Annotated in this window: 398 protein-coding genes, 2 tRNA genes, 1 other RNA gene, 8 pseudogenes and 1 riboswitch (2 of these 410 only partly in view); of the genes and pseudogenes, 207 read left to right on the top strand and 202 right to left on the bottom strand. The window is 61.7% G+C overall.

Going from position 1 to position 453,091, the window contains the following annotated elements:
• Positions 1-702: the 5' portion of a YicC/YloC family endoribonuclease gene (locus PFEN_RS30020; protein WP_191490178.1), read on the bottom strand. 162 nt of this gene lie to the left of the window's left edge; 702 of the gene's 864 nt are visible here — the first part of the coding sequence; it begins with the start codon at positions 700-702; its stop codon lies beyond the left edge, outside the window.
• A 336-nt stretch (positions 703-1,038) separates the two neighbouring features.
• Between PFEN_RS30020 and rph the strand changes: the two genes are divergently transcribed.
• Both rph and PFEN_RS30010 read left to right on the top strand, forming a co-directional pair.
• Positions 1,039-1,761, top strand: coding sequence for a ribonuclease PH (gene rph, locus PFEN_RS30015; protein WP_191490177.1), 723 nt, complete (start codon positions 1,039-1,041; stop codon positions 1,759-1,761).
• 34 nt (positions 1,762-1,795) lie between these two features.
• Positions 1,796-2,164, top strand: a complete 369-nt coding sequence (locus tag PFEN_RS30010; RefSeq protein ID WP_191490176.1) for a DUF4870 domain-containing protein — start codon at positions 1,796-1,798, stop codon at positions 2,162-2,164.
• 65 nt (positions 2,165-2,229) lie between these two features.
• Here PFEN_RS30010 and PFEN_RS30005 read toward each other — a convergent pair whose 3' ends face one another.
• Complete coding sequence (locus PFEN_RS30005) at positions 2,230-3,009, bottom strand: exodeoxyribonuclease III (protein WP_003176915.1); 780 nt, start codon at positions 3,007-3,009, stop codon at positions 2,230-2,232.
• An 83-nt stretch (positions 3,010-3,092) separates the two neighbouring features.
• Here PFEN_RS30005 and pyrE point away from each other — a divergent pair, with 83 nt between their 5' ends.
• Complete coding sequence (gene pyrE, locus PFEN_RS30000; RefSeq protein ID WP_191490175.1) at positions 3,093-3,734, top strand: orotate phosphoribosyltransferase; 642 nt, start codon at positions 3,093-3,095, stop codon at positions 3,732-3,734.
• A 6-nt stretch (positions 3,735-3,740) separates the two neighbouring features.
• Positions 3,741-4,328, top strand: a complete 588-nt coding sequence (locus tag PFEN_RS29995) for a DUF4124 domain-containing protein (protein ID WP_191490174.1) — start codon at positions 3,741-3,743, stop codon at positions 4,326-4,328.
• A 206-nt stretch (positions 4,329-4,534) separates the two neighbouring features.
• On the opposite strand, the gene argB is transcribed toward PFEN_RS29995, so the two are convergent.
• From argB to coaBC, 4 genes are all read right to left on the bottom strand, one after another.
• Entirely contained in the window at positions 4,535-5,440 is a 906-nt protein-coding gene (gene argB / locus PFEN_RS29990; protein ID WP_191490173.1) for an acetylglutamate kinase, read from the bottom strand.
• A gap of 64 nt (positions 5,441-5,504) precedes the next feature.
• The gene (locus tag PFEN_RS30930; RefSeq protein WP_224771097.1) at positions 5,505-6,902 is read right to left on the bottom strand and encodes a phosphomannomutase/phosphoglucomutase; all 1,398 of its coding nucleotides are present in this window, start codon (positions 6,900-6,902) and stop codon (positions 5,505-5,507) included.
• Positions 6,903-8,172: 1,270 nt separating this feature from the next.
• The gene (gene dut / locus PFEN_RS29980) at positions 8,173-8,628 is read right to left on the bottom strand and encodes a dUTP diphosphatase (protein WP_191490171.1); all 456 of its coding nucleotides are present in this window, start codon (positions 8,626-8,628) and stop codon (positions 8,173-8,175) included.
• Between the two features lie 5 nt (positions 8,629-8,633).
• On the bottom strand, positions 8,634-9,842 hold the full coding sequence (coaBC, locus tag PFEN_RS29975) for a bifunctional phosphopantothenoylcysteine decarboxylase/phosphopantothenate--cysteine ligase CoaBC (RefSeq protein ID WP_191490170.1): 1,209 nt from the start codon (positions 9,840-9,842) through the stop codon (positions 8,634-8,636).
• Between the two features lie 133 nt (positions 9,843-9,975).
• Between coaBC and radC the strand changes: the two genes are divergently transcribed.
• Complete coding sequence (gene radC, locus PFEN_RS29970) at positions 9,976-10,650, top strand: RadC family protein (RefSeq protein ID WP_191490169.1); 675 nt, start codon at positions 9,976-9,978, stop codon at positions 10,648-10,650.
• A 224-nt stretch (positions 10,651-10,874) separates the two neighbouring features.
• On the opposite strand, the gene PFEN_RS29965 is transcribed toward radC, so the two are convergent.
• Positions 10,875-12,464, bottom strand: a complete 1,590-nt coding sequence (locus PFEN_RS29965) for an ABC transporter substrate-binding protein (protein WP_191490168.1) — start codon at positions 12,462-12,464, stop codon at positions 10,875-10,877.
• A 449-nt stretch (positions 12,465-12,913) separates the two neighbouring features.
• Here PFEN_RS29965 and rpmB point away from each other — a divergent pair, with 449 nt between their 5' ends.
• From rpmB to PFEN_RS29950, 3 genes are all read left to right on the top strand, one after another.
• Positions 12,914-13,147 carry a 50S ribosomal protein L28 gene (rpmB, locus tag PFEN_RS29960; protein WP_007921114.1) on the top strand — a complete coding sequence of 78 codons (234 nt, stop codon included), beginning with the start codon at positions 12,914-12,916 and terminating at the stop codon, positions 13,145-13,147.
• Between the two features lie 12 nt (positions 13,148-13,159).
• A complete protein-coding gene (gene rpmG, locus PFEN_RS29955) occupies positions 13,160-13,315 on the top strand; it encodes a 50S ribosomal protein L33 (protein WP_003177274.1) in 156 nt (51 codons plus the stop codon).
• Positions 13,316-13,490: 175 nt separating this feature from the next.
• Positions 13,491-14,855 (top strand): hypothetical protein, encoded by a 1,365-nt coding sequence (locus PFEN_RS29950; protein ID WP_224771089.1) that lies wholly within the window; start codon positions 13,491-13,493, stop codon positions 14,853-14,855.
• Here PFEN_RS29950 and PFEN_RS29945 read toward each other — a convergent pair whose 3' ends face one another.
• Positions 14,856-15,218, bottom strand: a complete 363-nt coding sequence (locus PFEN_RS29945) for a cupin domain-containing protein (RefSeq protein ID WP_191490166.1) — start codon at positions 15,216-15,218, stop codon at positions 14,856-14,858.
• Between the two features lie 237 nt (positions 15,219-15,455).
• Between PFEN_RS29945 and PFEN_RS29940 the strand changes: the two genes are divergently transcribed.
• Together PFEN_RS29940 and PFEN_RS29935 are read left to right on the top strand one after the other, a co-directional pair.
• The gene (locus tag PFEN_RS29940) at positions 15,456-16,949 is read left to right on the top strand and encodes an aldehyde dehydrogenase (protein ID WP_191490165.1); all 1,494 of its coding nucleotides are present in this window, start codon (positions 15,456-15,458) and stop codon (positions 16,947-16,949) included.
• Positions 16,950-17,186: 237 nt separating this feature from the next.
• A complete protein-coding gene (locus tag PFEN_RS29935; protein ID WP_191490164.1) occupies positions 17,187-18,338 on the top strand; it encodes an MFS transporter in 1,152 nt (383 codons plus the stop codon).
• Between the two features lie 126 nt (positions 18,339-18,464).
• On the opposite strand, the gene PFEN_RS29930 is transcribed toward PFEN_RS29935, so the two are convergent.
• Together PFEN_RS29930 and PFEN_RS29925 are read right to left on the bottom strand one after the other, a co-directional pair.
• On the bottom strand, positions 18,465-20,018 hold the full coding sequence (locus PFEN_RS29930) for a phospholipase D family protein (protein WP_191490163.1): 1,554 nt from the start codon (positions 20,016-20,018) through the stop codon (positions 18,465-18,467).
• Between the two features lie 60 nt (positions 20,019-20,078).
• The gene (locus PFEN_RS29925) at positions 20,079-21,512 is read right to left on the bottom strand and encodes a PLP-dependent aminotransferase family protein (RefSeq protein WP_191490162.1); all 1,434 of its coding nucleotides are present in this window, start codon (positions 21,510-21,512) and stop codon (positions 20,079-20,081) included.
• A 182-nt stretch (positions 21,513-21,694) separates the two neighbouring features.
• Between PFEN_RS29925 and PFEN_RS29920 the strand changes: the two genes are divergently transcribed.
• Positions 21,695-21,940, top strand: a complete 246-nt coding sequence (locus tag PFEN_RS29920) for a DUF1127 domain-containing protein (protein ID WP_191490161.1) — start codon at positions 21,695-21,697, stop codon at positions 21,938-21,940.
• A gap of 220 nt (positions 21,941-22,160) precedes the next feature.
• A complete protein-coding gene (locus PFEN_RS29915; protein ID WP_191490160.1) occupies positions 22,161-22,514 on the top strand; it encodes a YkgJ family cysteine cluster protein in 354 nt (117 codons plus the stop codon).
• Between the two features lie 19 nt (positions 22,515-22,533).
• Here the strand turns inward: PFEN_RS29915 and PFEN_RS29910 are convergent, their stop codons facing one another.
• The gene (locus tag PFEN_RS29910) at positions 22,534-23,022 is read right to left on the bottom strand and encodes an Lrp/AsnC ligand binding domain-containing protein (RefSeq protein ID WP_191490159.1); all 489 of its coding nucleotides are present in this window, start codon (positions 23,020-23,022) and stop codon (positions 22,534-22,536) included.
• 159 nt (positions 23,023-23,181) lie between these two features.
• Between PFEN_RS29910 and dadA the strand changes: the two genes are divergently transcribed.
• The 6 genes from dadA (at position 23,182) to PFEN_RS29880 (ending at position 29,427) form a co-directional block, all read left to right on the top strand.
• Positions 23,182-24,486 (top strand): D-amino acid dehydrogenase, encoded by a 1,305-nt coding sequence (dadA, locus tag PFEN_RS29905; protein ID WP_191490158.1) that lies wholly within the window; start codon positions 23,182-23,184, stop codon positions 24,484-24,486.
• Entirely contained in the window at positions 24,458-24,811 is a 354-nt protein-coding gene (locus PFEN_RS29900) for a RidA family protein (RefSeq protein ID WP_191490157.1), read from the top strand. The genes dadA and PFEN_RS29900 overlap by 29 nt, the downstream gene beginning before the upstream one ends.
• Positions 24,812-24,898: 87 nt before the next feature.
• Positions 24,899-25,972, top strand: a complete 1,074-nt coding sequence (gene alr, locus PFEN_RS29895; RefSeq protein WP_191490156.1) for an alanine racemase — start codon at positions 24,899-24,901, stop codon at positions 25,970-25,972.
• Positions 25,973-26,101: 129 nt separating this feature from the next.
• Positions 26,102-26,650, top strand: a complete 549-nt coding sequence (locus PFEN_RS29890) for a cupin domain-containing protein (RefSeq protein ID WP_191490155.1) — start codon at positions 26,102-26,104, stop codon at positions 26,648-26,650.
• Positions 26,651-26,837: 187 nt separating this feature from the next.
• Entirely contained in the window at positions 26,838-27,257 is a 420-nt protein-coding gene (locus tag PFEN_RS29885) for a c-type cytochrome (RefSeq protein WP_191490154.1), read from the top strand.
• Positions 27,258-27,501: 244 nt separating this feature from the next.
• Positions 27,502-29,427 (top strand): acetyl-CoA hydrolase/transferase family protein, encoded by a 1,926-nt coding sequence (locus tag PFEN_RS29880; RefSeq protein WP_191490153.1) that lies wholly within the window; start codon positions 27,502-27,504, stop codon positions 29,425-29,427.
• Positions 29,428-29,576: 149 nt separating this feature from the next.
• On the opposite strand, the gene PFEN_RS29875 is transcribed toward PFEN_RS29880, so the two are convergent.
• Positions 29,577-30,149: a xanthine phosphoribosyltransferase gene (locus tag PFEN_RS29875; protein WP_191490152.1), complete on the bottom strand. Its 573-nt coding sequence runs from the start codon at positions 30,147-30,149 to the stop codon at positions 29,577-29,579.
• Positions 30,150-30,205: 56 nt separating this feature from the next.
• Positions 30,206-32,215 carry a DNA helicase Rep gene (gene rep, locus PFEN_RS29870; RefSeq protein ID WP_191490151.1) on the bottom strand — a complete coding sequence of 670 codons (2,010 nt, stop codon included), beginning with the start codon at positions 32,213-32,215 and terminating at the stop codon, positions 30,206-30,208.
• 263 nt (positions 32,216-32,478) lie between these two features.
• Between rep and PFEN_RS29865 the strand changes: the two genes are divergently transcribed.
• Positions 32,479-34,149, top strand: coding sequence for a putative bifunctional diguanylate cyclase/phosphodiesterase (locus tag PFEN_RS29865; RefSeq protein ID WP_191490150.1), 1,671 nt, complete (start codon positions 32,479-32,481; stop codon positions 34,147-34,149).
• A gap of 24 nt (positions 34,150-34,173) precedes the next feature.
• On the opposite strand, the gene PFEN_RS29860 is transcribed toward PFEN_RS29865, so the two are convergent.
• From PFEN_RS29860 to PFEN_RS29850, 3 genes are all read right to left on the bottom strand, one after another.
• Positions 34,174-35,577 (bottom strand): NorM family multidrug efflux MATE transporter, encoded by a 1,404-nt coding sequence (locus PFEN_RS29860; RefSeq protein ID WP_191490149.1) that lies wholly within the window; start codon positions 35,575-35,577, stop codon positions 34,174-34,176.
• A 65-nt stretch (positions 35,578-35,642) separates the two neighbouring features.
• Positions 35,643-36,311 carry a response regulator gene (locus PFEN_RS29855; protein WP_191490148.1) on the bottom strand — a complete coding sequence of 223 codons (669 nt, stop codon included), beginning with the start codon at positions 36,309-36,311 and terminating at the stop codon, positions 35,643-35,645.
• Positions 36,311-37,708 carry an ATP-binding protein gene (locus tag PFEN_RS29850; RefSeq protein WP_191490147.1) on the bottom strand — a complete coding sequence of 466 codons (1,398 nt, stop codon included), beginning with the start codon at positions 37,706-37,708 and terminating at the stop codon, positions 36,311-36,313. Before PFEN_RS29850 ends, PFEN_RS29855 begins: the two co-directional genes overlap by 1 nt.
• A gap of 156 nt (positions 37,709-37,864) precedes the next feature.
• On the opposite strand from PFEN_RS29850, the gene PFEN_RS29845 reads away from it, so the two are divergent.
• The 7 genes from PFEN_RS29845 (at position 37,865) to PFEN_RS29815 (ending at position 48,931) form a co-directional block, all read left to right on the top strand.
• A complete protein-coding gene (locus PFEN_RS29845; RefSeq protein ID WP_191490146.1) occupies positions 37,865-39,091 on the top strand; it encodes an efflux RND transporter periplasmic adaptor subunit in 1,227 nt (408 codons plus the stop codon).
• A gap of 9 nt (positions 39,092-39,100) precedes the next feature.
• Positions 39,101-42,223, top strand: coding sequence for an efflux RND transporter permease subunit (locus tag PFEN_RS29840; RefSeq protein WP_191490145.1), 3,123 nt, complete (start codon positions 39,101-39,103; stop codon positions 42,221-42,223).
• Complete coding sequence (locus PFEN_RS29835; RefSeq protein ID WP_191490144.1) at positions 42,223-43,611, top strand: efflux transporter outer membrane subunit; 1,389 nt, start codon at positions 42,223-42,225, stop codon at positions 43,609-43,611. The genes PFEN_RS29840 and PFEN_RS29835 overlap by 1 nt, the downstream gene beginning before the upstream one ends.
• Before the next feature lie 129 nt (positions 43,612-43,740).
• Positions 43,741-44,067 (top strand): BRO family protein, encoded by a 327-nt coding sequence (locus PFEN_RS29830; protein WP_191490143.1) that lies wholly within the window; start codon positions 43,741-43,743, stop codon positions 44,065-44,067.
• A gap of 123 nt (positions 44,068-44,190) precedes the next feature.
• Positions 44,191-44,892 (top strand): VacJ family lipoprotein, encoded by a 702-nt coding sequence (locus PFEN_RS29825; RefSeq protein ID WP_191490142.1) that lies wholly within the window; start codon positions 44,191-44,193, stop codon positions 44,890-44,892.
• Positions 44,893-45,616: 724 nt separating this feature from the next.
• Positions 45,617-47,593 (top strand): methyl-accepting chemotaxis protein, encoded by a 1,977-nt coding sequence (locus PFEN_RS29820; protein WP_191490141.1) that lies wholly within the window; start codon positions 45,617-45,619, stop codon positions 47,591-47,593.
• 123 nt (positions 47,594-47,716) lie between these two features.
• Entirely contained in the window at positions 47,717-48,931 is a 1,215-nt protein-coding gene (locus PFEN_RS29815) for an aldose 1-epimerase family protein (RefSeq protein ID WP_191490140.1), read from the top strand.
• A 66-nt stretch (positions 48,932-48,997) separates the two neighbouring features.
• Here the strand turns inward: PFEN_RS29815 and PFEN_RS29810 are convergent, their stop codons facing one another.
• Entirely contained in the window at positions 48,998-50,491 is a 1,494-nt protein-coding gene (locus PFEN_RS29810) for a YifB family Mg chelatase-like AAA ATPase (RefSeq protein WP_191490139.1), read from the bottom strand.
• Positions 50,492-50,801: 310 nt separating this feature from the next.
• Between PFEN_RS29810 and PFEN_RS29805 the strand changes: the two genes are divergently transcribed.
• Positions 50,802-51,308 (top strand): helix-turn-helix domain-containing protein, encoded by a 507-nt coding sequence (locus PFEN_RS29805; RefSeq protein WP_191490138.1) that lies wholly within the window; start codon positions 50,802-50,804, stop codon positions 51,306-51,308.
• Positions 51,308-52,582, top strand: a complete 1,275-nt coding sequence (locus PFEN_RS29800) for a type II toxin-antitoxin system HipA family toxin (RefSeq protein ID WP_191490137.1) — start codon at positions 51,308-51,310, stop codon at positions 52,580-52,582. The genes PFEN_RS29805 and PFEN_RS29800 overlap by 1 nt, the downstream gene beginning before the upstream one ends.
• 241 nt (positions 52,583-52,823) lie before the next feature.
• Here the strand turns inward: PFEN_RS29800 and PFEN_RS29795 are convergent, their stop codons facing one another.
• Genes PFEN_RS29795 through PFEN_RS29785 form a run of 3 tightly spaced genes read right to left on the bottom strand, consistent with a single transcriptional unit; the run spans position 52,824 to position 56,380 of the window.
• On the bottom strand, positions 52,824-54,458 hold the full coding sequence (locus PFEN_RS29795; RefSeq protein WP_191490136.1) for a GMC family oxidoreductase: 1,635 nt from the start codon (positions 54,456-54,458) through the stop codon (positions 52,824-52,826).
• A complete protein-coding gene (locus tag PFEN_RS29790) occupies positions 54,455-54,994 on the bottom strand; it encodes a sorbitol dehydrogenase family protein (RefSeq protein WP_224771088.1) in 540 nt (179 codons plus the stop codon). The genes PFEN_RS29795 and PFEN_RS29790 overlap by 4 nt, the downstream gene beginning before the upstream one ends.
• Before the next feature lie 15 nt (positions 54,995-55,009).
• On the bottom strand, positions 55,010-56,380 hold the full coding sequence (locus PFEN_RS29785) for a cytochrome c (RefSeq protein WP_191490134.1): 1,371 nt from the start codon (positions 56,378-56,380) through the stop codon (positions 55,010-55,012).
• A gap of 438 nt (positions 56,381-56,818) precedes the next feature.
• On the opposite strand from PFEN_RS29785, the pseudogene PFEN_RS31725 reads away from it, so the two are divergent.
• Positions 56,819-57,700: pseudogene (locus tag PFEN_RS31725) on the top strand (MCP four helix bundle domain-containing protein); the annotation flags it as partial.
• The gene (locus PFEN_RS31720; RefSeq protein WP_412071498.1) at positions 57,695-58,558 is read left to right on the top strand and encodes a methyl-accepting chemotaxis protein; all 864 of its coding nucleotides are present in this window, start codon (positions 57,695-57,697) and stop codon (positions 58,556-58,558) included. The pseudogene PFEN_RS31725 and the gene PFEN_RS31720, both read left to right, overlap by 6 nt.
• A gap of 96 nt (positions 58,559-58,654) precedes the next feature.
• Here the strand turns inward: PFEN_RS31720 and PFEN_RS29775 are convergent, their stop codons facing one another.
• A complete protein-coding gene (locus PFEN_RS29775) occupies positions 58,655-58,915 on the bottom strand; it encodes an accessory factor UbiK family protein (RefSeq protein WP_103499025.1) in 261 nt (86 codons plus the stop codon).
• A 416-nt stretch (positions 58,916-59,331) separates the two neighbouring features.
• Here PFEN_RS29775 and glnK point away from each other — a divergent pair, with 416 nt between their 5' ends.
• From glnK to sutA, 4 genes are all read left to right on the top strand, one after another.
• Complete coding sequence (glnK, locus tag PFEN_RS29770; RefSeq protein WP_002555808.1) at positions 59,332-59,670, top strand: P-II family nitrogen regulator; 339 nt, start codon at positions 59,332-59,334, stop codon at positions 59,668-59,670.
• A 33-nt stretch (positions 59,671-59,703) separates the two neighbouring features.
• Entirely contained in the window at positions 59,704-61,044 is a 1,341-nt protein-coding gene (locus PFEN_RS29765) for an ammonium transporter (RefSeq protein ID WP_191490132.1), read from the top strand.
• A gap of 212 nt (positions 61,045-61,256) precedes the next feature.
• Entirely contained in the window at positions 61,257-61,682 is a 426-nt protein-coding gene (locus PFEN_RS29760; RefSeq protein WP_191490131.1) for a secondary thiamine-phosphate synthase enzyme YjbQ, read from the top strand.
• A 103-nt stretch (positions 61,683-61,785) separates the two neighbouring features.
• Positions 61,786-62,115, top strand: coding sequence for a transcriptional regulator SutA (gene sutA / locus PFEN_RS29755; RefSeq protein ID WP_040071667.1), 330 nt, complete (start codon positions 61,786-61,788; stop codon positions 62,113-62,115).
• Between the two features lie 235 nt (positions 62,116-62,350).
• On the opposite strand, the gene PFEN_RS29750 is transcribed toward sutA, so the two are convergent.
• The 6 genes from PFEN_RS29750 to lptM are packed head-to-tail and all read right to left on the bottom strand — an operon-like array spanning position 62,351 to position 66,949.
• Positions 62,351-63,058 carry an HAD family hydrolase gene (locus PFEN_RS29750; protein WP_191490130.1) on the bottom strand — a complete coding sequence of 236 codons (708 nt, stop codon included), beginning with the start codon at positions 63,056-63,058 and terminating at the stop codon, positions 62,351-62,353.
• Entirely contained in the window at positions 63,058-63,954 is an 897-nt protein-coding gene (gene xerC, locus PFEN_RS29745; RefSeq protein WP_191490129.1) for a tyrosine recombinase XerC, read from the bottom strand. Before xerC ends, PFEN_RS29750 begins: the two co-directional genes overlap by 1 nt.
• A 2-nt stretch (positions 63,955-63,956) precedes the next feature.
• Positions 63,957-64,682: a DUF484 family protein gene (locus tag PFEN_RS29740; protein ID WP_191490128.1), complete on the bottom strand. Its 726-nt coding sequence runs from the start codon at positions 64,680-64,682 to the stop codon at positions 63,957-63,959.
• A 13-nt stretch (positions 64,683-64,695) separates the two neighbouring features.
• Complete coding sequence (gene dapF / locus PFEN_RS29735; protein WP_191490127.1) at positions 64,696-65,526, bottom strand: diaminopimelate epimerase; 831 nt, start codon at positions 65,524-65,526, stop codon at positions 64,696-64,698.
• Between the two features lie 4 nt (positions 65,527-65,530).
• Complete coding sequence (gene lysA / locus PFEN_RS29730) at positions 65,531-66,778, bottom strand: diaminopimelate decarboxylase (RefSeq protein WP_191490126.1); 1,248 nt, start codon at positions 66,776-66,778, stop codon at positions 65,531-65,533.
• Positions 66,779-66,787: 9 nt separating this feature from the next.
• Positions 66,788-66,949 carry an LPS translocon maturation chaperone LptM gene (gene lptM / locus PFEN_RS29725; protein WP_191490125.1) on the bottom strand — a complete coding sequence of 54 codons (162 nt, stop codon included), beginning with the start codon at positions 66,947-66,949 and terminating at the stop codon, positions 66,788-66,790.
• 215 nt (positions 66,950-67,164) lie between these two features.
• Between lptM and cyaY the strand changes: the two genes are divergently transcribed.
• From cyaY to rnk, 3 genes are all read left to right on the top strand, one after another.
• Positions 67,165-67,521, top strand: a complete 357-nt coding sequence (gene cyaY, locus PFEN_RS29720) for an iron donor protein CyaY (protein ID WP_191490124.1) — start codon at positions 67,165-67,167, stop codon at positions 67,519-67,521.
• The gene (locus PFEN_RS29715) at positions 67,521-67,745 is read left to right on the top strand and encodes a DUF1289 domain-containing protein (RefSeq protein WP_191490123.1); all 225 of its coding nucleotides are present in this window, start codon (positions 67,521-67,523) and stop codon (positions 67,743-67,745) included. Before cyaY ends, PFEN_RS29715 begins: the two co-directional genes overlap by 1 nt.
• 327 nt (positions 67,746-68,072) lie before the next feature.
• Positions 68,073-68,486, top strand: a complete 414-nt coding sequence (gene rnk, locus PFEN_RS29710) for a nucleoside diphosphate kinase regulator (RefSeq protein WP_191490122.1) — start codon at positions 68,073-68,075, stop codon at positions 68,484-68,486.
• A gap of 59 nt (positions 68,487-68,545) precedes the next feature.
• On the opposite strand, the gene PFEN_RS29705 is transcribed toward rnk, so the two are convergent.
• From PFEN_RS29705 to PFEN_RS29695, 3 genes are all read right to left on the bottom strand, one after another.
• On the bottom strand, positions 68,546-71,395 hold the full coding sequence (locus PFEN_RS29705; RefSeq protein ID WP_191490121.1) for a class I adenylate cyclase: 2,850 nt from the start codon (positions 71,393-71,395) through the stop codon (positions 68,546-68,548).
• Between the two features lie 174 nt (positions 71,396-71,569).
• A complete protein-coding gene (locus PFEN_RS29700; protein WP_191490120.1) occupies positions 71,570-71,815 on the bottom strand; it encodes a TIGR02647 family protein in 246 nt (81 codons plus the stop codon).
• Positions 71,816-71,991: 176 nt separating this feature from the next.
• Entirely contained in the window at positions 71,992-72,276 is a 285-nt protein-coding gene (locus PFEN_RS29695) for a hypothetical protein (RefSeq protein WP_191490119.1), read from the bottom strand.
• A gap of 124 nt (positions 72,277-72,400) precedes the next feature.
• On the opposite strand from PFEN_RS29695, the gene PFEN_RS29690 reads away from it, so the two are divergent.
• Positions 72,401-73,060 carry a glutathione S-transferase family protein gene (locus PFEN_RS29690; protein ID WP_191490118.1) on the top strand — a complete coding sequence of 220 codons (660 nt, stop codon included), beginning with the start codon at positions 72,401-72,403 and terminating at the stop codon, positions 73,058-73,060.
• A gap of 243 nt (positions 73,061-73,303) precedes the next feature.
• On the opposite strand, the gene argH is transcribed toward PFEN_RS29690, so the two are convergent.
• Positions 73,304-74,698 (bottom strand): argininosuccinate lyase, encoded by a 1,395-nt coding sequence (gene argH, locus PFEN_RS29685; RefSeq protein WP_191490117.1) that lies wholly within the window; start codon positions 74,696-74,698, stop codon positions 73,304-73,306.
• A gap of 186 nt (positions 74,699-74,884) precedes the next feature.
• On the opposite strand from argH, the gene PFEN_RS29680 reads away from it, so the two are divergent.
• The 8 genes from PFEN_RS29680 (at position 74,885) to rsd (ending at position 82,311) form a co-directional block, all read left to right on the top strand.
• Complete coding sequence (locus PFEN_RS29680; RefSeq protein ID WP_191490285.1) at positions 74,885-75,967, top strand: sensor histidine kinase; 1,083 nt, start codon at positions 74,885-74,887, stop codon at positions 75,965-75,967.
• Complete coding sequence (locus PFEN_RS29675) at positions 75,964-76,710, top strand: LytR/AlgR family response regulator transcription factor (protein ID WP_191490116.1); 747 nt, start codon at positions 75,964-75,966, stop codon at positions 76,708-76,710. Before PFEN_RS29680 ends, PFEN_RS29675 begins: the two co-directional genes overlap by 4 nt.
• 139 nt (positions 76,711-76,849) lie before the next feature.
• A complete protein-coding gene (hemC, locus tag PFEN_RS29670; RefSeq protein WP_191490115.1) occupies positions 76,850-77,791 on the top strand; it encodes a hydroxymethylbilane synthase in 942 nt (313 codons plus the stop codon).
• Positions 77,788-78,555: a uroporphyrinogen-III synthase gene (locus PFEN_RS30925; protein WP_224771087.1), complete on the top strand. Its 768-nt coding sequence runs from the start codon at positions 77,788-77,790 to the stop codon at positions 78,553-78,555. The genes hemC and PFEN_RS30925 overlap by 4 nt, the downstream gene beginning before the upstream one ends.
• A gap of 18 nt (positions 78,556-78,573) precedes the next feature.
• On the top strand, positions 78,574-79,701 hold the full coding sequence (locus PFEN_RS30920) for a uroporphyrinogen-III C-methyltransferase (protein ID WP_224771086.1): 1,128 nt from the start codon (positions 78,574-78,576) through the stop codon (positions 79,699-79,701).
• Positions 79,698-80,921 carry a heme biosynthesis protein HemY gene (locus tag PFEN_RS29660; RefSeq protein WP_191490114.1) on the top strand — a complete coding sequence of 408 codons (1,224 nt, stop codon included), beginning with the start codon at positions 79,698-79,700 and terminating at the stop codon, positions 80,919-80,921. The genes PFEN_RS30920 and PFEN_RS29660 overlap by 4 nt, the downstream gene beginning before the upstream one ends.
• A gap of 225 nt (positions 80,922-81,146) precedes the next feature.
• Complete coding sequence (locus PFEN_RS29655) at positions 81,147-81,662, top strand: disulfide bond formation protein B (RefSeq protein ID WP_191490113.1); 516 nt, start codon at positions 81,147-81,149, stop codon at positions 81,660-81,662.
• Positions 81,663-81,852: 190 nt separating this feature from the next.
• Positions 81,853-82,311: a sigma D regulator gene (gene rsd, locus PFEN_RS29650; protein WP_191490112.1), complete on the top strand. Its 459-nt coding sequence runs from the start codon at positions 81,853-81,855 to the stop codon at positions 82,309-82,311.
• 65 nt (positions 82,312-82,376) lie between these two features.
• Here rsd and PFEN_RS29645 read toward each other — a convergent pair whose 3' ends face one another.
• A complete protein-coding gene (locus PFEN_RS29645; RefSeq protein ID WP_191490111.1) occupies positions 82,377-83,042 on the bottom strand; it encodes an FKBP-type peptidyl-prolyl cis-trans isomerase in 666 nt (221 codons plus the stop codon).
• Between the two features lie 173 nt (positions 83,043-83,215).
• Here PFEN_RS29645 and PFEN_RS29640 point away from each other — a divergent pair, with 173 nt between their 5' ends.
• Positions 83,216-84,241 carry an AlgP family protein gene (locus tag PFEN_RS29640; protein ID WP_191490110.1) on the top strand — a complete coding sequence of 342 codons (1,026 nt, stop codon included), beginning with the start codon at positions 83,216-83,218 and terminating at the stop codon, positions 84,239-84,241.
• On the opposite strand, the gene PFEN_RS29635 is transcribed toward PFEN_RS29640, so the two are convergent.
• Positions 84,238-84,702, bottom strand: a complete 465-nt coding sequence (locus tag PFEN_RS29635) for a TIGR02444 family protein (protein ID WP_191490109.1) — start codon at positions 84,700-84,702, stop codon at positions 84,238-84,240. The genes PFEN_RS29640 and PFEN_RS29635 overlap by 4 nt on opposite strands.
• A gap of 50 nt (positions 84,703-84,752) precedes the next feature.
• Between PFEN_RS29635 and PFEN_RS29630 the strand changes: the two genes are divergently transcribed.
• Both PFEN_RS29630 and PFEN_RS29625 read left to right on the top strand, forming a co-directional pair.
• Positions 84,753-86,663 carry an ATP-binding cassette domain-containing protein gene (locus PFEN_RS29630; protein WP_191490108.1) on the top strand — a complete coding sequence of 637 codons (1,911 nt, stop codon included), beginning with the start codon at positions 84,753-84,755 and terminating at the stop codon, positions 86,661-86,663.
• A gap of 289 nt (positions 86,664-86,952) precedes the next feature.
• Positions 86,953-87,585 (top strand): LysE family transporter, encoded by a 633-nt coding sequence (locus tag PFEN_RS29625; protein ID WP_191490107.1) that lies wholly within the window; start codon positions 86,953-86,955, stop codon positions 87,583-87,585.
• Positions 87,586-87,728: 143 nt separating this feature from the next.
• Here PFEN_RS29625 and PFEN_RS29620 read toward each other — a convergent pair whose 3' ends face one another.
• From PFEN_RS29620 to PFEN_RS29600, 5 genes are all read right to left on the bottom strand, one after another.
• Complete coding sequence (locus tag PFEN_RS29620; protein WP_191490106.1) at positions 87,729-88,472, bottom strand: penicillin-binding protein activator LpoB; 744 nt, start codon at positions 88,470-88,472, stop codon at positions 87,729-87,731.
• A 3-nt stretch (positions 88,473-88,475) separates the two neighbouring features.
• Positions 88,476-89,066 carry a penicillin-binding protein activator LpoB gene (lpoB, locus tag PFEN_RS29615; protein WP_191490105.1) on the bottom strand — a complete coding sequence of 197 codons (591 nt, stop codon included), beginning with the start codon at positions 89,064-89,066 and terminating at the stop codon, positions 88,476-88,478.
• Between the two features lie 42 nt (positions 89,067-89,108).
• Positions 89,109-89,483 (bottom strand): YcfL family protein, encoded by a 375-nt coding sequence (locus PFEN_RS29610; RefSeq protein ID WP_191490104.1) that lies wholly within the window; start codon positions 89,481-89,483, stop codon positions 89,109-89,111.
• Positions 89,484-89,500: 17 nt separating this feature from the next.
• Complete coding sequence (locus PFEN_RS29605) at positions 89,501-90,898, bottom strand: COG3014 family protein (protein WP_191490103.1); 1,398 nt, start codon at positions 90,896-90,898, stop codon at positions 89,501-89,503.
• 256 nt (positions 90,899-91,154) lie between these two features.
• A complete protein-coding gene (locus tag PFEN_RS29600; protein WP_224771085.1) occupies positions 91,155-92,423 on the bottom strand; it encodes a COG3014 family protein in 1,269 nt (422 codons plus the stop codon).
• Between the two features lie 231 nt (positions 92,424-92,654).
• Between PFEN_RS29600 and PFEN_RS29595 the strand changes: the two genes are divergently transcribed.
• Entirely contained in the window at positions 92,655-94,553 is a 1,899-nt protein-coding gene (locus PFEN_RS29595; RefSeq protein WP_191490102.1) for a cytochrome c/FTR1 family iron permease, read from the top strand.
• Positions 94,554-94,786: 233 nt separating this feature from the next.
• A complete protein-coding gene (locus PFEN_RS29590) occupies positions 94,787-96,025 on the top strand; it encodes a sterol desaturase family protein (RefSeq protein WP_191490101.1) in 1,239 nt (412 codons plus the stop codon).
• Here PFEN_RS29590 and PFEN_RS29585 read toward each other — a convergent pair.
• The gene (locus PFEN_RS29585; protein WP_191490100.1) at positions 96,003-96,605 is read right to left on the bottom strand and encodes a DedA family protein; all 603 of its coding nucleotides are present in this window, start codon (positions 96,603-96,605) and stop codon (positions 96,003-96,005) included. The genes PFEN_RS29590 and PFEN_RS29585 overlap by 23 nt on opposite strands.
• Positions 96,606-96,812: 207 nt before the next feature.
• Here PFEN_RS29585 and hemB point away from each other — a divergent pair, with 207 nt between their 5' ends.
• Both hemB and ppk1 read left to right on the top strand, forming a co-directional pair.
• Complete coding sequence (gene hemB / locus PFEN_RS29580; RefSeq protein ID WP_191490099.1) at positions 96,813-97,826, top strand: porphobilinogen synthase; 1,014 nt, start codon at positions 96,813-96,815, stop codon at positions 97,824-97,826.
• An 18-nt stretch (positions 97,827-97,844) separates the two neighbouring features.
• Complete coding sequence (ppk1, locus tag PFEN_RS29575) at positions 97,845-100,064, top strand: polyphosphate kinase 1 (protein ID WP_191490098.1); 2,220 nt, start codon at positions 97,845-97,847, stop codon at positions 100,062-100,064.
• Here ppk1 and ppx read toward each other — a convergent pair.
• Positions 100,051-101,553: an exopolyphosphatase gene (gene ppx / locus PFEN_RS29570; protein ID WP_191490097.1), complete on the bottom strand. Its 1,503-nt coding sequence runs from the start codon at positions 101,551-101,553 to the stop codon at positions 100,051-100,053. The genes ppk1 and ppx overlap by 14 nt on opposite strands.
• A gap of 424 nt (positions 101,554-101,977) precedes the next feature.
• Between ppx and PFEN_RS29565 the strand changes: the two genes are divergently transcribed.
• The 4 genes from PFEN_RS29565 to PFEN_RS29550 all read left to right on the top strand — a co-directional run bounded on the left by PFEN_RS29565 (position 101,978) and on the right by PFEN_RS29550 (position 106,537).
• Positions 101,978-102,631 carry a DUF1120 domain-containing protein gene (locus tag PFEN_RS29565; protein ID WP_191490096.1) on the top strand — a complete coding sequence of 218 codons (654 nt, stop codon included), beginning with the start codon at positions 101,978-101,980 and terminating at the stop codon, positions 102,629-102,631.
• Positions 102,632-102,760: 129 nt separating this feature from the next.
• Positions 102,761-103,465, top strand: a complete 705-nt coding sequence (locus PFEN_RS29560; RefSeq protein ID WP_191490284.1) for a fimbria/pilus chaperone family protein — start codon at positions 102,761-102,763, stop codon at positions 103,463-103,465.
• Positions 103,466-103,472: 7 nt separating this feature from the next.
• Complete coding sequence (locus PFEN_RS29555) at positions 103,473-105,965, top strand: fimbria/pilus outer membrane usher protein (RefSeq protein WP_224771084.1); 2,493 nt, start codon at positions 103,473-103,475, stop codon at positions 105,963-105,965.
• A 17-nt stretch (positions 105,966-105,982) separates the two neighbouring features.
• Positions 105,983-106,537, top strand: a complete 555-nt coding sequence (locus PFEN_RS29550; protein WP_191490095.1) for a hypothetical protein — start codon at positions 105,983-105,985, stop codon at positions 106,535-106,537.
• A gap of 7 nt (positions 106,538-106,544) precedes the next feature.
• On the opposite strand, the gene PFEN_RS29545 is transcribed toward PFEN_RS29550, so the two are convergent.
• The 4 genes from PFEN_RS29545 to PFEN_RS29530 are packed head-to-tail and all read right to left on the bottom strand — an operon-like array spanning position 106,545 to position 109,391.
• On the bottom strand, positions 106,545-107,282 hold the full coding sequence (locus PFEN_RS29545) for an amino acid ABC transporter ATP-binding protein (protein ID WP_191490094.1): 738 nt from the start codon (positions 107,280-107,282) through the stop codon (positions 106,545-106,547).
• Complete coding sequence (locus tag PFEN_RS29540) at positions 107,269-107,919, bottom strand: amino acid ABC transporter permease (RefSeq protein ID WP_191490282.1); 651 nt, start codon at positions 107,917-107,919, stop codon at positions 107,269-107,271. Before PFEN_RS29540 ends, PFEN_RS29545 begins: the two co-directional genes overlap by 14 nt.
• Entirely contained in the window at positions 107,916-108,581 is a 666-nt protein-coding gene (locus tag PFEN_RS29535) for an amino acid ABC transporter permease (protein ID WP_100942099.1), read from the bottom strand. Before PFEN_RS29535 ends, PFEN_RS29540 begins: the two co-directional genes overlap by 4 nt.
• Before the next feature lie 24 nt (positions 108,582-108,605).
• Positions 108,606-109,391, bottom strand: a complete 786-nt coding sequence (locus PFEN_RS29530) for a transporter substrate-binding domain-containing protein (RefSeq protein ID WP_191490093.1) — start codon at positions 109,389-109,391, stop codon at positions 108,606-108,608.
• A 252-nt stretch (positions 109,392-109,643) separates the two neighbouring features.
• On the opposite strand from PFEN_RS29530, the gene PFEN_RS29525 reads away from it, so the two are divergent.
• The 5 genes from PFEN_RS29525 (at position 109,644) to PFEN_RS29505 (ending at position 114,941) form a co-directional block, all read left to right on the top strand.
• Positions 109,644-110,342 (top strand): FadR/GntR family transcriptional regulator, encoded by a 699-nt coding sequence (locus PFEN_RS29525; protein ID WP_191490092.1) that lies wholly within the window; start codon positions 109,644-109,646, stop codon positions 110,340-110,342.
• 205 nt (positions 110,343-110,547) lie between these two features.
• Positions 110,548-110,874, top strand: coding sequence for a thioredoxin TrxA (gene trxA, locus PFEN_RS29520; protein WP_191490091.1), 327 nt, complete (start codon positions 110,548-110,550; stop codon positions 110,872-110,874).
• A 244-nt stretch (positions 110,875-111,118) separates the two neighbouring features.
• Positions 111,119-112,378 carry a transcription termination factor Rho gene (gene rho / locus PFEN_RS29515; protein ID WP_100942095.1) on the top strand — a complete coding sequence of 420 codons (1,260 nt, stop codon included), beginning with the start codon at positions 111,119-111,121 and terminating at the stop codon, positions 112,376-112,378.
• A gap of 128 nt (positions 112,379-112,506) precedes the next feature.
• Complete coding sequence (gene ubiD, locus PFEN_RS29510) at positions 112,507-113,973, top strand: 4-hydroxy-3-polyprenylbenzoate decarboxylase (RefSeq protein WP_191490090.1); 1,467 nt, start codon at positions 112,507-112,509, stop codon at positions 113,971-113,973.
• The gene (locus PFEN_RS29505) at positions 113,973-114,941 is read left to right on the top strand and encodes a CDP-6-deoxy-delta-3,4-glucoseen reductase (protein ID WP_191490089.1); all 969 of its coding nucleotides are present in this window, start codon (positions 113,973-113,975) and stop codon (positions 114,939-114,941) included. Before ubiD ends, PFEN_RS29505 begins: the two co-directional genes overlap by 1 nt.
• Positions 114,942-115,124: 183 nt before the next feature.
• Here PFEN_RS29505 and PFEN_RS29500 read toward each other — a convergent pair whose 3' ends face one another.
• Complete coding sequence (locus PFEN_RS29500) at positions 115,125-115,613, bottom strand: sn-glycerol-3-phosphate transporter (protein ID WP_191490088.1); 489 nt, start codon at positions 115,611-115,613, stop codon at positions 115,125-115,127.
• A gap of 283 nt (positions 115,614-115,896) precedes the next feature.
• On the opposite strand from PFEN_RS29500, the gene PFEN_RS29495 reads away from it, so the two are divergent.
• Positions 115,897-116,544: a gamma-glutamylcyclotransferase gene (locus PFEN_RS29495; protein WP_191490087.1), complete on the top strand. Its 648-nt coding sequence runs from the start codon at positions 115,897-115,899 to the stop codon at positions 116,542-116,544.
• A 220-nt stretch (positions 116,545-116,764) separates the two neighbouring features.
• Entirely contained in the window at positions 116,765-117,850 is a 1,086-nt protein-coding gene (locus tag PFEN_RS29490; protein ID WP_191490086.1) for an anthrax toxin-like adenylyl cyclase domain-containing protein, read from the top strand.
• Positions 117,851-117,890: 40 nt separating this feature from the next.
• On the opposite strand, the gene PFEN_RS29485 is transcribed toward PFEN_RS29490, so the two are convergent.
• On the bottom strand, positions 117,891-118,868 hold the full coding sequence (locus PFEN_RS29485; RefSeq protein WP_191490085.1) for an NADPH:quinone oxidoreductase family protein: 978 nt from the start codon (positions 118,866-118,868) through the stop codon (positions 117,891-117,893).
• Between the two features lie 157 nt (positions 118,869-119,025).
• Here PFEN_RS29485 and PFEN_RS29480 point away from each other — a divergent pair, with 157 nt between their 5' ends.
• Positions 119,026-119,442: a flagellar basal body-associated protein FliL gene (locus tag PFEN_RS29480; protein WP_191490084.1), complete on the top strand. Its 417-nt coding sequence runs from the start codon at positions 119,026-119,028 to the stop codon at positions 119,440-119,442.
• Between the two features lie 162 nt (positions 119,443-119,604).
• Here PFEN_RS29480 and PFEN_RS29475 read toward each other — a convergent pair.
• The 6 genes and pseudogenes from PFEN_RS29475 to PFEN_RS29450 all read right to left on the bottom strand — a co-directional run.
• Positions 119,605-119,742: pseudogene (locus PFEN_RS29475) on the bottom strand (ABC transporter permease); the annotation flags it as partial.
• A 219-nt stretch (positions 119,743-119,961) separates the two neighbouring features.
• A pseudogene (locus PFEN_RS29470) lies at positions 119,962-120,099 on the bottom strand (ABC transporter permease); the annotation flags it as partial.
• A gap of 219 nt (positions 120,100-120,318) precedes the next feature.
• Positions 120,319-121,437, bottom strand: a complete 1,119-nt coding sequence (locus PFEN_RS29465; RefSeq protein ID WP_191490083.1) for an ABC transporter permease — start codon at positions 121,435-121,437, stop codon at positions 120,319-120,321.
• Complete coding sequence (gene rbbA, locus PFEN_RS29460; protein WP_191490082.1) at positions 121,437-124,160, bottom strand: ribosome-associated ATPase/putative transporter RbbA; 2,724 nt, start codon at positions 124,158-124,160, stop codon at positions 121,437-121,439. The genes PFEN_RS29465 and rbbA overlap by 1 nt, the downstream gene beginning before the upstream one ends.
• The gene (locus tag PFEN_RS29455; RefSeq protein ID WP_191490081.1) at positions 124,157-125,122 is read right to left on the bottom strand and encodes an HlyD family secretion protein; all 966 of its coding nucleotides are present in this window, start codon (positions 125,120-125,122) and stop codon (positions 124,157-124,159) included. The genes rbbA and PFEN_RS29455 overlap by 4 nt, the downstream gene beginning before the upstream one ends.
• A gap of 263 nt (positions 125,123-125,385) precedes the next feature.
• Complete coding sequence (locus PFEN_RS29450) at positions 125,386-125,835, bottom strand: EVE domain-containing protein (RefSeq protein WP_191490080.1); 450 nt, start codon at positions 125,833-125,835, stop codon at positions 125,386-125,388.
• Positions 125,836-126,019: 184 nt separating this feature from the next.
• Here PFEN_RS29450 and PFEN_RS29445 point away from each other — a divergent pair, with 184 nt between their 5' ends.
• Positions 126,020-126,178: a hypothetical protein gene (locus PFEN_RS29445; RefSeq protein WP_191490079.1), complete on the top strand. Its 159-nt coding sequence runs from the start codon at positions 126,020-126,022 to the stop codon at positions 126,176-126,178.
• 41 nt (positions 126,179-126,219) lie between these two features.
• Here the strand turns inward: PFEN_RS29445 and PFEN_RS29440 are convergent, their stop codons facing one another.
• The 4 genes from PFEN_RS29440 to PFEN_RS29425 form a co-directional block, all read right to left on the bottom strand.
• Positions 126,220-126,825 (bottom strand): 5-formyltetrahydrofolate cyclo-ligase, encoded by a 606-nt coding sequence (locus tag PFEN_RS29440; protein ID WP_191490078.1) that lies wholly within the window; start codon positions 126,823-126,825, stop codon positions 126,220-126,222.
• A gap of 86 nt (positions 126,826-126,911) precedes the next feature.
• A non-coding RNA gene (ssrS, locus tag PFEN_RS29435) (6S RNA) lies at positions 126,912-127,090 on the bottom strand.
• A 31-nt stretch (positions 127,091-127,121) separates the two neighbouring features.
• Positions 127,122-127,439: a cell division protein ZapA gene (locus PFEN_RS29430; RefSeq protein WP_191490077.1), complete on the bottom strand. Its 318-nt coding sequence runs from the start codon at positions 127,437-127,439 to the stop codon at positions 127,122-127,124.
• Positions 127,436-127,645: a TIGR02449 family protein gene (locus PFEN_RS29425; protein ID WP_100942079.1), complete on the bottom strand. Its 210-nt coding sequence runs from the start codon at positions 127,643-127,645 to the stop codon at positions 127,436-127,438. Before PFEN_RS29425 ends, PFEN_RS29430 begins: the two co-directional genes overlap by 4 nt.
• Positions 127,646-127,790: 145 nt before the next feature.
• On the opposite strand from PFEN_RS29425, the gene PFEN_RS29420 reads away from it, so the two are divergent.
• From PFEN_RS29420 to PFEN_RS29405, 4 genes are all read left to right on the top strand, one after another.
• Positions 127,791-128,345 (top strand): YecA family protein, encoded by a 555-nt coding sequence (locus PFEN_RS29420; protein ID WP_191490076.1) that lies wholly within the window; start codon positions 127,791-127,793, stop codon positions 128,343-128,345.
• A 28-nt stretch (positions 128,346-128,373) separates the two neighbouring features.
• A complete protein-coding gene (gene pepP / locus PFEN_RS29415; protein WP_191490075.1) occupies positions 128,374-129,708 on the top strand; it encodes a Xaa-Pro aminopeptidase in 1,335 nt (444 codons plus the stop codon).
• A complete protein-coding gene (gene ubiH, locus PFEN_RS29410; protein ID WP_191490074.1) occupies positions 129,705-130,892 on the top strand; it encodes a 2-octaprenyl-6-methoxyphenyl hydroxylase in 1,188 nt (395 codons plus the stop codon). The genes pepP and ubiH overlap by 4 nt, the downstream gene beginning before the upstream one ends.
• Before the next feature lie 244 nt (positions 130,893-131,136).
• Positions 131,137-132,354, top strand: a complete 1,218-nt coding sequence (locus PFEN_RS29405) for a 2-octaprenyl-3-methyl-6-methoxy-1,4-benzoquinol hydroxylase (protein WP_191490281.1) — start codon at positions 131,137-131,139, stop codon at positions 132,352-132,354.
• 75 nt (positions 132,355-132,429) lie between these two features.
• Here PFEN_RS29405 and PFEN_RS29400 read toward each other — a convergent pair whose 3' ends face one another.
• The 8 genes from PFEN_RS29400 to PFEN_RS29365 all read right to left on the bottom strand — a co-directional run bounded on the left by PFEN_RS29400 (position 132,430) and on the right by PFEN_RS29365 (position 139,641).
• A complete protein-coding gene (locus tag PFEN_RS29400; protein WP_191490073.1) occupies positions 132,430-132,645 on the bottom strand; it encodes a TOBE domain-containing protein in 216 nt (71 codons plus the stop codon).
• A gap of 41 nt (positions 132,646-132,686) precedes the next feature.
• Positions 132,687-133,493 carry an aliphatic sulfonates ABC transporter ATP-binding protein gene (gene ssuB, locus PFEN_RS29395; protein ID WP_191490072.1) on the bottom strand — a complete coding sequence of 269 codons (807 nt, stop codon included), beginning with the start codon at positions 133,491-133,493 and terminating at the stop codon, positions 132,687-132,689.
• Positions 133,490-134,281 carry an aliphatic sulfonate ABC transporter permease SsuC gene (ssuC, locus tag PFEN_RS29390; protein ID WP_191490071.1) on the bottom strand — a complete coding sequence of 264 codons (792 nt, stop codon included), beginning with the start codon at positions 134,279-134,281 and terminating at the stop codon, positions 133,490-133,492. The genes ssuB and ssuC overlap by 4 nt, the downstream gene beginning before the upstream one ends.
• A gap of 8 nt (positions 134,282-134,289) precedes the next feature.
• Positions 134,290-135,438, bottom strand: a complete 1,149-nt coding sequence (gene ssuD, locus PFEN_RS29385) for an FMNH2-dependent alkanesulfonate monooxygenase (protein ID WP_191490070.1) — start codon at positions 135,436-135,438, stop codon at positions 134,290-134,292.
• 25 nt (positions 135,439-135,463) lie between these two features.
• Complete coding sequence (locus tag PFEN_RS29380; protein WP_191490069.1) at positions 135,464-136,429, bottom strand: sulfonate ABC transporter substrate-binding protein; 966 nt, start codon at positions 136,427-136,429, stop codon at positions 135,464-135,466.
• 92 nt (positions 136,430-136,521) lie between these two features.
• On the bottom strand, positions 136,522-137,115 hold the full coding sequence (gene ssuE / locus PFEN_RS29375) for an NADPH-dependent FMN reductase (protein ID WP_191490068.1): 594 nt from the start codon (positions 137,113-137,115) through the stop codon (positions 136,522-136,524).
• Positions 137,116-137,326: 211 nt separating this feature from the next.
• Positions 137,327-137,965, bottom strand: coding sequence for a peroxiredoxin (locus PFEN_RS29370; RefSeq protein WP_191490067.1), 639 nt, complete (start codon positions 137,963-137,965; stop codon positions 137,327-137,329).
• Between the two features lie 314 nt (positions 137,966-138,279).
• Complete coding sequence (locus tag PFEN_RS29365; protein ID WP_191490066.1) at positions 138,280-139,641, bottom strand: OprD family porin; 1,362 nt, start codon at positions 139,639-139,641, stop codon at positions 138,280-138,282.
• 709 nt (positions 139,642-140,350) lie between these two features.
• On the opposite strand from PFEN_RS29365, the gene tauA reads away from it, so the two are divergent.
• From tauA to tauD, 4 genes and pseudogenes are all read left to right on the top strand, one after another.
• Positions 140,351-141,328, top strand: a complete 978-nt coding sequence (gene tauA / locus PFEN_RS29360) for a taurine ABC transporter substrate-binding protein (RefSeq protein ID WP_191490065.1) — start codon at positions 140,351-140,353, stop codon at positions 141,326-141,328.
• Between the two features lie 21 nt (positions 141,329-141,349).
• Positions 141,350-142,143: pseudogene (tauB, locus tag PFEN_RS31715) on the top strand (taurine ABC transporter ATP-binding subunit).
• Complete coding sequence (tauC, locus tag PFEN_RS29350; RefSeq protein WP_191490064.1) at positions 142,140-142,970, top strand: taurine ABC transporter permease TauC; 831 nt, start codon at positions 142,140-142,142, stop codon at positions 142,968-142,970. Before tauB ends, tauC begins: the two are co-directional and overlap by 4 nt.
• Before the next feature lie 57 nt (positions 142,971-143,027).
• A complete protein-coding gene (gene tauD / locus PFEN_RS29345) occupies positions 143,028-143,861 on the top strand; it encodes a taurine dioxygenase (protein WP_191490063.1) in 834 nt (277 codons plus the stop codon).
• A 183-nt stretch (positions 143,862-144,044) separates the two neighbouring features.
• Here the strand turns inward: tauD and PFEN_RS29340 are convergent, their stop codons facing one another.
• Positions 144,045-144,683, bottom strand: coding sequence for a TetR/AcrR family transcriptional regulator (locus tag PFEN_RS29340; RefSeq protein ID WP_191490062.1), 639 nt, complete (start codon positions 144,681-144,683; stop codon positions 144,045-144,047).
• A 342-nt stretch (positions 144,684-145,025) separates the two neighbouring features.
• Positions 145,026-146,402 (bottom strand): glutamine synthetase family protein, encoded by a 1,377-nt coding sequence (locus PFEN_RS29335; RefSeq protein WP_191490061.1) that lies wholly within the window; start codon positions 146,400-146,402, stop codon positions 145,026-145,028.
• A gap of 278 nt (positions 146,403-146,680) precedes the next feature.
• On the opposite strand from PFEN_RS29335, the gene PFEN_RS29330 reads away from it, so the two are divergent.
• The 8 genes from PFEN_RS29330 (at position 146,681) to PFEN_RS29295 (ending at position 155,861) form a co-directional block, all read left to right on the top strand.
• Entirely contained in the window at positions 146,681-147,457 is a 777-nt protein-coding gene (locus PFEN_RS29330; protein WP_191490060.1) for a gamma-glutamyl-gamma-aminobutyrate hydrolase family protein, read from the top strand.
• Between the two features lie 39 nt (positions 147,458-147,496).
• Positions 147,497-148,855 (top strand): glutamine synthetase family protein, encoded by a 1,359-nt coding sequence (locus PFEN_RS29325; RefSeq protein WP_191490059.1) that lies wholly within the window; start codon positions 147,497-147,499, stop codon positions 148,853-148,855.
• Between the two features lie 55 nt (positions 148,856-148,910).
• Positions 148,911-150,275 carry an aspartate aminotransferase family protein gene (locus PFEN_RS29320; protein ID WP_191490058.1) on the top strand — a complete coding sequence of 455 codons (1,365 nt, stop codon included), beginning with the start codon at positions 148,911-148,913 and terminating at the stop codon, positions 150,273-150,275.
• A gap of 175 nt (positions 150,276-150,450) precedes the next feature.
• Positions 150,451-151,560: a polyamine ABC transporter substrate-binding protein gene (locus tag PFEN_RS29315; RefSeq protein WP_191490057.1), complete on the top strand. Its 1,110-nt coding sequence runs from the start codon at positions 150,451-150,453 to the stop codon at positions 151,558-151,560.
• 196 nt (positions 151,561-151,756) lie between these two features.
• On the top strand, positions 151,757-152,851 hold the full coding sequence (locus tag PFEN_RS29310) for a polyamine ABC transporter substrate-binding protein (RefSeq protein WP_191490056.1): 1,095 nt from the start codon (positions 151,757-151,759) through the stop codon (positions 152,849-152,851).
• A 72-nt stretch (positions 152,852-152,923) separates the two neighbouring features.
• Positions 152,924-154,066, top strand: a complete 1,143-nt coding sequence (locus tag PFEN_RS29305; RefSeq protein ID WP_191490055.1) for an ABC transporter ATP-binding protein — start codon at positions 152,924-152,926, stop codon at positions 154,064-154,066.
• Positions 154,067-154,080: 14 nt separating this feature from the next.
• On the top strand, positions 154,081-154,974 hold the full coding sequence (locus PFEN_RS29300; protein ID WP_412071497.1) for an ABC transporter permease subunit: 894 nt from the start codon (positions 154,081-154,083) through the stop codon (positions 154,972-154,974).
• Positions 154,971-155,861, top strand: a complete 891-nt coding sequence (locus PFEN_RS29295; protein WP_191490053.1) for an ABC transporter permease subunit — start codon at positions 154,971-154,973, stop codon at positions 155,859-155,861. Before PFEN_RS29300 ends, PFEN_RS29295 begins: the two co-directional genes overlap by 4 nt.
• A gap of 191 nt (positions 155,862-156,052) precedes the next feature.
• Here the strand turns inward: PFEN_RS29295 and PFEN_RS29290 are convergent, their stop codons facing one another.
• Positions 156,053-156,694, bottom strand: a complete 642-nt coding sequence (locus tag PFEN_RS29290; RefSeq protein WP_191490052.1) for an HD domain-containing protein — start codon at positions 156,692-156,694, stop codon at positions 156,053-156,055.
• Positions 156,695-157,001: 307 nt separating this feature from the next.
• On the opposite strand from PFEN_RS29290, the gene PFEN_RS29285 reads away from it, so the two are divergent.
• Entirely contained in the window at positions 157,002-157,967 is a 966-nt protein-coding gene (locus PFEN_RS29285; RefSeq protein ID WP_191490051.1) for a GlxA family transcriptional regulator, read from the top strand.
• Positions 157,968-158,006: 39 nt separating this feature from the next.
• Here PFEN_RS29285 and PFEN_RS29280 read toward each other — a convergent pair whose 3' ends face one another.
• Positions 158,007-160,373 (bottom strand): penicillin acylase family protein, encoded by a 2,367-nt coding sequence (locus tag PFEN_RS29280; protein ID WP_191490050.1) that lies wholly within the window; start codon positions 160,371-160,373, stop codon positions 158,007-158,009.
• Between the two features lie 206 nt (positions 160,374-160,579).
• The gene (locus PFEN_RS29275; RefSeq protein WP_224771083.1) at positions 160,580-161,167 is read right to left on the bottom strand and encodes a DUF6436 domain-containing protein; all 588 of its coding nucleotides are present in this window, start codon (positions 161,165-161,167) and stop codon (positions 160,580-160,582) included.
• A gap of 110 nt (positions 161,168-161,277) precedes the next feature.
• Between PFEN_RS29275 and PFEN_RS29270 the strand changes: the two genes are divergently transcribed.
• Positions 161,278-162,222: an alpha/beta hydrolase gene (locus tag PFEN_RS29270; RefSeq protein WP_191490048.1), complete on the top strand. Its 945-nt coding sequence runs from the start codon at positions 161,278-161,280 to the stop codon at positions 162,220-162,222.
• A 14-nt stretch (positions 162,223-162,236) separates the two neighbouring features.
• On the top strand, positions 162,237-162,665 hold the full coding sequence (locus PFEN_RS29265; protein ID WP_191488869.1) for an acyl-CoA thioesterase: 429 nt from the start codon (positions 162,237-162,239) through the stop codon (positions 162,663-162,665).
• Here PFEN_RS29265 and PFEN_RS29260 read toward each other — a convergent pair.
• The 10 genes from PFEN_RS29260 to yrfG all read right to left on the bottom strand — a co-directional run bounded on the left by PFEN_RS29260 (position 162,650) and on the right by yrfG (position 174,476).
• Positions 162,650-163,306, bottom strand: coding sequence for a response regulator transcription factor (locus PFEN_RS29260; RefSeq protein ID WP_191488868.1), 657 nt, complete (start codon positions 163,304-163,306; stop codon positions 162,650-162,652). The genes PFEN_RS29265 and PFEN_RS29260 overlap by 16 nt on opposite strands.
• 270 nt (positions 163,307-163,576) lie before the next feature.
• The gene (locus tag PFEN_RS29255) at positions 163,577-164,389 is read right to left on the bottom strand and encodes a CheR family methyltransferase (protein WP_191488870.1); all 813 of its coding nucleotides are present in this window, start codon (positions 164,387-164,389) and stop codon (positions 163,577-163,579) included.
• An 88-nt stretch (positions 164,390-164,477) separates the two neighbouring features.
• Positions 164,478-164,795 (bottom strand): STAS domain-containing protein, encoded by a 318-nt coding sequence (locus tag PFEN_RS29250; RefSeq protein ID WP_191488871.1) that lies wholly within the window; start codon positions 164,793-164,795, stop codon positions 164,478-164,480.
• Positions 164,796-165,444: 649 nt separating this feature from the next.
• On the bottom strand, positions 165,445-165,909 hold the full coding sequence (locus tag PFEN_RS29245) for a glycine zipper domain-containing protein (RefSeq protein WP_191488866.1): 465 nt from the start codon (positions 165,907-165,909) through the stop codon (positions 165,445-165,447).
• A gap of 206 nt (positions 165,910-166,115) precedes the next feature.
• Positions 166,116-167,195: an NAD(P)/FAD-dependent oxidoreductase gene (locus PFEN_RS29240; RefSeq protein ID WP_191490047.1), complete on the bottom strand. Its 1,080-nt coding sequence runs from the start codon at positions 167,193-167,195 to the stop codon at positions 166,116-166,118.
• A 3-nt stretch (positions 167,196-167,198) separates the two neighbouring features.
• The gene (locus PFEN_RS29235; protein ID WP_191488874.1) at positions 167,199-169,202 is read right to left on the bottom strand and encodes a LodA/GoxA family CTQ-dependent oxidase; all 2,004 of its coding nucleotides are present in this window, start codon (positions 169,200-169,202) and stop codon (positions 167,199-167,201) included.
• A 205-nt stretch (positions 169,203-169,407) separates the two neighbouring features.
• Complete coding sequence (locus PFEN_RS29230; protein ID WP_191490046.1) at positions 169,408-171,756, bottom strand: FdhF/YdeP family oxidoreductase; 2,349 nt, start codon at positions 171,754-171,756, stop codon at positions 169,408-169,410.
• Positions 171,753-172,592, bottom strand: a complete 840-nt coding sequence (gene fdhD, locus PFEN_RS29225) for a formate dehydrogenase accessory sulfurtransferase FdhD (protein WP_191490045.1) — start codon at positions 172,590-172,592, stop codon at positions 171,753-171,755. The genes PFEN_RS29230 and fdhD overlap by 4 nt, the downstream gene beginning before the upstream one ends.
• 111 nt (positions 172,593-172,703) lie before the next feature.
• A complete protein-coding gene (locus tag PFEN_RS29220) occupies positions 172,704-173,576 on the bottom strand; it encodes a LysR family transcriptional regulator (protein WP_191490044.1) in 873 nt (290 codons plus the stop codon).
• Positions 173,577-173,810: 234 nt separating this feature from the next.
• Positions 173,811-174,476: a GMP/IMP nucleotidase gene (gene yrfG / locus PFEN_RS29215; protein ID WP_191490043.1), complete on the bottom strand. Its 666-nt coding sequence runs from the start codon at positions 174,474-174,476 to the stop codon at positions 173,811-173,813.
• Positions 174,477-174,565: 89 nt separating this feature from the next.
• Between yrfG and nudE the strand changes: the two genes are divergently transcribed.
• Positions 174,566-175,132, top strand: coding sequence for an ADP compounds hydrolase NudE (gene nudE / locus PFEN_RS29210; RefSeq protein ID WP_191490042.1), 567 nt, complete (start codon positions 174,566-174,568; stop codon positions 175,130-175,132).
• Entirely contained in the window at positions 175,129-175,974 is an 846-nt protein-coding gene (gene cysQ, locus PFEN_RS29205; protein ID WP_191490041.1) for a 3'(2'),5'-bisphosphate nucleotidase CysQ, read from the top strand. The genes nudE and cysQ overlap by 4 nt, the downstream gene beginning before the upstream one ends.
• A gap of 171 nt (positions 175,975-176,145) precedes the next feature.
• On the opposite strand, the gene PFEN_RS29200 is transcribed toward cysQ, so the two are convergent.
• The 7 genes from PFEN_RS29200 to rfbB all read right to left on the bottom strand — a co-directional run bounded on the left by PFEN_RS29200 (position 176,146) and on the right by rfbB (position 183,286).
• The gene (locus PFEN_RS29200) at positions 176,146-176,601 is read right to left on the bottom strand and encodes a YiiD C-terminal domain-containing protein (RefSeq protein WP_191490040.1); all 456 of its coding nucleotides are present in this window, start codon (positions 176,599-176,601) and stop codon (positions 176,146-176,148) included.
• 22 nt (positions 176,602-176,623) lie between these two features.
• Complete coding sequence (locus tag PFEN_RS29195) at positions 176,624-178,012, bottom strand: sigma-54-dependent transcriptional regulator (protein ID WP_191490039.1); 1,389 nt, start codon at positions 178,010-178,012, stop codon at positions 176,624-176,626.
• The gene (locus tag PFEN_RS29190) at positions 178,009-179,823 is read right to left on the bottom strand and encodes a sensor histidine kinase (RefSeq protein ID WP_191490038.1); all 1,815 of its coding nucleotides are present in this window, start codon (positions 179,821-179,823) and stop codon (positions 178,009-178,011) included. Before PFEN_RS29190 ends, PFEN_RS29195 begins: the two co-directional genes overlap by 4 nt.
• Positions 179,824-179,908: 85 nt before the next feature.
• Positions 179,909-180,793, bottom strand: coding sequence for a dTDP-4-dehydrorhamnose reductase (gene rfbD, locus PFEN_RS29185; RefSeq protein ID WP_191490037.1), 885 nt, complete (start codon positions 180,791-180,793; stop codon positions 179,909-179,911).
• Positions 180,790-181,335 (bottom strand): dTDP-4-dehydrorhamnose 3,5-epimerase, encoded by a 546-nt coding sequence (gene rfbC, locus PFEN_RS29180; RefSeq protein WP_191490036.1) that lies wholly within the window; start codon positions 181,333-181,335, stop codon positions 180,790-180,792. Before rfbC ends, rfbD begins: the two co-directional genes overlap by 4 nt.
• Positions 181,335-182,207, bottom strand: a complete 873-nt coding sequence (rfbA, locus tag PFEN_RS29175; RefSeq protein WP_191490035.1) for a glucose-1-phosphate thymidylyltransferase RfbA — start codon at positions 182,205-182,207, stop codon at positions 181,335-181,337. Before rfbA ends, rfbC begins: the two co-directional genes overlap by 1 nt.
• Positions 182,204-183,286, bottom strand: a complete 1,083-nt coding sequence (gene rfbB / locus PFEN_RS29170) for a dTDP-glucose 4,6-dehydratase (RefSeq protein ID WP_191490034.1) — start codon at positions 183,284-183,286, stop codon at positions 182,204-182,206. Before rfbB ends, rfbA begins: the two co-directional genes overlap by 4 nt.
• 186 nt (positions 183,287-183,472) lie before the next feature.
• On the opposite strand from rfbB, the gene PFEN_RS29165 reads away from it, so the two are divergent.
• The 9 genes from PFEN_RS29165 (at position 183,473) to PFEN_RS29125 (ending at position 196,212) form a co-directional block, all read left to right on the top strand.
• Complete coding sequence (locus PFEN_RS29165; protein WP_191490033.1) at positions 183,473-186,385, top strand: aminotransferase; 2,913 nt, start codon at positions 183,473-183,475, stop codon at positions 186,383-186,385.
• A 322-nt stretch (positions 186,386-186,707) separates the two neighbouring features.
• Entirely contained in the window at positions 186,708-187,586 is an 879-nt protein-coding gene (gene aguB / locus PFEN_RS29160; RefSeq protein WP_191490032.1) for an N-carbamoylputrescine amidase, read from the top strand.
• Between the two features lie 4 nt (positions 187,587-187,590).
• A complete protein-coding gene (aguA, locus tag PFEN_RS29155) occupies positions 187,591-188,700 on the top strand; it encodes an agmatine deiminase (RefSeq protein ID WP_191490031.1) in 1,110 nt (369 codons plus the stop codon).
• A 242-nt stretch (positions 188,701-188,942) separates the two neighbouring features.
• Entirely contained in the window at positions 188,943-189,143 is a 201-nt protein-coding gene (locus PFEN_RS29150; protein ID WP_412071485.1) for a hypothetical protein, read from the top strand.
• 209 nt (positions 189,144-189,352) lie between these two features.
• On the top strand, positions 189,353-190,045 hold the full coding sequence (locus tag PFEN_RS29145; protein WP_191490029.1) for a DsbA family protein: 693 nt from the start codon (positions 189,353-189,355) through the stop codon (positions 190,043-190,045).
• A gap of 305 nt (positions 190,046-190,350) precedes the next feature.
• Positions 190,351-191,637: an OprD family porin gene (locus PFEN_RS29140; RefSeq protein ID WP_191490028.1), complete on the top strand. Its 1,287-nt coding sequence runs from the start codon at positions 190,351-190,353 to the stop codon at positions 191,635-191,637.
• A gap of 145 nt (positions 191,638-191,782) precedes the next feature.
• The gene (locus PFEN_RS29135) at positions 191,783-192,685 is read left to right on the top strand and encodes an alpha/beta hydrolase (RefSeq protein WP_191490027.1); all 903 of its coding nucleotides are present in this window, start codon (positions 191,783-191,785) and stop codon (positions 192,683-192,685) included.
• A gap of 177 nt (positions 192,686-192,862) precedes the next feature.
• Positions 192,863-194,929, top strand: a complete 2,067-nt coding sequence (locus tag PFEN_RS29130; protein WP_191490026.1) for a multicopper oxidase family protein — start codon at positions 192,863-192,865, stop codon at positions 194,927-194,929.
• A gap of 164 nt (positions 194,930-195,093) precedes the next feature.
• Positions 195,094-196,212 carry a hypothetical protein gene (locus PFEN_RS29125; protein ID WP_191490025.1) on the top strand — a complete coding sequence of 373 codons (1,119 nt, stop codon included), beginning with the start codon at positions 195,094-195,096 and terminating at the stop codon, positions 196,210-196,212.
• A gap of 63 nt (positions 196,213-196,275) precedes the next feature.
• On the opposite strand, the gene phzG is transcribed toward PFEN_RS29125, so the two are convergent.
• The 7 genes from phzG to PFEN_RS29090 are packed head-to-tail and all read right to left on the bottom strand — an operon-like array spanning position 196,276 to position 202,544.
• Entirely contained in the window at positions 196,276-196,917 is a 642-nt protein-coding gene (gene phzG, locus PFEN_RS29120) for a phenazine biosynthesis FMN-dependent oxidase PhzG (RefSeq protein ID WP_191490024.1), read from the bottom strand.
• A 25-nt stretch (positions 196,918-196,942) separates the two neighbouring features.
• Positions 196,943-197,779, bottom strand: a complete 837-nt coding sequence (locus PFEN_RS29115; protein ID WP_191490023.1) for a PhzF family phenazine biosynthesis protein — start codon at positions 197,777-197,779, stop codon at positions 196,943-196,945.
• A 36-nt stretch (positions 197,780-197,815) separates the two neighbouring features.
• Positions 197,816-199,693, bottom strand: a complete 1,878-nt coding sequence (locus PFEN_RS29110; protein ID WP_191490022.1) for an anthranilate synthase family protein — start codon at positions 199,691-199,693, stop codon at positions 197,816-197,818.
• The gene (locus tag PFEN_RS29105) at positions 199,690-200,313 is read right to left on the bottom strand and encodes an isochorismatase family protein (RefSeq protein ID WP_191490021.1); all 624 of its coding nucleotides are present in this window, start codon (positions 200,311-200,313) and stop codon (positions 199,690-199,692) included. Before PFEN_RS29105 ends, PFEN_RS29110 begins: the two co-directional genes overlap by 4 nt.
• Positions 200,314-200,328: 15 nt before the next feature.
• Positions 200,329-201,522 carry a 3-deoxy-7-phosphoheptulonate synthase gene (locus PFEN_RS29100; protein ID WP_191490020.1) on the bottom strand — a complete coding sequence of 398 codons (1,194 nt, stop codon included), beginning with the start codon at positions 201,520-201,522 and terminating at the stop codon, positions 200,329-200,331.
• Between the two features lie 24 nt (positions 201,523-201,546).
• Complete coding sequence (locus PFEN_RS29095) at positions 201,547-202,035, bottom strand: PhzA/PhzB family protein (protein WP_191490019.1); 489 nt, start codon at positions 202,033-202,035, stop codon at positions 201,547-201,549.
• A gap of 20 nt (positions 202,036-202,055) precedes the next feature.
• Entirely contained in the window at positions 202,056-202,544 is a 489-nt protein-coding gene (locus PFEN_RS29090) for a PhzA/PhzB family protein (protein ID WP_191490018.1), read from the bottom strand.
• A 506-nt stretch (positions 202,545-203,050) separates the two neighbouring features.
• On the opposite strand from PFEN_RS29090, the gene PFEN_RS29085 reads away from it, so the two are divergent.
• Entirely contained in the window at positions 203,051-203,773 is a 723-nt protein-coding gene (locus tag PFEN_RS29085) for an autoinducer binding domain-containing protein (RefSeq protein ID WP_191490017.1), read from the top strand.
• A 66-nt stretch (positions 203,774-203,839) separates the two neighbouring features.
• Here PFEN_RS29085 and PFEN_RS29080 read toward each other — a convergent pair whose 3' ends face one another.
• The gene (locus tag PFEN_RS29080) at positions 203,840-204,427 is read right to left on the bottom strand and encodes an acyl-homoserine-lactone synthase (RefSeq protein ID WP_191490016.1); all 588 of its coding nucleotides are present in this window, start codon (positions 204,425-204,427) and stop codon (positions 203,840-203,842) included.
• A 255-nt stretch (positions 204,428-204,682) separates the two neighbouring features.
• Positions 204,683-205,405 carry a hypothetical protein gene (locus PFEN_RS29075; protein ID WP_191485980.1) on the bottom strand — a complete coding sequence of 241 codons (723 nt, stop codon included), beginning with the start codon at positions 205,403-205,405 and terminating at the stop codon, positions 204,683-204,685.
• A gap of 492 nt (positions 205,406-205,897) precedes the next feature.
• On the opposite strand from PFEN_RS29075, the gene PFEN_RS29070 reads away from it, so the two are divergent.
• On the top strand, positions 205,898-206,239 hold the full coding sequence (locus PFEN_RS29070) for a hypothetical protein (RefSeq protein WP_412071496.1): 342 nt from the start codon (positions 205,898-205,900) through the stop codon (positions 206,237-206,239).
• Between the two features lie 473 nt (positions 206,240-206,712).
• Here PFEN_RS29070 and PFEN_RS29065 read toward each other — a convergent pair.
• The 4 genes and pseudogenes from PFEN_RS29065 to PFEN_RS29050 form a co-directional block, all read right to left on the bottom strand.
• Positions 206,713-207,021 (bottom strand): annotated as a pseudogene (locus PFEN_RS29065) (transposase); the annotation flags it as partial.
• Between the two features lie 1,096 nt (positions 207,022-208,117).
• Positions 208,118-208,636, bottom strand: coding sequence for a hypothetical protein (locus PFEN_RS29060; RefSeq protein ID WP_191490014.1), 519 nt, complete (start codon positions 208,634-208,636; stop codon positions 208,118-208,120).
• 196 nt (positions 208,637-208,832) lie between these two features.
• Positions 208,833-209,603 carry a nuclease-related domain-containing protein gene (locus PFEN_RS29055; protein WP_191490013.1) on the bottom strand — a complete coding sequence of 257 codons (771 nt, stop codon included), beginning with the start codon at positions 209,601-209,603 and terminating at the stop codon, positions 208,833-208,835.
• Between the two features lie 5 nt (positions 209,604-209,608).
• Entirely contained in the window at positions 209,609-210,178 is a 570-nt protein-coding gene (locus tag PFEN_RS29050) for a hypothetical protein (protein WP_191490012.1), read from the bottom strand.
• Between the two features lie 414 nt (positions 210,179-210,592).
• Here PFEN_RS29050 and PFEN_RS29045 point away from each other — a divergent pair, with 414 nt between their 5' ends.
• Together PFEN_RS29045 and PFEN_RS29040 are read left to right on the top strand one after the other, a co-directional pair.
• On the top strand, positions 210,593-210,991 hold the full coding sequence (locus tag PFEN_RS29045; RefSeq protein WP_191490011.1) for a carboxymuconolactone decarboxylase family protein: 399 nt from the start codon (positions 210,593-210,595) through the stop codon (positions 210,989-210,991).
• 43 nt (positions 210,992-211,034) lie between these two features.
• Positions 211,035-211,322, top strand: coding sequence for a hypothetical protein (locus tag PFEN_RS29040; RefSeq protein ID WP_224771082.1), 288 nt, complete (start codon positions 211,035-211,037; stop codon positions 211,320-211,322).
• Positions 211,323-211,397: 75 nt separating this feature from the next.
• On the opposite strand, the gene PFEN_RS29035 is transcribed toward PFEN_RS29040, so the two are convergent.
• Both PFEN_RS29035 and PFEN_RS29030 read right to left on the bottom strand, forming a co-directional pair.
• On the bottom strand, positions 211,398-212,021 hold the full coding sequence (locus PFEN_RS29035) for a Fic/DOC family protein (RefSeq protein WP_191490010.1): 624 nt from the start codon (positions 212,019-212,021) through the stop codon (positions 211,398-211,400).
• Positions 212,018-212,185, bottom strand: a complete 168-nt coding sequence (locus PFEN_RS29030) for a YhfG family protein (RefSeq protein ID WP_090234743.1) — start codon at positions 212,183-212,185, stop codon at positions 212,018-212,020. The genes PFEN_RS29035 and PFEN_RS29030 overlap by 4 nt, the downstream gene beginning before the upstream one ends.
• 402 nt (positions 212,186-212,587) lie before the next feature.
• Here PFEN_RS29030 and PFEN_RS29025 point away from each other — a divergent pair, with 402 nt between their 5' ends.
• From PFEN_RS29025 to PFEN_RS29000, 6 genes are all read left to right on the top strand, one after another.
• Entirely contained in the window at positions 212,588-214,024 is a 1,437-nt protein-coding gene (locus PFEN_RS29025) for a tyrosine-type recombinase/integrase (protein ID WP_191490009.1), read from the top strand.
• 34 nt (positions 214,025-214,058) lie between these two features.
• Positions 214,059-214,742 carry a hypothetical protein gene (locus PFEN_RS29020; RefSeq protein ID WP_191490008.1) on the top strand — a complete coding sequence of 228 codons (684 nt, stop codon included), beginning with the start codon at positions 214,059-214,061 and terminating at the stop codon, positions 214,740-214,742.
• A 184-nt stretch (positions 214,743-214,926) separates the two neighbouring features.
• Entirely contained in the window at positions 214,927-215,724 is a 798-nt protein-coding gene (locus PFEN_RS29015) for a hypothetical protein (protein WP_191490007.1), read from the top strand.
• Between the two features lie 250 nt (positions 215,725-215,974).
• Positions 215,975-216,172, top strand: a complete 198-nt coding sequence (locus tag PFEN_RS29010; protein ID WP_191490006.1) for a helix-turn-helix transcriptional regulator — start codon at positions 215,975-215,977, stop codon at positions 216,170-216,172.
• Positions 216,173-216,174: 2 nt separating this feature from the next.
• Positions 216,175-216,468 carry a helix-turn-helix domain-containing protein gene (locus PFEN_RS29005; protein ID WP_191490005.1) on the top strand — a complete coding sequence of 98 codons (294 nt, stop codon included), beginning with the start codon at positions 216,175-216,177 and terminating at the stop codon, positions 216,466-216,468.
• Positions 216,469-216,471: 3 nt separating this feature from the next.
• Entirely contained in the window at positions 216,472-218,274 is a 1,803-nt protein-coding gene (locus tag PFEN_RS29000) for a DUF3987 domain-containing protein (RefSeq protein WP_318193402.1), read from the top strand.
• A 545-nt stretch (positions 218,275-218,819) separates the two neighbouring features.
• Here the strand turns inward: PFEN_RS29000 and PFEN_RS28995 are convergent.
• Positions 218,820-218,895, bottom strand: a tRNA-Thr gene (locus PFEN_RS28995).
• 92 nt (positions 218,896-218,987) lie between these two features.
• Positions 218,988-220,418, bottom strand: a complete 1,431-nt coding sequence (locus PFEN_RS28990; RefSeq protein ID WP_191490004.1) for a PLP-dependent aminotransferase family protein — start codon at positions 220,416-220,418, stop codon at positions 218,988-218,990.
• 166 nt (positions 220,419-220,584) lie between these two features.
• Here PFEN_RS28990 and PFEN_RS28985 point away from each other — a divergent pair, with 166 nt between their 5' ends.
• Genes PFEN_RS28985 through PFEN_RS28975 form a run of 3 tightly spaced genes read left to right on the top strand, consistent with a single transcriptional unit; the run spans position 220,585 to position 222,150 of the window.
• Positions 220,585-221,061, top strand: coding sequence for a carboxymuconolactone decarboxylase family protein (locus PFEN_RS28985; protein WP_191490003.1), 477 nt, complete (start codon positions 220,585-220,587; stop codon positions 221,059-221,061).
• The gene (locus tag PFEN_RS28980; protein WP_191490002.1) at positions 221,051-221,503 is read left to right on the top strand and encodes a GNAT family N-acetyltransferase; all 453 of its coding nucleotides are present in this window, start codon (positions 221,051-221,053) and stop codon (positions 221,501-221,503) included. The genes PFEN_RS28985 and PFEN_RS28980 overlap by 11 nt, the downstream gene beginning before the upstream one ends.
• Positions 221,500-222,150, top strand: a complete 651-nt coding sequence (locus PFEN_RS28975) for an FMN-dependent NADH-azoreductase (protein WP_191490001.1) — start codon at positions 221,500-221,502, stop codon at positions 222,148-222,150. Before PFEN_RS28980 ends, PFEN_RS28975 begins: the two co-directional genes overlap by 4 nt.
• 313 nt (positions 222,151-222,463) lie before the next feature.
• Here the strand turns inward: PFEN_RS28975 and PFEN_RS28970 are convergent, their stop codons facing one another.
• Positions 222,464-223,675 carry a methyltransferase gene (locus PFEN_RS28970; RefSeq protein ID WP_191490000.1) on the bottom strand — a complete coding sequence of 404 codons (1,212 nt, stop codon included), beginning with the start codon at positions 223,673-223,675 and terminating at the stop codon, positions 222,464-222,466.
• 259 nt (positions 223,676-223,934) lie between these two features.
• Positions 223,935-224,789, bottom strand: a complete 855-nt coding sequence (locus PFEN_RS28965; protein ID WP_191490278.1) for an SDR family oxidoreductase — start codon at positions 224,787-224,789, stop codon at positions 223,935-223,937.
• Positions 224,790-224,875: 86 nt separating this feature from the next.
• Between PFEN_RS28965 and PFEN_RS28960 the strand changes: the two genes are divergently transcribed.
• Positions 224,876-225,289: a winged helix-turn-helix transcriptional regulator gene (locus tag PFEN_RS28960; RefSeq protein ID WP_191489999.1), complete on the top strand. Its 414-nt coding sequence runs from the start codon at positions 224,876-224,878 to the stop codon at positions 225,287-225,289.
• Between the two features lie 49 nt (positions 225,290-225,338).
• On the opposite strand, the gene PFEN_RS28955 is transcribed toward PFEN_RS28960, so the two are convergent.
• The 4 genes from PFEN_RS28955 to PFEN_RS28940 form a co-directional block, all read right to left on the bottom strand.
• Complete coding sequence (locus PFEN_RS28955) at positions 225,339-226,028, bottom strand: ABC transporter permease (RefSeq protein ID WP_191489998.1); 690 nt, start codon at positions 226,026-226,028, stop codon at positions 225,339-225,341.
• Positions 226,028-226,720 (bottom strand): ABC transporter permease, encoded by a 693-nt coding sequence (locus PFEN_RS28950; protein WP_191489997.1) that lies wholly within the window; start codon positions 226,718-226,720, stop codon positions 226,028-226,030. Before PFEN_RS28950 ends, PFEN_RS28955 begins: the two co-directional genes overlap by 1 nt.
• A gap of 66 nt (positions 226,721-226,786) precedes the next feature.
• Positions 226,787-227,542 carry an ABC transporter substrate-binding protein gene (locus PFEN_RS28945; RefSeq protein ID WP_191489996.1) on the bottom strand — a complete coding sequence of 252 codons (756 nt, stop codon included), beginning with the start codon at positions 227,540-227,542 and terminating at the stop codon, positions 226,787-226,789.
• 13 nt (positions 227,543-227,555) lie between these two features.
• A complete protein-coding gene (locus PFEN_RS28940; RefSeq protein WP_191489995.1) occupies positions 227,556-228,329 on the bottom strand; it encodes an ABC transporter ATP-binding protein in 774 nt (257 codons plus the stop codon).
• A gap of 527 nt (positions 228,330-228,856) precedes the next feature.
• Here PFEN_RS28940 and gabP point away from each other — a divergent pair.
• Positions 228,857-230,248, top strand: coding sequence for a GABA permease (gene gabP / locus PFEN_RS28935; protein ID WP_191489994.1), 1,392 nt, complete (start codon positions 228,857-228,859; stop codon positions 230,246-230,248).
• A gap of 13 nt (positions 230,249-230,261) precedes the next feature.
• Here gabP and PFEN_RS28930 read toward each other — a convergent pair whose 3' ends face one another.
• On the bottom strand, positions 230,262-230,669 hold the full coding sequence (locus PFEN_RS28930) for a hypothetical protein (protein ID WP_191489993.1): 408 nt from the start codon (positions 230,667-230,669) through the stop codon (positions 230,262-230,264).
• 215 nt (positions 230,670-230,884) lie between these two features.
• Here PFEN_RS28930 and PFEN_RS28925 point away from each other — a divergent pair, with 215 nt between their 5' ends.
• Entirely contained in the window at positions 230,885-232,315 is a 1,431-nt protein-coding gene (locus tag PFEN_RS28925; protein WP_191489992.1) for a PLP-dependent aminotransferase family protein, read from the top strand.
• Between the two features lie 70 nt (positions 232,316-232,385).
• Here the strand turns inward: PFEN_RS28925 and PFEN_RS28920 are convergent, their stop codons facing one another.
• The 3 genes from PFEN_RS28920 to PFEN_RS28910 all read right to left on the bottom strand — a co-directional run bounded on the left by PFEN_RS28920 (position 232,386) and on the right by PFEN_RS28910 (position 235,190).
• Entirely contained in the window at positions 232,386-233,165 is a 780-nt protein-coding gene (locus tag PFEN_RS28920) for a class I SAM-dependent methyltransferase (protein WP_191489991.1), read from the bottom strand.
• 50 nt (positions 233,166-233,215) lie between these two features.
• The gene (locus PFEN_RS28915) at positions 233,216-234,115 is read right to left on the bottom strand and encodes a DMT family transporter (protein ID WP_191489990.1); all 900 of its coding nucleotides are present in this window, start codon (positions 234,113-234,115) and stop codon (positions 233,216-233,218) included.
• Between the two features lie 229 nt (positions 234,116-234,344).
• The gene (locus PFEN_RS28910; protein WP_191489989.1) at positions 234,345-235,190 is read right to left on the bottom strand and encodes an AraC family transcriptional regulator; all 846 of its coding nucleotides are present in this window, start codon (positions 235,188-235,190) and stop codon (positions 234,345-234,347) included.
• A gap of 84 nt (positions 235,191-235,274) precedes the next feature.
• On the opposite strand from PFEN_RS28910, the gene PFEN_RS28905 reads away from it, so the two are divergent.
• Entirely contained in the window at positions 235,275-235,898 is a 624-nt protein-coding gene (locus PFEN_RS28905; RefSeq protein WP_191489988.1) for a glutathione S-transferase family protein, read from the top strand.
• Positions 235,899-236,046: 148 nt separating this feature from the next.
• Positions 236,047-236,952 carry a DMT family transporter gene (locus PFEN_RS28900; RefSeq protein WP_191489987.1) on the top strand — a complete coding sequence of 302 codons (906 nt, stop codon included), beginning with the start codon at positions 236,047-236,049 and terminating at the stop codon, positions 236,950-236,952.
• 439 nt (positions 236,953-237,391) lie between these two features.
• Here the strand turns inward: PFEN_RS28900 and PFEN_RS28895 are convergent, their stop codons facing one another.
• The 8 genes from PFEN_RS28895 to PFEN_RS28860 form a co-directional block, all read right to left on the bottom strand.
• On the bottom strand, positions 237,392-238,108 hold the full coding sequence (locus PFEN_RS28895; RefSeq protein WP_191489986.1) for a Fis family transcriptional regulator: 717 nt from the start codon (positions 238,106-238,108) through the stop codon (positions 237,392-237,394).
• The gene (locus PFEN_RS28890) at positions 238,105-241,038 is read right to left on the bottom strand and encodes a class I SAM-dependent DNA methyltransferase (protein ID WP_191489985.1); all 2,934 of its coding nucleotides are present in this window, start codon (positions 241,036-241,038) and stop codon (positions 238,105-238,107) included. The genes PFEN_RS28895 and PFEN_RS28890 overlap by 4 nt, the downstream gene beginning before the upstream one ends.
• Positions 241,039-241,159: 121 nt before the next feature.
• Positions 241,160-241,705, bottom strand: coding sequence for a hypothetical protein (locus tag PFEN_RS28885; RefSeq protein ID WP_191489984.1), 546 nt, complete (start codon positions 241,703-241,705; stop codon positions 241,160-241,162).
• Positions 241,706-242,093: 388 nt separating this feature from the next.
• A tRNA-Phe gene (locus tag PFEN_RS28880) sits at positions 242,094-242,169 on the bottom strand.
• A 103-nt stretch (positions 242,170-242,272) separates the two neighbouring features.
• Complete coding sequence (locus PFEN_RS28875; RefSeq protein ID WP_191489983.1) at positions 242,273-242,545, bottom strand: oxidative damage protection protein; 273 nt, start codon at positions 242,543-242,545, stop codon at positions 242,273-242,275.
• The gene (mutY, locus tag PFEN_RS28870) at positions 242,542-243,609 is read right to left on the bottom strand and encodes an A/G-specific adenine glycosylase (protein WP_191489982.1); all 1,068 of its coding nucleotides are present in this window, start codon (positions 243,607-243,609) and stop codon (positions 242,542-242,544) included. The genes PFEN_RS28875 and mutY overlap by 4 nt, the downstream gene beginning before the upstream one ends.
• A complete protein-coding gene (locus PFEN_RS28865; RefSeq protein WP_191489981.1) occupies positions 243,606-245,819 on the bottom strand; it encodes an AsmA family protein in 2,214 nt (737 codons plus the stop codon). Before PFEN_RS28865 ends, mutY begins: the two co-directional genes overlap by 4 nt.
• Positions 245,820-245,903: 84 nt before the next feature.
• Positions 245,904-246,302, bottom strand: a complete 399-nt coding sequence (locus tag PFEN_RS28860; RefSeq protein ID WP_191489980.1) for an acetyl-CoA sensor PanZ family protein — start codon at positions 246,300-246,302, stop codon at positions 245,904-245,906.
• A 350-nt stretch (positions 246,303-246,652) separates the two neighbouring features.
• On the opposite strand from PFEN_RS28860, the gene PFEN_RS28855 reads away from it, so the two are divergent.
• The 7 genes from PFEN_RS28855 (at position 246,653) to PFEN_RS28825 (ending at position 252,430) form a co-directional block, all read left to right on the top strand.
• The gene (locus PFEN_RS28855; RefSeq protein ID WP_191489979.1) at positions 246,653-248,314 is read left to right on the top strand and encodes an OFA family MFS transporter; all 1,662 of its coding nucleotides are present in this window, start codon (positions 246,653-246,655) and stop codon (positions 248,312-248,314) included.
• A gap of 235 nt (positions 248,315-248,549) precedes the next feature.
• On the top strand, positions 248,550-249,143 hold the full coding sequence (gene hisB / locus PFEN_RS28850; RefSeq protein ID WP_017132500.1) for an imidazoleglycerol-phosphate dehydratase HisB: 594 nt from the start codon (positions 248,550-248,552) through the stop codon (positions 249,141-249,143).
• A complete protein-coding gene (gene hisH / locus PFEN_RS28845) occupies positions 249,143-249,781 on the top strand; it encodes an imidazole glycerol phosphate synthase subunit HisH (protein WP_191489978.1) in 639 nt (212 codons plus the stop codon). Before hisB ends, hisH begins: the two co-directional genes overlap by 1 nt.
• Positions 249,782-250,042: a DUF2164 domain-containing protein gene (locus PFEN_RS28840; RefSeq protein ID WP_191489977.1), complete on the top strand. Its 261-nt coding sequence runs from the start codon at positions 249,782-249,784 to the stop codon at positions 250,040-250,042. It begins immediately after the preceding gene.
• Positions 250,043-250,083: 41 nt separating this feature from the next.
• Positions 250,084-250,821, top strand: a complete 738-nt coding sequence (hisA, locus tag PFEN_RS28835; RefSeq protein ID WP_191489976.1) for a 1-(5-phosphoribosyl)-5-[(5-phosphoribosylamino)methylideneamino]imidazole-4-carboxamide isomerase — start codon at positions 250,084-250,086, stop codon at positions 250,819-250,821.
• Between the two features lie 9 nt (positions 250,822-250,830).
• Positions 250,831-251,601: an imidazole glycerol phosphate synthase subunit HisF gene (gene hisF / locus PFEN_RS28830; RefSeq protein WP_191489975.1), complete on the top strand. Its 771-nt coding sequence runs from the start codon at positions 250,831-250,833 to the stop codon at positions 251,599-251,601.
• Between the two features lie 73 nt (positions 251,602-251,674).
• Positions 251,675-252,430 carry a substrate-binding periplasmic protein gene (locus PFEN_RS28825; protein WP_191489974.1) on the top strand — a complete coding sequence of 252 codons (756 nt, stop codon included), beginning with the start codon at positions 251,675-251,677 and terminating at the stop codon, positions 252,428-252,430.
• Positions 252,431-252,532: 102 nt separating this feature from the next.
• On the opposite strand, the gene PFEN_RS28820 is transcribed toward PFEN_RS28825, so the two are convergent.
• The 4 genes from PFEN_RS28820 to gpmI all read right to left on the bottom strand — a co-directional run bounded on the left by PFEN_RS28820 (position 252,533) and on the right by gpmI (position 257,637).
• Entirely contained in the window at positions 252,533-253,324 is a 792-nt protein-coding gene (locus tag PFEN_RS28820; protein WP_191489973.1) for a divergent polysaccharide deacetylase family protein, read from the bottom strand.
• A gap of 1 nt (position 253,325) precedes the next feature.
• On the bottom strand, positions 253,326-254,645 hold the full coding sequence (locus PFEN_RS28815) for a S41 family peptidase (RefSeq protein WP_191489972.1): 1,320 nt from the start codon (positions 254,643-254,645) through the stop codon (positions 253,326-253,328).
• 30 nt (positions 254,646-254,675) lie between these two features.
• Complete coding sequence (locus PFEN_RS28810) at positions 254,676-255,962, bottom strand: murein hydrolase activator EnvC family protein (protein WP_191489971.1); 1,287 nt, start codon at positions 255,960-255,962, stop codon at positions 254,676-254,678.
• Between the two features lie 139 nt (positions 255,963-256,101).
• Positions 256,102-257,637 carry a 2,3-bisphosphoglycerate-independent phosphoglycerate mutase gene (gene gpmI / locus PFEN_RS28805; protein ID WP_191489970.1) on the bottom strand — a complete coding sequence of 512 codons (1,536 nt, stop codon included), beginning with the start codon at positions 257,635-257,637 and terminating at the stop codon, positions 256,102-256,104.
• Positions 257,638-257,785: 148 nt separating this feature from the next.
• Between gpmI and PFEN_RS28800 the strand changes: the two genes are divergently transcribed.
• Genes PFEN_RS28800 through secB form a run of 3 tightly spaced genes read left to right on the top strand, consistent with a single transcriptional unit; the run spans position 257,786 to position 258,985 of the window.
• The gene (locus PFEN_RS28800) at positions 257,786-258,199 is read left to right on the top strand and encodes a rhodanese-like domain-containing protein (protein ID WP_191489969.1); all 414 of its coding nucleotides are present in this window, start codon (positions 257,786-257,788) and stop codon (positions 258,197-258,199) included.
• 1 nt (position 258,200) lies between these two features.
• The gene (gene grxC / locus PFEN_RS28795; RefSeq protein WP_191489968.1) at positions 258,201-258,455 is read left to right on the top strand and encodes a glutaredoxin 3; all 255 of its coding nucleotides are present in this window, start codon (positions 258,201-258,203) and stop codon (positions 258,453-258,455) included.
• 47 nt (positions 258,456-258,502) lie between these two features.
• Positions 258,503-258,985, top strand: coding sequence for a protein-export chaperone SecB (secB, locus tag PFEN_RS28790; protein WP_191489967.1), 483 nt, complete (start codon positions 258,503-258,505; stop codon positions 258,983-258,985).
• A 169-nt stretch (positions 258,986-259,154) separates the two neighbouring features.
• Here the strand turns inward: secB and PFEN_RS28785 are convergent, their stop codons facing one another.
• Complete coding sequence (locus PFEN_RS28785; protein WP_191489966.1) at positions 259,155-259,610, bottom strand: tRNA (cytidine(34)-2'-O)-methyltransferase; 456 nt, start codon at positions 259,608-259,610, stop codon at positions 259,155-259,157.
• Here PFEN_RS28785 and PFEN_RS28780 point away from each other — a divergent pair.
• Positions 259,609-260,049, top strand: coding sequence for a hypothetical protein (locus tag PFEN_RS28780; protein ID WP_191489965.1), 441 nt, complete (start codon positions 259,609-259,611; stop codon positions 260,047-260,049). The two genes, PFEN_RS28785 and PFEN_RS28780, sit on opposite strands and share 2 nt — an antisense overlap.
• A 930-nt stretch (positions 260,050-260,979) precedes the next feature.
• Here the strand turns inward: PFEN_RS28780 and ntrC are convergent.
• The 7 genes from ntrC to glnA form a co-directional block, all read right to left on the bottom strand.
• Positions 260,980-262,416, bottom strand: a complete 1,437-nt coding sequence (ntrC, locus tag PFEN_RS28775; RefSeq protein WP_040063505.1) for a nitrogen regulation protein NR(I) — start codon at positions 262,414-262,416, stop codon at positions 260,980-260,982.
• A complete protein-coding gene (gene glnL / locus PFEN_RS28770; protein WP_191489964.1) occupies positions 262,413-263,498 on the bottom strand; it encodes a nitrogen regulation protein NR(II) in 1,086 nt (361 codons plus the stop codon). Before glnL ends, ntrC begins: the two co-directional genes overlap by 4 nt.
• Before the next feature lie 251 nt (positions 263,499-263,749).
• Positions 263,750-264,385, bottom strand: a complete 636-nt coding sequence (locus tag PFEN_RS28765; RefSeq protein WP_191489963.1) for a DUF4124 domain-containing protein — start codon at positions 264,383-264,385, stop codon at positions 263,750-263,752.
• A 7-nt stretch (positions 264,386-264,392) separates the two neighbouring features.
• Complete coding sequence (locus tag PFEN_RS28760) at positions 264,393-264,926, bottom strand: DUF4124 domain-containing protein (protein WP_191489962.1); 534 nt, start codon at positions 264,924-264,926, stop codon at positions 264,393-264,395.
• Positions 264,927-265,009: 83 nt separating this feature from the next.
• Positions 265,010-265,579, bottom strand: coding sequence for a chorismate mutase (locus PFEN_RS28755; protein WP_191489961.1), 570 nt, complete (start codon positions 265,577-265,579; stop codon positions 265,010-265,012).
• A 324-nt stretch (positions 265,580-265,903) separates the two neighbouring features.
• Positions 265,904-266,290: a cupin domain-containing protein gene (locus tag PFEN_RS28750; RefSeq protein WP_191489960.1), complete on the bottom strand. Its 387-nt coding sequence runs from the start codon at positions 266,288-266,290 to the stop codon at positions 265,904-265,906.
• Between the two features lie 204 nt (positions 266,291-266,494).
• Positions 266,495-267,901 carry a type I glutamate--ammonia ligase gene (glnA, locus tag PFEN_RS28745; protein WP_191489959.1) on the bottom strand — a complete coding sequence of 469 codons (1,407 nt, stop codon included), beginning with the start codon at positions 267,899-267,901 and terminating at the stop codon, positions 266,495-266,497.
• 330 nt (positions 267,902-268,231) lie between these two features.
• Between glnA and thiI the strand changes: the two genes are divergently transcribed.
• Both thiI and typA read left to right on the top strand, forming a co-directional pair.
• Entirely contained in the window at positions 268,232-269,686 is a 1,455-nt protein-coding gene (thiI, locus tag PFEN_RS28740; RefSeq protein WP_191489958.1) for a tRNA uracil 4-sulfurtransferase ThiI, read from the top strand.
• 138 nt (positions 269,687-269,824) lie between these two features.
• Positions 269,825-271,645, top strand: coding sequence for a translational GTPase TypA (gene typA, locus PFEN_RS28735; RefSeq protein ID WP_191489957.1), 1,821 nt, complete (start codon positions 269,825-269,827; stop codon positions 271,643-271,645).
• 165 nt (positions 271,646-271,810) lie between these two features.
• Here the strand turns inward: typA and PFEN_RS28730 are convergent, their stop codons facing one another.
• Complete coding sequence (locus tag PFEN_RS28730; protein ID WP_191489956.1) at positions 271,811-272,245, bottom strand: YkgJ family cysteine cluster protein; 435 nt, start codon at positions 272,243-272,245, stop codon at positions 271,811-271,813.
• A gap of 265 nt (positions 272,246-272,510) precedes the next feature.
• Between PFEN_RS28730 and PFEN_RS28725 the strand changes: the two genes are divergently transcribed.
• The 5 genes from PFEN_RS28725 (at position 272,511) to PFEN_RS28705 (ending at position 281,834) form a co-directional block, all read left to right on the top strand.
• Entirely contained in the window at positions 272,511-274,961 is a 2,451-nt protein-coding gene (locus PFEN_RS28725; protein WP_191489955.1) for a glycogen/starch/alpha-glucan phosphorylase, read from the top strand.
• 96 nt (positions 274,962-275,057) lie between these two features.
• Positions 275,058-278,699, top strand: a complete 3,642-nt coding sequence (locus tag PFEN_RS28720; protein ID WP_191489954.1) for a DUF2339 domain-containing protein — start codon at positions 275,058-275,060, stop codon at positions 278,697-278,699.
• 32 nt (positions 278,700-278,731) lie between these two features.
• The gene (locus PFEN_RS28715; protein WP_191490277.1) at positions 278,732-280,063 is read left to right on the top strand and encodes a DUF3999 domain-containing protein; all 1,332 of its coding nucleotides are present in this window, start codon (positions 278,732-278,734) and stop codon (positions 280,061-280,063) included.
• A 153-nt stretch (positions 280,064-280,216) separates the two neighbouring features.
• On the top strand, positions 280,217-281,227 hold the full coding sequence (locus tag PFEN_RS28710) for a class 1 fructose-bisphosphatase (protein ID WP_191489953.1): 1,011 nt from the start codon (positions 280,217-280,219) through the stop codon (positions 281,225-281,227).
• A 4-nt stretch (positions 281,228-281,231) separates the two neighbouring features.
• The gene (locus tag PFEN_RS28705; protein ID WP_191489952.1) at positions 281,232-281,834 is read left to right on the top strand and encodes a DUF924 family protein; all 603 of its coding nucleotides are present in this window, start codon (positions 281,232-281,234) and stop codon (positions 281,832-281,834) included.
• Positions 281,835-281,983: 149 nt separating this feature from the next.
• Here PFEN_RS28705 and PFEN_RS31710 read toward each other — a convergent pair whose 3' ends face one another.
• Both PFEN_RS31710 and PFEN_RS31705 read right to left on the bottom strand, forming a co-directional pair.
• Positions 281,984-282,748 carry a methyl-accepting chemotaxis protein gene (locus PFEN_RS31710; RefSeq protein ID WP_412071495.1) on the bottom strand — a complete coding sequence of 255 codons (765 nt, stop codon included), beginning with the start codon at positions 282,746-282,748 and terminating at the stop codon, positions 281,984-281,986.
• Positions 282,749-282,841: 93 nt separating this feature from the next.
• Positions 282,842-283,876, bottom strand: a pseudogene (locus PFEN_RS31705) (cache domain-containing protein); the annotation flags it as partial.
• Between the two features lie 421 nt (positions 283,877-284,297).
• Here PFEN_RS31705 and PFEN_RS28695 point away from each other — a divergent pair.
• A complete protein-coding gene (locus PFEN_RS28695) occupies positions 284,298-284,552 on the top strand; it encodes a hypothetical protein (protein ID WP_191489950.1) in 255 nt (84 codons plus the stop codon).
• A gap of 30 nt (positions 284,553-284,582) precedes the next feature.
• Positions 284,583-285,140 (top strand): lipocalin family protein, encoded by a 558-nt coding sequence (locus PFEN_RS28690; RefSeq protein ID WP_191489949.1) that lies wholly within the window; start codon positions 284,583-284,585, stop codon positions 285,138-285,140.
• 209 nt (positions 285,141-285,349) lie between these two features.
• On the opposite strand, the gene PFEN_RS28685 is transcribed toward PFEN_RS28690, so the two are convergent.
• A complete protein-coding gene (locus PFEN_RS28685; protein WP_191489948.1) occupies positions 285,350-286,714 on the bottom strand; it encodes a formimidoylglutamate deiminase in 1,365 nt (454 codons plus the stop codon).
• A gap of 144 nt (positions 286,715-286,858) precedes the next feature.
• Between PFEN_RS28685 and hutC the strand changes: the two genes are divergently transcribed.
• The 12 genes from hutC to hutG all read left to right on the top strand — a co-directional run bounded on the left by hutC (position 286,859) and on the right by hutG (position 302,103).
• A complete protein-coding gene (gene hutC / locus PFEN_RS28680; protein ID WP_191490276.1) occupies positions 286,859-287,569 on the top strand; it encodes a histidine utilization repressor in 711 nt (236 codons plus the stop codon).
• On the top strand, positions 287,566-288,144 hold the full coding sequence (locus PFEN_RS28675) for a HutD family protein (protein ID WP_191489947.1): 579 nt from the start codon (positions 287,566-287,568) through the stop codon (positions 288,142-288,144). The genes hutC and PFEN_RS28675 overlap by 4 nt, the downstream gene beginning before the upstream one ends.
• A gap of 580 nt (positions 288,145-288,724) precedes the next feature.
• Entirely contained in the window at positions 288,725-290,413 is a 1,689-nt protein-coding gene (hutU, locus tag PFEN_RS28670) for a urocanate hydratase (protein WP_191489946.1), read from the top strand.
• 193 nt (positions 290,414-290,606) lie between these two features.
• On the top strand, positions 290,607-292,076 hold the full coding sequence (locus tag PFEN_RS28665) for a purine-cytosine permease family protein (protein WP_191489945.1): 1,470 nt from the start codon (positions 290,607-290,609) through the stop codon (positions 292,074-292,076).
• Between the two features lie 118 nt (positions 292,077-292,194).
• Positions 292,195-293,163 carry an ABC transporter substrate-binding protein gene (locus PFEN_RS28660; protein WP_191489944.1) on the top strand — a complete coding sequence of 323 codons (969 nt, stop codon included), beginning with the start codon at positions 292,195-292,197 and terminating at the stop codon, positions 293,161-293,163.
• 70 nt (positions 293,164-293,233) lie between these two features.
• The gene (locus tag PFEN_RS28655; protein WP_191489943.1) at positions 293,234-294,085 is read left to right on the top strand and encodes an ABC transporter permease; all 852 of its coding nucleotides are present in this window, start codon (positions 293,234-293,236) and stop codon (positions 294,083-294,085) included.
• Positions 294,082-294,912, top strand: coding sequence for a quaternary amine ABC transporter ATP-binding protein (locus PFEN_RS28650; RefSeq protein ID WP_191489942.1), 831 nt, complete (start codon positions 294,082-294,084; stop codon positions 294,910-294,912). Before PFEN_RS28655 ends, PFEN_RS28650 begins: the two co-directional genes overlap by 4 nt.
• A gap of 192 nt (positions 294,913-295,104) precedes the next feature.
• The gene (gene hutH, locus PFEN_RS28645; protein WP_191489941.1) at positions 295,105-296,628 is read left to right on the top strand and encodes a histidine ammonia-lyase; all 1,524 of its coding nucleotides are present in this window, start codon (positions 295,105-295,107) and stop codon (positions 296,626-296,628) included.
• Positions 296,629-296,739: 111 nt separating this feature from the next.
• Complete coding sequence (gene hutH, locus PFEN_RS28640) at positions 296,740-298,278, top strand: histidine ammonia-lyase (RefSeq protein ID WP_191489940.1); 1,539 nt, start codon at positions 296,740-296,742, stop codon at positions 298,276-298,278.
• Positions 298,279-298,655: 377 nt separating this feature from the next.
• Positions 298,656-300,065 (top strand): amino acid permease, encoded by a 1,410-nt coding sequence (locus tag PFEN_RS28635; RefSeq protein ID WP_191489939.1) that lies wholly within the window; start codon positions 298,656-298,658, stop codon positions 300,063-300,065.
• A 17-nt stretch (positions 300,066-300,082) separates the two neighbouring features.
• A complete protein-coding gene (gene hutI / locus PFEN_RS28630; protein WP_191489938.1) occupies positions 300,083-301,288 on the top strand; it encodes an imidazolonepropionase in 1,206 nt (401 codons plus the stop codon).
• Positions 301,289-301,299: 11 nt separating this feature from the next.
• A complete protein-coding gene (gene hutG / locus PFEN_RS28625; RefSeq protein WP_191489937.1) occupies positions 301,300-302,103 on the top strand; it encodes an N-formylglutamate deformylase in 804 nt (267 codons plus the stop codon).
• Between the two features lie 167 nt (positions 302,104-302,270).
• Here the strand turns inward: hutG and PFEN_RS28620 are convergent, their stop codons facing one another.
• A complete protein-coding gene (locus PFEN_RS28620) occupies positions 302,271-303,191 on the bottom strand; it encodes a hypothetical protein (protein WP_191489936.1) in 921 nt (306 codons plus the stop codon).
• 272 nt (positions 303,192-303,463) lie between these two features.
• Here PFEN_RS28620 and pip point away from each other — a divergent pair, with 272 nt between their 5' ends.
• The 5 genes and pseudogenes from pip (at position 303,464) to PFEN_RS28595 (ending at position 310,574) form a co-directional block, all read left to right on the top strand.
• Entirely contained in the window at positions 303,464-304,435 is a 972-nt protein-coding gene (gene pip, locus PFEN_RS28615) for a prolyl aminopeptidase (protein ID WP_191489935.1), read from the top strand.
• Positions 304,432-304,869 carry a D-aminoacyl-tRNA deacylase gene (dtd, locus tag PFEN_RS28610; protein WP_191489934.1) on the top strand — a complete coding sequence of 146 codons (438 nt, stop codon included), beginning with the start codon at positions 304,432-304,434 and terminating at the stop codon, positions 304,867-304,869. The genes pip and dtd overlap by 4 nt, the downstream gene beginning before the upstream one ends.
• A gap of 265 nt (positions 304,870-305,134) precedes the next feature.
• Positions 305,135-306,907 (top strand): glucan biosynthesis protein G, encoded by a 1,773-nt coding sequence (locus PFEN_RS28605; protein WP_318193370.1) that lies wholly within the window; start codon positions 305,135-305,137, stop codon positions 306,905-306,907.
• Positions 306,900-309,487 (top strand): annotated as a pseudogene (gene mdoH, locus PFEN_RS28600) (glucans biosynthesis glucosyltransferase MdoH); the annotation flags it as partial. The gene PFEN_RS28605 and the pseudogene mdoH, both read left to right, overlap by 8 nt.
• Positions 309,488-309,773: 286 nt before the next feature.
• Positions 309,774-310,574 (top strand): transporter substrate-binding domain-containing protein, encoded by an 801-nt coding sequence (locus tag PFEN_RS28595; RefSeq protein ID WP_191489931.1) that lies wholly within the window; start codon positions 309,774-309,776, stop codon positions 310,572-310,574.
• A gap of 133 nt (positions 310,575-310,707) precedes the next feature.
• On the opposite strand, the gene PFEN_RS28590 is transcribed toward PFEN_RS28595, so the two are convergent.
• From PFEN_RS28590 to ubiE, 10 genes are all read right to left on the bottom strand, one after another.
• Entirely contained in the window at positions 310,708-312,651 is a 1,944-nt protein-coding gene (locus PFEN_RS28590; RefSeq protein ID WP_191489930.1) for a methyl-accepting chemotaxis protein, read from the bottom strand.
• Positions 312,652-312,985: 334 nt separating this feature from the next.
• Positions 312,986-313,693 carry a 16S rRNA (uracil(1498)-N(3))-methyltransferase gene (locus PFEN_RS28585; RefSeq protein ID WP_191489929.1) on the bottom strand — a complete coding sequence of 236 codons (708 nt, stop codon included), beginning with the start codon at positions 313,691-313,693 and terminating at the stop codon, positions 312,986-312,988.
• Positions 313,690-314,472: a twin-arginine translocase subunit TatC gene (gene tatC, locus PFEN_RS28580; protein WP_191489928.1), complete on the bottom strand. Its 783-nt coding sequence runs from the start codon at positions 314,470-314,472 to the stop codon at positions 313,690-313,692. The genes PFEN_RS28585 and tatC overlap by 4 nt, the downstream gene beginning before the upstream one ends.
• A complete protein-coding gene (tatB, locus tag PFEN_RS28575) occupies positions 314,469-314,930 on the bottom strand; it encodes a Sec-independent protein translocase protein TatB (protein WP_191489927.1) in 462 nt (153 codons plus the stop codon). Before tatB ends, tatC begins: the two co-directional genes overlap by 4 nt.
• 10 nt (positions 314,931-314,940) lie before the next feature.
• The gene (locus PFEN_RS28570) at positions 314,941-315,219 is read right to left on the bottom strand and encodes a twin-arginine translocase TatA/TatE family subunit (protein ID WP_191489926.1); all 279 of its coding nucleotides are present in this window, start codon (positions 315,217-315,219) and stop codon (positions 314,941-314,943) included.
• 23 nt (positions 315,220-315,242) lie between these two features.
• Positions 315,243-315,575 carry a phosphoribosyl-ATP diphosphatase gene (locus tag PFEN_RS28565; protein ID WP_191489925.1) on the bottom strand — a complete coding sequence of 111 codons (333 nt, stop codon included), beginning with the start codon at positions 315,573-315,575 and terminating at the stop codon, positions 315,243-315,245.
• A gap of 2 nt (positions 315,576-315,577) precedes the next feature.
• Complete coding sequence (hisI, locus tag PFEN_RS28560; protein ID WP_191489924.1) at positions 315,578-315,970, bottom strand: phosphoribosyl-AMP cyclohydrolase; 393 nt, start codon at positions 315,968-315,970, stop codon at positions 315,578-315,580.
• Between the two features lie 80 nt (positions 315,971-316,050).
• A complete protein-coding gene (gene ubiB, locus PFEN_RS28555; RefSeq protein ID WP_191489923.1) occupies positions 316,051-317,652 on the bottom strand; it encodes a ubiquinone biosynthesis regulatory protein kinase UbiB in 1,602 nt (533 codons plus the stop codon).
• Positions 317,649-318,272: an SCP2 domain-containing protein gene (locus PFEN_RS28550; protein WP_191489922.1), complete on the bottom strand. Its 624-nt coding sequence runs from the start codon at positions 318,270-318,272 to the stop codon at positions 317,649-317,651. Before PFEN_RS28550 ends, ubiB begins: the two co-directional genes overlap by 4 nt.
• Positions 318,272-319,042 carry a bifunctional demethylmenaquinone methyltransferase/2-methoxy-6-polyprenyl-1,4-benzoquinol methylase UbiE gene (ubiE, locus tag PFEN_RS28545; RefSeq protein ID WP_191489921.1) on the bottom strand — a complete coding sequence of 257 codons (771 nt, stop codon included), beginning with the start codon at positions 319,040-319,042 and terminating at the stop codon, positions 318,272-318,274. Before ubiE ends, PFEN_RS28550 begins: the two co-directional genes overlap by 1 nt.
• Before the next feature lie 153 nt (positions 319,043-319,195).
• On the opposite strand from ubiE, the gene PFEN_RS28540 reads away from it, so the two are divergent.
• From PFEN_RS28540 to PFEN_RS28530, 3 genes are all read left to right on the top strand, one after another.
• Positions 319,196-319,471: a polyhydroxyalkanoic acid system family protein gene (locus PFEN_RS28540; RefSeq protein WP_191489920.1), complete on the top strand. Its 276-nt coding sequence runs from the start codon at positions 319,196-319,198 to the stop codon at positions 319,469-319,471.
• Positions 319,472-319,713: 242 nt separating this feature from the next.
• Entirely contained in the window at positions 319,714-320,136 is a 423-nt protein-coding gene (locus tag PFEN_RS28535) for a phasin family protein (protein ID WP_191489919.1), read from the top strand.
• Between the two features lie 10 nt (positions 320,137-320,146).
• Positions 320,147-320,968: a phasin family protein gene (locus PFEN_RS28530; protein ID WP_191490275.1), complete on the top strand. Its 822-nt coding sequence runs from the start codon at positions 320,147-320,149 to the stop codon at positions 320,966-320,968.
• A gap of 227 nt (positions 320,969-321,195) precedes the next feature.
• Here the strand turns inward: PFEN_RS28530 and PFEN_RS28525 are convergent, their stop codons facing one another.
• From PFEN_RS28525 to PFEN_RS28480, 10 genes are all read right to left on the bottom strand, one after another.
• On the bottom strand, positions 321,196-321,816 hold the full coding sequence (locus PFEN_RS28525; protein ID WP_191489918.1) for a TetR/AcrR family transcriptional regulator: 621 nt from the start codon (positions 321,814-321,816) through the stop codon (positions 321,196-321,198).
• Positions 321,817-321,879: 63 nt separating this feature from the next.
• Positions 321,880-323,562, bottom strand: a complete 1,683-nt coding sequence (gene phaC, locus PFEN_RS28520; protein WP_191489917.1) for a class II poly(R)-hydroxyalkanoic acid synthase — start codon at positions 323,560-323,562, stop codon at positions 321,880-321,882.
• 131 nt (positions 323,563-323,693) lie between these two features.
• The gene (phaZ, locus tag PFEN_RS28515) at positions 323,694-324,551 is read right to left on the bottom strand and encodes a poly(3-hydroxyalkanoate) depolymerase (protein ID WP_191489916.1); all 858 of its coding nucleotides are present in this window, start codon (positions 324,549-324,551) and stop codon (positions 323,694-323,696) included.
• Between the two features lie 157 nt (positions 324,552-324,708).
• Positions 324,709-326,388, bottom strand: coding sequence for a class II poly(R)-hydroxyalkanoic acid synthase (gene phaC / locus PFEN_RS28510; RefSeq protein WP_191489915.1), 1,680 nt, complete (start codon positions 326,386-326,388; stop codon positions 324,709-324,711).
• 241 nt (positions 326,389-326,629) lie between these two features.
• Positions 326,630-327,010, bottom strand: a complete 381-nt coding sequence (locus PFEN_RS28505) for a gamma-butyrobetaine hydroxylase-like domain-containing protein (protein WP_191489914.1) — start codon at positions 327,008-327,010, stop codon at positions 326,630-326,632.
• Between the two features lie 285 nt (positions 327,011-327,295).
• Complete coding sequence (gene hslU / locus PFEN_RS28500; RefSeq protein WP_191489913.1) at positions 327,296-328,633, bottom strand: ATP-dependent protease ATPase subunit HslU; 1,338 nt, start codon at positions 328,631-328,633, stop codon at positions 327,296-327,298.
• A 44-nt stretch (positions 328,634-328,677) separates the two neighbouring features.
• Positions 328,678-329,208: an ATP-dependent protease subunit HslV gene (hslV, locus tag PFEN_RS28495; RefSeq protein WP_191489912.1), complete on the bottom strand. Its 531-nt coding sequence runs from the start codon at positions 329,206-329,208 to the stop codon at positions 328,678-328,680.
• Between the two features lie 305 nt (positions 329,209-329,513).
• Complete coding sequence (locus PFEN_RS28490; RefSeq protein ID WP_191489911.1) at positions 329,514-330,224, bottom strand: SPOR domain-containing protein; 711 nt, start codon at positions 330,222-330,224, stop codon at positions 329,514-329,516.
• A 1-nt stretch (position 330,225) separates the two neighbouring features.
• On the bottom strand, positions 330,226-331,962 hold the full coding sequence (gene argS, locus PFEN_RS28485; RefSeq protein WP_191489910.1) for an arginine--tRNA ligase: 1,737 nt from the start codon (positions 331,960-331,962) through the stop codon (positions 330,226-330,228).
• Between the two features lie 285 nt (positions 331,963-332,247).
• The gene (locus tag PFEN_RS28480) at positions 332,248-334,467 is read right to left on the bottom strand and encodes a primosomal protein N' (protein WP_191489909.1); all 2,220 of its coding nucleotides are present in this window, start codon (positions 334,465-334,467) and stop codon (positions 332,248-332,250) included.
• A 185-nt stretch (positions 334,468-334,652) separates the two neighbouring features.
• Here PFEN_RS28480 and rpmE point away from each other — a divergent pair, with 185 nt between their 5' ends.
• Positions 334,653-334,874 (top strand): 50S ribosomal protein L31, encoded by a 222-nt coding sequence (gene rpmE, locus PFEN_RS28475; RefSeq protein WP_100940403.1) that lies wholly within the window; start codon positions 334,653-334,655, stop codon positions 334,872-334,874.
• 287 nt (positions 334,875-335,161) lie between these two features.
• On the top strand, positions 335,162-336,430 hold the full coding sequence (locus PFEN_RS28470; RefSeq protein ID WP_191489908.1) for a malic enzyme-like NAD(P)-binding protein: 1,269 nt from the start codon (positions 335,162-335,164) through the stop codon (positions 336,428-336,430).
• A gap of 331 nt (positions 336,431-336,761) precedes the next feature.
• Here PFEN_RS28470 and PFEN_RS28465 read toward each other — a convergent pair whose 3' ends face one another.
• Positions 336,762-339,194, bottom strand: a complete 2,433-nt coding sequence (locus tag PFEN_RS28465) for a penicillin-binding protein 1A (RefSeq protein ID WP_412071494.1) — start codon at positions 339,192-339,194, stop codon at positions 336,762-336,764.
• Between the two features lie 206 nt (positions 339,195-339,400).
• Between PFEN_RS28465 and PFEN_RS28460 the strand changes: the two genes are divergently transcribed.
• The 12 genes from PFEN_RS28460 to PFEN_RS28405 all read left to right on the top strand — a co-directional run bounded on the left by PFEN_RS28460 (position 339,401) and on the right by PFEN_RS28405 (position 356,817).
• Positions 339,401-340,465, top strand: coding sequence for a pilus assembly protein PilM (locus PFEN_RS28460; protein ID WP_191489906.1), 1,065 nt, complete (start codon positions 339,401-339,403; stop codon positions 340,463-340,465).
• 1 nt (position 340,466) lies between these two features.
• Entirely contained in the window at positions 340,467-341,033 is a 567-nt protein-coding gene (locus PFEN_RS28455) for a PilN domain-containing protein (RefSeq protein WP_191489905.1), read from the top strand.
• The gene (gene pilO, locus PFEN_RS28450) at positions 341,030-341,659 is read left to right on the top strand and encodes a type 4a pilus biogenesis protein PilO (protein ID WP_191489904.1); all 630 of its coding nucleotides are present in this window, start codon (positions 341,030-341,032) and stop codon (positions 341,657-341,659) included. The genes PFEN_RS28455 and pilO overlap by 4 nt, the downstream gene beginning before the upstream one ends.
• Positions 341,656-342,183 carry a pilus assembly protein PilP gene (locus PFEN_RS28445; RefSeq protein ID WP_191489903.1) on the top strand — a complete coding sequence of 176 codons (528 nt, stop codon included), beginning with the start codon at positions 341,656-341,658 and terminating at the stop codon, positions 342,181-342,183. The genes pilO and PFEN_RS28445 overlap by 4 nt, the downstream gene beginning before the upstream one ends.
• An 11-nt stretch (positions 342,184-342,194) precedes the next feature.
• The gene (pilQ, locus tag PFEN_RS28440; protein ID WP_191489902.1) at positions 342,195-344,261 is read left to right on the top strand and encodes a type IV pilus secretin PilQ; all 2,067 of its coding nucleotides are present in this window, start codon (positions 342,195-342,197) and stop codon (positions 344,259-344,261) included.
• Positions 344,262-344,265: 4 nt separating this feature from the next.
• Complete coding sequence (aroK, locus tag PFEN_RS28435) at positions 344,266-344,784, top strand: shikimate kinase AroK (RefSeq protein WP_191489901.1); 519 nt, start codon at positions 344,266-344,268, stop codon at positions 344,782-344,784.
• A 149-nt stretch (positions 344,785-344,933) separates the two neighbouring features.
• Entirely contained in the window at positions 344,934-346,034 is a 1,101-nt protein-coding gene (gene aroB / locus PFEN_RS28430; protein ID WP_191489900.1) for a 3-dehydroquinate synthase, read from the top strand.
• 10 nt (positions 346,035-346,044) lie between these two features.
• On the top strand, positions 346,045-347,628 hold the full coding sequence (locus PFEN_RS28425; protein ID WP_191489899.1) for an AAA family ATPase: 1,584 nt from the start codon (positions 346,045-346,047) through the stop codon (positions 347,626-347,628).
• A 350-nt stretch (positions 347,629-347,978) separates the two neighbouring features.
• A complete protein-coding gene (gltB, locus tag PFEN_RS28420) occupies positions 347,979-352,427 on the top strand; it encodes a glutamate synthase large subunit (protein ID WP_191489898.1) in 4,449 nt (1,482 codons plus the stop codon).
• A gap of 31 nt (positions 352,428-352,458) precedes the next feature.
• The gene (locus PFEN_RS28415) at positions 352,459-353,877 is read left to right on the top strand and encodes an FAD-dependent oxidoreductase (protein WP_191489897.1); all 1,419 of its coding nucleotides are present in this window, start codon (positions 352,459-352,461) and stop codon (positions 353,875-353,877) included.
• A 117-nt stretch (positions 353,878-353,994) separates the two neighbouring features.
• Positions 353,995-355,062: a uroporphyrinogen decarboxylase gene (hemE, locus tag PFEN_RS28410; protein ID WP_191489896.1), complete on the top strand. Its 1,068-nt coding sequence runs from the start codon at positions 353,995-353,997 to the stop codon at positions 355,060-355,062.
• A gap of 297 nt (positions 355,063-355,359) precedes the next feature.
• Entirely contained in the window at positions 355,360-356,817 is a 1,458-nt protein-coding gene (locus tag PFEN_RS28405) for a lytic polysaccharide monooxygenase (protein WP_191489895.1), read from the top strand.
• A 236-nt stretch (positions 356,818-357,053) separates the two neighbouring features.
• Here PFEN_RS28405 and PFEN_RS31170 read toward each other — a convergent pair whose 3' ends face one another.
• Positions 357,054-357,188, bottom strand: coding sequence for a hypothetical protein (locus tag PFEN_RS31170; protein WP_263596641.1), 135 nt, complete (start codon positions 357,186-357,188; stop codon positions 357,054-357,056).
• A 23-nt stretch (positions 357,189-357,211) separates the two neighbouring features.
• On the opposite strand from PFEN_RS31170, the gene PFEN_RS28400 reads away from it, so the two are divergent.
• From PFEN_RS28400 to gspM, 11 genes are all read left to right on the top strand, one after another.
• On the top strand, positions 357,212-357,751 hold the full coding sequence (locus tag PFEN_RS28400) for a type II secretion system protein N (RefSeq protein WP_191489894.1): 540 nt from the start codon (positions 357,212-357,214) through the stop codon (positions 357,749-357,751).
• Positions 357,752-357,814: 63 nt separating this feature from the next.
• Positions 357,815-359,662 (top strand): type II secretion system secretin GspD, encoded by a 1,848-nt coding sequence (gene gspD, locus PFEN_RS28395; RefSeq protein WP_224771094.1) that lies wholly within the window; start codon positions 357,815-357,817, stop codon positions 359,660-359,662.
• The gene (gene gspE, locus PFEN_RS28390) at positions 359,659-361,122 is read left to right on the top strand and encodes a type II secretion system ATPase GspE (RefSeq protein ID WP_191489892.1); all 1,464 of its coding nucleotides are present in this window, start codon (positions 359,659-359,661) and stop codon (positions 361,120-361,122) included. The genes gspD and gspE overlap by 4 nt, the downstream gene beginning before the upstream one ends.
• Positions 361,123-361,124: 2 nt before the next feature.
• On the top strand, positions 361,125-362,336 hold the full coding sequence (gene gspF, locus PFEN_RS28385; RefSeq protein ID WP_191489891.1) for a type II secretion system inner membrane protein GspF: 1,212 nt from the start codon (positions 361,125-361,127) through the stop codon (positions 362,334-362,336).
• A gap of 4 nt (positions 362,337-362,340) precedes the next feature.
• Complete coding sequence (gene gspG / locus PFEN_RS28380; RefSeq protein WP_191489890.1) at positions 362,341-362,781, top strand: type II secretion system major pseudopilin GspG; 441 nt, start codon at positions 362,341-362,343, stop codon at positions 362,779-362,781.
• Positions 362,782-362,784: 3 nt separating this feature from the next.
• Positions 362,785-363,255, top strand: a complete 471-nt coding sequence (gspH, locus tag PFEN_RS28375; RefSeq protein ID WP_191489889.1) for a type II secretion system minor pseudopilin GspH — start codon at positions 362,785-362,787, stop codon at positions 363,253-363,255.
• A complete protein-coding gene (gspI, locus tag PFEN_RS28370; RefSeq protein WP_191489888.1) occupies positions 363,245-363,610 on the top strand; it encodes a type II secretion system minor pseudopilin GspI in 366 nt (121 codons plus the stop codon). Before gspH ends, gspI begins: the two co-directional genes overlap by 11 nt.
• Positions 363,603-364,160: a type II secretion system minor pseudopilin GspJ gene (gene gspJ / locus PFEN_RS28365; protein WP_191489887.1), complete on the top strand. Its 558-nt coding sequence runs from the start codon at positions 363,603-363,605 to the stop codon at positions 364,158-364,160. Before gspI ends, gspJ begins: the two co-directional genes overlap by 8 nt.
• On the top strand, positions 364,157-365,017 hold the full coding sequence (locus PFEN_RS28360; protein ID WP_191489886.1) for a general secretion pathway protein GspK: 861 nt from the start codon (positions 364,157-364,159) through the stop codon (positions 365,015-365,017). Before gspJ ends, PFEN_RS28360 begins: the two co-directional genes overlap by 4 nt.
• Positions 365,014-366,117: a type II secretion system protein GspL gene (gspL, locus tag PFEN_RS28355; protein WP_191489885.1), complete on the top strand. Its 1,104-nt coding sequence runs from the start codon at positions 365,014-365,016 to the stop codon at positions 366,115-366,117. Before PFEN_RS28360 ends, gspL begins: the two co-directional genes overlap by 4 nt.
• On the top strand, positions 366,114-366,578 hold the full coding sequence (gene gspM, locus PFEN_RS28350; protein ID WP_191489884.1) for a type II secretion system protein GspM: 465 nt from the start codon (positions 366,114-366,116) through the stop codon (positions 366,576-366,578). The genes gspL and gspM overlap by 4 nt, the downstream gene beginning before the upstream one ends.
• On the opposite strand, the gene PFEN_RS28345 is transcribed toward gspM, so the two are convergent.
• The 3 genes from PFEN_RS28345 to PFEN_RS28335 all read right to left on the bottom strand — a co-directional run bounded on the left by PFEN_RS28345 (position 366,575) and on the right by PFEN_RS28335 (position 369,821).
• Complete coding sequence (locus PFEN_RS28345) at positions 366,575-367,219, bottom strand: retron system putative HNH endonuclease (RefSeq protein ID WP_191489883.1); 645 nt, start codon at positions 367,217-367,219, stop codon at positions 366,575-366,577. The genes gspM and PFEN_RS28345 overlap by 4 nt on opposite strands.
• On the bottom strand, positions 367,216-368,466 hold the full coding sequence (locus PFEN_RS28340) for an AAA family ATPase (protein WP_191489882.1): 1,251 nt from the start codon (positions 368,464-368,466) through the stop codon (positions 367,216-367,218). The genes PFEN_RS28345 and PFEN_RS28340 overlap by 4 nt, the downstream gene beginning before the upstream one ends.
• A 77-nt stretch (positions 368,467-368,543) precedes the next feature.
• Positions 368,544-369,821 (bottom strand): MFS transporter, encoded by a 1,278-nt coding sequence (locus PFEN_RS28335; protein WP_191489881.1) that lies wholly within the window; start codon positions 369,819-369,821, stop codon positions 368,544-368,546.
• A 116-nt stretch (positions 369,822-369,937) separates the two neighbouring features.
• Here PFEN_RS28335 and PFEN_RS28330 point away from each other — a divergent pair, with 116 nt between their 5' ends.
• Together PFEN_RS28330 and PFEN_RS28325 are read left to right on the top strand one after the other, a co-directional pair.
• Positions 369,938-370,837 (top strand): LysR family transcriptional regulator, encoded by a 900-nt coding sequence (locus PFEN_RS28330; RefSeq protein WP_191489880.1) that lies wholly within the window; start codon positions 369,938-369,940, stop codon positions 370,835-370,837.
• A gap of 338 nt (positions 370,838-371,175) precedes the next feature.
• Entirely contained in the window at positions 371,176-371,754 is a 579-nt protein-coding gene (locus PFEN_RS28325; protein WP_191489879.1) for a GNAT family N-acetyltransferase, read from the top strand.
• Positions 371,755-372,198: 444 nt separating this feature from the next.
• Here PFEN_RS28325 and PFEN_RS28320 read toward each other — a convergent pair whose 3' ends face one another.
• The 20 genes and pseudogenes from PFEN_RS28320 to PFEN_RS28225 form a co-directional block, all read right to left on the bottom strand.
• On the bottom strand, positions 372,199-372,642 hold the full coding sequence (locus tag PFEN_RS28320) for a hypothetical protein (RefSeq protein WP_191489878.1): 444 nt from the start codon (positions 372,640-372,642) through the stop codon (positions 372,199-372,201).
• Positions 372,643-372,670: 28 nt separating this feature from the next.
• A complete protein-coding gene (locus PFEN_RS28315) occupies positions 372,671-373,897 on the bottom strand; it encodes a beta-ketoacyl-ACP synthase (RefSeq protein ID WP_191489877.1) in 1,227 nt (408 codons plus the stop codon).
• Complete coding sequence (locus tag PFEN_RS28310; RefSeq protein WP_191489876.1) at positions 373,897-374,625, bottom strand: 3-ketoacyl-ACP reductase FabG2; 729 nt, start codon at positions 374,623-374,625, stop codon at positions 373,897-373,899. Before PFEN_RS28310 ends, PFEN_RS28315 begins: the two co-directional genes overlap by 1 nt.
• A complete protein-coding gene (locus PFEN_RS28305) occupies positions 374,618-375,082 on the bottom strand; it encodes a hotdog family protein (RefSeq protein WP_191489875.1) in 465 nt (154 codons plus the stop codon). The genes PFEN_RS28310 and PFEN_RS28305 overlap by 8 nt, the downstream gene beginning before the upstream one ends.
• A complete protein-coding gene (locus PFEN_RS28300; RefSeq protein WP_191489874.1) occupies positions 375,079-376,275 on the bottom strand; it encodes a beta-ketoacyl-[acyl-carrier-protein] synthase family protein in 1,197 nt (398 codons plus the stop codon). Before PFEN_RS28300 ends, PFEN_RS28305 begins: the two co-directional genes overlap by 4 nt.
• Positions 376,272-376,754, bottom strand: coding sequence for a hypothetical protein (locus PFEN_RS28295; protein ID WP_191489873.1), 483 nt, complete (start codon positions 376,752-376,754; stop codon positions 376,272-376,274). Before PFEN_RS28295 ends, PFEN_RS28300 begins: the two co-directional genes overlap by 4 nt.
• On the bottom strand, positions 376,751-377,485 hold the full coding sequence (locus PFEN_RS28290; protein ID WP_191489872.1) for a class I SAM-dependent methyltransferase: 735 nt from the start codon (positions 377,483-377,485) through the stop codon (positions 376,751-376,753). The genes PFEN_RS28295 and PFEN_RS28290 overlap by 4 nt, the downstream gene beginning before the upstream one ends.
• Complete coding sequence (locus tag PFEN_RS28285) at positions 377,482-378,723, bottom strand: NAD(P)/FAD-dependent oxidoreductase (protein WP_191489871.1); 1,242 nt, start codon at positions 378,721-378,723, stop codon at positions 377,482-377,484. The genes PFEN_RS28290 and PFEN_RS28285 overlap by 4 nt, the downstream gene beginning before the upstream one ends.
• A 118-nt stretch (positions 378,724-378,841) precedes the next feature.
• Positions 378,842-381,139: pseudogene (locus tag PFEN_RS28280) on the bottom strand (MMPL family transporter); the annotation flags it as partial.
• Positions 381,123-381,836, bottom strand: a complete 714-nt coding sequence (locus PFEN_RS28275) for an outer membrane lipoprotein carrier protein LolA (RefSeq protein WP_191489869.1) — start codon at positions 381,834-381,836, stop codon at positions 381,123-381,125. The gene PFEN_RS28275 and the pseudogene PFEN_RS28280, both read right to left, overlap by 17 nt.
• Complete coding sequence (locus tag PFEN_RS28270; protein ID WP_191489868.1) at positions 381,833-382,258, bottom strand: acyl-CoA thioesterase; 426 nt, start codon at positions 382,256-382,258, stop codon at positions 381,833-381,835. The genes PFEN_RS28275 and PFEN_RS28270 overlap by 4 nt, the downstream gene beginning before the upstream one ends.
• Complete coding sequence (locus tag PFEN_RS28265; RefSeq protein ID WP_191489867.1) at positions 382,251-383,795, bottom strand: HAL/PAL/TAL family ammonia-lyase; 1,545 nt, start codon at positions 383,793-383,795, stop codon at positions 382,251-382,253. The genes PFEN_RS28270 and PFEN_RS28265 overlap by 8 nt, the downstream gene beginning before the upstream one ends.
• A complete protein-coding gene (locus tag PFEN_RS28260; RefSeq protein WP_191489866.1) occupies positions 383,776-384,714 on the bottom strand; it encodes a glycosyl transferase in 939 nt (312 codons plus the stop codon). Before PFEN_RS28260 ends, PFEN_RS28265 begins: the two co-directional genes overlap by 20 nt.
• Positions 384,711-385,445 carry a glycosyltransferase family 2 protein gene (locus PFEN_RS28255; protein ID WP_191489865.1) on the bottom strand — a complete coding sequence of 245 codons (735 nt, stop codon included), beginning with the start codon at positions 385,443-385,445 and terminating at the stop codon, positions 384,711-384,713. The genes PFEN_RS28260 and PFEN_RS28255 overlap by 4 nt, the downstream gene beginning before the upstream one ends.
• 95 nt (positions 385,446-385,540) lie before the next feature.
• Positions 385,541-387,211 (bottom strand): AMP-binding protein, encoded by a 1,671-nt coding sequence (locus PFEN_RS28250; protein WP_191489864.1) that lies wholly within the window; start codon positions 387,209-387,211, stop codon positions 385,541-385,543.
• Positions 387,208-387,753 carry a hypothetical protein gene (locus PFEN_RS28245; RefSeq protein WP_191489863.1) on the bottom strand — a complete coding sequence of 182 codons (546 nt, stop codon included), beginning with the start codon at positions 387,751-387,753 and terminating at the stop codon, positions 387,208-387,210. Before PFEN_RS28245 ends, PFEN_RS28250 begins: the two co-directional genes overlap by 4 nt.
• Entirely contained in the window at positions 387,750-388,004 is a 255-nt protein-coding gene (locus PFEN_RS28240; RefSeq protein WP_191489862.1) for an acyl carrier protein, read from the bottom strand. Before PFEN_RS28240 ends, PFEN_RS28245 begins: the two co-directional genes overlap by 4 nt.
• Positions 388,005-388,013: 9 nt before the next feature.
• Positions 388,014-388,286: a phosphopantetheine-binding protein gene (locus tag PFEN_RS28235; protein ID WP_191489861.1), complete on the bottom strand. Its 273-nt coding sequence runs from the start codon at positions 388,284-388,286 to the stop codon at positions 388,014-388,016.
• Positions 388,255-389,073 (bottom strand): lysophospholipid acyltransferase family protein, encoded by an 819-nt coding sequence (locus PFEN_RS28230; RefSeq protein ID WP_191489860.1) that lies wholly within the window; start codon positions 389,071-389,073, stop codon positions 388,255-388,257. Before PFEN_RS28230 ends, PFEN_RS28235 begins: the two co-directional genes overlap by 32 nt.
• A complete protein-coding gene (locus PFEN_RS28225) occupies positions 389,049-389,768 on the bottom strand; it encodes a beta-ketoacyl synthase chain length factor (protein ID WP_191489859.1) in 720 nt (239 codons plus the stop codon). The genes PFEN_RS28230 and PFEN_RS28225 overlap by 25 nt, the downstream gene beginning before the upstream one ends.
• A 361-nt stretch (positions 389,769-390,129) precedes the next feature.
• Between PFEN_RS28225 and PFEN_RS28220 the strand changes: the two genes are divergently transcribed.
• The gene (locus tag PFEN_RS28220; protein WP_191489858.1) at positions 390,130-390,903 is read left to right on the top strand and encodes a ParA family protein; all 774 of its coding nucleotides are present in this window, start codon (positions 390,130-390,132) and stop codon (positions 390,901-390,903) included.
• A gap of 121 nt (positions 390,904-391,024) precedes the next feature.
• On the opposite strand, the gene trxC is transcribed toward PFEN_RS28220, so the two are convergent.
• On the bottom strand, positions 391,025-391,459 hold the full coding sequence (trxC, locus tag PFEN_RS28215; protein ID WP_191489857.1) for a thioredoxin TrxC: 435 nt from the start codon (positions 391,457-391,459) through the stop codon (positions 391,025-391,027).
• Between the two features lie 215 nt (positions 391,460-391,674).
• Here trxC and PFEN_RS28210 point away from each other — a divergent pair, with 215 nt between their 5' ends.
• Both PFEN_RS28210 and PFEN_RS28205 read left to right on the top strand, forming a co-directional pair.
• Entirely contained in the window at positions 391,675-391,968 is a 294-nt protein-coding gene (locus PFEN_RS28210; protein WP_191489856.1) for a type II toxin-antitoxin system HigB family toxin, read from the top strand.
• Entirely contained in the window at positions 391,968-392,369 is a 402-nt protein-coding gene (locus PFEN_RS28205) for a helix-turn-helix domain-containing protein (protein WP_191489855.1), read from the top strand. Before PFEN_RS28210 ends, PFEN_RS28205 begins: the two co-directional genes overlap by 1 nt.
• A gap of 158 nt (positions 392,370-392,527) precedes the next feature.
• Here the strand turns inward: PFEN_RS28205 and selO are convergent, their stop codons facing one another.
• From selO to putA, 5 genes are all read right to left on the bottom strand, one after another.
• A complete protein-coding gene (selO, locus tag PFEN_RS28200) occupies positions 392,528-393,991 on the bottom strand; it encodes a protein adenylyltransferase SelO (protein ID WP_191489854.1) in 1,464 nt (487 codons plus the stop codon).
• Between the two features lie 98 nt (positions 393,992-394,089).
• The gene (gene mscK / locus PFEN_RS28195; RefSeq protein ID WP_191489853.1) at positions 394,090-397,446 is read right to left on the bottom strand and encodes a mechanosensitive channel MscK; all 3,357 of its coding nucleotides are present in this window, start codon (positions 397,444-397,446) and stop codon (positions 394,090-394,092) included.
• A 36-nt stretch (positions 397,447-397,482) separates the two neighbouring features.
• On the bottom strand, positions 397,483-399,225 hold the full coding sequence (locus PFEN_RS28190) for a potassium/proton antiporter (RefSeq protein WP_191489852.1): 1,743 nt from the start codon (positions 399,223-399,225) through the stop codon (positions 397,483-397,485).
• A 103-nt stretch (positions 399,226-399,328) separates the two neighbouring features.
• Entirely contained in the window at positions 399,329-401,131 is a 1,803-nt protein-coding gene (locus tag PFEN_RS28185) for an acyl-CoA dehydrogenase (protein ID WP_191489851.1), read from the bottom strand.
• A 197-nt stretch (positions 401,132-401,328) separates the two neighbouring features.
• Positions 401,329-405,282, bottom strand: coding sequence for a trifunctional transcriptional regulator/proline dehydrogenase/L-glutamate gamma-semialdehyde dehydrogenase (gene putA, locus PFEN_RS28180; protein ID WP_191489850.1), 3,954 nt, complete (start codon positions 405,280-405,282; stop codon positions 401,329-401,331).
• Positions 405,283-405,735: 453 nt separating this feature from the next.
• Here putA and putP point away from each other — a divergent pair, with 453 nt between their 5' ends.
• Positions 405,736-407,220: a sodium/proline symporter PutP gene (gene putP / locus PFEN_RS28175; RefSeq protein WP_191489849.1), complete on the top strand. Its 1,485-nt coding sequence runs from the start codon at positions 405,736-405,738 to the stop codon at positions 407,218-407,220.
• A 73-nt stretch (positions 407,221-407,293) separates the two neighbouring features.
• On the opposite strand, the gene PFEN_RS28170 is transcribed toward putP, so the two are convergent.
• On the bottom strand, positions 407,294-408,562 hold the full coding sequence (locus PFEN_RS28170; protein ID WP_191489848.1) for an O-acetylhomoserine aminocarboxypropyltransferase/cysteine synthase family protein: 1,269 nt from the start codon (positions 408,560-408,562) through the stop codon (positions 407,294-407,296).
• Between the two features lie 170 nt (positions 408,563-408,732).
• Complete coding sequence (locus tag PFEN_RS28165; protein WP_191489847.1) at positions 408,733-409,227, bottom strand: DUF2165 family protein; 495 nt, start codon at positions 409,225-409,227, stop codon at positions 408,733-408,735.
• Positions 409,228-409,377: 150 nt separating this feature from the next.
• Here PFEN_RS28165 and PFEN_RS28160 point away from each other — a divergent pair, with 150 nt between their 5' ends.
• Positions 409,378-410,214: a 23S rRNA (adenine(2030)-N(6))-methyltransferase RlmJ gene (locus PFEN_RS28160; RefSeq protein ID WP_191489846.1), complete on the top strand. Its 837-nt coding sequence runs from the start codon at positions 409,378-409,380 to the stop codon at positions 410,212-410,214.
• 81 nt (positions 410,215-410,295) lie between these two features.
• On the opposite strand, the gene msrA is transcribed toward PFEN_RS28160, so the two are convergent.
• The 4 genes from msrA to aceE form a co-directional block, all read right to left on the bottom strand.
• Positions 410,296-410,943, bottom strand: coding sequence for a peptide-methionine (S)-S-oxide reductase MsrA (gene msrA, locus PFEN_RS28155; protein ID WP_191489845.1), 648 nt, complete (start codon positions 410,941-410,943; stop codon positions 410,296-410,298).
• 78 nt (positions 410,944-411,021) lie between these two features.
• Positions 411,022-413,715: a putative bifunctional diguanylate cyclase/phosphodiesterase gene (locus tag PFEN_RS28150; protein ID WP_191489844.1), complete on the bottom strand. Its 2,694-nt coding sequence runs from the start codon at positions 413,713-413,715 to the stop codon at positions 411,022-411,024.
• A gap of 329 nt (positions 413,716-414,044) precedes the next feature.
• Entirely contained in the window at positions 414,045-415,985 is a 1,941-nt protein-coding gene (aceF, locus tag PFEN_RS28145; protein WP_191489843.1) for a dihydrolipoyllysine-residue acetyltransferase, read from the bottom strand.
• Between the two features lie 11 nt (positions 415,986-415,996).
• On the bottom strand, positions 415,997-418,642 hold the full coding sequence (gene aceE, locus PFEN_RS28140) for a pyruvate dehydrogenase (acetyl-transferring), homodimeric type (RefSeq protein WP_191489842.1): 2,646 nt from the start codon (positions 418,640-418,642) through the stop codon (positions 415,997-415,999).
• Between the two features lie 382 nt (positions 418,643-419,024).
• Between aceE and glnE the strand changes: the two genes are divergently transcribed.
• The 9 genes from glnE to PFEN_RS28095 all read left to right on the top strand — a co-directional run bounded on the left by glnE (position 419,025) and on the right by PFEN_RS28095 (position 431,721).
• A complete protein-coding gene (gene glnE, locus PFEN_RS28135) occupies positions 419,025-421,961 on the top strand; it encodes a bifunctional [glutamate--ammonia ligase]-adenylyl-L-tyrosine phosphorylase/[glutamate--ammonia-ligase] adenylyltransferase (protein ID WP_191489841.1) in 2,937 nt (978 codons plus the stop codon).
• A gap of 142 nt (positions 421,962-422,103) precedes the next feature.
• A complete protein-coding gene (waaF, locus tag PFEN_RS28130) occupies positions 422,104-423,138 on the top strand; it encodes a lipopolysaccharide heptosyltransferase II (RefSeq protein ID WP_191489840.1) in 1,035 nt (344 codons plus the stop codon).
• On the top strand, positions 423,139-424,200 hold the full coding sequence (gene waaC, locus PFEN_RS28125; RefSeq protein ID WP_191489839.1) for a lipopolysaccharide heptosyltransferase I: 1,062 nt from the start codon (positions 423,139-423,141) through the stop codon (positions 424,198-424,200). It begins immediately after the preceding gene.
• The gene (locus tag PFEN_RS28120) at positions 424,200-425,315 is read left to right on the top strand and encodes a glycosyltransferase family 4 protein (RefSeq protein WP_191489838.1); all 1,116 of its coding nucleotides are present in this window, start codon (positions 424,200-424,202) and stop codon (positions 425,313-425,315) included. Before waaC (PFEN_RS28125) ends, PFEN_RS28120 begins: the two co-directional genes overlap by 1 nt.
• A gap of 5 nt (positions 425,316-425,320) precedes the next feature.
• Complete coding sequence (gene rfaP / locus PFEN_RS28115; protein WP_191489837.1) at positions 425,321-426,127, top strand: lipopolysaccharide core heptose(I) kinase RfaP; 807 nt, start codon at positions 425,321-425,323, stop codon at positions 426,125-426,127.
• Between the two features lie 39 nt (positions 426,128-426,166).
• On the top strand, positions 426,167-427,621 hold the full coding sequence (locus PFEN_RS28110) for a lipopolysaccharide kinase InaA family protein (protein WP_191489836.1): 1,455 nt from the start codon (positions 426,167-426,169) through the stop codon (positions 427,619-427,621).
• A 179-nt stretch (positions 427,622-427,800) separates the two neighbouring features.
• Complete coding sequence (locus PFEN_RS28105) at positions 427,801-429,558, top strand: carbamoyltransferase (protein ID WP_191489835.1); 1,758 nt, start codon at positions 427,801-427,803, stop codon at positions 429,556-429,558.
• A 133-nt stretch (positions 429,559-429,691) separates the two neighbouring features.
• Complete coding sequence (locus PFEN_RS28100; protein WP_191489834.1) at positions 429,692-430,843, top strand: glycosyltransferase family 4 protein; 1,152 nt, start codon at positions 429,692-429,694, stop codon at positions 430,841-430,843.
• On the top strand, positions 430,840-431,721 hold the full coding sequence (locus tag PFEN_RS28095) for a glycosyltransferase (protein ID WP_191489833.1): 882 nt from the start codon (positions 430,840-430,842) through the stop codon (positions 431,719-431,721). The genes PFEN_RS28100 and PFEN_RS28095 overlap by 4 nt, the downstream gene beginning before the upstream one ends.
• Positions 431,722-431,761: 40 nt before the next feature.
• Here PFEN_RS28095 and PFEN_RS28090 read toward each other — a convergent pair whose 3' ends face one another.
• Positions 431,762-432,967: an O-antigen ligase family protein gene (locus PFEN_RS28090; RefSeq protein ID WP_191489832.1), complete on the bottom strand. Its 1,206-nt coding sequence runs from the start codon at positions 432,965-432,967 to the stop codon at positions 431,762-431,764.
• Positions 432,968-433,125: 158 nt separating this feature from the next.
• On the opposite strand from PFEN_RS28090, the gene msbA reads away from it, so the two are divergent.
• Positions 433,126-434,931, top strand: coding sequence for a lipid A export permease/ATP-binding protein MsbA (gene msbA, locus PFEN_RS28085; protein WP_191489831.1), 1,806 nt, complete (start codon positions 433,126-433,128; stop codon positions 434,929-434,931).
• 113 nt (positions 434,932-435,044) lie between these two features.
• Positions 435,045-436,466, top strand: a complete 1,422-nt coding sequence (gene hldE / locus PFEN_RS28080) for a bifunctional D-glycero-beta-D-manno-heptose-7-phosphate kinase/D-glycero-beta-D-manno-heptose 1-phosphate adenylyltransferase HldE (RefSeq protein ID WP_191489830.1) — start codon at positions 435,045-435,047, stop codon at positions 436,464-436,466.
• A 145-nt stretch (positions 436,467-436,611) separates the two neighbouring features.
• On the opposite strand, the gene PFEN_RS28075 is transcribed toward hldE, so the two are convergent.
• The 4 genes from PFEN_RS28075 to PFEN_RS28060 form a co-directional block, all read right to left on the bottom strand.
• Positions 436,612-437,577, bottom strand: coding sequence for a metal ABC transporter ATPase (locus tag PFEN_RS28075; protein WP_191489829.1), 966 nt, complete (start codon positions 437,575-437,577; stop codon positions 436,612-436,614).
• 41 nt (positions 437,578-437,618) lie between these two features.
• Positions 437,619-438,431, bottom strand: a complete 813-nt coding sequence (locus tag PFEN_RS28070) for an aldo/keto reductase (protein WP_191489828.1) — start codon at positions 438,429-438,431, stop codon at positions 437,619-437,621.
• Positions 438,428-439,603, bottom strand: coding sequence for an NAD(P)/FAD-dependent oxidoreductase (locus PFEN_RS28065; RefSeq protein ID WP_191489827.1), 1,176 nt, complete (start codon positions 439,601-439,603; stop codon positions 438,428-438,430). Before PFEN_RS28065 ends, PFEN_RS28070 begins: the two co-directional genes overlap by 4 nt.
• A 181-nt stretch (positions 439,604-439,784) precedes the next feature.
• Positions 439,785-440,117, bottom strand: a complete 333-nt coding sequence (locus tag PFEN_RS28060) for a DMT family transporter (protein WP_191489826.1) — start codon at positions 440,115-440,117, stop codon at positions 439,785-439,787.
• A gap of 108 nt (positions 440,118-440,225) precedes the next feature.
• Between PFEN_RS28060 and PFEN_RS28055 the strand changes: the two genes are divergently transcribed.
• Positions 440,226-441,110, top strand: a complete 885-nt coding sequence (locus PFEN_RS28055; RefSeq protein WP_191490274.1) for a LysR family transcriptional regulator — start codon at positions 440,226-440,228, stop codon at positions 441,108-441,110.
• Positions 441,111-441,133: 23 nt separating this feature from the next.
• Positions 441,134-442,411 carry a lipid IV(A) 3-deoxy-D-manno-octulosonic acid transferase gene (gene waaA / locus PFEN_RS28050; RefSeq protein ID WP_191489825.1) on the top strand — a complete coding sequence of 426 codons (1,278 nt, stop codon included), beginning with the start codon at positions 441,134-441,136 and terminating at the stop codon, positions 442,409-442,411.
• A 171-nt stretch (positions 442,412-442,582) separates the two neighbouring features.
• On the opposite strand, the gene PFEN_RS28045 is transcribed toward waaA, so the two are convergent.
• Positions 442,583-444,022, bottom strand: a complete 1,440-nt coding sequence (locus PFEN_RS28045; RefSeq protein WP_191489824.1) for a TolC family outer membrane protein — start codon at positions 444,020-444,022, stop codon at positions 442,583-442,585.
• A 186-nt stretch (positions 444,023-444,208) separates the two neighbouring features.
• Positions 444,209-444,314, top strand: a riboswitch (TPP riboswitch).
• Between the two features lie 145 nt (positions 444,315-444,459).
• On the opposite strand from PFEN_RS28045, the gene thiC reads away from it, so the two are divergent.
• Together thiC and cytX are read left to right on the top strand one after the other, a co-directional pair.
• Entirely contained in the window at positions 444,460-446,349 is a 1,890-nt protein-coding gene (thiC, locus tag PFEN_RS28040; RefSeq protein WP_191489823.1) for a phosphomethylpyrimidine synthase ThiC, read from the top strand.
• 98 nt (positions 446,350-446,447) lie between these two features.
• Positions 446,448-447,737: a putative hydroxymethylpyrimidine transporter CytX gene (gene cytX / locus PFEN_RS28035; RefSeq protein ID WP_191489822.1), complete on the top strand. Its 1,290-nt coding sequence runs from the start codon at positions 446,448-446,450 to the stop codon at positions 447,735-447,737.
• Here cytX and PFEN_RS28030 read toward each other — a convergent pair.
• Positions 447,706-448,446 (bottom strand): RsiV family protein, encoded by a 741-nt coding sequence (locus PFEN_RS28030; protein WP_191489821.1) that lies wholly within the window; start codon positions 448,444-448,446, stop codon positions 447,706-447,708. The two genes, cytX and PFEN_RS28030, sit on opposite strands and share 32 nt — an antisense overlap.
• Positions 448,447-448,655: 209 nt before the next feature.
• Here PFEN_RS28030 and PFEN_RS28025 point away from each other — a divergent pair, with 209 nt between their 5' ends.
• From PFEN_RS28025 to PFEN_RS28000, 6 genes are all read left to right on the top strand, one after another.
• Entirely contained in the window at positions 448,656-449,273 is a 618-nt protein-coding gene (locus PFEN_RS28025) for an NUDIX domain-containing protein (RefSeq protein WP_191489820.1), read from the top strand.
• The gene (locus PFEN_RS28020; RefSeq protein ID WP_191489819.1) at positions 449,264-449,716 is read left to right on the top strand and encodes a DUF1249 domain-containing protein; all 453 of its coding nucleotides are present in this window, start codon (positions 449,264-449,266) and stop codon (positions 449,714-449,716) included. The genes PFEN_RS28025 and PFEN_RS28020 overlap by 10 nt, the downstream gene beginning before the upstream one ends.
• Positions 449,717-449,745: 29 nt before the next feature.
• Positions 449,746-450,429, top strand: coding sequence for a 2OG-Fe(II) oxygenase family protein (locus PFEN_RS28015; protein WP_191489818.1), 684 nt, complete (start codon positions 449,746-449,748; stop codon positions 450,427-450,429).
• Positions 450,426-451,475, top strand: a complete 1,050-nt coding sequence (gene waaC / locus PFEN_RS28010) for a lipopolysaccharide heptosyltransferase I (RefSeq protein ID WP_191489817.1) — start codon at positions 450,426-450,428, stop codon at positions 451,473-451,475. The genes PFEN_RS28015 and waaC (PFEN_RS28010) overlap by 4 nt, the downstream gene beginning before the upstream one ends.
• Before the next feature lie 292 nt (positions 451,476-451,767).
• Positions 451,768-452,586, top strand: coding sequence for a 3',5'-cyclic-AMP phosphodiesterase (gene cpdA, locus PFEN_RS28005; protein WP_191489816.1), 819 nt, complete (start codon positions 451,768-451,770; stop codon positions 452,584-452,586).
• A 131-nt stretch (positions 452,587-452,717) separates the two neighbouring features.
• Positions 452,718-453,091 carry the 5' portion of a YqiA/YcfP family alpha/beta fold hydrolase gene (locus tag PFEN_RS28000; RefSeq protein ID WP_191489815.1) on the top strand. Its footprint extends 235 nt past the window's final position, so the window shows 374 of its 609 coding nt (coding positions 1-374); it begins with the start codon at positions 452,718-452,720; its stop codon lies off the right edge, out of view.

Here is a 453,091-nt window from a genome sequence, read left to right as displayed (position 1 = left end):
GGACTTGAGCACCCGGCGGACTTCGATGATATGGGTGGCGAGGCGGTCGAGTTCTTCGGCCACGTCGCTTTTCTGTGCCAACAAGACCATTTCCTGCTCCAGGCGGGTCGGGTCCAGCTCGGCCTGCATGTCGGCAAAGCGGTCGAGGACTTTCTGGCGCTGGCTGGCGAGCATCTGCGGAACCTGCTCGCGCAGGGTCGCGACATCGGCCTCGATAGCGTCCAGGCGTTCGACGATCAAGCGAGCCAGCTCCGCGCCTTCGCGCTGGCGGCCGTTCTTGAGTTCCTTGAGTCCTTGGTTGAACAGGGCCAGGGCCTCGTTGTTCAGGGCCTGCGGGTCGCTGGCGTCAGCCACCAGTACGCCAGGCCAGGCGAGGACTTCCAGCGGGTTCAGCGCGGCGGGCTGCTTGATCAGGCTGGCGACCGTTTCGGCGGCGGCGACCAGTTGGGCGGCGCGCTCGCGGTCGATCTGCAGGGGTTTGCCGGTGGTTTCCTCGGTGAACCGCAAGGTGCATTCCAGCTTGCCCCGAGACAGGCCCTGGCGCAGGGCTTCGCGAACCGCGCCCTCAAGGTCGCGGAAGGCCTCCGGCAGGCGCAGGTGAGGTTCCAGGTAGCGGCTGTTGACCGAGCGCAATTCCCAGCTCAGGGTGCCCTGGCTGACGGCGCTTTCGACGCGGGCGAAGGCGGTCATGCTGTGGACCATGGAAGTACCTCGCGATTCAGGTCCGCCGCCGCTTGGGCGAGCAGGACCGATGAATGAATTAAAGCCGACAGGCAGCAAAGGCGCAGGATTGTAGCGCAGTGCGGTCGCTGTCCCCAAACCTGGAGGTGTGGGAGCGAGGTTGCTCGCGATGGTGGCAGCGGCACCGAGGGGCATCAGGCGCCCCGTATTATCGTTGACGTTCATCGCGAGCAATCGAGCAGCGACCGGCTGCTCCTACAAGGTGGGGTGGGGATGTCCGGTATTTAGAGGTGCCCAGCACAGGCCCTGGCCTCTATAATGCTCCGTAGATTTCCGCCCTCGTACAGGTATTCCCAGATGAAACGTCCAAGTGGTCGCGCTGCCGATCAGCTCCGCTCGATCCGCATCACCCGCAACTACACCAAACACGCCGAGGGATCTGTACTGGTCGAGTTCGGTGACACCAAAGTGATTTGCACGGTCAGTGTCGAGAACGGCGTGCCGCGCTTTCTCAAGGGCCAGGGCCAGGGTTGGCTGACCGCCGAATACGGCATGCTGCCGCGCGCCACCGGCGAACGTAACCAACGTGAAGCGAGCCGCGGCAAGCAAGGTGGTCGCACCCTGGAGATCCAGCGTCTGATCGGCCGTTCGCTGCGGGCCGCGCTGGATATGTCCAAGCTCGGTGACGTGACGCTGTATGTCGACTGCGATGTGATCCAGGCCGACGGCGGTACCCGTACCGCCTCCATCACCGGTGCCATGGTGGCCCTGGTCGACGCCCTGGGCGTGATCAAGAAGCGTGGCGGCCTGAAGGGTGGCAGCCCACTCAAGCAGATGATCGCCGCGGTATCGGTGGGCATGTACCAGGGCGAGCCGGTGCTCGACCTGGACTATCTGGAAGACTCGGCGGCCGAAACCGACCTGAACGTGGTCATGACCAGCACTGGTGGCTTCATTGAGGTCCAGGGCACCGCCGAAGGCGCGCCGTTCCACCCCGAGGATCTGAGCGCGATGCTGGCATTGGCGCAAAAAGGCATGAACGAAATCTTCGAACTGCAGAACGCCGTGCTGGCTGACTGAGTGTTCGGACTTTTGCCAGGATCAGGAGAACGCCATGAGTGACGAGCAATTGCCCGTACCCGCACCGAGCCAGGAAGTCAGGCAATGGGCGATGTTCTGTCATTTGTCGGCGTTTCTCGGCTACTGGTTTCCGTTTGGCAGCCTGATCGGACCGCTGATCCTGTGGCAGATGAAGCGCGAGCAGGACCCGTTCATCGACGCCCAGGGCAAGGAGGCACTGAATTTCCAGATCACCGTGGCGGTGGCGGCGATGGTCTGTATTCCGCTGATGTTCGTCCTGATCGGTATTCCGCTGTTCGGCTTGCTGGTGATCGCGGCGGTGGTGTTGACCATCATTGCCGGGGTCAAGGCCAATGAGGGCGTGGCTTACCGCTATCCCTTCACCTGGCGGCCGATCAAGTAGCTCCTGGTGCCGACAGGCAAAAAAGCCGACGCGAAGTCGGCTTTTTTGTCACTGCGAAAAGACGCTTAGATGGTCAGCGTCCAGTCGTAGTCGACGATCAGCGGCGCATGCTGGGAGAAGCGCGGCTGGCGTGGCAGGCGCGCGCTGCGCACGAAACGCCGCAGGCCCGGGGTCAGCAACTGATAGTCGAAACGCCAGCCGAGGTTGAGCATCTCGGCCTGTTCGTTATCCGGCCACCAGCTGTACTGGTCACCTTCGCGGCTGACTTCGCGCAGGGCGTCGACATAACCCATGTTGCCGACAATCTCGTCCATCCAGGCCCGTTCCGGCGCCAGGAAGCCCGGGGATTGCTGGCTGTCGCGCCAGTTCTTGATATCCAGCTTCTGTTGCGCGACGTACAGCGAACCACAATAGATATACTCACGACGTTTGCGCCGCTGTTTGTCCAGATAGCGGGCGAAGTCGTCCATAAGCTTGAACTTCTGGTTCAAGTCTTCATCGCCGTTCTGCCCCGAGGGAAGCAGCAAGGTCGCGATGCTGACCTTGTCGAAATCGGCTTGCAGGTAGCGCCCGTAGCGGTCTGCCGTCTCGAAACCGAGACCGCTGATGACAGCCTTCGGTTGCAACCGCGAATACAGAGCCACGCCACCCTGGGCGGGGACTTCGGCATCGCAGGCATAAAGGAAGTAGCCATCCAGTTGGAAGGCTGGATCGTCCAGTTCAAAGGCGGAGGCGCGGGTGTCCTGCAAGCAGATGACGTCGGCATTCTGGGCCTGCAGCCAACTGAGCAAACCACGCTCGACTGCGGCTTGAATACCATTGACGTTCACACTGATGATCCGCATAAATGGCCCCAAAAATCACGTGCGTGTATGATACCCCAAGGTCTACCTAATTAGCTAAATCCGTGGTATTTGGGGCTTTTTTCATGCAGGCGTATCAACGCGATTTCATTCGTTTTGCCATCGATCGCGGGGTTTTGCGCTTCGGTGAGTTCACTCTGAAGTCCGGGCGTACCAGCCCATACTTCTTCAATGCCGGCTTGTTCAACAGCGGTTCGGCCCTGGCCCAGCTGGGGCGTTTCTATGCCGCGGCGATCATCGAGAGCGGAATTTCGTTCGACGTGCTGTTCGGCCCGGCCTACAAGGGCATCCCCCTGGCAGCGGCCACCGCCGTGGCCCTGGCCGAGCATCACGGACTGGATCTGCCCTGGTGCTTCAACCGCAAGGAAGCCAAGGCCCACGGCGAAGGCGGCAGCCTGGTGGGCGCGCCGCTGGTGGGTGATGTGTTGATCATCGACGATGTGATCACCGCCGGGACCGCGATTCGCGAGGTAATGCAGATTATCCAGGCCCAGGGCGCCAAGCCTGCCGGCGTGCTGATCGCGCTAAACCGCCAGGAGCGCGGGAATGGCGAGCTGTCGGCGATCCAGGAAGTCGAGCGCGACTTCGCGATCCCGGTGGTCAGCATCGTGTCCCTGACCCAGGTCCTGCAGTTCCTGGCCGACGATGAGCAGCTCAAGCAGCATTTGCCTGCGGTCGAGGCTTATCGCGCGCAATACGGGGTCTGATCCCTCTTGCGCCTCGCGTATCGCTGGCTGCCCCTGCTGCTTTGCCTGTCCTTTGCCGCGCAGGCAGAGGATGCCTCTGGCGTTCTGCTGTACCGCTATGTCGACAGCAAGGGCGTCACGGTGCTCGATCGCCAGGTTCCTCCGGAGTATGTGGGCAAGGGCTATCAGGTCTTGAATTCACGGGGGCGGGTAGTGCGGACGGTGGCACCCGCTCCGACGGCCGAGGAGCTTGCCCATCTGCGGGCGCAGAAAGCCGAGGCCGAGGCCAATGCATTGCTGTTACAGCGCTATTCCAGCGTCATTGAGGTCGACAAGGCCCAGGCTCGAAAATTCGCCGAGTTGGATACGATGATCGCGAGCGTCCAGACCAATCTTCAGGCCTTGCTGGCGCAGCAGGCCGGCTTGCAAGGCCAGGCGGCGGAGCAGGAGCGGGCGGGGCACGAGGTGGCGCCGCAGTTGCTGGGGCAACTCACCGCGCTGCGGGACGAACAGGCGCGGATGAGGGCGGACATTGCCAAATACCAGGCGGCACGGGTCCAGGCGCAGCAGGAGTTCGCCGTGGATCGGGCGCGGGTGGAGCAGTTGACGCACTGAGGTGTGGCCAACGTCAATCTTGTCGTACCGTCTTGAGTCTTGACTCATCTCTCGGTCAACACGATCCCTGTAGGAACCGAACGCCAATCTTGTATACGACGCACATCCTGTAGATATCGTCTTGACCCTCATCGCGCAAGCGCGATGTTTGGGTCAAACGGTATCTACGGGGTTTGTTGCGTTTTCGAGTATGGGTTTCGGCCTGGTCAGGGGCGCTTGCGATTGCTGATCAGGGTGCCCATGCCGGTATCGGTGAAAATCTCCAGCAGTACCGCATTCGGTACGCGACCGTCGATGATCAGCGAACTGCCGACACCGCCCTGTACCGCTTCCAGCGCACAACGAATCTTCGGCAGCATGCCACCGTAGATGGTGCCGTCGGCGATCAGGTCATCCACCTGGGCAGTGCTCAGGCCGGTCAGGACTTTGCCTTGCTTGTCCATCAGGCCGGCAATGTTGGTCAGCAGCATCAGTTTCTCGGCCTTCAGGGCCTCGGCGATCTTGCCCGCCACCAGGTCGGCGTTGATATTGTAGGACTCGCCGTTGGCACCGACGCCGATCGGCGCGATGACCGGGATGAAATCACCCTTGACCAGCAGGTTCAGCAGATCGGTGTTGATCCCGACCACTTCGCCGACCTGGCCGATGTCGATGATTTCCGGCTGGGTCATTTCCGGGGTCTGGCGCGTGACGGTGAGCTTTTTCGCCCGGATCAGCTCGGCGTCCTTGCCGGTCAGGCCGATGGCGCTGCCGCCGTGACGGTTGATCAGGTTGACGATGCTCTTGTTCACTTGCCCGCCGAGGACCATTTCCACCACGTCCATGGTCTGGGCGTCGGTCACGCGCATGCCGTCGATGAAGTGGCTCTCGATGGACAGGCGCTTGAGCAGGTCACCGATCTGCGGACCACCGCCGTGGACCACCACCGGGTTGATCCCCACCGCTTTCATCAACACGATGTCACGGGCAAAACCGGTTTTCAGCTCTTCGCTTTCCATGGCGTTGCCGCCGTACTTGATTACCAGCGTCTTGCCGACGTATCGGCGGATGTAAGGCAACGCTTCGGAAAGAACCTTGGCGGTATTGGCGGCGGCATCGCGTTCGAGGGTCATTCAGGGCTCCGGTGGCACAAGTGGTCGGACGGTGCAAAGGCTATGCTTTTACACCGCCCGAAGGTCAGAACGGTAGTGGCAGATCAGGGGCAACACGTTTCAATTGGGCGTGGAACACGTCCTTGATACGCTGCAATTCGACTTCGGTGTCGGCTTCGAAGCGCAATACCAGCACCGGCGTGGTGTTGGAGGCGCGTACCAGGCCCCAGCCCTTGGGGTAGTCGACCCGCACACCGTCGATGGTGGTCAGGTTGGCGTCGCCCCAGTCGGCATCGCTTTGCAGTGCGTCAATGATGCTGAATTTGCCCTCGTCAGTCACATTGATATTGATTTCCGGCGTGGAAATATCGTTCGGGAAGGTCGCGAACAACTCCTCGGCGCTGGATTTCTCCTGGCTGAGGATCTCCAACAGGCGCGCGGCGCTGTAGATGCCATCGTCGAAACCGAACCAGCGCTCCTTGAAAAAGATGTGGCCGCTCATTTCGCCGGCGAGCAGGGCGCCACTTTCCTTCATTTTTTTCTTGATCAGCGAATGACCGGTTTTCCACATCACCGGGCGACCGCCGTATTCGCGGATCAAGGGGGTCAGGCGCCGGGTGCATTTGACGTCGAAAATAATGTCCGCGCCCGGGTTGCGCGCCACCACGTCCTTGGCGAACAGCATCAGCAGGCGATCGGGGAAGACGATGTTGCCGGTGTTGGTCACCACGCCCACGCGGTCGCCATCACCGTCGAAGGCCAGGCCCAGGTCGGCATGGCTTTCCTTGACCTTGGCGATCAGGTCCACCAGGTTCTCGGGTTTGCCCGGGTCCGGGTGGTGGTTGGGGAAGTGACCGTCGACTTCCTCGAACAGCGAGATGACTTCGCAGCCCAGGGCTTCGATCAGCTTGGGCGCGATGACCCCGGCGGCACCGTTGCCGCAGTCGATCACGACCTTGAGTTTCCTCGCCAACACGATGTCGTTGCGGATCTGCTCGAAGTAAGGGGTGAGGATGTCGACCTTCTCGATGCTGCCCTTGCCGCTGCTCAGGTCATGGGTCTTGAGTCGGGTGTGCAGGGCCTGGATCTGTTCGTTGGCCAGGGTGTCGCCGGCGATGACGATCTTGAAACCGTTGTAGTTCGACGGGTTGTGGCTGCCGGTGAGCATGACCCCGGACTTGCCGGCCAGTACGTTGGCGGCGTAATACAGCGCTGGGGTCGGCACCAGGCCGACGTCGCTGACATGGCAGCCGCTGTCGTGCAGGCCCTGGATCAGTTGCTGGACCAGCTCCGGCCCGGACAGGCGGCCGTCACGGCCGACCGAAACGTTGGGTTCGCCCTGGGCCAGGCTCTGCGCGCCGATGGCGCGGCCGATCCAGTAGGCGGTTTCGCCGTTCAGGGTCTCGGGGACCGTACCGCGGATGTCGTAGGCGCGGAAAATACTGTCCGGGAATGTCGGGATGACGGGTGCGCTGCTGTTCATGGCGTGGGGTGGCTCCGTTCCCAGGAAGTCCTGGTGTTCGTCGAGAATGTCGATATCGAGAAAATCGGTATCTTGGAATAGCGGATCGGTCCAGGCGGCACCTGAGGTGGCGGGCTGGATCGGCGTCGGGGTACCGCGGACCGCAATGCCTGGATCAATGCCGGCTGGGACAGGCTCGGGGTGACCGTTGCGCAACGAAAAGCGCGCCAGTTCCTGAGCCAGTCCATTGAGGGCCGGCAGGCTCAAGCTGAAGGCTTTGACGGCTTTGCCGCCGGAGAGTTCGCGAAACAGTTGCTCCAGCTGTCGGACATCGCCGTCGAGGCGGTCTTGCTGGCGTTTGTGGGTCAGGTAAATGCCCAGCAGGGCGCCACCGAAGGCGAACAGGGCAGCCAACAGGGTGATCGCGTAGGCGCTCAGCGGATAGGGCAGTTTGAGTAAGGGGCCGGGGCTGAACTTCAGTACCCAGTTCGGATTGCCGGCGCCAAAGGCATAGCTTTCGTTCTCGGTCCCCGTTCCGCGCTGGTCCAGTACCTGCTCCGGGCTGCCGAGAACGCTCTGCGTCAGGCGCAGCTCGCCGGTTTCCGGATGCCAGGAGGCCAGGGGTTGGAGCAGTCGTTGCAGGTCGAAGACCAGCAGCAGTGTGCCGCCTGGTGTTTCCGAAGAGGCCTTGAGCGCGGCTACGCTATAGACCAGCCAGCGTTGGCCGATCTTGTAGGCCTCCGGTGCCGGACGGGTACCTCGTTCGGCTCGGGTGATCAGGTCCAGCGCCGAGAAGTTCAAGGGGGCCACGCGGTCGCTGGTCGGCTGGGCCTGGCCCGGTAGATACAGTTGGGCATCCACCAGGCCGTTGGCGAAGCGCAGGCCGGCTTCGGCGGCCTTTACCTGGTCGGTGCTCTGGCTTTGCAGGGCCTTGAGCAGCGAGGGGTCCTGTGCCGCGGCCTCGGTCTGGGCGATGAGATCGGCGCTTGCCTGGCTCAGGCCTGCTGCCGCCACGGCGCCCGGAGTCTGCGCCAGGTTGGTGCGCAGTGTCTGGTTCCAGGGCCCTATCGCGCCAAACCAGAGGAGTGCGGCGGCCATGGCCAACCCTCCCAAGGCCAACTGCAGTCCCGGTAACAAGGGCCTGGCGGCATCGTTTGCAGGCGCGTGGCCGTTGCTTTCGTGACCGTCGATGGTCTTTGCACTGCGCTTGAAGCCTTTCAAATACTGCCTCCGCGAGGTTCATCCTGAAGTTCAGCGCGCGCCGTTCGGACCGGGCCTGGAACAGCTTAGGTCAATGGCTTCCCGAGTGCCCGAATCCGCCAGCACCGCGCTGGCTTTCGTCGAAGCTTTCGACCAGTTCGAAGTGCGCCTGTACCACCGGCACCAGCACCAGCTGGGCGATGCGCTCGCCGACGACAATGTTGAAGGCGGTCTGGCCACGGTTCCAGCAGGAAACCATCAGTTCGCCCTGGTAGTCGGAGTCGATCAGGCCCACCAGGTTGCCCAGCACGATGCCGTGTTTGTGACCCAGACCGGAGCGCGGCAGGATCAGGGCGGCGAGACCTGGATCACCGATGTACACCGACAGCCCGGTGGGGATCAGCAAGGTCTGGCCCGGTTCCAGTACGGTGTCCTGCTTGAGCATGGCGCGCAGGTCGAGGCCGGCGGAGCCGGGCGTGGCGTACTGTGGCAGCGGGAATTCGCCACCGATGCGTGGGTCGAGGATCTTGGCTTGCAAAGCGTGCATGAAAATTAAACCTGGTTCAGTCGTTCGGCGATAAAGGAAACCAGCTGGCGGGCAATCTTGCCCTTGCTGGTCTGGGCGAAGAGCGTCGCGTGGAGCGCTCGGTCGATCACGCTGCAGGCGTTTTCCTCGCTGTTGAAGCCAATGCTGGGGTTGGCCACGTCATTGGCGACGATCAGGTCGAGGTTCTTGTCCTTGAGCTTGCGCGCGGCGTAATCGAGCAGATGTTCGGTTTCGGCGGCGAAACCGACGCTGAACGGACGGTCGGGGCGGCTGGCAATAGTGGCCAGGATGTCCGGGTTACGCACCATCTGTAGCAGCAGGCCGTCGCCGTTCGTAGGGTCTTTCTTGAGTTTTTGCGGGGCAACGACTTCCGGGCGGTAGTCCGCGACTGCCGCCGAGGCGATAAACAGGTCGCAGGGCATGGCGGCTTCGCAGGCGGCAAGCATGTCGCGGGCGCTCACGACGTCGATGCGGGTGACCCGGTCCGGGGTCGGCAAGTGCACCGGGCCGGTGATCAGGGTCACCCGGGCACCGGCTTCGACGGCAGCCTCGGCCAGGGCGAAGCCCATTTTTCCCGAGCTGTGGTTGGTGATGTAGCGCACCGGGTCGATGTTTTCCTGGGTCGGGCCGGCAGTGATCAGCACGTGCCTGCCGGTCATGGCCAAGTGTTGGAAGCAATCGGCGGCGCACTGCGCCAGGTCCGTGGCTTCGAGCATGCGGCCCAGGCCAACGTCGCCGCAGGCCTGGCTGCCGGAGGCCGGACCGAAGACTTTCAGGCCGCGGCTTTGCAGCAACTGGCTGTTGGCCTGGGTGGCCGGGTCGCGCCACATCGCCTGGTTCATGGCCGGGGCGACGGCGACGATGGCGTCGGTGGCGAGCACCAGGGTCGTCAGCAGGTCGTCGGCAATGCCTTGGGCCAGGCGCGCGATCAGATCGGCGGTAGCCGGCGCGATCAGCACCAGGTCGGCCCATTTCGCCAGCTCGATATGGCCCATGGCCGCTTCGGCGGCCGGGTCGAGCAGGTCCAGGTGCACCGGGTGCCCGGACAGTGCCTGCATCGTCAGCGGGGTGATGAACTCGCTACCGCCGCGGGTCATGACCACGCGCACTTCGGCGCCCTGGTCGAGGAGTCGGCGAACCAGCTCGGCGCTCTTGTAGGCAGCAATGCCGCCGCCGACGCCGAGAACGATGCGTTTCCGATACAGCCGCTGCATAGACCTGCCTTTTAGTTCGGTGATGGCTACCCCCGACGACGCCTCCCCAGGCCGGATCGGGGGTAAAAATGATGGGCTAAGATAACACAGCGACCGTCAGGGAACAGCGGCGCCCAAAGGACAGGGAGGTGGCATGAGTATTCGTGATTGGCCGGCGGCGGAGCGGCCGCGGGAGAAGTTGCTTGAACAAGGCGCGGCGAGTCTTTCGGACGCCGAGTTGCTGGCGATCTTTCTGCGCACTGGTGTCTCCGGCAAGAGCGCGGTGGACCTGGCCCGGCACTTGTTGAGCCGGTTTGGCAGCTTGCGCGGTCTGCTGGAGTCCGACCAGCAGGCGTTTGGCCGTCAGTTGGGACTGGGGCCGGCGAAGTTCGCGCAATTGCAGGCGGTGCTGGAGATGGCCCGGCGGCATCTGGCCGAGCGCTTGCGACGCGACTCGGCGCTGGAAAGCCCGCGGGCCGTGCGCGATTACCTCAAGGCGATGCTGCGCCATGAGCCTCATGAAGTGTTCGCCTGCCTGTTTCTCGACAGCAAGCATCGGGTATTGGCATTCGAGCCGCTGTTTCACGGCTCCATCGACAGCACCAGCGTTTATCCTCGCCAGGTGGTCAAGCGGGCGCTGGCACACAATGCGGCGGCCTTGATCCTGTGTCATAACCATCCTTCGGGGATTGCCGAGCCCAGCCAGGCCGATCATGTACTGACCAAGCGCCTGAAAACGGCGTTGGAGTTCGTGGATGTGCGGGTGCTCGATCACTTTATCGTCGGCGAGGGCGAGCCCTTGTCGATGATGGAGCGTGGCTGGATGTAACGGGATCGGAGATGCACCGTGGCTGGATGTGATGGGGTCGGAGATGCACCGTGATCCCCTGTAGGAGCCGAGCTTGCTCGCGATCGGCTGCGCAGCAGTCGTAAAACCTCTGCACGCGGTGCATCTGGCGCACCGCGTCAGCCGGATTGTGGCCGCTGCGCGCCCGATCGCGAGCAAGCTCGGCTCCTACAGGAGGGCGTGCCCGCTGTCGTAACGTGTGTCGATCAGGGTTTTACGCTGACCTTGGAAAAATCCTGCCGCCCGAACGGACTCACTTCATAACCCTGGACATTCTTGCGCAGCAAGGCGAAGGCCGTCGGATGAGCCAGCGGTAGCCACAGCGCCTGCTGCTGGATCTGCGCCTGGGCCTGTTCGTACAGCTTAGTGCGGACCCCTTGCTCGCTGGTGGTCTTGCCGGCGCTGATCAGCTTGTCCAGACCCGCATCGCAGTAGCGGGCGAAGTTGGTGCCCGACTTCAGCGCCGCGCAGGAGAATTGCGGGGTCAGGAAGTTGTCCGGGTCGCCGTTGTCACCCGCCCAGCCCATGAACAGCAGGTCATGTTCACCGGCCTTGGCCCGGCGAATCAGCTCGCCCCATTCGATCACACGGATCTGTGCCTGGATGCCGACCTCGGCGAGATCGGCTTGCAGCAGTTGGGCGCCAAGACTCGGGTTGGGGTTGAGCAGGCTGCCCGACGGGCGGGTCCAGATGGTGGTCTGGAAACCGTCCTTGAGCCCGGCCTTGGCCAGCAGCGCCCTGGCCTTTTCCGGGTCGTGAGCGTAGCCGGGCAGGTCCTTGGCATAACTCCAGGTGTTGGGCGGGTACGGGCCGTTGGCCGCCTCGGCGGTCTCTTCGAAGACCGCCTTGAGGTAGCTGGTCTTGTCGAAGGCCAGGTTGATTGCCTGGCGCACTTCCGGCTTGTCCAGCGGTGGATGCTGGCTGTTGATGGCGACGAACGCAGTCATGAAGGCCGCGGTTTTTTCCACCTTGAGCGTCGGTTCTTTACTGGCCGTGGTGACGTCCAGGGGTTTGGGCGAGAGCGCGATCTGGCATTCGTTGCGCCGCAGTTTTTGCAGGCGGACGTTGGCATCCGGGGTGATGGCGAAGATCAGGCTGTCGACCGCCGGCTTGCCGGCGAAGTAATCCGGGTTGGCGCTGTAGCGGATCGAGGCGTCTTTCTGGAACCGTCCGAACACGAACGGGCCGGTGCCGATGGGCTGGCTGTTGAGCTTTTCCGGGGTACCCGCGGCCATCAGCTTGTCGGCGTATTCGGCGGAATAGATCGAAGCGAAGCCCATGCTCAGCGCGGCAAGGAAGGTCGAGTCGGGGTGGTCCAGGGTGAAACGCACGGTCAGCGGGTCGGTGGCCTCGATCCGTTTGATCAAGCCGGGCAGTTGCAGCGATTGGGCGTGGGGGAAGCCGCTCTGGGCGATCTTGTGCCACGGGTTGGCCGGGTCGAGCATGCGTTCGAAGCTGAAGCGCACGTCGGCGGCGCTCAGCTCACGGGTCGGCCTGAAGTAGTCGGTGTGATGGAATTTCACCCCCGGATGCAGCTTGAAGTCGTAGACCAGGCCGTCATCGGACACTGTCCAACTGTCGGCGAGGCTGGGCACCAGCTTGCCGCTGGCGGTGTCGAAGTCCACCAGGCGGTTCATCAGCACATCGGCCGAGGCGTTGGTGGTGGTCAGCGAGTTGTACTGCACCACGTCGAACCCCTCGGGGCTGGCCTCGGTGCAAACGCTCAGGGAGCTGGCGGCCTGGGCCGGCAACCCGAGGAAGGGGACGAGCAATAGCGGTAGGGCAGCGAGACGCATATTCAGTATCCTTTGCAGGTCGTTGTCCCATCTGCGAGTGCAGTCTGGAAAAGTCCTACCCTAGAGGTATGGACGGTAATTGACTATCCCGTTTTTACCGGGTTTTGCAGTTTGCCTGCTTCCCCTGGAAATTTCACCGCTGCGTTTGGTGGGTCTTTTGGGCGGGCGGCAGGTGTTGTGCGACGAGCGGCCTTCCATGGCGCGAGCCCCGTTGCTGGGGTGCCGACCGCTCATTCCCGGCGCCGCGCCGAGGTTTTAATCGCACTTGATGTTGTTGCACCTGAGTCTTTCTGGTATAAAGCAGCGCTCTTTTCTAGGGGCCCGGTTCCTTCGCTTGTAGGTGTAGCCGGTAAGACCCTTAAAGAAACGCGGCGCCTGGCGCCAAATGACTGAGAGATTAAGCGGCCAACCCATGCCGGGTTGGGCATGTGGTTTTAGAGGGCTGAGGCATGTCTAGAGTCTGTCAAGTTACCGGTAAGGGTCCGGTGACTGGGAATAACATTTCCCACGCAAACAACAAAACCCGTCGTCGTTTCCTGCCGAACCTGCAGCATCACCGCTTCTGGGTCGAGTCCGAGAAGCGTTTTGTGCGTCTGCGCGTATCCGCCAAGGGCATGCGTATCATCGACAAGCGCGGCATTGATGTCGTGCTGGCCGAACTCCGTCGCGATGGCAAGGTATAAGGGAGCTAAATCATGCGTGAATTGATTCGTTTGATCTCGAGCGCCGGTACTGGTCATTTCTACACGACTGACAAGAACAAGCGCACTACTCCGGACAAAATCGAGATCAAGAAATATGATCCGGTTGTTCGTAAGCACGTGATCTACAAGGAAGGCAAAATCAAGTAATTGATTTTGTTTTTCGAGAAAAACCCCGACTGGTTCGGGGTTTTTTTTCGTCTTTTTTCCGGCGGCTCCTACCTGTGGTGTGGCTGATTCCTACATTTTTCCCGTTGCGCCTCTCCTAGACTGGGTAAACACCGAAAGGACGCGGATGTGGAGAGCGCTCATGATGATTGCGAGGATGTTTGGAGTTCTGCTGCTGGTGGTCCTGGCGGCGGGTGGTACTGCGGTTTCGGCGGCGGTGCCGAATGCACAGGCCGGTACGGACGCCTATGTGCGCAGGATGACCGAGGCGACGCTGGCCGCCTGGCCCGCGCTGGCTGAATTCAACGAGGTCACCCGTGTCTTCGCGGATGTCCAGCTGTTGACCAGCAATGGGCAGCGGGCCTGGCTGATGAACGCTCACGGCGGGCGTGAGATCGACATGGCGGCCGTCAGTGCGATGGGGCCGTCCTATGAATACAAGTCGTTCGACAAGCTTCGCTGGCAAGGTCGTCCGGCTGTCTTTGTGGGGATGGGAGAAGTGTTGCCCAAGGATGAGATGCAGCGGCTGAAGGATCCGCTGGCGGTCCCCGAGCTGTTTAGCCTGGCGACTCACGAGGCCTTTCACTTTTACGCCGAGGCGGATTGGACGCATCATCCGGGTGCCGAGCGCAGTATCCGCTATCCCGCCATCGCCGAGCCGCGGTTGTATCGTAACCAGATGATTCGTCACTTGCTGGCGGCGGTCCAGGGGGACGCCGATGGCATGGAGCGGGCCAGCTATTGGTATCACCGCTGGTTAAGCGAGCATGCCGATGAGTCAACACGTACTCGCAATACCGACCGCTCCGAAGGCGGCGCCCGATATGTGGAGTTGATTGCTCAACTGCTGGCGCTCGGGCTGAAGCCGGGCACTGTCGAATGGCAAGCGCTGATGCTCGAGAAACTGAGGCCATCGAGTCAGACCGAGTATCTGGCCGCCGATCATGAAAGTTATGCGCTGGGTGCTCTGGCAGGGCATCTGCTCGATCGCCGAGGTGTGAACTGGCTGCCTCGCGTTGCTCGGGGAGAAATCCCTGTGTCGATACTCCTGGATTCGATTTCGCCCCTTGAAAACCCGCCTGACGAGTCCCTGGAGCGACGCCTGCAAGCAGCAATTGCCGAGGCCAATCGTCAGGCAGCGCAAGCCTTCGAGCCATTTCTGCATCGCTTCAATGATCCGACGGGCAAGCGCCTGCTGGTGCCGCAGGGGGCCATGCAGGGGAGTTTCGGTCTCGGGAATACCTACCGTATCGCCGCGCTGCCCGAGAAGATTGAAACCGGAGTCGTTGCCCGGTTCGCCTTGAGCGATGGTCGTATCGATCTCCGGGCGGCGACGGTGGCCTCCCGCGTCAAGGAGGACTGTGGCCGGGAAGATCTCTACTGGATCCTGGCCCTGACCGAGGCCGAGTCCAAGGAAACTGCCGAGGGGCGTCTGCGTTTCGAACGCGATGACCTCCAGCTGGATATTCCCTACCCGCTGAAGTCCAGCCAGGACCCGAGGTCCTGGTGCGTCCAAGCCTGATCAGACCTTCTGCTCGAACACCACGTAGATCTTGCGGCAGTGCTCCAGCACTTCCCAGGTGCCCTTGAAGCCCGCCGGAATTACGAAGCGATCGCCGGCGCGCAAGGTCTTGGCGTTGCCCTCGCTGTCGCGCAGCACCGAGACGCCCTGGACGATTTCGCAGTACTCGTGCTCGGTATAGTTCACCGTCCACTGGCCCACCGCACCTTCCCAGACGCCGGCATTCATCTGCCCGCAGGGACTGCCATAGTGGTTGTAGATCGTCTGCTCGGGGTCGCCCTTGAGCACTTTCTCCGGTGCCGGACGGAAGCGTTCCGGCGAGGTATTGGCGTCGCTGAAATCGACGATGTCCTGGATGCTCATGATGTTCTTCCTCCGCGCTGGCGGGCCTGTGCTCGAGAGTACCGAGTCTATGTTTATTAAAACGAACATGGCAACGGCGTTTGGCCAGATTTTGTCGAATATATTGAAACTTCAGGTGCCGCTGGTTTAGGGTAGTGAGCGCCGCTGGCCCAAATCAGGGCCCGTTGGGCAGAATTCCGCACGGTGCTGGCGCAAGAGCGCACGGCTCCAGTATTTCAATAAGAGGAGGACACTCGAATGACCACCCTGACTCGCGCTGACTGGGAACAACGTGCCCGTGAGCTGAAGATTGAAGGCCGCGCCTACATCAATGGTGAATACACCGCCGCGGTCTCGAATGAGACGTTCGAGTGCATCAGCCCGGTTGATGGCCGTCTGCTGACCCGCGTGGCCAGCTGCGATGCGGCTGACGCCCAGCGCGCGGTGGACAGTGCCCGCGTGACGTTCAATTCTGGCGTCTGGTCGCGCCTGGCCCCGGCCAAGCGCAAATCCGCAATGATTCGTTTCGCCGCGTTGCTGAAGGTCAATGCCGAGGAGTTGGCCCTGCTGGAAACCCTCGACATGGGCAAGCCGATCAGCGATTCGCTGCATATCGACGTTCCCGGCGCGGCCCAGGCCCTGAGCTGGAGCGGCGAGGCCATCGACAAGATCTATGACGAAGTGGCCACCACACCGCACGATCAGTTGGGTCTGGTGACCCGCGAGCCGGTGGGCGTGGTCGCGGCCATCGTGCCGTGGAACTTTCCCCTGATGATGGCTTGCTGGAAGCTGGGCCCGGCGTTGTCCACGGGTAACTCGGTGATTCTCAAGCCCTCGGAAAAATCTCCGCTGACGGCTATTCGCATCGCCGCCCTGGCGGTTGAAGCCGGCATTCCGGCCGGCGTGCTGAACGTGCTGCCCGGTTACGGTCACACCGTTGGCAAGGCCCTGGCCCTGCACATGGACGTCGACACCCTGGTGTTTACCGGCTCGACCAAGATCGCCAAGCAACTGATGATCTACTCCGGCGAGTCGAACATGAAGCGCATCTGGCTCGAAGCCGGTGGCAAGAGCCCGAACATCGTTTTTGCCGATGCCCCGGACCTGCAGGCCGCCGCCGAAGCCGCGGCCAGCGCGATCGCCTTCAACCAGGGCGAAGTCTGCACCGCCGGCTCGCGCCTGCTGGTGGAGCGTTCGATCAAGGAGCGCTTCCTGCCGCTGGTGATTGAAGCGCTGAAGGCCTGGAAACCGGGTAACCCGCTGGACCCGGACACCAATGTCGGCGCCCTGGTGGATACCCAGCAGATGAACACCGTGCTGTCGTACATCGAGTCGGGCCATGCCGATGGCGCCAAGCTGGTGGCCGGCGGCAAGCGTACCCTGCAGGAAAGCGGTGGGACCTATGTCGAGCCGACCATCTTTGATGGCGTGAGCAACGCGATGAAGATCGCCCAGGAAGAGATCTTCGGCCCGGTACTGTCGGTGATTGCCTTCGACAGCGTGGAAGAGGCGATCAGCATTGCCAACGACACGCCGTATGGCTTGGCGGCGGCGGTCTGGACCGCGAACATCTCCAAGGCGCACCTGACCGCCAAGGCCCTGCGGGCCGGTAGCGTGTGGGTGAACCAGTACGACGGCGGCGACATGACCGCGCCGTTCGGTGGTTTCAAGCAATCGGGCAATGGTCGCGACAAATCGCTGCACGCGTTCGACAAGTACACCGAGCTGAAGTCGACCTGGATCAAGCTGTAAGGCATTCGATCCTGAGGGCGATCCGAAACCTGTAGGAGCGGCCGGTCGACGTTCGATTGCCCGCGAAGCTTTTGGCGGCCTTGGGGCGCCTTCGCGACGGTGCGGCGATCCGACAAGCCCAGCTCCTACAGATCGACGCTTGCACATGATCGGACGACGCCCTGACACAGCCGGACTCTCCATGAGGAAGTCCGGCTGTGTTGTCTTGAACAGAAATTATCCACAGGAGCGTGGTGCATGCGTTGGGCGACTTATTTCGCCGTGCTGGCTTCGGTACTCAGTGTCGGGCTGGCACTGGGCGTGAGCATGCCGCTGGTGTCCTTGCGGTTGGAGGGCTGGGGTTACGGCGCCTTTGCCATTGGCGTTATGGCGGCGATGCCGGCCATTGGCGTGTTGTTGGGGGCCAGTGTCTCCAGTCATTTGGCGGCGCGCTTCGGCACAGCCAGGCTGATGAGTCTCTGCCTGTGGGCCGGTGCCTTGTCCATCGGTTTGCTGGCGCTACTGCCCAGCTACCCGGTGTGGCTGGTGTTGCGCCTGATGATCGGGGTAATCCTGACGATTGTCTTCATTCTCGGCGAAAGCTGGATCAATCAACTGGTGGTCGAGCAATGGCGCGGGCGCCTGGTGGCCCTGTATGGCAGCACTTATGCGTTGAGCCAACTGTCCGGTCCGTTACTGTTGGCCGCCGTGGGCACCGAGGGCGATTATGGTTTCTGGGTCGGCGTGGGGTTGCTGGTGGCCGCGCCGCTGCTGTTGCTGGGGCGCAGCGGTGCGCCAACCTCGGAGTCCAGTCGGGTCACCCTGATGGATTTGCTGGGTTTCTGTCGGAGTCTGCCGGCCATTGCCTGGGCCATTTCGCTGTTTGCTGCCTTCGAGGCGATGATTCTGACGTTGCTACCGGTTTACTGTCTGCGCCAGGGCTTCACGGCGGACATTGCCCTGGCGATGGTCAGCACCGTGGTGGTAGGCGACGCCTTGTTGCAACTGCCGATTGGCGCCTTGGCCGACCGGCTTTCCCGGCGCGTGCTGTTTACTGGTTGCGCCCTGGCCCTGATGCTGTCGAGCCTGGCGGTGCCGTTGTTGATCGATAGCATGCTGATCTGGCCGCTGTGGGTGCTGTTCGGGGCCAGCGCGGGTGGGCTGTTCACTTTGTCGTTGATCCTGATCGGTGAGCGTTATCGCGACGATGCGCTGGTGCGGGCCAACGCCCATGTGGCCCAACTGTGGGGGATTGGCTGCCTGATTGGGCCATTGGTGGCGGGGGCGGGTAGCCAGTGGATCAGTGGCCACGCCTTGCCGTTGTTCATGGCGGCCGGGGCGTTGGGCTTGCTGGTGTTGGCATTGCGCCAGGGGGCCTTCGGCCCGGCACGGCCGGCCACGTCTTTGTAGGTTCAGGTGTTGTCCGCGAAGGCTCGGTGTGTCACCACGAATATGGGGCCGACACGGACTCTGTAGGAGCAGCCGGTCGACGGCATGTACCAGAAGCGCAGGGCTGCTCATGGCTGTTACGAACTTTCAGAGCATGCGCTCCAAACCGATGTGATTGGCGAACCAGGCGTTGAACCGGCGCCACCAGTTGCCCGGCTCTTGCTGCAGTTCGTGGAGTTGCCCGTGGTCCTCGGTGACCCAGACAATCTGTCCCCGCTCCAGCCGCGGCTGGTAGCTCAGGGCTGGAGCCATCCCGCGCAAGGCCAGGGTTCGAACGTGTTCGGCCAGTTCCGGGCTGTCCACCAATACGCCGACTTCGGTGTTCCACAACACTGAGCGTGGGTCAAAGTTGAACGAGCCGATAAAGGATTTTTGTCGGTCGAAAATCATCGCCTTGCTGTGCAAGCTGGAATCCGAGCCTTTGTAGGACGCGCTGTGAAACAGGTGTGGCCCGCTGCCACCACGTTCCCCGGGCTGGCGCCGCAGTTCGAAGAGCTTCACCCCGTGTTCCAGCAGTGCCTTGCGGTAGGGCGCATAGCCGCCGTGCACGGCCGGCACGTCGGTGGCCTCCAGCGAGTTGGTCAGCAGGCTGACGGAGACTCCGGCGTCGGCGCGCCCGGTCAGGTAGACCAGCCCCGGCTGGCCGGGTACGAAGTACGCGGAAATCATCATCAGTTCGGTGTGAACGTTACTCAGTTCAGGTGCCAATTGAGTGGTCAGCAGCAGGCGTGGATCCGGCTCGCCCTTGGCCAGGACCTTGCTCGGCGTGTCCCACAGCGCCTGGCTCCAGGCCCAGATCAGCTCGCGGCGCCAGGTGTCCATGTGCGGTTCGCTCTTGTAGGCCCGAAGTTTCAGGTACAGGGCGGTATTGTGCTGGCGATAGTTGCCCAGCGAGTCCTTGAGCCGTTGCCGGGCATTGGCCAGCCGCGTCGCTGACGATGTGTCGGACAGGAAGTCACCGATGGGAGCGCTCAGGGCGCTGTTCCAGTACTGGTCGAAGCTGTGCCCGAGCTGTTCGGCCACGGGGCCGAAGCCGAGCAGGTCGATGTCAGTAAAGTTGAGGTCCGGCTGGGCGCCGAAATACTCGTCCCCCAGGTTGCGGCCGCCGACGATGGCCGCGCTGTTGTCGGCCAGCCACAACTTGTTGTGCATTCGCCGATGTTGTTGCGACAGGTTGAACAAACGACCCAGGGCGCGGGTGGCACCGGTGCCGCGACCCAGGTTCAGCGGATTGAACAGGCGGATTTGGATATTCGGATGCGCGGCCAGCGTGCCGATGAGCGTGTCGAGCCCGTCGCTGGCGGTATCGTCCAGCAGGATGCGCACCCGTACACCGCGATCGGCGGCGTTGAGCAGTTCTTCCACCAACATGCGGGTGCTCAGGCCGTCATGGACGATGTAGTACTGCAAGTCGAGGCTGACCTGGGCATTGCGGATCAATTCGGCCCGGGCCCTGAACGCTTCACTGCCGTTGGGCAGCAGGTGAAAGCCCGAGCGTCCCTGCCAGGGTGCGGCCTGGGCCTGGATCGAACGGCCGAAGGTCGACTCGCTCGCCGGCTTGGCCTGGCTGGGCAGCCGTGGAGCATCGAGGGATGCGCATCCGCTCAACAGCAGGGCAATGAGTAGCAAACAGGCTTTCAACGATCATCGTCCCGGGTCATGGCAGGTATCGGTATATGGCCGCTGTCTGGCGGGTGAAGATCAATCGATATTGCTCTCGCTTTGTGCCAGTAATTTGATCGCGGCGGCGCCGACTTTACGCACGGCCTCTTCGACCTGCGGCGTGGGCTTGGTAGCGTAGTTCATGCGCAGGCAATTGCGGTATTTGCCCGAGGCCGAAAAGATACTGCCTACCGCTATCTGCACGCCCTGGTCCTGCAGCGCCCGGTTCAGGCGCAGGGAGTCGAAACCTTCGGGCAGTTCGACCCAAAGCATGAAGCTGCCCTGGGGGCGGCTGGCCCGGGTGCCGGCGGGAAAATAGCGGCTGATCCAGTCGATCATCAGGTCGCGATTGCGTTGGTATTGGCTGCGCATGCGCCGCAGATGCGGCTCGAAGTGGCCATTTTTCAGGAAGTCGGCGATAGCCAGTTGCGGTTGTGGCGCCGTGGAACCGGTGCTGATGTACTTCATGTGCAGCACCCGTTCGAGGTAGCGGCCGGGTGCGACCCAGCCGATGCGCAGGCCGGGGGCAAGGGTCTTGGAGAAGGAGCTGCAGAGCAGCACGCGACCGTCTTCATCGAAGGACTTGATGGTGCGTGGACGAGGGTAGGTGTAGGCCAGTTCGCCATACACGTCGTCCTCGATAATGGCCACGTCGAAGCGCTGTGCCAGGGTCAGCAGGGCACGTTTGCGCGACTCCGGCATGATGTAACCCAGTGGGTTGTTGCAGTTGGGTGTCAGCTGTATGGCCTTGATTGGCCACTGTTCGAGGGCCAGTTCCAGGGCGTCGAGGCTGATGCCGGTGATCGGGTCGGTGGGGATTTCCAGGGCTTTCATGCCCAGCCCCTTGAGGGTCTGCATGGCGCCGTGGAAGCTGGGGGAGTCCACCGCGACGATATCCCCGGGCTCGCAGATGGCGCGGATGCTGGTGGACAGGGCCTCGTGGCAGCCGGTGGTGATCACCAGGTCGCTGGGGCCGAGTTGGCAGCCCGAGTCGAGCAGCAGTCGCGCCACTTGCTCGCGCAGCCCGAGGTTGCCGTGGATATTGTCATAGGACAGCCCGGGCATGTCCTGGCGGCGACTGATCTGCGCCAGGCTGCGCAGCAGCGGCTTCAGGGTCGGGCTGTCGATATCCGGCATGCCACGGCCCAACTGTACGGTGTCCTCACGGGGGACGGCCCGGATCAGTTCCAGAACCTGTTCCCACTGTGAGATGTCCACGGGGCGTTGCGCGGGACGCCCGACCACCGGCAATGCCGGTAGCTCTCGACCAACAGGCACGAAATAGCCGGACTTGGGTTTCGGCTGGGCCAGCCCGCTGTCTTCCAGGACACGGTAGGCCTGCTGCACCGTGCTCAGGCTGACACCGTGCTCCACACTCAATGCCCGTACAGAAGGCAAGCGATCACCCGGACGATAGAAGCCCTGTTCTATACGGGTTCCAAGTAGTTCGGCGAGGTTGACGTAGAGGGGCATGGGGCGGTTCTCGGGGACGGTGGAAAGCATTGGCCGGTACAGATAAAGCGAAAATACAGGATTCAGTCGCACCTTGGCGAGTTCTGTATTGAATTAATAAAAATTGATTGAATCTGTAATGGTTTTTGCCGTTCCTCCATTCTGTGTCCTCATGGCAACCAAGTAACAAAGGAGCACGGGTAATGAACGGTTTAAGCGATGTGCGTCTGGTTTTGCGCAGTCAGGAATTGATGAGTGAGCACGAGCGGACAATCACGGCGTCCTCCGCCCGTCGCTGCCCGCCGGCCTTCGGCCTCATGGGCCTAGTCTTGCATCGCCTGCGTACCCGCAAGGCCTTGCTTGCGCTCACGCCCGAGGAACTGCGCGACATCGGCTTGAGCCCGGAACAGGCCCGGGAAGAAGGTGTGAAACCGTTCTGGCGTTCCTAGCGCGAAACGTCTGGCCGGCCGGCTTGCCGGCGATAGTTTCAGGATGGCTGGCGCTTGGCCCAAGGCTCTCGTCGTTGCGATGCGGCGTCCCGACAAGCCAGCGCCTATAGCGGGCAATGGCGTTTTCGAGGTTCCGTCGCTTCGACGGAGCAGGGTTTGCTGCCGGAGGCGGCTTTTTCAGGCAAAATCCACGCTCATTCTTCTTTCCGGTCGTCGTTCGATGAGCTGCAACAGTCAGAAAATCCGCTTTCTGCGCCAGCAAATTCCGTCTTTCGAATGCGTGCCGGGCTGTCACGACTGCTGTGGGCCGGTGACCACTTCCTCCGAGGAAATGGCCCGTTTGCCGCGCAAGACCGCCGCCGAGCAGGAAGCGGCGCTGAACGAGCTCAATTGCGTGCACCTGGGGCCGAACGGTTGCACGGTGTATGACGAGCGCCCGCTGATCTGCCGCCTGTTCGGGACGACAGCGACGCTGCCTTGTCCCAATGGCCGACGTCCCGTGGAGCTGATTCATCCACGGGCCGAGCAGCAAGTGCACGAATACATCGCCAGTACCCGGCAGGTATTGGTGTAGCGGCCTACGGGCCAGCCGTTCAATCTGGAATCGGCAGGTTCAAGCTCTCTTTCACTTCCTCCATCACGATATAGCTCTTGGATTCCCGGACATGGGGCAGCTTGAGCAGGATGTCGCCGAGCAGTTTGCGGTAGGAGGCCATTTCGGAAATCCGCGCTTTCACCAGGTAGTCGAAATCCCCCGACACCAGGTGGCATTCCAGCACGTGCGGTAATTTCAGCACGGCGCGTCGGAATTCTTCGAAGGTGTCACCCGATTTGTAGTCGAGGCTGATCTCGACGAACACCAGCAGGCTGCCCTTGAGGTGTTGCGGGTTCAATCGGGCGTAGTAGCCCATGATGATGCCTTCGCGCTCCAGTCGGCGAACCCGTTCAGTACAGGGTGTGGTGGACAGGCCGACCTTTTCGCCAAGCTCGGTGAATGAGATGCGTCCGTCGGCCTGCAGGAGGCGCAGGATATTGCGATCGATCTTGTCCAGCTCGCGTTTAGTCTGATGGTTGGTTCTCATTAGGGGATGCCACTCCGTCAAAAGCGTTAGTGCCGAGAATTCTCGCCAAATATAGGCACTTATATAGTGAAAAGCACTGGCTATTGTTTTTTACACTGCGCGCATCTTGGTTTTGAACACTAAACACTGGCGGCTGGCCGCGGATTGAGGGATAGACACATGCGAGTTCTGGTATTGGGTAGCGGCGTCATTGGTACCGCCAGCGCATATTATCTGGCGCGGGCCGGTTTCGAAGTGGTGGTGGTCGACCGTCAGCCGGCCGCCGCCATGGAAACCAGTTTTGCCAACGCCGGCCAGGTCTCGCCTGGCTATGCCTCGCCTTGGGCCGCACCGGGCGTGCCGCTCAAGGCGATCAAGTGGTTGTTGCAGCGCCACGCGCCGCTGGCGATCAAGGCTACCGCCGACATCGACCAATACCTGTGGATGGCGCAGATGCTGCGCAACTGCACCGCCAGTCGCTATGCCGTGAACAAGGAGCGCATGGTCCGTCTGTCCGAGTACAGCCGTGATTGCCTGGATGAGTTGCGCGCCGAAACCGGGATTGCCTACGAAGGTCGTAGCCTGGGCACGACCCAGTTGTTCCGCACCCAGGCGCAGCTCGATGGCGCGGCGAAAGACATCGCGGTGCTGAAAGAGTCCGGCGTGCCCTACGAATTGCTCGACCGCGCCGGCATTGCCCGGGTCGAACCGGCACTGGCCAGTGTTACCGATATCCTCGCCGGTGCCCTGCGCCTGCCGAACGACCAGACCGGCGACTGCCAGATGTTCACCACCCGCCTGGCCGAAATGGCCATCAAGCTGGGCGTGGAATTCCGTTTCGGCCAGGATATTCAGCGGCTCGACCATGCGGGCGACCGCATCAACGGCGTGTGGATCGATGGCAAGCTGGAAACCGCCGACCGCTACGTGCTGGCGCTGGGCAGCTACTCGCCGCAGTTGCTCAAGCCGCTGGGAATCAAGGCGCCGGTCTACCCGCTCAAGGGCTATTCGCTGACCGTGCCGATCACCAACCCGGCCATGGCCCCGACTTCGACTATCCTCGATGAGACCTACAAGGTCGCGATCACCCGTTTCGACAACCGTATCCGCGTGGGTGGCATGGCGGAAATCGCCGGTTTTGACCTGTCGTTGAATCCGAAACGACGCGAAACGCTGGAGATGATCGTCGGCGATCTTTATCCTCAGGGCGGCGACCTCGAGCAGGCCAGCTTCTGGACCGGTTTGCGTCCGACCACGCCCGATGGCACGCCGATCGTGGGCGCTACCTCGTTCCGCAATCTGTTCTTGAACACCGGTCACGGCACGCTCGGCTGGACCATGGCTTGTGGTTCCGGTCGCTTGTTGGCTGACCTGATGGCGAAGAAAACGCCACAGATCAGTGCCGAAGGCCTCGATATTTCCCGTTATGGCAAAATGCCCCAGGAGACTGCAAAACATGGCAATCCAGCGCCAGCTCACCAATGAGCGTATGAGCCAGATCGTTGTTCACAGCGGTACCGTGTATCTGGCTGGGCAGGTCGGCGACGACATGAGCGCCGGGATTGCAACCCAGACTCATGAAGCCCTCGCCAACATCGAGCGTTTGCTGGATCTGGCGGGTACCGACAAGAGCAAGCTGCTGTCGGTGACGATCTACCTGAAGGATATCGATGCCGACTTCGCCGGCATGAACGCGGTATGGGACAAGTGGTTGCCAAAAGGCGTCGCGCCGGCCCGTGCCACGGTCGAAGCCAAGCTGTGCGAACCGCAAATCCTGGTCGAGCTGTCGGTGGTGGCCGCTCTGCCTTAAGTACGATCCCTCTCCCGGTGCGAGGGGCGGCTTACCGCCTTTCGCACCGGTTTTTATTCCCTGTTGACCGCCCAGAAGTTTGCCGCCATGCGTCCTGCCCGTGCCCTGATCGACCTCCAAGCCCTGCGTCACAACTATCAACTGGCCCGCGAAGTATCGGGGGCCCGTGCCCTCGCGGTGATCAAGGCCGATGCCTACGGTCATGGCGCGGTGCGCTGTGCCCAGGCCCTGGAGGCCGACGCCGACGGCTTTGCCGTGGCCTGTATCGAGGAAGCGCTGGCGTTGCGGGCCGCCGGTATTCGCGCGCCGATCCTGTTGCTGGAAGGTTTTTTCGAGGCCGACGAGCTGCCATTGATCGTCGAGCACGACTTCTGGTGCGTGGTGCACGGGCTCTGGCAGTTGGAGGCCATCGAGCAGGCGGTACTGGCCAAGCCGATCAACGTCTGGCTCAAGCTGGACTCGGGCATGCACCGGGTGGGGCTGGAGCCAGCGGAGTACGCGGCGGCTTATCGACGCCTGTTGGCCAGCGGCAAGGTGGCGAAGATTGTGCTGATGAGTCACTTCGCCCGTGCCGACGAACTGGGCTGTCAACGCAGTGCCGAGCAGGTGGCGATCTTCGAGGCGGCGCGTCAGGGCCTGACGGCAGAGGTCAGCCTGCGTAATTCCCCGGCGCTGCTCGGTTGGCCGCAGATCCCCAGTGACTGGGTACGCCCCGGCATCCTGCTGTTCGGCGCCAGCCCTTTCGAGGAAACCAACCCGCTGGCCGCGCGCTTGCAGCCGGTCATGACCCTGGAGTCGAAAGTCATCAGCGTGCGCGAGCTGCCGGCGGGCGAGCCGGTGGGCTACGGTGGCCAGTTCGTGACGCCCAAGCCGATGCGGATCGGCGTGGTTGCCATGGGGTATGCCGACGGCTATCCGCGTCACGCCCCGACCGGCACGCCGGTGCTGGTGGCTGGCCAACGCAGCCAACTGCTGGGCCGGGTGTCGATGGACATGCTGTGCATTGACCTGACCGATGTGCCCCAGGCGGGGCTGGGTTCGACGGTGGAGTTGTGGGGGAAACACGTGCTGGCCAGCGAGGTTGCGACCCGGGCCGAGACCATCCCCTATGAGATTTTCTGCAACCTGCGTCGGGCACCACTGCTCTACACCGGGAGCTAGCGGCAAGCCGCATTGGGTTACAGGTCGCTTCACCGAACAGGATTGGCCCCCAAGTGTTGTAAATACTGAACGCTATGCCATGATATCGCTCAATTACAACATCGCCTGAACCCCTGGGAGGCTGCCGTATTGGACGTCGGTGAACGACTGCAATCCATCCGTAAACTGAAAGGTCTGTCTCAGCGTGAACTCGCCAAACGCGCGGGCGTCACCAATAGCACCATTTCAATGATTGAGAAAAACAGCGTCAGCCCCTCGATCAGTTCGCTGAGAAAGGTGCTTGGTGGCATTCCCATGTCCATGGTCGAGTTCTTTTCCGAGGAAGTCCTTGAGGAAAAACCGACCCAGATCGTCTACAAGGCCAATGAGCTGATCGATATTTCCGATGGCGCCGTGACCATGAAACTGGTCGGGCGAGCCCATCCCGGCCGCGCCATCACCTTCCTCAACGAGATTTATCCGCCGGGCGCCGATACCGGAGAGGAAATGTTGATCCACGAAGGCGAGGAAACTGGCATTTTGGTGGAGGGGCGACTGGAATTGGTGGTCGGGGCGGAAACTTTCGTCCTTGAGGCGGGCGACAGCTACTATTTTGAAAGCACCAAGCCACACCGTTTTCGCAATCCGTTCGATGCGCCGGCGCGACTAATCAGCGCAGCGACACCCGCGAACTTTTGAGAGTGAGAGACGTCAGGTCAGGGATTTCAAGGCGTCCGATCGTACTGATTCGCTATTCGGCTAATACCCTTGTGACTATAGGGGTTGTTTCGCAGTAGCGGTCTAACCGTTATACTCACGCCCGCCTGCGAAACCGTGGTTCGGGGCGTGATTAGCCACCATTGAGGGTGTACGCGTGAATCCAATTATGAAAATGCTGGCCGTACCAGCAACCGTAGTCGCCCTGTGGGCAGTCAGCGCTCAGGCATCGACCATCAATGACGATATCGCCAAGCGTCTGGAACCGGTGGGCAAGGTGTGTGTTCAGGGTCAAGAGTGCAAAGGGATGGAAGTGACGGCTGCCGCGGGCGGCGGTGGCGGGGCCAAGACCCCGGATGACGTGATTGCCAAGCATTGCAACGCCTGTCATGGCACTGGTTTGCTGGGTTCGCCGAAGATTGGCGATGCCGCGGCTTGGAAAGAACGCGCCGACAGCCAGGGTGGCCTCAGTGGGATCCTGGCCAAGGCCATTACCGGTATCAACTCGATGCCGCCAAAAGGCACCTGCGCCGACTGCTCCGATGACGAGCTCAAAGGCGCGATCCAGAAGATGTCCGGTCTCAAGTAAGGACGATCTTCGCCAAAAAAGCCGCTTACGTAGCGGCTTTTTTGCATCTGGCGAAAAGCTGAAGGATGGGCGTCGGCTTGCCGGCGATGAGCCCCACGAGCCTGGCGCCGTATTCACTGGCGCCATCGCCAGCAAGCCGGCGGCCACAGGTCGGTAGTTCCTGGCCGACTCCGGGCTGTCATTTGCCGCGAATTCCCGGCAAGCTCGGCTCTACCTCAATTCACGGAAAGGCGAGGAGGCTCCGATGGTGCAGTGCTGTTCTATCGAGCGTGCAGTCGACGAGGTGTTGGCGCGACTGCCGGCGCATATTCACATGGCCAGCCCCTTGGGCCTGGGCAAGCCCAATCGTTTTATCAATGCGCTCTACCAGCGCATCAGGCAATTGCCGGAGCGCCGACTGACGATCTACACGGCCTTGAGCCTCGGGCGCCCGTCCCTGGGCGACGGCTTGCAGCGGCGCTTCCTCGAACCTTTTGTCGAGCGGGTATTCGGTGATTACCCCGAGCTGGACTTTCTCGCCGCCCTGCACCAGGACAACCTGCCGCCGAATATCCGGGTCCAGCAGTTCTTCATGCAACCCGGCAGCCTGTTGCACAGCGTGCAGGCTCAACAGGATTACATCAGCAGCAACTACAGCCATGCCGCCCGCGATATCAATGCCGCCGGCCTGAACCTGATCGCGCAACTGGTGGCCGGCGACCCGCAGCATCCCGGGCACTTTAGCCTGAGCTGCAACCCGGACATCACCCTCGACCTGCTGCCGATGGTTGCCCGGCGCCGGGCCGCCGGTGAAACCATCCTGATGCTGGCGCAGGTCCACAGCGACTTGCCCTATATGCCTGGGGATTCGGAGATCCCCCATGACGCCTTCGACCTGCTGATCGACGAAGCGGAACGCAGCACCCTGTTCTCCACCCCGAACATGCCCGTGAGTACCCAGGATCATTTTATCGGCCTGCACGCCAGCACCCTGGTGCGCGATGGCGGTACCTTGCAGATCGGCATCGGTGCCATGGGCGACGCGTTGACCGCCGCCTTGCTGGCCCGCCAGGCCGATAACGAGGGTTACCGGGCTTTGCTGGCGGACGTCGACCTGTCGCCGTGGCAAGCGCTGATCGACAAGGAGGGGGGGGGCGAAGCCTTTGCCAAGGGCCTTTACGGTTGCAGCGAGATGTTCGTCAATGGCCTGTTGGTCCTGGTGGACGCCGGTATCGTACGGCGCAAGGTCTATGCCGACCTTGAGTTGCAACGCCAGGCCAACGCCGGCACGCTCGACGCCAGCACTCAAGCCGGTGGCATCATGGTGCATGGCGGCTTCTTTCTCGGGCCCCGCAGTTTCTATCAGCGCCTGCACGAGCTGTCCCGGGACAAGCTGGGTGAATTCAACATGACCGCCATCAGCTACATCAACGAGCTGTTTGGCCAGGAACAACTCAAGCGCCTGCAGCGCATCGACGCGCGTTTTATCAACAGCGCCTTCATCATGACCCTGCTTGGGGCCGGCGTGGCGGACCAGCTCGAAGATGGGCAGGTGCTCAGCGGTGTCGGCGGCCAGTACAACTTCGTGGCCCAGGGACATGCGCTGGAGGGTGCGCGATCGATCCTGATCCTGCGCAGCTGGCGTGAGTCGGGCGGCGAGGTCAGTTCGAATATCGTCTGGGAGTATGGTCATTGCACCATCCCCCGGCACCTGCGCGATATCGTGGTGACCGAGTACGGCATTGCCGATCTGCGCGGCAAGACCGATGTCCAGGTGATCGAAGCCCTGCTGAATATCGCCGATTCGCGCTTTCAGCCGAGGTTGATCGAAGAGGCGCAAAAGGCCGGCAAGCTGCCGGGGAATTTCCGTCTCGATCCACGCTTTGCCGATAACAGCCCGCGGCGGCTGCAGGCGATTCGGACACGGCATCCGCATTTGTTTCCGGAGTATCCGCTGGGCAGTGATTTCAGTTTGGAAGAGCGGGATCTGCTGCGGGCGCTGAACTGGCTCAAGAGCAAATTCAAACTCACGGAGATGCTGGAGCTGGGCAAGGCCGCGCTGGACGCGCCCGAGCCGGCGGCGTTTGCGGCGCACCTGGAGCGCATGGACCTGACCCGACCGGAGGGGCTGAAAGAGGAGTTGTATCAGCGGTTTCTGCTGGCGGCGTTGCAGGAGACGCTGTCTGGCTGAAGATCCGCGAGATCGGGCACGACAATCACCTGCCGGAGCATGGCTGGCCAGCGAAGTTTTTGGCGATCTCGAGGGCCCTTTCGCGGCGGGGCGGCGATCCGACAAGCCCTGCTCCTACGGGTTCGTGGGGGGCTTGAGGTGGGGGCGCCTTACTCGATGAAGGTCACAACACCTCCGGCCAGGGACTTCACCCGGGCCAGCGATTCCACGCGGTAACCCTGGGCGTCCAGTTCGGCCCGACCGCCCTGGAAGGATTTTTCGATCACGATGCCCAGGCCGGCCACGGTCGCACCGGCTTGCTTGATAATCGAGATCAGCGCCTGGGACGCTTTGCCGTTGGCCAGGAAGTCGTCGATGATCAACACGCGATCGCTGCTGGTCAGATGGCGCGGGGAAATCGCCACGGTGTTTTCCACCTGCTTGGTGAAGGAATACACCGTTGCCGACAGCAGGTTTTCAGTCAGGGTCAGGGACTGGTGTTTGCGGGCGAAAATCACCGGCACGCCGAGGTTCAGCCCGGTCATGATCGCCGGGGCAATCCCCGATGCTTCGATGGTGACGATCTTGGTAATCCCCGAGTCGGCGAACAGCGTGGCGAATTCGTCACCGATCAGTTTCATCAACTGCGGGTCGATCTGGTGGTTCAGGAAGGCGTCGACTTTCAATACCTGATCGGAAAGCACGATGCCTTCTTCGCGAATTTTCTTGTGCAGTGCTTCCACGGAACGTCCTCGAATAGCGCCTTGTGCGCTAAAGATAGATTAAAAAGCGCGCAACTCTAGCGTTTTAACATCGCGCGTATATCCGCCAGCGCCGAATTGCCGCGTACCGCTTTCACTTCGGTCGGCGTGTCATCGTTGCCTTCCCAGGCCAGGTCGTCCGGTGGCAACTCGTCGAGGAAACGGCTCGGCGCACAGTCGATGACCTCGCCGTATTGTTTACGCTTGGCGGCAAAGGTAAAGGCCAGGGTCTGACGGGCACGGGTAATGCCGACGTAGGCCAGGCGTCGTTCTTCCTCGATGGTGTCAGCTTCGATACTGGAACGGTGCGGGAGGATTTCCTCCTCCATGCCCATGATGAACACATAGGGGAACTCCAGCCCCTTGGACGCATGCAGGGTCATCATCTGCACGCCTTCGGCACCGTCCTCTTCTTCCTGCTGGCGCTCGAGCATGTCGCGCAGCACCAGCTTGCCGATGGCGTCCTCGACGGTCATGTCGCCGTCTTCGTCTTTTTCCAGGGTGTTCTTCAACGCTTCGATCAGGAACCAGACGTTGCCCATCCGGTAGTCCGCGGCCTTCTCGCTGGAGCTGTTGGTGCGCAGCCAGTTCTCGTAGTCGATGTCCATGACCATGCTGCGCAGGGCGGCAATCGGGTCTTCGCCGGCGCACTGTTCACGCACCCGATCCATGAACCGCTTGAAGCGCGCTAGGCGGTCGGTGAAGCGGCTGTCCAGGTGTTCGCCGAGGCCGATTTCGTCCGTGGCGGCGTACATCGAGATCTTGCGTTCGGTAGCGTAGTTGCCGAGCTTTTCCAGGGTCGTCGAGCCGATTTCCCGACGCGGGACGTTGATCACTCGCAGGAAGGCGTTGTCGTCGTCCGGGTTGACGATCAGGCGGAAGTAGGCCATCAGGTCCTTGACTTCCTGGCGACCGAAGAAGCTGTTGCCCCCCGACAGGCGATAGGGAATCTGATGGTGCTGCAGCTTCAGCTCGATCAGCTTGGCCTGGTAGTTGCCCCGGTAGAGGATGGCGAAATCACTGTAGGGCCGGTCGGTGCGCAGATGCAGGCTGAGGATCTCCATGGCCACGCGCTCGGCCTCGGCGTCCTCGTTGCGGCAACGGATCACGCGAATTTCATCGCCGTGGCCCATTTCACTCCACAGCTGTTTTTCGAATTCGTGCGGGTTGTTCGAGATCAGTACGTTGGCACAGCGCAGGATGCGGCTGGTGGAGCGGTAGTTCTGCTCCAGCATCACCACTTTCAGGGACGGATAGTCGTCCTTGAGCAGCATCAGGTTTTCCGGCCGTGCGCCACGCCAGGCGTAGATTGACTGGTCGTCGTCGCCGACCACGGTGAACTGGTGGCGCTGGCCGATCAGCAGTTTCACCAGCAAGTACTGGCTGGCGTTGGTGTCCTGGTATTCGTCCACCAGCAGGTAGCGGACCTTGTTCTGCCACTTTTCCAGGATGTCGGCATGTTCCTGGAACAGTTTCACCGGCAGCAGGATCAGGTCGTCGAAGTCCACCGCGTTGAACGCCTTGAGCGTGCGCTGGTAGTGGGTGTAGACGATGGCCGCGGTCTGCTCCTTGGGATTGCGCGCGTTCTCCAGGGCTTCGGGCGGCAGGATCAGGTCGTTTTTCCACGAACCGATCATGTTCTTGATTTCGTCGACGCCGTCGTCGCCCGAGTACTCCTTCTGCATGATGTCGGTCATCAGGGCCTTGACGTCGGCTTCGTCGAAGATCGAGAAACCCGGCTTGTAGCCCAGTCGCACATGCTCCTTGCGGATGATGTTCAACCCCAGGTTGTGAAAGGTCGACACCGTCAGGCCACGGCCTTCGCCGCCCTTGAGCAGGGTGCCGACGCGCTCCTTCATTTCCCGCGCGGCCTTGTTGGTAAAGGTCATGGCGACGATGTACTGGGCGCGGATACCGCAATTCTGGATCAGGTGGGCGATCTTGCGGGTGATCACGCTGGTTTTGCCGGAGCCGGCACCGGCGAGCACCAAAAGAGGGCCGCCGACGTAGTTCACGGCTTCTTGCTGCCGGGGATTGAGTCGGGACATGAGGGCGTCAGGAGTCTGCTACGAAAAGGGCGGGCATTTTAACAGGCTGGACGGATTCTGCCGCGACTCTCCGACACTGTGACGTGCGCCGCTATCTAAATTTGCCGGTTTTGTTACTTTGCCGCAGGATGCACAGCGAATTCACAAACATTGCTCACATTTGTGTTACATAGAAAGGCATTTGATAATCAATCGTACTTATGTCTCCTGAGCGTGTCGCGATGCTGATCGCCAACGTTTTTTGCAGAGTCTAGGGAGTCAGCTTGTCTACACCTGTCGAACCCTTGCGTTTGCTGCTACTGGCCGATGAGCCGGAGTGGGCGGCCTTGTTGCGTGAGTGTCTGGCTCCGATGGGAGACTCGGCCGTGCTGATCAGCGCACCCTCCTGGGAGGCGCTCGACCCTCTGTTCGATGCCGACCGCACCGCCGTGCTGTTGACCGTGCCTGGCCTGCAACCGGCTCCGGGACGATGCAGCCTGCCGACTGTGCTGTTGCTCGACGAAGAGCCGCTGGTCACGCCATTGGGGGCCAGCGACTGGCTGGTTCGCGAGGGGCTGGATGTGCCGACCCTGCGTCGCTGCCTGCGCCATGTGCGTGAACGCGGTGTACTGGAAAACACCTTGCAGCGCTTGGCCGAGCAGGATCCGCTGACCGGCATCGCGAATCGCCAGGGGTTCCAGACCCTGCTGGCGGCGCGGCTGGCGAAAAACCAAGGGCGCGGCCTGGCCCTCGGGCACCTGGATCTGGACAATTTCCGCCATGCCAATGACGCCTTGGGGCACCAGGCTGGCGACCGGTTGATCCTGCAGGTGGTTGCGCGGCTCAAGAGCCAGCTTGAGGCGGGTGACCAACTGGCACGTCTGGGCAGCGACGAATTCGCCCTGCTGATCGACACCCGTCGCGCGCCCCAGCGGGCCGAGTGTGTGGCCGAACGGATTATCGAGGTCATGGCCGAGCCTTACTGGGTCGACGGCGAGAGCCTGCTGATCGGTTGCAGCCTGGGCATTGCCCATAGCCGCGCGGATGCCGGTGCCGACCCACTGATGTGGCATGCGCATATCGCCATGCAGCAGGCCAAGAGCACCCAGGGCTGCACCTTTCACCTCTTCAATGAGCGCCTCAATCGCAACGCCCGCAGCCTCGCCGATCTGGAAAGCGAACTGCGCCGGGCCCTGCGCCGCGACGAGCTGGAATTGCACTACCAACCGCGGTTGGACCTGGGCAGCGGCCAGATCGTCGGGCTCGAAGCCCTGGTGCGCTGGCGTCATGGCGAGCGCGGGTTGTTGCCGCCCAGCGAATTCGTGCCCCTGGCCGAACAAAGCGGTCTGATCGTGCCGTTGGGATACTGGGTGATTTCCCGGGCGCTGCGGGATATGCAGGACCTGCGCGAGCGCGGACTGGCGCCGCTGCACATGGCGGTCAACCTGTCGTTCCGGCAGTTCCAGGACAGCCAGTTGCTTCCGACCTTGAGCCGGCTGATTGCCGAGCGCGGCGTCGAGGCGCAGTGGTTGGAATTCGAACTCACCGAAACCGCGGTGATGCGCCGCAGCGATCTGGTCAAGCAGACCATGGATGCCCTGGGGCGGTTGGGCGTGCGCTTTTCCCTGGACGACTTCGGCACCGGGTTTTCCTCCTTCGTGCACCTCAACAGCCTGCCGATCGCCTTGCTCAAGGTGGACAAGAGTTTTGTCGGTGGCATGGAGTTGCGCGAGGAAAACCGCAAGCTGGTGCATGCCATGATCAACCTGGCCCACAACCTGCGTCTGGAGGTGGTGGCCGAAGGGGTGGAAACCCCGGAGCAACTGGCATTGCTGCATGACTTCGGCTGCGACCAGGCCCAGGGTTACCTGATCAGCAAGCCCCTGCCACTGACGGAGTTGGTGGAGTACCTGAGCTCGGGTGCCGCCGGGCAGGCGGTGCGGGAGGTGGTCTGACGCCGACGGACGCGGCCTGTTGGTTCAGGCTGCGTCCATGATGCTAGGCCGTGGGGTTTTCAGCGCAAGGCTTCCCAGCATCCGCTTCATCCGCCACTCAAACGCCAGCGTCAGGCTCACCGCCGCGCAAGCCAGGCCCAGCGCCAGTCCCCACCAGACACCGGTCGGCCCGCCATGGAAGTTGAATGCCAACAGCCATGCCGCCGGGGCGCCGATCAGCCAGTAGCAGCCGAGGCCGACGAGGAAGGTGGTCTTGGCGTCTTTCAGGCCGCGAATCGCACCCATGGCGATGGTCTGGGTGCCGTCGAACAGCTCGAACCAGGCGGCCACCGCCAGCAGCTTGACAGCCAGTTCGATGACAGGTTGGAACGCCGGGTCGTGGCGATCCAGGAACAGCCCGACCAATGGGTTCGGCGCCAGCCAGAACAGCGCGGCAAAAGCCAACATGGCGGCCGCGCCGAAGGCGATGCCGACGCGACCGGCCAGGCGCGCTTCCAGCAGTTGCCCGGCGCCATAGTGCAGGCCGATGCGCATGGTGATGGCGTAGGAGATCCCCGCCGGCACCATGAAGGCGGCCGAGACGATCTGCAGGGCGATCTGGTGCGCCGCCAGTTGCGTACTGCCCATGGTGCCCATGCACAGCGCGGCAAAGGCGAACAGTCCGACCTCCACGGCATAGGTGCCGCCAATCGGCAGGCCCAGGCGCCAGAGCTCGCGCAGATACCGCCAGTTGGGCCGCGACAACCCCCGCAGCAAGGGGTAGTTGCGGTACGCCGGGTGCCGCTTGATATGCCAGGCCAGCCCCAGGGCCATGCAACTGGTGACAATCGCCGTGACCAGGCCGATACCCACCAGACCCAGCTTCGGCAAGCCGAACATCCCGGTGATCAGGGCATAGTTGAGGGCAAAGTTGGCCACCGTCCCGCACAGGCTGATCACCATCACCGGGGTGGCGCGGCCCAGGGCACTGGTGAAACCGCGCAGGGCCATGAAACTCAAGTAGCCAGGCAGGGCGAACGGCAGCACGGTCAGGAACTGTGTGGCGGCGTGCACATTGCTGGGTATCTGGCCGAGCATCAGTAGCACTGGCTTGAGGTTCCACAACAGCAAGCCGGCCACCAGGGCCATCGCCCAGGCCAGCCACAGCCCGGCCTGGGTCAGGCGGGTCGCGCCTTCGATATCGCCGGCACCCTGGCGAATGGAGACCAGGGTGCCCACGGCCGCGATCACGCCAATGCAGAAAATCGACACGAACGTATAGCTCGCGGCACCCAGACCGCCCCCCGCCAGCGCCTCGGGGCTGAGGCGGGCCATCATCAGCGTGTCAGTCAACACCATCAGCATGTGCGCCAACTGCGAGGCGATCAGCGGCCCGGACAGCCGCAGGATGGCCCAGAGTTCAGTGCGTGCTGAATGTTTCATGATCATAAGGCTCGACCGGTGGCAGGAAGTGAGCGCCGTTAATTTTCACTAGGAGGCGGGCGGGGCGCTTTTCAATGGCCTTCCAGGCAATACCCAATCCCGTATATCGATCGAATAGGGTCTTTACCCGGCGCTGCCAGATCGAGCTTACGACGTAGATTCTTGATATGACTATCGACGGTACGGTCGGTCACTATCCTGTGATCCTCGTAGATGTAGTTCATCAGCTGATCTCTGGAAAAGATCTGCCCGGGTCGCGCACTCAACGCTCCCAGTAGACGTGATTCTACTGGAGTGAGATCGAGAGGTACTCCATTGAAGCGTGCCTGATGAGTCCCCACGTCTATTTCCACGCCAGTGCTTTGAGAGGTTGCACCAACGCGACGAAGAACAGCCTTCACCCGTGCCACCATTTCGCGAGGGGAAAAGGGTTTGCAGATGTAATCGTCAGCCCCCAGTTCCAAACCAAGCAGGCGGTCGATTTCGTCAACCAGAGCCGTGACCATAATTACCGGCATACGGCTGAAACCGCGCAACTCACGACAGATGTCCAGTCCGCCTCTTCCTGGCAGCATCAAGTCAAGAATCAACAGGTCGAACTTCTTTTGCCTCAAATGAGGAATGACGGCCAAGCCATCGGCAATATGCTCTACCGTGAAGTCAGCGGCATGGAGATAGTCGACAATCAGAGCAGCCAGTTTCGGCTCATCCTCTGCCACCAGGATGCTTCCTTGGCTCATTATTTTTCCTCCTCCTGTGCCGGTAGTCTCAGGATCAATCGAAGACCTCCCAACGTCGATTCCCGCGCTGAAAGGCGTCCGCCATGCACTTCGGCTATGCCTCGACAAATAGCAAGCCCCAGCCCGGCACCCCCGCTTGAGCGGTTACGCGAGGCCTCGACACGGTAGAAACGCTCGAACAGCCTGGCTCTTTGGGCCTCGGGAACACCAGGGGCTGAATCCTCGCAAATGATGATGACCTCTTTGCCCTTGCGGCAGCCGCTCAACTCCGTCCTTCCGCCGCTGTTCGTGTAGCGCAGGCTGTTCTCCAGAAGATTGTATATCAGCTGGCTCAACCGGCCTTTATCCCCGGTAACGTAAAGCGATTGCTCCGACAAGGTAAAATGCAGCGTCAAGCCCCGTTCTGAAAAGCGTGGTGCGAAAGCTTCGACGGCGGTGCCCAGCAGCGCACCTAAGTTCACAGGCTCTTTTCGGTAGCTCGGCCCACCCACCTCAGCCAACGACAGCTCAAATAAATCATCCACCAATTTGGTCAGGGACGAAATTTCAGTTTGCAGTGAACGAAAGGCACTGGGGCCTACCGGGCGTATCCCATCTTCCAACGCCTCCAGCTCGCCTCGCATGATGGCCAACGGTGTTCTTAACTCATGCGAAATATCCGCCATGAAGTCGCGGCGCCTGCGCTCGTTGTTTGCCAGGCCATCAGCCATACGGTTGAAGTCTCGTGCAAGCTGTCCAACTTCATCATCGGTACGCACGGCAAGCTGAACTGAATAATCCCCCGCAGCCAACCGATGAGTTGCCTCGGCCACACGCTTGATAGGTCGTAACAGGGTTTGTGTCACCCACCATGCAATAAACGCAGACGCCAGCAAACAAGCCAGCATCATGAAGATGCTTGAGTGAAGCTGGCTGATGCGAAAGCGCTGATCGCCAACCGCACTGACTGACTCAAAGGGGGTCATCGCAAGCCAGCCAACAGTCTTGTCCCCCTGACGAATTGCGCGAAGGACGACGTCAGCCTTGTTGTCGTCGTTATAACCGATGATGTAACGATGCTTTGCATCGAATAACGAAAAGCGCAAGAACGCACCGGTCAGATCCGATATGGGTATGACGCGCGGAGTGGTGGGGGGGGAGTTGGATACGTTTTCCGGGCGAATGAGATCGAGCCACTGCCGGGGGTCGCCAGCAATGAAACTCCAGTCACCATGACTGGCATAGGCCTGTTCGAATCGGGGTACAGCCCGCTCAAGGCGGTCAGTTGCCTGTTCGTTAAGATAACCGAGGAAGCCGAGAGAGAAGCTGAAGTAAGTTGCCACGCCCATTCCACACACGGTTAACGTACAAAGCGCCTGTACGGCAAGGAAGACTTTGCTGGAAAGGCTGATTCTCATGGGCTAGGCAACAGAAATGGGGTGGCTTCATTTAGCACGTTCTCTGCCTGATCATTCAAGGCGAGCAAGACATTCTCCTTATTTTCTGCACATTTACTGCACATTTCCCGCGCAACCTCAACCCTGAATAAAACCCTGGGGTTCGGAGTTCGCACCATGTTCAACACGTCACTCACTACCTGTCATCGCGTCCTTTTGTCATTGGCGGCGCTCCTGCTTCTCAATGGTTGTTCTGCCGGTGACCCGCCTGCGCCGACCGCGCGAACTCAGGAAGTGGGGGTGTACGTGGTTACAGCCAAGTCCCAGGCGCTCACGTTGAGCCTGCCGGGACGTACCAGCGCCCACATGACTGCGGAGATCCGCCCGCAGGTGGGCGGCATCATCCAAAAACGACTGTTCAAGGAAGGTGACGACGTCAAGTCAGGCCAGGCGTTGTACCAAATAGACCCCCGCAGCTACCAGGCTTCCGTCACGCAGGCCGAGGCCAATGTGAGTTCAGCCAAGGCGACGCTTGAAGCGGCACGCCTCAAGGCCAAGCGCGACGCTCAACTCGTCAAAATAGATGCGGTCAGTACCGAGGACAACGAGTCGGCACAGGCCTCCCTGCTGGAAGCCCAGGCTTCGCTCCAGTCGTATCAAGCCGCACTTCAGACGGCCCGAATCAACCTCGGCTACACACGTATTACCGCACCCATCTCCGGGCGGGTCGACACCTCTTCAGTGACACCGGGCGCCCTTGTCACCGCTGAGCAGGACACGGCCTTGACCACTGTTCGGCAATTGGACCCTATCTATGTCGATGTGACCCAACCCAGCAGCACAGTCCTTCGCCTCAAGCGCGAGCTGGCACAAGGTCAGCTTGCTGCCAGCACGCAACAGAATGCAACGAACGTCCAGGTGTTGTTGGAAGACGGCAGTAGCTATGCACATACGGGCACCCTCACGTTCAACGGTGTCAGTGTGGATGAGGGAACCGGCAGCATCACTCTGCGAGCCATAGTGCCGAACCCGCAGGGGCTGCTGTTACCAGGGATGTATGTCAAAGCGGTTATAGATGAAGGCACGAAACAGGACGCGATCCTCGTACCACAGCAAGGTGTGATCCGTGATGAGCGGGGTGATGCAAGCGCATGGGTTGTGGTCGACAACAAAGTCGAACAGAGGCAGTTGAAAATACACAGTGCCGTTGACTCTCGCTGGTGGGTCAGTAGCGGTCTGAAGGTGGGTGATCAGTTGATCATCGAGGGTGTGCAGAAGGTCCGCAATGGCGACACCGTCAAGGTTGTGGAAGTGGGGAGGGATGCTCAGAAAGCCGATAGCAAAAATACCAACCAACCGAGCCAGCAAAACACCGCTGTCGCGTCCCGTGCAGTGACGTTCTAAGGAGGCAGCATGGCTTCGTTTTTTATTGATCGACCGATCTTCGCCTGGGTCATTGCAATCATCATCATGCTGGGCGGCGCCATGGCTATCGTGCAGATGCCCCTGGCGCAGTATCCCAACATTGCCCCCCCACAGATCAAGATCAGTGCAACCTATACCGGTGCCTCGGCCAAAACGATGGAGGACTCGGTCACTCAGATTATCGAACAGCAAATGACCGGCCTTGAAGGGCTCCTGTACATGTCTTCGAGCAGCAGCTCGGATGGCACGGCCACGACGACTCTTACCTTCAATGCGGATGTCAATGTCAACGTCGCGCAAATGCAGGTGCAGACCAAAGTCGAGCAGGCCAAGTCCCGTCTGCCTGACGAAGTTCAGCGCCAAGGGTTGTCGGTCACCAACTCATCGAGTGACTTTCTTATTGTGATTTCACTGGTATCGGATGACCCCTCGGTTACCGGAACCCAGATCAGTGACTACATTTCCAGCACGCTCTACGATCAGGTCAGTCGCGTGAGTGGCGTGGGCAGTGTCTCGAGCCTCGGGTCAAGTTTTGCCATGCGTATCTGGCTCGACCCGGACAAACTCAAAAAGTACTCACTGATGCCTTCCGATGTCAGTACGGCGCTGGGTGACCAGAACACTGACTCCTCCGCAGGTCAGTTGGGTTCGCTCCCGGCCGTTAACGGCCAGCAGCTCAACGCTACTATCACCATGCGCAGTAAGTTGAAAAGCGTTGAGCAATTTCGTGATGTGGTCCTGAAATACGCCAGCAACGGCGCGGTGGTAACGCTGGGTGATGTCGCCCGCGTCGAACTGGGCAGTGAAAGCTACGACGTATCGTCCGAACATAATGGCCAGGCTTCCGGCGCAATGGCCGTCAGCCTGGCAAGTGGCGCCAATGCCCTTGATGTCGTTGAAGCGGTACAGACCAAACTCTCCGAGTTGGCCCCCTACTTCCCCAGTAAACTGAAACTCAAGACCAAGGTTGCCTACAACACCGCGCCTTTTGTAAAAATCTCGATCCAGGACGTCGTCATCACCCTGTGTGAGGCCATCGTGCTGGTTGTATTGATCATGTATCTGTTCATGCAGAACATACGCGCCACGTTGATTCCAGCGATTGCTGTTCCGGTCGTACTGCTGGGCACCTTCGGCGTCCTGTCACTGCTGGGCTACTCGATCAATACCCTGACCCTGTTTGGCATGGTTCTGGCCATTGGTCTATTGGTGGACGACGCCATAGTTGTCGTGGAAAACGTCGAGCGAATTCTCAGCGAGGAAAAGCTCACGCCTCGGGATGCAACCCGCAAGTCGATGAAAGAAATCACGGGGGCCCTGATCGGCATCGCCGTGGTGCTGTCCGCGGTGTTCGTGCCGATGGCTTTCTTTGGCGGCTCCACGGGCGTGATCTACCGACAGTTCTCGGTCACGATGATCACTTCAATGCTGCTCTCGGTGCTGGTAGCACTCAGCTTGACCCCCGCCCTCTGTGCAACATTGCTCAAGCCGGTTCAGCACAACAAGGAAGCTCATGGTTTTTTTGGCTGGTTCAATCGACATTTCGATCGCACCACCAAGCGCTATGAGCTCGGAGTGAAAGGCCTGCTGGGCAAAAGCAAACGAAGCCTGCTGTTGTATGCGCTGATCATAGGTGGCGCCTGCATCTTGTTCATGCGCCTGCCCAGCTCCTTTATTCCGAATGAGGACCAAGGCGTCCTGATGAGCATGATTACCCTTCCTCCAGGTGCTACGGATGTTCGTATGCAGGAAGTGATCTCTCAAGTACAGACGTATTTGCTTGAACAGCCTGAAGTGGAGGCCGTTCTGACCATCCGCGGTCTGGGTAACAGTGGTAACGCCCAGAACAATGGCCGCGCCTTCATTATGCTGAAGGACTGGAGCAAGCGCTCCGGTAACGAACATAAGTCGGATGCGGTAGCACGTCGAGCCAATCAGGCATTGTCTTCGATCCGTGACGCTAACGTGTTCATTATCCAACCTGCCGCGATTCGCGGGCTTGGACAAAGTTCCGGCTTCGACGTACACATCAAAGACGTGGGCGGCCTCGGCCACGCAAAACTTCTGGAAGCACGTAATCAGCTCCTCCAGTTGGCACGCCAGGATCCGCGACTGGCCAACGTCCGGGCTCAAGGCATGGAGGATACACCGACTCTGGTCATGGACCTGGACGATCGAAAAGCCGGTGCTCATGGCGTTTCATCCGGTGACATCAACAGCACCCTGACCACCGCGATGGGTGGTAGCTATGTCAATGACTTTCTGGACAATGGTCGGGTGAAGAAAGTTTACATGCAAGGTGATAGCCCATATCGAATGTTGCCGCAAGATATTAACAACTGGTATGTGCGCAATGATCAAAGCGAGATGGTACCCATGTCGGTGTTCACTTCCAGTCACTGGGGATATACCTCGCCACTGTTGGAACGCTACAACGGTTTTGGCTCCTTCGAGATAGTCGGCGAACCGGCTATGGGCAAGAGTTCCGGAGATGCCATGGCAGCGATAGAAGAAATCGTGGGGAAATTGCCGGAAGGGGTTGGCTATGAATGGACTGGACAATCCTATCAGGAGCGTCTTGCTGGTCATCAGGCGCCTTTGTTGTATGGCATCTCGGTTTTGTTCGTATTTCTCTGTCTCGCGGCACTTTACGAGAGTTGGTCGATCCCTTTCTCGGTCATGTTGGCAGTGCCGCTTGGGCTTTTCGGAGCCTTGTTATTTACCGGCCTGCGTGGGCTCTCCAATGACATCTATTTCCAGGTAGGTCTATTGACCACTATTGGTCTGGCCTCGAAGAACGCGATTCTGATTGTCGAGTTCGCCAAGGTACGTTACGACAGCGGGCAGGAACTGATAGACGCTACCCTGGAAGCCGTCCGTTTGCGTCTGCGTCCAGTATTGATGACCTCGCTGGCCTTCCTGCTCGGGGTACTTCCATTGGTCCTGAGCACCGGCGCGGGCTCTGGCGGTCGTCAGGCCATCGGTACCGGAGTATTTGGCGGAATGTTCAGCGCCACCTTACTCGGGCTGTTCTTCATCCCTATATTTTTCGTACTGGTGCAGTCTGTTGCCAGTCGTAGCAAATTGCTTGCTGAAGAAGGGGACGCCTGATGCGACGCACTCTCTTATTCCTGATGATTTCCATGGCACTCAGCGGATGCGTCAACCTGGCCCCCGATTACCAACAGCCATCAGCACCGGTTGCGGCCCAATGGCCCTCTGGAAAACAAGGCAGTGGTTCGGCCAATGCGCAAATCGAATGGAAGGATTTTTTTATCGATGGCCAACTACGCGAGGTTGTAAAGCTGTCGCTCGATAACAACCGCGACTTGCGGGTCGCAGCGCTGAATGTCGAGTATCAAAGAGCTCAGTATCGTATCCAGCGTGCAGAACTGTTCCCCTCGCTAGAGGCCAGCACCTCAGGTACTCGTGAGCGCACCACCAGCGGTACTTCGAGTGGCAATACGGTAAGTAGTCAGTATGGTGTCGACGTTGGGTTCAGTAATTATGAGCTGGATGTCTTCGGTCGTTTACGCAATCTCAAGGACGCGGCACTGGAAGATTTTCTCTCAACCGAGCAGACACAACGTAGCACCCAGATAAGCCTGGTTGCCGAGGTTGCAAGCGATTGGTTGACACTTGCATCGGATCAACAATTACTGAAATTGGCCAAGGAAACCTACCTTAGCCATGAAGCCACCTATAAGTTGACAGTCCAGCGTCATGAAGCAGGCAGCGATTCCGGACTCTCAGTTTCACAAGCTCAATCGTCCATGGAATCAGCCCGGGCCGATGTGGCCAGTTATAGCAGCCAGGTGGAGCAGGATATCAATGCGCTCAATCTGCTGGTCGGAAGCGATGTTCCCAAACATCTTCTCCCTGGAGATGGAGCCATGGACGTAGCCGTATTGGTCGACGTTCCGGCGGGCCTTCCTTCGACACTGCTGCAACGACGTCCCGACGTTGTGGCCGCCGAACATACCCTGAAAGCCGCGAACGCCGACGTCGGTGCTGCTCGGGCGGCTTTTTATCCAAGCATAACGTTGACGGCCAACGCCGGGACCTCCAGTAGCGAACTCTCCGGTTTGTTCAAATCTGGCAGCCGTGCCTGGACATTTTCGCCAAGCATCAGCTTGCCTATTTTTAACGCGGGCAGTAACAAAGCCAGCTTGACCGCGGCGGAAATAACCAAACAAATTGATGTGGCCGATTACGAGAAAACGCTGCAAACCGCTTTTAAAGAGGTCGCCGACGCGCTTGCCGTTCGCCGTCATATCAGCGAACAGATGGCGGCACAAAAGGCTGCTACGGGGGCCACTCAAAAAACCTACGATCTGTCTTTAGCCTTATACAACCAGGGCTCAAAAAGCTTTCTGGATGTATTGGATGCACAACGCTCATTGTATTCGGCACAGCAGAGTTTGATTTCGCTCGAACTGTCCGAGCAAAACAATAGGGTTACCTTATACAAGGTTCTAGGTGGTGGCTGGAGCGGCTAAAACGTCCCGCTAAAATTTTGGAATACGCTGGGTAAATTTCGCCGTCCTCAAATAACTGTCGATCTGTCAAGGCGTGCTCCGCTGCGCTATTTGATCGATCGGCAGGTTGCATAAGTGGAGAGTTTTACCATGTGTATCAAACGTTATGAGTTTCAATTTGAAAGTCACTGGGTTCATTTGCAACAGCACCAGGACGGAAGGTTATGGTTTTACAGCGAGGAAATAGCCAGCTTGTTAGGTGCTCGAAAATTAAGTCCTATCATAGATTCTGACATGCGAATTGAGGGTATCGATTTTTGTTTTGAAAACTATTTACGGGCACTGATTGACCTGGGGAATGTATATCGTACCCTGATCAAGTCTCGCTCGGAACAGGCTGAGCGCTTCGAGGAATGGTTGGCCAGTACTCTGCTACCTGAGCTGTTAAACCGACAGACAAAACCCGATATGACTTGAATAATAGATCCAAAGAATTCTGACAACACAGAAGCACGGCATAAGTTTCCCTTGTCATTGCAATGAGCCTTTGTACACAGTCAATGGAATTTTTCCATCCAGAGCCTCAATGAGAAATCAAACATGCGTGTACATCGTTCCAGTTTGAGCCATTACGCTCAGTTGCTTGCCTGCACTTGTTTTATAACCCTTTCACCACTGGCTTGTGCGAATTCCGACGAGGATCCGTGGGAAGGTGTTAATCGACCGATATTTTCGTTCAATGATAACTTGGATACTTATGCACTGAAACCTCTCGCGCAAGGCTATCAATTTGTCACTCCCAATATTATCCAGCACGGAGTGCATAATTTTTTCAATAATCTCGGAGAAGTAAAGAATCTCGCCAACGATTTACTTCAAGTGAAGCTCCATGGCGCCGGGGTTGATACGAGTCGTTTTTTATTCAACAGCACTCTTGGTCTGCTGGGATTGGTCGACGTTGCGACACCTATGGGGTTGCAGCGTAATGACGAAGATTTCGGTCAAACGCTAGGTCACTGGGGCGTCGCTAGTGGCCCTTATCTTGTGCTGCCGCTCCTGGGGCCAAGCACGCTTCGCGATGCGCCAGCGACTCTACCCGATATCTACCTCAGTCCCGTTCGTTATATAGACGACGTTCCTGTTCGTAATAGTTTGTATGGGATTGGCATGATCGATGCTCGTGCTCAATACCTATCATCGGAAAAGTTCGTCAGCGGTGATAAATACAGTTTTATTCGAAGTGCGTATCTGCAAACTCGAAAGTTCAAGCTGGAGGGTGAAGGCGTAAAGGATGATTTCTAATGAACCTCCTGGTGTTTAAAATTCCATTTTTTGCGAGTGAAGGTATATTTTTTGTAGTAAATGCTCTCGTCTGCTGCTGTTGTGACGATTTGACTCAGGTCCAAATAGTGACAAAGCATAAAGAGAGACGTGATTCAGAGAAAGAAGCGTCGCACGCGCTGCATGTTTTCAAGCATAAACGTTACTTTTGAAATTAAACCCAGTCCTGGAGATAAACTCATGAAATATCTAGTGGTAATTAGTCTGATCGCGCTTGGTTCTTTATTGATGACTGCCTGCATGCCTTGGGGCGGAGGTCCTCATGAAGGGCCTCGTCCCGACAGATATGAAGCGTCTGGAAAAGTGGGGCCTCGCCCCTGAAACCGGCCACGTGGCAGGGACTACTGTGTGGTTTTTCAAGTGAGCGCCATGCCCTGCTGATCGCAAGCTAATGTAAGCGCTTGCGCATGGAAAAACGAAGTTGCAATGCTCCGATTACAGCTCGGAGAGGAGTTTTCTGGTCGCCGAGGTCGCGGCCATGTTCCTGCCCGAAGCCGATCGGCTCGGCGGATAGTTTTTTGGTAGTTGCTGATATCCGCCCAAATCACTCAAGTATTCTGTAACACTGCCGAATCTACCGACATAGAACCGCGATCCAGCGCGGTTCGATCATGCTTGTCATTGGAAATGTTGCTGTGGGTCTGACAGTACCCACAGGATCTGCCACCCGCCCAGGAGCCGTATCATGTCCCGACCTCGTGCCCGTATTGCCTCGCAACTGGGGCTGGCACTCGCCGTTATCCTGGCGCTGGTGATCAGTGGCAGCACCGTGTTTGCCTTGCGTTCGCTGGACGCGGCCAACCTCGACACTCGTGAAGAACACCTGGCCAGCGAAGCCCGCCTGCTGGCTGACCAGTTGAACACCTTTCATGGCACCTTGCGCGAGAGCACTCAGCGCTTGAGTGGGCTGTTCGAAAAGCGTTTCAGCAGTGGCCTGAGCGTGCGCCCCGAGGAACTGGTTGCCGTGGGCAGCGTACAAGCGCCGGGCCTGTACCTGGGCAATGAGCTGCTGAACAACAACTTCGCCGAGGTGGACGCCTTCAAGCAGATGTCCGCCGGTGTCGCGACTCTGTTCGTGCGCAGCGGCGAGGATTTCGTCCGGGTCAGTACCTCCCTGACCAAGCAGGACGGTAGTCGCGCCATCGGCACCCTGCTCGATCACCAGCACCCGGCTTACCAGCGCTTGCTGGCGGGCCAGAGCTACGTCGGCCGGGCATTGCTGTTCGACCGTTACTACATGACCCAGTACACCCCGGTACGCGACGCCGCTGGCAAGGTGATCGCGGTGCTGTTCGTCGGTTTTGACTACACCGATGCGCAGAATGCGCAGTTCGACAACCTCAAGCGCTTTCGCATCGGTACCTCCGGCTCCTTGGCCTTGCTCGATGAGCAGAAACATTGGCTGGTGCCGCCGGCTGGGGTGAAGGATCTCGAACCGGCGATTGCGGTGATCGCCGAGCTGGCCCGGCAACCGGGTCATGGTCGTTTCTGGAGTGACAAGAACGAGGATTTCTACAGCGTCGCGGTGACCTTTGAGGGCGGGCCGTGGACTGTGGTGGCGAGCCTGCCCAAAGCCGAGATCCGCGCCGTGACCTGGAATGTCGGCATTAAACTGGTGATTGGCAGCCTGTTGGCGATGCTGCTGGCCGTCGGCGCGGTGATCTGGTTGCTGCGCAGCAAGTTGCGCCCCCTGGGCGACCTGGTGCGTCAGGCACAAGCCTTGGGGGCGGGGGATTTGAGCGTGCGCCTGGACGTGTCCAGCCATGACGAGATTGGCCAGTTGGCCGACAGCTTCAACCAGATGGGGCAGGCGCTGTCCTCGATGGTCGAGCACATCCGCAAGGCGGCTGCCGAGGTCAGCAGCCGTGCCCATGTACTCACCGGCTTGTCCGGCGGTGCCTATGAAGGGATCGAGCAGCAATCCGGCGAGATCAGCAGCATGGCCGGCGCGGTGGAGCAGTTCAGTGCCACCTCGCTGAATATCGCCGACAACATGGGCAATACCGAGCGGCTGGCCCAGGAGAATGCCCGGCAGACCCGAATCGGCCGCACCGCCATGGACGAGGCCTCGACATCCCTGGAGCAGATTGCCGGTTCCCTCGGCAGCACGGCGCAGGTGATCAACGCCCTGGGGCAGCGTTCCGAGGAAATCGGCGGGATTGTCGGGGTGATCACCTCGATTGCCGATCAGACCAACTTGCTGGCCCTGAACGCGGCCATTGAAGCGGCCCGTGCCGGGGAACAGGGGCGCGGTTTTGCCGTGGTGGCGGACGAGGTGCGCAGCTTGGCGGGACGGACCCGTGAAGCCACCGACCAGATTTCCGGGATGATCCAGAGCATTCAGCAACAGACCGGTCACGCCATCAGCACCATGGAAGAGGGTAATCGGCTGATGCAGGAGGGCCTGTCGCGCAATGCCAACGTGGCTTCTGCCCTGGCGCAGATCGACGAGCAGAGCCGTTCGGCCGGACAGCAGTTTGCCGTTATCACCACCGCGACCCAGGAACAGAGCAGCACCGCAACCCAGCTCAGCAGCAACCTGCAGAGCATCGCCCTGGCCAACGGCGAGCAGCGCGAGGTGGTCTCCAACCTGGCAATCACAGCCCGGGAGCTGGAGACCCTGGCGACGGAGCTGCGTCAGGAGGTGGATCAGTTTCGCTGAGGACAGTGCGGTTCAGGCCGCGCTCACTCCATAGCGTCGTAGTGTCCGCGAATTTGTTCGGCTGACTTGCTGAATCGTTTCATCAGCGCTATAAAAGTCGAACAATTCCAACAAGGACCGCCCATGACTTCCCTCCGCTTGCTTTTCGGCGTCACCGCCCTGACCGCTGCTTCCCATGCCATGGCCTGGGACTACACGCTGCTCGATAGCGACACGCCCGCGCAGAACCGGCAGATCACCAGCCAGCAACTGGGGATCAAGACCGCCAAACCCTTCTCCGTCACGATGCGCACCTTGCACGGCGGTCGCCAGGAAGGGGTCAGCATCGTCGATATCGACAACGGCACGATGAAACTCTCGGTGGTCCCGACCCGGGGCATGAACGTCCTGCATGCATCCGTAGGCGATGTGCGCCTGGGCTGGGACTCGCCGGTCAAGGAGGTGGTCAATCCGGCCTTTATCGAGCTCAATGGCCGCGGTGGCCTGGGCTGGCTGGAGGGCTTCAACGAATTGGTGACGCGTTGCGGCTATGAGTGGGTCGGGCATCCGGGGCTCGATAACGGTGAACTGCTCACCTTGCACGGGCGGGCGGCGAATATTCCGGCCAGCAAGGTCACCCTGCATATCGACGAACAACCGCCTTATGCCATTCGTTTGCAAGGCGAGCTGAAGGAGCAGGCGTTCAAGAAGGTCGACTTCTCCGTGGTCACCGAACTGTCGACGCTGCCCGGCAGTGTGAGCTTTGCGCTCAACGATACGCTGACCAACAACGGCGACTATCCGAAGGAATACCAGGCGCTGTATCACAGCAACTTCAGCACTCCGTTCCTGGAGCAAGGCGCACGCTTCGTGGCGCCGGTGAAGCAGGTCTCGCCGTTCAACGACAAGGCCAAGGGCGACCTGGCGGACTGGCAGACCTATCGCGCGCCGACCAAGGACTATGACGAGACCGTCTACAACGTCGTGCCGTATGCCGATGCCAAGGGCGAGACCCTGGCGGTGTTGCACAACAAGGCGGGTAGTCTTGGGGTTTCGGTCGGGTTCAACACCCAGCAGTTGCCAGTGTTCTCCCTGTGGAAAAACACCGATACCCGGGGGCAGGGCTATGTCACCGGGCTGGAGCCGGGCACCAGCTTCTCCTATAACCGCCATTACCAGCGTCCGCTGGGGTTGGTGCCGACGATCGAGGCCGGGCAGAAGCGCCAGTTCCAGATCAGTTACAGCCTGCTGGCGGACAAGGCGGCTGTGGATAAGGCGGTGCAGCGGGTGACGCAGATTCAGGATGGGCGCAAGACGGAGGTGCGGGGCACGCCGTTGGTGGATTTGAGCAAGGAATAACCCTTTGGGGATGGTCTGGCCGATAACGCAATGTTTCGGTCAGGCTTTGTTCACGCGATATCCTGTCTATTGGGACACTGGCCGATACTGCAACGCTTCGGCCAGATGATCCCTGCCTATGTTTTCCACCTGCTCCAGATCCGCCAACGTCCGCGCCACCTTGAGCAGCCGATGAGCTGCCCGCAGCGAAAGCGTCAGCCGTTCACAGGCTGTTTCCAGCCACTTTTCATCGCCTGTGGATAACTTGCAGTGCGCGCGCAGCGCCGGTAAATCGAGAAACGCGTTGGCGCAGCCCTGGCGTTGTTGCTGACGTTGTCGGGCTTCGGCGACCCGGGCGGCGGCCTGGGCGGTGTTGTCGCCGTCTTGCTGGCAAGGGCTGAGTGCCGTGGCTTCACGGGCCACGGTCAGGTGCAGGTCGATGCGATCCAGCAGTGGGCCGGAGAGTTTGTTGCCGTAGCGCTGGATCTGTTCCGGGGTGCAGCGGCAACGTCCACTGGGGTCGCCAAGATATCCACAGGGGCAGGGATTCATCGCCGCCACCAGTTGGAAGCGTGCGGGGAAGCGCACCCGGTCGCGGGCCCGGGAAATCACGATATGCCCGGACTCCAGTGGTTCGCGCAAAACCTCCAATACCTTGCGGTCGAATTCCGGTAGTTCATCGAGGAACAGCACGCCGTGATGGGCCAGGGTGATTTCACCGGGGCGCGGTCGGGAGCCACCACCTACCAGTGCCGGGCCCGAGGCTGAGTGATGCGGCTGGCGAAACGGTCGCTGCGGCCAACTGCTCAATGGTACATGACTGGCGACCGACTGGATGGCTGCGACCTCCAGGGCTTCCTGTTCGTCCAGTGGCGGCAGCAAGCCGGGCAGACGGCTGGCGAGCAGGGTCTTGCCGGTGCCGGGCGGGCCACTGAACAGCAGGTTATGCGCCCCGGCGGCGGCGATCAGCAAGGCGCGTTTGGCAGCGAGTTGGCCTTGCACTTCGCTCAGGTCCGGGTAGGGCTTGCTCAGGTGCAACAGGCCGCTGGACTCGAAGGGTGTGATCGGCACATGCCCATTGAGATGGGCCACCAGTTGCAGCAAATGGTCGACGGCAATCACCGTCAGCCCGGAGGCCAGCGAGGCCTCTTCGGCATTGGCTTGCGGCACCACCAGCGTGCGCCCGGCTGCTCGGGCGGCCAGCGCCGCCGGCAGCACGCCTTGCACCGGGCGGATAGCCCCGGACAAGGCCAGCTCGCCCAGGCATTCCATGTTATCCAGGGTCAGGGCGGGCACCTGCACGCTGGCGGCGAGGATGCCGAGGGCGATGGCCAGGTCGAAGCGTCCGCCGTCCTTTGGTAGATCTGCGGGGGCGAGGTTGAGGGTGATGCGCCGGGCCGGAAAATCGAGGGCCGAGTTGAGGATCGCGCTGCGGACCCGGTCCTTGCTTTCCTTGACGGCGGTTTCGGGCAGCCCGACCAGCGTCAGCATCGGCAGGCCGTTGGCCAGATGGGTTTCGACGGTGACGGCGGGGGCTTCCACGCCCACCTGGGCGCGACTGTGGACGATGGCCAGGGACATGCTCTTTCCTTGAACGCGAAGGGGCCGCTTCCTGCGGTTCTGGAAGACTAGTTGAGCGGGGGAGGGGCTTGGGGGCTTTTATGTGTCCAGACGATTCGTTGTTTGGTTCATCGGCGGGGAATCATGCCGGACTCGTTGGTAATTTCTGAAATGAGGAATGATCAGGGTGGGGGCGACCAAGAGGAGATGAGCATTAATGCAATTAATTTGGCATTTTGATAGATATATAGCCAAAATAATTTTACTTGAGTGATATAGGTTAAGTGCTATTATTCTTGCACTTATTTCGTATAAGTGAAGGAATAACAGCATGGCCAAGAAAACCGCACCGCTTTTTCCAGCAACCGAACGCCTGCTTGCTGACCTCGGCGAGCGGCTTAAGCTCGCCCGGTTGCGGCGCAAAATCACGGCCAAACAGGCCGCCGAGCGCGCCGGTATGTCCCAGATGACCCTGCGCGCCCTGGAGCACGGCTCGTCCGGCAGCACCATCGGTGCCTACTTGGCAATAATGCAGGTGCTGGGGCTTGAGAGGGACCTGACCAAGCTCGCTGGTGAGGATGAGCTTGGCCGCCACCTGCAGGATGTGAGTCTTCTTCCGGGCAAGAAAAAAACACTTACCGCTGTACGAGCCCCAGGCGAAGCGCCAACGCCTCAAAGGAGCACGCTGCGGGATCCGTTGGGGAAAGTCGCGGTTCAGAAAGTGCGTGCCCCCGAGAAACCAGCGGCCTCCCAGGTTGTAATCCGAAGCGACAGTGGAGCAATCAGTAGCGACTCACTGGCTGCCTTGATCCCGCCTCGTCGGAGGATTGACAAGTAATGAGTACCATGATTGGAGTTTACGCCGACTGGGACGGGCTGGATGGGCCGCAGCGTCTCGGCTGGCTGCATGCTCGAAAAACTCGTCAATCGGAGAAGTTCGACTACGAAAATGACCCGGTGGCGCTGAAAAATCCCGCGTTGAGTACTGTTCAGATCGACCCCAGTATTGGGCCATACGCGGGTGCCCAGTACCCAGGCGGTGGCCGCGATATGTTCGGGGTGTTCGGCGACTCCTGTCCCGATCGCTGGGGGCGACTGCTTATGAAGCGTCGCCTGGAACGCGATATCCGTGACGGCTTGGCTCCTGTGAACAAGAGACTTGGCGAGTCGGACTTTCTGCTTGGTGTCCATGACCTCTATCGGGTTGGTGCTCTTCGGTACCGACTGAATGACGAGGGCAATTTCCTCGACGATCAGCACTATGTAGCTGCTCCGCCCTTCATCGAGATTCATGCTCTTGAGCGCGCCAGCCGTGAATTGGAGCTAGATCCGGACAACGTGGCGGTGGATGGCCGGGAATGGTTACGCATGCTGATCGCACCCGGTGGTTCACTCGGTGGTGCCCGGCCAAAGGCCAGCGTGGCTGACGGTGATGGGCACCTGTGGATTGCCAAATTCCCGTCCACTCGAGATACCTACGATGTCGGTGGGTGGGAGTTGGTGGTCAATGCGCTCGCGAAAGCCTGCGGTCTGAACGTTGCTTCGGCAACGGCCAAGCGCTATGCGAGCGACTATCACTGCTTCATGGTCAAGCGCTTCGACCGGACTGCTGCTGGCGGTCGCCTCCATTTTGCATCCGCCATGACGCTCACCGGTCATGTAGACGGTGACGACGCCGGCAGTGGAGTCAGCTATATGGAGCTGGCTGAAATTCTGATGCGAAATGGCTCAGATACCAAGCGGGATCTGGAGGAGCTTTGGACACGCATAGTGTTCAACATTCTGGTTTCGAACACGGATGACCACTTGCGCAATCATGGTTTCATCCTTGAGCCAGGCAAGGGCTGGCGTCTATCCGATGCATACGACTTGAATCCCGTGCCCGATGGCGACGGCCTGAAGCTCAATATCACCGAGTATGACAACGCCCTGGATCTGGAGCTTGCCCGAGAGGTGGCCGGCTTTTTTCGGGTGGGTATGGGGGATGCGAATGAGATCATTGCCGACTGCGTTGACGCTGTTAGCCAATGGAGAACAGTTGCTCAAGCCCTGGGCTTTTCGCCGCGTGAGCAAGACTACATGGCTCCTGCCTTCGCGAGAGCGCAAGGCTAGCTCGTCATCCCCGATAGCTCGATTTGTTAGCCTATAGGCGTACAAAATCTACTTTTTGTACGCCTATAGGCTAACGATTTTAGCGATGGATCTATGAGGGCCGCGCCTTCTCTACATCCCCGCAATGGCTCTAGAGGCTGGTACGTAGCGTTCAACCTCACGAAAACGATGGAAGCAGGCGTGACGCTTGTTTCCACCACGGCGCTTTTCGCGCGCTGCGTGGCTGTGTGTAACCGTGCGCCTACACCTCCCTCAGCAATTGATCAGCGATACGAATGCTCAGCGCGGCGCCGGTCAATGTGGGGTTCACGCAAGACGACGATGGCATCACGCTGGTTCCGGCGATAAACAGGTTGGCGTGGTCATGGCTGCGGCAGTCGCGGTCGACCACCGAGTTTTTTGGATCGTCGCCCATGATGGTGGTGCCCATGATGTGCTGGCGGTTCTGGAAGTTGACATCAGTACCGAGGATATCGGCGTCGAGCAGGTGGGCGAATTGCTTGAGATCCTCCAGGGCCTTTTCCTTGCCCGCATGCCAGTAGTCGGGAACGCTGTAGTAGATCTCCGGCATCGGCAGGCCAATCGCGTCGAAGCGCGTCTTGCTTGGCGTGATGCGGTTTTCCGGCAGCGGCAGGGTCTCGAAGTCCACCGCCCAGTTCAGTGAGCGCGCCGACTGCAGGCGAATCTGTTCGTCGAGTTTCGAGCCGAGCACGCCCTTGGCGATCAGGTTGCTGGTGATCTGCGAGGTCGGGACCGTATTGCGCACCTTGATCTTGTAACTCGGGTAGTCCTTGCGGAAGGCACCGTCGCGGCTGTTCAGGTACACCAGCAATTGGGTCGGCCCCTCGCCGGGCCACATGTCCTCCCTGGTCATCACGTTCATGCTGACGCCGGTGTGGTCCATCAGGTTGCGGCCGACCTGGTCGGAAGCGTTGGCGATGCCGTTGGGGTATTTCTCGGAGGTGGACATCAGCAACAGCTTTGGCGATTCGATGCCATAGGCCGCCAGCACGAAGTAACGGGCGGTCAGGCGATGTTGGGTCTTGTCCGGGCGCATGTACCAGATCGCGGTAATCTTGCCATCGTCGCCAGCCTCGATCCTGTATACCACCGAGTTTTCCAGGACCTTGGCGCCATGGCGCTCGGCCTCGTCGATATGCATCGAACCATCGTACTTGGCGGCAATCGGACAGACCGGGTTGCAGTTGTTGTTGCCTGCGCACGGTGGGCGCTTGCCATAGGGGCGGGTGGCCCGGCCATTGGGTTCGAGGATCGGGTGGTAGCCACCCTTGCTCAGCAGGGTCGAGAGGCGCTGGAACATGTAGCTCGGCTTCAGGCCCTGCATCGGGTAGGGGATCGAGCGTGGCGGATAGGCCTTGCCGCCCTGGCCGCTTTCGTCCTGGCCATCGACCCCGGAGACGCCCAGCTCGGTTTCGGCACGGGCGTAGAAGGGTTCCAGTTCGTCGTAGCCGATCGGCCAATCACGCCCACGGCCATAGAGGGAGTTGAGGCGGAAGTCGTTCGGTAGCATGCGCCACAGCGAGGAGCCGAAGTGCCAGGTGGTGCCGCCGACCACGCGCAGGTAGGAGGTGTTGTATTTGACCGGACCGACCTGCTGCAGGTAGTCGCCATAGGTGGATGGCGCATGCGGCAGGCTCGGATAGGGCGAGCCGGCCCCCTGCAACTTGGCATTGGCCAGCGACAGTTTGACCGCGGAGTTGCGGAAGGTCTCGACGATCTCGCGGCGGTTCACCCGCGGGCCCGCTTCGAGGACGATCACGGATTTGTTTGCCTTGGCCAGGTCGCTGGCAATCAGGCCACCCATCACGCCGGAACCGATGACGACCACGTCGGCGTCGTAAGCCATGCTGCTCATAGTTGGAAATCCTGAGTGTCGGCTGGCTTGCTACCCCAGGAGTCGGGGCCGCCACCGTAAGTTGGGATGATGAGGATGCCGTGAGTCGGGCGGTACATCAGTGCCTCGGCGTAGCTGACCAACTCGGCGTCGGCGAGCTCGCCGACGGTGCCCAGGTACCAGGCCGAAATGATGCTGGTCGCGGTCGCCTTCAATGACGGGTCGAGGTTGGCCTGGGCGAGGTATTCATCCACATGCTTGAAGCCCTGTCCGGCGATCAGTTGCCCGAGGGCGCTGACATTGCCGCTGAAATTCACCGCGCGCCGGCTCAGGGCGCGATAGTAGCGTGCCGCCAGGACCGGGTTGACCGGGCGGCTGACCAGGAATTGCGACAAGGTGATAAAACCCTGCTCGCTCCCGGCCATGGCCATGACCGGTTGCCAGCCGAGGCCGCCGACCAGGGCCGCCAGGCCCAGGGTTACCGAGCCGCGTAGCAGGCTGCGGCGGGACAATGCTTGGGTGGGTGCGGATGAAACGGGCAGGTGCTGGTCAGTCATCGAAGTTTCCATTGCTCAGGCTTCCCGGTACTGGCGACGAGTCTTGAATCTGAACCGTGCCAGGATGATCAGCAGGCCGAGAATGATCAGGCCAGGCACGCTGAACCGTGCCAGCACGGCAAGCGGCGCCTTGGGGCCGCCTTCACGCACGCGCGCCACATCGGCGGCGGTCACGCTCAGTTCGGAATTGCCATAGCGGGACAGGACGTAGTTGCTGACATCGGCGATCTGCTGGTCGTCGAGGCGATCGGTGAACAGCGCATCGGGACCGAAGGCCGGCATATCGATTGCCCCGCCGTCGACTTCGCGGTGCACGCCGTAGACGATGGTCGCGATCAGGTTGTCGCTGCGGGCGGTCGCGGTGTTGTGGAACAGTGACGGGTACTGGCTGGTGCCCTGGCCGTTGGCCTGGTGGCAGTTGGCGCAGGTGCCGCTGAAGATGCGCCAGCCTGGATTGTCCTGCGAATTGCCGCCGCGCAGGCTGAGCTCGTCGCTCGACGCCTGGCCGAAGGTATGGCGGGCCTGGCGCTCGCCGCTGGCGATGGGGCGGGTCTGCAGCAGGTAGGCCGCGATGGCCTTGAGGTCATCTTCGGCGAGGTACTGCAGGCTGTGCTCGACCGCCTCGGCCATGGGCCCGGCGGCTTGTGCCTTGCCCTCGATATGGCCGCTGCGCAGGTAGGCGACGATCTCGTCGTTCGACCAGGCACCGATGCCGCTGGTCTTGTCCGAGGTGATGTTCGGTGCGTACCAGGCCCCCAGCGAGCCGCCGGACAGTGCCTTGTCGTTATCCGCGGCCATCAGGACGTTGCGCGGGGTATGGCAGGTGTCGCAATGGGCCAGTGCATTGACCAGGTAGTCGCCGCGATTGACCTGCTCGGACTTGCCCGGATTCGCCACGAAGCGTTTCTGGCTGTGGAACAGCGCGTTCCAGCCGCGCATCGAGGCGCGGATATTGAACGGAAAGTCGAGTTCGGTCTTGCGGCTGGGCACATCCACCGGCGCGACTTCATGCATGAAGTACTGGTACAGGGCGGCGACATCGCTGTCGGTCAGCTTTGCGTAGGACGTATAGGGCATCGCCGGGTATAGGCGGGTGCCATCCGGGGTCACGCCGTCGCGCACGGCGCGGGCGAAGTCTGTCTGGCTGTAATGGCCGATACCGGCGGTTTTCGACGGGGTGATATTCGTCGAGTAGATAACGCCCATCGGCGAGTTGAGTGGGTAACCGCCGGCAAAGGGCTTGCCTGCGTCGCTGCTATGGCAGGCCACGCAATCAGCGGCCAGCGCCAGACGCTTGCCCGGCGAAGCGCTGGCGTCGAGCGCCTCGCCATGGGCCGCCAGGCTGACCGCCGTCAGGACCAGGCACCCTGCGATCGTAATCCTCATGGGTTTTGCCTTGCGCACACCTGGCAATGGCTGACCCATCCTCTGCGGATGCATAGGTAACTCCTCATGGTTTGGCTTGCACGCATGATCTTGGTTGGGCGCGGTGTTAAAGATTTTTCAAGGTCATACGATGTCGTACATTGCGATTAATATTTCACATGAGGTAATCTTTCTCAACAAATATGGCAGATAGCCATTATTTATTTTTTCCAATGGATGGCTCTAGGAAAGGCATTTAAGCAAGGGGCAGGCCGCAAGCATCGTGAGCGCGATGGGACGGCAAGAAAGAAAGGTGTTCTTTTTGACCCCATCAAGCTTGAGAGCCAGCGGGGGTTTTGGCTTGTGCGTTTGTGCCGTGGTACGACGTCATGTTCAAAATAACGTGCCAGGTATTGCGCCGGCGGTGCCTGCGCTGTCGCCAGGCGGGCTCGAGTGGCGATGGAGTTCCGACACGGTCCCTTCACCTGGTGTTACGCGGGAGCAGGGGAATGCACACATAACAGGGCTGTGCGATCAGCACCCTATGAGGATCCACCGATGAACTGGCTCAATGACGCAAAATTCTCGACCAAACTGATCACTTCCTTTGTCCTCTGCGCCTTGATCACGCTCGCTGTGGGAATGCTTGGCATCAGCGGTGTTTCCGCGCTGTCGGCGCGCTTGCAGGCGGTGTTCAGCAACAACCTGGTCTCGGTCGCCAACACGTCGCAGACCAAGACCAAGGCGGTTGGCCAGACGCGCGACATGTACCGGCTGTATGTCGCCACCGCGGGCAATGCCCCGCAGAGCGTGAAGGATGAGTTTCTCGCCTCTATGAAAGCCAACCAGTTGGCCAGCGAACAGGCTTTCGCCGCGTACCGCAAAGGGCCCCTGGCTGAAGACGAGCGCCTTGCCGGCGACCAGATGGCTCGCGACTGGCCGGTCTACCAGGCGATGGTGCAGCAGTATGTGGCGCTGATGGCGGTCGGTGACCTGGAGAAGGGGCGCACCCTGCTGCTGGGTGACCTGCAGAAGGCTTATCGCAAAGTGATGGATCAGTTGACCATCATGATCGACTCCAATGACCGCCAGATCAGTGAAGATGCCAAGGCCGCCACGCTTCAAGAAGTGTCGGCCAGGACCGTCTTGTACAGCGGCATTATCGTGGCCTTTATAGCTGCGTTGCTGTTGGGGCTGTTTATCAGCCGCCTGATCAGTCGACCGATTGCCACGGCAGTCGATTGCGCGCAACGCATCGCCCAGGGCGACCTGACCCAGCACATCACCAGCCAGCGCCGCGATGAAGCGGGCCAGTTGCTTGAGGCTCTGGGGGGCATGCAGGCCAGCCTGAAGTCGACGATCCAGCAGATTGCCAGTGCTTCGGATCAGTTGGCTTCCGCTGCCGAGGAACTGACGGCGGTCACCGACGATGGAAGCCGTGCCTTGACCCGGCAGAATGACGAGATCCAGCAGGCGGCCACGGCCGTGACCGAAATGACCTCGGCAGTCGAAGAGGTGGCGCGCAATGCCGTTTCCACCTCGCAGGCCTCGCAATCGACCAGCCTGCAGGCCAGTAATGGCCGCGACCAAGCACGTAACGCGATGCAGGCGATCAACAATGCAACCCAGGAAATCACCTCATCCACCGGCTTGGTCAGGGACCTTGCCGTGCAGGTTCGTGATATCGGCAAGGTGCTGGATGTGATTCGCGGGATTGCCGAACAGACCAACCTGCTGGCCCTCAATGCGGCCATCGAGGCCGCGCGCGCCGGTGAGCAGGGGCGCGGCTTCGCCGTGGTCGCCGATGAGGTTCGCGCGCTGGCTGCGCGCACCCAGGCGTCCACCGGTGAAATCGAGAGCATGATTCGCGCGGTACAGAACCGTGCCGACAGCGCAGTCGAGGCCATGGGCAAGAGTCAGATGCTGGTGACCGAGACCCAGGGCCTGGCCCAGACCACTGGCGAGGCGCTGGAGCAGATCGCCGACGGTATTGCGCAGATCAATGACCGTAACCTGGTGATCGCCACGGCTTCCGAGGAACAGGCCCATGTGGCCCGTGAAGTCGATCGCAACCTGGTGAATATCCAGAGTCTCTCGACCCAGTCCGCCGCCGGCGCGCACCAGACCAGCGCTTCGAGCCAGGAATTGTCGAACCTGGCCCTGTCGTTCAATACGCTGGTCAGCCGTTTCCGCCTCTGATTCCATGTGCCAGGAATGGTGCTAGCCTGCCCATGGAGCGAATGCGCCTGGGTAGCGGCCCAGCGGTCCGATGCATCGGGTGGTGCCTGATGCCGGTTATTGCTGGGCTGGAGCCAGCCGCGCCTCCAGCTCCGCCACCTTCGCCTCCAGACTCTCCAACCGCGCACGGGTCCGCGCCAACACCACCATCTGGCTGTCGAACTCCTCGCGGCTGACCAGGTCGAGCTTGCTGAAGCCGCTCTGCAACAGCACCTTGAACTGGCTTTCGAATTCCTGGCGGGGCAGGGGTGTTTCGCCGCTGAACAAACGGGAGGCGTGGCCGCTCAGGGCATCGAGAAACGCTTTGGGCGCAAGCATGGCTGAAATTCCGGAAACAGATTACCCGCCAGTGTACCACGCAGTGTCTATAGTGATTTCCATGGGGCTGGGTGCACGCTTTTTGCGCATCGCGCCGGGTCTGCATGCACTGTTGTTGTGCGCCCGGCCTGGGCGCAAAGCACTTTTTCACCCATTGCAGCGACCAAAGGATTGAAATCATTGGTTTTTACGGAGCTGGCAAGCTTTCTGCTTAGTTGCCAGTGACCCATGCACTGATGCAGTCGCTGTGACGAATGCAGTGCGGCAGACGAAGCTGGGAAGTTTCGCCAGCAGCGGTTAGCTGGCGTCGAGCGGTAGATGTGGACCGACGATGCGTTACAAAGCCAGGCACTGCGCTTAGACTTGAGTCGGGTTTGTTTTCCTGGGGCAAGTCCACCAATTCGGGAGAGAGTTTCATGAAGCTAGTCACTGCCATCATCAAGCCGTTCAAGTTGGACGACGTGCGCGAGTCGTTGTCCGAGATCGGCGTGCAGGGCATTACCGTTACTGAGGTCAAAGGCTTTGGCCGGCAGAAAGGTCACACCGAGCTGTATCGCGGCGCGGAGTATGTGGTCGATTTCCTGCCCAAGGTGAAGATCGATGTCGCCATTGACGACAAGGATCTTGACCGGGTTATCGAGGCGATAACCAAGGCTGCCAACACCGGCAAGATCGGTGACGGCAAGATCTTCGTGGTCAATCTGGAACAGGCTATTCGCATCCGTACCGGCGAAACCGATACCGACGCAATCTAAGCCGCCAAACCCAACGCCCCAGGAGAAAACAATATGACTCTGCGTAAATTCGCAGGGCTAGGAGCCCTGTTGTCCCTCGTAATGCCAGCCTTGGCCATGGCGGCGGACCCGGTACCTGCTCCAGTCCTCAATTCCGGTGATACCAGCTGGATGCTGACCTCGACAGCCCTCGTGCTGTTCATGACCATTCCAGGCCTAGCGCTGTTCTACGGCGGCATGGTGCGCTCGAAAAACATTCTTTCCGTGATGATGCAGTGCTTCGCCATTACCGGTCTGATCACCATCCTGTGGTTCATTTATGGCTACAGCATGGCGTTCGACACCACCGGGATGGAAGCCAACGTCGTCAACTACAACTCCTTCGTCGGTAGCCTGGCCAAGGCCTTCCTCGCCGGCATCACGCCGGCCAGCATTACCGGGCCGACGTCATTGTTCCCCGAGTCGGTGTTCGTCACCTACCAGATGACCTTCGCCATCATCACCCCGGCGCTGGTCGTCGGTGCCTTCGCCGAACGCATGAAGTTCTCCGCGATGCTGGTGTTCATGGGCGTATGGTTCACCCTGGTCTATGCGCCGATTGCGCATATGGTCTGGAGCGGTCCGGGTTCCCTGCTGGGCGACTGGGGCGTGCTCGACTTCGCTGGCGGCACCGTGGTGCACATCAACGCCGGTGTCGCTGGCCTGGTGGCCTGCCTGGTGCTGGGCAAGCGCAAGGGCTTCCCGACCACCCCGATGGCGCCACACAACCTCGGTTACACCTTGATGGGCGCGGCCATGCTGTGGGTCGGCTGGTTCGGCTTCAACGCCGGTTCCGCCGCCGCCGCCAACGGCACCGCCGGCATGGCGATGCTGGTTACTCAGATCGCTACCGCCGCCGCCGCGCTGGGCTGGATGTTCGCCGAATGGCTGACCCACGGTAAGCCAAGTGCCCTGGGCATCGCCTCGGGCGTGGTCGCCGGTCTGGTTGCCATCACCCCGGCTGCCGGTACCGTTGGCCCGATGGGCTCGCTGATCATTGGCCTGGCGGCCGGTGTGGTGTGCTTCTTCTGCGCCACTACCCTGAAACGCAAACTGGGCTATGACGATTCCCTGGACGCCTTCGGCGTGCACGGTATCGGCGGTATCCTCGGTGCGATCCTCACTGGTGTGTTCGCGGCACCGTCGATGGGCGGCTTCAACGCAGCCACCACCGACGTCGCGGCACAAGTCTGGATCCAGTGCAAAGGTGTCGGCTTCACCGTCATCTACACCGCGATCGTCACCTTCATCATCCTCAAGGTGCTGGATGCCGTGATGGGGCTGCGCGTGACCGACGAAGAAGAGTCGGTGGGCCTGGACCTGGCGCAACACAACGAGCGCGGTTACAACGTGTAAACGCCGCAAAAAAAATTGCCCGGCTTGCCGGGCATTTTTTTGTCTGGAGTTTGTCCTTGAAAAAAGGACTGAAAGGATTTATCCAGAGGCAATACGGCCAAAACCCCAGGGCGTTTTTGTAAGGGCCAATTGCTTACAGCAAAGCAAGAGTATTAGGCGCTTTGCTTTTTTCCAGAGCGCGCTAGAATGCGCGCCGAAGGGCGGAGAACTGTATGTGGCAACAGACGCTGATTACCTTGCGGGCCAGGCCCCGGGGTTTTCATTTGGTGACCCGGGAGTTGCTCGACGGCTTGCCTGAACTCAAGGCATGCCAGGTCGGTCTGTTGCATTTGTGGCTGCAGCATACCTCGGCCTCGTTGACCATCAACGAGAATGCCGATCCGGCGGTCCGTCGTGACTTCGAGCGTTATTTCAACCGGCTGGTACCCCAGGTCAAGGCCGATTATGAACACAACGACGAAGGCGCGGACGACTTGCCGGCGCACTTCAAGGCCAGTTTGCTAGGCTGTCAACTGACTTTGCCGGTGACGGCGGGACAGTTGGCGCTGGGCAGTTGGCAAGGTGTCTATCTGGGCGAGCACCGTGATCATGGCGGTGCTCGTAAAGTCCTTGCCACCCTTTACGGTGACGGGGCATAAACCGCTGGGGGTTCAGCGGATGTTGATTTTTTTCTGGCGGCCTTCGACAGTCGGCGCAGCTGGGCTATAACTAATCTGCTTTTCGCAAGTCATGAGGTAGAACATGAGCGACGATGATCTGGAAAACGACGACCTCGAGGTCGGTGAAGACGACGAAACCGAAGAAGGTCTCGAAGCGGCGGCTGAAGACGTAGACGTTGCCGATGATGATGGTGGTGACGCGCCGGTACCGACCGCCAAGGGCAAGGCCAAGGCAGCGGTGTCGGTTGACGAGCTGCCGAGTGTCGAAGCCAAGAACAAGGAACGCGATGCCCTGGCCAAGGCCATGGAAGAGTTCCTCGCGCGTGGCGGCAAGGTGCAGGAAGTCGAGGCCAATGTGGTGGCCGATCCGCCCAAGAAGCCGGATAACAAATACGGTAGCCGGCCTATCTGAGTTTCAGCGTCCGGTTTCTGCTTTGTTGAAAAAGCCCGCCGTCGCTGCGGGCTTTTTCATGGCTCCTGATTGGGCAGGGGCGGCGGGTCTGTGGCGAGCGGGCTTGCCCGCGCTGGGCTGCGAAGCGGCCCTAAAACCTGCGAATCCGGTGCCTCAGGCAGGCCGAGGTGGTCGGTTTTACGACTGCTACGCAGCCGAGCGCGGGCAAGCCCGCTCGCCACACCACAAGTGTTACTCAGGCAGGGCTGTTCCAGCCGGCCAGCAGTACCGGCAACTCGGTCAGGCTGCGAACCTGCGCATCCGGCTGCCGTTCCGCTTCCCAGGCCTTGCCCGTGGGGTTGTACCAGATCGCCCGCAGACCGGCCTGCTGGGCCCCGGCGATGTCGTCCCCAGGGTGATCGCCGATATGCACCGCCGCGCTGGCCGGGATGTTCCCGCCGCGCACCAGGGCTTCATGGAACAGCCGTGAGTCCGGCTTGGCGATGCCAATGTCTTCAGCGCACAGTGCAAAGCGGAAATAGTCGGCGAGCCCGAGACGGCGCACGTCCGCGTTGCCATTGGTGACCACGCCCAGGGCAAAGGAGCGGCCCAGGGCCTCCAGGGTCGGTTCGACCTCCGGAAACACCTCGATCTGGTGCCGGGCATGGATAAATACCTCGAAGCTTTCTTCCGCCAGCTCCGAAGCCTGTGCATGCGGGTAACCCGCCTCTTGCAGGGCGTGGAACAGCACCCGGCGGCGCAGGGCGCTGATGCGGTGCTTGAGTGTCGGCTCCTGGAGCAGCACTCGTTCGCGAATCGCCCACAGATGCTCCACCGGCACACCGCCCAGGTTGGGTGCGTGCTCGGCCAGCCATTCACGCAAAACGTTCTCCGCGCTGTGGATCACCGGCGCGGTATCCCACAGGGTGTCGTCGAGGTCGAAGGTGATCAGCTGAATCGTCATTACTCACTGTCCTTGCTGCGTTTGGCTCGGGGATGGGCGCTGTCGTAGACGGTCGCCAGGTGCTGGAAGTCCAGGTGGGTATAGATCTGCGTGGTCTTGATGTCCGAATGGCCAAGCAATTCCTGCACGGCGCGCAGATCCTGGGACGACTCCAGCAAATGGCTGGCGAAGGAGTGCCGGAGCATGTGTGGGTGCAGGTTCTGTCCCAGTTCGCGCTCGCCGGCGGCCTTGACCCGCAGTTGAATGGCCCGGGGCCCGAGGCGCCGGCCTTGCTGGCTGACGAACACGGCGGCGTCGGCCGGATTGCTCAGGGCGCGCAGCGGGAGCCAGGCCAGCAGGGCTTCGCGGGCTTTACGACCGACTGGCAAGACGCGGGTTTTGCTGCCCTTGCCGTGGACCTGGACCAGACCATCGGCCAGGTCCAGCTGGTCCAGATCAAGCCCGGTCAGTTCCGACAAGCGCAGGCCGGAGGAATAGAACAGCTCCAGAATGGCCTGGTCGCGGCGGGCGATAAAGTCGTCCTCCACCCCTCCGTCCAGCAATTGCAGGGCCCGGTCGGTGTCCAACGTTTTCGGCAGGCGCCGTTCGCCCTTGGGCGGGGCCAGGCCGGTGGCCGGGTCGTGATTGCACAGGCCTTCGCGGTTGAGGTACTGGTACAGCCCGCGCACCGCCGAAAGCAGGCGGGCCAGGCTGCGAGAGGACTGGCCCTGCTGGTGCAGGCGGGCGATCAGGCGGCGCAGGCGCTGGATATCCAGGACACTCCAGCTGCCGATCTGTTCCTTGGCGCAAAAGGCCAGGACCTTGTCCAGGTCGCGGCGATAGGCCTGCAGCGTGTGGGGCGACACCTGGCGCTCACTGCGCAGGTGCTCGCAGTAGGCGTCCAGCTGACGCTCCATGGCTAGCGCACCGAGCGCAGGGCGGGGGTGAAGCGTGGAACGACGCGGCCCATGACTTCGGCGATATAGCTGAGAAACAGGGTGCCCACCGAGCTTTTGTAGTGCTGCGGATCACGGCTGGCCACGGCCAGGACACCATGCACGCCCTGATGGCTGATGGCGACCACGGCGGTCGAGCCGATCTGCTTGCGCTGTTCTTCGCCGAACAGGAAGTCCAGCTCGTGTTCACGCAGGCTGCCACTGATGCTCTTGCCTTCCGAGAGCAGGCCGCCGATGGCTTGCTGGGCTTCGGCGTGGCTGACCCAGCGACCCACCGGCATGGCATTGTCACCGAACAGGATCAGGCTGACGAAGGGCACCTGGAAATCCTGGCGCAGGCTGTCTTCCACGGCCATGACCAGGTCGTCCAGGCTGGCGGCGTCCATCAGCGCGAGGATCAGACGGCGGGTTTTCTCGAACAGGCGGTCGTTGTCCCGGGCCACATCCATCAATTGCGACAGGCGATGACGCATCTCGATGTTGCGCTCGCGGAGGATTTTCATCTGGCGTTCCACCAGCGACACCGTATCGCCGCGTCGATGAGGAATGCGCAACGCCGGCAGCAATTCCTCGTGGTCGACGAAGAAATCCGGATGAGCCTCCAGGTAGGCGGCGACGCGCGCCGCCTCAAGGCTCTGTGCGGGCGGCTCGTTGGGCTGTTCGGCTGGAACCTGAGGCTGATCGGTCATGGTATTGGCTCGCTTATAGACGCACTTGTCCTTCATACACCCGAACGGCGGGGCCAGTCATCATCACCGGCTGGCCGGCACCCGCCCATTCGATGGACAGGCGTCCGCCGGGCAGGTCGAGGGTCACCGGCGAATCCATCCAGCCCTGGCTGATGGCGGCCACCGCGGCGGCGCAGGCTCCGGTCCCGCAGGCCTGGGTTTCCCCGGCGCCACGCTCCCAGACTCGCAGTTGTCCCCGGTGGCGGTCAATCACTTGCAGGAAACCGACATTGACCCGGGCCGGGAAGCGCGGGTGATGTTCGATCTTCGGCCCCAGTTCATGTACCGGCGCGCTGTTGATGTCGCTGACGCGCAGCACGGCATGGGGGTTGCCCATGGAAACGGCGGCCAGGTCGACGCTCTGGCCGTCAACCTCCACGGCGTAGCTCGTAGCCTGTTGCTCGGCCTGGAAGGGGATCTCGGCCGGTACCAGGCGCGGTGGGCCCATGTTCACACTGATCTGGCCGTCCTGGCGGACATCCAGCTCGATGATCCCACTTTTGGTTTCGACGCGGATCTGGCGCTTGGCGGTCAGGCGCTTGTCGAGCACGAAACGGGCGAAACAGCGGGCCCCGTTGCCACATTGTTCCACTTCCGAACCGTCGGAGTTGAAGATCCGATAGCGGAAATCCACTTCCGGGTTGCTCGGTGCCTCGACGATCAGCAACTGGTCGAAGCCGATACCGGTATGGCGGTCACCCCATTGCTTTGCGTGTTTGGGCTGGATGTGCGCGTGCTGGCTGACCAGGTCGAGGACCATGAAGTCGTTGCCCAGGCCGTGCATCTTGGTAAAACGCAGCAGCATGGTCTTACTCCGGCAGCAGGCTTTCGCCGGCATACAACTCGGCGAGCGTCTCGCGACGACGCACTTCGAACATCTGCTCGCCATCCACCAGCACTTCGGCGGCGCGGCCGCGAGTGTTGTAGTTGGAGCTCATGACGAACCCGTAGGCGCCGGCCGAGTGCACGGCCAGCAGGTCGCCTTCTTCCAGCGTCAGCTGACGTTCCTTGGCCAGGAAATCGCCGGTCTCGCAGATCGGCCCGACGATGTCGTAGAGCCGCCCGGCGCCTTCGCGCGGATGCACGGCGCTGACGTCCATCCAGGCCTGGTACAGGGCCGGGCGGATCAGGTCGTTCATCGCCGCGTCAACGATGGCGAAATCCTTGTGTTCGGTGTGCTTGAGGTACTCGACCCGGGTCAGCAACACACCGGCATTGGCGACGATGTAGCGGCCCGGCTCGAACATCAGCGCCAGGTCACGACCGGCCAGACGTTCACGCACGGCCTTGATGTAGTCGGCCGCCAAGGGTGGCTCTTCGTCGCGATAACGCACGCCCACGCCGCCACCGAGGTCGATGTGGTGCAGGTGGATGCCGCATTCGCCGAGGCGGTCGATCAGCGCCAGCAGGCGGTCGAGGGCGTCGAGGAAGGGGTCCAGGGTGGTCAGTTGCGAGCCGATATGACAATCGACACCCAGTACTTCCAGGTTCGGCAACTGTGCGGCGCGGATGTAGACATCCTCGGCGTCGGCAATGGCGATGCCGAACTTGTTCTCTTTGAGACCGGTGGAGATGTACGGGTGGGTGCCGGCGTCGACGTCCGGGTTGACCCGCAGCGAGATCGGCGCACGCACGCCCAGCTCGGCCGCCACTACTTGCAGGCGCTCCAGCTCGTCGGTGGATTCGATGTTGAAGCAGTGCACGCCGACTTCCAGGGCGCGGCGCATGTCTTCGCGGGTCTTGCCGACACCGGAGAAGACGATCTTGTCGGCGCTGCCGCCAGCGGCCAGGACGCGCTCCAGTTCGCCACGGGAGACGATGTCGAAACCGGCGCCGAGACGTGCCAGGACATTCAGCACGCCCAGGTTGGAGTTGGCTTTCACTGCGAAGCACACCAGGTGTGGCATGCCTTCGAGGGCACTGGCATAAGCGTTGTACTGCGCCTCGATGTGGGCGCGGGAGTAGACGTAGGTCGGCGTGCCAAAGCGTTCGGCAATGGTGGACAAAGCTACACCTTCCGCGAACAGCTCACCGCCACGGTAGTTAAAAGCTTCCATGGTGATCCCTTAGTAGGTGTCGTGCTGGTGCGCTTTGGCCTGCGAGGACTTGGCCTGGTCGTTCGGGTTCTGGCTGTCATCGGGTAGATACAGCGGACCTTTCTGACCACAGGCGGAGACGAGGCAAGCGATCGCGAGGAGCGCAGCAAGGGAAGAGATCAGGCGCTTCATGGCGAAATCCTTTGAAAAAGCATTAATTGCGCCGGAGTATACCGGCCACCCGGCGGCTTGCCTATGCGGGCCGCTGGCCGTCCGGCGGCGCCCGGGTCGCATTGTGCGGATTATTGATGTCACTCTTGGCCCTACGTGGTTATGCTTCGCAATCGTCCGGGAGCGCTCGTATCTTGCGGCGCTTGAAGGGACAGGCATTTTTCGAGGTTCGCGCAATGAGTTTGACTGAAGCCCGTTTTCACGATCTGGTCGATAGCACCCTGGAAAACCTGGAAGAGGTGTTCGATGAGAGTGGCCTGGATGTGGACCTGGAAAACTCCGCGGGTGTACTCACTGTGAAGTTCGAAGGCGGCAGCCAGCTGATCTTCAGTCGCCAGGAACCTTTGCGTCAGCTCTGGCTGGCGACGGCCAAGCCCACCGGCGGCTATCACTTCGAGTACAAGGAAAGCAGCAGCGAGGATGAGGACGGCAGCTATTGGTTCTGTGTGAAGAGCGAAGAGAAGCTCAACGAGATCCTGGCGCGCTTTACCCAGGACCAGGCCGGTGTCGAGCTGGATTTCGAAGAGATCTGATGGTGACGCAGCAAACCGCTCCGGTACGTCCCGCCAAGCCGTTGTACAGCAACGTCAGCCCGGCCGTGCCGTCGCCTTGTGTGAGCCTTTGCCGGCTGGACGAGCAGAAAATTTGTATCGGCTGTTTTCGACACGTCGAAGATATCCGTGAGTGGCGCGCGGCGGACGATGCGCGCCGTCGGCTGATCTGCGAGCAGGCCCGGCAGCGCCAGGCGCGGGCCTGACAGGGTTGTAGCGCATTGTGGCGAGGGGGCTTGCCTGTGGCGAGGGGGCTTGCCCCCGCTGGGGCGCGAAGCGGCCCTGAAAACGCTGAATGCGGCTTGTCAGGTAGGATGCATCCGCCGGTTTTACGGCTGCTTCGCAGCCGAACGGGGGCAAGCCCCCTCACTACAGGCAAGCTCCCTCACTACAGGTCGGCCCGCTTACCACAGGTCGGTCCCCTTGCCACAGGTCGGTCCTCTCTCCATGGGGCGGCCTCATATCTCCACAGGGCCGAGCGCCCGCTCCGGGTTTTGCTTTTATCGTGCAGAAAAAAGGAGTCTGCCTGGATCATGAACACCGCACCTTCCATCATCCTCACCCGCCTTGACGTGCAACGTCTGGAGCGCCTGATCGACAGCCTGGACGACACGCTGCCTGGTGTTATCGCCCTGCAAGCCGAACTGGACCGCGCCGACAGCGTGGTAGGCCACGAAGAAGTGCCGGCCGGTGTCGTGACCATGAACTCCCGGGTGCACTGCCGAGAAGAGGGCAGCGGCAAGGATTATCGCCTGACCCTGGTCTACCCGCAGGATGCCAATGCCGATGAAGGCCGGATTTCCATTCTTGCGCCAGTGGGCAGCGCCTTGCTCGGTTTGCAGGTCGGCCAGCACATCGACTGGCCAGCCCCAGGTGGCAAGACCCTGAAGCTGAATTTGCTGGAGGTGGAGTACCAGCCGGAAGCCGCCGGTGATTTCCACCTCTGAGCCGATCGCGGAGGGCGCGGGTTGCATGACTCGACTGGCAGTCTTCGCCGGCAGCGCCTTCAGACCTGGTCCAGTGCCAGGTTCAGCGCGTTTTCCAGTTCGGCCTTGTAGCGCAGGTAGAGATTGCTCGAGCCCTGTCCGTCAGCGATCAACGCGCTAAGGTCCAGATCGGTGATGTAGCAACGGTAGCGCTCGACTTCCTGGCGCTGGCCAACGATTTCCCGAGCGACCTTGATAAATAGCTGGTCGCCGTATTCCAGTTCGGAAAACTCCTGCTGATTGCAATACAAGGTGACCTGGACTTCGTTCGTCCCGGCCCTGCCGACAATCGCCTGGACGTCGTAGAACGGCTTGTTGACCGGCGTTTGCGGTGCCGGTCGCGTCTCGACCCGGCGTGCCTGTCCCGGCGCCGAGGGTTGCAACTGGTAATACAGGGTTTCCAGTGCCGCCGAGGGCCGTGTCGTATCCATGGGCATCAGCGCCTCGCGGCGGTAGAGGATCGACTGCAGGAAGCGTTGCAGCGGTACCAGCAGGCTTTGCTCGTCGTGGAACGGCAGGTGTTGCTGCCACAGGGCGTTGAATTCGTCGAGCACGTACAGTTCGGCGTGTGTGTCGTGGGTCCGGTAGAACACCTGCACGCATTCGGGCTGGCCCATGGGCAGTACCAGGGCCAGGTCGTGCCCTTCCATCGCCCGCACGTCCACATACAGTGGGCTGTAGGCGGACTGCTCCTGGCTCAGGTAGTTGAGCAGCCCCGGCAGGCTGTCCAGGGCAATATGCTTGACATGGCCCTGGACCAGTTCCAGTACATGGTAGTGCTGCTGGACCTGGACCAGGTACCGATGGTTGAGGTTGCCGAGCAGCAGTTCCTGGGCGGTGTTGAGCACTTCCTCCACCCGCTGGGCAATGAATTGCGCGCGGTTGTGGCAGAAGCAGCGCACCCTCAGTCGCGGCAATTGGCGATCGGGCGGCAGGTGGCTGAGGTAGTCGCGCAGGCAGTCGAGCAGGGCGTGAGGACCGTGGTAATGATTGATCAGTACCTCGTTCCAGCTATTGAGCGTGACCTGGTCGAGGGTCAGCACCAGATTTTCCCTGACCCCCGCGTAACTCAGCGAGTCAGTGCGCTCGGTGGTCATCAGGATATTCAGGTCGCGATGGTGCTTGAGCGGGTCGACCCCGACGTTCACCAGGATCAGTACTTCGGTCGGGATGCTGGGGCGCAGCAGCTGCTCCTCGCTGGCGGGGTCCAGCGGCAGGGCGAGGGTTTGTTGCAGGCTGCCAAGCAGGTTGAACAGTTCGAACTCGCTCAGGTCGCTGCCACCGGGGTGCAGGGACAGGCGCGTGCTGCTGTCGATGACGCCGTTGCGGTGGCACCAGGTCAGCAGTTCCAGCAGCTCGTGGCTGCGTTTGATCGGGGCGAAGTGTTCCCATTCCAGGGCGCTCAGACTGCCGTTGTACAGGCCCCAGTGAGTTTGCCCCGGTTCCTTGCGGTTGGGCGACTGGACCAGGGTGAGGGTGTCTTCGGCCAGGTCCGGGGCGATGCCGGGGTTGATGAACTCGATCTTGCCGGCCTTGCGTTCGAACGCGGCATACAGGCGGCGACCGAGGACATTGAGGTCGCGCTTGTTGATCAGGCTGACCGCCTGTTCGGTACGGGCGAACTGGGTCAGGAAGCGATAGCTGTAGTTGAGCTCGTTGACCAGGGCCCGGCGTTCGCTGCTGACCTGACGGACTTTCCACTGGCTGCGACTGTCGAGCAGGGCCAGCTGTCGGCGGTCCCAGCCCCATTCGCTGGCCAGCCGTCCCAGCAGCCGGCGCTGCCAGTTGGTGCTGCTCGCGCTCTGGCCGGTGAGTTTACGGTTAACCTTCAGGTACAGGCTGCGGCGCACCAGTTCCAGGCGTTCCGGTTCGTTGCGGGCCTTGAGGTACTCTTCGATACGCCGGTAGACCATGATGTAGGGGTCCAGCTCATCCAGGTCCAGGTGATGATTGGCGAACACCGCCTGCTTGAAGCGCAGGCTCAGGCATTCGACCCGCGGGTGTTCGCTGGCATAGACCTCGATCAACAGCAGCTTGAGGACTGATTTGTAGGGTGACTCGATGCCCTTGAACAGTTGCCAGAGCCCGGCACCGATGAATTCTCCCGGCGGAATCCGGGCCAGGTGGCCGAGATCGAGGGTTTCGCTGGCCCGGATAAAGCGCTTGGACAGCAAGGTGTGGGTGTAGGGGGCATAGTGCTGTTCCTCGTACACTGGCACCAGCCACCACAGTGGCGTGCGCCCGGCGAGCCAGATAGCGGTGCGGTAGAACTCGTCCAGTAACAGGTAATGCTGGGTGGTGCCGCAATCTTCCGAGCTCAATTGCGCATCGCGCTCGCCGCGCATGAAGCGACTCGGGTCGATCAGGAAGAAATGTGCCTCGGCGCCCTGGCTGGCGGCCCAGGCCTCGAGCAACTGGCACTTCTTGCGCAGCTCGGCGATTTCACCCTGGCTCAGATCGCTGGCGTGGCAGACCCACATATCCATGTCACTTTCATCGGCCTGGGCCAGGGTGCCCAGGCTACCCATCAGGAACAGGCCGTGGATTGGCCGTGGTGGATTGCCATGGCGGCTCTTGTAGGAAAAGGAGCGAGTCAGGCGCTGGGCTTCGGCCAGGGCCAGTTCGTCGGGCTCATAGTTCGACAGCCCGGCCGGGGTGCTGCCCGAGACGTACCCGGGCAGCAACGGATGATTGACGTGGAAAAACAGCGGCAACAGATTCAGCACCACCTGTTGGCGTGGCGACAGGCCTTCCAGGGCGCGCCCCAGGCGCCCCTGATTGAGCTTGAGGAAGCGCGCGCGCAGTTGGCTGAGGACTTTGCGATCGATTCCCTCGTCCAGGTTCGGGCGAATTTCGTGGGTGCGCGTCATGTCTCACTCAAACCGGCTCGCGGGGCTCGAAAGGAAAGGGTTCGCAAGATGGCAGTTTACAACCGAAGTGGCGGGACGATTAAAGAGAATTTTTTATTGACGCCGGTTTTGCGGCGCTTGTTGTCGGCGCCCGCGAGATCCGGCAGGAAAAGATCCCGAGGGCGCGGCGAAGGGTCAGGCGGCTTCTTTGATGTCCAGGATGGTCAGCAGGCCCTGGGCATGTTCGGCGGCATCACGGCCCAGGCTGGTCAGGTAACCACCATCGGGCTGGGTGATGAGTTCTTTCTCGAACAGACGTTGGGCGGCGGCGATGGCTTTTGGGGCAGCGGTCTGATGAATTTTCAGGCCTTCCTGGGAATTGTCCAGATTGAACAGTGCGAGGATTTCCAGTTCGGCAACCAGCTCAGGGGTATACGACATAAGGACTCCAGACTTTCTAGGAATTATCGGACGACAGCGCCCCTAAGGTGATCGCAGTTGAGCGCTCTGTCCAGTATTCGATGCGGATGTGGCCGGGCACTGGGGACGGCGCCCCGGGCCCGGATGGCGGCGGGGCGTTTTCAGTGTAGACAGGGCGCGCGGCAAATCCAGCGGCTTCACTGATTCTCGGGCGGCAGCTCGGGCAAGGCGCGCAACGCGGTCTCATACCATTGGGTGTTGAACGGGCGATCCTCATCGAGCATCGCGTCGATCTCCACCGCCAGCACATGGGCCATGAGGTTGAGGATTTCTTCGCGCTCGTAGCCCACCAGGGTCAGCTTGTTGAAGATTGCCTTGGCCGCTGGCGGGTTGTCGGTCTCGATCTGGTTCTCGATGGCCTGGGTCAGGGTACTTTCGGCGAACGCTTCGTCGTCGTTGTCGATATCGGTTGGTTCGCTCATGGCGGACTCCTCGGGAAAGGCCGCCAGTTTAACTGCATTCAGGGGCGTGATGCTGCTGGCAAGAGCGCGTCCGAGAATCTATAACAGGCGGGGCCAACCCCCTGCACGGCCTGGAGGCTTTGTGATGCTCAAACTTTATGGATTCGCGGTCAGCAACTACTACAACATGGTCAAGCTGGCGCTGCTGGAAAAGGGCCTGCCCTTCGAGGAGGTCCTGTTTTACCCGACGCAGAGCCCGGAATCGCTGGCGATCAGCCCGCGCGGGAAGGTCCCGGTGCTGGGGATCGAGCAGGGGTTCATCAACGAAACCGGCGTGATCCTGCCCTATCTCGACGATACCCAGTCGGGGCGAAAACTGTTACCGGCCGATCCCTTCCTGCGTGCCCGAGTGTTGGCGCTGGCCAAGGAAATCGAGTTGTACATCGAGTTGCCGGCGCGGGCGTCATTTGGCGAAGCGTTCTTCGGCATGCCGGTGCCGGAGGCGATCAAGGAAAAGACCCGGGCCGAATTGCTGCTGGGGTTCGCCTCGCTCAAGCGTCATGGCGCATTCGCGCCTTATGTCGCGGGCAGCGAGTTCAGCGTGGCGGATATCTACTTTCTCTACAGCGTCGATCTGGCCTGCGCGGTCGGCCAGAAGCTGTTCGGGATTGATTTCATGGCCGAAATGCCTGAGGCCAAGGCATTGCTGGAGCGCTTGCAGCAGTGGCCGAATGTGCAGCGGATTGCGGCGGACAAGGAAGCGGCGATGCCGGCGTTCCTGGCGATGGTTGCGGCCAAGAAATAAGAAATGCGCGGCGTGGCGCTGGGTACACCGCAATACCCTTTCGAGATCGAACGCGACCTTGTGGCGAGCGGGCTTGCCCGCGTTCGGCTGCGCAGCAGTCGCAAACGCTGATATCTCGGTCTATCTGATGTGCCTGGGTCGCAGGTTTTAGGGCTGCTTCGCAGCCCAGCGCGGGCAAGCCCGCTCGCCACAGGGTTCAGCCAGGCTTGAAATCGCTCTTGCCTGGCTTCCCTGCACGACGGATCAGCGGCTGGCGAGCAGCGCCTGGCCGCGTGCAACAGCCAACTTCACCTGCGCCGGTGCCGTCCCGCCGATATGGTTACGGGCATTGACCGAACCTTCCAGGGTCAACACCGCAAACACGTCCTCATCGATCTGGTCGCTGAACCTGCGCAGTTCTTCCAGGCTCATTTCCGCCAGGTCCTTGCCGGTTTCCACACCGTACTTCACCGCATGGCCGACGATCTCGTGGCAATCACGGAACGGCAGGCCACGACGCACCAGGTAGTCCGCCAGGTCGGTCGCGGTGGAGAAGCCACGCAGCGCCGCTTCGCGCATCATCGCGTGCTTGGGCTTGATCGCCGGGATCATGTCGGCAAACGCCCGCAGCGAATCGCGCAGGGTATCGGCGGCGTCGAACAGTGGTTCCTTGTCTTCCTGGTTGTCCTTGTTGTAGGCCAGCGGCTGGCCTTTCATCAGGGTCAGCAGGCCCATCAGGGCGCCGAATACCCGGCCGGTCTTGCCGCGCACCAGTTCCGGCACATCCGGGTTCTTCTTCTGGGGCATGATCGAACTCCCGGTGCAGAAGCGGTCCGGCAGGTCGATGAACTGGAACTGCGCACTGGTCCACAACACCAGCTCTTCTGAGAAGCGCGACAGGTGCATCATCGCGATGCTGGCCGCCGAGCAGAACTCGATGGCGAAGTCACGATCCGAAACGTTGTCCAGGGAGTTGCCACCGACGGCGTCAAAACCCAGCAACTGGGCGGTATATTCACGATCGATCGGGTAAGTGGTGCCGGCCAGCGCCGCGCTGCCCAGGGGCATGCGGTTGGTGCGCTTGCGGCAGTCGACCAGGCGCTCGTAGTCGCGGCTGAGCATTTCGAACCAGGCCAGCATATGGTGCCCGAAGGTCACCGGCTGGGCGGTCTGCAGGTGAGTGAAGCCAGGCATGATGCTGCCGGCTTCGCGCTCGGCCTGTTCCAGCAGGCCTTTTTGCAGGCGGGTGATTTCCGCGAGGATCAGGTCGATCTCGTCACGCAGCCACAGGCGGATATCGGTGGCCACCTGGTCGTTGCGGCTGCGGCCGGTGTGCAGCTTCTTGCCGGTGATGCCGATACGGTCGGTGAGGCGCGCTTCGATATTCATGTGCACGTCTTCCAGGTCCACGCGCCAGTCGAAATTGCCGGCCTCGATTTCGCCCTGGATAGTGGTCAGGCCCGCGATGATGCTGTCGCGCTCGGCATCGGTCAGCACGCCGACCTTGGCCAGCATCGTGGCGTGGGCGATGGAGCCCATGATGTCGTGGCGATAGAGGCGCTGGTCGAACGTGACGGAGGCGGTGAAACGTGCGACGAAGGCGTCGACGGGTTCACTGAAGCGGCCGCCCCAGGACTGATTGGTCTTGTCGGTGCTCATGGATTCGCTCGTGATCTGCTGAAAGTAGGTTGCCGGAAAAAGTTGTCGCCGATCATAACAGGGTTGCGCCAATGGCCGTCAGCCGGCCAGCGGCCACAAGGCGGATTTGCGCCGTGGATGGATTTTATTTCGACCGGATCTGTCGGATGGCTTGTCGCCGCGCACGCGCGCGCAGAGACTGGAGCCATGCCTATTTCACGATCGAACGACGGGCGTGATGCGCCCGCGACCCAGGAATTCTTCCTCCCGGAACTCTGCCTGCCCGAGGCGCTGCTGGTGTTGGTGGTCCTGGCCGAGTTGCTGGTACTGGTGCTGGTGCTGGCCGAACCGATGCCCGCCGGCTTCGCCTGGGTGCGCCTGGCGCTGATGTCTTTGTATGTGCAATGGATCGTGTTGTTGTCGGCGGCATTGTTGTGCGGCGCGCGGGCGTGGCTGGCGCGTTTGCCTCCGTGGCTGGCCGGGGGGCTGTGCTGTGCCATGGTGGTTGGGTTGAGCCTGGTCTGCACCGGCCTGACCGAGTATTTCTCCCTGGCCGGGCCACCCTCGGGCGAGGCCTCTGCCTGGCACTATCTGCGTCATGGCTTGATCAGCCTCATTATGTCAGCGCTGATGTTGCGCTACTTTTACTTGCAGAGTCAGTGGCGTCGCCAGCAGCAGGCGGAGTTGCAGGCACGCATCGAGGCTTTGCAGGCGAGGATCCGTCCGCACTTTCTGTTCAACAGTCTGAACAGCATTGCCAGCCTGGTGGCGACCGCTCCGCAACAGGCCGAACAGGCCGTGCTGGATCTGTCCGACCTGTTCCGCGCGAGCCTGGCCAAACCCGGCAACCTGGTGTCCTGGCGCGATGAGCTGGAATTAGCGCAACGATATTTGTCAATTGAGCAATATCGTCTTGGCAACCGTCTACAGTTGGACTGGAGGGTCGGCACAATTCCAGAGGATTTGCCGATCCCGCAATTAACCTTGCAACCACTGTTGGAAAACGCTCTGATCTACGGCATCGCACCGCGCATCGAAGGCGGCGTGGTCAGGGTCGAAGCCGACTATAAAGAGGGAGAGTTCATATTGTGTATCAGCAATCCCTACGACGATGCCGCACCACGGCAGGTGTCGAGCGGTACTCAATTGGCACTGACAAATATCGGTGCCCGACTTACGGCACTTTTCGGGCCTCGCGCTAGTCTTAGCGTGGATCGCCGTGACGGTCGTCACTTCACCTGTCTACGCTATCCTTGTGCGAGACTCACGCAGGAATCCAGTGCAATATGAATGTCCTGATCGTTGATGACGAACCCCTGGCCCGCGAGCGCCTCAGCCGTTTGGTCGGCGAGCTCGAGGGTTACAGTGTCCTGGAGCCCAGCGCCACCAATGGCGAAGAGGCATTGGCCTTGATCGACAGCCTCAGGCCCGATGTGGTCCTGCTCGATATCCGCATGCCCGGTCTCGACGGCCTGCAGGTGGCGGCCCGGTTGTGCGAGCGCGAAGCACCGCCCGCCGTGGTGTTCTGCACCGCCCATGATGAATTTGCCCTGGAAGCCTTCCAGGTCAGCGCCGTGGGGTACCTGGTCAAGCCAGTGCGTGCCGAGCACCTGCTCGAGGCGCTGAAGAAGGCCGAGCGTCCCAACCGTGTGCAGTTGGCCGCGCTGACGCGTCCCGCCGCCGAATCCGGTACCGGCCCGCGAACTCATATCAGTGCTCGTACCCGAAAGGGCATCGAGCTGATTCCGTTGGACCAGGTGATCTACTTCATCGCCGACCACAAGTACGTGACCCTGCGCCACGAGGGGGGCGAGGTGCTGCTGGACGAGCCGTTGAAGGCCCTGGAGGACGAGTTCGGCGAACGGTTTGTGCGGATTCACCGCAACGCCCTGGTGGCTCGTGAACGCATCGAGCGTCTGCAGCGCACACCGCTCGGGCATTTCCAACTGTTTCTCAAAGGCCTGAACGGCGATGCGCTGATCGTCAGCCGACGTCATGTCGCAGGCGTGCGCAAGATGATGCAACAGCTTTAATCCGTGCCTTGCGCAAGGCGCAAGGTACCGCACACCGGGTATTTCCAGGCCAGGGAGGCCGCGTATTGGCTGATACAAGTCAAAGCGGGCCGGGCCGAGCTGTTATTATCTGCCGTATCTATTCAGTACGGATCGATCCATGTCCTCTCGCGAAATCCGCATCGCTACCCGTAAAAGCGCGCTGGCCCTGTGGCAGGCCGAATACGTCAAGGCCCGCCTGGAGCAGGCTCATCCCGGTTTGTCGGTCGTCCTGGTACCCATGGTCAGTCGCGGCGACAAGCTGTTGGACTCGCCGTTGTCGAAAATCGGCGGCAAGGGGCTGTTCGTCAAGGAGTTGGAAACCGCGCTGCTCGAGCACGCGGCCGATATCGCCGTGCATTCGATGAAAGACGTGCCGATGGACTTCCCCGAAGGGCTCGGTCTGTTCTGCATCTGTGAGCGCGAAGACCCGCGCGATGCCTTCGTTTCCAACACCTTCGCCAGTCTTGACGCATTGCCTGCCGGTAGCGTGGTCGGCACTTCGAGCTTGCGGCGCCAGGCACAATTGCTGAGCCGCCGGCCCGATCTGCAGATCCGTTTCCTGCGCGGCAACGTCAATACCCGACTGGCCAAGCTGGATGCCGGCGAATACGACGCCATTATCCTCGCCGCGGCCGGCCTGATCCGTCTCGGGTTTGAAGAGCGCATCACTTCGGCCATCAGCGTCGAAGACAGCCTGCCGGCCGGTGGCCAGGGCGCGGTGGGCATCGAGTGCCGCAGTGCCGATAGCGAAATCCATGCGCTGCTGGCGCCGCTGCACCATCCCGACACCGCCGTGCGGGTCACCGCCGAGCGTGCCCTGAACAAGCACCTGAATGGCGGCTGCCAGGTGCCGATTGCCTGTTATGCCGTGCTCGAAGGCGAGCAGCTCTGGTTGCGTGGCCTGGTCGGTGATCCCAAGGGCGGCCTGCTGCTCAGTGCCGATGCCCGTGCGCCGCAAGGCGAGGCCCAGGCCCTGGGCATCCAGGTCGCACAAGCGCTACTGGCACAGGGCGCGGATGCGATTCTCCAGGCGGTCTACGGCGAGGCTGGCGAAGAGTGAGCGCTTGGCGCCTGTTGCTGACCCGGCCGGCGTCGGAGTCGGCGGAGCTGGCGGGTACCTTGACCGCGGCCGGGATTTTCAGCAGCAGCCTGCCGTTGCTGGAGATCGAACCCTTGCCCGTCGACGGTGCCGGGCGCGCGATGATCTACGACCTGGCCCACTACAACGCGGTGATCGTGGTCAGCAAGCCGGCGGCGCGCCTGGGTGTCGAGCTGGTGGACCAATACTGGCCACAGCCGCCGTTGCTGCAATGGTTCACGGTCGGTGCCGCGACTGCCCGGATACTCGCCGATTACGGGCTTGAGGTTGATTATCCGGCCGAGGGCGACGACAGTGAGGCCTTGCTGGCTTTACCGACGTTGCAGCAGGCACTGGCGCACCCCGAACCGCGGGTCTTGATCCTGCGTGGCGAGGGTGGACGCGAGTTGCTGGCCGAGCGTTTGCGTAGCCAGGGTGCTAGTGTCGACTACCTTGAGTTGTACCGTCGGCGTTTGCCCGGGTATGCCGAAGGGGTCCTGGCACAGCGTGTCGCGGCGGAACGCCTGAACGCCCTGGTGGTCAGCAGTGGGCAGGGTTTTGAACACTTGCACCAGTTGGCGGCGACGGCCTGGCCGGAACTGGCGCGCCTGCCGTTGTTTGTTCCGAGCCCGCGAGTGGCCGAGATGGCGCGCGCCGCGGGGGCTCTATATGTGGTGGATTGTCGTGGTGCCAGCGCCACGGCTTTGCTAGCGGCGTTGCGGGAGCACCCCGTACCCGCTCTCTAGAATGCAAAGGATGGACACGTGAGCGAAACAGCCTTGCCTAAAGAAGAAGCCCAGCCGGTGGTCGATGCCCCGGTTCAACCGCCGGTGGCGCCCGTGGCGCGTCGTGGCAGTGGCCTGGCGATCCTCGCCCTGTTGCTTGGCGCCGCCGGCGCGGCGGCGGGTGGCTGGGGTGTCTGGCAGGTGCGCAACCTGCAAGCCAACCACCAGCAGCAGACCGGACAACTGCAAGACCTGGGCGACCAGGCGCAGTCCCTCAAGCTGAGCGAGCAGCAGTTGGCCGCGCGCCTGGATCAGTTGCCGGGAGCGGGCGAGCTGGAGGAACGCCGTCGCCTGGTGACGCAGCTGCAGGGCGATCAACAGCGCCTGAACCAGCGGCTTGAAACGGTGCTGGGTGCCAGCCGCAAGGACTGGCGCCTGGCCGAGGCCGAGCACTTGCTGCGCTTGGCCAGCCTGCGTTTGTCGGCCTTGCAGGACATCACCAGCGCCCTGGCCCTGGTGCAGGGTGCCGACGATATCCTGCGTGAACAGAACGATTCGGGCTCCTTTGCCGCCCGCGAGCAGCTGGCCAAGAGCCTCGCCGCGCTGCGCAGCACCGAGCAGCCGGACCGCACCGGCCTGTTCCTGCAACTGGGTGCCCTGCGCGACCAGGTGACCCAGCTCAACGAACTGGCGCCGGAGTACAAGGATCGCGGCGACTCATTGCTCGGCCTGACCGCCGACGGCGATGGTGCCAGCCGTTGGGCCGTTTGGTGGGATGAGATCTCGCGCTATATCCGCATCGACTTCAATGCCAACAAGAACATCCGCCCGTTGCTCGCCGGGCAGAGCCTGACGCAGGTCCGCCTGGCCCTGAGCCTGGCCCTGGAACAGGCCCAGTGGGCCGCCTTGAACGGCCAGGCCGGGGTCTATACCCAGGCGTTGACCGAGGCCCGGGATGTGCTGACCGGCAGCTTCAACCCGGACAATCCGCAGAGCAAGATCATGCTTGAGCGCCTTGCCGAACTGAGCAAGCAGCCGGTGACCGTGATCACCCCTGACCTGGCCGGCACGCTGGCGGCGGTGCAGGCCTATCTCGAACGACGACATGTCGAGATCGAGGCCCCGGTCAGCCCGAGCGCAACCCCGGTCGAGGGGACCAGCCCATGAAACGTTTCCTCCTGATCCTGGTACTGGTCATCGCCATTGCGGCGGGCCTCGGCTATGCGATCTCGCGGCACGCCGGTTACGTCCTGATCGCCTATGACAGCTTCCGTTACGAATCGAGCCTGTGGGCCTTCCTGGCCGTGCTGGTGCTGGTCTGGCTGGTGCTGTGGCTGTTGAAATTCCTGGTGGGATTGGTCACCGCTTCGAGCTCCGTGGCCAATCCCTGGTCCCGGCGTAATCGCAGCAGGCGTACCCAATTGGCCATTGAACAAGGCCAGATGGACCTGGCCGAGGGCCGCTGGGCCAGTGCCCAGCGGCATTTGCAACGGGCCGCCGAGGCCGAGCGCCAGCCGCTGCTGTACTACCTCGGCGCGGCCCGGGCGGCCAATGAACAAGGCAAGCACGAGGAGTGCGACAACCTGCTGGAGCGGGCCCTCGACCGCCAGCCCCAGGCCGAGTTGGCCATCGCCCTCAGTCACGCGCAGTTGCAAGTGGACCGTGGCGATACCGAGGGGGCGTTGAATACCCTGCAAGCCATGCATGATCGTCATCCCCACAGTATCCAGGTCCTGCGTCAATTGCAGCGCCTGTATCAGCAGCGTGGCGACTGGCCGGCGCTGATCCGCCTGTTGCCGGAGTTGCGCAAGGACAAGGTCCTGGCGAAGGCCGAGTTGGCCGAACTGGAGCGACGTGCCTGGGGTGAGAACCTGGGCCTGGCGGCTCAGCGTGAGGAGGGTGAAGCCGGCCTGCAAGCGCTGGATCGGGCCTGGCAGCAATTGAGCGCGGCCCAACGCCAGGAGCCACAACTGGTACTGGCCTATGCCGAGCAGTTGCGCCAGCTCGGTGCTGATGATCAGGCCGAACAGGCGCTGCGCGATGCGCTCAAGCGTCAGTACGACAGCCATCTGGCGCGCTTGTATGGTTTGTTGCGCGGACGTGATCCGGCTCGTCAGTTGCAGGCCGCGGAGGGCTGGCTGAAAGACCACCCGGAGGATGCCGGCCTGCTGTTGACGCTGGGGCGCCTGAGCCTGCAAAACAGTCTGTGGGGCAAGGCCCGTGACTACCTGGAAAGCAGCTTGCGGCTACAGCGTCATCCGGAAGCCTGCGCGGAGCTGGCGCGGTTGCTGGCCCAACTGGGTGATACCGAGCGCAGCAACCAGCTGTTCCAGGAGGGCCTTGGCCTGTTGGACAAGCGTTTGCTGGCATCGCCGCTGCCGGTGTGAAAGAGCCGGGACGACGGGATGCGGTTTCAGGCATCCCGTCTTTACGTGACAGGAGGCTTCCCTGTCCGCAATGAAGTCTGATTCCTACTGTTGATTTAATGGTTTCATAGGATGTCTGTCGGTAATTCCTTACAGGCTTAAGGAATTGTCTGCTCTGGCCCGCCTTGAAAGGGTCACGGGCTTTCCTCTACCGTAACTGCCTGTCTCTCCTGTTACGGATAAGCCATGTTCTTGGCCCGCTCACGTTCTCTGTTCTCCCTGGCCTTGTTGACAGGTGCCCTGGTCATGGGGGCGTCGCTGTACCTGGAGCGTGTGACCGGGCTGGAGCCTTGCTCACTGTGCATCGTGCAGCGTTTTTTTCTTGCCGGGTTCTGCCTGGTCAGCCTGGTGGCGATGTTGCACGGTCCGGGTCGTATCGGACGTTGGATCTATGGCGGCCTGAACCTGCTGCTGGCCCTGGCCGGAGCCGCCACGGCGACCCGGCAGGTCTTGCTGCAGCGCGTGCCGGCCGAGCAGTTGATGATCTGCCAACCCGATCTGCATTGCCTGATCCAGCAGGTGCCCCCCCTTGAGGCGTTCAAGCTGATGTTTCGCGCCACCGCCGAATGCGCGCAGATCCAGTGGACCCTCTTCGACCTGAGCATTCCCGAGTGGAGCCTGCTGGCTTTTGTCGGCATGAGCCTGCTGATGATTTATCAATTGGTGGGCCCGGATTCGGCAGTGGGCGAGGGGCTGCGGTAACCGGCAGTCCGTGCCCCGGATTAAACACTTGTATGAACTTTCTCTCCTGCGTACCTTGAAGCAGGTGCTGAGCGGGCATAATCTGGCCCGCATCGCATTATCGCAATCAGCTTGTTCTGTTTGGCCAAGTCAGGAGCCTCGATTGTGCTCGGGGTGTCGGTCGGCATGACCCAGAAGGGAAGAGATCACCATGCTCGAAAGTTGTCGGAATGCTCAGGAACGCTGGGGTGGAGTTCATCTGCTGATCGATCGCTGGCTGAAGGAGCGTCACGAGCTCGTGCGAGCCTACGATGCCCTCGGTGCCGAACCGGGCGCGTTGGCGCAGAATCCAAAGCCCTTGCAGGAGTTTTGCGGTCTGCTGGTTGACTATGTGTCGGCCGGCCACTTCGAAATCTACGAACAGTTGACTGGCGAAGCCAAAGCCTTTGGCGACAAGCGCGGGCTGGAGCTGGCCGAGACGATCTACCCGCGTATCGATGTCATTACCGAGAAGCTGCTGGCCTTCAACGATCTGTGCGACGAGGGTCAGTGCGTGGCGCAAAAATTCCAGGAGCTGGGCGGGTTGCTGCACGAGCGTTTCGAGCTTGAGGACTGCCTGATCGAAGTGCTGCATACGGCCCACAAGGAAAAGGCTGAAGCCCAGGCCTGATCCCGATCGTCACACATGAAAACGGTGCGCACAGGCGCACCGTTTTTCGTTAGCGGCATCGACTGTCAGTTGGCTACGCGTAGCAACTCGATCTCGAATACCAGCGGTGTGTAGGGCGCGATCAGATCGCCCGCACCCTCTGCGCCATAAGCCTGTGCCGAGGGCAGCACCAGCCGCCATTTCGCACCGACCGACATCCCGGGCAAGGCCGTGCGCCAACCATTGATCACACTGTCCAGGCGAAACCACTGCGGCTGCCGGTTCTGGTCGAACACCGTGCCGTTGGGCAGGCGTCCGACATAACGCACCTGAACCTTGCCGTTGGCCGCGACTTTTTCTCCGCTGCCTGGGGTCAGTTCCGTCATCAGGATACCGTCGGCCAATTCGTGGACATCGGCTTTGGCTTTTTCTTCAGCCAGGAATTTACGCTCTGCTTCCAGCGCAATTTCGCTTTGTGGTTTGGCAGCATCCTGAGCGACCTGGGCGTCATGTGCGGCAAGAATCTGTTGGATGCGCTCAGCCTTCAAGGCCAGCGGTTTACCCTGGTAGGCCTGTCGCAAACCGTCTAGCAACGCCTTGATCTGCAGGTCCGGAGCGTCCTGGCGCAGACGCTCGCCGAGGCTGGCGCCGAGGCTGTAGGCGAGGTCATGAGCGTCGTCGTCGCCGACCTCTGGCGCGGCCTGCGCAAGCGACCAGAAAACACACAATGACAGTAGAAAATAACGCGGCATAAGCACTCTCCGACCTCAGGTGCAGGGGATTATGCCAGTGCGCCGGGTGGGTTGTTGAAGAAGCATTTTTCAAGGCATGCAACGCCAGCCCTTCGATACTGTCAACATGCCCTAGCGGCGGTAGTCTCAGAGGGCTAGTATGAGCCGCATTCACGTCAGTCAGGAGGTACACCATGTCGGCCACCAAGAAGCCCGTAAATACTCCGTTGCATTTGCTCCAACAGTTGTCGGGCAGCCTGCTCGAACATCTGGAAACTGCTTGTACCCAAGCCTTGGCTGATGCTGAAAAACTGCTCGCCAAACTGGAAAAGCAACGCGGTAAAGCCCAGGAAAAACTGCACAAGGCGCGCACCAAATTGCAGGACGCCGCCACTGCCGGAAAAGCCAAGGCACAAGCCAAGGCCAAGAGCGCGGTCGGGGAACTCGAAGAGTTGCTGGACAAGCTGAAAGCCAGCCAGTCGGACACCCGTGGCTACATCCTGCAACTCAAGCGTGATGCCCAGGAAAGCCTGAAACTGGCCCAGGGTGTTGGTCGTGTGAAAGAGGCCGTCACCAAGGCGCTGTCGACTCGTGCCGCCAAGCCAGCCGCCAAACCTGCTGCTGCCAAGCCTGCCGCAAAAGTTGCCGCTGCCAAGCCGGCTGCCGCGAAGCCCGCTGCCAAACCTGCTGCTAAACCGGCGGCTGCAAAATCCGCTGCTGCCAAGCCTGCCGCAAAAGTTGCTGCTGCCAAACCGGTTGCCGCCAAGCCGGCTGTCAAACCTACCGCTGCCAAATCCGCTGCCGCCAAGCCAGCCGCCAAACCTGTTGCTGCCAAAGCTGCTGCCGCTAAGTCAGCCGCCAAACCTGTTGTTGCCAAAGCTGCTGCCGCCAAGCCAGCCGCCAAACCTGTTGTTGCCAAAGCTGCTGCCGCCAAGCCAGCCGCCAAACCTGTTGCGGCCAAAGCTGCTGCCGCCAAGCCAGCCGCCAAACCTGTTGCGGCCAAAGCTGCTGCCGCCAAGCCAGCCGCCAAACCTGTTGTTGCCAAAGCTGCTGCCGCCAAGCCCGCTGCCAAGCCAGCCGCCGCAAAACCAGCAGCGGTAAAACCTGCCGTGAGCGCAGCCAAGCCGGCAGCGCCTGCCCAGATCGCGCCAGCCGCTGCGCCAACGGCTCCGGCTGCTCCGACCGCGCCAGCTGCCGTAACCCCGAGCAGCGCTTCCTAAGCCAGGCTCACCGCGACGCGCAGCTGCCGCAGCGCGTCGCTATTCAGCCGTGCGGCCTGGCGGGTGACAGTCTCCAGCCACGCGTCGAGATCTTCCGCTCCGACCGCTGGCCAATCCCGCGCCAGCGCTTCCAGGCGCTGCAATAGCTGTTGTTCGGCGGCCAGTTCCAACGCCTTGACCTGATCCCTCAGTACCTTCAACTCGACGTCCTCCGAGGCCGCCGTGCGCCATTGCGTGCGCAACTGGCGCAGCGGCTGCACCACCTGCTCGTGCCAGGGCTCGGCGAGGGCCTGTAATTGCCGCGCGCGTTCAGCCTCGCAGCCTACCCCGCGCTGGCCCAGCCAGGCCGCGCAGAGCAGCAGGCAGACATTTGCCCCCTGCGCCTGTAGCGCCAGGCAGGCTTCTTCCACGCCGGGCTTGGCGTAAGTGTTCAGGGAAAACGTCCACAGGTCAGCATGCATGGTGAGATCCGCGCCAGTTGCGAGGGAAGCTGGTAGACTCCGCCGCCATTATGATTCGACTTCAGAACCTGACTTTACAGCGTGGCCCGCAACGTCTGCTAGAAGACGCCGAGCTGACCCTGCACGCCGGCCATAAAGCCGGCCTGATCGGTGCCAACGGCGCCGGCAAATCCAGCCTGTTCGCCCTGTTGCGGGGCGAGCTGCACCCGGACTCGGGGGACTGCTTCCTGCCGGCCGATTGGCGTATCGCCCACATGCGCCAGGAGGTCGATACCCTCGAACGCCTGGCGATCGACTACGTGCTCGATGGCGACGTGCGCCTGCGCCAGGTGCAACACGACCTGGCGGCCGCCGAGGCGGCCCATGACGGTGCCGCCCAGGCCCGTCTGCACGCCGAACTCGACAGCGCCGACGGCTACACCGCCGATGCCCGCGCCCGCAAACTGCTGGCTGGCCTCGGCTTCACCAACGAACAGATGGACCGTCAGGTCGCTGATTTCTCCGGTGGCTGGCGGATGCGCCTGAACCTGGCGCAGGCCCTGATGTGCCCGTCGGACCTGTTACTGCTCGACGAACCGACCAACCACCTCGACCTCGACGCGATCATCTGGCTGGAAGACTGGCTCAAGAGTTACCCTGGTACCTTGCTGCTGATCTCCCACGACCGTGACTTCCTCGACGAAGTGGTCGATCACGTGGCCCATGTCGACCAGCGCAAGATCACCCTCTACCGCGGTGGCTACACCGCGTTCGAGCGCGCCCGTGCCGAGCGTCTGGCCCAGCAGCAACAGGCGTACGAGAAGCAGCAGGCGCAGCGCGCGCACATGGAAAGCTACATCGCCCGCTTCAAGGCCCAAGCCACCAAGGCCCGCCAGGCGCAGAGCCGGATCAAGGCCCTGGAACGGATGGAAGAGTTGTCCGCGGCCCATGTCGACTCGCCGTTCGACTTTGTGTTCCGCGAGTCGCAAAAGATCTCCAGCCCCTTGCTCGACCTGTCCGACGCCCGTCTGGGATATGGCGACAAGACCGTCCTGGAGAAGGTCAAGCTGCAGCTGACCCCGGGTGCCCGGATCGGTCTGCTCGGCCCCAACGGCGCGGGCAAGTCGACGCTGATCAAGAACCTCGCCGGCGAGCTGTCGCCACTGGCGGGACGCATGACCCGCGGTGAAAACACCGTGGTCGGCTACTTTGCCCAGCACCAGCTCGACTCGCTGGATTCCAAGGCCAGTCCGTTGCTGCACCTGCAACGCCTGGCCCCGACCGAACGCGAGCAGACCCTGCGTGACTTCCTCGGTGGTTTCGACTTCCGCGGCGCGCGCATCGACGAGCCGGTGCTGAATTTCTCCGGTGGTGAAAAAGCCCGCCTGGCACTGGCTCTGATTGCCTGGGAGCGGCCGAACCTGTTGCTGCTCGACGAACCGACCAACCACCTCGACCTGGAAATGCGCCTGGCGCTGACCATGGCCTTGCAGGAGTTCAGCGGTGCGGTGCTGGTGGTCTCTCACGACCGTCATCTGCTCAAGAGCACCACCGATAATTTCTACCTGGTGGCTGACGGCAAGGTCGAAGAGTTCGATGGCGATCTGGAAGACTATGCGCGTTGGCTGATCGAATATCGCCAGCGCAATGCCCCGGTGAGCAATACACCGGTCAATCTCGACAAGACCGACAAGAAGGCCCAGCGTCAGCAGGCCGCCGCGTTGCGTCAGCAACTGGCCCCGCACAAGCGTCAAGCCGACAAGCTCGAAGCCGAATTGGGCAAGCTGCACGAGCGGCTGGCGAAGATCGAGGCGAGCCTGGGTGACAGTGCGATCTACGAAGCCGGTCGCAAGGATGAACTGCGTGATCTGCTGGCCGAGCAGGCCAAGTTGAAAGTGCGCGAGTCAGAGCTGGAAGAAGCCTGGATGGAAGCCCTGGAGCTGCTGGAAAGCATGCAGGCGGAGCTGGAAGCGCTGTCCTGACGCGCCCAGCGACCTTAAGTCTGGTCGAAATTTGTGGCGAGCGGGCTTGCCCGCGCTGGGGCGCGAAGCGGCCCTAAAACAGGTGACCGCGCTCTGCCTGACACAATGAGGCGGCTGGTTTTAGGGCTGCTCCGCAGCCCAGCGCGGGCAAGCCCGCTCGCCACAAGTCCGTGTCCGGTTTCAAATTGGATCAAGCCCAACGACATCTCTGGCCGACAAAAAACGATAGTCAATTTCACGCCCGCGGATTAGCTTAGAGGCTTGTTACAACTCTTATCCGAGGTGCGTGATGCTGCTTGAGACATGGCTGGCCTTTTTTGCGGCGTGCTGGGTGATCAGCCTGTCCCCGGGCGCGGGTGCTATCGCCTCGATGTCCAGCGGCCTGCAATACGGTTTCCTGCGTGGTTACTGGAACGCCCTGGGTCTGCAGTTGGGCCTGGCGGCGCAGATCGCGGTGATCGCCGCGGGTGTCGGAGCGATCCTGGCGGCCTCTGCCACGGCGTTTTATGCCATCAAGTGGTTCGGCGTGATCTACCTGGTGTACCTCGCGGTCAAGCAATGGCGCGCACTGCCCAGCAACATGGCCGAAGAGGCCACGGTTCGGCCGATCGGCAAGCCACTGACCTTGATGTTCCGCGGTTTCCTGGTGAACGTCAGCAACCCCAAGGCCTTGGTGTTCATGCTGGCCGTGCTGCCGCAGTTCATCGACCCCCACGCACCGCTGGTGCATCAGTACCTGATCCTCGGCGTGACCATGATCGCCGTCGACATGGTCGTCATGGCCGGCTACACGGGCCTGGCGGCCAAGGTCCTGCGCCTGCTGCGCACACCCAAGCAGCAACGCCGGATGAACCGCACCTTCGCCGGGTTGTTTGTCGGCGCGGCGGGGTTCCTGGCGACCTTGCACAAGGCGACGGCCTGAAGTTCATCGTCGTCTGATCGGGCGCCTGCGCGAGCAGGCTCTGCTCCTACAGGTTTTGTGTCGGCCCCGTTATCCGGGGACACCCTGTTCTCTGTGGGAGCGGAGCCTGTCGGGCCGCCGCGAATGGTGCGACGCGGTCGCGATCAGTGCAGCACCCGGGGCGCCTCATCCGGCGGCAGGTTGTTGCGCAGCGGCATAGCTGAACCCGGGCCCATCTCCGGCCCTCCCAGTTGCAGGCTCAACTGCCGCGCCACGTCCTCGCCCAGCGCCTTGGACACATCGCGCACCACCCGTGGCCGGTTCAACGACACATGGATATCCCGGCTGTTGACCAGCTTGGTGTCCTGGCCTTCACCCATGGCGGTGAACGCCGAAGTGATCTCATAGGTGCGGGTGTTGATCAGGCTGAAATCGCCCACCAGGGTCAGCCCCAGTACCGCCGAATAGGCGTTGGTGTTGGCCAGCTCGTTGATGTCCTGGGTGAAGTCGATATCCGACACGGTGCCGAACAGCACAAAGTCGGCCCCCTTGAAGCTGCCACCTTTGATTCGCTTGATGACGTCGTAGACATCGCCCTTGGAACCGGCGGTATAGGGTGTGCCCTGGACCAGCTGGAACATCCCGGTACGCAGGATTTCACCCTTGATATCGCCGGTGAAGCGGCGCAGTTCGCCTTGCTCAATGTAGCTGCTGCGACTCTCGTACTCGTCGTAGCTCGACGAGCCACTGGCGCCATAGTCACTCTCCTGGTGATTATCCCGCGCGGAAATGTTGTGGATGTACTGCTCCACCTTTGCCTGGTAGGCCAGGTCCGCTACCGCCACCTTGGGCGCGGCCTGGACGCCGAAGGCGCAGACCAGGCCGATCATGCCAATCCATGCACGCATTGCTTAACGCTCCGTGGTTTTGCGGATCTCTTTTTCGTCCATCCATTCGGCCAGGCCGCTTTCGACGTCGATCAGTTGCAGGCTGAACTTGTAGAACACGTCCTTGTAGTCGCTGCTGCGCTTGACGATCGAGCTGATCGAGCCTTCCAGTCGGTACTTGGCGGCGATCATGTTGCCGGTCTTGCTGACAGTGCTTTTCTTGTACAGGCCGCTCTGGTTCTGCAGCTTCAACTGGTCGACCTGGCTTTGCATCTCGGTGTTGTCGCTGGCGAAGCGGGCGGTACCGCTCTTCATCAATTGGGTCTTGATCGAAGTGGTGATCTCGCGGGTGTCGATGTACTCGCTGGTCTTGTTCTTCACGTCGTAGACCTGCACCACCGGGCGCCCTTGCAGGATGCCGGATTGGGCCAGGGAGCGGGTCATGGACTCGGCGATCATCTGCAGGTCGGTGGAACCGAACTCGTTGGTCACCAGTTCCACGGCCTTGGTGTCGCCGTAGCTGATGTTCTTCCCGCCCAGCACGGGCGAGGTGTTGTTGGCGCAGCCGCTGGCCAGCAGGGCGACGACGGCAAGGAGGGACAGGCGTGCAAACATGGCGGGGTTCTCTTCAAAAGGACGCGAGAGGGCGGCGTCGACTCAGGGGGTTTTGACTTCGAGACGGAAATCGGTGGCCTTGGGCGTCGGTGCGATGGCCGGCAGGAAGGTGCTCTGGGCGCCATACAGGCTCAGCGTCTTCCAGACTTCATCGTCGCTCACCGGGAAACCGTCGTTGCCCAACCAGGCGAAACGGTAATACATCAGTTTGTTCTTGGTGCGAGTGTTGCTCAGTTGCACCTTGACGGTCAGGAAACCGTTTTCCCGGGCGACACGGATGGCCCCGACCTCGATGTTCTCCATTTCGCCCATGGCGACGATCTTGCTCGCCGCGCTACCGGGGACCGGTGGTGGCGGCGGGGTGGCGCAACCGGCCAGCAGGGCCAGGGCGACGGCAGCAGTCAGTTTGAAACGCATGCACGAGACTCCTTTCTTCAAGGTTGTTTGAGGCTGGCGACGGCGGTCGGTCCGGCATCCGCTATCCGCTGGGTGGCCACGCCACTGGTGAACACCTGGTTGCCCACGGCCCGCAGGCTGATGACCTGATAGCGCCGATCAACCGTGAAGGCAACGCGCGATCCGCCGAGGGCGTTGGGCAGTGTGACCTGGTGCTGGCCTTTTTTCAGTCGCAGGCGTAGCACCTGGGTAGTGTCCGGCAGGGTCCGCCAAGTGCGAGTGTCGGCGCCTTCAAGGACCGCGGAAGTAATGCCGACGGCCAGGCCGGCCAGTGGGTTGGTCTTGTTCAACTGCGCCTGCGCCGCGCCACGGCTGATGGCCCGCACGCTGGTGCGCAGGATGATCCCCGGCATGTCGTCGCGCAGCGCGCGGCGGGACATGGCGGTGGTGCTGTTGAGCGCGGTGAGGTTCTGCGGCTGACCGTCCACGCCGATCTGGGCAAAGGTGGCCGTCGAGGTATCGGCCTGGATGATCGGGAACGACAGCGGGGTGATCACCAGATGGTGGTCGATTGGCAGTGGCAGCGGGATGCTGATGGAGGCGCGGGATGGCGCCAGGCCGCTCTGCACGACGATCAGGATATCGCTGTCGTCAGTCTTGCCGGCGGACTTGTCGAGATTGACCAGCGCCTGTTCCAGCAGCGGGGTGTTCGGGCGCAATTCGACGGCCTGGCGATAACCGGGTGCCGCCAGGTCCTTTTCGCCGAGGGATTCATAGATGAAACCGGCCAGGTAGTGGCTGAACGCGCTCTGGTAGCTGTTCTTCAGGCCGACCACTTCCGGGGCATCGAGGCTGGCCACCGGATAGCCCTGGAGGTCCTTGTACTGGGTCTTGAGGCCCTGCTGGCTGGCCTCGGTTTCACTCTTGAGGTATTGCTTGTCGCGCAGGTCGGCAATCACCGCTTCGCGCTCATGGGTTTTCTTGATCGCAACGCGCGCGCCGTCGAAGTCGTTCAGTGCCAGCCGGTTCAGCGCCATCTGGGTGGTCAGCATGACTTTTTCGTAGTCATAACCTTCGTAGCGACGAACCTTGTCGTTGACCAGGAAACTGCCGAACTGAGCGAGGTACTTGGCGCTGTCCAGTTTCACCGCGTCTTCCCACTGGCCGACCATCTGGTCGGCGCTGCCCCAGGCTTTCTGGCTGCCGGCCAGGTCGCCCTTGGCCTGCAGCAATTGGCCTTTTTCGAAGAAATACAGCAGGTCCTTGTCCGCATCGGCGTTGTTCTTTTCCAGCAGGGTCAGCGCCCCGTCGACATTGCCCGCGGTCAGTTGCTGGTTGGTTTGCGCCAGTTCAGTGTCGTAGCTGCGCATCATCGAACAGCCGGACAGCAAGGTCGCGGTGCCGAGGGCAAGCGAGAGGAGGGCACGCGATGCCATGGGATCTTCCCTGATAAAAAAGCAGCCGAGCATGCTGGTCGGGCTGAGAGGGACCCATTGAGAGGGAAAGTGGCTACCCTGCCAATTCCTCATGAATCGAGGAGCTTTAATGCCATATCGCGATAACGAAGGCAGGGCAGTATAACTGTGGCCATTGGCTATGTAATGGCTTTTTAGCTTCATCCGGGCAGGAGGAAGATCTGGTTCGCAATGACCCGCAGACTGACCACCTGGAAGGGATGCTCGATATCAAGGCTTATCGGTACCGCGCCCTTGACACCTGACAGCCGCAATTTGTGCGTGCCGGGCTTGAGGCGCAGGCGGGCGACCAGGGTGTTGTCCGGAAGGGTGCGCCAGGTGCGGGTGTCGGAGTCGCCGGTGAAGCCCTGGTAAACCGATGAAGCCTTGCCGGCTTGCGTTTGTTGTCTTGAGCCTGCAGTTCGGCATTGAAGCGCGCGCTCGAAAGGGCGAAGGCGATGATCGCGGGCATGTCGTCGTGCAGGGTACGCAATGACATGTCGGTCGTACTGTTGAGCAGGGTCAGCGACTGTGTTTTGCCATCCACGTTGATCTGCTTGAGGGGCGCTGTCGACTTGTCGGCTACCAGCACCGGAAAAGGCTGGTTCACGGTGATCAGCTGGCCGTCCTCTGTTTGCACCTGGATGGGCACGCGCAGCGAAATGAGCGCCGGGGCCAGGCCGGTCTGGACGATGATCAGTACGTCGCTGTCAGGGCTGGTGTCAGCCGGTTTGCCGAGGTTGGACAGGGCTTTTTCCAGCAGCGGTGTATTGGGTCGCAACTCGACGGCCTGGCGGTAACCCGGCGCGGCGAGGTCGCGTTCGCCCAGGGCTTCATAAACGAAGCCGGCGAGGTAATGGCTGAACGCACTCTGGTAGCCGTTTTTCAGGGCAATGACCTGCGGCGAGTCGAGGGTTGTCACCGGGTAACCCTGCAGGTCCTTGTAGCGCAGCTTGATGCCTTTGGCCTTGGCTTGGTCTTCGACCGCCAGGTATTGCTTGTCGCGCTGGGTGGCGATGAGGGCTTCGCGCTCGTGGCTTTTCTTGATATCGACGCGGGCGCCGTCGAAGTCGTTCCGGGCCAGCTGGTTGAGGGCCATTTGCGTGGTCAGCATGACCTTCTCGTAGTCATAGCCCTCGTAACGATGAAACTTGTCGCCGACCAGTCCGATGCCGAGGATCTGGTCGAGCCCCAGATTCTTCAGGGTGGCGACGACCTGCGGACCTTCCTCGTACTGGGACACCTGTCGGTCCGCCGCGCGCCAGGCGTCCTGGCTGCGGGGCAGATCGCCCTTGACGCGCAGCAGTTCGCCTTTTTCCAGGTAATAGAGCAGTTCTTTGTCGTCCCAGGGGTTGTGTTGCTCCAGCAACTGCAGGGCGCCATCGACGTTGCCCGAGATCAACTGCTCGTTGGTGGCCTGGAGTTCCCGGTCGTAGTTGTGAAGCAACCCGCAGCCGCTCAAGAGCAAGGCACAGGCGAACAGTGTGAGTAAAAGGCGAGAGGGCATGGCGTGTCGTTCCTTGTCTTGCCGTGGCCAGTGTGCTGACGATAGTGGCGGTGAATATTACATTGCTATCACTGGTAAACCACACCCTTGGCTGCTACCGAGGTGGCGTTCTTGTCGGTATTCCAATGCATGATCGCGATCAAAACATTCAGGATTCGGGCCGATCAGGGTTGAGCAAAACGCATTGAGAGGGAACAATGTGTTACTTCGCATTTACATTTGGGCTTCTTCATGACCGTTCCCTCTCGTTTCCTGGCGTGGCTGCTGCTGCCGCTGCTTGCCCTCGGCAGCCTCAACCTGCTGGCCGGAACGCTGGATGGCGCGCCACAGGCCCTGCACCTGCTGGACTACATCGGCGCGGATTACCCGCCCACGGTGCGCGGAGGCCAGGTGGTCGACGACTCCGAGTACCGTGAGCAACTGGAATTCATCAAGGTCCTGCAAGGACTGGTCGCCGCGCTGCCGGCCAAGCCGGAGCAGGCCGGGCTGGTGCAGGGTGTCGAGCATTTGCATGCGGCCGTGAGTGCCCGGGAAGACGGCGAAGGCGTCGCCCGCCAGGCCCGGCAACTGGGGGCGAAGCTGGCGGTGGCCTATGAGATCAGTCAGGCGCCGATCATTACCCCCGACCCGACCCGTGGCGCGCCGCTTTATGCCCAGCACTGTTCGGTGTGTCACGGTGAGACGGGGGCCGGTGACGGTCCGGCGGGTGTCGGCCTGACACCGCCGCCGGCCAATCTGCGCAATGCCGCACGGTTGGATCGGCTGAGTCTCTACGCGATCTATACCACCCTCGGCCTGGGCGTCGAAGGCACCGATATGCCGGCCTTTGCCGACCAGTTGGATGAGCGTCAACGCTGGGACCTGGCGACCTACATCAGCGGTTTCAGTGCCGCCGCTGTTGTCGCAAGCGACGGAAAAACCTACAACCTGGCCGACCTGGCGCGTTCGACGCCGGCTGAAGTGCTGGCCGCCGAAGGCCCGGTTGCCGCCGCCACCTTCCGTGCCCAGCGCGCCCGGCCGCCGCAGGTCAAGCGTGGTCCGGGGCAATTGCTCGACTACACCACGGCGACCCTGGACAAGAGCCTGGCGGCCTATCGGGCCGGCGAACATGAGCAAGCCTACGACCTCTCCGTAGCCGCCTACCTGGAAGGCTTCGAACTGGTGGAAAGCTCCCTGGACAACGTCAACGCCACGGTGCGCAAGGACACCGAGAAATCACTGATGGCCTATCGGCAATCGTTGCAGGACGGTTTGCCGATGGAACAGGTCGAGCAGCGTCTGCATGTTGCCAAGGGCAAGCTCAAGGAGTCTGCGGAACTGTTGGGTAACGATGGCCTGAGCCAATCGCTGAGCTTTATCTCCGGGCTGCTGATTCTGTTGCGCGAGGGCCTGGAGGCGATTCTGGTGCTGGCGGCGGTGCTGGCGTTCCTGCGCAACACCGGTCAGCAGTCGGCGGTGCGCAGCGTGCATCTCGGCTGGGGCCTAGCGCTGTGCGCCGGGTTGCTGACCTGGGCGGCCGCGGCTTACCTGATCGACGTCAGCGGTGCCCAGCGCGAATTGCTGGAAGGTTTCACGGCGCTGTTCGCCAGCGTCATGGTGCTCTGGCTCGGGGTCTGGATGCATGACCGGCGGCATGCGGCGGCCTGGCAGGACTACATCAAGAGCAGCCTGGTCAGTGGCGGCGGGCGTTTCGGCTTCGCGCTGCTGGCGTTCTTCTCGGTGTACCGCGAATTGTTCGAGGTGATCCTGTTCTATGAAACCCTCTGGCTGCAGGCGGGCCCGGCGGGACACAACGCCGTGCTGGCCGGTGCCGCCACCGCGCTGGTGCTGTTGATCGGGCTGGCCTGGGTGATCCTGCGTGGTTCGGCGAAGCTGCCGCTGGCGCTGTTTTTCGGAATCAACGCCGGGTTGTTGTGTGCCTTGTCGGTGGTGTTTGCCGGACACGGGGTCAAGGCGTTGCAGGAAGCCGGGATCTTCGGCACGCGACCGGTGGCATTCTTCGAGTTCGACTGGCTGGGGATTCATGCCGACGCCTACTCGCTGGGCGCCCAGGCGCTGGCGTTGCTGGCGATTGTGCTGCTGTACGGTCGCAGCCGGCTGGCGGAAAAACGTCGGGTCCAGGCGGCCTGACGCATAACACTGTAGGAGCGAGCTTGCTCGCGATGGTCGTCAACGATAGCGCGGGGTATCTGATACCCCTTGGAGCCCGGGCTACCATCGTGAGCAAGCTCGCTCCTACCGGCACGGTGTTCTGCCTTCGCGTGTTTCTGGCGTTAAATGTCTACGGGTTTGGTATTCATTGTCAGCGGATTTTTCCGCGACAGCCCCTAATCTTTGCGGATCGACTCTGAAAGGTTGGCCCCATGGACTTCGTGCCTTATGCGGTACCGTTTTTCATCGCCCTGATCATCATCGAACTACTGGCCGATCGTTGGCGTGGGGTGAACAACTATCGGCTGGCGGATGCCATCAACAGCATGAGCACCGGCGTGCTGTCGACCACCACCGGGCTGCTGACCAAGGGTGTCGGGATACTCACCTACGCTTTCGCGCTGCGGCACCTGGCGCTGTTCGAACTGTCCGCGCAGAAGCCTTGGGTCTGGGTCTTCGCCTTTGTCGCCTACGACTTCTGTTACTACTGGCTGCATCGCATGGGGCACGAGCGCAACATCCTCTGGGCCGCCCACTCGGTGCATCACCAGAGCGAGGACTACAACCTCAGCACGGCCCTGCGCCAGACCAGCACCGGTTTCCTCTTGAGCTGGATCTTCTATCTGCCATTGGCGGTGCTTGGCGTGCCGCTGGTGGTGTTTATCAGCGTGGCGTCGCTGAACCTGCTGTACCAGTTCTGGGTCCACACCCGGCACGTGCCAAAGCTGGGCTGGTTCGAGTGGTTCTTCGTCACGCCGTCCAACCATCGGGCGCACCATGCGCAGAACGCGCTCTACATGGATCGCAACTACGGCGGGGTGTTCATCCTCTGGGACCGGTTGTTCGGCAGCTTCCAGGAAGAGGACGAGCGCGAGCCGGTGATCTTCGGCGTGACCACGCCGCTGGCCAGCTGGAACCCGTTGTGGGCCAACCTGCAGTTCTACGCACAGCTATGGGCCGATGCCCGGCGCACGCAAAGTTATTGGGACAAACTGCGGATCTGGTTCATGCCCACCGGCTGGCGGCCGGCCGATGTGGCGGCCAAGTATCCGCTGAGCAAGCCGGACCTGAGCCAGTTCCGCAAGTTCGAGGTGCCCCTGGAAGTACGCCAGCAGATCTACGTCGCCCTGCAATTCGTGGTCTATGTCGGCTTGGGCAGCTATCTGATGAATGTCGGCGAGCATTTGCCGCTGGCGGCGTTGCTGCTGGGCGCCGGGACCCTGGTGCTGGGCCTGTTCGTGCTCGGCGCGGCATTGGAGAATCGCCCTTGGGCGCTGCGCCTGGAGATCGTCCGCCTGGCGCTCAACCTGCCGTTGGTCTGGTGTGCGCCGTTGGTCGGACTGTGGCCGGCCGGTCCGCTGGCCTGGGTCGGTGTGTGCGGCTACAGCCTATTGAGTGTGCTCGGTCTTTACTGCTGCAAGCCGCGGGTCATTCGCCTGGTCGGTTCGTAATCTCGGCCTGCCGTGCCTCGGCCCGGGCCAGGCGCGCGGTCTTGATGCGCCGCCAGCTCCAGAGGAACAGGCCAACCACCAGCAGGCCGCCAAGCACCCACAGTTCATATTTTTTCACGCTGCCAAGCATCCCTTCGAGGATCGCCCCGAAGTGATAGGCGGCCGCGGCCAGGGCCGCCGCCCAGATCGCCGCGCCGATGCCGTTGAGCAGCAGGTAGCGCCCCGGCGGATAACCCGACAGGCCGATCGCCACCGGCATCACGGTGCGCAAGCCATAGACGAAGCGGAAACTCAGCACCCAGATATCCGGATGGCGGCGGATATGCTCCAGCGCCCGGTCACCCATCAATTGCCAGCGCGGCTTGCGGGCCAACAGCTTGCGGCCATGCTTGCGCCCCAGGAAATACCACAGCTGGTCGCCGGCATAGCTGCCGAAGAAGGCCACGATAACCACCAGGTTGATGTCCATGTATCCGCGGAACGCGAGGAAGCCGGCCAGGACCAGAATGGTCTCGCCTTCGAAAAACGTGCCGAGAAACAGGGCGAAGTAACCGAAATCCTGCAGAAATTGTTGGAGCATTGTCTGGATGCTGGCGAAATGAACGCGCAGCCTAACCCTTCGAGGACAGCGTGGAAAGTGTCGAAATGTGTCTCGACGTTAACATTTCCTACAGGAACAGCGACTGTGACGACAAGTCGCAGGAGTAAGCACAACTGTAATTCCTTCGTCATAATGGCCGCTTATAACTGCCATGCTCGCCCGCTTGTGCGGGCTCAGGAGTCTGCCGTGAGCTTTACCCCCGCCAATCGCTTGTTTCCCGCCACCCGCCTGCGTCGCAATCGTCGTGATGATTTTTCTCGCCGCCTGGTCCGTGAGAATGTTCTGACAGTCGATGATTTGATTCTGCCGGTGTTTGTGCTGGACGGCGAAAATCGCCGCGAAGCCGTGGCGTCGATGCCGGGGGTGGAACGCCTGAGCATCGACCTGTTGCTCGAAGAAGCGGCGAAGTGGGTCGAGCTGGGGATTCCGGCATTGGCATTGTTCCCGGTGACGCCGCCGGCACTCAAATCCCTGGATGCCAGCGAGGCCTGGAACCCGCAAGGTATTGCCCAGCGCGCCACCCGCGCGCTGCGTGCGCGTTTCCCGGAACTGGGGGTGATTACCGACGTCGCCCTGGACCCGTTCACCACCCATGGGCAGGATGGCATTCTCGACGAGCACGGCTACGTGCAGAACGATATTACCGTCGATGCCCTGGTCAAGCAGGCGCTCTCCCACGCGGCGGCGGGTGCCCAGGTGGTTGCGCCGTCCGATATGATGGATGGGCGCATCCAGGCGATCCGCGAAGCCCTGGAACTGGCCGAGCATGTCAATGTACGGATCATGGCCTATTCGGCCAAGTACGCCAGCGCCTACTATGGCCCTTTCCGTGACGCCGTCGGCTCGGCCCTGAACCTGGGCAAGGCGAACAAGGCGTCGTACCAGATGGACCCGGCCAACAGCCACGAAGCCCTGCATGAAGTGGCCGCGGACCTGGCCGAAGGCGCCGACATGGTCATGGTCAAGCCGGGCATGCCGTATCTGGATATCCTTTATCGGGTCAAGGATGAGTTCAAGGTGCCGACTTTTGTCTATCAGGTCAGCGGGGAGTACGCCATGCACATGGCGGCTATTCAGAATGGCTGGTTGGGCGAAGGCGTTATTCTTGAATCGTTGACCGCTTTCAAACGGGCGGGTGCTGATGGCATCCTGACCTACTTTGCCGCCCGCGCCGCTCAACTGCTACGAGAGCAGAAATAGCCCTCACAGGAACACTCGATGAATACCGAAGGACTCAGCGAAGTTGAAGTAAAAGACGCTCAAGCAGTGGTCGAGCCGATCGTCGAAACCCCGCCGGAGCTGGAATCCGTGCCGGTGGTTGCCGAAGCGCCCCCTGTGGTGGTGCCGGCGGTGGCGGTTCCCGGCCTGGATGACAGCAGCCTGTATATCCATCGGGAGCTGTCGCAGCTGCAGTTCAACATCCGCGTGCTGGAGCAGGCGCTGGACGAGTCCTACCCGCTGCTGGAGCGACTCAAGTTCCTGCTGATCTTCTCCAGTAACCTGGACGAGTTCTTCGAGATTCGCGTTGCCGGGCTGAAGAAGCAGATCACCTTCGCCCGCGAGCAGGCCGGCGCCGACGGCTTGCAGCCGCACCAGGCCCTGGCGCGCATCAGCGAGCTGGTGCACGGGCAAGTCGATCGCCAGTACGCGATCCTCAACGACATCCTGTTGCCGGAGCTGGAAAAACACCAGGTGCGCTTTATCCGCCGGCGCTACTGGACCACCAAGCTCAAGACCTGGGTCCGTCGCTATTTCCGTGACGAGATCGCGCCGATCATCACCCCCATCGGCCTTGACCCGACGCACCCGTTCCCATTGCTGGTGAACAAGAGCCTGAACTTTATCGTCGAGCTCGAAGGCATCGATGCCTTCGGTCGTGACTCGGGTCTGGCGATCATCCCGGCGCCACGCCTGCTGCCGAGGATTATCAAGGTACCCGAAGACGTGGGTGGGCCTGGCGATAACTATGTATTCCTGTCGTCGATGATCCACGCGCACGCCGACGACCTGTTCCAGGGCATGAAGGTCAAGGGCTGCTATCAGTTCCGCCTGACCCGTAACGCCGACCTGGCGCTGGACTCCGAGGATGTCGAAGATCTGGCCCGCGCGCTGCGCGGCGAGCTGTTCTCCCGCCGCTACGGGGACGCCGTGCGCCTGGAAGTGGCCGACACCTGTCCGAAACACCTGTCGGACTACCTGCTCAAGCAATTCAACCTGAACGAGACCGAGCTGTACCAGGTCAACGGTCCGGTGAACCTGACGCGCCTGTTCAGCATCACCGGCCTGGATAGTCATCCGGAGTTGCAATACACGCCGTTTACCCCGCAGATCCCGAAACTGCTGCAGAACAGCGAAAATATCTTCAGCGTGATCAGCAAGCAGGACATCCTCTTGCTGCACCCGTTCGAATCCTTCACCCCGGTGGTCGACCTGCTCCGTCAGGCGGCCAAGGACCCGCATGTACTGGCCGTGCGCCAGACCCTGTACCGCAGCGGCGCCAACTCGGAAATCGTCGACGCCCTGGTGGACGCCGCGCGCAATGGCAAGGAAGTTACCGCGGTGATCGAGCTGCGGGCGCGCTTCGACGAAGAGTCCAACCTGCAACTGGCCAGCCGCCTGCAAGCGGCCGGTGCGGTGGTGATCTACGGCGTGGTCGGCTTCAAGACCCACGCCAAGATGATGCTGATCCTGCGCCGCGAGGCCGGCGAAATCGTTCGCTACGCGCACCTGGGGACTGGTAACTACCATGCCGGCAACGCCCGCCTGTACACCGACTACAGCCTGCTGACGTCCGACGACGCCCTGTGCGAAGACGTCGGCAAGCTGTTCAGCCAACTGATCGGCATGGGCAAGACCTTGCGCATGAAGAAGTTGCTGCATGCGCCGTTCACCCTGAAGAAGGGCATGCTCGACATGATTGCCCGGGAAACCCAGTTCGCCATCGATGGCAAGCCGGCGCACATCATTGCCAAGTTCAACTCGCTGACCGATCCGAAGATCATCCGTGCGTTGTACAAGGCCAGCCAGTGCGGCGTGCGTATCGACCTGGTGGTGCGTGGCATGTGCTGCCTGCGTCCGGGCATCGCCGGGGTTTCGCACAATATCCATGTGCGCTCGATCATCGGCCGCTTCCTCGAGCACACCCGGGTGTTCTACTTCCTCAACGGCGGCGAGGAGCAGATGTTCCTCTCCAGTGCCGACTGGATGGAGCGTAACCTCGACAAGCGCGTCGAGACCTGCTTCCCGGTGGAAGGCAAGAAGTTGATCCTGCGGGTCAAGAAAGAACTGGAAAGCTATCTCACCGATAACACCCACAGCTGGAGCCTGCAGTCGGACGGTCGCTATATCCGCAACACGCCGACCGGCAACCAGAACCCGCGCAGTGCCCAGGCGACCTTGCTGGAGCGCCTGAGCAACCCGATACTCAGCGTACGTTGAGGGTAATACTGACTCGGGTCAGCCACTCCGCTTCCAGCGCGAAGTCGGCCTGAGTCAGTTGGTTCTGGTCCAGCCAGTCCTTGGGGAACACCACATCCAGGCTATCGCCGTCGGCACGCAAGGTGACCTGCGGCATTTCCTGGGTGCCACGGATGTGATGGAACAGGATCGCGAAGCGCAGCAGCACGCACAGGCGAATCAGCTTGATGCCGTCATCGCCGAACTCGGCGAACTTGTCCTTGGGAATATTGCGTCGGTGCCCGCGGACCAGCAGGGCGAGCATTTGCTGGTCTTCCCGTGAGAAACCGGCCAGGTCGGAGTGCTCGATCAGGTAGGCGCCGTGCTTGTGGTACTGGTAGTGGGCAATGTCCAGGCCCACTTCATGGACCTTGGCGGCCCAGCCCAGCAGTTCGCGCCAGACCCCGTCGGACAGTTCCCAGGCATCGGCCACTTGATCGAAGGCATGCAGTGCCTTGCGTTCGACCCGCGCCGCCTGTTCCAGATCGACGTGATAACGCTCCATCAGCGAGCTGAGGGTGCGCTCGCGCACGTCTTCGTGGTGGTGACGGCCCAGCAGGTCGTAGAGCACGCCTTCGCGCAGGGCGCCGTCGCAGTGGTCCATGCGTTGCAGGTCGAGGGCGTCGAAGATCGCTTCGAGAATCGCCAGGCCGGCCGGGAAGATCGCGCGGCGGTCGGGCTTGATCCCTTCGAAATCGATTTTCTCGGCATCGCCGAGCTTGAACAGCTTGCGCTTGAGCCAGGCCAGCCCTTCGGCATTCACCTCGCCGCTGCCCTGGCCGCCGGCCTTGAGGGCCAGGCCGATGGCACGGATGGTGCCGGACGAGCCGATGGCTTCATCCCAGGTCAGGCGATGCAGCGCGTGCTCGATGCTCATGATTTCCAGGCGTGCCGCCGTATACGCCTGGGCGTAGCGGGCCGGAGTGATCTTGCCGTCGCGGAAATAGCGCTGGGTGTAGCTGACGCAGCCCATTTGCAGGCTTTCGCGCAGCAGCGGTTCGAAGCGCTGGCCAATGATGAATTCGGTACTGCCGCCGCCGATGTCGGCCACCAGGCGCTTGCCCGGGGTGTCGGCGAGGGTGTGGGAAACGCCGAGGTAAATCAGTCGGGCTTCTTCACGGCCGGAAATGACTTCCACCGGGTGGCCGAGGATTTCCTCGGCGCGGCGGATGAATTCGCCGCGGTTACGGGCTTCGCGCAGGGCGTTGGTGCCGACGATTCGCACGGCGCCCAGGGGCATGCCGTTGATCAGCTGGGCAAAGCGCTTCAGGCAATCGAGCCCGCGCTGCATGGACTCTTCGGTGAGCTGACGCTCCTCGTCGATACCGGCCGCCAACTGAACCTTTTCGCCAAGGCGCTCCAGAATCCGGATCTCACCGTTCTGGGCCTTGGCCACGACCATATGGAAGCTGTTGGAGCCCAGGTCGATGGCGGCGATCAGGGACAGGTTCTTGGCTTGGGATTGCGGCATGGTTGAAGGATCTCGGTCGATAACCTCGCCATCGTGCCACGATCAGACGCCGACGCCAACGTAGGACGCCTGCGAGCATCAGGTCCGCGGCCGGCTGCGGGGTTGTTGGAAAATCATTGCTTCAATTTTCCTACATAAATATTTCACATTGATGACCTGTGTCATGAGTTATGACGACAGCGGTATTTGTAAAAGTTGTCAGTGTTTGTCTACCCGTCGTACTGGGATCGTGGCAACTTCCGGTTTTTTTGTCGGCTACCAGCGTGGAAACTAGCGTCTGGCAATTATGCCTGGGTGTTAATTATTTATCGGACTGCATTCGGGAGGTATCAGTCTTCACCCTGTTTCGGGTGTGATCCCGGATTGAGTCCCGCAGTCCTGAATAACTTGCATCTGCTTAAACTTGATAATATGGAGTAGGAAAATGAAGTCGGTATCCGGATGGACACTCGGTGCTCTACTGGTTGCACTGGGGTTCAATGCCAACGCGGCGGATCTGTTGGTAAGAGGAACGATTGTTCCGGCCAGTTGCACGCTGAGCCTGCAAAATGGCGGCATCGTCGATTATGGGAAAATCCGTGCCGCCGAGCTGAGCGCCAACGCCTACACACGTCTGCAGCCCAGGGGCGTGCCGTTTTCGGTCAATTGCGACGGCGGCACCCGGGTCGGGGTAAAGACCCTCGACAACCGTTCCGGCAGCAAGGTCCCGGGGATCCTGCAAGCGGCCATCGGCCCGGGCTATAACGATGTGTACAACTACGGTCTGGGTACCACGGCCGACGGCAAGCGGATCGGCGGTTACTCCCTGAGCGTGAAGGATTCCGTGGCCGATTTTCCATTGGTCAACACCATCGTATCGACCAATAACGGTTTGAGCTGGAATCGTGGTAACGGCGCCTTGGGTCAGTACCAGAACATCATGTCCTGGAGTGGGTTCTTTGCAACTCACCCGGCATCGGTACAGCGGGTAAGTGGTACTTTGGAAGTTCAGGCGGTTATCAACAAGACCTCCGAGTTGGATGTAACCCAGGAAATAAACCTGGATGGCCTGGCCACGCTGGAATTGCGTTATCTCTAAATGCTGATGATGTAAGCAATAGGGCGGCCGGTACAAGATGCTGTGCCGGCGCGCGCCCCGTGGTTGTACTGAAGAATAAGAATTCGTTCGCTAGGAGCGTATCGCTTGAATGTTGTACCCCTTATGCCGATGTCCGGGTCGTTGTGTGCCAGTGTGCTGTTCTTTCTCCTCGGCCTGTTCTGGAGCGCCGCCCGTGCCGATGGCATGCAGCCGGAAACCACGGTGGTGATTCTCTATGAAGAGGAGGGGGAAGCCAGTATCCGCATCAAGAACACTGACCGCGGCCCGGCCTTGCTGCATTCGGCCATTGAGTCCATTCCCGAGGATCTTGAGGAGTTGGTGGTCATTACGCCCCCCGTCACCCGCGTCGATGCCGGTGAGATCCAGTTGGTGCGATTTCTCAGCGCCAACCACTCGCCACTCAAGACCCAGCGTTTGAAACGCGTCACCTTCGAGGGTATTCCCCAGCGCAAGGCCGGCTCCGGCGCCACTGTTGGCATCAGCCTGCGCCAGAATCTGCCGCTGATCCTGCATCCCCGGGGGCTGGCCCGGCATCCGGCCCCCTGGAAGGAACTGACCTGGCACCTGGAAGGTAACCGACTGATGGTGCGCAATGACAGTCCCTATGTGGTTCGCCTGTCGCCGGAGCTGGTGCTCAATCCGCACAAGGCCAGCGTGATGTTGAGTCGCGGTTATGTCCTGCCGGGGGAGGCGCTGGCCATCGAAACCGATGCGACGCAGCCCGCTGCCACGTCGGTCACGCTCCAACCCGCGACCGTCTATGGTTTTGCGGTAGCCCGCCACGAAGCGCCGATTCTTCCCAGGGCGCTGTGACGCTTCCATGAGAAACCTGGGACAGCTGGGCCGGTCCGCCCCTTCATCAAGTCTGGCGCAGACACTGGCGGAGCGCCGCGGTCTGATGAAGATGCTGGGGGCTGCGATGTTGCTGGGATTGGGCGAACCGGTCGTCGCCGAGAAAAAGGACGATGCCGCCGAGGCGGAGTTCGACCTGTCCGTGCTTTCCGGGCGCGGTCTTGATCCTCGAGTGGCCGATTACTTCCGCTCGGCACCGCGCTTTCGCGAAGGCGCGCAGAGGGTGACGCTGGAGCTCAACGGCAACCGTCTGGGGCTGGCCGAGGTGCGTTTCGACCAGGACGGGGAATTGTGTTTCACCGCCGGGTTGCTGGATAAGGCCGGCCTGAAGATGCCCGGCGCTGACGCGGGGGGCGATGACGAGGTCTGTCATGCATTTTTGCACGAGTATCCGCAGGCCAGGGTGACCCTGCGCCCGAACAGCGAAGAGGTGGCCCTGCTGGTTCCGACCCAGGCCCTGCGTGGAGCGGCGCTCGACAGCGGTGTCTACGCCCGTGGCGGCACGGCCGGCCTGCTCAACTACGATGTGCTGGGTTTCGATACCCACTCACGCCAGGGCGGCGGGCGTTTCTTCTCCGCGACCACCGAGGCCGGGTTCAATGCCGGCGACTGGATTGTCCGCAGCCGCCAGTTGCACGTCGCCAGCAACGGAAAAGAGCAGACCGAGCATTTGTATGCCTATGCCCAGCGAGACTTCCTGCCTTGGCGGACGACGTTCCAGGCCGGTCAGATCAACAGCGCCGGGCCTGTGTTCGCCGGGGTCCAGCTATCCGGTGTGCAATTGATGCCGGATGGCGCGCTGCGTGGCCAGGCCGGGCATGGTGTGCGGGTCGAGGGCATGGCTGCCGACGCGTCGCGGGTCGAGGTCCGTCAGTCCGGCGCGCTGATCCATACCAGTCTGGTGCCGCAGGGCCCTTTCAGCCTGGACGGCTTGCCGCTGCTCAATGGCACCAGCGACCTGGACGTCCGGGTGATCGGCCCGGCCGGCGGCGAGCGTCGTTTCGTCGTGCCCGCCGCGGCTTTTCCGGGGGCGGCGGCGGTCCAACCGGGCTACTACCTGGCCCTGGGGCGGCTGCGCCGCGTCGCTGGCCGCACCGAAGAGCCACCATTGCTGGCCACCGGCAGTGGCACCTGGGGGCTTGGCCAGGCCGCATCGCTCAGCGCCGGGCTGCTGGGCAGCGATGACTACCGTTCCGTCGGCTGGGGGCTCGACAGTCGCCTCGGGCAGCGGGTCGGCATCGGTCTGCGCAACAACCTTTCCCATGACACCCGGCGGTCGCTGGCGGGGAGCCAGAACAGCCTGTCGCTGAACAGCCCGCTGGGGGCGGGGGTCGACCTGGACCTCAGCGCCACCCTGCGCAATGCCGGTTATCGCGATCTGCTCCAGACCGGCGAAGCGGACGCGGAAGAGGCGTTCGGCTCACGCTTCAAGCACCAGTACACCGCCGCGCTCGGCTGGGCAGCCCCGCAACTCGGCGGTTTCAGTCTTGGCTATTCGCGCAGCGTGATGTTCGACGGGCGTTTGTCCCGGCGTTTGCACGGCTCTTGGAACAAGAGCTACCGCTACGCCAGCCTGAGCCTGAGCGTGGATTCCGAGCTCGGTTCGAGTGGCGAGCGTCACCCCGTCGACTCGGGCCTGGGGGTGCGCTTGGGGATCAGCGTGCCGTTGGGCGGCGACCGGCGGATCGGTGCCTACCTCAACCGTCGCGGGGACCGGTTCGATATTGGCGGCGACTACCGCGAGCGGGTCGATGACACGATCAGTTATGACCTGGGGCTGGCGCAGGACCTCAAGGGCGATCGGCAGGTCACCCGGGGCAACCTGAACCTGATGCCGCGTTACACCCAGGTCGGTCTGGGCGTGACCCGCGACGCCTCCAGTAGCAGCTACAGCGGGCAACTGTCCGGGGGCGTTGCCTTGCACGAGGGGGGGCTGACGTTCTCGCCCTACGCGATCCAGGAGACTTTTGCCGTGGTCTCGGTGGGTGAGCTTTCCGGGGCCCGGATCGCCACGCCCCAGGGGCCGGTCTGGACCGACTCCAGCGGGCAGGCGGTGGTCGCCGGCCTGCCGGCCTACCGCGGCAGCCAGCTGGAAGTCGATACCCGCTCGTTGCCACGGCGGATCGACCTGCGCAATGCGACGAAAAACCTCGAGGTCGGGCGTGGGTCGTTCAATCGGGTGGATTTCACGGTGGTAGCCGTTCGCCGGCTGCTGCTCAAGGTCACCGACGAAAACGCCGCGCCGTTGCCGCAGGGGGCCTCGGTGTTCAGCGCCGAGGATGCCTTTCTGACCACGGTGGTTGGCGACGGCATGATCTTCCTGAGCAATGTCGAGTCCGGCCAACGGCTCAAGATCCGGCTGGCGGACCATACGACCTGCACGCTGCCCGTCGAGTTGGCCGGGGCCGGGGACGACGATCGGCTATATGAAACGGCCACGGCGGTTTGCCGGGCGAGTTAACCCTGTGGAAAACCTTTATGAAGAATTCTCGTGTGCGAACACTTGTGCATGGTTGTGGCGTCGCGCTTGTACTGCTTTCAGTCCCGGCCAGGGCCAACGACTGCACGCTGTCGCTGAGCCAGTCGCAGATCGAGCTGGGGGTGTTGCGCCCGGGGGCCTTGTCGATTGCGCCTGGACAGCCTGAGTTGTTCCTCGGGCGCCGTCGACTGAGCCTGAACATTGCCTGTCCCAGGCCCACCACCATGGCGTTGCGTTTCGAGGCGCCGGCGGCGGGATCGCAGGCGTTCCGTTTCGATCGCCAGGGGCGTTTCACGGTCAGCCTGAGCAACGCCCTGCTCGACGGCAAGCCGGTGACCCTGGGTGCGGCGCCATACCTTGTCGAGGCCACGGAGAATCGTCTGATAGCGCCGGGCCAGAGCCTGCAGGTGCTGGCGCGGGATTTACCGGCCAAGGGCCGGTTTTTCTCGGCGCAGGTCGAGATCGACACTCACCTGCCGGTCAGTGCGACCCGCGTGCGCGACGAGACGCCAGTTGAAGGTCGCGGTCGTTTCGAACTGCTGTCAGGCGGATAAGAAGGGCTCAGGCCGGCTGTTCGACACTGCCGATAAAGTTCGCCAGCTCCGGTGTCTGCGGGTGGGCAAACAGCACCTTGGGATCGCCCACTTCATGCACCTTGCCCTGGTGCATGAACACCAGCTTGTCGCCGACTTCCCGGGCGAAGCGCATTTCGTGGGTGACCATGATCAGGGTCATGCCTTCCTTGGCCAACTGACGGACCACGCTGAGCACTTCGTTGACCAGTTCCGGGTCCAGGGCCGAGGTGATTTCGTCGCACAGCAGCACCTTGGGCGACATCGCCAGGGCCCGGGCGATCGCCACGCGCTGCTGCTGACCGCCGGAGAGGCGTTCCGGGAAGGCGTCGAATTTTTCCCCCAGGCCGACCCGTTCGAGCATCTGTCGCGCCAGCTCGGCGGCCTTGGCCCTGGGCATTTTCTGCACCACCTGGGGCGCGAGCATGACGTTTTCGCCGACGCTCAGGTGCGGGAACAGGTTGAACTGCTGGAACACCATACCGACCGTTTGCCGCAAGGTGCGCAGATCGGCGCGGGCGGCGTCCAGGTAGTGGCCGTCGACCTCGATCACCCCGTCATTGATCGACTCCAGGCCGTTGAGGGTGCGCAGCAGGGTGCTCTTGCCCGAGCCGCTGCGTCCGATGATCGCCACCACCTGGCCTTCCTCGACGCTGAGGTCGATGCCTTTGAGCACGTGGTGGTCGCCGTAATACTTATGCAGGGCAGAAACTCTAAGAAGCGGCATGCAGTCTCCTTTCCAGGTAGCGCGCACTGAGGGACAGGGGGTAGCACAGCAGGAAGTAGCCGAGGGCTACCAGGCCGTAGACCATGAAGGGTTCGAAGGTGGCGTTGGCGAGCATGCCGCCGGTCTTGGTCAGTTCGGTGAAGCCGATGATCGAGGTCACCGCGGTGCCCTTGATCACCTGTACCGAAAAGCCCACGGTTGGCGCCACGGCAATGCGCAGGGCCTGGGGCAGGATCACATGGCGCAGTTGTTCGTAGGGGGTCAGGGCCAGGCTCGCCGAGGCTTCCCATTGGCCGCCCGGAATCGACTCGACACAGCCGCGCCAGATCTCCGCCAGGTAGGCGCTGGTGAATAGCGTCAGGGCGATGGCTGCCGCCAACCAGGGCGAGATATCCACCCCGAGCAAGGCCACGCCGAAGAACACCATGAACAGTTGCATCAGCAGCGGCGTGCCTTGGAACAGCTCGATGTAGGCCCGGGCGAAGCTATGGGCAAAACGGTTTTCGCTGATGCGCAGCACCATCACCAGCAAGCCGATCAGGCCGCCGCCGACAAAGGCCGTCAACGACAGGGCGACGGTCCATTGCAGGCCTGCCAGCAGGTTGCTCAGGATGTCCCATATGGTGAAATCCATCAGCGGTTCCTCGCGATGTAGCGGCGTCCCAGCCAGTTGAGCAACTGGCGGATCAGCAGCGCCATGACCAGGTAGATCAGCGTGGTCAGGGTGTAGGTTTCGAAGGCGCGGAAATTGCGCGACTGGATGAAGTTGGCGGCGAAGCTCAACTCCTCGGTGGCGATCTGCGAGCAGACCGCCGAGCCGAGCATGACGATGATGATCTGGCTGCTCAGGGCCGGCCAGACCTTGCCCAGCGCCGGCAGCAGGACCACGTGGCGAAACGCTTCGAAGCGGGTCATGGCCAGCGCCGCCGCGGCCTCCAGCTGTCCGCGCGGGATTGCCTGGATACCGGCGCGGATAATCTCCGTGGAATAGGCGCCGAGGTTGATCACCATTGCCAGGACGGCTGCCTGCCACTCGGAAATCTGCAGGCCGAGGGACGGCAGGCCGAAGAAAATGAAAAACAGCTGCACCAGGAACGGCGTGTTGCGGATCAATTCGACGTAGACGCCGAAGATCGCCGCGAAGGGGCGGATCTGCCAGGCCCTGACCACGGCGCCGACAATGCCCAGGCTGACCCCGAGCAAGGTGCCGATGGCGGTCAGTTCCAGGGTGAACAGGGCGCCGCGTAACAGCAGGTCGGCGTTGTGCAGCACCGGCAGGAAGTCGAACTGATAAGCCATGGAGCGGACCTCAGGCGAGCGCGATCAGAGATCGGCCGGAAGCGGCTGCTTGAGCCACAACTGGGCGTTCTTCTCCAGGCTGCCGTCGGCCTTGGCCGTGGCGAGGATCTGGTTCACTTTTTCCAGCAGGGCCGGTTCGTTCTTGTTCACCCCGACGTAGACCGGCGAGTCCTTGAGTTTGATCTTCAGCGCTGGAATACGCTTGGGGTTGCGCTCGGCAATGGCCACCATCACCACGTTGCCGCTGGCGATCAGATCGACTTGCTTGGCCAGGTAGGCCGCGATGGTCGTGTTGTTGTCCTCGAAGCGCTTGATGGTCACGCCCTCGGGCGCCACGGCGGTCAGTTCGATATCCTCGATGGCGCCGCGGGTCACGCTGATGGTCTTGCCCTTGAGGTCATCCAGGCCCTTGATCGGTGCATCCTGCGGGCCGAAGACCGCGAGGTAGAAGGGCGCATAGGCGCGGGAAAAGTCGATGACCTTCTCACGCTCGGGGTTCTTGCCGAGGCTGGAGATCACCAGGTCGACCTTGCCGGTGGTGAGGAACGGAATGCGGTTGGTGCTGTTGACCGGGGTCAGTTCGAGCTTGACCTTGAGTTGTTCGGCCAGCAGCTTCGCAGTGTCGATATCCAGGCCACGGGGTTTCATGTCCGGGCCCACCGAGCCGAACGGCGGGAAGTCCTGGGGCACGGCGACCTTGAGGGTGCCACGGGCAATGATGTCGTCCAGGCCATTGGCGTGGGCGGGGGCCTGACTCAGCATCAGGCTGGCCAACAGGGCAGTGAGCAGGGCGCTGCGGCGTTTGGTCATGGCAACTCTCCGAATTCAGAAGGGCGATCTCTGTCCGGGGTAGTGCACAGCCCATGCCATACTCGCTCGCTCCCTGTGTCCATGGGGATTACAGGGCTTTTTATGGTCTTACTGGTCTGAACAGTTGTCGGGTCTTTCGCACCCTTATCGGGCATTCGCCGGCAACGTTGAACCAACGCTGGGCGTGACTTGCCGGATCCCGCCAATAGCTTTACAACTAGCGCTTTCCCGGACTGACAGTTAGAAAAAACGATGAATTCGATCTCCCGCGCCGTTCCGGAAGTGGCGCTGCAAGCCATCCGCAAATTGATCGCCGAAGAGGGCTTCGGTCCGGGTGACGTGCTGCCCTCGCAACGCGACCTGGCACTGCGCCTGGGGGTGAGCCGGGCATCGCTGCGCGAGGCGCTGTCGTCCCTGAGCGCCCTGGGGGTGATCAGTGTGCAGCCAGGCAAGGGCGTGTTCGTGCAGGCCCCGGTGGACTTGGCGCCGGCCGGCGGCCTGGCGTGGCCGTTCGCGGCCCAGGCCTCGCCGGAGGATATCTTCCAGCTGCGTTATGCCCTGGAGGGTTTTGCCGCGGGCCTGGCGGCGGTGACGCTGACGGCCGACGAGCTGGATGCCTTGCAGGACAACGTCGAGGCCCTGCGGGTGGAGCTCAAGGCCGGGGATTTCGAGGCTGCCGCCCGGTTGGATTTCGATTTTCACCGGCGCATCCTGCTCGCCAGCGGTAACCAGGCCATGGTCGGCATCCTCAGTGCCACGGCCGAGCTGTTCCTGGAAAGCCAGAAGCTGCCGTTCATCCGGGCGGAGCGGGCCATGGAAACCTGGCAGGAGCACCGCAAGATCCTCCGTGCCCTGGCGCGTCGCGCCTCGGGGCCGGCACAGAAAGCGATGCAGGAGCATGTGCGCAATGCGGCCCTGCGCACCGGCATTGCCTTCGTCACGCCCGGCTGATCACAGTCCCTGTAGGAGCAGCCGGTCGACGCTCCTACAAGGGGGCGGTGCTTGTGAGGGCGTCTTTGTGCAGAGCGCACGTATTGGGCTATACCCAAACTGATGATTTGTCATAGTTAGACTCAATCAACTGCGGCTTCCTGTACGTAGGAAGGCCAGCTATGATGGGCCACGTTTTTTTCTGCTTACAATCACGGAGACTTCCATGAGCGAACACATCAAGCACGTCACCGATGCTTCCTTCGAGGCGGAAGTTCTCAAGGCCGAGCAACCTGTACTGGTCGATTACTGGGCCGAATGGTGCGGTCCCTGCAAGATGATCGCCCCGGTCCTGGACGAGATTGCCAACACCTACCAGGGCAAGTTGATCGTCGCCAAGCTGAACATCGACGAAAACCAGGAAACCCCGGCCAAGCATGGCGTGCGCGGTATCCCGACGCTGATGCTGTTCAAGGATGGGGACGTCGCGGCGACCAAGGTCGGGGCACTGTCCAAGAGCCAACTGACCGCTTTCCTCGACGCTCACCTGTAAGGTCCGCATCGTCAAAAAAAGCCCCGCAAATAGCGGGGCTTTTTTCGTTGTCAGGGGCTAGACGTCCAGAAGTCCAGGTGTTACATTCGGCCCCGCACTGGTTTCTCCACTGCCCCCTGCAAGCCGTCGCCGACGCACTCCTTTTCGAATAAGTACGCGATCCTGTCGCCTTCTCCGCGGCGCGGCCTCATTAAGCCAAAAGCTTAATTTCTCCCCCCTCCATAAATGATTACGTCATTCCTATATGAATCTGACTGAACTCAAGCAAAAGCCGATTACCGAACTGCTCGAATTGGCCGAACAGATGGGCATAGAAAATATGGCCCGTTCGCGCAAGCAGGATGTGATTTTCTCCCTGCTGAAAAAGCACGCGAAAAGCGGCGAGGAAATCTCCGGTGATGGCGTGCTGGAGATCCTCCAGGACGGCTTCGGCTTTCTCCGCTCTTCGGACGCCTCCTACCTGGCCGGCCCGGACGACATCTACGTCTCGCCAAGCCAGATCCGCCGTTTCAACTTGCGCACCGGTGACACCATCGTCGGCAAGATCCGTCCGCCGAAGGAAGGCGAGCGTTATTTCGCCCTGCTCAAGGTCGACACGATCAACTTCGATCGTCCGGAAAACGCGAAGAACAAGATTCTCTTCGAGAACCTGACCCCGCTGTTCCCGACCGTGCGCATGAAGATGGAAGCCGGTAACGGTTCCACCGAAGACCTGACCGGTCGCGTGATCGACCTTTGCGCGCCGATCGGCAAAGGCCAGCGTGGCCTGATCGTGGCGCCGCCGAAAGCCGGCAAGACGATCATGTTGCAGAACATTGCGGCGAACATCACCCGCAACAACCCGGAAGTGCACTTGATCGTGCTGCTGATCGACGAGCGTCCGGAAGAAGTGACCGAAATGCAGCGTACCGTGCGCGGCGAAGTGGTTGCCTCGACGTTCGACGAGCCGCCAACCCGTCACGTGCAAGTGGCCGAAATGGTCATCGAGAAGGCCAAGCGCCTGGTCGAGCACAAGAAGGACGTGGTGATCCTGCTGGACTCCATCACCCGTCTGGCGCGTGCCTACAACACCGTGATCCCGAGCTCCGGCAAGGTCCTGACCGGTGGTGTCGATGCCCACGCCCTGGAGAAACCGAAGCGTTTCTTCGGTGCCGCGCGCAACATCGAGGAAGGCGGTTCGCTGACCATCATCGCCACCGCGCTGGTTGAAACCGGCTCGAAGATGGACGAAGTGATCTACGAAGAGTTCAAGGGTACCGGTAACATGGAACTGCCCCTGGACCGCAAGATCGCTGAAAAGCGCGTCTTCCCGGCTATCAACATCAACCGTTCCGGCACCCGCCGCGAAGAATTGCTGACTGCCGACGACGAGCTGCAGCGCATGTGGATCCTGCGCAAGCTGCTGCATCCGATGGATGAAGTGGCTGCCATCGAGTTCTTGATCGACAAGCTGAAACAGACCAAGACCAACGATGAGTTCTTCCTGTCGATGAAACGCAAGTAAGTCGAGCAGGACGCAAAAGCCGGGGAAACCCGGCTTTTTGCTGTCCGGGTGTTGTTCGATTGCGCGGTATCGGGGCGAACCGGGTAAACTGCCCACCCCGAACGCCACGGACCCTACGAGGCTCACGCATGCAGTATCGCGACTTGCGCGACTTTATCAGCGGCCTGGAACAGCGCGGCGAACTCAAGCGCATTCAGGTTCCGGTGTCCCCTATCCTGGAAATGACCGAGGTCTGCGACCGCACGCTGCGGGCCAAGGGGCCGGCGCTGCTGTTCGAGAAACCCACCGGTTTCGATATCCCGGTGCTCGGCAACCTGTTCGGCACCCCCGAGCGGGTGGCCCTGGGCATGGGCGCCGAGGCGGTCAGCGAGCTGCGTGAAATCGGCAAGCTGCTGGCCTTCCTCAAGGAGCCGGAGCCGCCCAAGGGACTCAAGGACGCCTGGTCCAAGCTGCCGATCTTCCGCAAGATCATTGCCATGGCGCCGAAGGTGGTCAAGGACGCGCCCTGCCAGGAAATCATCATCGAAGGCGATGACGTCGACCTCGGCCAGTTGCCGGTCCAGCATTGCTGGCCGGGCGACGTCGCGCCGCTGATCACCTGGGGCCTGACGGTCACCAAAGGGCCGAACAAGGACCGCCAGAACCTCGGTATCTATCGCCAGCAGGTGATCGCCCGCAACAAGGTGATCATGCGCTGGCTCAGCCACCGTGGCGGTGCGCTGGATTACCGCGAGTGGTGCGAAAAGCATCCGGGCCAGCCGTTCCCGGTATCCGTGGCCCTGGGCGCGGACCCGGCGACCATTCTTGGTGCCGTGACCCCGGTGCCGGACAGTCTCTCCGAATACGCCTTCGCCGGCCTCTTGCGGGGCAACCGCACCGAGTTGGTCAAATGTCGTGGCAATGACCTGCAAGTGCCGGCCTCGGCGGAAATCGTCCTCGAGGGTGTGATCCATCCGGGCGAGATGGCGCCGGAAGGCCCCTACGGCGACCACACCGGCTATTACAACGAAGTCGACAGCTTCCCGGTGTTTACCGTGCAGCGCATCACTCATCGGATCAAGCCGATCTACCACAGCACCTACACCGGTCGACCACCGGACGAGCCGGCGATTCTCGGTGTGGCGCTGAACGAAGTGTTCGTGCCGATCCTGCAGAAGCAGTTCCCGGAAATCACCGACTTCTACCTGCCGCCGGAAGGTTGCTCGTATCGCATGGCCATCGTGACCATGAAGAAGTCGTATCCGGGCCACGCCAAGCGCGTCATGCTGGGTGTCTGGTCGTTTTTGCGACAGTTCATGTATACCAAGTTCGTTATCGTCACTGATGACGATATCAACGCCCGTGACTGGAACGACGTGATCTGGGCCATCACCACGCGCATGGATCCCAAGCGCGACACGGTGATGATCGACAACACGCCGATCGACTACCTCGACTTCGCCTCGCCGGTGTCCGGCCTGGGTTCGAAGATGGGGTTGGATGCCACGCACAAATGGCCCGGCGAGACCACGCGTGAGTGGGGCCGGGTGATCGTCAAGGATGAGGCCGTGACCCGACGGGTCGATGCCATTTGGAATCAGTTAGGAATAGATTGATGCGTGTGACCTTGCAGCCGTCCGGCGCCGTGCTTGAGATACGGCCCGGCGAGCGGATTCTCGACGGCGCCCGGCGCCTGGGCTATGACTGCCCGCAAAGTTGTCGCAACGGCAACTGCCATGTGTGCGCCGCGCTGCTGGTGGAAGGGCGGGTCGCCCAGGCCGGCGATGTGCGTGACCATGGCGAGTTCTACACCTGTATCGCAGAGCCTCTGGAAGACTGCGTGGTGCTCTGGGATGGGGTGCTCGCGCAAGGCGAACTGCCGGTGCGCACGCTGGCCTGTCAGTTGATCGAGTGTGTCGAGATCGGCGGTGATGTCTGGCGGGTGCGCCTGCGGGCACCGGCGGGCAAGCCGCCGCGTTATCACGCTGGGCAGTACCTGATGATTGAGCGCGACAACGGCGAGAAGTCGGCGTTTTCCCTGGCGTCCGCGCCGCACGCCGGGCGTGACCTGGAACTGCATGTGCTGGTGCGCGAAACCAGCGCCCAGAGCCTGATCGAGCAGTTGCAGCGCAACCGCCTGGCGCGGGTCGAGTTGCCGTTTGGCGATACCCACCTGGCCCAGTTGCCTGATGGCCCGCTGGTGTTGATCGCGGCGGGAACTGGCATGGCGCAGATGAACAGCCTGATCGAGCATTGCCGTTCCAGTGGCTTCCCGCACCCGGTGCATTTGTATTGGGGCGTGCGCCGCCCCGAGGATTTCTACGCGTTGGAACACTGGGACGAGTGGAAGCGGTTGCCGAACCTGTTCCTGCACAAAGTGGTCAGTGACCGCTGTGACTGGGACGGGCGTTGCGGCTTGTTGCACCAGGCGGTCTGCGAGGACATTACCGACCTGTCGACGGTGCATGTCTATGCCAGCGGCTCGCCGGCGATGATCTATGCGACGCTCGATGCCCTGGTGAGCGCGGGGATGGACGCGCACCAGATGCGCGCCGATGTGTTCGCCTACGCGCCGAGGCCTTAGTACCCCAGGCGGGTGATACCTTGTGGCGAGGGGGCTTGCCCCCGTTGGGCTGCGAAGCAGCCCCGAAACCAGTGATCGAGGTGTATCAGGTAAACCGAGGTATCAGGTTTCAGGGGCGCTTCGCGCCCCCCAGCGGGGGCAAGCCCCCTCGCCACAAAGGTCCGCAAGATCGCCACACACCCCTCAGAAACGGACCCCGGCGGTAAGCATCGCGGCATTGAATCCCAGCAGCACCACTTCCGTCGCCACCGGTCCGTAATGCACGCCGAGCGAAGGAATGATCACCGGCGCAACGCCCAGGTGGTTCAACGGAATCTTGTCGCGGTACTGCCCGGTATAACCCTGCAGCAGGCCGCCGGTGACCTTCAGGTACAGCGGATAATCGGCACTCTCGAAACGTTTGCCGGCATAGGCGTAATACGAACGCTGGCTGAAGGAGTTGCGAAACGTCGCCGCCCCATAGATAAAACCCGAGGCTTCATTGCGCTCCAGGCCAATCAGGTCCTGATGGTCGTTGTGTTCCGGGTTTGGCGAGAAATGGCGGGTAAACACGCTCGCCTGCAAGTACCAGAAGCCCCGGTCACTGGTACTTGAAGCGTCTGCCGACTGGGCCCGGGCGGTTGGCGCGAGGATGAACAGGCACAGTGCCGGGATGAGGAGTGGTTTGCCCATGATTGGCCCCTGGTGAAGACGTGGCGGTTGAGGTAGGCGGCCGTTATACGTAAGTCTAAATCGGATTGTCAGACCGTGGCCTCTGAAGTGTATGTAGGAATTATCCTTGGTGCAGTGCACAGCCTATCGTTATGCGATTTTAATATTTAATTTATTTGTTACCGGTTGTTAGGCTATATCAGGTCGGGTCCGGTACTTTTTCATCGGACGGTTACAGTCGCGCGTTCTATTACGGTAAAGTGACTTGTAACTGATAATGACCAGGAGTTCCGTGTAATTCGCCATGACCGCTATCGATCCTGCGTTGTCGAGTTTGGCCTATCCGCCGCGCCTGGAACTGGGGGCGCAACTGACCCACGAACAACTGCTTTGCTCCATGCAGGCCACCATGGCTCGACACAAGGGCGGAGCGGTCTGGTTGTTTGCCTATGGTTCATTGATCTGGCGTCCCGAATGCTCCGCCGTGGAGCGGGTTCGTGGGCGGGTTCACGGTTATCACCGGGGCCTGTACCTGTGGTCCCATGAACATCGGGGTACGCCGGAGTTTCCAGGGCTGGTGTTCGGCCTGGATCGCGGTGGCTCCTGTAGCGGGTTTGCCTATCGGCTGTCGGACGATCAGTTGGAAGCCTCGCTCTATGCCTTGTGGCAGCGGGAAATGCCGGTGCCCTCCTATCGTCCGCACTGGCTCAGTTGCCGCTTGGAAACGGGGCAGACAGTTCAGGCGCTGGGCTTCGTGCTGGAGCGGCACCTGCCCAGCTATGCCGGTAACTTGCCGGACCATGTACTCAACCAGGTATTCGAAAGCGCTCGCGGGCGTTATGGCACCACGCGCGACTACGTCGAACAGACGGCCAGCGCCTTGCGCAGCCACGCCATGCCGGACCACAACCTGGAAGCGCGGCTCAAGCGCTGCCGTTCGGTCTCGCATTAACTGCACGGACTTGTCGGCGCCGGCTTGCTGCGGGCGCCTCCCATCGTATTTATATATTTCGAGAGCGATATTTGATATCAGTGTGGGAGCGTTTGTCGAGGGAGGGTCATATAAGGCTGGGTTGATAGTGTATTCAAGAATTGTTTCATTATTCGTGTTCGTGAGTGAGGTAGGGCGATGTTATAACTAATCATCTTTTGAAGTTAAGTGGCATTATTATATGAAACTTGATTTGTTTCGTGGTTCGTCGGCGATTACCAGTACAGGCATGCCGATAGAGCATGGCCGGGCGTTTCAACGGGTGGCCGACGCTCAAAAATGTGTGATTTCGGTAAGAGCGGTGGGGCCTTTTGCCACTGGCCTGCTGCGTGAAAGCTATGCAACGAAAGGGTTTCACAATAAAGCTAAAAGTTGCACTTGGGGGCCGATGGCCGGCTTCGTCCTGGCGGATCCCAGGTTCACCAAGAACCCGGACTTTCCAAGTCAGCGCAAAGCATTGCAAGAGAGCGCGCAGTTAGGGGCAAGCCAAACACCGCTTTATATTACCGATAAGCGGCGTAAAGCGCTGGAGAGCCAGCTGAAGTGTATGACGCTTGTGGGTGGAAACAATCTTGAAATGCACTATGTCGCCGCCGCCCCGTCGGGCGTGCCCATCAAGTTCGTCTTGAAACATGCCACATCCGTTGCCGGAAGCAACGAAGAGTCACTCTGGGGGGTGTTCTATGGACCGCAAGAGTCTCGCCTGTCCAATAATCTGAAAGAGATGAATCAAGCGCCGGACCGTGCAAGCCTCCTGCCGGTCATGGCCATTGTGGATAGCCTTTGCTCACCGCAAGTACGCAATACCTATCGGGCGGCAACGACCTGTGATTATGACCTGTGGGCGGTATTCCCCCGGCGCCACGCCTATTCCCGTTCAGGCGCGGATCGGCGCATGGTGCCTGATACGGATCGGTTTCCCCGGGACATGGACTTCTATACTCAGCATGAACATCCCGACCTGGGCAATATGACCCCGCGCATCAGCGGTATTCGAAGCGCCCTGAACAGCGCCGTTCGCGCCTCGGGCTACCGAGGGGGAAATGTGGTGCATCACAGCGACGAAGCGGGACGCCCTCTGGTGACGGATATTGATTTTCCCGCTCTGTTCTTCATTCCGAATGAAGAGGCTTACTGTGCCCGGAATGTGCATGAGCTGAAGCAATTGCTCTGTGTGCTGGGGTTTGATTACATACTCGGATTGAATCCCGGCTGGCATCGTCAGCTCGGCCTCACCCTGACTCGGCAAGGCCATTACGAGGTATAGCGTCGCTTCCCTTCGTCTCGCCAAGGTCAGTCTCTGCCGCTCAACGCACCTGCACCACCACTTTACCGACGGCCTTGCGCTGGGCGAGGTCATTGATAGCCTGAGCGGTCTGCGCCAGCGGATAGGTCTGCGACACCAGCGGCTTCAATTTGCCCTCGGCGAACCAGTTGAACAATTGCTGGAAGTTGGCGGCGTTGTCCTGGGGTTGGCGCTGGGCGAACGAGCCCCAGAACACCCCGATCACCGCCGCGCCCTTGAGCAACGCCAGGTTCACCGGCAGCTCCGGGATGCGTCCGCTGGCGAAGCCCACCACCAGCAGGCGGCCGTTCCAGGCGATGGAGCGAATGGCCTGGTCGAACAGGTCGCCACCCACCGGGTCATAGATCACGTCGACGCCGTTGCCATCGGTCAGGCGCTTGATTTCATCCTTCAGATTGTCCTGGCCATAGTTGATCAGTTCGTCGGCCCCGAAGGCCTTGGCCACCGCGAGTTTCTCGGCGCTGCTGGCAGCGGCGATGACCCGGGCACCCATGGCCTTGCCGATTTCCACGGCAGCCAGGCCCACGCCACCGGAAGCACCGAGTACCAACAGGGTTTCCCCCGGCTGTAACTGCGCGCGTTGCTTGAGCGCGTGCATGGAGGTGCCATAGGTCATGCTGAAGGCGGCGGCGGTGGTGAAGTCCATGGCGGCGGGGATCGGCAACACGTTATAACCGGGCACTTTCACCTCTTCGGCAAAACTGCCCCAGCCGGTCAGGGCCATGACCCGGTCACCGACCTTGAGGTGGCTGACCTTTTCACCCACGGCGGCGACCACGCCGGCCGCCTCGCCACCCGGGGAAAACGGGAAAGGTGGTTTGAACTGGTACTTGCCCTCGATGATCAGCGTGTCCGGGAAATTCACCCCGGCGGCATGCACCTGCAGCAGAATCTCGTTCTTTGCCGGTACGGGGCTGGCGATCTCTTCCAGCACCAGCGTTTCGGCGGGGCCGAAGGCTTTGCAGAGCACGGCTTTCATCGGGCTATTCCTTTGGGAGTGATGGCCGATAAGTGTAGGTGTGTGAGTCTAAGGGTCAACGAGCATGCCCCGCCCTGATAGTCGCCTATAAGCTTTTTGCTTGGGCGCTGCGGTGTGGGTCGTTATGCTAGGCCGCAAACCGGATAAGGAGCGAATTGTGAAAGCGTTGATCATGTTGATGTTGGCTTTGTCGCTGCCGATGGCGGCAGTGGCGGCGGAAGAAGCCAAGGAAGGGGAAGGCGCGGGTCCAAAGGTCAGCTATATCAGCCTGACACCGCCGTTTGTCGGCAACTATGGACTGGATGGCAGCCCGAAACTCAAGGTGTACAAGGCCGACGTGGCCCTGCGGGTGACCGGCGACGAGGCCGCCAAGGCGGTCAAGGCCAATGAACCGCTGATCCGTAACCAGTTGGTGGCATTGTTCGCCCAGCAGACCACGGAGTCGATGAGCAATGTCGACGCCAAGGAAAAGATGCGTCAGGAAGCCCTGAAACAGGTTCGGCAGGTGATGAGTGATGAAACCGGCAAGCCGGTGATCGAGGACTTGCTGTTCAATAACCTGATCGTGCAGTAACGCTTCAGAGGCCTACCGAGTTTGTGTGGCGAGCGGGCTTGCCCGCGCTGGGCTGCGAAGCGGCCCTGAAATCAGCGACTTCATTGTGTCAGGCGGAACGCGGTCACAGGTTTTTGGGGCTGCTTCGCAGCCCAGCGCGGGCAAGCCCGCTCGCCACAGGTCTCAGGATGTCAGGCTTTTGCGAAAGCGCGTCAACGCAATCGCGAAGAACACCAGGCCGATGACGGCCAGTGCCAGTACATCTGGCCAGACCACGCTGATGCCGGCGTCGCCGAACAGGATCGCCGCGCTCAGACTGACGGAAACCGGCAAGCCGGTGATCGAGGACTGCTGTTCAATAACCTGATCGCACAGTAACGCTTCAGAGGCCTGCCGAGTTTGTGTGGCGAGCGGGCTTGCCCGCGCTGGGCTGCGAAGCGGCCCTGAAATCAGCGACTTCATTGTGTCAGGCGGAACGCGGTCACAGGTTTTTGGGGCTGCTTCGCAGCCCAGCGCGGGCAAGCCCGCTCGCCACAGGTCTCAGGATGTCAGGCTTTTGCGAAAGCGCATCAACGCAATCGCGAAGAACACCAGGCCGATGACGGCCAGCGCCAGTACATCCGGCCAGACCACGCTGATGCCGGCGTCGCCGAACAGGATCGCCGCGCTCAGACTGACGGAAACCGGCAAGCCGGTGATCGAGGACTGCTGTTCAATAACCTGATCGCACAGTAACGCTTCAGAGGCCTGCCGAGTTTGTGTGGCGAGCGGGCTTGCCCGCGCTGGGCAGCGAAGCGGCCCTGAAATCAGCGACTTCATTGTGTCAGGTGGAACACGGTCACAGGTTTTTGGGGCTGCTTCGCAGCCCAGCGCGGGCAAGCCCGCTCGCCACAGGTCTCAGGATGTCAGGCTTTTGCGAAAGCGCATCAACGCAATCGCGAAGAACACCAGGCCGATGACAGCCAGCGCCAGTACATCCGGCCAGACCACGCTGATGCCGGCATCGCGGAACAGGATCGCCGCGCTCAGGCTGACGAAGTGTGTCGACGGTGAGCCCTGCATCACCCACTGCAGCCAGGTCGGCATGCTGTCCAGCGGCGTGCTGCCGCCGGACAGCAGGAGCATGGGGATAATTACCGGGATCGCCAGCAGGCCGAACTGCGGGGTCGAGCGCGCGAGGGTTGCGAGGAAGATCCCCAGCGCCGTGCTGGCGAACAGATACAGGCCCGTTACTCCCAGGAACAAGCCCAGCGAGCCGGCCAGCGGCACGCCCAGTACACCCTTGACGACCACCTCCAGCGACACCCAGGTACAGACCACCACCACCAGCAGGTTGCTCCAGATTTTCGCCAGCATGATTTCCAGGGCGGTGAGCGGCAATACCAGCAGGTGATCCAGCGTGCCGTGCTCGCGTTCGCGCAGCAGCGCGGTACCGGTAAGGACGATCGCCAGGATAGTGATGTTGTTGACGATCTGGATCACCGCCAGGAACCAGCCCCCCTCCAGGTTGGAGTTGAACAAGGCCCGGCTGGTCAACTGGATCGGCGTCCGGCTTGCCGTCTCGGCCTGGCCGCTGTAGTCGAGGAGTTCGCGTTGGAAGATCCGGCCGATATAGCCGGCGCCCATGAACGCCTGGCTCATGGCGGTGGCGTCGACGTTGACCTGCACGGTGGGTGAGCGTCCGGCCAGCAGGTCGCTCTGGAAGTTGGCCGGCACATTGATCACGAAGGTGTACTGGCCGCTGTCCAGGGCCGCGTCCAGGCGGTCGTAGGGCAGGTCGGCGGGGCGCTGGAATTCCGGTGGTTGCAGGGCCTCGCCCAGTTGTCGCGACAGTGCGCTGTGGTCCTCGTCCACCAGGGCGACACTGGCGTTGTGCACGCCGATCACCGAACCGGCCGCCGGCATGTAGATCGCCACGCTGAAGGCGTAGAACAGGAATAGCAACAGGACGCTGTCATGGCGCAGGCTGGTCAGTTCCTTGATGCCCAGGCGCAGGATGTGGGCGAACTTGTGCATCAGACCTCCTGCTTCTTGAGCATGATCAGGCTCAGGCCGGTAAAGGCGACGAAGAACCCGAACAGCGCCAGGCACTGTGGCCAGAGCTGGCGTAGATCCAGGGCCTTGGTGAAAGTGCCGACGGCAATGTCGAGGAAGTGCCCGGCGGGAAACAGCATGCCCATCAGCGCGGCACCGCCTTCCAGTGACGAGCGTGGCACGATCAGCCCGGAAAACTGGATGGTCGGCAGGCTGGTGATGATCATGGTGCCGAGGATCGCGGCGATCTGGGTGCGGGTGAAGGCCGAGATCAGCAGGCCCATGCCGGTGGTCGCCAGCACATAGAGTACGCCACCCAGGGCCAGGGTCAGGCCGCTGCCCTTGAAGGGCACGCCGAACAGCCAGCGGTTCATCGCCACCAGCAGGCTCAGATTGACCAGGCTGACCACCAGGTACGGCACCTGCTTGCCCAGCAGGAATTCCAGGCGGGTGAGGGGCGTGGCATAGAAGTTGGTGATCGACCCCAGTTCCTTCTCGCGGACAATGCCCAGGGCGGTGAGCATCGCCGGGATAAAGGCCAGGATCAACGCCATTACTCCCGGGCCGATGGCATTTACGCTGACCACATCCTGGTTGTAACGAAAGCGGGTCTCCAGGTTGGCGGCGGAGCGGCTGTCGTAGGCCGGGCTGCTTTGCGCCGCCAGTTGTTCGAGGTTGGCCTGGTGCACGGCCTCGACATAGTTGCGACTGGTTTCGGCGCGAAACGGCATGCCGCCGTCCAGCCAGGCGGCGACCGTGGGCTGGCGCCCGGCATACAGGTCGCGGCCGAAGCCCGGGGGAATCTCCAGCGCGAGCTTGATCTCCGAGCGTTGCAGGCGCTGGTGCAGCTGCGTGGCGTCGCGGATCGGGGTTTTTTCCTCGAAGTAGCGCGAGCTGCGGAAGGCCTCCAGATAGGCCCGGCTTTGCGGCGTCTGGTCCTGGTCATACACGGCGAAGGCGAGGTTTTCCACGTCCAGGGAAATCCCGTAGCCGAAGATCACCATCATGAACAGCGCCCCCAACAGGGCGAAGGCCAGCCGCACCTTGTCGCGCAGCAGTTCCTTGCCTTCACGGCTGGCCACGGCCAGCAGGCGCGCCGGACTGAAACCGGTCTTGTTCGGTGCCAGGCTGGACGTCGGCGCCGCCTTGTCGTCACTGGCGCTCGGTGGTTCCGGCGAACTGCCCTGTGCCTGTTCCAGGCAACGGACAAAAGCCGCCTCCAGCGTGTCGCCCTGGAACTGGCGTTGCAGGGCATCCGGGGTGTCGCAGGCGAGCACCTGGCCGGCATGCATCAAGGAAATGCGGTCGCAGCGCTGGGCTTCGTTCATGAAGTGGGTGGAGAGAAAGATCGTCACTCCCTGCTCCCGGGACAGCTCGATCAGCAGGCGCCAGAAGTCATCCCGGGCCGCCGGATCGACTCCGGAGGTGGGCTCGTCGAGGATCAGCACTTCCGGGCGATGCAGCACCGCCACCGCCAAGGACAGGCGTTGTCGCAGGCCCAGGGGCAAGGTGCCGGACGGCTGGTCAGCGATCGCCGCGAGGTCGAAGCGCTGCAGCAGTTCCTCGATCCGCGTCGCGCTGTCGGCCTTGGGCAGGTCGAACAGGCGCGCATGCAGTTCAAGGTTCTGTCGCGTGCTGAGTTCGCCATACAGTGAAAAACTCTGGGACATGAAGCCGACGCGCTTGCGGGTCGCCAGGTCCGCGGCGTCCACCGGCTTGCCGAGCAGCTTGGCACTGCCTTCGCTGGCGGGCATCAGGCCGGTGAGGACTTTCATCGTGGTGGTCTTGCCACAGCCGTTGGAACCGAGAAAACCGAAGATCTCCCCCCGGCCGATGGCGAAGCTGACCTTGTCCACGGCCGTGAAGTCGCCAAAGCGCAAGGTCAGTTCGTGGGCTTCGATGGCGATATCGGCCTGGCCGTCGCTGCGTGGCGGAATCACCAGGGGCTGGTTGTCGTGATCGCTGTCGCCCTGGAAGTGGGTGAAGGCGTCGTCGAGCTTGCCGCTCGGGGTGCTGGCGGCCAGTTCATGGCTCAGGCCCGCGGCGATCAGGTGGCCACGGTCGAGCATCAGGCAGTGCTCGAACTGTTCGGCTTCCTCCATATAGGCGGTCGCCACCAGCAGCGTCAGTTGCGGGCGTTGGCGCCGGAATTCGTCCACCAGTTCCCAGAAGTGCCGCCGGGACAGCGGGTCGACGCCGGTGGTGGGTTCGTCGAGGATCAGCAGGTCGGGGTCGTGGATCAGCGCGCAACACAAACCGAGTTTCTGCTTCATGCCGCCGGAGAGCTTGCCGGCCGGGCGATCGCGGAAGTGCTCAAGGTCGGTGGCGCGCAGCAGGTTGTGCATGCGCAGGTTGCAGTCGGCTTTCGTCAGCCCGAACAGGGTGGCGAAGAAGCGGATGTTCTCGCTGATCGACAAATCGGGGTAGAGGTTGCCACCCAGGCCCTGGGGCATGAAAGCGATGCGCGGATACAGGCTGGCGCGGTGGCGGCGCTCGTCGATGGCGCCGCCGAGCACTTGCAACTGGCCTTGCTGGAGCGTCTTGACTCCGGCGATCAGTCCCAACAGGCTCGATTTACCGGCACCGTCCGGACCGATCAGACCGCAGCGGGTGCCGGCGGGCAGGCTGAAAGCGATATCGACCAAGGCTTGTTGGTCGCCATAGCGATGCTGGATGCCACTGGCTTGCAGCGCCAGGTCGCTCATTTCAGATTGGCCGGCCAGTCCACGGGGGCGGTGTGCACGTAGCCGGCGCCAGGCATGCCGGGCTTGGCCTGGGGCACGGCGGCGGGTTCGGTCAGGCGCAGTTTGACCCGGAACACCAGTTTCTGCCGCTCGTCGCGGGTTTCCACTTCCTTGGGGGTGAATTGGGATTTGGCGGCGACGAAGGCGATTTTCGCCGGCAGGGGCTGCTCGGGCAGGGCGTCGAGCACGATCCGCGCGTCATCGCCCTGGGTCAGGCGTCCGACGACGGCGGCGGGCAGGTAGAGGTTCATATACTGGTCGCTGGGATCGATCAGCAGCAGCACCCGACCGCCGGCGCCGAGGACTTCTCCGGGCTCGGCCAGGCGCAACTGGATAATGCCGTCGATGGGCGCGCGCAGGCTGCTGTCGTCGATTTCGCTGGTCAACTGGGCGACCTGAGCCTGGGCCGCCCCGATGGCGGCGCTGGTGGCCGAGACCTGGGCCTTGGCGGCGGTCAAGGCGGCGTTGCTGGTGTCGTAGCGGGACTGTTGCTGGTCGATCACCTGGCCGCTGGCGAAACCGCGCTGGGACAGTTCGCGAAACCGCCTGAGTTCCTGGCCGGCCAGCAACAGTTCGCTCTGGCGCAGTTGCACGTTGGCCTGGTTGGCGGCGAAGTTCTCGCGGGCGCGCAGTACTTCGGCTTCAGCCTGGTTGCGCTGGGCTTCGAGGGTGCGGGTGTCGAGGCGGGCCAGCAGTTGTCCACGGCTGACCTTGTCGCCTTCATTGACCAGCACCTCGGCCAGCCGGCCCGGGGTTTTGCTGGCGATCTGCACTTCAGTGGCTTCGAGGCGACCGTTAGCCATGGCCAGGCCTTCGGGCAAGCGGTCGTGGAGCGATTTCCAGTAGCCGAAACCGCCGGCGGCCATCAGCAGCACGAGCAAGGAACCGGCGAAAAGACGGGAGCGGTGGTGATTCGTCGACATTCTTGCATCCTGCATCAATAACGCCTTAGCCTGATCGAATACGCGCGTAAGCGGGTTGATATTGGTCAAATGAACGGCAAGCCTAACCTGAATCGGGCGGGGGATGCATGGCTGGATGATGCTGTGTTGTCAGTGCCGGCCTCTTCGCCGCACCGCGGCGATCCGACAAGCTCCGCTCCCACGGTACAGCGTCGATCACAGATTTTGTGCACCACACCGACCTAATGTGGGAGCGGAGTTTGCCCGCGAAGAGCCCCGTAGGTTCAGCGCAAGGCCAGAACCGCTGCCCACTGTTCGGCGGTGACCGGCATCACCGACAACCGACTGCCTTTCTGTACCAATGGCATTTCCGCCAACTCGGCCTGCTGCTTCAAGTAACCAAGCCCGAGCACCTTGGCAAAAGTCTGCGCATGCGCGACCTGCAAAGCACTCCAGGGATTCTTCTCGGCGCTGGCCTTGGGGTCGTGATACGGGCTCTCGGGGTCCAGCGCCGTTGGATCCGGATACGCCGCCGCCACGATCCGGCCAATCCCGGCAATCCCCGGCTCCGGGCAACTGGAGTGGTAGAAGAAGAACTCGTCGCCGACCGCCATCGCCCGCAGGAAATTGCGCGCCTGGTAGTTGCGCACGCCATCCCAGCGCACCTCGCCGAGCCTGGCCAGGTCTTCGACGGACAGCTCGTCGGGTTCGGATTTCATCAGCCAATAAGCCATGGTTTTGCTCCTCGGACAATTTGTCGGGCGATTTCTCGCACTACCCGACAGTCGGTTGACGCCAATGTTTGCGTAGTGCTTCACGTTATCGCAAAATGCCGTGATTTTAAGCTTGACGCTGCTGCACGGCCTATAACGAGAACCGCTGCTGTCATCGTGGATCATTTGCCTAGGGGGGCAATCGATGAAACGCAAACCGGATTTACTATGGATTTTGGTGATTTTGTTCGGTTTGGGTGTGGTCACTACGGGCTACGCCCAGGGCCTGTGGTCCGGCAAGAAAGACGTGCCGGTGGAAGCCGTCCAGCATCAGCCGCAACAGTCAACCCTGTTCAAACGCTGAACCCTGCCGTCTGCAGGGGTTGTGCCCTGTTGCGCGAAAGATCAGGGCGCGAAATACCAGGCACTGTCCGTGACGGTGCCCTGTAATGGCACATCCCAGCTGGCCTGATTCAACTTTCCGACTTTCTGACATTCATGGGCCAGCCCCAGCAGCGTCGGCTTGCGCCAGTTTTGGCGTCGGGCCAGGTACGCCAGGCTGCGGTCATAGAAACCGCCGCCCATGCCCAGGCGTCCACCGTGCTTATCGAAACCCACCAGTGGCAGCAGCACCAGGTCCAATGTCCAGACCTTGCGTTGCGCGGCCAGGTTGATCCGTGGTTCAAGGATACGAAAGCGATTGGGCTGCAGTTTCTGTCCCGGCCGAATGCGTTGGAACACCATCCGGGTGCGCGGCCAGGCGCTGAGCACTGGCAGATAGGTGTGCTTGCCGCGCCGTTGCGCTTCACGCAGCAGCAGACGCGGATCGATCTCACCGTCGGTGGGCAGGTACAGGGAGATATGGCGGGCGCGACGAAACAGCGGGTGCTGCGCCAATTGCCGATACAGGCCGCGCGCGGCCTGGCGTTGTTCGCTGGCGCTGAGCGCGCGGCGGGCCTTGCGCAGCAGTCGTCGAAGTTGCGGGCGGGAAGGCGGCGCAGGTTCGGTCATCGTATCTGGCTTGGGCAATCGAGCAGCCAGGACGGCGGCTCGTTAATACCCATGCCGGCAATGGTCGCCGGCAGTGGGTTGAAATCAGGCTCCCCGACGTACCGCTGTCGGCTTAGCCCTTGAACCCGAGAGTTCAAGGTGGAAGTTGCAGGAGGCCTTAAGGCTTTCCGTCCAGCGGACATGCGCACCGGCCCCAACGTGCAACTCCCGTGGTTTTGCGAATCGGCTCAGGGACATCACCAACTGGCAAGCACTCCAGGGAGTGAGGTCAGTATACCCGAAACTGGCCATGGGAATCAGCCTTTGCTGTTGTCCGAATCAGAGGACAACACCAGGTCGACACGATCCAGCAGGTCACGCACCTGTTCGCGGGTCGAGCCGCTGGCCTGTACGTCGGGACGTTCCTGGCGATGCAGCAGGTCGTGAGTGATGTTCAGCGCGGCCATCACGGCGATGCGGTCGGCACCGATGACCTTGCCGCTACTGCGGATCTCGCGCATCTTGCCATCCAGGTAGCGGGCGGCACTGACCAGGTTGCTGCGTTCTTCCTGCGGGCAGATGATCGAATATTCTTTATCGAGGATCTGCACGGTTACGTTATTGCTTGAACTCATGAGTCTTGCTCCAGGGCTTTGAGGCGCGAAATCATTGATTCGACCTTACGCCGGGCGATTTCGTTTTTTTCAATGAGGGTTGCGCGCTCCTCGCGCCAGGTCTTTTCCTGAGCTAGTAAGAGTCCATTTTGGCTTTTTAGTTGCTCGACCCGGGTAATCAGCAGTTCGAGTCTGGCCATCAGCGCGTGCAGGTCGGTGTCTTCCATCGGGTATCCACTGAATATGACTGATGAACGGTAGTAATCGCAGCGCGGAGCAAACGTTTGGACGGCCGATGGTCTGGCACGTGCGCGAATGCTAGGATACAAGGCCTTCATTCTAGACATTGCGCCGCTTGGCGCCTAGCCGCCCATGCCTATTCAGAATTCCCCGTATAACGCCTTTGCCACCCTGCTGAGCACCAGCGGCCACCCTGTCTCACCCGCCGAACTGCACGGCCTGTTGCTCGGACGCAGTTGCGCCGGCGCCGGTTTCGCCGCCGACAGCTGGCTGGTGGATGCCGCCGAGCTGCTCGAAGGCGAGCCGCAAGACAACGTGCGCAACGCCCTGATCGGCCTGCAGGAAATGGTCAAGGGCGAGCTTACCAGCGATGACATGACCGTTGTCCTGCTGTTGCCCAGCGACGACGCGCCTCTCACCGAACGCGCCATCGCCCTGGGCCAGTGGTGCCAAGGCTTCCTCGCCGGTTTCGGCCTGACCTATCGCGCCAACGCCCTCAGCGTCGAGGCCAGCGAAGTACTCCAGGACCTGGCGGCCATCGCCCAGGTGCAGGATGCCCTGGAAGAATCCGACGACGGTGAAAACGACTACATGGAAGTCATGGAATACCTGCGGGTCGCGCCGCTGCTGTTGTTCACCGAAGTCAACAAACCGGCTGAACCGGCTGCCAAGCCTTCTCTGCATTAAGTCTCTGGACAGGGAGCGCCGTCTGCCCATGATTCATATCCCGAAAGCGGAATACGCCCGGCGCCGCAAGGCCCTGATGGCGCAGATGGAGCCCAACAGCATCGCGATCCTGCCGGCCGCCGCCGTGGCGATCCGCAATCGCGATGTCGAGCATGTCTATCGCCAGGACAGCGATTTCCAGTACCTGAGTGGTTTTCCCGAGCCCCAGGCGGTGATCGTGTTGATACCCGGCCGGCCGCACGGCGAATACCTGTTGTTCTGCCGCGAACGCAACGTCGAGCGCGAACTCTGGGATGGCCTGCGTGCCGGCCAGGAGGGCGCGATGGCTGACTTCGGGGCCGACGATGCTTTTCCCATCAACGATATCGACGACATTCTCCCCGGCCTGATCGAAGGGCGCGATCGGGTCTATTCGGCCATGGGCAGCAATCCGGAGTTCGACCGGCACCTGATGGAGTGGATCAACGTGATCCGTTCCAAGGCCCATCTCGGCGCGCAACCGCCGAACGAGTTCGTTGCCCTGGATCATCTGCTGCACGATATGCGCCTGTATAAATCGGCGGCGGAAGTGAAGGTGATGCGCGAGGCCGCGGCGATTTCCTGCCGTGCCCATGTGCGGGCGATGCAAGCCTGCCGCGCCGGCCTGCATGAGTTCAGCCTGGAAGCCGAGCTGGACTACGAGTTCCGCAAGGGCGGGGCGAAGATGCCGGCCTACGGCTCCATCGTCGCGGCCGGGCGCAACAGCTGCATCCTGCACTATCAGCAGAATGACGCGCTGCTCAAGGATGGCGACCTGGTGCTGATCGACGCCGCTTGCGAGATCGATTGCTACGCCAGCGATATCACCCGTACCTGGCCGGTCAGTGGCCGGTTTTCGCCGGAGCAGAAGGCGATCTACGAACTGGTGCTGGCTGCCCAGGAAGCGGCGTTTGCCGAGATCGCACCGAACAAGCACTGGAACCAGGCCCATGAGGCGACGGTACGGGTGATTACCGCTGGGCTGGTGGAACTGGGGCTGTTACAGGGCAACGTCGACGAGCTGATCGCCGCCGAAGCCCACAAGGCCTTCTATATGCACCGTGCCGGCCATTGGCTGGGGATGGATGTGCATGATGTCGGCGACTACAAGGTCGGCGATCAATGGCGCGTGCTGGAAGTCGGCATGGCGCTGACCGTGGAGCCGGGGATCTACATTGCCCCGGACAACCCGAACGTGGCGAAGAAATGGCGAGGCATCGGTGTGCGTATTGAGGACGATGTGGTGGTGACCAGACAAGGCTGTGAAATCCTCACCGGCGGTGTGCCCAAGACCGTGGCCGAGATCGAGGCGTTGATGGCGGCTGCCCGGGTCGAAGCGGCATGAGTCGGTTCAATCTGGCGATCATCGGTGGTGGCCTGGTCGGTGCCAGCCTGGCGTTGGCCCTGCAGGCCGGGGCCAAGGCGCGGGGCTGGAAGATCGTCCTGATCGAGCCGTTCGCTCCTGGCGACAGTTACCAGCCCAGCTATGATGCGCGTTCTTCGGCGCTTTCCTTCGGGGCCCGGCAGATCTACCAGCGCCTGGGGCTGTGGCAGGCGATTTCCCCGCGCGCCGAGCCGATCAAGCAGATTCATGTGTCCGACCGCGGGCGCTTCTCCACGGCGCGATTGTCCGCCATGGAAGAGGGCGTGCCGGCCCTGGGCTACGTGGTGGAGAACGCCTGGCTGGGGCAATGCCTCTGGCAGGCGCTGGACAAGGAGGTGGTCAGTTGGCGCTGCCCGGCGCAAGTCACCCACCTGCAGCCACTGGAAGACGGCTATCGACTGACCCTGGGCGATGAAACCCAGTTGGACTGCGACCTGGCGATACTGGCCGACGGCGGGCGTTCCGGGCTGCGCGAGCAGTTGGGGATCGGCGTGCGCAAGCGGCCTTACAACCAGAGTGCGCTGATCGCCAATATCACCACCAGCGAAGTTCACAATGGCATGGCTTTCGAACGGTTTACCGACGAAGGTCCGATGGCCTTGCTGCCGCTGCCGGAGAATCGCTGTGCGCTGGTCTGGACCCGGCAGGGGATGGATGCCCAGCGTCTGGCCGAGCTGGACGAGCGCAGTTTCCTCGCCGAGTTGCAGGGGGTGTTCGGTTATCGCCTGGGCACCTTGCGCCAGGTCGGTGCGCGGCACCTGTATCCGTTGAGCCTGGTGGAGGCCGAAGAGCAGGTGCGGGCGCATCTGGTGGTGCTGGGCAACGCCGCCCACAGCCTGCATCCGATTGCCGGACAGGGTTTCAACCTGTCCCTGCGCGATGCCCAGGCCTTGGCCGAGGCCTTGCTGGCGAGCACGGCACCGCTGGGGGACCTGGCCACCTTGCAGGCCTATCAGGCGCGTCAGCGCCTGGACCAGACGCTCACGGTGGGCTTCTCCGACCAGGTCACCCGGCTGTTCGGTAATGCCCAGCCGCTGGTGGCCCTGGGGCGCAATATCGGCCTGCTCGGTCTGGACCTGCTGCCGCCGGCCAAACGCTGGTTCGCCCGGCAGGCGATGGGCCTGGGTACCCGTTCCGATGTCTAGGGCCTTGCCGAGCGTGGAGTGCGCCCGCATCGGCATCCACACCTTGGCATGCGCCGGTCTCCACACCTTGAATTTGGAATACGCCGGCATCCACACCCCGAACCCTGTAGGAGCAGGGCTTGCCCGCGAAGCTTTTGGCGCCCTCAAGGACGCCTTCGCGGGCAAGCCCTGCTCCTACAAGGTTCGTGTCAACCTTCACCACCAGCGGTGTACGCCGCCAGCGAGACAGGCTTAAAGCATGGAAATGCGCGCAGATGTGCTGATTGTCGGGGCCGGAATGGTCGGAAGCGCCCTGGCCCTGGCGTTGAAAGACAGCGGGCTGGAGATTCTCCTGCTCGACGGCAGCCCGCTGAGTGTCAAGCCGTTCGACCCGCAGGCGGCTTTCGAGCCGCGGGTCAGCGCCTTGTCCGCCGCCAGCCAGCGGATTCTCGAACGCCTCGGCGTGTGGGACGGGATCAGCGCCCGGCGGGTCAGCCCGTACCGCGACATGCAGGTCTGGGACGGCAGTGGCACCGGGCAGATTCACTTCTCTGCGGCCAGCGTGCATGCCGAGGTGCTGGGGCATATCGTCGAGAATCGGGTGGTTCAGGATGCGTTGCTCGAGCGCCTGCATGATTGTGACATGGGCTTGTTGGCCAATGCCCGCCTGGAGCAGATGCGTCGCTCCGGCGACGACTGGCTGCTGACCCTGGCCGATGGCCGCAAGCTGCGCGCGCCGTTGGTGATCGCGGCGGATGGCGCCAACTCGGCGGTGCGCCGCTTGACTGGCTGCGCGACCCGCGAGTGGGACTACCTGCACCACGCCATTGTGACCAGCGTGCGCAGCTCGCGACCGCACCAGATGACCGCCTGGCAGCGCTTTACCGACGACGGCCCGCTGGCGTTCCTGCCGCTGGAGCGCGATGGGCGGCAGGACTGGTGCTCGATCGTCTGGTCGACCACGCCGGAGCAGGCACAGCGCCTGATGTTGCTGGAGGAGGACGCGTTCTGCCGCGAGCTGGAACGGGCTTTCGAAGGGCGGTTGGGGACTGTGCTTTCGGCCGACCCGCGGCTCTGTGTGCCGTTGCGCCAGCGGCATGCCAAACGCTATGTGGCCGAAGGGTTGGCGCTGATCGGCGATGCGGCGCATACCATTCACCCGCTGGCTGGCCAAGGCGTGAATCTGGGGTTCCTCGATGCGGCCGTGCTGGCGGAAGTGTTGCTGCATGCGCGCGAGCGTGGTGAGCGACTGGCGGATGTGCGGGTGCTGAGCCGTTTCGAACGGCGGCGCATGCCGCATAACCTGGGGTTGATGGCGGCGATGGAAGGCTTCGAGCGGCTGTTCCAGGCTGACTCCCTGACGTTGCGCTGGTTGCGTAATGTCGGGTTGAAAAGTGTCGACCAGATGCCCGAGGCCAAGGCGCTGTTCGTGCGCCAGGCGCTGGGGCTGACGGGCGATCTACCGGAGCTGGCCAGGGCCTGAGGGCGGTATCCTTAGCGCTCTCCACGGAAGAAACCCCGCAGGGCCAAACCCTCCGGGGTCATATGTTTCCATCGCTTAGAGCTTGGCGATGGACACCTCGGTGGATTTCACAAAGGCGATCACTTCACTGCCGACCCGCAGTTCCAGCTCTTTCACCGAACGGGTGGTGATCACCGAGGTGACGATCCCCGAAGCGGTCTGCACGTCGATTTCCGAGAGTACGTCGCCGACGACGATTTCCTTGATAGTGCCCTTGAACTGGTTGCGGACGTTGATGGCTTTGATGGTCATGGCGTTGATTCCTGTGGTTGATTGAGTAGGCAAGGCATGGGTTACAGCGCCCAACGCAACTGCGTGGGCAAGGGCGATACGGGTTCTGGTTCGGGCGGCACGCCAGGCAGCGACAACACCCGGTTCAATACTTCGGTTTCCAGCGCCGCCAGCCGATGAGAGCCCCGTGCCCGTGGGCGTGGCAGTTCGACGGGCAGGTCCAGGCCGACCTGACCGTCTTCGATCAGGATCACCCGATCGGCGATGGCCACGGCTTCGCTGACGTCGTGGGTCACCAGCAACACGGTGAAACCATGCTGCTGCCAGAGGCGTTCGATCAGTTGCTGCATTTCGATCCGGGTCAGGGCGTCCAGGGCCCCCAGCGGCTCGTCCAGCAACAGCAGGCGCGGTTGGTGAATCAGGGCGCGGGCCAGGGCCACGCGTTGTTTCTGGCCACCGGACAGGGCCGCCGGCCACTCATGGGCACGGTCCGCCAGGCCGACCGCTTCCAGTGCTTGCAAGGCTTGCGGCCGCCAGTCGCCCTTGAGGCCGAGGCCGACGTTGTCGATCACCTTTTTCCAGGGCAACAGACGTGCCTCCTGGAACATCAACCGGGTGTCTTCACGGGCTTCGCTCAGGGCGGCGGAACCGGCCAGCAACTCACCTTCGCTGGGTTGTTCGAGACCGGCCAGCAGGCGCAGCAGGGTGCTTTTGCCGCAACCGCTGCGGCCGACCACGGCGACGAATTGCCCGGCCGGGATATGCAGGTCGATCTCGCGCAGCACCTGGCGCTGGCCGAAGGTCTTTTGCAGCTTGCGCACTGCCAGCGGAATACCGCGCAGCAGGCGTGGAGGTTGTTGAGCCGTCATTGCGCGCCCCCCGTGCTCACTTGATAGGCCGGGTGCCAGCGCAACCAGACCCGCTCCAGGCCTCGGGCGGCGAGGTCTGCCAGTTTGCCAAGGACGGCGTAGAGGACGATGGCCAGCACCACCACGTCGGTTTGCAGGAATTCCCGGGCATTCATCGCCAGGTAGCCGATGCCGGAGCTGGCGGAGATGGTTTCCGCGACGATCAGCGTCAGCCACATGAAGCCCAGGGCAAAGCGCACGCCCACCAGGATCGAGGGCAGGGCACCCGGCAGAATCACCTGGCGAAACAGGCTGAAGCCGGACAGGCCGTAGCTGCGGGCCATTTCCACCAGCGCCGGGTCGACGTTGCGGATGCCGTGGTAGGTGTTGAGATAGATCGGGAACAGCGTGCCCAGGGCCACCAGGAAAATCTTCGCCGATTCATCGATCCCGAACCACAGGATCACCAGCGGGATCAGCGCCAGGTGCGGCACGTTGCGGATCATCTGCACCGAGCTGTCGAGCAGGCGTTCAGCCCATTTCGACAGGCCGGTGATAAAGCCCAGGGCCAGGCCGATGGCGCCACCGATGGCGAAGCCGATGCCGGCGCGCCAGCCGCTGATGGCCAGGTGTTTCCAGAGGTCACCGCTCTGCACCAGGGCGATACCGGCTTCGACCACGGCGCTTGGCGCGGGCAGGATCCGGGTCGATAGCCAACCGGCCGACACCGACAGTTGCCAGACCGCCAGCAGCAGTACTGGCAGGACCCAGGGCGTGAGCCGGTGAGTGATTTTCGTTAGGGGGGTCATGGCCGGCCTCAGCTCTGCGACACAGCTTTGGGCAGGATGTCGTTGGCAACCATCTCGCCGAAGGGGCTGACGTAACCGGCGCTTTTCGGCAGTTGCGCACGTTCGATATCCAGGTGCGGGAACAGCAGTTCGGCGACCCGATATGACTCTTCCAGGTGCGGATAACCGGAGAAGATAAAGGTGTCGATGCCCAGCTCCGCGTACTCCTTGACCCGCGCGGCCACGGTCGGGCCGTCGCCCACCAGCGCCGTGCCGGCACCGCCGCGCACCAGGCCGACGCCAGCCCAGAGGTTGGGGCTGACTTCCAGATTGTCGCGGCTGCCGCCATGCAGGGCGGCCATGCGCTGCTGGCCGACGGAGTCGAAACGCGCCAGGGATTTCTGCGCGCGGGCGATGGTGTCGTCATCCAGATGGGAGATGAGTTTGTCCGCTGCTTGCCAGGCCTCGGCGTTGGTTTCACGAACGATCACATGCAGACGAATACCGAAGCGCACCGTGCGCCCGAGCTTGGCCGCCTTGGCCCGCACCTGCTCGATCTTCTCGGCGACGGCGGCGGGCGGCTCGCCCCAGGTCAGGACCATGTCCACCTGTTCGGCGGCGAGGTCCTGGGCGGCTTCCGACGAACCGCCGAAATACAGCGGCGGACGCGGTTGCTGGAGCGGTGGATAGAGCAGCTTGGCGCCTTTGACGCTGATGTGCTGGCCGTCGTAGTCGACGGTTTCGCCTTCCAGCACGCGGCGCCAGATACGGGTGAATTCAACCGAGGCCTGGTAGCGTGCTTCGTGATCGAGGAACAGACCGTCGCCCGCCAGTTCTTCTGGGTCGCCGCCGGTTACCAGGTTGAACAACGCCCGTCCGCCGGACAACCGGTCAAGGGTCGCGGCCTGCCGCGCCGCCACCGTCGGGGAGATGATCCCGGGGCGCAGGGCAACGAGGAATTTCAGGCGCTGGGTCACCGGGATCAGCGAGGCGGCCACCAGCCAGGAGTCCTCGCAGGAACGCCCGGTGGGGATCAGCACGCCGCCGAAACCGAGGCGGTCGGCGGCCTGGGCCACTTGTTGCAGGTAACCGTGATCGACGGCGCGAGCGCCTTCGGCGGTGCCAAGGTAATGGCCGTCGCCGTGGGTAGGCAGGAACCAGAAAATATTGAGGCTCATGGAGTGGTTTCCTAAGGAATACGGTTCAAAGGGCTTTGGCAACAGCCGCCGGTGGGGTCCAGATCACGTCCTTGATGCTCAGCGGCTTGGGAATCAACTTGAGCTGGTAGAAGCTGTCGGCGATTTTCTGTTGCGCCGCGATCACCTCGGGGGTAAGGAACTGCGCGCCATAGCCCTGGCGTTTCACCGCAGTCAGGGTGATATCGGCGGGCAGGCCGAGCAGTGGCGCCACTTGGGTAGTGACTTCCTGGGGGTTGGCCTTGGACCAGGCACCCACGGCACGGACCTCTTCGACCAGGGCCTTGATCACGTCGGGATGTTTTTCGGCATAGGGTTTGGTGGCAAGGTAGAACTGGTTGTTGTCCACCAGGCCGGTACCGTCACGCAGGGTGCGGGCCTGCAGTTGCTGTTCGGCGGCGGCCTGGTACGGGTCCCAGATGACCCAGGCATCGACGCTGCCACGCTCGAAGGCGGCGCGGGCATCGGCCGGCGGCAGGAACACGGTCTGGATATCGCTGTACTTCAGGCCGGCGTCTTCAAGGGCGCGGACCAGCAGGTAATGGACGTTGGAGCCTTTGTTGAGGACGACCTTCTTGCCCTTGAGTTCCAGCACCGATTTGATCGGCGAATCCTTCGGCACCAGGATCGCTTCGCTGCTGGGGGCCGGCGGTTCCGCGGCAACGTAGAGCAGGTCGGCGCCTGCGGCCTGGGCGAAGACCGGTGGTGTTTCGCCGGTTACGCCGAAGTCGATGGAGCCGACGTTCAGTCCTTCGAGCAGTTGCGGGCCGCCGGGGAATTCGGTCCATTGCACCTGTATGCCTTGCTCGGCAAGGCGTTTTTCCAGAGTACCCTTGGCCCTGAGCAGCACCAGGGTGCCGTATTTCTGATAGCCAATCCGCAAGGTTTCAGCTTGAGCTTGGGTAATAGCGCCGAAGGTGACAGCCGCAGCAAACAGAGCGACCAGACCGCGACGCAAAATGACAGGGCGCATGGCGCTCTCCTTTTGCTGTGAGGGTTTTGGCTGCACCTGCTTGCCCGTTGGCGGGCGAGTAAGGCCAGTACATCGGTGTCGGGTAAAGCGCTTCAGATGCTCCAGCGAGCACTGAGCAGGCGATCATTGAGCAGTGTCGGGTCCAACGGCTTGGGGCGTCGCGCCAAGGCGCTGTGGAACTGTTCCAGGGCCTCGTTCAGGCGCTGTTCCAGCACCGGTGCCAACTGTGCCTGGGCGCTGCCCTCGGCATAGGCGATCTGGCTGTCCTCGGCGAAGATACCGTGGAGCATCTCCTGGGCCTTGAGCGCCGCCAGCACCGGCTTGAGGGCGTAATCCACCGCGAGCATGTGGGCGATGCTGCCGCCGGTGGCCATGGGCAAAACCACCTTGTGGCTCAGGGCGCGTTCGGGCAGCAGGTCGAGCACGGTCTTCAGGGCGCCGGAGAACGAGGCCTTGTACACCGGCGTGGCGATGACCAGGCCATCGGCGTTTTCGATCTGTTGCAGCAGGTCGATGATTTGCGGGCTGCCGAAGCGCGCGTGCAGCAGGTCTTCGGGCGGGAAGTCGCGGATCTGGTAGCTCACCACTTCCACTCCTTGTGCGGTCAGCCAGCGCTTGGCCTGGTCCAGCAACACCCCCGAGCGTGATCGCTGGCTGGGGCTTCCTCCAAGTGTAACGACCAGCATGCCGGTAATTCCTTAAACGGTTGTTGGTGATTCGCGGTCTGCGATCTCACCGGGATAAACAGACCATACCAGCTGATTTATATATCCATAAATCTTATTTATTCATTTATTTATTCCTTAATTGAATATGCGGGTGAGCGTTTTCCGGGCAAAAAAACAGGCCGTCGAAACGGCCTGAAACCCCTGCTTTGTGAGTCGGTAAAAATGGCTTTCAGCGATTGGGCTGCGGTGTCAGGCGCAGGTAGGGTTTCACCGCGCGGTAGCCTTTCGGGAAGCGCTTGTTGATTTCGTCCTCGTCCTTGAGCGATGGCACGATGACCACCTCGTCACCGTCCTGCCAGTTGGCCGGAGTGGCCACCTTGTAGTGGTCGGTGAGTTGCAAGGAGTCGATCACCCGCAGGATCTCGTGGAAATTGCGTCCGGTGCTGGCCGGGTAGGTAATGGTCAGGCGCACCTTCTTGTGCGGATCGATCACGAACAGCGAGCGCACGGTAAGGGTGTCGCTGGCATTCGGGTGGATCAGGTCGTAGAGGTCGGAGACCTTGCGGTCGGCATCGGCCAGGATCGGGAAGTTGACCACGGTGTGCTGGGTCTCGTTGATGTCCTCGATCCACTTGTTGTGCGAGTCCACCGGGTCCACCGACAGGGCGATGGCCTTGACGCCGCGCCGGGCGAATTCGTCCTTGAGCTTAGCGGTAAAGCCCAGCTCGGTGGTGCACACCGGGGTGAAGTCCGCCGGGTGGGAGAACAGCACGCCCCAACTGTCGCCGAGCCACTCGTGGAAACGAATCGTGCCGGCGCTGGAATCCTGCTCGAAGTCGGGGGCGATGTCGCCGAGTCTTAGGCTCATGGTGCTGCTCCTGTGAGTGCATGATGAGTCTACTGTGCCTGTGCTGGGTTTTATTTAAAAAGAATAAATATCGATTTATTTAGATCTAAATTGAATATTAAAAAGTTCTTCATTGGACGCCGGGCGCGCGCGGGAGCAACCTTGTCCACAGCTTGTGAGAGGGCTAAGGGGATGTAAATCAGTGGGGTTCTTGGCGCCGTGATGTCGAAAGTTGGCGTTCGAGTCGAAGCTGAAGCTAGTGTCAGGCAGTAGGTGAAGCACTCAGCCCGGCATTGCGCCGGGCTGAGTGTGGATCTCAATTTACACGGTCACGCTTACAGCAGCGGGATCGAGTAGCTGACGATCAGACGGTTTTCGTCTTGGGTGCGAGTGTTGACAAGGTTGGTGCGCCACATGGCGTTTTTCCAGGCAACACCCAGGTTTTTGAAGGTGCCTTCCGGTACCACGTAAGCCAAGCTGATATCGCGCTCCCACTCGTTCTTGTCGCTAGCGGTCGTCTGGATATTGGTGCCGCGCAGGTAGATCACACCGGCGGTCAGGCCAGGGACGCCGACCTTGGCGAAGTCATAGGCGTAGCGAGCTTGCCAGGTACGTTCGCCAGCGCGAGCGAACTTCTGGATCTGCATGTCGGTGATGGTGCTGTTCGACGAGCCGTCACCCTGGTTCAACCATGGGAAGTCGCTATCGCCTTTGGTGTACTGATAACCGCCACCGAAGGTGTGACCGGCAACCGAGTACAGGGCCAGGTAGCTGTACAGATCGTTGTCGACCTTGCCAGCTGTTTTGCTGACGTTGTCTGGGTAGTAGCCGGAGGTGAAGTAGCCAGTGGTGTTGCCGTTGGCACCGTTGTCGCGGCTACGGTAGTAGCGCAGGTCGCTTTTCAGTACGCCAGGACCGATGGCCCAGTTGTGTACCAGACCCAGGAAGTTCTGCGAGTAGAAGTCTTTCAGCTCGCCAAAGTAGTACGAAGCAATCAGATCCTTGGTGATCTTGTAGTCGGCACCGGCGTAGTAGAACTTGTTGCTGAACTTGCCTGTGTCGTAGTTGGAGCTTTTGTTGGCTCCAGCGATGGAAAGGTCTGCGTCGTTGCTGGAGTTACGACCTTTCGCCGAGTTGATCAGGCCACCGGTCAGAGTCAGGTCCTTGATCTCGTTGGACTTGATCTCGCCACCCGTGAAGGTTTGTGGCAGCAGACGACCGTCGTTGTATTTGATGACCGGGTTGTTCGGTTGCAGGGTGCCGACTTTCAGTTCGGTCTGCGAAACGCGGACCTTGCCGGTCAGACCCAGGCTAGCGAAGTCGGGAACGGCTTCGTTGCCGTCGGTTGGGAAGACAGTACCACCCGAAAGTGTACCGTTCATGTTGCCGTGGTTAGCGTGGCTGGAGTCCAGACGCACGCCATACAGGCCAATGGCATCCACACCGAAGCCGACAGTACCTTGAGTGTATCCAGAGTTGAAGCGCAGATCGAAGCCTTGGCCCCATTCTGCGTTCTTGCTGCCGCTGGTGGCGGTGCTAGGGCCGCTACGGTTGTCGGTATTGATGTAGAAGTTACGCAGACCCAGGGTCGACGTTGCGCCTTCGATGAAACCTTTGGCTTCGGCTTGCGTTTCTGCATGAGCCTGTTGCGCCAAAACCCCTACGGCCACAGCCAGGGCCAAGGTGGACTTCTTCATGGTACTGCTCCTCTCATTTCTAATTTTTGTGTGTCCTGGCCGGGGATCTAGCGTCCCTTTATAGCCACAGATGCGCGATTAGCACCAGATCGTGACTGGTAAGTCAATCGTAACAAACCATGCCTAGACTTTGGTCTAATCGCCGAAAATTTGGTCTTTATAGGGTAATGAAATTCGTCATAAACCTAAAAAGAACTATTTCGTACTTTTTAAGACGATTCAGGAATAACCTGCCTGAGCATTTTCCCAAGCCTGAGAACTGTATCGGCCTCCAAGCTTATTTCTGAAAGGTCTTTTTAGCCACTTTTTAGATCAATCTGTATTTGAGATAAGTTCTCATGAACATGAATGTTCAAAAAAGCGCCGCAATCATGGCTAAATGCTGCTACCCCCGTCAAATCATTACAGCGCTTGACTGATTCAGCCAGACGGCTGGTACGGTGTTACGCAGAGAACCATAGAAGAAAAAACGCGGCGTGCACCTTCATTCGTCGGTTTCTAGTTCTTATGTCGATTTTTCCCTGACTTGCGGCCCTTTGCGGTTGGTTGCCGCCAGTGTAGGCGAGGTAAGGTTCAGCGTGGCCGTCGCCGTGGAAGCTGCGCTGTTTTGACTCATAAGCTAATGTAAATAAGTTATTTATTTTTCAGTTCTTAGATCATTTAGTCTCTCGACATACCGATTACCGGTCGCCTGTCGAGGAACTATCCCATGAAACCGCATGCTCCACTCCGCCTCCTGGCGGCCTTGTCCCTGGCCGCGGCCAGCTTGTTCGCGCAGGCTGCCGACGTCACCGTGGCCTACCAGACCACTGTCGATCCGGCGAAAGTCGCCCAGGCCGACGGTGCCTACGAGAAAGCCACGCAAGCGAAGATCGACTGGCGCAAATTCGATAACGGCGCCGATATCATCGCGGCCATTGCTTCGGGTGATGTGCAGATCGGCTACCTCGGTTCGAGCCCGCTGACTGCGGCCATCAGCCGCAAGGTACCGGTGGAAACCTTCCTGATCGCCACCCAGATCGGCGCCGCCGAGGCCCTGGTGAGCCGTAACGGTTCCGGGATCAACTCGCCCCAGGACCTGATCGGCAAGAAGGTCGCGGTGCCTTTCGTCTCCACCGGCCACTACAGCCTGCTGGCCGCCCTGAAGCACTGGAACATCGACCCGTCGAAAGTGCAGATTCTCAACCTGGCGCCGCCGGCCATTATCGCCGCCTGGAAACGCGGTGATATCGATGCCACTTACGTCTGGGACCCGGCCCTGGGCGTGGCCAAGGAAAACGGCAAGGTGCTGATCACCTCCGGTGAGTTGGCCAAGTTCGGCGCGCCGACCTTCGATGCCTGGATCGTGCGCAAGGACTTCGCCGAGAAGCACCCGGAGATCGTCAAGGCCTTCGCCAAGGTCACCCTGGATGCCTACGCCGAGTACCGCAAGGACCCGCAAGCCTGGCTGGCGGACAAGGGCAATGTCGACAAGCTGGTGAAGCTCTCCGGGGCCAAGGCGTCCGACATTCCCCTGCTGCTGCAAGGTAACGTCTATCCACTGGCGGCCGACCAGGTCACGGTGCTCGGCAAGCCGACGGCCCAGGCCATTACCGATACCGCCGTCTTCCTGAAAGAGCAGGGCAAGGTCGAAGCGGTGCTGCCGGACTACGCCCCTTATGTGAACGCCAAGTTCATCACCAATTGATTCAGCCGAGGAGTCCTCGTCATGGCCTTGTTACAGCTGGAGCGCATCGGCGCACAGTACCCCGGCGCGGCCGAGCCGGTGCTGGCGGATATTTCCTTCAGCCTCGGCCCCCGGCAGTTGCTGGTGGCCCTGGGGCCCTCGGGGAGTGGCAAGACCTCGCTGCTGAACCTGATCGCCGGCTTCGTCGAGCCGAGCGCCGGTCGCATCACCCTCGACGGCGTGCCCGTCAAGGGCCCGAGCGCCGAGCGCGGCGTGGTGTTCCAGGATGACGCCTTGTTGCCCTGGCAGGATGTGCTGGCCAACGTCGGTTTCGGCCTGGAGCTGGCGGGCGTGCCCCGGGAACCGCGTGAAAGCCTTGCCCGGGAAATGCTCGCGCTGGTGGACCTGGTCGGCTTCGATAAGCGTCGGATCTGGCAACTTTCCGGTGGCCAGAAACAGCGGGTCGGTTTGGCTCGTGCATTGGCGGCGGACCCTCGGGTGTTGCTGATGGATGAGCCGTTCGGGCCCTTGATGCCTTCACTCGCGAACAGATGCAGGAGCTTTTGTTGCAAGTCTGGCAGCGTACCGCCAAGCCGGTATTCCTGATTACCCACGATATAGAAGAAGCGGTTTTTCTCGCCTCCGAGTTGATTCTGCTGGCACCTGAGCCGGGGCGGATCGTCGAGCGCCTGAGCCTGGATTTCGGCCAGCGCTACAGCGCCGGCGAATCGGCCCGGGCGATCAAGTCCGACCCGCGTTTTATCGAAACCCGCGAGCATGTGCTGGCTCGCGTGTTCTCCCAGCGCAACACCACCCAGCGGCAGGCGTTCGTATGAGCAGCTATGAATTGCCGGTGACGGTAACGAGCAAACCGCAAGCAGTACCGCTACGGCGCCGCTTGAGTACGCGCTGGATCAGCGTGCTGACCCTGCTGAGCTTGATCGTGTTCTGGTGGGCGGTGACCGCTGTCGGCATTATCGAGCCGTTGTTTCTGCCGCCGCCTGGCGCGGTGTTGGAGAAGGGCTGGCTGCTGGCGACCAAGGGCTACATGGACTCGACGCTGTGGCAGCACTTGGGGGCGAGCCTGGGGCGTATCGGCCTGGCCCTGGGCTTTGCGGTGCTGAGCGCGATTCCGCTGGGAATCGCCATCGGTCACAACCGTATCGCCCAGGGCATTCTCGATCCACTGATCGAATTCTATCGGCCGATTCCGCCACTGGCCTATCTGCCCTTGATCGTTATCTGGTGCGGGATCGGCGAGTTGTCGAAAGTGCTGCTGATTTACCTGGCGATTTTCGCCCCGATCGCCATCGCCACGGCCACCGGTGTACGCACGGTCGATCCGGCCAAGCTGCGGGCCGCGCAATCTTTGGGCGCCAGCCGTATCCAACTGATTCGTCATGTGATCCTGCCCAGCGCCCTGCCGGACATTCTCACCGGTGTACGTATTGGCCTCGGCGTGGGCTGGTCGACCCTGGTGGCCGCTGAACTGATCGCCGCCACCAGCGGCCTGGGGTTCATGGTGCAGTCGGCGGCGCAGTTCCTGGTGACCGATGTGGTGGTGCTGGGAATCCTGGTGATCGCCTTTATCGCCTTTGCCATGGAGATGGGCTTGCGCGCCTTGCAACGCAAGCTGGTGCCGTGGCACGGCCAGGCTCACTGACAGGCCGCGACATATTGACTACGCCGGCCGCCCGGCCGGTATTTGAAGAGATCGATCATGAGCTTGACTATTACTCCCCTGAGCGCCGCTTTGGGCGCGCAGATCGATGGGATTGCGCTGAACCGGCCGTTGACCGCCGAACAGCGTGATGCGATCCAGCACGCGCTGCTCAAGTATCAGGTGTTGTTCTTTCGTAACCAACCGTTGAACCCGTTGCAGCAGGCTACATTCGCGGCGTATTTCGGTGACTTGCATATTCATCCGATCTACCCGAACGTCCCTGAGCAGCCTGAGGTGCTGATTCTCGACACGGCGGTGACCGACGTGCGCGATAATGCGGTCTGGCATACCGACGTGACCTTCTTGCCGACCCCGGCGTTGGGGGCGGTGCTGAGCGCCAAGCAACTGCCGGCGTTTGGTGGCGATACCTTGTGGGCCAGCGGCATCGCGGCGTTCGAGGCCTTGTCGGCGCCGTTGCGACAACTGCTGGATGGACTGACGGCCACGCATGATTTCATCAAGTCGTTTCCCGTCGAGCGCTTCGGCGGCACCCCCGAGGATCTGGCGCGCTGGGAACTGACCCGCAAGAACAATCCGCCGCTGTCGCACCCAGTGGTCCGTACGCACCCGGTGAGCGGGCGCAAGGCGTTGTTCGTCAATGAGGGCTTCACCACCCGTATCAACGAGCTGGGAGAGGCCGAGAGCGAGGCGATTCTCAAGTTGCTGTTCGTCCACGCCACGCGCCCGGAGTTCACCATCCGCTGGCGCTGGCAGGAGAATGACGTGGCATTCTGGGACAACCGCGTGACCCAGCATTACGCGGTGGACGACTACCGGCCGAACCGGCGGGTGATGCACCGCGCGACCATTCTCGGCGATGTGCCGTTCTGAACACCATTGCCTTGTGAGCACGGATTCCTGTTGGGGGCGGAGCTTTTCGGAGCGCCGCACCGCCGCGAAGAGCGCGCCGCGGTTTTTCAGATATACCGCGTTACCGTTCTTCGCGGCGGAGCGGCGCTCCGACAAGCTCCCACATTCGTGGATTTGTGTCTGGGCGGAAAATCGAGTCGTTTATCAGAGCGGGCTTTCGCGCCGGGGCAGATACGGCGGCAAATACAGCCCCAGATAGGCATCGAACACGCGCATCCCTTCCTCGGCCATGCGCGGCGTGATCTGGTCGTGCAGTTGCACCGAGCGCGCATAGACCCGATCCCCCAGCTCCATCGCCAAGGCGAATACATCGACCTCGGTCGGCAACGTCGGTAACTCGAAATGCCGGATAAACAGCTTGTGCATCAGGTCGCCGAGCTCAATGTCGTGCTGGCGGTCGGCCTGGGTGACCTCGGTCAGGCCGTGCTGCGCGAGGATCAACTGACGCGCCGCCGCATCCTCCTCGTAGATGTTCAGCATCCGCTGCTCCACCAGCCGGGACAGGTCACGCCAACTGGTAAGAGCCTGGTGGTCGATGGGTGCCTGCAGGGTGGCGCGAAAGGCCGCATGCACATCATTGGTCAGGGCTTCGAGCAGGGCCGGGACGCTGGCGAAGAAATGATAGACCGAGGACGGTGGAATCCCGGCCCGTTCCGCCACGCTGTAGATCGACAGACTGGCCACGCCTTCGGCGGCAAGCAAGGTGCGGGCGGCGTCGAGGATCGAGTCGATCCGGGCCTGGCTGCGTGCGCGAGGTTTGCGAGCGGTGGCGGGGCGGGTCATGGGGTTCTCCGACAAGGGCAGTGGGCATTGTACGCGAGGACGGTTGCAGGTTGTCTTGTGGTAATGAGGCTTGCCCCGACTGGGGAAGTTTGAAGCCTGGCGCGGTTTTGTGGCGAGCGGGCTTGCCCGCGCTGGGGCGCGAAGCGGCCCTCAAGCCAGCGAACTCGGCCTGTCAGGCAGACCGAGATAGCTGGTTTTACGACTGCTTCGCAGTCGAGCGCGGGCAAGCCCGCTCGCCACCGGAGTGCCGGGGTGTCGCCAAGATCAGGTTCGCGGCCACAGAGGCATAAAAAAACGCCGCGGGCCCAAGGCCGACGGCGTTCTTCTCGTTACCGCAAGCACTTACACGGTGTGCAGGTACCAGTTGTACTCGAGGTCGGAGATGGAGTGTTCGAACTCCTCCAGCTCGCTCTCTTTACAGGCGACGAAGATATCGATGTATTTCGGATCGATGTACTTGGCCATGATCTCGCTGTCGTCCAGCTCGCGCAGGGCATCACGCAGGTTGTTCGGCAGGCTCTGCTCGTTCTGCTCGTAGCTGTTGCCTTCCACCGGGGCACCCGGCTCGATCTTGTTGGTCAGGCCATGGTGCACGCCCGCCAGGACCGCGGCCATCAACAGGTACGGGTTGGCATCGGCACCGGCCACCCGGTGTTCGATCCGCACCGCGTCGGACGAGCCGGTCGGTACGCGAATTGCCACCGTGCGGTTGTCCAGGCCCCAGCACGGCGAGTTCGGCACGTAGAACTGTGCGCCGAAACGACGGTAGGAGTTGACGTTCGGGCAGAGGAAAGCCATCTGTGCCGGTAGGGTCTCGAGCACACCGCCGATCGCGTGACGCAGTGCGGCGTTCTGCTCGGGATCCTCGCTGGCAAAGATATTCTTGCCTTCCTTGTCGAGAATCGAGATATGGACATGCAGCCCGTTGCCTGCCTGGCCCGGGTAGGGCTTGGCCATGAAGGTGGTATCCATCTCATGGTCATAGGCGATGTTCTTGATCAGGCGCTTGAGCAATACCGCGTAATCGCAGGCCTTGATCGGGTCGGCGACGTGGTGCAGGTTCACTTCGAACTGCGCCGGGGCACTTTCCTTGACGATGGCGTCGGCCGGGATGCCTTGCTCTTTCGCACCTTCCAGGATGTCCTGGAGGCAGTCGACGTATTCGTCGAGGTCGTCGATCAGGTAGACCTGCGTCGAGTGCGGGCGTTTGCCGGAGATCGGCGAGCGCGGCGGTTGTGGGCGACCGTTCACGTTCTCCTGGTCGATCAGGTAGAACTCCAGTTCGAACGCGGCGCAGATGGTCAGACCGAGGTCGTCGAATTTGCTCACGACTTGACGCAGGACTTCGCGAGGATCGGCGAAGAAAGGTTCACCTTCGAGTTCGTGCATGGTCATCAGCAATTGCGCGGTCGGGCGCTTTTGCCAAGGCTCATTGCACAGGGTGTCGGGGATCGGATAACAGATTCGGTCAGCATCACCGATATCCAGACCCAGGCCGGTGCTTTCCACCGTCGAGCCATTGATATCCAGGGCAAAAAGTGAGGCCGGCAGGTTGATGCCTTTCTCGTAAACCTTGTGGAGGCTGGTGCGTTCGATGCGCTTGCCGCGCACCACACCATTCATATCCGCAATTAGAAGGTCTACGTACAGAACCTCAGGATGATCCTTAAGGAACGCGTTCGCTTCGTTAAGCTGAACGGCACGCGGGGGTACCGACATGATGCAACACCTTTGTTGTTAAAAATATCAATCATTGATCTTTTCTGGTTTCAGTCAACCCGAACGGCATGCCGAAGTCAAGCGAGGCCTTTTTTGCCCTGAAAAAGCGCCGCAAGGGCTTTTTTGCGGCCTTTTGGGGCATTTTTGCGGGCTGCGCGGCCTCCGGCACCGCGGGCTTGAGCGGGCCGTGTTGTATTTTTTACGGGGGTGTTGTGTAAAAAAATGAACAAGGCTAAGCTCGATTGAAACCTATAACAGCAATAATACCGGGGTGTTTCATGTCTCGCCTGCCGTTGATCGGCGTCACCGCATGTTCCAAACAGATCGGTTTGCATGCCTATCACATCAGCGGCGACAAATACGTCCGTGCCGTCGCCGTCGCAGCCAAGGGGCTGCCGCTGATCCTTCCGGCCCTGGCCGAACTGTTTGAGCCGTCGGATATTCTAGACGGCCTGGATGGACTCCTGTTTACCGGCTCTCCCTCCAACGTCGAACCGCATTTGTACGGCGGTCCGGCCAGCGCGCCGGGCACTGCTCATGATTCTGCACGCGACCGCACCACCTTGCCGCTGATCCGCGCGGCGGTGGCGGCCGGCGTTCCCGTGCTCGGTATTTGCCGGGGTTTCCAGGAAATGAACGTGGCCTTCGGCGGCAGCCTGTATCAAAAGGTTCATGAGGTTGGAACCTTCATGGATCATCGTGAAGACGAATCCCAGCCAGTGGACGTGCAGTACGGCCCCGCGCATGCCATGCGCGTACAACCGGGTGGCCTGCTGGCGGGCCTCGGGTTGCCGGCACAGTTCCAGGTCAACTCGATCCACAGCCAGGGCGTCGACCGTCTGGCCCCGGGATTGCGCGTCGAAGCCACGGCGCCGGATGGCCTGATCGAGGCGGTGTCGGTCATCGCAGGCAAGACTTTTGCTTTAGGGGTGCAATGGCATCCGGAATGGCAGGTCGGCAGCAACCCGGTGTACCTGGCGATCTTCCAGGCTTTCGGCGATGCCTGTCGAAAACGCGCTGTACAACGCGACGCCGATGCGTCCAGGAACGCCTGACCGATAATAGACGTCAGGAAACCCAACCCAGAGGCATTTATGAGTAACAACCTCGACCAGCTCACCGATTGGTTGAAAGACCACAAGATCACAGAAGTCGAATGCATGATTGCCGACCTCACCGGCATCACCCGCGGCAAGATCTCGCCGACCAACAAGTTCATCGCCGAGAAAGGCATGCGCCTGCCCGAAAGCGTGCTGTTGCAGACGGTGACCGGCGACTATGTCGAAGACGACATCTATTACGAACTGCTCGACCCGGCGGATATCGACATGATCTGCCGCCCCGACAGCAATGCGGTGTACCTGGTGCCCTGGGCCATCGAGCCGACTGCCCAGGTGATCCACGACACCTACGACAAGCAGGGCAACCCCATCGAGCTGTCGCCGCGCAACGTGCTCAAGAAGGTTCTGAAACTCTATGCCGACAAGGGCTGGCAGCCGATCGTGGCGCCGGAAATGGAGTTCTACCTGACCAAGCGCAGCGACGATCCGGACTATCCGTTGCAACCGCCGATCGGTCGTTCCGGGCGGCCGGAAACCGGTCGCCAGTCCTTCTCCATTGAGGCGGCCAACGAATTCGACCCGTTGTTCGAAGACGTCTACGACTGGTGCGAACTGCAGGAACTGGACCTCGACACGCTGATCCATGAGGACGGCACGGCGCAAATGGAGATCAACTTCCGGCATGGCGACGCGCTGTCCCTGGCCGACCAGATCCTGGTGTTCAAGCGCACCATGCGTGAAGCGGCGCTCAAGCATGACGTGGCGGCCACCTTCATGGCCAAGCCGATGACCGGCGAGCCGGGCAGCGCCATGCACCTGCACCAGAGCATCATCGACATCGAGACCGGCAAGAACGTCTTCTCCAATGAAGACGGGACCATGAGCCAGCTGTTCCTGCATCACATCGGTGGCCTGCAGAAGCTGATCCCCGAGCTATTGCCGTTGTTCGCGCCGAACGTCAATTCGTTCCGCCGCTTCCTGCCGGATACGTCGGCTCCGGTGAACGTGGAATGGGGTGAGGAGAACCGCACCGTCGGCCTGCGGGTGCCGGATGCCGGCCCGCAGAACCGCCGCGTGGAAAACCGCCTGCCGGGTGCCGACGCCAACCCTTACCTGGCGATTGCTGCAAGCCTGTTGTGCGGCTACATCGGTATGGTCGAGGGCCTCAACCCGAGCGCCCCGGTGGTCGGTCGTGGCTATGAACGGCGCAACCTGCGCCTGCCGCTGACCATCGAGGACGCCCTGGAACGCATGGAAAACAGCAAGACCATTGAGAAATACCTGGGCAAGAAATTCATCACAGGCTACGTCGCGGTCAAGCGGGCCGAGCATGAAAACTTCAAGCGCGTCATCAGCTCGTGGGAGCGGGAATTCCTGCTCTTCGCCGTCTGATGCGCCGGGCGCGGTAGCCGAAGACCGCGCTCTTACTGGAATCTAGGAGAACCGTATGACCAGCAACAACCCGCAAACCCGTGCATGGCAAGACCTGAGTCGTGATCATCACCTGGCCCCTTTCAGCGACTTCAAGCAATTGAGCGTCAAGGGCCCGCGCATCATCACGCACGCCAAGGGCGTTTACCTCTGGGACAGCGAAGGCCACCAGATCCTCGACGGCATGGCCGGCCTCTGGTGCGTGGCCATCGGCTACGGTCGCGATGAACTGGCCGACGCCGCCAGCAAGCAAATGCGCGAGCTGCCTTATTACAACCTGTTTTTCCAGACCGCCCACCCGCCGGTACTGGAGTTGGCCAAGGTAATTTCCGAGATAGCCCCTGAAGGCATGAACCACGTGTTCTTCACCGGCTCCGGCTCCGAAGGCAACGACACCATGCTGCGCATGGTCCGCCACTACTGGGCGATCAAGGGCCAGCCGAACAAGAAGGTCATCATCAGTCGCAAGAACGGCTATCACGGCTCCACCGTGGCTGGCGCGAGCCTGGGCGGCATGACCTACATGCACGAACAGGGCGACTTGCCGATCCCGGGCATCGTCCATATCCCGCAGCCATACTGGTTCGCCGAGGGCGGCGAGATGAGCCCGGAAGAGTTCGGGGTCTGGGCCGCCAACCAGTTGGAAGAAAAAATCCTGGAACTGGGTGTCGACAACGTCGGGGCGTTTATCGCCGAGCCGATCCAGGGCGCGGGCGGGGTCATCGTGCCGCCGGACAGCTACTGGCCGCGCATCAAGGAGATCCTCGCCAAGTACGACATTCTTTTTGTCGCCGACGAAGTGATCTGTGGTTTCGGTCGTACCGGTGAGTGGTTCGGTAGCGATTTCTATGGCCTCAAGCCGCACATGATGACCATCGCCAAGGGCCTGACCTCCGGTTACATCCCCATGGGTGGCCTGATCGTGCGTGACGAAGTGGTCGCGGTGCTCAACGAGGGTGGCGACTTCAACCACGGCTTCACCTATTCCGGGCATCCGGTGGCGGCTGCCGTGGCCCTGGAAAATATCCGTATTCTGCGCGAAGAAAAAATTATCGAACGCGTCCACAACGAAACGGCACCCTATTTGCAGAAGCGTCTGAGGGAACTGAACGATCACCCACTGGTGGGTGAAGTTCGCGGTGTGGGTCTGCTGGGGGCCATCGAACTGGTCAAGGACAAGGCCACCCGTGCGCGGTATGAAGGAAAAGGCGTCGGCATGATCTGCCGGCAGTTCTGCTTCGACAATGGACTGATCATGCGTGCCGTCGGCGACACCATGATCATCGCGCCGCCACTGGTGATCAGCAAAACCGAGATCGACGAGTTGGTGGCCAAGGCACGCAAGTGCCTGGATCTGACCCTGAGTGCGTTGCAGGGCTAAGTGCTAGGCTCTGAGCCGGAAGCACGGTGTAGGTGCTTTCGCTCAGAGTAATCAGAAAGGGCGGCCTTTTCTTGAAAGGCGGCCTTGGATCTTGCCAGACTAGCCTCACTGTTTCGAGTTGCCCGGGAATCGGCTGCCGAACAGCGGGTTAAAAAGAATAATTGGAGCATGACGCATGAAGGCATTAGGTAAGAAAGTAGCCGGCAATACTCTCCTCGCCCTGTCGTTGGCGGGTGCGATGGCCGGTGCCGCCCACGCGGACGACAAGGTGCTGCACGTATACAACTGGTCCGACTACATCGCACCAGACACTGTTGCCAACTTTGAAAAAGAGTCCGGCATCAAGGTGGTCTACGACGTATTCGACAGTAACGAAACCCTGGAAGCCAAGTTGCTGGCCGGCAAGTCCGGTTACGATATTGTCGTACCTTCCAACAACTTCCTGGCCAAGCAGATCAAGGCCGGTGTCTACCAGGAGCTGGACAAGTCCAAGCTGTCCAACTACGACAACCTGAACAAGTCGCTGCTCAAGGCCGTCTCGGTCAGCGACCCAGGCAACAAACACGCATTCCCATACATGTGGGGCTCGATCGGCATCGGCTACAACCCGGAGAAGGTCAAGGCCGCGCTGGGCGTGGACAAGATCGACTCCTGGGACGTGGTGCTCAAGCCGGAGAACCTCGCCAAGCTCAAGAGCTGCGGCGTGAGCTTCCTCGATTCGCCGACCGAAATGCTGCCGGTGGCCCTGCACTACCTGGGTCTGCCGACCGACAGCCAGAAGAAGGAAGACATCAAGAAGGCCGAGGATCTGTTCCTGAAGATTCGTCCTTCGATCACCTACTTCCACTCGTCCAAGTACATTTCCGACCTGGCTAACGGCAACATCTGCATCGCCGTCGGTTACTCGGGTGACGTCCAGCAGGCCAAGTCCCGCGCGGCCGAGGCCGGTGACAAGGTGAAAGTCAGCTACGCCATTCCGAAGGAAGGCGCGGGCAGCTTCTATGACATGGTCGCCATTCCTAAAGACGCGGAAAACGTCGAGGGTGCCTACAAGTTCATGAACTACCTGCTGCGGCCGGAAGTCATGGCTGCGATCACCGACAGCGTGCGCTTCCCGAACGGTAACGAGAAGGCAACCGCCTTGGTTGACAAGAGCATTACCAGCGACCCGGGCATCTATCCGCCGGCGGATGTGCAGGCCAAGCTCTATGCCATTGCCGACCTGCCTGCCGCGACCCAGCGCGAGCTGACCCGCAGCTGGACCAAGATCAAATCGGGTAAATAAGTCGATTTGAGACAAGCCACGGGAGCTGTGCGGTCTTTGGCAGCTCCCGCGGATTGAATCTTGTATGAATTGAATCAACGGAAAACTTTGCTGGAACGTTTTATCGAGGGTAAGTTGCGTGCCGGTTTTGTTGTCGGGCTATTTATCAGCCGCGTGACACGGGCAACTCAGGCCCAACTATTTAGAGGACCTTCACTTGTTTATTTCTTTATTTCGCAACGCCATGCTGGCGGGCGTAGGCCTGACCTTGGCGGTCAGCGCGCAGGCGGCGCCGACCGTGCATATTTATAATTGGTCGGATTATATCGGGCAGACCACCCTGGCCGATTTCCAGAAAGCCAGCGGTATTGTGCCGGTCTATGACGTCTTCGATTCCAATGAGACCCTGGAAGGCAAGTTGCTGGCCGGCCACACCGGCTACGATGTGGTCGTGCCGTCCAACCACTTCCTCGGCAAGCAGATCAAGGCCGGCGCGTTCCTGAAGCTCGACAAGTCGCTGCTGCCCAACTCCGCGAACCTCGACCCGGCGCTGATGAAACGCCTGGAAAAGAACGACCCGGGCAACCAGTACGCCGTACCTTATCTGTGGGGCACCAACGGCATCGGCTATAACGTCGAGAAGGTCAAGGCGGCGCTGGGCGTCGACAAGATCGATTCCTGGGCGGTGCTGTTCGAGCCGGAGAACATCAAGAAACTCTCCAGTTGCGGCGTGGCGTTCCTCGACTCCGCCGATGAGATGCTGCCGGCGGTGCTCAACTACATGGGTCTGAGTCCCAATAGCACCAACGAAAAAGACTACGTGCAGGCCGAAGAGAAGCTGCTGAAGGTCCGGCCTTACATCACCTACTTCAACTCGGCCAAGTACATTTCCGACCTGGCCAACGGCGAAATCTGCGTGGCGGCCGGGTTTTCCGGCGACATCTTCCAGGCCAGGAAACGGGCTGAAGAAGCCAAGAAAGGCGTGAACATCGCCTACGTGATTCCCAAGGAAGGCGGCAACCTCTGGTTCGACATGCTGGCGATCCCCCGGGATGCCGGCAACGTCAAGGAGGCTCACGCCTTTATCAATTATCTGCTGCAACCTGAAGCGATTGCCCAGGTCAGCGATTATGTCGGTTATGCCAACCCGAACCCAAAGGCTGGCGCTCTGATGGATCAGTCCGTGCGTACCGACCCAGCGGTTTACCCATCGCAAGCGGTACTGGACAAGCTGTACGTCAATGCTGAGCTACCCCCGAAAATCCAACGTTTGATGACCCGCAGCTGGACCAAGGTCAAGTCGGGCCGATGATGCCCGTGGGTCGAACCATCCAAAGCCGGGTCACTCAGGCCCGGCGGCCAAATCTTGTTGGGAGTTTTACAAATGGCAGTTGCCTCCGGCGCCTATAAGAAAGCCCTCGAGGGCGACCAGACACCTAAACAGGTACTGGTCAAAATCGACCGGGTCACGAAGAAGTTCGATGAGACGATTGCCGTGGACGATGTGTCCCTGGAAATCAAGAAGGGTGAGATCTTCGCCCTGCTCGGCGGATCGGGCTCGGGTAAATCCACCTTGCTGCGCATGCTCGCCGGTTTCGAGCGCCCGACCGAAGGGCGAATTTACCTCGACGGCGTCGACATTACCGATCTGCCGCCATATGAGCGGCCGATCAACATGATGTTCCAGTCCTACGCGCTGTTTCCGCACATGACCGTGGCGCAGAACATCGCCTTCGGCCTGCAACAGGACAAGATCCCCAAGGCCGAGATCGACGCCCGCGTGGCCGAGATGCTCAAGCTGGTGCAAATGAGCCAGTACGCCAAGCGCAAACCGCACCAGCTGTCCGGCGGCCAGCGTCAGCGCGTGGCGCTGGCCCGTTCCCTGGCCAAGCGGCCGAAGCTGTTGTTGCTCGACGAGCCCATGGGTGCTCTGGACAAGAAGCTGCGCTCGCAAATGCAGCTTGAGCTTGTCGAGATCATCGAGCGCGTTGGTGTGACCTGCGTCATGGTGACCCACGACCAGGAAGAGGCCATGACCATGGCCGAGCGGATCGCCATTATGCACCTGGGCTGGATCGCCCAGATCGGCAGCCCGATCGACATCTACGAAACCCCGACCAGCCGCCTGGTTTGCGAGTTCATCGGCAACGTCAACATCTTCGAAGGTGAAGTGGTGGATGACGCCGAAGGTTACGCGCGGATCGCCAGCCCGGAGCTGGAGCGCGACATCTACGTCGGCCATGGTGTCACCACCTCGGTCCAGGACAAGCATGTCACCTACGCGATTCGTCCGGAAAAACTGCTGGTGACCCCGGTACAGCCGACCTGCGAGTACAACTGGTCGCGGGGCAAGGTTCACGACATCGCCTATCTGGGCGGCCACTCGGTGTTCTATGTCGAGTTGCCTTGCGGCAAGTTGGTGCAGTCGTTCGTCGCCAACGCCGAGCGCCAGGGCCAGCGTCCGACCTGGGGTGATGAAGTCTACGTGTGGTGGGAAGACGACAGCGGCGTGGTACTGCGTTCATGAAACTAAAATCCCTGATGCGACGAATAACCCCCAGTGGCCGCCACGCGGTCATCGGGATTCCCTTCCTGTGGTTGTTCCTGTTCTTCATGCTGCCGTTCTTCATCGTCCTGAAGATCAGCTTCGCCGAAGCGGACGTGGCGATTCCGCCCTATACCCAGATCTACAGCTTCGTCGAACAGAAGCTGCAAATCATGCTCAACCTCGGCAACTACACGATGTTGGGGGACGACGACCTGTACCTGGCGGCCTATCTCGGTTCGCTGCGGATGGCCTTCTTCAGCACGCTGCTGTGCCTGGTGATCGGCTACCCGATGGCCTATGCCATCGCCCGGGCGCGCAAGGAAGTGCAGACCGTGCTGGTGCTGCTGATCATGATGCCGACCTGGACCGCGATCCTGATCCGCGTCTACGCCTGGATGGGGATTCTCAGCAACAACGGGCTGTTGAATGCGTTCCTGCTGTGGACCGGGCTGATCAGCGAGCCGCTGCAGATTCTCAATACCAACCTCGCGGTCTATATCGGGGTGGTCTACTCCTATCTGCCGTTCATGATCCTGCCGCTCTACGCCAACCTGGTGAAACACGACCAGAGTCTGCTGGAGGCCGCCTCGGACCTGGGCTCGAGCACCTTCAACAGCTTCTGGAAGATTACCGTGCCGCTGTCCAGGAACGGCATCATCGCCGGTTGCATGTTGGTGTTCATCCCGGTGGTGGGTGAGTTCGTGATCCCCGAACTGCTCGGCGGTCCGGAAACCCTGATGATCGGTAAAGTGCTGTGGCAAGAGTTCTTCAACAACCGTGACTGGCCGGTGGCCTCGGCGCTGGCGGTGGTGATGCTGGCGATCCTGATCGTGCCGATCATTCTGTTCAACCGTAGTCAGGCCAAGGAAATGGAGGGCAAAGAATGAAGCGCTTCAGTTTTTCAAGCCTGATGCTGGTGCTGGGTTTGCTGTTCATCTACGCACCGATGCTGATCCTGGTGATCTACTCGTTCAACGCCTCGAAGCTGGTGACGGTGTGGGGCGGCTGGTCGATCAAGTGGTACGTCGGCCTGCTCGACAACATCCAACTGATGGGCTCGGTGGCCCGTTCGCTGGAAATCGCCTGCTACACCGCGGTGGCCGCGGTGGCGCTGGGAACCCTGGCGGCATTCGTCCTGACCCGCGTCACCCGCTTCAAGGGGCGCACGCTGTTCGGTGGCCTGGTGACGGCACCCCTGGTGATGCCGGAAGTGATTACCGGTCTGTCGCTGTTGCTGCTGTTCGTGGCCATGGCCCAATTGATCGGCTGGCCCCAGGAGCGTGGCATCGTCACCATCTGGATTGCCCACACGACCTTCTGCGCGGCCTATGTCGCGGTGGTGGTGTCGGCGCGTCTGCGTGAGCTGGACCTGTCCATCGAAGAGGCGGCCATGGACCTGGGGGCCAAACCGTGGAAGGTGTTTTTCCTGATCACCATCCCGATGATCGCGCCGTCGTTGGCGGCGGGGGGCATGATGTCCTTTGCGCTGTCCCTCGATGATCTGGTCCTGGCCAGCTTCGTCTCGGGGCCGGGCTCGACCACCTTGCCGATGGAAGTGTTCTCGGCGGTGCGCCTGGGCGTGAAGCCGGAGATCAATGCCGTGGCCAGCCTGATTCTGTTGGCGGTGTCGTTGGTGACCTTCCTGGTCTGGTACTTCAGCCGCCAAGCCGAAGAGCGCCGCAGGAAAGCCATCCAGCAGGCGATCGAGGAAGGCGCGGCGGACTCCTGGAAACAGCCGGACGTGCGACGGGCGCCGGTGGCGGAGACCGTGTAGGTCCGCAAGGGCTTCGTGGCGGTGCGGCGTCCCGACAAGCTCCGCTCCCACAAGGGTTTTGAGTCGTACCTGATTTTTGTGTACGGCCACGAGCCCCTGTGGGAGTGGAGCTTGTCGGGACGCCGCACCGCCGCGAAGAGGCCCTCAAGACCGCCGACAACTCCGTGCGCTAGCCACGATGTTCCCGGGGCTTATTCAGCCCAAGGCGAACGCCGAATCACCTCCACAAAATTCATCGGCTTGAAGGTCGCATCCTTGTCCTTCAGCACATCGGTCTTCACGTTGCCGAAAGTGCTCAGCGGACGATGGCGCAGCCCCTCGGCAAACGCGCAGATGATGCACTCCTTGAACCCTTCGCCGCGTGGGTGCGCATGCACCACCGCTTCGCGCTGGGCGCTTGGAAAGGCCGCGTAATCCATCCCCAGCACATCCATTTCCACCCCGGCCGTGACCAGTGCTACCGTCGGGCGCAGATGCTGTGGCACCCCCGGTGTGGTGTGCAGGGCAATCGACAGCCAGACCTGTTCGATATCGTCGTCCGAGAGCCCATAAGGCTGCATGAATGCCTTGGCCGCGTTGGCACCGTCGACTTCGAAACGTTCGTCATCGCTGCGATGGCCTTCCACCAGGCCGAGGTCGTGGAACATCGCGCCCACATACAAAAGCTCCGGATCGTAGGCCAGTTGCTTGCGCTCGCCGCTCAGGGCGCCGAACAGGAAGACCCGGCGCGAGTGGTGGTAGAGCAGATCGTTTTCCACGTCGCGGATGTATTCGGTGGTGGCCTTGGCCAGGGTGCTGTCGGGGATCTTGATGCCGGCGATGTTGTTGCTCATGTCGAGATTTCCTCTGGGGTGCGCGCGGATGGCGCTGATGGGTTCAGTCTGGCGTCGGGGGCGGATGGCAACAATCGACACAAGGTGGCGAATCCAGCCATGCCGGGCGGGTTTAGCGCCAGCGCGTGTACGCGAGAGAGGCGGCTGTCGCATCGGCGGGAGGCTTGCGTTACCGTAAGACCGACCCCCATAGGGTCTAGTGTTGGAAGCGAACTCTCGAAAACACTGTGCTCCCTGCAGGAGCAGGGCTTGCCGGCTCCCAGGGGATCGCGTTTAACCTTGGTTGATTGGCAGCGAGGCCCGCCCTATGACCCGAACCCTTGCCGTGGTGGTGTTCCCCGGCGTCCAGGCCCTGGATATCAGCGGACCCATGGACGTCTTTGCCGAAGCCAACGGCTTCCTGTCCCCTGACGCCCAGTACCGGCTGGAAGTGATCGGCGTCGAGCGCGGCTGGCTGGCCTGCTCCAACGGCCTGGCGATCCAGGCGCATCGGCATTTCAGCGAGGCCACGGAACCTTATGACCTGTTGCTGTGTGCCGGCGGGCCGAGCTTGCCGGGGCTGGATTTCGGTGAGGCTTTTCATGCCTGGCTGCGCGCGGCCAGCGCCCGTGCCGAACGCTTCGGTTCGATCTGCAACGGCGCTTTCATGCTGGCCCGGGCCGGACTGCTCGAGGGGCGTATGGTGACCACCCACTGGAGTGATGCGTCGGCGTTGGCGGCGTTGTGCCCGGCGGCGCGGGTCGAGGCCGATCATTTGTATGTGCAGGACGAGCGGCTGTTCACCTCGGCGGGGGTGACGGCGGGTATTGATTTGTCGTTGTACCTGCTGTCACAGGATCACGGTGCGCAGGTGGCGCTGAAGGTCGCCAAGCGGCTGGTGGTATTCACCCAGCGCTCGGGTGGGCAGTCGCAGTTCAGCCCTTACCTGGCGCCCTATGCCGAGGCCGCGTCGCCAGTAGCTCGGGTGCAACAGTATGTGTTGGCGCATCTGAGCGGAGATTTGAGCATTGCCGAATTGGCGCGGGCGGTGAACATGAGTGCGCGGAATTTCTCCCGAGTGTTTGCCCGCGAGGCGCAGGTGACCCCGGCGGAGTTCGTCGAACGGGCGCGGGTGGATGCGGCGCGGGTGATGTTGGAAAGCGGCGGCGCGCCATTGAAGACCGTGGCCTACGAGTGCGGTTTTCGCGACGCGCACCATCTGCGCAGTGTGTTCCAGCGCCGCCTGGGTGTGACGCCACAGCAGTTTCGGCGGCATTTTGCAGGCCTGGTCTGAATCAGCTGTTGTCTCGGAGGACGCCTACGCCATAGTGTTCTATCGGGCCGGCAGCAGTTTCAGGACGCTACGGGTATTGGCCGCCACCTCCACTTCATCCAGGCGCACCTGCTCATAGCCGCCTTCGATATAGGTCTCGGCCTGGTCGTCGTAATACTTGTCGAACAACACCCCGCTTTGCCCCACCGGGTTGATGGTCAGGCTGTGCTCGGGGTCGGCGAAGTCAATGAGTCGGCGGGTCGACGGCCCATAGGTCACCGGCCAAGGCGCCGGGCCGATCTTCGCCGACTGATTGTTCGGCACCTCGTGGCTGCCCGGGGCATCGAACGGTCCGACGTTGAACAGCCAGTCCAGCGGCTTCTGGCGGCCCAGCGGATGCTCATGGGTCAGGGTATGGGCCTGGCCCCAAACCCAGCCAGCGGGATCGTCGCCATAGAGCTTCTTGAGGTGCGCGATGCTGGCCTGCCAGGCGATCTTGACCGTCTCGGCGCGCCCCTTGCCCCACCACGGCGAGCGCTCATCGGCGGCCAGGCGTGGCAGGGCGGCATCGACCAAGCGGGTGCTCAGCAGTGCATTGAAGTAGTCAGCGCCGAGCTTGTCGTGCATCGCTGCATAGGTCAGGTCATAGAGAAACTGGTTGAACAGCGTGGCGTTGGTGGAGCTCATCGGGTAGTCGCCTTTCCACAGCGCCAACTGTTCCACCAGCTTCAGCTGCGCCGGGTCCTTCACCACTTCGCGCAGCACCGGCAGCAGCGGCTTGAGCAGGCGCGGGCCGTAGTCGGTGGTGGTGCCCAGTTGCAGTTTCTGGCTGTTTTCCAGGCCCCAGCGCACGCTGTTGTCGCTCAATTGCCGGTTCAACTGCTGGCCGCGATCGGCGAGGTTGTAGTAACCAGGAATCTCCATGCCGGTGGGCGACGCCGGCTGGGCGTTGGCCGAGACGATATAGCCGCGCGCCGGGTTCTCTTCCTGGGGGTTGGCGCTGAACGGGTAGAAGCCATCCTTGTCGGCATCGCCGCTGCCGCCGTCGAGGATAAAGCCCGGGTTGACTCCGACCGGGCGCTTGGGCAGCAGCGCCGCCGCCCACCAGCCGATATCGCCCTTGGCATTGGCCCATACCACGTTGAGCCCAGGGGCCTGGATCTTCGACGTGGCCGTGCGGGCCTTGTCCAGGGTGTCGGCGCGATTGAGCTCGTAGAAGGCCTCGAGGATCGGGTTCGGTGTGTCGAGAAAGGCCCACCACATTGCGATCGGCTGGGTTCCGCCATTGGCGCCCAGGGCGTCATTGACGATCGGGCCGTGGGGCGAGCGGCGCAGGGTCACGGTGACCGGGGCCTGGCCCTTGACGGCGATCTGCTGCTGGCTGCTGGTCATCTCGACCCACTGGCCGTGGTACCAGACCTGGTTGGGGTTATCCGGGTTGGTCTTCTCGGCGATCAGGTCGAGGTCGTCGTTCTGGAACATGGTCAGGCTCCAGCCGAATGCCTGGTTGTTGCCCAGGAAGGCGAAGGGCACCAGCGCCTGGTGATAGCCATACAGCTCAAAATTCGGGGCCGAGAGATGCGCCTCGTACCAGACCGAAGGCGTCGAGAAACGGATATGCGGATCGCCCGCCAGCAACGGCTTGCCGCTCTTGGTCCGGCTGCCGGAAACCGCCCAGGCGTTGCTGCCTTCGAACTGCGGCAGGCCGGCGTGTTCCAGGGCCTGGTCGCTCAGTCGGGCCAGGGCGCCGAGGTTTTTCCAATCGGCATCGGCCAGCGCTGTCGGAGTGGCGAGCATGCCCTGGGGGCGCCATTGCAGGTCGAACACCTTCAGGTAGTCGGCGCCGAGCGTGTCGCGCACATACGTCAGCAGCGGCTCGCTGCGAAAGGCGGCGGCGAAGCTGTAGGCCAGGTAACCGGCGATGCTGATGGTATCTTCGGCGCTGAACGGTCGCTTGTCGATGCCGAGAAGATCGAGCTCCACGGGCCTGGCATGAGTGGCCTGATACTGATTGATGCCGTCCAGATAGGCTTGCAGGGCCTTCCAGCTGGCGGATTGCTTGTCGAGTTGGGCGACGTACTGGTCGGCGCGTTCGCGAATGCGCAGGCCGCGGAACAACTTGTCGGTGTCCACCAGTTTGGGACCGAGCACCTCGGCCAGTTCGCCGCGGGCCAGACGGCGCATGATTTCCATCTGGAACAGTCGGTCCTGGGCCTGCACGTAACCCAGGGCGCGGTACAGATCGGCTTCGTTTTCGGCGCGGATATGTGGCACGCCACGGTCGTCGTAGCGCACCGTGACCGGTCCTTGCAGGTTCTGCAGCGTGACCTGACCCTGACGCATCGGCTGTTTGCTCTGGACGTACCACAACCCACCCCCGGCAATGGCGGCGATCAGGACGGCGAGAACGGTCAGGCTGCGTTTCATGCATGAATCCTTGTGGCTGCCGGGACTGGGCGGGGAAGGTTTAGCACAGGAGGGTATGCGGATGCATCGGCTGGACGGGCGATTACTGTAAAAAGTCCGGTTCGGCCTGCGCGGTACACCTTGTGGGAACGGAGCTTGCCCGCGAAGAGGACCGTGAGACCGCTAAAGGCTTCGCGGACAAGCTCCGCTCCGACAGGTACTGTGCCTTACAAGGGATTGTGTTGGGGCGGCAGCCACGGGCAATAGCAGCCCACCGCCATGTTATGGGTGGCATTCACCGCGCGGCCTTCGCTCAGCGCCTGCAGGATCGGCTCGATAAAGCTGTTGCTGGAATTGCAGGTGGCACCCTGGCTGTAGGGGCCGAAGTAAGCCAGCTTGCCGGCGCGGTCCCAGATCGCCACCGCCGGACTGACCGTCAACTGCTCGGCCCCCGGCAGGCCGGGTAGCGCCTGGATCGAACTCAAGGCGGCTGGCAACTGGCCGTGGGTCCCGGGTTTCTGCACCGAGTAGAACTCGACGCCCAATGGGGCGAAACGCTCGATCAACTCGCTCAAATGCTGCTGGTTACCGACATTGCAGGGGCAGGTCGGGTCCCAGAAGTGCACCAGGCGGATCTTGCCCGGCCCGGCCAATTGCGCCGGCAGGCTCAGGCTGTCACCGGCGAATAGCGCGGTCTGCTCGCTGAAGGCGCGGATATAGCGGCCCTGGAACCACGCATAGGCGAACCACAGGCCTGTCGCGCAGATCGCGGCGAGCAGACCGGCGAGTAATGTCTTGTGACGTATCTGGGGCATGGCGATTCGGTCCTCGAAGGTCGCGTAGCTTGCCATGCCTGCCCTGACAGATGAATATCGCAGGTCTGTGAAACGCCTTTGGTGTTGTCGTGTCCTTGCCTGGAAAGCCTATGCCCGTCACCTTTGCCGCCGATTCCCTGCGTTCCAGCCTGCGACCCTTGGTCGCGGCGCAGCCCTTGTCGGAAGAGGCGCGGGCCTACCAGCGCTTCTACGGCCTGGACCTGCCCCAGCGTAATCCGCCCGCCGCCAGCCGTTTGGGCCGCTTCAACTGCGGCGACTTCGAGCTGGTCAGCCAGCTCTGGCTGCCGGCGTCGCCGGTGGCAACGCTGTTCCTGCTCCACGGTTTCTACGACCACATGGGCCTGTACCGCCATATCGTCGACTGGGCGCTGGACCAGGGCTTCGCGGTGATTGCCTGCGACCTGCCGGGCCATGGCCTGTCCAGTGGCGAGCGGGCCAGCATCGACGACTTCGCCCAATACCAGCAGGCATTGCAGGGCCTGTTCAACGAGGCCCGCGGCCTCGATCTGCCGCAACCCTGGCACCTGTTCGGCCAGAGTACCGGCGGCGCGATCGTCATCGACCATCTGCTCAGGCACGGTGGCGACAGCCCGGCCCAGGGTCAGGTGATCCTGCTGTCGCCGTTGGTGCGGCCGCGAGCCTGGGGCTGGTCGAAGCTCAGCTATTACCTGCTCAAGCCCTTCGTCAACGGCATCGCCCGGCGCTTCAGCGAGAACACCAACGACCCGGCGTTCATGCCGTTCCTGCTCGCCGACCCGTTGCAACCGCAACGTCTGCCGACGGCCTGGGTCGGTGCCCTGGCGCGCTGGATCCCCGCTATCGAGTCGGCGGCGAAAAGCCCGCGACGACCTTTGATCGTACAAGGGCAGGCCGACATGACCGTCGACTGGGCGCATAACCTCGCCGTGCTACGGAGCAAGTTCGACCGCCCCGAGATACTGCTGTTGGCCGAAGCCCGGCACCACCTGGCCAATGAAATCCCGGCCTATCGCGAGCGCTATTTGCGCTTTCTCAGCGAGCACCTGCAGCCATGACCCAGGAGCCCACCATGACCGACCGCCTGCCGCAACGCGCCGACTATCGCCACTTCCAGCCGATCATCACGCGCTGGCATGACAACGATGTCTACGGTCACGTGAACAACGTCACCTACTACAGTTTTTTCGACACGGCGGTGAACACCTACCTGATCGAACAGGGCGGCCTGGATATCCATGACGGCGAAGTCGTCGGCTTCGTGGTCAGTTCGGCCTGTGACTACTTTGCCTCGATCGCCTTCCCCGAGCGCATCGAGATCGGCCTGCGGGTCGGCAAGCTGGGCAACAGTTCGGTGCAATACGAACTGGCCGTGTTCAAGGCCGGTGAGGACGACGCCTGCGCGGCCGGGCGCTTTGTTCACGTATTCGTCGATCGCGCCTCGAACCAGCCGGCGACCATCCCCGCCGCCCTGCGCGAGGCGCTTCAGTCGTTGAGCTGAATGATTCCTTCGCGCACCGCGAACAGTACCAGGCCGGCAATATCGTGAATCCGTAGTCGGTGCATGATCTGCGAGCGATGCGCCTCCACGGTCTTGATGCTCAGGCCGAGTCCGACCGCGATCGAGCGGGTACTCTCGCCCCGGGCGATCAGTCTGAGGATTTCCAGTTGCCGGGCGGTCAGCGCGACCTGGTGGGCGCGGATCGGTTGGCTGTGGGTCTGGCGCACCGCCTGGTCGACCACCAGCGGTACCACGGCCGAGGACAGGTACTGGCCGCCATGGCGCAAGGCCTTGAGCGCCAGCTCCAGCTCCAGCACCGTGGCGTTCTTCAGCAGGTAGCCGTGGGCCCCCAGTTGCAGGCACTTCATCACGAAGTGGCTGTCGGTGTGCATCGACAGCATCAGCACCTTGCTGCGCGGCGCGCGTAGCGACAGCTCCTTGAGCGCCGCCACGCTGTTCATGCGCTCCATGGACATGTCCAGCAACACGATATCCGGCTTGAGCCGCGAAGCCAGTTCGATCGCCGCCTGACCATCGCCCGCTTCGCCGACGATTTCGTATTCTTGTTGTTTTTCCAGCAGTGCCTTGATACCCGCGCGAAACAGCGGGTAATCGTCGGCAAGCAGTATTCGACAAAGCATAAGCTCAAGCCCAATGACGCAAAGGAAAGGGCGCAGCCGCCTCGGCGTGCTGCGGTGGTTTATGTCGGGGTCAAGGGCCGGATGCCTTATATCTGGCCACTTGACGAAACAATACGTCCACCGAAGGCTTGTGCCGTCAGGCCGGCGGGCCGTCGAGTGCCGTGTTGAACGAGGGCCGTCTCCAAGCCGTCACGTGATAACTGCGAGCCGGATGGTCACACGGCCGCCGACCGGGCAAGTCGCCGCCGGGGTGCAGAAACAGCAACGGCTTCATAGGCGTTCGTAGACGGCGGGACTGAGCAGCCGCACCGGCACGTCGAGGCCGTGGATGCTTTCCGCATGACCGATGAATAGCAGCCCGCCGGGACGCAATTGGCTGACCAGGCGCTGTACGATGCGCTGCTTTTCCTCATTGTTGAAATAGATCAGCACATTGCGCAGGAAGATCACGTCGAACAACCCCAGGTCATCGGGCAGTGGTCGGACAATGTTGATCTGCCGCAGGCTGACCCGCTCGCGCAGGACCGCCTGGACCCGGAAGTAGCCACTCATGTCACCGCTGCCACTGAGGCAATGGCGGTGCAGCCAGCCCTGAGGAAAATATTTCGCCTGGGCCATGTTGTAAATGCCGTCGCCGGCCTTCTCCAGCACGCTCAGGCTCAGGTCGCTGGCGAGGACCGACCAATCGCCGTTGTGCAAATGTTCCTGGGCGACCATGGCCAGGCTGTAGGCTTCTTCGCCGGAGGAACAGGCCGCGCTCCAGCATTTCAACGGTGCTTGTCGAGCGGCCAGCCAACTGCCGAGATAGTCGAAGTGCGGATGCTCACGGAAGAAATAGGTTTCGTTGCTGATCAGTAGCTCCACCACCAGCCGTCGCTCATTGAGATTCGGTGGCTGGTCGAGCAGACGCAGGTAGTCGGCGTAGTTGTCGAGCCGGTAATGGTGCAGGCGCTGGGTCAGGCGCTCGGCCATCAACGGCCTCTTGTTCGGCGCCAGGACGATTCCCGAGGCATCGGCCATGAGCTTTTGCAGACGGCGGAATTCGCTGTCGCCGAGGGGCGGCGGCGTGAGCTCGCTGGACATTTCAGTTGTCCTGGGCCACAGCCAGGCCGAGCTGGCGGATAGGGGCCAGGGATGGCGGCGGGTTGCATTGTTCGCCACTGGGCATCGGTCAGTCCTCGTTCGGGGCGGCGGGGTACAGCGATTCCAGGTTCAGCAGCCTCAGCTGTTCGTGCACCGCGGGCGAGACCCGCGACACGGTGGTCGGCTGGTCGATGGACGACAGGGCGCGCTGAATCGCCAGGAGCAGTTGCGCACCGCTGCTGTCCAGTTCGTTCAGACCGCCCAGGTCCAGCTGCCAGGGCCCTGCCGGCAACGGCAGCAGGCCGAGCAACTGATCGCGGGCGGCGCTGACCTCGGCCCCGCTCAGGTTGCCCGTCAGATGCAGTTGTGCCGGGGTGTCGTGCTTGGCGAGGCTCAGTGAGAACATGGCGAGATCATCCCGGCAACGTGTTCACGGCCGTCCACTATTCGTCCGGGCTCTGACCCGGGATGAACACGGGCTGGCATGTGTACCGGTCGAGGTCGGTATCGGGCACTGGCGTAAGGGGAGGGCTTGCTGCAACGGTCGAACGTGGTGTGACACGCAAGGCGAGGGCGATCACCATGACAATGATCAGGTGTGCCGTTGAGAAGGGACTGCCTGAAGTACCGCCCGACAGTACTTGGCCCGATGCCTGGCCAGACTCCAAGATAGATCCGCATCTCCTGCTTCCATTGCATAGCTCAAGGTCGGCGGATCATATAGGTAGCATATTGATGTCAATATCGGGATAACCCTTAATCCGACGAGGCAGGCGACCTGGTTTTTTGCGGCTGGAACGGTTTTTTAAACTGACTGCCCCGCTAGGTATCAGAGCCTTTGTTCAACAATCACGCTGGCTGCTGAGGTCATGGCAGCAAAGCTCTAATCGGCGGCTTCTAGGAATTTGGCTTAAGGTTGGGTGATAGAAAAGATGTAATGGTTTGTAATTCGGCGACTCGTTCGAACAGCGGCTCGGACGGCTTCTTTGCCGCTCGTCCTGCCATGCCCTCTGGGAGCGAAAGCAGGGGGAGACGTCCCCCCCTGTTACGGACGGTCAGTCGTCCCAATGCCGGCGATGCTTGCGATGACCATAAGCGTGACCGCGATGTTCGCCACGGTAGTCACGGCGGTCGCCACGGTAATGGCCGCCTTCGCGATCGCTGGAGTTACCCATGTAGTTGCCCAGCGCGCCACCCGCGCCGCCGCCAGCGGCGGCGCCGATCAGGCTGCCATTGGTACCGCCCATGCTGCGGCCGACCACGTTGCCGCCGGCGGCGCCTAGGGCACCACCGATGGCGGCTTCGCCACGGCTGTGTTTGTTCGCGCCCACCGCACTACCGCCAGCACCACCCAGGGCCGCGCCGATGGTCGAGCCGGTGTTGCCGCCCAGGGACTGACCGACGGCCGAGCCGAGCACCCCGCCCAGCGCGCCGCCGATACCGGCTTCGGCGGTTCCACCGGCGCAGGCAAAGCCACTGGCCAGGCTCAGGGACAACAAGAGAATCGACGAGAACTTCATGCGAGAGGAGCCTCAAAGGGATGACGGCGCGATCCTGAGGCTTGTGTGGGAAACGTTACAATCGAAATCCGACGAATAACACGAGTTGTATACAAAATCATAACTTACTGTTTTTACTGGGGAACTTAGTTGGTCTAAGTCAGTCCCATGTCGCTTGAACACACTCATTTTGCGCGTCCCGCGCAGCTGAAAGGGCTGTTCAAGGCCTAGCGTCGGTTCCAGAAAATCGATTCGCTCCAGCGTTTTTCCATCCCATAGAACTGCTGCCGGTTGTCCAGGTAAGCGGCATAGATCCGTGTCAGTAGCTCGGCATAGCCTGGTAGTGCCGCAGGGTCGCCTTGCAACGCGGCATGTACTGCCTGGGCGCAGTGTTGGCCGCAGTACAGTGCGGTGGCAATGCCTTGCGAGGACAGCGGGTCGAAAGACAAGGCCGCGTCCCCGACGGCCGCCCAACGTAAGCCGTGGAACACCGAGAGCCGCCCGCTGCTGGCGTCCATGCCGTGGACCGAGGTGCCAGGGCGATAGTCGTGCGCCTGGCACAGCGACGACAACAGGCGTGTCTTTGCCAACTGCCGCCACAGGCCTTCGCCGTTCAGCAGCTGCTGGCGATCAAGCAGGTCGAGATCGCCGAGGTAGGTCACCAGTCGTTCTCTCGACGGCAGCAGTACGCTGTACCACCAGCCGTTCTCGACGGCCTCGACCAGGGTCCGGCCATCTTGGTCGGTACCTTGCGAACTGTGTAGCAACAGGTAGAACGCCACCAGCCGATCATCGCTCAGGCGCTGCGCGCCCTGCTGGCGTGCGAACACTGCCGGGCGACCTCCGGCATCGATCAGCCAGCGGCAGTGGGCCGGCTGTTCCTGGCCGTCACGGGCCAGACTCAGGCGGAAGCCGTCCTCGTCGGGTGTCTGGCTCAGTCGGGTGGATTCGTGAACCGATACCCCGAGCTGTCGCGCCGCCGCGCGTAGTTGGCTGTCGAAAACAGCACGGTCCAGTTGAAAGCCCTGGCCATGGGTGTGAAAGATAAAGTCGTCCATGTGCGGCTCGTCCGAGCCCCACACGGAGACATTGCCGTAGCTGCGGCGATGCCCGGCGGCAAGAAAACCGTCGAGCACCCCCAGGTCATTGAGTAGCGAGCGCGCCGAAGGCGGAAAACCTTCGCCGACCCGAAAGCGCCCGGGGGCTGTCGAGTCGGCCAACAGCACCCGCCAGCCGAGGCGGGCGAGGGTGATCGCGGTCGCCGAGCCGGCGGGGCCTCCGCCGACAATGGCTACGTCGTAGCGCACCATCTAGTCCGAACGACGCCGGGACCTGAGTGCGTGCGCCTGTGCGGCCTCTTCCGGACTGCTGAAGTTGGCGCCCCTCGACACCCGTCGAGTGCTTGCGGTAGCGGTCGCGGCGAGCAACGGCTGGCCGGCGAGTGTCTCGTCGGTGGGGATATCCGGCCCATAACTGGCAACCATCATGGTGTCGGGATACAGCGGGCTGTTGGCGATACCTGCCCGGACTTCCAGCAACCCCATGGAGCCGAAGATATCCACCATGGCTTGCATCTGTGCGGCGGTGTCGGTTCCCGGGCCGTCGACCAGCAGCGGTGCGTTCCAGTTGCTCCGATCGACAAAGGCATCCAGGCGTGATTCGGGCGGCAGGGCCGGGTCGACGACCTGAGCGTAATCCGCGTCGCTGAGCACCTGGTTGGGTACCCGGGCCGGCCAGAAGGTCGCGGTGAACGGGTTATAGGCGGTGTCGTACCCACCCCGGCAATAAGCGGTGTCGGCCTGCCAGGGCAGACCCATCCAGCGGTTCAGATCGCCGGGGGCCTGTCCGTACAAAGGGCCACCGATGGCCAGTGCCTGGGTCTGGTCCAGGGTTGCTCCGTAGTCGGGTTGCGCGCTACCGGCCGGCCGCTGGCGAATGCGCCAGGGCTTGGCGTACAGCGGCAGGTGGCGCATCGGCCAGGTCATTTCGCAGCCCGGGTGGAAGGCATCGGCCAGGCAGAAGTCCAGGGCCGCGCGATCGAGCATCGCCGGTTGTTCAGCCAAGGGTACCGAGTCCAAGTGCCCCGGCGGTGGATCGTTGGACCAGTCGGCTTCGAAGTGGCCGTCCGCCCAACGGCTGAGGGCCAGGTACTGGGTCTGGGTAATCGAGGCATTCTGCCGTGGGCTCGGGTTGTCCGCTAGCTCCATGTAGTCGCCATAGATCCACGGCCAGGGCAGCGGATTGCTGTCGGTCGGCTGGGGCAGGCGGAAGCTGTTGAGGATCTGGCGGCGGGTTTCAGCGTAGAGGTCGTAGTTGTTCGGTAAGGGTTTGCGGGCCAGTTTGGCGATGAACGCCGGGTCCTCGAAGTTGTAGGGGCCGCTGTGGCCGAATTGGGTGGCAAAGCCCTGGTTGACCCATTGCAGGCCCGACAGGCGTTGCAGGATCGGGTAGACGTCGTGGCGGAACGAGACAGTGGTTGGGGCCTTCAGCCAACCGGCCTGGATAAACAGGTCATAGGTCAGGTCGTACAGCGTTCGCACGCTCTTGACCTGCGGTGCATAGTTCGGCGGCGCGGTAACGACCCAGGCCGATTCCACCGGGATCGCGCGCCCGCCGATGCTGACCTGGGCACTGACCGAACCGTCCGAGGTATCGTCGTACCAGCCGTCGGCGTTGATGAAGCTGTTGTCGTCGGCCGGGTTGAAGATCGGTGTGTCTTTGGGCGAAGCCGAAACACCGCGCCCGCCGAGAAACAGCAGGCGGCCCTGAGCGTCCGTGAGCAATTCGCCGAGGTAGACCGGCGTGCCCTGGAATGTTCCGTTGAATTCGACACCTGAGGCATTGGCCCCGCTGATGTGCTGCAGGCCGCCGTCAATGGTCAGTTCGTTCCGGGCCTGGGCGCCGGTGACTGTCGCATTGCGCAGGGGGAGCACCACGCTGGCGGCTTCGGGGATGTCCATCGCCAATTGCCATTGAAACCACTGCGCCTTGCTGTTGGCGACATGGGCCGACCAGACGATGTCGGCGTTTTCAGCGGTCAGTTCCGCGACCACTTCTCCGGCCAGGTTATAGCCATAGATCCGGAACTCGGCGGCCTGGCGCTTCAACGCGCCCTGGGCATCGCGGTAGAACCCCAGGGGCTCGGGGCGCGGGGAGGTGACCTGGGGCCCGACAAAGTATTCCGACTCGCTGTTGCCGACCCGCGCCACGCCGATGGCAGGGTGAATCGCGGCGCTGACGATGCGATTGTCTTTGCTGGCGAGGGAAGGGGTGTCGCCGTGGTGGTGCGTGGTATGACCGGGTGTGATCGACATGAATGCTCTCCGCAATCCGTGCTGGGAGGACAGGACCTGCTGGTGGGCAGGGTCCCTGGTCGGGTGCCGGCCATCGTTTTCGAATGAATGGATGAAGAGCACCGTCCGCAGACTCTAGTAAAGGGCCATCAGTTTGTCGAATGGCCTTTTGCTATTGCCGCGGTGGCGATCCGAAGCATGGGTTATAGAGCGCTCCGAGGGGCTATCAACTCGCTCTGGCCATGATCAGTCCGGTTTCGCTGGCCCGCTCCAGGACAATGGCGACGAACTTGGAGGTCGGTGTATGGCTGTCGTCGCCGATGCTTTCCAACGGCACCAGCGGGTTCACTTCCGGGTAGTAGGCGGCAGCCTGTCCGGCGGGGATATCGAACGCCAGCAAGGTGAAACCCTTGACCCGGCGCTCGCGGCCATCCTCCCAGAGCGAAACGATGTCAGCCTTCTGCCCCGGCTTGAAGCCCAGGCGGATGATGTCCGCCTCATTGACAAACAACACGTCGCGCTGGCCCTTGACCCCACGGTAGCGGTCATCGAGACCGTAGATGGTGGTGTTGTACTGGTCATGGGAGCGCATCGATTGCAGGATCAGGTCCGGTTTCTTGCCGGTGGCGTGGGTGCGCTCATGAATCAAGTCGGCCGGTAGGCCGTTCGCGCGGAAGTTCGCCCGGCCCGACGGGGTGTTCCAGCGGCGTGAACCGGCGGCGTTGCCCAGGTGGAAACCGCCTGGCTGTTGGAGGCGCTGATTGAAGTCCTTGAAACCGGGAATGGTGTCGGCGATCAGGTCGCGGATGCGTCCGTAGTCGGCCACCAGCCAGTGCCAGTCCACCGGGTTGGCGCCCAGGGTGGCGGCGGCGATGCCGGCAATGATCGCCGGTTCCGAGCGCATCTGTTTCGACAGTGGCTGCAACTGGCCATTGGAGGCGTGGACCATGCTGAACGAGTCTTCGACGGTGACGGCCTGGGTGCCTTTGCCCTGGAGATCAATGTCGGTGCGGCCCAGGCACGGCAGGATCAGCGCTTCCTTGCCGTGGGTTAGGTGGCTGCGGTTGAGCTTGGTGCTGATCTGCACGGTCAGGTCGCAGTTGCGCAGGGCTTCGAAAGTCCGCGGGCTGTCCGGGGTCGCCTGGGCGAAGTTGCCGCCCAGGCCGATAAACACCCTGGCCCGCCCCTCGAGCATGGCGTGAATGGCTTCGACCACGTTATGGCCGTTGTGGCGTGGCACCTTGAACTGGAAACGTCGTTCCAGGGCATCGAGGAATGCCTCCGCTGGACGCTCGTTGATGCCCATGGTGCGATCGCCCTGCACGTTACTGTGGCCACGTACCGGGCACAAGCCGGCGCCAGGCCGGCCGACATTACCGCGCAGCAGCATCAGGTTGGTGATTTCCTGGATGGTCGCCACCGAGTGACGATGCTGGGTGATGCCCATGGCCCAGCACATGATGACGTTCTTGCCTTTGACGTACATCCGCGCCGCCTGCTCGACCTCCACCAGGGGCAGGCCCGATTGCGCGACGATCTGCTCCCAGGAGGTGGCGTCGATGGCGGCCAGGTAGTCGAGGATATTGGCGGTGTGTTCGTTGAGGAAGTCGTGGTCGAACACCGACGGCCCATTCGCCGCCTGGGCCGCGCGTTCCCATTGCAGTAGGAACTTGGCCATGCCGCGCAGCAGCGCCATGTCGCCGCCCAGGGCCGGGCGGAAATAGGCGGTGTTGGTCGGCTTGTCGCCGTTGGTGAGCATTTCCAGCGGATGCTGCGGGTGCTGGAAACGCTCCAGGCCACGCTCCTTGAGTGGGTTGATGCAGACCACCTGGCCGCCGCGTTTCACCGCCTCGCGCAGCGGTTCGAGCATCCGCGGGTGGTTGGTGCCGGGGTTCTGGCCCCAGACGAAAATCGCGTCGGCGTGTTCGAAGTCGTCAAAAGTCACCGTGCCCTTGCCCACCCCGACACTCTGGGCCAGGGCCACGCCGCTGGCCTCGTGGCACATGTTCGAGCAGTCGGGAAAGTTGTTGGTGCCGAAGGCTCGCACGAACAGCTGATACAGGTACGCGGCTTCGTTGCTGGCCCGGCCCGAGGTGTAGAACTCGGCCTGGTCGGGGCTGTCCAGATTGAGCAGGTGCTTGGCGACCAGGGCATAAGCGGCCTCCCAACTGATCGGCCGGTAGCGGTCGGTGAGCGGGTCGTAGCGCATCGGCTCGGTCAGGCGGCCCTGGTACTCAAGCCAGTAGTCGCTTTGCTCGAACAGCGAGGTGACACTGTGCTTGGCAAAGAACGCCGCATCCACCTGGCGTTTGGTGGCTTCCCAGTTGACCGCCTTGGCACCGTTTTCGCAGAACTTGACCATGCTGCTTTCCGGCGAGTCGCCCCAGGCGCAGCCCGGGCAGTCGAAGCCGCCGTTCTGGTTGGTCTTGAGCATCATGCGCAGGTTCTTCAGCGCGTTATCGCTGGTCAGCCAGGCCTGGGCGACGCTGATCAGCGCGCCCCAACCACCGGCCGCGCCTTTGTAGGGCTTGTAGCGCGGGGTGGGGGGCTGGTCGGCTTGTTGATGATTGCTCACGCGGGTTTCTCCATCGCAGGGCTATAGACCCGCGGCGCATTCTTTTGCGGCAGGTGGATGAGATTGAGGTTGTGTCGGCGCGCCCATTGCAGGGCCAGGCCGGTGGGCGATGACAGGCTGACCAGAGTCTGGATGCCGGCGCGCAGGACTTTCTGGATCAATTCGAGGCTGCAGCGGCTGGTGACAATTGCCAGGCCGCCGCGGGTCGGGATGTTCTGGCGGATCAGCGCGCCGATCAACTTGTCCAGGGCGTTATGGCGGCCGATGTCTTCACGGCCCAGCAGCAGTTCGCCCTGGTCGTTCATGAACAGGGCGGCGTGCACGGCCCCGGAATATTGCCCCAGGGGCTGGAACGCACTGATGCGCTGGCGCAGGTCATCGAGCCAGGCAACCGGCGGCAGAGGCGCGCCGGGCAGTACCTTGAGTTCGGGCAGCGCCTGCTCCAGCGCTTCCACGCCGCACAGGCCGCAGCCGCTGGTCCCGGCCAATTGGCGGCGTTGCTGCTTGAGGTTCCAGAAGGCACGACTGGCGATTTCCACCTGGGCATACTGGGCCGAGCCGTTGCCGCTGAGTTTCAGGTCGTAGATTTCCGAGGCGTCGGCAATGATGCCGCTGCCAATGCTGAAACCGACGATAAAGTCTTCCAGGTCCGTGGGCGTGACCAGCATCACCGCTTGGCTGATGCCGTTGTAGGCGATCGCCAGGGCCACTTCTTCGGCAAGTGCCGTCTCGGCGCTTTCGCTGCGCCCGAGGTCACTGTACTGGTAATTCTGGCTGGCGGCGGGCGCGGCCGTCGAGGTGGCAGGCAGCGCGCAGACCGGATCCTTGGGGTTCATGGGGGGCATTACCGGCGGAGTATCCAGTGTCAAGATTAGGCGCGACAAAGGGTCGCGTCTAATCGCTAGTACTGATGTGCCGATAGAGCGCGTCGATCAAGTCTCATCTGATCATTGCTGATACAAGGCGAAACAGGCTTCCGCCAATGCCGAGCGCGGCGCGCCACGGCGCATGATCAGGCCGAGTCGGGCCAGGGTCCGGGCGTCGGCGATGGGTTGCAGGCGCAGATGCTCGGTGAGGCCCTCAAGACCGCCATGCAACGGCATGATGGCGCAGCACAGGCCGCCGTGGACGGCTTGCAGCAGTTGATGAACGGCATCGGTTTGCAGCAGCGGTCGTGGGGTCAGGCCGCGGCTGTGGAAGTTGTGATCGATGGACTGGCGAAAGTGCATGCCGCTGGTGAGCATGCCCAGGGGCAGTTCGATCAGCGCCTCCCAGCTCAGGGGGGGCTCGCCGAAGCTGAAGAAGCGCTGGTCGTAGAGCAGGCCCATGCTGGTTTCGTCCAGGGCCAGGGCCTCGAAGCGCTCGGTGTCCAGGCGCTCCAGGTAGGACACGGCGAGGTCCAGGCGGTTGCTCGCCAGTTGCTCGAGGATCTGCTCGGAGCTCAAGGACGAGAGTTCGAAGCGCAGGTTCGGGTGTTCGCGATGCAGGCGTTGCATCAGTTGCACCGGATCGAAGCTGGACAACGGCACCACGCCCAGGCGCAGGGTGCCGACCAGATTGCCGCGACAAGCGGCGGCTTCGGCCTGCAAGCCGTCGTAGGCCGCCAGCACGGTACGGGCCCAGGCCAGCACCCGTTCGCCAGGCGCGGTGAAGCCTTCGAAACGCTGGCCGCGGTTGACCAGTTGCAGCTCGAGTTCCTCTTCCAGGCTGCGCAGACGCATCGACAGCGTTGGCTGGGTGATATGGCAGCGCGCCGCCGCCTGGCCGAAGTGCCGGGTTTCGTCCAGGGCAATCAGGAATTTCAGCTGTTTGATGTCCATCGTCGCTCCGCGGGCTGTGCAGCCGTGGATTCTAGCGCGCCTGGACCATCCTTGTTGGTGGGGGATCGGAACCTGGCCGGACGTCACCGATCAAATCTTTCGCATCTTGATGTAGGCCGGCTTGCTGGCGATTGCGGCCGTGAGGGCGATGCCAGGCTCCAGGGCTTCCACAGGGGGCGTGTTGACTGGGGGGCGACGGTGTCCAGAAAGTGTGCGGTGCTTTTGAAAACGGCCTTACTCCAGGCCGTTGAGCAAGCTCCGGTAATCGTCGGCGGCTTCGAATTCTTCAGTGTCCTTGGGCCCCTTGCGACTGTCCGGTTCGCTGACCGCGAGCAGATGCGCCAGGCCAAAACGCCGGGCACTGCGCAGGATCGGCAAGGTGTCGTCGATAAACAGGCTGCGGGCCGGGTCGAAGCCGATATCGGCCTGCAAGGCATCCCAGAACTGCGGGTCTTCCTTGGCGAAGCCGTAGTCATGAGAACTGATCATGCGTTCGAAATACGGCGACAATTCGATCCGCTCCAGCTTCAACGACAGGGAGTCGCGGTGGGCGTTGGTGATCAGGATGACCCGCTTGCCGGCCTGGCGGATGGCCGCCAGAAAGGTATCGGCATCCGGGCGCAGGGCAATCAGATGGGCTGTCTCCAGCTTCAGCTCACGCACCGGCAACTTCAACTCGGTGCTCCAGAAGTCCAGGCAGTACCATTTCAACTGGCCCGCATGGTTCTTGAACAACGGCATCAGTTCCTGCTCGGCCAGTTCCCGGCTGACGCCATGCAACTCGGCATACCTGCGGGGCAGGTGCTCCATCCAGAAGTGGTTGTCGTAGTGCAGGTCCAGCAGGGTGCCGTCCATATCCAGCAGAACGGTATCGATGTCGCGCCAGGGCAATGAAGGCATGGGAAACTTCTCGAACGGTAGAAAGATATCCGACACAGACAATCGGAAAGCCACGGTATAGTAACCCGTTCATGCTCAGGAGCCGCCCCATGCGCCAGAAACCCACCGTCCTCGCCCGCGAGATTGTCGCCAGTAGTCGTTTGTTCCGTGTCGAGGAAGTGCAACTGCGCTTTTCCAACGGCGTTGAGCGGACCTACGAGCGTCTGGTCGGCCGGGGTGCGGGTTATGGTGCGGTGATGATCGTGGCGATGATCGATGCCGAGCATGCCCTGCTGGTGGAAGAGTATTGCGGCGGCACCGACGAATACGAGCTGTCCCTGCCCAAGGGCCTGATCGAGCCGGGCGAGGACGTGCTGGCGGCGGCCGAGCGCGAGCTCAAGGAGGAGGCGGGTTATGGCGCGCGGCAACTGGAGCACCTGACCGAGCTGTCCTTGTCGCCCGGCTATATGAGCCAGAAGATCCAGGTGGTCCTGGCCACCGATCTGTATGAGGAGCGCCTGGAAGGCGACGAGCCGGAGCCGATGCGGGTCGAACGCGTCAATCTGCGGGAATTGACCGGCCTGGTGCAGAACCCGCAGTTCAGCGAAGGGCGTGCCCTGGCCGCGTTGTATCTGGCGCGAGATCTGTTGACCCAGCGTGGAGTCTTTCAATCGTGAGTGAGTTTTTTTCGAATCTGCCGCACCCGTACCTGGCCCCGGTGATCGACCTGGCGCGCCGGGCCGGCGAAGTCATCCTGCCGTTTTGGCGGGCCAACGTGCAGGTCATGGACAAGGCCGACGCCTCGCCGGTGACCGCCGCCGATATCGCCGCCCATCACCTGATCCTCGATGGTTTGACGGCCCTGGACCCGAGTATCCCGGTGTTGTCCGAAGAGGATGCCGATATTGCCCAGGCGGTGCGCGCCGGTTGGCGGCGTTGGTGGCTGGTGGACCCGCTGGATGGGACCAAGGAGTTCATTGCCGGCAGCGAGGAGTTCACCGTGAATATCGCCTTGATCGAGCAGGGCCGGGTGGTGTTCGGTGTGGTGTCGATGCCGACCAATGGTCGCTGCTATTTCGGCGGTGCCGGCTTGGGCGCCTGGCGCGCGGAAGCCGACGCGGCGCCGCAGCCGATCCGGGTCCGTGAAGTGCCGGCGGCGGGAGAGGCGTTTACCGTTGTCGCCAGTCGCCGGCATTCGAGCCCGGAGCAGGAGAAGTTGTTGGCGGGGTTGAGCGCCAGCCTTGGCGAACTGGCCTTGGCGAATATCGGCAGTTCACTGAAGTTCTGCTTGCTGGCCGAAGGCGCGGCGGACTTCTACCCGCGCCTGGCGCCGACTTCGCAGTGGGATACGGCGGCGGCCCAGGGCGTGCTGGAGGGCGCGGGTGGCGAGGTGCTGGAGTTGAGCGGCGAGTGCTTCAGCTATCCGCCGCGGGAGTCATTGCTCAATCCGTTTTTCCTGGCCTTGCCGGCCAAGGCGCAATGGCGCGGGCAATTGCCGGACTGGCTGCGAACCCCCTAGAGATTGGTTGGTGGTCTTCAGGGCCTCTTCGCGGGCAAGCTCCGCTCCCACATTGGATTTTGCGTCGAGCACGAAGGATCGCGCGACTCAGATCCTGTGGGAGCGGAGCTTGCTCGCGAAGACGCTGGGGCAGGCGCCGCAAGGTCAAGGGAGGCAGCCCTGTTCTTCCTGTCAGCGGTGCAACACGTACTGCCCGCTGAAGCGCACCGCCGCGTCCTCGCTGCCCACATTCACCACCCGCGTCTCAAGCGTCAGCCGCGCCCGTCCATAACGCTGGTAGGTCGCCAGAAATTTTTGCCAGACCTTCTCCTGCGGCGCGTCGCAGATCGCCTGGGCATCTCCCGTTACCGGCAACGGATAATCGATCCGGCCTTCCTGGATCACGATATGTCCCTCGGTGATGCCGGCCTCGCGTAGGCTCAAATGCAACCAGCCCCAGCCGGCCAGTACCGCGCCGCAGTAAAGACTGCCACCGAACATGGTGCTCTTGTGGTTGACGTTGGGCTCCAGCGGCAAGTGCAGGCGCAACTGCCCGGCCTGCCAGTCGAGGACCTTCAGGCCCATGTCGCGGGTAAGCGGAATGTCGTGATGGAGGATGGATTCCAGGTAACGACTGTCGCGGTTCATGCACTGACCTCTTGGATGTGATTCATTCGAGCTCGTCGCTGGCGGCGGTGCCGACGCTGTCAAAGCTCAAACCGTGTTTGCGCAGCTTGTCGTGCAGGGTCTTGCGCGGAATGCCCAGGGCTTCGGCAAGGCTGCGCAGCGAGCCGTGGGAGCGCGCCAGTTCGGCGGCGATCAGGGATTTCTCGAAGTGCTCCACCTGCTCGCTCAAGCTCGTGCCCGGGTCGCCGGCAATGTTCGCATCGAGGTTCCCGGGGGTGTTGTCCAGGGCCAGTTCCAGGCCAAGGGCGAAGCGCTCCGCGGCATTTTGCAGTTCACGCACATTGCCCGGCCAGGTATGCCGCAACAGCAGGCCGCGCTGCGTCGGTTGCAGGGTATGCGCTGGTAGACCGTGGCGGGCGCTGGCTTCGTCGGCGAAGTGCTGGAACAGGATCAGGGCGTCTTCGCCGCGTTCGCGCAACGGCGGAATCCGCAGCGGCGCGACGTTCAGGCGGTAATACAGGTCGGCGCGGAAGCGTCCCTGGTCGGCCGCCTGGCGCAGGTCCTCCTTGGTCGCGGCGATCACACGGATATCCAGGGGAATCTGCTGGTTGCCGCCAAGACGTTCGACCACCCGTTCCTGCAACAGCCGCAGCAGTTTGACCTGCACGTCCAGGCTCATGCTTTCGATTTCGTCGAGGAACAGGGTGCCGCCGTTGGCGAATTCGAACTTGCCGATCCGGCGTTTCTGCGCTCCGGTAAAAGCCCCCGGCTCGTGGCCGAACAGCTCGCTTTCCACCACCGACTCGGCCAAGGCCCCGGCGTTGATCGCCACGAAAGGCCCGTTGCGGCGGTTCGACAGGTCGTGCAGTGCCCGTGCCACGACTTCCTTGCCAGCGCCGGTCTCGCCGAGGATCAATACATCGGCCCGGGTCGCCGCCAGGGCGCCGATCTGTTCGCGCAGACGCAGCATCAGTGGCGAGTGCCCGACCAGGCGTGCGCTGAGTTCCTGGCGGTCGCTCAGGGCCAGGCGCAGGCTGCGGTTGTCCAACACCAGGCGACGCAGGGCCAGGGCCCGGCGCACGCTGTCGAGTAAAGCATCGCTGGCGAAGGGTTTTTCCAGGAAGTCATAGGCACCGGCGCGCATGGCTTGCACGGCCAGGGGCACGTCGCCGTGACCGGTGATCAGCAGCACCGGCAGCTCCGGGTCCTGGGCATGCAGTTCCTTGAGCAGCTCCAGGCCATCCATGCCCGGCATGCGAATGTCGCTGACAATCACCCCCGGCCAGTCGCGCTCGATGTCCGCGGCCAGGCCCTGGGCTTCGGCCAGCGGGAGGATCTTCAGGCCGGCCAGGTCCAGGGTCTGGCTCAAGGCCTGGCGCAAGTGGGGATCGTCGTCGATCAGTACCACCTGGATCTGCTGGTCGATTTTCATACACTCGAGTCCTCGGGTGGTTGCAAGCTGACCCCCGGTGCGCCAGCGCGCATCCGCAGGGTGATCAAGGCACCGCCTTCGCGGTGGTTGGCGAACAACAGCTCGCCGCCGAAGGCGCGCATCAGCGAATCGCAGATCGCCAGGCCCAGGCCCAGTCCTTGGGTTCGTGTCTTGGTGGTGTAGAACGGCTCGCCAGCGCGGTCCAGGGCTTCGAGGCAGAAGCCTGGGCCATTGTCGCGAATCGTCAGGCTGACGCCCTGTTCGGTGGATTGCGCGCTCAACCAGAGTTTACGCGGCGGGCCCTTTTCGGTCAGCGCGTCGAGGGCGTTCGCCAGCAGATTGCCGAGTACCTGGCGCAAGCGGGTTTCACCAGCCTGGACCCATAGGGTCGCCGCCGGCAAGTCACGGATCAGTTCGACTTCCATGGCCCGCCGGCGCTTGGCCAACAAGGCCAGGGCATCGTCCAGGGCTGGTTGCAGGGCCACGCTTTCCGGAGCATGCCGGTCGCGGCGGGCGAAGGCGCGCAGGTGGGCGATGATCGAGGCCATGCGCCCGGTCAGTTCGCTGATCAGCTTGAGGTTGCCACGGGCGTCGTCGGTGCGCTGGTGGTCGAGCAGCACCTCGGCGTTTTCCGCGTAGCTGCGGATCGCCGCCAGCGGCTGGTTGAGCTCGTGGCTGATGCTCGCCGACATGGTGCCCAGCGCCGAGAGCTTGCCGGCCTGGACCAGATCATCCTGGGCACGCACCAGCTCCTGCTGGGCGTGCTCGCGTTCCAGCACTTCCTGCTTGAGGCGCCGGTTGAGGCCTTCCAGGTCGCTGGTGCGTTCGGCGACGCGCATTTCCAGCTCGCGTCGGGCCTTGGCCTCGAAAGCGATCCGGTCCAGGTAATGGCGGCGGCGCTGCATCATCAGGCCGAGCAGCAGCATCAGCACCAGCAGGGCGGCGCCGCCGACCGCGACGACGGTGCGCACCGGGCGGTCGACCAGGGTCCGTGGCGCGAGGATGCTCACGTTCCAGCCGGTTTCCTCGATCTGTTGGGTCTGGGTCAGCCAGGCATCGGGATTGAGGTACAAGGGCTGGGGATTGCGGGTCGGGTAAGGTTGCACGGCGGTGATCGCGTTGCGTTCCTGTTCGCTCAGCACGCGGGTCGAGCGAAAGCGCCATTGCGGGTGCGAAGTGAGAATGACCACGCCGTTGTGGTCGGTCATCATCAATTGTTCCGGAGTCTTGCCCCACAGGCTTTCGGTGCGGTCCAGATCGACCTTGACCACCAGCACGCCAATGATCTTTTGTCCTTCGCGCACGGCCGCGGCAAAGAAGTAGCCGCGCTTGCCCGAGGTCGTGCCGAGGCCGAAGAAGCGGCCCAGGTGCCCGGCCATGGCTTCGGTGAAGTAGGGCCGGAAGGCAAAGTTGCGATTGACGAAACTGTCGTGTTTGTCCCAGTTGGAGGCCGCCAGGGTCTTGCCGTTGGTGTCCATCAGGTACATCACTTCGGCGCCGGTCTGGGCGCAGATGCTCTCCAGCAGGCTGTTGGCATTGTTCAGGCGCAGGCTTTGGCCTGGCTCTTCCAACGCGTTGCGCAGAGCCGGCAGGTCGCCGAGGATCTGCGGCAGGACCTCATAACGGTGCAGGGTGCCCAACAGGTTGGCGACATACAGGTCGAGGGTCTGGCGGTTCTGGCTGATCAGTTCGTTACGGTAATACCGTTCGGCCAGGTGTTCCAGCGGCCACAACAGCGGCGCCAGGCACAGGAACAGCAGGGCCAGGCTGCGCCAGCGGGGTCTGCGGGGAAGGGTGGTGCTCGTGATCATGAAGAGAATGCGCCGATGGAATCCGACGCATTATGGGGTAGGGCGGGCAATCAATAAATGACGCGATCCGCATTGTTTGCGTGCTCTAGCCCTGCTCCGCAAGACACTCGCGCAACGCGGCGTGCCAGTCGGGTTGGGATACTTGCCATTCGCGCAACAGGCGGCGGCAATCCAGGCGTGAGTTCAACGGCCGGGTGGCGGGCGTCGGGTAGGCGCTGGACGGAATAGCTTCGAGCAGGGCGCAGGGTTTGTCCTGCGCGAGCAAATGCTCAGCGATGGCCTGGGCAAAGCCGAACCAGGAGGTTTCGCCGCTGGCGGTCAGGTGATAGGTGCCCCAGGCGCCAGCGTGACCATTCCGCCAGCGCTCGATCAGGGCGCGGGTGCTGGTGGCGATGGTGCCGGCCCAGGTGGGCGCGCCGATCTGGTCGGCGACGATGCGCAATTCCGGCTTTTCCTGCAGCAACCGCTGCATGGTCAGCAGGAAGTTGCGCCCGTGATTGGAGTACACCCAGCAGGTGCGCAGGATCAGGTGCTGGTCATGGGCGGCGGCGATAGCTCGCTCGCCAGCCAGCTTGCTCTCGCCGTAGACGCTCAGCGGGTTGGTCGGGTCGTCTTCGGTGTAGGGACTGTCCTTGCTGCCGTCGAACACGTAGTCGGTGGAGTATTGGATCAGTGGGATGCCCAGGCTGGCGGCTTCCTGGGCGAAGATGCCTGGCGCCGTGGCGTTGATGGCGAACGCCAGTTCCGGTTCGCTTTCGGCCTGGTCGACGGCGGTGTAGGCCGCCGGGTTGATGATCAGGTCGGGGCGCAGGGTGCGGACTTGTTGACGAATCTGTTCCGGCTGCGTCAGGTCGAGCTGGTCACGCCCCGGGACGATCAGTTCGCCCAGGTCGGCGAGTCGCTGTTGCAGGGCTCGGGAGACTTGGCCGTGCTGACCGCTGATGAGGATTTTCAGGGGCGCGGTATTCATTCGAACAGATCGGCCTCGTGCAGGGATTTACCGTTCAGATCCTTGGCCGACAGTTGGGGAACGCCGTCGAACTCCCAGTCGATGGCCAGGGTTGGATCGTCCCAGCGAATACAGCGTTCGGCGCTGGGCGTGTAGTAGTCGGTGGTCTTGTAGAGGAACTCGGCGGAGTCGCTGAGGACTACAAAGCCGTGGGCGAAACCCTCGGGTATCCACAATTGGCGGTTGTTTTCGGCGGACAGGCGCACCGCTACCCATTGGCCGAAATGTGGCGAACTGCGGCGAATGTCCACGGCCACATCCAGGACTTCACCGGCAATCACCCGCACCAGCTTGCCCTGGGTGTTTTCCAGTTGGTAATGCAGGCCGCGCAAGACCCCTTGCTGCGAACGCGAGTGGTTGTCCTGGACGAACGGGACGTCGAGCCCCGTGGCTTCCTGGAAGGCCCGGGCGTTGAAGCTCTCATAGAAAAAGCCGCGCTCGTCGCCAAACACCTTGGGTTCGAGGATCAGCACGCCTGGCAGGCGTGTTGGCGTTGCCTTCATCAATGCTCTCCCGCGACGGTAAACAGGTATTGCCCATAGCCGGTCTTGCCGAAATATCTGGCCCGCTCCAGCAGATGCTCCTGGTCGATCCAGCCGTTCTGGTAGGCGATCTCTTCCAGACAGGCGACTTTCAGCCCCTGACGGTGTTCGATGGTTTGCACGTATTGCGAGGCTTCCAGCAGGCTGTCGTGGGTCCCGGTATCGAGCCAGGCAAAGCCGCGTCCGAAGCGTTCGACATGCAGGTCGCCGCGCTTGAGGTAAGCGTTGTTGACGTCGGTGATCTCCAGCTCGCCGCGAGGCGAAGGCTTGACGGCCTTGGCAATCTCGATCACGTCGTTGTCATAGAAATACAGGCCGGTCACCGCATAGCTGGATTTCGGTTTTATCGGTTTTTCTTCGATCGAGAGGGCTCGACCTTCGCTGTCAAAGTCGATGACACCGAAACGTTCCGGGTCCTTGACCCAGTAGCCGAAGACTGTCGCACCGCTCGGCCGCCGCGCGGCGTGCTTCAACTGATCGCCGAAATGCTGGCCGTGGAAGATGTTGTCGCCCAGGATGAGGCACACCGGGTCGTCGCCAATGAAGTCTTCGCCGATCAGGAAAGCCTGGGCCAGGCCATCCGGAGACGGTTGCTCGGCGTAGCTGAAGCGAACCCCGAACTGGCCACCGTCGCCCAGCAGGTTGCGGTACTGCGGTAGATCCTGGGGAGTGGAGATCACCAGGATGTCACGAATACCGGCGAGCATCAGTACCGAGATCGGGTAGTAGATCATCGGTTTGTCGTAGATCGGCAGCAGTTGTTTGGAAACGCCGAGGGTAATCGGGTGCAGTCGGGTGCCCGAGCCGCCCGCGAGGACAATACCTTTCATCATGCCAACAGTTCCTTGTGGTCAAGCGCGCCCAGGCGCTCGCCTTGATAGCTGCCATCCTGGACGCGACGGCACCATTCCAGGTTCTCCAAATACCATTGCACGGTCTTGCGCAGGCCGCTTTCGAAGGTTTCCTGCGGGGTCCAGCCCAACTCGCGCTCGATTTTCCCCGCGTCGATAGCGTAGCGCAGGTCATGGCCCGGACGATCCTTGACGAACGTGATCAGGTCGGTGAATTTTTCCACCCCGACCGGGCGCGCCGGCGCCAGTTCTTCCAGCAGGTCGCAGATGCCGCGCACGACATCGATATTCTTCTGTTCGTTATGCCCACCGATGTTGTAGGTCTCGCCCACCACGCCATCGGTCACCACCTTGAACAAAGCGCGGGCATGGTCCTCGACGAACAGCCAGTCGCGCACCTGCAGACCGTCGCCGTATACCGGCAGTGGCTTGCCGGCCAGGGCGTTGAGGATCACCAGCGGGATCAGCTTTTCCGGGAAGTGGAATGGCCCGTAGTTGTTCGAGCAGTTGGTCAGCAACACCGGCAGACCGTAGGTGCGGTGCCAGGCGCGGACCAGGTGATCGGACGCCGCCTTGCTCGCGGAGTACGGTGAACTGGGGGCGTATGGGGTGGTTTCGGTAAACAGGTCATCGACGCCATGCAAGTCGCCATACACTTCGTCGGTGGAAATATGGTGAAAGCGGAACGCGCTTTTTGCAGGTGGGGCCAGTTCCGACCAGTAGCCGCGGGCGGCTTCCAGCAAGCTATAGGTGCCGACGATATTGGTCTGGATAAAGTCCGATGGCCCGTCGATGGAGCGGTCCACATGGGATTCCGCGGCCAGGTGCATGATTGCATGGGGCTCGAAGCGTGCCAGCACCGCGCTGACGGTGGCCTGGTCGACGATATCGGCCTGGACGAACTCATAGCGGCTGTCACTGGCGATGCTGGTCAGCGATTCGAGGTTGCCGGCGTAGGTAAGCTTGTCCAGGTTAAGGACTTCATGCCCGGTATGGCGGATCAGATGCCGAATCAGGGCAGAGCCAATAAAACCGGCGCCGCCGGTGACTAGAATACGCATATCGGTGTGCCTTTTTCCTTAAGCAGACTCAAGCTGAATGGAGCATAGCTTGTGGGCAGGCGCTCCCTGGTGCAAGTGTCAAGGCGATGTATGGGGTCCCGTGGGGCTGACTTCATCGTCGCACTTGCGTCTTGGCGTCACCAATGGCGATATAGACAGCCAACAAAAACTTCAGGGAGTCGTCGCATGTTGCTCGCCACGTTGATCCATCGTGCCAGTTTACCCAGTCCGAATGTGTCGGCACCGCAGGCGCTGAGGCTGCTTGAGGAACATTACGGCCTCTCTGGCGTGTTGCGGGCATTGGGGAGCCAGCAGGACCTCAATTATCGTGTCGACTGCGATGAAGGCCGCTTTGTCCTGAAAATCTGTCACGGCGATTACGCCACGCTGGAATTGCAGGCCCAGCATGCGGGCCTGGCGCACCTCGGCGGGCGTGCCGGCCTGCGAGTGCCACGGGTGATCACCGCGCGCAACGGCCAGGACCTGTTGTCCCTGGAGCTGGACGGCCAGCCCGTGCACGTGCGTCTGCTGGAGTACATCGAAGGCCAGTCGCTGACCCATCTCAAGCATCTGGGCCGCGAATTGGTGGAGGGCCTCGGGCGACTGTGCGCGGAAATGGACCTGGCCCTGGCCGACTTCCAGCACCCGGGCCTGGCGCGCACCCTGCAGTGGGACCCCCGGCATGCCGATGCACTGATCGAACATCTGCTGCCGGTGCTCAAGGACGCGGGCCGGCAAACGCGGGTGCGCGACGCGGCCGCACAGGCCCGGTGGCGCCTGCACCCGCTGGTCGAGGTCTTGCCGGCGCAGGCCGTTCACCTGGATATCACCGACGACAACGTGGTCTGGCAGCGCGACGCCCAGCGTCACTGGCAACTGCAGGGGGTGATCGATTTCGGCGACCTGGTCCATACCTGGCGCATCGCCGACCTGTCGGTGACCTGCGCGGCACTGCTGCACCATGCCGAAGGCGATCCCTTTGTGATTCTGCCGGCGGTCCGCGCCTATCATGCGGTCAACCCGTTGCTGCGCGAAGAACTGCTCGCGCTGTGGCCGCTGATCGTGGCGCGGGCGGCGGTGTTGGTGCTCAGCGGCGAACAGCAGGTCGGCATCGACCCGGGCAATACCTACAGCCGCGATAACCTGGCCCATGAGTGGGAAATCTTCCAGGTGGCCACCTCGGTACCCTTCGAACTGATGGAGACGGCGATACTCACGGCCGTTGGCGAAACCCTGGTACCGATTGCCAGCGAAGGGTTTGCCCCGTTGCTGCCCGGGCTGGTGGGCCGCGAGTTCGCACTGATCGACCTGGGCGTACTCAGCCCGCATTTCGCGGCGGGCAACTGGGAACAGAGTGGCATCGACGAACGCCTGCTCGCCGAGGCCGCCGCGACCCATGGCCTGGCGGCCAGCCGCTACGGGCAATATCGCTTGTCCCGCACCCGGCCCGACAGCGCCAGCGAGCCGGACACCTTTCCCTTGCACGTAGCCTTGCAGGTGCCCGGCGGCACCACCGTGGAGTCGCCGTTCGCCGGGACCCTGCGGATCATGAGCGATGGCGCCCTACTGTTGGCCAGCGCGCAACTGAGTGTGCGGCTGTGGGGGGTGAAGGCATCCCTCAAATCCGGCGCCGCGGTGGTCAAGGGGCAGGTGCTGGGCGAGGCCGAGGGGCCCCTGCGGGTGCAACTGTGCCGCCACGCCGAGCTGACCCCGCCGTTGTTCTGCGCGCCGTCGCGGGCCGCCGCCTGGCAGGCGTTGTGCCCGTCGCCGGCGAACTTGCTGGGACTGGCCTGCGATGCCGAGCCCGAGCTGGATTCGGCGGACCTGCTGGCCCGGCGCGACGCCAGCTTCGCCCGCACGCAAAAACACTACTACGTCGATCCGCCGCGTATCGAGCGTGGCTGGCGCAACCACCTGATCGACATGCAAGGCCGTTCCTACCTGGACATGCTCAATAACGTCGCGGTGCTGGGGCATGGGCATCCACGCATGGCGGCCGAAGCGGCGCGGCAGTGGTCGCTGCTCAATACCAACTCGCGCTTTCACTACGCCGCCGTGACCGAGTTTTCCGAGCGGCTGCTGGCGCTGGCACCGGACTCCATGGACCGGGTATTCCTGGTCAACAGTGGTACCGAGGCCAACGACCTGGCGATCCGCCTGGCCTGGGCCTACAGCGGCGGCCGCGACATGCTCAGCGTGCTGGAGGCCTATCACGGCTGGTCGGTGGCGGCCGATGCGGTGTCCACCTCGATTGCCGACAATCCCAAGGCCCTGAGCAGCCGCCCGGACTGGGTACATCCGGTGACTGCCCCCAACACCTATCGCGGGGCATTCCGTGGCAGCACCAGTACACCGGACTACGTGCGCAGCGTGGAACACAACCTGGCCAAGCTGGCGGCGGAAAATCGTCAACTGGCGGGGTTTATCTGCGAGCCGGTGTATGGCAACGCTGGCGGTATTGCGTTGCCGCCGGGCTACTTGCAGCAGGTCTATGCGCTGGTCCGGGCCCGGGGTGGCGTGTGTATCGCCGATGAGATCCAGGTGGGTTACGGGCGCATGGGCAAGTTCTTCTGGGGCTTCGAGGAGCAGGGCGTGGTGCCCGATATCATTACCATGGCCAAGGGCATGGGCAACGGCCAGCCACTGGGCGCGGTGATCACCCGCCGGGAGATCGCCGAGGCGCTGGAGGCCGAGGGGTATTTCTTTTCGTCCTCCGGCGGCAGCCCGGTCAGTTGCCGTATCGGTATCGCCGTGCTCGATGTGATGGCCGAGGAAAAACTCTGGGAAAACGCCGAGGTGGTGGGCGGCTATTTCAAGGAGCGTCTGGAAGCGCTGATCGAGCGGCATCCACTGGTGGGCGCGGTACACGGCTCCGGCTTCTACCTCGGCGCGGAACTGATCCGCAACCGCGAAACCCTGGAGCCGGCGACCGAGGAGACCGCGCTGTTGTGCGAGCGCCTGCGCGAGCTGGGGATTTTCATGCAGCCGACTGGCGACTACCTGAACATCCTCAAGATCAAACCGCCGATGTGCACCAGCCGGCGGAGCGTGGATTTCTTTGTCGACATGCTGTCCAAGGTGCTGGACGAGGGGCTCTGAGATCGCTGAGTGCTTCGCACTTTTCGCGGGCAAGCCCGGCTCCTACAGTTTTGTGGCGTACACACATGTGTGGACGACCTTGCACTGCAGGAGCCGGGCTTGCCCGTGAAAGCGTCCTGCCAGATGATCTATTAGATCGATTTATATCGGATAAATTTGCATTTAAATATTCTGTGCATCCTATTTACGCTTTATTTATCGATTTTTATCGGCTATAAAGTCGCCATCGCCCCGGCCGAGCCCCCCCTATGCCCGGCTATTCTCAATCTGTCATCGGTCGATGCCTAGAATTGCCCCAGCGCATTCGCCCAGGAGATGATCCATGAGTCGTATCGTTACCGTCGCCGCCACCCAGATGGCTTGTTCCTGGGATCTCGAAGCCAACCTCGAGAGCGCCGAGAGGCTGGTGCGCGAAGCCGCCGCCAAGGGCGCGCAGATCATCCTGATCCAGGAGCTGTTCGAAACCCCATATTTCTGCCAGAAGCCGAACCCGGACTACCTGCAGCTGGCCACCCCGGTGGAAGACAACGTCGCCATCAAGCACTTCCAGAAAGTCGCCAGGGAACTGCAGGTGGTGCTGCCCATCAGCTTCTTCGAACTGGCCGGCCGCGCGCGCTTCAACAGCATCGCGATCATCGACGCCGACGGCAGCAACCTCGGGATTTATCGTAAAAGCCACATTCCGGACGGCCCCGGCTACCACGAGAAGTATTACTTCAGCCCGGGCGACACCGGCTTCAAGGTGTGGAACACCCGCTACGCGAAGATCGGCGTGGGTATCTGCTGGGACCAGTGGTTTCCCGAGTGCGCCCGCAGCATGGCCCTGCAAGGTGCGGAAATCCTGTTCTATCCGACCGCCATTGGCAGCGAGCCGCATGACCAGAGCATTTCCTCCCGCGACCACTGGCAGCGCGTGCAGCAAGGTCACGCCGGCGCCAACCTGATGCCGCTGATCGCCAGCAACCGCATCGGCAATGAAGAGCAGGACGGCTACGACATTACCTTTTATGGCTCATCGTTCATCGCCAATCAGTACGGCGAGAAAGTCGAGGAACTCAACGAAACCGAAGAGGGCATCCTGGTCCACAGCTTCGACCTCGACGAACTTGAACATACCCGTAGCGCCTGGGGCTCGTTCCGCGACCGGCGACCGAACCTGTACGCTGCCCTGAAAACCCTCGATGGTTCCCTGGAGTCCTGATCGCATGACCACTTTGCCCAGCACGCCGCGCGCCGACGGCTTCCATATGCCCGCCGAGTGGGCGGCACAAACCCAGGTCTGGATGATCTGGCCCGAGCGCCCGGACAACTGGCGCCTGGGCGGCAAGCCGGCGCAGGCCGCCCATGCCGCCGTGGCCCGGGCCATTGCGCGTTTCGAACCGGTGACCGTGGCGGTGTCCGCCGCACAGTATGAAAACGCCCGGGCGCGCCTGGATGTGCCGAATATCCGCCTGGTGGAAATGTCCAGCGATGACGCCTGGGTGCGCGACAGCGGGCCGACCTTCGTCATCAACGACCAGGGCGAAGTCCGTGGTGTCGACTGGGACTTCAACGCCTGGGGTGGCTTCGATGGCGGTCTCTATGCGCCATGGAACCGCGACGAACAGGTGGCCGGCAAGATCCTCGAAATCGAGCGCTGCCCGCGCTATCGGACTGGAGGCTTCGTCCTCGAGGGCGGCTCGATCCATGTCGATGGCGAAGGGACGCTGATCACCACCGAGGAATGCCTGCTCAATCGCAACCGCAACCCGCACCTGAGCCGCGAAGCCATCGAACAGGTACTCGCCGAGCACCTGGCGGTGGACAAGGTGATCTGGCTGCCGGACGGCTTGTTCAACGACGAGACCGACGGCCATGTGGATAACTTCTGCTGCTACGTGCGTCCGGGCGAAGTCCTGCTGGCCTGGACCGACGATCCCGAGAACCCCAACTACCCGCGCTGCCAGGCGGCGATGAATGTGCTGGAAAGCAGCCGTGACGCCAAGGGGCGCTCCTTCATAGTGCACAAAATGCCGATTCCGGGGCCGTTGTATGCCACCGAAGAAGAGTGTGCCGGGATCGATGCGGTGACGGGCAGCCAGGAGCGCAACCCTTCGGTGCGGTTGGCCGGTTCCTACGTGAACTTCCTGATCGTCAACGGCGGCATCATCGCGCCGAGCTTCGATGACCCGCTGGACAGCGTGGCAAAGGCAATCCTGCAGAACCTTTTCCCGCAACATGAGGTGGTCATGGTGCCAGGGCGCGAGTTGTTACTGGGTGGTGGGAATATCCATTGCCTTACACAACAGCAACCCGCCCCCCACAAAGGTGAGTGAAGCTGTAACAATTAGTGTAACGCTACAAATGATGGCGTTTTTGCATCACTGTTGAGCGATCCCCCATCAAACCCGCAGCCCTTATGGACTGCGGGTTTTTTTAGGTTTTTCGGCTGCTGAACTGGCGTTTTGGCATAGCTCTTGTATCGGGTTTGTTTGTATGACGTAGTGTCTTTTAGGGTGCGACGTTTTGTCATAAACCTTGAGTAAGTTAGCCGCTCATGAACCAGGAGAGCGCCGGAATGAACGTAGCCAGTGAGCGGGTTTCGCACCCCCTGTCGGTGACGAGCGAGTCGCTTCAGATCCTGGCCCAATGGTTGAAAAGCAATGGAACGCGCACGACCCGTGGTCAGGATCCTCGTCGGATAATTATCGACCGTTACCCCGAGGGCCTGTTCAGCGACGCTGAACTGGAGGCCTTGCTAGGGGTTTTGCAGGGTTAAAAGGACTTTGGACAAAACGCCGTTGGCCGGAGTGATCCGGGCAACGGCGTTTTTTATGGGCGATTGTTGGGCGGAGGGCGCCGCTGAGCATCAGTTTTTTTGATTCGCCCGATTTGCGCAACACACCAGGCTCCATTCCGGGGTTTTTCGATTGGTCATGGGCGACTAGTCTGAAGGTATCGCTGCATTGACACCTTCGGGAGATTTCCATGGCTGCCTCAACCGCCCTTCACTATATCTACGATCCGTTGTGCGGCTGGTGCTACGGTGCCGAGCCACTGATCCAGGCTGCCCGACAGGTGTTACCCGTGGTCCTGCATGGTGGGGGCATGATGGCGGGTAACAACCGCCAGTTCGTCTCCTCGAGCCTGCGCGATTACATCATGCCCCACGACCGGCGGATTGCCGAGTACACCGGCCAGCCGTTTGGCCAGGACTATTTCGAGGGATTGTTGCGTGATTCGTCGGTGGTCTTCGACTCCACGCCGCCCACCCGCGCGGTCCTTGCCGCCGAACAACTGCAAGGGCGTGGGCTGGATATGCTGCAGCGCCTGCAGGTCGCGCACTACGTCGAGGGGCGGCACCTGGTCGATGTCGACGTGCTGCTGGCATTGGCCGCTGAGTTGGGCTTCGAAGCCGAAGCCTTCAAGGCCGCTTTTGAACAGAACAGCGATGCGCTGGCGGCAGAGCACTTCAAGTACAGCCGCGGCTTGTTGTCCCGGGTCGGCGGCCAGGGTTTTCCGACCTTGGCGCTGGAAAAGGAGGGCCGTTTCAGCCTGATCGATATCAGTCCTTTCCTCGGCAAACCCGAAGCGTTCGCCGCCTGGCTCGGCCAATCGGTGGCTTGCGCGCCAGTCGCCGCCGTGGGGCCATCCTGTGATCTGGACGGCTGTTCCCCCTGAGAAAATGCGAGCCCTGGGGGCATTTCATGTCGCCCGGCGATATGGAGGCCGTCGTTGGTGGATATGTCTTTTTGCGAGGTTGGCCGGGTAATCCCTTATATTCACTGAGGTTTCACGAAATTGACACAATAGCCGTGTCGCGGATAGGATTCGCCCCACGCCTGTGGCTATACGCCATATACCTAGAATAATAAAAGGCCCGCTGCGACGATTGCCGGCGGGTCTTTTCGTTTGTGCGCGAAGCACCAACACAACATTCCAGCTCGAAGCCGCAGGGCGTTTCTTCCAGCGATAAGGAACAAAACATGTTGAACAAACGAATCGGCCTGCTCGCATTGGGCATTCTCGGCGCTACCCAGGCCATGGCCAGCGATCAATCGGACTCCAAGGGTTTTGTTGACGACAGTCACCTGAACGTCCTGCTGCGTAACGCCTACATCAACCGTGATTACAAAAACGGCAACCAGGACAAGATCGAATGGGGCCAGGCGGCCATCGGCACCTTCCAGTCCGGCTTCACCCAGGGTACCGTGGGCGTGGGCGTTGACGCCTTTGGCCTGTATGCACTGCGTCTGGACGGCGGTCGCGGCGAAACCGGCGCATCAGGTATCGATTTCTTCAAGCAGGACAACAACAAGGATCCGGCCAAGGACCTGGCCAAGGGCGGCGCTGCGGTGAAATTCCGTCTGTCCAACACCGTGCTGACCTACGGTGACCAGATGCCGGCCCTGCCGCTGCTGAACTACGACAACTCGCGCCTGTTGCCGGAAAGCTACACCGGTACCCTGATCACCTCCAAGGAGATCGAAGGCCTGGAGCTGAACGCTGGTCACTTCACCGCCGAGTCGCGCAAGAGCGCCGAAGGTCGTGACAGTGGCGGCCTGAAAGGCATCGACATCCTGGGTGGTAGCTACCAGTTCACCAAGGAGTTCAAGGCGGCGCTGTATGCCTCCGACGTCGACGAGGTGCTGAAGAAGCAGTACCTGAACCTGAACTACGTGTTCCCGATCGCCTCGGACCAGTCCCTGACCCTGGACTTCAACGGCTACCGTACCCAGCTGGACCGTGGCTACGCGGCGGAAAAGAATGCCGAAGGTCGTGACAACCGCATCTGGAGCCTGGCCGCTACCTACGCCCTGGGCGCTCACTCCTTCACCCTCGCGCACCAGAGCAGCACCGGCGGCAGCCTGTTGGGCTATCCGTACGGCGGCTACCAGCAGGATCAGCGGAGCGTCGGCGACGGTGGCAACACCATCAACCTGGCGAACTCCTACTGGTCGGACTTCAACGCCCCCGACGAGCGCTCCTGGCAGCTGGGCTACGGCTTGGACTTCGGCGCCTTCGGCGTTCCGGGCCTGACCTACAACGTGGCCTACGTGCGTGGCGACAACATCACCACCTCCACCAGCACCGGCGGTACCGAGCGTGAGTTCTTCAACCAGGTCAAGTACGTGGTCCAGAGTGGCCCGGCCAAGGACCTGAGCGTGAAGCTGCGTAGCTCGATCCTGCGTGTGTCGGAGAAATCCAGCGAGTACAACGTGAGCGGCAACGAAGTCCGTGTGTACGTCGACTACCCGATCAGCGTGTTCTGATCGAGCGACAAGGCTGTAGCCACCTGATCCCAGGTTGAAAAAAACGCCCCGACTGGTTCGGGGCGTTTTTGTTTGTGCACGAGCTTGCGAGTAATCTATGGGGCTTGTGAGCCGACGCTTTCCTTGAGACCGAGACCCGGGCGCCATGACCGTCAGAACCTTTATCGCCCGCCGCCGTTGGTTGTCCTTGGGATTGCTGGCGGTGTTTCTCGCCGTCGGCCTGCCTTATGGCTGTTCGCGGCTGGCTTATAAAGAGCGTGAACTGCTGTTCAATATCCAGCCAGGCACCGCGAGCTGGTTCAACGGCGTACCGGCGGGGGTCAAGGAACTGCGGATTCCGCTCCGCGACGGAGTGGCCGGCGCCGACTACCTGCATGCCTGGTGGTGGCCATCGAGCCGGGCGAATGCGCCGGCCATCCTGTACCTGCACGGCACCCGTTGGAACCTGACGGCGCAGGTCGGACGGATCACGCAATTGCGCGATCTGGGCTTCTCGGTACTGGCCATCGATTATCGCGGTTTCGGCGATAGCCCCGGTAGCCTGCCTTCCGAACACAGCGTGTACCAGGACGCGGGCAATGCCTGGCAGCGCCTGGTACAACTGCAACCCGATGCCCGCAAGCGCTATATCTACGGCCACTCCCTCGGCGGCGCGGTGGCGGTGGATCTCGCCGAGCGCCTGGCCAGCGGCAAGGAGGCGCCCAAGGCCGCGGGGCTGATCATCGAGTCGACCTTTACCGACCTGGGCGACGCGGCTCGGGCGGCGATCCCGACCGCATTGCCGGTCAGCTGGATTCTCTCGGAGAAATTTGACACCATCGACAAGATCAACCAGATCGACATCCCGCTGCTGATCGTCCATGGCACCGACGACCCCTACGTCCCCTCGCGTTTCAGCAAGGCCCTGTATGAAGCCGCCGCGCAGCCCAAGCAATTGCTGCTGATAAAAGGCGGCAACCATATCAACAGCATGACCCTGGGCAGCCGTGAATATGCCAAGGCCCTGCGGCTGGCCTTCGAAGGCTTTGCCTCGCCCGCGGCACGCTGACTTTCCAGGCCAAAACACGCGGCGATCCCCCGCAAACATTGCATTCCGCGCATAAGCTACTAGCTTTACGCCAGCACGGATTGCTGCTGTCTGAAACGGATGCTGTCGCACCGGTGTTTCTCGGCCTGTCCTGTGCCAACCCCCTGAAGTTCACGGTTGATTTGCAGGAGCAGTACCATGACAGGATTGCGCAAGGATAAAGCCCGCTGTGCGCTGGGTCTGATCGCCCTGGCGGTGATGGGTCACGGCGGCACGGCACTCGCGGTAGAACCTTCCCGATTGTTCAATAACCCGCCGGGCCTGCAACAAGAGGCGCCCAAGCCGATGGTGGGCAGCCTGTTGCTCAAGTCCACTGCCGCTCCCGGCCCCGAGCAGAGCCATGCCGGTCGTGAGCGGCGACTGGACCTGACGATCCAATACACCAATAACCATATCTTCGACCCGGCGACCGGGCAGAATGTCCCAGTGTCACTGCGCAGCTATACCGGTACCGATGTCGACCCGGCGGCGCCGTTCGTGGCGCCGACCATCAATGTCACGCCCGGCGACACGGTGCGCATCAGCCTCGACAACCAGTTGCCACCCGACCCCAGTTGCACCGCCCACGACAGCAAGCCGGACGTGCCGCACTGCTTCAACGGCACCAACCTGCACTCCCACGGTTTGTGGGTCAGCCCCACGGGCAACAGCGACAACGTGTTGCTGTCGATCAACCCGCAGGTCAGCTTCCAGTACGAGTACAACATCCCGGCCGATCACCCGGCGGGCACCTTCTGGTACCACCCGCATCGCCATGGTTCCACCGCGATCCAGGTCGCCAGCGGCATGGCCGGCGCGTTGATCATCCATGGCGATCGCAAGCCGAGCCGTGACGCCAATGGCGATATCGACACCCTGCTCAAGGGCGCTGATGGCCGCTCGTTCAAGGAGCGTTTGCTGGTGTTCCAGCAAATTCCCTATGCGTGCAAGGACGCGGCCGGCAACTTCCGCTACAAGCCGGTGAAGGATAAGGACGGCAATATCGTCAAGGACAAGGATGGCAAGGACAAGATGACCTTGGACTGGACCTGCAAGCCGGGCGAAGTGGGGGTTGTCGAATCGTTCGACCAATTGCAGCCTTCCAGCTGGACCGACTCAGGGCGCTATACCAGCGTCAACGGTCTGGTGCAGCCGATCTTCACGGATGCCCGGCCCGGTCAGGTCGAACGCTGGCGCCTGGTTCACGCGGGGATCCGCGACACCATCCGGCCGCTGTTCCGTAAACTCAAGGACAACGCCAAGGCGGACAGCGACAAGGGCATCGCGGCGCTGGCCTCCGCCGACTTCATCAAGGAGAAATGCACCGGCCAACCGATCGACTACCAGGTGATCGCCTCGGATGGCCTGACCATGGAGCAGGCCCAGAGTCGTCAGGTCATCACCATGCAGCCGGGCTATCGCAACGACCTGCTGATCATCTTTCCCGAGCCGGGACGCTACTGTGTGACCAATGAAGCTTCCACGGCCTCGGGCGGTGTCGGCCAGGAGGCCAGTGGTCTTCAACTGCTGGGCTTTGTCGATGTGGGGCCGGGGACGAAAGTGGCGGACACCAAGGCGCGCCTGACCCAGGAGCTGGTGGCGGCGGCGGAACGCAACATGCCGGCGGACATCAAGGCCATGGTGGTGGCGGATCTGAAAAAGGACCTGCGGTTTGACAAGTTCATCCCGCACCCGAGCATTACCGACAGCGAAATCAAGGGTGAGCAGAAACTGGTGTTCCTGATCGACTTCAAGGATCCGGACCACACCAAGTTCGCCGTGGGCACTACCGCGGAAAATGCCGTGCCTTATCAGCCGGGGGTGGTTGATCGTCATCTGAAGCTGGGGGACGCGCAAACCTGGGTTCTGCAATCGGCGTTTGCCAGTCATCCGTTTCATATTCATGTGAACCCGTTCCAGGTCGAGAAAATCATCGGTCCGGATGGGGTGGATCTCAGTGAGCCTGGTGCGGTGGACAAGACCGACAAGAACGACGCGCAATATGCGGGGATGAAAGGGGTGTGGAAAGACACGCTGTTCGTCAAAGGCAAAACCGATAACAGCGGCGTGTACACCTTGTATGTGCGGACCCGCTACCAGCGCTATATCGGCGAGTTCGTGCTGCACTGCCACATTCTTGATCATGAGGATCAGGGGATGATGCAGAACGTGAGCATCGAGCTGCCGGACGGGGCGGGTGGGACTACGATGGGGGCGCATCATTGAGTCGAAAGAGATCAGCCTTTTCTGCTGGCTGAGACATGAAGTGATGGTTGATATCGGCCCTCCTCGCGGCGACGTAAGGAGGGTCGTATCATTGCCGGGCTTGCAATATGTGGAATTATGCCAATAATCATAATTATGTTTTTTTCACATAATTCGGCATAACCATGACGCCTGACCGTCTCTACTTCCCTCGCGCGGTCCTTGCCCAGCAGGTATTGATGGGCTTCGAGAACCAGCTCCAGCAGGCCACGACGCTGTTTGCCCCGCGTCGTAAAGGAAAAACGCAATTTTTGCTGCGCGACCTTGTCCCTCTGGCCGAAGCGCGCGGCTTTGTGGTGGCCTACGCGGATCTTTGGTCCAACAAGGACGATCCTGAACGGGTGATCTGCGCGGCGCTCGCCAAGGCGCTGCACGAAACCAGTCTGCTAACCCGGATTGAAACCTGGTGGGCCAGGCCAAAGCGTTCGCTCAAGGGCATGAAGGTCGGTTTGGGAATGGACTCTGCTTCTGCGGAAGCCGAGCTGGCGGAGGCCGGGATTCCTTCCATCCATGAGTTATTCGAACGCTTCAACATCGCGGGCAAGGGCAAGGCGTTGTTGATCGTTGACGAGGTGCAGCACCTGGCCACCCGCCGGGCCTTCGAAAACTTCACCGCCACACTCCGTTCCTTGCTGACGACCAGCCAAGGCAGCGTTTTCGCGGTGTTTACCGGTTCTTCCCAGGATGCTCTGACGAACATTTTCCGGCGCAGCAAAGCGCCGTTCTATCAGTTTGGTTCACAACTGAACTTCCCTGATCTGGGCAGAGAGTTTTCGGAGCATTTCGGTCGGCTTTACCGGGAAACCACGGGCAAGGCTTGGGACGTGGAGCAGGCCTATCGCCTGTATGTCGCCCGGGGCATGACGCCGCATTATCTGCGCACGCTGTTTACCACGAGCCTGACCCAGGGAGTTCCGGTAAAGGAGGCCGACAAGATTGTCTGGGCGGGGATGGTGGACGAAGGCCAGTTCACGACATTGCTGCAAGACTTGCCGCCACTGGATCAATTGCTGCTCAGGGGCATTGTTACCGGGGAGTCGCTGTACGCCGATGAGTATCGACGCTCCCTGGCTGATGAGCTGCCGAGCGGGTTGGTACCGACTACGCAGCAGGTACAGGCCGGGTTGGAGCGGATGCGCAAGCGCGATCTGATTGCCAATCTTGGGCACGGGCAATGGTCGGTTGAAGAGCAGGCGCTGGAGAGTTTTTTGCGCGGGGTTTATCGAGGTGGGGAAGAGGAGTAATTGGGGGATGGCTCGTTCGCCTGTCTGTATCATCCAAGCCTCCCCCCTCTTTTCCTAAGCTATCTAGGGCTGTAAACGCCGCACCGCCCAGCCGTCGGGGGTGCGGTCATAGCGCAGCCGTTCGTGCAGGCGGTCCTGGCCGTTGCCCCAGAATTCCACCGACTCCAGGCGCAGCTCGAACAGGCAATAACCGTCCGGGCGCGGCAAGGGCGCCTGGGTACCTGACAACGCCTTGGCCCTGGCGCGCAGGGCTTCGACATCGGTCAGCTCTTCGCTCTGGCGCGACACCGCCGACATCGGGTGGGTCACGTGGGGACGTCCTTGCCAGGCGGCGTCGGCCCGGGCATCGCTGAGCCGTTCGGCGCGGCCATTGAGCACGATCTGCTGGCTGGTCTCGCGCCAGTACAGCACCCCGGACGCCCAGGGGTTCTCGACCAGCTCGCGACCTTTCTGGCTGCCAGCATGAGTGCTGAACACCAACCCGGCGTCCGACACTTCAGCGATCACCACGATCCGCGTCGAAGGCCGCCCCCGGGCGTCCGCCGTGGCCAGCGCCAGGGCCTTGGGCTCGCGTACGCCGTAGCGTCGGGCGCGTTCCAGCCAGTTGTTCAGCACGACAAAGGGATTGGCGGGTGGCGTTGCGAACTCCGGGAACGGCGCCTCGATGGTGCCTGTAAGGGATTCCGACAGCAGATGTGCGCTCATTGGGAGTCTCCGTTGACCTGGGTGTTCATATGAAAATCGTGCCTTGGGCGAAGGCCACGCCATTGCCCGATACCTGCACGGCAGTGACCGTCTCGCCGTGCCCCTCGGCCCTGGCGAACATCAGCGAAGGGCGACCGATTTCCACCCCCTGGAGAATTTCGATCTGCTGGCCGTAGTCGACCTGGGCATGACGGATCAGGTGAATCGCCAAGGGCCCCGCCGCCGAACCGGTGGCCGCGTCCTCGACCACCCCATAGGCCGGCGAGAACATCCGGCTGCGCCAGCGTCGGCCAGAGCCGGCGAAGCAGTTGATGGCCATGTCGTGGAACTGCCCCAGCGCGCGATGATCGGGGGTCAGCGCCGACAGCGCCGCGACGCTCTCCAGACCGACGAATACATGCCGGGGGCCATTGCGATAGATCTCCACCGGAAAGGTCGAGCCGGCGATCCCCAGGGCCCGGAGCAATTGCGGCATGCGCTCGAAAGTCTCCCAGGTCGGAATCGGCTGCTGCATGCTGCACGCCACCACCCGGCCATTCTGGCGCTCCAGCGCGAAGGGGATGGTGCCCATCTCGGTTTCCAGTTGCAGATGGTCCTTGTCGGTTTCGGCGCCCAGGGCAATCGCGGTACCCAGCAGCGGATGGCCGGCAAATGGCAGCTCGTTGACCGGGGTGAAAATCCGGATACGCGCATCGCCGCCGTGGCGCGGGGTCAGGACGAAGGTCACCTCGGACAGGTTCATCTCCCGGGCAATCTGTTGCATGCGCTGGGCGGGGAGGTCATCGCTGTCAAAAAACACCGCGACCGGGTTGCCCTCCAGCGGGACGCTGGCGAAAGCGTCGATCACTACATACCTGTGCATGGCTTGCTCCATTGTGTTCAAGGGGGTAGCGCTGGCTTACGCCGACAAGGCGTGGCGCATCAGGTCGGCGATGATGCGCGGGCCCTCCTGGGTCAGCACCGACTCGGGGTGAAACTGCATCGAGGCGAAATGCGGCCCGCGCAGCGCATGGACCTCGCCGGTTTCCCGGTCGCGGCTGACCTGCACCAGCCCGAGGCCGTCGACCTCGATGCGGTCCTCGCGGCTCTGGGCGGCGAAGGTGTTGTAGAAACCGACCCGCTCGCGGGCACCGAACAGGTCGATCTGCTTCTGCACGCCCTGGTTGGGAATGGTCCGGCGTCGCAGGTCCAGGCCCAGGCAGCGGCTGAGCACCTGATGACTCAGGCACACCGCGAGAAACGGCCGCTGCTCATCCAGCAGCGAGCGGATGGCCACATGCAGGTGATCGATCTTCGGTTGCTCGACCGCCGTCGGGTTGCCCGGCCCCGGGCCCATGATGACGATGTCGTAGCCGTCGAAGGCATAGGCGTCGTTGTAGTTGCGCACGCTGACCGCCAGGCCGAGGGCGCGCAGTTGCATGGCGATCATCGAAGTGAAAGTGTCCTCGGCATCGACGATCAGCACCCGCCGTCCCGACAGATCGGCCTGCGACTGCTGGCGTTCCAGGGCATCGCTCAGCCAGAAATCGGCGATCAGCGCATTGCGACTGGCCAGGGCGGCGCGCACCTGGATATTCGAACCGAAGCGGGTGGGCGCCTGGTTTTTCAGCGCCGCGATCAGCCCGGCGGCCTTGGCCCGGGTTTCGGCGGCTTCGGCCTGGGGCTCGGAGTGGCGGACGATGGTCGAGCCGACGCTGATCTTCAATTGGCCTTCGCGGTCGATATCGGCGGTGCGGATCAGAATTGCCGAGTCCAGCGTACGAGTACCTTGTGCATCGCTGCCGATTAACGCGGCGATGCCGCTGTAATAGGCGCGGCCCTTGGGTTCGTGGCGGCGGATCACCCGGCAGGCGCTTTCCAATGGACTGCCGGTGACGGTGGGGGCGAACAGGGTTTCGCGCAGGATGTCGCGCACATCGCGGCGGGTGTGGCCTTCGATGAAATATTCGGTGTGGGCCAGATGGGCCATTTCCTTGAGATAGGGGCCGAGCACGTGACCGCCGTCGTCGCAGATCCGCGCCATCATCTTCAGCTCTTCGTCCACCACCATGTACAGCTCGTCGGCCTCCTTGCGGTCGGCGAGAAACTGCATCACTTCGGCCAGGTTCGGGCCTGTCGGCGGATAACGGTAGGTGCCGCTGATGGGGTTCATCACCGCCAGGCCGTCCTTGAGGCTGATATGCCGCTCGGGTGACGCGCCGACAAAAGTGCGCTCGCCGGTGTGGATGATGAAGGTCCAGTAGACGCCCTTTTCCCGCTCCAGCAGATGGCGGAAAAAGGTCAGGGCGCGGCTGATCCCGTAGTCGCCGATATCGGCCATGAAGGTGCGCTTGATCACGAAGTTGGCGCCTTCGCCGCTGCCGATCTCGTTGTCGATCACCCGGCTGACAATCTCCGAATAGGCCGCGTCACTGAGGTCGAAGCGCTCGTTGAGCAAGGCGATGGGCATTTCGGGCAGACGTTCGAGCAGGGTGTCGAGGCCGATCTGGGCCTGCTCGGTTATTTGGAGGGAAAGTAATGGAGCTTGATCGTCGACCGCCTCGAAGCCACGCTCGGCGATCTGCCGGTAGGGAATGATCACCAGGGTTTCCAGCCGGGCTTCCCCAGCCAGCGGCTCGCGCAACTCGATCCGCGTCAGCGACGGCGGCCGCGAGACTTCACCGAGCAGCACATCCACCAGACCCGGGCCATTGGATTCCGGGCGGTACAACAGGGCGAAGGGCGGTGGGTCCGCGCGCAGGACCTGGGCAACAAGACGCTCGGCGGCCTGGCTCATGGCAGCACCTCCTCGGTGGTGACGACCATGGCGCAACGGCTGGCGGCGTACTCCAGGGCCATCCAGTGATGTTCCTTGCTGAAGTCGGCGATGGCATCGGCCACCAGGAACGGCTGGATATCGTTCGAGTAGGCGTCCACCGTGGAAATCAGCACGCCGACATGGGCGTACACGCCGCAGAGGATCAACTGGTCGCGACCATGGGCGCGCATGCGTTCCAACAGATCCGAGTTGAAAAACGCGCTGTAGCGCCACTTGGTCAGCAGCCAGTCGCCGGGCGCGGGCTTGAGCGCGTCGACCACCTCGCGGTCGGCGGGACTGGCCTGCATGCCGGCGCCCCAGAAGTCCTTGAGCAGGCCGCGTTGGGCCTCGGTCATGCTCCCGGGCTGGGCGGTATAGGCCACCGGAATGTCCTGGCTTGCGGCCCATCGGCGGATACGCGCGGCATTGCCGATCACCTCGTCACGCAAGGGCGTGGGCAGCGGGCGGAGAAAGTAGCGCTGCATATCGTGGATCAGCAGCACGGCGCGCTGCGGGTCGATCCGCCACCGGGCCAGATTGGCCGGCAGGTCGTGGGCGGTGGGCAGCGCATAGGGGGTGATCGCGGGGATACCGGTCATGGCAACAGACTCCTGTCAAAAGCTTGCATGGGCGCTAGCGGGTGGGTTCTTCCAGGCCAGCACGGTGGTGATCGCCTGCCAGGGCGTCAGCCGCGGGTCGCAGAGGCTGGTGTAATGCACGCTGACCTGGTGGAGCCCGGCGGCATCGGAAGCACACTCGGTGACATCGTCCGGGGTGGTCTCCAGGTGCAGGCCGCCGGCGATCCCGCCAGCCGAGAGCACCGCATGTTTGAAGGCGCTGACTTCGCGGGTGATGGTCTCGACCATGCGGGTCTTGTTGCCGCAGGGCGCGAGGATGGTGTTGCCGTGCATCGGGTCGCTCAGCCAGATGACCTTGTGCCCGGTGGCGCGAACCGCTTCCACCAGGGGCGGCAAGCGTTCGGCGACCTTCTCCGCGCCCATCCGCGCGATCAGCGTCAGGCGTCCGGGTTCGCGGGCCGGGTCGAGGCGTTCGCACAGGCGCAGCAACTGTGCGGGAGTCATATCGGGACCAACCTTGCAGGCCACCGGGTTCAGCACCTCGGCCAGCAGGGCGACATGGGCGCCGTCCACCTGGCGGGTGCGTTCGCCGATCCACGGCCAGTGGGTCGAGCCGAGAAAGGTCCGGCCCTGCTCGTCGTCGCGCAGCATCGGCAATTCATAGTCGAGCAGCAGCATCTCGTGGCTGGTCCAGACCGGCGAGCCGCCGGGGCCGGGACGCTCCTGCCAGCCCAGGTGTTCCATGATCTCGCGGGCGGCCTGATAGCCTTTGAGCAGGCGTTGCGGATCGGGTTGGCGGCTGTCCGAGTGGGCGGCGTGGCTGTTGACCATATCGCCGCGATACGCCGGCAACTCGATCTCGCCAATCAGTTCGCTGGGTTTGGAGCGCGGCTTGGCGTACTGCCCGGCGATCCGTCCGACGCGGATCACCGGTTGCTGGGTGACCAGGCCAAAGGCCCCGGCGAGGATCTCCAGCACCGCGGCCTTGCGGGCCACGGCGTCGTGCTGGTTGTCGTTGATGTCCTCGGCGCAATCGCCGGACTGGATGACCTTGCCTTCGCCTTCGGCGACTCGCGCCAGGAGCGCGCGCAGGGCCAGGATGTCCTCGGCCCTGATCAAGGACTGGCTGTCTCTCAGGTGTTGCTGCACGTCCCTCAGGCGAGAGAGATCGCTCCACTGGGGTTGCTGCAATGCTTCACAACCCAGAACCCGTCGCACAATCGTTTCCATGATGAGACCCCTGGCGCAGTGCCGTTAGGTGGGTATGCCTTCGCGTTTGATTTCGGGCACCGGGATATTCAGTGCCCGCAGTTGCTGGAACACATTCATGAACTCGCGGTTTTGCTTGATCTTGCCGTCCTCGAGGGCGAAGGAATGGAGGAAGTGGTTTTCGTAGTAGCCGTCCGGGTAGCCGGGAAAGAGGATCTGCCCGTGGCCTTCGCACTCGACCCAGAAGTGGTTCGGGTCATCGGTTTCGAAGATGCGGATGTCATACCATTCCCAATCCGGGAAGCACTTCAACGACCAGACCGCGTGCTCGGCGAGCTTGTCCTTGCCGCGAATGACAATTGGCGTGCCGGTGTCGGTGGTCCACAGGCCGCCGCTGCCGTCTTCGGTAAACAGTTCGTGGCGGCGCAGGCGGGCCGGGCCCTTGGTCTGCATGTACTGCTCGACCACCTGGCGGTTCTTGCGGCGAAGCTCGGTGCTGCTTGCAAACCCATCGTGTTTGTCTGGATTGGACATGGTCTTGCCTCTGTTGTGGATTAAGCGGGTAGGCCGGCGCGGCGAATGGTCGGCACGGGAATGCCGAGGGCGCGCAGTTGCTGGAAGGGGTTCATGAACTCGCGGTTGCGCTTGATCCGGCCATCCTCGAGTTCGAAGGAATGGATGTAGTGGTTCTCGCAATAGCCCTTCGGGTAGCCGGGCATATTCACGCTGCCGCGCCCGTCGCTTTCGACCCAGAAGTGATTCGGGTCGGCGGTTTCGAAGATCCGCACGTTGTGCCACTGCCAGTCCGGGAAGCACTGGTCCAGCCAGACACCCAGGGCCGCCAGCTTGGCGCGGCCGTGGAAGACCAGCGGGGTGGCGCTGGCGGTGTTCCAGGAACCGCCGCAGCCGTCCTCGGTAAACAGCTCGTGACGGCGCAGGCGGCCGGCGCCGTGGCTGTGCATGTACTGCTCGACGGTGGCGCGGTTCTTGCGCCGCAGTTCCGGGGCGTCGGCAAAGCCTGTCTGGATCGCGGTAGTTGGCATGCTCATGTTCCTTTGGGCGTGTTCAATCAGCCGGGTTATTCAGTAATACAAGACAGCTTCATGACGGCGACGGCGAAATATCAAAGCGTTTTTATATAACGGGCGTGTTCCAGGAAAACTGGGGTTAAATGGTAAACGCTATGTAATAAATAATACCGGTCGGTCACGGGGAGACTGTGCGTTCCTGTTGAAGCGAACTTGTTGGAAGGGATTTATACAGGGGGACGATTGGAGAAGTTAAGCTACCAGATTTTGTAGGTGCGAAGCCTTTACGCCCGGCTTAACCTCCGCGCGCCCTTGGAAAATGGGCGCTGAGCGTGTTGTTGCAGCATAAACGGGTGGTGCGGTAATTGCAGGCGGTAATTGCAGATGGCCACTTAGTAAATATAAAAATAGGTCGCTCTATAGTTAGCACAAATGGTTATGGCTTTTTTACGGATGTCCCCATTGACAGGGCGATCAGCTAGACTAGGATGACAAACCGATTCTCATCTTGGGTAGCTAAAATGGAATTAGCACAGCTATGGGCGTGGGATATTTACTTCTATTCGCTTTTTGCCAAAGCCATGAACATGGAGGAGTTTACCGGAATCGCACTGAACGCCATCACCGATCTGAAATTCGATTTTTATGCCTATGGGCTGTGCAGCCTGACGCCGTTCATGCGGCCGAAAACCCACCTGTACAGCAACTACCCAGTGGAGTGGGTGGAACGTTACAAAAGCATGAACTACGCGGTGATCGACCCCACGGTAAAGCACAGCCGACTGGCCTCGACGCCGATCTTGTGGAGCGACGACATCTTCAAGGGCAGCCCTGGCCTGTGGTCGGAGGCCAATGATTCGCAGCTGCGTCATGGGCTGGCCCAACCTTCGTTCAATGCCCGAGGGCGGGTGGGGTTGTTGAGCCTGGCGCGTAAAGACAAGAAGATCGGTGCCGACGAGTTTACCGAGTTGGCACCCATTACCAGGGCCTTTGCCGATGCCGTCTATGCCAAGTTGTCGGATCTGGAGGGGATGTTGGAGCGGGATAATGATGTCGTGTTTACCGAGCGGGAAAGCGAAGTATTGCGCTGGACGGCGGATGGCAAGACTTCAGAAGAGATTGGCGTGATCATGGGGGTGTGTACGGATACGGTTAATTATCATCACAAGAATATTCAACGCAAGATCGGCGCGAGTAATCGGGTGCAGGCGGTGACCTATGCGGTGGCGCTGGGTTATATCTAACTAAGGTTTGGCTCTTGTTGCGGAACAGGCTTGCCGGGCCTGTTCTGCAACAGGGCATTCGGCGTGTCAGGCGATTTGTTTTAATTTCTCGTGCATAAATAACGCTGGCGCAAGACTGCTGAAGTGACGTTTACGTTCCGTCGGCAGTTGTATCGCGACAATCTGTTCATCCTGGTGGCGGATCATCTCGCCGAGGCGTTCATAGTGGACGCCGTTCTTTCTGTAGTAGCGCTCCATGATCTTGCTGACAATCCCGACGATATATTCGGCGCCGGCGTGATGCGCGGTTTCCAGGCACTTCCAGAACAACGGCATGGCCAGCTCCGGGGTTGAGGTGGTGAAGCGGGTCATTTCCCAGATGAAAGAGCTGGCGGGCACACCCTCGGCACAAGTGTGCCTGAAGACACCTTCGAGCAGGTTGGGGGCGGTGGTGGGAATCAGCCGGGCACAGCCGATCAGTTCGCGGGCCGGGTTGAGGGCCAGGAGGTAGCGGGCGTGGTCGTGGTCGTAGGCGTCCCATTCACACCCCGGGGCATCCGGGGGCAGGGGCAGTTGCCAACCCAGCTTTTCGACAAACTGCTGATAGCGGTATCGGCCGAGTGACTGCCGCAGACTGTCGCTCATTGAGGACAGGGTGTGCTCTTCCATGTGCATAAGGGCTTCTCTATCGATAAAGGACGGCGGGCGTCGATTTATATAGAGCAGAGGTGGGGGTTTGGCACCTACCAGATCTGGTAGGGGTGGGGCTTTGGGCGCTTATGTTGGACGGTGGAGTGATTAAAGCATTTCACTGTCTGGGCCTGCTTCAACGTTTGCTGAAACAGGGGAAATCGATGAAAGCGTTCGCTTGACTGGCGTGCCTGTGGCGACCTTAGTGGATACCCTTCGCGTTATTGGCTAGCGGGCGGTCTAGGACGTAACCAAGCGGTTAGCCTTGTAACGTTCCTCCAGAATGAGGATGACGCCTGGAAAATGACGAACGCCGTCTGAATAGCGCTCATTTCCAATTTGTGGAAAGACGTATGCGTAAGAGGTCTCTTTCCAGGACTCGCCCAAAAATCTTGGATTTTCCTTCAGCCAGGCCGCTATGTGCTCGTCGAGACGTTCAGGACAAATTTCTCCTGGCTTTCCGTCTTCTGGAGCGATTTCTTTCAACCGAAGCGTCGGAACAACAAAGGTGGCAGCAAAGCGCCGATCGGCCTCGTCTCGATGTAGATCTCCGGAGTCTTTCCAGGCTGCTTTCATTGCCTTGTGCATGTAGCTGTATCCATCGGCGCGCTTGCCAATGGGCTGATTGGCTTGCTTCGCTTCGAATGCAAAACTGGCTTTTTTTGACGGGCAGGCGATGTACAGATCGCAGCGCCCGTGCCGAAGACTACCGGCGTCGACGCCGGGCGCCAATGTTCTGAAGCGCTTCTGAGTACTGAACTCTTCCATGGCAACCCAACCCTCCATGGACCAGGCCGCACCGGCCAATAGGCTTAGCGAGGCGCGTTCGTTGTACCACCAGGGATTGTCCGTGCAGCCGTCTGTGTAACGTTCGATTGTTGCGATCCAGGCGGTCAGTATTTTTTTCAGGAGTGGGTCCCTCCCAACGACAGAAACACGCTTCCTTGTTTTTGCTTCCTTCACTGCGGCTCTCACGATCATTGGGTGAAGGCAATATGATATCGCTGGAAGGGGCGCAGGCGTAAATTTGTGAGGGGAATGGAGTTGGCCGCGATCAGCAGACACTCTATCGAAATGGCCTGCTGAAAAAACTCATATTTCCCACGAGTTTCAGGCATGGGAGAATATTGCGTGCGCCAAACGCCAGGGCTACCGTTCAAGTGTCGCTGCAAATTCAGCGATACGGGCTTGGACACCCGGGGAAATACAGGGCGCACAGCGCCGCGAAAGCGGCTTTTTTGTCTTCGCTTTTTATGGCGAGCTGTGTGCGGGACACTTTCGAGTGTGCCGGGTTACCTGTTTTCCCGGTTGTCCAACCTGCGCACAGTTCGCCACCCATTCGCTTGGACACGAACGTGGTGAACTCCTTTCACAAACAGGAGATTCAACATGGACAAGAAACTCGTTCCCGATCCGCCGGTCGTTCGTAAAGCTCCCAGTGCAGCGGAGAAAAGCATGTACCTGCGTAAAGTCGTTGAGGTCCCCTTCAGCAACGGGGAGCCGGAGCCATCCAGCACGGCTCGTTTGCTCGATACCCTCGCGCTCACTTGCTCCAAACCAGTTATCCCCGAAGATCCCTGCAAGCCTGCGCTGTTTGCCATACAGCCTGGCGTGAGTGCCCAGGATGCGCTGGCCTACGTGTCTCGATTGCTCGAAACGGCGGAACTCAATGGCGATGAAATCAGCCTGCATACCAATCCCGTTGAGCGAGCGCTGTTCTGGGGCATGCTGCATTCGGTAGAAGTGGCGCGTGCGGTGGTGGATGCTCTGCTTGAGGGGGCATCCCCGTCTCATTAGACATTGCCCATTTTGGACAACCATCCGATTGATTGAGGTGGCATTGGTTGGGGATGTGATCAGTAGATTGGACCGCCAGCCACACACATGAAGCAGTATCTGATACTCCGGAAACGCCAAAGCCCCGCATTCCGAGGCTTTGGCGGTAAGGTTCGGCACCAAGAGTCGAATTTTCCTGTAACCATATGATTTATTTATGATTTTTATTTAAGGTGAGAGAGGCTATCTCTAAAACTATCCTAATGAACATTAGTAAATACATAAAAAATTAAGGTGCTGCAGCTCCTTGCGAGAGGAGCTTTGAGGGGAAGCTATTAGTCAATGGCGGTCTTTGTTTTTTGGGTCAGGGAGTGTGCTAGATCTGTGGGCAGGGACAGAACTATGGAAAGTTCAACTAGTTAACTAATTTATTAGACTGCTTCTAACTGAGTTGAAGTTATGTCGGTTGCCAATGTTTTTTGTACGCTTTTTCAAATCGTCGTTTCATCGGGAATCCGGTCCAGGTGAAGTCCTGAAAACTGGCGCAAGATCGTCGTTTCGTAGAGCGCTTCTTCCATCGCCGGGTCGCTGTAGCCGAACCAGTTCTGCATTAGATGAACCCGCAACATCGCCATCAGCGGGTACGCCGGACGGCCGCCTTCACCTTTTGGATAATGCGGTTCGATCAAGGCAATCAGGCCCTTCCAGGGTACGACCTGATCCATCTCAATCAGGAAGCGCTCACGCCGGGTCTGTTTGCGTTTACCGGCATACTCAGCATCGGCAAAGGACATCTGTTTCATCGGGGCTCAACCGTTCAGTGTGGACGAGACGGGTATTTCACCAAATTTGGAAGTGTTTTTCAGAGTTTCCTTAAGCACGGAGCGGTGTAGTCTAAGTGACTTTTTATAAATGTGTCCCGCTTATTTTCTGCAAAGCTTGCTGCGAGCATGGGTAAAAGTCTGATTACTGCGCTTTTTCCTGAGTTGTTGTATCCGAATATAATTGTTATTGGCTTAATTACAAGTTCTTGGGGGGCTTTAAAAGCTTTGTAGCCTGAAAAGCTAACTTTTGATACGGCGAAATTACTCATGTTATTTCACGCCTTTCTTGGTTCGTGCCTGTGAGATATGTTAGCTGGACGGAATATATTTGGCCAGCTGTTTTTGTTGTATTTAAATTGGCTTGTGTGTGGTCATACTGCTCTGAACTTTTGTATGGTTAGTATTATTTTGTGGAGTTTTGATTTTTTGTGAATGAATTTTGTTCGGTGATGGTTTGGTGCTTTTACTGGTTGTGTTTGAGCTTGCACAAATTGAACTGTGTTTATCGCGGGCAAGGCACGCCCATGTTTGGTCCTTGCTTAGTCTTTTCGCTATTATGTTTATTGTTAGTGCGTAATAGTAAATGCTGTGCCTGCTGTGATTTTTTAGTTTTGTGGCTATGAACCAAATTAAGTGTTTTTGCTTCCATCGCCAGGGGGTGTCAATCATCCAGCGTTGATATATTGCGTTCTGGATTAAGTTTGCTTGGCGAAGGTGTCGCTTGCGAGTTGTATGTGATCCATCTAGCGCTAAAAAGGGGGCGGATTTATTTTGAACATAACCAAAAATAAATCCATCCCCATTCGATCCCCAGGTACGGGCCCTGTGTTCACTTGGTCCTACTGCAACGTTTTTTAAGGCTTATACGGGAGATATACAGCGTACTTCCTCGAAAGATATGGGCGTTTTGTGGGTACTCTCTATTCGTTATAGATGCTTTCAGAGTCGCCTCAACACTATTTTTACCTATCGCTGAAGATCACAGCCCTCGACTTTTCTCATCAAGTAGGTCGAACACAGAAGATGGCTCCGAACAAGCTACTAAGGCAAATAATCGTTAATACAGAAACCACCGCTATCCCAATCGTCTTGAGGTCTCATAGCAGATTCTGGAATGCTCCTTAAGGTCTTCGACTATGGGATCTCCCTTCGGTTGATTATCTTTGATGAGCTGTATGCAGCGCCCAACAAGTAGGCTACTCCAAGGAGGATCCATCGTTGTGTGATGCTTCGAGAGCAGTTGAAATGATGTTCTGAACGCACCGATCTGATCATAGATAAAGGAGACTTCACCAGCTAGCTCAACTCCCAACAAACCGACTTTTTCAGCATTCGCTTCGAATATAGGACTGGGCCGATCGGGCATCTCCGGCAAAGAAATTTTCTGCTGATTGTCGAGCAAGCCTTTCATCTTAGTAAGGCTGTCGTACAGATCTGGGAGTGACAACATTATCGATCGCAACTCACCAGCCAATGCTGCTGCTATAGCCTTGCTGTCTCTGAATCGACGGTAGTCTTCAGCGACTAAGTGACTACCAAACCCCACCAGAACGGCAGCAGTGAACGCAACGAGCGCCGGAGCAATATTTTCCATCAAACTAGGTCCTTTTTCAGACAGGTTGGGATATCTGGTCGCCTACCGCGACTATGCACCGGGCGTTGGGATGAAACAGGTGTACAGAGAAAAGGTGACAGAAAAGGTGACCGATTTATTTTCTACCTTTGTCGAGTCTTCCGATCTGATTGACAGTCCAGCCGCCCATATCTGTCAGCTCATATCCGAAAGCTAGCTACAGGCCTTGCATCACTCTGCACTTGGGAAACGTCGAACAGCCCCAGAATTGCTGCCCCGCCTTCGGGCCAGAACTCACTGTGCGGATCACTAGAGCACTACCGCATTTCGGACATTGCCGCTCAGCGGTCGGGTCGCTACGGCGTTTCAGATTTTGCACATGTTCGCGGTGGGTCGCGAGGGATGGCGTGCGCCGGCTGGTTTGCAGGGCATGCATGAGGCCGTCGATCTCTGCCTCCGTGAACACCCTCTGCTGGAATGACTTGATGTAGCGAATAAAGCCAATGCCCTGGGTAACGTTGGCCGGCATCTGAGTCTTGAAGGTACTGCCGCCGACGAAGGTGATGACCGAGTGCAGATGCTCGGCGCTGACGCCAAGGGTGGCTTCCAGGGCTTTGAGGTGTTTGTAGTTCTGCCGCAGCGGGTTCTGGAACTTGAACAGGCGCCTGTAGAGCTTTTGCGTCCACTGTGGCTGCTGCTCGCTGCCAAAGATCCAGCCGCGCATGTTCTTCGTTTCCAGCACGAAGATGCCGTAAGGCGAGAGGAAGACGTGGTCGATCTGCGTGGTGCCATCAGGTGTGTTCAGGGTGACGTTGTGCAGGCGGCGGTAGGTCTGCTTATCCAGTTGCCAATGGGCGAACAGACGCACCAGGAGTTCGCCGATGTGCCCCTTGGCCCAAGGCGTCTTGAGCAGGCCGATCAGCAGTGCCAGCGGGATCAACCAGCCAAACGTGCTCCAGAGCTGAGCGATGATGGGGGTGAAGTTCATAGCCATCACTCTGTTTGAGCCATCGTGGCTGGCGGGAAAATCACCTCTTTGGTGTCGAGATTTTTGATGCTCGACTGCACCTTGATCTCCAACTCCTCCCGACCGGGCGGACCTTTGATATTTTCGTCGGTTTGGAATGTTACGACGTAGCGCTGCCCAGGCCGGAACTCAACGTCAGCCGCGGCAAAGTTGCACATTGCCCCGCCTGTGCCCAAGGCATTCATCGATAGCCAACACCAGCGCAGGGAGTGTTTGCCGGGCTTTAGCTTCAGCGCCTGTTCGCCCGAGACATCCAGTATGGATCGGCGCCCGGCACCCTTGATCCGCAGGCCATCCACATCGGTTGCGAGCAACAGCCGATGAAAGGGTACGCCCAAGGCTCGATATCGAATCGTATCGAAGTACACGAGCGCGGCATCGCTGGCGTTGTCGGACAGGTCGTAGGGCTTGAGCTGTTCGGGAGCCCAGTCGCCTTGATAATTTTTGTAGTGGTAGTCTGAACAGCCGCCAAGCAATGCGACTGTGAGCAGCAATGCCGCCCATTTAAGTGGCGTCATTGCGTAGATTTTGAACATCGGTCGTCCTTGAGATCGAGTACTGATTCCTTCAGTGCCGGGCGGTTGTTGCGCCGCTGGCAGCGGCTTTGGTGTTGGGCGCGCAGGTGCTATAGGTAGCGAATCCAATGACCAAAGAAGCTCGAGCCATCATATTGATATTATCAAGGTTTAGAAAGTCGGAATTAACCATGTGCTTTCAGTGGTGCTCGCGCAAAGGGTAACGCCGTGGCTTATCCTCGCCACGGTTAATAACCCGAGGTACCTAGCGGTACGTCATTGCGCCAAAAGAATCTAAATCCATCCTGTTGTTTCTACGATGTTTAGACGTTTATTGCCGGAGTCATCCTGCTGCCGGCTCGGGCCTGGCCGCCGGCGAACTAAACTGGTTGTACCTCTGAAGCAGATGTCTCCAGAGAGGTCAGGAGGTGTCAGATGGCCATTTATGATACTTATCGGGAAATTGAAGAGGCCCTCGGTGTGGTACCGGAGTGGATCAAGCAGATGCCGGAAGGTGGCGCGAACGGATTCTGGGGCGTGGCCCGGGACTTTTGGCTGGCAGATACCAAAATCCCTAATAAGTACAAGGAGTTGATTGGTCTGGCGGTGTCCGGGGCGACCCGTTGCAAGTATTGCACTCTGTTCCATACCGAAGCCGCGCGCTTGTTTGGCGCCAGCGACGAGGAAATTGCCGAAGCCAGCTTGATGGGCGCGGTGACCATGATGGGCAGCACCTTTATCAACGCCCAGCAGATCGACTACGAGCAGTTCCGCGAGGAAACACTGGGTATCGTCCGCTATGTCAAAAATCACTCGCAACCCAAGGCCGCCTGAGCCGTTGCGGGAGTCAGCCCTTCGCCAGCTGACGAAGGATCACTTGATTGCAATCACCGGCGATGGTCCTAGGACCACCGCCCGGTGGCAAGCGGCGGTGCTGCGCGCCATCAGCGAACTGATGCGATACGGCGATACCGCCCGCGAAGATAACCAGGACCTGCGCATTCCGTTCGCCAAAGCACTCCATGACCTCTATGCGGGACGCAAGTCCGACGCCGAGTTGACGGAAATGGTGTTGCTGATGTTGGACGTGGAGAGCGCCCCCCTGTCCGGCAAAGGCGCCGAGGTGGGAGCGGAATCGGGTAACAATGGGGTAGCCTGGCCATAAACATTCCATTTGCCTATCGCTTATCGTTAAGGGGGAAACGCTGCCTTGTCTTTCATGGGGCTTGTTCACTCCCCATCAGGCGTCGTCTGCATTGTCTTCCATGATCGGCAGACCAATGCAACGATCAAATATCTGGATCAGCGGGCCATCGTCGCCATGAAATGACTGATGATTCGCTTCAATCCATTCTTGTTTGTCGACTTCCCACCAATTGATCTCGTAACCCGCGTTGACGATGATCCATTCGAACAGCATCCGCTGGGCTCGTCCGTTACCTTCTCGGAAGGGATGTGCGACGTTCAACGTACCGTAGGACTCGGCGACGGCTTTGACCAGTAAGTCGCGTGAATAGCCTTCAAGCCAGCCGTAGGACTCGACTTTTCGGAATTCTCTGGCGGCTTCCGGCTCTATGCGGTCAGGGACGCAGAACTGATTTCCACCTTTGCTGATCTTTACCGTCCGGATCTCGCCGGCCCAACTATAGATAGCCGAGAATAGGGTACGATGAATTTGTTTCAGAGTATCCAGGCTGTATGGCGGCTCTATGAACTCAAGCCGCTCTGCGGCAGCTTCGGTGAGATAGCGTTCGGCCTCGTTGAGGTCGTCTTCATCATGCAAATCAAGTAGGTTTTTGAGGGTACCTGTTCCCTGGTAACAGTAGGGATCCTGATCGACCCCGTATTTGTCATTACTACTCAAGCTTTGATTTGCCGAACGGCCATGAGCGCAGCTTCGCGAGTGGGAAGCTTGTGATCGTCATTTGGAGAGGTCGTAAAACCCTCGAGGCGCAAGCTGGCCGCGAAGTTGGATTTACGGTGTTTGGCGAAGTAGGCTTTTTTGGCTTGAAAACTCAGCTTTTCCACGTCTGCTCTCCACGGATGTGTGCCCGAGAGTATAGCTTATTCAACTAGCTGTTTGGCTCTGCATCAGCGCTACTTGTCGCCTTGGGAGATGCTCCCACCGAAGGCCGGGCTGGAAGGACATTTCGTCAGGCAAAAAAAAGCCTCGCATCGCTGCAAGGCTTTTTAATATGGTGCCGGCACCAGGAGTCGAACCCGGGACCTACTGATTACAAGTCATTTTCAAGCGAAACCCTGAGAAATTCAACGAAACATTAAAACGCCTGAAAGTCCCGCAGTTAATGGGCTTTGTCGGGTTTTAGTGCTTTCTGAGGATTACGCAAGATTCCCTTGTATTTCCGAGAAGTGTTGAGCAAAGTGTTGAGCATGAAAACGGTCTAGAGGGCGTGTGAAATGGGGCTCAAGATGACTGATACCCAGGTAAAAGCATGGGTTATCAGCGGAACAACGAAAAAAGGGGGCGAGATCCTGTCGGCGCGCACCCTGTCCGAGCAGTTGGGGGAGCGTGGCGCGGGTTCGATGCTGCTGGAGCGCCGCCCGACTGGAGTTGTCGAGGTTTACCTGGCGCTGCGCCGTGACGGCAAGCAAGAGCGCCGCAAGCTGGGCACCTTCGGGGAGATGGGCGAGGATGGCCTAACCCGTGGCCTTGCTTACTGGCGAAAAGAAACCGAGCGCGTATCAGCAGAGGTGCGCCGCTTCCCTACCTTGGCGGCCTTCGATGAGCACCAGCGCCAGCAAGCGGCAATGGCTGAGCGCGCGGCAAGCCTGGAGGCTCGCCAGGGCTCTTTCGAGCAACTGCTGGCGGCCTATATTGAGGATATGCAGCGCAAGGGCAAGAGCAGCGCGAAAGACGTGCAAGGCTCTTTCCGGCTTAACGTGCTGACCCCTTTTCCCGCGCTGGCTGCCTGCAAGGCAAAAGAAATTCAGCCCGGGGATATAACGGAAATTCTGCGTCACTGCCTGACCAGGCCGCCAGCCAAGAAAGGCCGAGGGCAGCGCAAGACAACCGCCAGCACCAGCAACGGAAAACTCACCACTGCAAACCGCTTGCGGGCCTACCTGCGCGCAGCTTTTGCCTTTGGGCTCAAGCATGACTTGAACCCTCAGCGCTCCGGTGACGCCGTGCAGTTCGGTCTGTCGCATAACCCCGTGGCTGATATGCCGACGATTGAAGGGGCAGAGCGCGCCAATACCGAGGCGCTGAGCAAGGATGAATTGCGGCACCTGCTGGCTGCCCTGGAGGATCTGCCAGGCCGCCGCCAGTCGATTGCCAAGGCCATGCTTTACCTAGCCGGGCAGCGTGTCGAGATGCTGTGTCGGGCGACGTGGGATGACCTGCTAGACGATCCCGAGCATGGCCCCCTGTTGCGCCTTGTGGATTACAAAGGCGGCAAGGGTAGCCCGCCACGCGATCACCTGCTGCCCATTGGTGGCCGACTGGCTGAGGTGCTGGCTCCGTTGCTGGCTGAGAAAGATGCCGAGCCGCGCAAACTAGCCGGGCCTTTCGCTTTGGCGGCGCGTCCCTTTTCGCCTGATACCGCCCTCAAGATTTACAGCGAACTGGGCAACGACCTGGCCGAGCGTGGCCTAACCCGTCGATTCACCTGGCGCACCATACGCGCCACGGTTGAAACCCACCTGGCCGAACTGGGCACCGATGAGCAGCGTCGGGCCTGGCTGCTGTCGCATGGCCGCAGCGGGGTACAGGCAAAGCACTATGACCGTTGGAACTATCTACCGGAAAAGCGCGCTGATTTGGACAAGTGGGCGCGCTACTTGGATGAGCTTGTGGGAGTCGTGCCTGCTGGCAACGTGGTGCAACTGAGGGGTAGGCATGGTTAGCAGGAGTAAGAGTCTTGAAAAGAGAATGGCGGTCATGCGCAAGCCTCGGAGCTACTACGATGTGGTTCATGGGTTGGAAGGTTATTTATTTGGTTATTTGGTGAAGGAGAAAGGTGCGACTCCTGATATTGCTCTTTCAGAACTCGCTCATGACTTGGCTAGATGTAATGCAAGCCCCCTTGCTGTTTGGCGGGAATTTGAGAATCAGGGCTTGCCGAAAGGGGGGGTGGTGCCTGAAGAGTTCGACTTTGACCACCAGATGCACTTGAAAAAGATTAGAGACTCTGCGGATACGCTATATAAGCTCTTGAGTGAAGGGAGAACACCTTTAGAGTTGAGTTCTGCAATTGGTGCGACGGAGGCCATGTTTCTGACCCCCGCAGGAACAGTCGGAAGTCGAACGCTGGAGAAGTCGCTTCTGTGTCGACTTGGTGATTTAATTTCTTTAATACCAGATGTTAAGCCCACTGAACCCGCTCAAAAGGTTAAAGGCGGGAACATGGTTCGGCAGGAGGCCATTCGCGCATTGCTTGCCATTTGGGCGCGGGCGGGTGATGGCGAGCCGAAATTTCAGCGAAAAGGCTCGGCAGGTGGAGCAATGGGGCCATTTGCTGAATTTTGCGATGGAGTCTTGAAGGCGGTAGGTATTAAGAAAAATGGCTTGGAGGCGCTGATTAGAGAGGCCGAGGAAATTTGGCGAGAAGGTTCAGCTTCTTAATCCCCATCTAAAAACGATGGTGCCAATGCTGCTGGTGTACGGATCTGTGAGGGAGGGCAGGTAGCTGCCATTACTACCGCGAACAATCGACCTGATCTTTTAACTGGCGTAATGTCAGACACCTACAAACACCGGAGGGCCTAGATAAAGCGGGCCCGCCCCACCGCTAAGGAGAGCTTGCGTCATGACTCCCATCCACAAAACTCTAGGGGTGCTTTTGCTCCCTATCGTTTTTCTGATTTCTGACTATGCTCTCGCCGAGAAGCAGGATTGCCTCGATGGCTTCGAATCTTTGAAATCGCGTGGGAAAGACCACTTCATTGCGCTGCCGCATACAGGGTTAGAAATGAACTCTCAGTTTGACACTCACCAGGTTTGCTACACGGGTGAGGAGGTTACCCAGTGGGCTGCGGGCCCCGGAATGGAGGTTACCTCCGGAATGAATGGTTTTTTTAAAAATGGATCTGCCGCTATTGTTACGGCTCACCAGCGTTTAAAAAGCGGGGAGGATTACTCGGCAGGCGGCTATAGAGCCGCGCTGATTTTGCTGCGTGTAGACGAAAATACGGGGCGTCTCATGCGTACGGAGCTTATGACTCAAAAGCCAGATGACGACCCGTCTAAATCCATTGATGACTTTCATATCACTGGATATGACGATTTCAACAAAATTGTCTATTTCCAAACCCCGGCATGGGCGACTAGTGACGCAATATATTTCTTTCCAGTGTCGCCAGTGCTTCAGGGGGAGAAACCTCACCCTAAATATTTGGGCCCAGGTAGAGTAGATTTCGTGATGATTGACTTTGGGCTCAGTAACTCTTCAAAACATATTGGGAATGTGCTGGTCTGGCGTAATGAGATTTCCCCGGATCACGGTAGGGATGAAGTCCTTTATTTGTTTAGTGCTGCTGGAAAACAAATCTGCAAAGTTGACTCCAGGTCGGACTATCGAAATTATCCTCTCTGCCTCAATCAGTAGTATGGCGACATTTACCCGCGTGGCAAACGTCCGCCCTCACGTCTTGCGCGACTAAACGCGTGCCCACCTGTGCGGCAGCAACACGGCAATCGCATTCCCCCGTTGCGCCGGATTGCCCTTGGGGGCAGGCAGGTGTGTTGACCAGATACTTTGGCGGAAAGGTGGTCAGTTGCTCACCAATCCATCAAACGACGAGCCTTTGTAAAAACGTTGAAATGGAGCCTCTGCTAATTATGTGAGGCCTCATGAAATGAACCAAGCAACCGACACCATTTACCGCAACAAAGCCGCCGCAGACTACCTGGGCGGTATCTCGCTTGTAACCCTTTGGCGTCTTTCCCAGACTGAGGGCTTCCCTCGCAAAATCAAGCTGAGCACCCGTGCCGTGGGCTATCGCAAGTCCGAGCTTGATGCCTGGCTGGCTACCCGTCAGGGCGAGGTGGCCTAATCATGGACAAAAAAAAGGCCGACCAAACGGCCAGCCACAATACATTCACCAGCCATCCTACTAGCGATAGCGGTAGTGCTCAACGTCGCCGGTTGCTCAATTGGATGCGTAGTAACGGTCCTATAGACACCCTGACCGCCCGCAGCGAGCTGAATATCTTGATGCCTGCCGCCAGGATCAAAGAGCTTAAAGATCGCGGCCACCCGATACACACCCAGCGTATTAGTGCGACCGACGACCAAGGTCGCACCCATCATGGTGTTGCGCTGTATGTATTATTGCGCGAGGCGACCTAAATAATGAATATGCCCTGTGAGCCGGACAACGATCCGCACGGCGTCACCGACATTGGCAATATGCCCGCTAGAGACGTGCCCCCCCTAGAAACGTATGTGGTGGCGTCTAATGCCGACTTTGACAGTGGTATCGGGCATTGTGAGAACTTGCCAATACCTGAGCACTCCAATACGCCAACAAAGGAGCCTGAGCCGCCTGCCGACGAGCCTAGTGCTATAACAGACCCTGGCCGATTGCCTGCTGATAAGCAATGGACGGCTGAGATGCTTATGGCAGCGGCTACAGCTAACGGTATCGCTACCAAAAAGATATACACCAGCCAGAAAGACACAACCCGTGGAGGGTTAAATAGTGTCGAAATACTGGAGCCGTGCCCCGAACCGCGCCCGCTATTGCCTGAATTGGAGACCGCAGAGCCCTACCCTATCGAGGCACTACCGCCCCTTATGCGTGATGCCGCCCGAGCCATTGCTGAGCATGTACAGGCACCGTTGGCGCTGGCTGCGCAGTGCGTTATAGGCGCGGCTGTCTACTTGGCGCAGACCCGTGTTAACGCCCCACATATTCACAACCCTGATGGTATGCCTTGCTCTCTGTTCACGCTGACTCTGGCCGACTCTGGCGACCGTAAGAGTGGGTGTCGAGCCTTGGCTTCCAAGACGATAGATGAGGCCGAAAAGAAGGCTGATAGCGATCACAAGAAAGCCTGCGCCGAAATGGACTCGTTTGCGCAGGGGCTTAAAGGCAAAGAGCTAGCGCAGCACTTAGCAGAGAACCCACGGCCAGCCGACCCGCGCACGCAATTCACGGACGCCACCTTTGAACCGATTGCCGGTGCATTTATTCGCGGTATGTCTGCCGCCTGCTGGGACACGGATGAGGGCGGCCAAGTGCTGGGCGGTGCATCGCTCAAAGCAGACACCCGCGCCGCAACCCTGGGCGCCCTGACCAAAGCGTTTGACACTGGAGGCGTTGAGCGCACTCGCTCAAACGGCAACGCTGAAGGTTCCGGGCGTGCCTATCACCGCCGCCTGAGCCTTAACCTGCTGGCGCAGGCCGTGACGGTGTGTGACGCATTGGCAGATCCGCTGTTGCGTGGTCAGGGCTTCTTGCCACGCTTTCTGTTCGCCAGCCCAGCCAGTATTGCCGGGACACGCCTTCTCTCTGCTGAGCAGCTAGGCCGAAAGGCGTATACCGACACGCGACTACAGCGCTACTGGGCGCGTTGTGAGGCTATTGCAGCAACCCCCCAAGCGATTGACCACGAGACAGGCGAAGTTAAGCCGCCCGTGCTGCAATTGACCCATGAAGCCGAACAGGATTGGCTTGAGTTTTACAATGAGGTTGAGGGCGAGCAATCCGCCCTCGGTAAGTTTGCCAATCTGCGCCCCTTTGCTGGCCGCGCTGGTGAAATTGTCCGTCGCCTGGCTGCCGTCTTTGCCTGCTTTGAAGGTAAGACCGAAATTGACGACAAGTGTATGTGCCGTGCTACTGCGATAGTCCGCCACTCACTTTCCGAATGGCGGCGGTATACGGACAGTGCTGCAACTGACCCGTTACTACAGCAGGCAGCTGCGCTAATGGAGTGGCTGTGCGACCCGAAGCGGGCGGGTGACTGGCAAGAGTTCCACCGCGACAAGCTGGGCAAATCAGGGCCGCCCACCACCCGCAAGAGTGCCAATGCGCGCGACCGATTGCTGGCCGTGCTGGCGGCGCATCACCACCTGCTAACCACTGACGGCAAGCACTTCAGCATTAACCTGGCTGTGGAGGCTGAGGATTTTGAGGAAACAGCGGAAAGCTAGTAAAACCGGGCCTTAGCGGTTGAGGAGGTTTTGCGGAGAAGTGCGGAAAGCGTGGAGAAAAAGACGCCGCCGCCAAAAAATCCTCAACCTTCCGCAAACCTTCCTCAGTCGCAAACCCAACAATGGCGGGGCTTTCCGCAAAATTCTCAAAATCCTCAGTATTCAGGTAGGGCAAGCCCTTGAGGCCCGAACAATTCCTAAGCAATCCTAAGGTCAGGGCACGCATCGCTCAGGATCAGCTAGACACCTTATCCTCACTTAACATTCATGAGTTTTCTTAAGGTCGCTGCGTGTGTGCTGAAAGGGCAAGCACGCTGTGGTTTTCGGGTAGTGGGCACGGCAAAGCACTACGCGCGCGCGTATTGGTCGCGCGTAATGGTCAGTTGCTATTTCAACCAAGCCTGGCAGGTGTGAGGCTTGCCCGCATCTGAGCGGCCCAGTGAAGTGTTGAGCAGAGAAGGGCAGCCCGAAAGAAGTGTTGAGCAAAGTGTTGAGCAAAAACGAAAAAGGCCCACCGTAAGGTGAGCCTAAGTCGTTGATCTATATGGTGCCGGCACCAGGAGTCGAACCCGGGACCTACTGATTACAAGTCAGTTGCTCTACCAACTGAGCTATACCGGCGTGTTAGGGCGACGATTATAGCGATTGGCGAGGTTCTGTAAACCCCTGATATTTGACTATTTTTGCGAAGACGGCTTTCTTGCGATCCGCCGCTACCGACAACCTTGGGCCTTGTCCTGATCCGTCGCCCGTGCCGCCGCGATCACCGCCAGCAACCGGCCCGCTATTTCAGCCGCCTGCTCGGCCGACGCCACGTTGGTAAAACTCATCAACAACCCGCCTTCCTCTCCGCTCAGCAGTTGCCAGCGCGACAACGGCTCAATCGACAATCCCGCCACCCGCGCCTGCTCGGCTATCCGGAAATCCGGCACCCCAATCAACAGCCGCACCAGCAGATTGATCCCCCCAGCCTGCGGGTCGACCTTCACTATCCCGCCGCCCAGCTCTTCCAGCGCCTTGACCAGCAACGCCCGACGCACGCTGTACAACTGGCGCATTTTCTTCAAATGCCGAGTGAAGTGCCCCTGGCTCAGAAAATCGCTGACCGTCGCCTGCAGCAGTTCCGGGCAGCGATTGCGCCACAGCCGGGCAACCTGTTCAAAGCGCTCGACCAGTTCCCGCGGCACCACCAGATACGCCAGGCGCAATCCCGGAAACAGCATCTTGCTGAAGGTCCCGGCGTACAGCGCGCGGTCATGCACGTCTTGGCTCTTCAGCGCCGGTAGCGGACGACCGCGATAGCGAAACTCGCTGTCATAGTCGTCTTCCAGCACCCAGCTTGACTGCGCCTGCGCCCAATCGAGCAAGGCCCGCCGCCGTTCCGGGCTCAAGGCCACGCCCAGCGGGCTTTGATGAGCGGGAGTGACCAGCGCCAGCCGCGCCGCCGGATGCAGACGAATACCGTGCTCCACCCGCAAACCATCGCCATCCACCGGCAGCGGTATCAGCTCTACGCCACGATTGAGCAAGATCTGCCGCGCATGTACATAACCAGGGTCCTCGAACCAGCAACCCTGGCCGCCCATCTCCAGGCTTTCGCAGACCAGTTCGAGCACGGCGTTGTAACCGGTGCAGATAAACACCTGGTCCGGCGTGCATTGCACGCCTCGATACAGCCCCAGGTACGTGGTGATAGCTGAGCGCAGCGGCGCATAGCCGCGCGGGTCGCTGAAGCTCAGGCCAGCGATATCGGTTTGCCGGGCGCGCTGGGTGATCAACCGGCTCCAGAGCTTTCGCGGAAAAGCATCCAATGCCGGCAGCCCCATTTGCAGGGCCAGCGGTTGATTCCGTTCGGTCGGTGCGGCGTTTTCCGCAGGGCTGCTCGTCATCGTCAGCGCCGGCAGGTCGAGGGCAATGATGGTCCCGGCCTGCCCACGCGCCGTCAGGTAGCCCTCGCTGATCAGCAGCTCATAAGCCGTTTCGACCGTGCCCCGCGCCAGATTGAGTTCTGCCGCCAGGGCGCGCACCGAAGGCACGCGGTCACCGGGGCGCAATTGGCCGTCGTCGATGGCGCTGCGAATACGGCGATAGACCACCAGGTATTTGGGCAACCCCGGTTCGGTGGCGACGTTGACAGAAGGCATGGGTTTTTCCGTGGTCATGCAGTACCGCCCAAGTCTAAACCGATGAGCGGGTGGATTCAGCCGGGTCATGTCCCAAACGGCTTGCTCGATCTTGGCCCTGTTGGCCGGTTTCCACGCACCGCAGACTGCAGGCCATTCATTCACCAACCTCAAACGGGAACAGGCCATGACTCAACGTCTCAACTATTTCGACGCCGCCCCCCTGGGCTACAAAGCGCTGCTGGGGGTTAAAAGCTATCTGCAAGGCTGCGGGCTCGAACCGCAACTGATCGATCTGGTGTACCTGCGGGTTTCGCAGATCAATGGCTGCGCCTTCTGCATCAGCCAGCATTCCCGTGACCTGATCAAACTCGGCGTGAGCCTCGACAAGGTCCTGCTGGTGCCGGTCTGGCGCGAAGGCGGCGCGTTGTTCGATCGCCGTGAATGCGCCGCCCTGGCCTGGGCCGAAAGCGTAACCCGGGTGCAGGAAACCGAGGTGCCGGACGAGGACTTCCAGGCCGTTTCCGCGGTGTTCGGCGAAAAGGAACTGGCCGACCTGACCCTGGCGGTCGCCTTGATGAATGCGCTTAACCGCGTCGGTGTCAGCTTTCGCTTGGTACCGGCCGGTGTGCGCCAGCATGAAGAGACGTCCCATGGGCAATGATCTTGAGTACGCGCTGATCGAAAGCGAAGCCCAATGCCGCGAGTGTTTTGCGGTGATGCAGGAACTGCGGCCGCATTTGACCGATGTGGAGTCCTTTGTCGAACAGGTCTTCCGTCAGCGTGAGCAAGGCTTTCGCTTGCTGGCGCTGCGTGAGCACGGGCAGGTGATTGGCCTGGCCGGTTTTCGGCTGACGGAGAATCTGCTCTATGGGCGCTTCATCTATGTCGATGATCTGGTGGTGACGGCTTCGCAGCAACGGCGCCAGTTGGGTGCCGGGCTGCTGGAGGAAGTGCGTCGGCACACACGGGCCTTGGGTTATCGCTATCTGATACTCGACACCGGTATGCATATGCCCCTGGCGCAACGTTTCTATTTCCGCCAGGGGTTATTGGCCAAAGGCATGCATTTTTCCCAGGACCTGGGTGTGGGAGCGACGGTATGAGCCGTGCCCTGTTGTTGAACTTCAGCCCCCATGGCAAGGCAGCCCGGGCCTATCGCTTGGCTGCCGAAGTGCTGCGGGACTGGCCGGACATCGGCACGGTCATCGACCGCCAACTGGGTGGCGAGCCGCTGTCCGCGTTGACCTGCGACTATGCAACGGCCGTGACCTCGGTCGCGGGCATGGACAATGTGGCCATTCATGCGTCCGAGCGGCAGATCGTCGAGCTCGAAAGCAGCGATCTGCTGGTGCTGTGCACGCCGCTGCATAATTTCACGCTGCCCGCCGCCATGAAGTTGTGGATCGATCAGGTGGTGCGTATTCAACGCAGTTTCGGGGTGAACAGTGCGGGGGAGAAGGTGGGGCTGTTGAAGGACCGCCCGACCTTTGTGCTGGTCAGTTCCGGGGGTTTTATCCTGGGTGAACAAGCTCGTCAGCCGGACTTTCTCACGCCTTATCTGAAGGCGATCCTCAGTTGCATTGGCATTCAGCAACTGACGTTCATCTATCTGCAAGGCTCCGTTCGTGGTGGTGAGGCGATTGAGCGAGGTGTGATGGCCGCTCGGGAGGCGTTGCTGAGGGGGCTTGCAGGAACAGTCGGTCGCCGCTCGATTGCTGGCGATGAGGCCTGTGGGTCTTGTCTCGCCTGATCGGGCGCTATCGCCAGCAAGCGGGCTCCAAGGGAGGCGTGGCGTTTTCGAGAGGGGCTTCGGGCCTGGAAAAAGGCTGCATTATGTCCGTTGACTAGAACGCTTATGCACAAGTGATAGGTCGCTGGTATGGGGGAGAGGGCGAATTTGTGAGCGAGTTCTCAGCACCTCGCAACTATCTGTTTTTCTGATGCTTTATTTTATGAACAAAAAATGATCAGTCAGCTTTTTGCTCTACAGGTGCTGTTTTATGGGCCTGTCCGGGAAAAGCATCAACAGAGTTATCCACAGGCTGTGCAGTGCCTCGGGCTGGTTAATAGCGCTCTGCCAGTAGCATTAGATTGCGTGGCGTCAGCGGGCTTTCGCAGAAAAGACCCAGGCGCACGGCGTAGCCTTGTTCCTCCAGGAAAAGTGCACGGTCGAGCACCAGCCAGAGTTCCAGCGGGCGCCGGAACAGGCCTCGGACCAGTTCCAGGTTGCGCACTTGCGCCAATCGCTGCCAGCCCGCGGCCTCCAGCTCCGTCCAGTTCTGTTCGTCGACTGTGGATAACTTCTTGAGCGCGGCCAGGTCGCGGCAGTAGTCGGCAAAGGGCTTGTCGAGCCAGGCGCTGGGCAATGAGGGCGTTGGCAGGTAGTCGTCGGTTTGTCGCAGACGACGTTGCAGCAGGTCGAACGCCAGGCGGCGGGCCATGGAGCTGTCGCGTTGGCGACGAACCCGGGCGCCAGCGGTGACGGTTTCGCTCAGGGGCAGGGCGAGGTCGTCCAGGGATAGCTGCAGGGCCGAGGCTTGCGCGGCGGCGGACAAGGCTTGGTAGGTCGGCGTATTGATGCGGTTGTAGCAGCAAGGGGCGATTGCCAGTTGCCGGCAGCCGGCGTGGCTGGCGAGTTGCATCAGGCGCACGTGCAGGTCACCGCAGGCGTGGAGGGCGACCGGGGTGTGTTCGGCGCTCAGGCGGGCGGCGGCATCCAGGGCGAGGACGTCTTGTTGCAGGTGCCGGGCCGGCAGGCGGTGGTGCTGGCTGAGCTGCTGGCCGCTGGCGATCAGCGCCGGGTCGTATTCCAGGCAGGTCAGCTGTTGGCCGGGTTGCAGCAGGCGGCGGCCGAGATGGCCTTTGCCGGAACACCAGTCGAGCCAGTGGCTCGGCACTTGGGCGAAGTCGAGGCAGGCGGCGAAGGCTTCGATCTGTTGCCATTTACGCCCGGGGACGTCGACGTTCAGGCGCTGATTGGCCGGGGGCAGGGTGCTGTCGGGGAGTGTTCCGACAGTGGCCAGTGCCGCGGATTCGGCTGCCAACGCGGGGAAGGGCGCGGGGGCGGTGAGGTGTTCCGGGTGGTTGTGGCTGGCTTCGGCGTCGTCGAGGCTGCGCTGGCGGAGCCAGGTGGCGAGTTCCGGGTGTTGGGTTTCCCACGGCAATTGCAGGTGGGTGAAGGGGCGTGGGCGCCAGAGGGGCTGGTGGGCCGAGAGGAATGCGTCCAGGGCCTTGAAGCGGGTGTGCAGGGCGGGGCCTTGGAGGATGACGGGCATGCTGCGGGTTCCGGGGTGAAGTCTTTGCGGGTAAGGCGCCAATGTAAAGCAATCACGGGATATGTAGGAGATGTCTCGGCGCCAAGACCCCGCGCTGTCACGCAAAGAACTGGGCGGGGCGCTAAATTGACCTTGAAAATGATTTTTCAAGGTCAATGGGTTAGCCTTTTTTTAATGAGCGCCGGCTTGCTGGCGAAACCAGGCTCCTCGGTGGCCGGGGATCGACGGCGCCGCTCGATGCGGCGGCCTGAAACGACGGTTAGTGCTTAAGCGCCACGCTAACCGATTCAGCAATCGGAGTGGTTGGATGGCCCAGCAGGCGACTCAGTTGGCGGGAGTCATCAAACAGGTCGCCTTTAGCTGCCGCGGCATCAGAATCGGCAAGCAACGCCGCTAACCCTTCCGGCAGGCCCATGCCGATGAGCGCTGCCTTGTATTGCTCCTGGGGAAGATCGTTGTAGACAACGGCTTTACCAGATTGTCTGGCGACTTCCGTGGCCAGTTCCGATAACGAGTAGCTCTCGTCACCCGCCAACTCGTAAACCTTGCCTGCTTGCCCTTCACGGGTCAGCACAATGGCTGCCGCCTTGGCATAATCTGCTCGAGAAGCGGATGAGATTCGCCCCTCCTGGGCACTTCCCAGAATGGCTCCATGCTCGACCGCCGGCGCCAGACCTGCTGTGTAATTCTCGCTGTACCAACCATTACGCAGCAATACGTAATCCAGCCCGGACTCTGCCAGCGCTTGCTCGGTGTCCCGATGCTCGACCGCCAAGCCCAGCGTCGATCGGTCTGCGTGTAGCAGGCTGGTGTACGCCAACAGATGCACACCTGCTGATTTAGCCGCCTGAATGACCGCACGATGCTGTGCACTGCGTTGTCCGACTTCGCTGGACGAAATAAGCAGCAGCCGATCTACACCGACCAGAGCGCGATTGAGCGATTCGAGTTGGCCATATTCTGCCTGGCGAACATTGATGCCTTTGGCGCTGAGATCTTGCGCCTTGAGCGGATCGCGTACCAATGCGACCAATTCGTCCGGGGAGACGCTTTTAAGCAACTCGTCAATAACAAGGCGGCCCAACTGGCCTGTAGCACCCGTGACAGCAATCATGAGAAGTACCTTGATTCCAATGGGAGGAATGGTCATCTTACGATTCAGGCTAACCAATAGTAAGTACGTACAAAAAGGTAAGTGTCATGAGCCACCCAGAAAACCCTCCTCACACCTTTTCCGCAAAAGTCCGTCGCGGTGAACTCCTGCATGCCGATTGCCCATCGCGAGAGGTCCTCAAACATATGACCAGCCGGTGGGGCGTGCTGGTGTTGGTGGTTCTGCTGGAGGGCACTCATCGTTTCAGTGAACTGCGCCGAAAAATCGGCGGAGTGAGCGAGAAAATGCTTTCACAGACACTTCAGGGGCTGGAGGGGGATGGGCTGGTCCATCGGCTCTCTCGCCCGGTAGTGCCGCCCTACGTGGAATACAGGTTGACGCCCCTGGGAAAAGCCGCCGCCGCCAAGGTGGAAGCAATGGTCGACTGGATCGAAGACAACCTGCCCGAGATCATGCAGTTCAGGAGAGAAAGCACGATCGCGGACAAAGAGCTGACCTGAGGATCAGGTGCCCGAGGTAATGGAGGTTGACGATCTGGTGGATGCGGCGCTAGCGGCCCTGGCAGGCATCCACCCGCATCCAGCGCTCCACCTGCTTGAACGCCTGCACCAGCAGGAACGAGATCACCAGGTAGAACACCCCCGCGGTGAAGAACATATCCACCGTCAGGTAGTTGCGCGCAATGATGGTCCGGGTCATGCCGGTCAGCTCCAGCAGGGTCACGGTACTCGCCAGCGAGCTGGCCTTGAGCATCAGGATCACTTCGTTGCTGTAGGCCGGCAGGCCGATCCGCGCCGCGCGCGGCAGGATGATGTAGAGCATCGCCTTGGTCCGCGACATGCCCAGCGCCCGCGCCGCTTCGATCTCGCCCGGCGGGATAGCCTGGATCGCGCCGCGCAGGATTTCAGCGATGTACGCGGTGGTGTGCAGGGTCATGGTCGCTGCCGCGCACCAGAACGGGTTGCGCAGGTAAGGCCACATGAAGCTGTCGCGAATCGCGTCGAATTGCGCCAGGCCGTAATACACCAGGAACAACTGGACCAGCAGCGGCGTCCCACGGAAAAAGAAGATATAGCCGTAGGGCAGTGACCGCACATACCAGAGCTTCGAGGCCCGGGCGATACCCATCGGCACGGCCAGGATCAACCCCAGCGCCACGGCGATGCCTACCAGCTCCAGGGTCAGCACCGCGCCCTGGAAGAACTTCGGCAGCCATTTGAAGATGACTTCCCATTCCATTATGTGGTCCTCACAAAACCGCGAGCGGCGCGTTTTTCCAGGAAATGCATGCCACCCATGGCCAGGACGGTCAGCCCCAGGTACATGAAGGCCGCCACCAGGTAAAAGGTGAACGGCAGCTTGCTGAACAGCACGGCGTTCTGCGCCTGGCGCATGATGTCTTCCAGGCTGATCACCGAAACCAGCGCGGTGTCCTTCATCAGGATCATGAACAGATTGCCCAGGCCCGGCAGGGCGATGCGCCACATCTGCGGCATGATCAGCCGGGTGAAGATCCGCACCTTGGACATGCCCAGCGCAATCCCCGCTTCCCGGTGCCCCTTGGGAATCGCCAGGATCGCCCCGCGAAACACTTCCGTGGCGTAGGCGCCAAAGCACAGCCCCAGGGCCGTGACCCCGGCGGCGAACGGACTCAAGGCCAGTTCGGGATTACCGAAAGCCTCGCCCAGCGCGCTCATCAGATTGACGGTGCCGTAGTACATCAGCAGCACCCAGAGCAGTTCCGGCACGCCACGGACCAGGGTCGAATAGGCGCCCCCCAGCCATTGCAGCGGTTTGTACGGTGAAGTCTTGGCCAAGGCGCCGAGCAGCCCGAGCAGCAGTCCCAGGCACAAGGCGCAGAGCGCCAGCTTGACGGTCATCAGCGCGCCGGCGGCGAGCGCCGGGCCGAATCCATAGAGGTCGATATTCATGGGCAGAGGCAGGCTTTACCAGGGACAGCCGACACCTTGCGTTGAGGTGCCGGCCATCGGGACGGGTCAGAGGATGCTGAACGGGAAGTACTTGTCGTTGATCTTCTTGTAAGTACCGTCGGCGATGATTTCCTTCAGCGCGGCGTTCAGCTTCTCACGCAGGGCGTCGTCCTTCTTGCGCACGGCGATGCCGATCTTGTCGCTTTCTTCCACCGGGTTGCCCTTGAACTCGTAAGGCTTGCCGGCCTCGCTTTTCAGCCACTCGTAGTTGACGTATTTGTCCGCCAGGATGGCATCCAGGCGCCCGGCCTGCAGGTCTAGGTAGGCGTTTTCCTGGGTGTCGTAGAGCTTGATGGTGACGTCGTCGCCCAGGTGGTCTTCCAGCCAGCTGCCGGCCAGGGTCGAGCGCTGTGCGCCGATGATCTTGCCCTTGAGCGAGTCCTTGTCGGTCTTGAACTCGGCGTCTTTTTTCGCCGCGATGAATTGCAGCTTGTTGGAGTAGTACGGGTCGGTGAAGTCGACCGCCTGCTTGCGCTCTTCGGTGATCGACATCGAGGAGATCAGGAAGTCGAACTTCCTGGTCTGCAGGGCCGGAATGATCCCGTCCCAGTCCGACGTCACGACGCTGCACTCGACCTTCATCCTGGCGCACAGGGCGTCGCCGATGTCCTTGTCGAAGCCCACGACCTGGCCGCTGGCATCCTTGTTGTTGAACGGTGGGTAGGCGGCCTCGATACCCATTTTCAGGGTCTCGGCGAAGGCGCTGGCGCTGAAGGCCATGGAGACGGCCGCGGCCAGGAGGAATTTTTTGCAGGTCTGCATGCGGGTTGCTCCGTTAGCGGTTGCTGGACATGAATTGTTTGCAGCGCGCCGACAGCGGGTTGTCGAAAACCTGCTGCGGGCTTCCTTGTTCTTCCACCAGGCCCTGGTGCAGGAACACCACTTCACTGGACACCTGGCGGGCAAAGCCCATTTCATGGGTGACCAGTAGCATGGTGCGACCTTCTTCGGCCAGGGCACGGATCACGTTGAGGACTTCCTGGACCATTTCCGGGTCGAGGGCCGAGGTCGGCTCATCGAACAGGATGACCTTGGGTTGCATCGCCAGGGTCCGGGCAATGGCCGCGCGCTGTTGCTGGCCGCCGGACAACTGGGAGGGGTAGGCATGGCGCTTGTCGGCGATGCCGACCTTGGCCAGCAGCGCCTCGGCCACCTCGATGGCCTCGGCCTTGCTCTGGCCGAGCACCCGTCGTGGTGCTTCGATGATGTTGTCGAGGATGCTCATGTGCGGCCAGAGGTTGAAGTTCTGGAACACGAAGCCGATTTCGCTGCGCAGGCGGTTGATCTGCTTGCCGTCGGCGGCCATCAGCTCGCCGTTCTTCGCGGACTTGAGCTTGAGTTCTTCGCCGTTGACCAGGATCTGGCCCTGGTGCGGGTTCTCCAGCAGGTTGATGCAGCGCAGGAAGGTCGACTTGCCGGAACCGGAGGAACCCAGGATCGAGATCACATCACCGTCGCGGGCGGTCAGCGAGATGCCTTTCAGTACCTCCAGCTCACCGTAACGTTTATGCAGGTTGCGGATTTCAAGCGCGGGCGTGGCCTCAGCCATGTGCGGTCCTCATGGTGTTCTGTCGTGCTCCTGCTATTGGCGGCCTTCCTGGCGAGCGCCAAGCTAGCATAGGGAAAAGCCGCTACAGGACGGATGTGTGACAGGTTGTCGCATCGGCACAGCAGTCTGTCGCCCCATCAACAACCGAACACCTGTTTGATCCGTCGTCCTGACTCGGCAGTCGCTTAAAAAAGGGCGCGATGGTGCCAGCTTTGGCCAAGAGTGGAAAGGGTAAACCGGCTGAGCGGGCACGGGCTCGCCCTGAAATGGAGCGTTACTTTATTTTTTGAGTGTTTCTGGTGCGCTCTGCGCGGCTGAATGTGGGTGTCTCGGTAACGCTTTGGCAAATAGCCATTAATCTCAAGAGGTTACGGTTTAAGGCCGCATGGGCTTGCAGGCCGCGAAAACCGGCGCTTTGTAACATTTTGGCGCAAATATTGCGTAAAAAATAAAATACGCCCCCGTTGGATTCATTTGACACACATTCCAATGTGTAGGGCGCGCTCTTCATTGCAAAGGTAATCTCAATGAGTAGTACGCATACTTCCAATAATCTGGAGCAAGGACTCAAGTCGCGGCATGTGACCATGCTGTCGATTGCCGGGGTGATCGGTGCCGGCCTGTTTGTCGGTTCCGGGCACGCGATCGCCGAAGCCGGCCCCGCCGTGCTGATGGCTTACGCCGCTGCCGGGGCCCTGGTGGTGCTGGTGATGCGCATGCTCGCCGAAATGGCCGTGGCTTCGCCGGATACCGGGTCTTTCTCGACTTACGCCGACCGTGCCATCGGGCACTGGGCCGGTTTCACCATCGGTTGGTTGTACTGGTGGTTCTGGGTGTTGGTGATCCCGTTGGAGGCCAACGCCGCCGCGACCATCCTGCATGCCTGGTTCCCCAACGTGGCGATCTGGGCGTTTACCCTGATCATTACCCTGTTGCTGACCGCGACCAACCTGTTCAGCGTGAAGAACTACGGCGAGTTCGAGTTCTGGTTCGCGTTGATCAAGGTGATCGCGATCATCGGTTTCATTGTGCTGGGTGTGCTGGCCATCTTTGGCCTGCTGCCGACCAGCCAGGTCAGCGGCGTGTCGCATCTGGTGGACACCGTGGGCTTCATGCCCCATGGCATGGGCGCGGTATTGGCCGCGATGCTGACCACCATGTTCTCGTTCATGGGCACGGAAATCGTCACCATCGCCGCCGCCGAGTCGAAAGACCCGGGCAAGCAGATCAGCAAGGCCACCAACTCGGTGATCTGGCGGATCGGCCTGTTCTACCTGGTATCGATCTTTATCGTGGTGGCGCTGGTGCCGTGGAATGACCCGAGTCTGGCGGCGGTCGGTTCCTATCAGGTGGTACTGGATCGCATGGGCATTCCGAATGCCAAGCTGATCGTTGACCTGGTGGTGCTGGTGGCGGTTACCAGTTGCCTGAACTCGGCGCTGTATACCGCTTCGCGGATGCTCTTTTCCCTCGGCAAGCGTGGCGATGCGCCGGCTGTGTCCAAGCGCACCAATGACAGCGGCACGCCTTACTGGGCGGTGATGTTGTCGACGGCGGCGGCCTTTCTGGCGGTGTTCGCCAACTATGTTGCGCCGGCAGCGGTGTTCGAGTTCCTGTTGGCCAGTTCCGGCGCTATTGCGCTGCTGGTGTACCTGGTGATTGCGGTGTCGCAGCTGCGCATGCGCCACCAGCGTACAGCCAAGGGCGAGAAGATCGACTTCAAGATGTGGCTGTTCCCGGGGCTGACCTGGGCGGTGATCGTGTTCATCGTCGCGGTGTTGGGCGTGATGTTGTGCCAGGAGGCCCATCGCGTCGAAATCCTCGCCACGGGCCTGCTCAGTGTGCTGGTGGTGGCCGCCGGCTTGCTGGTGGCGCGCCGTCGCCGGCATGAGAAAGCCGGGCGGGTGGTGTTGAACTGAGGCGTTGTGGCGGCTAGCCGGCGGCTTTCTGTAGCGCCTGCGAGGCCGCCACATAGTCGGCCTGGAAGGCCGCGCTCTCGATCCAGGCCAGGGCCGCTTCCTCGGTGGCCTCGGTGGACCACTGGCGGTACTCGATCAGTGCCGACAGGATAAAGTCCGTCGCTTCCTCCTCGCCTTCCTGCTCCAGCACCAGTTCCAGCAGCGGATCCTCCAGGAACACGCCGCACATCGCCTGCTGGCTGCTGTTTTCGGCGTCGCGCATGCGCTTGAACAGGTCGGTCAGGTCGACCGACGCGAAGTCGATCCGGTCGTCATCCACCGGCAGCACCTCGGCCGGCTCGTTGGCCCGTCGGGTGCGGTTCTGCTTGGCCTTGGCTTTCGCCCGTTGCGCGCGTTTGTCTTGCTTGTTCTGGGATGCCATGGGCTCGGGTGCTTTCACAAAAAGGTAAGCGGGCAATTATCCCCCGTGAACCGCTGCAATTCCAATGCTGTGGCAGCGGTCTGACCCTTGAGTGGCACTGGCACCCCGGTACAGTGCCTGCTTGCAGCTGGGCGAATCGATCGCGGATACTGCCATGGCTATCCGCGCACGAAATGCTTGCCTTCGGGCCGCGGCTGTTTCAACAAGGGAATGCCATGTTCCAGATAGACCGCAACAGCAAGACGCTGCTGGTGGACCAGATCAGAAACGCGATCATTGCCCGTATTGAATCCTTCCAGTGGGTCCGGGGCGGACGGCTGCCTTCTGTCCGGGCGCTGGCCAGGCAACTGGGCGTCAGTGTCTTCACGGTGAGCAGTGCCTATGAAGACCTGGTGGCGCAGCAGATCATCGAGTCGCGTCCGGGCGCGGGCTATTTCATCCTGGCCTGCCATTCGGTCGGTTCGCTCAAGGACACTGATACGCTGGTGCCGCCTTCCAGTGAGCACTCGAGTTTTCTTTTCCGCGCACTGGATCCGACGCAATACGAAATTCCCGTCAGTTCAGGCTACCTGCCACCCGCCTGGCTCGCCGACGCGGTCCCGGCCTCCGTGACCGGGCGGCTGATTCGCAACACGCTTTCCTGCAGCACGCCGGCACCCGCCGCCGGCAGCCAGGAATTGCGCGTGGTGATTGCGCGCAAATTGCGCGAGGTCCATATCAACGCTTCCAGCAGTCAGGTGGTGGTCACCATGGGGGCGACCCATGCGTTTTCACTGTTGCGCAGTATCCTGTTAGGGCCCGGGGATTACCTGCTGGTGGAGGACCCCAGTTATCTGCTGCTGCAACTCAGGCTGATCAAGGAGCGCAACTTCAAGATCATCACCGTCCCCCGGCTGGATGACGGCCCGGACCTGGCGGCGATGGAAGCGATGCTGATCAAGTATCGGCCGAAACTGTTCCTGACCCAGACCCTGGTCCATAACCCCACTGGCGGCAGTACGTCTCCAGAGAAGGGCTTCAAGCTGCTGTCGCTGGCCCGCCAGTATGATTTTCATATCGTCGAGGACGATGTTTTCGGGGCGCTCTCGTCCAGGCCGACGCTGCGGCTGGCCAGCCTGGATGGCTGCGACAGGACTTTCTATATCAGCGGTTTCAGCAAGGTGCTGAGCCCGGCGCTGCGCCTGGGCTATGTGGTGGCGCCGGTGGCCTTCGTCGAACGACTGATTGAGCAGAAAATGTACAATTTGCTCTGCGGCTCGGCGATTGACGAAACCATCGTGACCTACACGCTGGAGTCCGGTCGTTATCAGCATCACCTGGATGCGCTGGGCCAGCGGGTCATGCAGGAACGCTCAAGGGCGCGGGAGTGGCTGGGGGCGGTTGGTGTGGTGTTTGACGAGCACAACACCGATGGCCTGTTTCTCTGGGGGCGTCTACCCGGGCATGTGAATGTCCCGCATCTGGTCGAACAGGCCCATCACGCGGGTATATTGCTGGCGCCAGGCGCCTTGTTCAGCAATACCGGCGAGTATGACCAGCACATCCGCTTCAATGTGAGCCATTGCAATCATCCCGAATTCAAGCGCTTTTTCCAGGCGCATGTCGCTGCCGCGGTGTCGGCGCTCGCCATCGAGCGTTATGCCTGAGGGCGTCGGGATTGCCTGCTCGGACGTTGGTCTCCAGTGGTTCTCGTCGACATGGGCAGATAACGCCCGCTCATCTTTTTTCAGCCTTGAAGCGCAGGCACGTGCAGTCCAGCGTCCACTGGTTGTTACTGTCCAGGTAATCGGCGGCCAACTCTTCGGCCACTTCATTTAAAAACGCTTCTTGCGATTCGCTGGGTAGCAGCGCGAGGTAGCGGCCACCGAACATTTTCAGCCATTGGGTAATCGAACAATCAAGAGGGGTCGGGCGTTCGAACCAATGAATGGAACTCACGTGGAAACCCGTGTCCTCCAGCACCCGCTGATAGGCCCCGGCCGTGGGCAGATAAAGCTGATCGGCGATTTCGAAGTCAAGGGATCTGCGCGTCAGGGAGTCGCGCAGCGCGCGTCGCAGGATCTTCTGGTGTCCGGCCCCGGCGAACTCGCCGACAAAGCGTCCTCCCGGTTTCAGGGCTTCGTAAATCCCGATGGCCACCTGGTCCGAGCGCTGCATCCAGTGCAATGCGTCATAGCTCAGGACCGCGTCGAACTCCTGGTAGAAGTACAACTGCTCGGCATTGCCATGGCGTACCTCCAGCCCTCTGGCCCGGGCTGCCGAGACCAGGTTGAGGTCGTTGTCGAAGCCCACTACCTGGTTTCCGTAGCGTTGCAGTTGTTCGCTCAGGCGACCGTCGCCGCAGCCGATATCCAGGAGCCGTTCCCCGGGCCTGGGGGCCAGCAGTTCGAGGACGGCCCTGACGGGATGGTCGATCAAACGGATGTCACGCTCATCCTGCAATGTGTCCCTCTGCTGCGATTCACCGCTCGGACAAGAAGATGTCGAAGAAGTCATGCTTGAGATTCCATTCAGGGATAAGAGCGGCTCCGCCGCCGGACAGGGGCTCAGGTTCGCTTGGACAGCCATACCAAGATGATGACAATAGCGCAGACAAATGGTGTCAGCCAGTTCCAGGTTTCACCCATCAGCCAGATCGAGAAGCCGAAGGTGAAGAACGGTTGCAACAACTGCAACTGACTGATCCGCTGGATACCGCCGAGTGCGAGGGCGCGGTTCCAGGAAAAGAAGCCCAGCAGCGAATTGACCAGTGCCAGGAACAGCAGGGCGGCCACGCCGGTGCCCGGTAGATGGGCGAGGGTGTTGCTGTCAAAGAGCCACAGGCTTGCCGGTAGCAGCACCGGCAGGCTGATGACCAGTGTCCAGCACATCACCTGCCAGCCCGGCAGTTCCTTGGACAGCGCGCCGCCCTGGGCATAACCGAAACCGGCCAGCACAACGGCACCGAGCAGGGCCAGGTCACCCAGGTAGATCTCTGAAACATTCGAGCGGAGCACGGTGTAGGCCATCACCACCAGGAAACCCAGGCAGGAGATCACCCAGAATGCCCTGGATGGGCGTGTGCCGGTGATCAGGGTGCCGAAGATCGCGGTGGACAGCGGCAAGGCGGCCAGGACCACGCCACCGTGGCTGACGGGCACATATTGCATACCCAGCGCGGTGAGGATCGGGAAGCCGTAGACGATCCCGGTGGAGGTCAGCAGCATGCGCTTGATCTGCGAACGACTGGGCAGCTTGGCGCGACCAATCAGCAAAAAGGGGATTGCGGCAAAGGCCGCGATCACCGAGCGGAAGATCCCGACCTGGACGGCGCTCAGATCGCCCGCGAGCATTTTCGCCGCGGGCAGGGTCATGGCAAAAGCCGCTACTGAGATCAGGCCGAGGAAATAGGCTTGCAGGTCTTGATGCCTGGTCTCTGGAAAACTGGCTGTGTTGGTTTGCGTCATGCTGACAATTCCTTTGGGAGGGGGCGGGAGGGGGGGCTCGTGGAAATGTTCTTCAGGGCGCGCCGCTGTCGTTGGTGCTGGCCTTCAACCACAGGCGCAGCTCCTGCCTGCCTGAAGGATGAGGACACACTAATCAGCCTGATGGGCTGAGTACCGGTACGGTTGGAAGGGCGTGTAACAAACTGTCTTGTTTGCCGACCATGACAGTTGGAGGGGAGGGCCGCGTGCTTCAGACGCGGCTATTGCGGAAGCTGCCAGGGGTGATGCCGACCACTTTCTTGAAGGCTCGATTCATGTGGCTCTGATCGAAAAAGCCACAGCTGAAGGAGGCTTCTGCAAGGCTGGCCCCGCTGCGGAGCAGGTTTTGTACCTGTGCCACTCGTTTCTGGATCTGATAGCTGTGGGGGGATACGCCCACGGCTTTTTTGAAGACGCGGATCAGGTACAGCGGGTCCATGCCCACCAACTGCGCCAGTTCTTCCAAGGGGATGTTCTGGGCAAATTTGTCTTCGAGATTTTTCTTGATGAGCTTGATCGCACTGCGTTCGGCGCTGGCAATGGCGACGATGGGCGCGCCGCTACGCTCGAAGAGTTGGCTCACCAGTTCCAGGAGAATGGATTCTCGCTCGAGGCCGGGCGGGGAGTTTTCAACGATCTGATGTTGCTGCAGGAAGCTCAGCGCAAAGCTGGGGTCGAGGTTGAGGGCGCTTCGGAAAAGATGGATGTGGTCGTCGCCAAAGCGTCCCTGGAATATTGCTCGGTTGACCCAAGCCGTATCCAGGTAAAGCATCCGGTACATCCAGCCCTGGTCGTGTCCGGGTAAACCATCATGAATCTCTCCCGGGGTAATGGTCACTACACTGCCGGCGCTCCCCAGATAGTAGCAGCCCCGATAAAAGAGTTTTTCAACGCCGCTGCTGATAACCCCAACGGCATATCGATCATGTGAGTGTCTGCCAAAAGTTTGAGTGCTATAACGCGCGGATAGCAACTCGCAGTCGCCTTCGGGTATTCGCCAGAACTGAACGAAGTCCTTCTCTTGGCTAATGGCTTTATGGCGTCGGGGCTCATCCATGACGTTGTCCAGTTTTGTGCAATACGTTGAAAAAATGCGCTGCTAAATTTAGCACTTATTTCATAACGCAAGCCAGGGGAAGTGATGTCTACAAAACTAGTGATTGGGGATTTCAAGAAATCTTCATGGTCATTACGTGCATGGTTGGTTCTTGTGGCGGCAGACGTCGCCTTCGAGACTCTTCAGGTCAAGTTGGAGCAGGACGACACTCGTCAGCAGATCCTGCGCTACTCGCCGTCTGGCAAGGTACCGGCGCTGCTGCTGGACAAGGTAGTGATCAACGATAGTCTCGCCATCTGCGAATACGTGGCCGACGTTTACCCGGCGGCCGGTCTGTGGCCGCAGGATCCGTTGATCAAGGCTCAAGCCCGCTGCGCCGCGGCGGAAATGCACTCGGGTTTCGTCAACCTGCGCACACAGCTGTCATTTGGCCTGAACACGGGTGATACCCCAGAGCCCCTGACCGCCGAGACTCAGGAAGAAATCCAACGGATTTTCACCCTCTGGAACAACCTGCGTGAGGCCAGCGGCTCCAAGCAGTTCCTGTGCGGCGACTTCGGCATCGTTGATGCGATGTTCGTACCGGTGGTATTCCGGTTTCGTCGTTATGGCGTGGCCGTGCCGACGGAACTTAAAACTTATGTCGAAGAAGTTCTGGCTTATGTGCCGGTACAACAGTGGCTGAAGTTGGCCGTTGCGCAAGCTTGAGAAAGACTGACGGGATATAAAGAATACTGCGGGTTAAGCATGAAGGGATGTTTGACTGAGGTCGGTAAATATTCCGCTGTTTCTTCAGTTCTCTCGAGTCTGGCTTTTGACGGGAGGAGCGTGTGAATGCTAATTAATGGAGTCGCTCATGTCGACTAATACCAATCGCGCCATCATCGAGTTGACGATTGGCGGACTGATGCTCAGCTTGTCGGCGCTGGCGGTGGCCTTTGCCAATATCGGTGCTGGCGGAGCCGGGTTCTACCGAATGCTGTTCGCTTCGATCCTGTTCTTCTTGTTGCTCAAGGCGCGGCGCACCCCAGTGTTGCTCAAGAGCGCCAAGGCGCAGCTGTACACGGCGTTGGCCGGGGTATTCCTGGCTATTGACCTGGTGCTCTGGCATCAGAGCATCTACATCGTTGGCCCGGGCATCGGCTCGATCCTGACCAATTGTCAGGTGTTCTTCATGACCTTGCTGGGCCTGTACCTGCTGAAGGAGAAACCGTCGTTCTACTTTCTGATCTCCATCACCCTGGCGTTTGTCGGGCTGTACCTGCTGCTTTTACCGGAAATGACCAGTGCGGTAGGCATCAAGGGGGTGGCGTTCGGTGTGTTGTCGGGGCTGGCCTACGCCGTTTGCGTGTATTTCCTCAAGGTCAACACGCAGCTGCCTGATGGCGGTGGCGACAAGATCGCGCAGATGCTCAACCTGAGCGTGTGGGCCGCGCTGGTGCTGCTGGTGTACGCCCTGGCCACTGGCGAAAGGTTGGCGATTGTTGACGGACGGACTTTGTTGATGCTGATTATCTACGGGGTGATGGTGCAGTTCGTGGGCTGGCTGCTGGTCAACCGTTCGATCGGCGCTATCAGCCTGGGACTGGCGGGGCTGATTCTGTTACTGGAGCCGGTGATCACCTACTTCGTCGATGTGGTGTTTCTCGGCAAGGCCAGTTCATCGATGCAGATCGCGGGTGCGTTGTTGACCCTCTTTGCGGTGTACATCGGCTCAATCAAGCCGCCGGAGAAGGTGGCGCCCGTGACCGAAGCGGCTTGAGGCCATTTCGATTTGTCGATGGCCGGCTTCACGCTCTTTTTTCAGGCAACAAAAAACCCGCACCAGGCGGGTTTCTTGAGGGCTTTCAGATGACTTTGACACCACCTGAAACTAATTAGTGGTGCCCAGAGACGGAATCGAACCGCCGACACGGGGATTTTCAATTCGCCAATGTCGTTGCAACGCTAGATTACACTGGCGTTCGCTTGAGTAAGGTACAACACGGTAAAGTACTTATCAAACAGTGCTTTAGCGTACGGTACGTTACGTTCGAGCTCGTTCGTGCTGTACCGCTGGTGTACCTGAAAACACATGGAGCGGAGCCTGGCTTGGGGCTGGTGTCTCAGCGCTTGGCTCAGGATCTGCTTACCAACCCTCGACTTGCTGCGGCAGCGGAGCTGCCTTGGTCTCGGGTTATGCGGTAAGGCGAAACTATCGTTCATACTTTTTTCTTCCCGCGACTTTGCGGAGCAGGTGAGGAGTAACCAAACTCTAGGAAGAAGTGTGCTACGTGGATGCTGCCGTGTGGTGGGGCGCTTGCGGCGGGGCGAAGATGGACCGTGTCAAACGCCGCCGCTGATGGAAAAAGAACGGACGGCGCTTGCAGGTGAGCGCCATCGCTTGAGGGTTGAATTCTGAGGTTGGTCTGAACATCTGGACTACCACCTAAGGCCTGACGAATGGGATCCACACATTCTGAGTAGTCATCGATGATTATACCTACCATGCAGGCCACAGGATCTCCAAAGCTATAGGAACCATCGACGAAACGACCCAGACCGTCGCTCCCCCAATATTCCTTATAACTACTGGCAGTCCTTTTTAGTTTTTTAAACTCAAAAACAATTTTCCAGTTATTTGAGTCATTCCAAGTATATTCAATATCCGTACGTGTACGAGATTGAATATTCAGAGTGTTTGGATCTACGATGACGTGAACAGGTTCCGCGGACCAGTTTCCGAGCAATCTAGGGTGCAAGTCTCGCACTCGAGAGCAAAGGACTAGAGTTAGGTCAGGCTCTTTTTTTGCTCTATTAAAACCATCCTGGTGGCGTCTAGCCAGGAGCTTCCATGTTTCTGAAAGCGCGTCGACTGCCTGTTTTGCCTGCTGGTGAGGGAAGGTTTTCAACCAGTCCAATGGGATGCTATTACTCATTCAGCAGACACCTTTTCACGGTGAATAAGCTCTACGATAGAGCGCGCATCGCGCATTGCAGATCGTTTTAGCCACATCCGACGGAAAGGTGGACGAAGAAGCAAGAAAGCACCTGGCGCTTGAATTGTTACGTCCGGGAGGAAGGCAACAGTTTCAGCTCGATGAGCTGGTAGTAGTCCTTGGGAGTTTAGACCTTCCATAGTTTTCTTAACCCAAATTTCTAATTTTTTCTCGTCGAAGTCGGTAGTCTTCTCAGGCTCAGAGAGAGTAATAGCCGCTACTGCTACTCGACCAACTGCAGAGTTTACCGTCCAAGCCTTAACTACAATGGAACCCTCGCCATTTAAATGGGAGCGCCATATGCCGAGTTCTTGGCTCAAAGTATCTGCGTAATCTTTGAGCTCATTTTTTGTGATGATTTTGTATACTTCAGTATTGATGCTTTTATAGCCGCGAGGACGCACTGAAGGGACTAGTATAGTGTTTGCTTCTGTGACGAGAGCAGACTCTTCGGCACTCAATCCGAAATAATCGTGAATCAAGGTGTTTATGTGTTTCTGTATTTGGGCGCTATGGTTTTGTGCTCTTAGGAACTCAGGTCTCTCAATGTTTCCGAGTGCTAAAGATATTTCAGATATTATTTCTCTGGCTCGGCTTGGATCGAAGTGATTATCGGGAGCGAAAAAAGGAAACTGTTCTATATCACCCAATGTTACTCGGTTGCGGTCACAGGTAACTTGAAACGCCCTCATCAACAGGAAATAGGTAGCAAGGTCGGAGCGTAGATATGCAGCCATAAAGCGCAAAAGTTCTCTATCGCTTTCTGGGCCTGAAATTACCCCTATGCTGCTGGTGAATGAAGCCGGCTTTTCAATATAAGCCGCTCGGATTTGTTTACTGCTATCGAAACCATCAGTAAACAATATACGAGGGCCCTGAAAAACATCCCATAAATCGTCTGTGAGATTTACAACGGATTCAATACCTTCTGGAAAACTCTGTATTTCGTCATCCAAGAGAACAGGCGAGCTGGATTTCAATGATTCAACTAGTATATGCCCGATTCTTCTTAGGGGGGCCGCATCTGAAGTAAACTTTGCGTGTTTGTCTTTAAGGTGAACACCTTTGCGGGTGCGCCAGCTGTTTTTTCCGTTGTTGAACAAGTCTTTAACTTGACCTATAGCTCTAAGTCGTTCACATAGGGCTATATCGAACTCATTGCCCCACATCAGTGTGACAAGACGAGTGGGATCATTGTAGTAAGCCTGTGCGGGCACCAGGTGACGGTCCGCTGGAGAAAGGGCCAGACGGCCAAAGGCTAAGCTAGCATCAACTTTTGGGGCCCAGTATTCAATTTGCTCATCTGCTGGTATTGACCATGACTGTGTGCCCGTTCTAGGGCGAGAAGTAATAACAGCACAGCTGTGTTCTGCTGTCTCAAATATAAAGTTATGGAGGTCTCCAAAATTTATAAATCGATCAATTTTTGCAAAGGCAAGCCAGCCCTGAATAAATGGTCGGCTAGTGGACGCAATTAGTAGGCTGATTGGCATAATCAAGCATATACGGCCATTTGGCGATACACTCTCCAATGCTCTAAACGCAAAGTCGCCCGCCAGTTGGCGACGCGCTCTTGGCACTCCTTTTTTCTTTGCCCAAACATCCGCCGAGCTCCATGCGCTTCCGGCAGGCTCACTCCAAGGAGGATTCGAGATTATGAGGCTGAATCTTTGTGATGTAGCAAACAGGTTTTCAGGCGCGAAAAAGTCCCCGTGCTGTTCGCCGCACAGTAAGTTTATACCTCGAAGTGTCGGAAGCTTAACCTGTTCACTCTCCTGGAGTAGAGCAATATCGGCAGGTTTCAGATCCTCAAGAAGCGAAAGGTATAAACTGAAAGCAGTAACACGACAGGCGGCCTCACTAATGTCAGCGCCAAAAATGTGTCCCTTTAAAAGTTTTATACGGCCTGCGAGATCTAGGCATTCACCTGTTTGACCCTCTTGTATTTGAAGAAGGCGCCGGTATGCGGTAGTAAGCAAAATGCCAGAGCCGCAGGCTGGATCGAAAACCGTTTCATTTGCTGGATTCAGAGACGTATGGAATGCTTCATCAATTACAAAATTTGCAAGATGACGAGGCGTATAATAGGCCGACAATATGCTCTGTCGTTCCCCTATAAATGATTCGTAAATTCCGGACAGTAGCTCTACAGGAATGAAGCTAAAGTCATAATTCCACAGTGATAGCTGACCGCTGTCTAGATCGACCTGGTCAAGGAACCGGCCAAGTATGTCTAAACCCTTGGAGCTGACCAGTGACCACCAGTCAGAGTTTGTATGGTCCAGCGAAAGAAAATCACCATTAAAGTCTTTCCTAAGCGCCTCGATCAGTTTTTCAATGCCGCGGGTATTATGACTGGCGACTAACGAGTGTAGAGGCTCGACATTTCGTTGGGTGCGGTAGATTTCGCTTACGATATTTCTATGCTCAAGATAAGAGATAAAAAGTATCTGTCCTAAAAGTCCCTGTGCTGCCGCTCGAGCTACACTGGCTTTCGTTAGCTGTTCAATTGCAAGTCCCAAGTTTTTAAGAAGTTGTCGATCGACTCTGTCTCCTGGGGAAAACCATTTTGGTAGTCTACGTTGAACATCACTTGACGAGACTTCGGCTAATGAGAAATAGCCTGTAGTGATGGCTTCTTTAGCACTTAGGGTGGTGCCAATGGGCACGTTTTTCGCCGGCGGGTACGCAGTTAAGCTTGAATCGTCCATCACAATGACCAACGAAATCAGGTTTTGATTCCAGATCTTTTGACGAATTCGATTTAAGTCTTCAGTCGAGAGTGATAGCGCGTCATCAAAAAAAGCGACCGCAGGCACGCCATCTACTTCAAACACAGCTTTTGCACGAACTTGGCCGTCAGGACGCAACAGCTCGTTAAGCTCACTTCTATACCTGTGGCTGAGGCTAATATCCGCAGACTCAATGTGGAGCCCTTGGGCATGGCTATATCCGAGAACTTCTAACCAGCGCTCAAAGTAATGTTCTCGTTCATTGTTTACGCTGCCTACGCGCTCCGGCTTTGACGGCCGTCTCAGAAGCGTTGAAAGTCTGCACTCTGTTTTTTTTCCGATTTGGAGTCACTGATTGCAGGCCAAGGTCAAGCAATTGCTGTTGAGATAGTCCCGGTAGGTAATCGGCTACTAGGTAGCCGTCTACTCGAGCAAAGATCTCTCGTAAAGAAATGACCAGACCCTCTCTCAGGGTGCTTGGCACATGCTCCACAAACTGAACGGCTGAAGGGCAAACCTGGATGATCAGATATGCCTCTTGGGTGTTTGGTCGCGGGCCAAGAAGGGCTCGTGCGAGATCTTGGCTTAAAGAGACAATAGCGTCCCTGCGGAGCCCAAAACGAGCCTCAAGCTCGCAGCAAATAGTGATCACTGCCAGATCATGCTTGGAGTATTCACGGGCAACCCGCGCACGCTCAGCTTTTGCCTGATATGCAGGTAATTCGTTCAGTAATCCGCGCAGCTGGTGCCGGGTATATCCCGTTACGTTCGCAATGTCAGCGGATGTTATAGGCTTGGTTTTCATCTGCGTATGTTAGACGCAGATCTGAGTATGTGTCACGCAGCAGCGTGGTTTTTCATAGTTTAAACCCGAGACCAAGGCAGCTTTGCTGCCGCAGCGTGTCGAGGGTGGGTGGCAAGGGCTCGTGGCTGCACGAAAATTCAGTTCTCAAGGTTGGTACAAAGCAGCGGGATGGTGGTATCTGAGAGTGGCAAAGCAGCCCCCTTGCAGGCTGCACTGGGCGTGCTTTTTGTTGCCGTAGTGTGAGTAGATTTCTAGACCGAACTGGATCTACTCACATATGTTTGGGCTTACAAGAGAACGCTTGGGAACCGTAGAAAGCAAAAAGCCCGCACGAGGCGGGCTTTTTGTGTGTCTTCAGGTGTGCTTGGCACCACCTGAAAACGAAAGGTGGTGCCCAGAGACGGAATCGAACCGCCGACACGGGGATTTTCAATCCCCTGCTCTACCGACTGAGCTATCTGGGCAACGGGGCGCATTAAACGGGTTTTTCGAGGGGTCGTCAAGCACGATTTCAAAAAATATTTAATTATTACCGTCGCTTACGACCCAAAGCTGTTCCAGCCGGGATTATTCGGCCGGCGGAACATAGCCCTCGGCCTTGGCGTATTCCTCGCCGGAAAAGAACTTGTCCATCTCGCCCTGGATGTATTTGCGATCTTCGCCGTTCATCATGTTCAGGCGTTTTTCGTTGATCAGCAGGGTCTGGTGCTTCAACCAGTCGCCCCAGGCTTTCTGCGAAATATGTTCGAAAATGTCCTGGCCCTTGGCGCCCGGATACGGAGGGCGCTCAAGGCCTGGCAGTTCTTCGTGGTACTTGCGGCACATTACGGTGCGGGTCATGACGACTCTCCTGCATTCAAAACGTCGGCTGCCCGTTTGAGCAGCTTTTTCACCGGGGCGGCAAGGCCCAGGCGCGGCGGGGTGGCGAGGTTATACCAGAGCCAGTCGGCCTCGGCCACGTGATGGACATCCGCTTCGACCCGTACCAGCCACGGCTCGATGGCCAACTGGAAGTGGCTGAAGGTGTGGGTCAGGTTCGGTAGCGCCTGTTGCCGGCCCAGTTCCAGCGAGTGCTGCAACGCCAGGTGCGGCAGGTCGTCGAGGTCGTCCAGCTCCGGCAGGCTCCACAAACCGCCCCAGAGGCCGCTGGAAGGGCGCCGGTAAAGCAGGATGGCGCCATCGCGGTTGGCGAGCAACGGCATCAGGGTGCGCTTTTGCGGCACGCTCTTGCGCGGCTTGGGAATCGGGTAGCGGGTTTCCAGGCCGAGCATGTGCGCTTCGCAGCCGGTTTTCAGCGGGCACAGCAGGCAGCTGGGCTTGCTACGGGTGCACAAGGTCGCGCCCAGGTCCATCATCGCCTGGGTGTAGTGGTTGACCCGGGTATCAGGGGTGAAGCGCTCGGCGTTGGCCCAGAGCTGCCTGGCCACCTTGGGTTCGCCCGGGTAGCCTTCCTGGGCGGTGTAGCGCGCCAGCACCCGCTTGACGTTGCCGTCGAGGATCGCCGCGCGCAGGCCCATGCTGATACTGGCGATGGCGCCGGCGGTGGACAGGCCGATACCTGGCAGCCCGGTGAGCTTCTCGACATCGCGGGGAAATTCGCCGCCATGCTCGGCAACGACGATCTTCGCGGTCTTCTGCAGGTTGCGTGCCCGGGTGTAGTAGCCCAGGCCGGTCCACAGGTGCAGCACTTCATCTTCCGGCGCGGCGGCCAGGGCTTCGACCGTCGGCAGCGCGGCCATGAAGCGGTCGAAGTAGTTCAGCACGGTGCTGACCTGGGTCTGCTGCAACATGATTTCCGACACCCACACCCGATAGGGCGTGATCTCCTGCTGCCAGGGCAGATCGTGGCGGCCATGACGGTCATACCAATCCAGCACGGCGCTGGAAAACTGCTCGGCTCTCATCGCTTGAACAGCCCCTTGAGTGCGTCCTTGAGCTCGGGACTGACCTTGTCGCCGAGCTTCTCTTCAAGCTTGTCGCTGAGCTTGTTGCCGGCCATGCGCGCGGCCACCTGGCCGAGGCCGTCCTTGTCGATGCGGCAGGCCTTGGCGCCGAGCTCCAGCGGACCCCGGCAGCGCAGCGGCCATTCGATCCCGGCGAAGCGCTCGTTGACCTGGCAGGCCGGGTCCGGCATGTCGCTCTTGTCGCCTTCGACGACAATGCCGATGCGGTAGTCCATGCCCAGCACGCGCAGGTCGATATCGCCGTTGCCATTCACGCTCAGGCCCGGAATCCGGACTTTCAGGTCCGGGTTGCTGGCCACGCCATTGTGCAGGTTCAGGTTGCCCTTGAGCTCCTGGAACGGTGTGTCCTTGCCGCGCGGTTCGCCACTGAGGGGCTTGCGGTTGAGAGTGGCGATGCCGGTGCACAGTTGCTGTTCGAGGTTGGCATTGAGCAGCACGCCGTCGTTGAGGGTGAAGCTGGCGTTGCCATTGAGGCTGTCGATCAGGGCTTTCTGGCTGTTGCCGGTGCTGGTGATGTCGCTGCCGAGGGTCAGGGCGCCCTTGAGCGGCGGCTTTTGCCCCTGGGCTTGCAGGATGCGTTCGACCGGCACCCGGTTCAGTCGGGTTTGCAGGCTCAGGTGCGGTACCTCGGGGCGAACGTCGAGGCTGCCCTTGGCGTTGAAGCTGCCATTGTAGAGCTCGCCACGCAGCTCGCTCAGGGTCAGCACGCCACCCAGGCCGGTGGCCTTGAGGGCGGCGTTGTTGATCGGCAGTTTCTTCAGGGTCAACTGGTCGAAGTTCAGATCGGCGTCGATGTCGAGGCTGCGCAGGCGCTCGATGGGCAGCAGCTTGTCGCTGCTCCAGGCGCCCTTGGTCGGGGGCTCCGGCAGTGGCGAGTTACTGGCGATGGCGTTGGCTTCGCTGCTCATTACCTCGGCCTGGCGGACTTTCGCGGCGCTGTCGGCGTCGGCCGATTTCGCCGGCAGGTAGCGGTCGGCGTCGAACTTGTCGGCCTTGAGCTGTACGCGCAGGGATTGCTTGGCGAAATCCTCGATGGCGACGCGGCCACTGAAGTTGCTGTCATCGAGCTTCAGGTTGAGGCCGTCCAGCACCAGGCTGTTCGGCGTGCCGGCGAGGTGGGTCACTAGCTCGACCTTGCTCAGGCTACCGTCCGCCACGCTCGGCAGGGGCTGGCCGATACTGTCGAGGAATTTCATCAGGTCCAGCTGGGCAATCGACAGCGTACCGTTGAGTTGCGGGGTCTTGTTCAGGTCGTTGGCTTTCAGCTCGCCGAGGGCGCGCAACTGGTTGGCGGACAATTTCAGGCTGGTCCATTCGGCGACGTTCGCCGCCATGTCCACCAGCAACTGGCCCTGGGCGGAGAAGGTCAACGGTTTGCCTTGCAGCGGGTCGCCCGACAGTTCGCCGGAGAAACGCATGTCTTCGAACTGGTAGCGCTTGAGCACGCGGTCGAAACGCAGGTTGCCGTTGAGCTCGGTGCGTGCCCGCAGGACCGGCTGGTTGGTGCCGAAGAACGCGGTGAACTTGACCGGGATCTCCTTGCCGTCATGCACCGCGCCAGTGCTTAGCTGGATGCTTTCCGAGGTGATCTGGCGCCCGGTCTTTTCATCGTTGAATTCGATCCGGGCGTTATTGATGGTCAGGCTGTCGATGTCCAGGCGGATCGGTTGCGAGGGTTTTTCCTCGGTGTCGGCGCTGGCCGGTTCGGCGGCCTTGTCGCTCTGCACGGTGGCGCTGACCCCGGGGGCCGGGCGGCCGATGTCCTGCCAGTTGCCGTGGCCGTCCTTGTCGCGGTTGAGCCGCAGGTTCAAGCCTTCGACGCGGACGTCGCTCATCTGCACTTCGCGGCGCAGCAGCGGCAGAACCCGCACCGACAGGCCGAGCATCTGCAGGTCGGCGAACGGCTGGGTCGGGGTGGTCAGGGTCGCCACGCTGGCATCGTGCAGTTCCAGGCCCAGCCAGGGGAAAAGGCTCCAGCCGATGTCGCCATTGAGGGTCAGCTCAATGTGGGCCTTGTCGCGGGCAATCTGGCGAATCTCGTTTTTGTAGTCGTTGGGATTGAACAGGTGGGTCAGGGCAAAGCCTGCCGCCACGATGATCAGCAACAATCCGAGAAGCCCCAGACCCAGGATTTTGCCGAACGCTTTCATGGGCGAGTCCTTGTAGTCAGTCGAATTTGAAATTTAGCCCGCGAGTATAGCCTCACGGGGCTGGCGGCAGGGCAGGGATGATCCCTACTGCGGGTCCAGGGGGATCCGCAGCTTGGCGGCCAGCGCCTGGGCCTCGAGATGCCCGACCGGCGCCAGGAGTCGCAGTTGCGCTCCTGACAGTTTGGCCATTCGTGAAGCTTCTGCCACCAGTCGTTCTGCTACCCCACGGCGCCTAGTGACTTTTCTGACGCAAAGTTGCGACAAAAGCCAGAAATCCGCGCGCCGCTCCAGGCGCGCCGCGCCCAGCAGTCGGTCGTTGAAGCGTCCGGCGATCAGGCTGCCATCGGCCAGGGCGGTTTCAATCAGTTGCTGGCCGTCGGCTTGCGGTGCGAAGAGCCAGGCGGGCGCATCCTGGTAGATCTTCTGCAGGTCCTGTTGGTCCTGGTAGGTGGCTTCGGTGAGGGACTCGACAACGATGGGCATAAAATCCTCGAATATCCGCGACGGGGTTTTCTGTGGGAGCGAGCTTTCGGGTGCCACCTATCATCCGGGGGATGGCCGCCTGCGGCGGATCGCGAGCAATCGAGCCTCGACCGGCTGCTCCTACAAGGAGGGCGATGTCAAAAGCAGGGCAGTTGCATGAAATAAAGAGCGTATCAGTCTGGTTGCTCTGTCATGGGTAGATGGTAACCTTTCCCGGTTCGTCAGTCCTTCTGCGACTTATTGTCGCGCAACCAGCACCACTCGATAAAAACGGCCAAGCCTGCGTGCACCAAGGCCGGGAGTGATGCCTGTGGCCTGCGAGCCATTATTCCAATTGGGGGAGACACTTCATGAGCACCAGCATTACGGCGGACGCTTATGCCGCTGAGCCTGCGTTCCTGTCAAAGGAGCGCATCATCGCCAAGCCCGGTTTCAACCGCTGGCTGGTTCCACCGGCCGCCCTGGCCATCCACCTGTGCATCGGCATGGCCTATGGCTTCTCGGTGTTCTGGTTGCCGCTGTCCAAGGCCTTGGGCATTTCCGCAGCGGTCGCTTGCGCGCCGGACATGAGCTTTATCGCGCAAGTGTTCTCGTCGCAGTGTGATTGGCCGATCTCCATGCTTGGCTGGATCTACACCCTGTTCTTCATCTTCCTCGGTTGCTCGGCAGCCATCTGGGGTGGCTGGCTGGAACATGCCGGGCCACGCAAGGCCGGTGTGGTCTCCGCGCTGTGCTGGTGCGGTGGCCTGCTGATCTCGGCGTTGGGGGTCTATATCCATCAGATCTGGCTGATGTGGATAGGTTCCGGAGTCATCGGCGGTATCGGCCTGGGCCTGGGCTACATCTCGCCGGTATCGACCCTGATCAAGTGGTTTCCGGACAAGCGTGGCATGGCCACCGGCATGGCGATCATGGGCTTCGGCGGCGGCGCGATGGTCGGTGCACCGCTGGCGGCAGCCCTGATGGGACATTTCGCTTCGCCCACCAGTGTCGGCGTTTGGCAGAGCTTCGTGGTGATGGCCTTGATCTACTTCGTCTTCATGATCGGCGGCGCGCTGTCGTACCGCGTCCCGCCGACCGGCTGGAAGCCCGAGGGCTGGACCGCGCCAGTGAAGAAGGCCGGCAACGCGATGATCACTCACGGCCATGTGCACGTGAACGTGGCGTGGAAAACCCCGCAGTTCCGTCTGGTGTGGCTGGTGCTGTGCCTGAACGTCTCCGCCGGTATCGGCATCCTCGGCATGGCTTCGCCACTGTTGCAGGAGGTTTTTGCCGGTAAATTGCTGGGCAATGGCCTGACCTTCGGCCAACTGGACGCCACGCAATTGGGCCAGATCGCGGCGATCGCGGCCGGCTTCACCGGTTTGCTCAGCCTGTTCAACATCGGCGGACGGTTCTTCTGGGCGTCGTGCTCGGACCATATCGGCCGCAAGGCGACCTACTTCGTGTTCTTCGCCCTGGGCCTCGCGCTCTATGCGGCGGTGCCGAGCCTCGGTCACCTGGGTAGCGTCGCGCTGTTCGTGGCGGCGTTCTGCGTGATCCTGTCGATGTACGGCGGTGGCTTCGCCACGGTGCCGGCCTACCTGGCGGACCTGTTCGGTACGCAGATGGTCGGTGCAATCCATGGGCGCCTGCTGACCGCCTGGGCGGCTGCCGGGGTGCTGGGGCCGGTACTGGTGAACTACCTGCGTGAGTATCAACTGAGCATCGGCGTCGAGCGCGCCGCGGCCTATGACATCACCTTGTACATCCTCGCCGGCTTGCTGGTGCTGGGCTTTATCTGCAACCTGCTGGTGCGTCCGGTGGCCGACAAGTACTTCATGACCGACGCGGAACTGGCCGTCGAGCAGGCGCTGGGTCATGACAAAGGGGCCGACAGCAGCACCGTGCTGGAGTGGCAGGCCTCCGCGGGCAGCAAGCCGCTGGCGATTGCCGCCTGGCTGGTGGTAGGTATTCCGCTGGCGTGGGGCGTGTGGATTACCCTGCAGAAGACGGCGGTGTTGTTCCACTAAGCAGCCCGGAGGAGCCGGCTGGCTGGCGATGATCGTCCAGGCATCGCGGGGTATCAGGCCCCCGCGTTATCGTTGACGTCCATCGCGAGCGAGCTCGCTCCTACGGGTCCTGACAGGTATATCCCCGACACCCCCGGATTCAGCCCGTCCGGGAGTTCACCTTGCGTGTTTCTGTTTGCCGTCCGCGCCCCTATAATGGTTGCCTTTTTCGCCCAATGATTTTGCGGAGCTGGTGATGGCCGAACGTAAGGCGTCCGTCGAGCGCGACACTCTGGAAACCCAGATCAAAGCCTCGATCAACCTGGATGGCACCGGAAAGGCCCGATTCGATATCGGTGTGCCTTTTCTTGAACACATGCTCGACCAGATCGCCCGTCACGGGCTGATCGACCTGGATATCGAGTGCAAGGGCGACCTGCATATCGACGATCACCACACCGTGGAAGACGTCGGTATCACCCTGGGTCAGGCTTTCGCCAAAGCCATCGGCGACAAAAAAGGCATCCGTCGCTACGGCCACGCCTATGTGCCGTTGGACGAGGCGTTGTCGCGGGTGGTCATCGACTTCTCCGGCCGTCCTGGCCTGCAGATGCACGTGCCCTACACCCGGGCCACCGTGGGCGGTTTCGATGTCGACCTGTTCCAGGAGTTCTTCCAGGGCTTCGTCAACCACGCGCTGGTCAGCCTGCATATCGACAATCTGCGTGGCAGCAACACCCACCACCAGATCGAGACCGTGTTCAAGGCTTTCGGTCGCGCCCTGCGCATGGCCGTCGAACTCGATGAGCGCATGGCCGGGCAGATGCCGTCGACCAAGGGCGTACTCTGATGCAGACGGTCGCGGTTATCGATTACGGCATGGGTAACCTGCACTCGGTGGCCAAGGCCCTCGAGCACGTGGGCGCCGGCAAGGTGCTGATCACCAGTGATGCCAATGTGATTCGCGAAGCCGACCGGGTGGTATTCCCCGGCGTCGGCGCGATTCGCGACTGCATGGCCGAGATCCGTCGCCTGGGTTTCGACGCGCTGGTGCGCGAAGTCAGCCAGGATCGCCCCTTCCTCGGCATCTGTGTTGGCATGCAGGCTTTGCTCGACCATAGCGAGGAGAACGCTGGCGTCGACTGCATCGGCCTGTTTCCTGGCCAGGTGAAGCTCTTCGGCAAGGACCTGCACGAGGATGGCGAGCACCTGAAAGTGCCGCACATGGGCTGGAACGAAGTGCAGCAGGCGGTGGATCACCCGCTGTGGCACAACATCCCGGACCTGGCGCGTTTCTATTTCGTGCACAGCTACTACATCGCCGCCGGTAATCCACGGCAGGTGGTGGGCGGCGGGCACTATGGCGTCGACTTCGCCGCGGCGCTGGCCGAGGGTTCGCGTTTCGCCGTGCAGTTCCACCCGGAGAAAAGTCATACCCATGGCCTGCAATTGCTGCAGAACTTCGCCGCGTGGGACGGGCGCTGGTAAATGGCCGCGAAGAAGAGCAAGCCGCCGATCCTGACCCTCGCTCCCGAACAGGAGAGCGAGGCCAATCACAAGATCAAGCGCTTCATGGAGGAGCGCTTCGAACTGAGCCTGGGTTCGTTCGAAGCGGCTGAAATCCTCGACCTGTTTACCCGTGAAATTGCTCCGCACTATTACAACAGGGCGATTTTCGATGTGCAGACGCACCTTAAAGAAAGGTTCGAGAGCATCGAAAGCGACTTGTGGGCGCTCGAGAAAAACTGATTTCCGAGTGAAGCTGAAAAAACGACTCTAAGGTTTGCCAGATGCTGATTATCCCCGCTATCGATCTCAAGGACGGTGCCTGCGTCCGTCTGCGCCAGGGCCGCATGGAAGATTCCACGGTGTTCTCCGATGATCCGGTGAGCATGGCGGCCAAGTGGGTGGAGGGCGGCTGCCGCCGTCTGCATCTGGTCGACCTGAACGGTGCATTCGAAGGCCAGCCGGTCAACGGCGAGGTGGTCACCGCCATTGCCAAGCGTTATCCGCACCTGCCGATCCAGATCGGCGGCGGCATCCGTTCGTTGGAAACCATCGAGCACTATGTCAAAGCCGGCGTGAGCTACGTGATTATCGGCACCAAGGCGGTGAAAGACCCGGCGTTCGTCGCGCAAGCCTGTCGCGCGTTCCCGGGCAAGGTCATCGTCGGCCTGGATGCCAAGGACGGTTTCGTCGCCACCGACGGTTGGGCCGAGGTCAGCACGGTGCAGGTGATCGACCTGGCCAAGCGTTTCGAGGCCGACGGCGTGTCCGCCATCGTCTACACCGATATCGCCAAGGACGGGATGATGCAGGGGTGCAACGTGCCCTTCACCGCCGCCCTGGCCGCCGCGACGAAGATTCCGGTGATCGCTTCCGGCGGCATCCACAACCTGGGTGATATCAAGACCCTGCTGGACGCCAGGGCGCCGGGCATCATCGGTGCCATTACCGGCCGGGCGATCTACGAAGGCACCCTCGATGTCGCCGAGGCGCAAGCCTTCTGCGATTCGTACAAAGGCTGAGGACTCACCATGGCGCTGGCCAAACGCATCATCCCTTGCCTGGACGTCGACAACGGTCGCGTGGTCAAGGGCGTCAAGTTCGAGAACATCCGCGATGCCGGTGACCCGGTGGAAATCGCCCGGCGCTACGACGAGCAGGGTGCGGACGAGATCACCTTTCTCGATATCACCGCCAGCGTCGATGGCCGTGACACCACGCTGCATACCGTCGAGCGCATGGCCAGCCAGGTGTTCATCCCGCTGACGGTCGGCGGCGGCGTGCGCACTGTGCAGGACATCCGCAACCTGCTCAATGCCGGTGCCGACAAGGTCTCGATCAACACGGCGGCGGTGTTCAACCCCGAGTTCGTCGGCGAAGCGGCGCAGCATTTCGGTTCGCAGTGCATCGTCGTCGCCATCGACGCGAAGAAGGTCTCGCTGCCCGGTGAAACCCCGCGCTGGGAGATCTTCACCCACGGCGGTCGCAAGCCTACCGGGCTCGATGCGGTGGAGTGGGCAAAGAAGATGGAAGGCCTCGGTGCCGGCGAAATCCTGCTTACCAGCATGGACCAGGACGGCATGAAAAACGGCTTCGATCTCGGCGTGACCCGTGCCATCAGCGATGCCCTGGGCATTCCGGTGATTGCCTCGGGTGGTGTCGGCAACCTCCAGCACCTGGCCGACGGGATTGTCGAAGGGCATGCCAGCGCCGTACTGGCCGCGAGCATTTTCCACTTCGGTGAATACACCGTGCCGGAAGCCAAGGCCTACATGGCCGCGCGCGGTATTGTGGTGCGCTGAGGGCAACAGGCCACTGGACAGCATGGCAGGCTCAAGTCACTCTTGAGCCCGCCATGGATTCCGGTTGCCCACTATGTCTAAACGCTTTTTCCTCGCGCTCTTTTGCCTGATCGGGCTGTTCTCGGGTGCGGCGGGTGCGGCGGGCGCCGCTGATGACGGCATTGTCCTGCTGACGGAAAATTTTCCGCCGTATAACATGGCGAAAAACGGCAAGAACTTCGCCAAGGACGAGAATATTGAAGGGATCGCCGCCGATATCGTGCGGGAAACCTTCAAACGTGCCGGTATTTCCTACAGCCTGACCCTGCGTTTCCCCTGGGAGCGTATCTATAAGCTCGCCTTGGAAAAACCCGGCTACGGGGTGTTCGTCATGGCACGTTTGCCGGAGCGCGAAGCCCTGTTCAAGTGGGTCGGGCCGATCGGGCCTGACGATTGGGTGCTGCTGGGCAAGGCCGACAGCCCGATCACCTTGTCGAGCCTGGGGCAAGCCCATCGCTACAGGATCGGTGCCTACAAGGGCGATGCCATCGCACAGTACCTGACGCAACACGGGTTCGGCCCGGTGCTTGCCCTGCGTGACCAGGATAATGCGAGGAAGCTGGTGGATGGCCAGATCGACCTGTGGGCGTCGGGCGACCCCGCCGGACACTACCTGGCCAGGCAGGAAGGCGTAAGCGGGCTCAAGACGGTACTGCGTTTCAATAGCGCCGAATTGTATCTGGCGCTGAACAAGGATGTGCCGGACGAGGTAGTCGTCAGATTGCAGGCGGCGCTGGATCAATTGCGCAAGGACGGCAAGGTCGACGAGATCATGGCGCGCTACCTGTAGGCATCCCGGTCGAGGTTCGATTCCCATAATGAGGCCCTTGAGCCTTGCGCCGCCCGTGTGGACGCCATCGTCGGAGCGCCGTCCGCAGCATGCCGGCTCGTGCTAGGGAGTGGCCGCCTGCTGGTAAACACCATTCCGGCCATGCCCGGCCGCGGCCTGGTTGCCGCGCAGGGCGATCATCGACTTGATGTCGATCCAGTCGATGCCCTGTTCCTTGAGCTTGGGCAGTTCGCGCTCCAGTACCGCCAATGTCTGCGGATATGGATGGCCGATGACCACCGCGCTGCCATGCTTGCGCGCCAGCTTGATCGCGGCGTCCAGTTGCGCCGTGATGGCCGGTTCGGTGCGTTCATTGTCGAGGAATATATCCCGCGACGCGCTCGCCAGGCCGATCTTCTGCGCTTCGGACGCAGCGACAGTCTTGGCGCTGGTGCGACTGTCGACGAAAAATTTGTTGCGTCGCTGCAGTTCGCCCATCAGCCAAGCCATGGCCTGCGGTTCGGCGGTCATGCGGCTGCCTTCATGATTGTTGATCCCGCTGGTATAGGGCACGGCCTTGAAGGCGGCGGCCAGGCGCGTTTTCAACTCCTCCAGGGGCAGGTCGGGATGCCAGGCGAAGGGGCCCGTGGCCGGGTCCATGGGCATGTGCAGCATGATGATCTTGCCGGCGGCATGGGCCTCGCGGGCAAACTCGGCGGCGTGCGGGGTGTCAGGCATGATCGCCGTGGTGATCGGCCCGGGCAGGGCCAGCACGCGACGGTCCCGGGGCAGGTTCTGCCCCAGGTCATCGATGATCAGGGTGAGGTAGGCCTTGGCGGGGGCTGGCGGTTCGACCGGCGTCGCCTGGGCGACACCGATCAAACAGCAGGACAGCAGCAGTAGCCAGCGATGCATCTCAGTTGCCGCGCGTCACGCTCAAACCCTTGAGCAGGCTCAGCGCCTGGCCCAACTGGTAGTCGTCGTCCTGCAGGCGTGGCTTGCCCTTGACCGCTTTGACGCTCGGTTTGTCCGCGCCGCCGTTGCCGTTACCCAGGTGGCCTTGCAGATCGGCTTCCTTGAAGGTCTCGTCATCCTGGGCGCCGCTGACCTTGGCCTGGCGTACTTCGATATCCGGAATGATGCCCTGGGCCTGGATCGAGCGACCGTTGGGCGTGAAATACAGCGCGGTGGTGATCTTCAGCGCGCGGTCATTGCTCAGCGGTAGCACGGTTTGTACCGAGCCCTTGCCGAAGCTGGTGGTGCCCATCAGTACCGCGCGTTTCTGGTCCTGCAGGGCGCCGGCGACGATTTCCGACGCCGAGGCGCTGCCGCCGTTGATCAGGACCACCATCGGTACCGCTTCGCTTTCGTCGTGGCCAGTGGCCGAGAAGCGCAGTTCGGAGTTGGCGATCCGGCCCTTGGTGTAGACGATCAGGCCCTTGGTGATGAAGTGGTCGACCACTTCCACCGCCGCCTGCAACACGCCGCCGGGGTTGTTGCGCAGGTCGAGGACGATGCCGTTGAGCTTCTTGCCGTTTTCCTTGCGCAGCGCGACCAGGGCCTTGGAGACCTCTTCGCCGGTCTTGACCTGGAACTGGGTGATGCGGAGGTAGCCGTAGCCGTTTTCCAGCAACTGGCTGCGCACGCTCTTGGTGCGGATGATCGCCCGGGTCAGGGTCACGTCGAACGGCGCGCCGCCGTTGCGCACCAGGGTCAGGGTGATCTTCTGGCCGACCTTGCCGCGCATCTTGTCGACGGCTTCGGTCATGGTCTGGCCACGGGTCGGCTGGCCATTGATCTTGACGATCAGGTCGCCGGCCTGCACGCCCGCCTTGGACGCCGGGGTGTCGTCGATGGGCGAGACCACCTTGACGAAGTTGTCTTCCATGCCGACTTCGATGCCCAGGCCACCGAATTCGCCGCTGGTGTCTTCCTGCAGCTGGGCGAAGTCGTCCGGCCCGAGGTAGGCGGAGTGCGGATCAAGGTTGCTGAGCATGCCCTTGATGGCATTCTCCAGCAGGGTCTTGTCGTCCACCGGCTCGACATAGGCGGCCTTGATCCGGTCCATGACCTCGGCAAAGGTGCGCAGCTCGTCGAGCGGCAGCGGGGCCTTGGCGGTGACGGCCGGAGCGGCGGCCGGAGCGGGCTGCGCGGGTTGCGCGGCGAACGCGTGGGGCGCGCCGATCACCAGGGCGATCGTCAGGGCCAGCGAGGTGAGGCGGGACAAATGCAACATGTCGAACGAACTCCTGATTAAGATGCCGGCCTATCCTTGGGCGCGGCACCATTGGGCCGGATCACTCGGGTGACCCTGCTGACGTATAGCGAAATACAGCGCTGGCGCGTCCTGACCGCCACTGTTGCCTACAGTAGAGATCGACTCACCGGCTTTTACCACATCGCCGGCGGACTTGAGCAGCGTCTGGTTGTGTCCGTAGAGGCTCAGGTAACCGTTGCCGTGGTCGAGAATGACCAGCAAACCGGCGCCCCGCAACCAGTCGGCGAAAACCACGCGACCACCGTGCACGGCGTGGACCTGGCTGCCGGCGGCGGCGCCGATCATTACCCCATCCCACTTGGTCCGGGCGTCATCGCCACGGCTTTCACCAAAGCGCGCAAGCAATCGACCATCAACTGGCCAGGGAAGTTTGCCGCGCGCCGCGGCAAAAGGGCCGCCGAAGGATTCTCCCGCGCTCGATACCAGGGCTCCAGGCGTGGTTTTACGCACTGGACGCGGGCTGTCGTCGTTGGCGAGCGCCGCCTCACGCTGGCGCTTTTTTTCGGCTTCCTGCTGGGCGAGCAGCGCTTTCTGGCGCGCTTCCTCCGCCTCGCGAGCCTGGCGCGCCAGGGTTTCTTCGATGGTCTTGAGGACTTTCGACAGGTCGGCCTGGTCCTGTTCGCGGGCGGCGAGCTTCTGGTCGCGGGCCTTCACGTCGTCATTGAGCTTGGCCAGGGCCGCCTGGCGCTCCTTGCGGACCTTGTCCAGTTCATCGCGCTGGCTGTCCAGGCTGCTTTTCTGCACCAGCAACTGAGCTTGCTGCAGATTGATGTCTTTTTCGACATTGGCCAGTTGGCGCAGGGTTTCGTTGAAATTCTTCAACTGCTCCATTCGGGCCTGGCTCAAGTAGTCGTAATAGGTCAGGGTCCGGGCGAATTTTTCCGGATTTTGCTGGTTGAGCAGCAGCTTGAGGTACTCCTGGCGGCCGCCCTGGTAGGCGGCGCGGGCCTGGATGGCGATCAATCGCTGCTGTTCAGTGCGCGCGCTCTGGAGTTTTTTTTTCTCTCCATCGAGCCGCTGCAGTTCGCTTTCGCTCTTTTTCAGCTCTTTCTGCAGGGCGTCGACCTGCTTCTCCAGCTTGCCCATCTCGGTTTCGGTGCCGCGCAGCTCTTTCTGTACCCCGGATTTTTCTTCCTGCAACTTGCCCAGGAGCTTTTTCAGCTCAGCGATATCCTGACGCGTGGCGTCCAACTGCTGCTGGGTTTGCGCGCGCTCGTCGGCAAAGGCCGGTTGGAGCAGGCAGATCAAGGCTAGGGCGATAAGGGCGCGAAGCATGGGGCGGGCGACACCTGGGAACGAGACGCCCTAGTATGCCCGCCGCGCGCTGCAAAAAAAACGCCCAAAAGCGGTTGCTTTCAGGCGTTTCCGATAAAGAGGTAGGCTGCGGGCCTGCTGCCGACCTGATTTGCGGCGTTTAGAGGTCAGTCAGGAGTGAGGTACCGGTCATCTCTTGCGGCTGTTTCAGGCCCAGCAGCTTGAGCATGGTCGGGGCGACATCCGCCAGTACGCCGCCTTCGCGGACCTTCAATGGCCGTTTGCCGACATAAATGAACGGGACCGGCTCGGTGGTGTGGGCGGTGTGGGCCTGACCGGTGGAGTCATCCTTCATTTGTTCGACGTTGCCGTGGTCGGCGGTGATCAGCGCTTCGCCGCCGACCTTTTCCAAGGCTTCGACGATACGTCCTACACACAAATCCAGACATTCCACTGCTTTAACGGCAGCGGCGAACACGCCGCTGTGGCCGACCATGTCGCCGTTGGCGTAGTTGACCACGATCACGTCATAGCGCTGGTGTTCGATGGCATCGACGATCCGGTCGGTGACCTCGGGCGCGCTCATTTCCGGTTGCAGGTCGTAGGTGGCGACTTTTGGCGACGGGATCAGGATGCGTTCTTCGCCCGGGAACGGCTCTTCGCGACCACCGGAGAAGAAGAAGGTCACGTGGGCGTATTTTTCGGTTTCGGCGATCCGCAGCTGGGTCTTGCCGTTTTTTGCCAGGTAGTCGCCCAGCACGTTTTCCAGGCTGCCCGGGGCGAAGGCCGAAGGTGCGGGAATGCTGGCGGCGTACTGGGTGAGCATGACGAAGCCGGCCAGTTTCGGTTGGCGGGCGCGTTCGAAGTCCTTGAAGTCGTTTTCGACGAACACGCGGGTCAGTTCACGGGCGCGGTCGGCGCGGAAGTTCATGAACACCACGGCGTCGCCGTCTTCGACCGTGACTTTCTCGCCAATGCCCGTGGCTTTGACGAATTCGTCGCTCTCGCCGCGCTCATAGGCGGCCTGCAGGCCGTCCTGGGCAGTGGCGGCGTGGAATTCGGCCTGGCCATCGACGATCAGGTTGTAGGCCTGGGCCACGCGATCCCAGCGATTGTCGCGGTCCATGGCGAAATAGCGGCCGACCAGGCTGGCGATGCGGCCCTTGCCCAGGGTGCGGAAGGTTTCATCGAGCAGCTCGATGGACGACTGGGCGCTTTTCGGCGGGGTGTCGCGGCCGTCGAGGAAGGCGTGCAGGTAGATTTTCTCGGCACCGCGCTTGAACGCCAGCTCGGCCATCGCCACCAGGTGGTCCTGGTGGCTGTGCACGCCACCGTCGGACAGCAGGCCGAGGATGTGCACCGCCTTGCCCGCGGCCACGGCCTTGTCCACCGCCGCGCCGATCGTCGGGTTGTCGAAGAACTCGCCGTCGCGGATCGCCTTGGTCACACGGGTGAAGTCCTGGTACACCACGCGACCGGCGCCGAGGTTCATATGGCCGACTTCGGAGTTGCCCATCTGCCCGTCTGGCAGGCCGACATCCATGCCCGAGCCCGAGATCAGGCCGTTGGGTTGGGTTGCCTTGAGATGGTCGAGCACGGGTTTTTTCGCCGAATAGACGGCGTTGTAGTCGTGGCTCTCACTGTGACCGAAGCCATCCAGGATGATCAGGACCAAAGGTTTAGGCGTGGTAGTCATGGATGGCTCTCGCGGCTGGATTGAAAGGACATGGAAAAAAGAGTCGCAGTTTAAAGCCAAGTTCAAAGTCCGTCACCGCCGGGCGGGGTTTGGCCGACCTTGACGGCTGTGTATACTGGCCCACATTTTAACGCCCTGGAACCTCCCGATGGTCGATCACCTGATTGCATTTGCCACTAGCCACTATCTGTTAGCCGGCGCCTTCGTGCTCCTGCTGGCCTTGCTGATTGCCCATGAAATGAGCCGCGGCGGCGCCAGTCTCAGCACTGCTCAGTTGACTGCGCTGGTCAACAAGGACCAGGGTGTGGTCATCGACTTGCGTGCGAGCAAGGAATTTGCCGCCGGTCACATCGTCGGTGCACTGAACATTCCCCAGGACAAGCTGATGGCACGTATCGGCGAACTGGAAAAGCACAAGGCCAAGACCCTGATTCTGGTCGACGCCCAGGGCCAGCATTCCGGGACTCATGCCCGCGAACTGCTGAAGTCCGGCTTCACCGCGGCCAAGCTGTCCGGCGGTATTTCCAGCTGGAAAGCCGACAATCTGCCGCTGGTGAAGTGATATGAGCCAGGTCGTCGTTTACTCCAGCGATTACTGCCCTTACTGCATGCGGGCCAAGTCCTTGCTTGGCAGCAAGCACGTTGCTTTCGACGAAATCAAGGTCGACGGCAAGCCGCAGGTGCGTGCCGAAATGGCCCGGAAGGCCGGGCGTACGTCCGTGCCGCAGATCTGGATCGGCGAGCGGCACATTGGTGGCTGTGATGACCTGTTCGCTCTCGAACGCGCCGGGAAACTGGATGCATTGCTGGAAGCTTGACTCCCCCAACCCTTTAAAGACCTGAAGATCAAGAAGGATCTGCTGCGATGACTGACCAACAGAACACTGCTGCCACCGAAGAAGAAAGCCAACCGCAATTCTCCTTGCAGCGTATCTACGTGCGTGACCTGTCCTTCGAAGCCCCGAAAAGCCCGGCGATCTTCCGCCAGCAGTGGGAACCGAGCGTCGGCCTGGACCTCAATACCCGTCAGAAGGCCCTGGAAGGCGACTTCCACGAGGTGGTGCTGACCCTGTCGGTGACCGTGAAGAACGGTGACGAAGTGGCTTTCATCGCTGAAGTGCAGCAGGCTGGGATCTTCCTGATCAAGAACCTGGATGCGGCTTCCATGAGCCACACCCTGGGTGCGTTCTGCCCGAACATCCTGTTCCCGTACGCGCGCGAAACCCTGGACAGCCTGGTTACCCGTGGTTCGTTCCCGGCACTGATGCTGGCCCCGGTGAACTTCGATGCCCTGTACGCGCAAGAGCTGCAGCGTTTGCAGGAAGAAGGCGCGCAAACCGTTCAATAAAGCGGTTGGCCCGTACCACCCTGTAGGAGCCAGCTTGCTGGCGATGGAAGTTGCCGCGCCGCGTTGGTCCAGATGCCCCGCGTTATCGTTGACGTTTATCGCCAGCAAGCTGGCTCCCACAAAAAAAGCGCCTGTCCGGCGCTTTTTTTGTTCAGGCGGTGCCTGGTTTTCAGACAAAGCCCAACTGGCGCCAGCCTTCGTAGACCGCCACCGCCACGGTGTTGGACAGGTTCAGGCTGCGGCAACCTTCGCGCATCGGCAGGCGCAAGCGCTGTTCGCTGGGCAGGGCCTCGAGTACCTCGGCCGGCAGGCCACGGCTTTCCGGGCCGAAGAGAAACGCATCGCCTTCGGCGAAGCGCGCATCGTGGAACAGCCGCGAGCCCTTGGTGGTGAAGGCGAACAGGCGCGGGTGGCCGAGGCTTTCCAGGCAACTGGCGAGGTCGGCATGAGTCTTGAGCGTGGCGTACTCGTGATAGTCGAGGCCGGCGCGGCGCAGGCGCTTGTCGTCCATTTCAAAACCGATGGGCTCGATCAAATGCAGGTGGCAGCCGCTGTTGGCGCACAGCCTGATAATGTTGCCGGTATTCGGCGGAATTTCTGGTTGAAAAAGGATGACGTGAAACATGCACGGCTCCGAAGATGAAGATGGGCTGCATTCTACTCCCGAAGAGGACCCGCGGCCGAAGCTATTGCCGCGGGTGCTGGGATCGCTGGCGATTGTCGGCCTGATGATCGGCCTGATGATCGGTCGCCTGACGGCGCCCGAGCCCCTGGTGTTGCAGCAGGTCGAAGTGGTGCCCGAGGGCGTGGTGGTGTGGTTCAGCGCCGAGCCCAAGGTGCATGGCGAGCAGGTCGACGGTACGCTGGCGTTGCTGTTCGACGCCGAGGGCAAGGCCCAGAGCGGCCATCTGCAGGTGGCCGGCAAGGACGCCAACTGGCGGCTGCGTTTGACTGACAAGGGGGTGTTGCTGACGCTGCTGGCGGCGCGTCCATTGCACGGCGAGTGGGCCGGTGCAAAGGTGGACGGGCGCTGGAGATTGGCGATCAATCTGCGCGAGGAGTAAAAGAGGGAATCTCCGGCCTGCCTGTACCAAAGCTCCCAGAACCGTTGTCGGGCTCATCGCTGCGTGAGTCCGGGTGTTAAAGAGGGAAGTCCTGGCCTGCCTGTACCAGGGTTCCCGAAAGCGTTTGGGGCTCGTCGCGGTGAGCGGTGTGAGTCCAGTTGTAAAGAAGGGAAGTCCCGGCCTGCCTGTACCAGGGTTCCCGAAAGCGTTTGGACTCGTCGCGGTGAGCGGTGTGAGTCCAGTTGTAAAGAAGGGAAGTCCCGGCCTGCCTGTACCAGGGTTCCCGAAAGCGTTTGGGGCTCGTCGCGGTGAGCGGTCTGAGCCCGGTTGTAAAGAAGGGGAGTCCTGGCCTGCCTGTACCAGGGTCCCCGAAAGCGTTTGGACTCGTCGCTGTGAGCGGTATGAGTCCGGGTGTTAAAGAGGGAAGTCCCGGCCTGCCTGTACCAGGGTTCCCGAAAGCGTTTGGGGCTCGTCGCTGTGAGCGGTATGAGTCCCGGTTGTAAAGAAGGGGAGTCCCCGGCCTGCCTGTACCAAGGTCCCCAAAACTGGGTTGTATTGGGGCTATTGCAGGGCGCGTGCCAGTTTTTGCAAAAACCGCAGCGACGGCCTGAAGAATGTTTGAAAATTGGCTGAGCGCCCCGGAATACGGGGCCTTTTCGGTGGCTCGGGAAAATGGCGATGAGGCTTGCGCTGTCTGTTTCCCTGCTCGATAGCGGTTCAAGGCGCATTGCCGTGGTGCACGACTATCCCGTGTAGGAGCCAGCTTGCTGGCGATGACGTCCGCAAAATCGATGCAAGACTCACTGGCCTCATCGCCAGCAAGCTGGCTCAGGGGGTTGCGTCAACGCCTGGCCATTTGCGGGGCAATAAAAAACCCTCTACAGCCCGCTGTAGAGGGTTTTTCTCGAAACGGCAGAGGGTCGATCAGGCTCAGCCCTCGTCGCTGTCGTCCTCGTCGCCGCCATCGACCTTCATGCCCAGCTCCTTGATCTTGCGGGTCAAGGTGTTGCGGCCCCAGCCCAGCAGCACGGCGGCGTCGCGGCGGCGGCCCGCGGTGTGCTTGAGGGCGGTTTCGATCATGATCCGCTCGAAACTCGGCACGGCGCTGTCCAGCAAGCTGGATTGGCCGCGTGCCAGTGCCTGGTCGGCCCATTGCCGCAGGGCCTGCTCCCAGTTGGTCACCGGCGCCGAGTCCTGCGGCAGGTTCAACAGTTCCGGCGGCAGGTCGCTGATATGCACCTCGCGACCGGAGGCCATCACGGTGATCCAGCGGCAGGTGTTCTCCAACTGGCGCACGTTGCCCGGCCACGGCAGGTTCTTCAGGTATTCCTCGGTTTCCGGCTTCAGCAGCTTTGGCTCCACCGACAACTCCTGGGCGGCGCGGGCGAGGAAGTGCTTGGCCAGGGTCGGAATATCTTCGCGACGGTCCGACATCCGTGGAATATGGATGCGGATCACATTCAGGCGATGGAACAGGTCTTCGCGGAATTTGCCCGCGTGGACCAGCGTCTCCAGGTTCTGGTGGGTCGCGGCGATGATGCGCACGTCGACCTTGACCGGCGTATGCCCGCCGACCCGGTAGAACTCGCCGTCCGCCAGCACCCGCAGCAGGCGGGTCTGGGTATCGGCCGGCATGTCGCCGATCTCGTCGAGGAACAGGGTGCCGCCGTCGGCCTGTTCGAAACGTCCACGCCGCAGGTTGGCCGCGCCGGTAAAGGCGCCTTTTTCATGGCCGAACAGCTCGGACTCCATCAGGTCCTTGGGAATCGCCGCCATGTTCAAGGCGATGAACGGTTGCGCCGCTCGTGGGCTGTGGCGGTGCAGGGCATGGGCTACCAGCTCTTTGCCGGTACCGGACTCGCCATTGATCAACACCGTGATGTTGGAGTGGCTGAGACGTCCGATGGCGCGAAACACTTCCTGCATCGCCGGCGCTTCGCCGATGATTTCCGGGGTGCGGGTCAGGGTCGGCGCCACGTCCATGCCTTGCTGTTCCTGGGCATGCTGGTTGGCGCGCTTGACCAGCGACACCGCTTCGTCGACGTCGAACGGCTTGGGCAGGTATTCGAACGCGCCGCCCTGGTAGGACGCCACCGCGCTGTCAAGGTCGGAATGGGCGGTCATGATGATCACCGGCAGGCGCGGGTGCTGCTCGCGAATCCGCGCCAGCAGGTCCAGGCCACTGGCGCCGGGCATGCGGATGTCGGAGATGATCACATCCGGCTGCTGACGGACCAGGCGGCTCATCACGCCATCGGCACTGTCAAAGCTCTGGGTGGTCATGCCCTCCTGTTGCAGGGCTTTTTCCAGGACCCAACGGATAGAACGGTCGTCATCGACGATCCACACGGTTTCACTACGGCTCATGTCGATGTGGCTCCTTGTTCCAGTGGCAGAAAGATCGAGAACGTGGTGTGGCCGGGGTGGCTCTCACACTCGATCAGGCCCTGGTGCTGGCTGATGATGTTCTGGGTAATGGCCAGGCCCAGCCCGGTACCGTCCGGGCGGCCGCTGACCATGGGATAGAAGATGGTTTCCTGCAGCTCGGCGGGAATCCCCGGGCCGTTGTCGGTGATCTCGATCTTGGTCACCAGGCGATGGCGGATATGGCCGATGGTGAACTGGCGGATCGCCCGGGTGCGCAGGCTGATACGACCCAGGCGCAGTTCGTTCTGGCTGCTGATGGCCTGCATGGCGTTGCGCACGATGTTGAGCACGGCCTGGATCATCTGTTCACGGTCGATCAGTACATCGGGAATACTTGGATCATAGTCGCGCACCAGATTGATGCAGCCCTGGCTTTCGGCTTCCACCAGGCTGCTGACGTGTTCCAGTACTTCGTGGACGTTGGTCAGCGCCAGGGACGGCAGCTTGTTCGAGCCGAGCATGCGGTCCACCAGGTTACGCAGGCGATCGGCCTCTTCGATGATGACGTTGGTGTAGTCTTTCAGGCTTTCTTCCGGCAGCTCGCGGGCCAACAGCTGCGCGGCGCCGCGGATTCCACCCAGGGGGTTCTTGATTTCGTGGGCCAGGCCACGGACCAGCATCTTGGTGGTTTCCTGCTTGGACAACTGCGCCTCTTCCTTGGTGATGCGCAGCAGGCGGTCGCGGGGATGGACTTCCAGCAGCAGGAGGGTCTCGCCCTGGCTGAGGATCGGGGTCACGGCGTAGTCGACGGTCAGGGTCTGGCCGGTCAGCGCCGTCAACATGGCCTCGCGCTTGGTGAACGGGTGTGCCTGCTCCACGGCCTGACGCAGGGAATTCAAGGCCTCGACCGACTCGGTGAACAGTTCGCTGATGAACTGGCCATGGCTGCGCTGGCCGCTGATGGCCAGCAACATTTCCGCCGCCGGGTTCATGTATTCCAGGCGCAGTTCGGCGTTGAGCAGGATGGTAGCGGTGGTCAGGTTGTCGAGTAACAGTCTGTGCAGGGCATCGCTGATGGTCATGGGGACCTCTTTTGGAGCATGGCAAACGGGGCCGGTCCCGATTTGCGCGCGCCAACAAGGCGCCGATACAAGGAAAATGCAAAAACCAAACCAAGGCTCCGAAAAGAAGCGCGAATTGCCTGAAATGGGCGTTTCAGGCTCGATTGAGTGGCGTTCTGCCATTTGTGACGGGTACTTTCGAACCAAAATGGTATTTGGTTCGGGTAGGTGTGCAGTTTAGTGCACCAATGTGGTGCTTTGCTGGAGGACGATCAAAGGAACGGCAAAATGCTGCTGCTTTCTTCCTCGGGCTTGTCGGCCAGTGGGCATTCCGGGCGTTGGCCGTAGTCGGCGAGCTGGCAAGGATTGGCCTGGCGTTTCTGCGCGAGCGAGATGCGCACCATATGGAAGGGCTGGTTGGCCGTGCGTTCGGCGATGCGCCCCTGTTCGTCGAGGATTTCCACCGCGAGCTGGTGGCTGCCGCGGTCGATATTGCTCAAGGCGAACACCGGGCTGGGGCCGGGCGCGGCGGTAGGTTTGCCGTCCAGCAGCAAGCGATAGGCGTGTCCGGGCATCAGACCGGGTTCGCTGGTGACGCTGACGATCAGGTTGCCTTCGGTGCTGCGGATGGTCGCATCGGGGTCCGGTACCAGGATGCGCACCATCTGGTAATGGAAGATCGGCTGGGCCTTGGGCTTTTTCGGGGTGGCTGGCGAAGGTTGAGGCGCCGCCGGTGTCGGCGACAGGCGATTGACCGGCGGCAGCGGCACCGGCTTGGCGCCAGCACGGTGCTGGTCGGTGAAGACTCGATTACCCTGGCTGTCGATGTAGGTATAGATCTGGGCCCGCGCCGGTCCGGCGCAGAGCATCAGGAGCAGCGGTAGCAGGTGGATGAAAAAGCCAATCATGGGCGACTCAAGGCTTGTGTACCCGTTGGACGCTAACGGGTACGAGGGGGCTTTGCTGTACGACCTGTTCACCGGCCAGCACCTGGACGCCGAGGGTATGCTCGCCGCGGTCGATGTTCACCAGTTGCAGGCGCGGCACGTTGCTCGGCTGGCCGTAGGGCACGCCGTCGAGTATCAGCCGTAGCAGGTGCTGGCGTTGCAGGCGCGGCTCCATCTTCACGCCGACGGTAAAGGTGCCGTTGTTGGCGCGCAGGGCTTCCTGGGTCGGGATATCCGTCAGCTCCAGGGTGCTGTAGACCGCACCGTTGTCCGTTGATGCCTGCGTCGATGGCGCTGCTGTCGCCGGTGTCGGTGCCGCCGCCGCGGCCGGCTGCTGCTGGCCGACTCTGTTGAGTGGCGGTAGCTCCACGGGCTGCGCGACGGTGCCGTCAGGTGGCTGGTTGCTATAGGCGGTATTGCCGCTGGCGTCGGTGTACTTGTAGATCTGTGCGACCGCCGGCAGGGCGATGGCCATTAGCAGCAAGAGAAGGCTTCGACCCATGGGCGCTCCCGGTAATGGTCCTGGCGGTGGCATCCCGCCCAAGTGCTTCAGGGTGTCAGCATAGAGCACAACCTTCAACGGCTTCAGTGTCCGCTGATGCACAACTCGCCCACGGCGCGCACCAGAGCCAGATCATGGAGGCTATCGGTGTTCCGGGCCTGGCGTTCCTGGGCCAGCCAGGTCGGGCACTGCGGATCTTTGCGGAAGGCGGCGAAGGCGGCGTAGTGTTGCAGCAGGCGGATCTGCAGTTGATCCAGGGCCGGACGGATCTGCTTTACCAGGTCGGGCCGGGTGATGGTCGGGGCCTTGCCGGCGGCCTGCCACTTGGCCAGCAGGGCGTATTGCACCAGTTTGTTGGCTTCGATCTGGGCGGCGAGGAACTGGCTCACGTCTTCAGGGGTGAGTTGATAAGTGGCGGCCTGTTGCGCGGCATTGGCGATGACTTGCTGTTCGCGTGGGCCGTCCTGGATCGGTTTGCCGCTGTCCCATTTGGTCAGGGCGACCTGATCGGCGATGGCCAGGCGTTCGCTCACGGCCTGGAGCAAGGGCGCCAGGGACGCAGGGGCTGCCGTTGGCTTCGGGGTTTCGGCAAAGGCGCTGGCGCTGAGGAGAATAAGCAGTAGCGGGCTGACAAGGCATTTTTTCAGGTGCATGGAGCGAGCTTCTTCCGGGGGAGTGGGTGCAGGGTTCTGAGTAAACGTTACTAGGCCGGCCAGACGCCAGTTTCTTTTCATGAAAAATCTGGGTTTGTCCCAATGTTGTTCGGTTGAGGAAATTTGTAGCCGGGCCCAGATTTGTGGCGAGCGGGCTTGCCCGCGTTGGGGCGCGAAGTGCCCCCAAAACCTGTAATCACGGTGTATCGGATATAACTGGACTATGGTTTTACGGCTGCTGCGCAGCCGAGCGCGGGCAAGCCCGCTCGCCACAAGACCGTGCTCGGCTGCAAATTGCTGGTCCTGGGTTCCCGCATTAAGGGGTCAAGGGTTCGACTCCGAGAGCGCCATGCCCTCGCTGCCGGCATAGAACACCAACAGGTCCACCGGAACCGCGCCAGTGCGGGCGCGATGCTGGATGTTGACCAGGGCCGCTATTGTGTCGCCCTGTTTCAACAGCGTGCCATGGCCGCCTTCGCGGGTCTCGACCCATACTTCGCCCGACAGGATGTAGGCGGCGCTGGGGATCGGGTGGATGTGCCAGCCCAGCTCGGTGTCGGCCGGAATATTGATCTGTAGCAAGGTCAGTTCGGGTGCGCCCCGCGGATAACTCGCGTAGGGCGTGCCGTCCCAGGAGTGGCTGCTGCGCAGCAGTACCTGGGCGGTGGGTAGGGATGGGGTTGGTGCCTCGGGTGTCGAGATCGATGTCATGTGCTGGCTTCCAGGTTAACGTCCTTGTACCGCGTGTTACACGCGGTGCCTGTGGTGCCCGGCGCGAGGTCGGGAGTCCAAGTTAACGCCGTGTCACGGCGTCCGGCCAGTCTTGAAGCGTTTCAAGAAATCTCGATTTTCAGCCATGAAAAAGGCCACCCGAAGGTGGCCTTTCTTTACGCCGCTTGCGCGGGCGTTACTGGATCAGCAGCTGTAGTACAGCTCATATTCCAGTGGGTGTACGAAGGTACGGACTTTGATTTCTTCTTCGCTTTTCAGCTCGATGTAGGCATCGATGAAGTCGTCGCTGAACACGCCGCCTTTGGTCAGGAACGCACGACCTTTGTCCAGCTCTTCCAGGGCTTCTTTCAGGCTACCGCAAACCTGTGGGATCTCTTTGGCCTCTTCAGGCGGCAGGTCATACAGGTTTTTGTCAGCGGCATCGCCAGGGTGGATCTTGTTCTGGATACCGTCCAGGCCGGCCATCATCAGCGCGGCGAAGGCCAGGTAAGGGTTGGCGGCCGGATCCGGGAAGCGGGCTTCGATACGACGAGCCTTGGGGCTGTTGACGTAAGGAATACGGATCGAGGCGGAACGGTTGCGCGCCGAGTAGGCCAGCATGACCGGAGCTTCGAAGCCTGGGACCAGACGCTTGTAGGAGTTGGTCGACGGGTTGGTGAAGCCGTTCAGCGCCTTACCGTGCTTGATGATGCCGCCGATGAAGTACAGGGCGGTGTCGGACAGACCGGCATAGCCTTCGCCAGCGAAGGTGTTCTTGCCTTCCTTGGAGATGGACATGTGCACGTGCATGCCCGAGCCGTTATCGCCATACAGCGGTTTTGGCATGAAGGTCGCGGTACGGCCGTAGGCATCCGCCACGTTGTGTACGCAGTACTTCAGGGTCTGGACTTCGTCAGCCTTGTTGACCAGGGTGTTGAACTTCACGCCGATTTCGTTCTGGCCGGCAGTCGCCACTTCGTGGTGGTGAACTTCGACGGTCTGGCCCATCTCTTCCAGTGCGTTGCACATGGAGGTACGGATTTCGTGGTCATGGTCGAACGGTGGAACCGGGAAGTAACCGCCTTTGATACCTGGGCGGTGGCCCTTGTTACCGCCTTCCACGTCCTGGTCGGACATCCACGAACCTTGTTCGGAGAAGATCTTGAACATGGAACCGGAGATATCGGACTTGAACTTGACCGAATCGAAGATGAAGAACTCAGGCTCGGGACCGAAGAAAGCGGTGTCGCCGATACCGGTGGACTTCAGGTATTCCTCGGCGCGACGGGCGATCGCACGTGGGTCGCGGTCGTAGCCCTGCATGGTCGAAGGCTCGATCACGTCGCAGACCAGGATCAGGGTCGGCTCTTCGGTGAACGGGTCGAGTACGGCGGTGCTGTCGTCCGGCATCAGGATCATGTCGGAGGCTTCGATGCCTTTCCAGCCGGAGATGGAGGAGCCGTCGAACATTTTGCCGATTTCGAAGAATTCGTCATCCAGTGCATCACGGGCCGGCATGGTTACGTGGTGCTGAGTACCTTTGGTGTCAGTGAAGCGCAGATCAATCCATTTAACGTCATGATCTTTGATGAGTTGAACCGACTTCGACATGGTGTCCTCCGGGTGGCTTCGGGCTGGGTAGTGGAGTTAGCCCTGAAAGAGTGGTGATGCCGGCGCGAATATCGGCCATGGCAACCTGCCTCACAAGAGAGCAAATTGCATGCCAGTGCCCCGTGATGGGTTTTTTGCCCCAATCTCAAGCGTTGCAGCGAGCATAGGAGAATTTCCGGGCATTTGTTGCACTATTGTGGAGCCATGATAATGAGAGGTGACCTTTTTTGGTGCAATAAATCCGTCTGTACAATAACTGGTTAAACCTTGAGCAATTTCCGCTATAATCCGCGCCCCCCTTTTTCGGCCGGCCCTTCGCGCGCTGTTTTCATGAAACTTATCGTAAAAGTCTTCCCCGAAATCACCATTAAAAGCCGCCCTGTCCGGATGCGTTTCATCCGCCAGCTGGCCAAGAACATCCGTACCGTGCTCCGCGATCTGGACCCGGCCGTGGTGGTGAATGGCGTGTGGGACAACCTCGAGCTGGAAACCACGCTGAGCGAGCCCAAGGCCCTGCTCGAACTGACCGAACGCCTGTGCTGCCTGCCGGGCATCGCGCATTTCCTGCAGGTCGACGAGTACCCGTTGGGTGATTTCGACGACATCACCGCCAAGTGCAAGCAGCACTTCGGCGCGGCCCTGCCCGGGAAGATTTTTTCGGTGCGCTGCAAGCGGGCCGGCAAGCATGACTTCACCTCCATGGAAGTGGAAAAATACGTCGGCAGCCAGTTGCGCCGACAGTGCAATGCCGCCGGGATTTCCCTCAAGGAACCGGAAATCGAAGTGCGGATGGAAATTCGCGACCAACGGTTGTTTGTCATCCACAGCCAGCACAATGGCCTGGGCGGTTATCCGCTGGGTTCCATCGAGCAGGCGCTGGTGCTGATGTCCGGCGGTTTCGATTCCACCGTGGCCGCCTATCAGATGATGCGTCGCGGCCTGATGAGCCACTTCTGCTTCTTCAATCTCGGTGGCCGCGCCCACGAGCTGGGAGTGATGGAAGTCGCGCACTTCCTCTGGAAGAAGTACGGCAGCTCCCAGCGGGTACTGTTTGTCAGCGTGCCGTTCGAGGAAGTGCTGGGAGAAATTCTCGGCAAAGTCGATAACAGTCATATGGGCGTAGTATTGAAGCGTATGATGTTGCGCGCTGCTTCCGTTATGGCTGATCGACTGGACATCAGCGCGCTGGTGACCGGCGAGGCGATCTCCCAGGTTTCCAGCCAGACGCTGCCGAATCTGTCGGTGATCGACTGCGTGACCGAGAAGCTGGTGATTCGCCCGCTGATCGCCAGCCACAAGCAGGACATCATCAACCTGGCGAGCGAAATCGGCACGGCCGACTTCGCCAAGCACATGCCGGAGTATTGCGGGGTCATTTCGGTGAACCCCAAGACCCACGCCAAGCGCAACCGCGTGGAGTACGAAGAACAACAGTTCGACATGGCGATTCTTGAGCGGGCGCTCGAGCGGGCCAAACTGGTGCCAATCGATCGGGTCATCGACGAATTGGGCCAGGATTTGCAGATTGAAGAAGTCAGCGAGGCGCTGGCCGGTCATATCGTGATCGACATCCGTCACCCGGATGCCCAGGACGACGACCCGCTGGAGATCGCTGGCATCGAGGTACAAGCGATGCCGTTTTATGCTCTGAACGCTCGTTTCAAGGAACTGGACCCTACTCGCCAGTACCTGTTGTATTGCGACAAAGGCGTGATGAGTCGCCTGCATGCCCACCATTTGCTCAGTGAGGGGCATGCCAATGTGCGCGTTTATCGACCGAGCTAAGTGCCCGGGGCTGTTTGCCTGTGGCTTGCGTCACCGGCCCCCCGACGCCGCCGTCAAGTTGTAACGGCTTGCCGGACTCTGCTGTAAATCGCTGCCAAGACTTGTCAGCACACCGAATCCTCTGATCGAGATACACAAGTGATCGAAAATCTACGCAACATCGCCATCATTGCTCACGTTGACCATGGCAAGACCACCCTGGTAGACAAACTCTTGCGTCAATCCGGCACCCTGGAGCGCAACGAGCTCAACGACGAGCGCGTGATGGACTCCAACGACCAGGAGAAAGAGCGCGGTATTACCATCCTGGCGAAAAACACCGCCATCAACTGGAACGGCTACCACATCAACATCGTGGACACCCCGGGCCACGCCGACTTCGGCGGCGAAGTTGAACGCGTAATGTCGATGGTCGACTCCGTTCTGCTGCTGGTTGACGCCCAAGACGGCCCTATGCCGCAAACCCGTTTCGTGACCAAGAAGGCTTTCGAAGCCGGCCTGCGTCCGATCGTGGTGATCAACAAGGTTGACCGTCCTGGCGCGCGTCCGGACTGGGTTCTGGACCAGATCTTCGATCTGTTCGACAACCTCGGCGCCACCGAAGAACAGCTGGACTTCAAAGTCGTCTACGCCTCGGCCCTGAACGGTATTGCCGGTCTGGATCACACCGCCATGGCTGAAGACATGACCCCGCTGTACCAGTCGATCGTCGACGACGTGCCCGCGCCGAAAGTCGACCGTGACGGTCCGTTCCAGATGCAGATCTCCGCACTGGACTACAACAGCTTCCTGGGTGTTATCGGTGTTGGCCGTATCGCTCGTGGTCGTATCAAGCCGAACACCCCGGTTGTGGCGATCGACGCCGATGGCAAGCGCCGTAACGGTCGTATCCTGAAGCTGATGGGTCACCACGGCCTGCACCGTATCGACGTTGATGAAGCGGCTGCCGGCGACATCGTCTGCATCAGCGGCTTCGAGCAACTGTTCATCTCCGACACCCTGTGCGACCCACTGAACGTCGAAGCGATGAAGCCGCTGACCGTTGACGAACCTACCGTTTCGATGACCTTCCAGGTTAACGATTCGCCGTTCTGCGGCCGTGAAGGCAAGTTCGTCACCAGCCGTAACATCAAGGAACGCCTGGACAAAGAGCTGCTGTACAACGTTGCCCTGCGCGTTGAAGAAGGCGACTCGGCCGACAAGTTCAAGGTCTCCGGCCGTGGTGAGCTGCACCTCTCGGTACTGATCGAAACCATGCGTCGCGAAGGCTTCGAAATGGGTGTTGGTCGTCCGGAAGTGATCATCCGTATGGTTGACGGCGTGAAGCACGAACCGTACGAAAACGTGACCATCGACCTGCCGGAAGAATCCCAGGGCGCGATCATGGAACAAATGGGTCTGCGCAAGGGCGACCTGACCAACATGGTTCCGGATGGCAAGGGCCGTGTGCGCCTTGAGTACAACATCCCGGCTCGTGGTCTGATCGGTTTCCGTAACGAGTTCCTGACCCTGACCTCCGGTGGCGGCATCCTGACCTCGATCTTCGACCGTTACGACGTGATGAAGTCCGGCGACATGTCCGGCCGTCAGAACGGCGTGCTGGTATCGGTTGCTACCGGTAAGGCGCTGACCTACTCGCTGGAAACCCTGCAGGCGCGTGGCAAGCTGTTCGTTGAACACGGCCAGGACATCTACGAAGGTCAGATCGTTGGCTTGAATAGCCGCGACAACGACCTGGGTGTGAACCCAACCAAAGGCAAGAAGCTCGACAACATGCGTGCTTCGGGTAAAGACGAAACCATCGCCCTGGTTCCGCCAGTCAAGTTCACCCTGGAGCAAGCTCTGGAGTTCGTGCAGGAAGACGAACTGTGTGAAGTGACGCCTAAGTCCATCCGTCTTCGCAAGAAGATCCTGGGCGAAAGCGAGCGTACCCGCGCTGCCAAGAAGTCCGGTAACTAAGTCATTTAGTTAGCTGGCAAAAAAACGCCCCCCGATCGCAAGGTCGGGGGGCGTTTTTGTTGGTGCGGCTTATGGGGTGTCGCACATTTTGTCAGGGGGGATGCCCTGTGGGAGCGGAGCTTGTCGGATCGCTGCTCCCACAGGGCCGGTGTTGCAAGGCGTTGATCAGAAATTGTACAGCGTCTTATCCGGCGCCTGACGTTCCGGGGCCTTCGGCTTGTAGGCGCAATAGCCCGGGCGTGGCCCGATTTTTGGATGGTTTCGGCAGGTGTCCGGGCGTTTTTCGTAGATGGTGCACAACCGCGACTTGCGATCCAGGTACAGGCAATCGTTGTTGCTCATGCGCTGCAAGGTGAAGATCTCGGACTTCTGGTTGTAGCGTTCGACGATCCCTTCTTTTTGCAGGCGCTTGGCGATGTTCTTCGGCGGGTCGCCACGCTCGAACTCGTCGACGATGCCGATGCGGATCAGGTCCTTGATCTTCACTTCCACCGGCAAGGTGCAGCAACTGGAGACGCAACCTCCGCACATATGGCTGGAGTATTTCTGCCAGGTTTCGAGGCGGTCGAGTTCCGCGGCGGCGATCAGGGTGGGTTTCATCCGGCTGTTGTCCAGGGTGTATCAGGGCGCGCGATGATACCGGGGCTGGTGGATTTGTGAACAACCTTTTGACGGTTTTTCATACAAACGCGCTTTTGCAGGGAGATTTCCACATGACTGCATGTTTTTGGGGCAGCATTGCTTCGTCGGACTTTCCCGAGGCCATCTGCAAAAAACGCCGAACCTGCGGCGTCGCTCTGTGTCGAACCGTCTAGGCTCAGCAAACCCGTCTTTCAAATCGTCCATCTCGCTAGAGGTTGTATCGATGTCTCAGGAACCGCTTGTCCGTGAAGCCGAGGTCGCTGCCTTTCGCGACGCTGTCCTCGCCAAACTTACATACGCGGTGGGCAAGGACCCGGACCACGCGTTTGATCATGACTGGTTCGAGGCCATCGCCTTGGCCGCCCGCGACCATATGGTCGAACACTGGATGGACCACACGCGGCAGATTTACCGCAAGGGCCAGAAGCGGGTGTATTACCTGTCGCTGGAATTTCTGATCGGTCGGCTGTTGTACGACAGCCTGAGCAACCTCGGCCTGCTGGAGGTGGTCCGTGAGGCGCTGGTGGAGCTTGGGGTGGACCTGGAGCGCATTCGCCTGCTGGAGCCCGATGCGGCCCTGGGCAACGGTGGTCTGGGACGCCTGGCGGCGTGCTTCATGGAAAGCATGTCGACGCTCGGGATTGCTGGCCACGGTTATGGCATTCGCTACGAGCACGGCTTGTTCCGCCAGGCCATCGTCGATGGCTGGCAGCAGGAGCAGACCGAGAACTGGCTGGACTTCGGCAACCCCTGGGAGTTCGAACGCGCCGAAGTAATCTATCCCGTGGGTTTCGGCGGCCAGGTGCAAACCGTCACCGATGAAAACGGCGCGCCCCGCCAGGTCTGGTCACCGTCGGAAACCGTGCGGGCGGTGGCCTATGACACGCCGGTGGTGGGTTGGCGCGGGGCGAGTGTGAATACCCTGCGCCTGTGGCGGGCGCGGGCGACCGAAGAGTTGCATCTGGAACGCTTCAACGCCGGCGATCACCTCGGCGCGGTGGCCGAGGTGGCGCGGGCCGAGAGCATCTCCCGGGTCCTTTACCCGGCCGACAGTACCGAGGCTGGTCAGGAGCTGCGGCTGCGCCAGGAGTACTTCTTCGTCTCCGCGTCGTTGCAGGACCTGTTGCGTCGGCACAAGAACATGCACGATTCGGTGCTCAGCCTCGGCGAGCACGCGGCGATCCAGCTCAACGACACGCACCCCTCGATTGCCGTGGCCGAGCTGATGCGTCAACTGGTCGACTTGCACGATATCGCCTGGGACGCGGCCTGGCAGGTCACTGTCGAAACCCTTTCCTACACCAACCATACGCTGCTGCCCGAGGCCCTGGAAACCTGGCCCGTGGGCCTGATGGAACGCATGCTGCCGCGGCATATGCAGATCATCTATCTGATCAACGCCCAGCACATCGACTCGCTGCGGGCCAAGGGCATTCACGATTTCGACGTGTTGCGCGCGGTATCGCTGATCGAGGAAGACAACGGTCGGCGGGTACGCATGGGCAATCTGGCGTTCCTCGGTTCCCACAGCGTCAATGGCGTTTCCGGCCTGCACACCCAACTGATGCGCAGCACGGTGTTTTCCGAACTGCACAAGCTCTATCCGGAGCGGATCAACAACAAGACCAATGGCATCACCTTCCGCCGCTGGCTCTACCAGGCCAACCCGCCGCTCACGGCGATGATGGTCGATGCCTTGGGGCCGGAGCTGCTCGATAACCCCGAGAAGTTGTTGCAGGGCCTGGAGCCCTTTGCCGAGAAGGCCGGCTTCCGCAAACAGTTCGCCGAACAGCGCCTGCACAGCAAGCGCGCCCTGGCGGCCTTGATCCATGAGCGCCTGGGGATCGCGATCAATCCGGCGGCGCTGTTCGACGTCCAGGTCAAGCGGATCCACGAGTACAAGCGCCAGTTACTCAACCTGCTGCACACCGTGGCCCTGTACCAGGCGATCCGCGCCGAACCGGAAACCGACTGGGTGCCACGGGTGAAAATCTTCGCCGGCAAGGCGGCGGCCAGTTATCACCAGGCCAAGCTGATCATCAAGTTGGCCAATGACATCGCCCGCACGGTAAACCACGACCCGACCGTGCGCGGTCTGCTCAAGGTGGTGTTCCTGCCCAACTACAACGTCAGCCTGGCGGAAAGCATCATTCCGGCGGCGGACCTGTCGGAGCAGATTTCCACTGCCGGGTTCGAGGCATCGGGTACCAGCAACATGAAGTTCGGTCTCAACGGCGCGCTGACCATCGGCACCATGGATGGAGCCAACGTGGAGATGTCCGAGCGGATTGGCGAGGAACATATGTTCATCTTCGGCCTCAGTGCCGAGCAGGTGGAGTCGCGCAAGCAAAACGGCGAGTTCAGCGCGGCGGCGGATGTGGCCGCGTCCCATCGGCTCAATGATGTGCTGCAAGCGATTCGTGGCGGGGTGTTTTCGCCAGATGATCCGTCTCGTTATGTCGGCCTGGTGGATTCGTTGGTCGACTATGACCGCTTTCTGGTCTGCGCCGATTTCGATTCCTACTGGAGCGCCCAGGCCCGGGTCGAGGCCCATTGGAAGGACTCCAAGGAATGGTGGCGTTCTGCCGTGCTGAACAGTGCGCGGATGGGCTGGTTTTCCTCGGACCGGACGATTCGTGAGTACGCCACTGAAATCTGGAAGGCACTGGAGTAAGTTTTTGCGGCAAGTTGTGCGCCCGGCCCCACTTTCGCGGGGCCGGATCGATATACTACGCGGCATATTTTCGGACGCCGCATAGGGATATCGCGCATGCAATGGATTCTGATGCTGGTGGGCCTGGCACTGGGCTGGCTGGTGGACTCGGTGTTCACCGATGCCCTGATCGGCGCCCTGTTGGGCCTGGGCATCGGCCAGACCTTTCGCCTGCTGAGCCTGGGGCGGCAGACCGCGGAGCAGTTGGCCCAGCTGGAACAGGCGCGAAAAGCCCTGGCGAGCGTCGAACTGCGCGTGCGTCAGCTTGAAATCGCCTCTAACAGGACGCCTGGGCCGTCCGTGGTCCCGGCGGTCGCCGAAGTGCTTGCCGAGGCTCCCGAATCCGCGCCGCCAGCCATCGCTGAACACCTCCAGGCAGGACCCGCCGCCGAGCCGATCGCCGAAGCCTTGCGCGCTGTTCCCGAGCTGGTCTGGGAGCTGCCGGTCGAGCTCCAGGAGCCCGCGCGCGACACTCCTCGCTCCGCAAGCGTGCCCCCCGAGGTTGATGCCTGGGCGCCGGAACCGGTCATGGCTGAATCCCGCGAGCCACAAGCGCCTCGCGCCCCTCGCGAACCCAATCTGATCGAGCGCGCCCTGGCCGGCGCGCGCGACTGGCTGTTCGGCGGCAATACGGTGTTGCGCGTCGGTGTCCTGCTGCTGTTCCTCGGCCTGGCCTTCCTGCTGCGTTATGCCACCGACGGCATGGTGGTGCCGATCGAGGCGCGTTACGCCGGGGTCGCCGCTTGCGCCTTGGGCCTGCTCGGGCTTGGCTGGTGGTTGCGTCTGCGCAACAGCAACTATGCGCTGATGTTGCAGGGCACCGGGATCGCGGTGCTGTACCTGACGGTGTTTGCCGCGATGCGCTTGCATCCGCTGCTCGATCCTTCGGCGGCCCTCGGCCTGTTGGTGGCGGTCACACTGTTCTCGGCGATTCTCGCGGTGACCCAGGACGCCCTCGGCCTGGCCGCCGCCGCCGCGCTGGGCGGCTTTGCCGCGCCGATCCTGACTTCCACCGGCAGCGGCAACCATGTGGCGCTGTTCAGCTACTTCGCCTTGCTGAACGCGGGCATCCTGGCCATCGCCTGGTTCAAGGCCTGGCGTTTGCTCAACCTGATCGGTTTTGTCGGCACCTTCGGTATCGGCTGCGCCTGGGGCCTGCGTTCGTACAAACCCGAGTTGCTGTGGAGCACCGAACCCTTTCTGGTGCTGTTCTTCCTGATGTACCTGGCGATCGGCCTGCTATTCGCCCGGCGCAAATTGCGTGAGCTGGCCGCCGGTCCCGCGGACGACAGCCGTGAAGCGCTGCTGCGCTGGTCGGCTCGCCAGGGCGATTATGTCGACGGGGTCATGCTGTTCGGCCCGCCGCTGGTGGGCTTCGGCCTGCAATTCGCGGTGGTCCAACACCTTGAGTTCGCGGCGGCCTTCAGTGCCCTGGCCCTGGGCATTATCTACATGGGCCTGGCGCGGATACTGGCCGGCGGTCGCGCCTTGCTGCTGGGGGAGACCTGCCTGGCCCTGGGCGTGATTTTCGCCAGCCTGGCGATTCCACTTGGCCTGGACGCGCGCTGGACGTCGGCGGCCTGGGCCGTGGAGGGGGCGGGGATCTTTTGGCTCGGCCTGCGTCAGCAACGACCGTTCGCCCGGGCGTTTGCCCTGTTGTTGCAGATCGGCTCGGCGCTGGCGTTTCTCGTCAAACTGCAAATCGGTACAACCAGCCTGCTGGATGGGGCACCGCTGGGCGCCTTGCTGTTGGGTGGGGCCTTGCTGTTCAGCTTCCAGCAACTGCGCAAGACCCCGTCCGAACAGCTCTCGTCCTGGGAGCGCGGTCTGGCGCCGCTGCTGGCTTGCGGCGGCCTGACGGTCCTCTACCTGCTGGCGCCGCTGTTTTTCTTCACCCAGGGCACCGCCATCAGTTGGGCGTTGGCCGGGCTGGCGACCCTGTTTGTCGGTCTGCGTCTGCAATCGCGCAGTTTCCTGTTCAGCGCCTTTGCCGTGCAATTGCTTGGCGGCGCGCTGTTCCTGCTGCGCTTGCAAGGCGCCCAGGGTGACTCGGCGGCGGTGTTCAATGCCGGCTGGAGCGGCTTGATGAGCGCTTCGCTGATCGGCCTGTCACTGATCGCCGGGATGCTGCTGGCGGCCCGCGACGACATGGTGCGCAACGATGTGCGCCTGCTGCGCGGCCTGTCGGTGGTATTGCTGGCGGGGCTGGCGCTGATCAACCTCGCGGTGCTGTTCGTCCTGCCTTGGGAAACCGCCAGTGGGGTCTGGGCCGCCAGCGGTTTGTTGATCATCTGGTTGAGCCTGTACTTGCAGCAACGGCTGAGTTTCGTCTTTGGCCTGCTGTTGCAGGTGATCGGCGGCACGGCCTTCCTGCTGGCCGAGCCGGAACTGTTCCGCGCGCTGTCCGCCGAAGGCCTGCGGCCATTGGCCCACAGCGGATTCTGGACGCCAATGGTGTTGAGCCTGGCGGCGATGGTCGGTGCCTGGCGCTTGCAGCGTGGCTCCTCGGCCGCGGCGTTCGAGGCCCTGAGCCTGGCGGGCCTGTCCAATGTCCTGCTGGTCTGGGGCGCGCTCTGGTGGGGGCTGGCCTGGGTTAGCGAAGTCCTGCGTTTTGTCCCGACGCCTCTCCAGGCCCAGGCATTGCTGGGGCTGGCGGCGGCCAGCGTGGCGCTCCGGGCGCTACTGGCCGCGCGCCTGAGCTGGCCGACATTGGGCCGGCTCTGCACCTTGCTGACACCGGTCGCGCTGGTGGTGCTCTACGGCGCCTGGTACCCGGCCTACCATCCGGCCGCCGATTACGGTTGGCTGGCCTGGGTGGCGGTGTTCGTCGTGCATCTGTTGTCGTTGCGCCGCCTGGCGCCGATCCTGCCCGAGAAGGCGATGGGCTATGCCCATGTGTTGGGCTGCTGGTTGATCCTCGGCGTGCTGGCGCTGGAGTTGCGCTTTGGCCTGATGCATCTGTCCGAGCATTACAACGCCTGGCGCTGGCTGGGCTGGGCGATCCTGCCGAGCCTCTATCTGGTGCTGATGGCCGCGCCGCGCCAATGGCCGTGGCCGGTTGCGGCGTACCCGCGCGAATACCGCCTCTATGCCGCCTTGCCCCTGGCCGTGCTGATGCTGGCCTGGTTCTGGCTGGCCAACACCTTCAGCGACGGCCAGGCCGAGCCGCTGCCTTATGTGCCGTTGCTCAACCCATTGGAGCTGGGCCTGATGTTCGCTCTGCTGGGGATTTACCTCTGGTCGCGGAGCGCCGTGGCACAGTGGGCACTACGCCGCGACTCCGCGCAACTGGTCACCCAGGCCGTGGCGGGGCTTTCGCTGTTCGCCCTGGTCACCGCGCTGGTGATGCGTACCGCACACCATTGGAGTGGCGTGCCGTTCAACCTGGATGAGCTGCTGGCGTCGATGCGGGTGCAGGCGGGCCTGTCGATTGCCTGGACCCTGATTGCGCTGAGCTTGATGATCGGCGGCCATCTGCGTCATCGTCGCGAAGTCTGGCTGGTGGGCGCGGCGCTGATCGCCGTGGTGGTCGCCAAGCTGTTCTTCGTCGAGTTGAGCAACCGTGGCGGGCTGGCGCGGATCGTCTCGTTCATCGGCGTGGGCGTGCTCTTGCTGGTGGTCGGTTACTTTGCGCCGTTGCCGCCGAAACGGCCGGAGCCGACGCCCGCGGAAGTGGAAGCTGAAGGAGTGTCGTCTTGATTGGCAAATCGAGCCCGTGCTGGTTGGGCATCATGGGGCTGTGCCTGGCGTTGTCGGCGTTGGCCCAGGAAAAACCGGCGGATTACACCACCCAGGTGCCCCTGACCTTGAGTGGCGAGGGCCCCTGGTATCGCCTGGAACTGCCGCTGCCGCTGCAATTGCGCGCGCGCCAATCCGACCTCAGCGATGTGCGGGTATTCAATGCCGCCGGTGAGCCCCAGGCCTACGCCCTGGCGCGGGAGCAGGCGCAGGCGATGCAGAGTCACTCGTTGACGGATGTGAAATGGTTCCCGCTGTACAACTCGGCCGACGCACCGCAGGCCACGCCGAGTGTGCGGGTCCAGTCGTCGGCCAATGGCACCCTGGTCGAGGTAAGCCCTTCGGCTCAGCTGGAAGCCGGCGAAGAAGTGCTGCGCGGCTGGCTGCTGGATGCCAGTGCGATCAGGACGCCGTTGCAGCAGCTTGTTTTGGATTGGAGCAGCGAGCGCGATGGTTTCCAGCGTTTCAGCATCGAAGCCAGTGACGACTTGCAGCACTGGCAGGCTTGGGGCGACGGGCAGGTGGCGCGTTTGTCCTTTGCCGACGAGCGGGTCGAGCAGCATGAAGTCGCCTTGCCGGGGCTGTCGGCGCGCTATTTGCGCCTGTTGTGGCAGTCGCCGCAGGCGGCGCCGCTACTCAGTTCGGCAAAGCTGGCCAGCTCCACCACCAGCAGCCTGCCGTTACCGCTGGTGTGGTCGCAGCCGCTGGCCGGGACGAGCGTCAAGGCCGGGGAGTATACCTGGCAGTTGCCGCTCGGCTTGCCCCTGGAGCAGGTGCGGGTCGAACTGGCGCAGGCCAACAGCCTGGCGCCAGTGACCTTGTACGGGCGCCAGGAGGGTAATGCGCCCTGGCAGACGCTGAGCAGCGGTCTGCTCTATCGCCTGGCGCAGGGCGGCCAGGACGTGGTCCAGGACCAGTTGCAGTTGCCCGGCCGTGCCGTGGCGCAATTGAAACTGCTGGTCGATGAGCGCGGTGGTGGCCTGGGGGCGCAGGCGCCGACCTTGAGTTTTGCGCTGCGCAGCACCCAGTTGGTGTTCCTGGCGCGGGGCGAGCCGCCGTTTTCCCTGGCGCTGGGCAATCCGACGGTCAAGGCGGCGAACCTGTCGTTGTCGACCTTGATTCCCGATTACAGTCCGCAGCGCCTGGCGGGATTGGGCAAGGCCACGGCGGCGGCCGGGGCGGCGGTGACCACGGTGTCGCCGCCGGTGGTGCCGGTTGTGGTAGGTGCCGACTGGAAGAAAATCGGTTTGTGGGCGGTATTGCTGCTGGGGGTGGCGGCTTTGGCCGGGATGGCCTTCAGCCTGTTGCGCAAGCCGCAGGTATAGGTGCCTCGCAATGAGCGGAATTTCCGCGTTTTTGCACTACGCTCCACCCGCTCGATGAACTCTCCGTGTCGGAACTCGGTCTGACAGGAGGCAATAGATGTCGACTCGCGTTAAACTGCGCGGGTTTTCAGCCCCTCATCTCCGGAGCCATCCATGTCCCGCGTTACCCTGAGTCGCTATTTGATTGAGCAGACCCGCAGCAACAACACGCCTGCCGATCTGCGTTTCCTGATCGAAGTGGTCGCGCGTGCGTGCAAGGAAATCAGCCATGCCGTCTCCAAAGGCGCGCTGGGCGGGGTTTTGGGCAGCATGGACACTGAGAACGTACAGGGCGAGGTGCAGAAGAAACTCGACGTGCTTTCCAACGAAATCCTGCTCGAAGCCAACGAATGGGGTGGCCACCTGGCCGGCATGGCGTCCGAAGAAATGGATAACGCCTACCAGATCCCCGGCAAATATCCGAAAGGCGCCTACCTGCTGGTATTCGACCCGCTGGACGGTTCGTCGAACATCGATATCAACGCACCGGTCGGTACCATCTTCTCGGTGCTGCGTTGCCCGAATGAACACCTGAGCCAGAACGAGGCCTTGAACGAAAAGGCCTTCCTGCAGCCAGGTACCAAGCAGGTAGCCGCCGGTTATGCCATCTACGGCCCGCAGACCATGCTGGTGCTGACCCTGGGCGATGGCGTGAAGGGCTTTACCCTTGACCGTGAAATGGGCAGCTTCGTGCTGAGCCATGAAGACATCAAGATCCCTACCGCCACCCAGGAGTTCGCGATCAACATGTCCAATCAGCGTCACTGGGAAGCTCCGGTCCAGCGCTACGTTGGCGAATTGCTGGCCGGCGAAGAAGGCCCGCTGAAAAAGAACTACAACATGCGCTGGGTCGCGGCGATGGTTGCGGACGTGCACCGTATCCTGACCCGTGGTGGCCTGTTCATGTATCCGCGCGACAGCCGCGAGCCGTCCAAACCGGGCAAACTGCGCCTGATGTACGAAGCCAACCCGATGTCGTTCCTGGTGGAGCAGGCGGGCGGCGCGTCCACCAACGGCCATCAGCGTATTCTCGACATCCAGCCGGAAGGCCTGCACCAGCGTGTGGCGGTGTTCCTCGGTTCCAAGGAAGAAGTGGAACGGATCACCGGCTACCACAAGGGCTGAAGCCATGGCCGCGCCTTGGCAGCCGTTGCTTGAGTGGTGGTTCGGTTCCGCCGAGACACCCGCCGCGATGGTGGCTGACAAGGCTCGCTTGTGGTTCGGCAAGCGTGACAGCCAGGACCTCGAGGCGCGCAAGCGTTTCGGGGGCCTGGTCGAGCAGGCACTGGCTGGCGATTTGGCCGCGTGGGCGCAATGTCCCGAAGGCTGGCTGGCGCTGGTGATCCTGCTCGATCAGCTGCCACGGATGATCTTTCGCGATACCCCCAAGGCTTTCTCCGCTGATGCCCGCGCCCAGGCGCTGGTGGCACAAGGGGTGGCCGCGGATTTTGATCGGCGGTTGTCGGCGATACAGCGGGTGTTTGTCTACCTGGTGTTCGAACACTGCGAGCACCTGGCGGTGCAGAACGAGGCGGTGTCGCGCTTTGCGGCGCTGCTGGCGCAGCAGGCGGAGACGGATCGGGCGATCTTTGCCGATTATCTGGACTATGCCGAACGGCACCGCGACGTCATTGCCCGGTTCGGACGCTTTCCCCATCGCAATGTGATTCTCGGGCGTGAATCCACGGTCGAGGAAGTCGCGTTTTTGCGCGAACCGGGCTCACGCTTCTAGATCTTTTGTGTGGCTGATGACGCCTTCGCGGGCAAGCTCCGCTCCCACAATATTCAGGTTATCCGCAAGTTTGTGCACAACCGGAAACCTGTGGGAGCGGAGCTTGCCCGCGAAGGTGGCACTGGCGCCGCGACCTTCACGCCAAGTGATTAAATCCGGAACGTGCCCACCAGATGCTTCAAGCGCGCCGCCTGCTGCTCCAGGTCCGCACACGCACGCAAGGTCGATTGCAGGTTCTCCACGCCTTCCTGGTTCAGCGTGTTGATCTCGGTAATGTCGACATTGATCGACTCCACCACCGCGGTCTGTTCTTCGGTCGCGGTCGCCACCGACTGGTTCATGCCGTCGATCTCGCCGATCCGCTGGGTCACGCTGCCCAGTCGCTCGCCCGCCTGGTTGGCGATGCTCACGCTGGCTTCGCTCTGACGTTGGCTGTCGGTCATGACGCTCACCGCCTCCCGGGCGCCGACTTGCAACTCTTCGATCATCTTCTGCACTTGCTGCGCCGAATCCTGGGTACGGTGCGCCAGGTTGCGCACCTCATCGGCGACCACCGCGAAGCCGCGCCCGGCTTCACCGGCGCGGGCGGCCTCGATGGCCGCGTTGAGCGCCAGCAGGTTGGTCTGCTGGGAAATACCGGTGATCACTTCCAGAATCTGCCCGATATTCACCGTATGGCTGTTCAGGGTTTCGATATTGCCGCACGAATCGCTGATCTTGGCCGATAGTTGCTGCATCGCGCTGATGGTTTTATCCACCACCTGCTGACCGTCTTCGGCCAGGTCGCGCGCTTCGCTCGAATGCTGTGAGGCGAGCGCGGCGTTCTGCGCGATCTCCTGGGCCGCGGCGCCGAGTTGATTGATCGCCGCCGCCACGCTGCTGGTGCGGTTGGCCTGCTGGTCGGAGTTGAGCATCGACGAGTTGGAAGCGCTGACCACCCGCAAGGCCACTTCATTGACCTGGCCGGTGGCCGAGGCCACTTCGCGGATCGAGGTGTGGACGCGTTCGACGAAACGGTTGAAGGACATGCCCAGGGTGCCGAATTCGTCATGGCCGTGAATGGTCAGGCGCTTGGTCAGGTCGCCTTCTCCCTCGGCGATGTCGTGCATGGCGCGGCCCATCAGGTGCAACGGCTGCATCAACACACGGATCAACAGGCCCAGCAGGGCAATGATGATGATCACGGCAATCACCATGGCAATGATCGCCGAGGTGCGGAACTCGCTGAGCATGGAGAACGCGGTGTCCTTGTCGAGCACCAGCGCGACGTACCAGTCCACCGAAGACACGCCGTTGACGTGAGTGAAGGAAATGAACTGGTGCTTGCCGTCGACCTCGACATCCTTGAGTCCGGCACTGATTTTCGGTGCGCCGGCCGGGTAGGCGTCGGTGAGGTTTTTCAGGATCAGCTTGCTGTCCGGGTGAATCAGGATCTTGCCGTCGGCGCTGACGATAAACGCCTGCCCGTGGCCGCCGAAGTTCAATGAGTTGATGATGGCGCTGATGCTGCCCAGGTCGATATCCGCACCGGTCACGCCGATGAACTGGCCCTGATGCTGCACCGGGGTGGCCAGGGTGATCACCAGCTTGCCGGACGAGGCGGCGATGTAGGGTTCGGTGACGATGGTCTGCTGGGCGGCGGTGGCGGCCTTGTACCAGCCGCGTGCGCGCGGATCATAGTCGGCTGGTCGGGTGCCGGTGGGGATCGAGAACATCACGCCCTCCGTGCTGCCGAAATAGCTGAGCTGGAAGTTGCTGGTGTAGGCGGGCAGGCCAACGGCGCGCTTCAGGCTATCGGCGGAGTTGCCGTCCACGGCAATCTGCTGCGACAGTGACTGCAGCAGTTGAATGCGGCTTTCCAGCCAAGTCTGGATATTGCTGGTGGTCAGGCTGCCCAAGGCCTGCATCGAAGCCTCGGTGCTGTTGCGCAGGGCCTCGCGCTGGCGATAGTCGTTGAACAGGATGAAGCAGGCGAACGCCACGGCGACCACTAGGGCGGCGGCCAATAGAATCTTATGGCTGAATTTGAAATTTTTGGTCATGAAATGGGCTGTCCACAGGGGGGGCTGGTCACCGGGGGGCGTCAATTTGCCACAGGTCACGACCCGTGGGGCAATTTCTCTTGGTCAGCGTCGGCGTCGGAAGTCCCTGTCCTGCTTTTCCATTGCTCGCCATGGTCGGGCGTGGCGCCTTGGCCAGGCGAGGCTGGTCGGCGAATATCCACGTATGGTTCTTCCATGCTGGCAATAGGGTACTACCTGTTTATGTCGACACCTTTGCGCTGAAGATTAATTCCTGGCTGATAAAGCCGACGAAATGCCGGTTTTGCTGGAAAAAACGGCTGAGGACCCCCGCAAGAAATCCCTGTAAGAAAAGGTCATGGGCTCGGGAACCAGATGGGCATTTTCTCTTCTAAGCTTGCGGTAGGCAGCCGTGCCCACCTTTGAGCCCCAGGAGTTCCCCATGTCGTTGCGCTCTCTCGCCCTTGTGTCGTTCTGCGTGCTGTTGGTCGCGTGCAGCAAGGTCAACCAGGAAAACTACTCGAAATTGTCCGCTGGCATGGCCAAGGCTGATGTTGAAAAGCTGCTCGGCTCGCCCTCGGACTGTTCCGGCGCGCTCGGCATGTCCAGTTGCACCTGGGGCGACAAGAACAGCTTTATCAGCGTGCAGTATGCCGGTGACAAAGTCCTGATGTATTCCGGGCAAGGCCTGAAGTAAACCGGGGCGATCGCCCGCGGGAGAAGAACAATGTTGCGTTTAGTGGTTACTCTTTTGGCTGGCTTGTTGCTGGCCGGTTGCGCCACGTCCGGCGACGATTTGGCGCCCAAGACCGCAGGTCATGTGGACCTGAAACGTTACCAGGGCACCTGGTACGAGTTGGCGCGGATGCCGATGTATTTCCAGCGCAATTGCGCGCAGTCGGAAGCCCGCTACAGCCTGATGGCGGACGGTAACATGGCGGTGTTCAACCGCTGCCTGACCGAGCAATGGACCTGGGAAGAGGCCAAGGGCATGGCGACGCCACAAGTGCCGGGGCAGGCCGACAAACTGTGGGTGAGGTTCGATAACTGGTTCACGTCACTGTTGCCGGGCGTGGCCAAGGCCGATTACTGGATTCTGTTCATCAGCGACGACTACAAGACCGCGATTGTCGGCAATCCGAATCGCCGCTACCTGTGGTTGTTGTCGCGTACACCCAGGGTCAGTGCGGATACCCGCGAGGACCTGTTGAGTCGGGCGCGCCAGCAGGGTTACGACACCACCCGGCTGATCTGGCGCACGCCGGACGCGAAGATGCCCAACTGAATGACGCGCACTCCCTTGGCGGGAGGCTACACATCCGTGGCGAGCGGGCTTGCCCGCGCTGGGCCGCGAAGTGCTCCTGAAACCTGAGAGCTCGGTGTATCAGGTAAACCGAGATGCCGGTTTTGCGACTGCTTCGCAGTCGAACGGGGCGGCGCGGCGTTCCGACAAGCCCCCTCGCCACAGGATTGCCTCCCCATCCAAGCGGATGTTCAGTTCAGCAGATCGCGCAGCACCTGGGTAAACGCCCGGGCGCTTTCTTCTTCAGCCGCATGCCGTCCACTGCGTACCGCCCACTGGCCGTTGACCATCACATCACGCACCTGGCGGTCGCCACCGGCGAACAGCCAGCGGTTGAGGATGCCGTCGTCCCGCGCCGTTGCCAGGTACGGGTCGCTGCCGTCGAGTACCAGCCAGTCGGCGCGCTTGCCTACTTCCAGTCGCCCGATCGACTGCCCCAGGGCTTGCGCGCCGCCGTCCAGCGCCGCGTCATACAGCGTGCGCCCGACCATCGGCTGATCGGCGCGGTACAGGCGATTGCGCCGTTGGTCCCGCAGTCGCTGGCCATATTCCAGCCAACGCAGCTCTTCCACCACGCTCAGGGATACATGGCTGTCGGAACCGATGCCCATCCGTCCGCCCTGGGCGAGGAAGTCCACCGCCGGGAATATCCCGTCGCCGAGGTTGGCCTCGGTGGTCAGGCACAGCCCGGCGATCGCCCGGCTGCGTGCCATGCGCGTGACTTCTTCGGCGTCGGCGTGGGTCGCATGGACCAGGCACCAGCGTTCATCGACCTCGACGTTGTCGTACAGCCATTGCAGCGGACGCTTGCCGCTCCAACTCAGGCAGTCGTCGACTTCCTTCTGTTGCTCGGCGATATGGATATGCACCGGGCAACGCTGGTCGCTGGCGGCCAGCACTTCGGCGATCTGTCGTGGCGTCACCGCGCGCAATGAGTGGAAGCACAGCCCCAGGGCCTGGGCCGGCCGTTCGGCGAGCAATGGCTGCAAACGTGCCTGCAACTTCAGGTAATTCTCGGTGCTGTTGATGAAGCGGCGTTGCCCGTCGTTGGGCGCCAGGCCGCCGAAACCGGAATGGCTGTAAAGCACCGGCAACAGGGTCAGGCCGATGCCGGCGTCCGTGGCCGCCTGGCTGATGCGCAAAGCCAGCTCGGCCGGATCGGCGTAGGGTTGGCCGTTGCTGTCATGATGCACGTAGTGGAATTCGGCCACCGAGGTGTAGCCGGCCTTGAGCATCTCAATGTACAACTGACGGGCGATGATGCCCATCTGCTCCGGGTTGATCTTGCCCACCAGCCGATACATCAGGTTGCGCCAGGTCCAGAAGCTGTCGTTGGGGTTGCTGGCCACTTCCGCCAGTCCGCCCATCGCACGCTGGAAGGCATGGGAATGCAGGTTTGGCATGCCCGGCAGCAACGGGCCGTCCAGCCGTTCGGCAGCGTCTGCCTGGGCGTCGGCCTGGACCTGAGTCAACACGCCCCCGGCATCGACCTCCAGGCGTACGTTGTTGGCCCATCCACTGGGCAGCAGCGCGCGTTCGGCAAAGAAGGCGGACATGGTTAAGTACCCCATCGTGTGTTATTTGTATATACATATACAGACGTTTGCCTGCCCGGTAAACTCCGGCAAGCTAGCCATCTTTGAATCGAACAAGGATCTCCCGTGCCGACTCCGCCTGCCAACCACCCGCTGGCTGCCCATATGGGCGATAGTCCGGCGCCGCTCTATGCCCGCGTCAAGCAGATGATCAGTCAGCAGATCGACAGTGGAAACTGGCCGCCGCATTACCGCGTGCCGTCCGAGAGCGAGTTGGTGGAGCAATTGGGTTATAGCCGCATGACCATCAACCGGGCCTTGCGGGAAATGACCGCCGAAGGCCTGCTGGTGCGCATGCAGGGGGTCGGCACCTTTGTCGCCGAGCCGAAGAGCCAGTCGGCGCTGTTCGAAGTGCACAATATCGCCGACGAGATCGCCGCGCGCGGCCATCGTCACACCTGCCGGATCATCACCCTCGGCGAAGAGGCCGCCGGTTCCGAGCGCGCCGTGGCCCTGGACATGCGGGAAGGGCAGAAGGTGTTCCACTCGCTGATCGTGCATTTCGAGAACGATATCCCGGTGCAGATCGAGGATCGTTTCGTCAATGCGCTGGTGGCGCCGGACTACCTCAAGCAGGACTTCACCCTGCAGACGCCCTATGCCTATCTGTCCCAGGTCGCGCCGCTGACCGAGGGCGAGCACGTGGTCGAAGCCATTCTCGCCGATGCCGAGGAATGCAAGTTGTTGCAGATCGAACCGGGTGAGCCGTGCCTGCTGATTCGCCGTCGGACCTGGTCCGGCCGTCAGCCGGTGACCGCCGCCCGCCTGATCCACCCCGGTTCCCGTCATCGTCTGGAAGGACGCTTTAGCAAATGAGCCAATTGAAAGTCTTGCGTGCCGCGGATTACCTACGCATGCCATGGAAAAACGGCGGCGGCAGCACCGAAGAAATCACCCGGGACGCGGGCGAGGGCCTGGACGGCTTCGGCTGGCGCCTGTCGATTGCCGATATCGGCGAGTCGGGCGGATTTTCCACTTTTGCCGGGTATGAGCGGATCATTACCGTACTGCAAGGCACTGGCATGACCTTGCAGGTCGATGGTCAGCGTACACGCGCCTTGTTGCCGCTGGATCCGTTTGCCTTCAGCGGTGCCAGCCAGGTGAACTGCGGCTTGATCGACGGGCCGATCCGCGACTTCAACCTGATCTATGCGCCGGATCGCTACAGCGCGCGCTTGCAGTGGCTCAAAAGTGCGCCACCCAAGCGCTTTTTCAGTTCGGCGGCGGTGTTGTTGATCTTCAGTATCAGCGAACAATTGCATGTCGGCCTGGGTAACAGCCGCTATGAAGTGCTGGGGCGGCATGATTGCCTGCAACTGGAGAGTAACGACGGATTGCTGGAGGTAGCGGTGACCGGGCGTTGCTGTGTCATCGAGCTGACGCCCGTCTGATTCGACGATCACTGTCGTCGGCCATAGAGTGCGATCGATTGTTCTGTCGAGCGCAGAAGGTGTGCGCAACTCGATTTGTAGGAGCAGAGCTTGCTCGCGAAGAGGCCCGCGAAGGCGCCAAAAGCTTCGCGAGCAAGCTCTGCTCCTACAGTACAGCGTCGTTCACTGATCTTGTGTACGGCTCAAAATGAGCAAAGCTGGCTCCGGTCAGTGTTCTGGCCAAGCATTCAAGGCTGCTCCCACTCTCACCCTGTTTTGTTACCGAACGCCCCAGCATGGCGCAAAATCTTGTCCCGGTAACATCTTCCTGCCTGCACCCGGTTCTCCTCCTACAGCTTCGTTCTCCGCCGAAAGCCCCGTCCCACGGTACTCGCTGGCTATCCTGGAAAATTCTTCAGCGCGCGATTCTCAAGTTGGCCGCTTGATTGCATATGCTTGTATGTACAAGTAAATATGTGTGCGTATGAGTCGCCTGGAGTATCTGCGCACCACCCTAGTTTCCGCTTGTGACGGGCATTCCCGCACAGGCTCGCCCGCCCGCCGCCTGGGCTGGTTTGGACGATTGCAGAGGAGTTTTCCCGTGACTGACAATACCCAGAAACCGACGAAGTACCGTGACGTCGAAATCCGCGCTCCCCGTGGCAACAAGCTGACCGCCAAGAGCTGGCTGACCGAAGCGCCGCTGCGGATGCTGATGAACAACCTCGACCCGGAAGTGGCCGAGAACCCCAAGGAGCTGGTGGTCTACGGTGGTATCGGCCGGGCCGCGCGCAACTGGGAATGTTACGACCAGATCGTCGAGAGCCTGACCCAGCTGAATGACGACGAGACCCTGCTGGTGCAATCCGGCAAGCCGGTCGGCGTGTTCAAGACCCACAGCAACGCCCCGCGCGTGCTGATCGCCAACTCCAACCTGGTGCCACACTGGGCTTCCTGGGAGCACTTCAACGAACTGGATGCCAAGGGCCTGGCCATGTACGGCCAGATGACCGCCGGCAGCTGGATCTACATCGGCAGCCAGGGCATCGTCCAGGGTACCTACGAAACCTTCGTCGAAGCCGGTCGCCAGCACTATGACAACAACCTGAAAGGTCGTTGGGTCCTGACCGCGGGCCTCGGCGGCATGGGCGGCGCGCAGCCACTGGCCGCGACCCTGGCCGGCGCTTGCTCGCTGAACATCGAGTGCCAGCAGACCAGCATCGATTTCCGCCTGAACAGCCGTTATGTCGACGAGCAAGCCCGCGACCTCGACGACGCCCTGGCGCGTATCGCCCAATACACCCGGGAAGGCCAGGCGATTTCCGTCGCCCTGCTGGGCAACGCGGCTGAAATCCTCCCGGAACTGGTCAAGCGTGGCGTGCGCCCGGACATGGTCACCGACCAGACCAGCGCCCACGACCCGCTCAATGGCTATCTGCCGGCCGGCTGGACCTGGGACGAATACCGCGCTCGCGCCAAGACCGAGCCGGCTGCCGTCGTCAAAGCCGCCAAGGCGTCGATGGCCGTGCACGTCAAGGCCATGCTGGCCTTCCAGAAGCAAGGCATCCCGACCTTCGACTACGGTAACAACATCCGTCAGATGGCTCAGGAAGAAGGCGTGGAAAACGCTTTCGACTTCCCTGGCTTCGTCCCGGCCTATATCCGTCCGCTGTTCTGCCGTGGCATCGGTCCGTTCCGCTGGGCCGCGTTGTCGGGCGATCCGCAGGACATCTACAAGACTGACGCCAAGGTCAAGGAACTGATCCCGGACGATGCCCACCTGCACAACTGGCTGGACATGGCCCGCGAGCGCATCAGCTTCCAGGGGCTGCCGGCGCGTATCTGCTGGGTCGGCCTGGGCCAGCGCGCCAAGCTCGGCCTGGCGTTCAACGAAATGGTCCGCAGCGGCGAGCTGTCGGCCCCCATCGTGATCGGTCGCGATCACCTGGACTCCGGTTCCGTGGCCAGTCCGAACCGTGAAACCGAGTCGATGCGGGACGGTTCCGATGCCGTGTCCGACTGGCCATTGCTCAACGCGCTGCTCAACACCGCCAGCGGCGCGACCTGGGTTTCCCTGCACCACGGTGGTGGCGTCGGCATGGGCTTCTCCCAGCACTCGGGCATGGTGATCGTCTGTGACGGCAGCGACGAAGCCGCCGAGCGTATCGCTCGCGTGCTGCACAACGATCCGGCCACCGGGGTCATGCGTCACGCCGATGCCGGTTATCAGATCGCTATCGACTGCGCGAAAGAGCAGGGCCTGAACCTGCCGATGATTACCGGTAAATAAGGGATCGCGGATAACGGACGGACGCTGTCCCGTAGGAGCAGAGCTTGCTCGCGAAGAGGCCCTCAAGTGCGCCAAAAATTTCGCGGGAAAACCGGGAGGCTGGACCTCCCGCTCCCACGGGGAAGGTGTTTCGTCTGGAGCAGGTTTTACACACGCTGTGCACTTAAGCAAAACAATCCACAGAGGTTGAACAATGTCTGCGTCAAATGATCGTGCAAGCAGCAAACCGTTGATTGAAAGGCGTTCGATCGACTACATCCCGGAAGCGGAAAGACACGGTCGTCTACTCAGTCAGTTCACCCTGTGGTTGGGGGCCAACTTGCAAATCACCGCGATTGTCACCGGTGCCCTGGCGGTGGTGCTCGGCGGTGATGTCTACTGGTCGCTGATCGGCCTGCTGATCGGGCAGCTGATCGGCGGCGGGGTGATGGCACTGCATGCCGCGCAAGGTCCGCAGTTGGGCCTGCCGCAGATGATTTCCAGTCGCGTGCAGTTCGGCGTCTATGGCGCGGTGATCCCGCTGGTGCTGGTGTGCCTGATGTACATCGGTTTCTCGGCCAGCGGTTCGCTGCTGGCCGGGCAGGCGCTGGCGCAGCTGCTGCATGTCGAAGATTGGGTCGGCATCGTTCTGTTTGCCGCCAGTATCATGGTCTGCACCATCTTCGGCTACCGGGTGATCCACGGCATCGGCCGGATCGCCAGCGTGCTGGGGGTAATTGCCTTCGTCTACCTGTTCTACAAACTGTTGGCCGGCAACGATATCTCGGCCTTGCTGGGCAACAAGCATTTCTCCCTGGCGAGTTTCCTGTTGGCGATGTCGCTGTCGGCGTCCTGGCAGATCGCGTTCGGGCCTTATGTGGCGGATTACTCGCGTTATCTGCCGCGCCGCACATCGCCGGCGAAAACCTTCTGGGCCGTGGGCCTGGGCTCGGTGATCGGCGCGCAGGCGTCGATGGTCTTCGGGGTGTTCGCCGCCGCCCTGGCCGGCTCGCGGTTCTCCCACCATGAAGTCTCGTTCATCGTCAGTCTCGGCGGCACCGGAGCGGTCGCGGCGGCGCTGTACTTTGCCGTGGCTTTCGGCAAGGTGACGGTCACCACCCTGAACGCCTATGGCAGCTTCATGTCGATCGCCACCATCATCAGCGGCTTCCGTGGCAACCGGCATATCGGAAGCTTCGTGCGCCTGTTGTATATCTTGATCATGGTCAGCCTGTCCGCGGCCCTGGCGCTGTTGGGCAAGGATTCGTTCCTCAAGGAGTTCTCCTCCTTCATCCTGTTCCTGCTGGCGTTCTTCACGCCCTGGAGCGCGATCAACCTGGTGGATTTCTACTGCATCACCAAGGAACGCTACGACATTCCCGCGCTGTCCGATCCCAAGGCCCGCTACGGCGGCTGGAACCTGCTGGGCATCGGCATCTATGTGTTCGGCGTGCTGATCCAGATGCCGTTCATCGCCACCCAGTTCTATACCGGCTCCCTGGTCGCGAGCCTCGGCGACACCGATATCTCCTGGATCATCGGCCTGGTGGTGCCAGCGGCGTTGTACTACGTTGCCGCGAAGAAGTGGCATGGGGCAATTCCTGATCGTCTGATCCTGCCGGTCGAACCAGGCGCGCCGGTGGCAGCCAAGGTCAATGCTGGTCTGCAACCGGCGTCGAACTAGCCAGTTGGCGCTGGGCGTCTATGGTGGTGAACGTGGGTACGGCCTGCTGGCGGGCCAGTCCCCGGGCCGCGGGTCCGTTGATCGGCGTTAACCCTTCGATGATGAGGAACGGCACAGAATGAAATTGACCAAGACCCTGCTGACCACGGCGCTGTCCCTGGGGCTGTTGCTGGCGGCCAGTGCGAGCCAGGCCGCGGGCTGGTGCGAATCCGGCAAGCCGGTGAAGTTCGCGGGGCTGAACTGGGAAAGCGGCATGCTGCTGACCGATGTGCTGCGGTTCGTGCTGGAAAAGGGCTACGGTTGCAAGACCGACAGCCTGCCAGGTAACTCCATCACCATGGAAAACGCCCTGAGCAGCAACGATATCCAGGTGTTCGCCGAGGAGTGGGTCGGTCGCAGCGAAGTCTGGAACAAGGCCGAAAAAGCCGGCAAGGTCGTCGGTGTCGGTGCGCCGCTGGTGGGAGCGAGCGAAGGCTGGTATGTGCCGCGCTATGTGATCGAAGGCGACGCCAAGCGCAACCTGAAGGCCCTGGCACCGGGCCTGAAGCAGATTGCTGAGCTGGGCAAGTACGCCGCCCTGTTCAAGGATCCCGAAGAGCCGAGCAAAGGCCGCTTCTACAACTGCCCGGCCGGCTGGACCTGTGAGCTGGAGAACAGTGAAATGCTGAAAAGCTATGGTCTGGAAAGTTCCTACACCAACTTCCGTCCGGGAACCGGGCCAGCTCTGGATGCCGCAGTGCTGTCGAGCTACAAGCGTGGCGAGCCGATTCTGTTCTACTACTGGTCGCCGACGCCGCTGATGGGCCAGGTCGATCTGGTGAAACTGGAAGAGAAACCAGGTGTCGACAAGAACGTGAGCATCAAGGTCGGTCTGTCCAGGACTTTCCACGAGCAAGCGCCCGAACTGGTCGCCGTACTGGAAAAGGCCAACCTGCCAATCGAGCTGTTGAACCAGAGCCTGGGGCGCATGGCCAGGGAGCGGATCGAATCGCCGAAGCTGGCGAAGATCTTCCTCAAGGAACACCCCGAGGTCTGGCAGGCTTGGGTCAGCGCTGACGCGGCCAGGAAAATCAACGCGGCTCTGTAGGTCGACTACCTTCCGACTCACCGAGAGGTAGTCGGGACGTTCGCCACATCCACTTGATCGAGAGTTTCCAATGTTTCCCGAGCGTTTCACATTTTCCATCGCCGACTGGGTCAACGGTTGGGTCGATGCGCTGGTGACCCACTACGGCGATGTGTTCCGGCAGATCTCCGATACCCTGTTGTGGGCCATCGTCAATCTGGAGGGCCTACTGCGCATGGCGCCCTGGTGGCTGATGCTGGCCTTCGTCGGCGCGATTGCCTGGCATGCGACCCGCAGGTGGCTGACCACGCTGGTGATCGTCGGCCTGTTGTTCCTGGTGGGCGCGGTCGGCCTGTGGGACAAGCTGATGCAGACCCTGGCGCTGATGTTGGTGGCGACCCTGATCTCGGTGCTGATCGGGATTCCGCTGGGCATTCTCTCGGCGCGCAGCAACCGCCTGCGTTCGGTGCTGATGCCGCTGTTGGACATCATGCAGACCATGCCGAGCTTCGTGTACCTGATTCCGGTGCTGATGCTGTTCGGCCTGGGCAAGGTCCCGGCGATCTTCGCCACGGTGATCTACGCCGCGCCGCCGCTGATCCGCCTGACCGACCTGGGCATCCGCCAGGTCGACGGCGAGGTGATGGAAGCGATCAATGCTTTTGGCGCCAACCGCTGGCAGCAGCTGTTCGGCGTGCAACTGCCGCTGGCCCTGCCGAGCATCATGGCCGGGATCAACCAGACCACCATGATGGCGCTGTCGATGGTGGTGATCGCCTCGATGATCGGTGCCCGTGGCTTGGGCGAAGACGTGCTGGTGGGCATCCAGACCCTGAACGTCGGTCGTGGCCTGGAAGCGGGCCTGGCGATCGTGATTCTCGCGGTGGTGATCGACCGGATTACCCAGGCCTATGGTCGCCCACGCCATGAGGCGAACCAATGAGCGACTCCATCGTCAGCAAGATCGAGGTCAAGAACGTCTTCAAGATCTTCGGTTCGCGCGCCAATGATGCAATGAGCCTGATTCGCCAGGGCCAGAGCAAGGACCAGGTCCTGGCCGAAACCGGTTGCGTGGTGGGGGTCAACGACTTGTCGCTGAGCGTTGGCACCGGCGAGATCTTCGTGATCATGGGCTTGTCCGGCTCCGGCAAGTCGACGCTGGTGCGCCACTTCAACCGCCTGATCGATCCGACCAGCGGCGTGATCCTGGTGGATGGCGTGGACATTCTCCAGTACGACATGGAGGCGTTGCGCGAATTTCGCCGGCACAGGATCAGCATGGTGTTCCAGAGCTTCGGCCTGCTGCCCCACAAGACCGTGCAGGACAACGTCGCCTACGGCCTCAAGGTTCGTGGCGAGAGCAAGGAAGTCTGCGCCGAGCGCGCCGAGCACTGGATCAACACCGTGGGCCTGAAGGGCTACGAGAACAAGTACCCGCACCAGTTGTCGGGCGGTATGCGCCAGCGTGTGGGCCTGGCCCGGGCGCTGGCGGCGGACACCGACATCATTTTGATGGATGAGGCATTCAGTGCCCTGGACCCGTTGATCCGGGCCGAGATGCAGGATCAGTTGCTGGAACTGCAGAAGGCCCTGCACAAGACCATCGTGTTTATCACCCATGACCTGGATGAGGCGGTGCGGATCGGCAATCGCATCGCGATTCTCAAGGACGGCAAATTGATCCAGGTCGGCACGCCGAAGGAGATTTTGCATTCGCCGGCGGATGAGTATGTGGATCGCTTTGTTCAGCGGCGTGCGGCGACGGTTTAAGCCGGTGAGGGGTGTGGTGGCTGGGCGGGCCTCTTCGCGGCGGTGCGGCGATCCGACAAGCTCCGCTCCCACACCAGATTTGAGTCGTGCCCGAGTCTGGCATACGACTGAAAAAACTGTGGGAGCGGAGCTTGCCCACGAAGGCGGCGGTAAGGCTGCATCAATATTCAGGTTGTACAGACGAGGTTGAAGATGTCCCAGGCTGAAAAAATCGTTATCGCCGACGCACCGTTGCGCTGGCAGGATGTGGTCGCGGTGGCCCGTCACGGCGCGCCGCTGGAATTGTCGCCCCAGGCCTGGGCGCGGATCGACAACGCCCAGGCCATCGTCCAGCGCATCGTCGTCAGCGGCGAGCGCGCCTATGGCGTGAACACCGGGCTCGGCGCGCTGTGCAATGTCTCGCTGTCCGGCGAACAGCTCAGCCAACTGTCGCGCAATACCCTGCTCAGCCATGCCTGCGGTGTCGGCGCGCCATTGTCCGATGAACAGACCCGGGCCATCATCTGCGCCGCCATCGTCAACTACAGCCACGGCAAATCCGGCCTGCAGCGCCAGGTGGTCGAAGCCCTGCTGGCCTTGCTCAACCGTGGCATCACCCCGCAAGTGCCGGCCCAGGGTTCGGTGGGTTACCTGACCCATATGGCCCATATCGGTATCGCCTTGCTCGGTGTCGGCCTGGTGAGTTATCGCGGGCGGATCGTGCCGGCGCAACAGGCGCTGGACGAGGAGGGCCTGCAACCGGTGCAACTGGGGGCCAAGGACGGCTTGTGCCTGGTCAATGGCACGCCGTGCATGAGCGGCCTGAGCTGCCTGGCCCTGGCCGACGCGACCCGCCTGGTGCAATGGGCCGATGTGGTCGGCGCCATGAGCTTCGAGGCCCAGCGCGGGCAGATCGCCGCGTTCGATGCGCAAATCATCGCGCTCAAGCCGCATCCCGGCATGCAGCAGGTCGGCCGCAACCTGCGTGGCCTGCTCGATGGCAGTGAAGTGATTGCCGCGAGCATAGGCATTCGTACCCAGGACGCCCTGAGCATCCGTTCGATCCCGCAGGTGCACGGCGCCGCCCGCGATCAGTTGGACCACGCCACCCGGCAGATCGAGATCGAACTCAATGGCTGTACCGACAACCCGCTGCTGTTGGGCACGCCGGACGACTACCGGGTGATGTCCCAGGCCAACCCGCATGGCCAGTCGGTCGCCCTGGCGGCGGACCTGCTGGCGATTGCCATGGCGGAAATCGGCTCGATTGCCGAGCGCCGTCTCGATCGCCTGATCAACCCACATGTCAGCGGCCTGCCGGCCTTCCTGGTGAGTAACCCCGGGGTCAACTCCGGGATGATGATCGTGCAGTACGTCGCCGCATCCCTCTGCGCGGAAAACCGCCAGTTGGCGCAGCCGGCGGTGCTCGACAACTACGTCACCTCGGGCCTGCAGGAAGACCACCTGAGCCTGGGGACCAACGCTGCGCTGAAATTGCACCGGGCCCTGGAAAACTGCACGCAGATCCTCGCCATCGAGTACCTGTTGGCGGCCCAGGCCTTCGAATTCCTCAAGGAGCAGCGCTTCGGCGCCGGCACCGAGCGCGCCTGGAAATTGCTGCGCGAGCACGTTCCGGCCTACGACCAGGACCGCTGGCTGGCCCCGGACATCGCCCGCGCGGCGGCGCTGCTGAAGAACCCGACATTAATCCAGGGCAGGTTTCCCGATCTGCGCTGATTCCACGAATAACCAGCGTGCCAAGGCGCCAGCGGCTCAAAAAAGCCGGCGGCGACGGATAACGGAAGCTTCCGGAGCGTCTGGTAGTTAATAAAAACTCTCAAAAGGAGCATGAATGTGACTGTGTTGAACCTGATTCCCGGCCAACTGAGCCTGGCCCAACTGCGTGCCATCTATCAGCAGCCGGTGCAACTGACCCTGGATCAGAGTGCCTCGGCACAGATCGAAGCCAGCGTCGCCTGCGTCGAGCAGATTCTCGCCGAGAACCGCACCGCTTACGGCATCAACACCGGTTTCGGCCTGCTGGCCTCGACCCGTATCGCCAGCGAGGACCTGGAAAACCTCCAGCGCTCCCTGGTGCTGTCCCACGCCGCCGGCGTCGGCGTGCCGATCAGCGATGATCTGGTACGGCTGATCATGGTGCTCAAGGTCAACAGCCTGAGCCGCGGTTTCTCCGGGATCCGCCGCCAGGTGATCGATGCGCTGATCGCCCTGATCAATGCCGAGGTCTATCCGCATATTCCGCTGAAAGGTTCGGTCGGCGCTTCCGGCGACCTCGCGCCGCTGGCCCATATGTCCCTGGTGCTGTTGGGTGAAGGCAAGGCCCGTTACCAGGGGCAATGGCTGGATGCGCGCGCCGCGTTGAAACAGGCCGGCCTGCAACCGCTGACCCTGGCGGCGAAGGAAGGCCTGGCGCTGCTCAACGGCACCCAGGTGTCCACCGCCTATGCCCTGCGTGGCCTGTTCGAAGGTGAAGACCTGTTCGCCGGCGCCCTGGTCAGCGGTGCGCTGACGGTTGAAGCGGTGCTGGGCTCGCGTTCGCCGTTCGACCCACGTATCCATGCCGCCCGCGGTCAACATGGCCAGATCGATGCCGCTGCTGCTTATCGCCACCTGTTGGGCGAGCGCAGCGCGGTGTCCGACTCCCATGAGAATTGCGAGAAGGTCCAGGACCCGTACTCCCTGCGCTGTCAGCCGCAAGTCATGGGGGCCTGCCTGACCCAGTTCCGCCAGGCCGCCGAGGTGCTGGTGATCGAAGCCAACGCGGTGTCCGACAACCCGCTGGTGTTCGCCAGCGAAGGTGATGTGATCTCGGGCGGTAACTTCCACGCCGAACCGGTGGCCATGGCCGCGGACAACCTGGCGTTGGCGATTGCCGAGATCGGCTCCCTGAGCGAGCGGCGCATCTCGCTGATGATGGACAAGCACATGTCGCAGCTGCCGCCGTTCCTGGTGGCCAATGGTGGCGTCAACTCCGGCTTCATGATCGCCCAGGTGACCGCCGCGGCTCTCGCCAGCGAGAACAAGGCCCTGGCGCATCCGCACAGTGTCGACAGCCTGCCGACCTCCGCCAACCAGGAAGACCATGTGTCGATGGCGCCGGCGGCTGGTAAGCGTTTGTGGGAAATGGCTGAGAACACCCGTGGGATTTTGGCTGTGGAATGGTTGGCGGCTTGCCAGGGGCTGGACCTGCGTAATGGCCTGAAAACCTCGCCGACCCTGGAAACCGCGCGGGCGACCTTGCGCGAGAAGGTTGCCTATTACGAGAAAGATCGGTTCTTCGCCCCGGATATCGAGGCGGCCAGTGAGTTGCTGGCATCGCGCTGCCTGAATGCGCTGGTACCGGCCAAGTTGTTGCCAAGCCTGTAAGCGTTGCCCGAGAACGGACTGGGGTTGAGGTGACTGTTTACCAGGCGGCGCAATCCATTGTGGCGAGTGGGCTTGCCCACGCTCGGCTGCGCGGCGGCCGTAAAACCGGCACCTGCGTTGTATCTGTTACAACGCGGTGTCCGGTTTTAGGGCCGCTTCGCGCCCCAGAGCGGCAGTGCGGCGTTCCGACAAGCCCGTTCGCCACAAGGTGGTGAGTCAGTGAGCCTCTGGAGAGTTGCCACCCGGCAGATGCGTTTTGCCTGCGCGTGCCGGGTTGGGTACCCTGCGACCCCTTTTGCGGCCGGGCGGCCGCAAGACACTCGCCACCAGTCTGATTCTCATCGAGCTTCACCGATAAGAATAATTAAGGACGAGCAATGCAGCAGCAAATCAAAGGTTTGAAACGTGGGCTTTCGGCCCGACATATTCGCTTCATGGCTCTGGGTTCAGCTATCGGCACCGGGCTGTTCTACGGTTCCGCCGCGGCCATCCAGATGGCCGGCCCGGCCGTGCTGCTGGCCTACCTGATCGGCGGCGCCGCGGTGTTCATGGTCATGCGCGCCCTCGGCGAAATGGCCGTGCACGAGCCGGTGGCCGGTTCCTTCGGCCACTACGCCAGCACCTACATCGGCCCCCGCTCCGGTTTTATCCTCGGCTGGACCTATGCCTTCGAGATGGTCATCGTCGGTCTGGCCGACGTCACCGCCTTCGGCATCTATATGGGCTTCTGGTTTCCCGACGTCGACCGCTGGGTCTGGGTGCTCGGCGTGGTCTTCTTTATTGGCGCGCTGAACCTGTGCACGGTGAAGGTTTTCGGCGAAATGGAATTCTGGCTGTCGCTGCTCAAGGTCAGCGCCATTGTGGCGATGATTCTCGGCGGTTTTGGCATCCTGTTCTTCGGTATCAGCACGGCGACGCCCTCGGCGGATGTCGGCATCGGCAACCTCTGGAGCCATGGCGGCTTCATGCCCAATGGCGCGGCGGGCATGATCGCTGCGTTCGCGGTGGTCATGTTCGCCTTCGGTGGCATCGAGATCATCGGTGTCACCGCCGGTGAGGCCCAGGACCCGCAGCGGGTGATCCCCAAGGCGATCAATGCGGTGCCGCTGCGCATCCTGCTGTTCTACGTGCTGACCCTGTTCGTGCTGATGTCCCTCTACCCGTGGCAGCAGATCGGCAACCAGGGCAGCCCCTTTGTGCAGATTTTCCAGAACCTGGGGATAGGTTCGGCGGCGACGATTCTCAATATCGTGGTGATCTCGGCGGCGATCTCCGCCATCAACAGCGATATCTTCGGCGCCGGGCGCATGATGTACGGCCTGGCCCAGGAAGGCCATGCGCCCGGGGGCTTTGCCAAGCTGTCCCGCGCCGGCGTGCCGTGGATGACCGTGCTGGTCATGGCCGCCGCCCTGTTGCTGGGTGTGCTGCTCAACTACCTGATCCCCGAAGGCGTGTTCCTGCTGATCGCGTCCATCGCCACCTTCGCTACCGTGTGGGTATGGATCATGATCCTGGTCACCCAAGTGGCCATGCGCCGTTCCATGAGCCGTGAAGAGGCCGCGCAACTGAAGTTCCCGGTGCCGTTCTGGCCCTATGCGCCGATGGCGGCCATCGCTTTCATGCTGTTTATCTTCGGTGTGCTGGGTTATTTCCCCGACACCCGGCCGGCGCTGATCGTCGGCGCGGTCTGGATCGGCCTGCTGGTGCTGGCCTACCAGATCTGGGTCAAGCCGGCGGCGGCTGGTGAGGCGCGCGTTCAGCAAGACCCTGCTTTGTCTCATCGATAATTTAACGGAGGCCCCGGATGAAAACGCTTTGGCAGAACTGTCACGTTGCAAGCATGGCGCAAGGCACCTACTCGATCATCGAGGATGCCGCCATTGTCACCGTGGCGTCGAAGATCGAGTGGATCGGTCCGCGCGCGGAACTGCCGGCCGGGGATTATCCACGGGTCAATGACCTGGAAGAGGCCTGGGTCACGCCGGGGCTGATCGATTGCCACACCCACACGGTGTTCGGCGGCAACCGCAGCGGCGAGTTCGAGCAGCGCCTGCAAGGCGTGAGTTATGCCGAGATCGCCGCTGCCGGTGGCGGGATTGCCAGCACTGTGCGGGCGACCCGTGCCGCGAGCGAGGACGAATTGTTTGCCAGCGCCCGGCAACGCCTGACCTGCCTGTTGCGCGACGGGGTGACCAGTGTCGAGATCAAGTCCGGCTATGGCTTGGACCTGGACAGTGAACGCAAGATCCTCAAGGTGATTCGTCGCCTCGCTGGCGAGCTGCCGGTCAGTGTGCGCAGCACCTGCCTGGCGGCCCATGCCTTGCCCCCGGAATATGCCGGGCGGGCCGATGACTATATCGAGCATGTCTGCGCCGAGATGCTCCCGGCCCTGGCCGCCGAAGGCCTGGTGGATGCGGTGGATGCCTTCTGCGAATACCTGGCGTTTTCTCCGGCTCAGGTCGAGCGGGTGTTCAAGGTGGCACAGCAATTGGGCTTGCCGGTGAAGCTGCATGCCGAGCAGCTTTCTTCTCTGCATGGTTCGAGCCTGGCGGCGCGTTACCAGGCGCTGTCGGCGGACCATCTGGAATTCATGACCGAAGAGGACGCCATTGCCATGGCTGCCGCCGGTACCGTCGCGGTGCTGTTGCCCGGGGCGTTCTACTTCCTGCGCGAGACCCAGCTGCCGCCGCTGGAGGCCCTGCGCAAGCACGGCGTGAAGATTGCCATCGCCAGTGACCTCAACCCCGGTACTTCGCCGGCATTGTCGCTGCGGCTGATGCTGAACATGGCTTGCACCCTGTTTCGCATGACTCCGGAAGAGGCCCTGGCCGGTGTCACCCAGCATGCCGCCACGGCACTGGGCATGGGCGCCAGCCACGGTTCGCTGGAGGTCGGCAAGGTCGCGGACTTCGTCGCCTGGCAGATCGAGCGTCCGGCGGACCTGGCCTACTGGCTGGGCGGTGACCTGGGCAAGCGCGTGGTGCGCCATGGTGTTGAGGTATTGATCTAGGAGGATGTCCCGTGGAAAACGTTCTGAGTTTCAAACCAGGTCGCGTGCCGTTGTTGATCAGCATGCCCCATGCCGGCCTGCAACTGACCCCGGCGGTCAAGGCCGGCCTGGTCGCCGAGGCGCAAAGCCTGCCGGACACCGACTGGCATATCCCGCGGCTCTATGATTTCGCCACTGAACTGGGTGCCAGCACCCTGGCGGCTGACTACTCGCGGTTTGTCATCGATCTGAACCGGCCATCCGACGACAAGCCGCTGTATGTCGGGGCCACCACCGGCCTGTACCCGGCGACCCTGTTCGACGGCGTGCCGCTGTTCGTCGAAGGGCGCGTGCCGTCGGTCGCGGAGCGGGCGAACTATCTGGAGCAGATCTGGACGCCGTATCACCAGACCCTGCGACAGGAGCTTGCGCGACTCAAGGCTGAGTTCGGCTACGCCTTGCTGTTCGACGCCCACTCGATCCGCTCGGTGATCCCGCATCTGTTCGACGGCAAGCTGCCGGACTTCAACCTGGGTACCTTCAACGGCGCCAGTTGCGATCCGCAACTGGCGGCACGGCTGGAGGCCATCTGTGCCCGCCATCCGGCCTACAGCCATGTGTTGAATGGGCGCTTCAAGGGCGGGCATATCACCCGCCACTATGGTGATCCAGCGCAGGACATCCATGCGGTGCAGCTCGAGTTGGGGCAGTGCACCTATATGGAAGAGTTCGAACCGTTCACTTACCGCAACGATCTGGCCGACCCGACCCGGGTAGTGCTCAAGGAACTGCTGCAAGGCCTGTTGGCCTGGGGGCGTGAGCACTACGGGCGCTGAAACCCCGGTTGCATGGTCTCTGGGGCGGAGCGCGGTCCCTTGCAGGAGCCTGGCTTGTCGGGGCGCCGCATCGCAGCGAAGAGGTCCTCAAAACCGCCAAAAGCTTCGCTGGCAAGCCAAGCTCAGGTTCGTGGCGGTTTCAGTAGTTGAGGAAAATCCGTGCCCCTTCAGCCCGCCCGTACCTCGACCCCGGGGCTGAGGAAGTCGATGTGGTAGCCGCTGGCGCCGTCCCCCAGGCCAACATGCACGCCGTCGACGCCCTCGTTCATCGGCGAGTTGTGGCTGTAGTCGATGTTCGGCCCGATGCTGTCGTTCACGCCGATGGCGAATTCGCTCAGATACAGTCCCCGGTCGCCCGCCGCCCGGGCCAGCAGGCCGACATATTCCTGCCCGGCGACCTTGAGCGAGCGCACCTGATTGTGTTCGATGTGCAACCAGGCGTGATGCCGGACGACACTCTGGGCCAGCTCCAGCAGCTGTCTGTCGACGCCGCTGGCGAGCGGCATCCGGCCGCGGCCCAGGGACGTCAACAGACCGCTGATGCGCAAGATGCCGTTAAACTGGAAAAGATCGGGGCTGTCCGGGCGCATGTGGGCGTAGTGCACTTCGAACAGTTCCGAGACGGACAGCACGAAATGCTCGCTGATTTCGTCGCGGGTCGTGACATAAGGCGCCGAGCGGCTTTTCAGCCAGACGTCGGCCCGCGCCCCCTCGCCAGCCAGGTGTAGCCGTTGGTGCCGACTCAGCAGTCGGAGGTGGTCGCGCTGGCGCCTCAGACAACCGGCGAAGTCGCTGCGCAGTAACAGCATCAGGCTGTACAGCGCGTTCTCCAGGCTCGGGTCGAAGGCGTGCAGCGGGCAGAGAATACTTTGTTTATCTCGCGTCCTGGCTGCTCGCTCATAGAACTGCCGGGCACCCTGGCTGGTGAAGGAAAACACCAGGCTTTGCGCCGGTAGCGGTTCTGTCGAGTCCACGGCGGCGGCATCCAGACCCAATTCGGAGAGGGCACGGATAAACATTTCGTTGTCGGCGAGGATGATGGCCTGCTCCGGGGAGGAAAGCAGGTCCGGCAAATGGTCTTGCTGCATTGGAAACTCCCTTTCACTTTTGCGCGGATACCCCGGCAGAACGGCTCCTGCCTTTCTATGTGACCTGACTATTGAAGCGTTTATCGGGCGGGCTTGAACACTGGCCGAATGGCTAGGCAGCGTCCGACCGGAGGGGAAGGTCGAGGAATACGCTCGCGCGCATCCGCTTTTGACAAGGGCATGCCGATTCCGCGATTCGGGTTTATGATGCCGGACGACAGAATAATATGAAGTCCCCATCAGGGATGACCTCGACCCCTACGGAGCGCGTGATGCAGACTTTGTACCCGCAGATCAAACCCTACGCCCGGCACGATCTGGCCGTGGATGAAACGCATGTGCTGTATGTCGACGAGAGCGGTTCGCCCGAAGGCTTGCCGGTAGTATTCATCCACGGTGGCCCGGGAGCCGGCTGCGATGCCCAGAGCCGGCGCTATTTCGATCCCAACCTGTTTCGCATCATCACCTTCGACCAGCGCGGTTGCGGACGCTCGACCCCCCACGCGAGCCTGGAGAACAACACCACCTGGGACCTGGTGGCGGACCTTGAGCGCATTCGCCTGCACCTGGGGATCGACAAATGGGTGCTGTTCGGCGGTTCCTGGGGCTCGACGCTGTCCCTGGCCTATGCCCAGACCCACCCGGAGCGGGTGCACGGTCTGATCCTGCGGGGGATCTTCCTGGCCCGTCCACAGGAAATCGAATGGTTCTACCAGGCCGGCGCCAGCCGTCTGTTCCCGGATTACTGGCAGGACTATGTGGCGCCTATCCCGCTGGATGAGCGCGACGACCTGCTCAATGCGTTCCACAAGCGCCTGATCGGCAACGACCAGATCGCCCAGATGCACGCCGCCAAGGCCTGGTCGCTGTGGGAGGGCCGTACCGCGACCCTGCGCCCGAACCCGCTGGTGGTCGACCGCTTCTCCGAGCCGCAACGCGCACTGTCGATTGCCCGGATCGAATGTCACTACTTCACCAACGACGCGTTCCTCGAACCCAACCAGTTGATCCGCGACATGGGCAAGATCGCCCACCTGCCGGGTGTTATCGTGCACGGTCGCTATGATGTGATCTGCCCGCTGGACAACGCCTGGGAGCTGCATCAGAACTGGCCCAACAGCGAATTGCAGGTGATTCGCGACGCCGGTCACGCGGCTTCCGAGCCGGGCATCACCGATGCGCTGGTGCGGGCGGCGGACCAGATGGCCCGACGTCTGCTCGACCTGCCTCTCGAAGAAGCATGAAGGGCTTGTTGCAACGCGTCAGCGGCGCGCGGGTGGAGGTGGCGGGGGAGGTGGTCGGGTCCATTGACCAGGGTCTGCTCGTGCTGCTGGCGGTGGAGCCCGATGACACACCGGCGCACGCTGACAAACTGCTGAAGAAGCTGCTTAACTATCGGGTGTTCAGCGATCCGCAGGGCAAGATGAACCTGTCCCTGGCGGACACCGGCGGCGGTTTGCTGCTGGTGTCGCAGTTTACCCTGGCGGCCGATACCCAGAGCGGGTTGCGTCCGAGCTTCTCCACGGCGGCGCCTCCGGTGTTGGCCGAGGCGTTGTTCGACTATGTAGTGGCACAGGCGCAACGCTTGCATGGGCAAGTGGCGACCGGACGTTTTGGGGCGGACATGCAGGTGCATCTGGTCAATGATGGCCCGGTAACCTTCCTGTTACAGACCTGAAAGCATCAAAAACGACGTATTTGACTGAAAACAGGGGGTTTTCGCGATAAATACTTTGTTTCACCTGATGCGTTGTAACGCGGCCTACTAGATAATCGCGCGCTACGGGGATCGGTGTTCGTTGGTCCATTTTGACTTAGGTAGAGACTTGTCCGTGATCGATTGGGGAATCATTTGCCCCCATCGGAGTCGGAACAATGCTCGCCAACCTGGCATATAGATAGCTGGCCGTTGGTTTTTGATCTGTTTTCGGCGAGGGTTGCTCGTGATTGTTAGTCCCTGTAATGCTCCAACATTGACTGCCAAAGGGTTACGAAAAGCGCTGGTAGCGGGCTCGGCACTGCTTTGCCTGCTCAGCGCGGGCCAACTCTTTGCGTTCAGCCTGGATGATGTGTCGGCCAAGGCCAAGACGCTGGCCGGGCAGAAATACGAAGCTCCGCGCAGCAATCTGCCGAACGAGTTCCGTGACATGAAGTTCGCGGACTACCAGAAAATTCGTTTCCTGACCGACAAGGCCGAATGGGCGGGCGAGAAAACCCCATTCAAATTGTCGTTCTACCACCAGGGCATGCACTTCGATACGCCGGTGAAGATCAACGAGATCACCGCCGAGGATGTCAAAGAGATCAAGTACGACCCGACCCGCTTCGATTTCGGCGACGTCAAGTTCGATCCCAAGTCCACCGAGCAGCTCGGCTATGCCGGCTTTCGCGTGCTCTATCCGATCAACAAGGCCGACAAGCAGGACGAGATCATGACCATGCTCGGCGCGAGTTATTTCCGCGTCGTCGGCAAGGGCCAGACCTACGGTCTGTCGGCGCGTGGCATGGCCATCGACACCGCCTTGCCGTCCGGAGAAGAGTTCCCGCGGTTCACCGAGTTCTGGATCCAGCAGCCCAAGCCGACCGACAAGCACCTGGTGATCTTCGCCTTGCTGGACTCGCCGCGTGCCACCGGTGCTTACCGCCTGACGCTGCGTCCCGGCACCGACACCATCGTCGACGTGAAGGCGCAGATGTACCTGCGCGACAAGGTCGGCAAGCTCGGCGTGGCCCCGTTGACCAGCATGTTCCTGTTCGGCGCCAACCAGCCGTCCAAGGTCCTCAACTACCGTCGCGAGTTGCATGACTCCAGCGGCCTGTCGATCCACGCCGGCAATGGCGAATGGGTCTGGCGTCCGCTGAACAACCCGAAACACCTGGCGGTGAGCAATTTCTCCGTGGAAAACCCGCGTGGCTTCGGCTTGCTGCAGCGTGGCCGTGACTTCAGTCACTATGAAGACCTCGACGACCGCTATGACAAGCGTCCAAGCGCCTGGATCGAGCCCAAGGGCGACTGGGGCAAGGGCACGGTCGACCTGGTGGAGATTCCGACCGCCGACGAAACCAACGACAACATCGTGGCTTTCTGGAACCCGGCGGAACGCGCCGACGCTGGCCAGCCGATGAACTTCGCCTACCGCCTGCACTGGACTACCGACGAAGCGGCCCTGCACTCGCCGGACAGCGCCTGGGTCAAGCAGACCCTCAAGTCCACTGGCGACGTCAAGCAATCGAACCTGATCCGTCAACCGGACGGCAGCGTGGCTTACCTGATCGACTTCGAAGGCCCGTCCCTCAAGGCCTTGCCTGAAGATGCGGCGGTGCGCAGCCAGGTCAGCGTCGGCGACAACGCCGAACTGGTGGAGAACAGCCTGCGTTACAACTCGGAAACCCAGGGCTGGCGCCTGACCCTGCGCCTGAAGGTGAAGGATCCGAGCAAGGCCACCGAACTGCGTGCGAACCTGGTCAAGGACATCGCCACGGCGGATCCGGCCAAGGTCGCCGTCTCGTCCCAGGTGGTCAAGGCCGACAAGGTCGCGGCCAAGCAGCAAGAGAAAGAAAAAGAGAAAGAGAAGGCCCAGGACAAGAAAGATCCCGCGAAAGAGCATGACGCCGCGGCGCCAGCTCCCGAGGCCGCCCCAACCACCCCGGTACCGGTGCCGACCGAGCAAGTCCTGACCGAGACCTGGAGCTACCAGTTGCCTGCCGATGAGTAAGCCAATCGTCCAGCCAGAGGCTCTTTTCGAGTACCTGGCGCACCTGCCGCTGAGCAATGAGCAGCGTGCGGAACTGTCGAACTGCAGCTCGTTCGCCGAGCTGCATGAGCGCCTCAGCGCGCAACCGGCGGGTGACTCCGCCGAAGCCGCGCAGGCTTCGGTGGGACGCCGGCTGATCCTCGACTCGGCGACCGAGCTGGAGGACGCCGAGATGCTCGCGGTCGACGCCGCTGGGCGCGTATGCCTCAAGGCCACGCCGCCGATCCGCCGGACCAAGGTCGTGCCGGAGCCGTGGCGTACCAATATCCTGGTGCGTGGCTGGCGGCGCCTGACCGGGCGCAGCAACCCGCCAGTGCCCAAGGAAGACAAGCACGACCTGCCCCATGCGCGCTGGCGCACCGTGGGTTCGATTCGCCGCTATATCCTGCTGGTGCTGATGCTCGGCCAGACCATCGTCGCCGGCTGGTATATGAAAGGCATCATGCCCTATCAGGGCTGGGCGTTCGTCGATCTCAACGAAGTGGTGCATCAACCGCTGTTGCAGACTGCCCAGCAAGTGCTGCCTTATCTGCTGCAAACCAGCATCCTGGTGCTGTTCGGGATTCTGTTCTGTTGGGTCTCGGCGGGTTTCTGGACTGCGCTGATGGGCTTCCTTGAATTGCTCACCGGGCACGACAAGTACCGTATCTCCGGCGCCAGCGCCGGTAGCGAGCCGATCGCCAAGGAGGCGCGTACCGCCATCGTCATGCCGATCTGCAACGAGGACGTGCCGCGGGTCTTTGCCGGCCTGCGCGCGACCTTCGAGTCGGTCGCGGCCACGGGCGACCTGGATCGCTTCGACTTCTTCGTCCTCAGCGACAGTAACGACACCGATATCTGCGTGGCCGAGCAACAGGCCTGGCTGGACGTCTGCCGCGAAGCCTCGGGCTTCGGCCGGATCTTCTACCGCCGTCGCCGCCGTCGCGTGAAGCGCAAGAGCGGCAACCTCGACGACTTCTGCCGGCGCTGGGGCGGTGACTACAAGTACATGGTGGTGCTCGACGCCGACAGCGTCATGAGCGGCGAATGCCTGACCAGCCTGGTACGCCTGATGGAAGCCACGCCGGACGCCGGGATCATCCAGACCGCGCCACGGGCGTCGGGCATGGATACCCTTTATGCGCGCATGCAGCAGTTCGCGACCCGGGTCTACGGTCCGTTGTTCACCGCCGGCCTGCACTTCTGGCAGTTGGGTGAATCGCACTACTGGGGTCACAACGCGATCATTCGCATGAAGCCGTTTATCGAGCACTGCGCCCTGGCGCCGTTGCCCGGCAAAGGCGCCTTCGCCGGGGCGATCCTGTCCCACGACTTCGTCGAGGCCGCGTTGATGCGCCGTGCCGGTTGGGGCGTGTGGATCGCCTATGACCTGCCGGGCAGCTACGAAGAACTGCCGCCGAACCTGCTCGATGAGCTCAAGCGCGACCGGCGCTGGTGTCACGGCAACCTGATGAACTTCCGCCTGTTCCTGGTCAAGGGTATGCACCCGGTGCACCGCGCGGTGTTCCTCACCGGCGTGATGTCCTACCTGTCGGCGCCGTTGTGGTTCTTCTTCCTGGTGCTGTCGACGGCCTTGCTGGCGGTCAATACGCTGATGGAGCCGCAGTACTTCATGGAGCCGCGCCAGCTCTATCCGCTGTGGCCGCAATGGCATCCGGACAAGGCGGTGGCGCTGTTCTCCACCACCATCGTGTTGCTGTTCCTGCCCAAGCTGTTGAGCATCATCCTGATCTGGGCCAAGGGCGCGAAAGAGTTCGGCGGCAAGTTCAAGGTGACCCTGTCGATGCTGCTGGAGATGCTCTTCTCCATGCTGCTGGCACCGGTACGGATGATTTTCCACACCCGTTTCGTCCTGGCCGCGTTCCTCGGTTGGGCGGCGACCTGGAACTCTCCGCAGCGTGACGACGACTCCACGCCGTGGAGCGAAGCGGTGCGTCGGCATGGCCCGCAAACCTTGCTGGGTGCCCTCTGGGCCCTGCTGGTGATCTGGCTCAACCCGAGTTTTCTCTGGTGGCTGACACCGATCGTTGGTTCGCTGATGCTGTCGATCCCGGTTTCGGTGATCTCCAGCCGGGTCAACCTGGGCTTGCGCTCCAAGGATGAGAGCCTGTTCCTCATTCCCGAGGAATACAATCCGCCCCAGGCGTTGCTGGCGACGGATGAGTACACCCACGAAAACCGTTGGCATGCGCTCAATGACGGCTTTGTCCGGGCGGTGGTCGATCCGCGGCAGAATGCCCTGGCCTGTGCCTTGGCAACGGCCCGTCACGGCCATGCCGAGCCGATCGAGTGGCTGCGTGTCGAGCGTGTGCGGCATGCGCTGAAGGTCGGTCCGGCAGGGCTGGACAATCAGTCACGCCTGCACCTGCTGAGCGATCCGGTGGCCTTGACCCGTCTGCATGCGCAGGTCTGGAGTGAAGGCCACGCCGAGTGGCTTGGTGCCTGGCGCGATTCGATCAAGGCCGATCCGCATGCGCCGTTGTTGCCTTTGCAACCGGCTACGCCGACGGTCCAGCCGGCCTGATCCAATGTAGGCGCCGCTTGCCTGCGAAGCTTTTGGCGCTCTTACGGGCCTCTTCGCGAGCAAGCCCGGCTCCTACGGGAGCCGTGTCAGTCCACAGGGTGCGACGTTGGTTACACCCTGTTTCTCTCCGCTTTCATTTGTCATTTGGTAACAAAAGACCAGCTCCTCCTCGGTGTTGCCCTGCATCCGAGTACGTTAGGATCGCGCCCCAAAATTGTGCCCGGCAGGCCATGGCGATTGTGCTTGCACGCGGAAATCGCGGGTCTTGCTGGCACGACCGGAAAAGCGGCCCAGGGGAGTTTCATGATGAAAAGGTTTCTATCGGTGTTGTTGCTGGGCATCGTTGTGCTCGTCCACACATGCGCGGTGCAAGCGGGCGCCATTGACGATGCGCTCAAGCGCGGCACGCTGAAAGTGGGGACCAATCCCACGTATATCCCCTTCGAAATGACGAATAAACGTGGCGAGATCATTGGTTTCGAGATCGATCTGTTACGTGAGATGAGCCAGGCACTGGGAGTGAAGCTGGAGTTGGTATCCAGTCCCTATGCCGAATTGCTCCCGGGTTTGCTGGCGAACAAGTTCGACCTGATCGCCAGTGGTATGACCCTGACCCAGGAGCGTAACCTGCGGCTCAACTTCAGCGATGCCTTTATCGTAGTCGGGCAGACGCTGCTGATTCCCCTCGCTTTGGGTAGCACGGTGCAGAGTTTCGAGGACCTGAACGAGGCGGGTTATCGCATCGCGGTCAAAGCCGGGACCACTGGGGAAATCGTCGCGAGAAAGATGATGGGCGCGGCCCAATTGAGCACCTATGCCAATGAGGAGGAGGGGGTGCGGGCGGTGCTCGATGGCAAGGCTGATGCCTTTGTCCACGATGCCCCCTACAACCTGGTGGCGGTGAACCGGCTGGGCAATGGCAAGCTGCTGTGCCTGGAGCAGCCGTTCACCTACGAACCGCTGGCCTTCGGGGTGAGGAAGGGCAACCACGACAGTCTCAACTGGATCAACCACTTCCTGCACCAGATCGCCGAGGATGGCACCTACGATCGGATCCACGACAAGTGGTTCAAGGCAACCGACTGGCTGGCCGAAATCGACTGAGCCCGCTCTCGTGATCGCCGCAAATCCCTTGTAGGAACCAACTTGCTGGCGATGACGCCCAGATGGGTGATGCAAGGCTCAAGGGTTCCAGCGCAGGCAATCGAGTGTCAACCAGCGCTCCTGCAGGGGGCGTTCAGACCTTGAAGCGCTCCACCAGACGCTGCAGTTGTTCTCCCAGCTGGCGCAGTTGCTGATTGGCCGCGGTGGTCGCGTCGCAGGCGTTGGCGGTCTGCCGCGACATGTCGCGCACGTGCAGCACGCTGCGGCTGATCTGCTCGGCAACGACGCTCTGTTCTTCGCCAGCCGCGGCAATCTGTTCGTTCATCCCGAGGATTTGCGACACGCTGCGGCTGATGGCTTCCAGCTTGCCGCCGCTGTGGCGGCTTGACTCGACGCTGTTGCGAGTCAGTTTGTGGCTGTTGTCGAGCATGCCGGCGACTTGCCGGGTACCGCCTTGCAACGCCGTGATCAGTTCCTTGATCTCTTGTGCCGAGTCCTGGGTACGCTGTGCCAGGCTGCGGACCTCATCGGCGACCACGGCAAAGCCACTGCCTGCCTCGCCGGCCCTGGCCGCCTCGATGGCGGCATTGAGGGCCAGCAGGTTGGTTTGCTGGGACACCGACTGGATGACATCGAGCACGCTGCCGATCCGTTCGCTTTCGTGCTGGAGCCCGTCCATGGCCTGGGAGCAGAGCTGCATTTGTTGCTCGAGCTGTTCGATCTGCTCGATGGCGTCGGCGACCGCACCGTCGCCTTCGCGGGCCTGTCGGTCGGCCTGGGTGGCGGCCATGGAAGCGGTTTCGGCGTGACGGGCAACCTCCAGCACGCTGGCGGTCATCTGTTTCATGGCTGCCGCCACTTGCTCGGTGGCGGCGTACTGGCTGCTGACGCTGGCATCGGTCTGTTCGGTACTGCTCGACAGGTGCTCGGCGGCGTTCGCCACGCGGGAGGCGCTGGTGCCAATACCACGGATCAGTTCCCGCAGACCCAGGGTCATGCCGCGCATGGCCTGCTGCAACTGACCGAGCTCGTCGTGGCGGTCGACCGCCACATCGCGGCTCAGGTCGCCCGCGGCAATGTGCCGGGCCAGCTTCAGGCTGCGCGAGAGCGGGATCAGCAATTGGCGACTGAGGCTCCAGGCGGCCAGAATGGCGATCAGCCAGGCCAGCAGGGCTATTTTCGCCAGCATCCATTTGGCCGCCTGCGCCTGACGATCACGCTTCTGAGTCTGGTTACGGCTCAGTTCTTCGTTGCCGGCCAGTAGCTTGTTGCCCAAGTCCTCCATGAGGTTATGAGCGGTCTCGGTGAGCAATTGTGCATCCTTGAACCGCTGGAGCGCGTCGCGGTAGTGACGCAGCTCCATCTGCATGCGCTTGTGGTCGTCGGCCAGGGACGGTGTCAATGGCGTCACTTGTGTTTCGAGCTGCCCAAGACGATCGATTGCCTTCAGCCCCTGCTCTGAATAAGCGTGCAGTGAATCGAACAGATAGGCCGGCGTGAGGATGCTGACGTGGGTGTCGTGGGTCAGCTGGCGTAGTTCTTCGATCCGTTTGAGCGGGGCTTGCCACTGCAGGTCATGGGGGCTCTTGCTCGCTTCACGCAGTTGATGGGCTTCGAAGCGAGCCACCGCTTGGCTGGCCTGGCTCACGCTGGCGCTCATCCTCTTGCGGGCGCGCTCGCGTTCTCGAAGGCTTTCATCGAGATCGTTGAGAGCGCTCCGGAAACCCTCGGCCGCCTGCTGCTGGTCGCTCAGGATCTGGCGGTCGCCCGGCTCCGGCAGACGCGGCGGGAGCAGCGCCAGCAGCTTCTCGATGGTCGCCAATTGCCGGCTGATCCGGGTACGACTCTGGGGATCGTTCAACACCCGGAAAGTGATACGGTCGGCGCGCATGTCGCTGGTGAGCCGGCTCAGCCGGGCGATGCTCGAAAGCGTTTGCGAACGCTCTATCGTGGTGCCCAGGGCGTGCCAACCAGCGAGGGTGAGTCCCAGGGTCAAGAGCAATACGAGGCCAAAGCCCAGGGCCAGTTTGAAGCGGATACTGCGGTCGCGCAGCGCGCGGGTGAGCCAATTGAACATGGTGAATCTCCTGTCCAGCAGATGAGTCCATGACCCTCACGCGCAGGTGCGTGGGGCATGTTCTGTCATCGGCTTGGACGCGGGAGATGCGACCTGAATGGGCTGTGGGAAAGCTCTCTTAAGGTTGAAGGTTTTGGCTGTCGGCCAGTTAAGGTCGAACACGGTACCTGTGGGAGCGGAGCTTGCCCGCGAATAGGCCCGCGAGGTCGCTAAAAGCTTCGCGGCGGTGCGGCGATCCGACAAGCCCTGCTCCCACAAGGTATGCGCTCAGGCTTGAGTGAGTGGGCAAGTCGAGAGGTTGCGGCGGGGACACCATTAGCATGGTGCCGGTGGATCAGAACAGCCGGGCGAGCAGCGCGGTTACAGCGGTCTCGACCCGCAGGATGCGTTCGCCGAGCTGTACCGGTTGCAGTCCGGCCTTGCCCAGCAGGTCGATCTCATAGGGAATCCAGCCGCCTTCCGGGCCGATGGCCAGGGTCACCGGCTCGTCCAGGCCGCGCGGGCAGGGTGGGTAGTCGCCGGGATGGCCAACCAGGCCGAGGGTGCCCGCGCCGATGGCCGGCAGACGGTCTTCGACGAAGGGCTTGAAGCGTTTCTCGATGAGGATCTCCGGCAGCACGGTGTCGCGGGTCTGCTCCAGTCCGAGGATCAGTTGCTCGCGAATCGCCCCGGGCTCCAGGAACGGTGTCTGCCAGAAGCTCTTTTCCACACGGTAGCTGTTCACCAGTACCACCTTGGGCACGCCCAGGGTGGCGACGGTCTGGAACACCCGCCGAAGCATTTTCGGGCGTGGCAGGGCCAGTATCAGGGTCAGCGGCAGTTTTGCCGGCGGTGCTCGATCCAGGCTGACCCGCAGCTCGGCCTCGCTGGCGTCCAGGCGCAGCACCTCGGCGCTGCCCATCAGGCCGCCGATACGCCCGACTCGCAAGCTGTCACCCACCGCCAGGCGATGGACTTCCTGCATATGGGTCAGGCGCCGGTCGCGCAGCACAACGAGGTCGGCAGCGATAAAATCGGCCTCCTCCAGCAGCAGCAGGTTCACGTCAGCGGGGCTGGCGGCTGGGCGTCACTGTCGGCGGGCTCTTCGTCGCCGCGTTTGCGGACCAGGCCACCGAACAGGATGCCGATCTCGAACAGCAGCCACATCGGCACGGCCAGCAGGGTCTGGGAGAACACATCAGGCGGCGTCAGGATCATGCCGACCACGAAGCAGCCGATGACCACGTAAGGGCGGACTTTCTTCAGGTACTTGATGTCGACCACGCCGATCCATACCAGCAGCACCACGGCCACGGGAATTTCGAAGGCCACGCCGAAGGCGAAGAACAGCGTCATCACGAAGTCGAGGTAGCTGGTGATGTCGGTCATCATTTCCACGCCGGCCGGAGTCGCGGCGGCGAAGAACTTGAAGATCAGTGGGAACACCAGGAAGTAGGCGAAGGCCATGCCGGTGTAGAACAGCACGATGCTCGATACCAGCAACGGCACGGCGATGCGTTTTTCATGCTTGTACAGGCCCGGGGCGATAAAGCCCCAGATCTGGTGCAGGATCACCGGGATGGCCAGGAACAGCGAGACCATCATGGTCAGCTTGAGCGGTGTCAGGAACGGCGACGAGACGTCGGTGGCGATCATCGTTGCCCCCACCGGCAGGTACTGGCGCAGCGGGATGGAGACGAAGGTGTAGATCTGCTGGGTGAAGGCGAACAGCCCGGCGAAGATCAGGAAGATCGCCGCGACACAGCGCAGCAGGCGGGTGCGCAACTCGGTGAGGTGCGAAACCAGCGGCATGTGCTGGTCGTTTTCCGGAATATCGCTCATGGGGCTCGCGGCGGCAAAGTAGGGTCATGAGGCGCAGGCGTGCCGATGGGCGGCGCGCTTGCGGGTTCTGTCAGGTGCGGTGCCGCTTCCACGGCGCCGGCTACCGGTACCGACTCGGTGGCGGTCAGCGGCGTTGGCGGGATTTCTGCCGACAGCGGCGGGACGGCGTGGAGCGTCTGTTCCACCAGCGGCTCGGCGGGTGTGCTCGGCGGTGTGGGCGAGAGCATCTTGCGGGCCTCCTGTTCCAGGGACAGGATGTGCTCGTTGTGCAACTGCCGACGGATTTCGTCGGCGCCGATCTCGCGTTCCACTTCCTGCTTGATCGCGTTGAAGCTGCGCTTCAACCGACCGACCCACAGGCCGGCGGTACGCGCGGCATGGGGCAGGCGCTCGGGGCCGAGCACCAGCAGGGCCACCAGGCCCACGAGCAGCAGTTCACTGAAGCTGATACCGAACATGGGTCAGTACTCAAGAGTTGTTGCGGGGCTCTTCGACTTTCTGCGCCTGCACGTCGATGGTGTGCGGCGTGTTCTGCTGGGCGCTGGCCTGCGGCTGCACCGGTGGGGCCGGTTGCGCGACGGGCGGGGTCGTTGGCTCGGCGGTCTTTTCTTCGTCGTTCATGGCCTTGCGAAAGCCCTTGATCGATTCGCCGACGTCGGTGCCGAGGTTCTTCAGCTTCTTGGTGCCGAACACCAGCACGACGACGACCAGGATGACGATCCAGTGTTTCCAGTCAAAAATGCCCATGATGCTGCTCCTCTCGAAAGTTGTTAGGCGGACGGGCGCGAGGCTTTCTCGACGTGTCCGGACAGGCCGAAGCGGCGATCCAGTTCGTCCAGCACGGCCTGCGGATGCTGCCCCAGTTGGGCGAGCATGACCATACTGTGGAACCACAAATCGGCGGTTTCGTAGATCAGGTCGCTGCAGTCGCCGCTGATCGCGGCGTCCTTTGCAGCAATAATAGTCTCGACCGACTCTTCGCCGACTTTTTCCAGAATCTTGTTCAGGCCCTTGTGATACAGGCTGGCGACGTAGGAGCTGTCGGCATCGGCGCCTTTGCGCTCCTCGAGCACCTGGGCCAGGCGGGTCAGGGTGTCAGTCATGTTCAGTGTCCTGCTGCATAGATGCTGTGCGGGTCCTTGAGGACCGGATCGACGATCTTCCAGCCGCCGTTTTCATACACGCGGTAGAAGCAGCTGTGGCGGCCGGTGTGGCAGGCGATGTCGCCGACCTGCTCGACCATCAGGATGATCACGTCGGCGTCGCAGTCCAGGCGCATTTCGTGCAGGTGCTGCACGTGGCCGGACTCTTCGCCCTTGCGCCACAGCTTGCCACGCGAGCGTGACCAGTAAATGGCGCGGTTCTCGGCGGCGGTCAGTTGCAGCGCCTCGCGGTTCATCCAGGCCATCATCAGTATGCGCCCGGTCTTGTGATCCTGGGCGATGGCCGGTACCAGGCCGTCGCTGTCCCATTTGATCTCGTCCAGCCAGTCTTTCATCTTCGACTCCGACAACCGGACACCACCTGCGTGGTGGTGCCTCGGCGAATGAACAGTGTGCCAGCCCAGGGCCTGACTGGCTATCGGCGCACGATCAGATACACCCCTATGGCCGCCATGATACCCGCCGGCCATTGTCCCAGATCATGCAACGGCCCGCCGACGGCGAGTAGCGCACCGCCGCTCAGGTGCAGGGTGCCGAGCAGGCGCAGCAGCCAGTCGTCCTTGCTCCGGTGTTCTTTCGGCTCGGGATTGGCTTGGGGCTGGGCCATGCGCTCGAGCAGGTCGCGGGTCATGCTGGCCAGGTGCGGCAGTTGCTCGATCTGGCCCTGCAGGTTGCCGAGCAGGGTTTTCGGGCTGACGCGCTCGCGCATCCAGCGTTCGAGGAACGGCTGGGCGGTGCTCCACAGGTCCAGCTCCGGGTACAACTGGCGGCCCAGCCCTTCGATGTTGAGCAGGGTTTTCTGCAGCAGCACCAGTTGCGGCTGGACTTCCATATTGAAGCGCCGCGCGGTCTGGAACAGGCGCATCAGCACCTGGCCGAAAGAGATGTCCTTGAGCGGCTTTTCAAAGATCGGCTCGCACACGGTGCGGATCGCCGCCTCGAACTCGTTGAGCTTGGTGTGTGCCGGTACCCAGCCGGAATCGATGTGCAGTTGGGCAACGCGGCGGTAGTCACGCTTGAAGAAGGCGAACAGGTTGCGGGCCAGGTAGTCCTGGTCTTCCGGGGTCAGGCTGCCGACGATCCCGCAGTCGATGGCGATGTACTTCGGGCTCCACGGGTTGACGGTGCTGACGAAGATGTTGCCGGGGTGCATGTCGGCGTGGAAGAAGCTGTCGCGGAACACCTGGGTGAAGAAGATTTCCACGCCGCGCTCGGCGAGCATCTTCATGTCGGTGCGCTGGTCGGCCAGGGTCGCCAGATCCGTGACCTGGATGCCGTAGATACGCTCCATCACCAGCACTTTCGGCCGGCACCAGTCCCAGTAGACCTGGGGCACGTACATCATCTCCGAGCCTTCGAAGTTGCGCCGCAGCTGACTGGCGTTGGCCGCTTCGCGCAGCAGGTCGAGTTCGTCGTAGATGGTCTTTTCGTAGTCGCTGACCACATCCACCGGGTGCAGCAGGCGGGCATCGGCCGAGACCCGCTCGGCGGCCCGGGCGAGGAGGAACAGCCAGGCCAGGTCCTGGGCGATGATCGGCTTGAGGCCGGGGCGGATGACTTTCACCACCACCTCTTCGCCACTCTTGAGCTGGGCGGCGTGGACCTGGGCCACCGAGGCCGAGGCCAGCGGCTCGATATCGAAGCGGCTGAAGACCTCGCCGATCTTCTTGCCCAGTTGCGCCTCGATCAGTTTGACCGCGGTCTGCGAGTCGAACGGCGGCACGCGGTCCTGCAACAGCATCAACTCGTCGGCGATGTCCTCGGGCAACAGGTCGCGGCGGGTGGAGAGGATCTGGCCGAACTTGATGAAGATCGGTCCCAGGTCCTGCAAGGCCAGGCGCAGGCGCGTCCCTCGGCTCAGATCCAGGGTTCTGCGTGGAAACCAGCGCCAGGGCAGGGCAAAGCGCAGCGCCAGGAGGAACCAGGGCAGAGGTAACTCGAACAGCAGGTCATCGAGACGGTAACGGATCACGACGCGCTGGATGCGCAACAGACGGCGGACGGCAAGCAGCTTCATGCGTTATCGCTGGATTGGAGGGTTCGGGAAAGGCGCTCGACACGCGCCTCGAGACGTTCCAGGTCGAGTTTGACCTGGTCCAGTTCGGCGAAGCGGGCTTCGGCCTCGTGGGTACCGACCAGGGTACGGGATTCTTCGCTGAGATAGTCGGCGAGGTTCTGCTTCAGGCTGACGAAACCTCGCCGGTACAGCCCGGCGCGGCTGCGCAGGTGGCCGCTGAGCAGGGGGGTGGCGAGCGGACCGAGCCAGCGCGAGAGTTCGTACTCCCAGTCCAGCTCCAGGTCCTGGAGCACGCCGGCCAGGTCCAGCAGCACCGCGCTGTCGCCTTCCAGTTGCACCTCGGGGCCGTGCAGGACGGCGCTCTTGTCGCGGCTCAGGGCCAGGTTCAGCAGGCTCGCGGCCGGGGCACGGAGGCTGCAGTCGGCCTCGGCGGCCCAGTGCGCGGCCAGTAGCAGGCCTTCGTCGCTGGGCAGGATGAACAGCTTCAGGGCCGGGCTGGCGCAGTCGACTTCGATGACCTTGCCGCTCAGTTGGCCCAGGCGGCTCAAAGCCGTGCCGTCAAGACGCAGCACACGGTTGAGACCCTGTTCGACGCCAGCGAGAAGGCCGCTGAGCAGCATCAGGGCTTGATACCGCGATGCAGGGCGACGATGCCCGCGGTCATGTTGTGGTAGGTCACGCGGTCGAAGCCGGCGTCCACCATCATTGACTTCAGGGTTTCCTGGTTCGGGTGCATGCGGATCGATTCGGCCAGGTAACGATAGCTTTCCGAGTCGTTGGTGATCAGCTTGCCGGCCAGCGGCATGAAGGCGAACGAGTAGGCGTCGTAGACCTTGGACATCAGGGCGTTGGTCGGCTTGGAGAACTCCAGCACCAGCAGCCGGCCGCCGGGCTTGAGCACCCGCAGCATGGAGCGCAGGGCGTCTTCCTTGTGGGTGACGTTGCGCAGGCCGAAGGCGATGGTCACGCAGTCGAAATGGTTGTCCGGGAACGGCAGTTTCTCCGCGTCGGCCTGGACGAACTCGACGTTACCGGCCACGCCCAGGTCCAGCAGGCGATCGCGACCGACCTTGAGCATGGAGGCGTTGATGTCGGCCAGCACCACTTGGCCGGTGGGGCCCACCAGATGGGAGAACTTGCGGGCCAGGTCGCCGGTGCCGCCGGCGATATCCAGCACCCGGTTGCCCACGCGCACGCCGGACAGCTCGATGGTGAAGCGCTTCCAGAGGCGATGCATGCCACCGGACAACACGTCGTTCATCAGGTCGTACTTGGCGGCCACGGAGTGGAACACCTCGGCGACCTTTTCCGCCTTTTGGCTTTCCGGTACGTTCTTGAAGCCGAAGTGCGTGGTGGGTTCGGCATCGCTGCCTTTGCGCTGATCAGTCATGTCGCTGTCACCAGAAGAGAATGCGGGCATTCTAATCCCGGTGGCCGGCTTTGTCTTGGCAAGGGTGCATGTAAGATAGGCAACCGCCGGGACGTTTTGACGCATTCAGGGTCAGGACGCTCCGGGCAAGTCCCGATAGAGCAGGAGTATTCGATGGCCCGTATTAGTGTTGAACGCGCCCACGGCCTGGGCAAGGCCGCCGCGCGCGCGAAGGCCGACCAGTTGGCGCAGAAGCTGGCCGGGCAGTATGGCCTGGAGCCGCAGTGGTCCGGCGACACGCTGAACCTCAAGCGTTCCGGGGTCAAGGGCGAGGTGTATGTAGGCGATGAGACGATCCGTGTCGATGTCGAACTGGGTTTGTTGATGTCGGCCATGAGCGGCACGATCAAGGCCGAGATCGAAAAGGCGCTGGACAAGGTGCTGGTCTGAACACAGGCACCTCGCCCTGGCTGGGGGAGGACTTTTGTGGGGGCGTGTCGGATCGCCTCACCGCCGCGAAGCTTGTAGCGGCCTCAAGGGTCTCTTTGTGGGCAAGCTCCGCTCCCACAACAAGCACCGCTGTGACAGCGAGCCGGCCTTTAGGGTGCCCATTCTAATTTTTCTCATTACTTTGTACATGAGCCCCCATTCCGGTGGGCAGATCCTCCAACCTTTCGCGTGTGAGGTGCACCATGGCCAAAGTAAGTCTGAAGAAAAAATCCGACAGTCAGCCAACCGCCCTGGCTGACGTGAAAGTGTATGCCCGCAAGATCTGGCTGGCGGGTCTGGGGGCTTATGCCAAGGTCGGCAGGGAAGGCAGCGAGTACTTCAAGGAACTCGTGAAAGCCGGCCAGGATGTTGAAAAGAAAGGAAAAAAACTGATTGATGAGCAACGTGACGCCGCCAACAGCCAGATCGATGAAGTAAAGAGTGAAGTCACCAGCCTCAAGGGCAAGGTGGAAGTGCAACTGGACAAGGTCGAGAAGGCCTTCGACCACCGGGTCGCCAGTGCCTTGAATCGCATCGGGATTCCGTCTAAACATGATGTGGAGACACTCTCTGCTAAGCTCGATGAGCTGACGGCATTGCTTGAACGTGTCGCGCGTAAACATTAAGGAGAACGGGATGGCTGGCAAAAAGAATACCGAGAAAGAAAGCAGCTCGTGGATCGGGAAGGTTGAGGAGTATTCCCGCAAAATCTGGCTCGCTGGTTTAGGCGTGTACTCGAAGATCGATACCGACGGCAGCAAACTCTTCGATACCCTGGTCAAGGATGGCGAGAAGGCCGAGAAACTGACCAAGACCGCGGTCGACAAGAAAGTCGATGCGGCCAAGGACTCCGCCAGTTCGGCCAAGTCGCGCATCGCCGGGGTCAAGGACCGGGCGCTGGGCAAATGGGACGAACTGGAAGGGGCTTTCGACAAGCGCCTGAACAGCGCCATTTCGCGCCTGGGCGTGCCGAGCCGCAATGAAGTGAAGGCGCTGCACAGCAAGGTTGATACCTTGACCAGGCAGATCGAGAAACTCACGGGCGAGGCGGTGACTCGGGCCTCGACAAAAACGGCAGCGGCCAAGCCCACGGCGAAAGTGGCGGCCAAACCTTTGGTAAAGGCAGCGGCCAAACCGGCTGCGAAAACCGCGGCGGCCAAACCGGCAGCGAAAGCGGCGGCCAAGCCCGCGGCGAAACCTGCCGCCAAGCCGGCCGTGAAAACCGCGGCGGCGAAAGCGGCGGTGAAGCCAGCGGCCAAGCCCGTGGCAGCCAAGCCGGCAGTCAAGCCCGCCGCGAAACCCGCGGCGGCGAAAAAGCCTGCTGCCGCGAAGCCTGCCGCCGCTGCGGCCAAGCCTGCCGCGGCTCCGGTATCGGCAGCCAACTCGGCCGCCGCTCCGGCTTCGGCATCCGCTCCAGCGGCTACGCCAACAGCACCGACGCCTGCTTCTCAAGCCTGAGTCGTCGTCCGCTGAATGAAAACGCCCGGCCTGTGAAGGTCGGGCGTTTTTATTTGTGTCAGGGGTAGGTGTATTGCCTGTCATGCCATCTTAGTGGCGGTGCGGCGATCCGACAAGCTCCGCTCCCACAATGTCCGAGTCGAATCGAGCTTATGTGTCGGGCATCAATCCCATGGGCGCGGAGCTTGCCCGCGTAGAGGCCGGCACTGGCGCCACAGAATCCGACGTTAATCGTGGTCCTCCAGGTAGCGCAACGCCATCTGCTCCGTCACCAACCGCGCCGGGGCGCGTAGGTGCGGGGCCACCAGCATCATGATCTGGTACACCACCAGACGCACCTCACCCTCACGGCCGAGAATGCGCTGGTAATCCAGGGAAAACAGCAAGGTCAGCGTGATCTGTTCCACCAACTGTCCCAGGGCCTGGGTTTCACTCATCAGCAAGCCTTGCGCTTTCAGGTGCGCGAGCAACGATGCGAGTGTCCGCTTGAGGGCGTTGAGCAGGTTGCGAATGCCCTTGGCGAGCTTGGGCAAGCGCCCGGACAGATTGGACAGGTCCTGAAACAGGAAGCGGTAATGGGCCAGTCGCTCGACGATCAGGTGCAGGAAGAACCAGTAGTCCTCGGGCGCCAGCCGGACGTCGGCCGGTGGGTCGAGCAGCGGTGCCAGCTCGCTCTGGAAACGCTCGAACAGGCCCAGGATCAGTGGCTCCTTGCCGTGGAAGTGGTAGTAGAGGTTGCCCGGGCTGATCCCCATCTCATTGGCCACCTCCATGGTCGAAACGTTGGGTTCGCCTTTCTGGTTGAACAACTGCAGGGCACACTCAAGGATTCGATCGCGGGTTTTCATCCAGTCTTCTCAGGTCGTTCCGACCGCTCGCCACGGCTGTCCGGCAGCCGTGGTCGGTAATCGTCAGCGCACCCGGACATAGGTGCCGGGTGCCGCCTCCAGGGGTGGGTAATTGGCGTTGCCCAGGGTCATCCGGGTTTCACGCTGGGCTCCCGAGCGCTCCTGGATCCACGGCAACCACTGGTTCCACCAACTACCGTCAACCTGTTTGCCGTCGTAGTACCAGGCCCGCGGATCACTGCTCAACTTGGGGTTGTCGATGTAGTTGGCCTTGGGGTTGCTCGGCGGGTTGAGGATGCTCTGGACATGGCCGCTGTTGGACAGCACGAACCGGCGTTCGCCCCCCAGCAGCAAGGTCGAGCGATAGACCGCGTCCCAGGGGGTGATGTGGTCATTGATGCCGCCGACGCTGAAACTGTCGACCGTGACTTTTTGCAGGTCGATGGGGGTGCCACAGACTTCCAGGCCGCCCGGATGGCTCAGTGGGTTGTGCTTGAAGAAGTCCAGCAGGTCACCGTGAAAAGCCGCGGGCAGGCGGGTGTTGTCGTTGTTCCAGTAGAGGATGTCGAATGCCGGCGGCTCCTTGCCCAGCAGGTAGTTGTTGACCCAGTAGTTCCAGATCAGGTCGTTGGGGCGCATCCAGGCAAAGACTCTCGCCATGTCGCGGCCATCCAGTACCCCCTGCTGGTAGGAGCGACGCTTGGCGGCCTCCAGGGTCTGCTCGTCGACGAACAGGGTGGCCGGACTGTCCAACTGGCTGTCAAGCAAGCTGACCAGGTAGGTGGCGCTGGAGACCCGGCGCATCTGCCGCTTGGCCTGCAGATGGCCTTGCAGGGCAGCAATGGTCAGGCCGCCAGCACAGGCGCCCATCAGGTTGACTTCGCGGCTGGCGGTGATCGCCCGGCAGACGTTCAGGGCCTCTTCCAGTGCCTCGACATAGCTGGACAGGCCCCATTCGCGGTGACGCACATCCGGGTTGCGCCAACTGACGATAAACACCTGGAGGCCGTTCTTGAGGGCGTACTGGACGAAGCTGTTGGACGGGCTCAGGTCGAAAATATAGTACTTGTTGATCTGTGGCGGCACGATCAGCAGCGGCTTGGCGAACTGCTTTTCGCTCATGGGCCTGTACTGCATCAGTTCCAGCAACTCATTGCGAAACACTACCGAACCGGGCGTGGTCGCCACGCTCTTGCCGACTTCGAACGAGTGCTTGGTGACCTGGCTGGGCAAACCGTTGTTGTGCAGCAGGTCGTCCACCAGGTGGCTGATGCCGCGCACGATGCTGTTGCCGCCGGAGTTGAACAGTTCCTTGACCGCCAACGGATTGAGCAGGGTATTGGAGGGCGCCATGGCGTCGTTGAGCAGGGCGAAGATGAAGTGCGCCCGGGCGCGGTCGTCGTCGCTCATGCGGCTGTCGTCGATCCACTGTTTTACCTGTTTCTGCCAGGCCAGATAGGCTTGCAGGCCGCGACGGTAGAACGGGTTGAGGCTCCAGGCCGGGTCGGCGAAGCGTGGGTCCTGCGGGTTGGGCTTGTACGGTGTATCGCCGAGCAGCACCTTGCCCAGTTGACCGCTCAGGGCCAGGGCATGTCGGGCGGTGTGAAGCGGATTGCGCAGGCCGTGGGTGGCCACGCTGCGCAAGGTGGAAAACAGATCCCGGCCGCGCAGACCGGTAATCGCACTTTGTGCGTTGATGAACGCGGCGGGGGTGGGCATGGAGCCCGTCGCTGGTTTGTCTCGCATGAGTCAACACTCCTTCGTCATCAAGCTATCAATCGACACAGGGGGGCGGGACGGATGGGCTCGTCGGTGCCGGACCTTGTTGCACGACACGGACTTCCTGCCCGTGCGCGCTTGCTGCCAGGAACAGATGCCTAGCTACTTTTCAACGGCGTCGGGTGCGGATGCATCACCGCCCGCTGACGTTCTTCCTGGAGGAACTTCATGATGATCGGTGCCACGGCCTCGGCCCGGGTGATCAGGAATAAATGACCGTCGTCGATTATGTGTAGCTGGGCATTGGGGATTCGCCAAGCCAGCAGGCGCATATTGATCAGCGGAATCAGTGGATCGTCGTCACCGGCCAGCACCAGGGTTGGCTGGCGGATCTTGTGCAGCCAGTGGATGCTGGTCCAGCCGAGCCCGGCGAACAGTTGCCAGTAATAGCCCAGCTTGCCGGCCGAGCGGACCTTGGCGGCATGTTCGGCGGCCAGGTGCGGATCGCGACGAAAGGCACCGCCGTAGATGGTCGGTGCGATGCGGATGACGTGGGATGGCTGGATGTAGCGCCGTGGGCTGGCCATGTTCCACAGCACCTTGGGCTTGCCCGGCACCATCACCGCGCCCGCGGCGGTGGCGGCGAGGATCAGCTTCTTGCAGCGTTCCGGGTAGTCATGGGCGAACTGTTGCGCGAGGGCGCCGCCCCAGGACACGCCCACCGCGTTGACCTGGCCGTAGTCCAGATAATCGAGCATGCGCGCGGTGAGTTTGGCCAGGCCCGGAAAACGGTAGGGCCGCTTGGGGGTCGACGAGCCGCCGACGCCGGGAACATCGAAGGCGATGACTTCCAGCTCCGGGTCCAGGGCCTGGACGAACGGAAACACCAGCTCCAGGTTGGCACCGATGCCGTTGAAGATCAGCAAGGGCGTCAGATGAGACTTGCCGGGGCGAACCGCGGTGCGGATGGTCTGGCCATCCAGATCGATGGTTCGGAAGATAAACGGTTGCGGCATGCTCGAAGCCCTGTGGTTAAAACCGGTTTTGCGGCCCGGCCCCTGTAGGAGCGAGCTTGCTCGCGATGGTAGTCGGGGCACCGCGGGGTATCAGGCTTCCCGCATTATCATTGGCCTCCATCGCGAGCGAGCTCGCTCCTACAGGGTCAGGGCTGTTCTAGCGCTCGTGCACGTAGGTGCCCGGTGCCGCCTCGGCCGCCGGGTAGGCCTTGCTGCCCAGGCTGGTCGGTGATTTCTTCAGTTTACCCGAGCGCTCGGCCTGCCACGCCTGCCAATACAGCCACCACGAATCGGTGTGCTTGGTGGAGTTCTCCTGCCAGTCTTCGGCCTTGGCCGGCATCTCGGTGCTGGTCATGTAGCGTGATTTCGGATTGCCCGGCGGGTTCAGGATGCTCTGGATATGGCCGCTGCTGGACAAGACGAACTCGACCTTGCCGCCGAACAATTGTGCCGACTTATAGCAGGACTTCCAGGGCGTGATGTGATCGTTGGTGCCGGCCAGGGAAAAGATGTCGGCGTCGACCTTCTTCAGGTCGATGGGCGTGCCGCACACTTCCAGTGCCCCGGCGCGCACCAGTGGGTTGTTCTTGAACATCTCGATCAGGTCGCCGTGGAAGGCCGCCGGCAGGCGCGTGGTGTCGTTGTTCCAGAACAGGATATCGAACACCGGCGGCTCGTTGCCCAGCAGGTAGTTGTTGACCCAGTAGTTCCAGATCAGGTCGTTGGGCCGCATCCAGGCGAAGACCTTGGCCATGTCGCTGCCTTCCAGCACACCGGCCTGGTAGGAGTGGCGCTTGGCGGCTTCCAGGGTCTGTTCGTCGACGAACAGCGCCACTTGGGTGTCGAGGGTGGTGTCGAGTACGCTGACCAGCAGGGTCAGGGCGTTGACCTTCTTTTCGCCGAGGGCGGCGTAATGGCCGAGCAGGGCGGTGCAGGTGATGCCGCCGGAGCAGGCCCCGAGCATGTTCACGTCCTTGCTGCCGGTGATGGCGGTGACCACGTCGACGGCTTCCTTCAGGGCGTCGATATAGGTCGACAGGCCCCACTCGCGTTGCGCCTTGGTCGGATTGCGCCAACTGACGATAAAGGTCTGCACGTGGCTGCGCAGGCAGAAGCGCGCCAGGCTCTTGTCGGGGCTCAGGTCGAACACATAGAACTTGTTGATCTGCGGTGGTACCACCAGCAGCGGACGCTCATGCACCTGCTCGGTGATGGGGCTGTACTGGATCAGTTCCAGCACATCGTTGCGAAACACCACCGCGCCTTCGGTGGTGCCCAGGCTCTTGCCGACTTCGAAGGCGCCCATGTTCACCTGGCTGGGCATGCCGCCATTGTGCACCAGGTCCTTGGCCAGGTTCGAGAGACCGTCGAGCAGGCTCTTGCCGCCAGTCTCGAAGAAACGTTTGACCGCCGCCGGGTTGGCGGCCGTGTTGGTCGGAGCCATGGCTTCGGTCATCAGGTTGATGACGAAATGGCCGCGACTGATGTCCTGTGGTGACAGCGAACTTTCGGCAATCCAGGCATGCAGCTCCTTGCGCCAGGCCAGGTAGGTTTGCAGGTAACGCCGGTACAACGGGTTCTGGCTCCAGGCCGGATCGTTGAAGCGACGGTCATCGCTTTCCGGTTGCAGGCCGGACTTGCCCAGTAGCACGTTCTTCAGTTCGACGCCGAAATGGGCGACATGCTTGACGCTGTGGATGGGTTGTTTGATGGCTTGGGTCAATACCATTCGTGCAGAGGTAAGAAGATCCTTTCTTCGCAAGCCGACGACGGGGTTCAGGCCCAGGGTGTTTTCCGAGGCTTGCCGCTGCAGGTCATCGTTGTTCTTGTTACTCATCTACGACGCTCCATTGTCCTGAGACGAGTACCGGGTACCGCTGTGCAAATGGCACAGACAATGCCAAGTACTACTGCTCGGGTGACCGTTGATTGCACATCGTTAAATGCACGGAACTTGCCAGTTCCATTGGTTACCCGAGTTTGATTTTTTTCGCAAGCGGGCCAATCGTTAGCCACGCCGTGGGGGATTGAATCAGATGTGATTAGAAAATGCCGCCCAAAACGACCAGAGGTCCGGACTAGAGCATCAGCCTGACGACCGACTCGGACGGGTCGCGGGATTTTCCGGCCGCTTTGAGTTCAGCAAGATAATCGGCCCACAAGTCATCCTGACGACGAGCCAGTTCGTAGAGGTAGTCCCAGGTGAACAATCCGCTGTCATGACCGTCGTCGAAGGTCAATTTCAGTGCGTATTGGCCGGCGGGTTCGAGCTTGCTCAAGGCTACGTTGAGCTTGCCGAACTGGAGGATGGGCTTGCCGTGGCCCTGGACTTCGGCGGACGGCGAGTGCACCCGCAGGAATTCGGCGCTCAGTTGGTATTCCTCGTCCGGGCCGTATTTGAGGATCAGGGTTTTCGAGGCTTTGTGCAGGTTGATGGCGGTGGGGAGTCTGGTGGTCATGGGCAGCCTGCGATTCGTCTGTGTCAGAGAACCCTGTGGGAGCGGAGCTGTCGGATCGCCGCATCGCCGCGAAGCTTTTGGCGTTCTCACGGGCCCCTTCGCGAGCAAGCTCTGCTCCCACAAGGGACCGTGTTCGGCCATAAAAGCTCTGCTCCCACAAGGGGGCGTGCTCGGCCAAAAAGCTCTGCTCCCACAAGGGGGCGTGCTCGGCCAAAAAGCTCTGCTCCCACAGGGGGGGCGTGTTCGGCCGTAAAAGCCCTGAGCCTACAGGGAGCGGTGTGCTCTTTATAGGATATACCGCGACAGGTCTTCGTTCTTCGCCAATTCGCCCAGGTGGCTGTTGACGTAGTCGGCATCGATGCGAATCGGCTCCGCGCCGTGGGCGCTGGCCAGGTCGCCGGCGCTGAACGAAACCTCCTCCAGCAGGCGCTCCAACAGCGTATGCAGGCGACGGGCACCGATGTTCTCGGTCTTTTCGTTGACCTGCCAGGCGATTTCCGCCAGGCGCTTGATGCCGTCCGGCAGGAACTCGATGGCCAGGCCTTCGGTTTTCAGCAGCTCGCGGTACTGCTCGGTCAGCGAGGCATGCGGTTCGCTGAGGATACGCTCGAAGTCTTCCGGGCTCAGCGCCTTGAGCTCAACGCGGATCGGCAGGCGACCTTGCAGCTCGGGCACCAGGTCGCTCGGCTTGCTCAGGTGGAACGCGCCGGAGGCAATGAACAGGATGTGATCGGTCTTGACCATGCCCAGCTTGGTGTTCACCGTGCAGCCTTCGATCAGCGGCAGCAGGTCGCGCTGTACACCCTCGCGGGAGACATCGGCACCGCCGACGTTGCCACGCTTGGCGACCTTGTCGATTTCGTCGATAAAGACAATACCGTGCTGCTCGACGGCTTCGAGGGCCTTGGCCTTCAACTCCTCGTCATTGACCAGGCGCCCGGCTTCTTCGTCGCGCACCAGCTTGAGCGCCTCCTTGACCTTGAGCTTGCGGCTCTTGCGCTTGCCCTTGCCCATGTTGGCGAACAGGTTCTGCAGCTGGTTGGTCATTTCCTCCATGCCCGGCGGCGTGGCGATCTCGACGCCGAACGACTCGGCCACTTCGATCTCGATCTCCTTGTCATCCAGCTGGCCTTCGCGCAGGCGCTTGCGGAACAGCTGACGGGTATTGGAGTCCTGGGCCGGGGCCGAGTCTTCGCTGAAGCCCATGCGGGCCGGTGGCAGCAGGGCGTCGAGGATGCGCTCCTCGGCGGCGTCTTCGGCGCGATGGCGGACCTTGACCAACTCCTGCTCGCGCAGCAGCTTGATCGCGGCGTCCGCCAGGTCGCGGATGATCGATTCGACGTCGCGGCCGACATAGCCGACTTCGGTGAACTTGGTCGCTTCGACCTTGATGAACGGTGCATTGGCCAGTTTGGCCAGGCGCCGGGCGATTTCGGTCTTGCCGACACCGGTCGGGCCGATCATCAGGATGTTCTTCGGGGTCACTTCGACGCGCAGCTCCTCGGGGAGCTGCATCCGGCGCCAGCGGTTGCGCAAGGCAATGGCAACGGCGCGCTTGGCATCGTCCTGGCCAATGATATGGCGATTGAGTTCGTGGACGATTTCGCGGGGGGTCATGGACATAATATGTGGGTCCTCAAGCGGGAATGGGCAACCGGGCCGGTTGGTTATTCCGCGAGGTCCTGCTCCTCGATGGTGACGTTGTGATTGGTGAAGACGCAGATGTCTGCAGCGATACCCAGGGCGGTCTCGACGATTTCCCGGGCCGACAGGTCGGTTTTCTTCAGCAGCGCGCTGGCCGCGGCCTGGGCGTAGCCGCCACCGGAGCCCATGGCGATCAGGCCGTCTTCCGGTTCGACGACGTCGCCATTACCGGTAATGATCAGTGAAGCATCTTTGTTGGCCACCGCCAGCATGGCTTCCAGGCGACTCAGGGAACGGTCGGTACGCCACTCCTTGGCCAGCTCGACCGCGGCGCGGACCAGATGACCTTGATGTTTTTCAAGCTGGCCTTCGAAACGTTCGAACAGGGTGAAGGCGTCGGCGGTGGCACCGGCGAAACCGGCGATGACTTCGCCGTGATAGAGGCGCCGGACTTTCTTCGCATTGCCCTTCATGACGGTGTTGCCGAGGGAAACCTGGCCGTCGCCGCCCATGACGACTTTGCCGTGGCGACGAACTGAAACGATGGTGGTCAAGGGAGAATCTCCACGCAGCGGGGCGAAAATGCCTGATGGAAACTCATATGGGGGTGGTGGTGGGTTTTTCAACCGTGGGCGGGATGAGGGGATGAATGGCGTAGGAAAGGCTTTGTTTGAACCCGCACGACAGACTTCAAGGTCAGGCTCAACCCTTGTGGCGAGCGGGCTTGCCCGCGCTGGGCCGCGCAGCGGCCCCAAAACCGACGAATCAGGTGTGTCTGGTAGACCGAGGCGGCCGGTTTTGCGGCTGCTGCGTAGTCGAGCGCGGTGGTGCGGCGTTCCGACAAGCCCGCTCCCGGCAATCAGCGGCTCTGGCGCTGTTGCAGCAACAGGTTGTTGAAGCCGCTACCGGCCAGTTGTTTCTGCGCCTTGGTCAGTTGTTCGCGGTTGCTGAACGGTCCGACCAAAACCCGGTACCAGGTCTCGTCCTTCACGGTCCCGGATTCCACCGAAACCGACTGCCCGAGCAGAATGACTTGCGCCCGGACCTTGTCCGCATCGGCTTCCTTGCGGAACGAGCCGGCCTGCAGGAAGAACTGCGTCACCGCTGCCGGTTTGGCCGCTGCCACCGGCGGCGGCGGTGGCGGGGTAATACCGGACAAAGCGGCCTGGGCTCGGGCCGTATCGATCTTCGCCGCTTCGGCCGGGGTCACCGGGGTGGTCGGCGTTGGCACGGTCTGCGGCGTCGGCAGGGTTTTCTCCGGCACCGCTTCCGGCGGCACGATGACTTCCGATTCGGGGAGCAAGGTGTAGAAGTCGTACTTGGGCTTCACGGGCTGGGTCGGGCTCGGCGGGGTCTTGTTGGCATCGGCGATCTTGCTCGCTTTCAACTGCTCCTGCTTGACCCGTTTGATGTCATCGCCCTTGCCCGGCTCCAGCTTCATCAGGAAGACGACGAACGCACCCACGCCGAGGCCGATGGCCAGCCACAACCAGCCCGGGATCGGTTTTTTCGCAGGAGCTTGGTAACGGCTGGCGCCACGTTTGGGTGCGGGTTTTTTCTTGGCAGCCAACTTACATACGCTCCAGGGTTTCCAGACCCAGCAGTTCCAGGCCTTGCTTGAGGGTGCGGCCGGTCAGCGCGGCGAGGCGCAGGCGGCTCTGTTTCTGTTCCGCGGTATCGGCGGCGAGGATCGGGCAGTTCTCGTAGAAACTGGAGAACAGGCCGGCCACATCGTACAGGTAGGTGCACAGCACGTGCGGCGTGCCTTTCTCGGCAACGCTACCCAGTACCTCGCCGAACTGTGCCAGTTTGGCGGCCAGCTCCTGTTCGTGACTGGCCTCCAGGGTGATATGCCCTTCAACCTGGCTGAAGTCCGTGCCCAGTTTGCGGAATACGCCGGCCACCCGGGTGTAGGCGTACAGCAGGTACGGCGCGGTGTTGCCTTCGAAGTTGAGCATCAGCTCGAAGTTGAAGCTGTAGTCGCTGGTGCGGTGCTTGGACAGGTCGGCGTACTTGACCGCGCCGATGCCCACCACGCGGGCGATGTTGCGCAGTTCCTCTTCGGCGAGCTCCGGGTTCTTTTCCTTGACCAGGACATAGGCGCGTTCCTGGGCCTCGGTGAGCAGGTCGATCAGCTTCACGGTGCCGCCGTCGCGGGTTTTGAACGGCCGGCCGTCGGCGCCGTTCATGGTACCGAAGCCCATGTGCTCCATGACCATCGGATGGGGCACGAAGCCGGCCTTGCGTGCTACCGCGAACACCTGCTGGAAGTGCAGGGCCTGGCGCTGGTCGACGAAGTACAGGGCGCGATCGGCCTTGAGCTGGCCGCTGCGGTAGCGCACGGCGGCGAGGTCGGTGGTGGCGTACAGGTAGCCACCGTCGGCCTTGACGATGATCACCGGCAGCGGTTCGCCTTCGGCGTTCTTGAACTCGTCGAGGAACACGCACTGGGCGCCGTTGCTTTCCACCAGCAGACCCTTGGCGCGCAGGTCATTGACGACATTGATCAGGTCGTCGTTATAGGCGCTTTCGCCCATGACGTCGGCCATGCTCAGCTTGACGTTCAGCAGTTCGTAGATTTTCTGGCAGTGGGACAGTGAGATGTCCTTGAACCGGGTCCACAGCGCCAGGCACTCCGGGTCGCCGGCTTGCAGCTTGACCACCAGGCCGCGGGCGCGGTCGGCGAACTCCGGCGATTCGTCGAAGCGTTTCTTCGCCGCGCGGTAGAAGTTTTCCAGGTCCGAGAGTTCGTTGCTGGTGATCGGATTTTCCAGTAGGTAGGCCATCAGCATGCCGAACTGGGTGCCCCAGTCGCCAACGTGGTTCTGGCGGATCACGGTGTCACCGAGAAACTCCAGGACGCGCGCCACGCCGTCGCCGATGATGGTCGAGCGCAGGTGACCGACGTGCATTTCCTTGGCCAGGTTGGGGGCCGACAGGTCGACCACCACGCGCTCCACGGCGCCGGCCTTGCGCACGCCGATCCGGGCATCGGCCAGGGCGGCGTCGAGGCGTGCGGCGAGGGCCTGGGTATTCTGGAAGAAATTGATGAAGCCGGGACCGGCGATCTCGGCCTTGCTGACGCTATCGGCAACGGGCAACGCGGCGATGATCTTTTCCGCCAGATCGCGCGGCTTGAGGCCGGCCGGCTTGGCCAGCATCATCGCGATATTGCTGGCGAAGTCGCCGTGGGTCTTGTCCCGGGTGTTTTCCACCTGGATCGCCGGCGTCAGCCCTTCAGGCAACACACCTTCGGTGACGAGTTGGGTGATGGCTTGTTGGATCAGCTGGCGAATGGTGTCTTTCATGGTCTTCTCTTTCGACCGCAAGCGCGGCGGCGCTTCGAGGCGCAGGTGGAAAAACTGGGCATTATCCGTTGCCGGGGCGAGCTTGCCAACCGGTTATGGACTTGTGGTGGCTGGGCGGGCCTCTTCGCGAGCAAGCTCCGCTCCCACAGGTTCTCGGTTGTACGCAAGGTTGCGGCATGGCTCGGACATTATGGGACGGATGCCACAAGTCCCGAGTCGTTTACAGTATTTGCATACAACTCGGACCTGTGGGAGCGGAGCTTGCCCGCGAAGAGGCCAGTGCGGTCAATACAAATCCACCGGATCGACATCCAACGACCAGCGCACCTGCCGCCCACTGGGCATCTGTTCCAGGACCAGCAACCAACTGCTCAACAACCGGTGCAGCGAAGCCCGGCCATTGGCCTGCAACAACAACTGCGCCCGGTAGCGTCCGGCCCGGCGCTCCATGGGCGCCGGTACCGGCCCCAGCAGCTCGATGCCGCCCAGATTCATCTCGGCCAGCAAGCCCTCGGCCGCGCCGCAGGCTTCATCGAGGAAGCCCTCGGCCTGTCCCGGTTTATGGGCTTCGGCCCGCAGCAGGGCCAAGTGCGCGAACGGCGGCAACCCCGCCGCCCGGCGCTCGCTCAAGGCTTGCTCGGCAAAGGCGAAATAGCCCTGCTCGGTCAGTTGCACCAGCAGCGGATGGTCCGCCAGGTGCGTCTGGATGATCACCTTGCCCGGCTCTTCCGCCCGCCCGGCCCGGCCCGCTACCTGGACGATCAGTTGGGCCATGCGCTCGCTGGCGCGGAAGTCGCCGGAGAACAGGCCGCCGTCGGCGTCGAGGATAGACACCAGGGTCACCCGGGGGAAGTGATGGCCTTTAGCAAGCATCTGCGTGCCGACCAGGATGCACGGCTGACCTTTCTGAATGGTGGCGAACAATTGGTTCATCGCGTCCTTGCGCGAAGTACTGTCGCGGTCGACCCGCAGTACCGGGTAATCGGGAAACAGGATGCCCAGGCGTTCTTCGGCGCGCTCGGTCCCGGCCCCTACCGGGCGCAGGTCGACCTTGCCGCACTGCGGACAATTGCGCGGCACCCGTTCGACATAGCCGCAGTGGTGGCAGCGCAATTCGCCAGAGCGCTGGTGCACGGTCATGCGCGCATCGCAGCGCGAGCATTCGGACATCCAGCCACAATCGTGGCACAGCAGCGTCGGCGCAAAGCCGCGCCGGTTGAGAAACACCAGCACCTGCTGGCCGGCGGCGAGGGTCTGGCCAATGGCCTGCTGCATCGGGCCGCTAATGCCGCTATCCAATGGGCGACTCTTGACGTCCAGGCGCAGGAACCGTGGTTGTTTGGCGCCGCCGGCGCGCTCGTTCAGGCGCAACAGGCCGTAGCGCCCGGTGTAGGCGTTGTGCAGGCTTTCCAGGGACGGCGTGGCCGAGCCCAGCACAATCGGGATATTTTCCTGGCGCGCGCGTACCAGTGCCAGGTCGCGGGCGTGATAACGCAAGCCTTCCTGCTGTTTATAGGAGCCATCGTGCTCTTCGTCGATGATGATCAGCCCGGGGTTCTTCATCGGTGTGAACAGCGCCGAGCGGGTGCCGATGATGATATCGGCTTCGCCGTCGCGGGCGGCGAGCCAGGCATCCAGGCGCTCGCGGTCGTTCACCGCCGAGTGCAGCAGGGCGATGCGGGCATTGAAGCGCTGCTCGAAGCGCGCCAGGGTTTGCGGGCCCAGGTTGATTTCGGGGATCAACACCAGCGCCTGCTTGCCGGCTTCCAGGGTCTCGCGGATCAGTTGCAGATAGACTTCAGTCTTGCCGCTGCCAGTGACACCGGCCAGCAGGAACGCGTGAAAGCTGTCGAGCCCGGCGCGGATGGCTTCGCAGGCGGCGCGTTGTTCGCTGTTGAGCGGCAGTTCCGGTTGCGCCAGCCAGTGTTCATGACGTTCGCCGGGGGCGTGGCGGCGAACTTCGACCTGTACCAGGTCCTTGGCCAGCAACAGGTCAAGGCTGTCCTTGCTCAGCATCAGCTTGCTCAGCAATTGATGGGCCACGCCGTGGGGGTGCTGGGCCAGGGTCGCCAGGGCCTCGCGCTGGCGTGGAGCGCGGGCGATGCGCGGATCGTCGAGGCGGGCGCCGGGGACGATCGACCAGAAGCGTTCCTGGCGCACCTCGGCCGGCTCGCCCTGGCGCAGCAGCACCGGCAGTGCCCAGTTCAGGGTGTCGCCGAGGCTGTGCTGATAATACTGCGCGGTCCACAGGCACAGCTTGAACAGCGCCGCTGGCAGCGGCGTCGTGGCGTCGAGCAGGGCCGTGGCGCGGCGGAGCTTGTCCGCCGGGACCTCACTGTGGTCGGCGACCTCCACCAGGATGCCGATCATCTCCCGACGACCGAACGGCACCCGCAGGCGCATGCCGGGCTGCAAGGCGCCACGCGGTACCCCCTCCGGTGCCTGATAATCGAACAGGCGCCGCAGTGGTGAGGGCAGGGCAAGGCGCAGAATGGCGTCGGGCACGCGGTTTTCTCGGGTCGGGCTTCATGAGGGCGCGAGCCTAGCAGACCGCCCGGGCAGTGTCTTCCCGACGGAGGGCATTCCAGCCGCTTGCGTCATGGAAAAGGTCTGGTATGATCGCCGGCTAAATTACGTGCGGTGTTCAACAATCGTGTTGAGCGGCGGCACGCCAGCCTGAGGAAGTCCCCATGAAAGCCGATATTCATCCAGCATACGTAGACATCGACGTTACCTGCAGCTGCGGTAACAAGTTCGTGACCCGTTCGACCCATGGCAAAGCGCTGCCAATCGACGTGTGCAACGAATGCCACCCGTTCTACACCGGTAAGCAGAAGACCCTGGACACCGGCGGCCGCGTTCAGAAGTTCGCCGACCGTTTCGGCATGTTCGGCGCTGTCAAAAAGGCCTGAGGCTGATCGCTCCGGGAGAAACCGCTGGTTTTTCCCGGTCGATAAAAAAGGCGTTCCGCGTGGACGCCTTTTTTGTGCGCGCGATTTGGCTTGACGCTCCGGCATGATTAATTGTGGACATTTTTCTATTTTATTGTGCGCAGTTCGCGCCTTGCGTTTCCTGGCTCTTGGGCCAAAGTCGTAGGGACAGGTGCTTGACACCGGTGACTGGTCAGTCTTGTGAGGACTTGGCGACACGAGTATCCTCGGCGGTCCGTCTGTCCCACAGTAAAAAGCGGAATGCCCACATGTCAGATTTGAAAACTGCCGCTCTCGAATATCATGCCAATCCTCGTCCGGGGAAGCTGAGCGTCGAGCTCACCAAAGCCACCGCTACCGCTCGCGACCTGTCGCTGGCCTATAGCCCCGGCGTAGCCGAACCAGTGCGTGAAATCGCCCGCGATCCTGAGCTGGCCTACAAGTACACTGGCAAGGGCAACCTGGTTGCAGTCATTTCCGATGGCACCGCGATTCTCGGCCTGGGCAACCTCGGCCCATTGGCGTCCAAGCCGGTCATGGAAGGCAAGGGCGTGCTGTTCAAGCGCTTCGCCGGTATCGACGTGTTCGACATCGAAGTCGACTCGGAAAGCCCGCAAGCCTTCATCGACACCGTCAAGCGTATCTCCATCACCTTCGGTGGCATCAATCTGGAAGACATCAAGGCGCCTGAGTGCTTTGAGATCGAACGTGCTCTGATCGAGCAGTGCGATATCCCGGTGTTCCACGATGACCAGCACGGTACCGCGATCGTGACCGCGGCCGGCATGATCAACGCCCTGGAAATCGCCGGCAAGACCCTGCCGCAAGCCAAGATCGTCTGCCTGGGAGCCGGCGCCGCCGCGATCTCCTGCATGAAGCTGTTGGTGAGCATGGGCGCGAATATTGAAAACATCTTCATGGTTGACCGCACTGGCGTGATCCACGCTGGTCGTGACGACCTGAACCAGTACAAGGCGGTGTTTGCTCACGCGACCGAGAAGCGCACCCTGGCTGACGCCCTGCAGGGCGCTGACGTGTTCGTCGGCCTGTCCGGCCCGAACCTGCTGGACGCTGCAGGCCTGAAGTCCATGGCGGCCAACCCGATCGTGTTCGCCTGCTCGAACCCCGATCCGGAAATCGCTCCGGAGCTGGCTCACGCCACTCGCAACGACGTGATCATGGCTACCGGTCGTTCGGACTACCCGAACCAGGTCAACAACGTCCTCGGCTTCCCGTTCATCTTCCGTGGCGCCCTGGACGTTCGCGCCAAACGCATCAACGAAGAGATGAAAGTGGCCGCGGCCAACGCCTTGCGCGAACTGGCCAAGCTGCCGGTGCCTCAGGAAGTGTGCGACGCCTACGGTGGTATCAAGTTGGAATTCGGGCGTGAGTACATCATTCCGAAACCAATGGATGCCCGTCTGATCACCGTGATCTCCGATGCCGTGGCCAAGGCTGCCATCGAGACTGGCGTGGCGACCCTGCCGTATCCGAAGAACTACCCGCTGAAAAGCGTGGATGACGTGTTCAACGGCTAAGTCGTTGTAGCGTCAGACAGAAAAGCCCCGGCTCGCATGAGTCGGGGCTTTTTGTTGTGTGGCTGTCGAGCTTTTGTGGCCACACGGAGCGTGTGGCTGGACGGAATATGTGGCGAGCGGGCTTGCCCGCGCTGGGGGGCGAAGCACCCCCAAAACCTGTGATCGCGCAACGTCAGATAAAACGCGTTGGCCGGTTTTACGACTGCTTCGCAGTCGAGCGCGGCGGTACGGCGTTCCGACAAGCCCGCTCGCCACAAGAGCGCGCCCGACATTAGGGCGGGTTCGTTTGCCGCAGCAAGCCCATTGTCAGGACTTGCTGTTGCATCTCCAATCAGAACAGATCGATCGGCGCCGCTTCGTCCGCCGGCAGCGGGCTGCCCGGAGCGCTGCCGCCATTGCCGATCTCATTGACCGACGGCGGCGTATCTTCGCTCTTGAACAGTTCGAAGTAGGCGTTCGGCGTGCCCGGTGTTGCCGCGCGACCGCTGACCGGATCCACCCGCAGACTGAGGATGCCTTCCGGCTCCGCTTGGGTATGTAGCGGCTTGCCCTTGAGTGCCGCGCCCATGTAGTCCATCCAGATCGGCAGCGCCACGGTGCCGCCGAATTCGCGACGTCCGAGGCTTTCAGGTTGGTCGAAGCCGGTCCAGACAGTGGTGATGTAGTCGGCGTTGTAGCCGGTGAACCAGGCGTCCTTGGACTCGTTGGTGGTGCCGGTCTTGCCCGCCAGGTCGCCACGGCCCAGCGCCAGGGCGCGACGCCCGGTGCCGAGCTTGATCACGTCCTCAAGCATGCTGTTGAGGATGTAGGTGGTCCGTCCGTCGATGATCCGCTCGGCCACCGCCGGTGCCTGGGCGGCGGGCGCGGGGGCTTCGCCGGTGCTGTTGACGGTGAAGGTGGGCTGGCTCGGTGCCGCGATGCCGCTGCTGGCCACCGCGCCGGTCGGCACGCTCGGTGGGTTGGCGACGAACAGGGTGTCGCCATTGCGGCTTTCGATCTTGTCGATCAGGTACGGTGTGATCTTGTAGCCACCGTTGGCGAAGGTGCTCCAGCCAGTGGCAATCTCCATCGGCGTCAGGGTCGCGGTGCCCAGGGCCAGGGACAGGTTGCGCGGCAGATCCTGCTTGTTGAAGCCGAACTTGGCGATGTAGTCGATGGTCTTGTCGACGCCCAGGCTTTGCAGCAGGCGGATCGAAACCAGGTTGCGCGACTTGTACAGCGCCTCGCGCATGCGGATCGGACCGAGGAAGGTATTGGTGTCGTTTTTCGGCCGCCAGACTTTATCCAGGTACTCGTCGACGAACACGATCGGCGCGTCGTTCACCAGGCTGGCCGGAGTGTAGCCATTATCCAGGGCGGCGCTGTAGATGAACGGCTTGAAGCTCGATCCCGGTTGGCGCTTGGCTTGCGTGGCGCGGTTGTAGTTGCTCTGCTCGAAGGCGAAACCACCGACCAGGGCGCGGATCGCGCCGTTTTGTGGGTCGAGCGAGACCAGCGCGCTCTGGGCTACCGGCACCTGGCTGAACTTCAGGCTGTTGTCGGCCTGGCGCTGCACGCGGATCAGGTCGCCGACCTGGGCGACGTCGGCCGGTTGCTTGGGCGCGGCGCCGATGCTGTTGGTGTTGAGGTATGGACGCGCCCATTTCATGCTGTCCCAGGCGACGATTTCCGGGCCGTTGCGGGTCAGCACGTGCAGGCTGGTCTTGTCCACCTGGGTGACGATGGCCGGGTCCAGGCCGCTGATGGTGCGCTGCTTGCCCAATTCCGCGATCCAGACATCGCGGGTCTTGCCCGGCAGGCGCGACTCCGGTCCGCGATAGCCGTGGCGCTGGTCGTAGGTGATCAGGCCCTCTTCGACCGCATGGTTGGCCAGTTCCTGAAGGTTGCTCGGCACGGTGGTGGTGACCCGGAAACCTTCGGTGTAGGCATCGCTGCCATAGCGCCCGACCATTTCCGCGCGGGCCATTTCGGCGATGTACGGCGCGTTCACTTCCGGCGTCGGTACGTGGTAGCTGGCGTTGATCGGTTCGACGATGGCGGCCTGGTAGGCGGCTTCGTCGATCTTGCCCAATTTGTACATGCGGCCCAGGATCCAGTCGCGACGCTCTTTGGCGCGTACCGGGTTGGCCAGCGGGTTGAAGCGCGACGGGGCCTTTGGCAGGCCGGCGATCATGGCCATCTGGGCCAGGGTAATATCACGGATCGACTTGCCGTAATAAACCTGTGACGCTGCTTCGATACCATAGGCGCGGTTGCCCAGGTAGATCTTGTTGACGTACAGCTCGAGGATCTCGTCCTTGGTCAGTTGGCGCTCGATTTGCAGGGCGAGAAGGATTTCGTTGGTCTTGCGCGAGAAGCTACGCTCGCTGGACAGGAAGAAGTTCTTCGCCACCTGCATGGTGATGGTACTGCCGCCGGACTGGATATGTCCGCTCTTGACCAGTTGGGTCGCCGCGCGCATCAGGCTGCTGGGGTCGACGCCATAGTGGTTGGCGAAGTTGTCGTCCTCGGCGCTCAGCAGGGCGTTGATGAAGTTCTGTGGAATGTCGGCGAAGCGCAGGGGCGAACGGCGCATTTCGCCGAATTCGGCGATCAGCTTGCCATCGCTGGTGTAGACCCTGAGCGGAATTTGCAATTGTATGCTGCGCAAAGTCTCGACGGACGGCAGGCCCGGACTAAGATAAAGAAATGCGCCGCTCAGGACGAGCAGCAGCCCGCAGAACACAGCGACGAAAGACCACCCGAAAAACTTCAGCAGACGAATCAAGGCTTGTGGATTTCCAGATAAAAGAATGAGTTAGGCGTCAGGCTAAATTCGCAGCAGGCGCGGGTTCCGCGATTCGGAAAAAAACGCTGGGCATTATAAGCATTTTTGCGCGCTAGCGTCATTTGCGCTTATGTCAAGACTGCTATTAAATGCCCCTGATTATAAAGGGTCCGTAAGTCGCGGATAGTAAAAGGGAATCGGTAGTGCTTGGACTCTTTGGCAAGAAAGCGCATTCGCTCCTGGGGATAGACATCAGTTCCACCTCGGTAAAACTCCTCGAATTGAGCCGTTCCGGTCATCGCTATCGAGTCGAGTCCTACGCCGTGGAGCCGTTGCCGGCCAATGCCGTGGTGGAAAAGAACATCGCCGAGCTCGAAGGCGTCGGGCAGGCCCTCGCGCGGGTGCTGCTCAAGGCCAAGACCAGTACGCGCGGGGTGGCGGTGGCGGTGGCCGGTTCCGCGGTGATCACCAAGACTATCGAGATGGACGCCGGGCTTTCCGATGACGAAATGGAAAACCAGCTGAAGATCGAGGCCGACCAGTACATTCCCTATCCGCTGGAAGAAGTGGCCATCGACTTCGAGGTCCAGGGCTATTCGGCGCGAAACCCCGAGCGTGTCGAAGTGCTGCTTGCCGCCTGTCGGAAAGAAAACGTCGAGGTTCGCGAGGCCGCCCTGGCGCTCGCCGGACTCGAGGCCCAGGTGGTCGATGTCGAGGCCTACGCCCTGGAACGCTCGTTCGGCCTGCTGGCCGCGCAACTGGCCAGCGACCACGAGAAACTGACGGTGGCGGTGGTGGACATCGGTGCCACCATGACCACCCTCAGCGTCCTGCATAACGGCCGGATCATCTACACCCGTGAACAATTGTTCGGCGGTCGCCAGCTTACCGAGGAAATCCAGCGCCGCTACGGCCTTTCCAATGAAGAGGCGGGCCTGGCGAAGAAGCAGGGCGGACTGCCCGACGACTACATCACCGAGGTGCTGCAACCGTTCAAGGATGCCGTGGTCCAGCAGGTGTCCCGTTCCTTGCAGTTCTTCTTCGCCTCCGGGCAGTACAACGATGTCGACTACATCCTGCTCGCGGGCGGCACGGCGTCGATTGCCGGGCTCGATCACCTGATCCAGCAGCGGCTCGGTACGCCGACCCTGGTGGCCAACCCCTTCGCCGACATGGCCTTGAGCAGCAAGGTCAACGCCGGGGCCCTGGCCAGTGATGCGCCGGCCCTGATGATCGCCTGCGGTCTGGCCTTGAGGAGTTTCGACTGATATGGCGCGCATCAACCTTCTGCCCTGGCGCGAACAACTGCGCGAAGAGCGGCGCAAACGTTTCCTGACAGCCCTGGTCGCGGTGCTGGTGGCGGCGGTTGGCGTGGTCCTGCTGACGGACCAGTACTTCAGTGGCGCCGTCGACCGGCAGGTCGCCCGCAATGCCTACATGAGCAAGGAAATCGCCCAGCTCGACAGCCGGATCAAGCAGATTGGCGAACTCAAGGCGCGTCGCCAGCAACTGATCGAGCGCATGAAGATCATCCAGGACCTGCAGGGCAACCGTTCCATCAGTGGGCGGATCTTCGATCAACTGGTCCGGACCCTGCCGGACGGCGTGTATTTCACCGCAGTGAAGATGACTGACAAGACCATCGCGATCACCGGCGCGGCCGAGTCCAACAACCGGGTTTCGGACCTGATGCGTAATCTCGATGCCTCCGATTGGCTCACCGGACCGACGCTGACCGAGGTCAAGGCGACCACCGCCGGTACGGTGGACCAGGCCAACACCTTCCAACTGAGCGTGCGCCAGACCCAGCCAAAAACCGGGGAGGCGAGCAAATGAACGTTTCCGCCTGGATGGACAGCCTGCGCAAGATCGACCTTGCCGACCTCGATATGCAGAACATCGGCTCCTGGCCGGTAGCGGTCAAGGCGGCGAGCGGCATACTGACGGCGATCCTGGTGCTGGCCCTTGGCTACAACTTCTACATCAAGGACCTGACCGATCAACTGGACCGGCAGCGCGCGACGGAAGTGACCCTCAAGGAACAGTTCGCCACCAAGGCGCACCTGGCCGCCAACCTCGAGGCCTATACCCGGCAGATGCAGGATATGGAAGAAACGTTCGGTACCCTGCTCAAACAGTTGCCAAGCGACACCGAGGTGCCGGGGCTGCTGGAAGACATCACGCGCACCGGACTGGGCAGCGGGCTGGAGTTCGAGGAGATCAAACTCTTGCCCGAAGTCACGCAGCAGTTCTATATCGAGCTGCCGATCCAGATTACCGTTACCGGCGCCTATCACGACCTGGCCACCTTCGTCAGCGGCGTGGCCGCCCTGCCACGGATCGTGACCCTGCATGATTTCGAGATCAAGCCGATCGCTTCGTCGCCAGCCGGCGGCAACAAGCTGCGCATGAGCATCCTGGCCAAGACCTATCGCTACAACGACAAGGGGCTACGCAAATGAGCCGCTGGCAAGCGATTTGTCTGGCCCTGTCGGCGCTGCTGCTGGCCGGTTGTGGCAACGGCAATGACTTCAGTGACCTGGATGCCTACATGAAGGAGGTGCGGGCGCGTCCGGCGGGCAATATCGAACCGACGCCGAAGTTTCGCGCCTTCGAGATGTTTACCTACGGTGCCGCCGGGTTGCGCAGTCCGTTCCAGCCGCCGATGAAGGTCGACCTGGTCAATCGTCAGAAAAGCTCCCACGAGGTCAAGCCTGATCCGAATCGGACCAAGCAGTTCCTCGAGGGCTTCAACATCGAGCAATTCGAGATGGTCGGCACGCTATCCAATGCCAGCGGCACCTTTGCCTTGCTGCGCGGCGCCGGTGGCGTCCATCGATTGAAAGTGGGCGACTACCTGGGGCGCAACGATGGCCGTATCGTCGCCATTACCGACTCCCAGGTCGAGGTGATCGAGATCGTTCCGGACGGCGAAGGCACCTGGCTGGAACGACCGCGCACCATCCCTTTGAAAGAGCACTCATAGTGGAATTCGATATGAACAGGATCATTTCATCCCTCGGCATTTCGCTATGGATAGCGCTGCTGTCGCCGATGGTGTTGGCGGCCAACCTGAAGACCCTGGATGTGGCGGCTTTACCCGGGGATCGGGTGGAGCTGAAGCTCGGCTTCGACAGTCCACCCGCCGCGCCCCACGGCTATACCACCGACCAGCCGGCGCGTATCGCCCTGGACCTGAGCGGTGTCTCCAGCCAGTTGACCAACAAGACCCGGGACCTGGGCGTGGGCAATGCGCGTAGCGTGACCGTGGTCGAGGCCAAGGATCGCACGCGACTGATCATCAACCTGACCAAGCTGGTGCCGTACAGCACGCGTATCGAGGGGAGCAACCTGTTCGTGGTGGTTGGACAGGCTGGGGCGCCGCGAGCCCCGGCCCCAACCCCGGCCCGGGCGGCGGTGGCGCTGCCCGCGCGGACGGCGGCCAAGCCCTATGCGGCGGTGGGCAGGGTGATCCGAAATGTCGACTTCCAGCGTGGTGAGCAGGGTGAAGGCAATGTGGTCATCGAGCTGTCCGACCCGTCCATCAGCCCGGATATCCAGGAGCATGGTGGCAAGATCAACGTGGACTTCGCCAAGACCCAGTTGCCCGACCCGCTGCGGGTTCGCCTGGACGTGAAGGATTTCGCCACGCCGGTGCAGTTCGTCAACGCCAGCGCCGTCGCCGACAAGGCAAGCATTTCCATCGAGCCCAGCGGCGCCTTCGATTACTCGACCTACCAGACCGACAACAAGCTGACCATCAGCGTGCGAGCGCTCACCGTCGATGACCTGCAGCGGCGCAACGCTGAACGTTTCGTCTATACCGGCGAAAAGCTTTCGCTGAACTTCCAGGACATCGACGTGCGTTCGGTGCTGCAACTGATCGCCGACTTCACCAATCTCAACCTGGTGGCCAGTGACACGGTGCAGGGCGGCATCACCTTGCGCTTGCAGAATGTGCCCTGGGACCAGGCGCTGGACCTGGTGTTGAAAACCAAGGGGCTGGACAAGCGCAAGATCGGCAACGTGTTGCTGGTGGCCCCGGCGGACGAGATTGCCGCCCGTGAGCGCCAGGAGTTGGAGTCGCAGAAACAGATCGCTGAACTGGCGCCGTTGCGCCGCGAGCTGTTGCAGGTCAACTACGCGAAAGCGGCGGATATCGCCAAATTGTTCCAGTCGGTGACCAGTGCCGAGTCCAAGGCCGACGAGCGAGGCTCGATCACCGTGGATGATCGCACCAACAACATCATCGCCTACCAGACCCAGGACCGCCTCGACGAGTTGCGGCGTATCGTCGCCCAGCTGGACATTCCGGTACGCCAGGTGATGATCGAGGCACGTATCGTCGAAGCCACCGTGGGTTATGACAAACAGCTCGGCGCCCGTTGGGGCGGCAGTCTCAAGGGCGGCAACTGGAGTACTTCAGGGGGATCGAAGACCCTCTCCAGTTCGACTGGCCAGAGCACCAGCAAGCCCTTCGTCGACCTGGGGGCAACCTCCGCCACGTCCGGCATCGGCATCGGCTTCGTGACCAACAACACGACCCTGGACCTGGAGCTCAGTGCCATGGAAAAAACCGGCAACGGCGAAGTGGTTTCCCAGCCCAAGGTGGTCACTTCCGACAAGGAAACCGCCAAGATCCTAAAGGGCACCGAGATCCCGTACCAGGAGTCCAGCTCCAGTGGCGCGACCTCGGTGTCTTTCAAGGAAGCCTCGCTGTCCCTGGAAGTGACCCCGCAGATCACCCCGGACAACCGGATCATCATGGAAGTGAAGGTGACCAAGGATGAGCCGGACTACCAGAACGTGCTGAACAACGTTCCACCGATCAAGAAAAACCAGGTCAACGCCAAGGTCCTGGTCAACGACGGCGAAACCGTGGTGATCGGCGGCGTATTTTCCAATACTCAGAGCAAAACCGAAGAGAAGGTGCCATTTCTCGGTGATGTGCCGTATGTTGGCCGCCTCTTTCGTCGAGATATCGTCTCGGAATCAAAAACCGAGCTGCTGGTATTCCTGACTCCGCGTATCATGAATAACCAGGCGATTGCTGTGAGTCGTTGATTCTGTGCGAAATTTAATTCTTGTAGGACCTATGGGGGCTGGAAAGAGCACCATAGGCCGTTTGCTGGCCAAAGAGCTGCGCCTGCCATTCAAAGATTCCGACAAGGAAATTGAATTGCGTAGTGGCGCGAATATTCCGTGGATCTTCGACAAGGAAGGCGAACCGGGCTTTCGCGACCGTGAACAGGCGATGATTGCCGAACTGTGCGCGTCTGACGGTGTGGTCTTGGCCACCGGCGGCGGCGCGGTCATGCGCGACGAAAACCGCCAGGCCCTGCATGCCGGTGGCCGGGTGGTCTACCTGCACGCTTCGGTGGAGCAACAGGTAGGGCGCACGGCGCGCGATCGCAATCGACCGTTGCTGCGTACCGCCGACCCGGCCAAGACCCTGCGCGACCTGTTGGCGATCCGTGATCCGCTTTATCGGGAAATCGCTGATCTGGTGGTGGAAACCGATGAGCGGCCGCCGCGCATGGTGGTGCTGGACATCCTTGAACGCTTGCAGCAGCTGCCTCCCCGTTAAAGCGTGGGAGGAAATGCGCTATCCTCGACAACCGCCATGCTCGGTGTCGGTCATGGCTTAAAGCCATCGGGCCGCGTCAATACCAGGCGCCGCCGACAATCGTTAATCCTGAGACTGGACGCCCGCGTCCATCTTCACTGTGGGGACACATGCAGACACTTAAGGTCGATCTAGGCGAGCGCAGCTATCCGATTCACATTGGCGAAGGGCTGCTGGACCAGCCCGGACTGCTGACGCCGCACATTGCCGGGCGGCAGGTTGCCATTATCTCCAATGATACTGTCGCTCCGCTCTACCTCGAGCGCCTGACCCGCAGTCTGTCGGCCTATTCCGTGATCTCGGTGGTGTTGCCCGATGGCGAGGCCTTCAAGACCTGGGAAACCCTGCAACTGATCTTCGACGGCCTGCTGACGGCGCGCCATGACCGCCGTACCACCGTGATCGCCCTGGGCGGCGGGGTGATCGGCGACATGGCCGGTTTCGCGGCGGCCTGCTACCAGCGCGGCGTGGACTTCATCCAGGTGCCGACCACCTTGTTGTCCCAGGTCGATTCGTCGGTGGGCGGCAAGACCGGTATCAATCACCCGCTGGGCAAGAACATGGTCGGGGCCTTCTATCAGCCCAATGTGGTGCTGATCGATACCACGACCCTGAACACCCTGCCGCCGCGCGAGCTGTCGGCGGGCCTGGCGGAAGTGATCAAGTACGGCCTGATCTGCGACGAGCCGTTCCTGACCTGGCTGGAAGAGCATGTCGACCAGTTGCGTGCCCTGGACCAGGGCGTCCTGACCGTCGCCATCGAGCGTTCCTGCGCGGCCAAGGCCGCCGTGGTCGGTGCCGACGAGCGCGAGTCCGGCGTGCGCGCCACGCTCAACCTCGGGCACACTTTCGGCCACGCCATCGAGACTCACATGGGCTATGGTGTCTGGCTGCACGGTGAAGCCGTGGCGGCGGGGACGGTGATGGCGCTGGAGATGTCCACGCGACTGGGCTGGATCAGCGCCGAGGAACGCGATCGCGGCATCCGTCTGTTCCAGCGTGCCGGCTTGCCGGTCATTCCGCCGGAGGAAATGACCGCCGCCGATTTTCTCGAACACATGGCAATTGACAAGAAAGTGATCGACGGTCGCCTGCGCCTGGTGCTGTTGCGCCGAATGGGCGAAGCCGTGGTGACCGACGATTATCCGAAAGAAGTTCTACAGGCCACGCTGGGGGCGGACTACCGCGCTCTGGCTCAGCTTAAAGGTTGATAGGATTCCGATGACCAGTTTGCATGCCGACGAGGCTTTCCTCGGCCATTACCAGTTAAGTCACGACCCTTTCGCTCCCCGGGTGCCTGGCTTCAAATTCTTCCCCGCCCAGCGCAAGCCGGTGCTCGGGCAATTGCACCATCTGGCGCGCTACAGTCAGTTGCTGCTGGTGGTCACGGGCCCGCAGGGCAGTGGCAAGACGCTGCTGCGCCAGGCGCTGGTGGCGAGTACCAACAAGCAGTCGGTGCAAAGCGTGGTGGTTTCGGCGCGCGGTGCCGGTGATGCCGCGGGCGTCCTGCGCCAGATCGCCCAGGCGCTGAATGTCGCCCAGGCCGATATTCGCGAGATCCTTGCGCAGGTGGTGCAACTGGCGCTGACCGGCCAGGAGGTCTACCTGCTGGTGGACGATGCCGAGCAACTCGATGACTCCGCTGTCGAGGCCCTGCTGGCCCTGGCGGCCGGCGCGCCAGAGGGGCGCCCCCATGTGTTCCTGTTCGGTGAGTCGTCGCTGATCGCGGCGCTGGAGCAGCACGGGGCGGAGGAAGAACGCTTCCATGTGATCGAATTGCAGCCCTACACCGAAGAAGAAACACGCGAATACCTGGCACAACGTCTTGATGGCGCGGGCCAGGGAATCGAACTTTTTTCCGCTGAGCAGATCACTGAGATTCACGAAAGCGCCGAGGGTTGGCCTGGCAACATCAACCAGGTCGCCCGTGACGCCATGATCGAAGCCATGATCGCCAGCCGCTCCGCGGTGAAGCGTCCAAGTATGGGGTTCAAGATGCCTAAGAAGCAGGTATTGGCGTTGTCCGCCGTGGTAGTGGTCGCCGTCGCGGCGGCCTGGATGATCCCGGGTCGCAACAAGGCTCCGTCCACGGCGGGTACAACCGCCAGCGAGCAGGCCCAACTGCCCCTGGGGCAGACGCCCAAGCCGAACGCCTCGGGTAACCCGACGGTGGAATTCGCCGGTAATTCACAACCGATGCCGTTACCGTTGGTCGGGCAGTCGCAGCCGGTCATGCGCGGTCCGCTGGCGGAAGCGGCTGGCGGCGGTATTGAAGGCGATGATGGCATCGCGCCGCCGGTTGACGGTGGTCCGGCCAAGCCGCCGACCGTCACCACCACCGCGCCGCCCGTCGGCGTACCAGCGGGGCCGACCCCGACTCCGGTGACCAAGCCGGTGCCGGCCCAGGTGGCCACCGCCAAACCGGCCCAGACGCCGGTTCCAGTACCCAAGCCGGTCGCCAAGGCGCCGGAGAAAGCTGTCGAGAAACCGGCGGTGGTGGCCAAGGCCGCCGCGACCGGCCACAGCTGGTATAGCGCTCAGGCGCCGGGCAACTACGTGGTCCAGATCCTCGGCACCAGTTCCGAGACCACCGCGCAGAATTTCGTCAAGGAGCAGGGCGGCGAGTACCGTTATTTCAAGAAAGTGCTCAACGGCAAGCCGCTTTACGTGATCACCTACGGCAGTTTCGGCAGTCGCGATGCGGCCGTCAGCGCCATCAAAGCCTTGCCAGCGAAGGTTCAGGCTGGTAAACCTTGGCCTCGTACTGTCGCCAGCGTCCAACAGGACCTGGCTACAACTCGCTGAAGAATCGGCGGCCTTATCCAGGCCGCCTTCCCGGCATCTCAAAATTTCCGCGACGGCATGCTGCTTCCAAAGCCGCGTGCCTTGTGGTGTCTGCGTCACAGTGGTTTTTGAGTCGTCACGGTCAAAACTCAAAAATGTTTTGACTAGCACGAGATATCGCTTTAAACCTTTCATAAATGCGACATGAATTTTCGACAGTTCGTCGTTAAGTTTGTGGGCGTCTGTGTCGGTGTGTACAATGACCTCCCTTTTGCCCCTGCAAAGCCGGCGTACGTTCGGTGTGGATGGTAAGTGGTTGAATTGAAAAGAAATTTGCCTCGATTAAGAGGCAGCCTGGTGAGAAAGTGTCTATGAAAGCAGGTCTGTACCAACCAGATGAATTCAAGGATAACTGCGGTTTCGGCCTGATTGCCCATATGCAAGGCGAGCCCAGTCATCACCTGTTGCAGACGGCCATTGAGGCCCTGACCTGCATGACCCACCGTGGTGGGATCAACGCCGACGGCAAGACCGGTGACGGTTGCGGTCTTCTGATCCAGAAGCCGGACCTGTTCCTGCGTACTGTCGCCCAGGCGACATTCGGTAGCGATCTGCCCAAGCAATATGCGGTGGGCATGGTGTTCTTCAACCAGGACCCGGTCAAAGCCGAAGCCGCGCGCGCGCACATGAATCGCGAAATCCTCGCGGCCGGCCTGCAACTGGTGGGCTGGCGCAAGGTGCCGATCGATACCAGCGTCCTCGGTCGCCTGGCCCTGGAGCGCCTGCCGCAGATCGAGCAGGTGTTCATCGGCGGCGAAGGCCTGAGTGACCAGGCCTTCGCCATCAAGCTGTTCAGTGCCCGTCGTCGCTCGTCGGTGGCCAACGCCGCCGACACCGATCACTACATCTGCAGCTTTTCCCACAAGACCATCATCTACAAAGGCCTGATGATGCCGGCGGACCTGACCGCCTTCTATCCGGACCTCAGCGACCCGAGCCTGAAAACCGCGATCTGCGTGTTCCACCAGCGCTTTTCCACCAACACCCTGCCGAAATGGCCGTTGGCGCAACCGTTCCGCTTCCTGGCGCACAACGGCGAGATCAACACCATCACCGGCAACCGCAATTGGGCCCAGGCCCGGCGCACCAAGTTCGCCAACGACCTGATCCCCGATCTCGACGAGTTGGGCCCGCTGGTCAACCGCGTGGGGTCCGACTCCTCGAGCATGGACAACATGCTCGAACTGATGGTGACCGGCGGTATCGACCTGTTCCGTGGCGTGCGCATGCTGATTCCGCCGGCGTGGCAGAACGTCGACACCATGGACGCCGACCTGCGCGCGTTCTACGAATACAACTCCATGCACATGGAACCGTGGGACGGCCCGGCGGGCGTGGTGATGACCGAAGGTCGTCACGCGGTCTGCCTGCTCGACCGTAACGGTCTGCGTCCGGCCCGGTGGGTGACCACCAAGAACGGCTATATCACCCTGGCGTCGGAAATCGGCGTGTGGAACTACAAACCGGAAGATGTCATCGCCAAGGGCCGCGTCGGCCCAGGGCAGATCTTTGCCGTGGACACCGAAACCGGCCAGATCCTCGACACCGATGCCATCGACAACCGTCTGAAGTCGCGTCACCCGTACAAGCAGTGGCTGCGCAAGAACGCCTTGCGCATCCAGGCGACCATGGAAGACAACGACCACGGTTCGGCGTTCTACAACGTCGAGCAGCTCAAGCAGTACATGAAGATGTACCAGGTCACGTTCGAGGAACGCGACCAGGTGCTGCGGCCATTGGGCGAGCAGGGCTATGAGGCGGTCGGCTCCATGGGCGACGACACGCCGATGGCGGTCCTGTCCCAGCGTGTGCGTACCCCCTACGACTATTTCCGCCAGCAGTTCGCCCAGGTGACCAACCCGCCGATCGACCCGCTGCGCGAAGCCATCGTCATGTCGCTGGAGATCTGCCTCGGTGCCGAGCGCAACATCTTCGAAGAGTCGCCGGAGCACGCCTCGCGGGTGATCCTCAGCTCGCCAGTGATTTCCCCTGCCAAGTGGCGCTCGCTGATGAACCTCGAGCGTCCGGGTTTCGCCCGTCAGGTCATCGACCTGAACTACGACGAGAGCGTTGGCCTGGAAGCGGCGGTACGCAACATCGCCGACCAGGCTGAAGAAGCCGTGCGCGCCGGGCGGACCCAGATCGTCCTCAGCGACCGCCATATCGCCCCGGGCAAACTGCCGGTGCACGCGTCCCTGGCGACCGGTGCGGTGCACCACCGCCTGACCGAGAAAGGCCTGCGTTGCGACAGCAACATCCTGGTGGAAACCGCGACCGCTCGCGACCCGCACCACTTTGCCGTGCTGATCGGTTTCGGTGCGTCGGCGGTCTATCCGTTCCTCGCCTATGAAGTCCTGGGCGACCTGATCCGTACCGGCGAAGTGCTGGGCGATCTCTACGAAGTCTTCAAGAACTACCGCAAGGGCATCACCAAGGGCCTGCTGAAAATCCTCTCGAAAATGGGCATTTCCACTATTGCCTCGTACCGTGGCGCGCAGTTGTTCGAAGCCATCGGCCTGGCCGAGGAAGTGGTCAACCTGAGCTTTCGCGGCGTTCCGAGCCGGATCAAGGGCGCGCGTTTCGTCGACCTCGAAGCCGAACAGAAGCTGCTGGCCGGCGAAGCCTGGAGCGTGCGCAAGCCGATCCAGCAAGGCGGCCTGCTGAAGTTCGTCTATGGCGGCGAATACCACGCCTACAACCCGGATGTGGTCAGCACCCTGCAAGCCGCCGTGCAGCAGGGCGACTACGCCAAGTTCAAGGAATACACCGCGCTGGTGGACAAGCGTCCGGTGTCGATGATCCGCGACCTGTTCCAGGTGAAAACCCTGGACACACCGCTGGCGATCAGCGACATCGAACCGCTGGAATCGATCCTCAAGCGTTTCGACTCGGCGGGTATCTCCCTTGGCGCCTTGTCGCCGGAAGCCCACGAAGCCCTGGCCGAAGCCATGAACCGCCTGGGCGCGCGTTCCAACTCCGGCGAAGGCGGTGAAGATCCGGCGCGTTATGGCACCAACAAAAGTTCGAAGATCAAGCAGGTGGCGACCGGCCGTTTCGGCGTGACCCCGGAATACCTGGTCAACGCCGAAGTGCTGCAGATCAAGGTCGCCCAGGGCGCCAAGCCCGGCGAAGGTGGCCAGCTGCCTGGCGGCAAGGTCAACGGCCTGATCGCCAAGCTGCGCTATGCAGTCCCGGGCGTGACCCTGATCTCGCCACCGCCGCATCACGACATCTACTCCATCGAGGACTTGTCGCAGCTGATCTTCGACCTGAAACAGGTCAACCCGCAGGCGCTGGTCTCGGTGAAGCTGGTGGCGGAAGCCGGTGTCGGCACCATCGCCGCTGGCGTGGCGAAGGCCTATGCCGACCTGATCACCATTTCCGGCTATGACGGCGGTACCGGTGCCTCGCCGCTGACCTCGATCAAGTATGCCGGCGCACCGTGGGAGCTCGGCCTGGCCGAAACCCACCAGACCCTGCGCGGCAACGATCTGCGCGGCAAGGTCCGGGTGCAGACCGACGGCGGCCTGAAAACCGGCCTCGACGTGATCAAGGCGGCCATCCTCGGCGCCGAGAGCTTCGGTTTCGGCACCGCGCCGATGATCGCCCTGGGCTGCAAGTACCTGCGCATCTGCCACCTGAACAACTGCGCCACCGGCGTGGCGACCCAGAACGAGAAGCTGCGCAAGGACCACTACATCGGCACCGTCGACATGGTGGTGAATTTCTTCACCTATGTCGCCGAGGAAACCCGTGAGTGGCTGGCCAAGCTGGGCGTGCGTACCCTTGAGGAACTGATCGGGCGTACCGACCTGCTGGAAATCCTCAAAGGCGAAACCGCCAAGCAGAACCACCTGGACCTGACGCCGCTGTTGGGCAGCGATCACATCCCGGCGGACAAGCCGCAGTTCTGCCAGGTTGAGCGCAACCCGCCATTCGACAAGGGCCTGCTGGCCGAGAAGATGGTCGAGATGGCCCTGCCGGCGATCAAGGATCTCAGCGGCGCCGAGTTCGCCCTGGATATCTGCAACTGCGACCGTTCCATCGGTGCGCGGATCTCCGGTGAAATCGCCCGTCTGCACGGCAACCAGGGCATGGCGAAGGCGCCGATCACCTTCCGCTTCAAGGGTACCGCTGGCCAGAGCTTCGGCGTCTGGAACGCCGGTGGCCTGGACATGTACCTGGAAGGCGATGCCAACGACTATGTGGGCAAGGGCATGACCGGCGGCAAGCTGGTTATCGTTCCGCCCAAGGGCAGTGCCTACAAGACCCAGGACAGTGCCATTATCGGCAACACCTGTCTGTACGGCGCCACTGGCGGAAAGTTGTTCGCCGCCGGCACCGCGGGCGAGCGTTTCGCCGTGCGTAACTCCGGGGCCCACACCGTGGTCGAAGGCACCGGCGATCACTGCTGCGAGTACATGACCGGTGGTTTCGTCTGTGTACTGGGCAAGACCGGGTACAACTTCGGTTCGGGCATGACCGGCGGTTTCGCCTATGTGCTGGACCAGGACAATACCTTTGTCGACAGGGTGAACCACGAGTTGGTGGAGATCCAGCGGATCAGCGGTGAAGCCATGGAAGCCTATCGCAGCCACCTGCAACACGTGCTGGACGAGTATGTCGAGGAGACCGACAGCGAGTGGGGTCGTAACCTCGCCGAGAACCTGGATGACTATCTGCGGCGCTTCTGGCTGGTCAAGCCCAAGGCGGCTACCTTGAAGTCGTTGCTTTCCAGCACCCGTGCCAACCCGCAGTGATGCGCCTGAAGAGTTTGATGAGGTTTTTGTAATGGCTGAACGTCTGAGTAACGACTTCCAGTTCATCGATGTCGGGCGCAAGGATCCGAAGAAGAAACTGTTGCGTCAGCGCAAGAAAGAGTTCGTGGAAATCTACGAACCCTTCAAACCCCAGCAGTCGGCCGACCAGGCCCACCGCTGCCTGGGTTGCGGTAACCCGTATTGCGAATGGAAGTGCCCGGTGCACAACTTCATTCCCAACTGGCTGAAACTGGTGGCCGAGGGCAATATTCTCGCCGCCGCCGAGCTGTCCCACCAGACCAACACCTTGCCGGAAGTCTGCGGTCGGGTGTGCCCGCAGGATCGTCTGTGCGAGGGTGCCTGCACCCTCAACGACGGTTTTGGCGCGGTGACCATCGGTTCGGTGGAGAAGTACATCACCGACACCGCGTTCGCCATGGGCTGGCGTCCGGACATGTCCAAGGTCAAGCCGACCGGCAAGCGGGTCGCGATCATCGGTGCGGGGCCGGCGGGCCTGGGCTGTGCCGACGTGCTGGTGCGCGGCGGGGTGACCCCGGTGGTGTTCGACAAGAACCCGGAAATCGGTGGCCTGCTGACCTTCGGTATCCCCGAGTTCAAGCTGGAAAAGACCGTGTTGAGCAATCGTCGCGAAGTCTTCAGCGGCATGGGCATCGAGTTCCGTCTCAACACCGAGGTGGGCAAGGACGTGACCATGGAGCAGTTGCTCGCCGAATACGATGCGGTGTTCATGGGCATGGGCACCTACACCTACATGAAGGGCGGCTTTGCCGGCGAGGACCTGCCGGGCGTGTATGACGCCCTGGATTTCCTGATTGCCAACGTCAATCGCAACCTGGGCTTTGAAAAGTCGCCGGCAGACTTCGTCGACATGAAGGGCAAGAAGGTCGTGGTACTCGGCGGCGGCGATACGGCGATGGACTGCAACCGCACCTCGATTCGTCAGGGCGCCAAGTCGGTGACCTGTGCCTATCGTCGTGACGAGGCGAACATGCCCGGCTCGCGTAAAGAGGTGAAGAACGCCAAGGAAGAAGGCGTGAAGTTCCTCTACAACCGCCAGCCGATCGCAATTGTCGGTGAAGACAAGGTCGAAGGCGTGAAGGTGGTCGAGACCCGTCTCGGCGAGCCGGATGCCCGTGGTCGTCGCAGCCCCGAGCCGATCCCGGGCTCCGAGGAGATTATCCCGGCCGACGCCGTGGTTATCGCCTTCGGCTTCCGTCCTAGCCCGGCGCCGTGGTTCGAGCAGTTCAGCATCCAGACCGACAGCCAGGGCCGCGTGGTGGCCCCGGAACAGGGTCAGTTCAAGCACCAGACCAGCAACCCGAAGATTTTTGCCGGTGGCGATATGGTGCGTGGTTCCGACCTGGTGGTGACGGCGATCTTCGAAGGGCGCAATGCCGCCGAAGGGATCCTCGACTACCTGGGTCTCTGACCGGTTGCTCCTACATATCCGCGACAAATTGACCCGATAGACAAAAGGCACGGCTCTTGCCGTGCCTTTTGCGTCGCGCTCTGAGAAAATGCCCGCACTTTTTTTCCGGATGCCGACATGACTGCCCTGAAGAACGACCGTTTCCTCCGCGCCCTGCTCAAGCAACCCGTAGACGTCACTCCCGTGTGGATGATGCGTCAAGCCGGTCGCTACCTGCCGGAATACCGCGCCAGTCGCGCCAAGGCCGGCGATTTCATGAGCCTGTGCATGAACCCGTCGTTCGCCTGCGAAGTCACGATGCAGCCTCTGGACCGTTACCCGGGCCTGGACGCCGCGATCCTGTTTTCCGACATCCTAACCATCCCCGATGCCATGGGCCAGGGCTTGTATTTCGAAACAGGCGAAGGCCCACGCTTCAAAAAGGTCATCAGTACCCTGGCCGATATCGAGGCTCTGCCGATCCCCGATCCGCAGAAAGACCTGGGTTATGTCATGGACGCGGTCAGTACCATTCGCCGTGAACTCAATGGCCGCGTGCCGCTGATCGGTTTCTCCGGCAGTCCCTGGACCCTGGCCACCTACATGGTCGAAGGCGGTTCGTCGAAAGACTTCCGCAAGACCAAGGCCATGCTCTATGACACCCCCCAGGCCCTGCACCTGCTGCTGGATAAACTGGCGCAGTCGGTTACCTCCTATCTCAACGGGCAGATCCTCGCCGGTGCCCAGGCCGTGCAGATTTTCGACACCTGGGGTGGCAACCTGTCGGCGGCGGCCTATCAGGAGTTTTCCCTGGCCTATATGCGCAAGATCGTCAGTGGCCTGATTCGGGAGCACGAAGGACGCAAGGTTCCGGTGATCCTGTTTACCAAGAACGGTGGCCTGTGGCTGGAAAGCATCGCCGAGGCCGGTGCCGATGCCCTGGGCCTGGATTGGACCTGCGACCTGGGCGAAGCCCGTCGCCGGGTCGGCAACCAGGTCGCCTTGCAGGGCAACATGGACCCGACGGTGCTGTATGCCAAACCCGAGGCCATCCGCGCCGAAGTAGCACGTATTCTCGCAAGCTACGGCGAAGGTTCCGGTCATGTGTTCAACCTCGGCCACGGCATCACCCCGGAAGTCGATCCAGAACATGCCGGTGCGTTTATCAATGCCGTGCACGAGTTCTCCGCGCAGTACCATCGCTGATTCTTCCCGCGCCTCCTCAATGACCCCGCCTCGGCGGGGTTTTTGCATTTAGCCCTAGCGCTTGTATGAATAAATGAAGTGCGGAGCTGTCACGCACCTTCACCGGACCTTTCCTACATATAAAAAAAAGCAAGTTCGTACAATGCGTACTCCGAAATTCATTTGTTTCACGGTTGATCTTTGCGGCCAGGACGACGGCATGGATCGATTGAGCACCGATGGAAGTAAAAAGGGGCCATTCATCTTGGAGGGATGCGCGGTAACCCAATAAATAGGATTGGTTTGGAGTTGAATTGAATGAACAGAAAGATGTCGGCGCTCGGCAGGGCTTCGGGGTGTGTTTCCGCCCTGGCGGTGATCGCGACCTTGGTGGCTTCGCAGCAGGTTGCCGCGCACGGTTACCTGAATGATCCGCCGTCCCGGGCCTTGGCTTGCCAGCAGGGCTTGAACAAGGATTGCGGCAATGCGCAGTACGAGCCACAAAGCGTCGGTGAAACCACCAAGGGGTTCCCCAATGGCGGGGTGGCGGACGGCAAGATTGCCAGTGGTGCGATAGAAGCGTTTTCCGCCCTGGATGTACAGTCGGCCAGCCGCTGGTACAAGACCGAAATCCTCGATCGTAAGATCAACTTTGACTGGTACTACAAGGCGACTCATCCGGCGACCAAGTATGAGTACTTCATTACCAGAAATGGCTGGAACCCCAACCTGCCGCTGGCCCGCGCGTCGTTTGACCTGACCCCGTTCTGCCTCGTCGACGCCGGCGGTCGCTTGCCCACCGACCAGCCTCAGGGCAGCGACGGCGCGGCCCGCGAGAAGCACGAGTGCGAGATTCCGGCCGACAAGAGCGGGCATCACGTGATCCTCGGCATGTGGACCGTGCATGACACCGGCGGAGCGTTCCACAACGTGGTCGACGTGAATATCGTCGCCGAGGAACTGGCCCCGGATGGTTGGAAAACCGTTGGTAACATCACCCCGACCCAGGCCCTGCTGGCGGCTGACAAGGTCAAGGTCCGTGCCATGACCGGCGAGGGTGAAAGCGCTGCCTACAGCGCTGAAATCACTATTGTCGACGATGAAGAAGGCAAGCCGGAGAACTGGTCGTTCAAGCTGGCCGAGAAGCTCAACCAGGGCCAGGTTCTGGTGCGTGCCGGTATTCGTGGCGAAGACGGTGCGATCGAGCCGGTCAAGGGGGTGAACAAGCTGTTCGCCAAGGCCGAAAGCGGTGTCAATCGCTACGAGCTCGACGTGTTGATGCAGGAAGATGCCGCCGCCGAGATGAAGATTTCCACTCTCGGTAGCCAACTCGAGCTCGAGGCAGGGCGTTTGACGATGCCTTTCCCGGTGCTCACCAACCGCAAAATGAACATCGAGGCCACGGTCTTCGATGCCGCCAACAAGCCGGTGGGCAGCATGACGCAACTCGTGGAGGCCGGTAATAGCCTACTGAGCGTGGCTGTGCGCAGCGAGCCGGGCGCTCATGAACTCAAACTGGTCGGCGTGACCGTTGACGGTCGCACCACCCGTCAGGACCTGGTGTCCGTGGAGCTTGGCGGCGAGGGCGGCAGCCAGGACTATGATTTCGTCTATCCGGAAGGCATTGCCAACTACCAGTCCGGAACCAAGGTTCTGGCCGACGGTAACGTCTATGAGTGCCTGCCGTTCCCCGCAGGTGGCTGGTGCAAGATCAACAGCCACCACTATGTGCCCGGTGTCGGGTCGAACTGGCGAGATGCCTGGATCGCTAAATAACCACTGGCGTTGAGCGCCGGGCTGTTGGGCCGCCCGGCGCATTCGCGGTATGGGCAGTTTCGTTGCCTGTTTTTGGGTGAGTGCAATTGTTTTACTCTAGAACACTAGTCTTTTTTTACTGGTTGTCGGTCGCCGTTGTTTTATGGGCGCTGATCAACGGTTTTTATGGGGCTTTGTTTGATAGTTGGATGCTGTTCAAAGATGCAGTGATTTTTTCTAATATTGCTATTGCGGTACTATTTATCTCTTTCTTTGTTGTCGGTGTTTTTCTTTGTTTTCTTAAAAGAAGCCATGATGTTTTCTGCGTTGTTCTGGCTGTTCTGCTGGGTTTGCATATTGGCGTGGTTATCCGTCATGAAGTTTCCGCTCATCGAATACTCCGGCGGCTGTGGCGATGAGTGCTCGTATCCGCAGGGACGCAGTAGGTCTCTTGAACCTGGCGTTGTGTGCGCTGCCGCTGGGTTATGCCGCGCTGTCGTTATGGAGTGAACGGGCGTTCCGTCAGGCATTGCCGACAGTCCCCGCGGTGGAAATCGGCAGCCGCTCGATGGCGACCGAGCGCACGCCGCCCAACCACCTCGCCGTGGCCACGGTGATGGGGCTGGTGGTCCAGGGACCGCTGGTCCGCAGCGCCGAATCCTTGAAGCTGCAGGCCAGCTTTGTCTCCAGTTCGGGCGACTCCCGCGCGCTGCTGACGGGGGCCGACGGCCAACGGATCTACCGGGTGGGGGAAAGCCTGCCAGGTGGCAGCGTGCTGCGCCGCATCGAGAGCGGCCGGGTGCTGCTCTGGCGCAACGGCCGCGAGGAGCTGTTGGCGCTGGAGCCGCCGGGCCGTACCACCTTGCAGGCGCTCAAGGGCTCCGGTCCCGATGGCACCGCCCCAGCGTCTTCCCGTTATCTTCGACCGACGGCTACGCGGGGGCGGGGTGAGTAAATGAACAGCTCCTTCGCTCCCGCCCGGTACTGCCTGAAGCGCTTGAGTCTGATCGTCAGCCTGATGCTGCCGTCGGGCGCGCTGGCTGATGAGCCGCAATGGCAATTGGCGATGAACGATGCCGAGTTACGCGATGTGGTGCGGGAAATGTCCTCTATTCTCGGCACCACGGTGGTGCTCGATCCGCGAGTGCAGGGGCGGATCACCGTCCTCTCCGAGCAGGCCCTGGACCGTGAAGGGGTGCGCCGGCTGTTCTATTCGGTCCTCGACGCGCACAACTTCACGGTGATCGACGAAGGCGACCGCATTCTGATCGCGCCCGTGGCCGATGCCCGTACCCGCGCCAGCAGCACCGACAGTGCCAGCGCCCAGAGCGGCCAGTTCGTCACCGAAGTGGTGGCGCTCGGCAGCAGCGTCGCCGCCGATATCGCCGGACTGGTACGGCCGCTGGTTTCCGTCAACGGCTATGTCGGCCCATCGGCGTCGGCCAATGCCCTGGTCATCACCGACAGCGCGGCGAATGTCCGGCGTATCGCGAAGATCGTCCGGCAGTTGGATCTCGGGCAGAAGAATGCCCATGACGTGATCCAGTTACGTCATGGGCTGGCCAATGAGCTGGCGCGGATCATGGAGCAATCCCTGGGCCGGCAAGGGGCCGAGTCGGGGAGTCAGGTCATCGCCGATTCGCGCAACAACCGCCTGCTGATCATCGGCACCCGGGATGTACGCAAGCGCCTGGGCGACCTGGCCCGTTCCCTCGACACCCCGGCGGCGGCCGTGGCCGATAATGCCCGGGTGATCCGCCTGCGCCACAGCGATGCCAAGCAGTTGGCCGAGGTGCTGGATGCCATGGGCCAGGGGCTTGGCCAGGAAGCCGGTGCGGCCAGCAGCCGGGAAGCTACTTCCAGCAAGGCTGTGGTCAAGGCTGACGAAAGCCAGAATGCCCTGGTTCTGATCGCCGAGCCGACCCAGGTCCGCACCTTGGAAAACATCGCTCGGCAACTCGATCAGCCGCGTTCGCAGGTGTTGATCCACGCGGCGATTGTCGAGATTTCCGGGGATATCCACGAGGCCCTTGGTGTGCAGTGGGGCGGCCAGTCCGGCAGTGTCCAGGGTGGGGTTGTCTTTGCCGGTGCCGGTATTACCGTGCCCAAGCTCGGTGACCCCACGGCCACGCTTCCCGATGGTCTCATGTTGCGCGTCGGCAACGATCGCTTCGGCATGCTGGTCTCCGCCCTGGCGAGCAATACCCACAACAACGTGCTGTCCACCCCCAGCCTGTTGACCCTGGACAACCAGGAGGCCGAGATCCTGGTGGGGCAGAACGTGCCGTTCCAGAGTGGGTCCTACCAGACCTCCGGTACGGGCACCGACCGCCCTTTCAACACGGTCACGCGCCATGATATCGGGATCAAGCTGAAGATCCGTCCGCATATCAACGAAGGCTCCACCCTGCGCCTGCGGGTCGAGCAGGAAAACTCCGAACTCGCGGCGAATACACTGGCTCCCAACGACCTGATCACCAACAAGCGTACCCTCAAGAGCACCATCCTCGCCGACGATGGCGAGATCATCGTGATCGGCGGGTTGATCAAGGACAGTGTCCGCGTCCAGGAAAGCGGTGTGCCGCTGCTGCGCGATATTCCGTACCTGGGGGCCTTGTTCCGCTGGAACAGCGAGAAACATGAAAAAACCAACCTGATGGTGTTCCTGCGCCCGACCATCGTCCGCTCCAGGGCGGATATCGCCGAGGTCAGCGAGCAGCGTTACAACAGCCTGCGCCAGCTCAGCCAGCCTGCCGCCGGAAAGAGCAACTCACTGTTGTTGCCGCGCGAGGCTCGGCAGCTGTTCGATGGTGAAGCGATCGAGCCGGCGATAGACCTGCGGCGGCAGAAGGTCGGGGCGCCATGAAGCCGCGCCTGCCGTTCGGCTTTGCCCGCCGTCACGGGGTCTTGCTGGAAGCGCAAGGCGAGGGCGCCTGCCTGTCGATCCGGGCCGACACGCCATTGACCGCGGTGTCCGAGGCGCGGCGCCTGATCGCCGCCGAACTGCCCTTGCAGGTGCTTGACGCGCCGCTGTTCGCCGTTCGCCTCGCCGCCGCCTACAGCGACGGTCATAGCGCGGCGCGGCAGGTGGCGCAGGGCCTGGACGACGAGCTCGACCTGATGAGCCTGGCCGAACAACTGCCGCGGACCGCCGACCTGCTGGAGCAGGAGGGTGACGCACCGATCATTCGCCTGATCAACGCGCTGCTTGGCGAGGCAGTGCGCGAGAAGGCCTCGGATGTGCATCTGGAGACCTTTGAGCACAGCCTGTCGGTACGCATGCGCATCGACGGCCAACTGCGTGAAGTGCTCAAGCCCCGGCGCGAACTGGCGAACCTGCTGGTGTCGCGGATCAAGGTCATGGCCCGGCTGGACATCGCGGAGAAGCGCGTGCCCCAGGACGGACGGATCGCCTTGCGCCTGGCCGGACATGAAGTCGATGTGCGGGTTTCCACCTTGCCCTCGGCCCACGGCGAACGGGTGGTCCTGCGCCTGCTGGACCAGCGGGCTGGCCGCCTCGACCTGCAACGCCTGGGTATGCCGACGCCGACCCTGGAGCACTTCCAGCGTATTCTCGGCAAACCCCACGGCATTTTCCTGGTCACCGGCCCCACCGGTTCGGGCAAGACCACCAGCCTGTACGCGGCGCTGAGCAGCCTCAACGACCAGACCCGCAATATCCTCACCGTCGAAGACCCCATCGAGTACCACCTGCCGGGCATCGGCCAGACGCCGGTCAATCCCAAGGTCGAGATGACCTTCGCCCGGGGCTTGCGGGCGATCCTGCGGCAGGACCCGGACGTGGTCATGGTTGGCGAGATCCGCGACCGCGAAACCGCCGAGATCGCCGTACAGGCCTCCCTGACCGGACACCTGGTGTTGTCGACCCTGCACACCAACAGCGCGGTGGGCGCGGTGACGCGGCTGCTGGACATGGGCGTGGATGCCTATCTGCTGGCGTCGTCCCTGGTCGGGGTGCTGGCCCAGCGTCTGGTGCGCAGTCTGTGCAACGAGTGCAAGAGCGCCTATGTGGCGGACGCGGCCACCTGCCAGCGCCTGGGGGTCGAGGACCGCCACCCACCCGGACTCTTTCGGGCCCACGGCTGCGAGCACTGTCAGCAAGGCTATCGCGGGCGTATCGGGCTTTACGAGTTGATCGGCATTACCCCGGCCCTGGCGGAGCTTATCCACAACGGCGCCAGTGAGCCCGAGCTGGTCCGCGAGGCCCGGGCGGTATCGCGCAGCCTGTTCCAGGACGGCCAACGGTTGGTTCTCGAAGGCCGCACCAGTCTCGACGAACTGCTGCGCGTCACCCAGGAGGACTGAGAATGCCGGCTTTCGATTATCAGGCCCAGGATGCCAACGGTCGCCGCTGTCGCGGTCAGCAGGAGGCCGACAGTCCGCGCCACGCCCGCCAGTTGCTGCGTGAGCGCGGGCTGTTGCCGACGCAACTGAAAAGCGTCCGCGGCCCTACTGGCGCGAGCACAGGTTTCAACCGCGCCACGGGGTTGAAGGCCAGTGAACTGGCGTTGCTGACGCTGCAACTCTCGACCCTGATCCAGGCCGGGTTGCCGCTGGAAGAGGCCTTGCGGGCGGTGGCGGCGCAGAGTGGAAAACGTCGGGTCGGCAACCTGTTGGCGGCAGTGCGCGGCCGGGTCATGGAGGGCTATGACCTGGCGTCGGCGCTTGCGGGATTTCCCCGGGCGTTCCCGCACATGTTTCACGCGAGTGTCGCCGCCGGCGAGCGCTCCGGGCATCTGGGCGCGGTGCTCGAACGGCTTGCCGAGTACACCGAGGCGCGCCAGCAGGCCCGACAGAAGATCCAGCTGGCGCTGGTCTATCCGTTGATCCTGTTGTTCGCCGCGCTGGCCATCGTCGGCGGGCTGCTCGGCTATGTGGTGCCGGATGTGGTGAAGGTCTTTATCAACAATGGCCAGGCCTTGCCCCTGCTGACCCAGGGCCTGATCAGCCTGAGCCACGGCTTGCAGCGTTACGGCTGGCTGCTGGTGCTCGGGCTGGCGGGGCTGGCCTTGCTCATGCGCTGGGCACTGCGCCGCCCGGCCTTGCGCTGGCGCTGGCACGCCTGGTTGCTGCGCGCGCCGCTGATCGGCGCGGTCCTGAAGGCAATGGAGGCATCCCGTTTCGCCAGCACCCTGGCACTGCTCGGCCAGAGCGCAGTGCCTCTGGTGGACGCCCTGGAAATCGCCGCGGCGGTGATTGGCAACCTGCCGATTCGCGCGCGCATGGGCGAGGTTGCGCGCGCGGTGCGCGAGGGCGGCACCTTGACCGGTGGCCTGGAGCGTAGCGGCGATATCCCGCCGCTGATGCTGCACATGATCGCCAGCGGCGAACGCGCGGGCGAACTCGACCGCATGCTCGCGCGGGCCGCCGAGCAGCAGGAGAAAACCCTGGCGGCTCGTATCGAGCTGCTGGTGAGCCTCTTCGAGCCGGCGATGCTGCTGATCATGGGGGCCATCGTGATGTTGATCGTGATGGCGATTCTGTTGCCGATTCTTAGCCTCAACCAACTGGTGAACTGATCTGATGAGAACCTCTGGAACACAGCGACAACGTGGCTTCACCCTGATCGAAATCATGGTCGTGGTGGTGATTCTCGGAGTGCTCGGCGCGATGGTGCTGCCGCAGTTCATGAGCCGCCCGGACCAGGCCAAGGTCACTGCGGCCCGCGCCGATATCAAAGCCATCGGCACCGCCCTGGAAATGTACCGGCTCGACAACTTTCAGTACCCCTCGACCCAACAGGGCCTGGAGGCGTTGGTCAAGCGTCCGCTGGGTGTGCCGGAACCGCGGAACTGGAACCCGCAGGGTTATTTGCAAAAACTGCCGGTCGATCCCTGGGGCACGTCTTACCAGTACCTGAGTCCGGGTACGCGGACCAAGGGCTACGACCTGTACTCCTTCGGCGCCGACGGTGTTTCCGGCGGCGAAGACCTTGCCACCGATATCGGTAACTGGAGCGATTGATCCATGCGTGGACGTTCGCCTGGTTTCACCCTGCTGGAGTTGCTGGTGTCCATCGTGGTGATCAGTGTGCTGGCCGGCCTGATCGCCGTTGGCATGAACCCGAGCCCGGTGCGTCAGGCCCGCCAGGAGGCCGGTGCGTTGGTGCATCTGCTGCAACAGTTGCGCGAATACGCCGTGGTCAACAGTCAGGAATATGGTTTGCGGATCGGTGCCGAGGGTTATCAGGTGATGGTCTTCGAGCGGCCCGACTGGCAGCCGGCGGGGGCGGCCTATCGGTTGCCCGACGGCCTGTATTTTCGCCTGGAGCTTGAAGGCCGTCCGCTGAAATTGGGCGATCGGGTGAATCAGCCGCAGTTGCTGGTGCTGAGCAGCGATGAAATGAGTGCCTTCACCCTGCATTACGAATCCGCGCAGCGGCGCTGGTTGAGTGTCTCCGGTGACGGTCTCGGCGATCCGGCCATCGATGAAAGCTGAGTCGGGGTTTACCTTGCTCGAGGTGATGATCGCCCTGGCGATCTTTGCCGTGCTGGCGAGCAGCGTGCTCTCCGCCAGCCAGTTCGTGGTGCGCCAGAGCGGCACGCTGCAGGAGCGCCTGTTCGCCACCTGGCTGGCGGACAATCAGTTGAGTGAACTGCGCCTGAAAGCCCCTCCGGCCCAGGGACGACAGGTGCTTCGCCAGCGCTTCGACCAGCGCGAATGGCGCCTGGAGCAGGTGGTCACGCCAGCGTCCGCCCCGCGCTTGCTCAAGGTCGAGATTGCCGTGCGGCTGGTTGACGGCGGGCCGGTGCTGCACCACGCCAGTACCTGGGTGCGGGCTCGAGATGAATAGACCGGCCGGCTTCACCCTGGTCGAACTGGTGATCGCCCTGGCGCTTTTCAGCCTGATCGGCCTGGCCAGTCATCGTCTGTACGACGGCGTGCTGCTGACCCAGGCCCGGGTCAGCAGCCATGAACAGGGCCTGCGCAACCTGCAACGGGCGATGGCACTGCTGGAGCGCGATGTCATGCAGGCGACGATCCCGAAAGAGGGCGTGGCCGTGACACTGAGGGCGGGTCAGTTGAACCTGCAACGCGGCAATGCGCGCAATCCGCTGGATGAGCCGCGCAGCGAACGCCAGGAGGTTGCCTATCGTCTCGAAGAGGGCACCTTGTGGCGCTACCAGCGTAGCCTTGACCTGCCCGAGACTCACAAACAGCCGGTGCTCAGGGACGTGCGTGCCTTGCAGTGGCGGCTGTATGTGGACAAGGTCGGTTGGCGCAGTGACGGGACGTCGACGCCGGGGCGCTCCCCGGTGCACCCGCGAGCGTTGGAAATCACCCTCTCCGCTGGCCGCTTCGCAGAGATTCGCCGTGTCATCCTGCTGTCGGAGGGGGCATGAATCGATCGGGTCAACGCGGCGTGGCGCTGATCAGCGTGCTGCTGATCATGACCCTGGCGCTGTTCCTGGTTGGCGGCTTGTTGCGCAGTCACACGCGAGCCTTGCAGAGCAGCGCGCAGCATATTCACCAGGTGCAACTGCGGCAGTGGGCCCTCGCGGCAGAGAGTTGGGCGCGAGAGCTGTTGCTGGCGGCTGATCCGCTTGAGACGAAGACGATCAATCTGGCTCAGCCCTGGGCGCGTCCGGTGCTGCCGTTCGAGTTGTCGGGTGTCGAGAGGCGGATCGAGATCGAAGACTTGGCCGGGCGCTTCAACCTGACTCGCCTGCTGCTGCCCGGCAAGGCCGATGAAATCAGCCAGGCACGCTGGAGCCGGCTGCTGGCGGCGCTGGAGATCCCGGTGTTCGACCTGGCGCCGCTGCGTGGCACCGAGGTCAGCGACACCAGCCAGTTGCGCCTGTTGCCCGGCGTCGACCAGGACCTTTTGCAGCGCCTGCAACCCTTCGTCGCGTTGCTGCCGGCCGAGGCAACGCTGAACGTCAATACCGCATCGGCCACGCTGCTGGCGACCCTGGAAGACATGACGCCTGCCAGCGCCCGGGACTTTGCCGCCCAGCGTCCGCCGGAAGGCTACGTCGACGCCCATGCATTTACCCGGGCACCGGGGTTGGATGGGCTGGGCATCGCCAGTCATGGCCTGGGTGTCGACAGCCGTTGGTTTCGGGTTACGGTCGAGGTCGGCGCGGGTACGGCGCGACTGCGGCTGGTCAGCGATCTGGAGCGCTCTCGCGATAGTCGTCGGCTGCGCGTCCTGCAACGCCGCTTCCTGGCTCCGACTCAAGGTGAATTGCCGTTATGAACAACTGGCTTTATCTCACCGCCGCAGGCTTGGCGACCTGCGACGCTACCTGGCCGGTCGGCTACTGGCAGGCGGACGGCGAGTACCGCGGTGTGACCCTGGTCGAGGCGGCGACGTTCCTGTCGGGGCAAGCGGTGCGGGTGATCCTGCCGGTGGAAATCTGCAGCGGCTTGCGTAGCGAGCCCTGGCCTGGTCGACGCAAGCCCACGGCCCAGGCGCTGGCCTATGCCGTTGAGGAGCGCCTGGCCGAGGAACTGGATGGCGTGCATATCGCGGTCGGTACGGCGACCAAGGACTCGCGCTATCCGCTGCTGGCGATCAACAAGGAACGCTTCGAGGCGATCCTGGCGTTGTTGCGGGACTCGGGGCTGCAAGTGGTCAGCGTCAAGGTGGATGCCGATTTGTTGCCGGATGATCAGGCTTATGGTGTCTGGTGGGCCGGAAGATGGCTGTTGGGTGGGGCCACCGAGGTGCGGCTGGCACTGTCACCCGAGGATCTGGAGGTGCTGCGAGCCAGGTTGCCGGACGATCTGTGCTGGATGGGTGCTGATCGACAGGGCGATACCGCGGCATTGCTGCTTGCCAGTCATTCGCACGCGTTGGACCTGCTGCAAGGTGAGTTTCGCCAAGTGCGGGCGCGCTGGCCGTGGGGGGCGTTGGTGCTGTCGGCGCTGGCGCTGTTCGCGGTGTTCTGGTGTTCTACCCTGGCGCGCGCCCACTACCTGGAAAGTGCTGCGGGGCAGTTGTACGGGCAGAGTGTGCAGCACTTCCAGAGTTTGTATCCCGAGCAGACCCGCATTGTTGATCTGGCGGCTCAACTCAAAGCCTTGCAGGAGCGGACCGACCCGCCGGGGAGTCAGATGGGGCGTCTGGTGCAATTGATCGAACAGCTGGTCGGAGGCAGCAGTGTTGAAGTTCAACGTATCGAATACCGCGCCGGCACGGGTTGGACACTGTTGCTGACGGCCGGCAGTTTTACCGAACTTGAGCGCTTGCGCGAGCGTGGCCAGGGCAGCGCTTTGCCGATCAGACTGGGCAGCGCCAGCAAGGATCGCGAGCGAGTGCAGGCGGTACTGATGCTGGAGGAGAACAACCGATGATCAGGTCACTGGCGTTACCGGCGGCGTTCACGCAAAGGTGGCAGGGCTTGGGTCAGCGGGATCGAAGGATGCTGGTCGGCCTGGGGGTTTTCCTGCTGATGGTGACCTTGTTCAGTGGTTTGTGGCAACCGGCGCAACAGCGTCTGGAAAGGGGCGAGCGCTTGTATCAACAGCGCCTGCTGCTGGCGGCTGAAGTCCAGCGCGCCCAGCCCGCGAGTCATCGTCCAAGCCCTTCCCGGTCCTTGTCGACCCGGCTGAGTGAAACGGTGGCGGCGGCGGGGCTGGAGTTGCAGCAACTGGACCAGGACGGCCAGTCGCTGCGGGTCACGATCAGCGGTAATGCCGTGGCCTTGCTGCAGTGGTTGGACCAGACGGAGCAGTCTGGCGCGGTATTGCAGTCGTTGAGCCTGGAGAAGCGCGATCTGCTGTTGGTGGCGCAGGTTGTGTGGCGTGCAGATTAAGGGCCGAGCAACTGCTCCGCGTAGCGGGCGATGACATGGCTGAAGGGACTTTCGCGGGCATCGTCGACCGTACGGAAAGCCATGATGGTTTTGAGCAGATCCTGCTCCTCGGCTTCTAGCAGAAAGTCGTCATCGAAGAAGCCTTGTAGAAGTTCTTCGCGACGATTGTTGAGGTAGGCGATATCCAGGGCCAGCACACCGATCATCGTCGTGGCTGCCAGGTCGTTGTTGCCCGAGGCTTGTATCTCACCCGTGAGCAGATAACGAAAACGTTGTTCGCAGCCTGCCTGGACGGGCGGGATATGAAGTTCTTCGTCGAACCAGTTGCCCTTGCGATGACCGCAATGCGACGGATTGCCGGGTTTGGTTTCTCTCAAGCATGAGGCGTGCAGGTTTTCATAGGCCAATGCCAGATGCTCGAAATCTTCCTGGGGGCGAAAGTGTTCGATATGACTGCTGTCGAGATCGATCTCCTGTCCGCAGTAGCAACAAGCGAAGTGTTGCTCTTGTAGCAGGCTCAGGTGCAACTCGCGCTTTTCGGGGTTTTGCAGCGTGTCATAGGTGGGCTGCCAATCCTCGTTTGCCGCGGCCTTCCAGTCGGTGAATGAAGCCGGTTCAGTTCCCTTGATCACTTGCCTCATTTGCCGAGCACCTCCTTGCGCTTGAGCAGGGCTTCGGCCCGGACGAACTCGGGCAGGTCTGGGGCTTTTGCCTTGAGGGCGGTGAGGCGTGCCTTGGCTTCTGTCAGGTCGTTGTTTTCCAGGGCGTTGAACAGTTCGCTCAGCAGGCGCTCGATTTCCGGTTTGCGCTGGGCGACGCCCATGACTTCTTCCAGCACCCGGCTGGAGTCCAGGCCATAGCTGACGCGTGGATGAGAGGCGTCGCCGTTGTCCAGCACGATGATTTCTTCAGGGCGCAAGCTGCCGATGATCTGCGGCGAATGGCTGGCGGCGATGAACTGGACTTTGGGGAAGGCGTTCTTCAGGGCCGAAACAATGGCCCGTTGCCAGGCCGGATGAAGGTGGATATCCAATTCGTCGATGATGATCACGCCCGAGGTGTTTTTCAGCACATCCTTACCCATATGCGGGTTGAGGATGCACATGCGGCGGGCGATATCTGCGATCAGGGCGATGAGGCCGCGCTGGCCATCGCTAAGGCTGTTGAATGGAACGGCTTTCCCTGCATCGATATTGATCAAGAGACTCTGGAGCCGTAAGTCGTAACGCAGATTCCCTGCCTGAGGGAGAGCGACTTGGATGGCTTGGTTGACCAGTGCCAACTCGTCATCAAAGATATTTGCTGCTGACGTGGCATCCAAAAGGTTTTGCATGCGCTCCAGCGTTTTTCCGATCAACCAGCTCTCGAAACCCTTCAGATCGACAACGGCATCTGACCAGTTTGAATAACCATCCTGACGAGATACTGTTTGTTGGGCAGCAAATTCTGCGGAAATACCTGCGCTTTTCCAACGGCGGTTAGCGCGATAAAAGGCGAGTACAGGGATATCGACATTTTTATCGACTTTCAGATTGCCTACATGCTCAGTTGCTAAGCCATCATTTGGCTGGCTTACGTGAATGCGCCATTCAGATAATCCGAACGCATCTCCTACCGCAGAAAGGACAACTGGGAGACGCTTTTCGGATCGAATCCGACCATCGTAGTTGTCGATTACAAAACGAGCATCCTCTTCGAGGATAGGCGTGTCTAGGGTGATCATCGCGTCATCACCGCCAACGCCAGTAAAAGACTTCGCCACCGCCTGCAACAACGAAGTCTTCCCGCTCCCATTGACCCCCACCACCAGATTGAATCCCGGCTGGAAATCAAAGTGGGCATCTTCGTAGCAACGAAAATTCTGAATATGCAGGTGGTCCAGGCGCATGCCGGCTTCCTTTTCCCAACGGAACGATGCGCCCAGTGTACCTTGGCCGGCGCCAACCGCCAGCCGGTCAATCGTGACTAGGCTTTTGCATTGCCCGGCAACGCCGGCAACCGCGCCAGCTTCAACGCCACCAGCAAGGCCACCACCAGCAGCGCGCCGATAAACAGGCCGATGCCGTTCCAGCCAGCGTAGTGCCAGAACACCCCGCCGAGGGTCCCGGCCACGCTGGAGCCGACGTAGTAGCAAAACAGATAGAGCGACGAGGCTTGGCCCTTGGCCTTCAATGCCCGCCGACCGATCCAGCTACTGGCCACCGAGTGGGCGCCGAAGAAACCGAAGGTGAACAGCAGGATACCGAATACCACCACTGGCAACGGGGTCACCAGGGTCAGGACAATACCCACCAGCATCATCAGGATCATGCCCCAGAGCACCTTGCGCCGGCCCAGTTTGTCGGCCAGGGCGCCGATCTGCGCCGAGCTGTAGATACCCGACAGATAGACAATGGACAACAGGCCGACGAACGCCTGACTCATGCCGTAGGGTTCGGCCAGCAGGCGGTAACCAATGTAGTTGAACAGGGTGACGAAGCTGCCCATCAACAGGAAGCCTTCCAGGAACAGCCACGGCAGGCCGGCGTCGCGAAAGTGCAGGGTGAAGCCATCGATCAGGCTGCGGGTATTGAATGGGCTGGGGCGGAAGTTGCGCGACGGCGGCAGGATTTTCCAGAACACCGTCGCCGCGATCAGCGCCAGGAAGCCGATCACCAGCATCGCCGTGTGCCAGCTGACGAAGTCGATCAGCACGCCGCTGATCAGCCGTCCGCTCATTCCGCCGATGGCGTTGCCGGCGATATACAGGCCCATCGCCAGGCCGATGTGACCGGGGTGAATCTCCTCGCTCAGATAGGTCATGCCGACCGCCGCCAATCCGCTGAGCGAGAGCCCCACCAGGGCGCGCATCACCAGCACGCCCTGCCAGTTGGGCATCAATGCGCCAAGGAGGGTAAACAGCGCCGCGCCGAACAGCGCCACCACCATCACCGGTTTGCGTCCGAGGCTGTCGGAGATCGGTCCGGTGATCAGCAGGCCGATGGCGAGCAGGGCGGTCGCCACCGACAGGATCAGGCTGCTCTGGGCCGCGTTGATCCCGTACTCCTGGGACAGCACCGGCATCATTGGCTGTACGCAGTACAACAGGGCAAAGGTGGCAAAGCCGCCGGAGAACAACGCCAGCACCGTGCGCATGAACGCCGGGGTGCCTTTTTCGATATAGGTGTCGTTGCGTTGGGCGACAACATCGTCTCGCGCGGTGGGCGGAAAATCGTGAGCGAGGGGAGCGACAGCAGTTTTCACGGGGACCTCGGGAGAGCAGCCGGTCAGGCAATGGAAAAAGCATATAGCTGGCTAACTATTCTTTCCAATATATTGTTCGACCTGTTTGATAGGTTTTACGACTTGATGAGGTGTTCATGGAATTGCGGCATTTGCGCTACTTCATCGCGGTGGCCGAAGAACTGCATTTTGGCCGCGCGGCGGAGCTGTTGGGGATTTCCCAGCCGCCGTTGAGCCAGCAGATCCAGGCGCTGGAGCAGGAGTTGGGGGCGCGGCTGTTCGACCGGACCAATCGTCGGGTCGAGTTGAGCGAGGCGGGCCGCCTGTTTTTGCAGGAAGCGCGATTGGTGCTGGCGCAGGTGGACAAGGCGGCGGATGTGGCGCGGCGGGCGCAGTTGGGGGAGCTGGGGGAACTGAAGATCGGCTTTACCTCGTCGGCGCCGTTCAACTCGACCATTCCCCAGGCGATCTTTGCCTTTCGCCAGGCATTCCCGGCGGTGCACCTGAACCTGCGGGAGATGAGCAGCAAGACGGTTGCCGATGGGTTGATGGATGAGTCCATCGAGGTGGGCTTGATGCGGCCTTTGTCTGTGCCGGACGCCTTGAGCGTGGTGGAGCTGATGCGTGAGCCGCTGGTGGCGGTGCTTAGTGCCAAGCACCCGCTGGCGGCCGGCAGCGAGGCCGGGATGCAGTTGTCCGAGTTGGCCCTGGAGCCTTTTGTGTTTTTCCCGCGCAGTTACGGCAGTGGCTTGTATGCGCAGTTGTTGACCTTGGCGCGGCAGGCCGGGTTCAGCCCGCACTTTGCCCAGGAGGCGGGCGAGGCGATGACCATCATCGGTCTGGTGGCGGCGGGGCTGGGGGTGTCGGTGTTACCGGCGTCCTATCAGCGGATCCGGATCGACGGGGTGGTCTATCGGCCATTGCTCGACCCGGATGCGGTGTCGGCGGTGTGGCTGGTGCAGCGCAAGGACCAGAAGTCACCGATGGCCAAGGCGTTTATCGAGTTGCTGACGCGTCGGACGGCGCCGCAGGTCTGAGATTTGAAGCCGGATTCGGCACAGAATCTTTGCTTGCAGTTTTGCGCTATCAGCTTGTTGTCTGTGGACTGCATGGTTCGGTCGTTTTCCAACACCGCTGCGCGGGCGATGACTGACCAAGGCTAGTCGGGCGATATGGCCGCTGCAAGGTGTTGAGATCTCCTGGGAAATGTCCGGCGATTCATTTTCTATTGTGGGGTGTTTCCTGTAATGCCTCAGCAGCCTTGCGGCTGCCATATCTCCCGGCTAGTTTTTTCGCGAAAGAACGCCTAAGCCGATTACAAGCGTTGAGTGAAAGATCGGTTCTACCCGTATTTGTATAAGTAAGGACATGATGGATGCACAGAAGCAAACAGCTACCGGCTCCAACAGAGCGTCTGCGACTGCGTTTGTGGAAACCGTCGGACAAACTGGCTTTTCAGGCAATGAACGCGGACAGGCATGTGATGGAGTATTTCCCGGCTCCGTTGAGCGCTGCCGAGAGCGATGCCTTCGCAGAGGGTATTGGCAAACACCAAGAGCACCACGGTTTTACCTTTTGGGCAGTGGAACTGCGCTCCACGTCGACGTTTATTGGGTTTGCCGGGTTGGCCGTTCCCCGACGGGACCTTCCCTTCAGCCCCTGCATTGAGATTGGCTGGCGTCTTGCTCATGACTATTGGGGACAAGGCTATGCAACCGAAGCGGCCAGGGCTGCATTGGCCTTCGGTTTCGGCGAACTGGCACTTGAGGAAATCGTCGCCTTTACAGCAACCACCAACGAGCGGTCGCAGCGGGTGATGCAGCGACTTGGCATGCAGCACCGGGTAGACGAAGATTTTTATCATCCGACGCTGCCCGCTGCGCATCCACTGGCAAGGCACGTTCTGTATCGACTTACGCGTGATGCGTGGAAAGGTGAGGTGGCTAAAGATTGACCTGTCGAGTTATATCGCGCACTGGGACCGGGAGCCAACAGTCCGTCCTGTCGAGCGTCTGGGTAATCGAGGACGGTGATTTCGAACTGGCAATTTCTCGAGGCGTGGTGTGGCACGAGCCGCATTACCGCTCCTCTGATCCAGCCCTTTTTCTAAGCTCCGAGCAGCCACAAAATTCGCGTGTTCGGGAAGTTTGAAGTCGAGCAGGGCTTAGGGTGAGCGGGATGGCCGTGGCACTTGTAGGAGCAGAGCTTGCTCGCGATGACGTCTTCAAGAACACCGCTGAACGCAGATGCTTGGCGCACCACAGGACCGTGGTGCGTCAGCGATAACGATGCTGAATGTCGCATCGCTATCGCCGGCAAACCAGCTACAAGGACCGCGCTCAGATCAACCGGCAAGTTTCAACTTACCGAGCCGTCGTCAGATGCTCCTTCAACGCTGTTACCGGGACAGCGGTTGCGCCTCGCCAACCCCAATAGCACGCGCCGTCGGCTGGTCATGATGAGCGCGCAGCTCGGCCAGGATATCCTGGTCCAGCAGGGTGACCCAGCGGATGTAGTTCCTGTGGATCTTGCCGTCCTGGTAACCCATGCCACTGCTGTTGCGGTAGGCGATGGCATAGCCGTTGGCGCTGTAGTTGATGTCGATCTCGACGTGGAATTTCTCACGCACGGTGATCTCGGCCTGGACCTGACCCGGATTGACGCGTTGCACGCTCCATTCGCGCTTGGCCAGGGCGGTGACAATCGCCTGTTTCACTTCATCCTGGCTGGCCAGGACTTGCGGCGCGAGGGTCCGGGTCGGGGTGACGATGGGTTTGCTGGTACAGCCCGCCGCCGTCAACAGGACCAGGGCGACAAGGGCAACACGAAGCAGGGAGGACATTCCGGTTTCTCCAGAGGTTTTCAAAAAGTCAGCGCCAACGCCGGAACACCAGCGAGGTGTTCACGCCGCCAAAGGCAAAGTTGTTGTTCATCACGTACTCGTGGCTCATCTGCCGGAACTCGCCGCGCAGGTAATCCAGCTCGCCGCACTGCGGGTCGATCTGGTCGAGGTTCAGGGTGTGGATGTAGCTGTCACGGTTCATCATTTCGATGCTGAACCAGGACTCCAGCGCCCCACAGGCGCCCAGGGTGTGACCGAGGAAGCTCTTTTGCGAACTGATGGGCATGCGGCTGCCGAACAGGCTGCTGGTGGCCAGGGTTTCGGCGATATCGCCCTGTTCGGTGGCCGTGCCGTGGCCGTTCACATAGCCGATGGCGTCCGCCGTCAAGCCGGCATCTTCCAGGGCCAGCTCCATGGCCCGGCGCATGGTGCTCTGCTCCGGACGGGTAGCGTGCTGGCCGTCGGCGTTGCTGCCGAAACCGACGATTTCCGCGTGAATATGCGCGCCACGGGCCAGGGCATGCTCGAGCTCTTCGAGGACCAGCATGCCGCCGCCTTCCCCGATCACCAGGCCGTCACGGCCGCTGTCGTAAGGCCGTGGGCTGCTCTGCGGCGCATCGTTTTTCAGGCTGGTGGCGTAGAGCGCGTCGAATACCATGGCTTCGGTGGGACACAGTTCCTCGGCACCGCCGGCGAGCATCAGCGGCAAGCGCCCGAACTTGATCGATTCGTAGGCATAGCCGATGCCCTGGCTGCCGCTGGTGCAGGCACTGGAAGTGGGGATCAGGCGCCCGGTGAGACCGAAGAAGATGCTGATATTGGCCGCCGTGGTGTGCGGCATCATGCGCACATAGGAATTGGCGTTGAGCCCTTCGGCCACGGAGTTGATCAACATCTGGCCGAAGGCCTTGATCTCGTCGGTGCTGCCGGTGGACGAACCGCAGGCCACGCCCATGCGCCCGTCGCGGATGCTGTCGTCGCCCAGCAGGCCGGCGTCGGCCAGGGCCATTTCCGCGGCGCCCACGGCGAAGCGCGAGACCCGGCCCATGCTGCGCAGTTGCTTGCGGGTCCAGTGCGACGGCACCGCATAAGCGTCGATAGGCCCGGCCAGGCGAGTATTCAGCTCGCTGAAACGCTCCCACTCGGTCATGTAGCGGATACCGCTACGGTTAGCCCGGAAGTTGGCTTCGATGCTGGCCCAGTCGCTGCCTAGGGAGGTGATGCCGGCCATGCCGGTGACGACGACGCGCTTCATCAGCACAGCCCTCCGTTGACGGCCAGCACTTGCCGGGTGATGTAGGAGGCTTCCGCGGACATCAGGAAGTTCACCGCGCCGGCGACTTCTTCCGGGGTGCCCATACGTTGCGCCGGGATCATTTTCAGCAGCTCTTCCACCGGCACGTTTTCATCGAGCATGGCGGTGTCGATCAGGCCCGGGGCCACGCAGTTGACGGTGATCCGGCGTTTGCCCAGTTCGATCGCCAGGGCCTTGGCCGCACCGATCAGGCCGGCCTTCGAGGCACTGTAGTTGACCTGCCCGCGGTTACCGATCAGCCCGGATACCGAGGTGATGCAGACGATCCGCCCCGGTGCTCGTCGGCGGATCATCGGCATCATCACCGGGTGCAGCACATTGTAGAACCCGTCGAGGTTGGTGCGCAGGACCAGGTCCCAGTCTTCTTCGGACAACGCGGGAAAAGCACCGTCACGGGTCAGGCCGGCGTTGAGCACCACGCCGTAGTAGGCCCCATGTTCTTCGACGTCGGCTTCCAGGCGGGTGCGGCAGGCTTCACGGTCGGATACATCGAATTGCAGCACGCGGGCCTGGCGGCCCAGCGCCTGGATTTCGGCCTGGACGGCCTCGGCCTCGGCGCGGCCGCTGCGGCAATGCAGCACCAGGTCAAAACCGGCCCGGGCCAGGCGCAGGGCGATGGCGCGGCCGATACCACGGCTGGAGCCGGTAACCAGGATGGATTCAGGCATGACGCAACTCCTGTGATTCGGATAGATAAGCGCTGGCCTGGGGTGGACGGAACACGTTCAGACGCGCGCTGGCATGGATGCCGGGACCGCTCAGATGGCATTCGAAAACGCCCATGCCATTGTCGTCTTCCAGCGAACGCAAGGCATGGATAGTCAGTTCGCTACCGACGGGAAAGTGTTCCACATTGCAGTTGAACTTGCGCGTGCCGAGCAGGAAACCCAGCTCCACCAGCTTGCCGTCGCGACGCGCGTGGCAGCCGGCAAAGGCGGCGACACTCTGGGCCATCAGCTCGAGGCCGAGCCAGGCCGGCAGGCTGCCGTCCTCGCGATTGAACAGGCCGTCCGGGCGCACGGTGAGGCGAGTGTGGATCTGTTCTTCGTCGCAGGACAGGACCTGGTCGATCAGGATCATGTCCCCGGCGTGGGGCAGCAGTTCGGCGAGCGGCCAATCGATCATGGGGCATCTCCGATAATCAGGCTGACATTGTTGCCGCCGAAAGCAAACGAGTTGCTCATCAGGCGGCGCGGTGGATGGGGGTTGAGGCGGTCGCCCGCTCGGACCCAGTTCAGCGGCGGCAGTGCCGGGTCGGCCTGGCCGTCCCAGACATGCGGTGGCAGGGCCCCGGTTGGGTTGTCGGCACTCAGGCTCAACCAGCAGAACGCCGCTTCCAGCGCCCCGGCGGCGCCCAGGGTGTGGCCGGTCATGGGCTTGGTCGAGGAGCACGGTGGACTCGCCGGGAACAGGCTGGATACGGCCAGGCTCTCCATGGCGTCGTTGTGCTGGGTCGCGGTGCCGTGCAGGTTCAGGTAGCCGATGTCCTGTGGTTGCAGGCCGGCTTGTTTCAGGGCCTTGCTCATGGCCTGCACGGCGCCCTGGCCGGTCGGGTCGGGGGCGGAAATATGGTGGGCGTCGCAACTGGCGCCCGCGCCGAGCAGGGCGATGGCGTGGCCGTCGGCGGCCTGCCGGGTCATCAGGAACAGCACCGCCGCTTCACCGATATTGATGCCGTTGCGGTTCAGCGAAAATGGATTGCAGCGCTGCGCCGACACCGCTTCCAGCGAGCTGAAGCCCCGCAGCGTCAGTTGGCACAGGCTGTCGACCCCGCCGCACAGCACGGCGTCGCACAAGCCCAGGTCGAGCAGGCGCCGGGCACTCATCAGCGCCCGCGCGCTGGAGGTGCAGGCGGTGGAAATCACGTAGGCCGGGCCGCGCAACTGCAGCCAGTCGGCGAGGAAGGTCGCCGGGGCACCCAGCTCCTGCTGCTGGTAGTCATAGCCTTCGGGGAAGTGTCCATCCCGCAGGTAGCTGGCGATGCCTCGGCTGGCTTCGTCGATGCCCGAGGTGCTGGTGCCGAGGACAATGCCGATCCGCGCACGGCCATAGGCGTCGATGGCGCGCTGGATCGGCTCGGCGATTTGCCGCGTGGCTTCCATCAGCAGTTGATTGTTGCGGCTGGCCTGGGCACGCAGTTCCAGCGGAATGGCCGCCAGTTCGCCCCGCACGGCGGCCACCGGCAGGCTGCGTTCAGGCACCCAGCCGCTTTCCGCGCGCATGCCCGAGCAGTCGCCGGCAAACAGCTTGCGCGCCACGCTCCGCTTGTCGCGGCCCAGGGCGCAGATCACGCCGAGGGCATTCAGGTAGGCGGTCATGGGGCGGTCTCGCTCAACGGACTGATTCGGTACTGCAGACTGTCCGGCAGGCTGAGAGTGAACTCCAGCGCCCGGCGATAGTTGACGTGCCAGCGGTCGTCCAGGGCACGCCGCCGTGGCTGCTGCTGCGCGGTCGGGTAGTTGGCGGGCAGCTCGGCCGGCAGTGTCAGGGCAAACAGCAACGCGGCGAACAGCTCGCGGGCCTGCGGGTTGGGTGGCAACAGGCCGTCGGCCTGCCATTCGCCGTCCGACAGGCGCTGGCGGGCCAGGGGGATGCCCAGCGGGTCCATCAGCGACCAGCGCAGGCCGCCAGCCTCGTGCTGGATCACCAGTAACCAGTCCTGGCGCTGGCCGGCCTGTTCGCGTTCGATGTGCAATTGCAGCGGCAGGGCCAGGGTCGGCGTTTGTACGGGCAGCGGCGCGCGGCTGGCGCAGGCGCTCAGCAGCAGGAGGCAGCCCAGCAACAGGGGACGGATCATTCGCCGGCTCCGCCGAGCGGTTTGCGGGCGACCAGGTTGACCAGGGTTTCCTCACGCTGGCCCACTGGCGGCGGGTTCTTCAGGCGCAGGCGTTCCAGCAGCCCGAAGTCCTTGGCCCGGCTCCACCACAGGTACGGATAGGAAACGTTGCGCGGGGCGAATTCGAAACCCTGGTCGCGGATCATCTCCAGGTACTGCGCCGCGCTTTTCTGTACATGCATCGGGTGACGGAACAGCCAACGAATCACCCAGGTGTCGATATAGGCTTCGGTGGATTCGGCGAACAGCAGATAGCCGCCCGGCTTGAGCACGCGATAGAACTCGGCCAGGGCGCGGTCCTGCTGCACCAGGTGATGGAAAGTCTGGTGGCAGAACAGGATATCGACGCTGTGCGAGGGCAGGTCGAGGGTCGCGCAGTCACTGCCGATCAGTTCGACTTCCAGACCACGGCGTTGCGCCTCTTCGCCACTCAGTTTCAGACTGTGGGGATCGGCGTCGAGGCCGATCAGCCGCGCCGGGGCGAAGACCTGCTGCAAGTACTGGAAGGACTTGCCCTGGCCGCAACCGGCATCGAGCACCACCGGGTGGGTTGGCGGGGCGTCGCTGAACAGGCTGCGCAGATCGTTGATCGCGACTCGCAGGACATGGTGCTGCCAGGTGTGGCTGCGCAGGAACCAGAAGCCAAAACGGGTTTCCGCGACGTAGGTGTCGCTCAGGTAGGTATTGCTCATTGCGGAGTGCTCGCACAGATTTCCGACAGCATTCGCAGGCGCCGCCGGGGTTCACTGACAAAGGGGTTGCGCTCGTCCCAGGCATAGCCGGCAAGGATCGCACTGATCATCGCGCGAATATCCGGCGAGCTGCCGGGATGGAAGATGACATCCTGGAAGGTCCCGGCGTACCAGCCTTCGACGTAGCAGCGGAAGGTGTCGACACCGCGCTTGAGCGGTTCGGCGAACTGGGTCTGCCAGTCGACGCTTTCGCCTTGCAGTTGCCGGTGCAGCAGGCCGGCGGCCATGCTCGCCGAACGCATGGCAATGGTCACGCCGGAGGAGAACACCGGGTCGAGGAATTCCGCCGCGTTGCCGAGCAGGGCGAAGCCCGGTCCGTGCAGGGTCTTCACGTTGGCCGAGTAGCCGCCGATGGCCCGCGCCGGGGTGTCCCACACGGCGTTTGCCATGACGGCTTGCAGGCTCGGGGTCTCGGCGACGAAACCCTTGAGACAGGCGTCCAGGTCCGCGCCGCGCTCGGCAAAGTGTTCGGCGGCGGCGACCACGCCGAGGGAGCAGCGGCCATTGCTGAACGGGATGGTCCAGAACCAGATATCGCGCTTTTGCGGATGGGTGGTGATGAGGATTTTTTCCCGCTCGAAACCGGGATGCCCAATGTGGTCTTCGACGTGGGTGAATACCGCCTGGCGCAAGGGGAAATTCGAGGCTGCCTCCAAGTCGAGCAGGCGCGGCAGCACCCGGCCGTAGCCGCTGGCATCAAGGACGAAGCGGGCTTCGATCAGGTATTCGCCGCCATCTTCGCGCCGGGCCCGAAGCTGTGGTTGCGGGCGTTCGAAATCAACCCCGGTGATTTCCTCGCCATAGCGGATTTCCACGCCTTGCAGGGCCGCCTGATCGGCCAGCAGTTTGTCGAAGTCGGCGCGCTGGACCTGGAAGGTGGTCGGCTTGCCGTTGCTGAAGGTCTTGCCGAAATCGAAGGCGCTGTAATGTTCGCCCCAGGCGAAGGCCGCACCGTTCTTGAGCTGGAACCCGGCGGCGTTGACGGCGTCGAGCATGCCGGCCTCTTCGACGAAGTCCAGGCAGTGCGACAGCAGGCTTTCACCGATGGAAAAGCGCGGGAAGTGCTGGCGCTCGATGATCAGCACGTCGTGGCCGTTGCGTTTGAGCAAGGCGGCGGCGATGGCGCCGGAAGGACCCGCGCCAATGACCACGACTTCGCGACGCTCCATTTCAATCATTGGCGCAAGCTCCTGCTGGGTTCGACGGGATAGGCTGGGTGTCGCCATGGCCGGTAGCCATGACCGGCTGAGCATCCCGCAGTGGGTGCCCTGGTGTCGCGCTCTGGTTGGTCTTGCTCGCGGCCCAGGGCGCGAGCAGGAAACTGAAGGCCAGCCCGAGGCTCACCGCCAGGCCGAAGTTGCTCACCGCCGGGGTACTGGAAATCGCCAGCAGGCCGAACGACAGCCAGGTGGTCAGGGCGGCCAGCAAGGTGCCCAGCAGACTGACGGCGGCCCCGCCGATCTGTTCGCGCATCAGGATCGCGTAGTCGACGCTGATGGCGGTCACCAGCAACAGGCCGAACAGGCTGAACAGCGTCAGCGGCTGGCCGAGCCAGCCGAGGCTGGCTAGGCTGCACAGGGCCGCCAGCAGCGGCAGGGCGACGATCCGCAGCGCGCCGCCGAGGCCGAAGGGCAGGATCAGCAACAGCACGATCAGCCCACAGGAGGCCAGTTTCAGTTCGGCGGCGCTGACCTGGGTGGCGGCGAAGACCCGGTTCAGTTCGCCCAGCCGATCCACCAGCTGTACTCCCGGCAGCCCCACGGCCTGCGCCCGCAACAGCTCGGGGTTGTTCAGCCCGCGCAGGCTGACCATGCCCGCCACGCCATCGTCCTGCGCGCCCAGCCAGAGCAGGCGCCAGGGTTCGGACAGCGGGCCTTTGAGGGCACTGTCGAGATCCTGGATCGGTAGGGCCTGCAACTGTGCCAGCTCGTTTTGCAAGGCGCTGGTCGGTACGCCGAGGTCGAGCAAGGGCTGCCAGAACTCCGGCAGTCGCTTGAGCGCGTCATGCAGCTGTTGCTGTTCCCGGGGCAGGGCGACCACTTGGTCCAGCGACTGATAGCCCTGCAATTTGCCCTGGCGCACCAGTTGTTCGAGACGTTCGCCCAGCGCCGCCTGACGCTCCAGCAACTGTTGTTGATCGGCGCCGCGGACCAGGAAGAACTGACTGGTGGGCTGGTAGCCGGTGATGCGGGCGATCGCCTGGGCCTCGGCCTGCAGTTGTGGCGGCGCGCCGACCCATTGGCGGACATCGTTCCTGCTGGTCAACTGCCACAGACCCGCGGCGCAGAACAGTATCAGCAGGGCCAGCAGCAGACGGCTGCCGACCTTGCGCAGCAGGGCTTCACGCAGTCTCAGCAAGGCTTCGCAGAACCGCAGCGGCCATTGCGCCGGGCGCAGGTCCGTGCCGTTGAGCAGCGCCGGCAGCAGGCACACGGCGCTCAGGTAGGCGCCGAGCAGGCCGGCGGCGGAGAACACGGCGATCTGGGTCAGCGCCGGGAAGGGTGTCCAGGCCAGGGCCAGGTAGCCGATGCAACTGGTGGCCAGGCTCAGGCTCAACCCGGGCAGGGTGAGGCGCAGGGCCGGCCAGCTGCGCCAGGGATTCAGGATCCAGCTCTTGGACAGGTAATGCAGCGGATAGTCCACGGCCACGCCGATCAGGCTGGCCCCCAGCACCAGGGTCATCACGTGCAGATGACCGAACAGCGCCACGCAGGCCACGGTGCCGAAGAGCATGCCCACCAACACCGGGACAAAGGCCAGCAATACCCGCCAACGGCGGAAGGCCAGCAACAGCAGCAGGAGAATGCCGAAAGTGGCGCCGCCGCCGACCCAGGTGATTTCCCGACTTGCCTGTTGCTGGCCGCTGGCGGCATACAGCAGGCCGCTGGCGGCGAGCAGTTGCGCGTCGTCGCGTGCGGCCTCTTCACGGCTTTGCTTGAGCAGTTCGGCGACTTGCATCGGCAGCTGCATGTCGAACGCATTGCCGCGGGTGTGGGCGCGCAACAATACCCAGCTTTTACCGTCGGCCTCGGCGATCAGCGCGCCGCTGCCGAGATCGAACTCTACCGCGCCGGATTTCGGGCGACTGTCCTGGATCCGTCCGGTCAGGCCGAGCCAGTCGTCCTGGCTCGGTACCAGGCTGACCCCGGCAAAGGGATCGAACAGGGCCTGGACCCGTTGCTGGATAAACGCCGCCGGTTGTTCGATCAGTTGTTGCCGGTCGGCGCGGGCGAGCATGGCCAGGCGGCTGGCCAACAGTTGTTCGCGCAAGGCCGGGAGGTCGGCCTGCAAGCTCCATTGGACGCTTTCGAACAGCCCGCTGGCCTGCCAGCGTTCGCCCAGTCGCTGCGCCAGGGCAATGGCTTTCTGGCGATCGGCCTGGCCCACCAGCACCAGTATTTGCCGGTTCAGCGGCTCCTGCATGCGTTGTTCGGCCTTGAGCTCCAGGGCATTGGGCGCCGAGCCCGGCACCAGCTCCATGAGGTCGGCCGACAGCGGCGCGCCGTGACGCCATTGCCAGCCGGCGAGCGCCAGCACCGCCAGCAGCAGGATCAGGAACAGGCGCGGCAGCAGGCGTTCACTCGGCAAAGTCATGTTGCTCCGCGTCGCTCAGGGGCAGGCCGGCATTGCTGTCCTGCATGCGCAGGACCGTGCTGTCACCCTGGGTTTCCAGCAGTTCGATGCGTTGCACCAGCTCGCCGCCGTCGATATTGATCCGGGTGAATATCTGCTTGAGCAGCGCCGAACGCGGGACCAGGGTCAGTTGCCAGTGCTGGGCGTCGCCTTGCAGTTGCAGTTCGAAATCCCGTTGCAGGCCGGTGCTGTCGCCTTGCAGCACGGCGATGAACAGACGGTTCTGTTCGGCGCCGGCGCTTTTGTTCGGGACCATTTGCCAGCCACCGGGATCGCGCCGGGCGATGCCCTTGGCGTTGATGCGGTAGTCCTGCTGCAGTGGCGTCTTGAGCAACCAGAGCAGGCCGTGGTCCTTGGCGAGGACGAAGGTGCCCTTGCTGGTCAACGGTTGGGGCAGGGCGCGCAGGTGTTTTTCCTGGATGAAGTCGCCGTGGATCACCGTCGGTTTGGCCAACTGGTCGCTCAGTTGTTGCAGGTCGAACGCGGATGCGTGGGCGGACAGGCCCAGGCAGAACAGCAGGCATAACCAAGGCGCGGACCTTGTAGGCGCGTGCTTGCTGGCGATGAGGCTCGCGAGGTTTGCGGCGATCTTGCGGATGCTATCGCGAGCAAGCTTGCGCCTACAGGGCTTGTGTCGTACCGGCGGCAGGCTGTTCATGCCAGCACCTTTGCGACGGCGGCGACGAAGACTTTCGGCGAGGCCAGTTGCATTTCCCCGCTTTGCATCTCCACGGCCACCTGCACGCTGCTGGCGCGGGTCAGGCGTTCGCCGCTGGCCACATCGGTGATCAGGTAGTTGACCTTCAGGCGGTTCTCCCATTCCACCAGGTTGGCCCGCACATTGATCTTCTGGCCGAACACCGCCCCGCGTACATAACGCAGTTGCAGGTCGATCACCGGCCAGGAGTAGCCGGAGTCGCGCATCTGCGTGTAGTTGTGGCCAATATGCTCCAGCAGCGCGCAGCGGGCGACTTCCAGGTACTTCACATAATGGCCGTGCCAGACCACCTGCATGCTGTCGACGTCGAAGAACGGCACCAGGATCTCGGTATCGACATGCAACACTCCGCGACTACGCATGCAGCCTCCAGTGTTGCTCGGCGATGCGCTTCAGGCACAGGCGCAGTTCGGCTTCGAGGGCACGGTCTTCGATCAGCGGGGCGAAATCCTCGGCCAGGGCTTGGTGCATCGCCGCCAGGGCCGGTGGCAGCGCTCGGGCATCGCTGGCCTGGCTACGCAGCCAGACGCCCTGGTGGGCGGCGAGCAGGGTGGCGGCGGCGACCTGCTCGGTCAGTTCCAGCACGCGGATCGCATCGCGGGCGGCAATCGTGCCCATGCTCACCTTGTCCTGGTTGTGACATTCGGTGGAGCGCGAGAACACGCTGGCCGGCATGGTGTTTTTCAGCGCCTCGGCGGTCCAGGCGCTGGCACCGATCTGCACGGCCTTGAAACCATGGTTGAGCATGGCGCGCTCGGCACTGGCACCGGAAAGATTGCTCGGCAGGCCATGGTTGTAGCGCACGTCCACCAGCAGCGCGAGCTGGCGATCGAGCAGGTCGGCGACGTTGGCCACCAGGGTCTTGAGGCTGTCCATGGCGAAGGCGATGTGCCCGCCGTAGAAGTGCCCACCGTGGAGCACGCGTTCCGCTTCGGCGTCGATGATCGGGTTGTCGTTGGCGCTGTTCAGTTCGGTCTCGATGAACGCGCGCAACCAGCCCAGGCTGTCGGCCAGCACGCCGAGGACATGCGGTGCGCAGCGCAGCGAGTAGCGATCCTGCAAACGGTGCAGCGGCGCGGTTGGCGCGTCGATGGCCAGGTCCTGGCGCAGCCAGGCGGCCACCCGCATCTGCCCCGGGTGTGGCTTGGCGGCGAACAGACGCTCGTCGAAGTGTTCCGGGTTGCCTTGCAGGGCCACCACGTTGAGGGCGGTGATACGGGTTGCCAGTTGCAGCAGGTAGTCGGCGCGGGCAAAGGCCAGGCAGGCCAGGCCGGTCATCACCGCGGTACCGTTCATCAGCGCCAGGGCTTCCTTGGGCCTTAGCACCAACGGCTGCCAGCCGAGCTCACGGTGCACATCGCAGGCCGGGCGACGTTCGCCGCGAAACAGCACTTCGCGCTCACCGGACAGGGTTGCGGCCACATAGGACAGTGGTGTCAGGTCGCCGCTGGCGCCGACCGAGCCCTCCTCCGGAATCAGCGGCAGGATGTCCAGGTCGAGGAACGCCTGCAAGCGTTCCAGCAGCTCCACGCGCACGCCGGAGACACCCTGGCACAGCGACTGCAAGCGCGCCGCCAGTACGGCGCGGGTCGCCTGCGGGTCGAGCAACTGGCCCAGGCCGCAGCCGTGGAAGGTGTAGAGGTGACGCGGCAGGGCCTCGACATGTTGCAGCGGCACCGCCACCACGCAGGAGTCGCCATAGCCGGTGGTGACGCCGTAGATCACGCCTTCCTTGTCCAGCAGGGAATCAAGGAACTGCGCGCCCTTGGCAATGCGCTGGCGGAACGCCAGATCGCCTTGCAGTTGCGTGGGCACCTGACGGTTGGCCAGGGCCAGTACGTCTTCGATACGCAGCGGGAGTTCGCCGAAGGTGACCGGCTCAAGCGGATGCGTTGTCATCGGATTTCCAGAAAGGGTAGAAATTGAACCATTGGTGCGGTGCCTGCAGGCAGTAGTGGCCCAGGCGTTCGGCGTAACGGGCGGCCCACTGGGTGATCACCTGCTCGCGGTCGCTGCGTTTCCATTGCACCGATTCGGTGAAGGGTTCGAGGGTGATGCGGTAGCGACCCTGGAGTTTCACGCAGAACAACAGGTTGACCGGGCACTTCAGCAGCCCGGCCAATAGCCATGGACCTTGCGGGAACGCGGCGGGTTGGCCGAGGAAATCCACCCGCACGTGGCGTCCGCCATGCAGCGGCACTCGGTCGCCGGCAATCGCCAGCCACTCGCCACGGTCCAGGCGCTGACTCAGTTGCAGCATGACCGCCGGGTCCAGCTCGCTGACCTGGATCAGCCGCAGGTTGGTTGCCCCGGCCTCGCCCAGCAGGCGGTTGAAACGCTCGGCGTGCTTGGTGTGCACCAGCACGTTCATGGTGACCTTTTCGCCCAGTTCGGCCAGGGCGCGACAGACTTCCAGGTTGCCCAGGTGTGCGCCCACCAGCATCTGCCCGCGTGTGCCGCGCAACTGATTGCGCAGCAGGGCCGGGTCGATGATCTCGAGTTGCTCGAGGCGCAGCTTGCCGTTCCACACGTCGAGCTTGTCCAGCAGCGAGTCGGCAAAGGCCATGAACTGCCTGAAGACCTTCATGCGGGTCGGCCGCAGAGCGCTTTGACCGCTCCAGTCGGCCAGATGCTGCTGGTAGTGCCAGGCACTTTGCCGGGCGCTACGGCCGAACAGGAAAAAATACAGGACGATGCCGTGCAGTAGCGGGCTGAGCACTCTGCGGCCGAGGACCTTGACGCCGAAGGCGGTGAGCTTCATCAGCCAGAAGCTGCCGCGCTCCTGTTGGTCGGCCCAGTGTTTTTGTGCGTCGCTCATGCCCGCCACCGCCGCCAGAGGATACTCGGCAGGCGCACCAGCATGCCGAAGAACATCCGCGTGTGCATGCTGGAAATCAGCACGTTGTCGTGGAACAGGCGAAAGTGCGAGAGGCCGTCCTGGGGATAATGAACCTTGACCGGCAACCAGCGCATGGGCTGGTTACGCCAGGCCAGGCGCACGAGAATTTCCGAGTCGAAGTCCATGCGCTTGCCCAGTTTCACCGAGTCGATCAGCGCCAGCACCGGTGGCAGCGGGTAGATCCGGAAGCCGCACATGGAGTCGCGGATCTGCAGCGACAGGCTGTTGATCCAGACCCAGACGTGGGTCAGGTAGCGGGCATAGAGCCGGACCTTGGGGACGCTCTCGTCGTATTGCGGGTAGCCACAGATCAGCGCTTCGGGATGGTTGCGCGAGGCATTGAGGAAAATCTCGACATCGTGCAGGTCGTGTTGGCCGTCGGCGTCTACCTGCAGGGCATGGCTGAAGCCCAGGCGCGCGGCTTCCCGAAACCCGGTCATGAGCGCGGCGCCCTTGCCCTGGTTGACGGGGAGTTTCACCAGGGAGACCTGTCGCTGTTCGGCGAGTCGCTCCAGCACCGCCGCGCAAGCCGGGCTGCTGCCATCGTCCACCAGCACACAGGCCAGTCCAGCAGCGAGCAGGGCCTCGACGACAGCGGGCACGGCGGCTTCGTGGTTATACACCGGGACCAGGGCGCAGGGCTTATGCATGGAGTCCCTCGCACTGGAAGTGATCGATATGGCCTTCTGACACGCCTGCTCGCCACAGGTTCATCTGCCAGGGGAAATGTGTTTTTCCGTATGCATTACGCATGCGCCGCCTCCAGGACGATGCGTCCGCTGGAGCAGGCCGCCGTGGCGTTGCGAAAGGCAAAATGGAGTTTGCCGCGCTCGCGGTCAAAGCGCAGGCTCAGTTCGAGCCGATCGCCCGGGCGTACCAGTTGCTGGAATTTCAACACTTCCATGCCGACGAATTTCGCCGGCAATTCGAGCAGTCGCCGGCCCAGATCCAGCGCCCAATCCATCTGCACCACCCCCGGCAACACCGGCGTGCTCGGGAAGTGCCCGCTGAAGTAGGCCAGGTCCGGCGGAACGGCCAACTGCAACAGCCATTCGCCATCCGTCTGGTGCTGTGCCAGCACCTCCGGACCTTTGGGCCGCGGGGCCCGCAACAGGGCCTGGACATCGGCTTGTGGCAGTTTGCCTTGGGCGTTCAGCGGCAGTTGCCGCAGTAAACGCCAGCGGCGTGGCAGCGCCAGTGCTTCGCAGTGGCCGAGCAGATGTTTGCGCAAGGTCTCGGTCAGCGCCCGCCGACCCTGGTTCCGCAGGCCATGCAGCCCCTGTTCGGAGAGCACCAGCAGCGCCCCGAGATAGGCGCGGTTTTCCTGCACCACCCCCAGGCGCGCTTCGGCGACCCAGGGGTGTTCGATCAGGGCCTGTTCCAGCATCGGCAGGGAAATGCGTTTCTCCTCCAGTTTGACGATGCGGTCCAGTCGCCCCAGCAGCTCGAACCGGCCATCCGCGGCGAAGCGCACGGCATCCGCTGTTTGTTCGACATGGCCGGCAGGCAGGTAAGGCGATGCCACGCGCAGGGCGCCATCGCTGTCCTGGCTCAAGCACACGTCGGCGAACGGCTGCCACAGTGGGTTGTCCTGGCGCCAGGCGATGCCGCCGGTTTCCGAGCTGCCGAGGATTTCCGTCGGCCATTGCCGCAGGCGTTGCCGTAGGCTGGCCGCCGCCTCGGGAGGGAGGGCGCCGCCCGAGGAAAACACCCGGCGTACCTGGCTCAAGGCCGGCCAGTCGAGGTTGTCGCCCATGCGCTTGAGCAGGGCCGGACTCGCCACCCAGGCAAACTGCGGGTGTTCACGGCTGGCGCGCTGCAGGTCTTCGGGGAAGGCCAGTTGGGTGCGGACCAGGGTGCGGCCGGCACACAGCGGCCACAGCACGCGGAACAGCAGGCCATAGATATGCTGGGTCGCGACGCTGCCGATGATGCAGGCTTGTGCCAGGCTCGCGCCCCACAGCTGCTCCAGGGCCAGGACTTCATTGGCCAGCAGGCGCAGGCTTTTGTCGATGCGCTTGGGTTCGCCACTGGAGCCGGAGGTGCACAGGCTCAGGCGGCAGCTGTCCAGGTCGAGTTCGGCGGCGCCCAGGGGCTCGGCGTAAAGCGCGTCGAGCCCGGCGCTATCGGTCAGCCACAGATCGACGTCCGTGGCCCAGCGTTGCCGGGTCTGCTCTTGCAGGTCGGCGGGCAACAGGACGCCAACACCGGCGCGCCAGGCACCCAGCAGGGCGATTGCCAATTCCCCGGCATCTTCCAGGTGCACGGCGATCTGTTTCAGACCTCGGGCCTGCAAACCGGCCGCCAGGCGCAAGGCCCGGTGTGACAGGCCAGCATGATCCAGCGGCGGATCAAAGGTGACCGCACGCGGTTCGTGCGACTCGAGCAATAGCCGCTCAAGGTTTATCCAGTTCATGCGCGGCCTCTTACCCGTTGTCGTACCAGCCACTCAATGGCGAACAGCAAACCCATCAGCCCATAGGAGATCAGGCCGGTGTACAACATCCACCAGCTCAGCGGCGCCCACAGGGTCAGGGCGGCGGCGATCAGGCCGTTGCAGAGAAAGAACAGGCTCCAGACCCGGGTCACCTGTCTCGTATAGTCAATCGCCGTCTGCGGCAGTTGCGGTTCGCGCAGACGGGCCAAGCGCTCGACCATCGGCGGGCCGAACTTCAGGCTCAGGCCGAACAGGCCAAGCATGAAGGCACTGATCAGCACCGGGTACCAGCGCAACAGCAACGGATTGTTCAGCAACGCCAGCAAACCGCAGAAAGCCATGGCGCACAGGGCCATCCATAGGCTGCCGGGCCGCCGCTTGCTGGTCAGGGCCCGGGCCAGCCACAGGCCGCCGAGCAGCAGCCCGAACTGCCAAGGTGCGAAATGCTCCATGCCGAAATACACCGCGAAGGGGTACAACAGACCCGCCAGCAGCAGGCCGAGGCCGATCAGCCGCTTCATGCGGCCGGTTGAACCAGCCGAAAGACCGCCTCGACCACATCGTTGACGGTCCGTACCGACTTGAACTCCTCGGCGGCGATCTTCTTGCCGGTCTGACGTTTGATATGGTCGATCAGGTCCACGGCATCGATGCTGTCGATTTCCAGGTCCTGGTACAGGTTGCTGTTCAGGGTGATGCGTTCGGGTTCCAGTTCGAAGAGTTCGACCAGGGCATCGCGCAAGGTGTTGAAAATGTCGTCACGGGTTTGCATGGTACGGTCTCACGCTGCCTGTTTTGCCGTGACGAAAGCCGCAAGGCTGGCCACGCTGGAGAAATGGTCGCGGGTGTCCTTGGCGTCGGCGTCGATTTTGATGCCGTAGCGCTTCTGGATCGCCAGGCCGAGCTCGAGGGCGTCCACCGAGTCCAGGCCCAGGCCTTCGCCAAACAGGGTTTGCTCGTTGCCGATGTCTTGCGCGCTGATGTCTTCCAGGCCCAGGGCCTCGATGATCAGCTCCTTGATCTCAAGCAGCAGGGCGGGGGTTGGATCGCTCATCTGAGGCGAGCTCCTTAATGAAGTAGTGGTGCAGATAATCGTTGAGCTTGCGTGAGGCCTGGGGCGCCGGCCCCTGTGCAGCAAAGCTTTGTGGGTCTATATCGGCCCCGACGCGAAAACTGAAGTGCACGCGGCGTTGGGGAATGCGATACCAGGGGTCGGCCTTGGTCAACGTGGTGGGGCTGACCTTGATCACCACCGGGGTAATGATTTTCGCACCGCGCAGGGCAATTGCGGCGGCGCCGCGATGAAAGGCGGGTGGCGCCCCCGGCGTGGTCCGGGTGCCCTCGGGGAAAATGATCAGGGTCTGACCCTCTTGCAGGGCGCTGGCCGCAGCGTCGAGCATGTCCAGGCTGCCATCGTTGCTGATGTATTCGGTGGCGCGCAGGGGGCCGCGGGTGAAGGGGTTCTGCCAGAGACTCTGCTTGACCACGCAGTTGGCATCGCGCACCAGGCCGATCAGGAATACCACGTCGATCAGCGATGGATGGTTGGCGATGATCATCTGGCCCGGACGGCCGAGCTTTTCCGCACCCTCGACCTCATAGCTCAGCACGCCGCTGCGGGCCATGAAGCGGATGAACAGCCAGAGCAGCCGGCTGACCGTCCGCCGCGCGCGCATGCGCTGACGTGCGGCATCGCCCGGCAGGCAGCCGAGCAAGGGGAAAATCACCAGGCGCAGGCCCAGGCCGGCGAGCCCGAAGAGGGCGAAGCTCAGGGCGGTGGCCAGCAGGCGCCAGTAATAGGCGTCGCGAGGCTTGTTCATGGTCGGCGTTGCCAGTTCCATACCCGGGTCTTCCATCTGTGTTGGCAGGTGGCATGTTGGCCCAGCAGGGTACGCAATAGATCGAGGGCATGGGGCCACTCGCCCGGGCACTGTTCGTCCGTGCCACTTTCAAGCGTCAGTTGCCACTCGTCGCCCGGCGTCAGCAGCAGGCCGAGGGCATAAGGGAAGGGTACATCGTCGATCCAGCGACGATAGGCCTCGGGCGGTTGTTCTTCGGTGATCACCAGCAAGACCGCGGGGGCGCCTTCATTGAGCAGCGCGGCGGCCTCGAGCATGCCGTGTTCCAGGCCATCGCCGTTGGCGGCCAAGGCGGTCATTTCGCAGGTCGAGCCGCGCAGGATCGACCATAGGCCAATCACCGCGTTGTGCACCGACAGGCTGAACTGGGTGGGCGACATCGGCTGGTCGGCCGCCAGGTTGCAGAGAATATCGAAGGTGCGTGGGGTTTCGCCGTGTCGGGAGATGAACACCAGTGGTAGTGGCCCGTGCCCCTCGGCCAGCGGCCAGCCGACGCTGAACGCCATCCGGGCCAGGCGGCTGAGGCGGCGACGCTGCATGGCCGGCAGGAAGGACACATCCGGTGCCGCATCGCTGGGCGCGGGCACGCTGGGCTGGCGGCTCCAGGCCTGCCAGTCATCCGCACTTTCCAGGCCCGGAGCCCAGGCGCGCCATTGGGCGATATTGAAGTTGATCACTGAATGTCTTCCCGCCCCTGCGGGCTTCCTTGAACGCTACGGTTGATCCTTGAACCCCGACCAACCCTGGCGTGGCGCGATGGCCGAGTGGCGCGCATTATCCCGGTGCGCAAAGCCTGTAGCAAATTTTTGATCACATTTTGCACGATTAAATGCACCGAATGCGAATGTGCGGCTGGCAACTGGCTATTATCGGTATTTTTTTCGATCCGTCTGTCAGCGTTTTCGCGATTGACAGGGGAATTACCTTGTCCGAGTGACGTTTTGATGATGTGAGCGGTAATCCTCACTTCACCAAGCTGGCGCGGTAGCGCTCTAGCCCTCTACACTCGGTCATTCATTGATACACGGAGGTCTTGTCATGCGGCGTGTGGTGTTCAATCAGAAAGGCGGGGTCGGCAAGTCGAGTATTGCCTGCAACCTGGCGGCGGTCAGCGCCAGTGAGGGCTACCGGACCCTGTTGGTGGATCTCGATGCCCAGGCCAACTCCACGCAATACCTCACCGGGCTGACCGGCGAGGACATTCCCATGGGCATCGCCGACTTCTTCAAGCAGATCCTTTCATCCGGGCCGTTTTCGAAGAAAAACCAGGTGGATATCTACGAGACACCCTTCGACAACCTGCACGTGATCACCGCCACGGCGGAACTGGCGGATCTGCAGCCCAAGCTCGAGGCCAAGCACAAGATCAACAAGCTGCGCAAACTGCTGGATGAGTTGTCGGAAGACTACGACCGTATCTACCTGGATACGCCGCCGGCGTTGAATTTTTACGCGGTATCGGCGTTGATTGCCGCTGATCGCGTGTTGATTCCCTTCGATTGCGACAGCTTTTCCCGGCAGGCGTTGTATGGCCTGCTGGCTGAGATCGAAGAGTTGAAGGAAGACCACAACGAAGGTCTGCAAGTGGAAGGGATCGTGGTCAACCAGTTCCAGGCCCGGGCGAGTTTGCCGCAGCAGATGCTCGACAGCCTGATCGCCGAGGGCTTGCCGGTATTGCCGGTGTACCTCGCCAGTTCGGTGAAGATGCGCGAGTCCCATGAGGCGAACCGGCCGCTGATCCACTTCGACCCGCGGCACAAGCTGACCCTGCAGTTCGTCGAGTTGCACGCGCTGCTGGAGAGCAACGCTTGATACCAATGCCACCCGCCAAGGCCGAATACGCTCGGTCCATGTAGGCGCGGAGCTTGCTCGCGAAGCGGCTCGTGAGAGCGCTAAAAGCTTCGCGGACAAGGCAACGGTGGCGGTGCGCCGCTCAGACGCCCTGGCTGCGCAGCCAGGCCATCAACTGCGGTAGGGGAAAGGCGCCGCTCTGGCGCGCCACTTCCTGGCCATTTCTGAACAGGATCAGGCTGGGAATCGAACGAATCCCCAGTTGTGCCGAGAGTTGCTGGTTGGCCTCGCTGTCGAGCTTGGCCAGGCGGCACTTGCCGACCAACTGGCGCGCCGCCTGTTCGAACACCGGGGCAAAGGATTTGCACGGCCCACACCAGTCCGCCCACACGTCCACCAGCAACGGCAGGTCGCCCTTGATCTGGCTGGCGTAGTCGCCCTGTTTCAATTCGAACGGTTTGTCCAGCAGGACCGCGGCCTTGCAGCGTCCGCATTTCGGCTGGTCGCCCAGGCGCTCGGCGGGGATGCGGTTGAGGCCGTTGCAATGGGGGCAGGGGATCAACAGGGGATCGGACATGAGGGGGCTCCAGGGCAGTGGCCAATGCTACCTATCTGGAGTCGAGTGCTGCTTTTATCAAGCCTTGTTGCATGTCCTCACATTTTCAGCGGCCTCAGTCCGGCCCGGGAGCCTAGTCTGGGAGAACGCACCGTCAGTCGGATTAGCGCTATATCAAATTGCGATATATCGATGTCGGGTTTAATCTCCATAGCAAGATGCGATAAGGACATTGCATGCATGTAATTACCGAGACGCGTATTTGGGAGGCCAAGGGCCGTTGGCCCGAGTCGGCCTCTGCGCTGGATGCGTGGTATCGCCGGATCAGGAACTGTCGTCCGGCCAATTTTGCGACGATGAAAGCCGTGTTCCCGGCTACGGACAAAGTGGGTGATTTCCATGTGTTCGATATTGGCGGGAACAAGCTGCGCCTGATCGCGGTGGTGCACTACACGACGCATCGCCTCTATATCAAGCATGTGCTTGATCATCGTGAATATGACAAGGGTAAATGGAAGGAGGGGTGTTGATGAATGCCGTTATCAAGCAGGCTTCCGAGCACTGGCCGTTCGTGGAGCCACTGCTGCGCAAGCCAAAAAACGAGACCGATTACGATGCCCTGGTGGGTATTCTCGACGAGTTGCTGGGTGTCATTGGGGAAGACGAATCGAACCCGCTCATGAGCCTGGTGAATATCATCAGTGATTACATAGAGGCCTATGACCAGGAGCACAGGCCGATGCCGGTGGCCAGTGGGGCCGATGTGCTACGGGAGATGATGCGTGAACATGGCTTGAACCAGAGCGATCTGCCGGGCGTGGGCCCGCAATCGGTGGTCTCCGAGATCCTCAGCGGCAAGCGCCAGCTCAACTTGCGCCAGATCCGCTGGCTGGCTGAACGCTTTGGGGTGCGGGAGCAGACTTTTATCTGAGTGGGGTGGTGGAGCTGAAGAGGGTTGCTCTGCGTTTTGCTGGGCTCGACATCGTTTCGTCGGATGTCCCGCCGAGGTGCTCGCCTGCCGCGAATAGAGGTACTACATGGACATCGCTTGCCGGGTCGTCAGCGCTATCGAGCCGAGTGCCTGAGCCCTTACGACGAACAACTGATCTCCAGATGCTTGCCCCACTCCGGTGGCCGCTCGGCGTAGCGCTCCATGCCTGGTTGTTCCTCGAACGGCTTGCTCAGTACCGCATGGAGTTGCCGTACCTCCGAGTAATCACCACTTTGCGCCGCATCGATGGCCTTCTGTGCCAGGTAATTGCGCAGGATATACAGCGGGTTGACCGCGTGCATCCGCGTCTTGCGCCGGGACTCATCCTGGTCTGGCTCACGGGCGACCCGGGCCTTGTAGCGCTCGGCCCAGGCGTCGAATCCCTTGAGGTCGATAAAGTCATCCCGCAGCCGCGCGGTAGACAGCGCGGCCGGCTCATCCCCCAGGCGCCGGAAGAACAGGGTGTAGTCGACCCCACCGGCCTGCATCAACTGCAGCAGGTTTTCCACCAGCTTCAGGTCGTCGTCTTCGGCGCGGGTCAAGCCGAGGCGGCGGCGCATCAGGTCCAGGTAGTGGGCCTGGTACAGCGGCAGGAACAGACCCAGGGTCTCACGCAGAGCCTCGACACTGATGAACGGTGTCAGGGCCTGGGCCAGCGCACTGAGGTTCCACTGGCCGATGGGCACCTGGTTGCTGAACGAGTAGCGCCCCTGGTCATCGGAGTGGTTGCAGATGAAGTGCGCGTCGAAATCATCGAGAAAGGCGAACGGGCCGAAGTCGAAGGTAATGCCCAGGATCGACATGTTGTCGGTGTTCATCACGCCATGACAGAAGCCGTAGGCCTGCCACTTGGCGATCAGTTCGGCATTGCGTTCGACGATTTCGCGGAACATCGCCAGGTACGGCTCCGGCTGTTCCAGGCACGCGGGGAAATGCAGCGCCAGCACGTGCTCGCCGAGTTGCTTGTGCTGCTCCGGCTGCTTGGTGTAGTAGAAGTATTCGAAATGACCGAAGCGCACATGGCTGGGCGCCATGCGCAGGACCATGGCGCCACGTTCCTGTTTCTCGCGCCAGACCGGGGTGTCGGAACCGATCACGCACAGCGCGCGGCTGCTGGGAATACCCAGGGCATGCAGGGCTTCGGACGCGAGGAATTCGCGGATCGACGAGCGCAACACCGCGCGGCCGTCGCCCATGCGCGAATACGGCGTCTGCCCGGCCCCCTTGAGGTGTAGGTCCCAATGTTCGCCCGCGGTGTTATAGACCTCGCCCAGCAACAGCCCACGGCCGTCGCCCAGGCGCGGGTTGTAGGAGCCGAACTGATGTCCCGAATAGACCATCGCTCGAGGCTCGGCTTCGGCCCAGAGCTTGTGGCCGCCGAAGAGTTCGGCGAACACCGGCTCCCCGGCAATGGCCGGGTCGAGGTCGAGCAGGGCCATGGCCGCCGGACTCACCGCCACCAGGCGTGGATTGTCGAGGGGCTCGGGCAGGATATGGGTGGAAAACGCATCGCCCAGGCGGGCGAAACGGTTATCGAAGGTCAGTTCGTCGAGGGCTTTCAACGGCCGGCTCCAGCAGAGTGTCCGAGTATTCTGCTGGGATTAACCGGCGGGCGCCAGCGACTGTATGCAAACGGCATGATTGGCGCGTTTTGGCGGCCTCAATCGAGCTTGTCCGGCGGTGGCAATTGCTCCGGTTTGGCCGGTGCCGTTGCCGTTGGTACCGGCCCAGGGGCTTCGCCTTCCACCGGCACCAGCTTGTATTCCTGGCCTTGCAGATTCTTGAGGTAGACCTCCATCTGCCGGAACGAGATATTGATGTGCTCTTTCTTGAACTCGCGGTTGATGAAGCGGTTGACCTCGTCGACCACCGGGTTGCGGTCGCCCAGGTCACGCACGTGCATGCGCAGTTCGTGGTCCAGGGTACTTTCGCCGAAGTTCAGGAAGTACACGTGGGGTTCGGGTTCCTTCAGCACCCGTGGATTATCCCGGGCGGCCTTGAGCAGCAACTCTTTGACCCGGTCCAGGTCCGAACCGTAGTCGACGCCGAGCTTGAGGGTCACGCGGGTGACGGTGTCGGTCAGCGACCAGTTGATCAGTTGCCCGGTGATGAAGGTCTTGTTCGGGACAATGATGTCCTTGCGGTCGAAGTCGGTAATGGTGGTGGCGCGGATGCGGATCTTGCTGACCGTGCCCGACAGGGAACCGATGGTGATGGTGTCGCCGATCCGCACTGGACGTTCGAACAGGATCATGATGCCGGAGATGAAGTTGGCGAAGATTTCCTGCATGCCGAAACCCAGGCCCACCGACAGCGCCGCTACCAGCCACTGCAACTTGTCCCAGCTCACGCCCAGGGTCGAGAGGGTGGAGACGAAGCCGATGCCGGCGATCACGTAGGACAGCAAGGTGGTGGTGGCGTAGGCGCTACCCTGGGCCAGCTCGAGCTTGGACAGCACCAGCACTTCGAGGAGGCCCGGCAGGTTGCGTGCCAGGGCGAAGGTGATACCGATGATTGCCAAGGCGCCAATGACGTTGCCGATGCTGATCGGCACCATGCTCATGGTGGCGCCGGTACCGCTGGTGTATTCGTAGAGGGTGATGTTGTCCAGGTAGGAGAATACGCTGATCAGGTCCGACCAGACCCAGTACAGCGCCGCCACGAAGCCGCCGAGCAGGGCCAGGCGGATCAGGCGCATGGATTGTTCGTTGACCTGTTCGATGTCCAGGGTCGGTTCTTCGATCACCAGTTCGCCATCGCCGGCTTCCTTGGCCGCCTGGCGCTTGCTCAGGGCGCGCTGGTAGGCCAGGCGCCGGGCCGCCACTCCGAGGCCGCGGACGAAGGTGGCCTCGATCACCAGCCAGAGCATCAGCAGGTACAGGGTTTCGATCAGCCGGTCGCTGAGTTTCAGGGCGGTGTAGTAGTAGCCGAAGCACACGGCGATAAACAGCGCGATGGGCATGGCGGTGAAGAGCACCCCGACCAGTTTGCGGAACAGCGAGGCGCCGCCATGGTTCGGGGTGCCCAGCAGCAGGCGGCTGAGCAGCCAGGCCATCAGGCCGTAGCAGGTCAGGACCACGGCGATGCCCAGCACGTCGTCGGCCAGTGAGGCCGGCTGCAACTCGGCCACGGAGACGATGGCCACCAGTGCCAGGACCACGAAGCCGAGGCGCCGGACCCAGCCCTGGAGAAATTCGACCTGGGGTTTTTCCCAGCGGAAATGCAGTTCGGCCACGCCGCCCGGCGCGAGAATCCGGTAGGCGGTGTAGAACACCAACCAGGCCAGGGAGATCTGCAGCAGCGCGGCGCCGAGGCTGGCGTTCTGGCCGCGGGCGTCGATCTGCAGGGCGTAACCGCACAGGGCGAGCGCCAGGGTGATCGGCATCGCCAGCGCGACGTTGACCAGGATCGCCAGCGGCGTGTGCCACTGGCTGTCACGCTTGAAGTGGCCAATGTCCTTGTGCACTTTGCTCAGGCGCGCATACAGCGACTTGCGCCGCCACAGCAGGGCGCCGATCAACAGCAGCAGGGGCAAGAACAGCAGTGGACGTTGCACCAGGCCGTCGGTCAGTTCGCTGAAACTGGAGGCCCAGGGCAGGGTGGTCACCTGCTTTTGCAGGCGCGCCGGTACGCCGCTGACCCATTCCAGGTCCAGCGGCTTGTTGCTCGGGATCCAGAACATCTGCTCGTCCAGCGTCGCGCGCAGGCCCTGGGCGGTGCTGAGCAGTTGTTTCTGGTTCAGTTGCAGGGTGATGGATTCGTTGAGCAGGGCACTCAGTTCACGGTTCAGGCGTTCCAACAGGTCGCTGCGGGTCACCGCCAGGTCCAGCAGGGTCCGGCGTAGCTGCGCGTTGACCTGGTCCGGCGGCTGGGTTGCCAGCAGGTTGTCAACATAGCTGCCCGGGCTGCTGATCAGCTCGCGTTGCTGGTTGACCTCGAACTGGTAGAGACGGATGTCGGCGATTTCGTCGGCCAGGTCCTTGTCCACTTGCAAGCGCGGCAGCGCCTGTTTCTGCTTGTAGAGAATCTTTGACAGCAACAAGCTGCCCTTGAGCACGCTGATCTGTTCATCCAGGGCCTGGTCGCTCTGGGTCACGCTGTCGAGTTGCTGTTTGGTCTGCAGGTTTTGCTGGGTCAGCTCGTTGAGGCGGTCGGTGCTCTTGAGCAGATAGTCGGAGAGCTTGAGGTTGGTGGCGCTTTCGGTGGCCAGCAGGCTGCTGTCGCCGGCCTTCTGCGCTTCGATGGATTGCTGGGTGACGGTCTGCTGGGATTGGGCCAGGCGCTTCTGGTTGATCAGCGACTGCATGTCCTGGATTTCCTGCTCCAGACGTGCGGTTTTTTCCATCAGCAGGTCGTGCTGGCTATTGCCCAGGTCCTGCAATTGACTGTTGCCGGCCAGCTCCTGGCGGCGCAGCAGGATCAGCGCGTTGATCGAGGCCAGTTCGGCGTTCAACTGGTTGCGCTGGTCGGCGTTGAGGGTCTTGCCGTTATCCTTGCCCAGCTTGAGGGTGTTATTGATCTGCTGGATGCGGGTCTGGCTGCTGCTGATTTCCGACTGCGCGCGCTCGGGGCGGGTCTGGGCGGTAATGATCAGGCTGTTGGCATCGGCCAGGGCTTTTTGCAGATCACCCTGTTGGGTGGTGCGCTCGGCCAGCAATTGTTCCAACTGCGGGACCGATTGGCTGGCGTAGCGCTGCGCCACCGGCACCACCTTGGTGACTTTCAGGCGGGTCAGTTCGCGCTGGTTCTCGACGGTCTGGCGCGGCGCATCGGCGACTTGCTGCTTGGTCGCCGCCAGGCGCTTTTCATAGTCGTCCTTGTTCGACAGCCAGGTCAGCGTCTGTTGCAGCACCGCTTGCAGGGCCTTTTGATCGGCGTCGGGCAGCTTGCGCTCGGCAATCTTGTCCAGGCTCTGCTGGACGGATTGACTGGTGGGTGGCTCGGCCGCTTGCAGCGTGCCGACGGAAAGACTCAACCCCAGCAGGGCAATGGCAAGAAAAGTGCGCAAGGAAGACATAGATACCGATCAAGCAGCGTGAAGAAAGTGGGCAGTTTAGAGGAAGAGACCCGGACCCGGGCGACTTCCTTCGGGGAATCTGACGCCGACTTTGCCGATCTTGTTCCCGTCCATGACGGCGACGGTCCAGAGCGTGTTGTTCCACTCCACCTGGTCGCCGACAACCGGCGCGCCGCCGACCTTGTGGGCAATGAAGCTGCCCAGGGGGGTGTTCGGGTCGACACCGTCGAGTTTCAGGCCATAGAGCGCCGAGACCGCGCCCAGCTGGGCGTCGCCTTCGAGCACGAAGTCGCCGAAGAAGCGCAGGTCGAGCCCGCGTTGCGGCGCCTGGCTGAAGAGCTTGCCGAGGGCCGGCAGGTTGTGTTCATGGCCGATCACGCACAGCAGGTCATCGACTTCCAGGGTGGTACTGCCCGACGGGTGGAGCAGTTGCTGGCCGCGAAACAGTGCGGCGATGCGGGTGCCTTCGGGCATTTTCAGCTCGCGCAGGGCCGCACCGATGCACCATTTTTCCGCCCCCAGGCGATAGATGAACAACTCCCACTCGCTGGTGACATGCACTTCCAGGGCGGCCCGGGAGATTGGCGCGGGCTCCGGTGGGACGGTGACTTTCAGCAACTTGGCCACCCATGGCAGGCTGGTCCCTTGCACCAGCAGCGAGACCAGCACGATAAAGAATGCCAGGTTGAAGTACAGCTGCGCATGGGGCAGGCCGGCCATCAGCGGGAACACCGCGAGAATGATCGGTACCGCGCCGCGCAGGCCGACCCAGGAAATAAACGCCTTTTCCCGATCATGGAAGGCCTTGAACGGCCACAGGCCGACCAGCACCGACAGTGGCCGGGCGAACAGGATCATCCACAGGGCCAGGCCCAGGGCCGGCAGGGCGATGGGCAGCAGGTCATGGGGCGTGACCAGCAGGCCCAGCACCAGGAACATGCCGATCTGCGCCAGCCAGGCCATGCCATCGAGCATGTGCAGGATGCCGTGGCGACTGCGCACCGGGCGGTTGCCGATCATCAGGCCGCACAGGTACACGGCGAGGAAGCCGCTGCCGTGCAGGGCGTTGGTCAGGGCGAATACCACCAGGCCGCCGCTGATCACCAGGATCGGATACAGGCCGTTGGCCAGGTTGATGCGGTTGACCAGTTGCAGCATCAGCCAGCCGCCGCCCAGGCCGATGATGCCGCCGATGCCGAATTCGCGAATCAGGTGGCCGAGCAGGCTCCAGTGCAGGCCGGTCTGGCCGCTGGCGAGCATGTCGATCAGGGTCACGGTGAGGAACACCGCCATCGGGTCGTTACTGCCGGACTCGATTTCCAGGCTGGCGGTGACCCGTTCGTTCAGGCCCTTGCCGCCCAGCAGGGAAAAGACCGCGGCGGCGTCCGTCGAGCCGACGATGGCGCCGATCAACAGGCCCTGGATGATGTTCAGGTTGAACAGCCAGGCGGCGGCCATGCCGGTCAGGCCGGTGGTGATCAGCACCCCGACGGTGGCCAGCGACAAGGCCGGCCAGAGCGCCACGCGAAAGCTCGCGACCCGCGTGCGCAGACCGCCGTCGAGCAGGATCACGGCGAGGGCGAGGTTGCCGACCAGGTAGGCGGTGGGGTAGTTGTCGAAGATGATGCCGCCGCCGTCGACGCCGGCGGTCATGCCCACGGCCAGGATGATCACCAGGATCGGGATGCCGAGGCGCGAGGACAGTGAGCTCACCAGGATACTTGCGCCTACCAGCAACGCGCCGATCAAGAACAGGCTGTTGATGGTCGTCGCATTCAAAGGCAGTACTCCAGGAAAGCTAGAAAGGCTGGGCGCGGATCTGACCATGCAGTCTGCGTGCCAGCGATTCTAACCTGTTGAAATGTACCGCTGTCAAAAAGCTTTAGAACCACTCGTCCTGCATGGCCAGGCAGGTATCGTCACGGGTTTCCAGAATGGCCAGCTCATGATGGCAGCTCGGTACCTCCCAGGTGAGGAAGTAACGCGCGGCTTGCAGTTTGCCCTTGTAGAAAGACCGATCCGCCGGATTGCCCTTGGCCAGTCCTTCTTCGGCGCGGACCGCCTGTTCCAGCCAGCGCCAGCCGATGACCGTATGTCCGAAGGCCTTGAGGTACAGCGCCGAGTTGGCGAGGCTGCTGTTGACCTTGCCCTGGGCCAGGTCGGTGAGCAGGCCGATGGTCACGCTTTGCAAACGCTCCACCAGTGTCTCCAGCGGCTGGCGCAAGGTATCCAGGGCGGTGTGGACGGCCGCGCGTTTCGCCGTGTCGGCAATCAGTCGGATCAACTGCTTCAACCCGGCGCCACCGTTCTGCGCCAGTTTACGCCCCAGCAGGTCGAGGGACTGAATGCCGTGGGTACCTTCATGAATCGGGTTCAGGCGGTTGTCGCGGTAGTACTGCTCCACCGGGTATTCGCGGGTATAACCGTGGCCGCCGAGGATCTGGATCGCCAGCTCGTTGGCCTTCAGGCAGAACTCCGACGGCCAGGATTTGACGATGGGCGTCAGCAGGTCGAGCAGTTCATGGGCCTGCCGACGTTCTGCTTCCGAGGTCAGGGTATTGGTGTCATCGAACAGGCGCGCGGCATACAGGCCGAGGTCGAAGGCACCTTCGACATAGGCTTTCTGGGTCAGCAGCATGCGCTTGACATCGGCGTGCTGGACAATCGCCACCGGCGCGGTGCTCGGGTCCTTGCTATCGGGCAGGCGGCCCTGCGGACGCTCCCGGGCGTATTCCAGGGAGTACAGGTAACCGGCATAGCCGAGCATCACCGCGCCCATGCCGACGCCGATCCGCGCTTCGTTCATCATCTGGAACATGTAGCTCAGGCCGTGGTGCGGCTTGCCCACCAGATAGCCGACACACGCGTCGTTATCGCCGAAGTTCAGCGCCGTGGAGGTGGTGCCGCGCCAGCCCATCTTGTGGAACAGCCCGGCCAGCAGCACATCGTTGCGCGGGCCCAGGCTGCCATCGTCGTTGACCATGAATTTGGGCACGATAAACAGCGAAATTCCCTTCACCCCGGGTGGCGCGTCCGGCAGTTTCGCCAGGACCATGTGCACGATGTTTTCCGACAGCGGGTGGTCACCGCCGGAGATGAAGATCTTGTTGCCCTTGAGCCGGTAGCTGCCGTCGGTCGCCGGTTCGGCGCGGGTGCGGATATCGGACAGCGAAGAGCCGGCGTGGGGTTCGGTCAGGGCCATGGTGCCGAAGAAGCGCCCGTCGATCATCGGCTGCAGGAAGCGCTGCTTTTGCTCGTCGCTACCGAAGCTCTCGATCAGGTTCGCCGCGCCCATGGTCAGGAACGGGTAGGAGGTCGAGGCGGCGTTGGCTGACTGGAAATGGGCGAAGCAGGCCTGTGACAGCAGGGTCGGCAACTGCATGCCGCCCGCCTCGAAGTTGCGCGCGGCGTTGAGAAAGCCGGCTTCGAGAAAGGCGTCGACGGCCGGTTTCACTTCCGGGATCAGGATCGCTTCGCCGTTTTCGTAGCGCGGTTCGTTTTCGTCGTTCTTGCGGTTGTGTGGGGCGAAGAACTTCTCGGCGATGGTGCGGGCGGTGCCGATGGCTGCATCGAAGGTTTCCCGGGAGTGCTCGGCGAATCGCTCGCGCTGGGTCAGGCCCTCGGCATCGAGGACTTCGTACAGCTCGAAAGCCAGATTGCGGGAACTGAGCAGCATCTCGGACATGGCGGCCTACCTGTTGGGGGATGGGCCGAGTCTAGGTGGCTGAATAGGCGCTGCCTAGCAAGATTGATGTGGGTGATGGAGGGGCAGAATTCAGGGCGGTGTGTTGTTTGGACCTGCCTCTTCGCGGGCAAGCGATTTTCTTGCCGACAAAATCATCAGGCCTGGCGCCCATTGCGGGGCCAGGCCTGCCGTTCGCTTTAACCGATGGTCATCAGGCTGGCGTTGCCGCCCGCCGCGGCCGTGTTGACGCTCAACGCCCGCTCGATCACCAGGCGCTCCAGCGCAATATTGGTTTCACCCTGGGACAAGCCCTGCACGCCGACAATCGCACCGCCACGTTGGGCGATCTGCTGGCAGACCCCGCGCAACTGATCGGAATGACCGTGGTGCAATACCGCATCGAACAGCACCTCGTCCTTGCTCCAGTCGGTCACGCGCTGGATGCGCGCCTGCAGTTCTTTCGGCAAGCGCGCGTAGAGCGCCTTGCCCACTTCGCCTTCCGGCCAGACCGCCGAACCGCCCACGGCCAGCACCGCCGCCAGTTGCGTCAGCAGGTCGGCCTCGATCTCCGCCAGGCACAGCACATGCTCGCGCGGCAGGATGGCATAGCTGTTGCGTTCGCCGGTCGGGCCGCTGAGCACGCGGGTAATGCCGCTTTGCGATTGTGCGGCGAAGGTCGCGCAGAGCATGCCAAGGTCCGCCAGCTTCTGGCTCTCGGCCCAGGCCTGCAAGGCGTTGAGCGGTTTGAGCAGCGCTTCGCGCAGGCGGATATCCGGTGCGGCCAGGGCGTCGCCGCGAGCGAAGGACTGTTCGATGGCATTGGTCGGCCGAGTCGACAGCAGGCGATACAGGTACAGCGGCCCACCAGCTTTCGGGCCGGTGCCCGACAGCCCTTCGCCGCCGAACGGTTGCACGCCGACCACGGCGCCGACGATGTTGCGGTTCACGTAGACGTTACCGGCATGGACGTTGTCGATCACCTTGGCAATGGTCTCGTCGATGCGAGTGTGCACGCCAAGGGTCAGGCCGTAGCCGGAGGCATTGATCTGCGCGATCAACTGGTCGATGTCCTTGCGCTTGTAGCGCACCACGTGCAACACCGGGCCGAAGATCTCCCGCTGCAACTCGTCGAGGCTTTCCAGTTCGATCAGGGTCGGCATCACGAAGGTGCCGCGCTTGCATTCCTCGCCTTCGGCGATGGCCACCTGATAGACCGTGCGACCTTTGTCGCGCATGGCCTGGATATGTGTCTCGATACCGGTCTTGGCTTCGGCGTCGATCACTGGGCCGATATCCACCGACAGGCGTTCCGGGTTGCCCAGGCGGCATTCGGCCATGGCCCCCTTGAGCATTTCGAGCACGCGGTCGGCGGAGTCCTCCTGCAGGCATAGCACGCGTAGGGCCGAGCAGCGTTGGCCGGCGCTGTCGAAGGCCGAGGAAACGACATCGATCACTACCTGTTCGGTCAGTGCCGAGGAGTCGACGATCATCGCGTTCTGCCCGCCGGTTTCGGCGATCAGCGGAATCGGTCGGCCCTGGGTGTCCAGGCGACCAGCGATATTGCGTTGCAACAGGCGAGCGACTTCGGTAGAGCCGGTGAACATCACGCCCTTGACCCGTTCGTCGCCGACCAGGCGCGCACCGACGGTTTCACCGCGGCCGGGCAGCAGTTGCACCACGCCTTCCGGAATCCCTGCTTCGAGCAGCAGGCGCACGGCCTGGGCGGCTATCAGCGGGGTCTGTTCGGCGGGCTTGGCGAGTACCGGGTTGCCGGCGGCCAATGCCGCGGCGACCTGGCCGCTGAAGATCGCCAGTGGGAAGTTCCACGGACTGATGCAGACCACCGGGCCCAATGGGCGGTGGGCGTCGTTGCTGAAATCGTTGCGGGCCTGTGTTGCATAATAACGCAGGAAGTCCACGGCTTCACGCACTTCGGCGATGGCGTTGGCGAAGGTCTTGCCGGCTTCACGGACCAGCAGGCCCATCAGTGGCTGGATCTCGCCTTCCATCAGGTCGGCGGCGCGTTCCAGGATCGCGGCGCGTTCGCTCGGCGGGGTGGCCTGCCAGATCGGGGCGGCGTTCAGGGCGCACTGGATCGCGTTGTCGGCGTCTTCGGCGGTGGCTTCCTGGACATAGCCCACCAGATCGCGATGGTCCGACGGGTTGAGTACCGCTACCGGTGCTTCGGTGCTGGCGACGCAGCCCAACAGCGGCGCGGCTTTCCAGTCGTTGTGGGCGGTGGCCAGCAGCGCGCAGGAAAGCGATGCCAGGCGATGTTCGTTGGCCATGTCGATGCCGGCGGAGTTGGCGCGGCCGCGACCGTAAAGGTCGCGCGGCAGCGGAATCCGTGGATGTGGCAGGCCGAAGCCGCCTTCCAGGGTCGCCATCTGCTCGATGCTGGCCACCGGATCGGCCACCAGCTCCTGAATCGAGATGGACTGGTCGGCAATGCGGTTGACGAACGAAGTGTTGGCGCCGTTTTCCAGCAGGCGGCGGACCAGGTACGCCAATAGGGTTTCATGGGTGCCGACCGGAGCGTACACACGGCACGGACGGTTCAACTTGCCTTCGGATACCTTGCCGACCACTTGTTCATACAGCGGTTCGCCCATGCCGTGCAGGCACTGGAATTCGTACTGGCCCGGGTAATAGTTCTGCCCGGCGATATGGTAGATGGCCGACAGTGTGTGGGCGTTGTGGGTGGCGAACTGTGGGTAGATGACTTCCGGTACCGACAGCAGTTTGCGCGCGCAGGCGATGTAGGACACGTCGGTGTACACCTTGCGGGTGTAGACCGGGTAGCCTTCCAGGCCGTCGACCTGGGCGCGCTTGATTTCGCTGTCCCAATACGCGCCCTTGACCAGGCGGATCATCAGGCGATGACGGCTGCGGCGAGCCAGGTCGATCACGTAGTCGATCACATACGGGCAGCGTTTCTGGTAGGCCTGGATCACGAAGCCGATGCCGTTCCAGCCGCTCAATTGGGGTTCGAAGCACAGGCGTTCGAGCAGGTCCAGGGACAGCTCGAGACGATCGGCCTCTTCGGCGTCGATGTTCAGGCCGATGTCGTACTGCTTGGCCAGCAGGGTCAACGCCAGCAGGCGCGGGTACAACTCATCCATGACGCGCTCGTACTGGGCACGGCTGTAGCGTGGGTGCAGCGCCGAAAGCTTGATGGAAATGCCCGGTCCTTCATAGATGCCACGACCGTGGGAGGCCTTGCCGATCGAATGGATGGCTTGTTCGTAGGAGGCCAGGTATTTCTGTGCGTCATGCTCGGTCAGCGCCGCTTCACCGAGCATGTCGTAGGAGTAGCGAAAGCCCTTGGCTTCGAACTTGCTGGCGTTGGCCAGGGCTTCGGCAATGGTCTCGCCGGTGACGAACTGCTCGCCCATCAGGCGCATGGCCATGTCGACGCCCTTGCGGATCATCGGTTCGCCGCTCTTGCCGATGATCCGGCTCAGCGAGGAGGTCAGGCCGGTCTCGTTATGGGTGGCGACCAGCTTGCCGGTCAACAGCAGGCCCCAGGTGGCGGCATTGACGAACAGCGACGGGCTGTTGCCCAGGTGCGGTTGCCAGTTGCCGGTACTGATCTTGTCGCGGATCAGGGCGTCGCGGGTGCCTTTGTCCGGGATGCGCAGCAGGGCTTCGGCCAGACACATCAGTGCCACGCCTTCCTGGGATGACAGGGAGAACTCCTGCAGCAACCCCTGGACGATGCCGGCACGGCCGCCGGCGCTTTTCTGGTTGCGCAGCTTTTCGGCGATCGAGGCGGCCAGCTTGTGGGTGGCCTCGGCCATCGGCGCTGGGAGGCGGGCCTGCTCCAGCAGCATCGGCACCACTTCCGGTTCCGGGCGCCGGTAGGCGGCGGTGATGGCGGCCCGCAGGACCGATTGCGGGAGGATGCTTTCGGCGAATTCGAGGAAGCACTGATGGGCGTGGTCGTTCGGGACTTCGCCGCCATCCTCGGCGTCGGCACGGGCCGAACCGTTGATTTCACCCGGGGTTGCACCGCTCTCGAGCTTTTCCAGGTAGTTGAAAATGGCTTGCTTGATCAGCCAGTGGGGGGTGCGGTCAATCGAGTGGGCCGCGGCCTTCAGGCGCTCGCGGGTCGGGTCGTCGAGTTTGACCCCAAGGGTGGTCGTAGCCATTTTCTTATCCTCATGGTTACCACTATGGCGTGGCATCAGCTGGCGGAAAGAGTAGCGCTGGCTGGGTTGGGGTGCAACCGGGTGCAACCTTTTTTTTCAGGAAAAAACAGCGATAGGTCAGGAATTATTTTCCCGTCCGCGTTTGTGACCATCAGCCCGTTGTTTTGCGGGTATCAAAGGCATTTTCCGCGCCGAAAAAAAGCAGGAGAGCGTCGGAAAATCCGCAAAGTTCAATAGGTGCAACTTATTCGCGCAAAATAGGTTGCACCTTGTTCGGATTGTTGAATAGCATTCGCGGTCAAGGTGCAACCTCCTACATGTCGGATGCGCCGGCTGATGACGTTCCTGAGGAAATATCAGCCATGAATACCCGGCGCGTTGAATCATCTGACAAATATCATTCTTTGCGTCGGTCGGACCGCCGTTCAATAAAAACAATGCCAGGGATTTTCAATGAGTGTAAGTAACCCAACCCTGATCACGTTTGTGATCTATATCGCTGCCATGGTGTTGATCGGACTGATGGCTTATCGCTCCACCAATAACCTTTCCGATTACATTCTCGGTGGTCGCAGTCTTGGCAGCGTGGTCACCGCGCTGTCGGCCGGGGCCTCGGATATGAGCGGCTGGTTGTTGATGGGCTTGCCCGGGGCGATTTATCTGTCCGGCCTATCGGAAAGTTGGATTGCAATCGGCCTGATCATCGGCGCCTACCTGAACTGGCTGTTTGTTGCCGGTCGCCTGCGGGTGCAGACCGAGCACAATGGCGATGCGCTGACCCTGCCGGACTACTTCTCCAGCCGTTTCGAGGACCACAGCGGCCTGCTGCGGATCATCGCGGCGGTGGTGATCCTGGTGTTCTTCACCATCTACTGCGCGTCGGGCATCGTCGCCGGTGCGCGTCTGTTTGAAAGCACCTTCGGCATGTCCTACGAAACGGCGTTGTGGGCCGGTGCGGCGGCGACCATTGCCTATACCTTCATTGGTGGTTTCCTGGCAGTGAGTTGGACCGATACCGTGCAAGCCACCCTGATGATCTTTGCGTTGATTCTCACGCCGATCTTCGTGCTGCTGGCCACCGGTGGCGTCGATACCACCTTCCTGGCGATCGAAGCCAAGGACTCCGCCAACTTCGACATGCTCAGAGGTACCACTTTCGTCGGCATTATTTCGCTGATGGGCTGGGGCCTGGGCTATTTCGGCCAGCCGCATATCCTGGCGCGCTTCATGGCGGCGGATTCGGTCAAGTCGATTGCCAATGCCCGGCGCATTTCCATGACCTGGATGATCTTGTGCCTGGGCGGTACCGTGGCGGTGGGCTTCTTCGGGATCGCCTACTTCTCGGCGCATCCCGATGTGGCGGGGCCCGTGAGCGAGAATCATGAGCGGGTATTTATCGAGCTGGCGAAGATCCTGTTCAACCCGTGGATTGCCGGTGTACTGCTGTCGGCGATCCTGGCGGCGGTGATGAGCACCTTGAGCTGCCAGTTGCTGGTGTGTTCCAGCGCCCTGACCGAGGACTTCTACAAGACCTTCCTGCGTAAATCCGCGTCCCAGCTGGAACTGGTCTGGGTCGGTCGTGCCATGGTCTTGCTGGTGGCGTTGATCGCCATTGCCCTGGCGGCCAATCCGGAAAACCGCGTGCTGGGCCTGGTGAGCTATGCCTGGGCCGGTTTCGGTGCGGCGTTCGGTCCGGTGGTGCTGATCTCGGTGATCTGGAAGGACATGACCCGCAATGGCGCGCTGGCCGGGATTCTGGTGGGGGCGATCACTGTGATCGTCTGGAAACACTTCAATCTGTTGGGGCTGTACGAAATCATTCCGGGCTTTATTTTCGCCAGCCTGGCGATCTATGTCGTCAGCCGGATGGGCAAGCCTTCGGCGCGGATGCTGCAACGTTTCGACGCGGCGGAGAAGCAATTCCGCCTGGAACACTGATCGGCAGGGGCTGAAGCCCTGAACACCGATTGATCGGAAGCGGCCCGTCTCCCTGCAGGCGGGCCGTTCTGTTTCAAGCGCGTAGCGCTTGTTGCAAGTCTTCGAGGATGTCCTCGATCGCCTCGATGCCCACGGACAAGCGGATCATTTCCGGCTTCACGCCGGCCTTGGCCTGTTCTGTTTCGTTCATTTGCCGGTGGGTGGTAGAGGCCGGGTGGCAGGCCAGGGACTTGGCGTCACCGATATTCACCAGACGCTTGAAGATCTGCAGCGCATCGTAGAAGCGCACCCCGGCTTCATACCCGCCCTTGAGGCCGAAGGAGAGGATCGCCGAAGGCTTGCCCTGCATGTACTTGAGCGCCAGCTCATGGTGCGGGTGGTCCGGCAGGCCGGCGTAACTGACCCAGGCGACTTGCTCGTGGCTCTTGAGGAACTGTGCCACCTGGAGTGCATTCTCGGTATGCCGTTCCATGCGCAGGGCGAGGGTTTCCAGGCCTTGCAACAGCAGGAAAGCGTTCATGGGTGCCAGTGCCGCGCCGGTATTGCGCAAGGGCACGGTGCGAGCGCGGGCGATAAAGGCCGCCGGGCCGAATTTTTCCGTGTAGACCACGCCGTGATAGGCGGCTTCCGGGGTGTTCAGGCCAGGAAATTTTTCCGGGTAGTCGGCCCAGGGGAAGGTGCCGGCATCGACAATGACCCCGCCCAGGGAGTTGCCATGGCCGCCGACGTACTTGGTCACCGAGTGCACGACGATGTCGGCACCGAACTGGATCGGTTTGCACAGGATCGGTGTCGCCACGGTGTTGTCGACCATCAGCGGTACGCCGTGTGCATGGGCAACCTCGGCGAAACGCTCGAGATCGACGATATTGCCCGCCGGATTGCCGATACTTTCGCAATAGACCAGCTTGGTATTCTCGTCGATCAGCTCGGCGATGGCTTGCGGTGAGTCGTCGCGGGCGAAGCGCACATCGACACCGAAACTCGGCAACAGGTGGGCGAAGAGGGTGTAGGTGCCACCGTAGAGCTGCGGCGTGGAGACGATATTGTCGCCCGCGCGGGTCAGGGTCTGGATCGCGTAGTGGATCGCGGCGCTGCCGGCGGATACCGCGAGCCCGGCAATGCCGCCCTCGAGGGCCGCGAGGCGCTGTTCCAGCACGTCGTTGGTGGGGTTCATGATCCGGGTGTAGATATTGCCCGGTACATCCAGGTTGAACAGGTCGGCGCCGTGCTGGGCGTTATCGAATTCGAAGGCGACGTTCTGGTAGATGGGCACGGCCACGGCCTTGGTGGTCGGGTCCGACTTGAAACCGTGATGGAGCGCAATCGTTGCGTCTTTCATAAAGTCTCGACTCAGTGAGATTCCATTAGTGAGCACTGCCGGGCGGTGCGGTCGCTTAATGGTCTCGTGTGTCTGAGTCGCCAATGACCTTGGGTGTCATGCCTGCAGTCGGACCGCAAACCGGTGCGCCAGTGTCCGATACTGGCGCGCAATCGGCAAGTCGCTCCAGCTTAAGCCGGCTCGTTGTCCGCCTGATTGACGAAGATCAGCACCCCGAGGAGCGTCATGTAGAACTTGAAGGCCGGTTCCTGGCCGTTCCAGGTCGGCGACTGCCACATCAGGAACCATTCACCGCCGACCACCATGAAACCGACGAACCAGACCAGCAAGCCCGCGCTCGCGCCACCGACGACCCATTTCTTCGCCCGCGCAAAGCTGGCGGTATCGCTGTTGCGCGCTCGCCACAATGCCAGCGCGCCATAGGCCAGCAACACGGCGGTGAGGCCTTCGCCGAAGATGATCAGCCAATAGGCAGCGTGCCAGAGGGCTGGCGTGGTGATCGCGCGGTACATCGCGGTGTTGTCCGGGAAGGTGCTGTCCATGCTCAGGACGTGGCGGACAAAGGCGAAGTTGGAGCCGTAATCGGTGACGTTGTTGAAGGTGACCATGAAGGCGAAGGCCGCGAGGGCCAGGGTGAGAAGAATTTTGGCGTAGCGGGTGGTCATGTCTCGGATCCTTCTTTCCTGTCGGCGGGAAAAGCACGCTATCACTGCGCAGGCTGGGAGTATGTCGGACGTATCCGATGCCGTCGGTACGCTGCGACCTGACGTAGGTCCGGGCACAAGGTAAACTTCGCCTCCTTCGCAGGAGTCGCCATGAACTACCGTCACGCCTTCCACGCCGGCAACCACGCCGACGTTTTGAAACACTTGATCCTGACCCGCCTGATCGCGCTGATGGCGCGCAAGGAGCAGCCGTTCGCCTACCTTGATAGTCATGCCGGTATCGGCCTGTATGACCTCAAGGGCGACCAGGCCAGCCGCACCGGCGAATACCTGGAGGGGATCGCCCGCTTGTGGGGCGAGCAGGAGCTGCCCGCCGTGACCGCCGATTACATGCGGGTGCTGCACGAGATGAACCCGGATGGCGAACTGCGCTACTACCCCGGCTCGCCGGAGCTGGCACGGCGCCTGACCCGTGAGCGCGAGCGCATTCTGCTCAATGAGAAACACCCGGAAGATGGCAAGCTGCTCAAGGACAATATGAAGGGCGACCGGCGTGTGGCGGTGCACCTGGGCGAAGGTTGGCATGTGGCGCGGGCGTTGCTGCCGGTGGCGGAAAAGCGCGCGGTGCTGCTGATCGATCCGCCGTTCGAACAATTGGATGAGATGCAGCGCTGCGCGGCATCGCTGAAAGAAGCCATCGGGCGCATGCGCCAGACGGTGGCGGCGATCTGGTATCCGATCAAGGACCAGCGCGCCTTGAAGCGTTTCTATCAGGACCTGGCCGGCAGCGGTGCGCCGAAGTTGCTGCGGGTGGAGCTGCTGGTGCATCCGCTGGACACGCCAGCGAGCCTGAACGGTTCGGGCTTGGCGATTGCCAATCCGCCGTGGGGGCTGGAGGAAGAGTTGCGGGAGTTGCTGCCGTGGCTGGCGCAGAAACTGGGGCAGACCCAGGGCGATTGGCGGATGGATTGGTTGATTGCCGAGTAGTCTGTAGGCGCGGCAAGGTCAATTGTGGCGAGGGGGCTTGCCCCTTCGCCACAATTGTTCGTGATCAGCAGTTGTTCAGCTTCAGATCGGGCAGGTCACGCCCGTGCCGCGAATCCCGCAATAACCTTCGGGATTCTTCGCCAGGTACTGCTGGTGATAGGCCTCGGCGTAGAAGAAGGTCGGCGCTTCGTCGATTTCCGTGGTGATGCTACCCAGGCCCGCCTTGCTCAGTTCGGCCTGGAACACCTGCTTGCTCTTGCGCGCCGCTTCCAGCTGTTGCGGCTTGGTGGCATAGATCACCGAGCGGTACTGGCTGCCGATGTCGTTGCCCTGGCGCATGCCCTGGGTCGGATCGTGCAGTTCCCAGAACAGCGCCAGCAGCTCTTCATAGCTGACGATCTCCGGTTCATACACCACCAGCACCACTTCGCTGTGGCCGGTCAGGCCCGAGCAGACTTCCTCGTAGGTCGGGTTCGGCGTGAAGCCGCCGGCGTAACCCACTGAGGTGCTGTAGACGCCCTCGCGTTGCCAGAAGCGCCGTTCCGCGCCCCAGAAACAGCCCAGGCCGAAGATCGCAAACTCCACATTGCCGGGGAAGGGGCCCAGCAGCGGGTTGCCGTTGACGAAATGTTTCTCCGGGACGGCCATCGGGGTTTCGCGGCCAGGCAGAGCTTGTTCTTTGGTTGGGAGCACGTTTTTGTTCACCAGTATTTCCGAGCGCAAGACCATGTCACAGTCCTCTCAGTCAGGTTGGGATGAGCGATACAGGAAGATAGACCAACAGTGTGCCCGAGTGTTACAGCGCTGTCAGGCCAAAGGGCCGCGCGGGTAGCGCTTGAGCTGCTGGACCAGTTCGAGGCCGGGGATCGGGCGGTCGAACAGGTAGCCCTGGCCGACGTCGCAACGGTGGCGGCGCAGGAAGGTCAGCTGTTCGTAGGTTTCGATCCCCTCGGCCACCACCTTGATTTTCAGATTGTGGGCCATGGCGATCACCGCGGAGGTGATTTCCATGTCGTCCTGGTTGTCCGGGATTTCATGGATGAAGCTGCGATCGATCTTGATGATGTCGATCGGGAATTTCTTCAGGTAGCTCAGGGACGAGTAGCCGGTGCCGAAGTCGTCCATGGCCAGGGTCAGGCCGAGATTTTTCAGCTGGTCGAGTTGCTGGTGGGTGTCTTCGGTGGCTTCCAGCAGCAGGCCTTCGGTCAGCTCCAGCTCCAGCAGGCTTGGCGGCAGCTGTTCTTCCTTGAGGATGCTGGCGATGGAAGCCACCAGGTCCGGGTCGGAGAACTGCTTGGGCGACAGGTTGATCGCCACTTGCAGGTTGCCCAGCCCTTGCGCGGTCAGTTGTTTGCTCATACGGCAGGCCTGGCGGGCGACCCATTTGCCGATCGGGATGATCAGGCCGGTTTCTTCCGCGACGCTGATGAACTGGTCCGGGCGGATCATGCCGCGTTCCGGGTGATTCCAGCGCAACAGCGCTTCCATGCCCAGTAGACGGCCGCTACGCAGGCAGAGCTTGGGCTGGTAGAACACGTCCAGCTCGTTCTGGGTCAGGGCGCGGCGCAGATTGTTCTCGACGAACAGCTTGTAGCTGGCCTCGGCGTTCAGTGCCTCGGTGAAAACCTGGACCTGGTGTTTGCCATTGGCCTTGGCCTTGTGCAGGGCCAGGCCGGCGTTGCGCATCAGCGTCTGCGGATCGCGGCCGTGCAACGGCGCGCAAGCCAGGCCAACGGAGCCGGTGACACTGATCAGTTGGTTGTCGACGAACATCGGCTTGTCGAGGGTCGTCAGCAACTGGCTGGCGATCTGTTGCCCGGTTTCCAGGTCGGTATCGTCCAGCAGCACCGCGAATTCGTTACTGGCAAAGCGCGCCAGGCTGCCGCTGGGGCTCAAGCTGTTGCGCAGGCGTCGGGCCAGGCTGATCAGCAGCTTGTCGCCGGTCTGGTGGCCGAGACTGTCGTTGATCCGCTTGAAATTGTCGATGTCCACCAGCAGCAGGCTGATGGGCGAATCGCTGTCGCGGGCGAAGCGCTCGTCGAGGTTGCGGATGAACGCCGGGCGGTTGCCCAGGTTGGTCAGGTTGTCGGTGTAGGCCAGGCGTTCGATGCGTTGTTGCGCCAGCTTGGTCTGGGTGATGTCTTCGTAGATGCCGATGTAGTGGGTCAGTTCGCGATTGTCGCCATAGACCTTGGAAATTGACAGTTGGCCCCAGTAGGGTTCCAGGTTCTTGCGTCGGCTCTTGAACTCGCCCTGCCAGCTGTTGCTCTTGGCCAGGCTCGAGGGCGCGTCGAACAGCAATTCGCTGAGGTTCTCCAGGGCTGGCAGCTCGGAGAGCTTCTGGCCGTGGACTTCCTCGGCGCTGTACTGGGTGATGGCGGTGAAGCTGGGGTTGACGTATTCCACCACGCCTTCGCTGCTGACCAGCAGGAATGCGTTGGCGCTCTGTTCCACGGCGCGCTGGAACAGGTGCAGGGCGCTGGTGGCGGTGCGGCGGTTGTGGTTGTTGATGACCTGGGCGAACTGGTCTGCCAGTTCACCGGCAAAGGCGATTTCGTCGGACTGCCAGGCGCGGGTCTTGCCGGTCTGCTCCAGGCACAGCACGCCGACCACCTGGCCGTCGATGCGGATGCTGGCGTCGAGCATGGCATTGGTGTCCCGGGGCCGCAGGCTTTCGGCCATTTCCCGGGTGCGCGGGTCATGGATCGCATTGTGGGCATCGATGGCGCGGCTGGTGTGCAGGGCTTCCAGGTAGTGGGGGAAGCTGCTGGCGTCGATGACATCCGGCACTACATATTGCTGGCGATCGCGGTAATAGGCACAGATCGGCACCAGGCGATCGCCCTCGAGGTTCCAGATGCTCGCGGATTCGACTTCGTAGATGTCGCAGGCGCAACGGGTGATCAGTTCGGCGGCTTCGAGCAAGGACTTGCCCGCGCTGTAGCGCTGGCGCGACAAGCGCAGGATCAGGTCCTGCTGGGCTCGCACCCGGCCCAGGTGTTGCAGCTGTTCCTGCTGCGCGCGCTGATTCAGTTCCAGGGCAATCTGCAGGCGACTGTTCTGGGTTTCGAGGTCGGCGCTCGGTAATGTCGCTTCCTGGCCGAACAGTCCCTCGACCACCAGCAGGTAACCACGCAGCAGGTGGCGGTTGTGTTGTTTGTAGGCTTCACCGACCTCCAGCAGGCTCAGTGGGCCGAGGACCGTGTGCAGGGTGTAGCGGATCAGGTAATGCGGGCTGTCGACCAGTTGTTGCTGGATGATGTCGTGTAGCCGGTAACGGACTTCGGGTTCCATCAGGCTGGCATAGGGCGAACCCACCAGGGCACAGAGTTCGATGGCCGGGAGGCCGAACTGGCGCTCGCAATTGGGGTCGAGAAACAGCAGTGCCCAGCTCGCTTCATTCAGCCGTTCGAAACGCAGCATGCCGAGCCGCGAGGGCACCGGTAACTGCGTTACTACCTCGGCCGCCAATCTATTGGCGACATCGGGTTGGCTTTTCATTGAGAGCTCGCTTCAAAAGTACGGGTCACGCGGGGTCAAGACCGTTTTTCCGGCGTGTTCGGCAAGGTTGCATTAAGCGGGTCAGGCTGACAAGCACAACAGTGGCTCCGTGCCTTCAATGTATCGGCCGAGAGGGGAATTTCTTCAGCGAGCGGGCTTTGCCAGACGTCTATTTCGCGGTGGTCATGCTGTCGGCCGAGTCGGTTATGGCATCACCCGGGAACCAGGCAAAAAAAGCCCCGCCAAGTGGCGGGGTTGAGGTACGAGCGTGGCGCTCGGAAATCGATGCGCGGGCCCGATCTCCTCCAGGGAGGAGACCGGGTTTGCTGTTACAGCAGGATGGTGCGGATATCCGCCAGCAGGTCGCTCAGGCGCTTGGTGAAGCGCGCGGCGGCCGCGCCGTTGATCACGCGGTGATCGTAGGACAGCGACAGCGGCAGCATCAGCTTGGGCTGGAAGGCCTTACCGTCCCAGACGGGCTGGATAGTGGCCTTGGAAACCCCGAGGATCGCTACTTCCGGCGCGTTGACGATCGGCGTGAAGCCGGTGCCGCCAATGTGGCCGAGGCTGGAGATGGTGAAGCAGGCACCCTGCATGTCGTCGGCGGAGAGCTTCTTGGTCCGGGCTTTTTCCGCCAGGGAAGCGCCTTCTGCGGCGAGTTGCAGCAGGCTCTTCTGGTCGACGTTCTTGATCACCGGTACCAGCAGGCCATCCGGGGTATCGACGGCGAAGCCGATGTTGACGTACTTCTTGCGAATGATCGCCTTGCCGCTTGGCGCCAGCGAGCTGTTGAAGTCCGGCAGTTCCTTGAGCAGGTGGGCGCAGGTCTTGAGCAGCAGTGGCAGGATGGTCAGCTTGACGCCGGCCTTCTCGGCCACGGCTTTCTGGGCCACGCGGAATGCTTCCAGCTCGGTGATATCCGCCGAGTCGAATTGGGTCACGTGCGGCACGTTCAGCCAGCTGCGGTGCAGGTTGGCGGCGCCAGCCTGCATCAGGCGGGTCATCGGCACTTCTTCGATTTCACCGAAGCGGCTGAAATCCACCACCGGGATCGGCGGGATGCCGGCCCCGCCGGTTGCGCCGGCCGCAGCGGCCGGTGCTTCCTTGGCCTTCTGCATCATGCTCTTGACGTAAGCCTGCACGTCTTCCTTGAGGATGCGACCGTGAGGACCGCTTGGGCTGACTGCGTTCAACTCGACGCCGAACTCGCGGGCCAGTTGGCGTACCGCCGGGCCGGCGTGAACCTTGGCGCCCGAATTGACCGGTACGGCGGCTGGCGCAGCCGCTTGTGTCGGTGCGGCAGCAGGCGCCGCTTCAGTTCTGGCCGGAGTTGCCGGAGCTGCTGCCGGAGCTGGAGCCGCGGCGGCTGGCGCGGCGGCGCCCTTGACCTTCAGCTTGAGGATCAGATCACCGGTACCGACTTCGTCGTCGAGCTTGATCGAAACGCTTTCCACCACCCCGGCGGCCGGCGATGGGATTTCCATGCTGGCCTTGTCGGATTCGAGGGTGATCAGCGATTGATCGACCTCGACGGTGTCACCGGCCTTGACCGAGACTTCGATGATCTTGGCCTTGCCCGCCGAACCGATATCCGGCACGTGGATATCCTGGACGCTGTCGGCGACTGGCGCGGCCGGTGCGGCGGCTGGCGCTGGAGCGGCGGCAGGAGCGGCGGCCTGGGCTGGAGCTGGAGTCGCCGCCGACGCGGTGCCGGTGACCTTCAGGACCAGGATCAGGTCGCCAGTACCGACTTCGTCGTTGAGCTTGACGTTGATGCTTTCCACGACGCCGGCGGCCGGCGATGGGATTTCCATGCTGGCCTTGTCGGATTCGAGGGTGATCAGGGATTGATCAGCTTCGATACTGTCGCCGACCTTGACCGAGATCTCGATGATCTGGGCCTTGCCCGAGGAGCCGATGTCCGGCACGTGCACTTGCTGGGTCGAGGCGGCGACGGGCGCGGCAGCTGGTGCGGCAACGGCTGCGGCGGCCTGGGCCACGGGCGCTGGTGCCGCTGCGGGAGCCGCCGCGGCGGCGCCTTCGACTTCCAGCTCCAGCAGTTCGTCGCCCTCTTTCAGGCGGTCGCCCAATTTCACTTTCAGGCTCTTGACGATGCCGGCTTTCGGCGCGGGCACTTCCATGCTCGCCTTGTCCGATTCCAGCGTCAGGATGCTCTGGTCGGCTTCGATGCGATCACCGACCTTCACAAACAGTTCGATTACTTCACCTTCACCGCTGCCGATGTCAGGTACGCGAATGAGTTCGCTCACAGGGTGTCTCCTCAGCAGTCCAGTGGGTTGCGTTTTTCCGGGTTGATCCCGAACTTGGCGATGGCTTCAGCCACCACTTTAGGTTCGATATCACCACGGTCAGCCAAGGCTTCCAGGGCTGCCAACACCACGAAATGACGGTCGACTTCGAAGAAGTGACGCAGCTTCTTGCGGCTGTCACTGCGGCCGAAACCATCAGTGCCCAGGACTTTGAATTCCTTGGACGGGACCCACTGGCGAATCTGTTCGGCAAACAACTTCATGTAGTCGGTGGAGGCGATCACCGGACCTTTGCGGCCGTTGAGGCATTCTTCGACGTAGCTCAGCTTTGGCTTCTGGCCAGGGTGCAGGCGGTTGCTGCGCTCCACGGCCAGGCCGTTGCGACGCAATTCGTTGAAGCTGGTGACGCTCCAGACGTCGGCGCCGACGTTGAACTGCTCGCGCAGGATCTTCGCCGCTTCACGCACTTCGCGCAGGATGGTGCCGGAGCCCATCAGTTGCACGTGGTGGGCCGCTTCCCGGGTGTCTTCCTCGAGCAGGTACATGCCCTTGATGATGCCTTCTTCAACACCGGCCGGCATGGCGGGCTGCTGGTAGGACTCGTTCATCACGGTGATGTAGTAGAAGACGTCCTGTTGTTCTTCGGTCATCTTCTTCATGCCGTCCTGGATGATCACCGCCAGCTCATAGCCGTAGGTTGGATCGAAGGTGCGGCAGTTCGGGATGGTACCGGCCAGGATGTGGCTGTGACCGTCTTCGTGTTGCAGGCCTTCACCGTTCAGCGTGGTCCGGCCGGCGGTGCCGCCGATCAGGAAACCACGGGTCCGGCTGTCGCCAGCGGCCCAGGCGAGGTCGCCGATCCGCTGGAAGCCGAACATCGAGTAGAAGATGTAGAACGGCAGCATCGGCTGGTTATGGCTGGAGTACGAAGTACCGGCGGCGATGAAGGAGCTCATGGCGCCCGCTTCGTTGATGCCTTCCTCGAGGATCTGGCCCTTCTTGTCTTCCTTGTAGAACATTACCTGGTCTTTATCGACTGGCTCGTAGAGCTGGCCGACGGAGGAGTAGATGCCCAATTGGCGGAACATGCCTTCCATGCCGAAGGTGCGGGCTTCGTCCGGGATGATCGGAACGATGCGCGGGCCGATGTCCTTGTCCTTGACCAATTGCGCGAGGATCCGCACGAAGGCCATGGTGGTGGAGATTTCACGGTCGCCCGAGCCGTCCAGGATCGCCTTGAGGGTGTCGAGTGGCGGGGTTGGAACCTTGACGCTCTGGGCGCGGCGCTGTGGCACGAAACCGCCCAGTGCGGCGCGACGCTCGCTGAGGTAACGGGCTTCGGCGCTGTTGGCTTCCGGCTTGAAGAACGGCAGGTTCTCCAGCTCCTCGTCCTTGACCGGAATGTCGAAGCGGTCGCGGAACAGCTTCAGGCTCCCGACATCGACCTTCTTGGTGTTGTGCGCGGTGTTTTTCGCTTCGCCGGCACCGGTGCCATAACCCTTGATGGTCTTGGCCAGGATGACGGTCGGTTGTTCCTTGTGGTTGACCGCTTCGTGGTACGCCGCGTAGACCTTGTACGGGTCGTGGCCGCCACGGTTGAGTTTCCAGATCTCGTCGTCGGACAGGTCGGCAACCATTGCCTTGAGTTCAGGCGAGTTGAAGAAGTGTTCACGCACGAACGCGCCGTCTTTGGCCTTGTAGTTCTGGTACTCGCCGTCGATGACTTCGTCCATGCGACGTTGCAGGATGCCGTCGACGTCCTTGGCCAGCAGTGGGTCCCAGAAACGTCCCCAGATGACTTTGGTGACGTTCCACTGGGCGCCGCGGAACACGCCTTCGAGTTCCTGGATGATCTTGCCGTTGCCGCGAACCGGGCCATCGAGGCGCTGCAGGTTGCAGTTGATGACGAAGATCAGGTTGTCCAGCTTCTCGCGGCCAGCCAGGGAGATCGCGCCGAGGGATTCCGGCTCGTCGCACTCGCCGTCGCCGAGGAAGCACCAGACTTTTTGCTTGCCGGCCGGGATGAAGCCACGGGCTTCCAGGTACTTCATGAAGCGTGCCTGGTAGATCGCCTGGATCGGGCCCAGACCCATGGACACGGTCGGGAACTGCCAGAAATCAGGCATCAGCCAAGGGTGCGGGTAGGACGACAGGCCCTGACCGTCGACTTCCTGGCGGAAGTTGTTCATTTGCTCTTCGCTGATGCGACCTTCCATGAACGCGCGGGCGTAAACGCCTGGCGAGGTGTGGCCCTGGAAGTAGATCAGGTCGCCGCCATGTTCGTCGGTCGGGGCCTGGAAGAAGTAGTTGAAGCCGATGTCATACAGGGTGGCGCTGGAGGCGAAGCTGGAGATATGACCGCCCAGGTCAGAATCTTTCAAGTTCGTGCGCATTACCATGGCCATCGCGTTCCAGCGCACCAGCGAGCGAATGCGGCGTTCCATGAACAGGTCGCCAGGCATGCGTGCTTCGTGGGTGACGGGAATCGTGTTGCGGTACGGTGTGGTGATGGCGTAGGGCAGTTGCGAGCCGCTGCGGGTCGCGAGTTCGCCCATACGGGTCATCAGGTAGTGAGCACGGTCTTCGCCTTCTTTGTCGAGAACCGATTCCAGGGCGTCCAGCCATTCCTGGGTTTCGACGGGATCGAGGTCTTGCATGGCTTGCTCCAGGGCGGAAAGGCTTCCAGAATCGGTTGCCTGAGTTTGCGACTGGCCTTGTGGGCAGACGACATAAATTCTTGGATGTCCGGAGGTTGTTCCGGGGTTCTGTAGTTTTACTACAAATCGTCGGCCATTTCAGCCTTTTGAATGTATATACGAGTAGTAAAACTACAGATCGATGAGCGAAATCTTCCTGTCATGTTGTGAGCGTAATCGATATTGTTGGTTGGAAATTAATAAAAGTGTTCACCTTTTTGAAGGTGGCTGCCAAAAAATAAACATTATCAGCTATTTCTAACTTTTGTTCGACAGTCCTTTTTGCGGCGTGTTTCTCGCTATCACAGGCTGCGGCTGATTGTTCGATCACCAAGGATAGACCATGAGCCTTCCACCGTTGGCCGATCTGCCGGCCATTCTCCTGCCTGCCGCCAGTCGTGCCGAGCAGTCGTTTCGTAGTGTCGTCGCGGCCCTGGATGATGATCACGGGCTGGCCCAATGGACCGCGCAACGCTGGGCGCAGTTCGCCCGGGTCAGCGCGGCCAGTGACTTCTTTATTGAACAATCGGTTCGTGACCCTTTGATGTTGCTGGAGCTGGCGCGGTGTGGCGAGCTGGATCGCGGCTTTGCGCCAGGGGAGATGGGCGGGCAGATCGCGGCGGCGTTGCAACAGGTCGATAACGAGGATGAGCTGGGCCGGGCTTTGCGGCGCCAGCGCACGCGCCAGCAGGTGCGGATCATCTGGCGCGACCTGACCCGCCAGGCGGACCTGGTGCAGACCTGTCGCGATCTTTCGGACCTGGCCGATGCCTGCATCGACCAAGCCTGTCAATGGTTGTACCTGCGTCACTGCCAGCAGTTCGGCACGCCCACCGGACGGCGCAGCGGCGAGCCACAACAGATGGTGGTCCTCGGCATGGGGAAGCTCGGTGCCATGGAGTTGAACCTGTCCTCCGACATCGACTTGATCTTTGCCTACCCGGAAGGTGGCGAGACGGTCGGGGTCAAGCGTGCGCTGGATAACCAGGAGTTTTTCATCCGCCTGGGGCAGCGGCTGATCAAGGCCCTGGACCCGATCACCGTTGACGGTTTCGTGTTCCGCGTCGACATGCGCTTGCGGCCCTATGGTTCGGCCGGTGCGCTGGTACTGAGCTTCAACGCGTTGGAGCAGTATTACCAGGACCAGGGGCGCGACTGGGAACGCTACGCCATGATCAAGGCGCGGGTGGTGGCTGGCGACCAGGTGGCCGGCGCGCAGTTGCTGGAGATGCTGCGGCCCTTCGTCTATCGGCGTTACCTGGACTTTTCGGCCATCGAAGCGCTGCGCACCATGAAGCAACTGATCCAGCAGGAAGTCCGGCGCAAGGGCATGGCCGAGAATATCAAGCTGGGCTCCGGCGGCATTCGCGAGGTCGAGTTCATTGCCCAGGCCTTCCAGTTGATTCACGGCGGGCGTGACCTGAGCCTGCAGCAACGCTCGTTGTTGAAGGTGCTGAGAACCCTGGAAGGCCAGGGTTACCTGCCCGCGGCGGTGATCGGCGAGCTGCGTAGCGGTTACGAGTTCCTGCGTTACACCGAGCATGCGATCCAGGCGATTGCCGACCGCCAGACCCAGATGCTGCCTGATGACGAAAAGGACCGGGCGCGCATTGCCTTCATGATGGGCTTCGACAGTTGGCCGGCGTTTCATGAGCAATTGATGCACTGGCGTGGGCGGGTCGACTGGCATTTCCGCCAGGTGATTGCCGACCCGGACGAAGAGGACGGCGCCGAGAGCGAAGTGATGGTGGGCGGCGAATGGTTGCCGCTGTGGGAGGCGTCCCAGGATGAGGACGCCGCCTGCCGACAGTTGCAGGAGGGCGGGTTCAAGGATGCCGCCAGCGCGTTGAAACAACTCGCGGCGCTGCGTTCCAGTGCGCAGCTGCGGGCCATGCAGCGTCTCAGCCGGGAGCGGCTCGATGCCTTTATTCCGCGCCTGCTGGCCCAGGCGGTGGAGCATGCCGATCCGGATTTGGTGCTGGAGCGCGTGTTGCCCCTGGTGGAAGCCGTGGCCCGGCGTTCGGCGTACCTGGTGCTGCTCACGGAAAATCCCGGTGCGTTGCGCCGCTTGCTGACCTTGTGTGCCGCCAGCCCGTGGATTGCCGAACAGATCACCCGGTTCCCGATGCTGCTCGACGAACTGCTCAACGAAGGTCGGCTGTTCAAGCCGCCGCTGGCGCCGGAATTGGCCGCGGAGCTGCGTGAGCGTCTGACGCGAATCCCGGAAGATGACCTCGAACAGCAGATGGAAGCCTTGCGTCACTTCAAGTTGGCCCATCGCCTGCGGGTCGCCGCCTCGGAAATCTCCGGCAGCCTGCCGCTGATGAAGGTCAGCGACTACCTCACCTGGCTCGCCGAAGCAATCCTCGAGCAGGTACTGGCCCTGGCTTGGCGCCAGACCGTGGCCCGGCATGGTTCGCCGCGACGTGTCGACGGCAGCTTGTGCGATCCCGGCTTTATTATTGTCGGTTACGGCAAGGTCGGCGGGATCGAGCTGGGCCACGGTTCGGACCTGGACCTGGTATTCATCCATGATGGCGACCCGAATGCCGAGACCGACGGCGCCAAACCTATCGATACCGCGCAGTTCTTCACCCGTTTGGGGCAACGGATCATTCATCTGTTGACCACCCAGACCAACTCTGGCCAGCTCTATGAGGTGGATATGCGCCTGCGGCCGTCCGGTGCTTCGGGCCTGCTGGTCAGTTCCCTGGGCGCTTTCGAACGCTACCAGCAGAACGAAGCCTGGACCTGGGAGCATCAGGCGCTGATCCGCGCGCGGGTGCTGGTGGGCTGCCAGGCGCTGGGCGCGGAGTTCGAGAAGGTGCGGGCGGCGGTGCTGGGGCGTGAACGGGATTTGCCGACCTTGCGCCAGGAAGTCAGCGAGATGCGCGCCAAGATGCGCGACAACCTGGGGAGCAAGGCCACCGCGGCGGGCACGGCGGCCAATGCCTTCGAGGCCACGGCACCGTTCGATATCAAGCAGGACGCCGGTGGTATCGTCGATATTGAATTTATGGTGCAATACGCGACATTGGCCTGGTCGAAAGCGCACCCGGCGTTACTCCGTTATACCGATAATATCCGCATTCTCGAAGGGCTGGAGCAGGTCGGCCTGATTCCCGCCGCGGATGCCAACCTGCTGCGCGAGGCCTACAAGGCCTATCGCTCCGCCGCCCACCGCCAGGCGTTGCAGAAAGAAGCGGGGGTGATCGCTGGTGATCAGTTCGTGGTCGAACGCCGGGCTGTCATGCGGATATGGACCGAGCTGGGGCTGTAGGAGCGGGCTTGCTCGCGATGAGGCCGTTGAGCCTTGCGTCGACCTCCCGGGCGCTATCGCGAGCAAGCTCACTCCTACAAGCACAGCGTGATACTTTGGAGGCGGGGAGGCTAATGCCTCCCCGCATCGTTTGTGGAAGCCTATGAATATTCTGATCGTTGGGCCCAGTTGGGTCGGTGACATGGTGATGGCTCAGACACTGTTCCAGTGTCTGAAGCAGCGTCATCCGCAGTGCGAGATCGACGTGCTGGCCCCGGAGTGGAGCCGCCCGATCCTCGAGCGCATGCCCGAGGTCAGGGCCGCCTTGAGTTTTCCGCTCGGCCATGGTGCCCTGGAGCTGGCCACGCGGCGGCGTATCGGCAAGTCCCTGGTCGGTCAATATGACCAGGCGATTCTGCTGCCCAACTCGCTGAAGTCGGCGCTGGTGCCGTTTTTCGCCGGTGTGCGGCAGCGCACCGGCTGGCGTGGCGAGTTTCGCTATGGCTTGCTCAATGATGTGCGCAAGCTGGATAAAGAACGTTATCCGCTGATGATCGAGCGTTTCATGGCCCTGGCCTACGAGCCGGGGGCAAGCCTGCCGACACCCTATCCGCGTCCGAGTCTACGGATCGACCCCGCCAGCCGCGCTGCCGCGCTGGCCAAGTTTGAGCTGAGCCTGGATCGCCCGTTGCTGGCGTTGTGCCCGGGAGCTGAGTTCGGCGAGTCCAAGCGCTGGCCGTCGGAGCATTACGCGAAAGTCGCCGAGGCGCGGATTCGTGAAGGCTGGCAGGTCTGGCTGTTCGGCTCGAAGAACGATCATGCGGTTGGCGAAGATATTCGTCAGCGCCTGATCCCGGGACTGCGGGAAGAGGCGGTGAACCTCAGTGGTGCCACGTCCCTGGCCGAGGCCATCGATCTGCTGTCCTGCGCCGATGCGGTGGTGTCCAACGACTCGGGGCTGATGCATGTCGCCGCTGCGTTGAACCGTCCGCTGGTGGCGGTCTATGGCTCGACTTCACCGGGTTTCACCCCGCCGTTGGCGGACCAGGTGGAAATCGTCCGGCTGGGGTTGGAGTGCAGCCCCTGCTTCGATCGGACCTGCCGCTTCGGTCATTACAACTGCCTGCGTCAGCTCGAGCCGACCCCGGTGAACGAGGCCTTGCAGCGTTTGCACGGCACCGCGGTCGAGGTTCATTAATTGCGCGTATTGCTGGTCAAGACCTCTTCCCTGGGTGATGTGATCCATGCCTTGCCGGCGCTCACCGATGCCGCGCGGGCGATTCCCGGCATCCGTTTCGACTGGGTGGTCGAGGAGGGGTTCGCCGAGATTCCGGGCTGGCACCCGGCGGTCGACAAGGTGATTCCGATGGCGATCCGGCGTTGGCGCAATAATCTCTGGCAGACGATCAAGAGTGGCGAATGGCAGCGCTTCAAGCAGAGCCTGCGCGCCAACCGGTACGATCTGGTGATTGATGCCCAGGGCCTGGTGAAAAGCGCCTTGCTGACCCGTTATGTCAAGGCACCGGTGGCCGGGCTGGACAAACAGTCGGCTCGCGAACCCCTGGCCAGCCGGTTTTATTCGCGGCGCCTGGCGGTGGCGCGGGGGCAGCACGCGGTCGAGCGCACGCGTCAATTGTTTGCTCTGGCGCTGGGTTATGACTTGCCCAAGGGTTTGGGCGACTACGGCCTGGATGTCGACAAACTGCTCGAATTGCCACGCAAGGCGCCCGTCGTGCTGTTTTTGCACGGCACCACCTGGGACACCAAACACTGGCCGGAAGCCTACTGGCGCGAACTGGCCGTGCGCCTGGGTCCCTTGGGCGTGCAGGTGAAGCTGCCGTGGGGCAATGCCGAGGAAAAGGCCCGCTCCGAGCGTATCGCGCGTAATTTGAAACATGTATTGGTCCTGCCCAAGCTGAACCTGGCCGGCGTCGCAAAGGTGCTGGTCAACGCCACCGCCTGCGTGGCGGTCGATACCGGCCTCGGTCACTTGGCCGCCGCGCTGGATGTGCCGACCCTGTCGCTGTTTGGTCCGACCAACCCGATCCTGACCGGTGCCTACGGTCGATCGCAGATCCATCTGGCGAGCAACTTTCCCTGCGCACCCTGTCTTCAAAAGAAATGCACCTACGTTCCGACAGCGGAGGACCAGCAGCGCTTCGATCTGAACCGCGAGTGGCCTCTGTGCTTCACACGGCTGAATCCCGAGCGTGTGGCAAGCCGACTGAGCGCACTGTTAATGGCTGAGGAATCGCACTGATGCAACTGGCTTTAGTTCTGTACAAATACTTTTCCTTTGGCGGCTTGCAGCGTGACTTCATGCGTATCGCCTTGGAGTGCCAGCGGCGCGGGCATCGGATTCGTGTCTACACCCTGCGCTGGGACGGCGATATCCCGCCGGGCTTCGACGTGCGGGTGGTGCCGGTCAAGGCGTTGTTCAATCATCGGCGCTATGCAAAGTTCAGTGCTTGGGTAAAAGCCGATCTGGCCAGGGATCCGGTGGACCGGCTGGTCGGTTTCAACAAGATGCCCGACCTGGATGTCTATTACGCCGCCGACAGCTGCTTTGAAGACAAGGCGCAGAATCTGCACGGTTCATTGTATCGCCTCTGGGCTCGCTATCGTCATTTCGCCGAGTATGAGCGGGCGGTGTTCGCCAGGGGGGCGAAGACTGAAATCCTGATGATCTCCGAAGCCGAGCAGCGACTGTTCATCAAATATTACGATACACCGCTGGAACGCCTGCACATGCTGCCGCCGGGAATTGCCCTGGATCGCCGGGCACCGGCCAACGCCGCCGAGATCCGTGCCGAGTTTCGCCGTGAGTTCAAGCTGGCGGACGATGATCTGCTGGTGGTGCAGATCGGTTCCGGGTTCAAGAAAAAAGGCGTCGATCGAAGCCTCAAGGCCCTGGCCGCGTTGCCGGATGCCTTGAAAAAACGCACCCGGTTCTTTGTCATCGGTCAGGACAACGCCAAGGTTTTCCAGGCGCAGAGCGCTGCTCTGGGATTGGGCGAACACGTGCAGTTTCTCAAGGGGCGCAGCGATATCCCGCGTTTCCTGCTAGGCGCCGACCTGCTGATTCACCCGGCCTACGACGAAAATGCCGGTATGGTTCTGGTTGAAGCCTTGGTGGCCGGATTGCCGGCGCTGGTCAGCGCCGTCTGCGGTTATGCCCATTACATCGCCGAAGCCGACTGCGGCCTGGTGCTGGATGAGCCTTTCGAACAAGCCCAGCTCAATCAATATCTGGAACGGATGTTGTCCGATCAGGCCGCACGCCTGGCGTGGAGCCGGCATGGCCTGGCCTTTGCCGAGACGACTGACCTCTACAGCCTGCCGCAGCGTGCGGCGGATAAGATCCTGGCGGAGTAATACCGATGAAGCTGATCCTGGCTGAGCCGTTCAAACACTTGTGGGGCGGACGCGATGCGTTCGCAGAGGTCGAACGCTTGGAAGGCGTGGTCTACCGTGAAATGGCAGTGCGACGCACCTTGCGCACGGAGGTTGCCGGCCGTGGTTATTTTGTGAAAATCCACCGTGGCGTCGGCTGGAGCGAGATCTTCAAGAACCTGCTGACCGCCAAGCTGCCGGTCCTGGGCGCGGGGCAGGAGTGGCAGGCGATCCAGCGCCTGCAAGAGGCCGGGGTGCCCACCATGACCGCCGTGGCCTACGGCGAGCGTGGCAACAATCCGGCGGATCAGCATTCGTTCATCATCACTGAAGAGTTGGCGCCGACCATCAGCCTCGAATTCTTCTGCATGGATTGGGTCAAGCAGCCACCAGAGCCGCGGCTCAAGCGTGCGCTGATTGCCGAGGTGGCGCGTATGACCGGCATGATGCACCGCGCCGGGGTCAATCATCGTGACTGTTATATCTGCCACTTCCTGCTGCATACCGACAAGCCGGTAACGGCCGAGGACCTGAAGATTTCGCTCATCGACCTGCACCGTGCCCAGACCCGTGCGGCCATCCCGTTGCGCTGGCGCAACAAGGATTTGGCGGGACTCTATTTCTCGGCGCTGGATATCGGTTTGACCCGGCGCGACAAACTGCGCTTCCTGAGGGGGTACTTCCTGCGGCCGCTGCGCCAGATTCTGCGTGATGAGGCAGGGCTGTTGGCCTGGTTGGAGCGCAAGGCGGAAAAACTCTACCGGCGCAAACAGCGCTATGGCGATGCGCTTTGATGTCGCTGTGCCTGAGTGGTTTGTGGAGGGAAGTCGTTGATGCATCTGTCTGAATTGAAAACGGCCGGACGTGCTCCGGCATTACCCCTGGGGCTGGAGTTGGAGGATGCCGCCGGCAGCGCGCAACTGCAGTTGCTGAGTCTGTTGCGCGTGCTGCCTGGTCGGCGCTATGTCGGTGCCGGGGTCTGGCGTGGGCGTACGGTGCTCGCCAAATTGTTGGTGGGGCGCAAGGCGGCGAGGCACTTCCAGCGTGAATTGCAGGGCGTTCGACTGTTGGCCGAACAGGGCCTGAGCACGCCGCTGTTGTTGGTCGACGGCCTGCAACAAGGCGAGGGTGGCTGGTTGCTGTTCGAGTTTCTCGACGGCGCCGAGAGCCTGGCGAGTGCCTGGCGCAAGGTCGAATCGCTGCCACTGCTGGCTGATGAACAGCAACAGGTGTTGGCCAAGGCGCTGACGGCGATCGCACAGATGCACAGCAAGGGCCTGTGGCAGGAAGACTTGCACCTGGACAATCTGCTGCTGCATGACGGCAAGCTGTATTTGATCGATGGTGCTGGGATCCGCGTCGAACAGGCGGGCAAACCTTTGTCGCGGCAGAAAGTGCTGGAAAACCTCGGGGTGTTTTTCGCCCAGTTGCCCAAGGCCCTCGAGCCCTTTATCGAGGAGCTGTTGGTGCATTACTTGCTGAGCAATGGCGAACATGCGTTACCGCTGGAGGCCTTGCTCAAACAGGTGGACAAGGTGCGTAGCTGGCGCTTGAAGGACTTTCTGCGCAAGGTTGCGCGCGAGTGTTCGCTGTTCAGTGTCCGTCGCGGCCCCTTTGGCCTGCGGGCGATTCGGCGCGAAGAAGAGGCCGCGCTGGGACCGGTGCTGGAGCAAGCCGATGCGCTGCTCGCACAGGGGCCTTTGTACAAGAACGGTGGTACGGCAACGGTAGGACGGGTCGATGTCGGCGGTCGCCCACTGGTGCTCAAGCGCTACAACATCAAGGGTTTCAGTCATTGGCTCAAGCGCTTCTGGCGGCCAACCCGGGCTTGGCATTCCTGGCGCGAGGGTAATCGCCTGGCATTCCTCGGTATCGCCACGCCCAAGCCGCTTGCCGTGCTGGAGCGGCGGTTTTTCTGGCTGCGCAGCCGGGCCTATCTGATCACCGAGCATCTGGCCGGGTCGGATGTGCTTGAGCGCTTTGCGCCGTACGTGGAGTCGGGCGAGGTGCCGCTGGCCGAGCTCAAGGCCTTGGAGCATTTGTTTGCCGAGCTGATTCGTGAGCGCATCAGTCACGGTGATTTCAAGGGGCATAACCTGTTCTGGCAGGATGACCGGTGGGTGCTGATCGACCTGGACTCGATGCGCCAGCATTCGTCGGCGCACAGCTTCGCCAAGGCCTATGCCCGCGATCGGGCGCGTTTCATGCGTAATTGGCCGACAAGCAGCGCGTTGTATCGGGTGATCGATCAGCGCTTGCCCAGGTCATCCTCCCCCGGCCAGGATTGAGGGGGCCTCGGCGGAGGAAAAGGGCCGGCGAAATGAGATTGATTGTCTGCCCTGTGTCAGCTCCTCCTTTGATATTCCTTGCTATAATCCCGCGCTTTAGTTGTTTGCCACTCCCTTGGCGGCACACATTTTTTCAGGCGCCTTTCGCCTGTACGTAGACTTTGAGAGGCTAGACCCCTGTGGCATTGACGATTCTCGGCCTGTCCGGCGCCCTTAGTCATGATCCTTCCGCAGCCCTGTACATCGACGGCAAGCTGATTGCGGCGGCCGAAGAAGAGCGTTTCGTGCGCGATAAGCATGCAAAGAACCGCATGCCCTACGAGTCGGCGAAATTCTGTCTGGAGCAGGCTGGTATCAAACCGTCCGACGTTGATGTGGTGGCGATTCCGTTCGCCCCCATCAGTCTGTTCGGCAAGGCTCGCTGGCACTACGCCAAGCGTTACTGGTACGCCCCGGATCGCGCCCTTGACGCGATCCTGATGGGTAATCGGCGTTACAAGCGCTATCGCAACAAGATCGTCTGGTGCCTGGAGCAACTGGGTTTCGATCCGAAGAAAATCAAGATCGAGCCGGTCGAGCACCACCTGGCCCACGCCTCCAGCGCTTACCACTGTTCCGGCTTCAAAGAGAAGACCGCGATCCTCGGTATCGATGGCAAGGGCGAGTATGCCACGACCTTTTTTGGCTACGGCGAAAACGGCAAGATCCACAAGATCAAGGAGTTCGTCGATCCGGACTCCCTGGGCGGCCTGTACGGTGCTATTACCGAGTTCCTCGGCTTTGAAATGCTCGACGGCGAATTCAAGGTGATGGGCATGGCCCCTTATGGCGATGCCAGCAAGTACGACTTCTCGCGCCTGGCTTCGTTCGAAAATGGCGAACTGGTGATCAACACCGACTACGCCAATGTCGTGGGGCTGCGTCGCTACAAGGAAAAGGGCAAGGGCTTCTTCTTTACGCCGAAACTGATCGAATGGTTGGGCCCCAAGCGCGAAGGTGATATTGCCGACGAGCCCTACATTCACTACGCCGCCAGCATGCAGGCACTGTTCGAGAAAATCTCGCTGCAGATGATTGATTACTATCTGGGCGATATTCTCAAGGAAACCGGCAAGCTGGCATTTGCTGGCGGTTGTGCGCTGAACGTCAAGCTGAACCAGAAGATCATTGCCCGTGACGACGTCAAGGAGCTGTTCGTGCAACCGGCTTCCGGTGATGCCGGTACGGCGGTGGGTGCAGCGGCCTATGTGTCGCATGCTCGTGGTGTGCCGGTGGAGAAGATGGAACATGTCTATCTCGGCCCGTCCTACAGCAACGAAGATGTGATCGCCGCCTGCGCCCGTCACGAGAACGCACCGAAGTGGCGCAAGCTCGAGAATATGCCGGAGCAGATCGCCAAGATCATGGTCGAGGGTAATCCGGTGGCCTGGTTCCAGGGGCGCATGGAGTTCGGTCCGCGGGCCTTGGGCGGTCGCTCGATCATCGGTTGCCCGAGCGTCGCCGGCGTGGCGGATCGGATCAACCACCAGATCAAGTTCCGCGAGCGCTGGAGGCCTTTCTGCCCATCGATGCTCGATACCGTCGCACCGCAGATGATCAAGGTCGATCACCCGGCGCCATTCATGACCTTCACCTTCGAAGTGGCTGAAGAGTGGAAGAGCCGCGTGCCGGAAGTCGTTCATGAAGATGGCACCTCGCGGGCCCAGGTGCTCAAGCGCGAATACAACCCGCGCTACTACGACATGATGAAGGCGCTGGAGGTACTGACCGGCAATGGTGTGTCGCTGAATACCTCGCTGAACCGTCGTGGCGAACCGATGATCTGCTCGCCTACCGATGCCCTGAACATGTTCTTCGGCTCGGACCTGCAGTACCTGATCATGGAGGACATTCTGGTGGTCAAGGACGGGGCGCAGGCCTATGACTCGCTGGGTTGAGGGCGTTGGCCTGGTTGTGATTTTTCGGCTGCTGGGGCTCTGTTGTTTGTAAGGCTGGCCATGACACGACTGGCAGTCCATTTGAGCCATTTTCATGGTCGCAGAGCCAATATCAATGCAGCATGGAGAATATATGAAGCCCCGTTTCAAGGTTTTGCAGCTACTGCCGGATTACCGGGTAAAGGAAAATGACTTTGCTGATCTGGGTGAGCAGATTGTCAAATCGCTGCCGGTAGAGCGCTTCGAGGTGACCTCGGCATTTCTCCGCGGTCGTCGGGAGCCGGGGCAACCCTTGAGCGTGGCGGAGCACTCCAAGTACTTCGAGTTTCCCTATAAGGCCATCAAGGGAATACGTCGCCTGGGGGCCATGTGGCAGATCTATAAGTACTGCCGCGAGCAAAAGTTCGATGTGGTGATTTGCAACCGCTACAAGTCAGTGAACATGATGCTGACGCTCAACCGCTGGCTCAAAATCCCGCTCTGCCTTGCGGTAGTCCATGCTGTTGAAGAGTACGACCGTCGCTATCGGCGTAGTCATCATCAGCGTTGGGTCAGCCCGAGCTGGCGATTTGTCGGTGTGTCGCCAGCAGTCAGGGATTATCTGGTGGGGTTGAACTGTGGCTTCACACCGCAAAATACCACGTATGTCACCAATGCCATCGATATCGAGCAGTCCGAGGCTTTGCAGTTGTCACGCGATCAGGCTCGCGAGGCATTGGGCCTTGCGTCGGAGCCGAGGATAATCGGGGCGCTGGGGCGTCTGGTGCCGATCAAGGGGCATAACCATTTGCTCCAGGCTTTTGCCTTGCTCAAGGACAAGTACCCGAACGCACAAGTGGCAATCATTGGTTCTGGACGCGCCGAAGCGGACTTGCGGGCCGAAATCGAGCGTTTGGGGCTGACCGGACGCGCGCATTTACTCGGTTTTCGCGAAGACGCCATGAAGTACGTGCGGGCGTTTGATATCTGGACCATGCCATCGCTGACCGAAGGCTTGGGGCTGGCGTTGCTGGAGGGGATGAGCGGGCACTTGCCGGTTATTGCTTCCAATGTCCCGGCGATGTTGCCGCTGGTGCAAGGCGCCGGTGGCCTGTCCCACGATCCGGGCAATGTCGAACAACTGGCCGCGGCGCTGGATACCTATCTGGCGATGAGTGACGAGCAACTGCGCGCCAAAGGTGAGCAGGCCTATCGTTACCTGGAGGAACATCACACCCTGGCGGAGTTCCGGCAAAAGTACCTGGACCTGATTGAAAGCAGTCTGCGCGAGGTGGGGCGGGCATGAGTCAGTTGCCGCTGGTTTCGGTCGTCATCGCTTCCTACAACCACGGGCCCTATATCGAGCAGAGCATTCTGAGCGTGCTTGGACAGACGTACCCGAATATAGAGTTGCTGGTGGTCGACGATGGTTCGAAAGACGATAGCGTCGAGCGCATTGCCCGGTTGCAGGCCGAGCATGGTTTTGATTTCCGCACGCAGCAGAACCAGGGACTGACACGTACCTTGAATGGTGCCATTGCCCGAACCAAAGGTAGCTTGATTGTATCCTTCGGCTCGGATGACATCATGTTTCCCGAGCGGATCGCCACGCAGGTTGCGTATATGGCGGATAAGCCTGAAGTGGGTATCTGCGCCGGTAATATTGAGCTCATTGACAGCAATGGCGAACTGATGCCGGAAAAGCGCCAGCGCCGTGATCTGCCATTCCGGCGTCTGAGCTTCGACGAAATGTTCATGGGGCTCAAGCCGTTTCCGCCAGCGCCGACGTTGATGCTGCGTCGTGAGGCCCTGGACAAGGTGGGTGGCTTCGATCCGAATATTCCCCTGGAAGATCTGTACATTGAGCTCAAGATCACCCACGCCGGTTATTACATCGATGTCCTGAATGTGGTCATGGCCCAGTACCGTCAGCATGCGACCAACTCATACAAAAACCACCGGTTCATGATTGCGAACATTCTCAAGACCTATGCGTTGTTCAGTGACCATCCCGGCTACGATATTGCACGTTACAAATTCCTGAATTCGATGTTTGTCAAAACAGCCAGTCGAGATCGAACGCTGGCTCGTGAGCTGCTCAAGCAGCTCCCGTTCAAATACTTCGATCGCAAGACCTTGCGTGGTTTGGTGCGTTTGTTTTTTTCGTCGCGGCACAACGGATAGAGGGTCACACCGGCACGGATTGGCGTTGCCGGGTCATGACTCAAGCTTGAACGGGCTTCGTGTTCTTCACTTGGTTGCGGCGGTTGGCGATATTGAGTGCTGCGATCAGGGCCAAGGGAATCCACAGCAGAAACCAGTGTTCCCGCGGACGGGTGAGCACCGCGCCGCCTTCGGTCAGGCCGGCGCCAATGCCGTAGACCAGCAGCGTGGAGGCGAGGACAAAGAGTGGTTGGAGGCGCTGCCGGTAGCTGCTGAGCAGGCCCCACCCCAGTACGAAGGTCCAGGGGATCAGGCCGATAATACCGATGTAATAGAGAACCCCTAGCGCAAAACTGTGGGGTTCCATGAGCGGATAACCCAAGCCGACATCGATGTGCAACTCAGCGTCGTATCCATGGCCGATCCAGGGATGTTCGGCGATTCTTCCCAAGGCAATTTGCCAGATCTGCAAGCGATAAGAGCTGCCGCGATCGCCCAGTATTTCCGGAAACACCAGCAGAATGGCCGCCGATCCCAGCAGCATGCCTGCGATCAAGACCAGGGCCCTTCGATTGCGACTGACAATGCTTAGCCACAGGATGCACAGGGCAAGGGCTACCAGGGGGGTTCGTGAACCCGTCGCCAGGACCGCGACCAACATGACGGCTACGGCCGGTACACTGAGCCAGAGGATTGACAGGCGCTGGCTGGTAATGCAAATGCACAACCAGTAAATACAGAAAAAGCCAAACAGATGAGAACTCAGCAGCGGGTTGGTGAACGCGCCGCCGCCGATCATGCGATCACCTGGCACGTAGTTTTTTATAAACGGCACGAGGTAGTCGATGGTTGCGACCAGGGCGATGCTCGCTGCGCAGAACAGCAGCGGTTTCAATGCCTCGTTACGGTACTGGAGCAGCATGGCGCAACCGGCGAAAAGCATGAGTGGTTGCAAGGGGATTTTCATCATCCCGAAATCCTGGTTCTCCGGAGGACTCCACAGCAGGCTCAGGCACAGCCAGATACAGAGCGCCAGGAATCCAGCAATAATCGGTTCACCCAGTAGTATCTTGATTTCACTCGGGCGCAGACAGAGCATCAGCAGCGAGGGGATTCCGAACAGCCCAAGGTAAAACGAGGTCAGCGCATTGCGGCTCTCGAGAAAGAACATCCCTGAAAGCAAAACCAGCAACCCTAGCGGCAGAATCCATTGAGACAGAAAATCGAAAATACAGTTTGCAGCAGAGGTAAGGCGATGGGGTTGCATTCAGGCAAGTCTTTCCACAAGAAGAGGCGGTGGTCATCATAGAAGGGTAGCTTTTCAATGTCATCGGTTAAGCCCCGGGATTATTGGTTATTTTGTGTGCAAATACACCCGGGAAGCTGTGCTAAAGTCAGCCTCCATTTTCATAACCGCCGCGTGATATGACCGAATCCAGTCTCAGCGCAAGCCCCTCGAGCTTGAAAGTATACTTCCGCCTACTCGGCTACGTCCGGCCTTATGCTGGCCTGTTCGCACTGAGTATCGTGGGTTTCCTGATATTCGCTTCGACCCAGCCGATGCTCGGCTATATTCTGAAATATTTCGTCGATGGTCTTTCCGACCCACAAGCCGCGCTATTTCCAACGGTGCCTTATCTGCGCGACCTGCAATTGCTGCAAGCCGTGCCGATACTGCTCGTGCTGATTGCCGCATGGCAAGGTTTGGGCTCCTACCTGGGGAACTTCTTCCTGGCCAGGGTGACCCTGGGTCTGGTCCACGATTTGCGGGTGGAGCTGTTCAACAACCTGCTGACCTTGCCCAACCGTTATTTCGACACCAACAATTCCGGGCATTTGATCTCGCGTATCACCTTCAACGTGACCATGGTCACCGGAGCTGTGACCGACGCGATCAAGGTGGTGATTCGCGAAGGCATGACCGTGGTGTTCCTGTTCCTCTCGCTGCTGTGGATGAACTGGCGCCTGACCCTGGTCATGGTTGCCATCCTGCCGTTGATCGCAGTGATGGTCAGCACCTCGAGCAGGAAGTTTCGCAAACAGAGCAAGAAGATCCAGGTCGCCATGGGCGATGTCACCCATGTGGCCTCGGAAACCATCCAGGGCTATCGCGTGGTCCGCAGCTTCGGCGGTGAAGCCTACGAGCAGCAGCGCTTCCTCAAGGCCAGCCTGAGCAACACCGACAGGCAGTTGCGCATGACCCGTACCGGTGCGATCTATACGCCGTTGCTGCAAATGGTGATTTACAGCGCCATGGCGGTGCTGCTGTTCCTGGTGCTCTACCTGCGTGGCGATGCCTCGGCGGGTGACATGATCGCCTACATCACCCTGGCCGGTTTGCTGCCCAAGCCGATTCGCCAGTTGTCCGAAGTCAGTTCCACGATCCAGAAGGGGGTTGCGGGTGCTGAAAGTATCTTCGAGCAACTCGATGTCGCCCCGGAAGTGGACAATGGTACCGTTTCGCGCGAATCGATCAGCGGCCATCTGGAAGTGCGCAACCTGAGTTTTACCTATCCGGGAACCGAGCGGCAGGTCCTGGATAATGTCAGCTTCAGTGTCGAGCCCGGCCAGATGGTGGCCCTGGTCGGACGCTCCGGTAGCGGCAAGTCGACCCTCGCCGCATTGATCCCGCGCTTCTATCACCATGACAGCGGGGAGATTCTTCTTGATGGCGTGGAGGTCGAGGACTATCGATTGTTGAATCTGCGGCGGCACATTGCCCAGGTGACCCAGCATGTCACGCTGTTCAGCGACACCGTGGCGAACAATATCGCCTACGGCGATCTGGCCGGCGCTCCGCGGGCCGATATCGAGGCGGCGGCGGCGGATGCGTATGCCAAGGATTTTGTCGAGCAGCTGCCCCAGGGTTTTGACACCCTCGTGGGTGAAAACGGTGTGCTGCTTTCCGGTGGTCAGCGCCAGCGCCTGGCTATTGCCCGGGCGCTGCTCAAGAACGCTCCGCTGTTGATCCTCGACGAGGCGACCTCGGCTCTCGACACCGAGTCGGAGCGGCATATCCAGGCTGCCCTGGACCACGCCATGCAAGGACGCACTACCCTGGTAATTGCCCACCGGTTGTCGACGATCGAGAAGGCCGATCTGATTCTGGTCATGGATCAGGGGCGTATCGTCGAGCGCGGCACCCATGCCGAGCTGCTGGCCCAGAACGGTTATTACGCCCGGCTCAACGCCATGGGCCTGGATGAACCGGCACACGTCGGGATCGTCTGATCCATTGGCAGGGTGCGCGATGCTGATTGGCGCGCCCTGTTTTTGTCTAGGCTAGCCTTCGGCAACCCTGTGTTAATATCGCGCCCCTGTTCATTTTTTATGTGGGTTGCTCCATGAAGTTGTCCATGCCGCGATTCGATCAAGCCCCTGTCTTGGTGGTCGGCGATGTCATGCTCGACCGTTACTGGCATGGTGGTACCTCACGGATTTCTCCTGAGGCACCGGTACCGGTAGTCAAGGTCGAGCACATCGAAGACCGTCCTGGTGGCGCCGCCAACGTTGCCCTGAACATCGCCGCCTTGGGCGCCCCGGCATCGCTGGTGGGGGTCACCGGTGACGATGAAGCCGCCGACAGTCTGGCCAACAGCCTCAAGGGCGCCGGGGTCCGTGCGCTGTTCCAGCGCATCGCGCACCAGCCGACCATCGTCAAGCTGCGGGTCATGAGCCGCCACCAGCAGTTGCTGCGAATCGACTTTGAGGAGCCTTTTGCCACCGACGCCCTGGCCCTCGGGGCTGAAGTCGATGGTTTGCTCGAAGGCGTCAAGGTACTGGTGCTGTCCGACTACGGCAAAGGCGCCTTGAAGAATCATCAGGCCCTGATCCAGGCCGCCCGGGCTCGCGGCATTCCGGTGCTGGCCGACCCCAAGGGCAAGGATTTTTCGATCTACCGTGGCGCGAGCCTGATCACGCCGAATCTCAGCGAGTTCGAAACCATTGTCGGCGGCTGTGCCGATGAGCATGAGCTGGTGGCCAAGGGCGCTCAGTTGATGCAGGACCTGGACCTCGGCGCCTTGCTGGTGACCCGTGGCGAGCATGGCATGACCCTGCTGCGCCCCGATCATCCGGCGCTGCACCTGCCGGCCCGGGCCCGTGAAGTGTTCGATGTGACCGGTGCCGGCGATACGGTGATCTCGACCCTGGCGGCGGCCATTGCCGCGGGCGAAGAACTGCCCCAGGCGGTGGCCTTGGCCAACCTCGCCGCCGGCATCGTTGTCGGCAAACTCGGTACGGCGGCCATCAGTGCGCCTGAACTGCGGCGGGCGATCCAGCGCGAGGAAGGCTCCGAGCGCGGTGTACTGGGCTTGGAGCAACTGCTGCTGGCAGTTGACGATGCGCGGGCGCACAACGAGAAGATTGTGTTCACCAATGGTTGCTTCGACATCCTCCATGCCGGTCACGTGACCTATCTGGAGCAGGCGCGGGCCCAGGGCGATCGGTTGATCGTCGCGGTCAATGACGATGCCTCGGTGAGCCGCCTCAAGGGGCCTGGACGGCCGATCAACAGTGTCGATCGGCGCATGGCCGTGCTCGCTGGCCTGGGGGCCGTGGACTGGGTCATCAGCTTCTCCGAGGGCACACCGGAGAACCTGCTGGCCCAGGTCAAGCCGGATGTGCTGGTCAAGGGCGGTGACTATGGGATCGACCAGGTGGTCGGTGCTTCCATCGTGACGGCCTATGGCGGTACGGTGAAGGTATTGGGACTGGTGGAAAACAGCTCGACCACGGCGATTGTCGAGAAAATCCGCAGCCACTGATAAATAAGCGTGAGGCCCGTTCGATACGCGCGGGCCGGTCATGAGTCTTCATGCTGGTCCGGCGCCCCGGTGGGGCTCGTCCGCGAGGTTCACGTTATCGCCGGCAAACCGGCTCCCAGATTAATATCCGTACCTGCTCTCTTTCCTAGCGTCCGCTCTTCACCGGCACGATCTTGCGCAGGATCTGCCGCGCCTTGCCGGTCAGGCGCCTGATCTTCGAATCCTTCTCGGGCTCCCCCAGGCCCTGCTCGCGGACCCAGTCCTTCCAGCGAATCCGCTCCTCGCGCACCACCCAGCCTTGCTGTTGGGCAAAGCTTTCCGCCAGGTACAGGCCGCGGGTACTGGCCGGATGCAACTGATCCTTTTTCAGGGTGTAGAGCTCGGCGCAGGGCTGTCCGTCCTTGAGCGGCATCAGGTACAGGTCGGGCCGACCGCGGTCCAGGCGAGCCACCAACTGATCGTTTTCCAGGCGCTCGTCGACATGGAACAGGCTCAGGGACTTGGCCTCGCGCGGGACCTCCAGGCGCAGGTCATAGATCAGTTGCAACGAAGCGGTGGGCAGGTGCACGTAGGTCTGCGGTCGTTCCATGAGCTGCAACGTGCCGCAGCGTACCGGTCGCGCCGCGCCGGACAAGGCGGTCAGGCGAAAGGGCAGGGCTTCGCGGTAATGCAGGGCCGCCGAGTAGGGGGTCGGCAACCAGGTGTCGTTGAAGCGACCACCGAGCCAGCCTTCCGGGGTTTCCAGCAGGCATTCCTCGGCAATTTCCGCGATCGCGGTGAGCAGGGGAATGGCCAGTTCATGGGCCGGGACATAGCCGGAAATCAGCTTGAGCACCACATCGCCGCGATCCTGGCGTCGTTGGCGCACCAGGACCCAGTAGTCACGGTTGTGCCAGTGCAGGGTCAGCCGCACCGACACCCCAAGGTTGGCCAGTTCCAGGGCAAAGCGCTCGGGGTCACCTACGCTTACCGGCTTGCGCTTGTGCAAGGTTTGCGCAAAGTTCAACGGCATTCCGACGCTCTGGTAGCACAAGCCTTCGGGCGTGGCCTCGACGAGTAACGGCAGGGTCTTGAAGTTGCTGGGGTTCTTGCGTATCAGCGTCCGCGGCATCTCGGCTCCTTCTTGCGTCGGGGTCGGCCGCCTGGGCGGCATCAGTTTTGGCGAATGACCCGGGCGACCGTCGCTACATTGTGGGCGAGGTGCACCGGGTTGATGGTGCCGACAATAGCACTGGCAACGCCGGGCTGTGCAAATAGCAGTTCGAAGCTGGCCCGCACCGGGTCAATACCGGGGGCCAGGCAGGCATGACCGCTGGCCAGGGCCTTTTTCACCAGGATCGCCTTGCCGTGGGCGGTAGCATAGTCAATGACCGGTTTCTCGGCCTGTTCGTTCAGATTGTAGGTGATCATCGCGCAATCACCTTGTTCCAGCGCCCTCAGGCCGCCTTCGACGGTTTTGCCGGAAAAACCGAAAGCGCGGATCTTGCCTTCGTGCTTCAAGGCATCGAGGGTCTGGTAGGCCTCACTGTGCTCGAGGATCGCCAGATCGTTGCCGTCGGAATGCACCAGCACCAGGTCGATAACATCGGTTTCCAGGCGTTGCAGGCTGCGCTCCACGGACAGCCGGGTATGCGCGGCGCTGAAGTCATGGCGCGACTGGCCGGCTTCGAACTCTTCACCGACCTTGCTGACGATCACCCATTCCTGGCGCTGTCCGCGCAGCAGCGGGCCCAGGCGCTCCTCGCTGCGGCCATAGGCCGGCGCGGTGTCGATCAGGTTGATGCCGAGGTCGCGACTCAGCTTGAGCAGTTGGCGGGCTTGCTGGTCGTCGGGGATCTGGAAGCCACTGGGGTATTTGACCCCCTGGTCACGACCGAGCTTGACGGTACCCAGGCCCAGGGGCGAAACCAACAGGCCGGTACTGCCCAGGGCTCGATGGAGGTCGTGCAGGGTCGGTTGGCTCATGGCAGCAGTTGCTCCCAAGGCGTTTGCGCCATGGCTGGCTTGGGCAGTTCGGGCAAGGTGGCTGCCGGCCCCGGGCGGATACCATCGCGTTCCAGGCTGTCGATCACGCGGTCGGCGAAGTCCGGCGACAGGGCCAGCTTGGTCGGCCAGCCCACCAGCAGGCGACCCTGCTCGGCGAGGAAGGCATTGTCCGGACGGGTCAGGCCGGATTGCTGCGGTTCGGCGCGACTCACCCGCAAGGTGGCCCAGCGCGCCTGGCTCAGATCGACCCAGGGCAGCAGGTTGCCCAGTTCCTTCTGTGCGCTGGCGATCTGTTCGGCGGGCTCGCGGGCGACACCTTCGGCCTCGGCGATATCGCCGCCGAGGTACCAGACCCACTGGCCATCGGCCGCTGGATGAGTGGTCACGGTAATGCGCGGCTTGGGGCCGCCACCCAGGCAATGGGCATACAGCGGTTTCAAGCTCGGGCCCTTGACCAGCACCATGTGCAAGGGGCGCGTCTGCATGGCCGGCTGGCTCAGGCCCAGGACCTTGAGCAACGCGGCGTTGCCGGCGCCGGCACTGAGCACGATGCGCTGGGCGTGGATATCCCGGCCATCGACCCGCAGGCCGACCAGTTGCTCATTGTCCAGCAGCGGTTCGATGTCGTGACCAGCCAGCAAACCGTCACCGGCCAGTTCGGCCAGGCGCGTGAGCAGGCTCGGCACATCGATCACCAGTTCGGCCAGGCGATAGACCTTGCCCTTGAAACGCGGGTCTTGCAGGGCGGGGGGCAGTTGCTCGCCCTTGACCTGGTCGACCCGACCGCGCACCGCCTTGCTGGCGAAGAAGCTGGTGAGGTTGCCGGCCAGGGTGCCGGGGGACCAGAGGTAATGGGCGTCGGACAGCAGGCGCACGCCCGTCAGGTCGAGCTCGCCGGTGCCGGCCAGGGCTTCGCGCCAGCGCCGTGGCATGTCGGCGATGGCTTCCGAGGCGCCGCTCAGGGCGCCGTGCAGGGCGTATTTGGCGCCGCCGTGGATAATGCCCTGGGACTTGACGCTCTGCCCGCCGCCGAGACTGGCGCTTTCCACCAGTACCGTCGAAAAGCCCTGGCGCCGCAGGCGCGCGTTGAGCCAGAGGCCGGCGACGCCGGCGCCGACAATCAGGACATCGGTGGAGAGAGCGGATGGCATGCGACGACCTCGGTGTTCAAGACAAGGCTCGCAGTATACAGGCTCATAGAGAGCATGCCTGGGTGGTGTGCGAGCAGTTGAAGCCGAGCACGATCCTGTGGCGTTCCGACAAGCCCGCTCGCCACAAAACCGCGTTCAGATTCAGGTTTCCCTGGTCGGCTGGCATTGGCGCTTGCCGGCTCTAGTGCCCGGCGGTCTTCGAGAACAGCTGGATCACCACGACTCCGAGCACGATCAGTCCCATGCCCAACATCGCCGGGATATCCAGCTTCTGCCCGTAGAGGAACAGCGCCGCGATACTGACCATCACGATCCCCATCCCGGCCCAGACCGCGTAGGCCACGCCCACCGGCACCGTGCGCACTACCAGGGTCAACATCCAGAATGCGATGGCATAGCCGACAATGATCAGCAGCAGCGGGAGCGGCGTGCTCAGGCCCTTGACCGCTTTCATGGAGACGGTGGCGATGACTTCGGCGCAGATGGCGATGGCCAGGTAGTAGTAAGCGTGCATGGGGCAATCTCTCGTGTTTGGGCCTGCTGATGAGATGGGCATTCTAGAGAGTCATCAGATGGGGTAAAGTCATTACCTATCTGAAAATAAGATGGGTTGTTCATGAGTATTCAGTGGAACCTGGAGCAGATGCGCCTGTTCGTCGGCGTCGCCGAGCAGCGTTCGTTTTCCGCCGTGGCGCGTGAACAACACAAGGCGCAGTCGGCGGTCAGCAACGCGATCGCCCTTCTGGAAACGGATCTGGGTGTGACGCTGTTCGAGCGCAGCAGTGGTCGCCAGCCGAAATTGACCGAGGCCGGCACCGCGTTGCTGGAGGAAGCGCGGGAGGTGCTGCGCCAGTGCGATCGTCTCAATGGTCGGGCGCTGGCCTTGATGCGTGGCCAGGAAGCGCGTTTGCGCCTGGCGCAGGACGAGGCCATGCCCTACCAGCCGGTGCTCGACAGCCTGGAGGCGTTGTCGGAGCAGTTTCCCAGCGTCGAGGTGCAACTGGCCAGCGGCGCCCAGGGCGACGTCGCGCGCAAGCTGGTGGAGCGGCGCGCGGACCTGGGCCTGCTGTTCCACCACGACCCGATGCCGCAGACCCTGGAGCGGCGGGCGCTGGGCAGCGTTGAAATGGTTACGGTGTGCGCGGTCAACCATCCGCTGGCGGCTTCGCCGCGGGTCAACCGCCAGCAGTTGGCCCGGCATCGGCAATTGCTCATCGCCCCGCAACTGAGCGGTTATCCCGGCGGTGAACAGCTCAGCCCGCAGGTCTGGCGAGCGGACTCCTTCTACGTGATGGCTGAGCTGCTGATGCGCGGCCTGGGCTGGGCCTGGCTGCCGCGACACGTGGTGCAATACCCGGCGTACCAGAACCAGATGGTCGAGCTGAGCAGCGAATGGACGCCGCCGGCGTTGGTGGTGGAGCTGGTCTGGCGTCGCGACGAACCCCTGGGCCCGGCGGCGCGCTGGCTGGCCGAACGGTTTGCCGAGCACTTGCAGGCGATTGGTTGAAAAAGCCGATAAACTCCGCCGCCATGAATAGAACTCTCTACACCTTGCTGTTTCATCTGGGGCTGCCGCTGGTGGCGTTGCGTCTATGGCTGCGGGCGCGCAAGGCGCCGGCTTATGCCCGGCGCGTTGGCGAACGGTTTGGCCGTGGCCTGCCGGCGCTACGCCCGGACGGGATCTGGGTACACGCGGTATCGGTCGGCGAGAGTATTGCCGCCGCGCCGATGATCCGCGCTCTGCTGGCGAAATATCCACGGCTGCCGATCACCGTCACCTGCATGACGCCCACCGGCTCCGAGCGAATCAAGGCGCTGTTCGCCGACGAGCCACGGATCCAGCATTGCTACCTGCCTTATGATTTGCCGTGGGCGGCGGCGCGCTTTCTCGATGCGGTCCGGCCGAAGTTGGCGGTGATCATGGAGACCGAATTGTGGCCCAACCATATCCATCAGTGTGCCCGACGCGGGATCCCGGTGGCGTTGGCCAATGCGCGGCTGTCGGCGCGTTCGGCCAGGGGCTATGGACGCTTCGCGCGCTTGACCCGGCCGATGCTGGAGGAAATGAGCCTGATCGCCGTGCAGACCGAGGCTGAAGCCGAGCGTTTCCGGCAATTGGGCGCGCGGCCTGAATGCGTCGAGGTCACGGGCTCGATCAAGTTCGATCTGAGCATCGATCCGCAACTGCTTGAGCGGGCCGCCGAGCTGCGTGGGCAATGGCAGGCGCGGGAGCGGCCGGTGTGGATCGCCGCGAGTACCCATGAGGGGGAAGACGCGGTGGTGCTGGCGGCCCATCGGCGGTTGCTCGGCAGTTATCCGAATGCCTTGCTGATCCTGGTGCCGCGTCACCCGGAACGCTTCGACAGCGTGTTCGCCTTGTGCCAGGAACAGGGCTTTTCGACAGTCCGGCGTTCCAGTGGCATTCCTGTCGGTGCGCAGACCGAGGTGCTGCTCGGCGACACCATGGGCGAGCTGCTGTTTCTCTATGCCCTGGCCGATAGTGCGTTCGTCGGCGGCAGCCTGGTGCCCAACGGCGGACATAACCTGCTGGAACCGGCGGCGCTGTGCAAGCCGGTGTTGAGCGGGCCGCATCTGTTCAACTTCCTCGAGATCGCCGCGTTGATGCGCGAGGCCGGGGCGTTGCAGGAAGTGGACGATGCCGAAGGGCTGGCGCTGGCGGTGCAGCGCCTGTTCGAATTGCCACGCGATGCGCAGAAGATGGGCGAGGCGGGACTGAAGGTGATGCGGGCCAACCAGGGGGCGTTGCAGCGCTTGTTGGATGGGTTGGGGCGGTTGCTGTCGCGCTAGATCCTCAATCAAGGATGAACACGATTTTGTGGCCGTAATACGTCCTGTAGGAGCGGGGCTTGGTCCGGGCGGCGTTCCGACGAAGCTTTTGGCGCCGGTGAGGTCCCCTTCGCGGGCAATCGAGCGTCGACCGGCGGCTCCTACAGGTTCCGTGGTGTTCTCAGGAACCCATCAGTACTTCGGATTGGCCTTGAGGTTGGCCGCCGCGGCCTTCGCCAGATCCGGCGGCAGGAAGTCCTTGTCCGGGTTGTAGTCGGCCTTCAGGTAGCGCGCCAGGTCGCTCAGGTCGCCCGGGTTCAGGGTGCCCGCTGCCTGCTTCAGGCGCAGGTTGTCGAGAATGTAGTCATAGCGGGTGTTGTTGTAGTCGCGCACCGAGGTGTACAGCTGACGCTGGGCATCCAGTACGTCGACGATATTGCGCGTGCCCACCTGATAACCGATTTCGGTCGCTTCCAGCGCACTCTGGTTGGAGATGATCGACTGCTTGCGCGCCTGCACCTGTTCCACATCGGTATTCACCGCGCGATGCAGGTTGCGGGTGTTTTCCACCACTTGCCGGCGCAGCGCTTCACGCTGTTGCTCGGTCTGGCTCAAGCGCGAATAGGATTCGCGCACCTGCGAGCTGGTCAGGCCGCCGCTGTAGAGCGGAACGCTCAATTGCAGCCCGATCGTGGTCTGCTTCACTGGCCCGGCATAATTCTGATTCAGCGCATTGGGATTGCCCAGGCCGAAACCGTCGTTGTCGCCGGCCTCGTACTTGGCTACGGCATCGAGGGTCGGCGCATGACCGGCCTTGCGCTGCTTGAGGGTTTCCTCGGCGGCGCTGACGGCATAGTTGCTCGCCAGCAGATTGAGGTTCTGCCGGGCCGCGGTGTCGACCCAGGCCTTGGCGTCATTCGGGGTCGGTGCCAGCACCGGCAAGGTGTGGGCGATGCCCTGGATCGAGTTGTACTGACGATTGGTCAGGGTGATCAGTGCTTCGAAGGCGTCCGCCACCGAGCGCTGGGCGACGATCCGGTTGGCCCGCGCGGTGTCGTAGCTGGCCTGGGATTGCAGTACGTCGGTCTTGTCCGACAGGCCGACGTCGAAGCGTTCGTTGGACTGGTCGAGCTGGCGCTTGAACGCCGCTTCCTCGGCCTTGGTCGAGGCCAGGGTGTCCTGGGCGCGGAGTACCGTGAAGTAGCTTTCGGCGCTTTGCAGGATCAGGTTCTGCTCGGTCGCCGAGAGTTGCAGGGCGGCCTGTTCGTTGATGTCCTTGGCGGCCTGGTACTGGAACCAGCGGTCGGCACGGAACAGCGGCTGGGCCAACGTCGCCTGGTAAGTCGTGGCGCTACGGTTCAGGTTCATCGACGGCTGGTCGATGGAGGTCTGGACATTGTTGGTGCTGGCGCCGGCCGAGAGGTTCGGCAGCAGGCCGGCACGGGCCTGGGGCACGACTTCCTTGCGCGCGTCGTAGTCGGCGCGGGCGGCCGCCAGGTCGGCGTTATTGCCCAGGGCTTCCTGGTAGACGCTGACCAGGTCGGTCTTGGCCGTCAGGGGCGTTTCAGCTGCCCAGACCAATCCGTTGGTCGCACAAGACACGGCCAGGGCCAGTGAAAGTTTGCGCAGCATGAGGCAATTCCTAGAGTAAATATTACGGTGGTAATGCGGTGGCCGAGGCTACTGCCCGGTGGGTCCAGCGTCAAGACGTAGCGAGTGTAGTGCCGGGGCGGGTCGGCAACAATCCTGTATATCTGCCATTTATCCAGACGAACAAGGGGGAGATGGCATTATGTCGCAGTCTTCTCTAAACTCGCCTCGTTCTTGTCGGGGTGCCTTGCTGTGAGGCTGAGATCGGATAAATCCGGATCCCGTTGAACCTGATCAGGTTAGCGCCTGCGTAGGGAACAAGATTTCTCGTCCCCCGGCGAGTCCTCTTGTGCTTTGTCCGGGATGTTGTTCGACAATCGAACAGCGTTCGCCAGGATAGAGCACAGCACCCGTCCGGGTGTGTCCGTGCCTTCAGGTTCGTCCCGACAATCCCCCTGGATGCCGTCTGGAGAGCCGTGATGAGTACAAAAGCAAAAGATGCCGCCAACCTCAGCGATTCGGCCAAGGTCGACGAGCAATCAGTACAGCCGTTTACCCGCTCGCAAAAAATCTATGTGCAGGGCTCGCGCCCGGATATCCGCGTGCCGATGCGCGAGATCAGCCTGGATGTGACTCCGACCGATTTCGGTGGCGAGATCAATGCCCCGGTGCTGGTCTACGATACCTCCGGTCCCTACACCGATCCGAACGTGACCATCGACGTGCGCAAGGGCCTGGCCGATGTGCGCTCGTCGTGGATCGACAGCCGTGGCGACACCGAGCGCCTGACCGGCCTGAGCTCGAACTTCGGCCAGCAGCGCCTGGCCGACCCCGAGTTGACCAAGCTGCGTTTTGCCCACGTCAACAACCCGCGCCGGGCCAAGGCCGGCGCCAACGTCAGCCAGATGCACTACGCCCGTCAGGGCATCATCACCGCCGAGATGGAATACGTGGCCATCCGCGAAAACCTCAAGTTGGAGGAAGCTCGCGCCGCCGGTCTGCTCAAGCAGCAGCACCCGGGCCACAGCTTCGGCGCGAGCATCCCGAAACAGATCACCGCGGAATTCGTCCGTGAGGAAATTGCCCGCGGTCGCGCGATCATTCCGGCCAACATCAACCACGTGGAGCTGGAGCCGATGATCATCGGCCGCAACTTCCTGGTGAAAATCAACGGCAACATCGGCAACAGCGCCCTCGGTTCTTCCATCGAGGAAGAAGTGGCCAAGCTGACCTGGGGCATTCGCTGGGGTTCGGATACGGTCATGGACCTGTCCACCGGCAAGCACATCCATGAAACCCGCGAGTGGATCATCCGCAACTCGCCGGTGCCGATCGGCACCGTGCCGATCTACCAGGCGCTGGAGAAGGTCAACGGGGTGGCCGAGGACCTGACCTGGGAGCTGTTCCGCGACACCCTGATCGAACAGGCCGAGCAGGGCGTCGACTACTTCACCATCCACGCTGGCGTGCTGCTGCGCTACGTGCCGATGACGGCCAAGCGCGTCACCGGGATCGTTTCCCGTGGCGGTTCGATCATGGCCAAGTGGTGCCTGGCGCACCACAAGGAAAACTTCCTTTACACCCACTTCGACGAAATCTGCGAAATCATGAAGGCCTACGACGTCAGCTTCTCGCTGGGCGACGGCCTGCGTCCGGGCTCGATTGCCGATGCCAACGACGAAGCGCAGTTCGGCGAGCTGGAGACCCTCGGCGAGTTGACCAAGATCGCCTGGAAGCACGACGTGCAGTGCATGATCGAAGGCCCGGGGCACGTGCCGATGCAGTTGATCAAGGAGAACATGGACAAGCAGCTGGAGTGCTGCGACGAGGCGCCGTTCTACACCCTCGGTCCGTTGACCACCGACATTGCGCCGGGTTATGACCACATCACCTCCGGTATCGGTGCGGCGATGATCGGCTGGTTCGGTTGCGCCATGCTCTGCTACGTCACGCCCAAGGAACACCTGGGCCTGCCGAACAAGGATGACGTGAAGACCGGGATCATCACCTACAAGATCGCCGCGCACGCCGCCGATCTCGCAAAAGGTCATCCGGGCGCGCAGATCCGTGACAACGCCTTGAGCAAGGCGCGCTTCGAGTTCCGCTGGGAAGACCAGTTCAACCTGGGTCTGGACCCGGATACCGCGCGGGCCTACCACGATGAGACCTTGCCGAAGGATTCTGCCAAGGTCGCGCATTTCTGCTCGATGTGCGGGCCGAAGTTCTGCTCGATGAAGATCACCCAGGAAGTCCGTGAGTACGCGGCCAACCAGCGGATCGAGGCGGTCGATGTGGAAGCGGCCAAGGGCATGGCGGAACAGTCCGAGCGCTTCAAGCGCGAAGGTAGCCAGTTGTACCAGAAGGTTTGACGCGATCTGAAGTAATAGGGGGCCTGTAAGGGCCCTTTCGTGGGCAAGGATGCTCTCACGATAAAAAACACCTATCTCCTTCCCTTGGGCCAACCCTCTTGAACACTCCCAGCACCTATTCCCCCGATCTCGCGGTCCCCGCCGACAAGCGTGTGTTCGGCGCGCGCGATCTGTTTTCCCTGTGGTTCTCCCTCGGTATCGGCCTGATGGTCCTGCAGACCGGTGCCTTGCTGGCGCCGGGCCTTGGCCTGTCCGGCGCGTTGCTGGCGATCTTGCTCGGCAGCGTGGTGGGCGTTCTGCTGCTGGCCGCCGTCGGCGTGATCGGCAGCGACACCGGACTGGCCTCGATGGCCGCGCTGAAGCTCAGCCTCGGCCACTACGGCGCCAGCCTGCCGGCGCTGCTCAACCTGCTGCAACTGGTGGGTTGGGGCGCGTTCGAAATCATCGTCATGCGCGATGCGGCCAGCCTGCTGGGCGCCCGGGCGTTCAGTGACGGCAGCCTGCTGGCCAAACCGTTACTCTGGACCCTGCTGTTCGGCGCTCTGGCGACCTTGCTGGCGGTCAGCGGCCCCTTGACCTTCGTGCGCAAGATCCTGCGCAAATGGGGCATCTGGTTGCTGCTGGCGGCCTGTCTCTGGCTGACCTGGAACCTGTTCGCCAAGGCCGACCTGGTGGCGTTGTGGGCGCAGGCGGGGGACGGTTCGATGCCGTTTGCCGTGGGCTTTGATATCGCCATTGCCATGCCGCTGTCCTGGCTGCCGTTGATCGCCGATTACTCGCGTTTCGGCAAGCGCGCGCAAAGCGTGTTCGGTGGCACGGCACTGGGCTTTCTGGTCGGCAACTTCTGGCTGATGAGCCTGGGTGTCGCCTATACCCTGGCGTTTGCCCCCAGCGGGGAAACCAATGCCTTGTTGCTGGCCCTGGCGGGTGCCGGGCTGGGCATTCCACTGCTGCTGATCCTGCTCGACGAGTCGGAAAACGCCTTTGCCGATATCCACTCGGCGGCGGTTTCCAGCGGCATCCTGCTGCGCTGGAAAGTCGAGCACCTGGCCCTGGCCATTGGCGTGCTCTGCACCCTGATCGCCTGCTTCGCACCGTTGGCGCAATACCAGAACTTCCTGCTGCTGATCGGTTCGGTGTTCGCGCCGCTGTTCGGTGTGGTGCTGGTGGATCACTTCATCCTGCGCGGGCGCGGCGTCAGGGGGGCTTCGTCGTTGTTGCGCTGGCCGGCGCTGCTGGCCTGGCTGGGGGGTGTGGCGACCTATCACTGGCTGGCCAACTTCCATCCGGAGTTGGGCGCAACCCTGCCATCACTGGTGCTGGCGGGGTTGCTGCAAGGGCTGCTCGGCCGAGTCTTCAGCGCCGAGCGGGGAACAGCTCGGGCTTGAGCACGCCGTTGAGGCGCTGGTAGGGAATACTCATTTCGATCAGGCCCATGGCGTAAGGGGCAATGGTTGTCACGTTGTACTTGAGGATCATGCCGTCGCTGGCCAGGGTGACATTCGGGGTTTTCCGGAAGGGCCATGACGCGATGAAATCCTGGTCCAGCCGGTTGCCGATCTGCCAGTTGTTATGGGCAACCTTGGCGAGTTTCCAGAACGTCTCTTCCTGGCCTGGCAGCAGCATGTCCTGCAAGCTCAGGGCCTTGTGATCCTGGCGCGACCAGGTGAGGAAGCCGCGTCCTGGCGTGCCTTGTTCGTTGCCGTCGTCCAGGTAGCTGGCGAGTTCGATGATCACCAAGCCGTCATGCTGCTCGCGTACCTTGGCTTGCAAGTAGCTGCCGTGGCGGCTTTTGGCGCTGGCGAGGAACTGTTCGCGATAAGCCTTGAGCGAGGCCGGCAATGGCGCGTCGGCCGAGGTGCGGCCCATCTGTAGCAGCGCCCGCTCCACCGCGGCATCCAGTTGCGGCTCGTCGGGGAAGTGCACGGTATCGATGTTCACCAGTGGGCAATCCGGATCGTTGCAGCCTGGCTTGATCTGTTCGGAGGTGTCGTTCTTGACGCTCAACGGGGTTTTCAGGCTCGGCTGGAACAGGCTCTGGCAGGCGCCCAGGGTCAGGGCGATTGCCGCCAGCGCGGCGATTTTAAAAAACGACATGGGTGTCCTTCGTCAGCGAAAGAAAAGGTCAAGTGATCGTGCTTCGACTGTCAGCGGCGTACTCGGTTCGCCACTAAGCTAATTAGAGTAGGTTTCAGGGGTGCCCGTCTATCCCGGCGAGGGGAAAGGGGCTGCATCATGGCACTTCGGCGCGTTAGGATGGCGCGAAGTCGAGGGCGTGCCTCGCTGCTATCACAATGGGGAACATGATGACGGACATCACCAGGACCAGCCCGACCACGGTCGAGGTCATCCTGCGGGAGAACTGCTTCAAGGGGTTCTACCGCCTTGATCGGCTGCACCTGCGCCATGAACTGTTTGACGGTGGCATGGGCAACCCGATCAACCGCGAGGTCTTTGTCCGGCATGATGCGGTGTGCGTCCTGCCCTACGATGCCAGGCGTGATGAAGTGTTGTTGCTGGAGCAGTTCCGGGTCGGTGCCATGGGCAAGGCCGAGAATCCCTGGATGATTGAGCTGGTCGCCGGCCTGATCGACAAGGACGAACAGCCGGAAGAGGTTGCCCACCGCGAGGCACAGGAGGAAGCTGACCTGAATCTGACCGCCCTGTGGCCGATTTCCCGGTACTTTCCGTCGCCGGGTGGCAGCAACGAGTTGGTGCATTTGTACCTGGGGCGTTGTGACACCGAAGGGGCTGGCGGTCTCTACGGGCTGGCAGAAGAAAATGAAGATATCCGTGCCACGGTCTGGGCTTTCGAAGACGCCTTGCAAGCCGTGCGCGATGGGCGAATTGCCAATGCGGCGTCGATCATTGCCTTGCAATGGCTGGCATTGAACCGTGCTGAAGTGAGGGGGTTATGGTCGTAAGTCTGCTGCGCGAACGTTATCGGGTTGACCTGATCGGGTTGCAAGCCGCCTGTGAGGCCAACTATGCGCGCCTGATGCGGCTGTTGCCGCAGATGCGCGAGCAGCAGCGCGCGCGCCGCATTGCCGTGACCCAGGGCGACCAGATGCTCGGGGTGTTGGCGCTGGAGGTGTTGCAGGATTGTCCTTACACCACCACCTTGCTGGTACGTCAGGAACATAGCCTGCCCTGGTTGCCGGTGCCGCAGTTGCAGGTACAGGTCTACCATGATGCGCGCATGGCCGAGGTGATCAGTGCCGAGCATGCGCGGCGCTTTCGCAGTATCTATCCGTATCCGAACTCGGCCATGCACCAGCCGGATGAGAAAGCCCAGCTCAATGTGTTCCTGGGCGAGTGGCTGAGTCACTGCCTGGCCTGTGGACATGAGTTCGAGGTGGTTCGCTAGGATAGTGCCGTCAAAAAATTACTGGTAAAATGGAGAAATTCGAAACTTTTAGAATTGATTATATGATGAACTGCGAAATCATTGATCTTGTTGCTATAAAGGCGACCCCGGTTCAGTTATCGCCCTTTCCGCATAGCATTGTTGGTAATGTGCTGTCAAGCGAGTTTCTGTCGAGGGTTCAACAGGATTTTCCACTTGTTGAAGATGCGGGTAGCTTTCCATTAACGACCGTCCAATATGGCGGGTATTTCGCTAAACTCATTGATGAACTGAAAAGCGATGCCTTTCGTCAGGTGATTGCCGAGAAGTTTGCAATCGATCTGTCTGATAAGCCGGTCATGATCACGGTGCGCGGCAAGTCGGATCATAAAGATGGGCGCATTCATACCGACAGTAAAAGTAAATTGATTACCGTGCTGTTGTATATGAATGAAGATTGGCAGTCTGATGGCGGTCGCTTGCGCTTGCTGAATAATGATCATGATCTGGATAATTATTTTGCCGAGGTGCCTCCCCAAGCGGGTACCTTGTTGCTTTTTAAAGTGACTGAAAATGGTTGGCATGGTCATAAAACATTTTTGGGGACGCGTAAGGTCTTGCAATTAAATTATGTTGTCAGTGAGGCCGCGCTGAATAAACATGCAAAGCGTCACGGGTTTTCTGCAAAATTCAAGGCGTGGCGCAGGCGTTTATTCGGTAATAGAATTTCATGAATGTTCTGGTTGTCAAGCTCACCTCCATGGGCGATTTGGTTCACGCCCTTCCTGCTATTACCGATGCCGTCAACGCTATTCCTGGCATTCAATTCGATTGGGTCGTGGACGAGGCGTTTGCTGAAATCGCCAAGTTGCATCCCGCAGTTAATACCCTGATCACAACGGCTCATCGTCGTTGGCGGCGCGATCTATGGAAAAGTATTAAAACGGGTGAGTTGAGTGCGCTGTGGAAACACGTTCGCGCAAAGAAGTATGATGTCGTCATTGACGCGCAAAATAACTTGAAAAGCGCCATTGTCATGAGTTTTACTCGTGGCTTGCGTTGCGGGATGGATCGGCACAGCGCCAGGGAAAAATTTGCGCACCTGGTTTGTCATAAAACCTTTACGATTCCACTCAAGCAGCATGCCATTGCCAGGCAGCGTCAACTGTTTGCCAAGGCGTTAGGTTATACGGTGCCTGATTCATTGCCTGATTTTTCTATTGATCAGCAACAATTACCTGCCTTGCCTATTGCACTGCCTTCGCCCTATTTGGTGTTCGTTCATAGTACTACCTGGGATGCCAAGCATTGGCCGGAGCGGTATTGGCAACAATTGATTAAAATAGCTGTGCAAGCCGGCTATCATGTTGTTTTACCGTGGGGGAATGCCAATGAGCAAGCCCGCGCGAATCGGCTGGCCGAGGCGTCATCAGGTACAACGGTATTGCCGCGTTTGTCGATCACTCAACAAGCGGCGATGATTTCACGATCCGCCGGCGCTATTTGTGTCGATACCGGGCTTGGGCATGTGGCTGCCGCGCTTGATAAGCCTGCTGTTCATCTTTATGGGGCAACGGATCCTGCTTTAATCGGGGCAACGGGATTGCATCAGCGACATTTGCTCGCTGAATTTGAATGTGTGCCTTGCTACCGGCAAAAGTGCAAGATAGCGGCGGAGTCAGCCTGTTTTGTGCAATCCATGCAGCCCGAAAAAGTCTGGGCGCAATTTTTGGCGCAACTTGACGTTGTGCCGGCGCCCAAAATGATTCTGCAATCTTGAATCTTGCGGGTTCCTCGCCCCGGCGAAAGTCGGGCGACAAGATCACCTGAAACTTTTACTCCGCCCCCTCCGGCATCCTGCTCTGAAACAAGGTCGGGCGCCGCGGGCTGGCCTTGTCGAGCGCCGCGATCGCCAAGGCCCATGGCGATTTGCAGGTTGTATCCGGTTTAATGTGAAGTGTGTCCGGTTCTCCTATTTCCTCTTTGCCAATTCTCCGACCATAATTGCTTGCGGCGCGATTTCTTGATCGAAGCGTCCAGAACGCCCCCTCAGTATTTTGCAGGAGAGCATCTTGCCGAGCGTATCCACTCAGTCGCCCCCCGCGGACGCCGTGTTGCTGGTGCAACTGTCCGACAGCCATCTGTTTGCCGAGTCGGACGGTACGCTGTTGGGCATGAATACCCGGGACAGTCTGCAACGGGTTATCGACTGTGTACTGGCCGAGCAGCCCCGGATCGACCTGGTGCTGGCCAGTGGTGATCTGTCTCAGGACGGCACGGTGGCGTCCTATCGGCAGTTTCGCGAGATGAGCGAGGTCATCCCGGCACCGGCTCGCTGGTTCCCCGGCAATCATGATGAGTTGCGGGAAATGGCCGAGGCCGCTCACCACAGCGATCTGCTCGAACCGGTGGTGGATATCGGCAATTGGCGGATTATCCTGCTTGATTCCGCCGTGCCCGGCTCGGTACCGGGCTATCTGCAGGACGAACAGTTGCAACTGCTGGCGCAATCGCTGAGCGAGGCGCCGCAGCGCCATCACCTGGTGTGTTTCCATCACCATCCGATTTCCATCGATTGCGCCTGGATGGAGCCCATCGGCTTGCGCAATCCGGAAGCGCTGTTCGCCGTGCTGGATCGCTTTCCCCAGGTACGGGCGCTGCTCTGGGGGCATATCCACCAGGAGCTGGACCGCGAGCGCAACGGTGTGCGCCTGCTGGCTTCGCCCTCTACTTGCGTGCAATTCGCGCCGGGCAGCCAGGCCTTCAAGGTCGACGACAAGGCCCCGGGCTATCGCTGGCTGCGCCTGTATCCGGACGGACGGTTGGAGACCGCGGTTTCCCGGGTCCAGGGCTTCGATTTCGAGGTCGATTACGGCGGTACGGGCTACTGACCGCTTCTTCTTAATAAGTAGGAAACGTCTCAAGGCGAGTCAGGGCGCCGGAGTCAGGCTAAACTGCGCGTCTTTGTCTGTGCGGTGCCTGGCTGTCGGTTGACGGGAACCTGCCAATGGAGAGCGATCAGATGTCCGGTTCGATCCTGTATATCCACGGTTTCAATAGCTCACCGCTGTCGAAGAAAGCCAGCCAGCTGATCCTGCTGATGGAGCGCCTGGGCCTGGCCGCGCGGTTGCGGGTGCCGGCCTTGCATCATCATCCACGCCAGGCGATGGTCCAGTTGGACACCGCGATTGCCGAACTCGGTCGTCCACTGCTGGTCGGCAGCTCGCTCGGCGGCTACTATGCGACGTGCCTGGCCGAGCGCCATGGCCTGAAGGCATTGCTGGTCAACCCGGCGGTGGCGCCGCATCGGATGTTCGATGGCTACCTTGGGCCCCAGCAGAACCTCTACAGTGGCGAGACCTGGGACCTGAGCATCGATCACGTGACGGCCCTGGC

Origin of the sequence: Pseudomonas sp. FEN (assembly GCF_904067045.1) — a bacterium.
Lineage (GTDB): Bacteria > Pseudomonadota > Gammaproteobacteria > Pseudomonadales > Pseudomonadaceae > Aquipseudomonas.
Note: the sequence above shows the minus strand (reverse complement) of the source record. Positions and strands in the feature narration are given on the sequence as shown.

What these genes read in the sequence shown, in the direction of transcription:
- pilO (WP_191489904.1), top strand. Translation starts at nt 341,030, where the DNA reads ATGAACGTTTCCGCCTGGATGGACAGCCTGCGCAAGATCGACCTTGCC.
- PFEN_RS29070 (WP_412071496.1), top strand. Translation starts at nt 205,898, where the DNA reads ATGTACCTGCGTAAAGTCGTTGAGGTCCCCTTCAGCAACGGGGAGCCG.
- gspE (WP_191489892.1), top strand. Translation starts at nt 359,659, where the DNA reads ATGAAGCCGCGCCTGCCGTTCGGCTTTGCCCGCCGTCACGGGGTCTTG.
- PFEN_RS29645 (WP_191490111.1), bottom strand. Translation starts at nt 83,042, where the DNA reads ATGCCGCGTTATTTTCTACTGTCATTGTGTGTTTTCTGGTCGCTTGCG.
- PFEN_RS29950 (WP_224771089.1), top strand. Translation starts at nt 13,491, where the DNA reads ATGTTTGGAGTTCTGCTGCTGGTGGTCCTGGCGGCGGGTGGTACTGCG.
- PFEN_RS30010 (WP_191490176.1), top strand. Translation starts at nt 1,796, where the DNA reads ATGAGTGACGAGCAATTGCCCGTACCCGCACCGAGCCAGGAAGTCAGG.
- PFEN_RS28980 (WP_191490002.1), top strand. Translation starts at nt 221,051, where the DNA reads ATGGGCAATGATCTTGAGTACGCGCTGATCGAAAGCGAAGCCCAATGC.
- PFEN_RS29315 (WP_191490057.1), top strand. Translation starts at nt 150,451, where the DNA reads ATGAAGGCATTAGGTAAGAAAGTAGCCGGCAATACTCTCCTCGCCCTG.
- PFEN_RS29260 (WP_191488868.1), bottom strand. Translation starts at nt 163,306, where the DNA reads ATGCTTTGTCGAATACTGCTTGCCGACGATTACCCGCTGTTTCGCGCG.
- hutC (WP_191490276.1), top strand. Translation starts at nt 286,859, where the DNA reads ATGGGCGATAGTCCGGCGCCGCTCTATGCCCGCGTCAAGCAGATGATC.
- PFEN_RS29740 (WP_191490128.1), bottom strand. Translation starts at nt 64,682, where the DNA reads ATGACCGATCAGCCTCAGGTTCCAGCCGAACAGCCCAACGAGCCGCCC.
- PFEN_RS29530 (WP_191490093.1), bottom strand. Translation starts at nt 109,391, where the DNA reads ATGACCAAACGCCGCAGCGCCCTGCTCACTGCCCTGTTGGCCAGCCTG.
- PFEN_RS29400 (WP_191490073.1), bottom strand. Translation starts at nt 132,645, where the DNA reads ATGACCATCAAAGCCATCAACGTCCGCAACCAGTTCAAGGGCACTATC.
- gpmI (WP_191489970.1), bottom strand. Translation starts at nt 257,637, where the DNA reads ATGACTACCACGCCTAAACCTTTGGTCCTGATCATCCTGGATGGCTTC.
- PFEN_RS28525 (WP_191489918.1), bottom strand. Translation starts at nt 321,816, where the DNA reads ATGAAAACCCGCGATCGAATCCTTGAGTGTGCCCTGCAGTTGTTCAAC.
- trxA (WP_191490091.1), top strand. Translation starts at nt 110,548, where the DNA reads ATGAGCGAACACATCAAGCACGTCACCGATGCTTCCTTCGAGGCGGAA.
- PFEN_RS28895 (WP_191489986.1), bottom strand. Translation starts at nt 238,108, where the DNA reads ATGAGTAATAGCATCCCATTGGACTGGTTGAAAACCTTCCCTCACCAG.
- pip (WP_191489935.1), top strand. Translation starts at nt 303,464, where the DNA reads ATGCAGACTTTGTACCCGCAGATCAAACCCTACGCCCGGCACGATCTG.
- PFEN_RS28030 (WP_191489821.1), bottom strand. Translation starts at nt 448,446, where the DNA reads ATGTCGTTTTTTAAAATCGCCGCGCTGGCGGCAATCGCCCTGACCCTG.
- aceE (WP_191489842.1), bottom strand. Translation starts at nt 418,642, where the DNA reads ATGCAAGACCTCGATCCCGTCGAAACCCAGGAATGGCTGGACGCCCTG.
- PFEN_RS28565 (WP_191489925.1), bottom strand. Translation starts at nt 315,575, where the DNA reads ATGACTGACACCCTGACCCGCCTGGCCCAGGTGCTCGAGGAGCGCAAA.
- PFEN_RS28920 (WP_191489991.1), bottom strand. Translation starts at nt 233,165, where the DNA reads ATGACTTCTTCGACATCTTCTTGTCCGAGCGGTGAATCGCAGCAGAGG.
- PFEN_RS28685 (WP_191489948.1), bottom strand. Translation starts at nt 286,714, where the DNA reads ATGTCCGCCTTCTTTGCCGAACGCGCGCTGCTGCCCAGTGGATGGGCC.
- PFEN_RS29835 (WP_191490144.1), top strand. Translation starts at nt 42,223, where the DNA reads ATGCGACGCACTCTCTTATTCCTGATGATTTCCATGGCACTCAGCGGA.
- hldE (WP_191489830.1), top strand. Translation starts at nt 435,045, where the DNA reads ATGAAGTTGTCCATGCCGCGATTCGATCAAGCCCCTGTCTTGGTGGTC.
- msbA (WP_191489831.1), top strand. Translation starts at nt 433,126, where the DNA reads ATGACCGAATCCAGTCTCAGCGCAAGCCCCTCGAGCTTGAAAGTATAC.
- lptM (WP_191490125.1), bottom strand. Translation starts at nt 66,949, where the DNA reads ATGAAGCGCCTGATCTCTTCCCTTGCTGCGCTCCTCGCGATCGCTTGC.
- PFEN_RS28720 (WP_191489954.1), top strand. Translation starts at nt 275,058, where the DNA reads ATGCAATGGATTCTGATGCTGGTGGGCCTGGCACTGGGCTGGCTGGTG.
- PFEN_RS29760 (WP_191490131.1), top strand. Translation starts at nt 61,257, where the DNA reads ATGTGGCAACAGACGCTGATTACCTTGCGGGCCAGGCCCCGGGGTTTT.
- pyrE (WP_191490175.1), top strand. Translation starts at nt 3,093, where the DNA reads ATGCAGGCGTATCAACGCGATTTCATTCGTTTTGCCATCGATCGCGGG.
- tatC (WP_191489928.1), bottom strand. Translation starts at nt 314,472, where the DNA reads ATGAGCGATATTCCGGAAAACGACCAGCACATGCCGCTGGTTTCGCAC.
- nudE (WP_191490042.1), top strand. Translation starts at nt 174,566, where the DNA reads ATGCGCCAGAAACCCACCGTCCTCGCCCGCGAGATTGTCGCCAGTAGT.
- tauA (WP_191490065.1), top strand. Translation starts at nt 140,351, where the DNA reads ATGAAACCGCATGCTCCACTCCGCCTCCTGGCGGCCTTGTCCCTGGCC.
- gspI (WP_191489888.1), top strand. Translation starts at nt 363,245, where the DNA reads ATGAAAGCTGAGTCGGGGTTTACCTTGCTCGAGGTGATGATCGCCCTG.
- PFEN_RS28755 (WP_191489961.1), bottom strand. Translation starts at nt 265,579, where the DNA reads ATGCACCTGAAAAAATGCCTTGTCAGCCCGCTACTGCTTATTCTCCTC.
- PFEN_RS29020 (WP_191490008.1), top strand. Translation starts at nt 214,059, where the DNA reads ATGCGCAAGCCTCGGAGCTACTACGATGTGGTTCATGGGTTGGAAGGT.
- glnK (WP_002555808.1), top strand. Translation starts at nt 59,332, where the DNA reads ATGAAGCTAGTCACTGCCATCATCAAGCCGTTCAAGTTGGACGACGTG.
- PFEN_RS28090 (WP_191489832.1), bottom strand. Translation starts at nt 432,967, where the DNA reads ATGCAACCCCATCGCCTTACCTCTGCTGCAAACTGTATTTTCGATTTT.
- glnL (WP_191489964.1), bottom strand. Translation starts at nt 263,498, where the DNA reads ATGACCATCAGCGATGCCCTGCACAGACTGTTACTCGACAACCTGACC.
- PFEN_RS29840 (WP_191490145.1), top strand. Translation starts at nt 39,101, where the DNA reads ATGGCTTCGTTTTTTATTGATCGACCGATCTTCGCCTGGGTCATTGCA.
- PFEN_RS28595 (WP_191489931.1), top strand. Translation starts at nt 309,774, where the DNA reads ATGATGAAAAGGTTTCTATCGGTGTTGTTGCTGGGCATCGTTGTGCTC.
- PFEN_RS29300 (WP_412071497.1), top strand. Translation starts at nt 154,081, where the DNA reads ATGCGACGAATAACCCCCAGTGGCCGCCACGCGGTCATCGGGATTCCC.
- PFEN_RS28975 (WP_191490001.1), top strand. Translation starts at nt 221,500, where the DNA reads ATGAGCCGTGCCCTGTTGTTGAACTTCAGCCCCCATGGCAAGGCAGCC.
- waaF (WP_191489840.1), top strand. Translation starts at nt 422,104, where the DNA reads ATGAATATTCTGATCGTTGGGCCCAGTTGGGTCGGTGACATGGTGATG.
- PFEN_RS29445 (WP_191490079.1), top strand. Translation starts at nt 126,020, where the DNA reads ATGAAACGCAAACCGGATTTACTATGGATTTTGGTGATTTTGTTCGGT.
- rfbC (WP_191490036.1), bottom strand. Translation starts at nt 181,335, where the DNA reads ATGAAGGCAACGCCAACACGCCTGCCAGGCGTGCTGATCCTCGAACCC.
- PFEN_RS28635 (WP_191489939.1), top strand. Translation starts at nt 298,656, where the DNA reads ATGCAGCAGCAAATCAAAGGTTTGAAACGTGGGCTTTCGGCCCGACAT.
- PFEN_RS29555 (WP_224771084.1), top strand. Translation starts at nt 103,473, where the DNA reads ATGAGAAACCTGGGACAGCTGGGCCGGTCCGCCCCTTCATCAAGTCTG.
- PFEN_RS29885 (WP_191490154.1), top strand. Translation starts at nt 26,838, where the DNA reads ATGAAAATGCTGGCCGTACCAGCAACCGTAGTCGCCCTGTGGGCAGTC.
- PFEN_RS28025 (WP_191489820.1), top strand. Translation starts at nt 448,656, where the DNA reads ATGACGGACATCACCAGGACCAGCCCGACCACGGTCGAGGTCATCCTG.
- PFEN_RS30005 (WP_003176915.1), bottom strand. Translation starts at nt 3,009, where the DNA reads ATGCGGATCATCAGTGTGAACGTCAATGGTATTCAAGCCGCAGTCGAG.
- PFEN_RS29450 (WP_191490080.1), bottom strand. Translation starts at nt 125,835, where the DNA reads ATGGCTTATTGGCTGATGAAATCCGAACCCGACGAGCTGTCCGTCGAA.
- PFEN_RS28750 (WP_191489960.1), bottom strand. Translation starts at nt 266,290, where the DNA reads ATGACATCGATCTCGACACCCGAGGCACCAACCCCATCCCTACCCACC.
- radC (WP_191490169.1), top strand. Translation starts at nt 9,976, where the DNA reads ATGAGTATTCGTGATTGGCCGGCGGCGGAGCGGCCGCGGGAGAAGTTG.
- PFEN_RS29145 (WP_191490029.1), top strand. Translation starts at nt 189,353, where the DNA reads ATGGCTGCCTCAACCGCCCTTCACTATATCTACGATCCGTTGTGCGGC.
- ssuE (WP_191490068.1), bottom strand. Translation starts at nt 137,115, where the DNA reads ATGCTGGTCGTTACACTTGGAGGAAGCCCCAGCCAGCGATCACGCTCG.
- PFEN_RS28985 (WP_191490003.1), top strand. Translation starts at nt 220,585, where the DNA reads ATGACTCAACGTCTCAACTATTTCGACGCCGCCCCCCTGGGCTACAAA.
- PFEN_RS29690 (WP_191490118.1), top strand. Translation starts at nt 72,401, where the DNA reads ATGCTCAAACTTTATGGATTCGCGGTCAGCAACTACTACAACATGGTC.
- PFEN_RS28530 (WP_191490275.1), top strand. Translation starts at nt 320,147, where the DNA reads ATGGCTGGCAAAAAGAATACCGAGAAAGAAAGCAGCTCGTGGATCGGG.
- PFEN_RS29440 (WP_191490078.1), bottom strand. Translation starts at nt 126,825, where the DNA reads ATGACCGAACCTGCGCCGCCTTCCCGCCCGCAACTTCGACGACTGCTG.
- PFEN_RS28650 (WP_191489942.1), top strand. Translation starts at nt 294,082, where the DNA reads ATGAGCGACTCCATCGTCAGCAAGATCGAGGTCAAGAACGTCTTCAAG.
- PFEN_RS31710 (WP_412071495.1), bottom strand. Translation starts at nt 282,748, where the DNA reads ATGCTCAACTCCGACCAGCAGGCCAACCGCACCAGCAGCGTGGCGGCG.
- mscK (WP_191489853.1), bottom strand. Translation starts at nt 397,446, where the DNA reads ATGTCTTCCTTGCGCACTTTTCTTGCCATTGCCCTGCTGGGGTTGAGT.
- PFEN_RS29140 (WP_191490028.1), top strand. Translation starts at nt 190,351, where the DNA reads ATGTTGAACAAACGAATCGGCCTGCTCGCATTGGGCATTCTCGGCGCT.
- PFEN_RS28120 (WP_191489838.1), top strand. Translation starts at nt 424,200, where the DNA reads ATGCAACTGGCTTTAGTTCTGTACAAATACTTTTCCTTTGGCGGCTTG.
- PFEN_RS29405 (WP_191490281.1), top strand. Translation starts at nt 131,137, where the DNA reads ATGCGCGCAGATGTGCTGATTGTCGGGGCCGGAATGGTCGGAAGCGCC.
- rpmG (WP_003177274.1), top strand. Translation starts at nt 13,160, where the DNA reads ATGCGTGAATTGATTCGTTTGATCTCGAGCGCCGGTACTGGTCATTTC.
- hutH (WP_191489940.1), top strand. Translation starts at nt 296,740, where the DNA reads ATGAATGTGACTGTGTTGAACCTGATTCCCGGCCAACTGAGCCTGGCC.
- PFEN_RS29500 (WP_191490088.1), bottom strand. Translation starts at nt 115,613, where the DNA reads ATGGGCAAACCACTCCTCATCCCGGCACTGTGCCTGTTCATCCTCGCG.
- PFEN_RS29800 (WP_191490137.1), top strand. Translation starts at nt 51,308, where the DNA reads ATGAGTACCATGATTGGAGTTTACGCCGACTGGGACGGGCTGGATGGG.
- PFEN_RS29295 (WP_191490053.1), top strand. Translation starts at nt 154,971, where the DNA reads ATGAAGCGCTTCAGTTTTTCAAGCCTGATGCTGGTGCTGGGTTTGCTG.
- PFEN_RS29765 (WP_191490132.1), top strand. Translation starts at nt 59,704, where the DNA reads ATGACTCTGCGTAAATTCGCAGGGCTAGGAGCCCTGTTGTCCCTCGTA.
- PFEN_RS28945 (WP_191489996.1), bottom strand. Translation starts at nt 227,542, where the DNA reads ATGCAGACCTGCAAAAAATTCCTCCTGGCCGCGGCCGTCTCCATGGCC.
- hisB (WP_017132500.1), top strand. Translation starts at nt 248,550, where the DNA reads ATGGCCGAACGTAAGGCGTCCGTCGAGCGCGACACTCTGGAAACCCAG.
- PFEN_RS29525 (WP_191490092.1), top strand. Translation starts at nt 109,644, where the DNA reads ATGAATTCGATCTCCCGCGCCGTTCCGGAAGTGGCGCTGCAAGCCATC.
- PFEN_RS28505 (WP_191489914.1), bottom strand. Translation starts at nt 327,010, where the DNA reads ATGACCACCAGACTCCCCACCGCCATCAACCTGCACAAAGCCTCGAAA.
- PFEN_RS29430 (WP_191490077.1), bottom strand. Translation starts at nt 127,439, where the DNA reads ATGAGTTCAAGCAATAACGTAACCGTGCAGATCCTCGATAAAGAATAT.
- hslU (WP_191489913.1), bottom strand. Translation starts at nt 328,633, where the DNA reads ATGTCCATGACCCCCCGCGAAATCGTCCACGAACTCAATCGCCATATC.
- PFEN_RS29290 (WP_191490052.1), bottom strand. Translation starts at nt 156,694, where the DNA reads ATGAGCAACAACATCGCCGGCATCAAGATCCCCGACAGCACCCTGGCC.
- PFEN_RS29600 (WP_224771085.1), bottom strand. Translation starts at nt 92,423, where the DNA reads ATGCCCTCTCGCCTTTTACTCACACTGTTCGCCTGTGCCTTGCTCTTG.
- gltB (WP_191489898.1), top strand. Translation starts at nt 347,979, where the DNA reads ATGAAAGCAGGTCTGTACCAACCAGATGAATTCAAGGATAACTGCGGT.
- PFEN_RS28075 (WP_191489829.1), bottom strand. Translation starts at nt 437,577, where the DNA reads ATGCCGCGGACGCTGATACGCAAGAACCCCAGCAACTTCAAGACCCTG.
- PFEN_RS28810 (WP_191489971.1), bottom strand. Translation starts at nt 255,962, where the DNA reads ATGCTTCGCGCCCTTATCGCCCTAGCCTTGATCTGCCTGCTCCAACCG.
- PFEN_RS29655 (WP_191490113.1), top strand. Translation starts at nt 81,147, where the DNA reads ATGTTCTTGGCCCGCTCACGTTCTCTGTTCTCCCTGGCCTTGTTGACA.
- PFEN_RS29200 (WP_191490040.1), bottom strand. Translation starts at nt 176,601, where the DNA reads ATGAACCGCGACAGTCGTTACCTGGAATCCATCCTCCATCACGACATT.
- ppk1 (WP_191490098.1), top strand. Translation starts at nt 97,845, where the DNA reads ATGAATACCGAAGGACTCAGCGAAGTTGAAGTAAAAGACGCTCAAGCA.
- PFEN_RS28060 (WP_191489826.1), bottom strand. Translation starts at nt 440,117, where the DNA reads ATGCACGCTTACTACTACCTGGCCATCGCCATCTGCGCCGAAGTCATC.
- PFEN_RS29545 (WP_191490094.1), bottom strand. Translation starts at nt 107,282, where the DNA reads ATGCCGCTTCTTAGAGTTTCTGCCCTGCATAAGTATTACGGCGACCAC.
- ssuD (WP_191490070.1), bottom strand. Translation starts at nt 135,438, where the DNA reads ATGAGCCTCAATATTTTCTGGTTCCTGCCTACCCACGGCGACGGCCAT.
- grxC (WP_191489968.1), top strand. Translation starts at nt 258,201, where the DNA reads ATGAGCCAGGTCGTCGTTTACTCCAGCGATTACTGCCCTTACTGCATG.
- PFEN_RS29115 (WP_191490023.1), bottom strand. Translation starts at nt 197,779, where the DNA reads ATGCACAGGTATGTAGTGATCGACGCTTTCGCCAGCGTCCCGCTGGAG.
- PFEN_RS29490 (WP_191490086.1), top strand. Translation starts at nt 116,765, where the DNA reads ATGAAACTTGATTTGTTTCGTGGTTCGTCGGCGATTACCAGTACAGGC.
- PFEN_RS29255 (WP_191488870.1), bottom strand. Translation starts at nt 164,389, where the DNA reads ATGTCCAGCGAGCTCACGCCGCCGCCCCTCGGCGACAGCGAATTCCGC.
- msrA (WP_191489845.1), bottom strand. Translation starts at nt 410,943, where the DNA reads ATGGTCTTGCGCTCGGAAATACTGGTGAACAAAAACGTGCTCCCAACC.
- PFEN_RS28310 (WP_191489876.1), bottom strand. Translation starts at nt 374,625, where the DNA reads ATGCCTGAATCCATCCTGGTTACCGGCTCCAGCCGTGGTATCGGCCGC.
- phaZ (WP_191489916.1), bottom strand. Translation starts at nt 324,551, where the DNA reads ATGCCGCAACCGTTTATCTTCCGAACCATCGATCTGGATGGCCAGACC.
- PFEN_RS29130 (WP_191490026.1), top strand. Translation starts at nt 192,863, where the DNA reads ATGACAGGATTGCGCAAGGATAAAGCCCGCTGTGCGCTGGGTCTGATC.
- hemC (WP_191490115.1), top strand. Translation starts at nt 76,850, where the DNA reads ATGTCCTCTCGCGAAATCCGCATCGCTACCCGTAAAAGCGCGCTGGCC.
- aguA (WP_191490031.1), top strand. Translation starts at nt 187,591, where the DNA reads ATGACCACTTTGCCCAGCACGCCGCGCGCCGACGGCTTCCATATGCCC.
- PFEN_RS28255 (WP_191489865.1), bottom strand. Translation starts at nt 385,445, where the DNA reads ATGCATAAGCCCTGCGCCCTGGTCCCGGTGTATAACCACGAAGCCGCC.
- trxC (WP_191489857.1), bottom strand. Translation starts at nt 391,459, where the DNA reads ATGTCCGATCCCCTGTTGATCCCCTGCCCCCATTGCAACGGCCTCAAC.
- PFEN_RS29090 (WP_191490018.1), bottom strand. Translation starts at nt 202,544, where the DNA reads ATGCCAACTACCGCGATCCAGACAGGCTTTGCCGACGCCCCGGAACTG.
- PFEN_RS29235 (WP_191488874.1), bottom strand. Translation starts at nt 169,202, where the DNA reads ATGTCGATCACACCCGGTCATACCACGCACCACCACGGCGACACCCCT.
- PFEN_RS29790 (WP_224771088.1), bottom strand. Translation starts at nt 54,994, where the DNA reads ATGACTGACCAGCACCTGCCCGTTTCATCCGCACCCACCCAAGCATTG.
- PFEN_RS29095 (WP_191490019.1), bottom strand. Translation starts at nt 202,035, where the DNA reads ATGTCCAATCCAGACAAACACGATGGGTTTGCAAGCAGCACCGAGCTT.
- PFEN_RS29805 (WP_191490138.1), top strand. Translation starts at nt 50,802, where the DNA reads ATGGCCAAGAAAACCGCACCGCTTTTTCCAGCAACCGAACGCCTGCTT.
- PFEN_RS29055 (WP_191490013.1), bottom strand. Translation starts at nt 209,603, where the DNA reads ATGAACTTCACCCCCATCATCGCTCAGCTCTGGAGCACGTTTGGCTGG.
- rpmE (WP_100940403.1), top strand. Translation starts at nt 334,653, where the DNA reads ATGAAAGCCGATATTCATCCAGCATACGTAGACATCGACGTTACCTGC.
- PFEN_RS28405 (WP_191489895.1), top strand. Translation starts at nt 355,360, where the DNA reads ATGAACAGAAAGATGTCGGCGCTCGGCAGGGCTTCGGGGTGTGTTTCC.
- PFEN_RS29560 (WP_191490284.1), top strand. Translation starts at nt 102,761, where the DNA reads ATGTCCGGGTCGTTGTGTGCCAGTGTGCTGTTCTTTCTCCTCGGCCTG.
- rph (WP_191490177.1), top strand. Translation starts at nt 1,039, where the DNA reads ATGAAACGTCCAAGTGGTCGCGCTGCCGATCAGCTCCGCTCGATCCGC.
- hisH (WP_191489978.1), top strand. Translation starts at nt 249,143, where the DNA reads ATGCAGACGGTCGCGGTTATCGATTACGGCATGGGTAACCTGCACTCG.
- PFEN_RS29010 (WP_191490006.1), top strand. Translation starts at nt 215,975, where the DNA reads ATGAACCAAGCAACCGACACCATTTACCGCAACAAAGCCGCCGCAGAC.
- PFEN_RS28915 (WP_191489990.1), bottom strand. Translation starts at nt 234,115, where the DNA reads ATGACGCAAACCAACACAGCCAGTTTTCCAGAGACCAGGCATCAAGAC.
- PFEN_RS28455 (WP_191489905.1), top strand. Translation starts at nt 340,467, where the DNA reads ATGGCGCGCATCAACCTTCTGCCCTGGCGCGAACAACTGCGCGAAGAG.
- yrfG (WP_191490043.1), bottom strand. Translation starts at nt 174,476, where the DNA reads ATGCCTTCATTGCCCTGGCGCGACATCGATACCGTTCTGCTGGATATG.
- PFEN_RS29465 (WP_191490083.1), bottom strand. Translation starts at nt 121,437, where the DNA reads ATGCACAAGTTCGCCCACATCCTGCGCCTGGGCATCAAGGAACTGACC.
- ssuB (WP_191490072.1), bottom strand. Translation starts at nt 133,493, where the DNA reads ATGACGGCTCAACAACCTCCACGCCTGCTGCGCGGTATTCCGCTGGCA.
- PFEN_RS28425 (WP_191489899.1), top strand. Translation starts at nt 346,045, where the DNA reads ATGACCAGTTTGCATGCCGACGAGGCTTTCCTCGGCCATTACCAGTTA.
- hisF (WP_191489975.1), top strand. Translation starts at nt 250,831, where the DNA reads ATGGCGCTGGCCAAACGCATCATCCCTTGCCTGGACGTCGACAACGGT.
- ubiE (WP_191489921.1), bottom strand. Translation starts at nt 319,042, where the DNA reads ATGACTGATCAGCGCAAAGGCAGCGATGCCGAACCCACCACGCACTTC.
- PFEN_RS29280 (WP_191490050.1), bottom strand. Translation starts at nt 160,373, where the DNA reads ATGAAACGCAGCCTGACCGTTCTCGCCGTCCTGATCGCCGCCATTGCC.
- PFEN_RS29110 (WP_191490022.1), bottom strand. Translation starts at nt 199,693, where the DNA reads ATGAGCCAGGCCGCCGAGCGTCTTGTTGCCCAGGTCCTGCGCGCGGAC.
- PFEN_RS28620 (WP_191489936.1), bottom strand. Translation starts at nt 303,191, where the DNA reads ATGCAGCAAGACCATTTGCCGGACCTGCTTTCCTCCCCGGAGCAGGCC.
- PFEN_RS29135 (WP_191490027.1), top strand. Translation starts at nt 191,783, where the DNA reads ATGACCGTCAGAACCTTTATCGCCCGCCGCCGTTGGTTGTCCTTGGGA.
- PFEN_RS29080 (WP_191490016.1), bottom strand. Translation starts at nt 204,427, where the DNA reads ATGCACATGGAAGAGCACACCCTGTCCTCAATGAGCGACAGTCTGCGG.
- phaC (WP_191489917.1), bottom strand. Translation starts at nt 323,562, where the DNA reads ATGCGAGACAAACCAGCGACGGGCTCCATGCCCACCCCCGCCGCGTTC.
- PFEN_RS28360 (WP_191489886.1), top strand. Translation starts at nt 364,157, where the DNA reads ATGAATCGATCGGGTCAACGCGGCGTGGCGCTGATCAGCGTGCTGCTG.
- PFEN_RS28535 (WP_191489919.1), top strand. Translation starts at nt 319,714, where the DNA reads ATGGCCAAAGTAAGTCTGAAGAAAAAATCCGACAGTCAGCCAACCGCC.
- PFEN_RS28540 (WP_191489920.1), top strand. Translation starts at nt 319,196, where the DNA reads ATGGCCCGTATTAGTGTTGAACGCGCCCACGGCCTGGGCAAGGCCGCC.
- PFEN_RS28415 (WP_191489897.1), top strand. Translation starts at nt 352,459, where the DNA reads ATGGCTGAACGTCTGAGTAACGACTTCCAGTTCATCGATGTCGGGCGC.
- PFEN_RS29335 (WP_191490061.1), bottom strand. Translation starts at nt 146,402, where the DNA reads ATGTCGGTACCCCCGCGTGCCGTTCAGCTTAACGAAGCGAACGCGTTC.
- PFEN_RS28210 (WP_191489856.1), top strand. Translation starts at nt 391,675, where the DNA reads ATGCATGTAATTACCGAGACGCGTATTTGGGAGGCCAAGGGCCGTTGG.
- mutY (WP_191489982.1), bottom strand. Translation starts at nt 243,609, where the DNA reads ATGAGAGCCGAGCAGTTTTCCAGCGCCGTGCTGGATTGGTATGACCGT.
- PFEN_RS28725 (WP_191489955.1), top strand. Translation starts at nt 272,511, where the DNA reads ATGTCTCAGGAACCGCTTGTCCGTGAAGCCGAGGTCGCTGCCTTTCGC.
- secB (WP_191489967.1), top strand. Translation starts at nt 258,503, where the DNA reads ATGACTGACCAACAGAACACTGCTGCCACCGAAGAAGAAAGCCAACCG.
- PFEN_RS28860 (WP_191489980.1), bottom strand. Translation starts at nt 246,302, where the DNA reads ATGCCCATCGTTGTCGAGTCCCTCACCGAAGCCACCTACCAGGACCAA.
- aguB (WP_191490032.1), top strand. Translation starts at nt 186,708, where the DNA reads ATGAGTCGTATCGTTACCGTCGCCGCCACCCAGATGGCTTGTTCCTGG.
- PFEN_RS28815 (WP_191489972.1), bottom strand. Translation starts at nt 254,645, where the DNA reads ATGTTGCATTTGTCCCGCCTCACCTCGCTGGCCCTGACGATCGCCCTG.
- argB (WP_191490173.1), bottom strand. Translation starts at nt 5,440, where the DNA reads ATGACCCTCGAACGCGATGCCGCCGCCAATACCGCCAAGGTTCTTTCC.
- PFEN_RS28940 (WP_191489995.1), bottom strand. Translation starts at nt 228,329, where the DNA reads ATGGCTGAGGCCACGCCCGCGCTTGAAATCCGCAACCTGCATAAACGT.
- PFEN_RS30930 (WP_224771097.1), bottom strand. Translation starts at nt 6,902, where the DNA reads ATGAACAGCAGCGCACCCGTCATCCCGACATTCCCGGACAGTATTTTC.
- PFEN_RS31720 (WP_412071498.1), top strand. Translation starts at nt 57,695, where the DNA reads ATGCAGGCCAGCCTGAAGTCGACGATCCAGCAGATTGCCAGTGCTTCG.
- PFEN_RS29495 (WP_191490087.1), top strand. Translation starts at nt 115,897, where the DNA reads ATGACCGCTATCGATCCTGCGTTGTCGAGTTTGGCCTATCCGCCGCGC.
- PFEN_RS28160 (WP_191489846.1), top strand. Translation starts at nt 409,378, where the DNA reads ATGAACTACCGTCACGCCTTCCACGCCGGCAACCACGCCGACGTTTTG.
- rnk (WP_191490122.1), top strand. Translation starts at nt 68,073, where the DNA reads ATGAACACCGCACCTTCCATCATCCTCACCCGCCTTGACGTGCAACGT.
- rfaP (WP_191489837.1), top strand. Translation starts at nt 425,321, where the DNA reads ATGAAGCTGATCCTGGCTGAGCCGTTCAAACACTTGTGGGGCGGACGC.
- PFEN_RS29165 (WP_191490033.1), top strand. Translation starts at nt 183,473, where the DNA reads ATGTTGCTCGCCACGTTGATCCATCGTGCCAGTTTACCCAGTCCGAAT.
- gspD (WP_224771094.1), top strand. Translation starts at nt 357,815, where the DNA reads ATGCTGCCGTCGGGCGCGCTGGCTGATGAGCCGCAATGGCAATTGGCG.
- PFEN_RS29810 (WP_191490139.1), bottom strand. Translation starts at nt 50,491, where the DNA reads ATGTCCCTGGCCATCGTCCACAGTCGCGCCCAGGTGGGCGTGGAAGCC.
- PFEN_RS28925 (WP_191489992.1), top strand. Translation starts at nt 230,885, where the DNA reads ATGTTCCAGATAGACCGCAACAGCAAGACGCTGCTGGTGGACCAGATC.
- PFEN_RS28885 (WP_191489984.1), bottom strand. Translation starts at nt 241,705, where the DNA reads ATGAAAACCAAGCCTATAACATCCGCTGACATTGCGAACGTAACGGGA.
- PFEN_RS28325 (WP_191489879.1), top strand. Translation starts at nt 371,176, where the DNA reads ATGCACAGAAGCAAACAGCTACCGGCTCCAACAGAGCGTCTGCGACTG.
- waaA (WP_191489825.1), top strand. Translation starts at nt 441,134, where the DNA reads ATGAATAGAACTCTCTACACCTTGCTGTTTCATCTGGGGCTGCCGCTG.
- PFEN_RS29150 (WP_412071485.1), top strand. Translation starts at nt 188,943, where the DNA reads ATGAACGTAGCCAGTGAGCGGGTTTCGCACCCCCTGTCGGTGACGAGC.
- PFEN_RS29370 (WP_191490067.1), bottom strand. Translation starts at nt 137,965, where the DNA reads ATGAGCCTAAGACTCGGCGACATCGCCCCCGACTTCGAGCAGGATTCC.
- PFEN_RS28265 (WP_191489867.1), bottom strand. Translation starts at nt 383,795, where the DNA reads ATGACAACGCATCCGCTTGAGCCGGTCACCTTCGGCGAACTCCCGCTG.
- PFEN_RS29505 (WP_191490089.1), top strand. Translation starts at nt 113,973, where the DNA reads ATGCGTGTGACCTTGCAGCCGTCCGGCGCCGTGCTTGAGATACGGCCC.
- gspM (WP_191489884.1), top strand. Translation starts at nt 366,114, where the DNA reads ATGATCAGGTCACTGGCGTTACCGGCGGCGTTCACGCAAAGGTGGCAG.
- PFEN_RS28065 (WP_191489827.1), bottom strand. Translation starts at nt 439,603, where the DNA reads ATGCCATCCGCTCTCTCCACCGATGTCCTGATTGTCGGCGCCGGCGTC.
- PFEN_RS29550 (WP_191490095.1), top strand. Translation starts at nt 105,983, where the DNA reads ATGAAGAATTCTCGTGTGCGAACACTTGTGCATGGTTGTGGCGTCGCG.
- PFEN_RS28665 (WP_191489945.1), top strand. Translation starts at nt 290,607, where the DNA reads ATGTCTGCGTCAAATGATCGTGCAAGCAGCAAACCGTTGATTGAAAGG.
- PFEN_RS29910 (WP_191490159.1), bottom strand. Translation starts at nt 23,022, where the DNA reads ATGAGAACCAACCATCAGACTAAACGCGAGCTGGACAAGATCGATCGC.
- sutA (WP_040071667.1), top strand. Translation starts at nt 61,786, where the DNA reads ATGAGCGACGATGATCTGGAAAACGACGACCTCGAGGTCGGTGAAGAC.
- PFEN_RS29320 (WP_191490058.1), top strand. Translation starts at nt 148,911, where the DNA reads ATGACCAGCAACAACCCGCAAACCCGTGCATGGCAAGACCTGAGTCGT.
- PFEN_RS29845 (WP_191490146.1), top strand. Translation starts at nt 37,865, where the DNA reads ATGTTCAACACGTCACTCACTACCTGTCATCGCGTCCTTTTGTCATTG.
- ssuC (WP_191490071.1), bottom strand. Translation starts at nt 134,281, where the DNA reads ATGACCCCCCTAACGAAAATCACTCACCGGCTCACGCCCTGGGTCCTG.
- PFEN_RS28285 (WP_191489871.1), bottom strand. Translation starts at nt 378,723, where the DNA reads ATGATTGAAATGGAGCGTCGCGAAGTCGTGGTCATTGGCGCGGGTCCT.
- PFEN_RS29715 (WP_191490123.1), top strand. Translation starts at nt 67,521, where the DNA reads ATGGTGACGCAGCAAACCGCTCCGGTACGTCCCGCCAAGCCGTTGTAC.
- PFEN_RS28965 (WP_191490278.1), bottom strand. Translation starts at nt 224,789, where the DNA reads ATGATTGCTGTCACGGGTGCTACAGGCCAGTTGGGCCGCCTTGTTATT.
- argH (WP_191490117.1), bottom strand. Translation starts at nt 74,698, where the DNA reads ATGAGCACCGACAAGACCAATCAGTCCTGGGGCGGCCGCTTCAGTGAA.
- rfbB (WP_191490034.1), bottom strand. Translation starts at nt 183,286, where the DNA reads ATGCGTATTCTAGTCACCGGCGGCGCCGGTTTTATTGGCTCTGCCCTG.
- PFEN_RS28550 (WP_191489922.1), bottom strand. Translation starts at nt 318,272, where the DNA reads ATGCTGCTCAGCGGCCTTCTCGCTGGCGTCGAACAGGGTCTCAACCGT.
- PFEN_RS29340 (WP_191490062.1), bottom strand. Translation starts at nt 144,683, where the DNA reads ATGACCCGCCCCGCCACCGCTCGCAAACCTCGCGCACGCAGCCAGGCC.
- PFEN_RS29420 (WP_191490076.1), top strand. Translation starts at nt 127,791, where the DNA reads ATGCCTATTCAGAATTCCCCGTATAACGCCTTTGCCACCCTGCTGAGC.
- PFEN_RS28970 (WP_191490000.1), bottom strand. Translation starts at nt 223,675, where the DNA reads ATGCCCGTCATCCTCCAAGGCCCCGCCCTGCACACCCGCTTCAAGGCC.
- phaC (WP_191489915.1), bottom strand. Translation starts at nt 326,388, where the DNA reads ATGAGTAACAAGAACAACGATGACCTGCAGCGGCAAGCCTCGGAAAAC.
- aroB (WP_191489900.1), top strand. Translation starts at nt 344,934, where the DNA reads ATGCAGACACTTAAGGTCGATCTAGGCGAGCGCAGCTATCCGATTCAC.
- PFEN_RS29705 (WP_191490121.1), bottom strand. Translation starts at nt 71,395, where the DNA reads ATGACGCGCACCCACGAAATTCGCCCGAACCTGGACGAGGGAATCGAT.
- PFEN_RS29585 (WP_191490100.1), bottom strand. Translation starts at nt 96,605, where the DNA reads ATGCTCCAACAATTTCTGCAGGATTTCGGTTACTTCGCCCTGTTTCTC.
- PFEN_RS28960 (WP_191489999.1), top strand. Translation starts at nt 224,876, where the DNA reads ATGAGCCACCCAGAAAACCCTCCTCACACCTTTTCCGCAAAAGTCCGT.
- PFEN_RS28800 (WP_191489969.1), top strand. Translation starts at nt 257,786, where the DNA reads ATGGTCGATCACCTGATTGCATTTGCCACTAGCCACTATCTGTTAGCC.
- thiC (WP_191489823.1), top strand. Translation starts at nt 444,460, where the DNA reads ATGAGTACAAAAGCAAAAGATGCCGCCAACCTCAGCGATTCGGCCAAG.
- PFEN_RS29820 (WP_191490141.1), top strand. Translation starts at nt 45,617, where the DNA reads ATGTCCCGACCTCGTGCCCGTATTGCCTCGCAACTGGGGCTGGCACTC.
- PFEN_RS29050 (WP_191490012.1), bottom strand. Translation starts at nt 210,178, where the DNA reads ATGTTCAAAATCTACGCAATGACGCCACTTAAATGGGCGGCATTGCTG.
- rfbD (WP_191490037.1), bottom strand. Translation starts at nt 180,793, where the DNA reads ATGAATACCGCGCCCCTGAAAATCCTCATCAGCGGTCAGCACGGCCAA.
- PFEN_RS28715 (WP_191490277.1), top strand. Translation starts at nt 278,732, where the DNA reads ATGGGGCTGTGCCTGGCGTTGTCGGCGTTGGCCCAGGAAAAACCGGCG.
- PFEN_RS29850 (WP_191490147.1), bottom strand. Translation starts at nt 37,708, where the DNA reads ATGAGAATCAGCCTTTCCAGCAAAGTCTTCCTTGCCGTACAGGCGCTT.
- rbbA (WP_191490082.1), bottom strand. Translation starts at nt 124,160, where the DNA reads ATGAGCGACCTGGCGCTGCAAGCCAGTGGCATCCAGCATCGCTATGGC.
- PFEN_RS29245 (WP_191488866.1), bottom strand. Translation starts at nt 165,909, where the DNA reads ATGAAGTTCTCGTCGATTCTCTTGTTGTCCCTGAGCCTGGCCAGTGGC.
- rho (WP_100942095.1), top strand. Translation starts at nt 111,119, where the DNA reads ATGAATCTGACTGAACTCAAGCAAAAGCCGATTACCGAACTGCTCGAA.
- rfbA (WP_191490035.1), bottom strand. Translation starts at nt 182,207, where the DNA reads ATGATGAAAGGTATTGTCCTCGCGGGCGGCTCGGGCACCCGACTGCAC.
- PFEN_RS28470 (WP_191489908.1), top strand. Translation starts at nt 335,162, where the DNA reads ATGTCAGATTTGAAAACTGCCGCTCTCGAATATCATGCCAATCCTCGT.
- PFEN_RS29855 (WP_191490148.1), bottom strand. Translation starts at nt 36,311, where the DNA reads ATGAGCCAAGGAAGCATCCTGGTGGCAGAGGATGAGCCGAAACTGGCT.
- PFEN_RS29265 (WP_191488869.1), top strand. Translation starts at nt 162,237, where the DNA reads ATGACCGACCGCCTGCCGCAACGCGCCGACTATCGCCACTTCCAGCCG.
- coaBC (WP_191490170.1), bottom strand. Translation starts at nt 9,842, where the DNA reads ATGCAGCGGCTGTATCGGAAACGCATCGTTCTCGGCGTCGGCGGCGGC.
- PFEN_RS28070 (WP_191489828.1), bottom strand. Translation starts at nt 438,431, where the DNA reads ATGAGCCAACCGACCCTGCACGACCTCCATCGAGCCCTGGGCAGTACC.
- hutH (WP_191489941.1), top strand. Translation starts at nt 295,105, where the DNA reads ATGTCCCAGGCTGAAAAAATCGTTATCGCCGACGCACCGTTGCGCTGG.
- PFEN_RS29925 (WP_191490162.1), bottom strand. Translation starts at nt 21,512, where the DNA reads ATGCCCCTCTACGTCAACCTCGCCGAACTACTTGGAACCCGTATAGAA.
- PFEN_RS31170 (WP_263596641.1), bottom strand. Translation starts at nt 357,188, where the DNA reads ATGAGCGGAAACTTCATGACGGATAACCACGCCAATATGCAAACCCAG.
- PFEN_RS28235 (WP_191489861.1), bottom strand. Translation starts at nt 388,286, where the DNA reads ATGAGCGATCCAACCCCCGCCCTGCTGCTTGAGATCAAGGAGCTGATC.
- PFEN_RS28445 (WP_191489903.1), top strand. Translation starts at nt 341,656, where the DNA reads ATGAGCCGCTGGCAAGCGATTTGTCTGGCCCTGTCGGCGCTGCTGCTG.
- fdhD (WP_191490045.1), bottom strand. Translation starts at nt 172,592, where the DNA reads ATGAACCCCAAGGATCCGGTCTGCGCGCTGCCTGCCACCTCGACGGCC.
- gspG (WP_191489890.1), top strand. Translation starts at nt 362,341, where the DNA reads ATGAGAACCTCTGGAACACAGCGACAACGTGGCTTCACCCTGATCGAA.
- PFEN_RS28570 (WP_191489926.1), bottom strand. Translation starts at nt 315,219, where the DNA reads ATGGGCATTTTTGACTGGAAACACTGGATCGTCATCCTGGTCGTCGTC.
- PFEN_RS29880 (WP_191490153.1), top strand. Translation starts at nt 27,502, where the DNA reads ATGGTGCAGTGCTGTTCTATCGAGCGTGCAGTCGACGAGGTGTTGGCG.
- PFEN_RS28100 (WP_191489834.1), top strand. Translation starts at nt 429,692, where the DNA reads ATGAAGCCCCGTTTCAAGGTTTTGCAGCTACTGCCGGATTACCGGGTA.
- putP (WP_191489849.1), top strand. Translation starts at nt 405,736, where the DNA reads ATGAGTGTAAGTAACCCAACCCTGATCACGTTTGTGATCTATATCGCT.
- PFEN_RS28730 (WP_191489956.1), bottom strand. Translation starts at nt 272,245, where the DNA reads ATGAAACCCACCCTGATCGCCGCCGCGGAACTCGACCGCCTCGAAACC.
- glnA (WP_191489959.1), bottom strand. Translation starts at nt 267,901, where the DNA reads ATGTCGAAGTCGGTTCAACTCATCAAAGATCATGACGTTAAATGGATT.
- pilQ (WP_191489902.1), top strand. Translation starts at nt 342,195, where the DNA reads ATGAACAGGATCATTTCATCCCTCGGCATTTCGCTATGGATAGCGCTG.
- lpoB (WP_191490105.1), bottom strand. Translation starts at nt 89,066, where the DNA reads ATGTTTGCACGCCTGTCCCTCCTTGCCGTCGTCGCCCTGCTGGCCAGC.
- PFEN_RS29365 (WP_191490066.1), bottom strand. Translation starts at nt 139,641, where the DNA reads ATGAAGAAGTCCACCTTGGCCCTGGCTGTGGCCGTAGGGGTTTTGGCG.
- PFEN_RS28710 (WP_191489953.1), top strand. Translation starts at nt 280,217, where the DNA reads ATGTCCCGCGTTACCCTGAGTCGCTATTTGATTGAGCAGACCCGCAGC.
- cyaY (WP_191490124.1), top strand. Translation starts at nt 67,165, where the DNA reads ATGAGTTTGACTGAAGCCCGTTTTCACGATCTGGTCGATAGCACCCTG.
- PFEN_RS28260 (WP_191489866.1), bottom strand. Translation starts at nt 384,714, where the DNA reads ATGAGCGACGCACAAAAACACTGGGCCGACCAACAGGAGCGCGGCAGC.
- PFEN_RS29305 (WP_191490055.1), top strand. Translation starts at nt 152,924, where the DNA reads ATGGCAGTTGCCTCCGGCGCCTATAAGAAAGCCCTCGAGGGCGACCAG.
- PFEN_RS29635 (WP_191490109.1), bottom strand. Translation starts at nt 84,702, where the DNA reads ATGCATGCTGACCTGTGGACGTTTTCCCTGAACACTTACGCCAAGCCC.
- PFEN_RS29940 (WP_191490165.1), top strand. Translation starts at nt 15,456, where the DNA reads ATGACCACCCTGACTCGCGCTGACTGGGAACAACGTGCCCGTGAGCTG.
- PFEN_RS28785 (WP_191489966.1), bottom strand. Translation starts at nt 259,610, where the DNA reads ATGTTTCACGTCATCCTTTTTCAACCAGAAATTCCGCCGAATACCGGC.
- PFEN_RS28910 (WP_191489989.1), bottom strand. Translation starts at nt 235,190, where the DNA reads ATGGATGAGCCCCGACGCCATAAAGCCATTAGCCAAGAGAAGGACTTC.
- PFEN_RS29325 (WP_191490059.1), top strand. Translation starts at nt 147,497, where the DNA reads ATGAGTAACAACCTCGACCAGCTCACCGATTGGTTGAAAGACCACAAG.
- hisA (WP_191489976.1), top strand. Translation starts at nt 250,084, where the DNA reads ATGCTGATTATCCCCGCTATCGATCTCAAGGACGGTGCCTGCGTCCGT.
- PFEN_RS28165 (WP_191489847.1), bottom strand. Translation starts at nt 409,227, where the DNA reads ATGACCACCCGCTACGCCAAAATTCTTCTCACCCTGGCCCTCGCGGCC.
- pepP (WP_191490075.1), top strand. Translation starts at nt 128,374, where the DNA reads ATGATTCATATCCCGAAAGCGGAATACGCCCGGCGCCGCAAGGCCCTG.
- PFEN_RS29455 (WP_191490081.1), bottom strand. Translation starts at nt 125,122, where the DNA reads ATGTCGACGAATCACCACCGCTCCCGTCTTTTCGCCGGTTCCTTGCTC.
- hutI (WP_191489938.1), top strand. Translation starts at nt 300,083, where the DNA reads ATGAAAACGCTTTGGCAGAACTGTCACGTTGCAAGCATGGCGCAAGGC.
- tauC (WP_191490064.1), top strand. Translation starts at nt 142,140, where the DNA reads ATGAGCAGCTATGAATTGCCGGTGACGGTAACGAGCAAACCGCAAGCA.
- PFEN_RS28185 (WP_191489851.1), bottom strand. Translation starts at nt 401,131, where the DNA reads ATGTCCGAGATGCTGCTCAGTTCCCGCAATCTGGCTTTCGAGCTGTAC.
- PFEN_RS29640 (WP_191490110.1), top strand. Translation starts at nt 83,216, where the DNA reads ATGTCGGCCACCAAGAAGCCCGTAAATACTCCGTTGCATTTGCTCCAA.
- rep (WP_191490151.1), bottom strand. Translation starts at nt 32,215, where the DNA reads ATGTCCCGACTCAATCCCCGGCAGCAAGAAGCCGTGAACTACGTCGGC.
- PFEN_RS29660 (WP_191490114.1), top strand. Translation starts at nt 79,698, where the DNA reads ATGAAACGTTTCCTCCTGATCCTGGTACTGGTCATCGCCATTGCGGCG.
- PFEN_RS29565 (WP_191490096.1), top strand. Translation starts at nt 101,978, where the DNA reads ATGAAGTCGGTATCCGGATGGACACTCGGTGCTCTACTGGTTGCACTG.
- PFEN_RS29005 (WP_191490005.1), top strand. Translation starts at nt 216,175, where the DNA reads ATGGACAAAAAAAAGGCCGACCAAACGGCCAGCCACAATACATTCACC.
- PFEN_RS29045 (WP_191490011.1), top strand. Translation starts at nt 210,593, where the DNA reads ATGGCCATTTATGATACTTATCGGGAAATTGAAGAGGCCCTCGGTGTG.
- gspL (WP_191489885.1), top strand. Translation starts at nt 365,014, where the DNA reads ATGAACAACTGGCTTTATCTCACCGCCGCAGGCTTGGCGACCTGCGAC.
- PFEN_RS29620 (WP_191490106.1), bottom strand. Translation starts at nt 88,472, where the DNA reads ATGCGTGCATGGATTGGCATGATCGGCCTGGTCTGCGCCTTCGGCGTC.
- PFEN_RS29830 (WP_191490143.1), top strand. Translation starts at nt 43,741, where the DNA reads ATGTGTATCAAACGTTATGAGTTTCAATTTGAAAGTCACTGGGTTCAT.
- PFEN_RS28780 (WP_191489965.1), top strand. Translation starts at nt 259,609, where the DNA reads ATGCACGGCTCCGAAGATGAAGATGGGCTGCATTCTACTCCCGAAGAG.
- lysA (WP_191490126.1), bottom strand. Translation starts at nt 66,778, where the DNA reads ATGGAAGCTTTTAACTACCGTGGCGGTGAGCTGTTCGCGGAAGGTGTA.
- glnE (WP_191489841.1), top strand. Translation starts at nt 419,025, where the DNA reads ATGAGCCTTCCACCGTTGGCCGATCTGCCGGCCATTCTCCTGCCTGCC.
- ubiH (WP_191490074.1), top strand. Translation starts at nt 129,705, where the DNA reads ATGAGTCGGTTCAATCTGGCGATCATCGGTGGTGGCCTGGTCGGTGCC.
- PFEN_RS29860 (WP_191490149.1), bottom strand. Translation starts at nt 35,577, where the DNA reads ATGATCATGAAACATTCAGCACGCACTGAACTCTGGGCCATCCTGCGG.
- gspH (WP_191489889.1), top strand. Translation starts at nt 362,785, where the DNA reads ATGCGTGGACGTTCGCCTGGTTTCACCCTGCTGGAGTTGCTGGTGTCC.
- PFEN_RS28290 (WP_191489872.1), bottom strand. Translation starts at nt 377,485, where the DNA reads ATGAGCAATACCTACCTGAGCGACACCTACGTCGCGGAAACCCGTTTT.
- dapF (WP_191490127.1), bottom strand. Translation starts at nt 65,526, where the DNA reads ATGCTGCTGCGTTTTACCAAGATGCACGGCCTGGGCAACGACTTCATG.
- PFEN_RS29195 (WP_191490039.1), bottom strand. Translation starts at nt 178,012, where the DNA reads ATGAAAATCGACCAGCAGATCCAGGTGGTACTGATCGACGACGATCCC.
- alr (WP_191490156.1), top strand. Translation starts at nt 24,899, where the DNA reads ATGCGTCCTGCCCGTGCCCTGATCGACCTCCAAGCCCTGCGTCACAAC.
- PFEN_RS28930 (WP_191489993.1), bottom strand. Translation starts at nt 230,669, where the DNA reads ATGGCATCCCAGAACAAGCAAGACAAACGCGCGCAACGGGCGAAAGCC.
- PFEN_RS28765 (WP_191489963.1), bottom strand. Translation starts at nt 264,385, where the DNA reads ATGATTGGCTTTTTCATCCACCTGCTACCGCTGCTCCTGATGCTCTGC.
- PFEN_RS28295 (WP_191489873.1), bottom strand. Translation starts at nt 376,754, where the DNA reads ATGATCCGTCCCCTGTTGCTGGGCTGCCTCCTGCTGCTGAGCGCCTGC.
- PFEN_RS29590 (WP_191490101.1), top strand. Translation starts at nt 94,787, where the DNA reads ATGGACTTCGTGCCTTATGCGGTACCGTTTTTCATCGCCCTGATCATC.
- PFEN_RS28690 (WP_191489949.1), top strand. Translation starts at nt 284,583, where the DNA reads ATGTTGCGTTTAGTGGTTACTCTTTTGGCTGGCTTGTTGCTGGCCGGT.
- PFEN_RS28820 (WP_191489973.1), bottom strand. Translation starts at nt 253,324, where the DNA reads ATGCATCGCTGGCTACTGCTGCTGTCCTGCTGTTTGATCGGTGTCGCC.
- gspJ (WP_191489887.1), top strand. Translation starts at nt 363,603, where the DNA reads ATGAATAGACCGGCCGGCTTCACCCTGGTCGAACTGGTGATCGCCCTG.
- dadA (WP_191490158.1), top strand. Translation starts at nt 23,182, where the DNA reads ATGCGAGTTCTGGTATTGGGTAGCGGCGTCATTGGTACCGCCAGCGCA.
- PFEN_RS29485 (WP_191490085.1), bottom strand. Translation starts at nt 118,868, where the DNA reads ATGAAAGCCGTGCTCTGCAAAGCCTTCGGCCCCGCCGAAACGCTGGTG.
- PFEN_RS29220 (WP_191490044.1), bottom strand. Translation starts at nt 173,576, where the DNA reads ATGGACATCAAACAGCTGAAATTCCTGATTGCCCTGGACGAAACCCGG.
- PFEN_RS28170 (WP_191489848.1), bottom strand. Translation starts at nt 408,562, where the DNA reads ATGAAAGACGCAACGATTGCGCTCCATCACGGTTTCAAGTCGGACCCG.
- tatB (WP_191489927.1), bottom strand. Translation starts at nt 314,930, where the DNA reads ATGTTCGGTATCAGCTTCAGTGAACTGCTGCTCGTGGGCCTGGTGGCC.
- PFEN_RS28095 (WP_191489833.1), top strand. Translation starts at nt 430,840, where the DNA reads ATGAGTCAGTTGCCGCTGGTTTCGGTCGTCATCGCTTCCTACAACCAC.
- PFEN_RS29275 (WP_224771083.1), bottom strand. Translation starts at nt 161,167, where the DNA reads ATGCCCCAGATACGTCACAAGACATTACTCGCCGGTCTGCTCGCCGCG.
- dtd (WP_191489934.1), top strand. Translation starts at nt 304,432, where the DNA reads ATGAAGGGCTTGTTGCAACGCGTCAGCGGCGCGCGGGTGGAGGTGGCG.
- PFEN_RS28300 (WP_191489874.1), bottom strand. Translation starts at nt 376,275, where the DNA reads ATGACCGCCTACCTGAATGCCCTCGGCGTGATCTGCGCCCTGGGCCGC.
- PFEN_RS28875 (WP_191489983.1), bottom strand. Translation starts at nt 242,545, where the DNA reads ATGACCCGCACCGTAATGTGCCGCAAGTACCACGAAGAACTGCCAGGC.
- PFEN_RS28655 (WP_191489943.1), top strand. Translation starts at nt 293,234, where the DNA reads ATGTTTCCCGAGCGTTTCACATTTTCCATCGCCGACTGGGTCAACGGT.
- PFEN_RS28855 (WP_191489979.1), top strand. Translation starts at nt 246,653, where the DNA reads ATGAGCACCAGCATTACGGCGGACGCTTATGCCGCTGAGCCTGCGTTC.
- PFEN_RS29125 (WP_191490025.1), top strand. Translation starts at nt 195,094, where the DNA reads ATGACGCCTGACCGTCTCTACTTCCCTCGCGCGGTCCTTGCCCAGCAG.
- PFEN_RS29935 (WP_191490164.1), top strand. Translation starts at nt 17,187, where the DNA reads ATGCGTTGGGCGACTTATTTCGCCGTGCTGGCTTCGGTACTCAGTGTC.
- PFEN_RS29015 (WP_191490007.1), top strand. Translation starts at nt 214,927, where the DNA reads ATGACTCCCATCCACAAAACTCTAGGGGTGCTTTTGCTCCCTATCGTT.
- PFEN_RS28590 (WP_191489930.1), bottom strand. Translation starts at nt 312,651, where the DNA reads ATGTTCAATTGGCTCACCCGCGCGCTGCGCGACCGCAGTATCCGCTTC.
- PFEN_RS29700 (WP_191490120.1), bottom strand. Translation starts at nt 71,815, where the DNA reads ATGTCGTATACCCCTGAGCTGGTTGCCGAACTGGAAATCCTCGCACTG.
- PFEN_RS29920 (WP_191490161.1), top strand. Translation starts at nt 21,695, where the DNA reads ATGAACGGTTTAAGCGATGTGCGTCTGGTTTTGCGCAGTCAGGAATTG.
- PFEN_RS28345 (WP_191489883.1), bottom strand. Translation starts at nt 367,219, where the DNA reads ATGAGGCAAGTGATCAAGGGAACTGAACCGGCTTCATTCACCGACTGG.
- ppx (WP_191490097.1), bottom strand. Translation starts at nt 101,553, where the DNA reads ATGCCGCAATCCCAAGCCAAGAACCTGTCCCTGATCGCCGCCATCGAC.
- hemE (WP_191489896.1), top strand. Translation starts at nt 353,995, where the DNA reads ATGACTGCCCTGAAGAACGACCGTTTCCTCCGCGCCCTGCTCAAGCAA.
- PFEN_RS28205 (WP_191489855.1), top strand. Translation starts at nt 391,968, where the DNA reads ATGAATGCCGTTATCAAGCAGGCTTCCGAGCACTGGCCGTTCGTGGAG.
- PFEN_RS29085 (WP_191490017.1), top strand. Translation starts at nt 203,051, where the DNA reads ATGGAATTAGCACAGCTATGGGCGTGGGATATTTACTTCTATTCGCTT.
- PFEN_RS28900 (WP_191489987.1), top strand. Translation starts at nt 236,047, where the DNA reads ATGTCGACTAATACCAATCGCGCCATCATCGAGTTGACGATTGGCGGA.
- PFEN_RS29000 (WP_318193402.1), top strand. Translation starts at nt 216,472, where the DNA reads ATGAATATGCCCTGTGAGCCGGACAACGATCCGCACGGCGTCACCGAC.
- PFEN_RS29675 (WP_191490116.1), top strand. Translation starts at nt 75,964, where the DNA reads ATGAATGTCCTGATCGTTGATGACGAACCCCTGGCCCGCGAGCGCCTC.
- PFEN_RS29965 (WP_191490168.1), bottom strand. Translation starts at nt 12,464, where the DNA reads ATGCGTCTCGCTGCCCTACCGCTATTGCTCGTCCCCTTCCTCGGGTTG.
- PFEN_RS29595 (WP_191490102.1), top strand. Translation starts at nt 92,655, where the DNA reads ATGACCGTTCCCTCTCGTTTCCTGGCGTGGCTGCTGCTGCCGCTGCTT.
- PFEN_RS28675 (WP_191489947.1), top strand. Translation starts at nt 287,566, where the DNA reads ATGAGCCAATTGAAAGTCTTGCGTGCCGCGGATTACCTACGCATGCCA.
- PFEN_RS28320 (WP_191489878.1), bottom strand. Translation starts at nt 372,642, where the DNA reads ATGTCCTCCCTGCTTCGTGTTGCCCTTGTCGCCCTGGTCCTGTTGACG.
- PFEN_RS29380 (WP_191490069.1), bottom strand. Translation starts at nt 136,429, where the DNA reads ATGCGCCCTGTCATTTTGCGTCGCGGTCTGGTCGCTCTGTTTGCTGCG.
- PFEN_RS28695 (WP_191489950.1), top strand. Translation starts at nt 284,298, where the DNA reads ATGTCGTTGCGCTCTCTCGCCCTTGTGTCGTTCTGCGTGCTGTTGGTC.
- PFEN_RS28905 (WP_191489988.1), top strand. Translation starts at nt 235,275, where the DNA reads ATGTCTACAAAACTAGTGATTGGGGATTTCAAGAAATCTTCATGGTCA.
- PFEN_RS29060 (WP_191490014.1), bottom strand. Translation starts at nt 208,636, where the DNA reads ATGGAAAATATTGCTCCGGCGCTCGTTGCGTTCACTGCTGCCGTTCTG.
- gspF (WP_191489891.1), top strand. Translation starts at nt 361,125, where the DNA reads ATGCCGGCTTTCGATTATCAGGCCCAGGATGCCAACGGTCGCCGCTGT.
- PFEN_RS28045 (WP_191489824.1), bottom strand. Translation starts at nt 444,022, where the DNA reads ATGCTGCGCAAACTTTCACTGGCCCTGGCCGTGTCTTGTGCGACCAAC.
- PFEN_RS28865 (WP_191489981.1), bottom strand. Translation starts at nt 245,819, where the DNA reads ATGAAAGCGTTCGGCAAAATCCTGGGTCTGGGGCTTCTCGGATTGTTG.
- putA (WP_191489850.1), bottom strand. Translation starts at nt 405,282, where the DNA reads ATGGCTACGACCACCCTTGGGGTCAAACTCGACGACCCGACCCGCGAG.
- PFEN_RS29795 (WP_191490136.1), bottom strand. Translation starts at nt 54,458, where the DNA reads ATGAGCAGCATGGCTTACGACGCCGACGTGGTCGTCATCGGTTCCGGC.
- PFEN_RS29190 (WP_191490038.1), bottom strand. Translation starts at nt 179,823, where the DNA reads ATGATCACGAGCACCACCCTTCCCCGCAGACCCCGCTGGCGCAGCCTG.
- PFEN_RS29105 (WP_191490021.1), bottom strand. Translation starts at nt 200,313, where the DNA reads ATGACCGGTATCCCCGCGATCACCCCCTATGCGCTGCCCACCGCCCAC.
- PFEN_RS28015 (WP_191489818.1), top strand. Translation starts at nt 449,746, where the DNA reads ATGGAGAAATTCGAAACTTTTAGAATTGATTATATGATGAACTGCGAA.
- PFEN_RS28230 (WP_191489860.1), bottom strand. Translation starts at nt 389,073, where the DNA reads ATGGAACTGGCAACGCCGACCATGAACAAGCCTCGCGACGCCTATTAC.
- PFEN_RS28270 (WP_191489868.1), bottom strand. Translation starts at nt 382,258, where the DNA reads ATGCGTAGTCGCGGAGTGTTGCATGTCGATACCGAGATCCTGGTGCCG.
- PFEN_RS29750 (WP_191490130.1), bottom strand. Translation starts at nt 63,058, where the DNA reads ATGACGATTCAGCTGATCACCTTCGACCTCGACGACACCCTGTGGGAT.
- PFEN_RS28150 (WP_191489844.1), bottom strand. Translation starts at nt 413,715, where the DNA reads ATGAAAAGCCAACCCGATGTCGCCAATAGATTGGCGGCCGAGGTAGTA.
- PFEN_RS29270 (WP_191490048.1), top strand. Translation starts at nt 161,278, where the DNA reads ATGCCCGTCACCTTTGCCGCCGATTCCCTGCGTTCCAGCCTGCGACCC.
- PFEN_RS29630 (WP_191490108.1), top strand. Translation starts at nt 84,753, where the DNA reads ATGATTCGACTTCAGAACCTGACTTTACAGCGTGGCCCGCAACGTCTG.
- PFEN_RS28305 (WP_191489875.1), bottom strand. Translation starts at nt 375,082, where the DNA reads ATGATCGATTGGCCGCTCGCCGAACTGCTGCCCCACGCCGGGGACATG.
- PFEN_RS29425 (WP_100942079.1), bottom strand. Translation starts at nt 127,645, where the DNA reads ATGGAAGACACCGACCTGCACGCGCTGATGGCCAGACTCGAACTGCTG.
- PFEN_RS28840 (WP_191489977.1), top strand. Translation starts at nt 249,782, where the DNA reads ATGGCCGCGAAGAAGAGCAAGCCGCCGATCCTGACCCTCGCTCCCGAA.
- ubiB (WP_191489923.1), bottom strand. Translation starts at nt 317,652, where the DNA reads ATGAAGCTGCTTGCCGTCCGCCGTCTGTTGCGCATCCAGCGCGTCGTG.
- dut (WP_191490171.1), bottom strand. Translation starts at nt 8,628, where the DNA reads ATGCACGCTTTGCAAGCCAAGATCCTCGACCCACGCATCGGTGGCGAA.
- PFEN_RS28330 (WP_191489880.1), top strand. Translation starts at nt 369,938, where the DNA reads ATGGAATTGCGGCATTTGCGCTACTTCATCGCGGTGGCCGAAGAACTG.
- PFEN_RS28825 (WP_191489974.1), top strand. Translation starts at nt 251,675, where the DNA reads ATGTCTAAACGCTTTTTCCTCGCGCTCTTTTGCCTGATCGGGCTGTTC.
- ubiD (WP_191490090.1), top strand. Translation starts at nt 112,507, where the DNA reads ATGCAGTATCGCGACTTGCGCGACTTTATCAGCGGCCTGGAACAGCGC.
- PFEN_RS28245 (WP_191489863.1), bottom strand. Translation starts at nt 387,753, where the DNA reads ATGAAGCGGCTGATCGGCCTCGGCCTGCTGCTGGCGGGTCTGTTGTAC.
- PFEN_RS29605 (WP_191490103.1), bottom strand. Translation starts at nt 90,898, where the DNA reads ATGGCATCGCGTGCCCTCCTCTCGCTTGCCCTCGGCACCGCGACCTTG.
- thiI (WP_191489958.1), top strand. Translation starts at nt 268,232, where the DNA reads ATGAAACTTATCGTAAAAGTCTTCCCCGAAATCACCATTAAAAGCCGC.
- PFEN_RS29330 (WP_191490060.1), top strand. Translation starts at nt 146,681, where the DNA reads ATGTCTCGCCTGCCGTTGATCGGCGTCACCGCATGTTCCAAACAGATC.
- PFEN_RS29915 (WP_191490160.1), top strand. Translation starts at nt 22,161, where the DNA reads ATGAGCTGCAACAGTCAGAAAATCCGCTTTCTGCGCCAGCAAATTCCG.
- ntrC (WP_040063505.1), bottom strand. Translation starts at nt 262,416, where the DNA reads ATGAGCCGTAGTGAAACCGTGTGGATCGTCGATGACGACCGTTCTATC.
- xerC (WP_191490129.1), bottom strand. Translation starts at nt 63,954, where the DNA reads ATGGAGCGTCAGCTGGACGCCTACTGCGAGCACCTGCGCAGTGAGCGC.
- PFEN_RS28660 (WP_191489944.1), top strand. Translation starts at nt 292,195, where the DNA reads ATGAAATTGACCAAGACCCTGCTGACCACGGCGCTGTCCCTGGGGCTG.
- argS (WP_191489910.1), bottom strand. Translation starts at nt 331,962, where the DNA reads ATGAAAGACACCATTCGCCAGCTGATCCAACAAGCCATCACCCAACTC.
- PFEN_RS28020 (WP_191489819.1), top strand. Translation starts at nt 449,264, where the DNA reads ATGGTCGTAAGTCTGCTGCGCGAACGTTATCGGGTTGACCTGATCGGG.
- PFEN_RS29610 (WP_191490104.1), bottom strand. Translation starts at nt 89,483, where the DNA reads ATGCGTTTCAAACTGACTGCTGCCGTCGCCCTGGCCCTGCTGGCCGGT.
- PFEN_RS28950 (WP_191489997.1), bottom strand. Translation starts at nt 226,720, where the DNA reads ATGAATATCGACCTCTATGGATTCGGCCCGGCGCTCGCCGCCGGCGCG.
- hisI (WP_191489924.1), bottom strand. Translation starts at nt 315,970, where the DNA reads ATGAAAGACTGGCTGGACGAGATCAAATGGGACAGCGACGGCCTGGTA.
- PFEN_RS28760 (WP_191489962.1), bottom strand. Translation starts at nt 264,926, where the DNA reads ATGGGTCGAAGCCTTCTCTTGCTGCTAATGGCCATCGCCCTGCCGGCG.
- waaC (WP_191489817.1), top strand. Translation starts at nt 450,426, where the DNA reads ATGAATGTTCTGGTTGTCAAGCTCACCTCCATGGGCGATTTGGTTCAC.
- PFEN_RS28315 (WP_191489877.1), bottom strand. Translation starts at nt 373,897, where the DNA reads ATGAAGCGCGTCGTCGTCACCGGCATGGCCGGCATCACCTCCCTAGGC.
- gabP (WP_191489994.1), top strand. Translation starts at nt 228,857, where the DNA reads ATGAGTAGTACGCATACTTCCAATAATCTGGAGCAAGGACTCAAGTCG.
- PFEN_RS28275 (WP_191489869.1), bottom strand. Translation starts at nt 381,836, where the DNA reads ATGAACAGCCTGCCGCCGGTACGACACAAGCCCTGTAGGCGCAAGCTT.
- phzG (WP_191490024.1), bottom strand. Translation starts at nt 196,917, where the DNA reads ATGAGCGCACATCTGCTGTCGGAATCCCTTACAGGCACCATCGAGGCG.
- PFEN_RS28110 (WP_191489836.1), top strand. Translation starts at nt 426,167, where the DNA reads ATGCATCTGTCTGAATTGAAAACGGCCGGACGTGCTCCGGCATTACCC.
- PFEN_RS28990 (WP_191490004.1), bottom strand. Translation starts at nt 220,418, where the DNA reads ATGCCTTCTGTCAACGTCGCCACCGAACCGGGGTTGCCCAAATACCTG.
- PFEN_RS29025 (WP_191490009.1), top strand. Translation starts at nt 212,588, where the DNA reads ATGACTGATACCCAGGTAAAAGCATGGGTTATCAGCGGAACAACGAAA.
- PFEN_RS29625 (WP_191490107.1), top strand. Translation starts at nt 86,953, where the DNA reads ATGCTGCTTGAGACATGGCTGGCCTTTTTTGCGGCGTGCTGGGTGATC.
- PFEN_RS28705 (WP_191489952.1), top strand. Translation starts at nt 281,232, where the DNA reads ATGGCCGCGCCTTGGCAGCCGTTGCTTGAGTGGTGGTTCGGTTCCGCC.
- PFEN_RS29695 (WP_191490119.1), bottom strand. Translation starts at nt 72,276, where the DNA reads ATGAGCGAACCAACCGATATCGACAACGACGACGAAGCGTTCGCCGAA.
- PFEN_RS29900 (WP_191490157.1), top strand. Translation starts at nt 24,458, where the DNA reads ATGGCAATCCAGCGCCAGCTCACCAATGAGCGTATGAGCCAGATCGTT.
- PFEN_RS29775 (WP_103499025.1), bottom strand. Translation starts at nt 58,915, where the DNA reads ATGCTTGCGCCCAAAGCGTTTCTCGATGCCCTGAGCGGCCACGCCTCC.
- rpmB (WP_007921114.1), top strand. Translation starts at nt 12,914, where the DNA reads ATGTCTAGAGTCTGTCAAGTTACCGGTAAGGGTCCGGTGACTGGGAAT.
- PFEN_RS29825 (WP_191490142.1), top strand. Translation starts at nt 44,191, where the DNA reads ATGCGTGTACATCGTTCCAGTTTGAGCCATTACGCTCAGTTGCTTGCC.
- tauD (WP_191490063.1), top strand. Translation starts at nt 143,028, where the DNA reads ATGAGCTTGACTATTACTCCCCTGAGCGCCGCTTTGGGCGCGCAGATC.
- PFEN_RS28955 (WP_191489998.1), bottom strand. Translation starts at nt 226,028, where the DNA reads ATGGAATGGGAAGTCATCTTCAAATGGCTGCCGAAGTTCTTCCAGGGC.
- PFEN_RS28220 (WP_191489858.1), top strand. Translation starts at nt 390,130, where the DNA reads ATGCGGCGTGTGGTGTTCAATCAGAAAGGCGGGGTCGGCAAGTCGAGT.
- PFEN_RS29250 (WP_191488871.1), bottom strand. Translation starts at nt 164,795, where the DNA reads ATGTTCTCACTGAGCCTCGCCAAGCACGACACCCCGGCACAACTGCAT.
- PFEN_RS29535 (WP_100942099.1), bottom strand. Translation starts at nt 108,581, where the DNA reads ATGGCTTATCAGTTCGACTTCCTGCCGGTGCTGCACAACGCCGACCTG.
- PFEN_RS29680 (WP_191490285.1), top strand. Translation starts at nt 74,885, where the DNA reads ATGCCTATTTCACGATCGAACGACGGGCGTGATGCGCCCGCGACCCAG.
- PFEN_RS28250 (WP_191489864.1), bottom strand. Translation starts at nt 387,211, where the DNA reads ATGAACTGGATAAACCTTGAGCGGCTATTGCTCGAGTCGCACGAACCG.
- PFEN_RS28400 (WP_191489894.1), top strand. Translation starts at nt 357,212, where the DNA reads ATGAGTGCTCGTATCCGCAGGGACGCAGTAGGTCTCTTGAACCTGGCG.
- PFEN_RS29815 (WP_191490140.1), top strand. Translation starts at nt 47,717, where the DNA reads ATGACTTCCCTCCGCTTGCTTTTCGGCGTCACCGCCCTGACCGCTGCT.
- PFEN_RS29285 (WP_191490051.1), top strand. Translation starts at nt 157,002, where the DNA reads ATGACCCGAACCCTTGCCGTGGTGGTGTTCCCCGGCGTCCAGGCCCTG.
- PFEN_RS28240 (WP_191489862.1), bottom strand. Translation starts at nt 388,004, where the DNA reads ATGCAAACCCGTGACGACATTTTCAACACCTTGCGCGATGCCCTGGTC.
- PFEN_RS28340 (WP_191489882.1), bottom strand. Translation starts at nt 368,466, where the DNA reads ATGCGCCTGGACCACCTGCATATTCAGAATTTTCGTTGCTACGAAGAT.
- PFEN_RS29100 (WP_191490020.1), bottom strand. Translation starts at nt 201,522, where the DNA reads ATGGAAACGATTGTGCGACGGGTTCTGGGTTGTGAAGCATTGCAGCAA.
- rsd (WP_191490112.1), top strand. Translation starts at nt 81,853, where the DNA reads ATGCTCGAAAGTTGTCGGAATGCTCAGGAACGCTGGGGTGGAGTTCAT.
- PFEN_RS29945 (WP_191490166.1), bottom strand. Translation starts at nt 15,218, where the DNA reads ATGAGCATCCAGGACATCGTCGATTTCAGCGACGCCAATACCTCGCCG.
- PFEN_RS29785 (WP_191490134.1), bottom strand. Translation starts at nt 56,380, where the DNA reads ATGAGGATTACGATCGCAGGGTGCCTGGTCCTGACGGCGGTCAGCCTG.